Origin of the sequence: Acinetobacter sp. Leaf130, from assembly GCF_001423205.1 — a bacterium.
GTDB classification, from domain to species: Bacteria; Pseudomonadota; Gammaproteobacteria; order Pseudomonadales; family Moraxellaceae; genus Acinetobacter; species Acinetobacter calcoaceticus.
On the sequence record NZ_LMOE01000001.1, the window covers coordinates 1903158 to 2296747 of the forward strand.

General features: G+C 38.4%; 348 protein-coding genes, 10 tRNA genes and 8 pseudogenes (1 of these 366 only partly in view). 171 read left to right on the plus strand and 195 right to left on the minus strand.

The window, feature by feature from the left end; genetic code table 11:
* The 4 genes from ASF86_RS08580 to ASF86_RS08595 form a co-directional block, all read right to left on the minus strand.
* Positions 1 to 223, minus strand: partial view of a sensor histidine kinase gene (locus tag ASF86_RS08580; RefSeq protein WP_017391970.1) — the 5' end (the start) only. It extends 1118 nt beyond the left edge of the window; 223 of the gene's 1341 nt are visible here — the first part of the coding sequence; it begins with the start codon at positions 221 to 223; its stop codon lies beyond the left edge, outside the window.
* Entirely contained in the window at positions 220 to 882 is a 663-nt protein-coding gene (locus tag ASF86_RS08585; RefSeq protein WP_056481156.1) for a response regulator transcription factor, read from the minus strand. Before ASF86_RS08585 ends, ASF86_RS08580 begins: the two co-directional genes overlap by 4 nt.
* Positions 883 to 987: 105 nt before the next feature.
* A complete protein-coding gene (locus ASF86_RS08590) occupies positions 988 to 1347 on the minus strand; it encodes a NirD/YgiW/YdeI family stress tolerance protein (RefSeq protein ID WP_056481158.1) in 360 nt (119 codons plus the stop codon).
* An 80-nt stretch (positions 1348 to 1427) separates the two neighbouring features.
* Entirely contained in the window at positions 1428 to 3185 is a 1758-nt protein-coding gene (locus ASF86_RS08595) for a GspE/PulE family protein (RefSeq protein WP_056481160.1), read from the minus strand.
* A gap of 288 nt (positions 3186 to 3473) precedes the next feature.
* Here ASF86_RS08595 and ASF86_RS08600 point away from each other — a divergent pair, with 288 nt between their 5' ends.
* On the plus strand, positions 3474 to 4745 hold the full coding sequence (locus ASF86_RS08600; protein ID WP_005039358.1) for an MgtC/SapB family protein: 1272 nt from the start codon (positions 3474 to 3476) through the stop codon (positions 4743 to 4745).
* An 8-nt stretch (positions 4746 to 4753) separates the two neighbouring features.
* Here the strand turns inward: ASF86_RS08600 and tsaA are convergent, their stop codons facing one another.
* The gene (gene tsaA / locus ASF86_RS08605; RefSeq protein WP_080632494.1) at positions 4754 to 5485 is read right to left on the minus strand and encodes a tRNA (N6-threonylcarbamoyladenosine(37)-N6)-methyltransferase TrmO; all 732 of its coding nucleotides are present in this window, start codon (positions 5483 to 5485) and stop codon (positions 4754 to 4756) included.
* Positions 5486 to 5586: 101 nt separating this feature from the next.
* Here tsaA and ASF86_RS08610 point away from each other — a divergent pair, with 101 nt between their 5' ends.
* Positions 5587 to 6366 carry a ferredoxin--NADP reductase gene (locus ASF86_RS08610; protein ID WP_017391966.1) on the plus strand — a complete coding sequence of 260 codons (780 nt, stop codon included), beginning with the start codon at positions 5587 to 5589 and terminating at the stop codon, positions 6364 to 6366.
* Positions 6367 to 6418: 52 nt separating this feature from the next.
* Here the strand turns inward: ASF86_RS08610 and ASF86_RS08615 are convergent, their stop codons facing one another.
* Positions 6419 to 7288 (minus strand): PhzF family phenazine biosynthesis protein, encoded by an 870-nt coding sequence (locus tag ASF86_RS08615; RefSeq protein ID WP_056481162.1) that lies wholly within the window; start codon positions 7286 to 7288, stop codon positions 6419 to 6421.
* A 231-nt stretch (positions 7289 to 7519) separates the two neighbouring features.
* Here ASF86_RS08615 and ASF86_RS08620 point away from each other — a divergent pair, with 231 nt between their 5' ends.
* Both ASF86_RS08620 and abeS read left to right on the plus strand, forming a co-directional pair.
* Complete coding sequence (locus ASF86_RS08620) at positions 7520 to 8980, plus strand: PLP-dependent aminotransferase family protein (RefSeq protein WP_081407583.1); 1461 nt, start codon at positions 7520 to 7522, stop codon at positions 8978 to 8980.
* Positions 8981 to 9238: 258 nt separating this feature from the next.
* Complete coding sequence (gene abeS / locus ASF86_RS08625) at positions 9239 to 9568, plus strand: multidrug efflux SMR transporter AbeS (RefSeq protein ID WP_003650669.1); 330 nt, start codon at positions 9239 to 9241, stop codon at positions 9566 to 9568.
* Positions 9569 to 9640: 72 nt separating this feature from the next.
* On the opposite strand, the gene ASF86_RS08630 is transcribed toward abeS, so the two are convergent.
* The 5 genes from ASF86_RS08630 to ASF86_RS08650 all read right to left on the minus strand — a co-directional run bounded on the left by ASF86_RS08630 (position 9641) and on the right by ASF86_RS08650 (position 13909).
* On the minus strand, positions 9641 to 10417 hold the full coding sequence (locus ASF86_RS08630; RefSeq protein WP_017387976.1) for an ABC transporter ATP-binding protein: 777 nt from the start codon (positions 10415 to 10417) through the stop codon (positions 9641 to 9643).
* Between the two features lie 12 nt (positions 10418 to 10429).
* Positions 10430 to 11143 (minus strand): ABC transporter permease, encoded by a 714-nt coding sequence (locus tag ASF86_RS08635; protein ID WP_017387975.1) that lies wholly within the window; start codon positions 11141 to 11143, stop codon positions 10430 to 10432.
* Positions 11140 to 11829, minus strand: a complete 690-nt coding sequence (locus ASF86_RS08640) for an ABC transporter permease (RefSeq protein WP_005039343.1) — start codon at positions 11827 to 11829, stop codon at positions 11140 to 11142. The genes ASF86_RS08635 and ASF86_RS08640 overlap by 4 nt, the downstream gene beginning before the upstream one ends.
* Positions 11830 to 11920: 91 nt before the next feature.
* On the minus strand, positions 11921 to 12706 hold the full coding sequence (locus ASF86_RS08645) for an ABC transporter substrate-binding protein (RefSeq protein WP_056481166.1): 786 nt from the start codon (positions 12704 to 12706) through the stop codon (positions 11921 to 11923).
* Positions 12707 to 12880: 174 nt separating this feature from the next.
* The gene (locus ASF86_RS08650; RefSeq protein WP_045125744.1) at positions 12881 to 13909 is read right to left on the minus strand and encodes a LysR family transcriptional regulator; all 1029 of its coding nucleotides are present in this window, start codon (positions 13907 to 13909) and stop codon (positions 12881 to 12883) included.
* Positions 13910 to 14106: 197 nt separating this feature from the next.
* Between ASF86_RS08650 and adeF the strand changes: the two genes are divergently transcribed.
* The 3 genes from adeF to ASF86_RS08665 are packed head-to-tail and all read left to right on the plus strand — an operon-like array spanning position 14107 to position 20001.
* A complete protein-coding gene (adeF, locus tag ASF86_RS08655; protein WP_017387971.1) occupies positions 14107 to 15327 on the plus strand; it encodes a multidrug efflux RND transporter periplasmic adaptor subunit AdeF in 1221 nt (406 codons plus the stop codon).
* 6 nt (positions 15328 to 15333) lie between these two features.
* Positions 15334 to 18513 carry a multidrug efflux RND transporter permease subunit AdeG gene (gene adeG, locus ASF86_RS08660; RefSeq protein WP_056481168.1) on the plus strand — a complete coding sequence of 1060 codons (3180 nt, stop codon included), beginning with the start codon at positions 15334 to 15336 and terminating at the stop codon, positions 18511 to 18513.
* Positions 18514 to 18525: 12 nt separating this feature from the next.
* Positions 18526 to 20001 carry an efflux transporter outer membrane subunit gene (locus ASF86_RS08665; RefSeq protein ID WP_056481170.1) on the plus strand — a complete coding sequence of 492 codons (1476 nt, stop codon included), beginning with the start codon at positions 18526 to 18528 and terminating at the stop codon, positions 19999 to 20001.
* A 62-nt stretch (positions 20002 to 20063) separates the two neighbouring features.
* On the opposite strand, the gene glyA is transcribed toward ASF86_RS08665, so the two are convergent.
* Positions 20064 to 21317: a serine hydroxymethyltransferase gene (gene glyA, locus ASF86_RS08670; RefSeq protein ID WP_003650657.1), complete on the minus strand. Its 1254-nt coding sequence runs from the start codon at positions 21315 to 21317 to the stop codon at positions 20064 to 20066.
* 59 nt (positions 21318 to 21376) lie between these two features.
* Between glyA and ASF86_RS19210 the strand changes: the two genes are divergently transcribed.
* Positions 21377 to 21538 (plus strand): hypothetical protein, encoded by a 162-nt coding sequence (locus ASF86_RS19210; RefSeq protein ID WP_081407584.1) that lies wholly within the window; start codon positions 21377 to 21379, stop codon positions 21536 to 21538.
* 23 nt (positions 21539 to 21561) lie between these two features.
* Here ASF86_RS19210 and ASF86_RS19635 read toward each other — a convergent pair.
* A pseudogene (locus ASF86_RS19635) lies at positions 21562 to 21714 on the minus strand (alpha/beta hydrolase); the annotation flags it as partial.
* 103 nt (positions 21715 to 21817) lie between these two features.
* Between ASF86_RS19635 and ASF86_RS08675 the strand changes: the two are divergent.
* From ASF86_RS08675 to ASF86_RS08725, 11 genes are all read left to right on the plus strand, one after another.
* Positions 21818 to 22504 carry a 3'-5' exonuclease gene (locus tag ASF86_RS08675; protein WP_056481172.1) on the plus strand — a complete coding sequence of 229 codons (687 nt, stop codon included), beginning with the start codon at positions 21818 to 21820 and terminating at the stop codon, positions 22502 to 22504.
* 147 nt (positions 22505 to 22651) lie between these two features.
* The gene (locus ASF86_RS08680) at positions 22652 to 23284 is read left to right on the plus strand and encodes a hypothetical protein (protein ID WP_056481174.1); all 633 of its coding nucleotides are present in this window, start codon (positions 22652 to 22654) and stop codon (positions 23282 to 23284) included.
* A 101-nt stretch (positions 23285 to 23385) separates the two neighbouring features.
* Positions 23386 to 23462 (plus strand) — tRNA-Arg (locus ASF86_RS08685).
* A gap of 116 nt (positions 23463 to 23578) precedes the next feature.
* A complete protein-coding gene (locus tag ASF86_RS08690) occupies positions 23579 to 24514 on the plus strand; it encodes an ABC transporter ATP-binding protein (RefSeq protein WP_003650650.1) in 936 nt (311 codons plus the stop codon).
* Positions 24511 to 25284, plus strand: a complete 774-nt coding sequence (locus tag ASF86_RS08695; protein WP_005039203.1) for an ABC transporter permease — start codon at positions 24511 to 24513, stop codon at positions 25282 to 25284. Before ASF86_RS08690 ends, ASF86_RS08695 begins: the two co-directional genes overlap by 4 nt.
* Positions 25281 to 26093 carry an NADPH-dependent 7-cyano-7-deazaguanine reductase QueF gene (gene queF / locus ASF86_RS08700; protein ID WP_056481176.1) on the plus strand — a complete coding sequence of 271 codons (813 nt, stop codon included), beginning with the start codon at positions 25281 to 25283 and terminating at the stop codon, positions 26091 to 26093. Before ASF86_RS08695 ends, queF begins: the two co-directional genes overlap by 4 nt.
* Positions 26094 to 26116: 23 nt before the next feature.
* Positions 26117 to 26767: a hypothetical protein gene (locus tag ASF86_RS08705; protein ID WP_017391955.1), complete on the plus strand. Its 651-nt coding sequence runs from the start codon at positions 26117 to 26119 to the stop codon at positions 26765 to 26767.
* A 127-nt stretch (positions 26768 to 26894) separates the two neighbouring features.
* A complete protein-coding gene (gene rodA / locus ASF86_RS08710; protein ID WP_056481178.1) occupies positions 26895 to 28037 on the plus strand; it encodes a rod shape-determining protein RodA in 1143 nt (380 codons plus the stop codon).
* Positions 28038 to 28056: 19 nt separating this feature from the next.
* Positions 28057 to 29058 (plus strand): lytic murein transglycosylase B, encoded by a 1002-nt coding sequence (gene mltB / locus ASF86_RS08715; protein ID WP_056481180.1) that lies wholly within the window; start codon positions 28057 to 28059, stop codon positions 29056 to 29058.
* Positions 29059 to 29347: 289 nt separating this feature from the next.
* Positions 29348 to 29959, plus strand: a complete 612-nt coding sequence (locus ASF86_RS08720) for a septal ring lytic transglycosylase RlpA family protein (RefSeq protein ID WP_003650639.1) — start codon at positions 29348 to 29350, stop codon at positions 29957 to 29959.
* 570 nt (positions 29960 to 30529) lie between these two features.
* Positions 30530 to 30979: a DUF962 domain-containing protein gene (locus ASF86_RS08725; protein WP_004643497.1), complete on the plus strand. Its 450-nt coding sequence runs from the start codon at positions 30530 to 30532 to the stop codon at positions 30977 to 30979.
* Positions 30980 to 31023: 44 nt separating this feature from the next.
* Here ASF86_RS08725 and ASF86_RS08730 read toward each other — a convergent pair whose 3' ends face one another.
* From ASF86_RS08730 to rpsB, 6 genes are all read right to left on the minus strand, one after another.
* Positions 31024 to 31341, minus strand: coding sequence for an AzlD domain-containing protein (locus tag ASF86_RS08730; RefSeq protein ID WP_045430063.1), 318 nt, complete (start codon positions 31339 to 31341; stop codon positions 31024 to 31026).
* A gap of 1 nt (position 31342) precedes the next feature.
* Entirely contained in the window at positions 31343 to 32059 is a 717-nt protein-coding gene (locus ASF86_RS08735) for an AzlC family ABC transporter permease (RefSeq protein ID WP_056481182.1), read from the minus strand.
* Positions 32060 to 32152: 93 nt separating this feature from the next.
* On the minus strand, positions 32153 to 32977 hold the full coding sequence (locus ASF86_RS08740; protein ID WP_056481184.1) for a helix-turn-helix transcriptional regulator: 825 nt from the start codon (positions 32975 to 32977) through the stop codon (positions 32153 to 32155).
* A gap of 105 nt (positions 32978 to 33082) precedes the next feature.
* Positions 33083 to 33568: a DUF3465 domain-containing protein gene (locus ASF86_RS08745; RefSeq protein WP_056481186.1), complete on the minus strand. Its 486-nt coding sequence runs from the start codon at positions 33566 to 33568 to the stop codon at positions 33083 to 33085.
* Between the two features lie 65 nt (positions 33569 to 33633).
* Positions 33634 to 34509: a translation elongation factor Ts gene (gene tsf / locus ASF86_RS08750; RefSeq protein WP_017391947.1), complete on the minus strand. Its 876-nt coding sequence runs from the start codon at positions 34507 to 34509 to the stop codon at positions 33634 to 33636.
* A 137-nt stretch (positions 34510 to 34646) separates the two neighbouring features.
* Complete coding sequence (gene rpsB, locus ASF86_RS08755) at positions 34647 to 35399, minus strand: 30S ribosomal protein S2 (protein ID WP_002118204.1); 753 nt, start codon at positions 35397 to 35399, stop codon at positions 34647 to 34649.
* 210 nt (positions 35400 to 35609) lie between these two features.
* Between rpsB and map the strand changes: the two genes are divergently transcribed.
* The 4 genes from map to ASF86_RS08775 all read left to right on the plus strand — a co-directional run bounded on the left by map (position 35610) and on the right by ASF86_RS08775 (position 40862).
* Positions 35610 to 36434 (plus strand): type I methionyl aminopeptidase, encoded by an 825-nt coding sequence (gene map / locus ASF86_RS08760; protein ID WP_004643502.1) that lies wholly within the window; start codon positions 35610 to 35612, stop codon positions 36432 to 36434.
* 206 nt (positions 36435 to 36640) lie between these two features.
* Positions 36641 to 37714 carry an OmpW/AlkL family protein gene (locus tag ASF86_RS08765; protein ID WP_056481188.1) on the plus strand — a complete coding sequence of 358 codons (1074 nt, stop codon included), beginning with the start codon at positions 36641 to 36643 and terminating at the stop codon, positions 37712 to 37714.
* Positions 37715 to 38129: 415 nt separating this feature from the next.
* The gene (locus ASF86_RS08770) at positions 38130 to 39476 is read left to right on the plus strand and encodes an MFS transporter (RefSeq protein ID WP_056481190.1); all 1347 of its coding nucleotides are present in this window, start codon (positions 38130 to 38132) and stop codon (positions 39474 to 39476) included.
* A gap of 171 nt (positions 39477 to 39647) precedes the next feature.
* On the plus strand, positions 39648 to 40862 hold the full coding sequence (locus ASF86_RS08775) for an MFS transporter (RefSeq protein WP_056481192.1): 1215 nt from the start codon (positions 39648 to 39650) through the stop codon (positions 40860 to 40862).
* Between the two features lie 243 nt (positions 40863 to 41105).
* Here ASF86_RS08775 and sthA read toward each other — a convergent pair whose 3' ends face one another.
* Positions 41106 to 42518, minus strand: coding sequence for a Si-specific NAD(P)(+) transhydrogenase (sthA, locus tag ASF86_RS08780; RefSeq protein WP_017387960.1), 1413 nt, complete (start codon positions 42516 to 42518; stop codon positions 41106 to 41108).
* 196 nt (positions 42519 to 42714) lie between these two features.
* On the opposite strand from sthA, the gene lipA reads away from it, so the two are divergent.
* The 3 genes from lipA (at position 42715) to ASF86_RS08795 (ending at position 46963) form a co-directional block, all read left to right on the plus strand.
* The gene (lipA, locus tag ASF86_RS08785; RefSeq protein ID WP_003650609.1) at positions 42715 to 43728 is read left to right on the plus strand and encodes a lipoyl synthase; all 1014 of its coding nucleotides are present in this window, start codon (positions 42715 to 42717) and stop codon (positions 43726 to 43728) included.
* A gap of 282 nt (positions 43729 to 44010) precedes the next feature.
* Complete coding sequence (locus tag ASF86_RS08790) at positions 44011 to 46473, plus strand: acyl-CoA dehydrogenase (protein WP_056481194.1); 2463 nt, start codon at positions 44011 to 44013, stop codon at positions 46471 to 46473.
* A gap of 106 nt (positions 46474 to 46579) precedes the next feature.
* Positions 46580 to 46963: a carboxymuconolactone decarboxylase family protein gene (locus ASF86_RS08795; protein WP_000043120.1), complete on the plus strand. Its 384-nt coding sequence runs from the start codon at positions 46580 to 46582 to the stop codon at positions 46961 to 46963.
* Between the two features lie 38 nt (positions 46964 to 47001).
* On the opposite strand, the gene ASF86_RS08800 is transcribed toward ASF86_RS08795, so the two are convergent.
* Entirely contained in the window at positions 47002 to 47538 is a 537-nt protein-coding gene (locus tag ASF86_RS08800; RefSeq protein ID WP_056481196.1) for a cysteine peptidase family C39 domain-containing protein, read from the minus strand.
* 223 nt (positions 47539 to 47761) lie between these two features.
* On the opposite strand from ASF86_RS08800, the gene ahcY reads away from it, so the two are divergent.
* The 6 genes from ahcY to ASF86_RS08830 all read left to right on the plus strand — a co-directional run bounded on the left by ahcY (position 47762) and on the right by ASF86_RS08830 (position 57621).
* Positions 47762 to 49144 carry an adenosylhomocysteinase gene (gene ahcY, locus ASF86_RS08805; protein WP_056481198.1) on the plus strand — a complete coding sequence of 461 codons (1383 nt, stop codon included), beginning with the start codon at positions 47762 to 47764 and terminating at the stop codon, positions 49142 to 49144.
* A gap of 74 nt (positions 49145 to 49218) precedes the next feature.
* Positions 49219 to 50055: a methylenetetrahydrofolate reductase [NAD(P)H] gene (metF, locus tag ASF86_RS08810; RefSeq protein ID WP_004643512.1), complete on the plus strand. Its 837-nt coding sequence runs from the start codon at positions 49219 to 49221 to the stop codon at positions 50053 to 50055.
* An 18-nt stretch (positions 50056 to 50073) separates the two neighbouring features.
* Positions 50074 to 50796: a 16S rRNA (uracil(1498)-N(3))-methyltransferase gene (locus ASF86_RS08815; protein ID WP_056481200.1), complete on the plus strand. Its 723-nt coding sequence runs from the start codon at positions 50074 to 50076 to the stop codon at positions 50794 to 50796.
* A gap of 134 nt (positions 50797 to 50930) precedes the next feature.
* Positions 50931 to 53783, plus strand: a complete 2853-nt coding sequence (locus tag ASF86_RS08820) for a putative bifunctional diguanylate cyclase/phosphodiesterase (RefSeq protein WP_056481202.1) — start codon at positions 50931 to 50933, stop codon at positions 53781 to 53783.
* Between the two features lie 237 nt (positions 53784 to 54020).
* Positions 54021 to 56291 (plus strand): NADP-dependent malic enzyme, encoded by a 2271-nt coding sequence (locus tag ASF86_RS08825; protein ID WP_003650593.1) that lies wholly within the window; start codon positions 54021 to 54023, stop codon positions 56289 to 56291.
* Positions 56292 to 56382: 91 nt separating this feature from the next.
* Positions 56383 to 57621, plus strand: a complete 1239-nt coding sequence (locus ASF86_RS08830) for a multifunctional CCA addition/repair protein (protein ID WP_045430015.1) — start codon at positions 56383 to 56385, stop codon at positions 57619 to 57621.
* A gap of 42 nt (positions 57622 to 57663) precedes the next feature.
* On the opposite strand, the gene ASF86_RS08835 is transcribed toward ASF86_RS08830, so the two are convergent.
* Positions 57664 to 58839 (minus strand): S1C family serine protease, encoded by a 1176-nt coding sequence (locus tag ASF86_RS08835; protein WP_004643516.1) that lies wholly within the window; start codon positions 58837 to 58839, stop codon positions 57664 to 57666.
* Positions 58840 to 59033: 194 nt separating this feature from the next.
* On the opposite strand from ASF86_RS08835, the gene ASF86_RS08840 reads away from it, so the two are divergent.
* The 6 genes from ASF86_RS08840 to ASF86_RS08865 all read left to right on the plus strand — a co-directional run bounded on the left by ASF86_RS08840 (position 59034) and on the right by ASF86_RS08865 (position 61627).
* Complete coding sequence (locus tag ASF86_RS08840) at positions 59034 to 59792, plus strand: Nif3-like dinuclear metal center hexameric protein (protein ID WP_056481204.1); 759 nt, start codon at positions 59034 to 59036, stop codon at positions 59790 to 59792.
* A 145-nt stretch (positions 59793 to 59937) separates the two neighbouring features.
* Positions 59938 to 60564, plus strand: a complete 627-nt coding sequence (locus tag ASF86_RS08845) for a superoxide dismutase (RefSeq protein WP_003650584.1) — start codon at positions 59938 to 59940, stop codon at positions 60562 to 60564.
* Between the two features lie 146 nt (positions 60565 to 60710).
* Positions 60711 to 60786, plus strand: a tRNA-Asn gene (locus tag ASF86_RS08850).
* An 8-nt stretch (positions 60787 to 60794) separates the two neighbouring features.
* Positions 60795 to 60870 (plus strand) — tRNA-Asn (locus tag ASF86_RS08855).
* A 181-nt stretch (positions 60871 to 61051) separates the two neighbouring features.
* Positions 61052 to 61127 (plus strand) — tRNA-Asn (locus ASF86_RS08860).
* A gap of 56 nt (positions 61128 to 61183) precedes the next feature.
* A complete protein-coding gene (locus ASF86_RS08865) occupies positions 61184 to 61627 on the plus strand; it encodes a DUF2726 domain-containing protein (RefSeq protein ID WP_017391937.1) in 444 nt (147 codons plus the stop codon).
* A gap of 9 nt (positions 61628 to 61636) precedes the next feature.
* On the opposite strand, the gene ASF86_RS08870 is transcribed toward ASF86_RS08865, so the two are convergent.
* From ASF86_RS08870 to glnA, 5 genes are all read right to left on the minus strand, one after another.
* The gene (locus tag ASF86_RS08870) at positions 61637 to 61837 is read right to left on the minus strand and encodes a hypothetical protein (RefSeq protein WP_026056195.1); all 201 of its coding nucleotides are present in this window, start codon (positions 61835 to 61837) and stop codon (positions 61637 to 61639) included.
* 103 nt (positions 61838 to 61940) lie between these two features.
* Complete coding sequence (locus tag ASF86_RS08875; protein WP_005039140.1) at positions 61941 to 63248, minus strand: lipase family protein; 1308 nt, start codon at positions 63246 to 63248, stop codon at positions 61941 to 61943.
* A 114-nt stretch (positions 63249 to 63362) separates the two neighbouring features.
* On the minus strand, positions 63363 to 64241 hold the full coding sequence (gene ubiA, locus ASF86_RS08880; protein ID WP_056481206.1) for a 4-hydroxybenzoate octaprenyltransferase: 879 nt from the start codon (positions 64239 to 64241) through the stop codon (positions 63363 to 63365).
* Complete coding sequence (locus ASF86_RS08885; RefSeq protein ID WP_056481208.1) at positions 64238 to 64747, minus strand: chorismate--pyruvate lyase family protein; 510 nt, start codon at positions 64745 to 64747, stop codon at positions 64238 to 64240. Before ASF86_RS08885 ends, ubiA begins: the two co-directional genes overlap by 4 nt.
* A 126-nt stretch (positions 64748 to 64873) precedes the next feature.
* Positions 64874 to 66289 (minus strand): type I glutamate--ammonia ligase, encoded by a 1416-nt coding sequence (glnA, locus tag ASF86_RS08890; RefSeq protein ID WP_003650573.1) that lies wholly within the window; start codon positions 66287 to 66289, stop codon positions 64874 to 64876.
* Between the two features lie 795 nt (positions 66290 to 67084).
* Between glnA and ASF86_RS08895 the strand changes: the two genes are divergently transcribed.
* The 6 genes from ASF86_RS08895 to ASF86_RS08920 all read left to right on the plus strand — a co-directional run bounded on the left by ASF86_RS08895 (position 67085) and on the right by ASF86_RS08920 (position 73910).
* Complete coding sequence (locus ASF86_RS08895) at positions 67085 to 68644, plus strand: peptide MFS transporter (protein WP_081407585.1); 1560 nt, start codon at positions 67085 to 67087, stop codon at positions 68642 to 68644.
* On the plus strand, positions 68641 to 70443 hold the full coding sequence (locus ASF86_RS08900) for an aminopeptidase P family protein (protein WP_056481212.1): 1803 nt from the start codon (positions 68641 to 68643) through the stop codon (positions 70441 to 70443). Before ASF86_RS08895 ends, ASF86_RS08900 begins: the two co-directional genes overlap by 4 nt.
* A 301-nt stretch (positions 70444 to 70744) precedes the next feature.
* Positions 70745 to 71329: an anthranilate synthase component II gene (locus ASF86_RS08905; protein ID WP_003650566.1), complete on the plus strand. Its 585-nt coding sequence runs from the start codon at positions 70745 to 70747 to the stop codon at positions 71327 to 71329.
* 9 nt (positions 71330 to 71338) lie between these two features.
* The gene (trpD, locus tag ASF86_RS08910) at positions 71339 to 72388 is read left to right on the plus strand and encodes an anthranilate phosphoribosyltransferase (RefSeq protein ID WP_005039127.1); all 1050 of its coding nucleotides are present in this window, start codon (positions 71339 to 71341) and stop codon (positions 72386 to 72388) included.
* Between the two features lie 9 nt (positions 72389 to 72397).
* Positions 72398 to 73204: an indole-3-glycerol phosphate synthase TrpC gene (trpC, locus tag ASF86_RS08915; protein ID WP_056481214.1), complete on the plus strand. Its 807-nt coding sequence runs from the start codon at positions 72398 to 72400 to the stop codon at positions 73202 to 73204.
* A 10-nt stretch (positions 73205 to 73214) separates the two neighbouring features.
* Positions 73215 to 73910, plus strand: a complete 696-nt coding sequence (locus ASF86_RS08920) for a Smr/MutS family protein (RefSeq protein ID WP_003650560.1) — start codon at positions 73215 to 73217, stop codon at positions 73908 to 73910.
* Between the two features lie 10 nt (positions 73911 to 73920).
* Here ASF86_RS08920 and xdhC read toward each other — a convergent pair whose 3' ends face one another.
* The 3 genes from xdhC to xdhA are packed head-to-tail and all read right to left on the minus strand — an operon-like array spanning position 73921 to position 78790.
* A complete protein-coding gene (xdhC, locus tag ASF86_RS08925; RefSeq protein WP_056481217.1) occupies positions 73921 to 74907 on the minus strand; it encodes a xanthine dehydrogenase accessory protein XdhC in 987 nt (328 codons plus the stop codon).
* 6 nt (positions 74908 to 74913) lie between these two features.
* Positions 74914 to 77289: a xanthine dehydrogenase molybdopterin binding subunit gene (xdhB, locus tag ASF86_RS08930; RefSeq protein WP_056481220.1), complete on the minus strand. Its 2376-nt coding sequence runs from the start codon at positions 77287 to 77289 to the stop codon at positions 74914 to 74916.
* 1 nt (position 77290) lies between these two features.
* A complete protein-coding gene (xdhA, locus tag ASF86_RS08935; RefSeq protein ID WP_056481222.1) occupies positions 77291 to 78790 on the minus strand; it encodes a xanthine dehydrogenase small subunit in 1500 nt (499 codons plus the stop codon).
* 261 nt (positions 78791 to 79051) lie between these two features.
* On the opposite strand from xdhA, the gene folE reads away from it, so the two are divergent.
* Together folE and blaADC are read left to right on the plus strand one after the other, a co-directional pair.
* A complete protein-coding gene (gene folE, locus ASF86_RS08940; protein WP_005039113.1) occupies positions 79052 to 79600 on the plus strand; it encodes a GTP cyclohydrolase I FolE in 549 nt (182 codons plus the stop codon).
* 151 nt (positions 79601 to 79751) lie between these two features.
* Entirely contained in the window at positions 79752 to 80903 is a 1152-nt protein-coding gene (gene blaADC, locus ASF86_RS08945) for an ADC family extended-spectrum class C beta-lactamase (RefSeq protein ID WP_056481224.1), read from the plus strand.
* 68 nt (positions 80904 to 80971) lie between these two features.
* On the opposite strand, the gene ASF86_RS08950 is transcribed toward blaADC, so the two are convergent.
* The 4 genes from ASF86_RS08950 to hemE all read right to left on the minus strand — a co-directional run bounded on the left by ASF86_RS08950 (position 80972) and on the right by hemE (position 85420).
* Entirely contained in the window at positions 80972 to 82864 is a 1893-nt protein-coding gene (locus tag ASF86_RS08950) for a DUF4105 domain-containing protein (RefSeq protein WP_081407586.1), read from the minus strand.
* Positions 82865 to 82925: 61 nt separating this feature from the next.
* Entirely contained in the window at positions 82926 to 83396 is a 471-nt protein-coding gene (locus ASF86_RS08955; RefSeq protein ID WP_005046013.1) for a DUF3015 family protein, read from the minus strand.
* Positions 83397 to 83546: 150 nt separating this feature from the next.
* Positions 83547 to 84341 carry a DUF817 domain-containing protein gene (locus ASF86_RS08960; RefSeq protein WP_056481226.1) on the minus strand — a complete coding sequence of 265 codons (795 nt, stop codon included), beginning with the start codon at positions 84339 to 84341 and terminating at the stop codon, positions 83547 to 83549.
* Positions 84342 to 84346: 5 nt separating this feature from the next.
* Positions 84347 to 85420 carry a uroporphyrinogen decarboxylase gene (gene hemE / locus ASF86_RS08965; RefSeq protein WP_056481229.1) on the minus strand — a complete coding sequence of 358 codons (1074 nt, stop codon included), beginning with the start codon at positions 85418 to 85420 and terminating at the stop codon, positions 84347 to 84349.
* 301 nt (positions 85421 to 85721) lie between these two features.
* Between hemE and ASF86_RS08970 the strand changes: the two genes are divergently transcribed.
* Positions 85722 to 86960 (plus strand): L,D-transpeptidase family protein, encoded by a 1239-nt coding sequence (locus ASF86_RS08970; protein WP_056481232.1) that lies wholly within the window; start codon positions 85722 to 85724, stop codon positions 86958 to 86960.
* Between the two features lie 189 nt (positions 86961 to 87149).
* Positions 87150 to 87836, plus strand: coding sequence for a pirin family protein (locus ASF86_RS08975; protein WP_056481234.1), 687 nt, complete (start codon positions 87150 to 87152; stop codon positions 87834 to 87836).
* A gap of 34 nt (positions 87837 to 87870) precedes the next feature.
* On the opposite strand, the gene ASF86_RS20200 is transcribed toward ASF86_RS08975, so the two are convergent.
* Both ASF86_RS20200 and ASF86_RS08985 read right to left on the minus strand, forming a co-directional pair.
* Entirely contained in the window at positions 87871 to 88113 is a 243-nt protein-coding gene (locus ASF86_RS20200) for a hypothetical protein (protein WP_081407588.1), read from the minus strand.
* A 47-nt stretch (positions 88114 to 88160) separates the two neighbouring features.
* A complete protein-coding gene (locus tag ASF86_RS08985) occupies positions 88161 to 88784 on the minus strand; it encodes a transcriptional regulator (RefSeq protein ID WP_004643545.1) in 624 nt (207 codons plus the stop codon).
* A gap of 256 nt (positions 88785 to 89040) precedes the next feature.
* Here ASF86_RS08985 and ASF86_RS08990 point away from each other — a divergent pair, with 256 nt between their 5' ends.
* Positions 89041 to 90009 (plus strand): threo-3-hydroxy-L-aspartate ammonia-lyase, encoded by a 969-nt coding sequence (locus tag ASF86_RS08990; protein WP_056481237.1) that lies wholly within the window; start codon positions 89041 to 89043, stop codon positions 90007 to 90009.
* Positions 90010 to 90124: 115 nt separating this feature from the next.
* Positions 90125 to 91036, plus strand: coding sequence for an ornithine cyclodeaminase family protein (locus ASF86_RS08995; RefSeq protein WP_056481240.1), 912 nt, complete (start codon positions 90125 to 90127; stop codon positions 91034 to 91036).
* Between the two features lie 95 nt (positions 91037 to 91131).
* Here the strand turns inward: ASF86_RS08995 and ASF86_RS09000 are convergent, their stop codons facing one another.
* The 4 genes from ASF86_RS09000 to ASF86_RS09015 form a co-directional block, all read right to left on the minus strand.
* A complete protein-coding gene (locus tag ASF86_RS09000; protein WP_056481243.1) occupies positions 91132 to 91746 on the minus strand; it encodes a M17 family peptidase N-terminal domain-containing protein in 615 nt (204 codons plus the stop codon).
* A gap of 18 nt (positions 91747 to 91764) precedes the next feature.
* Positions 91765 to 93225 (minus strand): alginate export family protein, encoded by a 1461-nt coding sequence (locus ASF86_RS09005; protein ID WP_056481246.1) that lies wholly within the window; start codon positions 93223 to 93225, stop codon positions 91765 to 91767.
* 109 nt (positions 93226 to 93334) lie between these two features.
* Positions 93335 to 94249, minus strand: a complete 915-nt coding sequence (locus ASF86_RS09010) for a hypothetical protein (protein ID WP_056481248.1) — start codon at positions 94247 to 94249, stop codon at positions 93335 to 93337.
* A 38-nt stretch (positions 94250 to 94287) separates the two neighbouring features.
* Positions 94288 to 94713, minus strand: coding sequence for a DoxX family protein (locus ASF86_RS09015; RefSeq protein ID WP_056481251.1), 426 nt, complete (start codon positions 94711 to 94713; stop codon positions 94288 to 94290).
* A 330-nt stretch (positions 94714 to 95043) separates the two neighbouring features.
* Here ASF86_RS09015 and ASF86_RS09020 point away from each other — a divergent pair, with 330 nt between their 5' ends.
* Positions 95044 to 95901, plus strand: a complete 858-nt coding sequence (locus tag ASF86_RS09020; protein WP_056481254.1) for a LysR family transcriptional regulator — start codon at positions 95044 to 95046, stop codon at positions 95899 to 95901.
* Between the two features lie 80 nt (positions 95902 to 95981).
* On the opposite strand, the pseudogene ASF86_RS20255 reads toward ASF86_RS09020, so the two are convergent.
* The 3 genes and pseudogenes from ASF86_RS20255 to ASF86_RS09035 all read right to left on the minus strand — a co-directional run bounded on the left by ASF86_RS20255 (position 95982) and on the right by ASF86_RS09035 (position 99165).
* A pseudogene (locus tag ASF86_RS20255) lies at positions 95982 to 96174 on the minus strand (hypothetical protein).
* A gap of 103 nt (positions 96175 to 96277) precedes the next feature.
* Entirely contained in the window at positions 96278 to 97897 is a 1620-nt protein-coding gene (locus ASF86_RS20060; RefSeq protein ID WP_227508785.1) for a phosphodiester glycosidase family protein, read from the minus strand.
* A gap of 737 nt (positions 97898 to 98634) precedes the next feature.
* Positions 98635 to 99165, minus strand: coding sequence for a MarR family winged helix-turn-helix transcriptional regulator (locus ASF86_RS09035; RefSeq protein WP_056481260.1), 531 nt, complete (start codon positions 99163 to 99165; stop codon positions 98635 to 98637).
* A gap of 70 nt (positions 99166 to 99235) precedes the next feature.
* Here ASF86_RS09035 and ASF86_RS09040 point away from each other — a divergent pair, with 70 nt between their 5' ends.
* Positions 99236 to 100108: an EamA family transporter gene (locus ASF86_RS09040; protein WP_056481263.1), complete on the plus strand. Its 873-nt coding sequence runs from the start codon at positions 99236 to 99238 to the stop codon at positions 100106 to 100108.
* A gap of 40 nt (positions 100109 to 100148) precedes the next feature.
* On the plus strand, positions 100149 to 100766 hold the full coding sequence (locus ASF86_RS09045; RefSeq protein ID WP_056481266.1) for a nitroreductase family protein: 618 nt from the start codon (positions 100149 to 100151) through the stop codon (positions 100764 to 100766).
* A gap of 194 nt (positions 100767 to 100960) precedes the next feature.
* Here ASF86_RS09045 and ASF86_RS09050 read toward each other — a convergent pair whose 3' ends face one another.
* The 5 genes from ASF86_RS09050 to ASF86_RS09075 all read right to left on the minus strand — a co-directional run bounded on the left by ASF86_RS09050 (position 100961) and on the right by ASF86_RS09075 (position 104507).
* Entirely contained in the window at positions 100961 to 101515 is a 555-nt protein-coding gene (locus ASF86_RS09050; RefSeq protein ID WP_056481269.1) for a TetR/AcrR family transcriptional regulator, read from the minus strand.
* Positions 101516 to 102300: 785 nt separating this feature from the next.
* Positions 102301 to 102507: a hypothetical protein gene (locus ASF86_RS09060; RefSeq protein WP_004643550.1), complete on the minus strand. Its 207-nt coding sequence runs from the start codon at positions 102505 to 102507 to the stop codon at positions 102301 to 102303.
* Positions 102508 to 102575: 68 nt separating this feature from the next.
* A complete protein-coding gene (locus tag ASF86_RS09065; protein WP_003650533.1) occupies positions 102576 to 102803 on the minus strand; it encodes a hypothetical protein in 228 nt (75 codons plus the stop codon).
* Between the two features lie 107 nt (positions 102804 to 102910).
* On the minus strand, positions 102911 to 103126 hold the full coding sequence (locus ASF86_RS09070) for a cold-shock protein (RefSeq protein WP_003650532.1): 216 nt from the start codon (positions 103124 to 103126) through the stop codon (positions 102911 to 102913).
* 505 nt (positions 103127 to 103631) lie between these two features.
* Positions 103632 to 104507 carry a LysR family transcriptional regulator gene (locus ASF86_RS09075; RefSeq protein ID WP_056481275.1) on the minus strand — a complete coding sequence of 292 codons (876 nt, stop codon included), beginning with the start codon at positions 104505 to 104507 and terminating at the stop codon, positions 103632 to 103634.
* 102 nt (positions 104508 to 104609) lie between these two features.
* Here ASF86_RS09075 and ASF86_RS09080 point away from each other — a divergent pair, with 102 nt between their 5' ends.
* Both ASF86_RS09080 and ASF86_RS09085 read left to right on the plus strand, forming a co-directional pair.
* Positions 104610 to 105545, plus strand: a complete 936-nt coding sequence (locus ASF86_RS09080; protein WP_056481278.1) for an NADP-dependent oxidoreductase — start codon at positions 104610 to 104612, stop codon at positions 105543 to 105545.
* Positions 105546 to 105575: 30 nt separating this feature from the next.
* Positions 105576 to 106445: an NmrA/HSCARG family protein gene (locus ASF86_RS09085; RefSeq protein ID WP_056481281.1), complete on the plus strand. Its 870-nt coding sequence runs from the start codon at positions 105576 to 105578 to the stop codon at positions 106443 to 106445.
* Between the two features lie 139 nt (positions 106446 to 106584).
* Here ASF86_RS09085 and ASF86_RS09090 read toward each other — a convergent pair.
* The 4 genes from ASF86_RS09090 to efp all read right to left on the minus strand — a co-directional run bounded on the left by ASF86_RS09090 (position 106585) and on the right by efp (position 109964).
* Positions 106585 to 106661: transfer RNA gene (locus ASF86_RS09090), tRNA-Val, on the minus strand.
* 167 nt (positions 106662 to 106828) lie between these two features.
* Positions 106829 to 107134: a YbdD/YjiX family protein gene (locus ASF86_RS09095; protein ID WP_005045994.1), complete on the minus strand. Its 306-nt coding sequence runs from the start codon at positions 107132 to 107134 to the stop codon at positions 106829 to 106831.
* Positions 107134 to 109230 carry a carbon starvation CstA family protein gene (locus tag ASF86_RS09100; RefSeq protein WP_056481284.1) on the minus strand — a complete coding sequence of 699 codons (2097 nt, stop codon included), beginning with the start codon at positions 109228 to 109230 and terminating at the stop codon, positions 107134 to 107136. Before ASF86_RS09100 ends, ASF86_RS09095 begins: the two co-directional genes overlap by 1 nt.
* A gap of 164 nt (positions 109231 to 109394) precedes the next feature.
* Positions 109395 to 109964, minus strand: a complete 570-nt coding sequence (gene efp / locus ASF86_RS09105) for an elongation factor P (protein ID WP_004643557.1) — start codon at positions 109962 to 109964, stop codon at positions 109395 to 109397.
* Positions 109965 to 110037: 73 nt separating this feature from the next.
* Here efp and epmB point away from each other — a divergent pair, with 73 nt between their 5' ends.
* From epmB to ASF86_RS09120, 3 genes are read left to right on the plus strand one after another with little or no spacing between them, the layout of a single operon-like run.
* A complete protein-coding gene (gene epmB, locus ASF86_RS09110) occupies positions 110038 to 111054 on the plus strand; it encodes an EF-P beta-lysylation protein EpmB (RefSeq protein ID WP_017387929.1) in 1017 nt (338 codons plus the stop codon).
* Positions 111055 to 111069: 15 nt separating this feature from the next.
* Positions 111070 to 112815: a hypothetical protein gene (locus ASF86_RS09115; protein ID WP_056481286.1), complete on the plus strand. Its 1746-nt coding sequence runs from the start codon at positions 111070 to 111072 to the stop codon at positions 112813 to 112815.
* Positions 112812 to 114923, plus strand: coding sequence for an EAL domain-containing protein (locus ASF86_RS09120; RefSeq protein WP_081407663.1), 2112 nt, complete (start codon positions 112812 to 112814; stop codon positions 114921 to 114923). The genes ASF86_RS09115 and ASF86_RS09120 overlap by 4 nt, the downstream gene beginning before the upstream one ends.
* Positions 114924 to 114986: 63 nt before the next feature.
* Here ASF86_RS09120 and rpmE read toward each other — a convergent pair whose 3' ends face one another.
* The 4 genes from rpmE to ASF86_RS09140 all read right to left on the minus strand — a co-directional run bounded on the left by rpmE (position 114987) and on the right by ASF86_RS09140 (position 119102).
* Complete coding sequence (gene rpmE / locus ASF86_RS09125; protein ID WP_003650476.1) at positions 114987 to 115211, minus strand: 50S ribosomal protein L31; 225 nt, start codon at positions 115209 to 115211, stop codon at positions 114987 to 114989.
* 194 nt (positions 115212 to 115405) lie between these two features.
* On the minus strand, positions 115406 to 116377 hold the full coding sequence (locus tag ASF86_RS09130; RefSeq protein ID WP_171252330.1) for a bile acid:sodium symporter family protein: 972 nt from the start codon (positions 116375 to 116377) through the stop codon (positions 115406 to 115408).
* 134 nt (positions 116378 to 116511) lie between these two features.
* A complete protein-coding gene (gene gloA / locus ASF86_RS09135; protein WP_003650472.1) occupies positions 116512 to 116913 on the minus strand; it encodes a lactoylglutathione lyase in 402 nt (133 codons plus the stop codon).
* Positions 116914 to 116915: 2 nt separating this feature from the next.
* Positions 116916 to 119102 (minus strand): AmpG family muropeptide MFS transporter, encoded by a 2187-nt coding sequence (locus ASF86_RS09140; protein ID WP_081407589.1) that lies wholly within the window; start codon positions 119100 to 119102, stop codon positions 116916 to 116918.
* A gap of 165 nt (positions 119103 to 119267) precedes the next feature.
* On the opposite strand from ASF86_RS09140, the gene ASF86_RS09145 reads away from it, so the two are divergent.
* Positions 119268 to 121886: a Lon protease family protein gene (locus tag ASF86_RS09145; RefSeq protein WP_056481294.1), complete on the plus strand. Its 2619-nt coding sequence runs from the start codon at positions 119268 to 119270 to the stop codon at positions 121884 to 121886.
* Positions 121887 to 121937: 51 nt separating this feature from the next.
* On the opposite strand, the gene ASF86_RS09150 is transcribed toward ASF86_RS09145, so the two are convergent.
* The 3 genes from ASF86_RS09150 to surE form a co-directional block, all read right to left on the minus strand.
* Complete coding sequence (locus ASF86_RS09150) at positions 121938 to 122867, minus strand: LysR family transcriptional regulator (protein ID WP_056481297.1); 930 nt, start codon at positions 122865 to 122867, stop codon at positions 121938 to 121940.
* Between the two features lie 101 nt (positions 122868 to 122968).
* Positions 122969 to 123796, minus strand: coding sequence for a peptidoglycan DD-metalloendopeptidase family protein (locus ASF86_RS09155; protein WP_056481300.1), 828 nt, complete (start codon positions 123794 to 123796; stop codon positions 122969 to 122971).
* Between the two features lie 111 nt (positions 123797 to 123907).
* Positions 123908 to 124678, minus strand: coding sequence for a 5'/3'-nucleotidase SurE (surE, locus tag ASF86_RS09160; protein ID WP_004643567.1), 771 nt, complete (start codon positions 124676 to 124678; stop codon positions 123908 to 123910).
* Between the two features lie 101 nt (positions 124679 to 124779).
* Here surE and ASF86_RS09165 point away from each other — a divergent pair, with 101 nt between their 5' ends.
* The 9 genes from ASF86_RS09165 (at position 124780) to ASF86_RS09205 (ending at position 132324) form a co-directional block, all read left to right on the plus strand.
* Entirely contained in the window at positions 124780 to 125151 is a 372-nt protein-coding gene (locus ASF86_RS09165) for an MCR_0457 family protein (protein ID WP_005039029.1), read from the plus strand.
* 153 nt (positions 125152 to 125304) lie between these two features.
* Positions 125305 to 125727: an MCR_0457 family protein gene (locus ASF86_RS09170; RefSeq protein ID WP_005039026.1), complete on the plus strand. Its 423-nt coding sequence runs from the start codon at positions 125305 to 125307 to the stop codon at positions 125725 to 125727.
* 126 nt (positions 125728 to 125853) lie between these two features.
* Positions 125854 to 127002: a D-alanyl-D-alanine carboxypeptidase PBP5/6 gene (dacC, locus tag ASF86_RS09175; protein WP_005039024.1), complete on the plus strand. Its 1149-nt coding sequence runs from the start codon at positions 125854 to 125856 to the stop codon at positions 127000 to 127002.
* Between the two features lie 90 nt (positions 127003 to 127092).
* Positions 127093 to 127644, plus strand: coding sequence for a gamma carbonic anhydrase family protein (locus ASF86_RS09180; RefSeq protein ID WP_056481303.1), 552 nt, complete (start codon positions 127093 to 127095; stop codon positions 127642 to 127644).
* 144 nt (positions 127645 to 127788) lie between these two features.
* Positions 127789 to 128277: an NUDIX hydrolase gene (locus ASF86_RS09185; protein ID WP_056481306.1), complete on the plus strand. Its 489-nt coding sequence runs from the start codon at positions 127789 to 127791 to the stop codon at positions 128275 to 128277.
* Positions 128278 to 128281: 4 nt separating this feature from the next.
* Positions 128282 to 129415, plus strand: coding sequence for a tRNA 2-thiouridine(34) synthase MnmA (gene mnmA / locus ASF86_RS09190; protein WP_056481309.1), 1134 nt, complete (start codon positions 128282 to 128284; stop codon positions 129413 to 129415).
* Positions 129416 to 129428: 13 nt separating this feature from the next.
* Positions 129429 to 130160, plus strand: a complete 732-nt coding sequence (gene hflD / locus ASF86_RS09195; RefSeq protein WP_003650459.1) for a high frequency lysogenization protein HflD — start codon at positions 129429 to 129431, stop codon at positions 130158 to 130160.
* A gap of 55 nt (positions 130161 to 130215) precedes the next feature.
* A complete protein-coding gene (purB, locus tag ASF86_RS09200; RefSeq protein ID WP_056481311.1) occupies positions 130216 to 131604 on the plus strand; it encodes an adenylosuccinate lyase in 1389 nt (462 codons plus the stop codon).
* 81 nt (positions 131605 to 131685) lie between these two features.
* Positions 131686 to 132324, plus strand: coding sequence for a DUF2238 domain-containing protein (locus tag ASF86_RS09205; RefSeq protein ID WP_056481314.1), 639 nt, complete (start codon positions 131686 to 131688; stop codon positions 132322 to 132324).
* A 40-nt stretch (positions 132325 to 132364) separates the two neighbouring features.
* Here ASF86_RS09205 and blp2 read toward each other — a convergent pair whose 3' ends face one another.
* The 8 genes from blp2 to ASF86_RS09245 form a co-directional block, all read right to left on the minus strand.
* Positions 132365 to 134533, minus strand: coding sequence for an Ig-like repeat protein Blp2 (blp2, locus tag ASF86_RS09210; RefSeq protein WP_056481317.1), 2169 nt, complete (start codon positions 134531 to 134533; stop codon positions 132365 to 132367).
* Between the two features lie 257 nt (positions 134534 to 134790).
* The gene (gene sohB, locus ASF86_RS09215) at positions 134791 to 135753 is read right to left on the minus strand and encodes a protease SohB (protein ID WP_056481320.1); all 963 of its coding nucleotides are present in this window, start codon (positions 135751 to 135753) and stop codon (positions 134791 to 134793) included.
* 148 nt (positions 135754 to 135901) lie between these two features.
* Complete coding sequence (pstB, locus tag ASF86_RS09220) at positions 135902 to 136804, minus strand: phosphate ABC transporter ATP-binding protein PstB (RefSeq protein ID WP_003650451.1); 903 nt, start codon at positions 136802 to 136804, stop codon at positions 135902 to 135904.
* Positions 136805 to 136817: 13 nt separating this feature from the next.
* Positions 136818 to 138215: a phosphate ABC transporter permease PstA gene (gene pstA / locus ASF86_RS09225; RefSeq protein WP_056481323.1), complete on the minus strand. Its 1398-nt coding sequence runs from the start codon at positions 138213 to 138215 to the stop codon at positions 136818 to 136820.
* Positions 138212 to 139591 (minus strand): phosphate ABC transporter permease subunit PstC, encoded by a 1380-nt coding sequence (pstC, locus tag ASF86_RS09230; protein WP_017391894.1) that lies wholly within the window; start codon positions 139589 to 139591, stop codon positions 138212 to 138214. The genes pstA and pstC overlap by 4 nt, the downstream gene beginning before the upstream one ends.
* A 99-nt stretch (positions 139592 to 139690) precedes the next feature.
* Positions 139691 to 140722 (minus strand): substrate-binding domain-containing protein, encoded by a 1032-nt coding sequence (locus ASF86_RS09235; RefSeq protein ID WP_056481326.1) that lies wholly within the window; start codon positions 140720 to 140722, stop codon positions 139691 to 139693.
* 476 nt (positions 140723 to 141198) lie between these two features.
* Positions 141199 to 142578 carry an amino acid permease gene (locus ASF86_RS09240; RefSeq protein ID WP_056481330.1) on the minus strand — a complete coding sequence of 460 codons (1380 nt, stop codon included), beginning with the start codon at positions 142576 to 142578 and terminating at the stop codon, positions 141199 to 141201.
* A gap of 141 nt (positions 142579 to 142719) precedes the next feature.
* Positions 142720 to 144441 (minus strand): alpha-keto acid decarboxylase family protein, encoded by a 1722-nt coding sequence (locus ASF86_RS09245; RefSeq protein WP_005045955.1) that lies wholly within the window; start codon positions 144439 to 144441, stop codon positions 142720 to 142722.
* A gap of 134 nt (positions 144442 to 144575) precedes the next feature.
* Between ASF86_RS09245 and ASF86_RS09250 the strand changes: the two genes are divergently transcribed.
* Positions 144576 to 145061, plus strand: a complete 486-nt coding sequence (locus tag ASF86_RS09250) for an Lrp/AsnC family transcriptional regulator (protein WP_017387914.1) — start codon at positions 144576 to 144578, stop codon at positions 145059 to 145061.
* A gap of 70 nt (positions 145062 to 145131) precedes the next feature.
* On the opposite strand, the gene ASF86_RS09255 is transcribed toward ASF86_RS09250, so the two are convergent.
* The 3 genes from ASF86_RS09255 to ASF86_RS09265 form a co-directional block, all read right to left on the minus strand.
* A complete protein-coding gene (locus ASF86_RS09255; RefSeq protein WP_056481333.1) occupies positions 145132 to 146562 on the minus strand; it encodes an aldehyde dehydrogenase family protein in 1431 nt (476 codons plus the stop codon).
* A 284-nt stretch (positions 146563 to 146846) separates the two neighbouring features.
* Entirely contained in the window at positions 146847 to 148379 is a 1533-nt protein-coding gene (locus tag ASF86_RS09260) for a pyridoxal phosphate-dependent decarboxylase family protein (RefSeq protein WP_004643591.1), read from the minus strand.
* A 2-nt stretch (positions 148380 to 148381) separates the two neighbouring features.
* A complete protein-coding gene (locus ASF86_RS09265; RefSeq protein WP_004643593.1) occupies positions 148382 to 149755 on the minus strand; it encodes a diaminobutyrate--2-oxoglutarate transaminase in 1374 nt (457 codons plus the stop codon).
* 466 nt (positions 149756 to 150221) lie between these two features.
* Here ASF86_RS09265 and ASF86_RS09270 point away from each other — a divergent pair, with 466 nt between their 5' ends.
* The gene (locus ASF86_RS09270; RefSeq protein WP_056481335.1) at positions 150222 to 150923 is read left to right on the plus strand and encodes an SIMPL domain-containing protein; all 702 of its coding nucleotides are present in this window, start codon (positions 150222 to 150224) and stop codon (positions 150921 to 150923) included.
* A gap of 62 nt (positions 150924 to 150985) precedes the next feature.
* Here the strand turns inward: ASF86_RS09270 and ASF86_RS09275 are convergent, their stop codons facing one another.
* Positions 150986 to 151609, minus strand: coding sequence for a TetR/AcrR family transcriptional regulator (locus tag ASF86_RS09275; RefSeq protein ID WP_056481337.1), 624 nt, complete (start codon positions 151607 to 151609; stop codon positions 150986 to 150988).
* A gap of 118 nt (positions 151610 to 151727) precedes the next feature.
* Between ASF86_RS09275 and ASF86_RS09280 the strand changes: the two genes are divergently transcribed.
* The gene (locus ASF86_RS09280) at positions 151728 to 152192 is read left to right on the plus strand and encodes a hotdog fold domain-containing protein (RefSeq protein ID WP_056481338.1); all 465 of its coding nucleotides are present in this window, start codon (positions 151728 to 151730) and stop codon (positions 152190 to 152192) included.
* A gap of 35 nt (positions 152193 to 152227) precedes the next feature.
* On the opposite strand, the gene ASF86_RS09285 is transcribed toward ASF86_RS09280, so the two are convergent.
* Together ASF86_RS09285 and ASF86_RS09290 are read right to left on the minus strand one after the other, a co-directional pair.
* Positions 152228 to 153322 (minus strand): fatty acid desaturase family protein, encoded by a 1095-nt coding sequence (locus tag ASF86_RS09285; RefSeq protein ID WP_056481341.1) that lies wholly within the window; start codon positions 153320 to 153322, stop codon positions 152228 to 152230.
* A 12-nt stretch (positions 153323 to 153334) separates the two neighbouring features.
* Positions 153335 to 154402 carry a ferredoxin reductase gene (locus tag ASF86_RS09290; protein WP_056481344.1) on the minus strand — a complete coding sequence of 356 codons (1068 nt, stop codon included), beginning with the start codon at positions 154400 to 154402 and terminating at the stop codon, positions 153335 to 153337.
* A gap of 141 nt (positions 154403 to 154543) precedes the next feature.
* On the opposite strand from ASF86_RS09290, the gene fabR reads away from it, so the two are divergent.
* Both fabR and ASF86_RS09300 read left to right on the plus strand, forming a co-directional pair.
* Entirely contained in the window at positions 154544 to 155239 is a 696-nt protein-coding gene (gene fabR, locus ASF86_RS09295; RefSeq protein WP_005038992.1) for an HTH-type transcriptional repressor FabR, read from the plus strand.
* 166 nt (positions 155240 to 155405) lie between these two features.
* The gene (locus ASF86_RS09300) at positions 155406 to 156422 is read left to right on the plus strand and encodes an AI-2E family transporter (RefSeq protein WP_005038990.1); all 1017 of its coding nucleotides are present in this window, start codon (positions 155406 to 155408) and stop codon (positions 156420 to 156422) included.
* 56 nt (positions 156423 to 156478) lie between these two features.
* On the opposite strand, the gene rapA is transcribed toward ASF86_RS09300, so the two are convergent.
* The 6 genes from rapA to ASF86_RS09330 form a co-directional block, all read right to left on the minus strand.
* Positions 156479 to 159316 carry an RNA polymerase-associated protein RapA gene (rapA, locus tag ASF86_RS09305; protein WP_056481347.1) on the minus strand — a complete coding sequence of 946 codons (2838 nt, stop codon included), beginning with the start codon at positions 159314 to 159316 and terminating at the stop codon, positions 156479 to 156481.
* Positions 159317 to 159461: 145 nt separating this feature from the next.
* Positions 159462 to 160100 carry an RluA family pseudouridine synthase gene (locus ASF86_RS09310; RefSeq protein ID WP_003650418.1) on the minus strand — a complete coding sequence of 213 codons (639 nt, stop codon included), beginning with the start codon at positions 160098 to 160100 and terminating at the stop codon, positions 159462 to 159464.
* A 132-nt stretch (positions 160101 to 160232) separates the two neighbouring features.
* Positions 160233 to 160937 (minus strand): hypothetical protein, encoded by a 705-nt coding sequence (locus ASF86_RS09315; protein WP_056481350.1) that lies wholly within the window; start codon positions 160935 to 160937, stop codon positions 160233 to 160235.
* Between the two features lie 61 nt (positions 160938 to 160998).
* Positions 160999 to 162297, minus strand: coding sequence for a glutamate-1-semialdehyde 2,1-aminomutase (gene hemL / locus ASF86_RS09320; RefSeq protein WP_004643606.1), 1299 nt, complete (start codon positions 162295 to 162297; stop codon positions 160999 to 161001).
* 42 nt (positions 162298 to 162339) lie between these two features.
* On the minus strand, positions 162340 to 162951 hold the full coding sequence (thiE, locus tag ASF86_RS09325; protein ID WP_056481353.1) for a thiamine phosphate synthase: 612 nt from the start codon (positions 162949 to 162951) through the stop codon (positions 162340 to 162342).
* 115 nt (positions 162952 to 163066) lie between these two features.
* Positions 163067 to 163450 (minus strand): DUF962 domain-containing protein, encoded by a 384-nt coding sequence (locus ASF86_RS09330; RefSeq protein ID WP_017390055.1) that lies wholly within the window; start codon positions 163448 to 163450, stop codon positions 163067 to 163069.
* Positions 163451 to 163615: 165 nt separating this feature from the next.
* Between ASF86_RS09330 and ASF86_RS09335 the strand changes: the two genes are divergently transcribed.
* The gene (locus tag ASF86_RS09335; RefSeq protein ID WP_056481358.1) at positions 163616 to 165079 is read left to right on the plus strand and encodes a CYTH and CHAD domain-containing protein; all 1464 of its coding nucleotides are present in this window, start codon (positions 163616 to 163618) and stop codon (positions 165077 to 165079) included.
* 35 nt (positions 165080 to 165114) lie between these two features.
* Here the strand turns inward: ASF86_RS09335 and ASF86_RS09340 are convergent, their stop codons facing one another.
* Entirely contained in the window at positions 165115 to 165747 is a 633-nt protein-coding gene (locus ASF86_RS09340; protein ID WP_003650404.1) for a hypothetical protein, read from the minus strand.
* Positions 165748 to 165850: 103 nt separating this feature from the next.
* Here ASF86_RS09340 and ASF86_RS09345 point away from each other — a divergent pair, with 103 nt between their 5' ends.
* Positions 165851 to 166234 carry a DUF3144 domain-containing protein gene (locus ASF86_RS09345; RefSeq protein ID WP_003650402.1) on the plus strand — a complete coding sequence of 128 codons (384 nt, stop codon included), beginning with the start codon at positions 165851 to 165853 and terminating at the stop codon, positions 166232 to 166234.
* A 61-nt stretch (positions 166235 to 166295) separates the two neighbouring features.
* On the opposite strand, the gene ASF86_RS09350 is transcribed toward ASF86_RS09345, so the two are convergent.
* The 4 genes from ASF86_RS09350 to ASF86_RS09365 all read right to left on the minus strand — a co-directional run bounded on the left by ASF86_RS09350 (position 166296) and on the right by ASF86_RS09365 (position 172627).
* A complete protein-coding gene (locus tag ASF86_RS09350) occupies positions 166296 to 169058 on the minus strand; it encodes a M16 family metallopeptidase (RefSeq protein WP_056481360.1) in 2763 nt (920 codons plus the stop codon).
* A gap of 121 nt (positions 169059 to 169179) precedes the next feature.
* Positions 169180 to 169998, minus strand: coding sequence for a PhzF family phenazine biosynthesis protein (locus tag ASF86_RS09355; protein ID WP_056481361.1), 819 nt, complete (start codon positions 169996 to 169998; stop codon positions 169180 to 169182).
* Between the two features lie 147 nt (positions 169999 to 170145).
* Complete coding sequence (locus ASF86_RS09360; RefSeq protein ID WP_056481362.1) at positions 170146 to 171537, minus strand: L-cystine transporter; 1392 nt, start codon at positions 171535 to 171537, stop codon at positions 170146 to 170148.
* Positions 171538 to 171745: 208 nt separating this feature from the next.
* Positions 171746 to 172627: a LysR family transcriptional regulator gene (locus ASF86_RS09365; protein WP_056481366.1), complete on the minus strand. Its 882-nt coding sequence runs from the start codon at positions 172625 to 172627 to the stop codon at positions 171746 to 171748.
* A gap of 48 nt (positions 172628 to 172675) precedes the next feature.
* Here ASF86_RS09365 and ASF86_RS09370 point away from each other — a divergent pair, with 48 nt between their 5' ends.
* Positions 172676 to 173902 carry a YbfB/YjiJ family MFS transporter gene (locus ASF86_RS09370; protein ID WP_056481369.1) on the plus strand — a complete coding sequence of 409 codons (1227 nt, stop codon included), beginning with the start codon at positions 172676 to 172678 and terminating at the stop codon, positions 173900 to 173902.
* Entirely contained in the window at positions 173899 to 174024 is a 126-nt protein-coding gene (locus tag ASF86_RS20065; RefSeq protein ID WP_081407592.1) for a hypothetical protein, read from the plus strand. The genes ASF86_RS09370 and ASF86_RS20065 overlap by 4 nt, the downstream gene beginning before the upstream one ends.
* A gap of 35 nt (positions 174025 to 174059) precedes the next feature.
* Here the strand turns inward: ASF86_RS20065 and icd are convergent, their stop codons facing one another.
* Entirely contained in the window at positions 174060 to 175316 is a 1257-nt protein-coding gene (gene icd / locus ASF86_RS09375) for an NADP-dependent isocitrate dehydrogenase (RefSeq protein WP_003650391.1), read from the minus strand.
* 196 nt (positions 175317 to 175512) lie between these two features.
* On the opposite strand from icd, the gene ASF86_RS09380 reads away from it, so the two are divergent.
* Complete coding sequence (locus ASF86_RS09380; protein WP_005038961.1) at positions 175513 to 176301, plus strand: rRNA large subunit pseudouridine synthase E; 789 nt, start codon at positions 175513 to 175515, stop codon at positions 176299 to 176301.
* Positions 176302 to 176418: 117 nt separating this feature from the next.
* On the opposite strand, the gene ASF86_RS09385 is transcribed toward ASF86_RS09380, so the two are convergent.
* Positions 176419 to 178656 carry an NADP-dependent isocitrate dehydrogenase gene (locus tag ASF86_RS09385; RefSeq protein ID WP_005038959.1) on the minus strand — a complete coding sequence of 746 codons (2238 nt, stop codon included), beginning with the start codon at positions 178654 to 178656 and terminating at the stop codon, positions 176419 to 176421.
* A 398-nt stretch (positions 178657 to 179054) separates the two neighbouring features.
* On the minus strand, positions 179055 to 180758 hold the full coding sequence (locus ASF86_RS09390) for a M61 family metallopeptidase (protein WP_056481371.1): 1704 nt from the start codon (positions 180756 to 180758) through the stop codon (positions 179055 to 179057).
* Positions 180759 to 180929: 171 nt separating this feature from the next.
* Here ASF86_RS09390 and ASF86_RS09395 point away from each other — a divergent pair, with 171 nt between their 5' ends.
* From ASF86_RS09395 to ASF86_RS09435, 9 genes are all read left to right on the plus strand, one after another.
* Entirely contained in the window at positions 180930 to 182249 is a 1320-nt protein-coding gene (locus ASF86_RS09395) for a D-alanyl-D-alanine carboxypeptidase PBP6B (RefSeq protein ID WP_056481374.1), read from the plus strand.
* 99 nt (positions 182250 to 182348) lie between these two features.
* Complete coding sequence (locus tag ASF86_RS09400) at positions 182349 to 183635, plus strand: NAD(P)/FAD-dependent oxidoreductase (RefSeq protein WP_056481377.1); 1287 nt, start codon at positions 182349 to 182351, stop codon at positions 183633 to 183635.
* A gap of 136 nt (positions 183636 to 183771) precedes the next feature.
* Complete coding sequence (locus tag ASF86_RS09405) at positions 183772 to 184254, plus strand: FKBP-type peptidyl-prolyl cis-trans isomerase (RefSeq protein ID WP_003650377.1); 483 nt, start codon at positions 183772 to 183774, stop codon at positions 184252 to 184254.
* Between the two features lie 117 nt (positions 184255 to 184371).
* Complete coding sequence (locus tag ASF86_RS09410) at positions 184372 to 185814, plus strand: cryptochrome/photolyase family protein (protein WP_056481380.1); 1443 nt, start codon at positions 184372 to 184374, stop codon at positions 185812 to 185814.
* Positions 185815 to 186006: 192 nt separating this feature from the next.
* Positions 186007 to 186750, plus strand: a complete 744-nt coding sequence (locus tag ASF86_RS09415) for a hypothetical protein (RefSeq protein WP_056481385.1) — start codon at positions 186007 to 186009, stop codon at positions 186748 to 186750.
* Complete coding sequence (locus ASF86_RS09420) at positions 186750 to 187646, plus strand: hypothetical protein (protein ID WP_017391867.1); 897 nt, start codon at positions 186750 to 186752, stop codon at positions 187644 to 187646. The genes ASF86_RS09415 and ASF86_RS09420 overlap by 1 nt, the downstream gene beginning before the upstream one ends.
* Positions 187633 to 188886 (plus strand): glycosyltransferase family 2 protein, encoded by a 1254-nt coding sequence (locus ASF86_RS09425; protein WP_056481389.1) that lies wholly within the window; start codon positions 187633 to 187635, stop codon positions 188884 to 188886. The genes ASF86_RS09420 and ASF86_RS09425 overlap by 14 nt, the downstream gene beginning before the upstream one ends.
* Complete coding sequence (locus ASF86_RS09430) at positions 188883 to 190727, plus strand: hypothetical protein (RefSeq protein ID WP_056481392.1); 1845 nt, start codon at positions 188883 to 188885, stop codon at positions 190725 to 190727. Before ASF86_RS09425 ends, ASF86_RS09430 begins: the two co-directional genes overlap by 4 nt.
* Entirely contained in the window at positions 190705 to 191625 is a 921-nt protein-coding gene (locus ASF86_RS09435; RefSeq protein ID WP_056481395.1) for a hypothetical protein, read from the plus strand. Before ASF86_RS09430 ends, ASF86_RS09435 begins: the two co-directional genes overlap by 23 nt.
* Here ASF86_RS09435 and wecB read toward each other — a convergent pair.
* Positions 191610 to 192752 (minus strand): non-hydrolyzing UDP-N-acetylglucosamine 2-epimerase, encoded by a 1143-nt coding sequence (gene wecB, locus ASF86_RS09440; protein ID WP_056481398.1) that lies wholly within the window; start codon positions 192750 to 192752, stop codon positions 191610 to 191612. The genes ASF86_RS09435 and wecB overlap by 16 nt on opposite strands.
* Position 192753: 1 nt before the next feature.
* Positions 192754 to 193971, minus strand: coding sequence for a tetratricopeptide repeat protein (locus tag ASF86_RS09445; protein ID WP_056481401.1), 1218 nt, complete (start codon positions 193969 to 193971; stop codon positions 192754 to 192756).
* 265 nt (positions 193972 to 194236) lie between these two features.
* Between ASF86_RS09445 and ASF86_RS09450 the strand changes: the two genes are divergently transcribed.
* Together ASF86_RS09450 and ASF86_RS09455 are read left to right on the plus strand one after the other, a co-directional pair.
* Complete coding sequence (locus ASF86_RS09450) at positions 194237 to 194938, plus strand: VIT family protein (RefSeq protein WP_005038933.1); 702 nt, start codon at positions 194237 to 194239, stop codon at positions 194936 to 194938.
* 117 nt (positions 194939 to 195055) lie between these two features.
* On the plus strand, positions 195056 to 196102 hold the full coding sequence (locus ASF86_RS09455; RefSeq protein WP_056481404.1) for an NAD(P)H-dependent flavin oxidoreductase: 1047 nt from the start codon (positions 195056 to 195058) through the stop codon (positions 196100 to 196102).
* A 35-nt stretch (positions 196103 to 196137) separates the two neighbouring features.
* Here the strand turns inward: ASF86_RS09455 and dusB are convergent, their stop codons facing one another.
* Positions 196138 to 197163: a tRNA dihydrouridine synthase DusB gene (gene dusB, locus ASF86_RS09460; RefSeq protein WP_005038928.1), complete on the minus strand. Its 1026-nt coding sequence runs from the start codon at positions 197161 to 197163 to the stop codon at positions 196138 to 196140.
* 83 nt (positions 197164 to 197246) lie between these two features.
* Here dusB and ASF86_RS09465 point away from each other — a divergent pair, with 83 nt between their 5' ends.
* Both ASF86_RS09465 and ASF86_RS09470 read left to right on the plus strand, forming a co-directional pair.
* Entirely contained in the window at positions 197247 to 198455 is a 1209-nt protein-coding gene (locus ASF86_RS09465) for a DUF1615 domain-containing protein (protein WP_056481816.1), read from the plus strand.
* Entirely contained in the window at positions 198422 to 199078 is a 657-nt protein-coding gene (locus ASF86_RS09470) for an HAD-IB family hydrolase (protein WP_005038925.1), read from the plus strand. Before ASF86_RS09465 ends, ASF86_RS09470 begins: the two co-directional genes overlap by 34 nt.
* 27 nt (positions 199079 to 199105) lie before the next feature.
* Here the strand turns inward: ASF86_RS09470 and proB are convergent, their stop codons facing one another.
* From proB to uvrB, 8 genes are all read right to left on the minus strand, one after another.
* Positions 199106 to 200239 carry a glutamate 5-kinase gene (proB, locus tag ASF86_RS09475; RefSeq protein WP_005038923.1) on the minus strand — a complete coding sequence of 378 codons (1134 nt, stop codon included), beginning with the start codon at positions 200237 to 200239 and terminating at the stop codon, positions 199106 to 199108.
* Between the two features lie 15 nt (positions 200240 to 200254).
* A complete protein-coding gene (gene cgtA, locus ASF86_RS09480; protein WP_003650347.1) occupies positions 200255 to 201475 on the minus strand; it encodes an Obg family GTPase CgtA in 1221 nt (406 codons plus the stop codon).
* Positions 201476 to 201657: 182 nt separating this feature from the next.
* Positions 201658 to 202332: a hypothetical protein gene (locus ASF86_RS09485; RefSeq protein ID WP_003650344.1), complete on the minus strand. Its 675-nt coding sequence runs from the start codon at positions 202330 to 202332 to the stop codon at positions 201658 to 201660.
* Positions 202333 to 202343: 11 nt separating this feature from the next.
* Positions 202344 to 203069 carry a hypothetical protein gene (locus ASF86_RS09490; protein WP_056481405.1) on the minus strand — a complete coding sequence of 242 codons (726 nt, stop codon included), beginning with the start codon at positions 203067 to 203069 and terminating at the stop codon, positions 202344 to 202346.
* Between the two features lie 149 nt (positions 203070 to 203218).
* Positions 203219 to 204676 (minus strand): glyceraldehyde-3-phosphate dehydrogenase, encoded by a 1458-nt coding sequence (locus tag ASF86_RS09495; RefSeq protein WP_056481408.1) that lies wholly within the window; start codon positions 204674 to 204676, stop codon positions 203219 to 203221.
* A 216-nt stretch (positions 204677 to 204892) separates the two neighbouring features.
* The gene (gene rarD / locus ASF86_RS09500) at positions 204893 to 205840 is read right to left on the minus strand and encodes an EamA family transporter RarD (protein WP_080027583.1); all 948 of its coding nucleotides are present in this window, start codon (positions 205838 to 205840) and stop codon (positions 204893 to 204895) included.
* 110 nt (positions 205841 to 205950) lie between these two features.
* The gene (locus ASF86_RS09505; RefSeq protein WP_004643647.1) at positions 205951 to 206538 is read right to left on the minus strand and encodes a lipocalin family protein; all 588 of its coding nucleotides are present in this window, start codon (positions 206536 to 206538) and stop codon (positions 205951 to 205953) included.
* A 93-nt stretch (positions 206539 to 206631) separates the two neighbouring features.
* On the minus strand, positions 206632 to 208653 hold the full coding sequence (gene uvrB / locus ASF86_RS09510; protein WP_005038916.1) for an excinuclease ABC subunit UvrB: 2022 nt from the start codon (positions 208651 to 208653) through the stop codon (positions 206632 to 206634).
* A 180-nt stretch (positions 208654 to 208833) separates the two neighbouring features.
* Between uvrB and ASF86_RS09515 the strand changes: the two genes are divergently transcribed.
* On the plus strand, positions 208834 to 209625 hold the full coding sequence (locus ASF86_RS09515) for a hypothetical protein (RefSeq protein WP_005045867.1): 792 nt from the start codon (positions 208834 to 208836) through the stop codon (positions 209623 to 209625).
* A gap of 175 nt (positions 209626 to 209800) precedes the next feature.
* Positions 209801 to 211237, plus strand: a pseudogene (locus ASF86_RS09520) (diguanylate cyclase domain-containing protein); the annotation flags it as partial.
* A 32-nt stretch (positions 211238 to 211269) separates the two neighbouring features.
* Here the strand turns inward: ASF86_RS09520 and ASF86_RS09525 are convergent.
* Complete coding sequence (locus ASF86_RS09525; protein WP_045429644.1) at positions 211270 to 211449, minus strand: hypothetical protein; 180 nt, start codon at positions 211447 to 211449, stop codon at positions 211270 to 211272.
* Positions 211450 to 211656: 207 nt separating this feature from the next.
* Between ASF86_RS09525 and ASF86_RS09530 the strand changes: the two genes are divergently transcribed.
* Complete coding sequence (locus tag ASF86_RS09530) at positions 211657 to 212892, plus strand: pyridoxal phosphate-dependent aminotransferase (protein ID WP_056481413.1); 1236 nt, start codon at positions 211657 to 211659, stop codon at positions 212890 to 212892.
* Between the two features lie 87 nt (positions 212893 to 212979).
* On the opposite strand, the gene ASF86_RS09535 is transcribed toward ASF86_RS09530, so the two are convergent.
* Complete coding sequence (locus ASF86_RS09535; RefSeq protein WP_056481418.1) at positions 212980 to 213396, minus strand: GFA family protein; 417 nt, start codon at positions 213394 to 213396, stop codon at positions 212980 to 212982.
* A 186-nt stretch (positions 213397 to 213582) separates the two neighbouring features.
* Here ASF86_RS09535 and ASF86_RS09540 point away from each other — a divergent pair, with 186 nt between their 5' ends.
* Entirely contained in the window at positions 213583 to 214020 is a 438-nt protein-coding gene (locus ASF86_RS09540; RefSeq protein WP_056481419.1) for a PaaI family thioesterase, read from the plus strand.
* Between the two features lie 15 nt (positions 214021 to 214035).
* On the opposite strand, the gene ASF86_RS09545 is transcribed toward ASF86_RS09540, so the two are convergent.
* Together ASF86_RS09545 and ASF86_RS19640 are read right to left on the minus strand one after the other, a co-directional pair.
* Positions 214036 to 214467, minus strand: a complete 432-nt coding sequence (locus tag ASF86_RS09545; RefSeq protein WP_056481422.1) for a hypothetical protein — start codon at positions 214465 to 214467, stop codon at positions 214036 to 214038.
* Between the two features lie 41 nt (positions 214468 to 214508).
* Positions 214509 to 214613: pseudogene (locus tag ASF86_RS19640) on the minus strand (hypothetical protein); the annotation flags it as partial.
* 144 nt (positions 214614 to 214757) lie between these two features.
* Here ASF86_RS19640 and ASF86_RS09550 point away from each other — a divergent pair.
* A tRNA-Asn gene (locus tag ASF86_RS09550) sits at positions 214758 to 214833 on the plus strand.
* 186 nt (positions 214834 to 215019) lie between these two features.
* Here the strand turns inward: ASF86_RS09550 and ASF86_RS09555 are convergent.
* From ASF86_RS09555 to ASF86_RS09615, 13 genes are all read right to left on the minus strand, one after another.
* On the minus strand, positions 215020 to 215778 hold the full coding sequence (locus ASF86_RS09555) for an SDR family oxidoreductase (RefSeq protein WP_056481425.1): 759 nt from the start codon (positions 215776 to 215778) through the stop codon (positions 215020 to 215022).
* A 298-nt stretch (positions 215779 to 216076) separates the two neighbouring features.
* On the minus strand, positions 216077 to 216721 hold the full coding sequence (locus tag ASF86_RS09560; RefSeq protein WP_003650317.1) for a tRNA-(ms[2]io[6]A)-hydroxylase: 645 nt from the start codon (positions 216719 to 216721) through the stop codon (positions 216077 to 216079).
* Positions 216722 to 216727: 6 nt separating this feature from the next.
* Entirely contained in the window at positions 216728 to 217453 is a 726-nt protein-coding gene (gene pdxJ / locus ASF86_RS09565) for a pyridoxine 5'-phosphate synthase (protein ID WP_016137382.1), read from the minus strand.
* 13 nt (positions 217454 to 217466) lie between these two features.
* The gene (recO, locus tag ASF86_RS09570; protein WP_056481428.1) at positions 217467 to 218180 is read right to left on the minus strand and encodes a DNA repair protein RecO; all 714 of its coding nucleotides are present in this window, start codon (positions 218178 to 218180) and stop codon (positions 217467 to 217469) included.
* Positions 218181 to 218189: 9 nt separating this feature from the next.
* Complete coding sequence (locus ASF86_RS09575; protein ID WP_004790744.1) at positions 218190 to 218393, minus strand: NF038104 family lipoprotein; 204 nt, start codon at positions 218391 to 218393, stop codon at positions 218190 to 218192.
* Positions 218394 to 218410: 17 nt separating this feature from the next.
* The gene (gene era / locus ASF86_RS09580) at positions 218411 to 219433 is read right to left on the minus strand and encodes a GTPase Era (protein WP_080028321.1); all 1023 of its coding nucleotides are present in this window, start codon (positions 219431 to 219433) and stop codon (positions 218411 to 218413) included.
* A gap of 11 nt (positions 219434 to 219444) precedes the next feature.
* Positions 219445 to 220137, minus strand: a complete 693-nt coding sequence (gene rnc / locus ASF86_RS09585) for a ribonuclease III (RefSeq protein WP_004643662.1) — start codon at positions 220135 to 220137, stop codon at positions 219445 to 219447.
* Positions 220109 to 220483, minus strand: coding sequence for a DUF4845 domain-containing protein (locus ASF86_RS09590; RefSeq protein WP_056481431.1), 375 nt, complete (start codon positions 220481 to 220483; stop codon positions 220109 to 220111). The genes rnc and ASF86_RS09590 overlap by 29 nt, the downstream gene beginning before the upstream one ends.
* A gap of 24 nt (positions 220484 to 220507) precedes the next feature.
* Positions 220508 to 221335 (minus strand): signal peptidase I, encoded by an 828-nt coding sequence (gene lepB / locus ASF86_RS09595; protein WP_056481432.1) that lies wholly within the window; start codon positions 221333 to 221335, stop codon positions 220508 to 220510.
* Positions 221336 to 221410: 75 nt separating this feature from the next.
* A complete protein-coding gene (lepA, locus tag ASF86_RS09600; RefSeq protein ID WP_003650302.1) occupies positions 221411 to 223228 on the minus strand; it encodes a translation elongation factor 4 in 1818 nt (605 codons plus the stop codon).
* A gap of 183 nt (positions 223229 to 223411) precedes the next feature.
* Positions 223412 to 223960: a GNAT family N-acetyltransferase gene (locus tag ASF86_RS09605; protein WP_056481433.1), complete on the minus strand. Its 549-nt coding sequence runs from the start codon at positions 223958 to 223960 to the stop codon at positions 223412 to 223414.
* Between the two features lie 20 nt (positions 223961 to 223980).
* Positions 223981 to 224433 carry an acyl-CoA thioesterase gene (locus tag ASF86_RS09610; protein WP_056481435.1) on the minus strand — a complete coding sequence of 151 codons (453 nt, stop codon included), beginning with the start codon at positions 224431 to 224433 and terminating at the stop codon, positions 223981 to 223983.
* 123 nt (positions 224434 to 224556) lie between these two features.
* On the minus strand, positions 224557 to 225933 hold the full coding sequence (locus tag ASF86_RS09615; RefSeq protein WP_056481436.1) for a Do family serine endopeptidase: 1377 nt from the start codon (positions 225931 to 225933) through the stop codon (positions 224557 to 224559).
* Positions 225934 to 226163: 230 nt separating this feature from the next.
* Between ASF86_RS09615 and nadB the strand changes: the two genes are divergently transcribed.
* On the plus strand, positions 226164 to 227807 hold the full coding sequence (gene nadB / locus ASF86_RS09620; protein WP_056481442.1) for an L-aspartate oxidase: 1644 nt from the start codon (positions 226164 to 226166) through the stop codon (positions 227805 to 227807).
* Between the two features lie 59 nt (positions 227808 to 227866).
* Here the strand turns inward: nadB and ASF86_RS09625 are convergent, their stop codons facing one another.
* The 4 genes from ASF86_RS09625 to pabC form a co-directional block, all read right to left on the minus strand.
* Positions 227867 to 228283, minus strand: coding sequence for a PaaI family thioesterase (locus tag ASF86_RS09625; RefSeq protein WP_003650294.1), 417 nt, complete (start codon positions 228281 to 228283; stop codon positions 227867 to 227869).
* A 136-nt stretch (positions 228284 to 228419) separates the two neighbouring features.
* A complete protein-coding gene (gene tmk / locus ASF86_RS09630) occupies positions 228420 to 229019 on the minus strand; it encodes a dTMP kinase (protein WP_056481445.1) in 600 nt (199 codons plus the stop codon).
* 9 nt (positions 229020 to 229028) lie between these two features.
* Positions 229029 to 230099, minus strand: a complete 1071-nt coding sequence (gene mltG, locus ASF86_RS09635; protein ID WP_056481448.1) for an endolytic transglycosylase MltG — start codon at positions 230097 to 230099, stop codon at positions 229029 to 229031.
* A 1-nt stretch (position 230100) separates the two neighbouring features.
* On the minus strand, positions 230101 to 230913 hold the full coding sequence (gene pabC, locus ASF86_RS09640) for an aminodeoxychorismate lyase (RefSeq protein WP_056481451.1): 813 nt from the start codon (positions 230911 to 230913) through the stop codon (positions 230101 to 230103).
* Positions 230914 to 231176: 263 nt separating this feature from the next.
* Between pabC and ASF86_RS09645 the strand changes: the two genes are divergently transcribed.
* The 6 genes from ASF86_RS09645 (at position 231177) to ASF86_RS09670 (ending at position 236643) form a co-directional block, all read left to right on the plus strand.
* Positions 231177 to 232184 (plus strand): sulfate ABC transporter substrate-binding protein, encoded by a 1008-nt coding sequence (locus ASF86_RS09645; RefSeq protein ID WP_005038882.1) that lies wholly within the window; start codon positions 231177 to 231179, stop codon positions 232182 to 232184.
* 30 nt (positions 232185 to 232214) lie between these two features.
* Positions 232215 to 232823 (plus strand): alpha/beta hydrolase, encoded by a 609-nt coding sequence (locus tag ASF86_RS09650; protein ID WP_056481452.1) that lies wholly within the window; start codon positions 232215 to 232217, stop codon positions 232821 to 232823.
* An 80-nt stretch (positions 232824 to 232903) separates the two neighbouring features.
* Positions 232904 to 233737, plus strand: a complete 834-nt coding sequence (gene cysT, locus ASF86_RS09655; RefSeq protein ID WP_003650283.1) for a sulfate ABC transporter permease subunit CysT — start codon at positions 232904 to 232906, stop codon at positions 233735 to 233737.
* Entirely contained in the window at positions 233734 to 234618 is an 885-nt protein-coding gene (cysW, locus tag ASF86_RS09660) for a sulfate ABC transporter permease subunit CysW (RefSeq protein WP_056481453.1), read from the plus strand. Before cysT ends, cysW begins: the two co-directional genes overlap by 4 nt.
* Positions 234619 to 234629: 11 nt before the next feature.
* Positions 234630 to 235691 carry a sulfate/molybdate ABC transporter ATP-binding protein gene (locus tag ASF86_RS09665; protein WP_003650279.1) on the plus strand — a complete coding sequence of 354 codons (1062 nt, stop codon included), beginning with the start codon at positions 234630 to 234632 and terminating at the stop codon, positions 235689 to 235691.
* 28 nt (positions 235692 to 235719) lie between these two features.
* Positions 235720 to 236643 carry a CysB family HTH-type transcriptional regulator gene (locus tag ASF86_RS09670; RefSeq protein ID WP_045429572.1) on the plus strand — a complete coding sequence of 308 codons (924 nt, stop codon included), beginning with the start codon at positions 235720 to 235722 and terminating at the stop codon, positions 236641 to 236643.
* A gap of 89 nt (positions 236644 to 236732) precedes the next feature.
* Here the strand turns inward: ASF86_RS09670 and carO are convergent, their stop codons facing one another.
* Positions 236733 to 237461, minus strand: a complete 729-nt coding sequence (gene carO, locus ASF86_RS09675) for an ornithine uptake porin CarO type 4 (protein WP_056481460.1) — start codon at positions 237459 to 237461, stop codon at positions 236733 to 236735.
* A gap of 295 nt (positions 237462 to 237756) precedes the next feature.
* Here carO and dapD point away from each other — a divergent pair, with 295 nt between their 5' ends.
* The 8 genes from dapD to ASF86_RS09715 all read left to right on the plus strand — a co-directional run bounded on the left by dapD (position 237757) and on the right by ASF86_RS09715 (position 242835).
* Positions 237757 to 238578: a 2,3,4,5-tetrahydropyridine-2,6-dicarboxylate N-succinyltransferase gene (gene dapD / locus ASF86_RS09680; protein WP_004643678.1), complete on the plus strand. Its 822-nt coding sequence runs from the start codon at positions 237757 to 237759 to the stop codon at positions 238576 to 238578.
* A 78-nt stretch (positions 238579 to 238656) separates the two neighbouring features.
* The gene (queE, locus tag ASF86_RS09685) at positions 238657 to 239367 is read left to right on the plus strand and encodes a 7-carboxy-7-deazaguanine synthase QueE (protein WP_017387867.1); all 711 of its coding nucleotides are present in this window, start codon (positions 238657 to 238659) and stop codon (positions 239365 to 239367) included.
* Between the two features lie 40 nt (positions 239368 to 239407).
* Positions 239408 to 240076 (plus strand): 7-cyano-7-deazaguanine synthase QueC, encoded by a 669-nt coding sequence (queC, locus tag ASF86_RS09690; RefSeq protein WP_004643680.1) that lies wholly within the window; start codon positions 239408 to 239410, stop codon positions 240074 to 240076.
* Between the two features lie 16 nt (positions 240077 to 240092).
* Complete coding sequence (locus tag ASF86_RS09695) at positions 240093 to 240509, plus strand: hypothetical protein (protein WP_003650267.1); 417 nt, start codon at positions 240093 to 240095, stop codon at positions 240507 to 240509.
* Positions 240510 to 240605: 96 nt separating this feature from the next.
* Positions 240606 to 241292: a diphthine--ammonia ligase gene (locus ASF86_RS09700; protein WP_056481465.1), complete on the plus strand. Its 687-nt coding sequence runs from the start codon at positions 240606 to 240608 to the stop codon at positions 241290 to 241292.
* A gap of 18 nt (positions 241293 to 241310) precedes the next feature.
* The gene (locus ASF86_RS09705; protein ID WP_017387864.1) at positions 241311 to 241772 is read left to right on the plus strand and encodes a peroxiredoxin; all 462 of its coding nucleotides are present in this window, start codon (positions 241311 to 241313) and stop codon (positions 241770 to 241772) included.
* A gap of 118 nt (positions 241773 to 241890) precedes the next feature.
* Entirely contained in the window at positions 241891 to 242460 is a 570-nt protein-coding gene (locus ASF86_RS09710; protein ID WP_056481473.1) for a CAP domain-containing protein, read from the plus strand.
* A 12-nt stretch (positions 242461 to 242472) separates the two neighbouring features.
* Entirely contained in the window at positions 242473 to 242835 is a 363-nt protein-coding gene (locus ASF86_RS09715; protein ID WP_004643686.1) for a glyoxalase superfamily protein, read from the plus strand.
* Between the two features lie 4 nt (positions 242836 to 242839).
* On the opposite strand, the gene ASF86_RS09720 is transcribed toward ASF86_RS09715, so the two are convergent.
* The 3 genes from ASF86_RS09720 to gstA are packed head-to-tail and all read right to left on the minus strand — an operon-like array spanning position 242840 to position 244076.
* The gene (locus ASF86_RS09720) at positions 242840 to 243220 is read right to left on the minus strand and encodes a nuclear transport factor 2 family protein (RefSeq protein WP_056481477.1); all 381 of its coding nucleotides are present in this window, start codon (positions 243218 to 243220) and stop codon (positions 242840 to 242842) included.
* A 2-nt stretch (positions 243221 to 243222) separates the two neighbouring features.
* The gene (locus ASF86_RS09725; RefSeq protein ID WP_056481480.1) at positions 243223 to 243435 is read right to left on the minus strand and encodes a tautomerase family protein; all 213 of its coding nucleotides are present in this window, start codon (positions 243433 to 243435) and stop codon (positions 243223 to 243225) included.
* Between the two features lie 38 nt (positions 243436 to 243473).
* Positions 243474 to 244076, minus strand: coding sequence for a glutathione transferase GstA (gstA, locus tag ASF86_RS09730; protein WP_056481483.1), 603 nt, complete (start codon positions 244074 to 244076; stop codon positions 243474 to 243476).
* Between the two features lie 97 nt (positions 244077 to 244173).
* On the opposite strand from gstA, the gene ASF86_RS09735 reads away from it, so the two are divergent.
* Positions 244174 to 245100, plus strand: coding sequence for a LysR family transcriptional regulator (locus ASF86_RS09735; RefSeq protein ID WP_056481488.1), 927 nt, complete (start codon positions 244174 to 244176; stop codon positions 245098 to 245100).
* Here ASF86_RS09735 and ASF86_RS09740 read toward each other — a convergent pair.
* A complete protein-coding gene (locus ASF86_RS09740; RefSeq protein WP_081407670.1) occupies positions 245092 to 245658 on the minus strand; it encodes a nicotinate-nicotinamide nucleotide adenylyltransferase in 567 nt (188 codons plus the stop codon). The genes ASF86_RS09735 and ASF86_RS09740 overlap by 9 nt on opposite strands.
* 109 nt (positions 245659 to 245767) lie before the next feature.
* Between ASF86_RS09740 and ASF86_RS09745 the strand changes: the two genes are divergently transcribed.
* The gene (locus ASF86_RS09745) at positions 245768 to 246568 is read left to right on the plus strand and encodes an enoyl-CoA hydratase-related protein (RefSeq protein ID WP_003650247.1); all 801 of its coding nucleotides are present in this window, start codon (positions 245768 to 245770) and stop codon (positions 246566 to 246568) included.
* On the opposite strand, the gene ASF86_RS09750 is transcribed toward ASF86_RS09745, so the two are convergent.
* From ASF86_RS09750 to purL, 4 genes are all read right to left on the minus strand, one after another.
* On the minus strand, positions 246561 to 246881 hold the full coding sequence (locus ASF86_RS09750; protein ID WP_056481493.1) for a hypothetical protein: 321 nt from the start codon (positions 246879 to 246881) through the stop codon (positions 246561 to 246563). The genes ASF86_RS09745 and ASF86_RS09750 overlap by 8 nt on opposite strands.
* 69 nt (positions 246882 to 246950) lie before the next feature.
* The gene (locus ASF86_RS20165; RefSeq protein WP_264753229.1) at positions 246951 to 247076 is read right to left on the minus strand and encodes a KGW motif small protein; all 126 of its coding nucleotides are present in this window, start codon (positions 247074 to 247076) and stop codon (positions 246951 to 246953) included.
* 200 nt (positions 247077 to 247276) lie between these two features.
* Positions 247277 to 248482 (minus strand): multidrug effflux MFS transporter, encoded by a 1206-nt coding sequence (locus tag ASF86_RS09755; protein ID WP_056481496.1) that lies wholly within the window; start codon positions 248480 to 248482, stop codon positions 247277 to 247279.
* 76 nt (positions 248483 to 248558) lie between these two features.
* Positions 248559 to 252392 carry a phosphoribosylformylglycinamidine synthase gene (gene purL / locus ASF86_RS09760; RefSeq protein ID WP_056481499.1) on the minus strand — a complete coding sequence of 1278 codons (3834 nt, stop codon included), beginning with the start codon at positions 252390 to 252392 and terminating at the stop codon, positions 248559 to 248561.
* Positions 252393 to 252701: 309 nt separating this feature from the next.
* On the opposite strand from purL, the gene ASF86_RS09765 reads away from it, so the two are divergent.
* The 10 genes from ASF86_RS09765 to pal all read left to right on the plus strand — a co-directional run bounded on the left by ASF86_RS09765 (position 252702) and on the right by pal (position 262443).
* Positions 252702 to 254042, plus strand: coding sequence for a deoxyguanosinetriphosphate triphosphohydrolase (locus ASF86_RS09765; protein ID WP_056481502.1), 1341 nt, complete (start codon positions 252702 to 252704; stop codon positions 254040 to 254042).
* A 93-nt stretch (positions 254043 to 254135) separates the two neighbouring features.
* Entirely contained in the window at positions 254136 to 254735 is a 600-nt protein-coding gene (gene ruvA, locus ASF86_RS09770) for a Holliday junction branch migration protein RuvA (protein WP_056481505.1), read from the plus strand.
* A gap of 7 nt (positions 254736 to 254742) precedes the next feature.
* Entirely contained in the window at positions 254743 to 255747 is a 1005-nt protein-coding gene (ruvB, locus tag ASF86_RS09775) for a Holliday junction branch migration DNA helicase RuvB (protein WP_004643694.1), read from the plus strand.
* 197 nt (positions 255748 to 255944) lie between these two features.
* A complete protein-coding gene (locus ASF86_RS09780) occupies positions 255945 to 257279 on the plus strand; it encodes a M20 family metallopeptidase (RefSeq protein WP_056481508.1) in 1335 nt (444 codons plus the stop codon).
* Between the two features lie 210 nt (positions 257280 to 257489).
* Positions 257490 to 257897, plus strand: a complete 408-nt coding sequence (gene ybgC / locus ASF86_RS09785) for a tol-pal system-associated acyl-CoA thioesterase (protein ID WP_004699892.1) — start codon at positions 257490 to 257492, stop codon at positions 257895 to 257897.
* A gap of 23 nt (positions 257898 to 257920) precedes the next feature.
* Complete coding sequence (gene tolQ / locus ASF86_RS09790; RefSeq protein WP_003650232.1) at positions 257921 to 258619, plus strand: protein TolQ; 699 nt, start codon at positions 257921 to 257923, stop codon at positions 258617 to 258619.
* Complete coding sequence (gene tolR / locus ASF86_RS09795; RefSeq protein WP_003650231.1) at positions 258619 to 259071, plus strand: protein TolR; 453 nt, start codon at positions 258619 to 258621, stop codon at positions 259069 to 259071. The genes tolQ and tolR overlap by 1 nt, the downstream gene beginning before the upstream one ends.
* A gap of 3 nt (positions 259072 to 259074) precedes the next feature.
* Positions 259075 to 260481: a cell envelope integrity protein TolA gene (tolA, locus tag ASF86_RS09800; protein WP_056481510.1), complete on the plus strand. Its 1407-nt coding sequence runs from the start codon at positions 259075 to 259077 to the stop codon at positions 260479 to 260481.
* 93 nt (positions 260482 to 260574) lie between these two features.
* Positions 260575 to 261855, plus strand: a complete 1281-nt coding sequence (tolB, locus tag ASF86_RS09805) for a Tol-Pal system beta propeller repeat protein TolB (RefSeq protein ID WP_004643698.1) — start codon at positions 260575 to 260577, stop codon at positions 261853 to 261855.
* A gap of 27 nt (positions 261856 to 261882) precedes the next feature.
* The gene (pal, locus tag ASF86_RS09810; protein WP_004643699.1) at positions 261883 to 262443 is read left to right on the plus strand and encodes a peptidoglycan-associated lipoprotein Pal; all 561 of its coding nucleotides are present in this window, start codon (positions 261883 to 261885) and stop codon (positions 262441 to 262443) included.
* 59 nt (positions 262444 to 262502) lie between these two features.
* Here pal and ASF86_RS09815 read toward each other — a convergent pair whose 3' ends face one another.
* The gene (locus ASF86_RS09815) at positions 262503 to 262688 is read right to left on the minus strand and encodes an NF038105 family protein (RefSeq protein ID WP_003650227.1); all 186 of its coding nucleotides are present in this window, start codon (positions 262686 to 262688) and stop codon (positions 262503 to 262505) included.
* 184 nt (positions 262689 to 262872) lie between these two features.
* Between ASF86_RS09815 and ASF86_RS09820 the strand changes: the two genes are divergently transcribed.
* The 5 genes from ASF86_RS09820 (at position 262873) to ASF86_RS09840 (ending at position 266143) form a co-directional block, all read left to right on the plus strand.
* Positions 262873 to 263844, plus strand: coding sequence for a class 1 fructose-bisphosphatase (locus tag ASF86_RS09820; RefSeq protein ID WP_017391832.1), 972 nt, complete (start codon positions 262873 to 262875; stop codon positions 263842 to 263844).
* A 59-nt stretch (positions 263845 to 263903) separates the two neighbouring features.
* The gene (locus tag ASF86_RS09825) at positions 263904 to 264680 is read left to right on the plus strand and encodes a TrmH family RNA methyltransferase (protein ID WP_056481512.1); all 777 of its coding nucleotides are present in this window, start codon (positions 263904 to 263906) and stop codon (positions 264678 to 264680) included.
* 159 nt (positions 264681 to 264839) lie between these two features.
* Positions 264840 to 265454 carry an RNA polymerase sigma factor gene (locus tag ASF86_RS09830; RefSeq protein ID WP_004643704.1) on the plus strand — a complete coding sequence of 205 codons (615 nt, stop codon included), beginning with the start codon at positions 264840 to 264842 and terminating at the stop codon, positions 265452 to 265454.
* Positions 265444 to 265764: a hypothetical protein gene (locus ASF86_RS09835; RefSeq protein ID WP_004643705.1), complete on the plus strand. Its 321-nt coding sequence runs from the start codon at positions 265444 to 265446 to the stop codon at positions 265762 to 265764. Before ASF86_RS09830 ends, ASF86_RS09835 begins: the two co-directional genes overlap by 11 nt.
* Positions 265754 to 266143 (plus strand): DUF3106 domain-containing protein, encoded by a 390-nt coding sequence (locus ASF86_RS09840; protein ID WP_004790640.1) that lies wholly within the window; start codon positions 265754 to 265756, stop codon positions 266141 to 266143. The genes ASF86_RS09835 and ASF86_RS09840 overlap by 11 nt, the downstream gene beginning before the upstream one ends.
* Positions 266144 to 266237: 94 nt before the next feature.
* Here the strand turns inward: ASF86_RS09840 and ASF86_RS09845 are convergent, their stop codons facing one another.
* From ASF86_RS09845 to cxpE, 4 genes are all read right to left on the minus strand, one after another.
* Complete coding sequence (locus ASF86_RS09845; protein ID WP_056481515.1) at positions 266238 to 268670, minus strand: CSLREA domain-containing protein; 2433 nt, start codon at positions 268668 to 268670, stop codon at positions 266238 to 266240.
* A gap of 15 nt (positions 268671 to 268685) precedes the next feature.
* Positions 268686 to 270536 carry a rhombotarget A gene (gene rbtA / locus ASF86_RS09850; RefSeq protein ID WP_056481518.1) on the minus strand — a complete coding sequence of 617 codons (1851 nt, stop codon included), beginning with the start codon at positions 270534 to 270536 and terminating at the stop codon, positions 268686 to 268688.
* Positions 270537 to 270871: 335 nt separating this feature from the next.
* A complete protein-coding gene (hda, locus tag ASF86_RS09855; protein WP_003650214.1) occupies positions 270872 to 271570 on the minus strand; it encodes a DnaA regulatory inactivator Hda in 699 nt (232 codons plus the stop codon).
* Positions 271571 to 271590: 20 nt separating this feature from the next.
* Positions 271591 to 272784 carry a chloramphenicol efflux transporter CxpE gene (cxpE, locus tag ASF86_RS09860; RefSeq protein ID WP_056481521.1) on the minus strand — a complete coding sequence of 398 codons (1194 nt, stop codon included), beginning with the start codon at positions 272782 to 272784 and terminating at the stop codon, positions 271591 to 271593.
* Between the two features lie 135 nt (positions 272785 to 272919).
* Here cxpE and purM point away from each other — a divergent pair, with 135 nt between their 5' ends.
* Positions 272920 to 273990: a phosphoribosylformylglycinamidine cyclo-ligase gene (gene purM, locus ASF86_RS09865; RefSeq protein WP_056481524.1), complete on the plus strand. Its 1071-nt coding sequence runs from the start codon at positions 272920 to 272922 to the stop codon at positions 273988 to 273990.
* The gene (gene purN / locus ASF86_RS09870) at positions 273987 to 274616 is read left to right on the plus strand and encodes a phosphoribosylglycinamide formyltransferase (protein WP_056481526.1); all 630 of its coding nucleotides are present in this window, start codon (positions 273987 to 273989) and stop codon (positions 274614 to 274616) included. The genes purM and purN overlap by 4 nt, the downstream gene beginning before the upstream one ends.
* Positions 274617 to 274685: 69 nt before the next feature.
* Here the strand turns inward: purN and ASF86_RS09875 are convergent, their stop codons facing one another.
* Both ASF86_RS09875 and sppA read right to left on the minus strand, forming a co-directional pair.
* Positions 274686 to 275495: an alpha/beta fold hydrolase gene (locus ASF86_RS09875; RefSeq protein ID WP_056481529.1), complete on the minus strand. Its 810-nt coding sequence runs from the start codon at positions 275493 to 275495 to the stop codon at positions 274686 to 274688.
* Between the two features lie 21 nt (positions 275496 to 275516).
* Complete coding sequence (sppA, locus tag ASF86_RS09880) at positions 275517 to 276533, minus strand: signal peptide peptidase SppA (RefSeq protein ID WP_005038834.1); 1017 nt, start codon at positions 276531 to 276533, stop codon at positions 275517 to 275519.
* Between the two features lie 132 nt (positions 276534 to 276665).
* Here sppA and ASF86_RS09885 point away from each other — a divergent pair, with 132 nt between their 5' ends.
* Positions 276666 to 277649 carry a lysophospholipid acyltransferase family protein gene (locus tag ASF86_RS09885; protein ID WP_005038832.1) on the plus strand — a complete coding sequence of 328 codons (984 nt, stop codon included), beginning with the start codon at positions 276666 to 276668 and terminating at the stop codon, positions 277647 to 277649.
* On the opposite strand, the gene ASF86_RS09890 is transcribed toward ASF86_RS09885, so the two are convergent.
* The 3 genes from ASF86_RS09890 to ASF86_RS09900 all read right to left on the minus strand — a co-directional run bounded on the left by ASF86_RS09890 (position 277602) and on the right by ASF86_RS09900 (position 282032).
* Positions 277602 to 280034 carry a DNA internalization-related competence protein ComEC/Rec2 gene (locus tag ASF86_RS09890; protein WP_056481532.1) on the minus strand — a complete coding sequence of 811 codons (2433 nt, stop codon included), beginning with the start codon at positions 280032 to 280034 and terminating at the stop codon, positions 277602 to 277604. The two genes, ASF86_RS09885 and ASF86_RS09890, sit on opposite strands and share 48 nt — an antisense overlap.
* 83 nt (positions 280035 to 280117) lie before the next feature.
* On the minus strand, positions 280118 to 280804 hold the full coding sequence (locus ASF86_RS09895) for an ABC transporter ATP-binding protein (RefSeq protein ID WP_004643715.1): 687 nt from the start codon (positions 280802 to 280804) through the stop codon (positions 280118 to 280120).
* Positions 280797 to 282032: a lipoprotein-releasing ABC transporter permease subunit gene (locus ASF86_RS09900; protein ID WP_056481535.1), complete on the minus strand. Its 1236-nt coding sequence runs from the start codon at positions 282030 to 282032 to the stop codon at positions 280797 to 280799. Before ASF86_RS09900 ends, ASF86_RS09895 begins: the two co-directional genes overlap by 8 nt.
* Before the next feature lie 149 nt (positions 282033 to 282181).
* On the opposite strand from ASF86_RS09900, the pseudogene ASF86_RS20070 reads away from it, so the two are divergent.
* Positions 282182 to 282262, plus strand: a pseudogene (locus tag ASF86_RS20070) (PilZ domain-containing protein); the annotation flags it as partial.
* A gap of 29 nt (positions 282263 to 282291) precedes the next feature.
* On the opposite strand, the gene ASF86_RS09905 reads toward ASF86_RS20070, so the two are convergent.
* Together ASF86_RS09905 and ASF86_RS09910 are read right to left on the minus strand one after the other, a co-directional pair.
* Positions 282292 to 283200, minus strand: coding sequence for a DMT family transporter (locus tag ASF86_RS09905; protein WP_056481538.1), 909 nt, complete (start codon positions 283198 to 283200; stop codon positions 282292 to 282294).
* A gap of 7 nt (positions 283201 to 283207) precedes the next feature.
* The gene (locus tag ASF86_RS09910) at positions 283208 to 283696 is read right to left on the minus strand and encodes a YaiI/YqxD family protein (RefSeq protein WP_016801978.1); all 489 of its coding nucleotides are present in this window, start codon (positions 283694 to 283696) and stop codon (positions 283208 to 283210) included.
* Positions 283697 to 283942: 246 nt separating this feature from the next.
* On the opposite strand from ASF86_RS09910, the gene ASF86_RS09915 reads away from it, so the two are divergent.
* Complete coding sequence (locus tag ASF86_RS09915) at positions 283943 to 284884, plus strand: hypothetical protein (protein ID WP_026056190.1); 942 nt, start codon at positions 283943 to 283945, stop codon at positions 284882 to 284884.
* A 33-nt stretch (positions 284885 to 284917) separates the two neighbouring features.
* Positions 284918 to 285064: a hypothetical protein gene (locus tag ASF86_RS19800; RefSeq protein ID WP_005038822.1), complete on the plus strand. Its 147-nt coding sequence runs from the start codon at positions 284918 to 284920 to the stop codon at positions 285062 to 285064.
* Positions 285065 to 285121: 57 nt separating this feature from the next.
* Here the strand turns inward: ASF86_RS19800 and serC are convergent, their stop codons facing one another.
* Positions 285122 to 286201 (minus strand): 3-phosphoserine/phosphohydroxythreonine transaminase, encoded by a 1080-nt coding sequence (gene serC / locus ASF86_RS09920; protein ID WP_005038821.1) that lies wholly within the window; start codon positions 286199 to 286201, stop codon positions 285122 to 285124.
* 385 nt (positions 286202 to 286586) lie between these two features.
* Between serC and ASF86_RS09925 the strand changes: the two genes are divergently transcribed.
* Genes ASF86_RS09925 through ASF86_RS09940 form a run of 4 tightly spaced genes read left to right on the plus strand, consistent with a single transcriptional unit; the run spans position 286587 to position 291436 of the window.
* Complete coding sequence (locus ASF86_RS09925) at positions 286587 to 288074, plus strand: TolC family protein (RefSeq protein ID WP_056481542.1); 1488 nt, start codon at positions 286587 to 286589, stop codon at positions 288072 to 288074.
* A 12-nt stretch (positions 288075 to 288086) separates the two neighbouring features.
* Positions 288087 to 289208, plus strand: a complete 1122-nt coding sequence (locus ASF86_RS09930) for an HlyD family secretion protein (RefSeq protein WP_017391820.1) — start codon at positions 288087 to 288089, stop codon at positions 289206 to 289208.
* Between the two features lie 3 nt (positions 289209 to 289211).
* Positions 289212 to 290342: an ABC transporter permease gene (locus tag ASF86_RS09935; protein ID WP_155860160.1), complete on the plus strand. Its 1131-nt coding sequence runs from the start codon at positions 289212 to 289214 to the stop codon at positions 290340 to 290342.
* Positions 290339 to 291436 (plus strand): ABC transporter permease, encoded by a 1098-nt coding sequence (locus ASF86_RS09940; RefSeq protein ID WP_017391818.1) that lies wholly within the window; start codon positions 290339 to 290341, stop codon positions 291434 to 291436. Before ASF86_RS09935 ends, ASF86_RS09940 begins: the two co-directional genes overlap by 4 nt.
* Positions 291437 to 291480: 44 nt before the next feature.
* Here the strand turns inward: ASF86_RS09940 and gyrA are convergent, their stop codons facing one another.
* The 7 genes and pseudogenes from gyrA to xerA form a co-directional block, all read right to left on the minus strand.
* Positions 291481 to 294195, minus strand: a complete 2715-nt coding sequence (gene gyrA / locus ASF86_RS09945; protein WP_017391817.1) for a DNA gyrase subunit A — start codon at positions 294193 to 294195, stop codon at positions 291481 to 291483.
* A gap of 415 nt (positions 294196 to 294610) precedes the next feature.
* Positions 294611 to 295570: an MBL fold metallo-hydrolase gene (locus ASF86_RS09950; protein ID WP_056481548.1), complete on the minus strand. Its 960-nt coding sequence runs from the start codon at positions 295568 to 295570 to the stop codon at positions 294611 to 294613.
* A gap of 90 nt (positions 295571 to 295660) precedes the next feature.
* On the minus strand, positions 295661 to 296503 hold the full coding sequence (locus ASF86_RS09955) for a helix-turn-helix domain-containing protein (RefSeq protein ID WP_171252331.1): 843 nt from the start codon (positions 296501 to 296503) through the stop codon (positions 295661 to 295663).
* A 75-nt stretch (positions 296504 to 296578) separates the two neighbouring features.
* Positions 296579 to 297511 carry an electron transfer flavoprotein subunit alpha/FixB family protein gene (locus ASF86_RS09960; protein ID WP_004643792.1) on the minus strand — a complete coding sequence of 311 codons (933 nt, stop codon included), beginning with the start codon at positions 297509 to 297511 and terminating at the stop codon, positions 296579 to 296581.
* 17 nt (positions 297512 to 297528) lie between these two features.
* On the minus strand, positions 297529 to 298278 hold the full coding sequence (locus ASF86_RS09965) for an electron transfer flavoprotein subunit beta/FixA family protein (RefSeq protein WP_003650176.1): 750 nt from the start codon (positions 298276 to 298278) through the stop codon (positions 297529 to 297531).
* Positions 298279 to 298727: 449 nt separating this feature from the next.
* Positions 298728 to 299309, minus strand: a pseudogene (locus tag ASF86_RS09970) (phosphohydrolase).
* Entirely contained in the window at positions 299299 to 300192 is an 894-nt protein-coding gene (gene xerA, locus ASF86_RS09975) for a site-specific tyrosine recombinase/integron integrase (RefSeq protein ID WP_080595434.1), read from the minus strand. The pseudogene ASF86_RS09970 and the gene xerA overlap by 11 nt, the downstream one beginning before the upstream one ends.
* A 173-nt stretch (positions 300193 to 300365) precedes the next feature.
* Between xerA and ASF86_RS09980 the strand changes: the two genes are divergently transcribed.
* Positions 300366 to 300989, plus strand: coding sequence for a LysE family translocator (locus ASF86_RS09980; protein ID WP_056481554.1), 624 nt, complete (start codon positions 300366 to 300368; stop codon positions 300987 to 300989).
* A gap of 48 nt (positions 300990 to 301037) precedes the next feature.
* On the opposite strand, the gene ASF86_RS09985 is transcribed toward ASF86_RS09980, so the two are convergent.
* The 5 genes from ASF86_RS09985 to ASF86_RS10005 all read right to left on the minus strand — a co-directional run bounded on the left by ASF86_RS09985 (position 301038) and on the right by ASF86_RS10005 (position 305641).
* Positions 301038 to 301643 (minus strand): alpha/beta fold hydrolase, encoded by a 606-nt coding sequence (locus ASF86_RS09985; RefSeq protein ID WP_056481557.1) that lies wholly within the window; start codon positions 301641 to 301643, stop codon positions 301038 to 301040.
* Between the two features lie 102 nt (positions 301644 to 301745).
* Entirely contained in the window at positions 301746 to 302591 is an 846-nt protein-coding gene (gene dapF / locus ASF86_RS09990; protein ID WP_003650169.1) for a diaminopimelate epimerase, read from the minus strand.
* Positions 302592 to 302596: 5 nt separating this feature from the next.
* The gene (gene lysA, locus ASF86_RS09995; protein WP_056481560.1) at positions 302597 to 303847 is read right to left on the minus strand and encodes a diaminopimelate decarboxylase; all 1251 of its coding nucleotides are present in this window, start codon (positions 303845 to 303847) and stop codon (positions 302597 to 302599) included.
* 22 nt (positions 303848 to 303869) lie between these two features.
* The gene (gene lptM, locus ASF86_RS10000) at positions 303870 to 304094 is read right to left on the minus strand and encodes an LPS translocon maturation chaperone LptM (protein WP_005038802.1); all 225 of its coding nucleotides are present in this window, start codon (positions 304092 to 304094) and stop codon (positions 303870 to 303872) included.
* A 140-nt stretch (positions 304095 to 304234) separates the two neighbouring features.
* Positions 304235 to 305641: an amino acid permease gene (locus ASF86_RS10005; RefSeq protein WP_004643801.1), complete on the minus strand. Its 1407-nt coding sequence runs from the start codon at positions 305639 to 305641 to the stop codon at positions 304235 to 304237.
* A gap of 487 nt (positions 305642 to 306128) precedes the next feature.
* Between ASF86_RS10005 and radA the strand changes: the two genes are divergently transcribed.
* Together radA and ASF86_RS10015 are read left to right on the plus strand one after the other, a co-directional pair.
* On the plus strand, positions 306129 to 307517 hold the full coding sequence (gene radA, locus ASF86_RS10010; protein WP_005038799.1) for a DNA repair protein RadA: 1389 nt from the start codon (positions 306129 to 306131) through the stop codon (positions 307515 to 307517).
* Between the two features lie 82 nt (positions 307518 to 307599).
* Positions 307600 to 308589 (plus strand): Tim44 domain-containing protein, encoded by a 990-nt coding sequence (locus ASF86_RS10015; RefSeq protein ID WP_056481563.1) that lies wholly within the window; start codon positions 307600 to 307602, stop codon positions 308587 to 308589.
* Between the two features lie 58 nt (positions 308590 to 308647).
* Here the strand turns inward: ASF86_RS10015 and epmA are convergent, their stop codons facing one another.
* The 3 genes from epmA to ASF86_RS10030 form a co-directional block, all read right to left on the minus strand.
* Positions 308648 to 309622, minus strand: coding sequence for an EF-P lysine aminoacylase EpmA (gene epmA, locus ASF86_RS10020; protein ID WP_045429395.1), 975 nt, complete (start codon positions 309620 to 309622; stop codon positions 308648 to 308650).
* Complete coding sequence (locus tag ASF86_RS10025; protein WP_056481566.1) at positions 309619 to 310686, minus strand: 4-phosphoerythronate dehydrogenase; 1068 nt, start codon at positions 310684 to 310686, stop codon at positions 309619 to 309621. Before ASF86_RS10025 ends, epmA begins: the two co-directional genes overlap by 4 nt.
* A gap of 105 nt (positions 310687 to 310791) precedes the next feature.
* A complete protein-coding gene (locus ASF86_RS10030) occupies positions 310792 to 311184 on the minus strand; it encodes a YkvA family protein (protein ID WP_056481567.1) in 393 nt (130 codons plus the stop codon).
* 213 nt (positions 311185 to 311397) lie between these two features.
* Here ASF86_RS10030 and ASF86_RS10035 point away from each other — a divergent pair, with 213 nt between their 5' ends.
* Positions 311398 to 312555 (plus strand): glycerate kinase, encoded by a 1158-nt coding sequence (locus tag ASF86_RS10035; RefSeq protein ID WP_056481570.1) that lies wholly within the window; start codon positions 311398 to 311400, stop codon positions 312553 to 312555.
* On the opposite strand, the gene ASF86_RS10040 is transcribed toward ASF86_RS10035, so the two are convergent.
* Entirely contained in the window at positions 312552 to 313118 is a 567-nt protein-coding gene (locus ASF86_RS10040) for a TetR/AcrR family transcriptional regulator (protein WP_056481573.1), read from the minus strand. The two genes, ASF86_RS10035 and ASF86_RS10040, sit on opposite strands and share 4 nt — an antisense overlap.
* A gap of 122 nt (positions 313119 to 313240) precedes the next feature.
* Between ASF86_RS10040 and ASF86_RS10045 the strand changes: the two genes are divergently transcribed.
* A complete protein-coding gene (locus ASF86_RS10045) occupies positions 313241 to 314026 on the plus strand; it encodes an SDR family NAD(P)-dependent oxidoreductase (protein WP_056481576.1) in 786 nt (261 codons plus the stop codon).
* Between the two features lie 33 nt (positions 314027 to 314059).
* A complete protein-coding gene (locus tag ASF86_RS10050) occupies positions 314060 to 314665 on the plus strand; it encodes a nitroreductase family protein (RefSeq protein ID WP_056481578.1) in 606 nt (201 codons plus the stop codon).
* Positions 314666 to 314781: 116 nt separating this feature from the next.
* Here the strand turns inward: ASF86_RS10050 and ASF86_RS10055 are convergent, their stop codons facing one another.
* Positions 314782 to 315399: a TetR/AcrR family transcriptional regulator gene (locus ASF86_RS10055; protein WP_056481581.1), complete on the minus strand. Its 618-nt coding sequence runs from the start codon at positions 315397 to 315399 to the stop codon at positions 314782 to 314784.
* Between the two features lie 107 nt (positions 315400 to 315506).
* Here ASF86_RS10055 and ASF86_RS10060 point away from each other — a divergent pair, with 107 nt between their 5' ends.
* Positions 315507 to 316373, plus strand: a complete 867-nt coding sequence (locus ASF86_RS10060) for a metal-dependent hydrolase (RefSeq protein ID WP_056481584.1) — start codon at positions 315507 to 315509, stop codon at positions 316371 to 316373.
* Between the two features lie 69 nt (positions 316374 to 316442).
* Here ASF86_RS10060 and ASF86_RS10065 read toward each other — a convergent pair whose 3' ends face one another.
* From ASF86_RS10065 to ASF86_RS10075, 3 genes are all read right to left on the minus strand, one after another.
* Positions 316443 to 317012: a TetR/AcrR family transcriptional regulator gene (locus ASF86_RS10065; RefSeq protein ID WP_056481587.1), complete on the minus strand. Its 570-nt coding sequence runs from the start codon at positions 317010 to 317012 to the stop codon at positions 316443 to 316445.
* A gap of 898 nt (positions 317013 to 317910) precedes the next feature.
* Positions 317911 to 318396 carry a hypothetical protein gene (locus ASF86_RS10070; protein WP_056481590.1) on the minus strand — a complete coding sequence of 162 codons (486 nt, stop codon included), beginning with the start codon at positions 318394 to 318396 and terminating at the stop codon, positions 317911 to 317913.
* Between the two features lie 215 nt (positions 318397 to 318611).
* Complete coding sequence (locus ASF86_RS10075) at positions 318612 to 319082, minus strand: Imm30 family immunity protein (RefSeq protein ID WP_227508786.1); 471 nt, start codon at positions 319080 to 319082, stop codon at positions 318612 to 318614.
* Positions 319083 to 319302: 220 nt separating this feature from the next.
* Here ASF86_RS10075 and ASF86_RS10080 point away from each other — a divergent pair, with 220 nt between their 5' ends.
* Positions 319303 to 319590: a hypothetical protein gene (locus tag ASF86_RS10080; protein ID WP_056481593.1), complete on the plus strand. Its 288-nt coding sequence runs from the start codon at positions 319303 to 319305 to the stop codon at positions 319588 to 319590.
* Positions 319591 to 319623: 33 nt separating this feature from the next.
* Positions 319624 to 320016 carry a hypothetical protein gene (locus ASF86_RS10085; protein ID WP_056481596.1) on the plus strand — a complete coding sequence of 131 codons (393 nt, stop codon included), beginning with the start codon at positions 319624 to 319626 and terminating at the stop codon, positions 320014 to 320016.
* A 120-nt stretch (positions 320017 to 320136) separates the two neighbouring features.
* Here the strand turns inward: ASF86_RS10085 and ASF86_RS10090 are convergent, their stop codons facing one another.
* Together ASF86_RS10090 and ASF86_RS10095 are read right to left on the minus strand one after the other, a co-directional pair.
* Positions 320137 to 320850, minus strand: coding sequence for a DUF4882 family protein (locus ASF86_RS10090; protein WP_056481598.1), 714 nt, complete (start codon positions 320848 to 320850; stop codon positions 320137 to 320139).
* A gap of 190 nt (positions 320851 to 321040) precedes the next feature.
* On the minus strand, positions 321041 to 321961 hold the full coding sequence (locus ASF86_RS10095; protein ID WP_056481601.1) for an aminoglycoside phosphotransferase family protein: 921 nt from the start codon (positions 321959 to 321961) through the stop codon (positions 321041 to 321043).
* Between the two features lie 266 nt (positions 321962 to 322227).
* Here ASF86_RS10095 and ASF86_RS19805 point away from each other — a divergent pair, with 266 nt between their 5' ends.
* Together ASF86_RS19805 and ASF86_RS10105 are read left to right on the plus strand one after the other, a co-directional pair.
* The gene (locus ASF86_RS19805; protein ID WP_056481605.1) at positions 322228 to 322746 is read left to right on the plus strand and encodes an SRPBCC domain-containing protein; all 519 of its coding nucleotides are present in this window, start codon (positions 322228 to 322230) and stop codon (positions 322744 to 322746) included.
* Positions 322747 to 322768: 22 nt separating this feature from the next.
* The gene (locus ASF86_RS10105) at positions 322769 to 323185 is read left to right on the plus strand and encodes a MerR family transcriptional regulator (protein WP_056481608.1); all 417 of its coding nucleotides are present in this window, start codon (positions 322769 to 322771) and stop codon (positions 323183 to 323185) included.
* 80 nt (positions 323186 to 323265) lie between these two features.
* Here ASF86_RS10105 and ASF86_RS10110 read toward each other — a convergent pair whose 3' ends face one another.
* From ASF86_RS10110 to ASF86_RS10125, 4 genes are all read right to left on the minus strand, one after another.
* The gene (locus ASF86_RS10110; RefSeq protein ID WP_081407672.1) at positions 323266 to 324006 is read right to left on the minus strand and encodes a hypothetical protein; all 741 of its coding nucleotides are present in this window, start codon (positions 324004 to 324006) and stop codon (positions 323266 to 323268) included.
* Between the two features lie 291 nt (positions 324007 to 324297).
* Positions 324298 to 325176, minus strand: a complete 879-nt coding sequence (locus ASF86_RS10115; protein ID WP_056481614.1) for a MetQ/NlpA family ABC transporter substrate-binding protein — start codon at positions 325174 to 325176, stop codon at positions 324298 to 324300.
* Between the two features lie 468 nt (positions 325177 to 325644).
* Positions 325645 to 329643 (minus strand): delta-poly-L-ornithine synthetase PosA, encoded by a 3999-nt coding sequence (gene posA / locus ASF86_RS10120; RefSeq protein WP_056481617.1) that lies wholly within the window; start codon positions 329641 to 329643, stop codon positions 325645 to 325647.
* Positions 329644 to 329921: 278 nt separating this feature from the next.
* On the minus strand, positions 329922 to 330824 hold the full coding sequence (locus ASF86_RS10125; RefSeq protein ID WP_056481619.1) for a LysR family transcriptional regulator: 903 nt from the start codon (positions 330822 to 330824) through the stop codon (positions 329922 to 329924).
* Positions 330825 to 330931: 107 nt separating this feature from the next.
* On the opposite strand from ASF86_RS10125, the gene ASF86_RS10130 reads away from it, so the two are divergent.
* Both ASF86_RS10130 and ASF86_RS10135 read left to right on the plus strand, forming a co-directional pair.
* Positions 330932 to 331255 carry a nuclear transport factor 2 family protein gene (locus tag ASF86_RS10130; RefSeq protein WP_056481622.1) on the plus strand — a complete coding sequence of 108 codons (324 nt, stop codon included), beginning with the start codon at positions 330932 to 330934 and terminating at the stop codon, positions 331253 to 331255.
* The gene (locus tag ASF86_RS10135) at positions 331255 to 332037 is read left to right on the plus strand and encodes an SDR family oxidoreductase (RefSeq protein ID WP_056481625.1); all 783 of its coding nucleotides are present in this window, start codon (positions 331255 to 331257) and stop codon (positions 332035 to 332037) included. Before ASF86_RS10130 ends, ASF86_RS10135 begins: the two co-directional genes overlap by 1 nt.
* A 233-nt stretch (positions 332038 to 332270) precedes the next feature.
* Here ASF86_RS10135 and ASF86_RS10140 read toward each other — a convergent pair.
* A tRNA-Ser gene (locus tag ASF86_RS10140) sits at positions 332271 to 332360 on the minus strand.
* Between the two features lie 89 nt (positions 332361 to 332449).
* A complete protein-coding gene (gene greB, locus ASF86_RS10145) occupies positions 332450 to 332944 on the minus strand; it encodes a transcription elongation factor GreB (protein WP_017391789.1) in 495 nt (164 codons plus the stop codon).
* Between the two features lie 372 nt (positions 332945 to 333316).
* Between greB and ASF86_RS10150 the strand changes: the two genes are divergently transcribed.
* Positions 333317 to 334429, plus strand: a complete 1113-nt coding sequence (locus ASF86_RS10150) for a transglycosylase SLT domain-containing protein (protein ID WP_004643829.1) — start codon at positions 333317 to 333319, stop codon at positions 334427 to 334429.
* 91 nt (positions 334430 to 334520) lie between these two features.
* Here ASF86_RS10150 and ASF86_RS10155 read toward each other — a convergent pair whose 3' ends face one another.
* Positions 334521 to 334904, minus strand: coding sequence for an SCP2 sterol-binding domain-containing protein (locus ASF86_RS10155; RefSeq protein WP_003650124.1), 384 nt, complete (start codon positions 334902 to 334904; stop codon positions 334521 to 334523).
* A 204-nt stretch (positions 334905 to 335108) separates the two neighbouring features.
* The gene (gene ttcA, locus ASF86_RS10160; protein ID WP_003650120.1) at positions 335109 to 336014 is read right to left on the minus strand and encodes a tRNA 2-thiocytidine(32) synthetase TtcA; all 906 of its coding nucleotides are present in this window, start codon (positions 336012 to 336014) and stop codon (positions 335109 to 335111) included.
* A gap of 504 nt (positions 336015 to 336518) precedes the next feature.
* On the opposite strand from ttcA, the gene ASF86_RS10170 reads away from it, so the two are divergent.
* Entirely contained in the window at positions 336519 to 337379 is an 861-nt protein-coding gene (locus ASF86_RS10170) for a lytic transglycosylase domain-containing protein (protein WP_056481631.1), read from the plus strand.
* Positions 337380 to 337626: 247 nt separating this feature from the next.
* Positions 337627 to 338532 carry a protease HtpX gene (htpX, locus tag ASF86_RS10175; protein ID WP_003650116.1) on the plus strand — a complete coding sequence of 302 codons (906 nt, stop codon included), beginning with the start codon at positions 337627 to 337629 and terminating at the stop codon, positions 338530 to 338532.
* Positions 338533 to 338578: 46 nt separating this feature from the next.
* Here htpX and ASF86_RS10180 read toward each other — a convergent pair whose 3' ends face one another.
* Both ASF86_RS10180 and ASF86_RS10185 read right to left on the minus strand, forming a co-directional pair.
* Positions 338579 to 339157 (minus strand): DUF4112 domain-containing protein, encoded by a 579-nt coding sequence (locus tag ASF86_RS10180; RefSeq protein WP_056481634.1) that lies wholly within the window; start codon positions 339155 to 339157, stop codon positions 338579 to 338581.
* A 73-nt stretch (positions 339158 to 339230) separates the two neighbouring features.
* Entirely contained in the window at positions 339231 to 342326 is a 3096-nt protein-coding gene (locus ASF86_RS10185; protein WP_056481636.1) for a multidrug efflux RND transporter permease subunit, read from the minus strand.
* Between the two features lie 263 nt (positions 342327 to 342589).
* Between ASF86_RS10185 and ASF86_RS10190 the strand changes: the two genes are divergently transcribed.
* Entirely contained in the window at positions 342590 to 343732 is a 1143-nt protein-coding gene (locus ASF86_RS10190) for a glycerophosphodiester phosphodiesterase (protein WP_056481640.1), read from the plus strand.
* Positions 343733 to 343777: 45 nt separating this feature from the next.
* Here the strand turns inward: ASF86_RS10190 and ASF86_RS10195 are convergent, their stop codons facing one another.
* Positions 343778 to 344740 carry an MBL fold metallo-hydrolase gene (locus ASF86_RS10195; RefSeq protein WP_005038747.1) on the minus strand — a complete coding sequence of 321 codons (963 nt, stop codon included), beginning with the start codon at positions 344738 to 344740 and terminating at the stop codon, positions 343778 to 343780.
* Between the two features lie 106 nt (positions 344741 to 344846).
* Between ASF86_RS10195 and ASF86_RS10200 the strand changes: the two genes are divergently transcribed.
* Positions 344847 to 345221, plus strand: coding sequence for a diacylglycerol kinase (locus tag ASF86_RS10200; protein ID WP_056481643.1), 375 nt, complete (start codon positions 344847 to 344849; stop codon positions 345219 to 345221).
* Positions 345222 to 345394: 173 nt separating this feature from the next.
* Here ASF86_RS10200 and groL read toward each other — a convergent pair whose 3' ends face one another.
* The 6 genes and pseudogenes from groL to ASF86_RS10225 all read right to left on the minus strand — a co-directional run bounded on the left by groL (position 345395) and on the right by ASF86_RS10225 (position 359708).
* The gene (groL, locus tag ASF86_RS10205; RefSeq protein WP_005038745.1) at positions 345395 to 347029 is read right to left on the minus strand and encodes a chaperonin GroEL; all 1635 of its coding nucleotides are present in this window, start codon (positions 347027 to 347029) and stop codon (positions 345395 to 345397) included.
* Positions 347030 to 347087: 58 nt separating this feature from the next.
* A complete protein-coding gene (gene groES / locus ASF86_RS10210; protein ID WP_002120604.1) occupies positions 347088 to 347378 on the minus strand; it encodes a co-chaperone GroES in 291 nt (96 codons plus the stop codon).
* A gap of 240 nt (positions 347379 to 347618) precedes the next feature.
* A partial coding sequence (locus ASF86_RS10215) for an Ig-like domain-containing protein (RefSeq protein WP_227508787.1) occupies positions 347619 to 356260 on the minus strand: 8642 nt, incomplete at its 5' end.
* A gap of 1 nt (position 356261) precedes the next feature.
* A pseudogene (locus ASF86_RS20075) lies at positions 356262 to 357725 on the minus strand (Ig-like domain-containing protein); the annotation flags it as partial.
* A gap of 305 nt (positions 357726 to 358030) precedes the next feature.
* Complete coding sequence (locus ASF86_RS10220; RefSeq protein ID WP_056481646.1) at positions 358031 to 358789, minus strand: metallophosphoesterase family protein; 759 nt, start codon at positions 358787 to 358789, stop codon at positions 358031 to 358033.
* Positions 358770 to 359708 (minus strand): diacylglycerol/lipid kinase family protein, encoded by a 939-nt coding sequence (locus tag ASF86_RS10225; protein WP_056481649.1) that lies wholly within the window; start codon positions 359706 to 359708, stop codon positions 358770 to 358772. The genes ASF86_RS10220 and ASF86_RS10225 overlap by 20 nt, the downstream gene beginning before the upstream one ends.
* Before the next feature lie 392 nt (positions 359709 to 360100).
* On the opposite strand from ASF86_RS10225, the gene ASF86_RS10230 reads away from it, so the two are divergent.
* Positions 360101 to 361933 carry a phosphoenolpyruvate carboxykinase (GTP) gene (locus ASF86_RS10230; protein ID WP_005038731.1) on the plus strand — a complete coding sequence of 611 codons (1833 nt, stop codon included), beginning with the start codon at positions 360101 to 360103 and terminating at the stop codon, positions 361931 to 361933.
* A gap of 41 nt (positions 361934 to 361974) precedes the next feature.
* Here ASF86_RS10230 and glpD read toward each other — a convergent pair whose 3' ends face one another.
* Together glpD and glpK are read right to left on the minus strand one after the other, a co-directional pair.
* Positions 361975 to 363492, minus strand: a complete 1518-nt coding sequence (gene glpD / locus ASF86_RS10235) for a glycerol-3-phosphate dehydrogenase (RefSeq protein ID WP_056481652.1) — start codon at positions 363490 to 363492, stop codon at positions 361975 to 361977.
* 149 nt (positions 363493 to 363641) lie between these two features.
* On the minus strand, positions 363642 to 365150 hold the full coding sequence (gene glpK, locus ASF86_RS10240; RefSeq protein ID WP_017387801.1) for a glycerol kinase GlpK: 1509 nt from the start codon (positions 365148 to 365150) through the stop codon (positions 363642 to 363644).
* 372 nt (positions 365151 to 365522) lie between these two features.
* Here glpK and ASF86_RS10245 point away from each other — a divergent pair, with 372 nt between their 5' ends.
* Together ASF86_RS10245 and ASF86_RS10250 are read left to right on the plus strand one after the other, a co-directional pair.
* The gene (locus tag ASF86_RS10245; protein ID WP_080027650.1) at positions 365523 to 366854 is read left to right on the plus strand and encodes an MFS transporter; all 1332 of its coding nucleotides are present in this window, start codon (positions 365523 to 365525) and stop codon (positions 366852 to 366854) included.
* A 117-nt stretch (positions 366855 to 366971) separates the two neighbouring features.
* The gene (locus ASF86_RS10250; RefSeq protein ID WP_056481655.1) at positions 366972 to 367394 is read left to right on the plus strand and encodes a hypothetical protein; all 423 of its coding nucleotides are present in this window, start codon (positions 366972 to 366974) and stop codon (positions 367392 to 367394) included.
* Between the two features lie 22 nt (positions 367395 to 367416).
* Here ASF86_RS10250 and ASF86_RS10255 read toward each other — a convergent pair whose 3' ends face one another.
* Together ASF86_RS10255 and folD are read right to left on the minus strand one after the other, a co-directional pair.
* Positions 367417 to 368085: a class I SAM-dependent methyltransferase gene (locus ASF86_RS10255; RefSeq protein ID WP_056481658.1), complete on the minus strand. Its 669-nt coding sequence runs from the start codon at positions 368083 to 368085 to the stop codon at positions 367417 to 367419.
* Between the two features lie 270 nt (positions 368086 to 368355).
* Positions 368356 to 369204, minus strand: coding sequence for a bifunctional methylenetetrahydrofolate dehydrogenase/methenyltetrahydrofolate cyclohydrolase FolD (gene folD / locus ASF86_RS10260; protein ID WP_003650084.1), 849 nt, complete (start codon positions 369202 to 369204; stop codon positions 368356 to 368358).
* A gap of 152 nt (positions 369205 to 369356) precedes the next feature.
* On the opposite strand from folD, the gene ASF86_RS10265 reads away from it, so the two are divergent.
* Positions 369357 to 369430: transfer RNA gene (locus tag ASF86_RS10265), tRNA-Cys, on the plus strand.
* Between the two features lie 11 nt (positions 369431 to 369441).
* Positions 369442 to 369527 (plus strand) — tRNA-Leu (locus ASF86_RS10270).
* Positions 369528 to 369636: 109 nt separating this feature from the next.
* Here the strand turns inward: ASF86_RS10270 and ASF86_RS10275 are convergent.
* Entirely contained in the window at positions 369637 to 371400 is a 1764-nt protein-coding gene (locus tag ASF86_RS10275; protein WP_056481661.1) for an alkaline phosphatase D family protein, read from the minus strand.
* 195 nt (positions 371401 to 371595) lie between these two features.
* Between ASF86_RS10275 and ASF86_RS10280 the strand changes: the two genes are divergently transcribed.
* Positions 371596 to 371681, plus strand: a tRNA-Leu gene (locus tag ASF86_RS10280).
* 76 nt (positions 371682 to 371757) lie between these two features.
* A complete protein-coding gene (locus ASF86_RS19650; protein ID WP_201784114.1) occupies positions 371758 to 372099 on the plus strand; it encodes a hypothetical protein in 342 nt (113 codons plus the stop codon).
* Here ASF86_RS19650 and ASF86_RS10290 read toward each other — a convergent pair whose 3' ends face one another.
* The 4 genes from ASF86_RS10290 to rlmE all read right to left on the minus strand — a co-directional run bounded on the left by ASF86_RS10290 (position 372100) and on the right by rlmE (position 376214).
* Positions 372100 to 372414 carry a DUF5713 family protein gene (locus ASF86_RS10290; RefSeq protein WP_003650079.1) on the minus strand — a complete coding sequence of 105 codons (315 nt, stop codon included), beginning with the start codon at positions 372412 to 372414 and terminating at the stop codon, positions 372100 to 372102. It abuts the gene before it with no gap.
* 133 nt (positions 372415 to 372547) lie between these two features.
* Entirely contained in the window at positions 372548 to 373399 is an 852-nt protein-coding gene (gene folP / locus ASF86_RS10295; protein ID WP_056481828.1) for a dihydropteroate synthase, read from the minus strand.
* A gap of 135 nt (positions 373400 to 373534) precedes the next feature.
* Complete coding sequence (gene ftsH, locus ASF86_RS10300; RefSeq protein ID WP_026056144.1) at positions 373535 to 375430, minus strand: ATP-dependent zinc metalloprotease FtsH; 1896 nt, start codon at positions 375428 to 375430, stop codon at positions 373535 to 373537.
* Positions 375431 to 375563: 133 nt separating this feature from the next.
* Complete coding sequence (gene rlmE, locus ASF86_RS10305) at positions 375564 to 376214, minus strand: 23S rRNA (uridine(2552)-2'-O)-methyltransferase RlmE (protein WP_005038716.1); 651 nt, start codon at positions 376212 to 376214, stop codon at positions 375564 to 375566.
* Positions 376215 to 376413: 199 nt separating this feature from the next.
* Between rlmE and yhbY the strand changes: the two genes are divergently transcribed.
* Together yhbY and ASF86_RS10315 are read left to right on the plus strand one after the other, a co-directional pair.
* Positions 376414 to 376737, plus strand: a complete 324-nt coding sequence (gene yhbY / locus ASF86_RS10310; protein ID WP_056481663.1) for a ribosome assembly RNA-binding protein YhbY — start codon at positions 376414 to 376416, stop codon at positions 376735 to 376737.
* A gap of 16 nt (positions 376738 to 376753) precedes the next feature.
* Complete coding sequence (locus ASF86_RS10315) at positions 376754 to 377290, plus strand: DOMON-like domain-containing protein (protein ID WP_056481666.1); 537 nt, start codon at positions 376754 to 376756, stop codon at positions 377288 to 377290.
* Positions 377291 to 377349: 59 nt separating this feature from the next.
* Here ASF86_RS10315 and ASF86_RS10320 read toward each other — a convergent pair whose 3' ends face one another.
* Positions 377350 to 377937: a hypothetical protein gene (locus ASF86_RS10320; RefSeq protein ID WP_056481669.1), complete on the minus strand. Its 588-nt coding sequence runs from the start codon at positions 377935 to 377937 to the stop codon at positions 377350 to 377352.
* Between the two features lie 29 nt (positions 377938 to 377966).
* Positions 377967 to 378124 (minus strand): annotated as a pseudogene (locus tag ASF86_RS19265) (hypothetical protein).
* Positions 378125 to 378247: 123 nt separating this feature from the next.
* Between ASF86_RS19265 and carA the strand changes: the two are divergent.
* The 5 genes from carA to ASF86_RS10345 all read left to right on the plus strand — a co-directional run bounded on the left by carA (position 378248) and on the right by ASF86_RS10345 (position 384450).
* Complete coding sequence (carA, locus tag ASF86_RS10325; RefSeq protein ID WP_045429218.1) at positions 378248 to 379387, plus strand: glutamine-hydrolyzing carbamoyl-phosphate synthase small subunit; 1140 nt, start codon at positions 378248 to 378250, stop codon at positions 379385 to 379387.
* Positions 379388 to 379401: 14 nt separating this feature from the next.
* A complete protein-coding gene (carB, locus tag ASF86_RS10330; protein WP_005038712.1) occupies positions 379402 to 382632 on the plus strand; it encodes a carbamoyl-phosphate synthase large subunit in 3231 nt (1076 codons plus the stop codon).
* A gap of 87 nt (positions 382633 to 382719) precedes the next feature.
* Positions 382720 to 383196, plus strand: a complete 477-nt coding sequence (greA, locus tag ASF86_RS10335; protein WP_003650066.1) for a transcription elongation factor GreA — start codon at positions 382720 to 382722, stop codon at positions 383194 to 383196.
* Positions 383197 to 383270: 74 nt separating this feature from the next.
* Positions 383271 to 383903: a CatB-related O-acetyltransferase gene (locus ASF86_RS10340; protein WP_056481673.1), complete on the plus strand. Its 633-nt coding sequence runs from the start codon at positions 383271 to 383273 to the stop codon at positions 383901 to 383903.
* A gap of 109 nt (positions 383904 to 384012) precedes the next feature.
* Positions 384013 to 384450, plus strand: coding sequence for a universal stress protein (locus ASF86_RS10345; protein WP_017387794.1), 438 nt, complete (start codon positions 384013 to 384015; stop codon positions 384448 to 384450).
* A 73-nt stretch (positions 384451 to 384523) separates the two neighbouring features.
* Here ASF86_RS10345 and ASF86_RS10350 read toward each other — a convergent pair whose 3' ends face one another.
* Positions 384524 to 384853, minus strand: coding sequence for an MGMT family protein (locus ASF86_RS10350; protein WP_080028334.1), 330 nt, complete (start codon positions 384851 to 384853; stop codon positions 384524 to 384526).
* Between the two features lie 81 nt (positions 384854 to 384934).
* Between ASF86_RS10350 and ASF86_RS10355 the strand changes: the two genes are divergently transcribed.
* The gene (locus ASF86_RS10355; protein ID WP_056481676.1) at positions 384935 to 385654 is read left to right on the plus strand and encodes a hypothetical protein; all 720 of its coding nucleotides are present in this window, start codon (positions 384935 to 384937) and stop codon (positions 385652 to 385654) included.
* A 6-nt stretch (positions 385655 to 385660) separates the two neighbouring features.
* On the opposite strand, the gene ASF86_RS10360 is transcribed toward ASF86_RS10355, so the two are convergent.
* From ASF86_RS10360 to ASF86_RS10370, 3 genes are all read right to left on the minus strand, one after another.
* Positions 385661 to 387391: a CapA family protein gene (locus ASF86_RS10360; RefSeq protein ID WP_056481679.1), complete on the minus strand. Its 1731-nt coding sequence runs from the start codon at positions 387389 to 387391 to the stop codon at positions 385661 to 385663.
* On the minus strand, positions 387388 to 389043 hold the full coding sequence (locus ASF86_RS10365) for a hypothetical protein (protein WP_056481683.1): 1656 nt from the start codon (positions 389041 to 389043) through the stop codon (positions 387388 to 387390). Before ASF86_RS10365 ends, ASF86_RS10360 begins: the two co-directional genes overlap by 4 nt.
* A gap of 144 nt (positions 389044 to 389187) precedes the next feature.
* Positions 389188 to 393590 (minus strand): beta strand repeat-containing protein (locus ASF86_RS10370; RefSeq protein ID WP_155860170.1); only part of this gene is annotated, 4403 nt, incomplete at its 5' end.

Below are 393590 nucleotides of genomic sequence, written 5' to 3' on the forward strand. Positions count from 1 at the left end.
CAAATTCATCACTGAGTTCATCAAACTGTTTCATAGAGTGCCCAGAAATATCAGAAACCAGCAAAGTATCTGATATTTCATCCATGATTTCGTCTTGCACCGACATGTTGTGATAAATAGAAAATATGGTGAGTAAGCTTAAAGCCAGCAAGCCCACCACGACACTACTCCACATCGTGGTTTTAACCAGTTGCGACTGCAAGGATGAGCGATTAGATTTCATTTTAAGTCTCCCATACGGTAGCCTAACCCCCGTATGGTTTTAATGCTGCTACTTCCGATTTTTTTTCGAAGCTGATAAATAAATACTTCTATTGCGTTACTTTCAATTTCTTCACCCCATGCATAGAGCGCTTCCTCTAATTGATCACGCGTAATAATATGCTCAGGATGAACCATAAGCTTACGTAATATTTGGAACTCTTTAGCTGTTAAATCAATAGACTTGCCAGCGCATGATACAACTTTTGCTTGTGTATCAAGTTGCAGATCGCCCCATGTTAAAACCGATTGCTGACTCAACGTTTGCTTGCGTAATTGAGCGCGGATTCGAGCAGATAGCTCTTCTAAGCTAAAAGGCTTCACCAAATAATCATTTGCACCTAAATCTAGTCCTGCCACCCTGTCATGAATACTGTCACGTGCTGTAATAAAAATAACAGGAACATTTTTTTGTTTATGGCGGATCGTTGTTAAAACTTTTTCACCAGCCAGTTGAGGCAACCCCCGATCAAGCAAAATACAGTCATAGTCATGCTGCTCGATTGCTGTAAGCGCATAATCACCTCTTTCCACCCAATCTACCTGATAACCGTCTAACTCTAGCCACGATTGAATACTTTCAGCTTGAGAGCGATCATCTTCTGCAAGCAAAATTCTCATCTGTTTTTCCTGTTATATCCTGATTTGATCTTGCCAAGCCTTTCTAGAAAAAGCAAAGCCGCATTATTAAAATGCGGCTAAAGGCAATACATCTAAGATTATTAATTAAAACTGAACTTGATCCACATCAATTTCGACGCGTTTTAAAGGTTTATAATCAATGTCTACTTCACCAATTAAAATTACATTTGTATTTGGTGAAATAGGACGACCTTGCCAAAGTTCATCATCTACATCAACTGTAATGCTACCTGTCTTGTCACGAAATTGATATTTTTCATCACCTAAAGATTTTACAACCTGACCATGTAATTTTATCGGTGTACTATCTTTAGCCGTTAATGCCTGTTTTACCGTGGTGACAGTTGCCGGAGCAATTGCAGCCTGATTCACTGGTGTATTCGCTACAACTATGCCAGCAGTAGCCATACCAGCAGTCAACAACATTACTTTAAGCATATTCATATAATTACCCTCTGTTTATGGTTTCCTCTTGGGATAAAGCAATTAAATCAAGCATAAATGAGGTGAATCTTAAGAAAAACTTAATTTAATGGAACAACCCGTAAGACCTCTTCTAATGTCGTAACACCATCAATTACTTTACGTGCACCCGCAATTCTCAAAGGTTCTATACCTTCTTTTTTAGTTTGAGTTCTTAAATCATTTAACGTCACATGACTACTAATAAGATGCTTAAGCTCTAGACTGACTGGCATAAACTCATAAATACCGATTCGCCCTTTATAGCCTGTATGACGACATTGTTCACACCCTACTGCCTGATAAACTTTTTCTGGCATGTCCATAATGTAATCGAATGTGAGGTGTTGCCACTCGTCCTCATTAATATGAGTTTGCTGTTTGCAGTGCGGACAAAGCTGACGTACTAAACGCTGTGCGAGAACACCCAAAATTGTGGCTGCTGTTAAAAATGGCTGCACGCCCAAATCATGTAAACGAGTCAAACTAGACGGCGCATCATTGGTGTGTAAAGTTGATAATACTAAATGACCTGTTAATGCCGCCTGAATGGCCATATTCGCTGTATCTTGATCACGGATTTCCCCAATCATAATAATATCGGGGTCTTGACGCATAAGCGCACGAACACCATCTGCAAAGCCTAATTCAATTGCATTGTTGACCTGCATCTGGTTAAAACTAGGCTCTAACATTTCAATTGGATCTTCAATGGTACAGACATTGACCTGATCTGTTGCGAGCTGCTTTAAAGAAGAATATAGCGTGGTCGTTTTACCTGAACCTGTAGGACCAGTGACTAAAATAATGCCATGGCTATTTTTTGTTAACTGTTGCCACTGTTGTAATAAGCTCTCTTCAAAACCCAGTTGATGAAAAGAACGTACCAAGACATCGGGGTCGAAAATACGCATAACCAGTTTTTCACCAAATGCAGTGGGCAAGGTTGATAAACGTAGCTCTGTTTCTTGCCCCTTTGGCGTTCGAGTTTTTAATCGACCATCTTGCGGTTTGCGCTTTTCGGCGACATTTAAACGTCCTAAAATTTTAATTCGAGAAATCACGGCGGTCAGTGTATTTGAAGGCATGTTATAAATGGTGTGCAAAACACCATCGATACGAAACCTGACTTTGCCATTGTCTTTGCGTGGTTCCATATGAATGTCACTGGCACTCTGCTCGAACGCAAACTGTAAAATCCAGTCGACTAATTTCACAATATGCTGATCATTGGCATCAGGGTTCTGGCTATCCCCAAGTTGTAAAAGAGCTTCAACATTTTTATTATCACGGTCATGAGCTGCATCTTTTTGAGCTGAATTTACTGCTCGACTGACCTGATAATATTCTCGTAAATAACGTTGTAACTGTTCGGGATTAAGTAGTACCCGCTCAATTTTTTTAGGAGCTAGACTTCGTTCAAGATTATTGAGCCAATCTGTTTGAAATGGCTGGTCTGTTCCAATCACAATACGATCGGCATGGATTTCAACAGCTAAAATATGATTGCGAATAGCAAATTCTTGTGACATGACTTGAGTTAAAGCACTCACATCTGCCTTTAAAGGATCAATCACAAATAAAGGAAGTTGAACCCGATCTGCAAACCATAAACACAAACGGTTTAAACTTAAATGGGCCTGTGTGTGCTGCTGATCTTTTAAATTAAAATGTGCAATCCACTGTAAAGGATGCCATTTCAACTGATCTTTTTGGCGGTGGCTTGACTGTACCAGTAATTTATCTCGTTCTGTGATACGGCCTTCTTGTAATAGTTGTTCTAGACACCAATAGGTATCTATTTCTACATGTGCATTCATGCGTTATCCCCAATATACTTTTATAATATAGCAGAGATGTTTTAGATTTAACTCACCCCAAAATCGTTAAATCCATTATTTAAATATCCTTCAACTTCAAATAATTAAACCAATTCTCAACTTGAACTTTTTTTGCGTCATGGGTCATGTTTATAAAGTTATTTTGTAAGTTGCATTGTCTAAAAAAGATACTATGATCTGTCTCATAAAAAGCATAAACTGAACGTGAATACATGATTTTAAAATGATTCAAATCTACATATAACAATAAATCAAAGAGGAAGTAATATGGAACTTCCAATGACAATGTCATTACAAACAACATCCTTTGAAGAATTCATTACAGTCATTGCAGCTGCCCTTGGCTGTGGCTTATTAATCGGCTTAGAACGAGAGCGCAGTAAGCTCAAACACGAATATAAAACTTTCGCAGGTTTTCGATCATTTGCCATTAGTGCCCTATTAGGCGCGATCTGTTTTTTATTCGGCACTCCTATGGGGATTGTTGGAGCTTTAATCATCGGTGCAATTAGCATCGTTTCCCTCAAAAACCAGCCAAATGATCCGGGCGTTACTACCGAACTTGCATTTATCATGACTTATTTCATTGGAGCTCTCTGTATTTGGAATATTTCATTGGCAGCAAGTTTAGCAGTCATCATGACGGCTATCTTAATAGCTAAGCAGTCTATGCATGGTATTGCTAGCCAATGGATTACCGAGGCAGAATTGCGCGATGGAATTTTTCTACTCGCCTTACTTTTAATTGCTTTACCTTTAGTCCCGAATAAACCCTTTTGGGGTCCAGTTTTAAATCCGAATGTTATTTTAAAATTACTGACTTTAATCTTATTTGTGCAGGCACTGGCACATATTGCCAAACGATTATTATCTTCTAAAAATGCGCTCTTACTTTCGTCTTTGGCTTCAGGTTTTGTTTCCAGTACAGCAGCTATTGCCAGTCTGGGTTTAGAGGTACGTTCCGGTCGTGCAAATGCAACGACTAATGCGGGCGCTGCATTAATGTCCTGCGTTTCAACACTTATTCAAACATTAATTATTGTGATAGGTATCAGCTTTACTTGGTTTAAGCTAATTATATTTCCTGCCCTTATTGCATTAGTTGTTTTAGCGGTATGGGCTTTTATTTTATTACGTAAAGCAGAGCCTAGTACTACTTTACCCGAACTCGACTCAAGAATGTTTAGTCTTAAAGAAGCCATTATTATTGCTGGCACACTCACGCTTATTCAGGCAGGTGTTTATGGTTTAAGTATATCTTTAGGCGATGCAGGATTAATAGCCGGAACGTTACTCGCTTCTTTGTTTGAGATCCATGCAGCTATAGCCGCAGTAATTGTACAAGGTGAACCTGATAGTGCTCATATGTCCCCTTTATTAATTGCTTTTATGGGAGGCTTTGCAGTGCATGCAATTGCCAAAAGTATAAACTCTGTAATTTCGGGCGGGCTACCTTATGCTCTTGCCTTCGTTCCCGCCCAGCTTATTCATATGGCTATTTTTATTACTTTACTTTGGCTCAACATCCATTGGTTCTAAAATAGAATTTATTGCACAGCAGAAGCTTTCACCATATCCACTACAGTAACTTCAAGCTGACCGACTTTAAAATGAATATCGAAACTGGAAAATTTCATTTTATAAATTCTGTCTGAATCTTCTTGATAAGCAGGCCGAGGATCTAAGGCTAACACTTGCTCAAGCTCATCAAGGTATTGATCGTCCATTTCTTTATTTTGTAAAAAATATTTTTGAGTATTTAGAGCAGGTTCAGACCAAATGACTGATTTACGCTCTGGTTCTGCATGTGCATAACCACTTTGTGCATCAACAATCGCATCAGAATATTGAATATAGGGTTTAATATCTAGAATTGGAGTTCCATCTAATAAATCGCTGCCAGTGACGTACACTCGTACTGACTTACCGACTTTTTCAACCTTCTTTAACCGTACTACAGACAAGCCCACTGGTGCTGGTCGATACATGCTACGTGTAGCAAATACGCCAATTTTTTCATTACCCCCTAAACGTGGGGGACGAACTTGCGGACGGAATTTATCTGCACTACCCTGATTTTTATTGTCATGAAACTGCCAAACTAGCCAGAGATGACTAAATTGCTCAATTCCTTCAAAAGCCAACAAGTCATTATAAGGTTCTATCATGTCGATATATGACTCGATATTTACCAGATTAGGCTGGCGTGGAATACCGAATTTTTCTCGATATGGAGAGCACATGTGGCCGATTATGGGAAGGGTGACAGAATTGATCATCACTTTTTCTTATAAACACAATTAAATATATTCAGTTTATCGGGAATGAATTTAGATTAGAATAGCAATCTGTTTTCTTTTAATCGTGATCGAGACCTTTAATGGCTGCTTTTAACGTCGAACGCATTACTCATGTTCACCACTGGAATGACACCCTTTTCAGTTTTAAAACTACACGCGACACTAGCTTACGTTTTAAAAATGGTCAGTTCGTAATGATCGGACTTGAAGTGAATGGCAAACCGTTAATGCGTGCGTATTCGATTGCAAGTGCAAACTACGAAGAAGAGTTAGAATTCTTCTCAATTAAAGTACAAGATGGTCCTTTAACTTCGATTTTGCAAAAAGTACAAGTTGGTGATGAGATTCTGATTTCTAAAAAACCGACAGGTACATTGGTTCATGATGACCTTTTACCAGGTAAAAACTTGTACCTTTTATCTTCTGGTACTGGTCTTGCTCCATTCTTGTCAATTATTCGTGATCCAGAAACTTACGAACGCTTTGAAAAAGTAATCGTTGTTCATGGTACACGTTATATTTCTGAATTAGCTTATCAAGACCTTATCTTGAATGAACTTCCAAACCATGAATTCTTTGAAGAATTAGGCATTAAAGACAAGCTTGTTTACTACCCTACTGTAACTCGTGAACCTTTCCACACTCAAGGCCGTGTTACCACTGCAATTGAAACTGGTGCTTTATTTGAAAAAATCGGTTTACCACGCTTTAACCGTGAAACTGACCGCGCAATGCTTTGCGGTAGCCCTGCTTTCTTGAAAGACGTTGCTGCGTTACTTGACGAACATGGTTTAGTTGAATCACCTCGTATGGGTGTAATGGGCGACTACGTAATTGAACGTGCTTTCGTAGAAAAATAAGATTTTCTAATTAAAAAAACCGAGGACTTTACCTCGGTTTTTTATATCTGTTTTAGAGGTTAATCGTACCATCGATACAGGTAACAGCAGTTCCACCCACTAAAATTTTATCTTGATATAAATTTAGTTGAAGCTGTCCGTCACGTCCTAAAACGCGACCTTGTGAAGAAAGTACCTGATCATTTTGTGCGGGCAAAATACCATGGTAACGAATAAAAGACGCTACGCTACCATTACCACTACCACAAACTGGATCTTCATTGATTCCAATTGAAGGAGCAAATGAACGAACTTCTATATGTTTTTGCTCATCATTATTTTCATAAAAACCATAAACCGTCGCTCCACCAACTTTCATTTCTAAATCATGTTGTTTTAAAGCAGCGAAGTCTGGTTGAGCCGCTAAAACAGCTTCGGCATTGACAGCTTGTAATACAACCCAACGCGCCCCAACATCAACCAATGCAGCATTCCATTGAGTGTCAATCTGACATTTTAAAATCTCTGCCAATTTTTGAGTCTGTGTCGTATCTAATGGCGTAATTTTAGGTTGTGGTAGTTCAAAGGAAATATGATTCAATTCACTTACCGTAAGAGCAACTAAACCTGCACCACATTGCTGTACCAATTTTCCTTCTTTAGCAGTAATTAGACCAGCTTCAAGTAAAGCATGGGCTGTGCCGATTGTAGGATGGCCTGCAAATGGTAATTCATTTTGTGGAGTAAAAATTCGAACCTGATAATCGGCTTGCGAATCTGTAGGAGGCAGTACAAATGTAGTTTCAGAGAGATTGGTCCAATTGGCAATCGCCTGCATTTGCTCAGATGTTAAGGTACTGGCGTCCATAATCACCGCGACAGGATTTCCTTTAAATGCTTGTGAAGTAAAAACATCAACTTGTTTAAATGCTACAACGGACATAGACCACTCCTACTCATTTTGATATTAAAAAATTATGGTTTTAAATCCTCACCATGCTTTTGATCTTACTGAGATATCTTTAATGGTTACAGTATCAGTTAATATGAAAAATAATAGACACAGTTTTTAAGTGTAAAACTCGATTAAATGGACCAACCTAAAGTAATCACAATATTTGAGATAAATAACAGATCACTATAAAGTGTACCCATTGCTTTGGCTTTTTAATGAATTGATATGTACAAATATAAAAAAGTGAGTGATGACTTAACCCTTCAAATCCATAATGGAAGGCAGCCTATTGGCTCGCGTCTACCTTCAATACGGGACTGTGCAAACCATTATCAGGTCAGCATTAACACCGTAAAAGAAGCGTATCGTCAACTTGAAGATCAAGGTTTGATTTCGGTTCGTCCTCAATCTGGTTACTATGTTTGTCACGCACCTTCAAACTTGCTAGAACTCGAAGAACGTTATGTCAGTGAAGAAAAAGTGCCACTTTCAGGTATCAGCTGCTTCCTCGCACAAATCGTTAAAAAGCAAATGGACCCAACCTATATTAATTTGGCCCTAGCTTGCCCCTCAGGAGAAAACTTCTACCCAATTGAACGTTTAAAACGCTTAACTGCTCAGGTTTTACGTACACAACCAGATATTTTTAAAAGCTATACCTTACCACCCGGGTCAACACGACTGCGCACACAAATTGCTAGACGAAGCTTGCAACTGGGTATGTTTCTTTCAGCAGATGATATTGTACTCACCCATGGCACTATGGAGGCTTTAAGTCTCGCAATTATGGCAACAACTCAAGCGGGTGACACCATCGCCCTTGAGATCCCGACTTTTCATAATTTGTACCCACTCCTGCATAATTTAGGCCGAAAAATTGTAGAAGTTCCCACTTCGCCACATACAGGCATGTGTCTAGATACACTTGAAGAACTCTTAAAATCTCAAAGTGTACAAGCCATATTAACGATTCCAACAGGACACAATCCCCTCGGTTTCAGCATGCCTGAAAGCAGCCGCCGTCGCTTGGCAGAGCTAGCCAATCATTTTCAAGTTCCTGTTATTGAAGATGCGATGTATGCCGAATTGCAACTAGCCGAACCTCTCTTACCCAACATTAAGGCATTTGATCAAAATGGATGGGTGTTGGTATGTAGTAGCTACACCAAGACTGTAGCACCCGACTATCGAATCGGTTGGTTAGAAGCTGGGCGCTTCCATAATATTGTGCAGCAGCTAAAATTTACAACAACAGTAGCCGAGCCTGCTTTACTCACCGAAACCTTAGGACTTTTCTTGGAAAATGGTGGTTATGACCTGCATTTACGGCAGCTCAAAAAACGCTATCAACAACAAATTGATACCATCAAATCTTATATTTGTCGTTATTTCCCACTTGGTACCCGAGTCAGTCGCCCACAAGCGGGATTTATTTTATGGTTAGAGTTACCCGAATCTATCGACACATTAGAGCTGTTTCATCAAGCTATGGATGAAAAAATCTTATGTATGCCGGGAATTTTATGTTCTGCTGATAAACGTTTTAGTCATTGTTTACGTATTGCAGCATGTTTTGAGTTGAACCCAAAAATGTTAAATGCTTTGATGCGCTTAGGAGAATTAGCAAAAAATATGCTTTCATCTCAAAACCATATGGACAAAATCGTTACTCATTCGTAATTTATAGCATGCGAAGAGAGATATAACAGCATCAACCCTAGCTTATGATGTAGGTTAAACATAGCACTTTAATCATTGCGATTAGTTTTTAATATAATTAATGGTTTATACCGTTTTGCTAGTGATAAAATCAAACCATCAGTTCAGTTTGATTTACTTGTATTTGTGTACCAAAAAAATTGCACAATCGTTAAAACTGGTCAAATCATTTCAACATTTCATATAGATTGATTAAAACTCATTCTGGCGTAGCTCCCCATGTCTTATCTTTATTTAGCAATTGCGATTGCTTGTGAAGTCATTGCAACTTCAGCTTTAAAAGCATCTCAAGGTTTTACTGTTCCAATTCCTTCGATTATTACTGTTGTGGGTTATGCAATTGCTTTTTATTTATTGTCTCTGACGCTAAAAACAATTCCAATCGGAATTGCATATGCCATTTGGTCTGGCGCGGGTATTATTTTAATTTCTGCAATTGGCTGGATATTTTACAAACAGCATTTAGACTTGGCAGCCTGCATTGGTCTTACTTTAATGATCGCAGGCATTATCATTATTAATGTGTTTTCTAAAAATACCCATCTTTAAAATATAATTAAAAAGCAACCGAGTATGATGAGAGTGCTTTATAAAGCCTTCACCATACTCGGTATGAACAGCTTATTTTAAACTACCCGTTAAAAATTGCTTTAAACGTTCACTTTTCGGGTTATTGAGTACTTCATCAGGATGACCCTGTTCCTCAATTTTCCCTTGATGCAAAAAAATTACTTGATTAGATACATGACGCGCAAAGCCCATTTCATGTGTCACCACAATCATGGTGCGCCCTTCTTCAGCCAAGCCCTGCATTACTTTGAGTACTTCACCCACTAACTCTGGATCAAGCGCACTGGTTGGTTCATCAAACAACATAACTTCCGGTTCCATAGCCAAAGCACGAGCAATCGCTACACGTTGCTGCTGACCACCAGATAAAAATGCAGGATATTTACTTTCAACGCTTTCAGGCAAACCAACTTTGCGTAGATATTTCCGCGCACGTTCTTCTGCCTCAGCACGTTTTACCCCGAGTACGTGAATTGGCCCTTCAATAACATTTTCTAGCACCGTCATGTGTGACCATAAATTAAAATGCTGAAACACCATCATGAGCTGGGTACGCATTTTTTGTAGTTGCTTTGGGTCAACCACTTTTAAATTGCCTTTTTTATCAAAGACTGTACGTAGTTTTTCACCATTAAGTTTAATGGTGCCATTGCTCGGTTGTTCCAAAAAGTTAATACAACGTAGCAAGGTACTTTTACCTGAACCAGATGAACCAATGATACTAATGACATCACCAGCATTTGCATCAAGTGATATCCCTTTCAGTACTTCATGATCGCCAAATGTCTTATGTAAATCACGAATCACTAGTTTTGCAACTTGTTCCATTATTTATGTCTCCTAATGATTCGATGGCTTTAAAAATGCCAACCAACGTTTTTCCAACTTACGAAATAGCCAAATCAAAATAAATGCCAGCATCGCATACAACACTGCGGCAATTCCAAAAGCATTGAAGGTGTCATAGGTTGCCGCATTTACATCACGCGCAATTTTTAAAATGTCAGGAACAGTTGCTGTAAATGCAATGGTTGTCGCGTGCAACATCAAAATGACTTCATTGCCATAAAATGGTAAAGCACGGCGCAACATCGACGGAATAATAATGCGGGTATAGCGTTTCCATTTTGACATACCGAAAGCTTGTGCAGCTTCAATCTCGCCATGTGGGATAGAACGAATCGCCCCAGCGAAGATTTCAGTCGTATATGCACCAGTATTGAGCGCGAATGCCAAAATGGTGCAATTTATGCCCTCTCGAAAAAAAGCATCGAGCGTCTGATGTTCATGGATGTAATCAAAGCTGTAAATGCCTGAGTAAATAATCAGCAATTGGATGTACAGTGGTGTGCCACGAAAAACATATGTATACAACCAAACTGGACCACGCAACCAAAGATTTTCTGATACTCGTGCAAGTGATAAAGGCACAGCAAGCACAAAGCCAATACCAATTGAAAGCACCAATAACCAAGCAGTCATCGCGACACCGGTCATTTGTAGGCCATCGGTCCAAAGGTATGCCTGCCAATATTGTTGAAGGATTTCAATCATAATTGTCCCTTCCTCACACCGGCAGAATAACGACGCTCAAGCCACATTAAAATCAGGTTCGAAACCGTGGTAATTGCCAGATAAATCGCAGCAGCCACGATGCTGAAAAAGAACAGTTGCATGGTACTTCTACCTGCATCTTGGGTAATTTTTACAATATCAGTCAGGCCAATAATTGAAACCAGTGCGGTTGCCTTAATCAAGACTTGCCAGTTGTTACCAATGCCTGGCAATGCAAAACGCATCATTTGAGGGAATAATACACGTCGAAAAACCTGCCAAGGGGTCATACCATAGGCCATTGCTGCTTCAATTTGACCCGTTGGAACAGATTGAAATGCACCACGAAAGGTCTCGGTAAAATATGCACCATAAATGAACGCTAAAGTAATCACACCCGCCACAAATGGATTGATATCAATTTGATCCATTTGCAGTGATTCAGTAATTTGGTTTAGACCCAACTGCAAGCTATAAAATAACAGCAGCATAATCACCAAGTCAGGCACACTACGGATGAGTGTGGTATAGGCGGTCGCAATATAGCGTAAGGCTTTAAAACTAGAGAGTTTTGAGCTCGCACCAATTAAGCCAATAATGACAGAAAGCAAAAGTGACAACAGCGCAAGCTGAAGGGTCATCCATGTCCCGCTGAGAAGGAGTGGCCCATAGCCAGATAAAAACATGACTCATCTTCTCCTTAAAAACAATATCTAATATTGATGAGATGAGAATAGATTTAAAAATGTCGGCACTCAGCCGACATTTTTCACATCATTAGTAAATGTTAAAGGAGAAATATTTTTTCTCTAGTTTCTTGTATGTACCATCCGCAATGATTGCTGCGAGTGCTTTATCAATATTCGCTTTCAAATCTGCATCTTCTTTGCGTAAACCAATAGCAGCGCCTACACCCAGTGTTTTTGCATCAACTATATTGCCACCGACAAATGCAAAGTTTTTGCCTTTTGGTTGTTTTAAGAAAGCGCCATCAACCATGATTGCATCTTGTAAAGTTGCATCTAAACGACCTGACATCATGTCTTGATAAATCAAATCTTGGACTGGATAAGGTACAACGGTTACACCTTTTGTTGCCCAATAGGTTTTAGCATAAGTTTCTTGAATTGTGCCCTGTTGTACACCTACACGTTTACCTTTCAATGATGCAGCTGTCGGTAATAACGGCGAGCCTTTTTTTGCAACCATGCGCGTTGGCGTATTGTAGATTTTGCTACTAAACAAAATTTGTTTTGCACGTTCATCAGTCACCGTCATTGATGAAAGAATGCCATCAAATTTTTTCGCTTTAAGTGCTGGAATCATCCCATCAAAAGAGTTTTCAACCCAAACACATTTGGCTTTGAGTTTTGCACAAATGGCATTACCCAAATCAACATCAAAACCAGTTAACTTGCCATCTGGTGTTTTATATTCAAACGGTGCATAAGAGGACTCAGTACCAAAACGAATCACCTTCCAATCCTTTGCTTGCACATTAGTCGCAACAGCAGCCAGAACTAAGGTTGTTGAAACGAACATTTTTTTCATAAAGCTTGCCATCTTGAAGCTTCTCCTTGAAATCCAAATAAGGTGATAAAAATTTGAGTATTTCTAAATTACTCTTCTGCCGAAATAATTGCAATTTTTATACCATAAGTTAAACAATCAGGAAGATGTCAAAACAGCAGATCGTATTAACTGATTAAATGTTGAAAAATCAATCAAACTGCGAGGTTAATTTTTGAGTGTATAAGCCTCTGCCATATTTTCATTTTCGACCAATGTCCGAATGGTGTATTCATGGTTATGTTCTTTGGCACTGGCAAATTCACATTTCTGATCCCATACCATTGAGCAACCACTCAACAATGGACAACCTGCAAATAATTCGGCCACCCAATCAACAAACACACGAACTTTAGGCGATAAATGACGGTTTTGTAGATATACGACTGATATTGGCATGGGTGCTGGCAACCATTCAGTCAGCACTTCCTTGAGTGAGCCATCCTCCAGATGTTTCGCCACCATATAATATGGGCATTGAATTAAGCCAAAACCCTGTACAGCCAAATCAACATATGAATCACCATCGTTGACAGAAACGCGCCCTTTCACGCCAACGCTATGAATCTCACCATCAACCATAAAATCCCAGTCGATATTACGTCCGGTACGACTGTTAAAGTAATGCACGACCTGATGTTTTTGTAGATCATCAATAGTTTCCGGTTCGCCATGTTCAGCCAAATAACGGGGTGCTGCAACCGTCACACACTGAATGCTTCCGATACGACGTGCAACTAAACTTGAATCTTTCAGCTGACCAATACGAATGACACAGTCCACCGCATCTTGTACCAAATCGACTGGACGATCACTCATTCCAATCACCAAATCAATATCGGGATACTTGGCATGAAAATCACAAAGCATCGGAATCAGGATCAGCCGCCCAATCGAGGCTTTAACATCAATACGTAGTCGGCCTCTTGGTCCACGTTCCGAGTCATGAAAATTCGATTCGACATCTTCAACATCGGCTAAAATTCGCGAAGTACGTTCATAATAAACCGCACCATCGGGTGTCAAACTGAGTTTACGAGTGGTTCGGTTCAATAAGCGAACTTGTAAATGTTTCTCTAAACCTTGAATGGTTGTAGTCACAGAAGCACGCGGTAGGCCTAAACTGTCAGCCGCTAAACTGAAACTATTTGTTTCGACAACTTTGTTAAATACTTTCATGGCATGAAATAGATCCACACGCACACTCCTATCAATGCATTTTTTAATTCAAATACATCAATTGTTATAAAAATACGAATAGTGTTATCGAATTTAATATATTTATTCGTGATTGACAAACTTTTATGCTCCGTCCATCCCCCAAACCCTGTTTCTCCCATACGGACCATAATTAAAAGTCTGAAAACAGGTATCCAAATAAGTAGGAGCACCTCATGTCATTTTCCCGCAAACAGTTCGCACTGTCTGCCATCTTTGTTGCCCTTTTAGCAACAGGAGGCAGTTTTATATTTCTACATGAAAATGCCGATGCAAAAGCTGCACCGACCACTGCCCAACAAGCTGCCACTGTTGATATCTCCAATGTCATCAGCAAAACCATTACCGACTGGCAAGAATATTCCGGTCGTCTAGAGGCGATTGATCAGGTCGACATTCGGCCTCAAGTTTCGGGCAAACTCATTGCCGTTCATTTTAAAGATGGTAGTCTAATTCAAAAAGGTGATTTGCTTTTCACAATTGACCCTCGACCATTTGAAGCAGAACTCAACCGTGCCAAGGCTCAACTTGCTTCAGCCGAAGCGCAAGTCACCTATACCGCAACCAATCTTTCCCGTATTCAACGTCTAATTCAAAGTAATGCTGTATCACGCCAAGAGCTTGATCTGGCAGAAAATGATGCACGCTCAGCTAGTGCCAACCTACAAGCAGCCAGAGCAGCCGTTCAATCTGCACGCTTAAATCTGGAATATACCCGTATTACTGCACCGGTTAGCGGTCGAATTTCTCGTGCTGAAGTAACCGTGGGTAATGTGGTTTCTGCTGGCAACGGAGCACAAGTTTTAACGAGTTTAGTGTCAGTATCGCGTCTCTATGCATCTTTTGATGTTGATGAACAAACTTACCTGAAATATATCAGTAATCAACGTAATTCTGCACAAGTTCCTGTCTATATGGGGCTTGCCAATGAAACTGGTTTTTCTCGTGAGGGAACCATCAACTCAATCGACAATAACCTAGACACAACCTCAGGTACGATTCGTGTTCGAGCGACTTTCGACAATCCAAACGGAGTTTTATTACCGGGTTTATATGCTCGAATTCGTCTTGGTGGTGGCCAACCACGTTCAGCGATTCTCATTAGCCCAACAGCCATTGGGGTCGATCAAGATAAACGCTTTGTCGTTGTTGTCGATGCTAAAAACCAGACTGCTTACCGCGAAGTAAAAATCGGTGCACAACAAGATGGCTTGCAAATCGTGAATAGCGGATTACAAGCGGGCGACCGTATTGTGGTGAATGGTTTACAGCGTATTCGTCCGGGTGATCCCGTTACGCCACACCTCGTCCCGATGCCGAATGCACAAATCACTGCAAGTACTAACACACCTCAACCTCAGCCAACAGAAAAAACGTCAACTCCGGCAAAAGGTTAATCACATATGAATATTTCTAAATTCTTTATTGATCGGCCAATCTTTGCTGGTGTTTTATCAGTACTGATTTTACTCGCTGGTCTACTGTCGGTATTCCAGTTACCTATTTCCGAATATCCAGAAGTTGTACCGCCATCTGTGGTTGTGCGTGCTCAATATCCGGGTGCAAACCCCAAAGTAATTGCTGAAACTGTTGCCTCTCCGCTTGAAGAATCGATCAACGGCGTAGAAGACATGCTGTATATGCAATCTCAAGCAAACAGCGACGGTAACTTAACCATTACAGTGAACTTCAAACTCGGTATTGACCCAGATAAAGCTCAACAATTGGTTCAAAACCGTGTGTCTCAGGCAATGCCTCGTTTACCTGAAGATGTACAGCGTTTAGGTGTCACCACCTTAAAAAGTTCTCCCACTTTAACCATGGTGGTACATCTGACTTCACCAGATAACCGCTATGACATGACTTACTTACGTAACTACGCTGTACTGAACGTAAAAGATCGTTTGGCACGCTTACAAGGTGTAGGTGAAGTCGGTTTATTTGGTTCTGGTGACTACGCTATGCGGGTGTGGCTCGACCCACAAAAAGTAGCGCAACGTAACCTCACAGCCACTGAAATTGTGAATGCAATCCGTGAACAAAATATTCAGGTTGCGGCAGGTACAATTGGTGCGTCACCAACCAATTCACCTGTACAACTTTCAGTGAATGCTCAAGGTCGTTTAACCACTGAGCAAGAATTTGCAGACATTATTTTAAAAACTGCACCCGATGGCGCAGTCACCCGATTGGGTGATGTTGCACGTGTTGAACTTGCAGCCTCACAATATGGCTTGCGTTCATTGCTCGATAATAAACAAGCAGTTGCCATTCCAATTTTCCAAGCTCCGGGTGCCAATGCTTTGCAAGTTTCCGATCAAGTGCGTAGCACGATGAAAGAGCTTTCAAAAGATTTCCCATCTTCAATTAAATACGACATTGTTTACGACCCAACTCAATTCGTACGCTCTAGTATTAAAGCAGTCGTTCATACCTTACTTGAAGCAATTGCACTGGTTGTTGTGGTTGTTATTTTATTCTTACAAACATGGCGTGCGTCGATTATTCCATTGCTTGCAGTACCGGTTTCTATTATTGGTACATTTGCACTTATGCTTGCCTTTGGGTATTCCATCAATGCGTTATCACTGTTTGGGATGGTACTTGCCATCGGCATTGTGGTCGATGACGCGATTGTCGTCGTCGAAAATGTCGAGAGGAATATTGAAGCAGGTTTAAGCCCAAGAGACGCAACTTATCGCGCCATGCGAGAAGTGAGTGGTCCAATTATTGCGATTGCCTTAACCCTCGTTGCAGTATTCGTACCGCTAGCCTTTATGACGGGTTTAACAGGGCAATTTTATAAACAATTTGCCATGACGATTGCCATTTCAACTGTCATTTCGGCATTTAACTCCCTTACGCTCTCTCCTGCTTTAGCAGCCATGTTACTTAAAGGGCACGATGCTAAACCAGATGCTTTAACACGCATTATGAACCGTGTATTTGGACGTTTCTTTGCGCTGTTTAACCGCGTATTTACACGTGCGTCAGACAACTATGGTAAAGGCGTAAGTCGTGTTATCTCCCATAAAGCATCTGCAATGGGTGTATATGCTGCACTTCTGGGCTTAACCGTTGGTATTTCTTACATTGTTCCGGGTGGCTTCGTTCCTGCCCAAGACAAACAATATTTAATTAGCTTTGCTCAATTACCAAATGGCGCTTCATTAGATCGTACCGAAGCAGTCATTCGTAAAATGAGCGATACAGCACTTAAGCAACCTGGTGTAGAAAGTGCTGTTGCATTCCCTGGCCTATCCATTAACGGTTTTACCAACAGCTCAAGCGCTGGTATTGTCTTTGTGACGTTAAAGCCATTCGATGAACGTAAGGCCAAAGACTTATCTGCCAATGCAATTGCAGGTGCTCTAAACCAGAAATATTCAGCCATTCAAGATGCCTATATTGCAGTTTTCCCACCACCACCAGTGATGGGCTTAGGTACCATGGGCGGCTTTAAACTCCAACTTGAAGACCGAGGTGCCTTAGGCTATTCAGCCTTGAATGATGCTGCACAAAACTTTATGAAAGCAGCACAATCAGCCCCTGAACTTGGTCCAATGTTCTCAAGTTATCAAATTAATGTACCTCAACTGAACGTAGATCTGGACCGTGTAAAAGCCAAGCAGCAAGGTGTGGCTGTAACCGATGTGTTCAACACCATGCAGATTTATTTAGGCTCTCAGTACGTTAACGACTTTAACCGCTTTGGACGTGTTTATCAGGTTCGAGCGCAAGCCGATGCTCCTTTCCGTGCGAACCCTGAAGATATTTTGCAGCTTAAAACCCGCAATAGTGCCGGACAAATGGTGCCTTTATCTTCATTGGTGAACGTGACTCAAACTTATGGTCCAGAAATGGTCGTGCGTTATAACGGCTATACCTCAGCGGACATTAACGGCGGCCCTGCACCGGGCTATTCATCTAGCCAAGCTGAAGCTGCTGTTGAACGTATTGCTGCTCAAACCTTACCACGCGGTATTAAGTTTGAATGGACTGATTTAACTTATCAAAAAATCTTGGCTGGTAATGCAGGACTGTGGGTTTTCCCAATCAGTGTATTACTCGTGTTCTTGGTATTGGCAGCACAATACGAAAGCTTAACTCTGCCTTTAGCTGTAATCCTCATTGTGCCAATGGGAATCTTAGCGGCTCTGACAGGTGTCTGGCTTACGGGTGGAGATAACAACATCTTTACGCAAATTGGTCTGATGGTACTGGTCGGGCTGGCCTGTAAAAATGCCATCTTAATTGTCGAATTTGCAAGGGAACTTGAAATGCAAGGTGCAACTGCATTTAATGCCGCAGTTGAAGCGAGTCGTCTGCGTTTACGCCCAATTTTAATGACTTCTATTGCATTTATTATGGGTGTAGTACCACTGGTTACATCAACAGGTGCAGGTTCTGAAATGCGTCATGCCATGGGTATTGCCGTGTTCTTTGGCATGATCGGGGTAACGTTGTTTGGTTTATTCCTCACCCCTGCCTTTTATGTCCTGATTCGTACACTCAACAGCAAACATAAACTGCATTCGGCAGCCGTCCATGAAGCGCCATTAGCTAACCCACATGATCACTAAGGAGGGCATTTGATGACATCATCAAAACAAAAATGGTTAGTGTCCTCACTCATGGGAAGCCTGCTCCTTGCAGGCTGCTCATTGGCTCCGGAATATCAACCTGCAAAGGTCATAGTTCCTGTTAAATTTAAAGAGTCAGACCCTAAACTTGAAGATAGCAACTGGAAAACTGCTCAACCTGCCGACGCACAATCACGTGGCGAATGGTGGCGTGTTTTTAATGACCCACTGTTAAACGAACTAGAGCAACAAGCAATTGCTGGTAACCAAAGCCTTAAAGCTGTTGCTGCCAATATTCAGGCTTCACGTGCATTACGTTCAGCAGCACAAGCGGAACGCTTACCAAGTATTGGTGCTGGCTTTGGCCCAACTCGCCAAAAACCATCTCCCGCTTCACTGGGTTTAGATGATAATGCGCATACATCTGCACAAACTTTATGGCGTGCTCAAGCGAATATCTCGTATGAGCTCGATTTATTTGGCCGTATTGCTAGTAGTGTCAATGCAGCAACAGCCGATGTACAGCAACAAGAAGCGCTATACCAGTCGGCACTTTTAGCATTACAAGCAGATGTTGCACAAGGCTATTTTCTAATCCGCCAGCTTGATGCTGAACAAGTAATTTATAATCGCACTATTAAATTACTTGGTGAGACTCGATATCTAGTTCAAACTCGATTTCGTAATGGTTTAGTCAGTGAATTAGATGTTTCTCGCGCGCAGACCGAACTGGCTACAGCCCAAACCAATGCCCTAACGATTGCCCGTAACCGAGCAACTGCAGAACATGCACTTGCTGTTTTACTTGGAAAAACGCCAGCTGACTTCAACCTAGCAACTCAACCCTTAGCAACAAACAGCATTCGCCTTCCAGCAGGTCTGCCTTCAACTTTGCTTGAAAGACGGCCTGACATTGCTGCTGCTGAACGTGCTATGGCAGCAGATAATGCGCGTATTGGAATTGCACGCGCTGCTTTTTTTCCAAAACTAGACCTAACAGGTGCACTCGGTTATGAATCATCAACTTTAGGTGATTTAGGTAAATGGTCGAGCCGCACATTCTTACTTGGGCCAGTCGCAGGCACTATTTTATCTTTGCCATTATTTGACGGCGGGCAACGTAAAGCAGGAGTCGCTCAAGCGCGAGCAGCCTATGAAGAAAGCGTGGCGAATTATCGCCAAACTGTACTGAATGCATTTCGCGAAGTTGAAAATGGTTTATCTGATCAAAGAATTCTCGATCAGCAAATTCAAGCTCAAAACCAAGCACTCTCTTCTTCTCGTCACGCAAATCAGCTTTCTCACCTACGTTATCGAGAAGGTGCTATTAGCTATCTTGATGTAATTGATTCTGACCGTACTATTTTGCAACAAGAACAACTTTCTGCTCAGCTTAACGGCAGCAGAATGATGGCTAGTGTAGATTTAATTCGGGCATTAGGTGGTGGATGGCATGATGCAGATTCATCGCTAAAAACTAAAAGTTAATTCTTACGTAATTAACTAGATATAAAAAAAGCGCCATACGGCGCTTTTTTTATATCTACAACTTATTGTGCGTATACAGGGAATTTTGCACAAACAGTTTCAACTTTCGCTTTTACGTCAGCAATAACTTTTTCGTCACCTTTGCTGTCAATCACATCAGCGATCCAACCAGCAAGTTCACGAACTTCAGCTTCACCGAAACCACGAGTTGTTACTGCTGGAGTACCGATACGGATACCAGAAGTCACAAATGGAGAGCGTGGATCATTTGGAACTGAGTTTTTGTTAACAGTAATGTGAGCAGCGCCTAACCAAGCATCTGCCTCTTTACCAGTTACGTCTTGTTTGATTAAAGATAACAAGAATAAGTGGTTGTCAGTACCGCCAGAAACAACGTCATAACCACGAGCGATTAATACTTCAGCCATAGCTTGAGCATTTTTCACAACTTGTTGTTGGTAAGCTTTGAAGTCATCAGACATTGCTTCTTTGAAGCAGATTGCTTTAGCAGCAATCGCATGCATCAATGGACCACCTTGGTTACCAGGGAATACAGCTGATTGAAGTTTTTTCTCGATTTCTTCATTCGCTTTCGCAAGGATTAAACCAGAACGTGGACCACGAAGTGTTTTGTGAGTCGTAGTTGTGGTTACATCAGCAATTTGAACTGGGTTTGGATATACACCCGCAGCAACTAAACCAGCAACGTGAGCCATATCAACAAAAAGGTAAGCGCCAACTTTGTCCGCGATGTCACGGAAACGTTGCCAATCTACAACACGGCTGTAAGCAGAGAAACCAGCAACGATCATACGTGGCTTGTGCTCTAATGCTAAACGCTCAACTTCTTCGTAATCGATCTCGCCTGTTTCAGAGTTTAGACCATACTGAACCGCATTATAAGTTTTACCAGAGAAGCTTACTTTTGCACCGTGAGTCAAGTGACCACCGTGAGCCAAGCTCATACCTAAAACAGTATCGCCTGGGTTAAGAAGCGCTAGATAAACAGCAGAGTTAGCTTGTGAACCAGCGTGTGGTTGAACGTTTGCGTAATCTGCACCAAAAAGTTCTTTAGCACGATCAATCGCCATTTGCTCAATAATATCCACATATTCGCAACCGCCATAATAGCGTTTACCTGGATAACCTTCTGCATATTTGTTCGTAAGTTTTGATCCTTGCGCTTCCATCACAGCAGGAGAGCAATAGTTTTCAGATGCAATTAACTCGATATGTGCTTCTTGACGCTCACCTTCAGAAGCAATTGCTTGAGCTAATTCTGGATCAAATTCAGAAATGGAAATATTGGCAAACATTAGCGGGGGTCCTATAAGTAGGGCTTTTAAGCCGTGCTAAGATTGCGACATATTGTAGCATGAAGTTTATAATTAAACAGAATCAAGTTAGCTCAGTTTTAAATAAAAATGGCTCAAGTTTTATAAAAAATGAGCCATTGTTTATAAATCAATTAAAAAGCCCGCTTAAAGCTTATATTTTTAATTTTCCCATCATTAACTTTATCTTACAACAATGTTAAAAATACTTTAAATATCAATAACTCTATTGTGCTGTTAGCAAAGTTTGAACATTTCCAACGATGTTGTCTACATTAGTACTCATGACCGTACCATGGTCCCAATTACCCGTAACATAACTATTAATTTTAGTACCTATTACTGTGGCATTAGATATCAAGATATCCGTTGCGACTTTAAGAAATGGTATACCAATCTAATTCTGCCCATATAAAATGTTTTAAAGTGAATAGCCAACTGTTAACATTCATAGCTACTCGTGATTGTTTAAAGGGCCAGTTATGCAAACCATTATTTTAGATACAGAAACACATACACTAAATGGTTTGCCTATTGAAATTGCGTATGCTCCGATCGAACTTAATGAAGGTAAACTCACTTTAGATAAAAGCAAATTGTTTGATCAGCTCTATCAAGTCGGTGCTCCTATTTCTTACGCGGCTATGGCAGTTCACCATATATTAGAGTCAGATTTAGAAAACCAGCCTCACTATAAAACGTTTAAATTACCAGAGAGCACGACTTATATTATTGGTCACAATATTGATTACGATATTGCCGCGATTACGCGTTGCGGTGTAGATGTATCGAATATTAAACCGATTTGTACTTTGGCTTTGGCACGTAAAGTTTGGGCAGATGCAGAGGCTCATAATATCTCAGCACTGATCTATATGATTTCTCAAGGTAGCAGCAAAGCTCGGGAAATGCTTAAAGGTGCTCACCGTGCCGATGCTGATATTATTTTGACTGCTAATATCTTGATGCATATTGTCTATCATTTAAATATTCAAGATATTGAAGAGCTCTACCGAGTTTCTGAAGAAGCACGTATTCCCACTACTGTTAACTTTGGTAAGCATAAAGGCACAGCAATTGCTGAACTTCCTAAAGACTATATTCAATGGCTATTACGCCAAGATGAGCTTGATGTCTATCTTCGCAAAGCATTAGAAAGTGCCTTTTAATATCTTAACCAAATGATATTTATAGATTATTCATCATATTGTCATTTTTAGGTTTTATTGTTAACCCCATTTATATTTTATTAAAAACAGTACTGTTCGACTCAGAAGATTGAACAGTCTGATTTATTTTTATATTGGGGAAAAGTAATGGCTGGTTTTTATAGAACCAATTTGGGAAGAGTTGCGCTTCAACAACGCAATATTGTTTTAAATGCAAAACAAAGACGTTTGTTACTATTAATAGACCATGAAGATTTTCAGAACTTAAATGGTGAATTTAAAAAACGTATTGCTTCTCCAGAGCTGATTCAACAGCTTATCGACTTAGAACTTATTGCCCCAATTGCCTCTACCGAAACATCTACGAATGAAGAAATTATTTTAAAAACATCAGCCATAAATAAAGTAGAAGAAAATCAAAAAGAATCTGTTGATAGTTCTATACTGCATTCCCCTCATCTTGTTGGAGAAACCCAGCTTTCCGAGCAAAAAACTTTAGATCAGCCCAGTACTACATATTTTCAACCACTAATACCTTCTCAGACTCTTTCTTTCGAAGAAATACAACAGTTAATGATAAAAACACTTAGCAGCTATTGCGGACTAATGACCAAACCACTTGTTCAAAAAATAGAGAAAGCTACAACAATACAAGAGCTTAAATTATGTCAGGTACAATGGATTACAAGTTTGCAAGAATCACGTATTCCTCCTCAGGAACTTGCAAGAGCTTTACGTACAATTAACTATTCAATTCAGCTTCTTTCACAAAGCATATAAAATATTGAACAACTTGCTGTTTAATTAAGCATTAAAATCACTTGGCATGTATTTCGTGCTTTACCTGCAAGTGTTTTTTTCCTATGATGTGCCCCACACATGCGCTCGTAGCTCAGTTGGATAGAGTACAGGTTTCCGAAACCTGGGGTCGTGGGTTCGATCCCCGCCGGGCGCACCAGCTTTTATATAATAATTTCTCAATTTATCTTAATTTTATAAAATTCCGACTATTTTACTTGGTTTATTAATCATTATCGCTCAAAATATACCCCTCTTTCATAATGTGAGAATTTCATGACTGATGCTTTGGTTTTAAGAGATTTGTCCAAAACATATCGTAATGGTTTTCAGGCGTTAAAAGGTATTAACCTCACTGTGCCTGAAGGTGAATTTTATGCGTTGTTAGGCCCAAATGGTGCCGGCAAATCAACAACCATTGGTATTATCAGCTCCCTCACAAAGAAAACCTCAGGAACAGTTGAGATTTTTGGGCACAACCTCGATACCCATCCTTCTCTGGCAAAACAGCAGCTTGGCGTCGTTCCTCAAGAATTTAACTTCGGGCAGTTTGAAAAAACATTCGATATTTTAGTCACTCAAGCTGGCTACTACGGTATCCATAAAAAGATTGCAGAAAAACGTGCCGAACATTATTTAGAAAAACTCGGTTTGTGGGAAAAACGTAATATACAAGCACGTATGCTGTCTGGCGGTATGAAGCGTCGTCTGATGATTGCCCGTGCCATGATGCATGAGCCTAAACTTCTTATTCTAGATGAACCTACTGCTGGTGTAGATATTGAATTACGCCGTTCTATGTGGGATTTTCTAACCGAAATGAACGAAAGCGGTACTTCTATTATTTTAACGACCCACTATTTAGAAGAAGCAGAAATGTTGTGTCGTCGCATTGCGATCATTGACCGTGGTGTAATTAAAGAAGATACCAGCATGAAGAGCTTCCTTAATCAGCTTAATGAAGAATCATTTATCTTCGATTTAGCCGAACCAATTGGGCCGCTCCAGTTAAACATTATTGGTGTCAAGTTCAACTTAATTGATAGCAATACTTTAGAAGTAACGATGGATAGAGCACATACATTGAATGACCTATTCCAGTTATTAGAATCTCAAGGTATTCGTGTTCACAGCATGCGTAATAAATCGAACCGTCTAGAAGAGTTATTTGTCAAAATGGTCGAGAAAAATCTTGAAGGAGAGGCAAAATGAATTTTAGCCAACTGCAAATTGCTCTCTGGACCATAGTTCGTAAAGAAGTACGCCGTTTTCTACGCATTTGGCCACAAACCTTATTACCACCGGCAATTACAATGAGTTTGTACTTCGTCATTTTTGGTAATTTGGTGGGTTCACGCATTGGACAAATGGGTGGCGTGAGCTATATGCAATTTATTGTGCCTGGCTTAATTATGATGGCTGTCATTACGAATAGTTATGCCAACGTGTCTTCCAGTTTCTTTAGCGTAAAATTCCAAAAAAGTATTGAAGAACTCATCATGAGTCCTGTGCCACTCCATATTATTTTGTGGGGCTATGTGATTGGTGGTATTTGCCGTGGTGTATTAGTTGGTACAATTGTGACTGCAATGAGCATGTTCTTTACTGACCTTTTCATACACAACTGGTTCGTAACTATATATACAGTCTTAATTACTTCGGTTCTTTTCTCATTAGGTGGTTTTATTAATGCAGTCTATGCAAAATCATTTGATGATATTTCTATTATTCCAACCTTTGTTCTTACACCTTTAACTTATTTAGGTGGTGTGTTTTATGCCATTAGTGCACTTAGTCCTTTTTGGCAAAAACTTTCTTTAATTAACCCTATTGTTTATATGGTTAATGCTTTCCGTTTCGGCATTTTAGGTCATAGCGATGTGAATGTTTCATTCTCTTTAATCATTGTGACATCATGCTGTGTTGTACTTTACGGAATTGCTTACTATTTACTTGCTCGTGGTTCAGGAATGCGTGAATGAGTGTCGAACAGTCTTTATTGGGTAAAGAAACCCAATATCCAACTAACTATCAACCTGATGTTTTATTTCCAATTTCCCGTGCTCAGTCTCGTGAAGCCTACTCGCATATTGAAGGCATCACACAAGGTAAAGATTGGTGGCATGTTTTTGAAATTTCATGGTTAAACGCTCATGCTATCCCGCAAGTTGCTATTGGCAGAATTACGCTACCTGCATCTTCACCGAATTTGATTGAATCTAAGTCATTAAAACTTTACTTCAATAGTCTTAATTTCACTCAGTTTGAGTCTAAACAATCATTTATTGAAACGGTTGAAAAAGATCTCTCTGCTGCGGCTGGTGCAAAAGTTGAGTTAACCCTATTTCAAGTAGATGATTTAGAGATTTCTAAGCCTCAAGGTATTTGTGTTGATAACCTCACTCCAAAGCGTTTAGAGCAGCATCCTGATGCCACTCTCTTAAAACTAGATGATTCTGGTGAAGAAGTCGAAGTTGAATTGTATTCTCATCTTTTAAGAAGTAACTGCCCAGTCACGGGACAACCGGATTGGGGTACAGTTTTTATTCGTTTTAAAGGCAAAAAACCTTGTTATCGTAGTGTTTTAGCTTATATTATCTCGTACCGTCAGCATAACGGCTTTCACGAACAGTGTGTTGAGCAGATCTTTGCCGATATTTGGCAAAATCTACAGCCTGAAAAGCTGATGGTTTATGCAACTTATACTCGTCGCGGCGGACTTGATATTAACCCTTGCCGAGTATCGGATCTTTCATGGATGCCAAAACCGATTCGATTGGCACGACAATAAAACGAATAATTTGAGGATATACCATGCCGTTTTTTGGTTTTACCCCTTCTGAAGGCTTATTGAACGATATGCAGACTGGAATTGCGAATAAAAATTCTAGTGAACCTTTATATCCACTTCGCGATAAGATTGCTTTACAACTTAATGAAGAAATTATTGATAATGTCTTGATTCAGTTAGTTCAGCATTTTCCTGCAAGTGAAAAGCGCGATACTGCCGAAAAACTAGCAGGTTATGTCAAATCAACCGTTGCTGTCCTTTTAAAGCAATTGTTAAGCAAAGCACCTAACGATGTAGTTAAACAGTCAGTTGAGTTCTCTGAAAAAAGCTTATTTAAAGACCCACAAGGTCAATATAAAGTAGGCGTAAATTTAGATGCAGGTTTAGTGACTAACCTTAAGCATAACTTTACTGAGCTTGAAGCAGGAAATGACATTAATAAAGCTGCTTTAGCTGAATTATATAAACAATTCGGCGATGCGATGATCAAACATTTCATGTCTGATTTTAATAAAACATTAGACCTCGGTATGATCAAACGTAAGGCAGCCGATATTGGTGCAGCAGCCGTAACAAAAGCTGTTCACATTGCAATCGACAAACTGATTCCAAGCTTAAATCGCACCGAACTTAAAGCGATGGCTGAATATCATGATGGTCTATTCTTTAACTAATAAAAAATAGACTATCGGAAACCTAGCGAGAGCTAGGTTTTTTTATTGCAAAATATTGATATACATTGCCATTCACCACGTTTATGTTAGCATGCGCCAAGCACTGATTGACCTTAGTTAACGCCGCATGTCTCCTAGCCCACAATATAAATTTTTACGCCAAGCTCCTCGAGATGGTCTTAGCACCGCTATGCAACCGTCAAAGTGGCAACAGCTCCATGTTGACCCTTGGTTATGCCTATTTCTGCTCTTAAATGCTTTATTAGGTTTAACCGTACTATATAGTGCTTCTGCACAAGATGTAGGGTTAGTGAGTAAACAAGCCATGAGTTTTGGTATTGGCTTTTTAGTTATGTTTGGTCTAGCCCAAATTCCGCCCAAGGTCTATCAAGCTTTTTCTCCATATTTTTATTTGTTTGGCTTATTTTCACTTGTGGCAGTCATGGTGTTTGGCGAAGTCCGAATGGGTGCTCAGCGCTGGATTGATATTCCCGGTTTCGGAAGTGTCCAACCCAGTGAGTTTATGAAAATCGGTATGCCCATGATGGTTGCATGGTTTTTAGCGCGTAAACCCCTTCCCCCTAGCTTTTCACAAGTTGTTTTATCATTAGTGTTGATTGGTATCCCTTTTTTACTAATTGCAGAACAACCCGATTTAGGGACATCAGTGTTAGTGCTAGCAAGTGGCATATTTGTTTTATTTTTAAGTGGACTATCATGGCGTATGATCGGTGCTGCGGGAGCGTGCGCTGCAGTCATCATTCCAATTGCGTGGGAATTTCTTTTACACGACTATCAACGTCAAAGGGTTTTAACGTTACTTGACCCAGAGGCGGATGCGCTCGGTACAGGTTGGAATATTATTCAATCGAAAACTGCGATTGGTTCTGGTGGTTTTTCGGGTAAAGGATTTCTTGAAGGTACCCAATCACATTTGCACTTTTTACCCGAAGGTCATACCGATTTTATTATTGCCGCGTATTCCGAAGAATTTGGGCTCATCGGTGTACTTATTTTAGTTATTCTTTATTTTGCTATTATTTTTAGAACATTCCAAATCGGCTTACAAAGCTTCCATAACTATGGACGTTTAGTTGCTGGCGCCTTTGGTTTGTCTTTTTTTGTTTATGTATTTGTAAATGCGGGAATGGTCAGTGGTATTTTACCTGTAGTAGGTGTTCCTTTACCTTTTATGAGTTATGGTGGAACAGCTATTATTACTTTAATGGCCACCTTTGGTTTAGTCATGTCCATTCATACACATCGATAATCTGGAATTTTAAAACGATATGTTGTCTCAACACTTAAATAAAACTTTAAAAATGCTTGCTTTGTGTACTGGTTTAATCAGTACAAGTCACTTCGCTCAGGCCAACGATTTTGCAACACATCCTGATTATGTAAATTTTAAACAAAAAACGATGAGCGCTTATGGGTTAAGTGGCGATCAAGTTGATGCAGCCATGAGTGGTGCAAAAAATTTACCAAACATTCTAAATATTATGACTCGTCCAGGGGAAAGCAAACCTTGGTATGACTATCGTTCTATGTTTTTGGTTGAAGGGACAATTCAACGTGGCGTCCGTTTTAAAAACCAATATGCAGATGCTTTAAATCGCGCTGAACAACAATATGGTGTATCTCAAGCTGTCATTTTGGGCATTTTGGGTGTTGAGACAGGTTATGGCGCGAATAAAGGTTCTTTTATTACACGTGATGCCTTAGCCACACTTGCTTTTGGCTACCCTCGCCGTGCTGAATATTTTGGCGATGAGTTAGCAGCTCTTATTGCATGGACTTATAAAGAAGGTTACCCAACAAATAGTATTGTAGGTTCCTACGCAGGTGCAATTGGCTATCCACAGTTTATGCCGAGCAATATTAGTAAATATGGGGTCGATTATGACGGTAATGGGCATATCGACTTAAGAAACTCTGCGGTAGATGCAATTGGTTCAATCGCAAACTACTTAGCAAAACAAGGATGGCAACGCGATCAACCTATCGGCTTTATGGCGCGTTACACGGGATCAAATCCGGAAAGTATTATTGCTAAAGATTTAACTCAGCCTTTTCCATATGGTGCATTAAAGACACTAGGCATCTCACCATTAAATCCTTTAGTTAAAATTGATGATCTGGATATGGTAAATGTTATTCAATTACAAGACTATAATGGTCCGATTTACTATTTAACTTACCCAAATTTTCAAGTAATTACGACCTATAATAAGAGCCGTATGTATGCGACTGCTGTATGGTTATTAGGCACTGAAGTGGCTAGCCGATAGGCTAGCTTTTTTGTGAGTTATGTAAAAGTCAATAAATATTTTTGTTAAATAGATCACAATACGCACAAATTTAATATATTGTTACACTTTTGATTATTTTTTAACCAGGAACTGTAAGTTTTTGCCCTTTTTGTAACGATTTCTCGTTAAAGACTAGACACTCTCCGTAAGCGATGAATATTATCCACCCCAATGTAGCAATTGCAAAAGTGAATAATCAGACATGTTCACTTTAAATTTCAGTCAATCGCTGAAAGAAAAAAGTACATGTTCTCAGGAGTTTATACAAATGCAGTTATCGCTGAAATACGTTCTTGCACTGACGGCTAGTTTAAGTATGGCCCCATTGCATGCTGAAATGGTGCAATCATCATCATTAAATAGTGATGTAGATGGCTCTAATTTAGCAGCTCGTGTATTGAGTAAAGATACTCAAAATTTTAATTCTCGTTTTTCTAACATTAACAGTCTTTCAATCACTGAACGTTCTGGCGATCAAATCCGTCGTCAAGCGATCGCAGCAAAAATTGAAATCCCTGAAGATGAGCCTTCAGTGATTGAAAAACTTAACACAGTAGCTTCAAACACTGTTCGTAAGTTTAGCCAAACTGGCATGGCTTCATGGTATGGTCGTCAATTCCATGGACGCAAAACAGCAAGTGGTGACACATTCGATATGAATGCTCTAACTGCTGCTCACCGTAGCCTACCATTGAACTGTTACATCCGAGTAACCAACAAAGACAATGGTAAAAGTGTGGTTGTAAAAGTAAATGACCGTGGTCCTTTCCATGGCAATCGTGTACTTGACTTATCATACGGTGCTGCTAAACGTCTTGGTATTACCAATGCGGGAACTGCAAAAGTAAATATTGAACGTGTTGATGGTCCAACTTCATAAGTTATAGCCTCTAGAGTTCATGTAAAAAGCCGCAATTTTTTCTGCGGCTTTTTTATGTTTTAAACTATAAAAATAATTTCTAACTTAGGTTTAAAAAATTATCTTTTTTAGCCCTTCTCCACCCTTAAATTTGAATATTTTTTACACAAAAAAGTACGTTTATCTTATCCAAGCTTATTTTGCTTCTAAATTGCGTTTAGAGCGACTTTATTAAATTTCCGCTACCCTAGTACCATTTTTATAAAATTAAGACTAATTATGGCGTTTTTAGAGTAGATAAGTAGAGCTTTTTCATGCAATTTTCCCACCTATCTCAAAATCACACTTTTTTTGATGATTTCATCATCTAGCAACCTATAAAAAATATTCTGAAATATTGCATCATTCTCAAGGTTACATTGAGTACTTTTTCTATCACCCAGACATTACGTTTTTCTCATGTTCTTTTTAAATCTTTATTGCCAAGTTCCTATAGTTGAATAATACCGGTTTCTTGTCGCCCACCTTAAGAACAGGATAAAATATACTCAGAAAAAATAAATCAAAGCTAGAACAAGGAGTGTGCCATTAATGAAATCCATTACAGAATGGTTTGATGAATATAGCGAAAGCCATCAAAACCCAACCAACAAACAAATTCACTGGCTCTGCGTTCCTGCCATTTTATTTTCTATTATTGGAATCATTGCCCATTTCAGCGCTTTACTCACAGCTCTATTACTTGTACTAACTCTCGTATTTTATGCACGTTTAGATCTTGTACTTGCTGTTGCAATGGCTGCTTTACTGGTGGTTATGGCGTGGCTTATTTACACCCTACCTGTAGGAGTAGGATTTTATATCGCTATTTTTGTAGTTGCTTGGGTTGGACAGTTTTATGGCCATAAAATCGAGGGCAAAAAGCCATCTTTCTTTAAAGATTTACAATTTCTACTGATTGGACCAGTTTGGTGCATGGATGCCTATTTAGGAAAAATCTTACCTAAATGGAAAAGCAGACAAAAACATGCTCTTTCCTAATTATTAAATTAAAGCTGGATCATCTCGATTCAGCTTTTTACATTTTACTGATTTATTAGAAAATTTATAAAATAGAAAAAAACTAAACTAGCGATAACACTTAAAAGTACTCTTTTTAGATAAATGGAAATTACAATACAAAAGATTGCTGCATAAATATAAGAATTATCTAAAACTCCTTTTAAATTATCGCCATCAAAAAAAACAACCGGAATACAAATTGCTGTTAATAAACAGGGAGCAGAATAATTAAGCATCTTATTCATAATAAGAGGCAGTTTAATTTTAACGTTAGGCTCTAAAAAATAATAACGATTAAAAAAGATGATTGCTGCCAAGCCTAAAATCATGAACCAGGACATATTATCGCTCCTTCTCTATTTTTTCAGTTAACACAGCAACCAACATCCCTAGTAATCCTGAAAGTAAAATCGCCCCTTCAACCTGATAAAATTTAAAGAAAAATCCGCTAAAACAGGTCATTAGCACACCAGCAAGTACAGGCAACCCCTTACATAACGGTACGATCATAGCAACAAAAATAGCCACAATTGAAAAATCTAAATGATAATTTAATAAATCAGGAATCACTGTTGCTAAAAGTATTCCTACCAAGCTAAACACTACCCAGAATAAATAAAAAGATAGGCCTGCACCCAACAGGTATTCTGACTGCCTTTTTTCACCGGATGCACACACCGCAAATAATTCATCTGTTAATAAAAAACCCAAACTTAATCGTTTAGAAAGAGGCAAAATAGAAATGTCATTTCTTAAAGTTAATGCATAAATAAAATGCTGAGCTGTTAAAAAGAAAATCGTCACATAAATTGTAAAAGTGGATGCACCTTCCATGACCATGCTTAAGCTAACTAATTGCGCTGCTCCAGCAAAGACAATTCCTGACATCGCAAGCGCCTTATAGAAAGATAAACCTGCATGAATTGCCATAGAGCCTGCTAAAATTGCCCATGGAATAACAGAAATTGACAACGGTAAAATATCCATTGCACCGCGCAAAAAAAGATAGGATGGCTTATTTTTTGGAAACTCAACCGACTGATTAAGCTGAATATTCATATATAGAATCCAATATAAGAAGCATTTCTATAAAATGCTTGATGAAAGCCTACTTATATTGAATAAAATTGCTGTAAGTAAATTTTTAATAATTTAGTTATTTAGACTAGCTACATATTGAGTTGGTGTCACTCCCATTGCTTTTTTAAAGTGGCGATTAAAATGGCTTTGATCAGAAAAGCCACACTGCTGTGCCACCATCGCAATTTGGTCACCCTGTTTTAATAATTGCCTTGCTTTTTGTAAGCGTGCTTGAACAAGCCAGGCATGAGGTGGCAAGCCCACATATTTTTTAAATTGTCTTAAGAAATGCCATGCACTCAAGCCCACCATGTCAGACAGATCTTGCAAAGAAAAATTCGTTTCAGGCATTTCTACCAGTAACTCTTTAACTCTTAATATTTTTGAATATGCCTCTGGCAGCTCACAAAAAGTCTGATTTGATTTACCATGTCGCTTCATTAGACAGGCTAAAGTAGACAAATACATTGTTTCTTTGAGTAAGAAATTATCTTTTTGTTCTAACAAATCAAAGAGTAAACAAAGTTGTTGGGCCAAACCCAAGTCACGAATCACAGCTTGAGGAAACCACGGCGCCCCATGCGGATTTTCAAAAAAATCTTGGCTAACTTCTGCCAACATTTCAGGTGTGGGATAAATCGCCCGATATCGCCAACCCGACTCAACAGCAGATGAACCCGTATGAATCTCGTCAGCATTTACTAAAATAATATCGCCTTTAGGAGCTACATGTAGCTGGCCTGTCCTAAAAAAAGACTGTGCGCCCTCTTCAATCACGCCAATACAATACCCTTCATGAGTATGCTTCGAAAATTGCGTTTGGTGATAATGTGCTTTTAATAACTCTAAACCGCCCAGCTCTCGCACATGCAGATAATCGGCTTGCTCCCGCTGCATAAATACGTCTCATCCATTCAATAAAAAAACCATAACATGTTTTAGGAAACTGAATAGAATAAAATTGCTCTATAAAAAACTATCTCTTTATTCGTTTATTCGGCTTTATTGATAGATTTGCCCATCATGTTTGAGCCAACCGCTTTGATGACGACTTTGTGGATCACGATGAGTCCAGTGCAATACACCACCTTTAGGGTTGTATTCATATTCGCCATAAAATTCTACCATGTCACCTTTTTTTAAATTAGGAATTTTAGGAGCTAAATCGATATTATGTGCGACTAAAATTGAAAGGCCATTTTTTAATACAAGAATAAATTTCTGGTGTCTCGACCCATCATTATCATCTTTTAAAATTGCTTTTACCCGACCACTTCCCTGCACCTGAACATTACTTTGTCTCTGCTCATGAGCAGCTTTTATGTTGTCGACTCCATTACTTGGTAATGTAGTTTCTGTATGCCGAGCTTCGGGTATGGTTGATGACGGTAATTGATTTTGCTTATGCCCAGATAAATCCAGACCAAAATATCCAGCAACCAATAAAATAATGACACTGCCAATACTAAGATTTTTTTTATTTATCATTCTAAGCCCTCATTTTAGTCGAGATAAAAAAAGCCCCAAAGGGGCTTTTTTTATCGTGATACGAATTACTTCGCAGCAGCTTGAGCAGCAGCAACTTCTTCAGCGAAGCTAAGTTCTACTTTTTTCTCGATACCTTCACCAACTTCAAAACGTACGAAGTTAGCAACATTAGTACCAGTTGCTTTTAATACATCAGCAACTTTTTTGTCGTTGTCGATTACGTACATTTGACGATCAAGAGCAACTTCGTTCAAATATTTATCAACAGAACCAGTTACCATTTTTTCAACGATATTAGCTGGTTTGCCAGATTCTAACGCTTTCGCTTCAGCAATTTCTTTTTCTTTAGCGATAAGGTCAGCAGGAACAGCTTCAGCATTTACAGCTACTGGGTTGAATGCAGCAATGTGCATTGCAATACCTTTACCAGTATCAGCATCACCTGTATAAGAAACTACAACACCGATTTTTAAACCGTGTTTGTAGATAGCCAAGCTTTCGCCTTCAACGATTTTCGCGCGACGAACTTGGATGTTTTCACCGATTTTTTGAACAAGTGCAATACGAGCTTCTTCAACTGTTTGACCGTCTGCTAATTTTAATTCAGCGATTTTAGCAGCATCAGTTTCACCAGCGGCTAATGCAGCAGTAGCAACAGCTTTTGAGAAGTTAGAGAAGTTTTCGTCTTTAGCAACGAAGTCAGTTTGACAGTTAACTTCAACTAAAATTGCTTTGTTGCCTTCTTGAACGATTGTGATTGCACCGTCAGCAGCAATGTTACCTGCTTTTTTAGCAGCTTTAGCTTGACCAGATTTACGAAGGTTATCAATAGCAAGCTCGATGTCACCGTTCGCTTCTGTTAATGCTTTTTTGCATTCCATCATTGCAAGACCAGTACGGTCACGTAATTCTTTTACCATGCTTGCAGTAATTGCAGTCATGTTGATCTCCTAAAATCGGTAGAAAATAAATCTTTTCAACAAAAACGGCCCAAAGAAACTCTGGGCCGTTTGCACTCTCGACGCTTAATTTGCCACCATTACATGTCGCAAAAATGACAAGCCTGCGTCAAAACGCATTAAGCCTCAGAAGCGTCTTTCGCAGCGTCATCGCCTTTTGCTTGAGCGTTCGCTTGAGATTGAGCGTATTCTTTACCAGCAAGAATTGCGTCAGCCATAGCTGAAGCATATAGAGTTACTGCACGGATCGCATCGTCGTTACCCGGAATAACGTAATCAACGTTGTCTGGGTTAGAGTTTGTATCAACGATACCGATAACAGGAATACCTAAGTTCTTCGCTTCTTTGATTGCAATCGCTTCGTGATCAACGTCGATTACAAATAATGCGTCAGGTAAACCACCCATGTTTTTAACGCCGCCTAAAGAGCGCTCAAGTTTTTCCATCTCACGAGCACGTTCTAAAGCTTCACGTTTAGTAAGCTTAGCAAAAGTACCATCTTGAGATTGAGTTTGAAGATCTTTTAAACGGTTGATAGATTGGCGAAGTGTTTTCCAGTTCGTCAACATACCACCTAACCAGCGGTGATCTACATATGGTTGACCAGCGCGTTGAGCTTGTTCACGGATGATGTTAGAAGCAGCACGTTTTGTACCAACAAACAAAACTTTGTTCTTTTTGCTTGCTAATTGGTTAGCGAAGTTCAAAGCATCATTTAACGCAGGAACAGTGTGCTCAAGGTTGATGATGTGAATTTTGTTACGCGCGCCAAAAATGTATTGACGCATTTTTGGGTTCCAGAAACGTGTTTGGTGACCAAAGTGCGCGCCAGCTTGAAGAAGGTCGCGCATGCTTACGTTGTAATCTGCCATTTTCTTTACCTTAAAGTTTGGGTTAGGCCTCCATATATCCGCATTCTCCACCCTTTTACAGGCACCCAGAGTAATGTGACGATATATGTGCGGATTTTTTACCCCATCTATCAAAATTGTTCGTAAAAGATATTCACGAAAAGCATTTGATAAAATGGGCGGCTATTTATACCATAGACACTTGTAAATTACCAAAAGTTTTTAGAGATCATGAACAGTACTTATACAGCTCCACGTCGATTAATCAAAACTCCAGATGAAATTGAAAAAATGCGCATTGCAGGACGACTGGCGGCTGAAGTTCTAGAGATGATCAAGCCCTATATTAAGGCAGGTGTAAGTACACTTGAACTTGATACCATTTGCCGTAACCACATTGAAAATGTACAGCATGCTATTCCTGCCTGTGTCGGCTATGGTGGCGCTCCTGGACGCCCTGCTTTTCAGCACTCTATTTGTACTTCGGTTAACCATGTTGTCTGTCATGGTATTCCCTCTGAAAATAAAATCTTAAAAAATGGTGACATTCTTAATATTGACGTAACTGTGATTAAAGATGGCTATCACGGTGATACCAATATGATGTACGTCATCGGTGGCGAAACTTCTATTTTAGCTAACCGTCTATGCAAGGTTGCTCAAGAAGCCATGTACCGAGGTATGGCAACTGTTAAAGATGGTTCATATTTAGGTGATATTGGCCATGCAATCCAAAAATATGTCGAATCAGAACGTTTTAGTGTAGTGCGAGAATATTGCGGTCACGGTATTGGAACTGTGTTCCATGATGAGCCTCAAGTATTACATTATGGTCAAGCCGGTACAGGTATGCGTCTGGAAGCAGGTATGACTTTTACCATTGAACCTATGGTAAATGCAGGCGTATGGCAAACTAAACTGTTAGGCGACAAATGGACGGTTGTAACCAAAGACCATAAACTTTCAGCTCAGTATGAACATACTATTTTAGTCACCCAAACAGGCATTGAAGTCTTGACTGCACGCCCTGAAGAAGACTTATCTCGCTTCAACTAATCATTTAATTACATTTAATAAAAGGCTACTTTATGTAGCCTTTTATTATTCATTATGTATTTTTAATTAATAAATATTGCTAAATATAAACAATTATTTCAAAAAAATTACAATTATTAATTTTTAATACACAATCTTTTTAATAAAACACGGTATGGTTGGCTCAATAAAAATCAGTAAACAAATGCCGGACATGGAGTCCTTTTATGATGAAAAAGTCATTATTTTGTATGACAGCTGCCTTTTTTGCTCTGCCAACAGTCACCTCTGCCGCGTCTCCATATTTTAGTTTAAAAGATGGTGATGGCTTCAAACGTTTTTCAGTCTCTGCTGGTCCTTTATATGTCAAGCCTACAGGAAAAGCTCAGCCTTTCAGAATTAATACATCTGTTAAAGAGAATGAGAAATCCAAGGTTGGAGATATTAAAGTAAAAACTATCCAAGACAATATTTCAGATGATAATAGTAATATTGTGCTTGAAAAACTTATTGACACTCTTGGTGGATTAGGTGCTGATGAAATTCCATCTTGGTTAAGTGGAACTGCTGAAATCCGCGGTTTAAGTCAATGGGAGGCAGAGAATACTGGGTTAGAGGCAGATGACGTTACTACCTTAGGGCTCATGAGTAATTATTTCTTTACCGACAACATTTCCTTAGAAGTAAAAGCAGGTATTCCTCCTAAAGTTGATTTACAAGGTAAAGGTAAAATTTATGCTCCTTTTTCAGCTACCGCTACACCAGCGGGAGGAATTGCTGGTTCTATGGAGCTTAATAATAATATTTTTATTACAGATCTTGAGGCCCATGGAAGTGCTGCATCAGCCCGTGCTTGGACACCAGCATTTGAATTGCAATATCACTTTGGCAAAACAGGCGTAAATAAATTTAGACCTTATGTAGGACTAGGTGTGATGTATGCCTATTTCAGCGAATTAGAAATGAACCCTGAAATTGAAAATGACTTAGTTAGTGCAGGTCATATGATTGTGAATATTAAAGATGGTAAATCAGGAGCAGCTTTAGAAAGAAAAACTAGCTCTGGTGATCCAAAAGTAGACCTTGAAGCATCCGATGCAATTGCTCCAGTAGCAACCTTAGGATTTACCTATGACTTTAATGACAAATGGTACGCTGTAGGTTCTGTCTCTTATGCTCACTTAAAAACAGACACGACCATTACAGTGAGTGACGCCAAGTATGGTGAATTAATCAATGCAAAAGCGGACATCGAAATTAACCCAATTTTAGGTTACGCCGGTATTGGTTACCGCTTCTAACTTCTGCGCCATATAAAGCTATAAAAACTTATGCACGTTTTTATAGCTTTCTTTCAATCTATAAACATCTACAAATTGCTTCTTTTTAAATCAAAATGCTAAAAAAATGAGCATTTTTTATAAACACAACAGATAAAACTAACTCCCTATACTCCTATAACCCTCCTCTCGTTTCGATCTTCTTTTTTTAGTTATTTTTATCTTCACAAACTAACTTAATAAAATTAGAAAGTAATTTTTCCTTTTTAGTAAAATTCATTTTTTGGCACGCCCTTTGCTTTATTCATAGCATAATGAATCACCGCTGATTCAATGAATAAACCAAGACGGCCAACGATGTCCGCTCTGATCGGTCTGCAGATAGGCAACTTATTGCCATGCAAATTAAATTTCGTTCAGTTCAGGGGGACGGCGTATGTCTTCAAATGTAAATCTAGATGCAAAAAAAGCAACTGAGATTAAATTATTCAGTTTTTCAACTCCAGCAATGCGTGCCTTCCACATGACATGGCTCGCTTTCTTTGTATGTTTCTTCGCATGGTTTGCGTGTGCACCATTAATGCCCGTTATTAAAGGTGAGTTTGGATTAACAAAAGATCAAATTGCCAATATTAATATTGCTGCTGTTGCCATTACGATTTTAGTTCGGCTTATTGTCGGACCACTCTGCGACAAATATGGTCCACGTATTACTTACACCACCCTCCTATTAGTTGGCAGTATTCCAGTATTTGGTGTAGCTGCTGCCAATAGTTATGAATCTTTTCTGTTCTTTCGCTTACTCATTGGCGCAATTGGCGCAAGCTTCGTAATTACGCAATACCATACAAGCGTTATGTTTGCTCCTAACGTTGTAGGCACAGCAAATGCAGCGGCGGCTGGTTGGGGAAATGCTGGTGGGGGTGCAACTCAAGCATTAATGCCTTTATTGCTCGGTGCCATTGTGATGTTTGGTGTTGAGCAAACTATGGGCTGGCGTGTGGCATTAATTGTACCCGGCATAATGATGGTTATTGTCGGCATCCTTTACTGGAAATTAACTCAAGATTGCCCTCAAGGGAACTTTAAAGAAGTTCGCGCGCAAGGCATGGATGTTGGTAGTGGTAAAAAAGGTGGTACAGCAATTTTAATGCAAGCTGCTCGCAACTACCGTGTCTGGATTTTATTTGTAGCCTACGGCGCATGCTTCGGTATTGAAATTTTTATTCATAACGTTGCAGCAATGTACTATGTCGATCAGTTCAAAATGGATCTGAAAACCGCTGGTTTAACTGCTGGGATATTTGGTTTACTGGCATTATTTGCTCGTGCACTTGGCGGGATCATTTCCGATAAAGTTGCACTCAAAAAAGGATTAGATGGTCGTACAAAAGTACTCGTACTCATGATTTTAGGTGAAGGTTTATTCTTAATTCTCTTCTCACAAATGAATGTGGTTGCTCTTGCAATCATTTCTATGACCATTTTTGCACTGTTTACTCATATGGCTTGTGGTGCAACTTATGCACTCGTACCATTTATTGACCGTAATGCATTAGGTGGCGTTGCAGGAATTATTGGTGCAGGTGGCAATGTGGGTGCTGTCGCAGCTGGTTTCTTACTCAAAGGATTGCTTGATGTTCAAACTTGCCTGTTTATTTTAGGTGGTCTGGTTATGGTCGCAGGCTGTAGTGTAATTTTGATTCGCTTCACCACCGAACATAAAGAAAAAGAACAAGTTCTTTTTGAACAAGCATTACTTGAACGTAATTCCGCAGCTTAATTTTTATAAGAAGCAGAGATCAAATTGGCTCTGCTTTTTCTCTTTTTGCATAAAGCAATACAATCCCTACTAACTCTTTAGCCCGCCTTAAATATTCTCTCTAAATATATCGATATTACTCGATATATCTTCTACAATAAATCATCACATTATTATAATTTTCTATTAATCATGACTAAAACTGGCAAGCAATTTTCTCAGCCCCTCATCTATATGTTGATTGGCAGTGCAATTATTCTAGCTCTTTCCTTAGGAGTCAGACATGGTTTCGGACTCTATCTAGTACCTATGAGTCATGAGTTTGGTTGGGGGCAACATGTTTTTAGCCTTGCTATTGCTATGCAAAACCTGATCTGGGGATTCGTTCAACCTTTTACCGGCGCAATCGCAGACAAATATGGCAGTCGAATTGTTGTCGCAGTCGGTGGCATGCTCTATACCCTCGGCTTACTCTTAATGGCTTTTAGTTCAAGCGTATTAATCTTAAATTTGAGTCTAGGGCTAATTATTGGCTTAGCTTTATCAGCAACCTCATTTACAGTTTTACTCAGTGCAGTAGGTCGAGCTGCTCCACCAGAAAAAAGAAGCATGGCAATGGGGATTGCCAGTGCAGCAGGTTCTTTTGGTCAATTTATTATGCTGCCATCCACCCTGCTCTTACTTAAAACGGTGGGATGGTCAGCAGCCCTAATGGTGAGTGCGCTATTAATTGCTTTTATTATTCCACTAGCGCTTATGTTAAAAGGGTCAAGCAATCAAACACCAAAAGCAATTACTCAACCTCAACTCACATTTAAACAAGTGCTTAACATTGCCAGAAAGCATAAGCCCTTCTGGTGGTTAGCTTTAGGCTTTTTAGTTTGTGGATTCCAAGTTGTCTTCTTAGGCGTTCACTTGCCAGGTTATTTAATCGACCATGGATTTGACGCGGCTACTGGCACTGTATTTCTGGCATTAGTGGGGTTATTTAACGTAGTAGGAACTTACGGTGCTGGTTGGTTAGGAGATCGTTTCTCAAAGCCTAAACTATTAATGGCACTTTACGGCAGCCGTGGCATCGCGATCATTGCCTTTTTACTATTACCTTTAAGCACTTATACGGTATATGCTTTTGGCGTCATTATGGGCCTTTTATGGCTCTCTACAGTTCCGCTCACAAATGGCATTGTGGCAAATATGTTTGGGGTAAAATATCTATCGATGCTGAGTGGTATTGTGTTTTTCACCCATCAAGTCGGTTCTTTCTTTGGTGGATGGCTTGGCGGCGTTAACCATGACTTAACAGGTAATTACAATGCGATTTGGTTATGTTCTATAGCCTTAAGTATACTAGGGGTAATCGTACACTTCTTTGTTAATGAGGAGGCAGTTATTCATGACGCATAATGCCTTACTTTTGAAAACAATTATGACTTTTATCATAGCTGTGCTTTTGGTGCTTTCTATAATTTTATGGAAACAAACACCAGATTTATTTGAATATTTTAACCAAGCGTTTTGTGCCCACTAAAATATAAAGCACGTAAATCACTCCTCAGAACTGTCATAAAAATATAAAAATCGTATGATCTAATGCAAATAAAAAAGCCCGCAGATTTGCGGGCTTTTTTATTGAAAACTTATTTAAAATCAAAACAAGCGATTCATACCATTGAGCGCAGCTACGCGATATGCTTCAGCCATTGTTGGATAGTTAAATGTCGTTTCAACAAAATATTTCAAGGTATTGTTTGGGCTGTGCATAACTGCTTGCCCAATGTGGATAATTTCAGCAGCGTTATTACCAAAACAGTGAATACCTAAAATTTCCATAGTGTCACGGTGGAAAAGAATCTTTAACTCACCCACCGTATCACCCGTAATTTGTGCACGAGCTAAATGACGGAAAGATGCTTGACCAACTTCATACGGAATTTTCTCTTCCGTTAATTCCTGTTCATTTTTACCAATTGATGAGATTTCCGGAATGGTATAAATACCTGTAGGAATATCACGTACTGGTTTAGCATCTTCACCACTCATGTTTGCGCCAGCACAGCGCCCTTGGTCATAAGCAGCCGAAGCTAATGAAGGCCAACCAATCACGTCACCAGCAGCATAGATGTTTTCAACTTCAGTTTGGTACTGATCATTTACTGAAAGTTGACCACGGTTGTTTGGTACTAATCCAACATTCTCAAGACCTAAACCTTCCGTATTACCTGAACGGCCATTACACCAAAGAATGGCATCGGCTTTAATCTTTTTACCACTTTGTAAGTGTAGAACAACGTGGTCATCAAACGTTTCAAGATGATCCATTTGTTCATTGTGACGAATCAAAACACCTTGTTCACGCAAGTGATAAGACAAAGCATCAGCAATTTCATCATCTAAATAACTTAATAGTTTTTGCTGAGTGTTAATCAAGTCAACTTTATGGTCTAAACCAATAAAGATTGAGGCATATTCACAGCCAATAACACCTGCGCCGTAAATAATGATTTTTTGAATTGAGTAATCAAGATCAAGAATTTTGTCCGAATCAAATACGCGAGGATGGTCAAAGTCGAGACCTTGCGGATGATAAGGACGACTACCTGTCGCAATCACAACTTGTTTACAAATAATTGTTTCTTTAATGCCTTCATGGCTAAAAACTAAAACTGTATTTTTATCTTGAATATATGCACGCCCGTGGAATACACCGATCTTGTTACGATCATAAAAGCGTGTATGTGTATCAACCTGTTGTTGAATCACTTTATGTGCATTACGCAAAACCTGTTTCATGGTGAACTGTTTCCATTCACCTACTTTTTGAAACATTGGATCACGCTGATAGCGGATAATACTAGAAACTGTTTGACGTAATGCTTTACTTGGAATGGTTCCTACATGTGCGCAGTTACCACCGAGTTGATCACGCACATCTACAATTGCAACACGCTTACCCGCTTTTGCAAGCTTCATTGCCGCGCCTTCACCTGCAGGTCCAGAACCGAGAACTACCGCATCGTATTTAACGAAATTCCCACTAACGACCTCTTTTTTACGTGGCATTGAAAGCTCCTTCCTCTCTTGAATGACCATATTTTATAATAGATTATGACTAATATGCGGTGAATTTATGTATTTCTCAACCCTATATTTCTGAATAACCACATTTATTATATGAATAGTTATTTTCCGCTATTAACTGAAGAACTTCGCTATAATACAATGTCAATGTCTCTATAAACGAGTGGAAAAGTTAAATATGTCAGAACACCGTAAACCTGAACAGGGTGTAAAACTTCGTGGCGCAGAAAAAGTCGCAAGAATTCCTGTAAAAGTTGTACCTACGGTTGAAGTGCCGCGTAAACCTGACTGGATTCGTGTCAAGATGACGGCACCAGAAGAAGTTCAGCGTATTAAAACGACTTTACGTGCTCAAAAACTCCATACCGTTTGTGAAGAAGCAGCTTGTCCTAACCTCCCAGAATGTTTTGGGGGCGGTACAGCAACATTCATGATCATGGGTGATATTTGTACACGCCGTTGCCCTTTCTGTGATGTTGCACATGGTCGTCCAAATGCGTTAGATGCTGACGAACCTCGTCACATGGCAGAAACCATTTCCAATCTGAAACTCAAGTACGCAGTAATTACTTCTGTTGACCGTGATGACTTGCTTGACGGCGGTGCACAACACTTTGTGGACTGTATTAAAGAAGCTCGTGCGCTTAGTCCAACTACATTGCTTGAGATTTTAGTACCTGACTTCCGTGGACGTATGGATATTGCTTTACGCATTATGACCGAATGTCCGCCAGACGTATTTAACCATAACATTGAGACTGTACCTCGCTTATATAAAGCAATGCGTCCAGGTTCAGACTATCAACATTCTTTAACCTTACTCAAAATGTTTAAAGAATATTGCCCAGATATCCCAACAAAATGTGGTTTGATGGTGGGTATTGGTGAAACTGAAGAAGAAGTCATTGCATTACTTGATGACTTACGCGCTCACGATGTTGACTATGTCACTATTGGTCAATATTTACAGCCTTCTAAACAACACGCACCAATTGACCGCTTTGTAACACCAGAAGAGTTTGAACGTTATGCAGAGCATGGCCGCAAACTTGGTTTTAGAAATATTTGGTCTGCACCAATGGTTCGTTCAAGTTACTTTGCTGATCGTCAATATCATGGTGAACCAGTACCAGAAGTTCGTCGTAAAGTAGATCCTGCTAAGAAAATTGCTGTTCAGGTCGTCGAAGCTTAATAAATTAAATATCTATAAAAAGCCCTCTGTATTAGAGGGCTTTTTATTTGTATAAGAAAATCAATAACATTTCTTGACAAATCAATAAAATAACCCCTTACACTTTCACTCAAAAATATCTTATACCTAAAAGTACGATATATCCCTGCTCTAGCATATACATCAATATTTGCGACATAAAAACTCAAATTTAAACAGCAACAAAATAGCTAGTTAAGCCTTAAATATCTCCTCGCTTTTGTAACTTCATCCACTTGGGGGCTTAGCTAGTAAGGAGCAAGTATGATTTTCCTACTCTTTATATTAAGTATTATTATTCAGCTTATTGTAGTATGGGCAATTTTCTTTTTTAACTTAAATAAAGTTCTTGGTAGCAGTGTGGCCATTATTATTGCCATACTTTCGGCATTCTTGCTAACACCATGGTCTCTGCTTTTAGGTATTCCAATTATTGCACTCAGCATCATTATTTTAGTTGAGCCATTACGATTTAACCTGATTACCAAGCCAGCCTATAAGACTTTAGCGAATTCAATGCCGAGCATTAGTACCACAGAACAAGAGGCTTTAGAGGCTGGTACCAGTTGGTGGGAAAAAGAGTTATTCATGGGAGCACCTGATTGGTCTCAATTTGAAAAGTATTCCTACCCAACGTTGTCAGAAGAAGAGCAAAGCTTTATAGACAATGAAGTTGAACTACTTTGTAGCATGCTCAATGAATGGGAAATTCATCATCACTTAAAAGATCTTCCTCCTGAAGTTTGGCAATTTATTAAAGATAAAGGTTTTTTAGGCCTCATTATTCCAAAGTCTTTTGGTGGTAAAGAATTTAGCTCATTCGCACAAAGTCGTATTATGAGCAAAATTGCTTCACGCTCACTCACCACCGCGGTGAGTTGTATGGTTCCAAACTCATTAGGACCGGGTGAGCTGCTCATGCACTACGGTACCGATGCTCAAAAACAACAATATTTACCCGGTCTTGCCAAAGGTGAAGAAATTCCATGCTTTGGTTTAACCAGTCCAGAAGCAGGTTCAGATGCAGGTGCAATTCCAGATTCAGGCGTTGTTTGCTATGGCGAATATGAAGGTGCTCAAGTTCTTGGTCTGCGCATGAATTTCTCTAAACGCTGGATTACGCTTGCTCCGATTGCCACTGTTGTCGGCCTCGCATTTAAACTGTATGACCCTGAGGGTCTACTCGGCGATAAAAATAAAACAGAATACGGTATTACCTGTGCACTCATTCCTGCAAGTCATGCTGGGGTAAAAATAGGTGCACGCCATTTCCCAGGTTCTCCATTTATGAATGGAACCGTAGAAGGAGAAGATGTTTTTATTCCAATTGACTGGATTATTGGTGGGCAAGAAAATGCTGGTAAAGGCTGGCGCATGCTCATGGAATGTTTAGGTGTTGGCCGTGGTATTTCACTTCCAGCTTTAGCAACCGCTGCCGGTGAAATGAGCTATTTAACCGTTGGTGCTTTTGCGAAAATTCGTCAACAGTTCAATATTTCAGTAGGTAAATTTGAAGGCGTACAAGAGGCAACCAGTGAAATTGCCAGCGATGCCTACATGCTTGAAGCATTCCGTTATTTAGTCACTTGTGGATTAAATCAAGGTGGAACACCCGCCGTGATGACCGCCATGGCAAAATATTATGCAACTGAAACGATGCGCAAAGTGGTTAATCACGGAATGGATATTGCCGGAGGACGTGCAATTCAACTTGGACCACGTAACTTCCTTGCTCTTACCTATCAAGCAATTCCAATTGCAATTACAGTGGAAGGCGCAAATATTTTAACTCGTTCATTGATGATTTTTGGTCAAGGCTCAATGCGTTGTCACCCTTACCTTTTTGAAGAATTGCAACTACTTCAGTCTGAAGATAAAAGCACTTCAGTCAAAAAATTCGATGACCTATTATTCAAACATTTAGCCTATACCTTTAACCGCGGAGCAAAATCATTTGCTTATGGTTGGACAGGTGGCTCAAGCGATGCTCCGCAGTCAGTAGATCAATTTACTGCCAGTTACTATAAAACGATTAACCGTTTTAGTGCCAACTTTGCTTTAGTTGCAGATATGGCACTTGGCTTACTTGCAGGAGACTTAAAACGCAAAGAAATGTTATCAGGACGCTTGGCAGATATTCATGCTCACCTTTTTATTTCTACTGCAATTTTAAAGTTTTATGAAGCTGGTCAAAAAACTGAAGCTGAACAACTTCACGCTAAATTAGCTCTGCAAAAAGCTTTCTTGAATATTCAGGAAGCATTTTGGGGCTTATTTGAAAACTTCCCAGCTAAACTTCCCGCAGCATTTGTGAAATGGATCTGTTTCCCTTTTGGTCGTGTCATTTCAAAACCAGATGATGAGTTAAAACAGCAAGTTGCTGAACTCATGATGCAAGAGCATCCTTTTAGAGAACAACTCAAACATCATGTATTTTACTCAACCAAAGCCGATGATGTGACTGGTCGTTTAGAACATACATTCCAAATTTTACGAACTCTTGAACCACTTTGGGATAAGTTTAAAAAAGCTGAATCTAAAGGTAAATTTAAGGGACTTACTTTCGAAGAGAATATTGAACACGCGATAAAAGAAGGTTTTATTTCTGAAAGCGAAGCTCAACAATTATTGCAATACAACGCAATTCGATTCGACAGCATGCTTACAGATGTTTTTGATGAACATTTAAATAAAGATCTTCCTTTATCTAACCCTCATCAAATTTAGTGACTGATGCCTCCACTAATTCACTATTGCAATCATTTTTGATTCGCATTAATTAATAAACAGCCATAAAAGCGTCAATCGACGCTTTTATTTTTAGGAGAAATTAATGTCTAAGCAAGATTACGAAAATGGATTAAAAGTTCGCACAGAAGTGATGGGAGAAGCTTTTGTAAAACGTGCCCAAGAGAATACGGTACCATTTACTCAGCCATTGCAAGACTGGATTAATGAACATGCATGGGGATCTACTTGGCAGCGTGAAGGTGTACTGCCGCGCAAATATCGTTCATTAATTACTTTGGCAATGTTAACTGCACTTAAGTCACCAACTGAACTCAAAGGCCATGTTCGTGGTGCTCTCAACAATGGTTGTACAGTTGAAGAAATTCAAGAAACGTTATTACATAGCCTGCCATATTGCGGTGCGCCTGCTACACAAGAGGCTTTTCGTGCTGCTCTAGAAGTGATTCAAGAATATCAACAAAAATAACTTTAATATGAGCCAGCACTCTACTGGCTCTTTTTTATCTAATTCAATTTGATTGAATGCATTTGAAAATTACGATCATCAATCACGATAGCCTGACGACAAATCCCTTCCACTTGACGTTGCTTTTCAAAGACTGCCGCTGACATCGGTTCAAAACTATCAAAAAAACAGATTTCATTTTGATCTATAGAATAAATGAGTGACTGATTTCCGACACCCTCTAAAGTGTCGTAATACACAATCACCATTTTTCCATTTTGAATTGTAACTTGAATATCCTGATAGCTTAACGCTGGGCCCGTGGGTATTTTTAATACATTTGCTTCTTTATAACTCATGCGTTCGCTTGGGCTAATATTTGGGTCTTTATCCGAATGAAATGACACCTCAAACCCAAATTTCTTTAAAGCAACAGCCAAGGCAATTGTATAGGTGCCGTCTTCATCATATCGACAAATTTGAATCAGCTCGGAAATATCAATTTGAACCCCATGATGCCGAAGTACCATCCAAACCGCAAAAACACCGCTATTCGCTTCGAGGTTTGCCAAAGATTCGGGAATATTTAAGGCCATAATTTAAATCTAAAGTCGTAATTAAGCAGATAATAAACAAAACTGGATTGGCACTAAAAGCTTTTCCAAGTACAATGTTTCGCTAGTCGAGGGATGCTGCGACAAATGATCGGTACTAAAGATCAATTTGCCAGGCTCGACAATCGGTTAAACGCTCGTTTTTAACCAACAACGGCATCCGCGAACAGAACGATCCATACTATTTTTTCCCTAGGAGATCCTGATGAACGCGGTTAATGCTTCATTTACAGATTATAAAGTTGCTGACATCTCACTTGCTGACTACGGTCGTAAAGAAATCAAACTTGCTGAAGCAGAAATGCCGGCTCTAATTGGTTTACGTAAACGTTATGCAGACTCTAAACCACTTGCTGGTGCAAAAATTCTTGGCTGTATCCACATGACCATTCAAACAGCGGTTCTTATTGAAACGCTTGTTGAATTAGGTGCTGAAGTTCGTTGGACTTCATGTAACATTTTCTCGACTCAAGACCATGCTGCTGCTGCAATTGCTGCTCGTGGTATTCCAGTTTTCGCTTGGAAAGGTGAAACTGAAGAAGAATATGTATGGTGTTTAGAACAACAAGTTAATGTTAATGGTCAACCTTGGGATGCCAACATGATCTTGGATGATGGCGGTGACTTAACTGCTCTTGTTCATGACAAATACCCTGCTCTTTTAGAACGCATTCACGGTATCACTGAAGAAACTACAACAGGTGTTCAACGTCTTATCGAAATGTGGAAAGACGGTTCTTTGAAAGTACCTGCAATTAACGTAAATGACTCTGTTACTAAGTCTAAAAATGACAACAAATATGGTTGCCGTCACTCATTAAATGATGCAATCAAACGCGCAACTGACATGCTTTTGTCTGGCCGTCGTGCGCTTGTGATCGGTTATGGTGACGTTGGTAAAGGTTCTGCTCAATCTTTACGTCAAGAAGGCATGATTGTTCGTGTAACTGAAGTTGACCCAATTTGTGCAATGCAAGCATGTATGGACGGCTATGAAGTTGTATCTCCATACAAAAACGGCGTACAAACAGGCAAAAAAGAAGATATTAACCAAGACTTACTTGGCAACACTGACCTTGTTGTAACTACTACTGGTAACTACCACGTATGTGATGCTGCAATGTTAGATAGCTTAAAAGCTGGTGCAGTTGTATGTAACATCGGTCACTTCGACACAGAAATTGATACTGCTTATTTACGTGGTTACAAGTGGGTTGAAGTTAAGCCACAAGTTCACCAAGTTTATCGTTCTGAAGATGAAAATAACTACCTCATTCTTCTTTCTGAAGGTCGCCTTGTAAACCTTGGTAATGCAACTGGTCACCCATCACGTGTGATGGATGGTTCTTTTGCTAACCAAGTGTTAGGTCAAATTCACTTATTCCAAGAGAAATTTGCTGACCTTCCTGCAAACGAAAAAACTGCAAAAATTCGTGTAGAAGTTCTTCCTAAGAAACTTGACGAAGAAGTTGCTGCGGCAATGGTTGTAGGTTTTGGTGGTGTACTTACTCAATTAACTCAAGAGCAAGCTGGCTATTTAGGTGTTGCTGTTGAGGGACCATTCAAGTCTGACGCTTACAAATACTAAGAACTTAAGGGCAGACGGTGAACCGACTGCCCTTTTTTCTAAAAATATTGTTTCGCTGTTTACAAGGATTTGACATGACTAAACGTATACCCATTTCTTTTGAATTTTTCCCACCTAAAACTGATGCCGGTGCTGAAAAACTTCGTATTGTTCATCAAGAATTACAACCATTAAATCCAGATTTCTTCTCGATTACTTATGGCGCTGGTGGTTCTACTCGCGAACGTACTCTTGCTGCTATTGATGATTTCAATGGCAAAGGTACACCAGTTGCTCCTCACCTTTCATGCATTGGTGATGATAAAGCTCGTATTGCTGAGCTACTCGACCTCTATAAAGCTCAAGGCATTAACCGTATTGTCGCTTTACGGGGTGATTTACCGTCTGGTCAAGTTGGACTTGGCGAACTTCCTTATGCTCAAGATTTAGTACGTTTCATTCGTCAGCATTCAGGTGATCATTTTCATATTGAAGTTGCAGCTTATCCAGAAATGCACCCTCAAGCTGAAAACCTTGATTCAGATATCCAACGTTTTATCGAAAAAGTACAAGCTGGTGCTAATGCAGGAATTACTCAATTCTTCTTTAATCCAGACTCATACTTTTATTTTATTGAGCGCTTAGAAAAAGCTGGAGTTAATATTCCGGTAGCTCCTGGCATCATGCCTATTACCAATGCCAGCAACTTAATTCGCTTTGCTGATGGTACTGGTGCAGAAATTCCTCGCTGGATCCGTAAGCAATTACAAGCCTATGGCGATGACAGTGAGAGTATTAAAGCTTTTGGTCATGAAGTTGTTGTTAAGCTATGTGAACGCTTGATCGCAGGTGGTGCACCAAGCTTACATTTCTATTCAATGAATCAAGTCGAACCAACTCGTCAACTCGTCGTTGATCTTGGTTTAAATTAATTTTGTAAGGCGTATCCAATGAATCGTTTTTTTATCGAAACTGAACTTGCTGTTGGCTCAACAATTCAATTGACAGAAACAGTATTTCATCATTGGGTGCGTGTTTTACGTGCACAATTACAAGAACAAGCTACTCTCTTTAATGGTCGAGATGGCGAATATCTCGCTACACTAACCGAAATTAATAAAAAAAATGCGTTTGTCACGATTGAGAGTTTTAACCCTACTAACCGTAGTGCCCCTTTTAAAGCTGTCCTTGGTCAGGTCATGAGTAAAGGTGACCGAATGGATTATGCCATTCAGAAAGCAACTGAACTTGGAGTAAGTCAAATTCAGTTGCTTACAAGTGAGCGCTGTGAAATGCGCTTAAAATATGACCGAGATCAAAAAAAATTAGATCATTGGCAAGCTGTTGCAATTGCTGCTTGTGAACAATGTGGTCTTAATATCGTTCCAGAAGTGTTAGCGCCCATTTCTCTAAGTGAATGGCTAAGCTCTACTCAGCTTCCCGCTTCAAAATTTGTGTTAGCGCCAGAAAAAGAACAAAAAGATGTATTAGCAGGCATACAACCTGAACTTGCCTTATTAATTGGCCCAGAAGGCGGTTTAAGTGAAAATGAAATTACTCAAGCCAATCAAGCTGGTTTTATGAATTGGTGTATTGGTGACCGTGTCTTACGTACAGAAACTGCACCTGTCGTTGCCTTATCTATTTTAAATTATCGGTTTTTATCAACCTAAGTTCATTGAACATTGATTAAATCGTTATTTAAAGTTAATTTACTTTTATTGTATGAATAAAATTTCAAATTCTTTATCACTGATAAATCAGATTCTTTCTGTATATATGTAAAAAAATAGGATAGAAAAATCTTATGTCCGGGCTTCAGGAAGAATATTTACAGCATCAAACAAAAATTGAGCAGCTAAAACTTTCAATTCAATATATACGCTGGTATTTGATTAGCTTAATACTGTTATGTCTGATCTCATATGCTATTTTTTCTTATTATTTCTCATCTTCAATAACCATATTTAACTGGACTATCGGCCTCACTATTGCATCTTTTACTTGCCTATTATTTGTTCCAAATATTTTAACCCACTATCGTACTATTAATTTTATTAAAAAAGCTGATCTTATATTACAAAGTATTTGTTTTATTTCAGGAATTTTATTAGGGATAACCGTTACAGTTATTCACTTCTATCTTCCTCAAGAGTTAGTTTCGCTACCAGATGCTCATATTTTAATTGCTTTGTTTATCACTTCTGCCCACATCATTGGCCTGACTTTTTTAACGCAACAACCTCGATACTTTTATCTTTTATTCATTCCCAGTACATTACCCCTATTAATCGCTCAATTTACACATACACCCATTGCTCAGCTACCTTTTTATTTCGCCTATAATATAGCTTTCGTGGCTACAGTACTCTGCGCATACGCAACTCAACGTAACTATCAAAAGATTTCTAAACTATTATTAAAAAATAAACAGCTTGTTCAAATTTCAGATCAACACACTCAGTGGGCTGAAGAATTATGTGTGCAACTTCAACAAGAAGTGAATAAATCTAAAGATATTGAAGCCCAGCTCCAATTTAATAACCATTTACTTGAGCAAAAGGTACGTGAACGAACTTACGATCTCACAAAAATGAATGAGCAACTCGAAAGCCATCACTACAATTTAGCTTTTGCACATGAAACGGCTGGCATTCGGCCATGGGACTGGGATATTGAAAATCAAAAATTAGAAATTACGTTTTTCGATCAACAAAAACAAACTCAGACGACCATTATTCATCTCAATACCATTTTAGACCGCATACATCCAAGTGATAAAAAGCTTTTTGACGAGCGCTTGAAACAACATTTGGAAGGAATTACAGATCATTTTAATGTCAATTTTCGAATTTTACGTCGTGATGGTTCTTGGCGATGGATTCATGATGTAGGCCGTGTCATTACAAGAGATCCTAAAACACAAAAAGCGCTTCGCATGGTTGGTATGACCCGAGATATACATCAAGAGAAAAAAGATCAAGAACACTTAAGACTATCGGCAATTGTGCTTGAGCAAGCTGCAGAAGGCATATTTATTTTAGATGAACACCTGAACTATATTGATATTAATCCTTACTACGAAAAATTAACCGGATTCTCTAAATCAGAACTCCTAAATAAAGAGTTATTTAGCATTACAATTAATCAAAAAGAACTACAACAACAATTTCATAGCTCAATTACCCAACAGCTCCTCGAAACTGGAGAATATATGGGCCAATTTGACGAAAAGTTTAGCTCTGGCAAAAGCGTATATTTGTGGTTACACATCAATGTGGTCAAAGATGAGTTCAATCAAATTACAAATTATATTGGATTTGCAAGGGACCTCTCTGAGCAAAAACGTCAGGAACAGCATCTATCCTATTTAAAAAATTACGATAGCCTCACTCACTTGCCTAATCGTCTTTACTATTACAACCAACTTCATCAATACCTTGTAAATCCATCATATAACATTAAAAACTTAGCATTAATACGAGTAAACATTGACCGTTTCAGAGCTTTTAATGAATTTTTAAATAATGATAGTGGTGATGAACTTCTTAAACAGTTTGCACAACGATTACGCTTAATCAATATTAATGCAATTTTAGTTGCCTATTTAAATAGTGACGATTTTGCAATTATTTATGAAATTTCCCCAATTCATCCAAATATTGAACAATATTGCCAAAATATTTTGCAGGCACTCAATGCCCCTTTTTATATTGATAATCAAGAATATTTCATTACCGCATCTATTGGCGTAGCATGCTTTCCTGAGCATGGACGACAAATTGATCATCTAAACAATCATGCAGAACAAGCACTTTCAGAAGCAAAACGCTTAGGAGGCAATACCATTTCTTACTATTGCAATCAAACAACTCACTCGTATAAATCTGCCGATTTAGAGCAAGAGTTACGTAAAGCCATTCAAAATGATGAATTTGTCGTTTATTACCAACCCAAAATCAATCTACAAGATCAATCAATTATAGGTTTTGAAGCATTAATTCGCTGGCAACATCCCGAAAAAGGATTAGTCATGCCAAATATGTTTATACCTTTTGCTGAGCGTAGTAGCCTGATTTCGGATATTGGTAAAGTCGTTTTAGAGAAAGTTGGAAAACAATTACAAGAATGGAAAAGTCAAGGCTACACAAACATTCAAGTCTCTGTAAATATTGTTGCTCAGCAAATACATCGAGGCTTATTACTCAATGATATTGATGAAATTTTGCAGAAATATAATATACAAGGTTCAGATCTTGAACTTGAAATTACTGAGTCAGCCCTCTTGGACAATACCGATAACGTAAAAACGCTATTACATGCAATAAAACAACGAGATATTTCAATTGCTCTAGATGACTTTGGTACAGGCTATTCCTCTTTAGCCTATCTGACAGAATACCCAATTGATGTATTAAAAATTGACCGTGCTTTTATTTCTAAAATTGGTGATCACAAACAAGAAGCCATTGTAAATGCCATGATTGCGATGGGTAAAAGTATGGGTCTTAAACTGGTTGCCGAAGGTGTAGAAACAGAGGAACAAGTTGCCTATCTACAAAAACAGCAATGTGATTTTTTACAAGGCTATTTCTTTAGTCGTCCTATCCCGGCTGAGCAGATTATCCCTTATCTACAAACAGATCCGCCTATTTCTTAATGGTTCTCACAGACTATTTTTACATATGCTGCTTTTTCCAAAAATGAGCGTTTTTGACTGTGAGAAATAAAGAAGTAGTGTTATATTCTTTAGCATTTAGCTCACTACAGGGCTATTGGCAATTCGTCTACTATTCTCTTAATTGGTAAAAATTAAAGCATAGTAAAAGAACCGAGTTGCCTTCCCCTGAATGAGTGATTTGACTAGTTTGCTTTTTTGTATCAAATAGAGACTCAGATGGACGATCAATCTTTAAAACAGGCCGCTTTAAATTACCATGAATATCCAAACCCAGGGAAAATCAGCGTCACCCCAAGTAAGCAACTTGTCAACCAACGAGATTTGGCTCTAGCCTACTCACCCGGAGTTGCTGCGCCATGTTTAGAGATTGAACGTGATCCATCAACTGCTGCTAAATATACAGCACGCGGAAACTTGGTTGCTGTAGTCACTAACGGTACTGCTGTTCTTGGTTTAGGTAATATTGGCCCATTGGCTTCTAAACCTGTAATGGAAGGTAAAGGTGTTCTCTTCAAGAAGTTTGCTGGTGTTGACGTATTTGACATCGAAATTGCAGAAAACGATCCAGATAAAATCGTGGATATTGTTGCCTCTCTTGAGCCAACTTTCGGTGGTATCAACCTCGAAGACATTAAAGCGCCAGAATGTTTCTATATCGAAAAGAAACTTCGTGAACGCATGAAAATTCCTGTATTCCATGACGATCAACATGGTACAAGTATTATTGTAGGTTCAGCTTTGCTCAATGCATTGCAACTTGTAAATAAGAAAATTGATGAAATCAAAATCGTAGCTTCAGGTGCAGGTGCAGCAGCACTTTCATGTTTAGACTTGCTTTGTGCGCTTGGTGCTAAAAAAGAAAATATTATTGTTGCCGATTCTCGTGGCCTATTAACGACTTCTCGCGAAGGCTTAGACGAATCTAAAAAACGTTATGTTCAAGATATTACAGCATCTCAGCTTCATGAAGTAATGACTGGCGCTGATATGTTCTTGGGTCTTTCTGCTGCTGGTATTCTCACCAAAGAAATGGTGAAACAGATGGCAGAGAACCCTATTATTTTTGCTTTGGCAAACCCAGATCCAGAAATTTTACCTGAACATGCACATGAAGTACGCTCTGACGTCATTATGGCAACTGGTCGTTCTGACTATCCAAACCAAGTAAACAACGCATTATGTTTCCCATACATTTTCCGTGGTGCACTTGATGTTGGCGCAACTACGATTAATGAAGACATGAAAATTGCATGTGTACATGCAATTGCACGTATGGCTCATGTTGAAGCTGATGCCGCAACATATGGTGAAAAATCTGCTTCATTTGGCCGTGACTATTTAATTCCACGCCCACTTGATCAACGTTTAATTTTAGAAATTGCACCAGCAGTTGCTAAAGCTGCAATGGACTCAGGTGTAGCAACTCGTCCTATCGAAGATTTCGCTGTATATCGTCAAAAATTGTCTGAGTTTGTATATAACTCGGCATTCTTGATGAAACCAATTTTTGCTCAAGCAAAAGCTGATCCTAAACGTATTGCATATGCGGAAGGTGAAGACGAACGCGTATTACGTGCAGTACAAATTGCTGTTGATGAAGATTTAGCTAAACCAATTTTAGTAGGTCGTACTGCTGTAATTGAAGCTAATATCAAAAAATTAGGCCTCCGTTTACAACATGGCGTAAATATTGAGATTGTAGATCAAGAACAAAACCCGATGTATGAAGAGTTTTGGAAAGATTACTATCAAACAATGCAACGCAAAGGCATCACTGTTGAATATGCTCAACGTGAAGCTCGTCGCCGTTCAACTTTAATTGCATCTCTACTGGTTAAATTCGGTAAAGCAGACGGTATGTTATGTGGTACTTACAGTAGCTATAACATTCACCTTGACTTTGTACGCAATGTTATCGGTCTTAAAGAAGGCATGAATAACTTCTTCACGTTAAATGCATTAATGCTTGAAGATCGTAACTTGTTCATTGCAGATACCTACGTAAACACTAATCCTACTGCTGAACAACTTGCTGAAATGACTATTTTGGCAGCTGAAGAAGTACGTCGTTTTGGTATTACTCCACGCGTAGCACTTCTTTCTCATTCAAGTTTTGGTAGTGACCAAACTGATTCAAGTGCTCAAAAAATGCGTGAAGTTTATCGTATTTTATCTGAGCAAGCTCCTGAGCTTGAAGTTGAAGGTGAAATGCATGGTGATGCAGCATTAGACGAAAATATTCGTCAATTTGCATTCCCTGGTTCACGTTTTAAAGGTTCTGCAAACTTGCTCATTATGCCAAACCTAGATGCAGCAAATATTTCATTTAACTTGTTGAAAGCGACTTCTGGTAACAACGTTACTATTGGTCCAATTTTGCTTGGCGCAGCAAAACCTGTTCATATTTTGACACCGACAGCAACTACTCGTCGTCTTATCAATATGACTGCTTTAACTGTTGCGGAAATCCAACAACAAGAAAAGTAATTTAGAAAGAGCTTTTTACGAAAAGCCTGTCTAATGACTTGAGAAAACCTCTATTCTGTAGCATGATTGCTTGAAGAATAGAGGTTTTTTCATGCAAGTGTATTTAGTAGGCGGTGCCGTCCGAGATTCTCTACTTGGGCATCCCTATCAAGAAAAAGATTATGTTGTGGTCGGAGCAACGCCTGAACATATGCTCGCCCAAGGTTTTCAACCTGTAGGCAAAGATTTTCCTGTGTTTCTTCATCCTAAAACTAAAGAAGAATATGCACTTGCACGTACTGAGCGAAAGTCCGGTAAGGGCTATCACGGTTTTCAGTTTTTTACTGATACCACAGTAAGTTTAGAAGAAGATTTAATTCGCCGTGATTTAACCATCAATGCCATAGCAATGGATCAAGATGGCAAAATATATGACCCCTATGGTGGTCAAACTGATTTAGAAAATAAAACCTTACGACATGTTTCAGAAGCTTTTGCTGAAGATCCTTTACGTGTTTTACGTGTGGCACGCTTTGCAGCTCGATATTCTTCATATGGCTTTCATATTGCATCTGAAACCTTACAATTGATGCAAACAATGGCTGAATCAGGTGAACTCGACGCCTTAACACCAGAACGTGTGTGGAAAGAGACTTCACGTGCGCTTTTAGAAGATCATGCAGATATTTATTTTCAGACATTACGGGATTGCGGTGCCTTAAAACATCTTTTTCCTGAAATTGACGCATTGTTTGGTGTACCACAGCGTCCTGAATATCATCCTGAAGTAGACTGCGGCATACATACCCTAATGTCTTTACAGCAAGCGTGTAAGTCAAACTACTCGCTTGATGTTCGGTTTGCTGTTTTAGTACATGATTTAGGTAAAGCATTAACGCCTGTTAACGAACTTCCTCGCCATATCATGCATGAAGAGCGTGGCGTGAAACCCGTTACCGAATTATGTGAACGTTTAAAGGTTCCAACTCAAACTCGACAGTTGGCATTATCGGTGTGTAAAGAACATCTAAAATGCCATCAGATTATGTCGTTAAAACCCGGAACTGTATGGCGTTTATTACAGCGTTTAGATGTATTACGTCGCCCTGAGAGAGTGGAAGCTTTTGTACAGGCATGTGAGTGTGATGCTAGAGGAAGACTAGGTTTAGAAGACCGCCCTTATCCTCAAGCTCAGTATATGTTAGATGCGATGCAAGTGGTTCGCTCTATTAAAGTTCAGGACTTACCAGAGAACATTAAAGGTGCTGAAATTGGTGAAATGTTAATTCAATGTCGCATTGATGCTTTAACTGAGTTCAAACATCAACATCAAACACCCACACATTCTTAATTTAAGCTAATAAAAAAGCCTCATTACGAGGCTTTTTTGTTTTTACTGTTTAGGCAGCGGTATATATTGAGATTGTGTATTTTGGTTTTTTCTTTCCCCAACTGCTACCACAAAGTTTTCTTGCTTCCCAGCTCGCTCAACCACCACATTAATTTCGCTATTAGGCGCTTGTAATGCAACATAATTAATCAAATGAGAAGCTGAGGTAATTGATTCATTATTCACCTGAATAATTTTATCACCAACTTTAATGCCCGCAGATGCTGCTGGACCGTTTTTCAAAACATCAGCAACGACCACACCAATTTGTTGTTTTGGTGCTAATACATCTTCTTGTGTAGGCGGTACTAGACTAATGCCCAACCATCCACGTACAACACGACCATCTTTCAAAATCGAGTTTAATACTTGTTGGCAAATTTTAGCTGGAATTGCGAAACCAATACCTAAAGAGCCGCCTGACTGCGAGAAAATAGCGGTATTTACCCCAATTAGGTTACCAGCGACATCAATTAAAGCTCCGCCTGAGTTACCTGGGTTAATTGCAGCATCTGTTTGAATGAAATCTTCATAGGTATTGATGCCTAAATCAGAACGCTCAGTGGCAGAAATAATACCTTGAGTTACCGTTTGCCCTACTCCAAATGGATTACCAATCGCTAAGACAACATCACCCACTTCATTACCACTGAGCTTAAATGGCAACACGGGTAATTTATCTAAATCGATTTTAATTACAGCTAAATCCGTATCAGGATCTGTTCCAACAATAGTTGCCTCTGCACGACGTCCGTCACGCAATGCAACTACAATTTGGTCAGCCTGAGCAATCACATGATTATTGGTAAGAATATAACCATCAGCACGAACAATAACCCCAGAGCCTAAACTATTTTCATTTTGCTGTTGTTGTTCAGGAACCTGATTTCCAAAAAATTCGCGGAATACTGGATCACTTAACAATGGATGATTTTGTTTAACTTTCTGGGTCGTAAAAATATTAACAACTGCCGGCGCTGCAACTTTCACAGCAGCACTATAAGACACCACCCCGCCCGCTCGTGAAGTATCAACCAGTGGTTCAACTTTTTCGGCAGGCATTTGCACCCCATCAACTGCAACAGTTGGTTTCGGCTGATGGTATTTTTGCCATGCAATAAAACTGGCAATTACAATAATAAGTAACACCCAAGGTAACCATGTAAAGGTGCGGCGCACGTTCATATCCTCTACGCAAAGAAGCTTTTAATTAAATTAATATATTGAACAAAAAGAGTTTTCAGTTAAGCATTTTAAATTAAATATGTCGATATACATAAAAAACTCAAAAAAGATTTGTCTAGCTTTAGTTACACAACAAAATATGTTTCTATAGCTTTAGCAATTATTTACTACTCAATTCAGGAAATATCATGGCGAATTTGCATGAAATTATTCAGTGGTGCGACCAAACCTTAAAAGCTGCAGAATTTAAAGATTACGCACCAAATGGCCTGCAAATTGAAGGTTCAACTGAAGTAAAACGTATCGTTTGTGCCGTTACGGCTTCCGAAGATGCGATTGATGCGGCAATTGCTCAGGATGCCGATCTATTACTCGTACATCATGGTTATTTTTGGAAAGGCGAACCGTACCCAATTACAGGAATGCGCGGTAACCGAATTAAAAAACTCATTCAAAATAATATTTCACTCGTGGCTTACCACCTACCTTTAGATGCACATCCAAGTTTGGGTAACAATGTAGCCATTGCAGAAAAATTGGGCTTACACCATTTAGAACCACTCGATTTATCAGAGAAACACCCAATTGGAAATATTGGATATTTAGAGCAAGCTGTTTCTGTTGAAGAGTTTAAAACAAAATTACAAAATAGCTTTGATTTTAAAGTGATTCATTTACCAGCCGAGAAGAAAAGCATTCAAAAAGTAGGCTTTTGTACGGGTGGTGCTCAAGATTTTATTGCTAAAGCAGCTTTGCAAAATTGCGATGCTTATATTTCAGGCGAAGTCAGTGAACGAACTTTCTATGAAGCAAAAGAATTAGGAGTTCACTATTTTGCGTGTGGTCATCATGCAACCGAACGTTATGGAGTTCAACGTTTAGCACAAGCAATTTCACAGCAGTTTGCAATTGAAGCCGAATATTTTGAATTGAATAATCCGATTTAATTAAGTCTTTTTTTCAATCTGTGTTATGCGTATTAATTAGATCTTTATTGTGTATAGTTCTTTAAAACGATGCCCTATTGTGAACAGAATCATTTACAATAGAGCCACTTAATTGTATAACCCAGCAAATGCAAGGAATAGGAACATGACAACCATTACTTTACCTGCACTTCCATATGGCTATGATGATTTAGCGCCACATATTAGTAAAGAAACTTTAGAATACCATCACGATAAACACCACAATACCTATGTTGTTAACTTAAACAACTTAATCAAAGGGACTGACCTTGAAGGTAAAACTTTAGAAGAAATCATCAAAGCAACTGCTGGTGATGCATCTAAAGCTGGTATTTTCAATAACGCTGCTCAAGTTTGGAACCATACATTCTACTGGAATTCTATGAAGCCAAATGGTGGTGGTAAGCCTACTGGCGCAATCGCTGCTAAAATTGAAGAAGCTTTTGGTAGCTACGAAAAATTTGCAGAAGAATTTGCTGCTGCTGCAACAACTCAATTCGGTTCAGGCTGGGCTTGGTTAGTTGCTGATGAAGTAAACGGTAAATTATCTATTACTAAAACTTCTAATGCAGACACTCCACTTGCACATGGTCAAATTGCTGTATTAACAATTGACGTATGGGAACATGCTTACTACATCGATTTCCGTAACTTACGTCCTAAATACATCGCAACTTTCTTAGAAAGCCTTGTGAACTGGGACTATGCAAATGCAAAACTTGCAGGCCAACCAGCTGGTGTAGAGAAATAATTTTATTTCTTTATAAAAAACCACCCTATTTTGGGTGGTTTTTTTATTTTTAGTACCTTAAAAGCATATTAATCAAGCAAACGATTCATTTTCTTTAATATTCTTATTGACGCTTTTAGATTTCATCCATAAAATGCGCATCAGATTCTCCAATAGCTCAGTCGGTAGAGCGACGGACTGTTAATCCGCAGGTCCCTGGTTCGAGCCCAGGTTGGAGAGCCATCTACTAATCTCCCATAGCTCAGTCGGTAGAGCGACGGACTGTTAATCCGCAGGTCCCTGGTTCGAGCCCAGGTGGGAGAGCCAAGATTCTAAAAGCCCGCATTTATTGCGGGCTTTTTCTTATCCAATCATTTAATGATTTTCTATTATTGTTAATAAAATCAATGTTTCGAATATTTTTAAACCAAACGATTAGATATTCTCACTAATTCCGTTATTAAGACTTGACCCCGCCCCCTTTCCTGCCTAAAATCCTTTTCCAGATTCTCCAATAGCTCAGTCGGTAGAGCGACGGACTGTTAATCCGCAGGTCCCTGGTTCGAGCCCAGGTTGGAGAGCCAAGATTCTTAAAAACCCACTCATCATGAGTGGGTTTTTATTTGTATGATGCCTTCACATGTTCGAATCGAGTCACTTATTTTTTATTGTTTTAGGTTGCATCAGCACCTGCATTTTTCTTGCTGTTTGTTTACGCCCTTATTTATTTCCAAAACAAAAATTCTTTGCTCGTCCTGTTATTACCAACTTTGAAACTCAAATGTTTATCCGCTTAAAACAAAGTTTTCCAAGTTATCATGTTTTAGCACAAGTGGCTTTTAGCGCTTTAATTACCAGTAAGGACTATAAAATTCGTAGTCAGTTCAACCGTAAAGTTACCGACTTCGTTGTGCTTAACGACAAGATGGAAGTAATTGCCATTATTGAACTAGATGACCCTTCTCATCTTGAAAAAGCGGAAGAAGATCGTATTCGTGATCAAATGCTCACAGAAGCAGGTTACATTGTAAGACGTTACACAAATATTCCGACGGTACGTCAGCTACAAAAAGATATTCATTAAAAACCGCTGTTATTTCTTTTCAGAACTTGCTGCTTCTTTTTCAGCTATTCTTTTTTCCATTTCTAAACGTTGCTGCTCATATTGTTTTTTAGTCTTAGCATCACTTTTTGCAGCCAAGAAAAGTATTCCGATAATAAAAAAAGGAATAAGCAAACCTAATCCCATTAATAACCAAGGAACAGATTTTTTTTCAACAGTTGGCTGGCTCATAACTACTTCAAACTCAAACGGTATTAATTCTAAGATGTGTAACAATATAACAAAAAGGGCCCTCTTTAGGACCCTTTTAATTTGAATATTTTAAATACAAAAATTATTGTGCTATTCCTGTACATTCAACATTCTTACTAGCATCTATTACCGATGGATCAAGCACTATATTTGTTTTAGCTGGCATCTTAGATTGAACAAATTGATAAATTTCAGCATTTCTACATACAATCGCTTGAGTATGGGCAGCCCCTAGAACAGGCACAAATGTCACATCAGTTCCCATTTTTTTAAGCCCCTCTTGTAAGGCATTAGTAACAGGATATGGTACAGCCATATCAGCAGTCCCCTGAACAATCATAACTGGTGAATTAATTTTTTTAGTTGCTGGCTGATTATCGTCTAAGAACTTTTTCACAGTTGGATTCTCTTGGAAATTACCAGCTAGACCAGGATAATCGAGAACTGTTTTACCAGCATTAGTCGCAAGAAAATCACGGATATCGTCTGCAAATTTATTATGCAAATCAGTTAAACATACACCATTTTCACCAGTAGTCCCTTCTGCGAACTCAGCTACACTCTGAGAACGTTGTTGGAAAATTTCACGATAATTAAATTTAGGTTCATAGGCTGTAATACCCACTGTGGTATATGCAGCATATGCGAGTAGCTCAGCATACACTTCTACAGCCGTACCAACAGGTGCAGTACCAGCCTGCTCTCTCTCAAGAATGTCTTTAATTGCTTGCGGAGCAACTTTAGAAATAATATCGCCAAGGCTAGAAGCTGGGGCTGTTGCAACCGCTCCTTTGTAGTTACTGTCGTTATTAGCAAATTCAGCTGTTCCTAATGAAGCATGACCTCCTTGAGACTGTCCAATTGACATCCATGAACTATTCAACTGATTACCATAATGATCTTTCGCAGCTTTAACTGCTGCAATTGCAGATTTAGCCTCACTTCCCAAATTAAGGTATGGGTGCATTCCTCGCGTACCTAAACCCTCATAGTCTGGAGCAATTACAACATAGCCAGCTGCCAATAATGTATCCGCTAGAATTTTGAAACGTGGATTAATTGTATTATTACTTGGTGCACAGCTATCGCCTACGCCTACAGTGCCATGTTCCCATACAACTACACGATAACCATCTTTAGGTTGAGCAATTTTAGGGAACATTACTAATGCTGTTGCTTCTGCTGTTTTCCCTTGAACATTTGCCATGTTATAAGTCATGACTTTTATAGATGAAGCACCTTCTAAACTATCCTTAGAATAGGCTTTCTCAGAAATATAAGTTTTATCAGGGTTCACACCAATATAGTCATCATCATCGTCATTACATGCTGCAAGAAATAATGTTGAAACCGATAATGTTATAGCTAAAGCAATTTTTGACCGTTTCATAAAATATCCTTTTTATGTTATGTGTTATTTATTCCGCATATTTTTATGCACAAATATTAAGACATAAAAAAAGTGCTCTGCATAGAACACTTTTCAACCTTACGGTCATTTTTACTATATGAAATTTAAAAATATTCCCAGAAAAATGATTAATCCAACCCAGCGATTGTGACGGAATGCCCAAAAACATACTTGAGGGTTGCGGTCTTTGGTTTTAATTGTTTGATATATAAAATCGAATGCAACAACAATCAAAGCAATGATCGCCCATGGAAATAGAATATTTTCTAAATACAGTGCCGAACCAATCAAAACAAGACTGGTTGCTTGTAAAAGCGCAATAATTTGGATGTCATATCGACCAAAAAGAATAGCTATAGATTTCACACCAATCTTTAAATCATATTCACGGTCAGTAATGGCGTATTGAGTGTCATAAGCGACTGTCCAAGCTAGATTACCAAAATAAAGAAGCCAACACGTTATATCTAAAGGCTTACCCATCGCAGTAAATGACATTGGAATTCCCCAAGAAAATGCCATACCTAAAACCACTTGTGGTAAATGGGTATATCTTTTCATGAAGGGATATATAAATGCTAAAACTAATCCAGCTAGTGCACAATAGAATGTCGCTATAGGTAAAAAGAACAAAGTACAAGCGCTAGCAAATACTAACGCTAAAAATACATATATTGCTTCTCTCGGACGAATGACCCCAGTTGCTAATGGACGTGTTTTAGTGCGTTCAACATGTGCATCTACTTTTCGATCAGCAAAGTCATTAATGGCACAACCAGCAGCACGCATAAAAATTGTGCCTAAGACCATTGCCAAAAGAATATGCAATGGCGGCCTTCCTTCTGCAGCAACCCAAAGTGCCCACATAGTTGGCCAAAAAACCAGTTCTGTTCCAACTGGCTTATCAAATCGACATAGATAATAGTATGCTTCTAAACGCTGACGCCATGTGGTATCTGTTGCAGTCGTCATAGTAGTTCCTTGTCGTTCTGCTGATGTAGAAAAGCTTCAAAAGCTGGTAAGAATGTTTCTTGGACTATAAATTTACACCCATGCCAAGTATAGCAACTTTGTCGCGTCCACCCTTCTGGCAAACGAATGACACGGCGGTCACAAAGTGGGGTCGTTCTTTGAAATAGAAAAAATCCAATCGGTGTAGAACCAATGTGCTGAAATATGCGGGCTTTTTTTTGTAGGCTTAAAATAGGAAAAATACTTTTTGCTTTAACCCATGGCTCTGCTTCACTGCCATATAAATAAGTCTCACGCACCCATGAGGTGTGAGTATGAGGCATATTCATCCATTGGCTATCTGCAAAAGTTAAACGCTGAAAGTGTTCTTTAAAAGGTTTTACACTGAATTGACCATCACCAAGATCAGTCAATTGTTGAGTCAGAGAACCAGACGCATACAACCATTTTTTCAACTCAGGATTTAAAGTCTTTTCCTGTTTAAGTACTGGTGGCCGTTTACGCATAATCTGCTCACATGAAAACTCGCACTTAGTTTAACCCAATTTTTTGATAAAAAACGTAGAGAATTCAATCAACATTCCAAGCAATAAAAAAGCCTGCATAAGCAGGCTTTTTTATGAAAATACGTATTACAAGCTGTAGTACATATCAAACTCAACTGGGTGAGTAGTCGTGTTAAGACGACGTACATCTTCAGTTTTAAGTTCGATGTATGCATCAAGCATTTCTTTAGTGAACACGCCACCTTTTAACAAGAATTCGTGATCTGCTTGAAGTGCTTCAAGAGCCATATCTAAGCTATGAGCAACTGTTGGGATTTTCGCTTCTTCTTCTGGAGGAAGATCATACAAGTTCTTATCAGCAGCTTCGCCCGGATGGATCTTGTTTTGGATACCGTCGATACCAGCCATTAACAATGCAGCGAAACCTAAGTACGGGTTCATCATTGGATCTGGGAAACGAGCTTCGATACGCTTACCCTTAGGGCTAGAAACGTATGGAATACGGATAGACGCAGAGCGGTTACGCGCTGAGTAAGCAAGCATGATTGGTGCTTCGAAGTGAGGAACCAAACGCTTGTATGAGTTTGTAGATGGGTTTGTGATCGCATTCAATGCACGAGCGTGCTTGATAACACCACCGATGAAGTACAATGCCATTTCAGAAAGGCCTGCATATTCATCACCAGCAAACAAGTTCTTGCCATCTTTAGAGATAGACATATGAACGTGCATACCTGAACCATTATCGCCTACCATTGGTTTAGGCATAAAGGTTGCAGTTTTTGCATATTGGTGAGCAACGTTCCAAACAGCATATTTGAATTGTTGAACTTCGTCAGCTTTACGTACAAGTGTATTGAAGCTCACACCAATTTCTAATTGGCAAGAAGCAACTTCGTGGTGGTGTACTTCTACACGACCAGGGCCCATGATGTCTTCGATTTTCGCACACATTTCTGCACGCATATCTTGTGAAGAATCAACTGGAGGAACTGGGAAGTAACCGCCTTTAACACGTGGACGGTGACCTGAGTTACCAGACTCGTAATCTTTACCAGTAGACCAAGCAGCTTCTTCAGCGATCAATGTATGACGAGCGCCAGACATATCGATGTCCCACTTCACTTCATCAAATACAAAGAATTCTGGTTCTGGACCAAAGAATGCAGTATCACCGATACCTGTAGATTTTAAGTATTCTTCTGCACGGCGAGCAATCGAACGTGGGTCACGCTCATAACCTTGACCAGTTGAAGGTTCAATAACGTCACAAGTCACAACTACAGTTGGTTCAGCAAAGAACGGGTCAACAAAACCAGTTTCTGCATCTGGACGTAAAATCATGTCAGATGCTTCAATGCCTTTCCAACCAGCGATTGAAGAACCATCAAACATTTTACCGTCTTCAAAAGTATCTTCATCAATAGAATCAGCTGGGTAAGTTACGTGCTGTTCTTTACCCTTAGTATCAGTAAAGCGAAAATCGACCCATTTTGCGCCACTTTCTTGTATGAGTTGAAGGACCTTGTTCGCCATGCTCATTTTGCTCCAATGAAATTTTGTTGCACTTGTTAAGTGCGTGTTAATTGCTGGTATTTATAAAGCAAATCTCATACCAACTTTATAAGACTTACCTAAAACATTGAATTGCTTATAACTATCCATGATTTAGGCCCCTTGTCCTGAACCCATTATACTGTTTGCATAGTGAAATGCACCATATTCAGACATTTTCAAATTATGGCATACAAGAATAGCTCACAATCGCCCTAATTTAGTGCAAAATTGTTGCGCTAATATGAATCATCGCATCAATATCTAACAGTAATTCATGATCATAATACTTTCTTATATAGCAAGCTGGCATTCTTATTACAATGAATAAAAAAATAATAAACGATGACTTATGAAATTCTAACTCTTAGATGAGAACTCTACATCTACTCATGCCTTTGCCAAAAAGGTTTTAATGTAAATATTGCCTTGAAAAGTAATTTTCAAAAAAATTTTAAAAGTCCTCTTTTGCGCTATACCTCACCCATTAAAATACTGAGGTTTTCTGAAATTATTTTTCTTTTTTACAGCACTTCTATTTTAAGGCTCGTTAAAAACAACTTAATTCTTATTTTCGTTATGGAGTTCTCTGCTATGAGGTAAGTTTTGGTCAGATTTGGTGCGCTAAAATAATTTTTTCAACGGATAATTTTTTTACCATTTGTTATATACCTTTTTTATACATGACTAACTTGCTTTTCAATTTAAAAAAATCTAAAAAATAAAACATAACTTTTTTTTATAACTAAACAAACTAAAAGTTTGGCTTATTAAACTACAAATATGTTCAAAGGATTTGAAATGAAGCATGAACTCGAACAATGCGACACAGCTTTTTTCGGCCATCCAAAACCCTTAAAAACTTTATTTTTTACTGAACTGTGGGAACGGTTTTCTTACTATGGAATTCGTCCCTTATTGGTTCTTTACATGGTTGCGATGGTCAATGATGGTGGTTTAGGTCTTGATCGTCCTACCGCAGCTGCAATTGTAGGGTTATTTGCCGGCTCTATGTATTTAATGACCGTTTTAGGCGGTTGGATTGCCGATAACTGGTTAGGCCAAGCAAGATCTGTCTGGTATGGTTCCATCATTATTGCATTAGGTCATTTATCTATTGCGCTTACTCCTATCTTTGATCAATTCTTTTTTTATTTCGGTTTAGTTCTTATTGTTATTGGTTCGGGGTTATTTAAAACCTGTATTTCAGTGATTGTCGGAACATTATATAAAGCCCAAGATAATAGACGCGATGCTGGCTTCTCCATTTTTTATATGGGAATCAATATGGGATCGTTTATTGCCCCACTTATTACAGGCATATTGGCTCGCGATCATGGCTGGCATCTAGGTTTTGGGATTGGCGGCCTTGGAATGTTAGTTGCTTTACTCATTTTCCGTGCATTAGCGATTCCACAGCTACAGTCTTTCAATCAATTGCGCCAACAAGCTGATAATTGGAATAAACCTGTAATAGAAAATAAAAATGCCCCAAAAATTGCTTTCTCATTTTTATTAAGTGTTGCAGTCGTTATTGCCCTGACCTTCTTTGGTGTCATTCATATCAATCCGGTCGCGGTAGCAACTTATTTAACAGTTGGGATTGGTATTGGGATTATTGCTTATTTTGCATATTTACTACTTTTCCTGAATTTAGAGCAGCATGAAAAATTTAAAATTATTATCTGTTTTGTCTTATTAGCAACCTCTGCGCTATTTTGGTCTGCCTTTGAGCAGAAACCAACATCTTTTAACCTGTTTGCTCAAGATTATACCGACCGTAATGTATTTGGATTTGAGATTCCGGCAGTATGGTTTCAATCAATTAATGCGCTCTTTATTATTATTTTTGCCCCGATTGCAGCATGGGTGTGGGCTAGACTGGGTAAATCAAATAAAGACCCGAGCTATATCAGTAAATTTATTATTGCACTTTTACTAGCAGCAGGTGGCTTTCTACTTATGTCATTTGCAAGCCGTTTCGCTATTGCTGGTGGATTAGTTTCGCCATTTTGGTTAGTTGGTACTATATTTCTGCTTACCCTAGGCGAACTTTGCTTAAGCCCGATTGGCCTATCTACCATGACTAAACTTGCACCTGATGTTATACGTGGTCAAATTATGGGTCTATGGTTTACAGGTTCAGCTTTGGGTAATCTGATAGCAGGGTTGATTGGAGGACATGTATCGGCAGATGGCATTAATCACTTACCTACCCTCTTTATGAGATGTGTTTTGGCGTTAGTGATTGGCGCAATCGTGTTATTTTTATTAAAGAAACCTATTTATAGATTAATGAACAAAAGTACTAGTAAAGTTCAACCTGACTTGGAAATCATATGACCAATTTAACTGTTCAAGAAAAGCTAGAGAAACTTCGTGAACTCATGCTTAACCAGCATGTTGATGCATTAGTCGTCATGAGTGCCGATCCGCATATGTCAGAATATTTACCGGATTACTGGAAAGCAAGACAATGGCTTAGTGGCTTTAGCGGTTCTGTTGGAACACTTGTAGTCACTCAAAACTTTGCAGGACTATGGGCAGATGGACGCTATTGGGTACAAGCCGAGCAACAGCTTGTCGGAACGGGATTTGAACTTCAAAAATTGACCAGTGATGAATCATCAACACATCTAGCTTGGATTGAAAAAAATCTAAATAAAGCCTCAGTAATTGCAGTAAATGGACATACCCTATCCATTCAACAATTTAAGGCGCTCGAACATACTGCAAGACTTAACAACTATAAACTCGAAACTCAACAAGATTTAATTGGAGCCATCTGGTCTGATCGCCCTGAGCTTCCATCAAATAAAATTCATTTAATGCCTGAAGGTTTAAACGCCCTCTCTCGTAAAGAAAAAATTCAGAATATTCGTGAAACTTTACACAGCAAGAATATTAACGGTCACTTCATTTCATCTTTAGATGATATTGCATGGGTCCTAAATGCACGTGGAAAAGATGTAGAATATAACCCTGTTTTTCTGTCTCATTTATATATTAGTGAAAAACAAGCTGTTCTTTTCATTGATGCGGACAAAGTTGATATAGCCATTCAACAAGCTTTTAAAGCTGGTGGTATTGAAATTCGTAACTATGAAGATACAGCTAAGTTTTTAGCGAATATTTCTGATGCCTCTGTACTTTTAGATCCAGCCAAAGTATCGATTTATCATGAACAAGCCATCGCAAAAGATATTCAGGTTGTATACGACATCAACCCGAGTACGCTTTTTAAATCGCGTAAACATGAAAGTGAAATAGCTCATATCCGTCATGCAATGGTTAAAGATGGTGTTGCCCTTTGCCACTTTTTCCACTGGCTAGAAAAAGCACTTCATCATCGTGAAAACATTTCAGAACGAACCATTGATGAAAAAATTACAGCTTTCCGTGCTCAGCAAGATGGGTTTATAGGGCCAAGTTTTTCTACAATTGCTGGCTTTAATGCCAATGGTGCTCTACCTCACTACCGCGCAACTGAGGAGTACTATTCATTTATTGAAGGTGATGGATTATTGCTGATTGACTCAGGTGGGCAATATGTAAATGGAACAACAGATATTACTCGTGTAGTTCCAGTAGGCACGCCAACGCAATCACAAAAACGTGACTATACCTTGGTTTTAAAGTGTCATATTGCTTTGGCAAAAACCATTTATCCAGAAGGTTTAGCTGCACCGCTACTCGATTCAATTTGCCGCCATACCTTATGGCAACATGGTTTAGATTATCGCCATGGAACAGGACACGGCGTAGGCTTTGCGCTTAACGTACATGAAGGGCCACAAGTACTTTCTTATTACGCGCCAGTTCATGCTTACAGCAAACTACGCGCGGGAATGATTCTTTCCAATGAACCGGGCTTATACCATGAGGGACAATACGGTATTCGCATTGAAAATCTGGTGGTAAACCGTCTTCACTCTGGGTTTGAAAAAACTTATGGGGAATTTTTGGAGTTTGAAACACTTACGCTTTGCCCAATCCATTTAGACTGTATCGTTGTTGATATGCTTAACAATGAAGAGAAAGACTGGCTAAATGCCTATCACCAAATGGTTCAAGAAAGACTAGCTGAACATTTATCTGGAGAGGTTTTAGACTGGCTGATTTACAATACTCGTGCGATTTAATCTGCTTTTCTAACTCAGGCAGAATACTTTTTAGTTCTAATGAAAAAGCCGATTCTGCCCTAGTTGCATATATCTCTGTTTCTTAACAGATCTAATATCAATTTAAAGCTGACTTTTTTAGCAAATTTCCAACGAATGAAATAGTTAAACTGGTCACTTCATTTTTTGTTATATTAGCCGCTTAGAAAGCAGCTTTTTATTTTTTAATCAAGAAGTTCTTTCTATAAAGTGAGTATTAATGTGAGTAACTACTCTAGTCACTTATTAAATATATATTAATTATTATGAGGTTAAGTTCATCATGCTTCTAATGATCGACAATTACGACTCTTTTACCTACAACATCGTCCAGTACTTTGGCGAGTTGGATCAGGAAGTAAAAGTTGTTCGCAATGATCAAGTCACATTAGAGGATATTGAACGATGGCAACCTAAATATCTGGTTATTGGTCCTGGCCCATGCTCTCCAAGTGAAGCAGGTATTTCAATTCCTGCAATTAATCACTTTGCCGGAAAAATTCCTTTGCTTGGCGTGTGTTTAGGGCATCAAAGTATTGGGCAAGCTTTTGGCGGAAACATTGTAAGAGCCAAAACGGTTATGCACGGACGTTTATCTGATATGTACCATAGCAATAAAGGTATTTTCAGTAATCTCCCTAGCCCATTCTCGGCAACCCGTTATCACTCTTTGGTAATCGATCAGCAAACACTGCCTGATTGCCTTGAAGTAACGTGCTGGACCAATGAAGCAGATGGCTCAATGGAAGAAATCATGGGTGTTAAACATAAGACATTGCCTGTTGAAGGTGTGCAGTTCCATCCAGAATCAATCTTGAGCCAACATGGTCATCAAATCTTTAAAAACTTTTTAGATATTTATGCATAAGTGATATTTATGAACATTCAACAAGCACTTAACCATATTACAAAAAATATTCACCTGACTCAGCCTCAAATGGAAGACATCATGCGCAGCATCATGCAAGGTGAGGCAACCGAAGCACAAATTGGTGCTTTAATGATGGGCCTTCGCATGAAAGGTGAAAGTATTGACGAAATTACTGCTGCCGCACGTGTTATGCGTGAATTCGCTATTAAAATTGATGTCAGTGATATCAAATATTTAGTTGATATTGTCGGTACTGGTGGTGATGGGCAAAATTTATTTAACGTCTCTACAGCCTCAAGCTTTGTGATTGCAGCAGCTGGTGCAACCATTGCAAAGCATGGTAATCGAGGCGTTTCAAGTAAATCAGGTTCATCTGACCTACTGGAACAAGCAGGTATTAACCTTGATTTAGATATGGAACAAACTGAGCGCTGCATTCGTGAGATGGGTGTAGGCTTTTTATTTGCCCCAAACCATCACAAAGCAATGAAATATGCTGTTGGCCCACGTCGTGAGCTTGGTGTTCGCAGCATTTTCAATTTACTCGGCCCGCTTACGAATCCGGCCGGCGTAAAACGCTTTGTAATTGGTGTATTTTCAGATGAACTTTGCCGTCCGATTGCCGAGGTTATGAAGCAACTTGGCGCTGAGCATGTCATGGTGGTTCATTCAAGAGATGGACTTGATGAAATTAGCCTTGCTGCTCCTACTGCTATTGCTGAACTTAAAGACGGCGAAATTACCGAATGGACGCTTAATCCAGAAGATGTCGGGATTGAATCACAAACCTTAAATGGTTTAGTGGTAGCAGATGCCGCAGCAAGCTTAAAGCTGATTAAAGATGCATTAGGTAAAAATAAATCTGACATTGGTGAAAAAGCAGCAAATATGATTGCGCTTAATGCAGGTGCAGGTATTTATGTCTCAGGCATTACCAAAACCTATGCTCAAGCTGTTACATTCGCTCAAGATATTATCTATGGCGGACAAGCATTAGAGAAAATGAGTGTTTTGGCGGAATTTACCAAAACATTAAAACAATGTCAGGCAGATTAAGGACTTCTCATGATTAATATTCAAAATACCATTTTAGGTAAAATTGTTGACCGTAAACATGAGGAACTTGCTGCACGTTTAAAACAACGTAATTTGCAAGATGTTGAAGAACTAGCGAAAGCTGCAACTCCGGTACGAGGCTTTGCAAAAGCTTTACAGCACAAACGCCCTGCCGTAATTGCTGAAATTAAAAAAGCTTCTCCTTCAAAGGGCATTATTCGTGCAGATTTTAATCCTGCTGAAATTGCCGAGCAGTACGAACAAGCTGGAGCAGCATGTTTATCCGTTTTAACTGATGTTGATTTTTTTCAGGGTGCGGATGAAAATATTGCCATTGCACGAAGCCACTGTGCTTTACCTGCTTTACGTAAAGACTTTCTGATTGATCCATATAATGTAGTTGAAGCACGTGCATTACATGCTGACTGTATTTTATTGATTGTTGCATCTTTGTCAGATCAACAACTTGAAGAAATGTCTAAAACTGCTTTTGAACATCAGCTTGATGTATTGGTTGAAGTTCACGACGAAGAAGAACTGGAACGTGCTTTAAAGTTGTCTGAGCAATGTGTATTAGGTGTGAATAACCGTAATTTAAAAACCTTTGATGTAGATTTAAATACCTCAATGCGTTTGAAAAACTTGCTTCCATCATCACGTTTACTTGTGACTGAAAGTGGTATTGCCACTCCAGATGATGTTCGTATGATGCAAGAAAATGATATTCACACCTTCTTGGTTGGCGAAAGTTTTATGAAACAACCAAGACCAGATCAAGCCTTTACAGCCCTTTTTGGACAACCCCAAACGGTTTAATAGAAGATATATGAGTAATAAAGATTCATCGCTTTCTAAAGAGCAACAAAAGTTACTGAAGCAATTTAAAAAGCAAATCTCCAATCCTCATTCAAGCAAAATCGCAAGTCAGTCTGAGGCCCCAAAACCTCAGGCTGAGTCTGAAGAATTGGAAGATGCAAACCTGTTTCAAAGTGCTCTAGCAGGTGTTAAGCCCATCAACAATAGTAATATTGCTGATGTAAGAACGCCTCGCACAAAAAAAATTGATGCTCAAACACTCGCTAAACGTGCAGCTGCCGAAGGTGGTCGTGAAACTGAACATGCCGAGTTATCAGACACTCAAGCCGCTCTAAACCCTGTAGCAAGTCAAGCAACGCTAAGCTATCGCATTGCCACACTTCAGCATAAAGTTTTCGAAGACTTAAAAGCTGGAAGAATGCGCTGGTTTGAAGCGGTAGATTTACACGGATGTACGATTGAGCAAGCACGTGACGCGGTTTTACAGGTTATCCAGATGGCAAAAGATGAAAATCAAAATGTTGTCAAGATTGTACATGGTAAAGGCCCTGAAGCTGTTTTAAAAACCTATGTCAACGGATGGTTACGTCAGCACCGCGATGTTTTAGCTTTTGTAAGTGCACCTGAAAATCAAGGCGGCACAGGTGCCGTTCTCGTACTGCTTAAACGTGCAGAAAAAAATCCAAAGTTCGAACAAAAGAAATGATCCCAAAAGATCATTTCTTCACATCAAACACCTGCAATAATTGAGCAACCACTGCAACGGCAATCGTTGCAGGTTGTTTCGATGAAATCCCTTCTATCCCTATAGGGCAAACTAAACGTTGTAATGCTTCGGGTGTATAACCGCGCGTCAACATACGTTTCTCAAAAATAGCCCTTTTACTTTTTGAGCCAATCATCCCAACATAAGCAAATGGCTTTGGCGCAGGTTTCAAAGCTGCAAAGCACAGTTGCAGATCTAGTTGATGATCATGGGTTAAAATTAAAATTGCACCCGAACGATCAAAATGTTCAATCTCGGCTTCTGGCGTATCTGTCGTTAAACATTGGACCTGTTCTAGTAAATCTGATGGGAAAATATCATCACGCGGATCAATCCATTTCACACTAACACCAATAGGCAATAAACAACGGACAATTGCTTCACCCACATGCCCCGCGCCACAAATCAGCACTCGCATGGCATAAGGTTGAATCTGCTGGTCAAATTGCCATTGGTCACTGCTGGTAGGCTGAACCTCGAAACATGGTTGTTCCTTATTTATATCCATAGTCTGCCAAGTGGATGCATGTTGATGTGAGACTGTACGCCATATACGCTGTCCAGCTCGCCATGATTGCAAACAATGGGATAAATCTGAGGTAATTACAGCGGGTGATATTTTTTCAAACAATAACCACATTACTCCGCCACAACACTGCCCCAACCGAGCACTAAGGTTAAATCGCTCAACACGCCTCACACAAGCTTCCGTTTCTCTTAACATTGCTTTCGCAATATCAATAGCCTGAAACTCTAGATGCCCGCCACCGATCGTATCTGACTGCTGCCATTGTTGTTGCAAATTAAACCGCAATAACATTGTTGCACCAACTTCTCGTGGTGTTGAACCATCAGCGCGGACCACTGTGACCAATACCATAGGCGCAGCATCGACTTGCCACGCCACAAAATCAGTCCACCATTGTAAATGTTGCATAATCTTCTACATTTTAGCTTGTGGGCGGTCAGCCAAAGCTTGTCCCCGTCCAATAGCAATTGCACGTAAAATTTCTTCGGCAGTTGCTGGCGCATTAAGTACGAGTGATGCATTTTCTGGAATAGCCGCCTGTACCGCCTGACGAATTGCAGAGAAAACAGATAATGCCAACATAAACGGAGGTTCACCTACCGCTTTGGAGCGATAAATAGTGTCTGCCTGATTTTGGTTATTAAACAGTTTGATGTTAAAAATATGAGGAATATCAAAACTGGTCGGGATTTTGTAAGTTGAAGGTGCATGCGTAAACAAGCGTCCCGCATGTGGTCCTTGAGGCTGCCAATACAGCTCTTCTGTGGTGAGCCACCCCATTCCTTGAACAAAGCCACCTTCAATTTGCCCAATATCAATTGCAGGGTTAATGGACCTCCCGACGTCATGCAAAATGTCAGCACGTAATACTTTCATTTCCCCTGTTAAGGTATCTATTGCAACCTCACTGACTGCTGCACCATAGGCATAATAGAAAAATGGACGCCCTAAATGGTTGAGCTGATCGTAGTGAATTTCTGGTGTTTTATAAAAACCGCTGTCCCATAGTTGCACACGTGCCATATATGCCCGTTGAACTAAGTCAGGAAATGTCCATGAGTGACCATTCGCTGTTGAGACCATACTATCTTCAAACTGGATTTGCTCAGCATCACTTTGACTTATTTCTGCTGCAAGTTTTGCCAGACGCTCACGAATTTTAATACAGGCATTTTGCACAGCTTTACCATTTAAATCTGCTCCACTCGATGCTGCGGTTGCCGAAGTATTTGGCACACGAGAAGTATCGGTTGCAATTAAGCGAACACTATCGATCGGTAAACCCAACTCATGTGCAGCAACCTGTCGTACTTTGGTATATAGCCCCTGTCCCATTTCTGTACCGCCATGCGTAATAGAGACAGTACCATCCATATACACATAGACCAATGCACCAGCTTGATTGTAATGCACGGCGTTAAACGAAATACCGAACATTAAGGGTGTTAACGCAATACCACGCTTAATGATGTCATTATTCTGATTAAAAGTATGAATGGTCTGTTTACGTTTCGCATAATCACTACTTTGCAATAATTCGGCCACCAATTGAGGGGCAACATTATCACGAACTTCTGCCCCATAATGCATGCGATCACGTCCGGCACCGGGCTGCTCGGCAAAGAAATTACGCTGCCGAATTTCAACCGGATCACAATCTAAATAACGAGCAATATCATCAATAATATTTTCAATGACAAACATGCCTTGCGGTCCGCCAAAACCACGATATGCGGTATTGGAAACAGTATTGGTTTTACAGCGTAAATTACGCAACTGAACCGCATTTAAATAATAGGCATTGCCAATATGACAAATCGCACGTTCATTCACTGGCCCAGAAAGATCAGCCGAAAAACCGCAGTTTGAAGCCAATTGCACCTTTAGGCCTTGCAAAATACCAGTGTCATCAAAAGCCACTGACCATTCATATGCAAAACCGTGACGTTTGCCTGTGGCGCTCATATCATCATCACGGTCTAAACGTAACTTACATGGACGGCCTGTTTTTTGTGCTGCCAAAGATGCAATGCATGCCCATTGTGCCGACTGCGACTCTTTACCGCCAAAACCACCACCCATACGGCGGCTTTCCACACTTACCTGATGCATATTCATGCCTAATGCATGACAAATCAGCAGCTGCATTTCTGTTGGATGTTGTGTCGAGCAATAGACTTTTAACCCATCATTTTCTTGTGGAATCGCATAGGAAATCTGTCCCTCTAGGTAAAAATGCTCTTGCCCGCCTAGTTCAATAGTGCCTGAAAGTTGGTGGGCTGCATTTTGAAATGCCTGTTCAACTTCACCATGACTAAATTCAACAGGCGGTAACACCCACGATTCTTTTTCAATCGCATCTTGAATCGTTAAAATCGGAGTCTCGGGCACATAATCAATTTTTGCCAAACGAACTGCCTGACGGGCTTGCTGATAACTCTCGGCAACAACCACAAACAAGGCTTGCCCGTAAAATTCGACCTGCTCCTCAGCAAAAATCGGGTCATCTTTAACAATGGGTCCCCAGTTATTTTCAACCTCAATATCCTTTGCCGAAAAAACTGCATGGACGCCATCAGCCTGACGTACTGCATCCAAATCAAACTTACTGATTTTACCTTTGGCACAACTCGAAAATCCGACTGCCAGATGCATTGTATTTTCAAGCTCGGGTAAATCATCGATATAGGTTGCCTGCCCAGTCACATGTAAATGTGCACTTTCGTGTGGAATCGAGTCGCCTGCTTTAGCAGATTTTTTAGAAACACTTAAGTCAATGGTTTGATTCATATTAGATCTCCACCATAGCAATCAAGTCATTCACACGAGTGATCGTTTGAGACAGGATTTTTTCTACATAAAACCGCTGTAAACAGTTTTTCGCGACTTGTAAACGATATGCCGAACTAGCCCGTCCATCATCTAGAGGCTGATAGTCTTGCGACAACACGTGCTGTGCCTGAACCATCAATTCAGTTGTAAGTTGCTGACCTTCCAATATGGCTTCTACATATTTTGCACGTTTGGGAATAGCAGCCATGCCACCAAAAGCAATTCTCACATTGTGAGCCACATAATGAGTATCCAACTCGCATGAAATAGCCGTACATACCGCAGAAATATCTTGCTCAAAACGTTTGGCAATTTTATAGCTGGCAAATTTAAAGCGCGTCTGCCCTTCACGAAGTGGAATAACAATCGCTTCAACAAACTCACCAAGCTGTAATGCTGTTTTTTGATAATCTAGATAAAAATCTTCCAAGGCGATTTCACGGGTCTGTTCACCTACACGCAAAATCAATCGTGTACCTAGCGTAATTAATGCCGGCATTGAGTCACCAATAGGCGAACCATTGGCAATATTTCCGCCTAGGGTTCCCGCGTTTTTAATAGGCATAGAAGCAAAACGGCGCTGTAATTCTTGAAAGTCAGGATAAAAATCTGAAATTTTGATGAGTGCATCACTCAAACTTACATTTGCCCCAATCTTTAAAGCGTGGTCGGTAACTACAATATTTTTCAGTTCTTCAACCTGACCGATATAAAGCATATCGCCTAAATCACGGCCCTGCTTAGTTACCCACAAACCGACATCTGTGCTACCAGCGACAATACGCGCTTGTGGCAATTGCAAACGTAAAACGGCAAAATCCTGCAAAGTCTTTGGTGCAAAAAATTGCTGACCATGATCATTTAAATGTAATGCAGGTAATGCTTTGATCTCTTTTAATACATCAAGTACCTTTTGGCGTTCTAATACAACACGTGGATAGTCATAAGCTTTTTGTGCTGCATCTAAAATAGGGCGATAGCCTGTACAGCGACACAAGTTTCCAGAAAGATAATCGCTGATTTGATCTTTGCTCGGAGAATGTTGTTCATTTTCATACATTGACCATAACGACATGATAAAACCAGGTGTACAAAAACCGCATTGTGAACCATGCAAATCGACCATCGCCTGTTGTACCGGATGAAGTTTCCCATCCTGTGTAGGCAATAATGTATGCAGATCTTCTACTGTAAATAGGGCTTTACCATCTAAAGTCGGTAAAAACTGAATACACGCATTCACACTCCGCAATTGCAAGCTGTCATTAACCAACTCACCAATCACGACTGTACATGCACCACAATCGCCCTCAGCACAGCCCTCTTTTGTACCAGTCTGCCTAGTCTTACCAGTTTGGGTATATTCTCGCAGAAATTGTAAAACCGTCATGGTAGGTAATACATTTTCTACTTGCTGCTGACCACCACGGAAAAAAAAGGTGATTGGACGTTCTGACATGTTTTATCCTTATGCTCTATAACACTGCATCTGTGCAAATATGATGCCACTAGGCGATCATTTAGAACTTACCAACATTAAATGCATATTTCATGTTCAAACTCTTGACTATTAACGATAAAAAACATGAAATTTATTCATCTTTTATTAAACGCGCGCAAAACCAAAATAAATATAGTGCGTCGAGTTATGAACATCTGGTTATGTTTCTGATACAATGCCGAGCTTGTCTAATAGAGTAAATTTATACGTCTTATGTCAATGCAGCAATCGTACGCAAATATTCTGACTGCCGTCGGTGAAGATCTTAATCGTCCCGGCCTTAAAGATACGCCTGTGCGTGCGGCTAAAGCTTTTTCATATTTAACTTCTGGCTATAGTAAAACTTTAGAAGAAGTCACCAATAATGCTGTTTTCCCATCAGATAACCATGAAATGGTATTGGTGAAGAATATTGAATTCTATTCGCTTTGCGAACATCATCTCCTTCCGTTCTATGGCCGTGTTCATATTGCCTATCTACCGGAAGGCAAGGTTCTTGGCTTATCAAAATTTGCACGTATTACTGAAATGTTTGCACGCCGTTTGCAAATTCAGGAAAACTTGACTCAGCAAATCGCAGAAGCTGTGGCTGAAGTGACTGGGGCTCGAGGCGTTGCTGTCGTCATCGATTCAGCACATATGTGCATGATGATGCGTGGTGTAGGCAAACAAGAGTCAACCACTCGTACAGTTTCATTTATCGGAGACTTTAAAACCGATAAAGAATCACGACGTGAGTTCTTGAGTGCAGTACCAGAAAGTTACTAAATTCTTTTTAGTGATAAATTTAAAAGCCCAACTTAGTTGGGTTTTTTTATATCTAAATACAGCGTTTATTCTATAAAACATAACAATTAAATTATGTGATTTTTGTTATAAAAGTACGTCCCTTCACTTTAAAATGTTTGATGAGTTGATAATGCGATTCAAAAAAATTTCTTACTTAATTCTACCTTCTCTTTTTATTTTTAATACCTCAATTTATGCAGGTAACATATCAAAAGAACAAGATATCAAGAAAGTTGTTGATCAAAACTTTAAACCATTATTAGAAAAATATGACGTTCCCGGTATGGCGGTTGGCGTCATCCAAAACAATAAAAAGTACGAAATGTATTATGGCCTACAATCGGTTCAAGATAAAAAATCCGTAAATGGCAATACCATTTTTGAGCTAGGTTCAGTCAGTAAATTATTTACTGCGACAGCAGGTGGATATGCCAAAACTAAAGGAAAAATCTCTTTTGACGACACCCCAGGAAAATACTGGAAAGAGCTAAAAAATACACCGATTGACCAAGTGAACCTACTTCAACTTGCGACCTATACGAGTGGCAACCTTGGCTTACAATTCCCAGATGAAGTACAAACAGACCAACAAGTTTTAACTTTTTTCAAAGACTGGAAACCTAAAAACCAAATTGGTGAATATAGACAATATTCAAACCCTAGTATTGGCCTATTTGGAAAAGTTGTAGGCCTATCGATGAACCAACCTTTTAGTCAAGTCTTAGAAAAGACAATTTTTCCGTCTCTTCACTTAAAACATAGCTATGTGAATGTGCCTAAAACTCAGATGCAAAACTATGCATTTGGCTATAACCAAGAAAATCAGCCGATTCGTGTGACCCCTGGCCCACTAGATGCGCCTGCCTACGGGGTTAAATCAACCTTACCTGACATGCTTAGCTTTATTGACGCCAATCTAAATCCACAAAAATATCCAGCAGATATTCAACGTGCAATTGAGGAGACTCATAAAGGTTTCTATCAAGTAGGTACAATGTATCAGGCGCTTGGTTGGGAAGAGTTTTCTTATCCAGCTCCTTTACAAACTTTATTAGACAGTAATTCTGAACAAATTGTGATGAAACCTAATAAAGTGACTGCCATTTCCCAAGAACCTTCAATCAAGATGTTCCATAAAACTGGTTCAACAAACGGATTTGGAACATATGTCGTGTTTATTCCCAAAGAAAATATTGGTTTAGTCATGTTAACCAATAAACGTATTCCAAATGAAGAACGCATTAAGGCAGCTTATGCTGTGTTAAATGCGATAAAGAAATAATCGTCTTGTCTAAAAATAAAAAAAGAGAAATGAATAATCTCATTTCTCTTTTTTCTTGCTAATACTACTTAAAAGAACCAAACGTAGCCTAAACTAGATTTCATCCAGTCTTGATGATTTTGTTGTTCATAATCCCAGTTTAATCGAACGGCATTATTACTATTAATCACATATTGCCATTGAGTATTTACTCTCAAATTCCATTGATTTTGGTCTTCCCAATATGGCAATTCAATCTGTACAACAGAGTTAAAACGGTCGAACCACTGATTCATACAACCTAAGGTCGGGCCCATTCCCACACGCCACCCTTTATCTAGATTTGAGCCTGTTTGAACATAGGTTTGTAGTTGCCCATAGCAAATATGTTTGCGCTCATAGTCTGCAAGACTGTAACCAACCTGAGCATTAAAATTCGCTACGCCATGCTGTTTTTCTTCACTAAAGTTTCCATCATGAATTGCTTCCTGACGCCAGCCTAAGTTAAATCCCCAACTCAGAGGTGTTTTAAAAGGTTGTATTGGGTTATAAGAATTTACTTCTAACAGATCAAGATATTCTAGTTTTAAATGATCATCTCGCCACTGCGCATTGCCATTTAAAAATAGTAATTGTGTGCCTGCACGGTATCCCCCTTGAGGATCTATTAAGTCGTGATAGGCTTGTCGATGGCCAATTTCGATAAACTTATCACCTTGGACTTCACCGGCTTTCACTGAAATATTACGTGCATTATGGCCTTGAGTTGGCTCTTTTTCTGGTCGTTTAGGTTCATGACGCTGTTTGTCCAAATCAATCTGGCTTCTTAAAGCCAAAAGCTGACGTAACTGTGGCTGAGCAACGCTTTCTTCTATTTTACGGCTGGTAAATTGAAGATATAAATCATCGTAAGCCATCTCTAGAATTTTGGCCTGATCTTGCTCACTAAAGGATTTTAAAAGCTCAGAAGACTGCTTAATTGGCATCATCGCAATTTGATGTGCAACCTTCGCGAGTGAGGCACCATGCTGATGAGCTTGGGCCAATAGCTGAGTTTCTAAAGCAGGCCGATATACAGGAGCTTTGGTGAGCCCTTGCTGTTGCATCGATTTAATGGTTTCCATCGGAATAGATGCATAAGTAAACTTTTCTTGTAAGTTAGACTCAGGTTTTACTAAATCGACCAAGCCTAATAACCTATAGGCACAGTTATCACTGACAAAATAATAAGGAAAACTTACATGCTGCATTTCCCAAATATGGCTTACTAAAAACCGCGTTTCTTGAGGGGAAAGTTTCAGCTCATATTCCCATAAATCACGGCTTTCGAAATCACCGTACTCTTTTACCTTACGGTAATAAGGCATAAGTGAATATTCACCCGGATATTGCCCTGTTAAACCTTTCCATGCATATGACCAGTTGTCGTTCCCCGCCACAGTTGCTGCATAATTTACAGCATAGGAAACTAAATTTAACTGCTGCTGATCTTTGGGGTCTAAACGCAATAAAGTATGACCAAACATCGAGCTAGGATTGCCCATAAAATCTGTAGCGTAAATTAATGTGGCTTTATAAGGCTTAATCTGTCCAATCCAGTTTTCAAATTCTGAACATTTAACTTTAGGCAATTCACTTTCTTGAATACCTACTTTTTGTATGAGCCATTGGCTTCGAGCCGGAAACTTACAACGAATAGACTGATTATCTTGAGCAGGCATAAATAATGCCGAGATATCAGCTTTCAGCTCTTCTTTTAAATTATTTTTCCCATTTTCTGACATGAAATAACCAGAATAAGTGACGTCACTTTTATGGTTTTTATTAGCATACATGAGCCGTTGCCATGTAATGTCTTGATCTAAATTTTTTTGTTCTGCAATGGACCAATATTTTTGAATAGATGGATTTATTTCTGCTGAATACGCAATATTAACTGCCAAAGAGGCAAAAACCAAAACAACTGACTTCATTAAAATCATCAATTTTTATCATTAAATATAAGAAAAACCCTGCCATACGACAGGGTTTTCAATTTCAAACTTATACGTAAGCTTTTAAAACGTCGTCTTTAGCCATTACAGTTTGTAATGATGCTAAAACTTGAAGGGTATTTTGATTATTTGCTGAATAGATTTCACCAAAGTTTGCTTTTGAAACTTTAAAGAAACGGTCTTTATCTTGAGGTTTAATTTGCATTAACTCAGCAAGTACGTTCAGGCTTTCACCTTGGCCTACTGCCATATCACGTGCTAAAGCTTCTGCATTTTCATTTGTGAATGTTACAACTTGCGCTGTTACTGTCCCGCCTTGACGGCAGCCTAAAGTACCGAAAGTGATCCCTAATAATTGGTTAGTAAAAATACCGTTTGTTGTTGCAGCAAGAATCTTAGGCGCTACTCCTTTTTTGCCAGCCCATATTTGTGTACCCGCACCACAACCCACATCGTTGTCAGCCATTGCAACACTTGAACCAGCTGCTAACAATGCAGCTAAAGCTATTTTTTTTAACATAGATGTATATCTCCAAAAATCATTATTGATTGTTTCTTATGTCTTGTATTGTTATGTGTAATTTTTATTACACGATATTAAAGATAGCGAGAAGGCTACGATTTAGCAATTAAAAAATAAATAATATGATGAAAAGTGCTAAAGAAAAATTTACCTTAAATTCCAATTACCTTGATTATCTCGATTACCTAATATTTTAAGAACCAATACTAAGCTTAAAAGTAATAATAAATACCACGACCCAAGCTTGCCCCACCCCACCATATGCCAAGCATCGACCTGACTTGGATAGAGCCAAATTTTATAAAATGTACTTATATTTTCAGCAATCCAGATGATAAATGCGAGCGTCAATAATATCGGTAGCATCGGGATTTTAAATTTGTGTTCATTTATTTGAAAATAAAGTTTTGTTTTCCAGAAAATAAAAATACTAATCGCGAATAAAATATAGCGAATATCTGGAACAAAAAATTTACTCATAAAATTTATATATGAGAAAAATGCCAGTAATAGCATAGTTCCAAATCTTGGAAGCTTTTCAAAAGACACCTGAAACAGTCGTATTGAACGTGCGAAGAAGCTACCTACAGCCGAATACATGAAACCTGCAAATAGAGGCACTGTTAAAATTTTAAATACGGCGGGCTGCGGATATTGCCATGAAGCAATTGCAGGATGCGTTAGGAATATTTCCATGACCATCGCCATGACGTGAAATAAAGCAATGACTTTGGCTTCTGCCCATGACTCCAGTTTTAAATAGAGTAAGCAGATCTGGATCAGCACAGCATAGATGAGTAAATAATCATAACGATAAAAACCCAAATATTCATGGCTTCCCATCGGTGCTGTTAAAGCAAAAGCAATTAAAAGCAAAATACCAAACAAGGCTGCCGAAACAGCCTTGCCGATAAATTGAAACGGTAAAGTTAGATATTGCACAAAAACTATCCTAGATATTTAGCACTATACTCATGCACTGTATCTACAAAGATTTTTGGTTGTGCAGGGTCTACCCACTGGGTAATCCCATGGCCTAAGTTAGCAATGTAACCCGTCTTTTCACCATTTGCGTAGGCATCATCCAACATGGCTTTTACTGCTTTTTCAATTGAAGCAGCCGAACCATATAAAACAGCAGGATCAAGATTTCCTTGCAAAGCGACACGTCCAGCCACCGTAGTTCGAGCTGTATCTAATCGCGTAGTCCAATCTAAACCTAATGCATCTGCACCTGTGCTAATCATTGGTTCCAACCATTGACCTCCACCTTTAGTGAACACAATGATAGGAATACGTCGACCGTCTTTTTCACGTTGCAAACCAGCAATGATTTTATTCATGTAGTTTAAAGAAAATTCGACATATTCACGATGTGCCAATGCCCCGCCCCAGCTATCAAAGATCTGGATCGCCTGAGCACCTGCATCAATTTGAGCATTTAAATAGTCAATTACAGAGTCTGCTAAATGATCAAGTAAGGCATGCAAAACTTCTGGTTGTGCATACATCATTTGCTTAGTAAAACGGAATTCTTTACTTGAACCACCTTCAACCATATAAGTTGCTAAAGTCCAAGGGCTACCAGAAAAACCAATCAGGGGAACCTGACCACCTAAAGCAGAGCGAATTGTGCTTACAGCGTTCATGACATAATCAAGGTCTGATTTTGCATTTAACTTTGGTAAATTCGCCACATCTTGTTCAGTACGCACTGTTTTATGGAACTTTGGTCCTTCACCTGTTTCAAAATAAAGACCTAAACCCAGTGCATCTGGAATTGTTAAAATATCTGAAAATAAAATTGCTGCATCTAAATCATAGCGATGCAAAGGTTGTAAAGTCACTTCACAGGCAAAATCTGTATTTTTACATAAAGATAGGAAATCACCTGCTTTTGAACGTGTTTCACGATATTCAGGCAAATAACGCCCTGCTTGACGCATCATCCATACCGGAGTGGTATCTACAGGTTCGCGTAACAAAGCACGGAGGAAACGATCATTTTTCAAAGTCGTCATTACCAATCTCTATCTTCTTTATGTGGCAGCATCATATCAAAAACAGAGACATTTTTATAATTTCAATTTCACACAAAAAACTCGTCAATCTACTAAAAAATGCATATTTACACAAAAGTCTACTGCAAGCTGTGGGGTTTTCTGCAATACTTGCAACATGTTACATTGGGGTCATTGATATTCTTTTAATCACTAAATTGCCAATCTTGGGCTCATAGAAATGAGTTATTGGTAGTTTTATGCACTTTGAGATTAGATCAATCCCCTATTGCTTATATGAAAATTCTTAAGGTTGAATTACATGTTTGTTCGCTCATTACTCGCTATGAGTTTAAGTTGTATTATTGCTAATGTTGCTTTTGCTGCTTCAACAACTGAGCAACCCCTGAACCCTAAAAAGGTATCAGCTCCTGTAGAAGATCCGATTGATCCTTTAGCAGTAGATGCAGCTTCAACTGTAAAAGCTCAAGCTTCGACACAAATTACCGCTCAAGAACAAAACGACTTAAATCGAGCGTCAACAACATTACAAAATTTACAGAAAACTGAAGATCCAAATGCTGAATCAGGCATCGCGGCGTCTACTCCAGCTGTTGCTAAAAGCGCTGCTGCATCTACGGCTCCTGCGACAACCGCTGCATCATGGACTTTAGATAGCTTAAACTCGGCAGAATGGTCTGAAAATATTGGTAAAGGCCAACTTCCAGTTTATGCGCGTGCACATGTAATGCTCAATAATGCACATGCTTCGCCAGGTGCAATTGACGGCATGAGCGGTAAAAATACATTAAAAGCAATTTCTTCATTCCAACAAATGAATGGTTTATCACCTACGGGTGACCTGACCAAAGAAACTTGGGATGCATTGGTTGCTAAACAAACCAAGCCAGCATTTATTGAATACACAATTTCTGATGCTGATCTAAAAGGCCCATATGCTGAGTCGATTCCTTCTGACTACGCATTGCAAGCTAAAATGAAAGGTTTGTACTACACCCGTGTAACCGAAATGTTGGGCGAGAAGTTTCATATTGATGAAGCTTTCTTAAAGAAAATTAACCCAACTGCGACATTCAAAAAAGCGGGTGAAAAAATCATTGTTCCAAACGTACGCAATGATTTACCAGAAGATATTCATTTGATTATTGCCCATAAAGGTGCAAAACAATTGTATCTCTTCAATAGCCGGAACCAAATGATTGCCTCATTTCCTGCAACAATTGGCAGTACTGATACGCCTTCTCCGGCCGGTACTTACAAGGTAGTTGGTGTGGCTCGTAACCCTTGGTACAGCTATTCACCTTCGAACTTCGTACAAGGTAAAAACTTAAAACCGCTTTCTTTACCACCTGGCCCAAATGCTCCTGTAGGTAATATCTGGATCGGTTTAAGTAAAAAATCATTCGGTATTCACGGAACACCAAATCCATCTTTAATTTCTAAAACAGCATCACACGGTTGTATCCGTTTAACAAACTGGGATGCAAACGATTTAGGAAATAAAGTACGTTCTGGCGTAACTGTTAAATTCCTTGAATAATCCGTATATTCTCTAAAAGACCTGCCTTCATGGCAGGTTTTTTTATTATTAAAAATGCAACACTAAAATAAAAAACCCAAGAATCATATCAATTTTGAAACGACATGTTGCAGTAATCCTATTTTTCTCCCCCATATAGAGCGTTAATATATTTCTCAAGAGATAAATAAAAATTTGGGAGATTAGATCATGAATGCTTACGTACATCGTGGTGAAGATCGAGGTCATGTAAAAGCGGGTTGGTTAGAGTCATATCATAGCTTTTCATTTGGTAGCTGGTACAACCCTAAATATATGGGTGTCAGTGCTTTACGAGTCATTAATGACGACAGAATTGATGCGCATAATGGTTTCGGTACGCACTCGCATGACAATATGGAAATCTTAACCTGTGTGCTAGATGGTGCAATTTCACACCGTGACACGATGGGAAATGAAGGTCAAATTAAAGCAGGTGAATGGCAACTCATGAGTGCTGGCACAGGTGTTGCCCACAGTGAAGTTAACAACACTGATACGCCTGTACATTTATTACAGATCTGGATTATTCCAGATGTAAGAGATGCAGAGCCCAATTACCAGCAAATTAACCTTGACCCACGTAAAGATCCAAATAAATGGCATTTAATTGCAGGACCTGATGCAAATGCACCAATGCATATTCGCCAAAATGCAGAGATAAAATCTGCCGTATTGGAAAAAGGACATGAGTTAAGTGTTGATCCAGTTAAAAAAGTGAATTATATCCACGTTATTTCAGGTGTAATCCGCATTGGCGATCAAGAAGTTAAAACAGGCGATGCTTTCGTATTTGAGGATAAAGCGACGATTCAGGCAAACGAAGATAGTCAATTTATTTGGTTCGACTTACCTTAAATTAATCAAAAGCCCTTTGAACAAAAGGGCTTTTTTAATCTCCACCACCACCGCCCCCATCACATCCTCCCGAATCTGAAGATGATGATGAACAGTCATTTGAATAACTAGGGCTATGATGACTAGGGCTATTATCGTGAAAATGATGTGTTGAAGAAGATGAATAATCATGCTCGCCAGATGACGAAGATTTTTTTAAATTTCTAAGCAGTGCAATTAAACAGATCAGACCAATACTGGAAAAAATTGCAATAAATACAATAATAAATAACTTCAAATAACGACCTCCTTGATCAAGCTAAACACACATTTAAATAAACTATTTTAAGTTTCCTTCACATACAAATAGGCACTCGCTCTTGATATACCTAAATGTTGTGCAACCGTCTCCACAGCCTTTTTAATATCTAATAAACCATTATTCTTTAACTCGTGTATTAATTGTTTTCGCTCATTGAGTTTTAACATACGCGGCGTAGTGGCATGTTTTGATGCAAATTGATCGATATATCTTCGAATTGCTTCAGACCCATTCGGTTCCAAATTTTCAATAATGTTGTCAGTTTCAATTTTAGTAAACTGGTCTAAAGCGCTTTGCATGCCCCTAAATAGGGTTAAATCAATATTCATACATAAAGCGGCCACATATTCGCCCTCTTCATCTTTAATACCAATAGAAGTACTTTTTGCAGGGCGGCCATCTGCAAACTGGTTTGCATAGTTTGAAATAAGATTGGGAAATTCTGGAGACATAATTCTTGCCAGCCCTAACTCTGTTGCTGGATCTCCAATTTTTCGACCAGATAAATTATTGTGTATTGAGAGTATGGCATGTTCAGGATTTGTTAAGTCATGGACAACAACTTCGCAAAATGGAAATAGAGTTTCACTTAGCCCCTTCGCGATGGTATCTAGTTGAGTGAGTAAATGTTTATCACGATTTCCCAATGTATTTCCTCCAAATGACTTACATTACTATTTCAAACCCTAGCGTGAAGTATGTAATAGTAATTTAGACTTTTTATCTAATTTTAAACTTAATGTAAATCAAAATCTTATATCTCATTGTTATCAAATCAGAAAATAAAATTAGACATTTTATCTAAATATATATATTTTATCTAAACAAGGTCAATATATTGTGAATTGCTTGAGCAATACGAAATCTTGCATCCGAAAACATTGAATAAAATTAGGTTTAATTATGAAAAATTTAACCCTTCCAACTTATGAAGATGTCGCAGCCGCTGCTGAGCGTATTAAAGGTTTTGCAAATAAAACCCCTGTTTTAACTTCACGTACTGTTAACAATGAATTTGAAGCAGAAGTATTCTTTAAATGTGAGAATTTTCAGCGTGTTGGCGCTTTCAAATTTCGTGGTGCAATGAATGCGCTTGCACAGTTCGATGAGGCTCAAAAAAAAGCTGGTGTGGTTGCTTTCTCTTCGGGAAATCATGCTCAAGCGATTGCACTGTCAGCAAAAATCCTTGGTATTCCAGCAACAATAATCATGCCCAAAGATGCACCTGCTGCAAAAATGGCAGCGACGCGAGAATACGGCGGCAATATTGTTGAATTTGATCGTTATACGGAAGATCGAGAACAAATTGGAAAAGAGATTGCCGAAAAAAATGGTCTGACATTAATTCCATCTTATGACCATCCGCATGTAATTGCCGGTCAAGGAACGGCTGCAAAAGAGCTATTTGAAGAAGTTGGTGAGTTGGATTACCTCTTTGTATGTTTAGGTGGAGGAGGTTTATTGGCAGGCTCTGCCTTATCTGCTCGTCAACTCTCTCCGAACTGTAAAATATATGGTGTTGAACCTGCTCTAGGAAATGATGGGCAAATGTCCTTTAGAAAAGGAGAAATTGTTCATATTGATACGCCCCAAACCATTGCCGACGGTGCTCAAACTCAATATTTAGGCAAACTAACTTTTCCTATTATTCAAAAGAATGTAGATGACATTTTGACTGTAACAGACGAAGAACTCGTGACTTCTATGAAGTTCTTTGCTGAGAGAATGAAGATGGTTGTTGAACCGACAGGATGTCTCGGATTTGCTGCTGCGCGTAATTTGAAACATGAGTTAAAAGGCAAACGTATAGGCATAATTATTAGTGGTGGGAATGTCGATATTTCCAAATATGTAGAGTTTTTATCAGCTTAATAAAAGTTAGTGTCTATCTATGATTTCTTTTAAAGCGTCATGGATAGACATTACAAGCTACTCGTCTCTCGAACTGTTCACGTCTTAATTTAAACATCAACTTTTGGAGATGGCTATGAGATTTATTTCTGAGTCTGAATCTTCTGCTCTCATCAATCATGAACTCGCTTACGATGCCATTTACCAAGCTTTAATTGCTGCAACTCGATTGGATACTAAAAGTTTTCCTGTGGTTCATGGTCAAGCATCCGATACAAAAAATACATTTAGTATTAAATCATCTGCTAATCAGCACTTAGCTGGTCTTAAAGTCGGTTCTTTTTGGGAAGATAATCCTAAAAATGGATTACCACGCCATAACGCACTCATTTTATTATTTAATCAAGCCAATGGAAAAATGGCGGCAGCCATCGAAGCAGGCAAGGTGAATGCCTTCCGTACAGCGGCTTCTAATGCTGTTGCTACCCATGTACTGGCAAGAAAAGATTCAAAAGTATTAGCCATATTTGGTACAGGAAATCAGGCCAAATATGAATGTGAGGCATTAGCGAGAATTAGAAATTTCGATCAGGTTTTGATTGTAGGACGCGACCAAAATAAAGCTGAAACAATGACAGAAGACTTAAAACCATTAGGGATTAAGCTTAACATTACCAATGCAAAAGAAGCCTGTGAGCAAGCGGATATTATTGTGACAGCGACTTCTTCGAAGACTCCTCTTTTTAAAGCAGAATGGGTCAAATCTGGCACTCATATTTCATCTATGGGTTCTGATAAAAAAGGCAAACAAGAACTTCCACCAGAATTATTTTCACAGAGTGGTTTATTTTGTGATCTTAATACTCAGTCTAAAGTCATTGGTGAATTCCAACATGCATCTGAGTCTGGAACTTTAATCAATATCGGTGATGTACTTTTAGCAAACACCCAAGGAAGGCAATCTCAGGAACAAATCACAATTTATGATAGTTCAGGGTTATCTATACAAGATTTATATATCGCCCAAAAAATTTTAGAAATTTCTTAAAATTTATCATTTAACTGCATCATTCAGGTTGATGCAGTTAAGTTAAAACGTGTTTCTTTTATACCTCTTTACCGAATTCATTTTAAAAACAAAAATTAATCTTCAGTAAAAATTTTGGAAAAAGACGTTCTATACTGTTCAACCTTAACGTCATAATTTTGAAAACCCGAATCAAATATCCACCTTTCAATTTCAGACTTTTTGACTAAATTTTGCAAATAAAGCTGATTATGTCGGTCTAATTCTTCTTTTAAGCTTCTTAGCATGAGTTCATTTAAACCAGCGGGAGGATTAAGACTTGTATCTAAAATACTAGGCGCAAATGCTACACTTTTGAGTTCCAATTGATGGGCTGTTTTTACAGCAGTTTTTATCGCAGCCCCTATTTTCTCTAACGTAAAATCTTCTGGCGCACCCATTCCTATCAATAAAACTTTAGAAGCTTGTATGGTTGAAGGAGTTTGATTTATTAAAAGAGCATCATTCAAATTCGCGCTGAACCAGTTATTTTTCCGTATTTCATTTAGTCTTCCATTTAGAGCATCATCTAAATGTGCCAAACCGCCCGAAAAAGGACGGTTATTCATTTCATGTTCAAAGATACAAGCACAAGAAAGATCAACTTCAGCCGTGGTGCAATCCCAAGTCACGAGTTCAATGTTTAGATTTTGATAATGTCCAATTTTAGTTTGCTTTAAATCTGTGCTCATATTTTTACTCTTTTAGTTTTACCAGCCATATTTAAGTTCAAGACCTAGATAATTTGAGTCTTTGCCTCCTGCTCTCTTAATCGTATCTCCAACTTCAAAGTGAACACCTTCGGCAGCAACAGACAAATTAGAATTTATTTTTTGATCTGCTCTTAGTTGAATATATGCGCCTGTCCAACTTGAGCCTTGGCCTGCTGTGTTTGTCATGCTGTTATTACCTTGGAAATAAACCGCATCATTGGTCGTTTCACGCCATTGAAAACCTAATGCACTTAATAGAGTGAGTTTATCTGAAGGCTTAAGTGTCAGAGACGGTTTGATATGAATAATATTGCTATAGCCACTATAACCCGCCAAAGTAAAGTATGAACCGTTTGCAAACAGCTGGTTAAAGGTATTGAGCTCATTATCGTTGGCGTTTTTATCACCTGTGGCAATATCAAACTGGACGCCTAAACGCGGTGACCAAGCTTGCTCAGTAAAAGTGTATCCTGTAATGCTACTGAGTCCCCATGCTTGAATAGATTGCGCTCCAATCCTTCCATGTTGAAGCATACCCTCAACATCCCAATCGATATTGTTCTGTTTACCCATATGACGAAAATCATATAAGTCTCGAATTTCATTACCCTTAACACTTGTAAAAGATGCATTATCTCGTTCATAACGCGAGTAGTAACCCGATAACTCACCGCCCCACACATTTTGTTTATCTACGCGAAAACCGCTAAAACTTAAATTTCTTTTCGAATGGTCATTAAAAGTTGAATCTTTTTCAATTTGAACGGGTCTGGTGAGATAACCTAAAACTCTCCAATCGCCATATTCATAACCTGACCAAATTCCATCAAAGGCTTGCCTAACGTTTGGACCTTCTCGATTTGAAATAAAGCGTTGTAAGTCAAAAGCCATCTCTTGACGCCCTACTCTAAATTTAAAAGTTCCATTATTTAAAGGACTCACCCACGCAATGAAGGCTTGCTCTACATCGAGTCTATTCTGATCTGTACTTGCAATATTCTTTTTATCAAACGCTCGTGCATCACTGAGCTGAGTAAATAATTGTAAATGATCGCCAATACGTGCATCTGCATGAACTTGTAATCTTTGAATTAAATAACGATCGGCTTGATTATTTCCGCTGCCAAATCTCGCATTATTATTGACTTCAAAACGCTCACGAATATTTGCACCCAATGACAAATAATTATTATTGCCAAAAGGTATATATTTGAAGTCGTCTCCTATTTTCTTTGGTACACACGGATTTTTTAAAACATCCCAATTTTCTTGCCAACGATTGTTTGAGATTTTTGGACGAGTTGGACATACATTTGTATTTGAAACTTCATTTTCTGCATGAGCAAATTCATAAAGAAATAAACTACCCGTTAGCAATAAACTCATTTTAATTATTTTAAGGTAAGTTTCTGAGCACTTAATTCGATAGTTTCTATGATTAGAAATATGCGGGGCCATCTTGTTATCCATGGTAATAAATAGGTCATTGCCGAGACTTAGTCTTTTACGCTCACATTGCCCTTGGACAATATGAACGTTGTTTTCTATCAACATTTAAGGCAATAAATCACTTTATTGGCGCATGAATTTCGGCAATATAACCACCTGGGAACTGCACCATCGCTGCCTCACGACCTTCTGATTTATAGGCATTGACCAGAACTTTCACACCAGCTTTTGTCGCTTTATCTAAAGTCTCAGATAAATTTTTGACTTCATAGCCCGTCATATCATGTCCATATGGATAAGGAAGATGACCATCGGTGACCAACACTGTCATTTTGCCAAAATCAGATTCAACACGAATACGTCTATACGTTTCATTTGGTCGTCCAATTTCTACACCAGCAGCCTTTGGATTATCTGAAACCACTTTACCGTGCGAGAAATTGACGAACTTTTTAACAAAAGAATCAGCACTTTGTTTTGAAATATAAATACGATTTTCTGGAACAGTTTCTAACTTGTTATAGTTAGGTTTAGTCGTGTGCCAATAAAGCTGCATATTCACACCACCCGGCCATTGAATGACCGCATCACGCCCGATTGGGTCTGGAAATGCATCCACAATCACATCTGCACCGTTTGCTTTAGCTGACTGTACGGCTGCATCCATATCTTTGACTAAATAGCCTGTTCGCTCCAAACCAAAAGGATATGGAACCGGAGTTTTAAAACCAAATACAGACAGTGTTCCAACTGGAGTCAAGACAAGCTGAGACATGGTCTGGCTTGGTGTTGGCGTCACCTGAAAAACACCCTGTTTAGATTTGGTTCCCCCAAATGTCGCCACTAAGCTATCGGTAAATTTATCAAAGTCTTCGGGGTTCACATAAACATGCGTTGTATCGTATTGAGGGGCTACACCGGGCGCTTCACTTTTTACACTCGTTGTTGTTTTGGCTAAAACTTGAGGGACAATGGCAACATTTGTGCCCACTAGCATTGTGCTTAAAAGCAAGGCTGATAATGATTTACGCATAAAAGACTCCTGTTTATTTTGGGTGATATAACTTATTGTTACTTCGTTTTTTGATTAGAAAGAATGGTGACCATAACCAATGCAGCGATGAGACCAAGGTGTTCAAAAAAACTATTAAACGTACTAAAGAATGCTGGACCTGTATGATTCCAAAAATCGTTTGCAACAAGCATCGCTATTGCAGTTAGCCATCCTAAAGCCCCAGCCCCTAACCAGACAAAACGATTAAAAATAACCAAGAGTGAACCAACAATTTCAATAACAATCGCTGTAGCAGCCCAGAGCCAAGCAGGTTGCAAACCAAAACTCGCTTGCTCCTCAATTGCCAGATGAAACCCTATGAATTTATTAATTCCACCGACTAAGTAGGCTGAAACTAAGGCAACTCGTAACAGTGGAAGTAAGCCATAAATTGATAAAATCTTTTTTACCCAGACTGGATTATTATTAATCAAGTCACTCATCTATTTACCTCATTGATATTTCAATTTTCTAATATCCCAATGAATTTATGAAACACTTAAAATATCAATTAAAAAATATAAAATTAACTCTTTAAAGTGCATATTAATATTCTCAAGAATAGTTAATTTTAATTTAAATATATAAAATATTATTTATATCGCTTACCACCAAAAACAAAACTAACCACTAGGCTATATAAAATCAAAAATATATGTAAACTACTAGATATTTATTTAAATACAAACTGTATCCTTAAAAGATACAATGATTGATAACCATAAGATCATAATATAGTTTAGCGACACGCCAACTTAGCCTTTCAAAATTTAATGGATAAACTAGACTGTATTAATACTTTTATCAGCGTTGTCGAAAGTGGAAATTTTAGTAATGCCTCTAGAAATTTAGGAATCAGCAGAGATCAGGTTTCTAAAAGAATTTTTTATTTAGAAAGTCTATTTAGTACATCATTGTTTATTCGCAACACTAGAAAGATGGACCTCACTCGCTCAGGAGAGAAGTTCTATCAACGTTGTAAAGTCATTGTTAAAGAATTAGATTTAGCCGCTAATGACTTTATATATGATCAAAAGTACCCTGAGGGTATATTAAAAATCAACGCTCCTCATGCTTTTATTCAAACTTGCTTTTCAGATATTATTTCTAATTTTCTAATTCAATATCCGAATATAGAAATTGACCTCTTATTTTCAGAAAAAACCATAGATATCAATGAAAGTAAATTTGATATTGTTTTAAAAATTGAAGAAGACATTAAAGAAGAAAATATTTTTATTCTAGACACCTATAAAAGAAATTTCTATGCAACATCTGCTTTTTTAAATAAGCATGGAAAACCTAAAAGCATAGAAGAATTAAGAAAACATAATATATTATTATATTCAGGGTCAGATTTAAAAAACAAAATTATTAATTCAAGCCCTCAACTGATCTGCAACAATATCGAAATCCTGTTAGATTTATGCAAGAAAAATCAAAGTATTTTATTTATATCTGATTTTTTAGCAAAGAAATATGAAGATGACGGAGTTATTATTAATTTCTCACAAGACAACTTTTCATCAAAACTTCATTTTTATGCAACCACCCCTTATGGATCAAAAATTCCAAAAAAGGTTGAGCTTTTCTTAGACTCATTAAAGCAACATTTTTCTAATTATCACTGAAGTTTTATAATTTAAGGCTTTTTAGATCTCATATAGCTATTCATTCTTATTAGCCACAAACCAACCCCATCATATCCTCCTCATGATGATGAACAGATATTTGAATGGCTAGCGCTGTGATGATGGCTGTTATCATAAAAATGATGTGTTAAAGAAAATGAATTATCATGCTCACTAGATGGCGAATATTTTTTAGATTTCTAAGCAGAGCAATTAAACAGATCAGTCCAATACTAGAAAAATTGTAATAAATATAATAATAAATAACTTCAAATAACTATCTCCTAATAAAGCTAATAATTAGCCTCCCTGCTACATTACTTAAGATATAAAAAGCGTAATAGAATTACACTTTTTATATATCTAACAAAGAAATTTAGTTTTTGATTTGAATAGGGTAAGCAATATATCTCATATTCCCGTACTTCAAATAAGAAGCTCCTGTTAAAGGATTAAGGTGTGTACCACTAATAATCATTGCTGCACTAGGTCCTCCATCTAAACGAATTGCATAATTGATACCAAATGCTTTAAATACAGAACAGAGATCAGCAGCTGTTGTTGTTCCTGATGAAGTAGATGAAACCATAACAATTTCACCAGTAGATAAGTTAGCTCCAATTGCAGACCATCTATTATTTTCAGTACTTGTTGTACAGACACCGTTTTTAACCACAGATGTTGAGCTACTAACTAAATTATAACCATAACTTTGGAAATTATAAGTCGAACTACTCGTTTCAAAGAAACCTAACCCTTTCGTGCTACTTACTCCAAAAGTTAATTTATTTCCGCCCTCGGTATTTTTAGCCCTTATTACATTATCAGTATTTAGAAAACCCTTAGCTGTGCCTTTACCTCCGCTTAAAGCACCAGCATCCCCATCCCACATAAAACCATTAACTAATGCGATACCTCCATAATTTGTCATACGCACTAGATTAAGTTGATGGGGAACAGATGCCGTACTTGCAACTGATACTGGCAAGGCATACTTGATCCGAGTATCTTTTGCATTAATGAATGCAATATGAATATTAGGTGCAATATTCTCACAAGCTGAAATTCGTGCTACTCCTGTAGATTGTAATGTAGTTCTATAAGAAGCTAAATTTGCAGTTATCGTAGATGAACAAGTTGTAGCAGCCGCAGCCATAGAGACTTTTTCTGCGGCATTACTGGGATAATCTGAGCCTTCAATTATACGAGTACTTGACTCGGAAATTTCTGAGTAAGCTATAGATGTTGTTGTATTACTACTTAAAGTTGCGGTAGTCGTTTTTTTATCTTTTTCAGCAATTTTAATATTTAAACGTCCATTTCCTTTGATATAAGGATAAATATCAAGCATAGGAAACTTTTTGCCAACATTATGCTCAGTGATTATGTAAAGTTGAGGATGATTTAGAAAACTTGACGGAAAAGTAATTGAGCTTTTACTATTTAAATTAATTGATTGATTAAACTTAGGATCAACTAAATAATATTTAGCTTCAGGATTATAAGGTAGTGCCGTCGCAGCCATAGGTTGATATCTTGCTACCCCATTCCCCCTATCTATTTTATTCAAAACAATATAAAGATTAGTTCCTTGATATTCAGAATCAATTTTTACTGGTTGGGCCAGTTTGAGCTCACCTTCTATTGATTGCTTGCCAGTAGTCGGTTCAAAGAGAATTTGATTAATTTGTTCATTTTCAGGAATGAGTACATCCGCTATGAGCTGACCTCTAGTAGTACTGCTATTAGCTACGGGTATATACTTATTAACTTCAGCTTTCCAGCATGAAGATGGTGAGCAAAGAATTAAATCTGAAACATTAATTTCACCAGTATCTGTCTTACTAGAAACGGTTAGGTTGACTCTCAAACGCGATAAATGGTCAACTTTTTTACCTTCATATTTCAGTAAGTTTTGTGCTGTAAAAGGGGGTAAAACAGCATAAATAGAACTACTAGAAACGAGCAATGCACTTAAAATAAAAATATTTTTCATGAAATGAATAAAACCTTTTAGCTGAGGTATATTATTAGAAAAAGAACAATAACTTAAAAAAACAGTATAAAGAAGAATTTATATTACTTTTTTGTAATGTATTAGATGGTAAAAATATTTTAGTTACATTATATACTCACAACTATTAAGTAAAAAAATAAAATACATTCAATAATATGAGAATAAAATTAGCATTCTCCATCGACACAAAAAAACAAAAATAATTTTTTTCAACCACTTATAAAATAAATTACAATAAAAATCTAATTTTTTTAATAAATAATAAAACCCTAAATAATTAAGAAATCGTAATATTCAAGATTAGATTTAAAAAACAAAATTATTAATTCACGCCCTCAACTGATCTGCAACAATATCGAAATCCTGTTAGATTTATGCAAGAAAAATCAAAGTATTTTATTTATACCTGATTTTTTAGCAAAAAAATATGAAGATGACGGAGTTATTATTAATTGCTCACAAGACATCTTTCCATCAAAACTTCATTTTTATGCAACCACCCCTTATGGATCAAAAATTCCAAAAAAGGCTGAGCTTTTCTTAGACTCGTTAAAGCAACATTTTTCTAATTATCACTGATAGTTCTATATAAACCTTAGCAATATTAATATCTCCTTCATCGTGATTTTGGCCTCACTCATCTCTATGATGAGATCTTAATTATGAAGTTTAGATTTTTAATTAAGATCTCATATAGGTTTATTTTCTTAATATTTTTACCGACCCTTTTTTGTAGATACTTCTAAAGATTGGAGCAGCACTGACAAAGAGGCATTGATATTATCTATTTCATTGCTGGACAGTACTGAAAGTATATGACGTTCATTCTCTACATGAGCTTCCACTGCCTTATTGATTAATTCCAATCCATGACTTGTAAGCTGTACAAGCATACTGCGGGCATCTTCTTCGTTATCTATACGTTCAATAAGGTTTCTTTGCTCCAGTTTCTTTAAACGATGTGTCATTGTTCCCGAAGTAATCATTAATGCTGAAAACAATTCAGTTGGACTTAGCCTATATGGGGATCCCGAACGTCTAAGCGTAGCCAACATATCGAATTCCCAAAGACTCAGGTCAAAGGTTGAGAACGTAGATTCCAAAAGCCGTTCTAACAGTGTAGCGCATCGTTTAATGCGACCAATAGGCCCCATAGGACTAGCATCAAGATCCGGTCGTTCTTTCGCCCATTGTTCTAAAATTTTATCAACTTCATCTTTTTGCAGACTATCGTTCTGATTTTTCATTTATCTTGACTTCAAGCTAATTGGTGTGACAACATAATAATATCTTGAATTGAAGATAAATGGCAAATATATGTCAACGACTATTCCAGCTTCACGTGGGTTCGATATTTTACTCACTGCATTAGCTCCTATTATTTGGGGCTCCACCTATATTGTCACATCAGAACTTTTACCATCAGACCGCCCTTTCACCTCAGCATTGATACGAGTATTACCAGCAGGTTTACTTTTATTGTTATTTACTCGCCGCATGCCTGCCAAAAATGATTGGTGGCGTTTAATCATATTGGGGGCGCTCAACATTGGGCTTTTTCAAGCTTTTTTATTTGTCGCTGCTTATCGTTTGCCAGGTGGGTTAGCTGCTGTACTTGGTGCCATCCAGCCTTTACTGGTAATGGTATTAGCTTGGGTAATAGATGGTCGTTCACCACTCAGAGCTACACTCTGGTCAGCTGTGATTGGTATGTTTGGAATGGCAATCTTGCTGTTATCGCCTAACACCGTTTTTGAACCGATTGGAATCTTAGCTGCCTTATTAGGTGCTATATGCATGGCGTGTGGTGTGTGGCTCACATCTCGCTGGAAATTAGATATGCCATTACTCGCTCTTACTGGCTGGCAGCTTGTGATTGGGGGCTTAATTCTTCTCCCTATTGCTTGGATGGTAGACGCACCTCTGCCTACTTTAAAACCTGTCCATTATATTTCTTACGCTTATTTGAGCTTAGCGGGTGCTTTAGTTGCTTATGTACTTTGGTTTAGAGGCATAACTCGTCTGCCAAGTGTGGCAGTTGCATCTCTAGGGCTACTTAGTCCTCTAACTGCGGTCGTACTGGGTTGGGCTTTGTTATCACAGTCAATTTCAGGAACTGCCCTTTTAGGATTAATCATTGTGCTTATTAGTGTATTCGTAGTGCAATGGACAAGTGCACGTCGTAATTAATGATTAACTTTAAAATTATTTTCTCTTTTCTAAGGCTTATATGAATATCTCTATACAACACGCTATTGAAACTCGAACATCAATTAATAACTTTCAGCCAAATCGCTCTTTAGATGAAGATACCATCAAGTTATTAGTCGAATTAGCAACCAAAGCTCCCTCGGCTTATAATTTACAAAATTGGCGTTTTATAGCGGTACGCTCTGAAGAATCAAAACAATTGTTGAAAGCAGCAGCTTTTGGACAAGATAAAATTACTGATGCTTCTGTAAATTTTATAATCTGCGGTACATTTGATGCACATCATCAACTGCATAACGCACTTCAGCCATCCCTAGAAAATAATATTATGGGACCCAAAGTTATTGATAGCTGGGTAAGACAAGCGACTAATGCTTATCAAGATAACGCTATATTACAACGTGATGAGGCTGTTCGCTCTGCATCTTTAGCAGCAATGACCCTAATACTCGCTGCACAAGAAATGGGTTTAGGTACTTGTGCAATGGGTGGATTTGATGCAAAACAAATATCTCAAGATTTTGAACTTACTGCGAATGAATTGCCTGTCATGATTGTTGCTGTGGGTTATCCTACAATCAATAATTGGCCGCAAAAAATACGTAAGCCTGTAGCAAACGTTCTTACGATTGTTTAGTAAATCCATAGCAAAAAAGAATAGCCTGCATAGATTTCATTTCTTATGTGTGTTCTCGTTTAAATCTGATAGTTATATTTTTTTATGTGACTATCAGATTAAACTGAACTAAATTCGTCTCAGCCTAAATTCGTTTTAGCACTGAACTTTTAAACATTAGATGATCGATAAAATATTAAATCGTTTTATGAACGTTAAATCGCCCCTTCCAAAAAATAATCCAACAACCGTTCCCTTTCCCCTGCCTTATTTGGGTCTAAAAGCTGAACCATTGCCCCATCAATCACAAACAAGAACATGTGTGCATCTTGCTTTGAAGCATTTGCATTGGTTGTTAAGAGCAAATTATAAATTTCATTAATAAGCCAGTTTCGATAGTCAATCACCACCTGATACGCCTTGGGATGTGTTTTCGCAATTTCAAAAATAGCTTTAAAAGGCAAATGGTAGAGTCCGTCTAAATCAGCATGTAAGTAATAAATTTTGCGAAGCTTTTCAACCAAGCTTAAGTCTTTTTGAACATAAATAATTGAAATCACCTCTTGTTTCAGCCCATCTTTTTGAAAGGTTAAGCTCATTTCAATAAGACGTTCTTTTGAGTGGAAGTAATTATAAAAAGTTGCTTTTGGAGTCTTTGACGATTCAATAATGAGGTCCACCCCGACTTTATGAAAGCCATATTTATTAAAAAGATATCGAGAGGTATGAAGCACGCTTAAAGCACGAAATGGAAGATCTGAATGTGGCATATTTTTACCGTTATAAATTAAATTTTTGTTGTATATAAATGAGATACAAAATCTGCCACCCTTTTTTGGGAGAAAAAAAGGCATAGCAAAGCCATAAAGACTGTGCTTGGCACATCTCAAGTTTTATTGTTGAAATAAGTTTTTAGCCGTAATGACTTAAAGCCTGAAAAGCCGATGAGTCTTCAAACTGTTTAAAGATGAATTAAGTGGTGTCGTTATAGCTTTTGGCAAAGGTTGCCAAGAAATAATGGATGTGCAAAGCCAACTCCTTTTTATTGGGAGTTCTGCCAAAACATTAAAATTATGGTGGCAGAACGGAAGAAGGTTGACAGACTAGTATTATCTCAAACTAGCACACCCGAAAGTGTCCCTCTCCCGTCCTACCGCTACGGGAGGGAACGAGTGGTACACCACACAAGGCTATTCCTCAGAAGGAAAAGCTCTGATGCGGGAGATAATATTCAGCCTGTCAAAGCCGACTGGCAATGTGGCCAGCAGGCAAAGGATAGTACTCAGCACTTTTACAGTCAAGCACACAAAATGACATTTGCTTTAAATTAGATCATTAAAAAGTAAGGTTAAATAATGAATAAGTTATTGTTAAATTGGGGTTTATAAAGTTGGGGTTTAGGAAACTAGAAATGCGCTAGTATGGCTTTCACCACCTGCGCTTTATTATTAAAGTTATTGTTTAATTGAGTATTTGAAATGTGCCCTAAGGCTATGAGGTTTTCTATTTTTAAAAGAACGCTATCCTGCAACGATAAATATACTGCGTTGATAGATTAATTTATTTTATCAATTTTAAAAATTTTACCACTTAAAGTACTTTGAAAAAACATTTCAAAACCCGGTCGTATATCTTCACCTTCAACTGTAATGTATTTTAAATTAGAAAAACATTGAGTATTAGCGAAATAATTATCTACTGTTGCCTGAATGACGTATTTAATTCCAAACTGGTCTTTGACACTGATATTTTGTTTAAGCATGACGATATCCTAATAAAATTATGGCAGAAATAATGGACCCGCCTAAATATCCAATAGCAAACTGAGTTTTAACTAACTCTATAATCTAATTTAAATAGTTGATTTATAGACGCATAAAAGGTACGCCCATCTAAATTTAAATCAACTTCAATTCCAGAGGAAAGAAGAACTCTTTTACCAACTTCAACAGTTTTAAAACCTTCACGTGTATTTTGTATTCTATTTAGAGGAATTAAAGACACTAAAATTTCTGTACCATTTTTAGATTTTGCAATTAAATCATTTATTTTTAACAATTTATATCCTAAATTAAAATTTACTTATAATCTTAAAATAATTTTAAAATTAATTTAAAGTGAAAAGCACTCATTAGTGCTTTTCATTTATGACTGCTTATAATTATTTATAGAGCAACAATATTTACAGCATTTGGGCCTTTTTGGCCTTGTGCAACACTGAATTCAACACGTTGACCTTCAGCAAGAGTTCTGAAACCTGAGTTAGCGATTTCGCTAAAATGAGCAAAAACGTCTGGTCCTGATTCTGGTTGGATAAAACCGAAACCTTTAGCTTCGTTAAACCACTTCACAGTACCTTTCATGATATTTGAATTAGACATAATACATCCTAGTTTTTTTAAAAATTTAAACCATTTTATTGGTTATGAGTAACATCGAAATAATAAAGAATGGAGCTGAAAATCTGAAAAAAACGAAGGATTATGACTAATACTGCGGTACTTAGAGAAGATTTACCAAACATGACTTTTTCTAGTTATGTTCATTGTATACGAAAAATAAAATTAATCAAGTTTTCTAATATATATATTTATTTTATTTATAAAAAGTTGAAGTTCTGGATTCTGAGTGTTTATAAATCTTGGTGGAACCCAATACAAAAAATCCATAAGATATTGATAAGAATATATTTAATAAAAAATTACTAATGATACAAGTGGTGATACAAAAATATTGCTACTGTCTTTGCTTGGGAAATACATCAATAGCTATAACCTTCTATTACACATCAACCATTTCTTAAATCATTAGCAATAGGTTATCCAAGATAAACTTGAACTAGCAGGCCGCTTATTTATGTAATAAGCAGGGAGTAACAAAGCTGCTCTATCCATTAAGACTTAAGAACATATCTGGATATCTTTCACAAATAAAATCAACAAACGCCCGTACTTTGGGAGCTACAAGTCGTCTAGAGGTATGCAAAACCCATAATGATCTCTCCACTCCTGACAGTGTCCCCCACTGAACTAATTCGCCACGGGCAATCTGATTCCATGCTATGGACTGCGGAATGAGTGCAGCGCCACCACCAGCAATTGCAGCTTCACGGACCATAAGTAGTGACGAGAATCGTAGTTTCGGAATTGGTTCCAAAATCAACTCCCCTTCATCTAGTTTCCAATGTGTGGGCTGGAAGCTTGTCGTTACAATACTGGGAACTTGTCTGATTGCACCAGATTGAGGTTTGGTAATTTCTGGAGCTGCTACAACAACGAGCTTATCTTTTGCGAAGCATCGCCCCACTAAATTACTATCAGGACTTGGGTTTATTCTAATAGCTACATCAAATTGTTCTTCAACAATATCTACCAAGCGATCTTCTGCAACAACCTCAATTTCAATCTCTGGATAAGCTGCACAGAATTCGGCACCAATGCGTCCCATTGTGAGTTGAGAGAATAAAACTGGTGCTGCTATTCGTAACCGCCCACGAGGTGTTGAAATTCCATCACTAACAGAAGTCATGGCTTCTGCTACCTCAAGCATCAATATTTCAGTGCGGGACATCAATTGCTGACCTGCTTCTGTAAGCTTCAATCCTCGAGCACTACGCTCAATCAATCTGACTCCTAGTTGTTCCTCGAGATCGGCAATTCTTCTAGATAACGTGGCTTTTGGAATACCACTCACACGACTAGCCCTCCCCAAACCTTCATGTGTTGCCACAAGTATGAAATCTGATAGCGCATTCAAGTTCATGGTGTTCCATTTTTAAAACAAGGTGTCTATTTTCTATAGTCTTTGTTTATTAAATGCAATGGAATAATGTCTTGTTATGGAAATTTGATATTAGGAATTGCAATGAGTAACGTTCAACGTGCGGTATTAATCCGTGATTATGGTGGTGCGGAAATTACTGAAATTGCCACTATTGAGAAACCAATACCAGAATCTGGTCAGGTTCTGGTTCGGGTGCAGGCTGCAGGAATTAATGGGATTGATTGGAAGGTCCGTGAAGGGAATGTAAAAAGAGCTTTCCCACTTCCATTACCAATCATCTTAGGGGCCGAAATGGCGGGAGTCATCGAAGCTGTTGGCCCAAATACATTCCGCTTCCGTGTAGGTGACCGTGTTATGGGTGCAATGGGTAGATTAGGAGCATTTGCTGAATTTGTAGTCATTGGCGAATCCAGCCTTTCCCCTACACCTGAAGGTTTAAACGATGTACATGCTGCCGCTCTACCAGTAGCAGCAGTCGCAGCTTGGAACAGCCTACATTACGCAGGACCTATTTACCCAGATCAAAAAATCCTTATTCACGGTGCTGCTGGTGGTTTGGGTTCTTATGCTGTTCAGTATGCGAAACAAGCAGGTGCCAAGGTTTTTGCTACTGCAGGTAAAGCTGATCTGGGTTTTGTGCAAAGTCTTGGTGCTGATGAAGTTATTAATTACCACACTCAACGTTTCGAAGACATTGTACAGGACATCGACTTAGTACTTGATTATGTCGGGGGAGAAGTTCTAGACCGCTCATGGCAAGTCTTGGCAACTGATGGAACAGTGATTAGCACTGCATCTCCCGACATTCTAGTCCGTATGCCTCCGAACCGTCGAGGGCTCTGGTTCATGAACCAACCTAATCCCGAACTGCTAGAAAAATTAGCTCTAGAGGTATCAAACGGCACACTTCAATTCAGGATTGGTGATGTAGTCGGTTTTACTGATATTCCAAATGCAATTGAACGCAACCGTACCGTTTCTGGGATAGGTAAGGTCGTTGCAGATTTTTCAATTTAATCCATTACGTATCAATTCTAGGAGATCAATATGAGTATTCTTGTTACAGGTGCTACAGGCACTATTGGTTCACTCATCATTCAAGGACTGGCAAATGCAGGTGCCGAGGTTAAAGCACTTGTACGCAAAACGGGTAAGCGAGAATTTCCTGAGGGCGTGACTGAAGTAGTGGGAGACCTTACTGATGTCTCTTCCATGCGTACAGCGCTGTCATCTGTACGTACACTATTTTTGCTAAATGCGGTTACACCAGATGAGGTGACCCAAGCCCTAATTACATTGAACCTTGCACGTGAAGCTGGCATTGAACGCATCGTATACCTTTCGGTCATACATGCTGACAAGTTTACGAATGTTCCTCATTTTACAGGGAAGCATACGGTCGAACGCATGATTGAAAGTCATGACATCCCTGCCACTATTCTTCGTCCAGCTTACTTCATGCAAAATGATTTAATGGTTCAACAGGCGGTTCAAAATTATTCAGTTTATCCAATGCCAATTGGTTCTGCTGGCGTTTCTATGATCGATGCACGAGATATTGCAGATGTAGCCGTCGCTGAATTACTAAGACGCGACCGATCCTCTTCTGTACTTGATCGTATTACACTCGAATTAGTAGGCCCTCAGCCACTTACGGGAGATTCGGTTGCAAAAATTTGGAGTGAAGCTTTAGGTCAAAAAATCACTTATGGCGGGGATGATGTCGCTGCTTTTGAAGGGCAATTATCTTCATTTAGCCCTAGCTGGATGGCTTATGATATGCGTCTTATGATGGCTGGAATCCAAACATTTGGGATGCAAGCTGCTGCTGGCACAGTAGAAAATTTAGAGATGATGATAGGACATCCCCTACGTACCTATGAAGATTTAGTCCGTGAGTCTATTGCTTCTGTTTAAAAGAGCGATTGCTAGGACCACATAAGAATCGATCTGCTATATGAGTTTATAGAAAGCAATAAAAAAAGCCCTAAACCATTATAGTTTAGGGCTTTTTAAGTCATGTAAAGCTATTCGAGTTTATATGACTTTAATGTCTTGGTAGGTATATCCAGACTCGAACTGGAGACCTCTACGATGTCAACGTAGCGCTCTAACCAACTGAGCTATACACCTAAGATGGAAAGCATAATATTCATTTTTCAAAAGCAAAACAAGTGATTTTCAATTGAAAAAAATACAAATGAGCAGACTTTAAGCAAACTTTTTTCATTTTCTAAAAAAGAAAAACGGTACATGGTTTAACCATATACCGTTTTGTTTAGCTGAATTTAAATCTCAACTTAACAAGGGCATTTCTTTAAAGTACCGCCAGCCGATGGATAACGCGCATCGACACAATAGCGATAGAAAGTTTTAGCATCCATTGGTGTTAAATCAGAATGATGAGCCTTCATGTGTTCCAGATAAGTTTGATAATCTGGCACCCCAACCATGAGTCGAAAGCTTTGCTGCAAACGCTGCCACAGTGTTGCAATACGCGACCAGTTCTTTGGAGAGAGCAATAGCTCTTTTTGTGAGAGCACCGTCATTTTGATGATTTTCGCAATAATGACAGTTCCATTCTTTGCAAATTTAAAATTCATCATTACTCTCCTCGCGTGGTGATCACTTCAGGATCAGCATATACAGCTGGGGATTCATTTACAGTCGGTGTTGGGCTTGCTAAAGCACGGCGTACAATACCAATTGAAGCAATAATCATGACAATCGATACAATCATAAAGAAGCCACAAAGCGCAGCATTAATCTGATTAGACATCACAATGTTTTGCATCTCAGCAATAGTTTTAGCTGGTTTAAGAATTTCACCACGAGCAATTGCATCTGAAAATCTATTTGCTTGCGCTAAGAAACCAATCTTTGGATTTTCGTGGAAAATCTTTTGCCAACCTGCAGTCATACAGGTCACGAATAAGAAAATTGTTGGGATGATTGTCACCCACACATATTTTTCTTTTTTCATTTTAAACAGAATGACTGTACCCAAAATGAGTGCCATTGAAGCCAGCATTTGGTTACCAACACCAAACAGAGGCCATAAGGAGTTAACACCACCCAATGGATCAATCACACCTTGATAGACGAAGAATCCCCATCCACCTACAGCAACTGCTGTACCCACTAAGTTACCCACGAATGAACCAGAAGATTTAATCTTAGGAATAACAATACCCACTGTGTCTTGCACCATGAAACGACAAGCACGAGTTCCGGCATCTACAGCAGTTAAGATGAATAATGCTTCAAACAAAATAGCAAAGTGGTACCAGAATGCCATCATTGAACGGCTATTGAAAATTTCCGAAATGATATGTGCCATACCAATCGCAAAGGTAGGCGCACCACCTGTACGTGAAAGAATCGAGCTTTCGCCGACTTCCTGTGCCAACACTGTTAACATTTCAGGGGTAACGACAAATCCTAAATTACGAACAGCTTCTGCTGCTGATTCTACAGTTGTACCAAGTACAGCCGCAGGTGCATTAATTGCAAAGTACACGCCTGGGTCTAAGACAGTTGCACAGATCATCGCCATAATACCGACGAAAGACTCCATGAGCATGCCGCCATAACCAATCACGCGAATATCTGCTTCGTTATCAATGAGTTTTGGTGTAGTACCACTTGATACAAGCGCATGGAAACCAGAAATCGCACCACAGGCAATGGTAATAAATAGGAATGGGAATAAGCTACCCGAGAAAACAGGACCAGTACCATCAATAAAATGAGTCACTGCTGGCATTTTCAATTCAGGTAATGCAATGATAATACCGACTGCTAAACCGAGAATGACACCAATTTTAAGGAAGGTTGATAGATAATCACGTGGCGCTAACAATAACCAGACAGGTAATACTGAAGCAATAAAGCCATAAATGATTAAGCACCATGTGAGCTGTGTTCCAGTTAAGGTGAAAAACTCACCCCAGTATGGATCTGCTGCAACATGCCCGCCATAAACAATGGCAAGCATCATTAAGACGAAGCCAATAATAGAAACTTCAGCAATACGTCCCGGGCGAATAAATCGCATGTAAACGCCCATAAATAATGCAATTGGAATAGTCGCTGCAATAGTAAAAACACCCCATGGACTATGGGCAAGTGCTTTAACCACAACTAAGGCCAATACTGCAAGGATAATAATCATTACCCCAAGCGCGCCAAGCATTACAACGATACCAGCAAAAGAACCCAGTTCCTGTTTTGCCATTTCACCAAGCGAACGACCGTCTCGACGCGTTGAAATAAATAAAACTAAGAAGTCTTGTACTGCACCCGCGACAACCACACCGACCAGTAGCCAGATTGTCCCTGGTAAAAAACCCATTTGTGCAGCCAAAATTGGCCCGACTAGTGGTCCCGCTCCGGCAATTGCCGCAAAGTGATGACCAAAAAGTACGTATTTATTGGTGGGAACATAATCCAGACCATCGGCTAAACGATGTGCTGGGGTTAAACGTCTTGGGTTTAATTCAAATACTTTAGTTGCAATAAATAGACTATAAAATCGATATGCGATGCTATATACACATGCTGCAGCAAGTACAAGCCAAACCGCATTGACATGTTCACCACGACTGAGTGCCAGCATCCCAAAAGAAATTGCACCTATAATTGCCACTAGGCTCCAGACCAGCTTGGAGGGAAGCGTAGATTTCGCTTGCATTGTGTCCATTCTTAACCTCTCAATAAATAACTACAGCATTTTTATATTGTTATGTACTGTTCTATCAAATCCTTGTGACTGTACTCCTCCTTTAATTTTTTTCCTCTTATACTTTCGCATAAAAAAAGGGATGATTTACATCATCCCTTCGATAATAGTTTATTTTTTAACTATTATGCACGCTCTAAATAATCGCCAGTACGAGTATCTACACGAACGCTATCTTCTTGCTGAACAAATAACGGAACACGAACAACCGCACCTGTTTCAAGCTTAGCTGGTTTACCGCCACCGCCAGATGTATCACCGCGTACACCTGGATCAGTTTCAACAATTTTTAATACTACGAAGTTCGGCGCACTTACAGTTAAAGGCACACCGTTGAACAACATAATAGTACATTTTTCATTTGAATCGTCTTTTAACCATTTAGCTGCATCGCCCATTGCAGTTTTGTCTGCAGCGATTTGCTCAAAAGTTACAGGATCCATGAAGTTCCAAAGTTCGCCATCATTGTATAAGTAGTCCATTTCTACTTCTACGATGTCAGCCGCTTCTACAGTATCGCCAGACTTAAAAGTTTTTTCTAAAACTTTACCAGTTCTAAGGTTACGTAATTTTACGCGGTTGAACGCTTGACCTTTACCTGGTTTTACGTATTCATTTTCCATGATTGAACATGGGTTACTGTCAAGCATGACCTTAAGGCCCGGCTTGAAATCATTTGTAGAATAATTGGCCATGACTGGCACACTCCAAACTTAACAAGTCAACTATGCGATATAATGCGTTGTTGCATTATCTTAATCGTGTCAAATGATAAACTATTTATACCAAGAGCAAAACTGGCAATCGCAACTGAGTGACCTTATTACAGATCCTTTGGAGTTGCTAAACCTACTCGAGTTATCCACCGATCAGCTATTATCAGGTGCGATTCTGGCTTCTGAACAGTTTAAATTACGGGTTCCTCGCGCGTTCGTCGGAAAAATGAACGTTAAAAACCCTTTTGACCCGCTTTTACTACAGGTTTTACCTCATCATTTAGAACTTGAGGAACATCCTGAATTTGTAACCGATCCTTTAGGCGAAGAAGCAGCAAATCAATTACCCGGTGTATTACATAAATATCAATCACGTTTTTTACTGACTTTGACGGGTGCTTGTGCCGTACATTGCCGTTATTGTTTCCGTCGTCATTTTCCCTATCAAGAAAATTTACCGAAAAATGATGATTGGCCAAATATAAAAAACTATATTGAAGCGAATCCGCACATTAATGAAATCATTTTGAGTGGTGGAGACCCCCTTACTCTTTCTAATCGTAAATTAGCACTTTGGCTAGAACGCTTATCATCTCTCAAACAAATTAAGATTCTGAGAATTCATTCACGGGTTCCAATTGTTATTCCAAACCGTATCGACGAAGAGCTTATTTCTTTATTAAAAAACAGTAGGCTGCGTATTATTCTGGTGGTACACTCAAACCACGCTTCTGAACTCGATGACTTTACCTGTTCAAAATTGTTGCAGTTATCTGCCGAGCACATTACTGTACTTAATCAGGCAGTTTTGCTTAAAGGTGTTAATGATTCTGCACAGACATTAATTGATTTAAGTTATCGTTTATTTGAAGCTCGCGTTATGCCTTATTACTTACATGTTTTAGATAAAGTAAAAGGTGCACAACATTTTGATTTAATACCATCTGAGATAGATGATATATATCGTGATGTGTTAGCGAACCTACCGGGGTATTTGGTTCCTAAACTCGTCAGGGAAATTGCGGGCGAAAAGAATAAAACACCGCTTTTTGGGGCTACAACATTTTGAGTTATATAATAAGTGATGATGAATAATGCACTATCGGACATTTTTCACAATCAAACCGCACTCACTCGTGAGCGGTTAAGCTTTTGTGAAGCCAATATTAAAGATCTTAATGAATGGGTCACTACCCTTTCTATTATGCAACTCGGCGATACGTCAAAAGCATTATTCACAGCCATTTTAGAGCTCAATGAATTAAAATGTAGCGAGACCTTGCGTTTCGATCTTATACAAACGCTTCATCCCACCATTAATAACGTTCTTGCAAGCCTAGAAAAAAACTTTTTTAACCAAGGCGTTATTAGCACAGACCGTAATGAACACATTATTGAATTAGCAATGTTGCTCCGTTGTTATTTTGCCAGTATTTATTTAAATATTGCTAAAAATAGCCATGAGCAATTACAGCATCAAAAATTTTCACTGTTTGCCTATAAACAAAAAAAGAATTTGCAAACGGCACGTACTTTATCGACTTTCCATGCGCTGCAACAATTAACCAATCTCTTATATCAGCAGCATATGCTCTATAGTGAACCGGTCAAAGGACAATGGTTAATTGCACATCAACTTTATGAAACTGCTGTTCAGCATAAATATCATCTGGTAAATATTAACCATATTCAGGGTGTACATCACCCTCTAGCAAATATTACTCAAGCTTATGCTCAGCTGATTTTGCTCGATATTTTAAATACGAACCAAATTCGTCAGTCAGAAATTCAGGCATTATTTCAATGTAGCTTTGACTGGGCAAGAATGATTCATATTTTGCCTAAAGATACAGCATTAACGAAATATGTGGTCGATCCAAATAAAGATCATCCGCCGGTTTATAACACCAAACGCAGCTCTAACTTTAGCCCAAACATTTTTATAGGCACACAGGCTTTACTTGAGCATGTCACTGCAACCATGCATAAAAATGCGCAATACATTTCCAAAAATGAAAAGTTTTATTTGAGCCCAGCTTTAAAGTTTCATGTTCAAACTATTTTAGGTACTACGGCTCAACGTCGTCATGAACGTTATGAATACAATGCAGAGCTACAAATTTGTTTCGGTTTAAGCACGGCTCATTTCTATCTCTCGAAAGCAAAAAACTTTGAAGAAACGCTACAACTTAACAATAACTACAACTTACAAAGTGAATCTAAAGTTTTATCAAATTTAGAGAAAAAAGAACAACAAACGACATCCTATCAACGCTTAAGTCGTGAAAGCAAAACCATTTATCAAACTACTGTTCTCGATATTAGTGTCAATGGATATCGTATTAAATGGTCTGGAGAAGCACCGAAAAATCTAAGAACTGGTGAATATATTTTAGTTAAAGAAACCTTGCATGGACAATGGCGTGGTGGAGTAATCCGCTGGATTAAACAGTCGACAGAAAAAAGCCTAGAGTTAGGTTTAGAGATTTTGTCACAGGCCATGTTCCCTTGCGCAGTCCATATTCAAGCTGAGCGTCATACGCGCAATTATCATCCTGCACTATTACTACAAACACAAAACCTAGAAGAAATACAAAATACGCTGATTTTACCGGGGTCACAAATTTTTAGAGAGCAACAAACTATTCATTTACGATTGGGGACAGAAGAAATCAAAGTGTATCTACTCAAAGCACAACTCATTACTCAAAGTTTTATTCAATTTCATTTCGAACTTCTGAATGAGCAGCAACAAAATCTGCTTGATCAGTTCATGATGAAAAAGAATAGCAACTCTAGCAGTCAAGATTTATGGGAAGCACTAAAGTGAGAAACTCTTTATTATCTAAAAAGTTAAAACGTACTGAAACACGTTTACTCATTATTGATGACAACCAGCTACGCTATAACCAGATTTTAAATTTATTATTGGGGAATGATTATCAAGTTCAGGCATTATTGCTTGATGACCTAAAAAGTTTTGAAAAACAGTTAAATATGCCTTGGGATGCTATTATTTTTGGTCGTGCTTATGACCTAAAAATTGAACAAACCCTCTCTCTTATTCAAGCATCTGAGCAGCCACATTTACCTGTTTTATTATTGCAACCTGAAGACTATCAACCTCAGCAATATCAGACTTATATTCATAAAGGTATTTATGATGTAGTTCCATTAGAACCATTAGATTATTTTTATATCACGCTTATTCGGACCTTGTCGTATAGCCATTTATTGCAAACTGAGCAACGCCTGACCAGTGAACTTGAGACTATTCACTCTCATACACAAACATTGGTCAATAACAGTCATAAAGCAGTTGCCCTTTTTCAAGAAGGCATGCACGTTAAGGCAAATACAGAATATCTCAATCTTTTTGGCTTTAAGCAAGAAGAAGAGATTATTGGCCTGCCGATATTAGATGTTTTACAACCCAATGATTTAAATATTTTTAAACAAAGATTTAAGAAAATTTCATTAGGTCAATTTGATCAGGCGCGTTTTGAAATCCAGAGTCAACATGCAGCAATTTCAGGTAATAATGCTTTAAAACTTGAATTTATTCCCAGTCAGGAAGAAGACGCCGTACAGTTAACCATTGACTATCAACTGGATTTACAAACACCCGCAAATACAGTTTTTTCTGAAAAGAGTTATGGGTTAATTACGCCTTGGCAACAGATTAATCGACAACTATCAACCCACCCTGCTCAAGCGAATGCATTGGTTTTATTTAAATTAAGTCAGTGCCCAGAACGTATATTTCAACTCGATTGGCAAACTCCTGGACAATATTTTAATCAGCTGCAAAGTTTTCTGAAAGAACAAGCACAAATGCCGATTTTCAATCTTGAACTTGGGGCATATCTTGGCGTTTTGCAAGCTGAAAACAGTACAGTCCTTAACTCCCAATTGGCTAGTCTGCAAAGTTTGCAAAAAGAGCATTTATTACCGATTAATGAGCTTAACTACTCGATCCAGTTTAAGCTGAGTTATGCGCAAATTACTGAACCTTTAGATGAAGCTAGTTTTGCAAAGCTACTCGATCAAACCAATCAGCAAGAGCTACCTAAAGCGAAGTCAGAAATTGAGTTAGTGCCAACTATCGATATTATCTCTCCTGAGCCTACTAGTTCTTCTATCTCACTTGATCTAAGCCTTCAGAATGTTGATGCTCCTGTGCAATCCTCTCTATTGCAACAATTAAAGCAACAGTTAGCACGGGGTGAAATCCATTTAAAATATCAGCAGATTTATGATAAGCATGATCAAGAAACCCATAACTATGAAGTTACTAGCGGTTTTATTGCAGATGAACAGTGGCACGACTTAAACGATTTAGCCACATTAAGAGATGATAGCGAACTTTCTATTCAATTAGACCGTTGGATCTTGGTTGAGGCTAGCAAGCAGCTACATAATTTTATTACGCAGTACCCGAAAGCTAAACTGATTATTAACTTGAATATTGATATCTTACTCAAAGATAAATCATTCCCTGAGCTGATTTCGAAATTACTCACCATTATTGGTAGTAAGCAAGAAAGCCCATTGGTTTTACAATTTTCAGAACAAGCGATTCAGCCACATCTTACAATTGTGCAGCAACAAATAGCTCGCCTACGTCAACACGGCGCAGAAATTTCAATTCGGGATTTCACATCTTCTATTTATAGTGAATCGATATTGCAACAACTTGATGTTCAATATTTAAAATTACAATCGAAGAAGACAGAGCTATTAAACTCAGACGTTGGTTTAGCGCAATTACAAGAAAAGGTTTTGAACTATTTGACTGTAAAACCAATAGGGATTTTACTTGCCGATCTTGATGATATGAACTTATTTGCTAACGCTTGGAATGTGGAAGCACGTTTCTTACAAGGTCGCTATTTCCAGAAAAAACTTGATCGATTAACAGACGTACAAGACCAATAATGGTCTTGTCGTCCACAAACAAAAAACGGGCATAAAGCCCGTTTTTTGTTTCGTTTTGCAGTATTAACGCTTGATAGAGCGAGACATACCAGAAAAACGTTGTTTGAATTTGTCGATACGACCACCAGTGTCTACATTCTTTTGCTTACCAGTATAGAATGGGTGGCAAGCTGAACATACGTCAAGGTAGATAGTGTCTTTACCTAAAGCAGAACGAGTTTCGATTACGTTACCGCAAGAACAAGTTGCTACTAATGTTGCATATTTTGGGTGAATATCGGCGCGCATCGTCGATTACTCCTAATTTAGAAAGGCTTAAGCTGTTATCGCAATTGATCACTCTCAAAATAAATCGAGGAAAGCTCAAAATGAGCAGATCAACACCACAACAGACCATTCTTTTGGCTCACCGAAACCCCTAGGGTTAGAGCTAAGCACAACAAGTGGACAAGATTATACGTCAAATAATTTTTATTTGCGAATTAATCTTTAGATTTAGCCCAGTAATTTGCAATTACCCCACAAACCATTAATTGGATTTGGTGAAAGATCATAATAGGTAACACAATCATGCCTAAAGGCTGACCAATAAATAAGATTTGCGCCATCGGCACACCACTTGCCAGTGTCTTTTTTGAGCTACAAAAGAAAACCGTGACTTGATCTGCTCGGTTAAATCCAAAAACACGTGGTAGATAAAGTGCTAATAGCATAATGATGGTTAAAAGAACTGAACAAGCAACCGTTAGAATAAGTAAGGTTTTCCAACTCACCTGATGCCAAAGTCCCGCAACTACAGCCCCACTAAATGCACCATACACCACCATCAAAATTGAACCTTGATCGAAAGCTTTAACAATACTTGGAACTTTTGCCATATAGGGAAAAATATAAGGACGTAATATTTGCCCTAAAATAAATGGCACTAATAGCAACAAGGTAATTTGTATAATTGAAGCAGTCGGATCGAACCCATGTTGGCTTTGGCCTAAAATAAAAAAGCTAACCAACACTGGTGTAATAAACATACCAATCAAATTTGAAAAAGATGCACTACAGACTGCTCCCGCCACATTCCCTTTTGCAACTGATGTAAATGCAATAGAAGATTGAACCGTAGAGGGTAAAAAGCACATAAACAAAAAACCCCAGTACAGCTGCTGACCTAGTAGAGGTAACAGAATCGGCTTAGCCAACAAACCAATCACTGGAAAAACAAAAAAAGTAAATGCGAATACAAGTAAATGCATTTTCCAATGCAAAATGCCTTCAATTACAGCCTCACGAGACAGCTTCGCACCATGCAAAAAAAATAATATTGCAATCGCGACCGTGGTGAGTGTATTGAAATATTGCGCTGCTTGACCACTGACTGGAAAAAATGTTGCTAGTAATACCATTCCAACCAACAAAATTGTAAATCGATCAAGTGCCAATAACTTCAACATAGCCACATCCTATGATTATTTTAGATAAATAAAAAACCCAGTTGATAAATTGACCATTTGGTCGGACATTCATCATACTGGGCTCTAAAAATAAAGCTAGACTTTTAAGACCTAAATCTTAAATCGCCTAAGTCATTTATTTAGTTATTTCTGGCATCAGCATCTTGTTGAATCAACTCGATTTTATAACCATCTGGATCTTCAACAAATGCAATAACCGTTACGCCGCCTTTCATTGGGCCAGCTTCACGCACGACTTTACCACCACGTGCTTTAATTTCTTCACATGCTTTATAAGCATCATCAACGCCAATAGCGATATGGCCGTATGCATTGCCCAAATCATAACTTGAAGTATCCCAGTTATGAGTGAGTTCAAGCACAGTATTGGTTTCTTCATCACCATAACCAACAAATGCCAGTGTAAAGCGCCCTTCTTCATAATCACGCTTACGAAGTAACTTCATTCCTAATACTTCGGTATAGAACTTTAAAGATTGTTCTAAATTGCCTACTCGCAACATTGTATGAAGCATTCGCATGTTTATTCACCTGCCTTTTCTGATTCATGTGTTTGATGATCTTTTAGCAGTTTTCCAACCCAAACCACTAAAATCAAGATTGGAATACCAATAAGAGTGGTCATCAAAAAGAATTTTGGATATCCAATATTACTAACTATGGTACCTGAATATCCACCCAAAAGTTTTGGTGTAAGCGTCATGAGTGAACTAAAGATCGCATATTGAACAGCTGTGAACGACACACTCGTTAAACTTGAAAGAAATGCAATAAATGCGGCGCCCGCCAAGCCAGAAGCCAAATTATCGACAATAATGGCAAAATAAAGCCATAAAGAACTATATGGTTTAATCACCTTACCGCTGATTTCAACTGATTGACCTGAAAGCGGGTCAACGTAAGCTAAGGGTTCAATATTTACATCTAATTCACTTGCTGCTTTTAGATTTGAGCTAACAGCATATGGATGAGATGCAGAAAGTATTTTCCGTTCACCATCTACTACAGCTACATTGAGTTCTTTACTTGCGGATGAAGCTAATTTTTTCGCATCAATTGCTGCACTAAAAATACCTTTTTCATCTGACATTTTTGCATCAAAATTTTGTCCATCAAGACTAATTATGATTTTTTGTGTAGGGGTTAAAGCTTGCCCGAAGTATTGCCCTCGAATCACAACACTCCTTTCTCCCTCTTTCAAATAGATTTGATCATTACCCATGATCGGTAAAATTTGTAGAGGTGATTTGGCTGATTCAGTAGTGAGTAATGGCTGAGTACGAGTCACAGGTGCTACACCATTTTGTGTGGCATAAGCAGCTTTCACTTCAATTTGTTTCACTCCATTAAAGCTAGAACTTGGTACCGCAAGCTTCCACAAACCTACTTCATCGGGTTGAACTTTATAGCTTTGCTCACCAACTTTTACATCAACTGAATCTAATGGCTGTCCAGATTTTACCAGTCCAATAAAAATTAAATTGGTAGAACTTGCCAAAACTGCACCGACAAACATAAGCTTCATAATGTTTATACGCTGTGCTAAAAGGCCACCTAAGAAGCCACCTATTAAACTAAATATCACCCCATAGATTTTGACTGCTTCGGCAATTTGTTCTTTGCTAAAGTTAAGGTCTTGATAAAAAACATTGGAAATAACACCCGCAATAATGTCTGAAATACGGAAGAAACCAATGAGGAGTAATAAGACTAATGCAAGTTTGACACCATAACGTTTAAAGAAATCTAAGATTGGTGCAATCCATGTCTCTTTAGCCATTTGTTGGTTAACTACACCAAATTTAACCAGTAAATAGCCCACAAAAATGGCACAAGCTGTCGCCGTTAAAAATCTTAAAGCTTCTAAACCAAATAATGCTGCGTTGTCTTTTATACTTCCAGCTTGCGAGATTGCATCTGTTATCTGTCCAGAATAAATATAGGTGACTACAAATGAAATAACGGCAACAAAAAACACGAACACCAAACGGTAATAATCACTACTCTTATAGTTTTTATAAACACGATTTACCTGAGGTTCACGAACGAGCAAAGTTGTTACAATGCCGACTAACATAACCGCTGCCATGGTTAAGTAAGTCATTTTCCAAGCTTCGTAAATGTAATTACCTTTAGCAGTTCCCAAATGTGCAGCTAGAAATAATGCCCCCGCTCCAGCCACAATCATTCCGATTCGATAACCAGCATTATAGGTAGATGCCAACACTGTTTGCATTTCTGTTTCTGCTAATTCAATACGGTAGGCATCAATCACAATATCTTGTGTTGCTGCTGAAAAACCAAGCAACACCGCACCTACTGCCATTTGAACCAGATAACTCTGGCCTAAAGCTGGATCAGAAAAAGCCATAATACAAATAGCAAGGACAATCAAACACTGTGCGATTAACAACCAAGCACGTCTTCGGCCTAACATTTTAGTTAAAACAGGTACAGGTAACTCATCAATGAGAGGAGCCCAAACAAACTTAAAAGAGTAACCTAGAGCCGCCCAACTAAAAAAAGTGACTGCACTTTTATCAATGCCTGCCTCTCCAAGCCATAAAGAGAGACTAGAGAAAATTAATAAAATTGGAATTCCGGCAGAAAAACCAAGGAACAGCATAATTAATGCACGGCGATCTAAAAATGCTTTAAAAGCCGAGACCCAACCCGAAGCTTGTGTGGTCATTCGTTTTTTATTTTCCATAAATTATAAATGTGCCTATTCAAACCCTTCTTACAATTGCTTTCAAGATTCTTTATGCAAACATTTTGGATTTGGCGATAAAAACCGCAAGTTTGCTTGATATTTTATGCTAAACCTGTATACCTTTAGCCTTCAACCTTCGTTTTCTTTTGCTGGATATCAACAGTGACACAAAAACTTGATCAAGTGACTATTTCAACTTTATCACTCGCCAAAACAAACACCACAAACGTCACAGTAAATGCATTTCCTTCAGCTTTTGAGCAACCTGATATAAAAATGACCTTAGATAAGACCGTTTTAAAACCCGAACAACTTACGCATATCCCAGATTTTGAAAAAATTCCAGCTTCAACTAAACGCATCAAACCGCTTAATAACTTTTTAGGTCAAGATCGTGCCAAAGCATCTGTAGAGGCGGGAATTTCTTTACCCTACTCAGGCTATAATATTTTTGCCGTAGGAACTGCTGGTTTAGGCAAACGTACCATGATCAAACGTTTGTTACAGCAACACGCCAAAACAATGCCAACACCTGATGACTGGGTGTATGTCTATAATTTCAAACAAGCACGTCAACCTATTGCTCTACGTTTCCCAGCAGGTCAAGGGACTAAGTTTCAACAAGCACATGAACAAACTTGGCAAATAATTTTAAAACAACTTGAACGCCGTTTTAGTGCAGAGACTTATCATAACCGTATTGAGCGCATCCGTCAGGAAACAGGCGATGTACAACAGCAAGCACTTGTTGAACTGACCAAAGAAGGCGAAGAACTCGACTTAAAACTCATTTCTCGTAATGAGAAACATGGTTTTGTACCAGTACAAGTCAAAGATGATCAGGTTCAAGAACTTACCCAAAATGATATTGATGCATTAAATAGTAAACAACGCGCTGAAATTGCGGCCAATATTCGCTATATGGATAAAAAGCTGGATCGCCTTGGTCTACATTTAGGTGATTTAGAAGATGATGCACGTGACAAAGTGTCTGTGTTAAATCGAGATATTGCAACGCAAGTCGTTATGCCAAGAATGGACCTTATTTTAAATAAATATGGTCAGGTTAAAGGACTCGAAGATTACTTAAAACAATATGCCCAAGATATTATTGATAATGTTGAATTGATTTTAGAACAAGATGAAGATGATTATGCTCCATCAATGTTCAACCGTGTTCCTGCACGTTATCAAGCTAATGTTATTGTGGCTAACAAACCAAATAGCGGCGCTCCTGTTATTTTTGAAGACTTTCCAACACACTATAATTTACTTGGTCACGTTGAACAGCTCACCCATAACGGCACAATTATCACAGATTTCACCTTAATTCGTCCGGGTTCATTGCATCAAGCCAATGGCGGCTTTTTAATGCTTGAAGCTGAGCAGTTACTAGAACAACCTTATGCATGGCAAGGTTTAAAACGCGCGCTTAAATCTGGGCAGCTTAAATTGTCTTCACTTGAACACATGCTGACTTTAACTGGCAGCATTTCGATTGAACCTGCTGCAATTCCGCTCGATATTAAAGTGATCTTAATGGCTGAGCCTGAAATTTATTATGAAATTTTAGAGATTGAACCAGAACTTGGCAGTGTCTTTAAAATTCGTGCAGATTTTACCGATACTCTGCAACGTAATGAAACGAATGAACAGGCTTATATGCAGTTGATTGCTGACTATGTACAAGCCGATAAATTATTACCATTTGATCGTAGCGCTTTAGCAGCTTTATTAACTGATTCGAGCCGCCAAGCAGAAGATCAAAGCTCATTATCATTACATGCATCGACTTTAGGTGACCTCATTCGAGAAGCGCACCACCATGCGTTTAAAGCCGAAGACAAGATCGTCACTGAACAGCATATCAATTTAGCTCTACAACATCGACAATACCGTTTGGGCTATTTAAGAGAGCTTTACTGGCAAGATCTTTCACGTGGTACGCAATTAATCGAAACGTCGGGATACCGTTTAGGCCAGATCAATGCCCTTTCCGTTATTCATTATGCAGATGTTGAGTTTGGTTTGCCTTCACGTTTGACAGCATCTGTTTATCAAGGTGGCGGTGATATTCTTGATATTGAACGTAGTGTAGAACTTGGTGGTTCACTGCATGCCAAAGGTGTGTTGCTGATGTCTAGCTTCTTGAAAGCTCACTTTGGTCGCGAACAGATTTTACATTTCTCCGCTGCGCTTGCATTTGAACAGAGCTATGGTCAAGTCGATGGCGATAGTGCCACTGTTGCTGAGCTTTCAGCATTAATTTCTGCTATTAGCCAAATACCAATTGATCAATCATGGGCAATTACTGGCTCTATGAACCAATTAGGACAAGTCCAGCCAATTGGTGGCGTAAATGCAAAAATTGAAGGCTTTTATGATGCATGTAAATTACAAGGTTTCACAGGTAAGCAAGGTGTCATTATTCCTCGTCAAAACATGCAGCATTTAATGATACGTCAGGATGTTATTGATGCTGTTCGCAGCGGTCAATTCCATATCCATGCGATTGATACGATTGATCAAGCACTTGAAATTTTAATGGCTCGTCCGGTTGGTGCACTCGATAAAAAGGGTAAATACAGCAAAAATTCAATTTATGCAGCAGTGATGGAACAACTTGAATATTGGCAAGCCATTGAAGATGGTGCTGAAATTGAAGAAGAGCCAAAAAAGAAAAAGAAAAATAAGAAAAAAATTAAGAAGCATGAAGAACTTACTGCTAACGATCTGCCACAAGAAAATGCAGAAGAAGTTGCCGCATTAAAACAGAAGTAATAAAAAAGGGCCTGTAAAATACAGGCCCTTTTTACTTTTAGACTTGCAAAATTAACGGACGATCTGAATCGCTCGCCCTCCTGCTAACTGGCTAAAATATTGTTTAAGTGCTTCAACACAACGTTGAATTTTCATTGGTTGTTGATCATGCTTGGCAACCTCTGCATACAATGTAAAAGCTGGTAATTTCCAATCTGGCATGAGTTCAATCAAAGAACCATTTTTTAATTCTTTTTGAGCGTCCAAATATAAAATTCGTGCAATACCATGCCCTTGCTGACATAACGCTTTTGCAACTTGTAAATTATTGCTCTGCAAACGGCTTTGCATTTCAATATTAAGCGTTTCACCTGTTTTTACATGATGAAAATTGAAATGGCGCGAGTCATTCATGACATTAATCGACAACAATTCATGATCTCTTAAATCATTAGGATGCACAATTGGACTAGATTGGTTCAGATAACTGGGAGAAGCTACCAAAATTTGATCTACAAAAGCCATCGGAATGATAGAGCTACTCTCTTCTACCGGAGTAGAGCTCATGCGTACTGCGATATCAATTCGCTCTTCAATTAAATCGATATAGCGATGCCCAACTTCGAAGTGCACAGATAAACCGCGATGAGCTGACATCCAGTGAGATAATGCAGGAATGAGGTGTTGAACTGCTAAATCAGGAGTTGTTGCAATACGCAAATCCCCGATTAAATCATCCCTCAATTCATTAATTCTGATTTTTCCCCTTTCAGCAGCCGCCAACATCTCTTGACAGCTTGAAAAAAAAGCCTGTCCGGCTTCTGTTAAACTAAGTTTACGAGTAGAACGATGTAATAAAATTACATCCATTTCATTCTCAAGGGAGCGAATCTGCTGGCTCACCGCACTTGTTGTAATTCCCAATTCACGTGCCGCACCACTGAATGAACTTTTTTCGACCACACAAGCAAAAACACCCATCGCACGAAGCTGATCTAACATAGGTTTCCTCAAATCTAATTTTAAATTTATAAAAAATGCTTATTGTTGTAATGAAAGCAACCAATTACATTATACGAGGAAACCTAAGTTTTTTGCATTAGCTATTTTGGTAAAAGATTTATAGGATTAATCGGTTTTCCATCCAAACGAATCTGGAACTCGAGCATGACCTGAGACGCTCCAGTAGATCCCATTTCGGCAATTTTTTGTCCAGCAGTTATATTATCACCGCTTTTCACCAACATCTTGCTATTGTGGGCATACGCACTGATGTAACCGTCAATATGCTTAACTAAAACCAGATTTCCGTATTCTTTTAAGCCATCGGCTGCATAGACAACTTGACCATCGGCTGCGGCATAAATAGGGTCACCCTGATTTCCACCATAACGGATTCCCTTGACATTATTTGCCAAATTAAACCCTTGAATTACTGGGCCATTGGTCGGTTTTATCCAACGTAAGCTCGAATTTGGTGCAACCGAAGCTACTGTCGTATTTGTTGATGGTACGCTAGTTGCTGGCTGAGTTACTGGTGTAACAGGCTGTGTTGTTGGTAAAGCAATGGTTTGACGCTTAATTTGTTCAGGTTGCGCCATGACTTGCGTAGAAACTGTTCTTGGCGAAGAACCTTTCTTCAAACGCAAAGACTGATTAACATAAATGCGATATGGTGCGGGAATATCATTCATTTCGGCAATGCTGACATAGTCCAGGCCATAACGCATTGCGATACCACTTAAAGTATCACCTGAACGAACTGTGTAATAGTTAGGAGCCATTGCATAGCGAGAACTATTATTAATTTGCGGTTTAGAAGCACATCCAGCCATAGCCACAGTAAAACCTACAGCTAAAGACAACAGCATAATTTTCATTATTTTGTCTTTTTGGATATTCACTCTGCTTTGTTGCCCAATTAAATGCATTGATCTCCCTCACTAAATGCTACAAATCATTTCGGCTAAGAGTACCAAAAAAGTAAGAGGAAACACGTTCCTCTTTTTCTTTATTCACAAAGTTATAACATTCGAGGCAAATTATTGACTCAAACTTAGCTGTAGGTCTTCTAAAACAGCATAATTTGTTGCGTCCATCTGAATTGGGGTAACACTTACATATCCATTGGCCACTGCAAAAAAGTCAGACTGAATCTGGCTTAGATCACGCTGCGGATCTGTAACAGCCTCACCTGCTAGTCCAATCCAATAAACTTGACGTCCTCGTGGGTCGACATGACTCGTAATTGGCTTAGATTGGGCACGGCGTCCCTGATAAGTAATTTGTGCTCCTTTTAATTGTGGCACGTCTGGAATATTAATATTCAAGATATGTCTTGGAGGCAAAGATGGCAGTCCACTTGCAATAAAATCATGAACCCACTGAGCAGCCTGAGCATAATCTTCTTTATTGTTATAAGCCCGCACATCAGAGCCAGCTAAAGACACAGCAATTGCTGGTTGCTTCATCAAACGGCCTTCAAATGCTGCGCCTACTGTTCCAGAATATAAAACATCATCACCTAAATTTGCTCCGCTATTGATTCCACTCACGACCAAATCAAATTCAAAATCGAACAAACCATTCATTGATAAATAAACACAATCTGCTGGCGTACCATTCACTGCCCATACATCTTCGGCAATTTGAATTGGACGTAATGGTCGATCCAATGTCAATGCACTTGAAAAACCACTTCTTTCACTTTCTGGTGCAACCACAACCACGCGTCCAAGTGGTCTTAATGCTTCAGCTAAAGCCTGTATACCTGGCGCAAAAACACCGTCATCGTTCGCAATTAAAATATTCACTAAAATCTTTCTCGACAAATAAACCTAAAGGTTTTCACAATTGAATTATCTGTTGAATTATATATATTTATGCCTCCATAGCATTATAAAATTGTGAAAAAATGAAAACTTTCGCTCCTTTTTTTCAGGTATTGGGGATCAGTATCACATTGTGTACGCAAGCTGTATTTGCAGATGAGGATATCTCAACACAAGAGGCTGATAGCTTAATTAAAGATGATATTGCCGCAACGCAAGTTTTGCAGGAAATCTGCCCAGCTTTCGTGGGAACAAATAAAAAACTTGAGTTAAATACTCAAAAAATTATTGCGATGTATCTGAAAGGTTATTCAAATAAATCAATGTCCTTAGCAAATCTGCAAAACGATGCTGAATTTAAAACTTTATTAAATGAAGCACGTCTTGCGGCAAAACAAATGGACCATCATGAACAACATGAGCTCTGTGAAGAGATGGTTAATTATAAGGAATAGATCTTAATCTTTTTTGAATAGAGATTTATTAATTTTTGGTTTTCTGTTTGCCATTAAGCAGAAAACCAACATAACAATACATTTTTTCCATTTTCTTAACCTACAAATTAGTTAAGCTATCGACATATTTAAATTTTTTATTTCGGGTTATCAATGTTTATGAAGAAAAGCTTAGTTCAATCGCTCTCTTTGGTTTTACTTATGAGCATGGCAACAGTTGGTTTTGCTGCTGATAAGAAGAAAACAACTGAAAAGAAAACCGAAAATGAAAATGTTGTTGAAGTGACTCCACAACAAGGTATAACCCCTGAAGAATTAGCTGCAATTCAAGTACTTTCTGAAATTTGCCCAGACCTTATTGGCAAAAAAGATGCTGATTTTGCTCAAGGTTACGAACGTTTAGTTAAAGACTATCTTCCAAATGAAACTGATGCTGTCTCTGCGTTAGAAAAACGTAGCAAAGACAAAGGCTTCAAAAAATACTTAAAAGAAGCGCGTAAAGATGCGAAAGCCGCAGGCGATGACCAAAACACTTTAGTTTGCCAAGACGTGAAAGCATATCAATCGCAAAACTAAATTAGCAAAAAACTCTTGAGTTACAATACTGTTTGAAAAAGCCGACTTCCCCCATAGAAGTCGGCTTTGCTTTATCCTAAAATGCTAGGCTCTTCTGCTTCATACAAGATATTGGAATTACATAGAATGACTCGAAAAAGCGCTATTGCTGCACTACTCCTCTTGCCAAGCTTTTCTTATGCAGCAACTGTCTTATCAGCTCCGCCAGAATTAAATAATAAGTCTTATGTATTAATGGATTACGAGACAGGACAAATTCTTGCTTCTAAAAATGAAAACGAAAAGCTTGCACCTGCTTCTATGACTAAAATGATGACTAGTTACATCATTGAACAAAAATTATTAAAAGGTGAGCTGACTGAAAATGAGCAGGTTCGTATGAACGAGTCTGCATGGTGTAAAGGAAGTAGCTCTGAATCATGTATGTATGTTCCTTTAAATGGTACAGCGACTGTTCTAGAAATGCTTCGCGGTATTATTATCCAGTCAGGTAATGATGCATCAAAAGCAATGGCTGAACATATTGCCGGAAATGAAGGCACTTTTGCTCATATGATGAATCAGGAAGCAAAACGTATCGGCATGGTAAATACCCAGTTTGTTAACTCGACTGGTATGCCAGCTGAAGGTCACTATTCAACTGCAAAAGATATGGCAGTTTTAGCGCAGCATATTATTAAAGATAGCTCAAAATATTATCCAATCTACTCTGAAAAAGAATTTACCTTTAATGGTATTAAACAAGGTAACCGTAATGCCTTACTTTACACAGACCCAAGTGTAGATGGTTTAAAAACAGGCCACACAGATGAAGCTGGTTACTGCTTAACTACTTCAAGTAAACGCGGTCCAATGCGTTTAGTTTCGGTGATTTTTGGTACTCCAAGCATGTCTGAACGTGCAGACCAAACTCGTACATTATTAGCTTGGGGCTTTGCAAACTTTGAAACTGCAAATGTTCAGCCAGCCAATCAGGTTCTTGCAAAAGCGAAAGTCTGGTTTGGTAAAGAAGATGAAGTTCAAGTAGGTTTAGCTGAAAACTTTAGTGTGACGATGCCTAAAGGTAAAGCTGACGGCATTAAAACTCAGCTAGTGGTTCAACCTAACTTAAATGCGCCACTTCAAAAGGGCCAAGTCGTAGGTAAACTCGTTGCAAGCTTAGACGGCAAAGTAATTGCTGAAAAGCCATTAGTTGCATTAAAGCCAGTTGAAGAAGCAGGATTCTTTGCACGCTTAATCGACCATGTTAAACAATTCTTCAGCAACTTATTCTAATTTTTGAATAGTTGAATTAAGCACTCATGCTATTTAGCCTGAGTGCTTTTTTATTTTATAATTCGTCTAAATTCTATGTTGATACCTCTCATGGCAAAGAACATCCGTCCTTATCTTGAACACCACCCTCAAGTTGATACAACGTGCTATATCGATGACATGGCTGTTGTAGTCGGTGAAGTGAGCTTAGCTGAAAATGTTTCTGTCTGGCCTTTTGCTGTGATTCGCGGCGACGTAAATAGTATTCAAATTGGCAAAAATAGTAACGTACAAGACCATTGTATGTTGCATGTTAGCCACAAAAATGATGCGAAACCTAATGGCTCACCTCTTATTATTGGTGAAGATGTGACTGTTGGCCACCATGTCACCTTGCATGGTTGCACCATCGGTAACCGTGTTTTAATCGGGATCAATACCGTTGTTCTAGATGACGTGATTATTGAGGATGATGTGATGATTGGCGCGGGAAGTCTGGTTCCACCGCGTAAAGTCTTAAAAAGTGGTTATCTGTATGTAGGAAGCCCTGTACAGCAAGTACGCCCTCTTACCGAAAAAGAATTAGCGTTCCTTCCTTATTCGGCAAGACATTATGTGAAAGTACAAAATAATCATAAAGCGGCTCAAGCAGAGCAAGATTAATTAGCTCTATGAAATATCAGCAATAAAATTCTGATTTTTTAAACGATATGGTTTGATAGTATTGCTCATATCGTTTAGCAGATCACCGTAGCCAAAAACCCCTAAATTTCGTATTATACGTCTTTTAAATAATGGTGCTTTTTTATGGCCGCATGGACTCCTCATGTCACTGTTGCTACAGTCGTAGAAAAAGACGGACGCTATCTATTTGTTGAAGAGCATAGCGAAGGTTTTGTACACACCGTATTTAACCAACCTGCTGGTCATGTAGAATGTGGTGAGTCATTAACACAAGCAGCCATTCGTGAAACACTTGAAGAAACGGGTCATCATATTGAAATTGATGCCTTGCTCGGTATTTATACTTATACCCCGCCCATGTTTCCGGACCGTACCTATTACCGCTTTTGTTTTCTAGCACATGTGACTCAAGTTGAAAATAATCCTCAACTCGATACTGGTATTGTAGCTGCTGTGTGGATGACACCAGATGAGCTCAAAGAATCTGCTCGTGCTCGTAGTCCACTCGTACTTAAAGCAGTTGAAGATGCCATGAAAGGCCACCATTATCCTCTATCGCTTATTTATGAGCACCCTTTTTCTCCCTCATTAACTTCTCATTTGGATGCCTAGTCCTATGCAACAACGTGTCATCGTCGGTATGTCTGGTGGTGTAGACTCTTCTGTTTCTGCAGCACTTTTACTTCAACAAGGATATCAAGTTGAAGGTCTTTTCATGAAGAACTGGGAGGAAGACGACGGCACGGAATACTGTACAGCAATGGAAGATTTAGCCGATGCTCAAGCAGTAGCCGATAAAATAGGCATTAAACTCCATACAGCAAACTTTGCTATGGAATATTGGGATCGGGTCTTTGAACTCTTCTTGGCTGAATATGCAGCTGGACGCACCCCAAACCCAGATATTTTATGTAATAAAGAAATTAAGTTCCGTGCATTTTTAGATCATGCCATGACTTTAGGTGCAGACTTTATCGCGACTGGTCATTATGCACGTCGTGGCGAAACTGCATATAACTCAAAAGGCGAAGCATACGCGCCATTATTGCGTGGTGTAGACAATAATAAAGACCAAACTTATTTCTTGCATGCTGTTCATGGTAAAGAAATTAACAAAACCCTATTTCCAGTCGGTGAGATCGAAAAACCAGAAGTCCGTAGAATTGCTGAAGAACTTGATCTCGCTACAGCCAAGAAAAAAGACTCTACTGGGATCTGTTTTATTGGCGAACGTCGATTTAATGACTTTCTTAAACAATATTTGCCCGCTCAACCTGGAAAAATTGTACTTGATACAGGTAAAGAAGTTGGTGAACATCACGGTCTGATGTACTATACGCTCGGTCAACGTGGCGGAATTGGTCTAGGTGGTTTGAAAGGTGCAGCTGAAGGTGCATGGTTCGTACTACACAAAGATATTGCCAATAACCGCCTAGTTATTGGTCAGGGACATGAACACCCACTCATGCAAAGCACACAGCTTTGGAGTGAGTCAATTGACTGGGTGGCGGGCGAACAGAATATTCCAGCTGAAGGTTTACGCTGTACAGCTAAAACACGCTATCGCCAACCTGATCAGGCATGTACCGTTTTTAATGATGAAAATAGTGAACACGGTGTACGAGTTGAGTTTGATGAACCTCAGCGTGCTGTTACACCGGGTCAAAGCGTTGTATTTTATTCAGATGAAGTTTGCTTAGGCGGGGGTGTCATTCACCATACAAATGCCCCTACACCAAATTTTATTTAAGGGAATGAATGGCATGGTGGAGTTACCATTTCAACAATCACAAGCCTTGAATGTTCGCCAAAACCGTGCCCTTGCCTTGGCTGGGGTATTTCAGGCCACCCAGCTCACGCATATGACAGCCCTAACGGGTCAGCAGAGTATTGGTGAAAGTGGTAACTTCTATTTTGAGCTGTTAATCAAAGCGAGTTTAAATATTCGCCCTACAGCCAACAATGGTGTCCAAACATTAGATTTTTTTAATCAGTTGGCAGATATTTCTTTAGGGCTTAAAACACTCGAAAATTGTATTACTCAACCTTTTACAAATATGCCTAAATCTCGCCTTCCCAAAATGGGCACTGCCAAGCTTCCGATGTCATATGCGATGTCCCTTTTACAATTAGAAAAGAAGGTCTATAGCAATCCCGAATACGTCGCAATCATTGAAAAAGCTCAGCAAAAGATTTTAAAACAGCTTTCTTTTTTTGATAATAACTATTTACACCCAAGCATTTTAGCCAATTTGGCTCAAACTTATGTCGATACTGCTGGGCAGATTAACCCCCGCATTCTCGTTCGTGGTAATGCAGAAGCATTTAAAGATACCAACCATACTAACCGCATCCGTGCTTGTCTATTTACTGGCTTGCAAATGGCCCATTTATGGCGACAACTCGGTGGTAGTTCGTGGAACATGATTTTTAGCAAGCGTAAATTGCTACAGGATATTCAGGCACTTGCTCGTTTACAGTACCAAGTCATCTAAGGCTGTAAAGAGATTATTTTTGGTTTTATGTTTATTCCAACATTAAGGAATCGTTATGAACGCTTTAACCGCACTATCACCATTAGATGGACGTTATGCCAGCAAATGTGATGCGCTACGCCCTTTTCTTTCTGAGTTTGGTTTAATTCATGCTCGTGTCACTGTAGAAGTGCGTTGGTTACAAGCGCTTTCTAACCGTCCAGAAATTGTTGAAGTTGCTCCTTTTTCAAATGAAACAAATGCAGCTTTAGATGCCATTGTTAGCAACTTTTCTGAAGAAGATGCTAACCGCATTAAAGAAATTGAACGCACAACGAACCATGATGTAAAAGCTGTTGAGTATTTCTTAAAAGAGAAAATTGCAGGTATTACTGAATTACAAAATGCGGGTGAGTTCATTCACTTTGCTTGTACATCAGAAGACATTAACAACTTGTCTCATGCGCTTATGCTTAAAAACGGACGTGAAGTTTTAGTATCAAGCATGAAGCAAATTTTAAATGCGATCTCTGCTTTAGCAACGACTCACGCTGAACAACCAATGTTGTCACGTACTCACGGTCAAACTGCAAGCCCAACAACTTTGGGTAAAGAAATGGCAAACGTTGCATACCGTTTAGCTCGCCAAATCAAGCAATTTGAAAATGTTGAGCTACTAGGCAAAATCAACGGCGCTGTAGGTAACTACAATGCTCACCTTTCTGCTTATCCAGATGTTGACTGGGCTGCGCATGCTCAAGCTTTTGTGGAATCTTTAGGTTTAGCATTCAACCCGTACACGACACAAATCGAGCCACATGACTACATGGCAGAGTTGTTTGATGCGTTACGTCGCTTCAACACGATTTTAATCGACTTTAACCGTGACGTATGGGGTTACATCTCTTTAGGTTACTTCAAACAAAGATTAAAAGATGGTGAAGTTGGTTCTTCAACTATGCCACACAAAGTTAACCCAATTGACTTTGAAAACTCTGAAGGTAACTTAGGTATTGCGAATGCCGTATTAGCTCACTTAGGCGAAAAATTACCAATTTCTCGCTGGCAGCGCGACTTAACTGACTCGACTGTACTTCGTAATATGGGTGTTGGTTTTGCGCAAAGTTTAATTGCTTTTGATGCGTGTTTAAAAGGTGTTGGTAAACTTGAGCTTAATGCAAACCGTTTACTTGAAGATCTTGACCAAGCTCAAGAAGTTTTAGCAGAGCCAATTCAAACTGTTATGCGCCGTTATAACGTTGAAAAACCATATGAAAAGTTAAAAGCATTAACTCGTGGTCAAGCAATGACTCGCGACATGATGGTTAACTTCGTAAATGGTGATGAACTTCTTCAAGTGCCAAGCGAAGAGCGTGCGCGTTTAGCAGAGCTTACTCCTGCAACTTACACAGGTAATGCTGCTGAACAAGCAAAACAGATCAATGACTTAATTAGCAAAATCTAATTGAAAAGTTAAAAAAAGCGAAGCTTCGGCTTCGCTTTTTTATTACACTGATATAAAGCACAATAAAGTCCTATTTATAAAATGATCGAAAAACAATTCAAACTTAAACACTATGTTGCTCTAGTCCTCATATTTATTGCCATCTTACTATCAAGCATTCACCCCCTTGAATTTGAAGCTTATTTACTTCATCAGGTAGGGACTGTTTTTATGTTAGTTCTACTATTTATTATTTTTAAAAAGATTGGTCTCGATTTTTTAAGTTTTACTCTCTACTTACTATTTTTACTGATTCACATTATCGGTGCACATTACCTATATTCATATGTTCCTTACAATGACTGGATTCAACAGGTGTTCCATTTTAATCTAGATCAATATATGGGTTGGTCCCGTAATATGTATGATCGTTTAGTACATCTTGCATATGGTGTTTTACTCTACCCTCTTATTTATCGAGTTTTTCAAGTTTGGTTGCCTACAGCACGACCTTTTACTCTGTTTTTACTTGTGATCCAGTTCGTGATGGCATCTAGCGTTTTTTATGAACTCATTGAATGGGCGATTGCAATTGGCTTATCTCCAGAAGAAGCTGAGAATTATAATGGTCAACAAGGCGACATGTGGGATGCCCATAAAGATATGCTGTTAGCAACTATTGGGGCAATAATTTATGGAGTTGCTGCTCTTATAAAAGCACCTAAAATAAATAATTCATAAATAAAAAAAGCGCTCAATGAGCGCTTTTTTTAAAGGTTCTTCAGACTACTGGATAAGTTTGATCTAAAAGATTTTGTAAAACTGAAGAAGCTGTATTTGGTAAAAGTTGATCAAGACTGGTTGTAACATCACTAGCTGTGTTATTTACATCACTCTGCTCATTCACTATTGGTTTAGACTCTGTTGTAGATAAAAGTTTTGCGATGGGGTCTGAATCATTAGATGAAGAACTTTTTAACAAATCATCTAATTTCACAGATTTTTGCTGCTGACTATCTGCTTCATTTGTTGTGCTTTGTACTAACTTTAATGTATTTAACCCGACACTATCCGCAACAGAAGGAACAACTTCATTTACATCACTACTGACAATTTCACTCGTACTGGCCACTTTGGGTGCGACCACATAAAAGGTAAATGATGCACTCTCTTCACTGATAAAACCTGCTGCATCTCTCTGAGTTAAAGTAATCGTATGTTTCCCAATAGCTAAATTTTTATCAAGTGTAAATGACCAATAGCTATTTGCATCTACTTGACCAACTGTAAGAGCCGAAATTGCGACTCCATTATCATAAATAGTCAAAGTCGCATTGGGTTCAACTTTGACAGTAATTTTTGGAGTTGAATCATCAGTTTCTGAGTTAGCAGTAATTACTTTTACAGTAGTACCATTATCATTATCCACTCTATTAAAAACAGGTTTCTCAGGCTTTGTACCATGGATTTCCAGAGCTACAGAACTATTGCCAGAGGTATCTATAGCAGATACAGAGGCTTTATCTTTATTAGTATTTAAAGCAGGCGAAATAGTAATTGTAAATTTCCCATTCTCGTCTGCCACTCCACTACCAATAACTTTATTGTCTTTCGTTATTTGTATTTTTGCATTGGCTTCAGCTGTACCAGTAACAGAAGTTCCTTCTGCATTCACTTGCGCTGTAGGTTTATCTGGCGCTAGGGTGTCATAGCCAGATTTAATTTCTAAAGGCTTAGAAGTATTACCCGCCGCATCTTCAACAATGACTGTCGCCTTTTGTGAATCTTTTAATGCAGAAGAAAGCGTGATTTGAAATTCACCTTCTGCATTTGCCGTACCAGTTCCGATCACCTTACCATCAGCATCTTTTATCTGAACTTTTGCATTCGCCTCTGTTTTTCCTTCAATCACTGTTCCTTCTTTGTTTACTTCAACTAAAGGAGCTTTTGGAGGAATAGTATCTTTGCCAGCAAAAATAAGCGTTGCTTCAGATTCATTTCCAGCAGTATCTACAACAACAACTTTACCACCCGTCAAAGGCGGAGTAAATTTATAAGAAAACTTCCCTTCTAGACTTGCAGTTATAGTATCTATCAATTTACCACTGGCATCATAGATTTTGACAGTAGCATTCGCTTCAGTTTTACCATCTAAAATCGAACCATCTTCATTTAATTGAGCCTGAGGAGCATCTGGAGCAATAGTATCCTTCTTTCCAATAAACTCACTTTCTTTAGAGATATTGCCAGCAGCATCCTCAGCAACAACCTTTAGTTTATTTCCATCTGTTAAAGGCTTGGCTAACTTGATAGTAAAATTTCCACTTGCATCTGCCACACCCGATGCGATCGTATTCCCGTTCAAATCTCGAATATAAATTTTTGCATTCGCTTCGGATTTTCCTGTCACAGTAACAGTATCATCTCCCACAGCGGCAGTCGGCGCAACAGGAGCCACGTTATCTACAGGCGAATCATCTTTGTCATCTTTATCAAAAGCCCACAAATATAAACCTTCAGCGGCTAAAACTGCTAAGCCAGCTTTTAACACATTGCCCATCGAAAAAGTTGGGGAATCATCAACCGCCATTGTTGAAGCTGGTTGACTAGTGCTTGTATAAGCTAAATCTGTGACATGGTTTAAACCTGTGTAGTCGATCACCTTACCTTGTGCGTCGAATTGGGCTTCAACAAATTTTCCGTGTTCAGTTGGAAGAACAAGTGAATGGTCTGTTGTATTCGTTGCTTCATTAAAGAAATTTTCTAAGACAATGGTCTCTCCATTTTTTAAATGGATGACGAGACTTCCACCCTGTTTTTCCACCGATGCTATATCTTTTTGACTTACACCAATTTGAATAATAGAAGGTTTACTTAACACTACCTTATTGAGCTGACCATCTTGCAGAACGTCCAAACCCTCTTTGGATGCCACAATTATTCTTGTCATTATTTCCTACCCTGAGTTTCAGTTATATTTTTTAAATGTTTAACTTTTTAAATGATTCATCTAAAAGCTATTTTATTGCTGTTTAAAATATCAAAACCATGTGTTTATCACAATTCAAAAAGTATATTTATCAATAATTATTTTTGACTTTTTATTAAAAAGCTAAAGATATTTAAAAAGCTGGATTTATTTATTAATTCAATAAAAAAACCAGCATATTAAGCTGGTTTTTTTATCAAAATGTGAATCACAAAAACTTATAGTTTTGGATCACGCATCTGCACAAGAGTTGTATTTGCTTTCGCAAGGTTTTCCATCACTTTATTCATTACAGCTGGAATCAAACTATCTGCCATTTGTGCCGCTTGCAAACCCAACTTTTCACCTAAGGTCGCTTTCCTACGAGTATTAATCACATAGACATCATGCTGTGCTAATAAAGCTAATAGATACTCATCAGATGTTTGTAATTTATCAACGAGGTTAAGATTAAGCGCATCTTCACCATACCAATGTTCACCTGTAGCGACTTTATCAACATTAAGCTGTGGTCGATACTTTTCTACAAAGTGCTTAAATAACACATGAGTCTGTTGAAGCTCTTCTTCGAACTTTGCTTTACCTTCTGGAGTGTTTTCGCCAAACATCGTTACGGTACGCTTATATTGCCCTGCTGTATAAAGCTCAAAGTCAACATTATGTTCTTTTAAAAGGCGATTAAAGTTTGGAACTTGAGCAACAACACCAATTGAACCCACAATAGCAAATGGTGCAGTAATAATTTCATTTGCGATACATGCCATCATATAGCCGCCACTCGCTGCCACTTTGTCTACACAGATAGTCAGATGGAACCCTGCATCGCGTAAACGCACCAATTGAGCTGCTGCTAGACCATAACCATGTACCATGCCTCCTGGGCTTTCAAGGCGAACAATAACACGATCACGCCCTGCTTTAGCAGTTGCTAAAATGAGAGTAATTTCTTCTCGTAAGTTTTCAACTGCTGAAGCTTGAATATCACCTTTAAAATCCAACACAAAGATTTTCTGATTATTTTTACGGCGGATTTTAGCTTCTTTAGCAAGTTGTTGAGCCAATTGTAAAAGTTCTAAACGGCTTGCAGTAGTTTGTGCAATTTTTTTTCTCTGTTCATTTACACGTGCATTTAAATGACTAACACGTATTTCTGCAGGGAGTTTAGGCAAATGGAATAACATAAAATTCTAAGCTCATAAGTTATCTTTTATAGCCTTAAGATGTGGTCCTTTTGATTAAAATTCAATAGCGATTTTGCAAAATAGAGTCATTTTCATTTATAAAATAAGAAAAAGAGCGCATGGCTCTTTTTCTTATATCAATTACTAATTAACCGAAGCGTCCAGTAATATAGGCTTCCGTCAACTGATGGTCAGGTTGAGTAAAGACTTTTTCAGTTGAGTTGACTTCAATCAAATCACCTAAATGGAAATAGGCAGTACGATCTGAAACACGTGCTGCTTGTTGCATAGAGTGAGTCACAATTACAATTGTATATTGATTCGACAATTCAGAAATCAATTCTTCAATTTTTGCTGTGGCAATTGGGTCAAGCGCAGAACATGGCTCATCCATTAAAATGACTTCTGGACTTACTGCAATCGTACGTGCAATACATAAACGTTGCTGCTGACCACCTGACAAACCAGTACCCGGTTGATTCAAACGATCTTTCACTTCGTCCCATAAACCCGCTTTACGCAAGCTATTTTCAACAATTTCTTCAAGATCATATTTATCACGTGCTAGACCATGAAGTTTAGGACCATAAGCCACGTTATCAAAAATAGTTTTAGGGAATGGATTTGGCTTCTGGAACACCATACCAACTTGAGCACGCAATAATACGACATCAAGGTTTGGGTCATAAATATTGTGGTTATCAAGTGTAATTTTACCTGTTACACGACAACCATCAATGGTGTCATTCATACGGTTTATCGTACGAAGAAAGGTAGATTTACCACAACCTGACGGTCCAATAAAGGCAATAACTTCGTTTTGGTAAATATCGAGGTCAATACCCTTAATCGCTTCAAAATCACCATAATAAACATGAGCATCTTGTGCACTGATTTTAATTTCGGTTGAGTTCTGCTTTTTTGAAGTATGTGGTTCAAAATGCGAAACATACGAAGTGCCATGATTTTGCGATTTATCTGTAAATTGAGATTGTTCAGTGTTCACTAACTTATCCTTTTCTAAGGAATTCGTAATATCAATAGTATTCATGATTTATCCTCTATTACCAACGCACTTCGAACTTTTTACGTAACCAAATTGCAAGACTGTTTAAACCAATCATTAATGCAAGGAGTACGATAATCGCAGCGGCAGTACGGCCTTCGAAGAAGTTACGCAACTCATTACCTTGCCATAAATAAACTTGGACAGGTAAAGCTGTTGCTTGATCAAATGGGGTTGTTGGAATACTTGCAACGAATGCACTCATTCCGATTAAAAGTAAAGGTGCTGTTTCACCAAGCGCGTGAGCAACGCCAATAATTGCGCCGGTCATAATGCCTGGCAAAGCTAATGGTAAAACGTGGTGAAAAATGGTCTGAAATTTAGAAGCTCCCAAACCAAGTGCAGCTTGTCGAATAGAAGGTGGTACTGCTTTTAATGAAGCACGAGTAGTAATAATGACTGTTGGTAATGTCATCAAACTTAAAACTAGACCACCTACTAACGGAGCAGATAAAGGCAAATGCATCCAGCCAATAAAAATTGCTGCACCGAGTAAACCAAACACAATTGAAGGAACAGCAGCAAGGTTATTGATGTTGACTTCAATAATGTCTGTAATAAGATTCTTTGGAGCAAATTCTTCAAGATAGATTGCGCTGGCAACACCAATCGGAATTGCAATAATGATCACAATCAGCATCATGAACAACGAACCCATGAATGCACCTGCAAGACCACTAATTGCTGGTGAACTACGAGAGTCAGGGTTCTTAAATAAGTTCATATTAAATGTACTTTCAAGAACACCTTTTGCTTTTAGCTCATCTGCAAGTTTACGCACTTCGGGATCAAGCTGTTGCTGATCATCTGGCAATGAACGGTCAATATTACCTTTTAACCAGACATCAACATTGGCATCGCCCAAGAAATTAAGATTTTCTTTCTTACCAATGAGTGATGGGTCCGCAAAAACCATATCACGTAAACGATAAGCTTCTGAGCTCGCATAAAGACTGCTTAAGTAATCACGCTGGCTAGCAAGCGCAGGGTCTTTAGCAATCATTCCATTTACAATAATGCCGTCCCAATCCACCATACCCATTTTGGTTTGCCAATCGATATAGCGCTCTTGATAATGGGCAGGTGTTTCCCCCTGCCCACGAACAGGTACTGGACCTGCATCAATCAATTTCGGGTCAAAGTAAATTGGAACATTCATACTCGTTTGCCAAAAAGCAGGTAAACCTTTTGCCAAAATACTGCTAAACAATAGCGCAACGAATGCAAGTCCAATTACGACTGCCGAGAACCCAGCATAACGAAAAGCTTTTTCTTTACGATGACGTTTAGCCAAAGACTTTTCGATGACTTGTTTACGTCGTTCACTTAATTCAGCAGCAACTTTTGGATCAAATACGTTCTGATCCATAGGAGACGATGTATTTGATGTACTCATTCGTATTGCTCACGGTATTTACGCACAATGTACAGTGCAACAATGTTTAGACATAAGGTAATCACAAAGAGTGTTAGACCTAACGCGAATGCAACCAAAGCTTGTGGGCTGGCAAAGTCAGTATCACCAGTTAACTGTTTTACGATCGTAACGGTCACTGTCGAAACAGCTTCAAATGGATTTGCATGTAAAAGTGGACTATTCCCTGCGGCCAAAACCACAATCATGGTTTCCCCTACGGCACGAGAGACAGCTAATAAAAAGGCGCCCGTAATACCTGGTAACGCAGCGGGTAAAACGACTTGACGAATTGTTTCAGACTTAGTTGCTCCAAGTCCTAAAGAACCGTCACGTAATGCACGAGGTACTTGGGTAATAATGTCATCTGACAAAGAAGAAACAAACGGGATAATCATAATCCCCATCACGAAACCAGCAGTTAAAGCACTGGTCGCGTTAATTTCAAGACCTACATAAGCACCAGCTGTCTTGAAAAATGGTCCAATAATCATCATGGCAAAAACACCATAAACAATTGTTGGAATACCGGCTAAAACTTCAATTGTTGGTTTTGCCCATGAGCGTAACCATGGCGAAGCATATTCAGCTAAATAAATGGCAATCATTAATCCAATTGGTACGGCAACTAATAAGGCGATGCCGCTGACCATCAATGTGCCCCAAAGTAATGGCAATAAACCATAACTGCCTTCAGCATTACCCGAGGTACTAAAACCTGGGTTCCACTCTGTCCCAAAGAAGAAATCAAGTGGACTTACAAAACGGAAGAAGTGCATTGCTTCGCCAAACATCGACATCACAATACCGATGGTTGTTAAAATCGCAACGCCAGAACATAAAATCAAAGCAACATTAATGGCGCGCTCAACTTGGTTACGCGCACGATATTGTTGATTAATTTTTTTCTTTGCCCAGACTAAACCCAATAAAGCTGCACAAACGACAACAGCAAATTTGGCAAAAGAGCCAATGGTTTGAAATTTTGCGAACTGTTGTGCAGCCGCTAATTCATAAGCTGCCGGTTTATCACTCACCCCAAAACCTGAAGCAATGGCTTGAACACGATCAACCAATACGCTTCTGCCGGCTTCATCAAGTGAAGCACTTATAGACGCGGGAATATTATTAAAAATAATATGATTTAAAATACTTGGTTCAACCAAGCTCCAAATGATCAAAATTAAAAAAGCAGGGATACCGCACCAAAGTCCAACCAGTGCACCATAATAACCAGGACGAGAATGTAACGTCGCCGAGTTGCTTCCCTTACCTGCTAGGCTACGGCTCTTTCTTAGCCCAAGTTGATATGCGATTGCCACAAGGGCTAACAACACACCGATAAGTAGCAGATTCATGTACTCTCCACTGTTTTCTCAATTGTCATAATTTGGAAAAACAAGTTAGACAAAAAGGCTGATGAACTTTCAAGATCACCAGCCCCTATTCAAACTAACTTACTTAACAGTTTTACCTGCTTTAAAGTCAGCCAAAACTTTTGCACGTTCAGCATCAGACATTGCGATTAAGCCATCACGCTCAGCTTTAGAACCTTTACCTGTTGCTTTTTTGCTTACGAAATATTCTACATATTGCGGTAAGCCTTTAACTGATTTTAAGTGCTCGCCTTTCACATAGAAGAACAATGGACGAGATACAGGGTATGTACCGTTCAATACAGTTTTCTCAGAAGGAACAACATTGTTTACTGTCGCTACACGTAACTTGTCACGGTTCATATCATAGAAACTTAAACCAAACACACCTACTGCACTTGGAGAAGTCTTTAAGCGAGCCAATGTTTCTGTGTAATCACCAGCAATTTCAATTACACGACCATCTTTACGGAAAGTAGAACATGCTTTCTTCTGAGCATCTTTGTCTAAGCTCTTGAAGTATTCATACGATTCACAGCCAGCTTCAACCATTTTCTCTTGGAAAACTTCACGAGTACCATGGTTAGAAGCAGGAATTACAAGTGTAATTGGTTCATTTGGAAGAGATTTATCAATCTGGTTCCAGTTTGTATATGGGTTTGGAACCAACTTACCTTTTGAAGGTAATTGTGCAGCTAAAGCAGCAAATACATGGTAAGGTTTTAATTTATAAGCTGCTTTGTTTGAGTTAGACGCGAATACAATACCGTCGTAACCAATTTTGATTTCTTGAATTTGTTTTACACCAGCTTTATTACAAGCTTCGATTTCAGTGCTTTTAATTTTACGAGAAGCGTTTGCAACGTCGATTGTGTTATCGCCAACGCCTTGACAGAATTGTTTTAAACCAGCAGAAGAACCGCCAGAACCAACTACAGGAGTTTTAAATTGAGGGAAAGTATTACCAAACTCTTCAGCTACAACGCTGGCAAATGGTAATACAGTTGAAGAACCAGCAATTTGAATCGTATCACGAGCTGCATTTGCAGTCGTTGTTACAGCTGCCCCAGTTACTGCTAACGCAATTGCGATTTGACGTGGATTTAAGCGCATTCTGTTCTCTCTCATTAATGCAATAGGTTGTACGTCACTTTTTGTTGAGTGCTTGTACGCTCTTCGATAGCTGCATTGTGAATAGAAAATATGACAATTAAGTTACAGTATGATGACGCTTTAATGATTTCAATATTGTTAATTGTCACATTATTATTTTTTGCCTACTATCAAATATTTAATTCAATCCAAGTAGGTATTTTACCTTGTATATTAGTCTGTATTATTACACTTGTTAAAAATATAAGATTTTTATATTTATAAAATATAAAAAACAAAGATGTTATAAATGTTTTAAAAAACGATAATTTAGTTATCTGTAGTTTAATGATTAAAATATTTTTTGATTAAAGAAGTTTTTATTAAAATATTTCTAAAAATAATAATTTCTTTGTAACATTAAAATAATATGACAAAAGATAAAGGGTTACCTATTTTACGTCAGGTAACCGCAATATCATTGTCAATTTAAACGATCAACTCGATTGTACTTCTGGCATCGCAACCATTTTTTTACGATATTTTAAGAAATACGTAAGCGCTAAAACAGCCAACCAGATTGGGCCTAAAATAACGGCAAGTCTCATATCTGGCGTCATTGCCATAATAATAAGAATAAAGCATACAAAGCTAATGGTTAAATAATTACTCCATGGGCTAAGAATGCTTTGGAATTTGGTTTGACGTTTTTGCAATTTCATTGCTTTAGTGAATTTCAAATGAGTCACTGAAATCATAAGCCAATTAATGACAAGTGCAGCGACAACAAGCATCATAAAGAGCTGAAAAGCTTGACCTGGAATCAGATAATTCACAACCACACATATTGCTGTGATTGATGCAGATACCACTGCTGCTGGAACTGGAATGCCACGACTGTTTACTTTTTTCAAGATAGCTGGGGCATTACCCTGCTCTGCTAAACCATGCAACATACGGCTATTACAATAAATACAGCTGTTATAAACCGAAACTGCTGCAATCAAAACAACAAAGTTTAAAACGTTCGCAACGCCATTACTATTTAACGACTGGAAAATCATTACAAATGGGCTACCGCCTTCTGCAACCATATTCCAAGGGTAAAGGCACAGTAAGATTCCAATCGCACCGATATAGAAAATTAAAATACGGTAAACAATCTGGTTCACTGCTTTTGGAATAGTCGTTTCAGGTTTTTTAGTTTCAGCCGCAGCAATACCAATTAATTCTAAGCCACCAAATGCAAACATAATGACGGCCAAAGCCATGACAAAACCGTGAATTCCGTGCGGGAAGAAACCGCCGTGTTGCCATAAATTTGCAATACCTGCTTGCGGACCAGCAGAACCTGTAAATAAGAGATAGGTACCAAAACCAATCATGCTTAAAATTGCAACAATCTTAATGCAGGAAAATAAGAATTCGGATTCCCCAAAAAAGCGGACATTTACCAAGTTAATGCTGTTAATTAAAATAAAGAAAAATAAAGCAGTCAGCCAAGTGGGAATTTCAGGCCACCAGAACTGAATGAAGGTTCCAATTGCACTGAGTTCAGCCATGCTTACCAGTACATACAACACCCAATAGTTCCAGCCAGACATAAAACCAGCCATTTTGCCCCAGTACTTATTGGCAAAATAACTGAATGAACCGCTTACTGGTTCCTCAACAACCATTTCACCTAAATGACGCATAATTAAGAAAGCGATAATTCCAGCAATTGCATATCCCAATAAAATTGAAGGACCTGCCAGTTTAATCGTTTGAGAAAGACCTAAGAATAACCCTGTTCCGATCGCCCCTCCGAGTGCGATGAGTTGAATATGCCGATTGGATAAGCCTTGTTTTAACTCGTGCTTATTGTTTGCATCCATAACATTATCTCCAATGTTGGTGTCACTTCCTGTACACCTTTATTCAGCACCATATCCGAAGGCCAGAAACCGACCTTCGGACATAAGTTTGCTTTAATATGAGTCCATTTAATTTTTGAGAAGACTTGTCCTGTCTTCTATTTAAAACGAGCTTGCATCCTTACATTTAATAGGCTGGGAACGCTCCTTTAAAATTTCATAACCGCGATCACCGTAGTCAAAACGGGCAATCACAGAAGCAAATTTTTTCAAACTCACCGGCGCATCCATTGCTGGTAGTTTTAATTCAATAAAAGTTAATTGATCATTCTGATGAACATTGTCTAAAACACTCTTAAGCTGTCCGGCAGTTTCAACCACATAGGTGGTATGACCTTTTTTACCGTTAAATACAGCTGGAATTTCAGTATATTTCCAATTTTGTACATCGTTATAGGCAGCGTTTTCGCCCATGATTAATCGCTCAATGGTGTAACCGCCATTGTTCAGCAAGAAAATAATGGGTTTTAAACCGTGACGGATAATCGTAGAGAGCTCTTGTACCGTAAGCTGGAATGAACCATCACCAATAAATAGAATTTGACGGCGTTCAGGAGCAGCTAGCAAACTACCAAGTAAAGCCGGTAAGGTATAACCGATTGAACCCCAAAGTGGCTGAGCAATATATTTAGCTGTAGCAGGAAGTTTTAAACCAGACAAAGCTGAGTTTGATGTTCCCACCTCTCCAATAATCACATCATCTTCTTTTAAGAAACCTGCAATGTAGTTCCAAAGTACATCTTGGCTTAGCTTTTGTTGTGCTGGGGCTTCAAAGGCTTTTTGAGGTTGCTTTTCAAGAACAGGTTTAGTCGCTTTACGCGGTGCAACTTTTTTATTTAACTCAACAAGTAATTGTCCAATCTCAATGCCTGGAAAATCCTGACCAAAAATATTCAGACCATAAGATTTAATTTCGATATAGTTTTTAGTCGCAATTTGATGAGTAAATACAGCTGAACCTACGTCGGTAAAACGTGCGCCAATACCAATTAAACAGTCAGATTGTTCGATGATATTTTTTACATGTGGCTGGCTTGCCCCACCAACATAAGTACCGATGTAACGAGGTGAGCCTTCATCCATAATATTTTTTGCAGTATTCATACCGGCAAATGGAATTGAGCACTTTTGAGATAAATCATTAAGTAGAGAAGTTACACCAAAAACTGAAGCTTCATTATCAATAAGAAGCGCTGGGCTTTGAGCATTCGCAATAATGTCACAGAGTTTGCTCACCACAGTTTGCAATAATTCAGGTTCAACAGCTGGATAACTTAGGTCGAGTGGACGCTCAGACACTTCAATTTTAACGTGAGTAATATCTCCAGGTAATTGAATGTGTACAGGGCGGCGATCAAGGAAACACTGACGTAATACACGGTCAATTTCAAAGGCTGCATTTGCCGGAGTTAAACGTGTTTGAGCAACTGTGAACTCTTTCATGCAGTTCATAATATTGTCGTAGTTACCATCAACCAACGTATGGTGAATCAAAGTACCTTTTTGAACTGCATGTAAAGGAGGAATACCAGAAATATGGATAAGAGGCACATTTTCTGCATAGGCACCAGCAATGCCATTAATCGCGCTTAAATCACCTACACCATATGTGGTTGCCAAGGCAGAAAAACCGTTAATTCGTGCATAACCATCTGCTGCATAGGCAGCATTTAATTCATTACAATTTCCAATAAATTCGAGTTCTGGATCTGCTTCAACTTGTTCTAGATATGAGAGGTTAAAATCACCAGGTACACCAAAGAGATGCTGGATACCCATTTGTTTTAGACGAAGATTTAAAAAGTCACCGATTTCTATGAACATTGCTCTATATCCTTTGAGACCAATTTTTATTCCATAGAAAAATAATATTTCATCTACCTTTTAGATTTCGTGCATAATGAAAACGCATTTTAATAAAAATACATGATTTGTGTATCATAAAAGGATTTTATGCAATGGATAAGTTCGACTGGCAAATCATTCAGGCATTACAAAAGAATGGACGGCTCACCAATCAGGAAGTTGGAGATTTAATCGGTTTATCTGCTTCCCAATGTTCTAGAAGAAGGCAGCTACTTGAGCAAAAAGGCATAATTTTAGGTTACACCGCCCGCATCCAGCAACAAGCGCTAGGACTGGAAGTCACAGCGATGATTCATATTAATTTAAGAACACACGAAGCTAAATCGCAGCAGGCTTTTCAAGAGTTAATTGAAGCGGAAGATAACATTCAAGATGCATTTTCAATTAGTGGCGATGCTGATTTTATTTTAAAAGTAGTTGCAGAGAATTTAGAACAGCTTTCTCAATTTGTGACTGAAAGATTGCTTTCTTATAATTTTATTGGCCACATAAAGTCTTACATTGTTCTCAAAAAAATTAAAGAACAGAATCATTTTTTAATCAAACCTAAAAGTCACGGCTACCATCACACGACTTAAGCAAGTTAGGCTTTTAATAAAATAATTTAAAATAAAAAGGCGGATCTATTATCCGCCTTAAAATTAATATTTAGACTTTACTGATATGAACTGTTTGCCCAATCGTATTTTCAAGCAATCCTTCCAAACCAAACTCAGCACCTAAGCCTGACATTTTCCAGCCACCAAAAGGTGCATGAGGCAGAACCTCTGCATGTGTATTGACCCAAACCGTACCGCATTGAAGCTGAGTAGCGTAAACCTGAGCAGCTTTAATGTCAGAAGACCAAATTGATCCGCCTAAACCAAATTCACTATCATTGGCGCGAGCAATTGCATCTTTGATATCTGTATATTTTAAGATAGGTAACACTGGACCAAATTGCTCTTCTTGGACCACACGGCAAGATTCAGAAACTTCAGTCAAAATAGTAGGCGCAATAAAGTAGCCCTGCTCTGGTAATTGCTGTTGACCTGAAAGTGCTTTTGCACCTTGTTCAATTGCTTCTGCAATAAGAGCTTTCACCTTGTTATATTGCATTTGATTTTGTACTGGACCAAACGTTGTAGAAGACTCCATTCCATCGCCCACAACTTGGGCATTAGCAATGTCAGCTAATTTTTGCGATAAAGCATCGTATTGACTTTCATGCACATATAAACGCTTTAACGCAGCACACGTTTGACCTGCATTTAAAAATGCAGTATTAAAAATCTTAGCTGCAATTTCATCTATATTTGCATCAGGTAACACAATACCCGCATCATTACCACCCAGCTCTAAAGTTAAATGTTTTAGTTGTTGAGCTGCCCCCGTCATGATGTGTTGTCCAGTTCGAGTTGAACCCGTAAACACAACTTTTTGTACATCTGGATGGGAAGATAATGCTTCGCCAATCTCACCAGCACCCACCACAATTGAAATAACACCAGCCGGAACTTCTTGCTGAATGATTTCACATAAACGCAAAGTCGATAGTGGCGTATATTCAGAAGGTTTACTAATAACAACGTTACCGGCACGTAATGCAGGCATGATATGCCAGACCGCAATCATGAGTGGCCAGTTCCAAGGGGTAATTGAAGCCACTACACCTAATGGTTGACGATGACGTTCAATACGCTTGGCTTCACTGTCTTCGATAATTTCAACAGGTAAATCCATAGCAGCTGCATAACGAGTCCAACCAATTGCGCCCTGCACTTCCATTTGCGCGAGTGCCAATGGCTTACCTTGTTCAAGCACAACCAGCTCTGCGAGCATTTCAGCGTGCTTCTCAATACCGTCAGCTATCTTGTTTAAAATTGATTTACGTTCATCGTGCGACACCATTTGCCATGCTTTAGATGCCTGTTTAGCTGCACTAACTGCTTGATTCACTTGCTCAACCGATGCTTTTGCACAATGTGCAGCCGTTAAGCCAGTAGCAGGGTTAATAATTTCTAGTTCACCTTGTTCACCTGAACAAAGTTGACCGCCAATAATGAGTTTAAATTCATTGAGCATATTCGCTTGTTGCATTTCTTCTTCCTTGTCTTAATTGTAATTACAGCCACTTACTTTATTTTCAGTTAAAGCAGGATTATTTAAAGTAAGATATTGATATATCAATGCGACCAAAAATATCGGGAACATACCAATACAATAAGAAATTTGCTCCCCATAAATCATGCATAATTATTTTTGTTTTTTGAAAATATGCATGGTTTGTGCATATATCACTCTTCTGATACACACTTTTAATAAAAATAATATGTAATAAAAAAGCCCGGTAATAAACCGGGCTTTTTTTGTTATCAACTCAATTAGTCGATTGGTGGTACATAGTTACCAGAAGCAATCGCATCTTTAATGCGGTCAGCTTCAGCCAATACTTGACCTAAAAGGTTTTTAACGTTTTCGAATGTTACAACAGGGCTTAATGTTGTCATTTTCAATGACTGTACATTACCAACTTTTGTTACACCGATATTTGCTTCACCACGAGCAAACAATTCGTCCGCTACGTTTTGGTTTAAGCTATCGATCAACTCAGCTGGATAGCCTTGTGGTACAACACGGAACAATACAGAAGCAAATTGTGGTTCAACTAAAAGCTCTAAGCCTGTCGTTGCCTTGATGTAATCTGCAACTTCACGAGTAAGTTTTACACCATGGTCAATCATTGAACCATATAGGTCTTCACCAAGTGATTCGATTGTCATCCACAATTTCAATGCATCAAAACGACGAGTCGTTTGTAATGACTTAGAAACAAGGTTTGGTACACCATGTTCTTCATCATAAGCAGAGTTCAAATATTCAGCTTCGTAGTGCATAAAGCGATAGTTCGCTTCGTCTTTTAACAAGAACGCGCCACAGCTAATGCTTTGGAAATAGTGCTTATGGAAGTCGAGTGTAATTGAGTCTGACAATTCAATACCATCAAGCATTGCACGATAGTCTGTTGACAGAATTAATGCACCACCCCATGCCGCATCGATATGCATCCATGAACCATATTTATTGGTAATTTCACGGATTTTCTTCAATGGATCAATTGCACCAGCATCAGTTGTACCTGCTGTCGCAACGACACAAGCAACTACTTTGCCTTCTGATTGCAAATGTGCCATTGTTTTTTCAAGCGCATCTACATCCATCTGTGCATTTTCATTCACAGGAACAGTAACAACTGACTGGAAGCCCATGCCCATCATCGCCATGTTCTTTTGCACAGAGAAATGCGCATTTTCAGAACAAATGACTTTGACGTTTTTCATTGCATCAGCTGGAATACCATCACGCTGTACAGACCACGGATTACCGTTTTCGTCTTTCCAGTTTTTCGAAATGCACCAGTCACGAGCAAGCAATACACCCATTAAGTTAGATTGAGTACCGCCAGAGGTGAAAACACCCGCCTGACCAGAACCATAACCTACTTTTTGGCGTAACCAATCAATGAGCTGAACTTCCATTAATGAACCGGCTGGGCTTTGATCCCATGAGTCCATAGACTGGTTAGTTGCATTGATTAGTACTTCCGCAATCTGACTCATTACCATCGTTGGACAATGCAAATGTGCCAATGAGTGCGGATGATGTACTTTTAAGCTTTTATTTAAGAAAAGCTCAATCATACGTTGAAGTGATTCTTGTACACCCATACCTTCTTTTGAAGGCTGGAAAGAAATCGCTGAACGCAATTCTTTAATGCTACCGCCTGTGTACATCTTTTCATTTTGCAACCATGCTGAAACGGCTTTTACCGCTTCGCCCATTGCTGACTCATAGTCAGCAATGGATTGTGCATCATTGCAGAGTAACGCTTTACGATGTTCTGCAAAATCCACCATACTTATGCGCCTCGTACTGCAACCAATGCTTCTGCAATTGCTTTCTTAAAGCGAGCAACTACTTCAACACACTCTTCTTGAGTGATGATAAGCGGGCAAAGTAAACGAATTACTGTACCGTTACGGCCACCTTTTTCAAGCAATAGTTTATTGTTGAAACAAGCAGTTTGAATTGCAGCAGCTAATTGTGAATCCGCAGGAAGCGAACCAATACGGTCAGCTTGTTTACGCTCGTCAACAATCTCAACACCGATCATTAAACCGCGGCCACGCACGTTACCGATACATGGGAATTCTTGAGCCAATTTTTTAAATTCAGCCTGTAGATAGTCACCACGTTCTTGCGCATTTTGAGCAAGATTTTGTTCAGTAATCGTTTTTAATACGACAAGGCCTGTACCCATAGCAAGTTGGTTACCACGGAAAGTACCCGTGTGACCTGCAGGCTGCCAAGCATCAAATTTACGTTTAATACCTAATACTGCAAGTGGTAAACCACCACCTACTGCTTTAGACATTACAACAACATCAGGTTCAATACCTGCGTGTTCAAATGCAAACATTTTGCCTGAACGTGCAAAGCCAGCTTGAACTTCGTCTAAAATCAAAACGATGTTGTGCTTTTCAGTCACTTCACGGATTTTTTGCAACCATTTTACTGGAGCTGTAACTACGCCGCCTTCACCTTGAATCGCTTCAAGAATAACAGCAGCCGGTTTTGTTACACCGCTTTCTACATCTTCAATAAAGTTTTCAAAGTAGTAAGTTAAAGCGTCAACACCTGCTTCACCACCTAAACCAAGTGGGCAGCGGTATTCATGCGGATATGGCATGAATTGTACGCCTGGCATTAAACCGTTAACTGCATTTTTTGCACTTAAATTACCAGTCATAGCAAGTGCACCATGGGTCATACCATGGTAACCGCCAGAGAAACTGATCACTGAACTACGGCCAGTGTAAGTCTTAGCAAGTTTAATTGCTGCTTCAGTTGCGTCTGCACCAGCAGGACCACAGAACTGCAAGCAATATTCTTCTTTACCACCAGGTAAATATGCTAACAATGCTTCAGTGAATGCATCTTTTAAAGGTGTGGTTAAGTCTAAAGTATGCAATGGCAAACCACTTGCCAATGTATCTTGAATACTTTGAATCACCGCAGGATGATTATGACCTAAAGCCAATGTACCTGCCCCAGCTAAACAATCAAGGTACTGTGTACCTTCAACATCAGTAACCCAGCATCCTTGTGCTTTCGCTATCGCTAACGGTAATTTACGTGGATAGCTACGAACATTTGATTCCATTTGACTTTGGCGAGTCAAATAATATTCGTTAGTAGCATTAGTGGCAGGGTTAACGGAAGTAACGCTCATATCGGATTACCATCTCTGATAGGGGTAGAAAGAAATAAGTCTGGTGACGATGGGTCCTTTGACTCGGTGCTTTATAGAACTAGTAAAGACACTTATTTTATATCTTGTAACTAGGAGCGCGATGATACCTAATTTTACAAGAAAAAAAACGTCTTTTATGTACTTTACTCATCTAATCTTATTGAAAAAATGTATCATCCCAATAGTTACGATGAATTATCATCATACTATGTGACAACCTAAAGAAAATATTCTTTTTTTATATTACTTTGATTTTTTAAGTTACATTGACATACTTTAATTTTAGGACTTTGTTTTTTAAAGAATTTATATTTACCAAAATTTAAAAAAACTGATCTAAATATTACAAATACGCCACAAAATCTGCAAAAGTTATGCATAACTTATGTTTAACATTTCTTAATGAAAAAAATTAAATTTATATTAATTTTTAAAGGAAAAAATTATGCGTACTTTAGCTGTCTCAACCCTTCTTTTAAGTTCTCTCCTTAGCCCTTTAGTTTTTGCTCAGGATGATAACGCTTTGAACTATAATATTGTGAATGTACAAGCTGAAGCTTCTCGTCAAGTTTCTAATGATGAAATGCATGCAACTTTATATATTGAAAAAAGTAATAAACAACCAGCCGAACTTTCAAATCAAATTAATCAACTCATGAATCAGGCACTTGCCGTTTCTCGTAAATATCCGCAAGTAAAAGTGGAAACTGGTGCACAAAGTACTTATCCAATTTACGATAACGATAGTAACAAGCTAAAAGAATGGCGTGGCCGCGCTGAAATTCGTCTTGAAAGTAAAGACTTTAAAGCAGCAAGCCAGTTAGTAAATGAATTACAGCAAGGCTTCCAAACTCAATCAATTAATTTTACAGTTTCAGATGAACAACGTAAAAAAGTTGAAAACGAGTTGATGATCGAAGCTTCTAAAAACTTTCAACAACGTGCTCAAATGTTGACGCAAGCATGGAATAAAAGCCAATACACGCTCGTTAACTTAAACTTAAACACTAACAACTATTTCCCGCAGCCTGTAATGCGTGCAAGCATGGCTAAGTTTGCTACTGCCGAAGCGGCTCCAGCTCAAGACATGGCGGCTGGTGAATCTAAAATTACCGTAAATGCAAACGGTTCAATTCAATTTAAATAATTTCTTTTCATCAAAAAAAGCCGCACGAAAGATGCGGCTTTTTTTATTACTGATCAAGATATTCAACTCAAATTTTGCAAAGAATCCCAAGCAGCTTTCGCCAAAATATCTTTATAAATTTTAGGGTTGGAAGGAACATGTTGTGATAACCATGCACGACAGTAATTTTCTGTAGATCCAATCACTAATGAGAGTAATAGCTCACGAGGTATAGATTTTAAAAACTCAGAATCTGCATAATTTGAAATTTCATTAAAGATCTTTTGATTTCTTAATTTATTTTTCTGAACAAGACGTTCTTGGTCTTCACCTTGCATCACACTAAAACGAGCAGATATTAAAAATTTAGCAAACTCTGGCTGTTCACTTACCCAATCAATGTAACTATGAATAAAAGCATATAAAACCTCTTGAAGGGATTCTGTGCCCTCCAGATAGTCATCTCTTCTTGCCGCTTGGTCATCTAAAGCTGCAAAGAATAGAGTCGCAACAATCCCTTCTTTATTTTTAAAGTGGTGATAAATAGCCCCTACACTGCTGTCAGATTTCGAACGAATCATTTCAATGCTTGTGGTTTCAATTCCATTTTCCAAGAAACAAGACAAGGCATCTAATAAAATTTGTCTTTTTAAAACAGCCCTTCTGCTTGGATATAACCGTTCTAATAGCTCTTGTGCAGATTGCATCTTTTGTTCCCTAACCAGTTATCGGAGATATTCTGAATGACTTGACTCGCTTTTGTAAACAGAATTATATTCTTTAACAGAATAAAATTCTGTTTTTATTAATATGGAGCTTTAAACCATGGCAACTACTTTAGAACTTTGGAACAAATTGTCTGCTTTTCCCAAGGGAAAATGGACTTTCTCACGCATGCTATGTTTAAAAGCACCTTATTTCGGCAGTATTTCACCGCTCTTTATCGAGTTAAAACCTAATTATTGTGAAATAGCGATTAAGAAAAAGCGTTCTGTTCTCAACCATATTGGAACAGTTCATGCGATTGCGATGTGTAATATGGCTGAACTTGCAGGTGGCACAATGACAGAAGTTACGGTGCCTTCCACACATCGCTGGATTCCCAAAGGTATGACTGTCGAATATTTAAAAAAGGCAGAAACAGACTTAATTGCAGTTGCAACGCCTGTAGAAAAAAATTATGACTGGGATAAAGCTGGAGAATATTTAGTGAATGTAGAAGTCTTTGATTCTCAGAAAGAGAAAGTCTTCCAAGCTACGATTACCATGTGGATTTCTAAAAAGAAGTAATAAAAAAGCCCTGAACTGATCAGGGCTTTTTTTATTTATTTTTTAAATGGTAAGGCATATTTCAAGATACGACCAACCACCTGACCAAACTGTTTGGTCAAACTTGCGTTGTTATAGTTCAGACCATATTTTTTACATACAGCTTCAACTTTTGGAGCCATTTGGCGATAACGGCGTGCCGGAACATCAGGATATAAATGATGCTCAATTTGATGGCTCAAATGTCCACTTAAGATATGTAGTGCTTCTGAACCTTTTAAGTTTGAAGAACCACGAATCTGGCGCATATACCAATGGCCGCGGCTTTCGTCCTGTAAAACGGACTTTGGAAATACTTCTGCATCTTTAGTAAAGTGACCACAGAAAATAATCGTAAATGTCCAAATATTACGAAGGCCATTCGCAACCAGATTTCCCGTAAATACAGGTAAAGCTGCTGGGCCTGCAATTAATGGGAAAAAAACGTAATCTTTGAAGAGCTGAGTACCAATCTTTTTATTAACAGGTTTTAACTCTTCTAAAAATTTTGCCATGCTCTTGCGTTTATAAAGGACACGTCCAATTTCAAGGTTCTGAATGGCTACGCCCCATTGGAACAATAAGCAAAATGGAATGCTATAAACCGGTTGAAGCAAGAAACCTGGTTTCCAACGTTGCTCTGGGAATAAGCGAAGCAAACCATAACCAATATCATCATCTATACCTTTAATGTTGGTATAAGTGTGATGTTTATAGTTATGAGTTTGACGCCAGTTATCAGAAGTACCAACGGTATCCCATTCGTAAGTTTGACCATTAAATTTAGGGTCGTTCATCCAGTCGTATTGACCATGCATGACATTATGACCCAATTCCATGTTCTCCATAATTTTAGAGAAGCCTAAAAGGCCTGTTCCTAAAATCCATGCTGGTGGGAACCAACCTGCAAACAAACATGCTCGGCCTAAAAAACTACTATAGCGAACTGCTGCATAGACGCGGCGGATATATTTTGCATCTTTCTCACCTAAATCATCCAATACTTCTTGTTTGATCTGATCGAGCTCTTTTGCAAATGCGTCAAGTTCTGCAGGCGTCAAATCTCGATTTTTAGGATTTTTAAAATATTCGACTTTCACTGGCATATTCATAAAAGTTCTCTCTTAAAGATCAATAACTAGATCAGATTGTGCTGAGTTCACACAAATTTTGAGTAATTGGCTTGGTTCGGTATTTTCGCTACCATTGAGTAAGTTACGTGTAGACCCTTGGGCTTTACTACAAACGCACTTATTACAAATTCCCATACGGCAACCATGTGTTGGCTTAAGGCCTTCATGTTCCAGACTCACCAAAATTGATTCGCCTTTTGGAATTGCAATGACCTTATTAGACTGGGTTAATGTGACATTTACATAACCAACTTCAGCCGCACTATCACGAGTTAGGCTAAAAGCTTCTGTTAATACAGTCGGTGCTTTTTCAAAAAGCTGTTCCACTGTCGACACAAAACCTGAAGGTCCACACGCATATACGGTGCTGTTTTCTAAATCGTCTACTAATGCTAAATGCTCTGCATTTAAACGCTCATCATTTGGTGTTTCTTGTGTATAAAAAATCTGATAACTAAAATTTGGGAATTGCTGTGCAACTTGTTCAAAATATTCAATAAAAGCGACATCAGAACGCTGTTTTACCCAATATAGAAGTTGTACTTGAACTTTATCTAACTGCTGACTCTGTTTAATTGCAGTGATTAAGCTCAACATTGGGGTAATACCACTACCCGCAGCCAGCATAATTAATTTTGGCGTTTTGATATTTTGTTGCATGTCGCCATAAGGTTGACCAAGCTCAAAAACATCGCCAATTTGGCTTTCCGTCATAAACCAGTTACTGACGATACCATCAGTCACTTTTTTAATCGTTAAACGTAAATGTTGTTCGTCAATTTGCGTCAAGCTATAAGTACGTTCATAACGACGACCTGCGATTTCAACAATGACAGGATGATGCTGACCAGCAACACCCATTTTTACTAAACGGTTGCATTTTAGCGTCAGGCTCACCATGTCATGAGCGACAAATTCTTTTTTTACAATTTGAACAAGTCCATGTTTTACGGACCATAAAGGATTAACTTTTTGTAGCCAGAAGTTAGCCGTATCTCTATCAAAAATGGCTTGTGTCAATGAATTGAATAGAGAATTTCTCTTTTCGATTACGTGCATAGCTGGAGGCTCTATCGCTCTTTTTTAATTATTATACACATGTATATATATTTGTATATACACCTGTACTTTTAATTACAATTTCACAAGTTCACCTTCTTAAGGCTATAATCCTGACAGTTTATAAATATATTGAACAGCATGACCCAATCTTCACTTTCTCAGAGCCTGAATGACACATCTCGACAACAAGATGTCATTGAAATTAAAACAGCTACGCGTTCTGTAGGAAGAAAAGCGACGATTACTAAAGAAGAACTTTTTCAGGCTGCTCTGAATCTTATTGGTCCACAAAAAAGTATTGCTTCATTAAGTTTACGTGAAGTAGCACGAGAGGCCGGAATTGCGCCAAATAGTTTTTATCGTCATTTTAAAGATATTGATGAGTTAGCGATTTCTTTAATTGACCGAGCTGGTATTGTCTTACGTAAAATTATTCGCCACGCTCGCCTACGCGCATCCTTACAAGAAAGTATTATTCGTAGTTCTGTCGATATCTTTCTTCAGCAGCTCGATGCTGATGAGGGTAACTTAAGTTTATTACTACGCGAAGGCTTTACAGGCTCTGCCTCTTATAAAGCTGCAGTTGAACGTCAATTAAACTTCTTTCAACAAGAGCTACAAGAAGATTTAATTCGGCTAGAGCGCTTAAATAACAATCACCTCTACCACCCTGAACTTGTTGCAAAAGCAATTACTCAACTTGTGTTTCACATGGGGGCAAAAGCGATTGACCTTCCTATTGAGCAAAGGTCAGAACTTGCCGAACAGACCATGATTATGATTCGAATGATTTTAGAAGGCGCACGTCATTTGGATGAAGCAAAAATTCGTTAAAATTATCTAATGAATGGCTTGTTGATGAACAGGCCATTTTTACATCTAACTCCTCTATTTTCCAATAAAAATATAATTCATCGATTGAAGCGAATAGCTTGCGAGAGTATAAATAATTACCCCATTTTTTCTTTCTCCTATATTCCCAACGATCTCAGGGATCAACATGCAAAATTTGAATAATCGTCAAAGCCTGATTGCAAGCTACATTCTTATGGGCATCTTTTTGCTTTCGGTTATCCCATTACACCTATTAGCAAGTTTTTTTGCAGGCTTTCTTATTTATGAAATTATTATTAGCTTAAGCTCGGTTGTAGAACGTTATATTGATGGTCAAAGAGCACGTATTTTTATTAGTATTTTACTAAGTATTGTCACTATTTCACTTATTGGTTTTTTCATTACGAGTCTGATTAGCTTTGTTGTATATGATTTAAAAGGCGTCGGATTACATAGTATTAATACAAAAGTTGATCAAACCCTACTGCATTTACAAGCTGAAATTAGCAAATATCTTCCGGGTTATATTCCCGATAGCGTGACAGATTTAAAAGACGAAATCTTTGCATTTATGAAGAATAACGTGACCACATTAAAAAATGCCAGTTCAGATATTTTGCATAATTTCGTGACTATGGTTATGGGCCTCATTATCGGTATTTTGGTCGCTATACATGGTTTTCACCACCGTAGGCCCCAGCCAGTTTTTAAATCTCTTCTGATTCAACGCATTCAAAAATTATCAATTTCATTTAAAAACGTTGTTTTTGCACAAATACAAATTTCAGCCATTAATACCCTGCTCTTTATTTTATTCGCTTTTATTTTGTTACCGCTTTGGGGAGTCCACCTACCTTTTGCTAAAACCCTCACTATTTTGACCTTTATGTTTGGACTGATTCCAATTTTAGGTAATCTTATTTCCAACACATTAACGTTCATTGCCGCTCTTACTGTTTCACTCGGACTAGCAGGAGCAGCATTACTTTATCTCGTTCTGGTTCATAAACTTGAATATTTTGTTAACGCTAAAATTATTGGCCATAAAATCAATGCAAATGCATGGGAGATTTTATTGGCAATGCTGGTATTTGAGTCAATTTTTGGCTTAGGCGGTTTAATCGCGGCTCCAATTTTTTATGCATATTTAAAATTAGAACTAAAAGATGCTGGTCTCATCTAATTCAAAATCGATCTATAAAAAAAGCGCCCTCTAGGCGCTTTTTTATTTAGAATTAATTATGGTTTAACCACAACTAATACTTGAATTGCTTCTGGTGTAACAGTTAAACCATCAAGCAAGCTCAAGCCTTCTTTTTGCAACTTTTGTAAGCGTTCAATTTCATCTTGACGAATACTTGGGTTGAACTGTTTTAAATAGGTTAAACGGTCAATTTCATATTGCCATTTATTACCATAGTGTTCTTTTGCTTGCTGCTGAAGCTGTGGCAAATCAACTTTCGCGATATCTAATGCTTGTTTATAACGTTCCTCAATGATATCACGGCGAGCTTTAACCACCTGACGACAGCTATTGCCATCTAAATGGTGTAAATATGGTTTTAAGATAGTCGGATCAATTTTCTCAGACAAATCTTGACCATTTTCGCTTAATAGCACACGAATTAATTGCTTAGGTAAGCTCGATGGTAGATTCAACGCCTTAGGCGCCACCACATCGACTTTAAACCACACTTCAATTAATACTGAACCCTGCTTTAACGCATTAGATTTGAGTACAGCAACATTGGTACTACCAAATGATTGTGTACGGATCATTTCCATTACACTTTCAATGAATGGATGCTCTAAAGTTAAATATTGAGCATCTTCACGAAGCTGCGCTTGATCGCGATAGAACGTTGCTGTCATGCCTTCTTCGTCTAACGCCAAACCTTGCACTTGCATCTGGTCTGTTGGACGAATAATCACAGTACCGTTACTTTGCTCATCAAAGTCGATATTGGTTGAAGACATGAAACGCTTCACAAACATTGGTAGCGTTGTATTGTCATCATAATCTTCTAATGCCTGAACAATCTCTTGCGCCACGATTGGACGACATGAGTTATATTCAAGTAAACGATCTCGCCCTGCTTGAAGTTCAGCTTCTAAAGCTTGACGTTGAATATTCACTTCTTCAAGCAAATCTTCAAATGTTTGACCTTGATCTGCAAGCAAACAGTCTTTTAATTCAACAATAAAGTTTTCTTGCAACGTTTGCGCTGTTGGCGAAATATTGCTGAAAATATTAAGTGCTTCATTGTACCAACGGAACATACGCTCTTGAGCTGTTCCCACAAGATATGGCACATGAATCTGAATACGGTTTTCTTGACCAATACGGTCTAGACGCCCGATACGTTGTTCTAAAACATCTGGGTTAGCCGGTAGATCAAATAAAATTAGATCACTGGCGAATTGGAAATTACGGCCTTCCGAACCAATTTCCGAACACAGTAGAATTTGTGCACCATAGCTTTCCTCAGCAAAATAAGCTGCCGCTTGGTCACGTTCAAGTAAGCTCATGCCTTCATGGAACATGGCAGTACGGATGCCTGCATGCAAACGTAACACATTTTCTAAAGCTTCAACAACTGGCCCACTACGCGCAATTAAAAGCACTTTTTTATGCTTGAGATCTTTGCGCAGAACTTCCATTACCCATAACACACGTGGGTCATTTTGCATCCATGAACCATCAAGGTGTGCTTCTTCAGGCCACATCTGCTCACGCAGTTTTCCATCTTTTGACCAATCTTCTGGTGCTGGTAATGGTGCTGGCTGACAATCACGCCCTGGGAAACCTTGAATTGCTTCACGCGTATTACGGAATAAAATACGTCCAGTACCGTGACGGTCTAATAATTCGTGAATTGCTCTAAAGCGCTGTTCAGGCTGGTCTTCAATACTATGCCCTAATAAGCCCTCTAAAGCAGATAAATGCTCAGGAGCTAAAGGCTGATCAGACATCAGCACTTCAGCAATTTTTGCAGTCTGCTGGTACTGAGTTTCTTCATCTAAGAAGCGCTCTAAACTACTAAAACGCTGCGGATCAAGTAAACGTAAACGTGCGAAATGACTTTCTACACCAAGCTGTTCAGGTGTTGCAGTAAGCAACAATACCCCAGCCGTATTTTCAGCGAGCTCTTCAATTAAATCGTAGCGATCATTACCGCCTTCGTCTTCGCTCCACATCAAATGATGTGCTTCATCAACCACGAGCAAATCAAACCCAGCTTCTATGGCTTGCTCACGCAAATCATCATGGTCAACCATTAAATCAACGCTGGCAATAATGCATTGCTCAGTCAAGAACGGGTTAAGTTCTGGATCATGTTCTTTAATAGATGCGGTACGTGTTAAATCAAACAGAGAGAATTGCAAGTTAAAACGACGGCGCATTTCAATCATCCACTGATACTGTAGAGAATCAGGGACTAAAATAAGAATTCGTTCTGAGCGACCGGTTTTAAGCTGTTGGTGGATAATTAAGCCAGCTTCAATTGTTTTACCCAAGCCCACTTCATCGGCAAGTAAAACACGAGGTGCAAAACGCTTACCAACTTCGTGCGCGATATAAAGCTGATGCGGAATTAAACCAACTCGCGCACCAATCATACCGCGTAGAGGACTATTCTGCATTTGTGCTTGCATAAGCATCGCTTCAATACGCAGGTCATACCACTCTTTATAATCAACCTGACTTGCAAGCAAACGATCTAAAGGTTTCGACAACTGAATTTGCGCACCGATACGTGTTTCGTTCAACGCTTTACGATCTTGCTCGCCATTTTCTAAGGTACGAACAACGTTGTAACGCAAAACGCCATGTCGGTCTTCAACAGATTCAACAATCCACTTCTTGCCTTCCTGATCTTGAACTTCATCATTTGTGTTAAAGATGATACGAGATAGTGGAGCGTTATTACGTGCATATACACGTGTTTCATCACTTTTGGGGAATAAAATGCTGACAGATCTTTCATCTACATCAATAAGTACACCTAAACCGAGCTCAGTCTCTGTGTCTGATAGCCAACGTTGACCAATAGCATACTGCTGCAATTTTTCCACCTTTCTCTCAAGTTCGCACTACATATTGTACGATGCAAATTAGCTTATTTTTGCATCTTTTTATGTAGTCTTTAAAGCAAAATTTTGAAGCAAAAACCAATTAAATCGTTTTGCTACAAAAAATCACGCATTAAAATTTTTTACATTAAAACGGTACAGGACAGTCAAAAGTTAATGTTTCTGCTGTGACAGGATGATTAAAACTTAACTGTTTGGCATGCAAACACAAACGCGGAACAAGTTGCTGCTCCGGTGTTGCATACAGCGTGTCACCTACAATTGGATGCCCAAGATATTGCATGTGTACACGGAGTTGATGGGATCGACCCGTAATTGGTGTTAATTTCACACGCGTTACAGGTTGTCCCTGAATCTGAAAATTTTCTAGAACCTGCCAATGGGTTAAAGCAGGCTTATTGTGAGATGCGTCGACAATATGTAAAGGTGGTCGGCTTGGATCATAGATAACGGGAATATCTACAGTCCCCTCACCCTCTAAATGACCGGCAACTAGTGCTTCATATATTTTTGAAGTCTGACGGTCTTGGAATTGGCGTGCAATCGCACTTTGACCGCGCTTAGATAAACCAAATACCAAAATACCTGAAGTGTCTCGATCTAGACGGTGAATGAGCAAAGTTTTAGGCTCAATCGCAACCAACCTTGTCAGAACGCTATCATGTAAATCACCCTTACCCGGAACACTCAAGATGTCCGAAGGTTTATGAATCACCATAAAATCATCATCACGATAGATCAGATGTTCACTTAGAAAATCACTCAAAGTTGTATTCCCAAGGTAAGATGAAAAACAAGCGGGCAATAATAAAAAGCTTACGTCTGAATTACAATGCCGTTCGGGTAAATTAACAGCATAATTTGCAAATATTATGGCGCACGTTGGGTCTATGGTGAGTCAATGCTTCAATAACTGCATAATATGTTGCAAGGTAGGTGCTTGCATCACCTCTTCAGCGCTCAGGCTTGCACCGTTCGCACGCCATAGGTCGACTAGATAATTCACAGCAGATTGATTTATTCCGTAGTTTCTTAGATCAATTTCAGGGTGAACTTCCATAGGATGTCGCCCCACCTGTTCAGCAATGGCCAATAAAATTCCTTTATCCGACAAAATATATTCAGACGGCGCACTTAAAGACCATAGGCGCATTAAGGTCTGTGTATTTAAATGTTTTATATGGTCAAAACTGATCTTTTCAACCCATTGGATATGCTGCTCTAGATTAGCCGCCAAGATCGCATCATTTACAATAGCTACATAATCGGTAATAGATAAAACAAGCTGCATGACCTGTTTAAAAAGAGGTGACAAATTGCCTGCCATCACAACTTGGGCTTTACTATTTGATGACAGCCGCTGACCAAGCTGCAACATGGTTTGCTGAAGCTGAGATGTCTCAATAAAAATAACTGGAATTTCGAGCGCCTGTGCTCTTTTACTTAGCAATTCTAAATGATCGGCTAATGGCTGCCCTGCCCAATCAGGTAAAACTTTAAGTTCATTTAGTCCAATCATGAGCAAAATACTTTGCGTAGACTCAATTGACCAATTTGAAGTATTTGCTGCTAATTGGATTTTTCGAGGTAAAGGATAAAACATTGTTCTCTACAAATAAAAAATAGCTCAAATTAAAAAGCCCGTTTTAAACGGGCCTTTTTGCTTACTTCATTTCAGCGAATGTTTCTTTTGCAGCCTGAATCGTATATTCGATATCTTCATCAGAATGAGCAGATGAAATAAAGCCTGCTTCAAATGCCGACGGTGCCAAGTTTACACCACGCTTTAACATACCATGGAAGAACTTTTTGAAAGCTTCAATATCACATGCCAACATAGAGTCGAAGCTTGTAATGTCTTCTTGATCGGTAAAGTAAAGACCGAACATTGCACCAGCTTGCTGAGTTTTAAATGGAATACCTGCTTCATCAGCCGCTGCTTGTAAACCTGCAAGTAACTTTTCAAGTTGAGCAGATAAATTGCTGTAAAAGTCTGGTTGGCGAAGATGTTTGAACATCTCGATACCCGCACGCATAGCAAGTGGGTTTCCAGACAATGTACCTGCTTGGTATACGCCGCCTAAAGGCGCGATACACTCCATGATTTCGCGTTTACCGCCAAATGCACCTACCGGTAAGCCAGCACCAATAATTTTACCTAAGGTCGTTAAGTCTGGCTTAACATTATAAACTGATTGAGCGCCACCTAATGCAACACGGAAACCTGTCATCACTTCATCAATAATAAAGACAGATTTATATTCATCACACACATCACGAATGGCTTGTAAGAAACCGTCAATTGGTTTCACCATATTCATATTACCTGCGACAGGTTCAATGATTACACCCGCAATTTCATGACCAAACTTAGCAAAGCACTCTTTTAATGCAGCAATATCGTTGTAAGGCAGCGTTAAAGTGTGTTTAGCAAAGTCAACCGGAACACCTTTTGAAGTCGGTTCACCTTCACCTAAAGTGAGTAAGCCCGAACCTGCTTTTACTAACAGCGAGTCAGAATGCCCATGGTAGCAACCTTCAAACTTCACGATTTTGTCACGGCCAGTATAACCACGCGCTAAACGAATAGCCGTCATGGTCGCTTCTGTACCAGAGTTCGTCATACGTACCAATTCAATTGATGGCATGATTTCACAGATAATATCTGCCAACGTTGTTTCGTGTACGGTCGGTGCACCAAAACTTAAACCATCTTCTGCGGCTGTTTGTACTGCTTTAATAATTTCTGGATGAGCATGGCCCAAAATCATTGGTCCCCAAGAACCAACATAGTCAACATAACGCTTACCATCCACATCCCACAAATATGCACCTTTGGCTTTCTCGATGAAAACAGGTGTTCCTCCAACGCCATTAAAGGCACGTACCGGAGAGTTCACACCACCTGGAATGTGTTTGCTGGCTTGTTTAAATAACTGTTCTTGCTTTGGAGATAAACTCATGGAAATGCTCGTCTTAAATATCTAAAAAATAATTTTGAAAGCTTAAGAAAATAATTGTGCCCACGCGTGTACACGGGCAGGAATTTCAGCAGTTGATCGACCTAATATATCACTAATGACTGCACACAGGTCAGCCCCAGCCTCAATCACAGGTTTTGAGTTTTCAACAGTTAAACCGCCAATTGCACAAATCGGTAGGTCATATTGAGCTGCTGCCTGCTTAATCACTTCAATGCCCACATTACCTGCTTCAGGTTTTGTAGAGGTCGCATAGACAGCACCAAATGCAATATAAGTTGCACCATCTGCAATCGCCTTTTGGGCAAGCTCTAGAGAGTTCAAGCAAGTACGACCGATAATGACATTTTGTGGTAACTGAGATTTTGCATCGGTAATTTCACCGTCACTTTGCCCTAAATGTACACCTAAACCAAACTGAGCAGCCAGTTCTAGGTCATCATTAATCACAAAAGGAACTTGGTATTTTTCACATAAAAGTTTGATCTGTTCAACTTCAGCAGGTTGGTTAGTTTTTTCTATTTTTTTACGGCGGTACTGTAAAATTGCGACCTGTTTAGTTGCGAGCGCGACATCTAGTTTTTCTAATAATAATTGGATTGGGTCATCATTGGTAATCAGATATAAACCGCGCATACTCTACTCTTGCTTTAAAAAACTTCGCTAGTATAACGGATTTATAGGTCATCATAAGTACCGATTGATATGGGCTTACCAGTACCAATCGGTCTATTAAGAATAGAAATAAAAATTAACTCGGAATCTTATCGTGTTTGCGATCGGTCAAACTCAAACGACCACGTGCAACATCAGATAACATGCGCCAATCAGAAATAAAGCTATAGAAAGGTTGTTTAAAACTCGCAGGTTTATTTTTTTCAAACACAAAATGTCCAACCCAAGCGTTTGCGTAACCCGCTACCAAACCATAGAGTACATATTTGGCTTGTTTTTTACGAATGGCTTTAGAAAAAAAGTATATACCAATGCTACTACCCACCACATGTAAGCGTCTGCTCATTATGTTACGGTGTTCGGTTAAGTAAAAACGATAAAATTCCTGATAATTTTTAATTGGTAATTCAAACTCTGGCTGAGCTTCATGATTAAAGTTTATGGGTGCATTCACGATCATCTTCCTGATTTTTATTTGATCAAAACGTCACCTGATTGTACACCGAAATAAAAGCATAGCGTCATATGTTTGATTGTAACTTTCTCTATCAAAACCACTACTTTTAGTACTAAGCTATTATACTCATTCAAGATAGTTTAAATAACTGATTCAGGGAGATACGTTATGGTTGAAGTTGAGCTTAAGTTTCAGTTACCTGAATCGAAGAAAAAATCTGTTCAACAATACTTAAAAAAGCATAAAGCACAACAGATTCATCTACAGGCAAAATATTACGACACCCCCGATCGATTACTCGCAAAAAATGGCATGGCGCTACGTTTGCGTAAAGAAAATGATCTTTGGGTCCAAACATTTAAAGCTGCTGGTCAAAGCCATTTACACCGTGTTGAAGAAGAAGTTTTTTTAGGCAAATGTGACCAAGAACCTGATTTAAACCTTGAGTTATATCAAGACAATAAAGTAGTGACTGATTTACTTAATACAGCCCTAGGTAAAGAAGCTAAAAAATTAAGTTTGCAATTTGAAACGGATGTACAGCGTACTTATCATGTGTTTGAAGCAGACAATACAGCGATTGAAGTTTGCCTTGATGACGGTGTCGTAAAAACTGCAACCGCTCAAAGCATAATTTGCGAAGTTGAATTTGAACTTAAACAAGGCGCAGTTAAAACACTTATCCAGTTTGCACAGCAATGGATTAATCGTTATACCCTTTGGCTCGATGTAAGAAGTAAAGCCGAGCGTGGTAATTTATTAGCGCTGGGGCAAGCGGCTTCACCCGCTGTTCATGCCAAAGCACTAACATTAAATAAAGGTATTACTGCTGAACAGGCCCTCAAAAAGATTGTAGAAAACTGTTTAGGACAATTTTTACCAAATATGGCTGCAATTGCCGATGGCATTGCCGAAGCTGAACATATTCATCAGGCACGTGTAAGTTTGCGCCGTTTACGTAGCGCACTTAAACATTTTTCTAGCTGGTCAAATGAGGTCAATCCTCTTTGGGAAGAACAAATTGCCGAGCTTTTCCGCCAACTTGGAGACACTCGTGATGAAGATGCTATTCGCACCGAAGTGTTACCAATCATTAAGCAACACGGTTCACCTGAGCTTTTACTACCCGTTTCAGCACAGCCATTAAAAGAGCTCTCAATACTCTTTAGATCTTCGGACACGATTAAACTATTACTCGATTTATTAGCATTTGCGTATTCAGAAGAAGATTCAAAGAACAAAACAGGTGGGTTAAAAAAACATATTAAAAAGAGTTTAGATAAGCTACATCATAAAGTGATCAGCAATGCTGAACATTTCTCTGAGCTTGAAGTCACTGAACAACACAAAATACGCAAGACAGCTAAGCAGTTACGTTATTGTGTTGAGTTTATTTCAAGTCTTTATCCTGACAAAAAAGTACAGCAATATTTAAAACAGCTACAACCTGTACAAAACACCTTAGGTCAATATAACGATTTGTTTATTGCTGAAGGTATTTTCAATAAAATTGTCGAAAATGACTCGTCTTTCTGGTTTGCACTAGGATGGGTAAAAGCCAAACAGCCTCACTTACAAAAGCGGTCCGCCAAAGCTTTACAAACTTTTAGTCAGGCTGAAACGTTCTGGTAATTTATAAAAAGTCGCTGTAAACGTGCAGCGACTTTTTATCTATACTTACCAAATACTTTCCATACACCGTTATCTGCTAACGGGTCATTATAGCTATCACTACGTTGCTTTCTTGGCTTATCACGGGCATCAACCAATTTAAAATGCGGCTCAACCCCTAACACAATACCATTGGTATAAAAACGTGAACGGGTATATTCACTTTGGCCATGTTGGAATACATAGGTTCTTAAATCGATAAACTCACGATGAGCCACCAGTGCAGCAGTATCGTCACTCTGCAACCATTCTTGCATCGTAAAAATCTGATCTGTTTCGAACTGCCCACATTTTTCAATTAAGCTTGCAACACCACGGAAAGTTTTAGACTCTTTCGCACGTGTTTTATTAATCCGAATTCGGTCTACGTGAAAAAAGAACAAGGGTAAATTTAAATGACTTGGCAAATGAATCGCATCTGGTAATTCATCTTCCATAAAGGGTTGAAAAAGTTCTTGTGCCCTTTCAATTAGGCCTTGCCATTGTTGGTAATAAATTTCGACTTCTTGTTGTAAACCATAATAGATTGGCAGCCCTTCCACATGTTCTAAATATTGAGGCGGGAAAATATGCTGTCGTAATAAAGCGATATCCGTTTTTAAACTTTGAATAGCAATTGCATCTTGCATATTAAACTTCCCGATACTTAGGCTATTTACAGACTAAGGCAAAGGTTTTGTTTCCGCAAGGCTTTGCCTATAATAAGCAACTCTATTTTTGCGGGAATAAGTCATGTCTCAAAAGATCAATGCAACAGATGTTACTGAAGAAGAAGCTTTAAATGCGGTTTTCTTTGAGCGTGCGGATGAATTTATCAAACAAGCGAATGATTTTTGTCGCCCGCCAAAAGGTGAAAAACCAGATCCAGCCGAGCTGCGTGGTCAAGTGAGTGCAGCAATGTTGTTTGCTAGCGCCCGTTTTAACACATGGGTAGCGGCAAATAACTTTAAAGATGGCAATGAAATGCGTGATGCTAAAGATCAGGTCATGTCTTATCTTGTGCAACAATTTCAAATGATGCTTGAAGATAATTTCGATGAATATTGTGAACAGTTCGAAAATTATTTACGTTTCCGTAAAAATGAAGATTTTCACGCGCATAAACATGATCATTAATATGATTTAAATACCCAAATAAAAAGCCACAATTGAGTGGCTTTTTATTTAAAAGAAGACTTTATTTTTTTGCTGCCTGACCATATTGATCGGCCATAACCTCAACTAAATGTTCAGGTTTAATATACTTTTTAATTGCTGCATTTACATCAGCAACAGTCAGTTTAGTCAGATTTTGATCGTGTTTTACACGGTCTTGTAATGTTTTACCTGACTCAAGCTGGAGATTTAACATCCCATGAATATTACGTTCATCTTCTAATGCCGTAACACGTTTCTTCATGATATCTGCTTTTGCAGCTTCAAGCTCTTGCTCTGTCACACCATTTTTCAACAAGTCATTCAACACTTTATGTATTGATGCAGAAACCTGCGCTGAGCGGCCCGAAGTGTAATTTGCACTAATGCTTAAAGCACCTACGTTAGTATCACGATCAAGCTGTAACCCACTGCCAAAACCATACACTAATGCATTTTTCTCACGAAGCTCTTGGGCCAAACGTGATGAAATTTGAGACTCACCTAAAATATAGTTAAGTAAAATTAAAGCAGATGCATCAGGATGGTTTTTTCCGACTGGTAGAGCGAGCACACTTTGGTAGCTACCAAATTCGCGCTGCTCAGATAAAACATGAACTTGCTGAGCTGGAAAATCAACATGATCAATCAAGATTTTTTGATAAGGCTGTTTACCATTCCAACGACCAAATTCCTGATTAAGTAATTTCTGCATTTTTTTCGGATCAAACCCGCCCGTAATCGCAATCTGAGCGTGGTTCATAGCAAAGAAACGCTCGTACAACTCTTTCACTTGTTCTTGAGTAGCACTTTTCAATTGCTGCTTTGCCAACTCTGGTTCAAAGTGGTAACGCAAATCTCCCGGTTGATATTCTTCAAGTAAACGGGAAAGTGTTAAACCTGCTACAACATCCGGTTCAGTATACGGACGATCTAAACTAGATAAGCTCTGCGATTTAATCAAATCAAATTGAGATTGCTCAAATTTTGGATTTTTCATCACATCAAGAGCAAACTTAAAGAATTCATCAAATTTTTCTGATTTAGACTGAATATTAATGGTCATGCCATTACCATCAGCGCTCGCATAAGCGGCCCCTCCCGCATCAATCGACTTATCGGCAATATCCTGCAAGCTGTATTTATCAGAACCACGTAGTAATAAATATGAGGTTAAATCGACTACTGTACCTTTATTAAATAAAGATTTCTCTGTTCCGAAGTCCATCGTAATTGTGGCATAAGTACGATCATCGCGTGTTTCAACCGGGAATAAAGCATACTTCATTCCATTTTTCAGCTTTCCACGAATAATCTTTTTCTCATTGCTTTCAACATATTGCTTAGAAGTTTTTAAAAACTCAGCGACTTCTTGTTGATACGCCTTCGGATCTTTTAAAGGCTCAGCCTTTGCTTCCACCTGATCTAAGGTTTTAGGCGCATCTTTTGAGTTTTGTTGTTGAGCTTTCTTCTGGTCTTCAGGTGTTGGCAAAATATCACCGTCAATACGATGCTCAGCCACAAGGAAGTGTTTTAAAGTTTGATTTACTTCATCTAGCTTAACGTTTTTTACCGAATCCAGGTCCTTAAAATATTGATCCCATTGCCCACCAGCGACCGTGTAATCACTCAAACGTGAACCAAGTGCTACCGCATCTTTAGTGATTAAGTCGCCTTGAGTTTTCATTAAACTCTTAACACGATTTAATTCAACTTCAGTAAAAGGCTTACCTTTTTCAATACCCGCTAGCAAAGAGCTTTCAACTTTTTTAGGGTCATTACTTGGTGCATAAATAGCGCCTAGAAACACCACATTAAAATCTTGGTCTAACCACGTACTCGCATCAACATTTGTGGTAATACCAGTTTCAACCATGTTCTGATATAGATGACCACTTGGTTGCATGGTATATAACAAAGGAGCTAAAGCGAGTGTCGGCTGAATTTTGGTGTTTTTACCATTCATATAGATATGGAATTTAGCGAGATCACTGCCCTTTTTCACCACAAACTCACGATTTTTTATTTTTGTAGAGTCGAGTAAAGGAATCTGTATAGCCTTCGGAACTTCTCGTGCCGCAATTGGACTAAAATATTGATCAATTGTTTTTAAGACATCTGTTTTATCAAACTTACCGGAAACAACCATGACTGCATTATTCGGTGCATACCAGCTACGATAAAAACGGTCTAGCTCAGGCATTTTAATAGATTTAAGCTCAGGCAAATCACCAATCGGTAAACGACCTAAATATTGATTGCCATAAGCTGATTTCCACATTTGGTCCATTAAAACAGCAAAAGGCTGATCCATACGAACTTCACGTTCGCGTTTTACGATTTCAATTTCAGAAGGAACAAATTTTTCTTGTAGAACCAATTTATCCATACGCTCAGATTCAAGATACAACACTTCATTTAGTGCAGTCTTTTCCGGACGAACGATATTGGTATATTTGGTCGAGTAATAATCCGTACTCGCATTCGTCATTAACGTATATTGATCTAAACGGCGCTGGAATTCTTCCCCTTTAACATTCTTTGTCCCCTTAAAAGCCAAGTGTTCAAGTAAATGAGCTAAACCGCTTTTGCCTTGCGGATCATTTAATGAACCTGTTAAATAAATGGTATTAATAAAGATTTTATTTTCTTTGTCATTCGGTGCAAGTACAATCCGAAAACCATTATCTAATTTATATTCCTCAATATTTTGCTTGCTTTTTACTAGTGTGGTTTGTGCCCAAGACGCAGCACTTAAACTAAGAATACATAGGGAGAGAGTCAGTTGTTTAAACTGCATAAACATATAAATACCAATTAATTTGAATAATAAAAAATCAATAGTTGTGGGACTATAGTAGGAAATTTAAGCTGACTTTCATAGTAAAGTTTTGAAAAAAAGCCGTTTATTTAAACGGCCTTATATTTTAAAGAAAAATTTCAGCTTGCATATAAAGTTTCCCATATCCTGAAATTTCAATACGTTCTTCAGACAGAATATTGCAATATAAAATGCCTCCGCGGCTAGAAGCCTGATAAGCCACAATATTATTTTTCCCAAGCTTTTCTGCCCATAACGGCGCTATTGCGGTATGAATTGAACCTGTTACGGGGTCTTCATCAATACCCGCGACAGGTGCAAAATAGCGAGAGACGCAATCATATTGCTGTTCGGCTTTTGATGTTATTGCAACATCCATATCATTTGCTGTAACAGCAGTACGTAACTTACCTAATTTTTTTAGCAAATTCATGTCTGGTTTTTCATCCAATACATCTTGAACTGACTCATATTCAATGACGTAGGCATAAGGATTTTGATAAACCGCTTTAAAAGGTTTGCTTAAAGCTTGACGTAAAATAGCCGGATAATCTTCAACTTGATGAGCTTTACAAATTGGAAAATTCATTCTAATTTTGCCGTCTTCATCTTGATGAACTATAAAAAGCCCTAAGTTTCGTACATGAAAATTAATCGTCTTTTTCTTAGTAAAATCTTTAAATATTACAAAAGCACTAGCAAGAGTGGCATGCCCACAAAAATCAGCTTCAACTGTTGGAGTAAACCAACGGATTTCATAATTTTCAGAGTCTATGATTTTGACAAAAGCAGTTTCAGACAAGTTATTTTCAAATGCTATCTTCTGCATTAAATCTGCATCTAGCCATTCTTTTTCAACAACCACAGCAGCCGGATTTCCACGAAATAACTCTTTTGTAAAAGCATCGACTTGATACATTTTCATGATATTCAACTCTTTTAAATTAACTCATTGTCTTCAATTTTTTTAAATATAAACAGACACAGATTTTTAAAAATTAGCATTACAGCCATTATTCACACATAAAAAAACGACCCAATCCAATAAGATTGAGTCGTCTCTTACAGTTTATTAATGATGTGTTAATTCAACTTCATCTTCACTGTTTAATATTTCTTTATCTGTCTGGCCCATAAATTGACTGGTAACAACACCCGCAGTCATTGAACCATTTACGTTTAATGCAGTACGTCCCATATCAATTAATGGTTCAATTGAAATAAGAAGCGCAACCAAAGTTACAGGTAAACCCATTGCAGGAAGTACGATCAGTGCAGCAAAAGTCGCACCGCCACCTACTCCAGCAACACCAATTGAACTTAAAGTCACAATACCGACTAACGATGCAATCCACATTGGATCTAGCGTGTTAATTCCCATCGTTGGTGCAACCATTACCGCTAGCATTGCTGGATATAAACCAGCACAACCATTTTGGCCAATTGTCGCACCAAATGAAGCAGAGAAACTTGCAATAGATTCAGGAATACCTAAACGACGAGTTTGTGCTTCGATACTCAGTGGAATGCTTGCAGCGCTTGAACGGCTGGTAAATGCAAACGTTAAAACTGGAGCAACTTTCTTAAAGAATTTAAGTGGCGAAACACCAGTAAGCGTCAAAATAATGGCATGTACGACAAACATAATCGCCAAGCCTAAATAAGACGCCACCAAGAAACCGCCTAAATTTAAGATATCTGCTACGTTAGAACTTGCCACAACTTTGGTCATGAGTGCAAAAACACCATAAGGTGTAAGCGTCATCACTAAACGAACAAGCTTCATTACCCAAGACTGTAAAGTCTGGATTGCAGTTAAAATACGCTGACCTTTTTCTTCATCATCTTTCATTAAGTTTAGCGCTGCTATACCTAAGAATACGGCAAAGATAACCACACTAATAATTGAAGTTGGGTTTGCACCAGTTAATTCAGCAAATGGATTACTTGGAATAAAGGAAAGAATAAATTGCGGCACACTTAAATCGGTAACTTTGCCTACATAATCTGTATTAATGGCAGTTAAGCGCGCAGTTTCAGCAGCACCTTGCACCAAGCCTTTTGCCGTTAAGCCAAACAGGTTAGTAACAAATACCCCTACGAGTGCCGCAATCAGCGTTGTAAATAGTAAAGTACCAATCGTGTAAAAACTGATTTTGCCTAAAGACGATGCTTGGTGTAATTTTGCAACCGCTCCCAAAATAGACACAAATACCAAAGGCATGACGACCATTTGTAAAAGTTTTACATAGCCATTTCCAACGATATTAAACCAGCTAATAGATTCAGCAAGAATCGGATGGCCACCGCCATAAATCAAATGTAGTCCTAAACCAAACACCACACCTAGAATTAAGCCAGCCAGAACTTTTTTCGATAAGCTCCAGTCCGTTTTACGTGTTTGGGCGAGTAAAAATATTAACCCGACAAAAACCACAATATTGATGATTAAGGGTATATTCATTCCCAAACTCCAAATTATTGCTTGTGTCATCTTTCAAGGGGGCATATTTGACCATAGCCGGCCTATATAAACTACCCTTTTCAACAGTTTTATAGCATCAAGATGATTACAAACCTGCGTGAGAATATAAAATGACTTTTAAATACATATATATCACTTTTAATTTATAAATTACGTAAGATATTTATGTATAAAAATCAGCCTCCACCTAAGCAACCTTTAATTGAAATTGTTGCTCAATAAAATAAATAAATTGCTTTAAATTGGTTCCCCATGTTTCTGGTAACTGGGCAACTAAATATGTAGTGAAAAAAGCAGATTCCGTATTTAGGCCAAAACAATTGACGGACACTTTATCTGCAACTTTTGCCAGATAAGACTTAGGTAATAAAGCAAAACCAACACCCAATTCTACACAACTCACAATACCGTCCAGACTTCCCATTTCCATAATTTGCGAAGGTGGAATACTAAAGTCATTCAAGAAAAGCTCTATGGCATGTCGATATGAGCAACCTTGCCGAAATGCAATAAACCTTGTTTTTGCAAGAGTTTCTATGTCTGGAAAGCTCTCTTGTTGCTTAGGGCAAACCAGAACCAGCTCTTCATGCCACACTGGAAAACTATATAACTCAGGAATGGAATGTTTAGATGCTACAAAAGCACAGTCCAATTCACCCTGATGTACAGCATTTAACAAATAACGTGTCGGATGAGTTTGGAGCTCAATAGGTAAAGTAGGATATTGCTGCATACATTGATTGAGTAACTGTGGCAAACGTATCGCAGCAGTGGTCTCCATACTTCCAAGTCGGATTGATTCAGCAGGATCAATTCCACCTTCTTGAAAGATTTTTTTAGCTTTATGGTGTAGTGCAAGCATTTGAACGGCATAACTATGTAGCTGTTGTCCTGCATTGGTTAGCGTCACTGGGTTATGGCGATTTAATAAAATCACCCCCAACTCTTCTTCAAGTTTTTTTATATGGCTCGTGATATTCGATTGAACGGTATACATTTTTTGTGCAGCCAATGAAAAACTTCCACTCTCTGCGACCGCCAAGAAAAACTCTAGTGACTTTAATAACATTACACTATCTCAAAACAAGATAACTATCATCTTATTAAATCATTTTTAATGATGATAAAACTAGCTTTTAATAATAAAAAAATTGAGAGCCTTCTCATGTCTACGTTTTATCGAATGAGCTTACTTGTCTTTTTGGCAACTTGTTTGGGTATTGGAGTGTTCAGATTTTCCTATACTGCGCTCATGCCCATCATGATTGAGCAATATCACTGGACCCATGATTTTGCCAGCTTCTTAGGAAGTGCAAATTTATTGGGATATCTCATTGGTGCTTTATTGGCGTTATTGGGTATTAAAGAAAAGTACATCCCATCCATGATCGTACTCTCAACTATTGCCGGTAGCCTCAGCCTACTATGCTGCTCATTCATGGATATGCCTCTGGCATGGTTCATTTTCTGGCGTACGGTTTCTGGTATTGCTGGCGGCTTACTTATGATTTTAGCTCCGAGCTTTGCCATGAAATACATTCCTACCACGCAAAGATTAAAAGTTAATTTTTTAGGATTTAGCGGGATTGGCGTGGGTGTGTTATCTGCCACCATTATTATTCCTGTACTTAAAAATATACCTGTGCATTATGTTTGGGATATTTTTGCAGGCATCTCCATATTAGGAAGCGTACTGCTTTATCAATTATTAAGTCGTAATACTGCTCAGGTGATTAAGCCACATTCTACCAACCTGCAAGCCTCACAGAAATCACGTTTAGGTCTTGTCATTATTATTGCCTATATGTGCAGTGCCTTTGCTTATATTCCTCACTCTCTATTCTGGATGGATTATTTATCTGGAACTTTGCATTTTTCCTTAGAGCAAAGGAATTTATTTTGGGTTCTCTATGGTGCAGGAAGCTGCATTGGTGCATTTGTCGCTTATTGCTTAAGCAGAATAATAGGATATTTACACACCATTAAATGGTTATATGCCATTTACTGTCTGGCTGTTGTTTTACCTTTCTTTTCCCAGTCCACTTCTTTGCTCGCTTTATCTTCCCTTCTTACAGGATTACTGACTCCCGCAACGGTATTTATTAGCTCTTATAGTCTGCTACAGATTTATGAACAACGTTATCAAAAGCTATGGAGTCTGGCCACGATTGGGTTTGCTAGCACTCAGCTTTTAGGTGGTGTCGTCATTAGTACTTTGCATCATTTGCATTGGTCTTATGCACATCTCTTTCTTTTGGGTGGAATCGTTCTACTCTTTGCAGTTTGCCTTTTACTTCCTGTACGTCCTACTTACATCTCAACTCTCGGAGAAACCGAATCATGAAATCTCTGTTCTTCCCCCTATTTTTAATTGCCTTTGTTCTTTTTATTCAGGCCATAGATCAGAGTTATCAAAAGAAAGTCGGCATCACGAAGACCACAAAACACCCTGAATTTTTGCAATAAAAAAAGCCCTCAACCGAGGGCTTTTTTATAGAAGATTACTCTCCCATGTGCTTAATAATCGCATCACCAAATTCAGAACAACGTAACAAGGTTGCACCCGGCATTAAACGCTCAAAATCGTAAGTTACGGTTTTAGCGGCAATCGCTCCAGAAATTCCTTTAATGATCAGATCAGCAGCTTCTGTCCAGCCCATATCACGTAACATCATTTCCGCAGACAAAATGATAGAACCTGGGTTTACTTTATCTTGACCAGCATATTTAGGCGCAGTGCCGTGAGTTGCTTCATAAACTGCAATTGCACCACCAATATTTGCACCCGGTGCAATACCGATGCCGCCTACTTCTGCTGCGAGCGCATCAGAAATATAGTCGCCATTTAAATTAAGCGTTGCAATAACAGAGTAATCAGCTGGGCGCATTAAAATTTGTTGTAAGAAAGCATCTGCAATCACATCTTTAATGATGATGTCTTTACCAGTTCTTGGGTTTTTAATTTTAACCCATGGGCCGCCATCAATCAGTTCTCCACCAAAACGATCTAGAGCCAGCTCATAGCCCCACTCTTTGAACGCCCCTTCGGTGTATTTCATGATATTACCCTTGTGAACAAGCGTCACCGAAGGTTTATCATTTTCGATTGCAAACTGAATGGCTTTGCGTACTAAACGCTGTGAACCTTCTTTCGATACAGGTTTAATTCCAATACCACAGCCTTCTGGGAAACGGATTTTTGTCACACCCATTTCTTCTTGAAGGAATCTAATGACTTTCTTAGCCTCTTCTGAATCAGCTTTCCATTCAATCCCTGCATAGATATCTTCCGAATTTTCACGGAAAATGACCATGTCTGTTAATTCAGGATGTTGAACTGGTGAAGGTACGCCTTCAAACCAACGCACTGGGCGTACACAAACATATAAATCTAATTCTTGGCGTAAGGCAACATTCAATGAACGGATACCGCCGCCAACGGGCGTGGTTAAAGGACCTTTAATTGAGACAACAAACTCACGAAGTGCTTCAAAAGTTTCTTCCGGCATATAGCTGCCATAAATTTTATTGGCTTTTTCACCGCAATACACTTCCATCCATTCGATTGAGCGCTTGCCGCCGTAAGCTTTTAAAATAGCAGCATCTACGACTGCTTTCATGGTTGGTGTAATATCCACACCAATACCATCACCTTCAATGAAAGGAATAATTGGATGATTTGGTACATTCAGTGACAGGTCTGCATTTACTTTAATTTTGTCGCCATCTGCAGGAACCACGATCTTCTGATAACCCATTATGTGAATTCTCCCTTTTATAATACTTAATTAACTAAAAATAATTATCGATACACAATACTTTCAACTCTTCTTAACGCATAATAGCTTAATTGAAATTAATCATTTTTGGGATTTATATGAGAAATAATAAGATTTCTCACTTAAATAAACCTCAATGTTTTCTCTAGTTATTTGAAAGAAGAAGTCATTTTTTATGAAAATTGTCATTCTCAACAAACCATATGACGTTCTCTCCCAGTTTCGTAAAGACGAAGCGCATATGACCGTCTCTGACTTTGTTGATGACCCGACTTTGCGTTTGGCAGGCCGTCTTGATATGGACTCTGAGGGTTTAGTTTTTTTAACTGATCATGGTGGTCTGAATCAGTTCATTACTAACCCTGCAAATAAAAAATACAAAACGTATTTAGTTCAAGTTGATGGCGATGTAACTGAAGAAGCGCTTGAGCAGCTTCGTAAAGGTGTAGAACTTAACGATGGTATGACGCTTCCTGCTACAGCCATTAAAGTAAGTGAACCTGAATGGTTATGGGAACGTAACCCGCCTGTACGTTTTCGTGCAAATATTCCAACATCTTGGATCGAAATTTCAATTTGCGAAGGCCGTAACCGTCAAGTTCGTCGTATGACTTCTGCGGTAGGTTTTCCAACTTTACGTTTAATTCGTACTAAAATTGGTTCAATTGATTTAGTTCAACTCGGTTTAAAACCTGGTGATGTTAAAGAAATTGAGCCTTTGCTTTACCCTGACTTTAAAGATGTTCCAGCTGAAGAACCTTATCGTTCACGTTCATATGTGAAAAAACCAGGTGGTACTGGCGGTAAACCAATGGTTCGTAAGAATAAAGACGGTTCTACGAAAAAGTCTGGTACGAAACGTATTTGGCAAATGGATGAAGGTGAAAAACCTCGTCGTAAAACCAATGGTACAACTCGTCCAAATGCTAAAGCACCACGTGGTCGTGGCCGTAATAGTCGATAAGATTTAAACTTTTAAAAGCTCACATCAGTGGGCTTTTTTAATGCCTGTTATTTTTCTAAAAATAAAAGGCCGGTGCATATGCACCGGCCTTTAAGCTATTTACTAACGAATTAGTAATTAAGCCTCAACAGTTGCAAGAGCTGCATTAAATGTAGCACTTGGACGCATTACAGCATCTACTTTTGCTTTATCAATTGCATAGTAACCACCGATGTCAGCTGGTTTACCTTGCACTTGAGCAAGTTCAGCAACAATCTTCGGTTCTTCTTCAGCTAAAGTTTTTGCAAGAGGAGCAAATTTAGCTTTCAACTCAGCATCTTCGTCCTGTGCAGCAAGCGCTTGAGCCCAGTAAAGTGATAAGTAGAAATGGCTACCACGGTTGTCAATCTCACCCGTACGGCGTGATGGTGACTTACCATTGTCAAGTAACTTGTCAGTCGCTTCATCAAGAGTCTTCGCAAGTAACTTAGCACGAGCATTATTTTCTTTAATACCCATCTCTTCTAAAGACGCTGCTAAAGCAAGGAACTCACCAAGCGAATCCCAACGCAAGTGGTTTTCTTCAACAAGTTGCTGTACGTGTTTTGGCGCTGAACCACCCGCACCAGTTTCGTACATACCACCACCCGCCATAAGCGGAACGATAGACAACATTTTCGCAGAAGTACCAAGTTCCATAATTGGGAACAAATCAGTTAAGTAGTCACGTAAGATGTTACCAGTCACAGAAATAGTATCTAGACCACGTACTACACGCTCAAGTGTGTAACGCATTGCACGAACTTGAGACATGATCTCAATATCCAAGCCATTCGTGTCATGATCTTTTAAGTACTTTTGTACTTTCTTGATCAATTCATTTTCGTGTGGACGGTACGGGTCAAGCCAGAAGATCGCAGGCATGCCTGAGTTACGTGCACGAGTTACTGCAAGTTTTACCCAGTCACGAATCGGAGCATCTTTAACCTGACACATACGCCAGATATCGCCTTCTTCAACATTTTGAGTCAATAACACTTCACCAGTGTCAAGATCGGTAATGTTTGCAATACCAGCTTCTGAAATTTCAAAAGTCTTGTCGTGAGAACCGTATTCTTCAGCTTTTTGAGCCATCAAACCAACGTTCGGTACAGTACCCATAGTCTTCGGATCGAAGTTACCATGCCACTTACAGAAGTTGATCATTTCTTGGTAAATACGAGCAAATGTTGATTCAGGCATAACAGCTTTAGCATCATATTGCTTACCATCAGCACCCCACATTTTACCACCAGCACGGATCATAGCTGGCATAGAAGCATCAACGATGATGTCGTTTGGTGAGTGGAAGTTTGTGATGCCTTTTGCCGAGTCAACCATTGCAAGTGCAGGACGGTGTTCTTGGCAAGCATGTAAATCTTCAATGATTTCTTCACGTAATGATGTTGGAAGAGTTTCGATTTTCTCGTATAACCCAGCCATACCGTTATTGACGTTAATACCTAATTCGTCAAATAACTTACCGTGTTTTTCGAAAGCTTCTTTGTAATAGATTTTCACACAGTGACCAAAAACGATCGGGTGTGAAACTTTCATCATTGTCGCTTTTACGTGTAGCGAGAACAAAATACCTGCTTCTTTACAATCATCAAGTTCTTTTTCATAGAAATCACAAAGTGCTTTCTTGCTCATGAACATTGAATCAATGATTTCGCCGTCTTGTAGCGCAACTTTTGGCTTAAGAACAATGCTTTTACCACTGTTCGTGATAAGTTCCATTTTCACATTACGTGCGCGATCAAGTGTCATTGATTTTTCACCATGGTAGAAGTCACCTTCTTCCATATGCGAAACATGAGTTTGTGACCACTGTTTCCACTCGCTCATTGAATGAGGGTGTTTTTTTGCGTAATTTTTAACTGCTGCTGGAGCACGACGGTCAGAGTTACCTTCACGAAGGACAGGGTTTACTGCTGAACCAAGACACTTGCCATAACGAGCTTTGATTGATTTTTCTTCTTCGTTTGTAGGATTTTCCGGATAATCAGGAATTGCATAACCTTTTGATTGAAGCTCTTTGATACATGCAGTTAATTGCGCAACAGACGCACTGATATTCGGGAGTTTGATAATATTAGTATCTGGATCTTGTGTAAGACGACCTAGCTCTGCAAGGTTGTCAGTTACCTTTTGCTCTTCACTTAGGTATTCAGCGAATTCTGCGAGCACACGTGCAGCTACAGAGATGTCACTTTTAATAATCTCGATGCCAGCTGGCTTAGTAAAGGTCTCAATGATCGGCAGTAGCGAATAGGTCGCCAATAGTGGCGCCTCGTCAGTCAGTGTGTAAATAATAGTTGACTTTTCACCAGCCATATATAGCCCCTTCCGTTTGATTGAGTGTTGAGGACCGAGCTTTTGGCCCAGTGCCTACGAACCGATATGCTTAAATAAAACCCTGAGAGTATCGGCTCTCATTGCCTTCCAGTCAACGAAATATCCAGTGATAACGACATTTCGTAGCGAAATAATACATAATTCAAATATATAGATAATTTTCTGATATCTAAGTCATTGTAATACGCACATTCAGATCACTTTTCAGGCATTAAACATGATTAACTTACATGAGATATCTTTCAGTGTTCTGACAATTATTATACTTTTCATTCAAAATAAACTCAAAGGTAAAACGGATTTCACCATTAGGACGTACTTAAAAGTAAAAACCGATGTGCAAAACATCGGTTTTTTATAAACTATTTAGCTTTAATCTATACTTTTAACCATTTTTCAGTTTTAGCTTGATCTTCAACGACAAGTTCAACTTCGGTTAAATCAGATGTAGCGCAATCGACTGCAAAAGATATTAACTCATCACGACGGAAAGCAAATACAGTATAAGAGCCACCCTGTTTCGCATACTTCTCGATAAGCTTAGTGGATGCTTTTAAACCATCAATTGCAATAATCACATCATTGGCAGAAATACCTGCTTTTGCTCCAGCGCTCTCACGGCGAGCACTTTGCACGAGTACGCCTTCTGGCTTATCGACAAGTTTCAAGCCTAATGGCAAAGATTTGTCAGTTTTAACTCTATAGCTTAAGCCAAATTCAGGAAGCAACTGATCAAGTGGTAATTCATCAGTCGTGTTAATCAAATGATTAATCTGTTCAATCCAGTTATCACCCGTCAGTTCTTTACATAAATCAAAAATGGTTCGCTCATTTACTTGCATACCATTTTGAGTATTTTCATATAACCGACGCATTAAAGCATCAAGACTAGAACCACGTAGACGTAAACCTAAATCTAGGCACAATGCAACCAAAGCACCTTTATTGTAATAACTTGTACCCGCATTATTTGAGTTTTCATCTTGACGATAAAATTTGATCCAAGCATCAAAACTTGATTCGGCAACTGTTTGAACAAAACGGCCTGGGTTTTGTAAATAGCGATCAATTTGTGCTTTGAGTAAATCAAGATAAGACTTCTGAGAAATTACACCACTACGCAATAAAATTAGGTCATCGTAATATGAAGTAAAACCTTCAAATATCCATAATAAAGAAGTGTAGCCTTCTTGGTGCAAATTATAATTTGCAAAGTTTTCAGGACGGATAAACTTTACTAACCATGAATGAAAATATTCATGACTACATAAGCCTAAAAAGCGTTGATAATCTTTAGAAGGTTCAGTTGGTTCATTCGATTTTGGCAAATCGTCGCGTGGTGTAATCAGACTTGTACTATTGCAATGTTCTAATCCACCATAACTATTCCCTGTTGCCATCGTCATAAAGGTATAGTTTTTAAATGGCGCTGAACCAAACATATTTATTTCAGCTGCACAAATCTTTTCAATATCGGCTTTTAAGCGATCAATATTGGCATTATGTGGACCAGAAATTACAAACTCATGTTCAATACCATGTGTTTCGAAGTCAAAGCGCGTTTGATCAGCCAGTTCAAATGGACTATCAATCAATTGATCATAATGATCGGCTTTTAAAGTAAAGCGCCCTTTGACTAAACTTTTTGAAGCTAAGCCAGTTGCTAACTGAAAATGCTTTAATTCATCTGGCAAGAAAACTTCAACTTCACAAGCAGACTGTTCTTGACCTTCCAAAGCTAAACATACACACGCTGGATTAATATATAGACGCGTCTGGTCTACATATGCGCCACGTACAGACAAATCATATGCATAGACATCATATTCAATCGTCATTAATTCGTGATCTGTATTAAATAAACGCCAGCGATTCTTGCTCGTTTTTTTAATGTCCAGCATACGTCCAGCTTCATCATAAGCTTTAACGGATTCAATATGTTTTGAGAACTCTCGAATTAGATAACTACCCGGAATCCACGTTGGTAGCCAAAGTTCCTGATTCGGATTGGCTAAAAAACGAATTGTTACGTGAACAAGGTGTTGTTTGTAATCATCGAACTCAATTTGATAATGCAACATAAATTCTTCAATTTAAAAATAAGAACGGCTTCACATTAGATTATCACTTTTTTGTATCGTCTTGCGTAGATGTATTTTTTGGCAACAATTTCCACTAGCCTTCAATTAAAAAAAGGCATAGCATGCTGTGCATCTGTGTCCCGTATTTGCCAGTAAAAGTTAAGGTCATCCGTGAAATTTTTTCTATCTCTTTTTACCCTCTTTAGTATTTTCTGCACTACCCTAACCAATGCTGCGTTACTCAATATTGCACCTGAAAGTGTTGAAGCCGCCGCATGGACTATTGTAGATACTCAATCGGGTCAAATTATTGCCGAGCATAATAGCCATGTGCAGCGCGCACCAGCATCTTTAACCAAAATGATGGTTGCTTATATTGCTTTAAAAGAGATTAAAGCTGGAAAGCTGAAAAAAGAAGAAATCATTACTGCAACACCGGTAGTAAGTGTCGTGCAGTGGGATGAATCACAAATGTATCTTAAAGCTGGTGAACAAATTTCAGTTGATCAACTATTGGCAGGTTTAATTGTTATGTCTGCGAATGATGCAGCCGTGACTTTAGCTGAAAAAATTTCTGGTGATGTTCCTCACTTTGTACAACGTATGAATCAGGAAGCTCAAGCTTTGGGTATGAAAGATACTCATTTTAGTAATCCTCCCGGAATTACGATGCCTGATCATTACACTACGGCTCATGATTTAAGCTTATTAGGTCAGGCTTTAATTAAACAAACTCCTGAATATTTACATTATTCAAAAATGCCAAGCTTTAGCTACAACCAACGCTTCCATCATGCAACAAACCTTACACTGAAATATGACCCATCTGTTGACGGTCTAAAAACTGGTTACACTAAAGCCGCTGGTTATAATTTGGCTTTAACAGCTTCACGTCCTTCATTCTCATCTGACTTAGCTCAAAGACGTTTATTGGTAATTGTTTTAGGTACACCAAGTGCGGTAAAACGAGCTGAGATTGCAGATAAATTAATGAATCTTGCTTATGCTTACACACGCGATGAAGTCATTATTCCTGAGCAGAAATTAATTGCCGAATTGCCTGTTGTAAAATCGACTTTAAAAATGTTTAAGGTCGCAACAAAGCAACCGACAATTGTAACGACATCTTTATATGCTGAACCTACCCCGATTGACTTAAATACTTTTGACAATGTGACTCAACGCATTCAAGTACTTGATAGCAATTTACAGCCAAAAGTGATTGCTCCACTCGAAAAGACTCAAACACATGTAAACATTGAACTAAATGAAAAACAATTAACTGCACCATTAATGAAAGTCATGAGTTTGGCAACAGTATCTATTTATCAAAACAACCAGCTGATCCGTAGTCTTCAAATTGAAGATAACGTACATATTGAAGAAGCCAATATTTTCCAAAGAATCATGATGTGGTTTTCTAGCCTCTTCTCTATTTTTTCATCGAGTGAACATAGTGCTGCAAAACTCTACCCTTTAGATTCGCACTAAAAACATCAAATTGTGCACAGATGCACAATAAATTTTATAAATAAAAGATGGCATAATTCAGCCATCTTTTTTTTATAGAAAAATAATTAGGTGATAAAAATGACCCAAAATTTACATCATATTGTAATTGTTGGTGGTGGTGCTGGAGGCTTAGAGCTTGCGACACAACTCGGTGAAACTTTTGGGAAAACTCATAAAGCGAAGATTACGTTAATTGACCAAAACCTGACGCATATCTGGAAACCTTTGCTTCATGAAATTGCTGCCGGATCTTTAAATCCACACGAAGAACAAACTAACTATTTTGCCCATGCAGAAAAGCATCACTATGAATTTGTACTAGGTACATTAGTTGGAGTTAATAAAGATAAAAAAATAATTGAGTTAATCCCCCCTCAAGTTTCTAAAGAGCAAAGCACTCATGTGCAACAACTGAGTTATGACACGCTTATTTTGGCGCTTGGTTCTGTGTCAAATGACTTTAATACAGCGGGCGTACGTGAAAACTGTCATTTCCTCGATAGTAGAAAACAAGCCGATATTTTCCAGCAAGATTTATTACATCTGTATATTGAAGCTCAAAATCAGCCAAATCAGCGGACTTTAAATATTGGAATCGTGGGTGCAGGTGCAACAGGTGTAGAACTTGCTGCCGAACTCATTGAAACGACTAAAAACTTTTATCGATATGGTTTAAAAAAGATTCACCCAAACCAAGTCAAAATTACATTGATTGAAGCATCCGAGCGTATCTTACCTGCTCTAAGTGAAAAAACGGCTGAGCATAGTGCAAAACAGCTCAAAAAAATGGGCATTGAAGTTTTAACCAAACATCGCGTTGAAAAAATTGATGAGCATTCCATCTATTTTAGTAATGGTGATCAATTAAAAAGTGATATTACCGTCTGGGCTGCTGGTGTAAAAGCACCTAAAGTTTTAGAAAGCTTTACTGATTTTGAACGCGATAATATTAACCGCCTGATGGTCTACGCAACATTACAAACCTATTCCGACCCAAATGTCTTTGCTTTTGGTGATTGTGCCCGTTGCCAACTTGATGCAAGACATCCTCCACTTGGACCACGTGCTCAAGTTGCAAGCCAACAAGCGAGCTTTTTAGTCGATGCTATGGCTGCTCGACTTAATGGCCGATCACAACCCATGTTTAGCTTTAACGACAAAGGTTCGCTTGTGTCTTTAAGCCGTAATAAAGCCGTTGGAGAATTACTTGGCGATGTAAGTGTGCAAGGATATATTGCCAAAACAATGTATGTATCTTTATATCGTTTACATCAAGCAACGATTCACGGGTACACACAGGCTGGACTACTCACAATGAAAGATTTACTTACAAGACGTGTACGTCCAAAAATTAAACTATATTGAGTTGAATTTTTTAAGTTCATCCCTATTTAGATAAAAACGCATTATATAAAAGTGTTAAAGATTCAAATTTTGTAGTCTACAAAATTTATTTTTCACTTTATGATGTACGCTTTAATTGATTGAATGGATCAAAAACATGACTGCTATTGCAAATAACCACGTGGTTTCATTCCACTACAAATTAACAAACGCTGAGGGTGAAACACTTGATCAATCTCAAGGTGAACCACTTGCCTATTTGCACGGCGCAGGCAATATCATTCCTGGTTTAGAAAATGCTCTAACAGGTAAAACTGTTGGTGAAAAATTTACTGTTAATGTACCAGCAGCTGAAGGTTATGGCGAATATAACCCAGACCTAGTTCAAGAAGTTCCAGCTCAAATGTTCCAAGGTGTTGAGAACATTCAACCTGGTATGCAATTCCAAGCGCAAACAGACGACGGCGTTCAGATCGTAACTGTTAAAGCGGTTGAAGGCGACAACATTGTTGTTGATGCTAACTTCCCACTTGCTGGTCAAGATTTAACTTTTGAAGTTGAAATCGTAGAAATCCGTGAAGCTTCTGAAGAAGAATTAGATCACGGTCACGTACACGGTGCAGGTGGTCATCACCACTAATTCATCTGTAAAGATGATAAAAGCAAAGCTTCGGCTTTGCTTTTTTTATGTCTTTATTTTTATATAATATCTTGATAACAAACCTCTAACTCACTCAACTTTATAAGGGTATCTTTCATGTCAAACGTAAATCAGCTTATTTGGTTTCGTCAGGATTTGAGAGTTCGGGATCATGCTGCATTATGGCATGCCTGCCAGCAAGGCCCTTCGATTGGGTTAATTATTTTATCGCCTGAGCAATGGAAAATACATCACGAGGCACCAATAAAAATTAATTTCTATTTACGCCAGCTTCAACAACTAAAAAAAGAATTAGAACAGCTTAATATTCCACTTATCATTCAAGTCATTCCCTACTGGAAAGATATTGCAGACTATATTTCTAAGCTCGCTCAACAACTGCATATCGAAAATGTATATTCAAATATAGAAGTAGGCGTGAATGAGTTGAAAAGAGATAAAACTGTACAACAAGCTTTAAATCAGCAGAGTAAAGAGCTTTTTTTATTTCATGATCGTACGATTTTCCCTTTACGTTCCATTCGCAATCAGTCACAGCAACCTTATCAAGTTTTCAGTGCATTCAAAAAAGCATGTTATTCAAAACTAGATATAAGTGGCTTGCCTCAGTGCTATCCAATTCCTGAGAAACAAAATGCCTATCCGCAGTCTTTTTCAAATATAAAAAGTTTAGATCTAGAAGATGTTGAAGCTTTTTTTGACTCATCAATTTCGAAAGAACAACAAGATTTATGGCCTACTGGAGAAGATTTTGCTCTGGAGCAGCTCGATTTCTTTATTGAGGATCATTTATCTCATTATAAATTAGAACGTGACTTTCCAAATGTAAAAGGAACTAGCCAACTTTCTCCATATTTAAATCTTGGAATTTTATCTATCCGTCAATGTTTACAAGCCCTTTTCCGAGCTGAACATGGCAACTTTCATCTGGCAAACGAAGGCCAACAAACATGGTTAGATGAATTACTTTGGCGCGAATTTTATCAACATATTTTATTTGATTTCCCACATGTTTCTAAGCACTTTCCTTTTAAGCAAAATACTCAAAATATTAAGTGGGAAAATAATCAAGAGCATTTGGTCGCATGGCAAAATGGCCAAACAGGTATACCGATTATTGATGCAGGCATGCGCCAGCTACAAAAAACAGGATGGATGCATAATCGAGTCCGCATGATTACCGCTATGTTTTTGTGTAAAAACCTACTCATCGATTGGCGAGTTGGTGAACAATGGTTTATGGAACACTTAATCGATGGTGATTTAGCTGCGAATAATGGTGGCTGGCAATGGTGTGCATCGACTGGAACTGATGCTGTACCGTATTTCCGAATTTTTAACCCTATTGCTCAATCTAAGAAATTTGACCCAAATGGAGACTATATTCGTCAATGGGTGAATGAATTAGCTCATCTAGACAATAAAATGATTCATGAACCCTACTCAACCAACACTCATCTTCAATTGAATTATCCAAAACCAATTGTTGATTTAAAAGAAACTCGTATAAAAGCAATTGAAACTTTCAAGAGTATTTAGATGCTAATTGAGTCTTTTATGTTTGCTTTTGATTAAAAGAAAATAAGAAATTTGACTATAATGTGACTTTAATCTAAAAATAATTCTAAAGGGATTTATAAAAGGAAAAACACAACAATAACTTAGGAATTCGTCACAGTTCATTATAAAAGTATAAAAATTAACATTACAAAAAAGGTGGCCAGAGCTCGCATGCAACAAAAGAACCCAGGAAGAACACTCGTCTTATGGATTATCGCAGCTCACCTCTTTATGGGAATGGTGGCATATGAGTGGTTACCTGTAAGTTTTAGAGGAAGCTGGATTTTTATTCTCATTCTTTTAATTTCTGGTGCTTTTTTAGAAGTTGGTGCGTCTTTAATTGTTGGTTTAATTGCCTTTGTAGGCGTTGCAGTATACTTTTTACTCGATTTGGGTGCACAGACGCATATTGAACGGCAGCTCCTTCTACTTTTTATTATTCCCCTAATTCCTCTTTTTCTGAGTGCTGTACGCCACAATATTGAAATTAACGTTCAAAAATATCGTGATATACAGAGTTATGATCGAAATTATCGCCGTGATATTTTCCCGCTTAGCGCACTCAAGTATTTTCAACGTAGTTTCTTTAAGCTTCTTGATCATCATCACCTACAAGATTATGAAGTCTTTGAAATTAGAATTCTCAACCGAAGCTTAATTAAAGAAATGTTAGGCGATGATGTATGGAAAACCACTCAAAATGAAATGATTAAAATTTTGAGCCAGCATCATCCCCAAGAAATTGTTTTCCAGTTTGCAGATGATGATCTAGAAACGATATACAGCATTGTTATTCGTAAACAAAAAACAGAAGAAGAACCTGAATTTATTAAAAAGCTCAAACAAATTATGACTTTGCGGCTTGAAGTCGAATATAAAGTTATTCAGATTCCACCTGAAGAGGAGATTACTTAATGTCTAATCTTCTTAATATTTGTGGAATTATTATTGCATCTAGCCAATATCCAGATGGCACTTTGCAGCAGTTCTATCGTCAATATTATCATTGTGAAATTAAAGCTGAACAAACAAAAACTGAAGTTCAAAGTATTAATGACCTTTCCATGTTTTTCCCATCACAGGACACATGGTGGCCTGTCTTTACAATTGACCAGATCAGTTCGGATAGTTTTCAAAGGCTTATTCATACAGGTATAAAGCCCGGCATCATATTACCAGATGAAGTATTTAGCTTTTCTCATTATTTCTTATTAAAAGAAGCTGTCACCCAAGGTGCAATTCCCATTGTACTTTTCAAACCTGAACAACCTAAATATTTTCCAGCAAAAGCGACATTTTCAACCGCAATTGGATTACGACCAATGGCTGCGTTTGTTTCTACAGGTTGGGATGAAAACCTAATTTCACAAACTGCGGGCAGCTATATTGTTCAGTTCAATCCTTCGATACTTCCCCTGCCCTCTAGAGAGATTAGACAAAAACAGCACTTATTTTATTCGGCTAAAAGTTTTGATGGTCATGTTTCGGGTTATGAAATTATTATCAATCCTCCTGCTGATTTACCAACCACAAATATTCGATACCCTCAACTCGGAATATCATGGCGATTTAATCATATCAATTACATAAGTACGCCCGAACATGTAAAAACTAGTTTTATTGGATACATTTTTATTGGCTTAAGCACAGTCGTAGTTCCACTCGATTTGATTTTAACCAGTACCTACCCAGACCTTCTTAGTACCTTCGGCAGCTATATTTCATGGATATCATTGGTCATCGGGGTGATTTTATTGTTATTGCTGATCTCGTCTATTATTAGGAGGGTTAAATCAAATGGCTCCCATTGATATTCTCTTCCTATTTGGTTTTTTGGGAATCTGGATTCCGCAAGCATTTTGGGCATGGTTAAGTTATCAGGCTTGGAAATACTCAAAAACAGCGGAAAAAGAGTTACAGAACCTTCCCATACCAGACAGATGGCCCGTTTTGAGTGTTTTGATTCCTGCCTACAATGAAGGCGTAGTGATTGAAGATACTTTACATGCAATCGCTCAGCAGGACTATCCTGCGGAATCTTATGAAGTTTTGCTCATTAATGACGGTTCTAAAGATAACACCCTAGAAATTGCTGAGGACCTCGCAAAAATTTATCCGTGCATAAAAATTGTTAATGTTCCCAAAGGCATGGGGGGTAAAGGTAAATCTAGAACGCTTAATAATGGCTTACCCCATGCCAAAGGTGAACTTATTGTTGTTTATGATGCAGATAGTACACCTGAACCCGATTGTGTACGGTTATTAGCTCAAACCTTACTTGCCGATAAAAAATTAGTGGCTGTAAATGGCAAAGTAAGAACCCGTAATTGGCAAGATAGTATTTTGACTCGCTTTATTGCCATTGAGTTCATCTTTTTCCAATGGATTTTTCAAGGCGGACGTTGGCAACGTTTTGAACTATCCACATTGATGGGTACGAACTATGTCATTTGGCGTGATGCATTAGAAACCTTGGGTGGTTTTGATGAAAAGTCATTGGTCGATGACACTGAAATGAGCTTCCGTATTTTTATCGGCCAAAAACGAATTAAATGGGTACCCTACGCAATTGGTTGGCAGCAAGATCCACCATCTTTGAGTGTATTTATTAAACAGCGCTCACGCTGGACTCAAGGTAATTTTTATGTGACTCGTAAATATTTACCTGTAGCGTTAAGAACGCCTTTTCCTATCGGAATTGAAATTCTGAATAACATTATGTGCTACGTACTTTTCGTACCCGCGTTATTCTGGAGTCATATTACCTTAACTCTGGGCTTACTCGGTATTGCAGGTATTTCGGTTCCTGGTCCATTCACATTACTGTGGGGCCTCTCGTTTTGCCTATACGTTGCACAAATGTGGTTTACCTTATCTTTAGAAAGGGCCAAACCAGAACTCTATTTTTACTCTGTTTTATCTTATGTAACTTACTCACAAATATTTCTATTTATTGTATTTAAAGCCGCATATGACATGCTTAAAAATAAAATACAGGGCAACTCCCTTCAATGGTACAAAACGGAACGTAGCAAGGAGAAAAAAAAATGAAATACTCTTCTAATTTCTACCAAATGGTTCAAGTACTCCTTGCCAGCACTAGTCTCATGTTAGCAATGTCTGCTCATGCATATACATGGGAACTAGATGATATTAATACTTCTACCAAATATACCGTTGAGCCCCATTTTTTCTATATTGGGAAAGGTGCTGAATGGGAAAACATTGAATTTTCAAGCAACTACTCTACTGAAAGTGAGACAACGTTACTTGTAAAATATGATGATAAGCTCATCTATAACACCACTTTAAGCGGTGATGGACAACTGAAGTTTAATATTCCTAAAAGTCAGAGTGGCTTTCATCGTTTAGATTTTATTATTCAACAGTATGCTAAACCCAACACTCTGAATCAAACTAAGGACTCTTTCTGCTCTGAAGATATTGATCACTTAACTTATTTAAGCAATTCCCAACTCGACTTTACGCCTGTCCGTAATGTATACCGTTTAAAAGACTTACCAGATGCTTTAGCTAATCCACAAGCGAGACGACCTACTCCATTTGTGGGGATCTTAAAATATAACCGTAAAGAGATTATAGAAGCTTCTATGCTCGCTAGATTAGCAAGTTCATGGACTTCAATCACACCAATTGAATGGGTTGATTCAGGACAAACTAATTTAAATGATGAAACAAATTTCATTATTGAAGTGATTCGCTCAGCTACGCCACTCAAAGGGGGTGCTTTAGTACAAATTGCAAAACCAGCAGATGGAGTGGCTACTCTTTCAATTACTTATCACACACCACAAGAACTCACTGCTGCCATAAATGGACTCATTAATCCATCTTATATACAGCAACTGAATACAGGAAGTGCAATTTTCCCAACTACGATCTCTAATCCACCTTGGGCCCAATTTAAAAAAATTAATACACTCGCAGACTTAGGCATTGAGGACTTCAGATTAAATCACGCTGAAAAGAACTTATTCCTTGATTTCCCAGCGGTATGGCAACCAACCGATATCTTGCAAGGGCAAATTGCACTTCGTATTCAAAGTGGTTTATTGCAAGGTTCAAATATTACGGCTTGGATCGATGGTGGACTTGCAGGCAGCATGAAAACAGCCGACCTTGCTTCCGATCCCGTCAACCGACAATTCAACATTTTTGCAAAAGCGATTTCTAATACGACCAATTTTAGTTTAAAGCTTGAAAACTCGGTGATTGCTAATTCACAGTGTTTACCCACTGCACATGGTTCGCTCTGGATTGATACAGCTAAATCTACCTTAAAGCTACCCCATAAACTCAAAAATGGCGTAGCCGCAATTTCAATGACTTTAGCAACGACTCCGACTATTGCAATTGATGATCAATCTGGTGCGTTAAATATCGCGATTGTATTAGGCCAAACTGCGAAAAAAATGCTTTTAACACAAGGACCAATGCCACTTAACCTAGTTCGCTATACACCGAGTGCACCTCAATCAATAAATGTTCGTGTGAATAAAGATATTTATCAACAACAGGTATTAATGCATCAAGATATTATTTATGCACCTGCTGCTGTTAATGGTTTTATTGTGAGTTATAACAATAACCGTTTTGATGTTATTACCGACTCAGAAGGTGGTGCACAAAGCTTTATGCATCTTTGGGAAAAAATACAGCATAAAATTCCAAATAACGTGACAAAAATGTTGGTTTCAGAAAATGGAAATATTTATGTTTTACAAAAGCTCATTGTTGGAAATCAAAAAGCACCTTTAGTCCAACAATCTTCTTTCTTCTTATTAGTTGTGATTATATCTGCAATTATGATAATAATTATCTTCTTGTGGTACTGGTTAAGACGAAATAATGAAAAAACAGATACCAATTAAAATAGCTGCTTTTATTATTTTAATTATATGTAGTGTTATAGCTTATGCGGGGTTGTTCAAACATCAAGGTCAAGCCCCGCGTATTGAAGGAATTTTCTGGCAGCCCGACAATAACACGACCCCACCAGAGGGAAACTGGCACTATTTGGGTGTTAACACATTTGTCCCTCAGTGGTCTGTTGTTGAGTCTAAATCATGGTGGAAAGAATCAAACTTTCCTCAATGGGAAAAAGCAATTAATTTAGAAAAAATTAAACAAGAACCTTGGGCTAAAAATCTAATCTTGGGCTTAGCAGGTGAATATAATGAACCTAAAGCTCGGGCAAATGTAACTGAGTTAGGGGAAAAATCTGCTGAAATTATAAAAGAGCAAAAAACGGCGCCTAAAGGCTATTATTTTCCGGTGGAAGCAGATCCAACGTGGTTGAGAGTCAGTGCTTTAGGTCAGGTTTTAACGAAACTTCCAGTACCAGTTTGGGTAAGTATTTATAGTGGTGAAAGCGAACCCGAACATTATGATTTATGGGTTAAAAGCTGGTTACCAGAACATAACGGTGTTTTCTTCCAAGACGGGGTTGGCGTAGGTGTAAGGTCTCCTCAGCAAGCCAAACATATTTTAGATCAGCTTGAACAAAAGCTTGGAAAAGATAAAGTAATTATAGTGCTAGAAGCTTTTAGAGTTAAAAAGAATGGACAATTTAGAGCTGCATATCCTTGGGAAATTATTTCTCAACTGAAAGCATATGAAGGAAAAACTATCTATATTTTTGATGGTCCTCACTACATGAATCGTTGGTGCGTCAATATTGTGAGCTTGTGGTACCGCCTCACTTATGGTGGTAAGAATACCTCCGTAAGTGAGAATAAACCTTTAACTCACAACTATGCTAATTCATAAGATTTAGCAATTTGATCAAGAATACGCCGAGCAGCTTGCCCATCCCCAAATGGATTTTCTACATGTGCCATTTTTTCATAATGCTGTTGGTCGGTGAGTAGTTTTTCAGCTTCTTCAATAATTTTTTGTTGGCTGGTACCGACCAAAACACCTGCCCCCACTTCAACAACTTCAGGTCGTTCTGTGGTTTCTCGCAAGATTAAAACGGGCTTATTAAATGATGGACTTTCTTCTTGTAAACCGCCCGAATCGGTCAAAATAAAAGTTGATCGATCTATGACTGCCAATAAACTTGGATAGTCTAATGGTTTAACAAGATGGATTTGGGCATGATTTTTAAACTTATTATGGACGACATCATGTACGGCTGGGTTTAAATGTACGGGCCAAATAAAATGTAAGTCAGGATGCCCCTTCGCTAAATGCTCAACTGCATTACAAATATTTTGAATTCCATCTCCAAAGTTTTCACGGCGATGAGCCGTAATAAGCACAACTTTGTTATCTTGCTTTAATTGAATTCCATAGGACTCAAGCTGATTCTTTAAACCAGATTTTTCAGAAATTAATTTACGTCCTAAATACACCGCATCTACAACCGTATTGCCTGTAACAGTAATCAGTTCTGGCGATATTTGTTCATTGAGTAGATTTCTCTTTGATTGTTCAGTAGGAGCAAAATGCCATTTTGTAATGCGGGAAACTAACTGGCGATTTCCTTCTTCTGGAAAAGGATGATCTAGATCATAGGAACGTAACCCCGCTTCGACATGCGCAACAGGTACTTTCATAGAGAATGCGACTAAACCTGCCGCTAAAACAGTCGTTGTATCGCCCTGAATAACAATTGCATCTCTTTTCTGACCATCTGTATATACCTGTTCAATTTGACTCAAACCATGTATTAATAACTGATTTAGACTTTGGCCTGCATTCATAATTTTGAGGCGGTGGTCAATTTCAACCCCAAAGAAATCTATCGCATCCCTTACCAATTCATCATGCTGTCCGGTAAAAATAACCTCAACTTGAAAGCGCGGATCTTGTTTTGCCAATAAAATAACAGGGGCAAGTTTGATTAATTCGGGACGTGTGCCAAATACAATAGATATAAAAATTTTCTTCATTTTAGAAATCCTTATAAAAAACGAGTTCGACGCGAGTATTGTTGTAATGATCTTTTGTATTTACTGGCACATCTTTAAAGTAATTGCCATATAGTCGTTCAACACGTAATTTTATAGGTTGATAATTAAAAGGCTGCCATGAAATACCGGGGCCATATTCGAATAAATTATTGTAATATTCATCCTTACTATCAGCTAAGCCATGCAATTTCACATAAGCTTGGACAGTTCCATTCTCACCTTTATATACATTTAACCCTGTGCGTAGGCGTAAATCCCCAATAACATTATAATCTTCTCTAGAATAGGTCGCAGCATTGCCATATAAGTCGGTGAAATAATCATTAAAGCAAAGTGAATTATTACAATTATTTTGAGAATTCCACTCTTGGTAACCCGTAACGCCACCAACTATACTTTCACGAAATTTATCTCTATTGCGGTCAATCAGATCGTAACTTCCGCCAACTTCTAGATATGCACGTACAGGGATTGAAGTCCAAGGTTGATAATTAGCACCTATCCCTAGCGTCACTGCATTTTCATCAATAATTTCAGGACGTACACCACCTTGAGATTGGGTATCACGGTTTAAGTTTAAAAAGCCATATACTTGTGCTCGTCCATTATCAAAGTTTTTACCATAACGAGCTTTGAGCGGGAAAATTACATCGTCATAACGTGACTCATATGAAGGTGCAAAATAAACATCACGGAAATAAGTTTTGACTTCCCCTCCACTCAGATTTTTTACGGCTTGTGTGGCTTTATTGGCAATATCAGCATCTTTAGATTGTGTAAGTTCCTTGAAAACCACCAAAGCTTCTTTATTATTTTTTTGCGAATTGAGTAGATAGGCTTCTTGTAGTTTTAAAGTGTCATCTGCTGGATCTAATGCCTCCGCTTTTCTTAGACTTTGCAAAGCGGCGTCTTGTTTACCTAATCTAATCTGCAAATAGGTTAAGCTTTTCCAAACTTTTATATCTGCTGGTGTCATCTCACCAAGTTCGAGTAATAATTTCTCAGCATTCTCTGGTTGAGTCTTTTCAATTTTATAAAATTGATCCCATTTATCGTAAATCGGATTACCGGGTTTATATTCTTGATTAACAATCTCTTGGGCAAATGTAGTCTCAATAGTTAAAAAGCCTAAAGCAGGATAAATCGAACCGATAACGATAAAGGAACGTGTTAGAGATTTTATTGTTTTGCTATTCATTGAGACCTCTAGAGTAAAGTGGATAGAATCTATTCGTAGAAATAAAATTAAAATTTAATCAATAAATATTATAATTAAACTCGTAAATTACCCTATTTAGGTGTGTTAGCTGGTTTCATAAGTCATTCATTTTATCTCCTTTTATATTATCCTTAAAAAGTTCTTATCTGATTGTTTTTCCTATAATGGCACATTTTTTAATCGTATTATTGTAAATAATCTTATAGGATAAGATAAAAATTTATAACTAGAATTAGGAAAAGTTATGTCATTCTCCCAACATCCCGAACATCATTTTATTCACCGTTCAGGTTGGTTAAGAGCAGCCGTTTTAGGGGCTAATGATGGGATTATTTCTGTTACTAGCTTAATTATGGGAATGGCTGCAAGTGGGGCGTCTGCTCATACTCTTTTTATTGCCTGCATTGCAGGTTTAATTTCTGGTGCAACCTCCATGGCAGCCGGAGAATATATTTCTGTAAAATCTCAAGAAGATATTGAAAAAGCTGACTTAAAATTTGAGGCACAAGAACTTAAAAAACACCCGCAAAGGGAACTAGATGAACTCACCCAAATTTATATATCAAGAGGTTTGGCACCTGATTTAGCAAGGCAAGTTGCCATACAACTCACCAGTCATGATGCTTTAGGTGCTCACGCACGTGATGAAATTGGTATCCATGAAAATACAGCAGCAAATCCGATTCAAGCAGCTCTTGCATCGGCTAGTTCATTTTCATTTGGTGCATTATTCCCCATGTTAGCTATTTTAATCAGTCCAGACATATGGGTCGAAAAAACGGTTTTAATATTTGGCATTATTTCATTAGCTTTTTTAGGAGCTCTCTCAAGCCATTTTGCTGGAACGTCCAAACTCAAAGGCAGTTTACGTATTACGTTATGGGGTATTTTGGCGATGGCATTTTCAAGCTGGATCGGCTCTTTGTTCCATGTTACTCCTCTTTAAAAAAGAGTAACTTATTAAACATCAAGGAATAAATATTTAAAAACTAAATGCCCAATATTATTTGCTCTTGGTTCTGATTTCACGTTATGGTGAAGGTAAAGAAATGAGGTGAATAAAATGACCCTGTTACAACAACTTGAAATTAAACATCCAATTTTTCTTGCACCCATGGCAGGTGTGTCTACCCCTCAACTTGCAGCTGAAGTTTCTAACCAAGGTAGCCTTGGATCATTAGGATTAGGTGCAAATACGGCTCAAATTGCACGCGAACAGATTTTAAAAACTCAAGAACTCACAGAAAACTCATTTCAAGTTAATTTTTTCTGCCATCAACCCGAACAACTTAATCCTCAAACTTCAGCACAATGGATTGAATATTTACGCCCACAATTTGAAAAGTTTGGTGAGCAACCTCCTCAAAATTTAAAATGCATTTATCCAAGTTTTCTTGATAACGATGACTTTTTAAATGTAGTACTAGAAACGAAACCTAAAGCGGCCAGTTTTCATTTTGGCATTCCTCATCCCCATCAAATTCAGGCGCTAAAAGATGCCGGAATTATCACTATGGTTTCTGCTACCAATTTAGTTGAAGCACAAGCCATTGAAGCTGCTGGTATTGATATTATTATTGCTCAAGGTATTGAAGCAGGTGGTCATCGAGGCATCTTTAATAAAACCTTTGATGCAGCCATCAAAACCAGCGATTTAGTACAGCTTATTGTAAAACACTGTAAATTGCCTGTCGTAGCTGCTGGTGGGATTATGAATGGAGCACAAGCGCGGCATATATTGAGCTTAGGTGCTGCGGCTGTTCAACTGGGGACCGCTTTTGTTCAATGTCGATCATCCAATGCATCTGTTGAATATCGTAAAGCTTTATTTAACGAACCAGTAACACAAATTAGTGCGAGTCTTTCTGGTCGTCCAGCCCGTGGTCTATTGAACCACTGGCATACACAAATTGATTTACCCAATCGCCCTCCTCAACCAGAATATCCATATACCTATGATTTAGCCAAGCAATTAAATGCGATTGCAAGCAAACATCAAGACTATGGATATGGTGCTTTTTGGGCCGGTAGTAATGTATCGCAAATAAGAGAACTAGATGCTGCTGACCTGATTAATCAGTTAGTAGTAGAAATATTAGAAGATGAGTAAGCTTAAAAAGCCAGTGAAGATACTGGCTTTTTTATTTAATGAGTTTGCAATAAATTAATTTGCTCGACTTGGACATCGCTCATCAAATCACCTTCAGCCAATAACTGATTAAAATAGTTTTCAACCACTATTGCTTGCTCAGCTGTACTTTCAACTTTATACATATTTTGGCGGAATTCGTTACTTGAACGTAATCCTTTTGTGTACCAAGCAATGTGTTTACGGGCAATACGGCATCCAGAATATTCACCATAAAATTGATAAAGTTCTGATAAATGCCCAAGTAACACCTGCTTCACCTCTTCAATATTAGGTGCGGCTAAGTGTTCTCCAGTTTTTAAATAATGAGCAATTTCACGAAAAATCCATGGTCGGCCTTGAGCGGCACGGCCAATCATAATCGCGTCAGCCCCTGTATAGTCGAGCACATATTTAGCTTTTTCAGGGCTATCGATATCACCGTTTGCAATAAGTGGGATATTGATTAATTCTTTGACATGTTTTATCAAATCATAGCGTGCTGTATTTAAATACATGTCTTCACGTGTACGACCATGTAAGGCTAGTGCAGCAATTCCCGCCTCTTCTGCTCTTTTTGCTACTCTTAAAATATTTTCTTGACCATTTAAAAAGCCCAATCGGGTTTTTAAGGTAACAGGAACATCAACAGCAGCGACCACTGTATCAAGAATTCGTGCGACTAAATCTTCATCTTGTAATAAAGCTGAACCTGCGAGTTTATTACATACTTTTTTGGCAGGACATCCCATATTGATATCAACAATTTGGGCGCCATTTGCCACTTGATGACGTGCAGCCTCTGCTAACTGCTCAGGATCAGAACCGGCAATTTGTGCAGAAATCGGAGCAAGTTCCCCATCAAAATTTGCACGGTAGAGGCTTTTCTTGCTCATCTGCAAAGTCTTATCGGCAGTCATCATTTCACTGACTGCATGGCCTGCGCCAAAATACTTGCAGAGCGTTCTAAATGGACGGTCAGTGACCCCAGCCATAGGAGCAACGATTAAATTATTTGACAGTTGATAGGGACCAATATACATATATATTCATACAATTGATGATCAACATAGTATACTTCATCCGCTTGATCGGCTCATCTTTTTATGCAGGTGCTTTCCTCGCCATGAACAAACCGTTGTCTTCCCGTTTTTTATTAAAATCATTCGGTATGGTCGCCGTGTGCATGAGTTTAGCTGCTTGTGGTGATAAAGCTTGGTGGTCAAACAATGATGAGCCTGAACTAGAAAGCAAACAGATTAAACGTCTAATTCCATCACGTGTGAATGATCGTGAGTCTTGGGCAAAAGATATTGACGACATTATGAAAGAACTGGATATTCCAAAAAATAAGAAAAATGTCTGCAGTATTATTGCAGTTGTCGATCAAGAGTCGAACTTCGTTGCAAACCCTCAAGTGCCTGGGTTAGGCCAAAAAGCAGTTGAAGAAGTTAGTACGCGTTTAAATGAAAAATTTGAAGATAAGCTTGGCAAAACCGTTGGTGGAACAATTGCTGGTTATTTTGAAGAAGTGCTAAAAACTCAGCCTTCTCCTGATAACAACTATATGAGTCAAATGCGTAAGGTTAAAACCGAAAAAGAACTCGACTTACTTTACCGAGAAATTTTCGACTTCATGGCTAAACATTATCATGTGAGCGCATTAACGGGTGCAGCTAAATTGGTTGGTCAAGATATTGGCGAGAAAATGAACCCTATTACGACCTTAGGTTCTATGCAAGTCCATATTAACTACGCAAAAGCCAATAAGCGTTCAAGCATGAATACTGCTGCACTTCGTGATGACTTATATACTGAATATGGCGGTTTATATTACGGCATACATCGTTTAATGGTTTATCCGGCTAATTATGATAAAGCCATTTATCGATTTGCAGACTATAACTCAGGCATGTATTCTAGCCGTAATGCTGCTTTTCAAAGCATGTTAAAGGACTTAACAGATACAGAAATAAGTCTTGATGGTGATCTACTTCTTTACACAAAAGATGGTGATCCGCGTCCGACTCAGAGCCAGTCAGAAAAAGAACTGATTACTGTATTTGCAAAAAATAATGTATTAGTTACGCCAAGACAAATTCGTGATGATCTTAAATTAGAAAAAGAGAAAAAGTTTGAAAGTACACAAACCTATATTGCCCTGACTAAACTTTATAAAACGAAGACAGGTAAAGACCCTATCTATGCAATTATGCCGCAAGTCGTTATTTCTGGGCCAAAATTAAGTCGTGACTATAATACCAACTGGTATGCAACCCGCGTAAACGGACGATATGAATCATGTATGCAACGAGCGAAACGAATAAGACTATAAAAAGTCTCGCCCTGTTCGATTTTGATGGAACCTTGTGTAGCAAAGACAGTTTTACAGGGTTCATCTTTTATGCTTTGTCTAAGCGCCACATCGTTAAACAAGGCTTGAAAATTCTGCCATGGATTCAAGCCTACTATCTTAACTTTTATCCAGCCCATGCGATGCGTGCCAAGTTATTTCGCAGCATGTTCAAAGATACCTCCGCAATTGAACTGCAAAGATTAGGTGAAGAATACGCACAAGAGCTAGTCTCTGCACTCTCACCTGAACTTTTCGCACAGTTACAGCACCACCAGTTACGTGGTGATCGGGTCGTACTGGTTTCGGCTTCAATTGATGTCTACCTTGCCCCACTGTGCAAGTTACTAGATATCGAATTAATTTGTACTGAAACTCAAATTAAAAACGGCATAGTGACGGGTTACTACTCCACCCCAGATTGTAGTAGTGAACAAAAGAAATTAAGAGTACATCAGCAATATACGCTACAGCATTATCATCAAATTTATGCTTACGGTAATAGCTCGGAAGACCTAGATATGTTGAGTCTCGCGACACACCCATATATGGTGGGTGAAGATCGTGTTTTACCTCGTTTAACACCAGAAAAAAAGCTCGCATAAAGCGAGCTTTTTTAATTCTACAATAATCTAATAAATCGCCATATGATCACGATGAATCATTTCAAGCGAACGGGCTTCACCAAGCACTTGATAAACCTTATCAGAGGCTAAGCCTTTAATAATCTCAGCAGATCTCGAGCTAAAATTCACTCGACCCACTGCAATACGTTTACCTTGTTTATCGACACATTCAACCACATCACCACGATCAAAATGTCCTTCAACAGTTTTAACCCCAACAGGGAGTAAACTGCGATGTTTCAATTTAATCGCTTCAATAGCACCATCATCAATTACAAGACGACCTGCTGTCTGTAAATGAGCAGCGAGCCACTGTTGATGAGCAGTCATACGGTCTTTATCTGTCGTAAACAACGTACCTAGCATTTCACCCGCCATCGCACGTGACAAGACATTATCACTTTCACCACTTGCGATGAGCGTTGGACAACCCGACTTAGCAGCTAAACGTGCGGCACGAACTTTAGTCACCATACCACCTCTGCCAAGCACACCACCACCGCCAGCCATTTCGAATAAAACATCGTCCATGGCACGAACAGTAGAGAGTAGTTTAGCATCAGGGTTATGACGTGGGTCTGAGTCAAACATACCCTGCTGATCCGTTAAAATGATCAGCAATTCTGCATGAACCTGACCTGCAACCATCGCAGCTAGAGTATCGTTATCACCAAAGCGGATCTCATCGGTAGATACCGTATCATTTTCATTAATGACCGGAATCACACGCCAATCAATCAAGTTTTGCAAAGCATCACATGAGTTTAAATAACGACGGCGATCAGCTAGATCATCATGTGTCAGTAAAACCTGAGCAGTACGAATACCATGTTCTTCGAGCACACTAGACCAAGTATGAATTAAACCCATCTGCCCAATCGCAGCACAGGCTTGTAGACTGGGTAGATCGGTGGGTCGACTCGCAAGCTTCATACGAACCATACCTTCAGCCACAGCTCCAGAAGACACTAAAATAATTTCGTGTCCGGCATTGTGTAGATCTGCAATCTGTTTCGCCCAATGCGAAATAGCATCCAAATCTAAACCTTGCCCATTGGCTGTGAGTAAAGATGATCCGATTTTAACAACGATTCGTTTACACTCACTGAGCTGACGTTGCCCATCGACCACTTCTATCATGTTTTCCTCGGTTTTCTAGTCACGAACGTAGACGCTTTCTACATCATTGTCGTCTTCATCATCGTCAAAATCATCATCATCGCCTAACATGCCTTCAAGACGTTGTGCTCGACGCATAGCGCGATATGCTTCTTTTGCCGCAATGGTTTGTTCACGTGTTTCAACTTCTAGTTGTTCACGGAAAGCTTTTACTTCTGCTGCATATTCAGGATCTTCAACTTCGCGTTCACGTTGTTGTTCAAGCTGATCCATGAGGTAATAGACAACCTCTTTCGTTCCTTCACTTAATAAGCCCGATGTCTTAAAGACAGGTCCAGTCCACTCTAGTTCATCTAGAATATGCTGACACCACTCTTCACGACTTTCTTCAGCAATCTGATCAAGTTTATTCAGTACTAAAACAACTGGTAGTTTAGCCAAAGTAGGTGAAAACTTAACTAACTCGTTCATAATTGCTTTTGCATTATGCGCCGGATCTGAACCATCAATTGGCTGCACATCAATAATGTGTAAAAGGATACGCGTACGTGCCAGATGTTTAAGGAAACGAATTCCCAAACCTGCACCTTCTGCTGCACCTTCAATCAACCCAGGAATATCGGCCATTACAAATGAACGATGACGGTCAGCATCTACTACACCTAGATTTGGAACCATGGTTGTAAATGGATAGTCTGCCACTTTTGGTTTTGCAGCACTTACAGCACGAATAAAGGTTGATTTACCAGCATTTGGCATGCCCAATAAACCAACATCTGCCAATACTTTTAATTCAAGGCGAATTTCACGAAATTCACCTTTTATACCAGTCGTACATTTACGCGGAGCACGGTTAGTTGATGATTTAAAATGAGTATTCCCCAAACCACCGTCACCACCACCTGCAACCAGAATTCTTTGGCCATCTTCAACCAAATCGCCAATAATATCGCCTGAATCTGTATCAACAATTGTTGTACCAACAGGTACTTTTAAAACCACATCTTCACCACCACGTCCGGTACAGTTAGCGCCTGCACCATTCTTTCCGCGCTCAGCACGGAACTTACGTGTGTAACGGTAATCGACTAGCGTACTCGTATCATCATCAGCTTGAATATAGATACTTCCACCACGTCCGCCATCACCACCATCTGGGCCACCAAATGGTACAAATTTTTCACGGCGAAAACTGGCTACGCCATTGCCACCGTCGCCAGCCTCTACGGTAATGACTGCTTCATCAACAAAGCGCATCTGCCAATCCTCTAAAAACTCTAAAACCGCTTATTCTGCCATATTTTCATAAAATTCTCGAATATAAAATGGGACAATTCCTATTTATAACGATCTGTTTTTATATTTAAGTCATCAGAAGCATTTTAGATCCACAAATACAGCCTAAATTGAAAATAAAATGCAGGATGACTATTTAATTTTTAAGGATGAACATTCCGTAGAGGTAAGGTCATTTGCATATCAAGATTTGCTTTTGTTTTTGGAACCGAATTATACATAATGGCATTAAATGAAGAGACATTCCCCATTTCCATAGGGTCATTCACTTGTAGACTTGGTTTAAACTGATGTTTAACCGATAAATTTACTGGCTCATCAAATTCAAAATAAACAGGACCATCAAAAACAATTTTAATCGGAATGGTATAACTACGCTTTAACTGAAAAGGCACATCTAACTTTATGGGAATATCAAGTTTAAGTGGAAATTTAGGTAACAACTTATTTTGATAAATTAAATCTGTAGTTGTTTCAAGAGGCATGACCTGATCAATTTTTAGAGTCGTTGTGTAATCAACATTTACTGTAACAGGCGTCTCTATAGCAAAACTGATATCTGCTAAATATTTCCCTTTTAGCGGTAGAGTCAGTTGGCGGTCTATATCCAATGTTGTATCAAGTTTACCAATAGATTGGACTTGCAAAGTGTTGCCAACTTGAATCTTTGTTTCTAAAGAGTCAGGTAAACTAATATCTGCGTTATGAGCCGAAACCACTACATTTGCCTGAATATTGAGATATACCCAAAACATAACAGCGGCAAGTATCATCATTAAAATGAAACTGATGAGCATACTCTTGAGTGAACGAAACATTACCATCCACCCTATTGATCAGCTGTCGTCTGAGACGTTTCTGAACCTAATACCCGATTTAATCGCATACTGGACAGAGGAATTTTTAACTCACCATTTGCAATCTTCACAGGTAAAGTATTTTTCACATCAACCGAAGCATTTAGCGCTGTTTTAACAGGGACACTCAAATTACCCTCAATTGGAATATTTGTATCTAATCTTGCTTTTAGAGGAATATGTAAATTTTCTTTTAATACTGTCCGCACTGGCGCATCAAATTTCAAATGAACCTTTTGCTCAAGCGGAACATTAATATCAATCGGAACATCAAGTTTTAATGGAATTGATCCCTTTAACGGTAAGGTAATATCACGCCCCAGAACTCTGACTTGAACCTTCGTATCAATTGGTAAATTTTGCTCAACTTTTAATACTTCTTTGACAGGAATTGTTGTGCTAATGGGCACCATATTATCGAAATAAACACGTGGAGTTAACGTTTGTGTTAATGGAATATTTAATTGCTCATCAATTGGAATACTGGCATTTACCCGTCCTTTTACATCCACATTTAAAGCATCTTGTACTTTAACTTTAACCTGTAGGGGTTCTTGCAAGTCAATAGCAACTCCCTGATTCTTCAGTGGAATATAAATATTAAAATGCTTAAAGACCCATATTGCAATGAGTACACCACATAAATTGGCAATAATGATGAATATAAAAACGACCAACAAACGTTTAAACTGCGACAATTCCAATCCCTTACTATTTTCTTTTTTTCCTTAATTCATATTCTCATTTATTTACAAAAAATAGTCAGCATATATTTTGTACGGTTGTAAAAAAACCCAGTCTAAACTGGGTCTTTTTGTGAAAATCTTTTATAGATCGTTAAATGATCTTAAGCATTCAATTCTGCTGGGATTTTTTTGTAGCTTACGCCGCACATTTGTTCAGCGATACGTAATACCTGACAGCTATAACCTACTTCGTTATCGTACCAAACATAAGCAGTTAAACGGTTACCAGAAGTAATCGTTGCTTGAGCATCATATACACCAGCAGTACGAGAACCGATAAAGTCACTCGATACAACTTCAGTCGAGTTGGTATAACCAATTTGACCTTGAAGGCTAGAGTTAATTGAAATTTGACGAATGTATTCGTTCACTTCTTCACGCTCAATTTCTTTATCAAGCGTTAAGTTCAAGATAGCAAGAGATACGTTTGGTGTAGGAACACGTACAGAGTTACCAGTTAATTTACCTTTTAATGCAGGTAATGCTTTAGCAACTGCTTTAGCTGCACCAGTTTCTGTAATTACCATGTTTAAAGTAGCAGCACGACCACGACGATCTGCTTTATGGTAGTTATCAATCAAGTTCTGGTCATTTGTAAATGAGTGAACAGTTTCAACATGACCATTAAGAACTTTATATTTGTCATCCAATACTTTAAGAATTGGAGTAATTGCATTTGTTGTACAACTTGCAGCAGAGATGATTTTGTCTTCATCTAAGATGTCTGTGTTGTTTACGCCAAATACAACGTTTTTCATTTCGCCTTTACTTGGTGCAGTCAATACAACACGTGCAACGCCTGGGCATTTCAAGTGTTGGCTTAGACCTTCAGCATCACGCCATTTACCAGTATTGTCGATTAAAAGTGCGTTTGAAATACCATATTCAGTATAGTCAACTTCACTTGGGCTAGACGCATAAATCACTTTAATGAAGTTACCATTCGCAATGATTGCTTCGTTTTCTTCATCAACAGCGATTGTGCCAGCGAAAGTACCGTGAATAGAGTCACGACGAAGTAAAGAAGCACGTTTTGCTAAATCGCCATCAGAAGATTTACGCACAACAATTGCTTTAAGGCTTAAACCACGACCTAGACCTGATTGGCTAATAATTAAACGAGCCAAGATGCGGCCAATACGACCAAAACCATAAAGAACGACATCTTTAGGTTGTTCAGAAGTTGCGCTACCTTTGATTGACTCAACTGCTTGAGCAACAAAAGCATCAACATCACCGCCTTTTTCTTTATATTCAACAGCAAGTTTACCGATATCAACTTCTGCAGAACCAATATTTTCAAGCTTAGCTAAAGCTTCTAAAATTGGGAATGTATTTACAACAGAAAGCTCAACGTCTACAACACGTGTACGGCGGTGAGTTTTCAAAATTTGGATAACAGAACGGTTAATTAAAGAGCGACCGTAAACAGATACGACAATATTTTTTTCACGGTATAATTGTCCGATTAATGCAATCATACGTTCCGCGATTTCTTCACGGTTTTTCCAACGGCCTTGGTGTTCAGCATGCAGGGCGATGATAGTGTCTTTGCTCACAGATACGTCCTCTAATTAATTATATCTAGGCGTGATTTTTTAAACCCCGTAATTGTAATGGAATTATTGGCAAGAATGAATCAAAAGCTGACGTTAGTGATTAGATTTTCCTAAAATTCATCATAAATTCATAAAATACCTATAATTATTTTTTATTATTTTATTGTTTAAAGCAGCTAAATTTTTGCTTTTTCTTACTTTTTAGATTCTTACCCTCTAATCAAACTCATCATTTTTTAATCTTTTTTGATATTTCGCGATGTTAAGCTGCAAATTTTTGGCTTTTTGACGTTGCTGATAAAGGTGAACTGCACCTTCTAAAACGAGTACAAAGACTGCACACCAGATCGGAATATAAGTGAACCATTCTTCTTGGCCAATACTCTCCCCTAAAACTAAAGAAGCGAGAGCAAGTAATACAGGTTCTAAATATCCTAAAAGTCCAAATACGACTAATGGTAAAAAGCGACTTGCCAGAATATAACTTCCTAAACCAATAGCACTTAAAATTCCAAGCCCAACAATGACCAAAGCAAGACTCGGTTGGTCTATAAATTTGCTATAAGGGAGTAAACCCGTATGGGTCAAATAAATCGCAATCGGCAGAATAATAACTAAATCCCACCAGAAGCCACCTAAATTATCTGTTTTAATGGTCTTACGTAATAAAAAGTAGGCAGAATAACCAACTGCAACTAGTGCAGTTTCCCAAGCAATACTTCCTAAACGCCAGATCTCATGGCCCACTCCAATGACTGCAAGAATAATTGCGACCCATTGAAATTTTGATATTTTTTCGCCATACAGCACACTTCCAGCCAAGACAAGAACAAGCGGCAATAGAAAGTAGCCTAAAGACACTTGTAGACCACGCCCATGCATAGGTCCCCATAAAAACAGCCAAAGTTGTACTGAAGTTAAAATGGAGGTTGTGATTAATAACAATAATAAAGATGGCTTTGCCAAAATACGCTGGTAGATATTTTTTATATACCCTAAATCACCGCTCCACCACATAAATAAAGTGAGAACTGGTAGTGTTGCAATAATCCGCCATCCAAAAGTCTGTTCACTATCAAGCTGACTTAATAATTGAGTATAAAAATAAAGTACACCAAAAGTGATAGATGCCATGACAGACAAGCTCACGCCCTTAAACATCATCACCCTCTTATACTTTAGTAAAAACAGCTCACCACAATACTTGATTTATCCACTATAAAAAAGAAAAAACCATGTAAAAACATGGTTTTTTATTAATCAGACATCTACAGCTATTCTTTATGTTCTGTGCGAATAATATCGCGAATATCAAAACCTAATGTTTTTGCATAATTTAGATATTCATCAACCACTTCTTGTTCAGGATGAGGTGTTCTTGATAACACCCAAAGATATTTACGAGAAGGTTCTCCTACTAAAACAGTTTGATAGTCTTCATCTATTTTTAAAATCCAGTAATCTCCACGAATGACTGGAATCCATCTCACAGCTTCAGGTAAGAAACTCACCTTCAATTTCGTGTTGTATGGCGGATTTACGACAAAGGCTTCACCAATAGATTGCTGTAATTGTTTTCTATTGTCATAACAGCGATTATCTACAACTACATTTCCATTTTCATTTAAGGTGTAAGTTGCAGATACGTTGTAAGCACATTTTTTTTGAAAAAAAGCAGGCTTACGGGCGACTTCATACCAGACACCTAAATATCGGTCCAGTTCAACTTTATAAACGGTTTGCAAAGGTTTCGGCTGAGCATAGACATACGTTCCAACAGCTAAACCAGCCAAAACAACACCGCCCAACGCAATTTTAGCCAAACGCCAACTGGCTTGCGGAACATTATTTCGAAATGCCATTGTTGCCCTCAACGATTAGTTGTGAATACAAAAGAACTCAAACATCTACAGTAGCTTGTTTTTTAAACACATTATGTAGCGTTATGTATTCGTTTATTGCAACATTTGCGCTTTTAATCGAATGATTTCATCACGTATCCGCGCTGCTTGCTCGAACTGTAAATCTTTCGAGGCCTTTAACATATCTTTTTCAAGCTTAGTAATATGTTTACTAAACAGTTTAGGATCTGAAAGAATATGTCTTTCATCGGCACTCAATGCTTGTGCTTGTTCAAGTACTTTTTCATCAATCTCGTCGTCTGAAAGTACTTCACCCGAGTCAATTTCTTTGACAACCTGACGCACAGCACTACGTGGCGTAATACCATGCAGCTCGTTAAATTCAATTTGTTTGGCTCTACGACGATCAGTTTCATCTATTGCTTTTTGCATAGAATCGGTAATTCGGTCAGCATATAAAATTGCTTTACCTTTCACATTACGCGCAGCACGACCAATCGTCTGAATGAGTGAGCGCTCTGAACGTAAAAAGCCTTCTTTATCTGCATCTAAAATAGCAACCAAAGAAACTTCAGGCATATCCAGACCTTCACGTAGCAGGTTAATGCCGACTAAAACATCAAATACACCTGTACGTAGTTCATGAATAATTTTGACGCGTTCAACCGTATCAATATCTGAGTGGAGATAAGCGACCTTAACGCCATATTCTTTTAAATAAGAAGTCAGGTCTTCTGCCATACGCTTTGTTAAAGTGGTAATTAATACCCGTTCATTCAAGTTCTTACGAATATTAATTTCAGAAAGAACATCATCTACTTGGGTTAAGACAGGACGAATCTCAATTTCAGGGTCGATTAGACCTGTTGGACGTACCACTTGTTCAACGATTTGGTCTGACTTTTCTAATTCATATTTAGCAGGTGTTGCACTTACAAAAATAGTCGTCGGTACAATACGCTCCCACTCTTCAAATTTCATTGGACGGTTATCAAGCGCACTTGGCAAACGGAACCCATAATTCACTAAGTTTTCTTTACGTGACCGGTCACCTTTATACATCGCTCCAATTTGCGGAACAGTAACGTGTGATTCATCAATAATGAGCAAAGCATCTTCTGGAATATAGTCGAATAAAGTCGGCGGTGCTTCACCAGACGGGCGTCCTGACAAATGACGCGAATAGTTTTCGATACCATTGGTATAACCCAACTGTTGCATCATTTCCAGATCGTAACGTGTCCGTTGTTCAATACGTTGTGCTTCAAGCAATTTGTCATGTTCACGGAAGAATTTGAGCTGATCTTGTAATTCATCTTTAATTGTATCGATAGCACGGGTCAAATGATCTTTTGGTGTCACATAGTGGCTTTTCGGATAAATCGTTATCCGAGAAACTTTACGAACCATTTTACCAGTTAGCGGGTCAAACCAACGGATTGAATCGACTTCATCATCAAATAGTTCAATACGAATCGCATGTTGATCAGATTCTGCTGGGAAAATATCAATAATTTCGCCGCGAATGCGATAAGTACCACGTAAAAATTCAAGTTCATTACGCGTATATTGCATTTCAACCAATCGGCGGATGATTTCATCGCGGCTTACTCGATCGCCCTCAACCACATGCAGCAACATTTGCATATAAGCATTCGGGTCACCCAAACCATAAATTGCAGAAACCGATGCCACAATAATTGCATCACGACGTTCTAATAAAGCTCGTGTTGCTGATAAGCGCATCTGGTCAATGTGATCATTAATGGCTGAATCTTTTTCAATAAACGTATCCGAAGATGGAACGTAAGCTTCTGGTTGGTAGTAATCGTAATAACTTACAAAATATTCAACCGCATTATTTGGGAAGAAAGATTTAAACTCACCATAAAGCTGGGCAGCCAAAGTTTTGTTATGAGCCATCACAATTGTAGGTCGCTGTGTTTGGGCGATCACATTTGCCATAGTATAGGTTTTACCTGAGCCCGTTACCCCTAGCAATAACTGATTACGAAAACCATGCTCGATACCATTGACCAGCTTTTCAATTGCCTGTGGCTGATCACCTGCTGGCTGATAATGAGTGACCAAATCGAAAGGTTGATTTTCGTTCAAAGTTATCTCTCTTTATGAAAAAATTGAATTTAACGTCTCCCCCATTAATGGGGATTTTTATCTTAATTTAAAGTGCAAATTGAGTTGGAAATTCAATGTAAAAGATTAAGCATCTTAACACTTGACCAATACCCTAATCAGTTGCAACATGAAGCTATCCATTAAATAAAAAGCATAACCATGACCTATCAATATCATGATGAAAGTATTGTAACCGAACTTCCCGAAGATACAGTTTTTGTATTTGGAAGTAACCTTGCTGGACAGCACGGTAGCGGTGCAGCACGCGTTGCCAGTCAACACTTCGGAGCAGTTGAAGGTGTAGGTCGCGGCTGGGCTGGTCAAAGCTTTGCAATTCCCACCTTAAATGAACATATTCAACAAATGCCTCTTTCACAAATTGAGCACTATGTTGAAGATTTTAAGATATATGCAAAAAATCATCCTAAAATGAAATATTTTGTCACGGCTTTAGGTTGTGGCATCGCAGGTTATAAAGTTTCTGAAATTGCACCACTATTTAAAGATATTCATCACAACGTTATCTTTCCAGAATCTTTTAAACCGTATGTTGAAGATAATGCAGTTTCTGAATTTCCGACATTGACTCAAAAGATGGTAAAAAGTTTCATTAATGATGAAGTTATTTTTTACTTTAATCATGGAAGTGAATCTTTTGAAGAAGCCTTAGATAAAACAGATTTATCAAGTGCCGAAAAAGCCATTGCTCTTATTGTTTTAAATGAAGAGCTATACCCTCGGGATCGTTATGGCCGAGGCCGTGATCATGAGCTGAGTGATATTTTAGGAAAGCTCAATGGTAAAATTTTTGACCTGCACGGAAACTCAGAGGGTGCCATGATTTTTGTAAGTGCTGTGGTTGCACTCATGGAACTTTATGATTTTGACGAGCAAGACTTTATCAAACTCTGGCGTGGTGAAAAGAATATTGACCACCCTATTAATCGTTAATTTTTCTTATAAATTTATGAGCTAAGCAGATAATATCTGCTTTCTCATTATTTTATTTTTACTTACATTTAATCTTTATATTTTTAATTATTCTAATAGATTTAAGTTCTTTAGCTTCCCAAATCTTAATTTTTCTCATTATACTTTAAGGCAAACTGAATACTTAAAGAAACATATGGAAACTTTAGATTCTTCAATTTTTGACCTTAGCCCAATTCCAATGTGGATTGAGGATTTCAGTGAAGTTAAACAACAATTTGATTTATGGAGAAATCAAGGTATTGAAAACCTCCATGAATTTTTAAGTGAAAATAAAAACTTAATCAGTGAATGTGCACATAAAATTAAAATCGTTCGTGTTAATCAAAAAACATTAGAACTTTTTGAAGCCAAAACTCACGAAGAGCTATATTCGAATTTAAATCTTATTTTTAAAAAAGAAATGTTCGAATCTCATATTTTTGAGCTTGAAGAACTATGGAATGGTAAAACTCACTTTTCAAGTACGACCGTAAATTACACCTTATCAGGCAAACGTATTGATGTTCAGCTAAGAGGCTCAATTTTACCCGGCTCTGAATCGACCTTTGAGCGTGTATTAATTACCACCGAAGACATTACACCCTATCAAAATGCACTTCGTGAGGAAGCAAAAAATCGTCGATTAGCTGAGTCTATGTTTATCTATTCTCCCACTTCTCTTTGGGTCGAAGATTTCAGCCGTATAAAAAATAGAATTGATCAACTCAGGTTATTAGGTATTGAAGATTTTAGAACGTTTCTAGATGTCCATCCTGAATTTGTCCGTCAGTGTGTAGAAGATATTCTGATTTTAGATGTTAATCAGGCAACTCTTGATTTATTTAAGGCTCCGGATAAGTCGACACTTTTAAGAAATACACATAAAATTTTTTCTGAAGAGATGATTGAAACTTTTCGTGAACAACTCATCGAATTATGGCAAGGTAATATTCACCATAAGCGTGAAGCGATTAACTATGCCTTAGATGGGCAAATAAGAAATGTATTGCTTCAATTTACCGTTTTTCCGGGTTATGAAGACACTTGGGGACTGGTACAGGTTGCACTTACCGATATTACGGCGCGAAAAAAAGCAGAAAACTATCTTGAATATTTGGGGCAACACGATGTCCTGACCAAACTATATAATCGCGCTTTTTTTACAGAGGAACTTAATCGTTTAAACCGAAGTATTATCCGACCTGTTTCTTCAATTTTCTTAGATATGAATGGATTAAAAGAAACAAATGATCAGTTTGGTCATGATATTGGGGATGGCTTATTGCGCCGCGTCGGAAATATTTTAAGTCAGGCTATTTTAAATACAGCATATACGGCTTCTAGAATAGGTGGCGATGAATTCGTGATTTTAATGCCGGGGGCAGATGAGGCGAATGTTCTAATTATGCTTCAAACCATCCAAGAGCTTTTTAATATCGACAATCAATATTATTCAAGCCACCCAATTAGTATTGCAATTGGACATGCAACAACTCAAGCAAATGAACAAATTGAGGACATGTTGAAGCGAGCTGACCATCACATGTACCAAAAGAAAAAAAGCTATTATCAGGAAATTTTATTTAATCAATAAAAAAACAGGCATATTGCCTGTTTTCGAGATTAGCGTTTTCCCATAGAACGACGAGTACCACGCGGAGGCATCCACGTTCTATCTGCGTATTGCTCTGGTTTTGGACGTACTTGGTTGTGTACCGCGTCGTCGGCTGCATTGCTATCATTCGGCATTGGGAATGGCAATTTCACCAAAGCCTTTTTCTGTTTTGGCTGTTGCTCAGTCATGATTCATTCTCGAAATTTCGATTGCGACCTATTATAAATGATTTTCTCATTTCTTTCTAAAAAAGCTTCAATTGAATAAATATTGCTTAAGATGATTACTAAACTAAACTTTTTTACATCTGAAAAGGTTCACATCCGCAAATTACTTAATTTTTGCGATAAGATAGTATGCTTTTTATTTTTTAATCCCATAAGAGGAATATTGCCGTGGACGTACGTCTTTCTGATCGTGTCAATGCCATCAAACCGTCCCCTACACTTGCTGTAACCAACAAAGCTGCTGAACTTAAAGCTGCTGGCAAGAATGTGATTGGTTTAGGTGCTGGCGAACCAGACTTTGATACCCCTCAACACATCAAAGATGCTGCAATTGAAGCGATTAATAATGGTTTCACCAAATATACGGCTGTAGATGGTACTCCTGGATTAAAAAAAGCAATTATTGCTAAATTTAAACGTGATAATAATCTTGATTATCAAGCGAATCAGATTTTGGTTTCATGTGGTGGTAAGCAAAGCTTCTTTAACTTGGCTCTTGCTCTATTAAACAAAGGCGATGAAGTTATCATTCCAGCACCTTTCTGGGTAAGCTATCCAGATATGGTCATTATTGCTGAAGGTACTCCAGTCATTGTGAAATGTGGCGAAGACCAACGTTTCAAAATCACTCCTGAACAATTAGAAGCGGCTATTACTCCTAACACTCGTTTAGTTGTATTAAACAGCCCATCTAACCCGACAGGAATGATCTATAGCAAAGCTGAATTAGAAGCTTTAGCTGAAGTATTACGTCGCCACCCACAAGTGTTTGTTGCATCTGACGATATGTATGAACCAATTCGTTGGGAAGATGAGTTCTACAACATCGCAACTGTTGCTCCAGATTTATATGATCGTACGATTGTTTTAAATGGTGTTTCTAAAGCATATGCAATGACAGGTTGGCGTATTGGCTATGCAGCCGGCCCAGCAAAAATCATTGGCGCAATGAAAAAAATCCAGTCTCAATCAACTTCAAACCCAACTTCTATTTCACAAGTTGCTGCTGAAGCTGCATTGAATGGTCCTCAAGACGTACTTCAACCAATGATTAAAGCGTTCAAACGCCGTCATGACTTAGTTGTTAATGGCTTGAATGAAATCAAAGGTATTTCTTGCTTGCCTGCTGATGGTGCTTTCTATGCCTATGCAAACATTCGCCCTCTTATTCGTGCAAAAGGCTTAAAATCTTGCACAGAATTCTCTGAATGGTTACTAGAAGAAACTGGTGTAGCAGTAGTGCCTGGTGATGCATTTGGTCTAGGCGGTTTTATGCGTATTTCATATGCAACAGCTGACGAAGTACTCGTTGATGCGTTAGCACGTATCAAAAAAGCTGCTGACTCAATTGAAGGCGTAGATGCTGCAATTGCTTCTATTGAAGCTGAAAAAACAGCTAAGTAATTTATAATTTTAAAAAGAGGCTTCAACTTCAAGTTGAGGCCTCTTTTTTATGAATAGAAGATTAAAAATTTTATTCGTAGCTACTATTTATGACTCAGCAGAATTAAATAAAGCCATGACCTCGGCTTCAGTCATTTTTTTTGTATTATTTTTAAAGGCATAAAAACCAGGTTTTGAATCAACAAAAATTTCCAGATCTAACTTTAAGTCATCTACGGGTTCATCTAAAGAAAATGCATTAATGTTGCAGTAGCCTTGATCCTTAGTTCTCCAAAAAATTGTAGTTCCACAAGCGTTGCAAAAGCCTCTTTCGCCCCACTCAGAAGAGTTAAAAATACTCAGATGCTCTTGTTGAATAAACTTTAGACTACCTTGTACAACATCAATCGTCATAATAACACCACTAGTTTGTCGGCGGCACATCGAACAATGACAAACATGCACATCATGATTTTTTAGCTCTACCTCAAATGTAGTCTTACCACATAAACATTGACCGTTCATTATTATTTCCCATTGATAAGTTTTATATTTTTAATTTCATAAAATATTCTGTCTAATTAAAATTTACAAGTTTGTAAACTATAATTGAACTTATCACTTCATTTTTCTAACTTGACAATAGTACTTTTACATCATAATTTAAAATTAAGTTCCATTTAAGAACTTATAAAATTAAAGGACTCAAAAATGAAAAATCCCATGGAAATGACTGGTCTTGAATTTTTACAAGCGATGATTGATGGCCATATTCCAGCAGCAAGTATTAGTAAAACCATACCTATGCAACCTACTGAAATTTCAGAAGGTTCTGTTACTTTTAAAGCGCAAGCAGATCATAATCATCTAAATCCGCTAGGGGGCGTACATGGTGGTTTTGCGGCTACAGTTTTAGACTCTGTGACTGGCTGTGCAGTACATACGATGTTACCTACTGGTGTAGGTTACGGAACAATCGATCTTAACGTAAAAATGTGCCGCCCTATTCCAAAAAACCATCCTTTAATTGCAACAGGCAAAGTCATTAACATAAGTAAAAACTTAGGAATTTCCGAAGGAAAGATTATTGATGAGGAAGGTAAACTTTATGCCTATGCAACAGCAACCTGCATGATTATTCGTTCATAGTCATAAAAGGCAGCCTTAAACCGCTGCCTTTTTTATTGAGTGATCTGGATTATCTGGACGATCACAAGTTTGAGCCACTACATAAGGTGCCCAAATATTTTTAAGTTGAAGTTCTATAACTTCTTGATGTTCAGTAGACCAAGCTAGAACTTTATTTTTGCCCAGCAGTAACTCCCCTTCTAATTGAAAAATATATAGGGGTTTAGATTGATCTAATGCTTTTGAACTTTTTAAAACTTTTAGTGAACTATGTACATTCCATTTAGAACTGAACCAAAGCTGTAATAAATCACCTAAGTACAAGTCCTTCTTTTTAAAAGGATAAGCATCAATCGACGCACCCTCTACAGATGTGTAATAAGATTCTGATCGAATTAAGATATTAAGATAATTGCGTTGATAAAAATCAAAATTAGAAAAAATAGAGGCAATAGTAAGTGTTTTCATACTTATCTCCGATTTAGCCATTTTAGTGCTGGCAAGTTGGTTTAAATCCACACTGTTTGAATTTCTTCAAACGCTTGTTCTGTTTTGAATCTAGCAATTGAATTTTTAAAGCGCAAGTAATTTCTCAGCTCACCGCTCAACTGATCAACTGATCAACTGATCAACTGATCAACTGATCAACTGATCAACTGATCAACTGATCAAATAAAAAGCATACAACACAAAAATGAAGGAAACATGGCGATTTTCACTTGACCCTTCTCAAAATCTCCTTATAATCGCATGCAGATTCTCCCATAGCTCAGTCGGTAGAGCGACGGACTGTTAATCCGCAGGTCCCTGGTTCGAGCCCAGGTGGGAGAGCCAAATACTAAAAAGCCCGCAGCATTAAAGCGGGCTTTTTTTTGCCATAAATTTACCCATAACTATAAAAAATCCCCTATCACAACATAGAGGATTTAATTATTAATCTATTAATTTCATTCAATGTCCGAATCAAAATTCAAAGGACATAGCATCTATAAACTCACTATCGGCTCATTCTGAATCTTATTACTCTACCTCAACAACTTTTAGGGGATTAAAAGACTGAGAAGTCGGCATCATTTCAATACGGTTAATATTAATATGTGGAGGTTGTGATGCGACCCACGCTACCGTATTTGCAATATCTTCAGGCAAGATTGGGTTCTTTTTATCATACAGACTATTTACCTTATCCTGATCGCCCTTAAAACGCACCAAAGAAAATTCTGTACCACCACAAAGACCTGGCTCAATATTAGTCACTCGGATGCCTGTACCTGACAGGTCAGCTCGAAGATTTAAACTAAATTGCTCTACAAATGCTTTGGTTGCACCATAAACATTACCACCCGGATATGGGTATGTACCTGCAATTGATCCCATATTGATGATTAAACCGGACTTTTTCTTCACCATATTCGGTAAAATTAGCCGCGTAACGGTAATCAACCCTTTAATATTGGTATCTACCATGGTGTACCAATCATCCAAATCTGATTTATCTGCTGGCTCTAGGCCTAATGCTAATCCGGCATTGTTAACCAATAAATCAATTTGACTGATTTGGAATTCGGCTGGTAAATCAACCAATGCTTTATTTATATTTTCTACTGTATCTGTCATATCAAATACGAGTGGATAGAATTTTTCACCAAGCTCTTGCTGTAATTCTTTTAGTTTTTCTACTCGTCTTCCACATCCAATAACTTTATAACCTAAATCAATCAGTTTTTTTGAAATACTATAACCAAAACCCGCAGAAGCGCCTGTAACTAATGCTAACATTCTTATATCCTTAAAATATTCGACTACTTTAGTTGAACCGATTATGAACAAACCTATCTTTATATTTACATAATATTCGTTATTACTTTAAAAAATAAAAGATTTTTCTAAAAAATTTAATTATGGATAACGATATTCAAGGAATATGAATTATATAAATGTGACTTATGAAAACTGTACAAGACTCTATACAATATATCCCAAACTAAAATATCTTATAAAAGTAATTAAAAATTAAAGGGTTAAAATAAAAAAGTTTACCTAGAAAGATAAACTTTTTTATTTACAACTTTTTTGATTATGCAGGCACGCCGCTGTGAAAACGGAAGGTATCATCAGGTGTTAAAATCAAGTTCTTTTCAACCTCACGAATATGCTCAATGCGCTGCTGAATATCCTCTTTAGGATTTTTCATTTTTGCAGTTTTTGCAACATCGAGTGCAAGTGCCAAATAGTCTTCAAAATGACGAGACTCTGACTTAAGCAAATAGCGATAATAGCGCCCCAACTCTTCATCTACGCGTGGGGCAAGTGCATGAAAACGTTCGCATGAGCGAGCCTCAACAAAAGCACCTACCACAAGTACATCAATTAAAGCTTCTGGTTCATAAGTACGGATTTCTTTACGCAACCCACCTGCATAGCGCCCTGCACTTAAGCCATCCCATTTCTGACCACGCTTGGCCATTAGCTCAAGCACCTGTTCATAATGGAGCATTTCTTCCCGTACCAGTTGTGCAAGCTTCACTTGCAAATCAGGGAAAAAGCTATAGCGGAACATTAAGTTCATTGCTGTACTAGCTGCTTTTTTTTCGCAGTTAGCATGATCTTGCATCAAGATATCTAAATTATTGATCGCCTCATCCAGCCATGCCTTTGGCGTTTGACATCCTAAAAAGGCCAAGACAGGTTGCATTAACTCATCGTAATTGATACTCGACATAACCAATTACCCTGCCACCTGAATTGCTGCTTTCATATCTTTGACAGCTTGAACAAGGCCTACAAAAATGCTATCCGCAATAATTGAATGCCCAATGTTTAACTCATGAATTTGTGAAATAGCAGCAATTGGAGCAATATTTTTAAGGTTAAGGCCATGACCAGCATTTACCACCAAACCTTTTGAAGCTGCGTATTCAACACCTTTAATAATACGCGCCAACTCAGCCTGTTGATCTTGCTCTGTTGCCGCATCCGCATATGCACCCGTGTGCAACTCAATCGTAGGTGCGCCACATGCAACTGCTGCATCAATTTGAGCTAGATCAGCATCAATAAATAATGATACGTCACAACCAATAGCAGCTAAAGTCTGAGTTGCAGCTTTAACTTTTTCAAAGTTACCTACTACATCCAAACCACCTTCAGTTGTTACTTCTTGGCGTCTTTCAGGAACGAAGCATACATGCTGTGGCTGAATTTCTTTCGCAAACTCGACCATTTCATCAGTAACAGCCAACTCTAGATTCATGCGTGTTTTTAATAATGGACGCATGCGGCGTACGTCATCATCCTGAATATGGCGACGGTCTTCACGCAAATGTAAGGTAATCCCCTCTGCACCAGCTTGTTCACAAATGAGAGCAGCTTCTACAGGGTCTGGGTAAGTAGTACCGCGCGCCTGTCTTAAAGTAGCAACATGGTCTATGTTTACACCAAGCAATGCAGCCATAAATAAATCCTAATTACGATTGAGTTTGAGTATTTTGAATCCACAATTGTCGACTTTTTAGGGGACGATCTCCTAAAAGCGATGTAATCATTTGACGGTATAGTTTACCTAATAATTGTAATTGTTCGTGAGAAAAATCCTGCCCTTGCTCATAATCCACCATAGACAAAATCGCTTTTCCTGACAAAGAGGAACGACTCGCCTGCGCAACAGGGGCAAAACCTTCGGTCACTTGAAATTGATAAAACTGATGAGCCTGTATTGGCTGCTGCTGAGTATCAATTGAAAAATCAAGCGCGTACCCAAGTTCAGGCAAAAGCACATGTTCGAACTGGCGTAATATCTGTCTTAAAAAAAGATCGGGCTGATCATTAGAAGCGAGCTGCTGTAACTGCAATAGAGTTAACTGATATTGCTCAAAAGATTGAGGCATTGCCTCTTCTAGTGGACATAGCCGAAGAATGATTTCACTTAAATAAAATCCGGCAAAAAAGGCGTCACCAAAAAAGAAAACAGGCTGATTTAATATTTCTAACTTAGTAAAGTTCTTCAGCTCACTTTTACCAGTTGCTTGCAATCGGATAGGTTGATACTGAGGCGGCGGAGTCTGTCTTAAAATACCATCGACTCGCCCATACTCCTGAGTAAAAAGATGCACAATATGACTTTTTTCACGGTACTTACGGTGATGAATCATATATCCATGGAGGACTTCATTGCGCATCATAAAAAGAAACTATTCCTCAGATTCTTTTTCTTTTTTGTCATCCTCATCATCACCGTCAGGAATTACCGCCCCAACAACAGCCGCTGTACCTTTAACAACACCTTTTGTAGTTTTATAAGCGATACCTACTGGTACGGTTACAAGCTTATATACACAACCTTGTAACATCAATGTACATCCAATTATAGCGACCAATGATGTAATTGTTTTCATACCAGTATCCTTATCCTTTAGATATCACTATATCCTAAGCTTTTTAAGGCACGCTCATCATCAGACCAGCCACCCTTCACTTTTACCCAAAGTGTGAGCATAATTTTTTGCTCAAACATCTTTTCCATGTCTTTTCGAGCATCCATACCGATTGTTTTAAGCTTGGCACCTTTTTCACCAATCACAATCGCTTTCTGGCCCGCACGATCTACAAAAATCGTTGCATCAATATAGGTACAAGCTGGTTTTAAACGACCAGTTTTTTCATTAACAGCAGCCTCTTCCGTTTTGAAAGATTCAATTTGTACTGTTAAATCATAAGGAAGCTCTTCACCTAACTGACGCATGATTTTTTCACGAATAATTTCGCTAGCTAAAAAGCGTTCAGAACGGTCAGTAATCTGATCAAATGAATACAAAGGCGCTTGATAAGGAAGATACTTCTCAATCGTTTCACTCAAGTGTTCCAGATTTGCTCCGCGTAATGCAGATACAGGAACAATCTCGGCAAAATTCATAAGCTTGGCACGCTCTTGAATTAAAGGAAGAATATCTCTTTTATCTTCAAAAGTATCAGCCTTATTAATCACCAAGATAACTGGCATTTCAGCATTCTTAAGTTTTTCAAGCACTAAGTCATCATTTGGGGTCCACTTATAAGCATCAATAACAAATAAGACCAAATTGACGTCACGTAATGCAGAATGAGCTGCGCGGTTCATCATTTTATTAATAGCGCGTACTTCTTTTTTATGCATACCTGGGGTATCTACATATACCGCCTGCATTTTTTCACGCGAATCAATACCAATAATTTTATGGCGTGTTGTTTGGGGTTTACGCGAAGTAATCGAGAGCTTTTGACCTAATAAATGGTTCATGAGGGTAGATTTACCCACATTTGGACGTCCTACAATCGCCACAAATCCGCTCTTAAAATCCGAAGGAATTGTTACGCCTTTGGAACTAAAAAATTGATCAATCAGATTATTAGGATCTTGGTTATCATTTGAATCTGGATTGATTTGATCAGAATGCATCGACATGCAGGTTATTGCTCCAATAACTTTAAAATTTCCGCCGCTGCTGCCTGCTCGGCAAAACGACGACTTGAACCCTCACCATAAATCTTTGATAACCCATCTATCAAACATTCAACTTTAAAGTGCTGGTGAGGTGCATCACCCTGAATATCTACAACCTCGTAAACAGGGAGAGGTTTTTTACGTGCTTGTAGATACTCTTGTAAACGTGATTTCGGGTCTTTAAGTTGATCCGTAGGTTCAATATGGTCTAAATAGGGTACATACCATTTTAGCACAATATCTGTAAGTAAGTTGAGATCACCACTATCAATATAAATTGCACCAATAATCGCTTCTACCGTGTCAGCCAATATTGACTCACGATGATGACCACCAGATTTCAATTCACCCGTACTTAATATTAAACACCGACTAAGTTGCAAATCGGTTGCAATCTTACCTAAAGCTTCCTGACGAACTAAAGTCGCTCGCATACGCGTTAGGCGACCTTCGTTTTCATTGGGATAGGCATGATATAGATAATTGGCAACAATCATGCCTAATAATGAATCGCCTAAAAACTCCAAGCGCTCGTAATTATATTTATGACTCACCGAACGATGAGTCAAAGCTAACTGTAACAACTCAAGCTGCTTGAATTGATATCCTATGCGACTCAATAAGCGAGGATCACTTAGTTTGAACTGATGTTTTATCAAAACTCTTCTCAAATGTTAAAACTAAATCAATATTTGATAAGAAAGGTTTTCTTACTTCATATTTCTTTTTGACTGTCAGACCAGACTCATTAAACACTTGCGCAATCTCTTTAAAATGAAGATCACGAATATTGTTCATTTCCAGTCGCTGATCCATTTGTGTCACAAACTTCCGTGGTGTGATCTCAGAAGAGCTTTCTCGCAAAAGCTCTTCTATTTGATTATTAATCAATCGATCATCCCAATATGCTGGCCAAACTGCAAGTACAGTTTTTACTGCAACTGCAAATATAACCACCCCAAATAAAATTGCTAAATACGAAGTACCTTGTTGTGCCTTACGCATTTCTTTTTTTCCTAATGGTTGTTTTTAATCTATTTTTCCATTTCGGCCAAAGTTAGGAAGATGTAAACCCGGTTCTTTATGCATCCACACATAGAATGCTCGCCCTGTTAAATTTTCTTCAGGAACGAAGCCCCAGAAACGACTGTCTGCACTTTGATCACGGTTATCTCCCATTGCAAAGTAATGTCCTTTTGGAACAGTCACTTCCCAATATAAACCGTCTTGGTTTGCATATTTACCATTTTCAACATAGTTGATAAACGGTGCTTGACGCGCCACATTTACGCCTTCAAGTTCACGCATCGTAAAGGTGTGCTCACCTACTGTCTCTTTATGATAAATAGACGTTGGGGTATCTAACACATCTTTTTCGCGACTAAACTGTGTTAATACTTTCGGTACTTTTTGTCCGTTAATAATCAATTGTCCATGATCATAAACAAGATGATCACCCGGCAAACCGATTACACGTTTAATATAGCTAATGGTAGGTTGAGGTGGATAACGGAATACAATCACATCACCACGCTTTGGTTCTCCTACATCAATAATTTTCTTATTGACGATAGGTAAACGCACACCATAATCAAATTTATTAACCAGAATAAAATCACCAGTTTCTAAAGTGGGTACCATAGAGTCTGATGGAATATTAAATGGTTCATAAAGAAATGAACGAAGTACAAGTACTACAGCTAAAACTGGCCAAAAGTCATAGGCCCATGTAATAACAAAATTTTCGTTCCCGCGCCCTTTATTTGCACGCTGTTTGAATACAAATTTATCTAACAACCACACTGCAAATAGAATCAGCGTAACTGGAACAAGAATTAAATTAAAATCAAAATCCACACGACCTCACTCGCAGCCTAGCTGCTTGTCTTAAAGTGGGGGAAAAGTAATATCTTACTTCTCCCCCCTCATTTCTTATCTTTCTACTTTCAATACAGCCAAGAACGCTTCTTGTGGAATTTCAACACTTCCCACTTGTTTCATACGTTTCTTACCTTCTTTTTGTTTAGAAAGTAGTTTTTTCTTACGTGAAACGTCACCACCATAACATTTCGCTAATACGTTTTTACGCATTGCTTTTACAGTAGAACGAGCAATAATTTGTGCACCGATAGCCGCTTGAATAGCAACGTCATACATTTGGCGAGGAATCAAATCTTTCATTTTCTCAACCAATGCAATACCACGATGACGCGCGTCATTACGGTGACAAATCATAGCCAAGGCATCAACCTTGTCACTATTAATTAATACATCAACCTTAACTAAAGCTGAACTTTCGAAACGAACAAAGTTATAGTCTAACGATGCAAAACCACGAGAGCATGATTTTAATTTATCAAAGAAATCCATAACGACTTCAGCCATCGGGATTTCAAAGGTAATAGAAACTTGATTACCCAAGAATTTCATATCTTTTTGAACACCACGGCGTTCAATACATAGGGTCATTACATTCCCTAAGTATTCTTGAGGAACAAGGATATGACACTCTGCAATCGGCTCACGCAAATCTTCTACAGTAGATCCGTCTGGCATTTTTGATGGGCTATCGATATAAATCGTTTCACCCTTCTTGGTTAATGCTTCATAAATTACGGTAGGTGCAGAACTGATGAGATCAAGGTCATACTCACGCTCTAAACGCTCTTGTACAATCTCCATGTGTAGCATTCCTAAGAAGCCACAACGGAAACCAAAACCTAATGCATCTGAGCTTTCTGGTTCAAAGAACAAAGCCGAGTCATTGATCTGCAATTTTTGTAACGCTTCACGGAATGGCTCAAAGTCACTCGCATCAATCGGGAAAAGACCAGCATAAACCTGTGGCTTAACCTTTTTAAAACCCGGTAAAATTGCAACATCAGGTGTAGCAGCAAGGGTAATAGTGTCACCTACTGGTGCACCAAAAATATCTTTAATACCCGCAATAACAAAACCTACTTCACCAGCTTCAAGAATATCTGTTTCAGTATGCTTAGGATTAAATACACCCACTGAAGTTACCGGATGAGTTTGTCCTGTCGATTTAACCAACATTTTGTCGCCCTTACGGATACGACCTTGTTTAATACGTACAAGAGAAACTACACCTAAGTAGTTATCAAACCATGAGTCGATAATTAATGCTTGCAATGGAGCATCACGATCGCCTTCAGGCGCTGGAATAACATCGACTAAACGTTCTAAAACACCTTCAACACCCAAACCTGTTTTTGCTGAACAAGTCGGTGCATCTGTCGCTTCAATCCCGATGATTTCTTCAATTTCATGAATTACACGTTCAGGTTCAGCCTGTGGTAAATCAATTTTATTTAAAATAGGAAGAACTTCGAGACCTTGTTCAATTGCGGTATAACAGTTTGCAACTGATTGTGCTTCTACACCTTGTGCAGCATCTACAACCAATAGCGCACCTTCACATGCGGCTAATGAACGAGAAACTTCATACGAGAAGTCTACGTGTCCAGGAGTATCAATAAAGTTAAGTTGATATTCTTGACCATTTGGATGAGTGTAATACAGCGTGACAGAAGCGGCTTTAATGGTAATCCCACGTTCACGCTCAAGCTCCATTGAGTCTAAGACTTGGGCTTGCATTTCACGATCTTGTAGACCACCACACATCTGAATAAAGCGGTCAGCCAATGTAGACTTACCATGGTCAATGTGAGCAATAATCGAGAAATTTCGTATATTTTTGATATCGACGGATTTTTTAGCTTGCGCCATGGGTTACCTTGAGAAAATATAGAGTGCTATGTAGCTTGTTTTAATACACAGCCAAAGCAGTTAAATTAATTGCGTGCGATTATAACAGATTGCAGATATGAAAAAGACATAAATTCTTCCTTTTAAAAAAGCTTTTTAAACTTCTCAACATAACAACCTATTTCTCTTTGAAGAGTATGTAAATCAGTACAGCTTTAGCTCAAACCTAAGCAGGCTTGCAGATAAATTATTGCCAGTATGATTAGCTGTCTTTCCAATCAATTTGAAACCAAGTTTGTGAACAACTTGCTGGGATCTAATGTTGGGCTCAAATATCTCAGCCCAAACATATTTTATTTTTCGTTGGAATAATCCCTCTTGTTTCAAAGAATGAATTAGCCCTGTAAGAGCTTCATGCACATATCCCGAACCCCATGCATGAGGATGAAGCTCATAACCAATGACTACCGCAAAATCATCACCAATCGGTTTGACAGCATTTACTCCACATGTTCCCAACATAGTTGCATCTTGTTTAAGACGAATAGCATGTCTAAAACCTAGCCGTTGGTCCCATTTTTTATGCATTTTTTCAATTAGAGCCTGAGCTTCTTCTAATGCAGTAAAGGCTTTTAAATCATAAAATTCGAGTACGCTTGAATTTGAAAATAATTCAAAGACAAAATCTTTATCATCATCTGTAAGATCACTTAAAACCAATCGATCGGTTTCTATGGAAAATGAATACTCCAAATTTCAGCCTCTCTTTTTTACTAGCTAACATATGAAACAGTAAAATCATAAGGATTTATGCTTGAATTAAGCGGTTTGTATGCATGGGTAAAAGTTGGAGACATTCGTTTTGGGCGCCCTGTGGCAATTTCAATACATGCCCATTTTGTATTTCCAACAAATAATACGGCCTGATCTGATGGACGGAAAAATACATACTGGCGGAAAGAATAAAGAGCGTTGATATCATCTAGCCATGTGCGTAATACAATTTGTTCGCCTTCAAATGCAGCTTTACGATATTGCACATGATGCTCAACTGCGACCATTGCATGTTTTAACTCGAGGTATTTAGTGACCCCTACTCCTAACGTTTCAACATGAGCAGCAGCTACATCCTGCATCCACTGTACATACATCACATTGTTCACATGTCCTAACGCATCAATATGATGTGGCTGTACCTGAATATGTAAATCAAAAATACTACTCACGAATGTTCACTCTTATTTATTAACTTTTAAACTGAAATAAGTGTAGGTAGATATCACTATACGCTCAAGATAAATAACAAAAAACCACCCATGTTTAGGGTGGCTCATTGTTTCATTTTAAGTTTACTGGATACGTAAACCAAGCATTGCGCGTTGTCCCTGACGAATAATTGCAACACGTGCTACCGTATTTTTTTGCAAGTTAGAAACAACTTTTGCAAAATCCTGACTATTTAAAATCTGGTTATTGTTGACTTGAACAATCACATCACCCGGAATGATATTTGACAATGATGCCAAACCGCCACGGCGAACATCTTGTACATAGATCCCACCTTTTACACTTAAAGCACTTTTTTCTGGTTCAGCCAAATCACGAATACTCATTCCTAGAACTGGACCTTTAGATACCGCAGTTTGTGCACCTGTGGCAGGCGTTTCATCAGGAGCAGTTGTTAAAGTTGCTGAAATATTACGGGTTTTATCATCACGTAATACTTCAAACTGAATAGTTTGATTCGGCTGTACTTTGTTTAATGCATACAGTAATTCACTGGTACGCGATACTGGATTGCCGTTATATTTCAAAATCACATCTCCAGCTCTCAGTCCTGCTTTTTGTGCAGGCGAGTTCGGAGAAATTTGAGTAATTAAAGCACCTTCAGGTTTTGGTAACTTGTAAGCATCGGCAAGGTTTCGGTCAATGTCTTGCATCATCACACCAAGATAAGAGCGTGTTACCTTACCTTTAGTTTTAAGCTGTTCGGCAACATCCATCGCTACGTCAATCGGGATAGAGAAAGACAAGCCCATATAGCCGCCAGTACCACTAAAGATGCGAGAGTTTACTCCGACCACTTCACCATTTTGGTTAAACAATGGACCACCAGAGTTACCTGGGTTTAACGCAACATCAGTTTGAATAAACGGTATCGAGGTTTCACCACTCATATTTCGTGATTTAGCGCTAACAATACCTGCCGAAGCTGAATAGTCAAAACCAAACGGCGAACCAATTGCTAAAACTGGCTCTCCCACTCGTAAGCGATCAACATTCCCCACTTTTAAAGCTGGATAGCTATTTCCAGTTACCTTTAACAATGCAACGTCTGTACGCTCGTCACTACCGACCACTGTTGCATCAATTTCACGACGATCATTTAAAGTGATACTAATGCGTGAGGCATTTTCGATCACATGGTGGTTAGTAAGTAGGTAACCATCTTTACTAATAAAAAATGCACTACCGTATGCAGTTTTTTCTTGTGGACCTTGTTGCTGTGGAATGATGACCTGATTACCAAAAAAACGTTTTAAAATTTCAGGAACTTGCTGCTGCAACAATTCATCCTGAGTCATTTTTTTTACGACGTTTACACTCACCACGGCTGGACTAACTTGTTCAACGAGGTTTGAAAAATCAACAGTAGCATTTGCCTGAACAGCAGCAACTGTAAATACCGCTGCATACATTCCTTGTTGTAAATAGCGAGTTTTCATTTGGTGCTCACCCACAATTGGTCTACGAGAATAAGAATAAAACTGTTGTATCACAACGCTTTGGAGTTGTACGTAACAATATGTTTATTTGTAAGGCATCATCACAATGATTATTTTACGCATTGCAACTTTTTAAGCCAATTGCAATTTTTCTCTGAGTTAGAGCGCTTAAGCTCTTGCCTTTTTAGATAAAAAGGGGTGTCATTAGCGGACGTTTTAGATTGTTGCGAATGGACATGCCTAATTTACAGACAATTCACCACTTTGACGTGATTATTGTGGGCAGCGGCGGCGCTGGTTTAAGTCTGGCTTTATCGTTACCAAATCATTTTAATATTGCAGTTTTAGCCAAAGCTGCTTTAACCGAAGCAAGTACCTTCTACGCTCAAGGTGGTGTTGCTGCTGTTCTTGATGAGACTGACTCTATTCAACAGCATATTAATGACACTATGATTGCAGGCGCCCATTTATGTGAAATGGATGCAGTTCAGCATACCGTAGAAGGTGGTCGCCCTTCTGTAGATTTTCTTTTAAAGCAAGGCGTGCAATTTACCTTAGATGAAGACGAACAACTTCATTTAACCCGCGAAGGTGGTCATTCACAGCGCCGTATTATCCATTCTGCTGATGCAACAGGCAAAGCCATTTCAACCACCTTAGTTGAACGTGCCAAAGAACGTAAAAATATTACTATTTTTGAAAACTATATTGCGATTGATTTAATTACTTCACAAAAATTAGGCCATGTTGACCAAGCGAATCGCGCTATTGGTTTATATGCATTAGATGAAAATACAGAAAAGGTCCATACCTTCCTTGCACCATTTACCGCGCTTGCTTGCGGCGGTGCGATGAAAGCTTACCTCTACACATCTAATCCAGATATTGCCACAGGTGATGGCATTGCCATGGCTTACCGTGCAGGTTGCCGTGTAGCCAACATGGAATTTAATCAGTTCCATCCAACCTGCCTGTACCATCCACAAGCACGTTCTTTTTTAATTACTGAAGCGATGCGCGGTGAAGGTGCTTACTTACGCTTGCCTGATGGTGAACGTTTCATGCTGCGTTTTGACGATCGTGCAGAACTGGCTCCACGCGATATTGTGGCACGTACCATTGACCATGAAATCAAACGCCTCGGTATTCGCCATGTGTGGTTAGACATCACGCACAAATCACCAGAGTTTATTAAAGAACACTTCCCTACACTTTACGCGCGATTGCTTGAATTGGGCATCGACATTACCAAAGACATGATTCCAGTGGTGCCGGCAGCTCATTACACCTGTGGTGGTGTTGTGGTGGACTCAAATAGCCAGACCGATATTGAAGGTCTATATGCGATTGGTGAAACGTCTTATACCGGTTTACATGGCGCAAATCGTATGGCGAGTAACTCATTACTTGAATGCTTCGTCTATGGCATGAGTGCAGCAAAAGACATCGAAAATAAATTTGATAAAGATTTAAAACTACCAGAAGTGCCAAGTTGGGATGATTCTCAAGTCACCAATCCAGATGAAGATGTGGTGATTTTACAAAACTGGGATGAGTTACGTTCTACCATGTGGAACTACGTTGGTATTGTAAGAACCACGAAACGTTTAGAACGTGCTTTACACCGTATTGAAATGTTAAAGCGTGAAATTACCGAATACTATCAAGACTATCGTGTGAGCAAGAACCTGATTGAACTGCGTAACCTTGTTTTAGTATCTGAGATGATTGTGCGTTGTGCGATGCAACGTAAAGAATCACGTGGTCTACATTACACACTCGATTATCCTGAAACTTCGAGTGAGATTCGTAAAACCGTTTTAACTCCTCCAAATTTTGCAGTAGAACAGCCATTGGTTAATACAGAGCTGTAATTTCTTATAAACCAAATAAAAAGCACAGTTCAGACTGTGCTTTTTATTTGGTTTGATATTTATGATTTAGGTGGAATTGAATAAGTCGCGGTCACATGTGCAACGGGTTCATCCAACCCTACTGAATAAATCCAAACCTCACCCACCACCAAGCTCTTTCCTACTTTCATGAGCTTACACTCACTGCGTAAGTCTTGATCACCCGCAGGTTTGCGTAAAAAATTAATATTAAAGTTGGTGGTCACAGCTAAACCGATAATTCCGATTTCACCTAAGATAGCAATATATAAAGCAAAATCTGCTAAGGTCATCATGGTTGGGCCAGATATGGTGCCACCGGGACGTTGATGTCTTTGATCGACATGATAATAAACAACTGCGGCTTTGGGCGTGACTGATTCAATCGTGCAATGTTCAAGACTTGGTGGAAATTCCTTTTCAAGAAATGCCACGATTTCTTCTTTTGAGCTTTTCATCCTTGTTATTCTTCAATCTATAAATCATATGTAAGATAGCATAAGAAAATGAAGAATATTTTCTATGACGATTCAAACCAGAATTGTCGTCATTTTTAACCACTCTCATAAAAATAAGAGTGGCTCATCCAATTGCTTATCCCAAATATTGCAAAGCTTGCTCAAACACCTGATCAGGACTTTGGGTTGCATCTATTCGCTTAATACGCTCCGGTTCAGCTTTCCACAAAGTTTCATAACCTTCACGAACTTTAGCAAAAAAGCTTAACTTTTCTTGTTCAAAACGGTCTAAAGCTCCACGTTCACGCGCACGATCCATCCCGAGTTCAATCGGTGCATCTAACCAGAAAGTCACTTCTGGCATGCGTGAAACAAAGTTCTGATTTAAAAGCTGTAATTTATCTTGGCTTAAACCACGACCAGAACATTGATAAGCAAAACTTGCATCGGTAAAACGATCGCTTAATACAATTTTATTAGACTCTAGAGCGGGCAAAATGACCTGTTGTAAATGTTGAGCACGTGCCGCATAAATGAGTAGTAACTCGGTATCATGGCTCATATTTTCGTCATGATTTACCGCCAAAAGCATCGAACGAATTTGTTCAGCTAGCGGAGTACCACCTGGCTCTCGGGTTAAAACAACTTGTTTGCCTTGCTCTTCAAAATACTGATGAATTTTTCGAATAAGCGTAGTTTTACCTACACCTTCCGTGCCTTCAAAGCTAATAAACATCTCTTTTCCTTATTTCTTAGATCTCAACACGGATAAATAGTCTTGCACCGCTTGATTATGCGCTTGCAAGCTTGCCGTAAATTTATGTCCACCATTACCAGTTGCTACAAAATAGATATTGTTTGAATCATCTGGATGCAACGCAGCTTCAATTGCTTTTTGGCTTGGTAATGCAATTGGCGTTGGTGGTAAGCCATTAATAGTATAGGTATTATATGCTGTTGGGGTACGCAGGTCTTCTCGGGTAATGTTTCCCTTATAGTTATTACCCATACCGTAAATAACAGTTGGATCCGTTTGTAAACGCATACCAATTTTTAAACGGCGGACAAAAACCCCAGAAACTTGTGTAAGTTCACTATCTAGACTTGTTTCTTTTTCAACAATAGAAGCCATAATTAATGCTTCATATTTGTCTTTGTAAGGTAAATTCGGCGCACGATTTGCCCAAGCTGCATCTAAAGCTTTGATTTGACGATGATATAAATCGGTAAGAATTTTCTTGTCAGTCTCACCTTTTGCAAAGAAATACGTATTAGGTGCAAACAAACCTTCAGGGTGTCCATAAGGAATGCCAAGCGCCTTCATAAGCTGATCATCGGGTAAATCTAATATTGTATTTTTTACGTTTTTATCATTTTTGAGTGCAGTGATAAGCTGTTTAAAAGTTGTACCCTCAATGACCAAAACACGGTTCATCTGAGCATTATCTGCATCAGATAACATCTCTAATACTTCTCTTACACTCATTCCCTGTTCAATTTCATACACACCAGCTTTCATGCTGTCATGAATCATAAATTTCTGATAAAGCTTTAATACCACTGGAAAGCTAATTTTGCCTTCTTTCGCCAACCGATCAATAAAACCAGAATAGGTTTCACCCGATGTAATGGATAACATCTGTTTTTTGCCTTCAATCGGATAAGCTTTAAATAGACTCGACCATAAAATGGCACAAGTAGAAATTAAAACAATAAACAGGCCAATTAGAACCAATCGCTTAGAAAATTTTGGAGCTTGTTTTTTGTTATTTTTCTTGGCGTTTTTTGCTTTCGCATTCACAGGTGGCTTCGGCATATTAATGAATCTGATTTAAGTTAAGGAGATGAAATAAATCTATGCATGCCTGTGTTTCTAACGTTTTCGCTCCTAAATGAGTGACCACTCGCATAGGATGTAAAGCATTACAAAAGAATAGACTTTGTATTTCAGATACTTCATCTAGCTCAATTATACGTACTTCACAGGCAATTCCATGGTGCTGCATACGCGCTAAAATTTCCGCCCGCATTACACCGTGGACGCCATTATAGCGAAGTTCGGGAGTAATCCATCTATCATTTAAACGAATAAAACAATTACTACTGACTCCTTCAACAATATAACCTTGTACATCAGTAACTAATGCTTCAGCCCACCCTAGTTGATCTGCTTCTTTTTTTAGCAATACTTGTTCAAGACGGTTTAAAGATTTAAGCCCAACTAAGCTCGGCATGGTTAAACCTAAAGCCTGATTTAAAACACCGCACTGAATAAAGTCTGGCTGAAATGGCTCTAAAGCTTTCGGATAAAACCAGATATAAATATCAGCATTATGTTTTGGCAAACTATAACCACGGTCACCTATCCCACGACTAATCACAATTTTTAAAGTGCCATTGAGCACAAGATGCTGTTTTTGTAGTTGCTGCAAACTCTGTTCTATTAATTCAAAATCTGCAGTTAAAAACAGTTTTTGACATGCAAGTTTTAGGCGTTCCCAATGTCTTTCTTTAAGCTCTATCTGGTTTTGAAAAACACGAATTGTGGTGAAGCACCCATCTCCATAATGAAATGCTCGATCCAGTAAAGGAATGGTTTCAACAGGTTGACCATTTTTAAAACACCACATGTTTAATCCACCCTTTGCTTAAAACGATCCAACAATACAACACCTTTCATTTAAATAATAAATGACTGATTTTAAAAAATTATACCGATTTCGTATCTACTTTTGAAACTTGTTGTATATCAAGATTTAAGAATAACTTATCTGTTTTTACTATTTCTATTTTTTTCATATTAAATTCGTTTTTTATTATTTTTTTAGAATAAAGACTAGCGCTATTCTGCGTTCATGTTTTGAACATTTCATATTTTTTGAGGGATTATCTCATGCGTTTTTCTCAGTTAAAAGTCGGGGTTATTGCTGCACTTCTTTCAGTTTCATCATTTGCAGCTCAAGAATTTTTAAACGTCTCTTACGACCCTACTCGTGAGTTATATACAGATTTCAATAAACAGTTCGGTACTTACTGGAAACAACGTACTGGTCAAGATATTGAGTTTAAACAATCACACGGTGGTTCTGGTAAACAGGCACGTGCTGTTATCGATGGCTTAAATGCAGATGTAGTGACATTAGCACTTGCAGCAGATATCGATGAAATTGCTGAAAAAGCAAAATTACTTCCAATTGACTGGCAGAAAAAGTTACCGCAGAACTCTACCCCATACACCTCAACAATTGTGTTTTTAGTACGTAAGGGTAACCCTAAACAAATTAAAGACTGGGGTGATTTAATCAAACCGGGCGTAGAAATTATTACACCAAACCCGAAAACCTCTGGTGGCGCTCGTTGGAATTATCTTGCAGCTTGGGCTTGGGCAAAACATCAACCAGGTGGTAATGATGCAAAAGCACAAGAATATGTTCGTCAAATTTATAAACATACTAAAGTCCTAGATTCGGGTGCTCGTGGCGCAACCACGACTTTTGCTGAACGTGGCATTGGTGACGTCTTACTTGCTTGGGAAAATGAAGCACATTTAGCGCTTCGCGAACAGCCGGGCAAATTTGAAATTATTACCCCTTCTCTTTCGATCCTAGCTGAGCCTCCAGTTGCAATTGTTGAAAAGAATGCGACTAAAAAAGGCAACCTCACGATTGCAAAAGGTTACCTCAACTACTTGTATTCACCAGCTGGCCAAGAAATTGCAGCACGTAACTTCTACCGTCCACGTAATGCAGCCGTTCTTAAGAAATACAGCAATGTATTTAAGCCATTGAAGCTTGTAACCATCGACAAAGAATTTGGTGGTTGGACGAAGGTACAAAAACAACACTTTGATAATGGTGGTGTTTTCGATCAAATCGTGAAAATCAATAGTACAGAGAAGTAATTCTTTGTACTAAAGATAAGGAGAACAGACATGATTCACACTGTAATTGTTCCGGGTGTAGGTGGAAGTGAACATCAGCATTGGCAATCTTGGTTGCAGCGTCAACTCGTGTCTAGTTCTCGTGTTGAGCAAAAAAACTGGGATAGACCAGTATTAAGTGAATGGGTTGAACAATTCGTTAAAACAGTTCAAGTAGCGCAAGCTCCTGTACAAATTGTTGCGCATAGTTTCGGTTGCTTAACGAGTGTTGCTGCTTTGGCTGAATATCCAGAGTTAAAGAGCCAAGTTAAGAAACTTATTTTGGTTGCTCCAGCAAATCCAGCACGCTTTGGGGAAGCTGGTTTTGCCCGCCATAGTTTGACCGACTACAAAGCATATTTTCATCAGTTAAAAATTGATGTCCCAACATCTCTGCTCATTAGTGAAAATGATCCATGGCTCGGCTTTTTTGATGCTTTACAACTTGCTAAGTCGTGGAAATTAAATCCAGTTAATCTTGGTGAAGTCGGTCATATTAATGTTGCTTCAGGTTTTGGACCATTTCCAGATTTGCTGAATTATCTGATTCCAGAAGATTCGATGTGTAGTCACTCATCTATCGACCCGGTAAAAACTCATTTCTCTTTGAAATTTGCTTAATACCCATCTTTATATCGCACCGTTTATCTTTATTTATTCGCTTACTGGTTTCAGCAGGCTTTTCTCTTTGAGGAAATATCATGTCGCAGCGATCCCGAGTGCTGCCTGGGTTTGGTCTATCTTTGGGCTTCACCCTCGCCTATGTGTCTTTTATTGTGCTTATTCCATTAGCCGCAGTCTTTATCAAATCATTTGGAATTGGATGGGACGGATTATGGGAAATTTTAACGTCTGAACGTATTTTAAAATCGCTTCAACTCAGTTTTAGTTCAGCTTTAATAGCAGCATTTATTAATGTTGTATTTGGCTTACTTCTGGCTTGGTGCCTTGTACGTTACAACTTCCCAGGGAAACGTCTGGTTGATGCATTAGTCGATCTACCTTTTGCTCTTCCAACTGCAGTTGCAGGTATTGCACTGACTTCGCTCTATGCACCTACTGGCTGGATTGGTCAATATCTCGAACCTCTAGGCATTCAGGTCGCATATAGCCCAATCGGTATTACGTTGGCATTGGTCTTCATCGGTATTCCATTCATTGTAAGAACAGTTCAACCAGTACTCAGTGATATCGAAACTGAGCTTGAAGAAGCAGCTTCAGCACTTGGCGCAAATCGCTGGCAGACAATTACTAAAATTATTTTACCAATATTACTACCAGCTTTGTTCACAGGTTTTGCTTTAGCATTTGCCCGCGGTGTGGGTGAATATGGTTCAGTTATTTTTATTGCGGGTAACCAGCCGTTTAAAACAGAAATTGCTCCACTCATGATCATTTCACGTCTTGAAGAATATGATTATGCAGGCGCAACAACGATTGCTGCGGTCATGTTAGTTCTCTCTTTCATCATTTTATTTGCCATTAATTTACTTCAAGCGTGGGCAAACCGTCGTACAGGGAGAAATGTCACATGAACCTACAAACTGACAGCAATGCGCTTGCGCTTAAATTGCAATCACGAGATGCGACACGTGAACCAACTTGGGTACGTTACACACTCATTACCGTGGCTCTGATTTTTTTCTTAAGCTGCTTGATGTTGCCACTCATTCTGGTTTTTGTAGAAGCATTTAAACAAGGACTTGAAGTCTATGTTCAAGCGTTGATTGATCCAGACACGCTATCGGCAGTGAAATTAACCTTATTAACCGCAGCAATTGCTGTACCAATTAACGTGATATTTGGTGTTGCCGCTGCATGGGCTGTCTCTAAATTCCAGTTTAGAGGCAAGGCAATTTTAACGACTATCATCGATATGCCCTTTTCGGTTTCACCCGTTATTGCCGGTTTAATGATTGTATTGATTTTTGGCGCGCAAGGCTGGTTTGGCGGATGGTTAATGGAACATGACATCAAAGTTTTATATGCCGTACCCGCAATTGTTTTAGCAACCATCTTTATTACAGTTCCATTTGTTGCACGTGAGTTAATTCCACTCATGGAAGCTCAAGGGACTGAAGAGGAAGAAGCAGCGATTGTACTCGGGGCATCAGGATGGCAAACCTTTTGGAAGGTCACTCTACCAAACATTAAATGGGGTTTAATTTACGGCGTGATTCTATGTAATGCCCGCGCAATGGGTGAGTTCGGCGCAGTATCTGTAGTTTCTGGCCACATCCGTGGTGAAACCAATACCCTGCCACTTCATGTCGAAATTTTATATAACGAGTACACCTTTAGCGCAGCGTTTGCCGTGTCCTCATTACTTGCTTTCTTAGCCCTCTTAACACTGGTATTGAAAACGTGGTTAGAACTACATCAAGATAAACCAGAACCACATTCAACTGATTCGTAAGGAATGAAATCATGAGTATTCAAGTTAAAAATATTGAAAAACACTTTGGTGCATTCCATGCGCTTAAAAATATTTCCCTAGATTTTCCTGAAGGTGAACTGGTTGCCCTACTCGGGCCATCAGGCTGTGGTAAAACAACCCTACTTCGTATTATTGCGGGTCTAGAATCAGCTGATGGTGGTCAAGTGTTACTTGAAGGCGAAGATGCAACCAATGTACATGTGCGTGAGCGTCAGGTCGGTTTTGTATTTCAGCACTATGCTTTATTCCGTCACATGACTGTATTTGACAATATTGCCTTTGGTTTACGTGTTCGTCCACGTGCAACACGCCCTTCAGAAGCTGAAATTAAAAAACGTGTTACTCGTTTACTTGATCTAGTTCAACTTGGATTTTTGGCAGACCGCTACCCTGCTCAGCTTTCGGGCGGACAACGTCAACGTATTGCTTTAGCCCGTGCCTTGGCAGTAGAGCCACGAGTATTATTACTTGATGAACCTTTTGGTGCGCTAGATGCCAAAGTCCGTAAGGAATTACGCCGCTGGTTACGCAACTTACATGATGAGTTGCATATTACTTCAATTTTCGTGACCCACGATCAGGAAGAAGCACTTGAAGTTGCCGATCAGATTATTGTAATGAATAAAGGTAATGTAGAGCAGATCGGTTCGCCTCGTGAAGTTTATGAAAAACCATCAACACCATTTGTATTTGATTTCTTAGGTCAGGCAAATCGTTTTGAAGGTGAAAACACAGGCGGTATTATCCGTATTGGCAATGACCGTATTCAATTACCAACGTTAGTTGAGGCGCCTCAAGGAAAAGTGATTGCTTTTGCGCGTCCAGATGAGTTACATATTCACTCGCAACCTCAGGCGAATACTATTGAAGCGACTTTTGTACGTGAAATCTGGATTGCTGGAAAAGTTGTGGCGGAATTACAAGACCGTAATGGACGTTTAATTGAGATTGCTCTAAGCAATGAAGCTGCAAAATTACATGCGTTTAAACCGAATCAAACCGTTTGGGTAAGTGCATCTCAACTGCACTTATTTGCAGATCAAGTTGCTTAAGAAATATATTTGGTAAGGAAAAGTGTGAATGAACTTTCAACAATTAAGAATTATCCGAGAAACTGTACGCCAAAACTTTAACTTAACCGAAGCATCGGCTGCACTCTACACGTCTCAATCGGGCGTAAGTAAACATATTAAAGATTTAGAAGATGAGCTAGGTGTACAACTTTTTATACGAAAAGGTAAACGTCTTTTAGGTTTAACCGAACCAGGACAATCTCTTCTTGGCATCGTTGAACGCATGTTAGTTGATGCTGAAAATATTAAACGTCTTGCAGAAGACTTTAATAAAGTCGATGAAGGAACATTAACGATCGCGACAACACATACTCAGGCACGTTATGTACTTCCCCCGATCGTCAATGAATTTAAGAAGTTATTTCCTAAAGTTCATTTGATTTTACAACAAGCCAGCCCTGTTGAAATTTCAGAAATGCTCTTACAAGGTGAGGCCGATATTGGAATTGCTACAGAGTCTTTAACGACTGAAGAAAACCTAGCGAGTATCCCTTACTATCAATGGCAACACAGTATTATCACGCCGCAAAATCACCCTTTAGTGAAGGCGGACAAGATTACGCTTGAACTTTTAGCGGACTATCCACTTATTACTTATCATGGCGGTTTTACAGGTCGATCTAAAATTGACAAAGCCTTTGAAGAAGCTCACCTCGATGCAGATATCGTGATGTCAGCTCTTGATGCGGATGTTATCAAGACTTATGTCGAATTGGGCATGGGAGTCGGAATTGTTAATGCCGTAGCTTACGACACAGAGCGTGATCATCGTTTAAAACAAACTAAAACCGATATTTTTGGTGTCAATACGACATGGATTGCGGTTCGTAAAGGTCATCTACTACGCGGTTATGGTTACGAGTTTATTTCTTTATGCTCACCTGATGCCGATATTAAAGCCCTTAAGAAAATTGCTTATCCAGATGAATAAAAATTAAGAACAAAATAAAAGAGCTTTTTAGCTCTTTTATTTTTATTAAATAGAAAAAAACGAGCCGCAGCTCGTTTTTTTTCTATTTATTACCAGAAGAAGTTCACACCAACTTTACCAACTGGTAACCATTGGTATTTATCATCATTCGCGATTTTATTTTCTTCTGCACGTAAGTCTTTATCAAAGTCAGCACCGTTAACATTAACAAATGTACCATTTGATTTAAGATCTACACTTGGGTTACCTGTGTAATATGCACCAACCTCACCAAATACACCCCAGTTCTTATTGATCTTAGGTGCAAAACCCAAACCTACATAAGGGGCAATATCATTTTTATAACTTAATTTACCATCAACTGAACCATTAAAGTTATAATTATTACCATTTACTTTAATAGTACCATCTGATGAACGTTTAGTTAAATCATAATCGTTATCTAAATACGCAGCACCCGCAGCTACATATAAGCCCTGAGCCCAACGGTTAGTACTGGCACCCCAAGGACGAATTTCAGCATTTAAATAAACGTTGTTATTATCCATATCAACGTCATATTTCGTACCATTTACAGATACGTCATCACGCCAAGAAATGTCACCACCGTTATAACCAAGTGCCAAACCTACATATGGGTTTGCTTGCCACAATAAAGCACCACCGTAACCAGTTGTACCTACCTCAGCACGCGCCCCCACAGGAATTAATTGGTTTTTGTCAAATGCGTAGCTGTCATGAACAACAGCTTCATCTGCCATTGCTGCTCCAGCAGCGAATAAAGCAGTAGTTGTTACTAATACACGTAATACTTTCATGGTTTTCTCCTCAAAAAGGCTCTGTTTTTAATTTATTCATCTTGTGACTGAAATCATAATAAAGACAGCTTAGATTCTTTTTTATACAAAAAATGCTAGATTTCTGTTATTTTTTGATACAAATTGAGTTAAATTTTTATTTTCAAATCATTTTTGTGTAAAAAACACTTGATTATCTAATAAGCTTAATTTCATTTACCTCATTTATACCCTCGATTAAACGTAACACGTTTTTTCAAAGATTCTTGTCACAAATTAGTGTAAAATCTTTAAAATTTTTTATGGAAGGAAGATCATGTCTCAGCTTTCTACGATCATTGAGCAAGCATTTGAAGACCGCGCAAACCTTACTGCAGCAGATTGCCCAAGCGAAATTCGCCAAGCTGTTGAAGAAGCAATTGCTGGTTTAGATAACGGTACACTTCGAGTTGCTGAAAAAATCAATGGTGAATGGGTTGTTCACCAATGGTTAAAAAAAGCTGTTTTATTATCATTTAAACTCAATGACAATAAACCAATCGAGTCATGTGATCTTCGTTTCTACGACAAAGTTGAAACTAAATTCTCTGGTTGGACTGAAGAACAATTTAAAGCAGCAGGTGTTCGTGTTGTTCCTCCTGCTGTAGCACGTCGTGGTAGCTTCCAAGCTAAAAACGTAGTGTTAATGCCTTCTTATGTCAACATTGGTGCTTACGTAGATGAAGGCACAATGGTTGATACATGGGCAACTGTAGGTTCATGTGCTCAAATCGGTAAAAATGTTCACTTGTCTGGTGGTGTAGGTATCGGTGGTGTTTTAGAACCATTACAAGCTAACCCAACCATTATTGAAGACAATTGCTTTATCGGTGCGCGTTCAGAAATCGTTGAAGGCGTTATTGTTGAAGAAGGCTCAGTAATTTCAATGGGCGTTTTCATTGGTCAATCGACTAAAATTTATGACCGCGCAACTGGCGAAATCCATTATGGTCGCGTTCCAGCAGGTTCAGTTGTTGTAGCAGGTAGCCTGCCGTCTGCTGATGGTAAATACAGCTTATATGCTGCAATTATTGTGAAAAAAGTTGATGCGCAAACACGTGCAAAAACAAGTTTGAACGATTTGTTACGCGCTGACTAATTTCAGTTTGATCAAACATCTCTACGGTCAACACTGATCGTAGAGATTTTATTTTTTATATAGTGTGGTATTTCTAGAATGGCTTCCTTACGTTCCTCTGCAATCCCTGTCTCAGACCCTGCGTCCGGTTTACGCATTACCGAGATTTTTTACTCGTTGCAGGGTGAAGCAAATGCCTCTGGCCTACCGACTGTATTTATTCGCCTAACGGGCTGTCCATTACGTTGTAGCTATTGTGATACCACTTATTCTTTTGAAGGTGGTGAACGTTTTTCACTTGAGCATATCATTGAAACAGCTACACAATTTCAAACGCCTTATATTTGTGTAACTGGTGGTGAACCTCTTGCACAGCCAAACTGTTTGATTTTATTACAACGTCTATGTGAAGCTGGCTTTGATGTTTCTTTAGAAACCAGTGGCGCGCTCGATGTCTCAAAAGTAGATTCGCGTGTTTCTAAAGTTCTCGATTTAAAAACTCCAACTTCTGGTGAGGAACATCGTAACCTCATCAGCAATCTTGATCATTTGACTGCGCATGACCAAATTAAATTCGTCATTTGTAACCGCGAAGATTATGAATGGTCAAAGCAACAAGTTGAAAAATATCAACTGCATAAAAAAGTCAGTACCGTTTGGTTCTCCCCTGCCTTTGCAGTTGAAAAAGGTGCTGTTGGCCTGCCACGTCTAGCACGTGATCTGGCACAGTGGATACTGGATGATAAATTACCCGTTCGTTTCCAACTTCAGTTACATAAACTGCTGTGGAATGACGAATCAGGTCGCTAATCACTCAATAAAATAAATCATTCCGAATATGGAGAAAAATATGCGCCCTCGTGCCATTGTTTTACTTTCAGGCGGCTTAGACTCAACCACTTGCCTAGCTTGGGCACAAGCACGCTATGAATGTATTGCTATTAGTTTTATGTATGGTCAACGCTCAACCACTGAACTCGATGCAGCAAAAGCATTAACTCAACGAGCAGGTGTTGAACATCGTGTAATTAATATTGATTTGGCTAATTTAGGTGGGTCTGCACTTACAGACCATAACATTGCTGTACCAGAACAATTACAAGAAGGCATTCCTGTAACTTATGTACCAGCACGTAACACAATTTTCCTTTCATATGCCTTAGCAGCAGCAGAAGTATTCAATGCTGAAGCGATTGTTATTGGTATCAATGCCGTTGATTATTCAGGATATCCTGATTGTCGCCCTGAATTTATTGACGCTTTTGCCAATATGGCACGTTTAGCAACGAAAGCTGGCGTGGAAGGAAAACCACTTAAATTTGAAACACCCCTGTTACATTTATCCAAAGCGAATATTATACGTTTAGGGATTGAACATGGCGTAGACTATAGTCAAACGGTATCTTGCTACCAAGCAGATGCTCAAGGACGTGCGTGTGGCAAATGTGACAGTTGCCGTTTGCGTAAAGAAGGCTTTATCGAGGCCGGTGTTGCCGACCCAACACGCTATATACCGTAATAAGTAGGTAAAATTTATGAAGTTGTTAAAATCAAATCTTATTCTTTCATCTTTGTTTTCAACAGTTGCTCTTATGGCTGGTGCAGCACATGCTGCTGAAAACCCAGTTCAAGCAGCATATAAAAGTACCAACGTTAAAGGTGCATTAGTTAACGTTTGTAAAGATCAAACAGCTAAAGGCGGTAAACTCAGTTCATCTGAAGTTAGCAAATTCTGTAGCTGCCAAGTTGAAGCACAAGGTAAAGTAACTGAAGCACAAAAATGGGAAATCCAAAGTGCAATCAATGCGAAGAAAAGCCCAAGCTCTCTAGGATTTGTACAACAACAAAACCGTGATCTTAAAGCATGTTTCGGTCCTCAGTTAACAACTAAGCTTGAAAAATTAACTGAAGATGCTATGAAAGCAGCTCAACAACAAGCTCCTAAAAAATAAGCTTTTGTTATTCCAAATTAAGCCTGCATTTATGCAGGCTTTTTTGTAGCTCTGTTAAAATAAAATCGATCTTGACCAATTCATTTGAAATAAACCATGCAAGAACAATGGAAAACCAACGCAATTAACAAACCGTCTATTGTCTCATTTAGTGGGGGTAAAGACAGCTCCCTTGCACTCTACCAGGCAATGCAAACTGGTATGGTTAGTGGACTAATTGTCATGCTAGAAGAACAAGGCCAGCGCTCTCGTTCACATGCTATGCCACTTGATATTATTCAAGCTCAAGCTGAAGCAATCGGCCTACCAGTATTTATGGCTTCATCAAGCTGGAATGACTATGAAGCTAAATTTATTGAATTACTCACTCAGGCAAAACAACAAGGTGCCGAGGTACTCGTTACAGGTGACCTTGATATGCCTGAACATGGGTGTTGGCATGATCGGATCACTCAACAAGTGGGACTCAAATTAGGCATGCCTCTTTGGTTACGTCCACATCGTGAGGTTGTTGAAGAGTTTATCAATCTTGGTTTCCGTAGTGTCATTGTGACAGTGAACTTAAAACTAGGCATGACAATTGAAGATTTAGGAAAAACTTTAACCTTAGAATATATCCAAGAACTTGAGAATCGCGGTATTGATCCATGTGGTGAAGGCGGTGAATTTCATACCACTGTGATTGATGGACCAATTTTTAACAAACCAATTCCTGTAAGAAAGCTCGATATTGTTTATCATGAAGAATATGCTTTTTTACCACTTGAATTAGATCAAATTTAGCTTTTTGAAGGATGAGAAATGACTGAGAATATTCAATTACCAAATCAGGTTTTCCCTACTACCCACGGTGAAGTGAACTTGGCCGAGGTTGAAAATGAATGGTTAATCATTTATTTCTACCCAAAAGATTCAACCCCTGGATGTACAACACAAGCAGTCGGTTTCTCTTGTTTAAAAGACCAATTTGAAGCTTTAGGTACACGTATTTTCGGTGTTTCACGCGACTCGGTAAAAGCCCATCAAAACTTTACTGAAAAACAAGCGCTCACGATTGACCTCATTAGCGACAAAGAAGAAGTGCTCTGTAATCATTTTGATGTCATTAAAGAAAAAAATATGTATGGCAAAAAAGTTATGGGAATTGAACGCTCTACTTTCATTTTCCATAACAAAACCTTAGTTAAAAGCTACCGTAAAGTCAAAGCAGCAGGACATGCTGAACAAGTACTTGAAGACCTAAAAGCCCTTCAATCGGCTTAATAAACGTATGCAATAAAAAAGCGAGTATCGAACTCGCTTTTTTATTGCAAAGAATTGCTCAATAATTTGACTTTGGCGTATGATAAAAACATTAGAATAATTATTTTAAGGCGTTCACATGAGTCTACTCAAAAATTACTCTTTACTGCCTTTGACTCTTTTTATCGGTGCATGTAGTGCAAATACATTACCCATGCCAACCGACACCACCCCATCAATTACTCAAATTCAGAAAACTGCCATTGAAATAAGCTGCCAAGATTTACAAAACCCAGCTTATCAACAGGCCATACTTAATACAATTAACCAGATCCGCCAACAACCACGCCAGTGTGGTCAACAGTTTTTCCCTGCTGCTAAACCGCTGAGTTGGAATAATAATTTATATAAAGGTGCACTTTCTCATAGTGAAGATATGGCAAAACATAACTTTCTGGGACATGTGAGTTCAACAGGACTAGACTTAAAGTCACGTTTGAAACGCTATAATACTCTCGGCAAAGCCAATGGTGAAAATGTCGCTAGCGGTCAGAAAACTTTGAGCGAAGTTATGTCTAAATGGCTGCCGAGTCCCCTACATTGTAGTAATCTAATGAACCCCAAATTCACAACTTACGCAATCGCTTGTGCTTCCGATCAGTCTGCAAAGCAAAAGAGCTATTGGACTCAACAATTTGGTACACGTTAAAAGGAAAAAATGATGCAATCAGGTTCAATCACCCCAATTTTAAGAATTTTTGATGTTGATTTGGCCCAATCATTTTATCTTGAATTCTTAGGTTTTCAACTTGATTGGCAACATCAATTTGAAGATAACTTTCCGCTATATCTACAAATTTCCAAAGATGATTGCGTTATTCATTTATCTGAGCATTTTGGAGATGCAAGCCCACATAGTGCAATCCGCATTTATTGGGAACCTATTTACGAGCTGCATAGTGAATTGAGTCAAAAAGATTATAAGTTCGCCAAACCTCAAGTTGAAAAAACAGATTGGGAAACACTTGAACTCAGTATCACCGATCCGTTTTCCAACCGAATTATCTTTTGGGCAGATGCTTAATCATTCAGTCCGCTAAAATTTGATAATGGAAAACTTTCGCTATAATCCTCCATTTATCGTCTTCTAGTACAAATGTAAGAGCATCATAAAAATATTTAGGGTGAATAACACATTCAACATGTACCATCGCCAAGCGTTCATTAATCAAATTGATTGAACTGATTTTATCCTGTCGTGTTTGTCTCTTTGAAGCTGGAGAAATCCGACTCGCAACAATCGGAAAATATTCAGCCATACTAAGTCGCAATATAGGCTGTTCAGTTACATTCATATACACAGCATCAGGATGAAAAACATCACTCAAAAGTTGTACATCACAAAAATACAAACCATCAAAGTATTTATCTAGCTGGCACTGAATCGCTGCAATAGGATTATTTTGCATTTTTATATACTCAAACTTTGTCTTTTTCGTATCGTAGAAACAGTTTCACCTGCAACACCCCAATTATCAGTTTCAACTTCATCAATTACCACAAATGTAGTAGCAGGATCTTTATTAAGCACACGAACCATAAGCTCAGTTGCTTCTTGAATTAATTGCTGTTTTTGCTGTATTGAAACATTTTCTTTGGTAATTTGAATTAAGATATAAGGCATATCTCTCCCCTTTTATACTTTTCTTTAATAATGAAAAATTAGGCTGCTTCAGCTGAAATTGCATCTTGAACCGTTTGACGCTCAGAAATTCTCTTCATAAAACTTGTTAAATGAATGAAGTGTGCTAAATCAAGACCAATAAAATCAGCCCAGCGTGTCACCACAAAAAGATAAATATCAGCAATCGTAAAGTTGCTTCCTGTTAAGTAATTTTGCCCATTTAATTGTTGATCGACCCACGTATAGTGCTTATTGAGAGTTGTTCTATATACAGTTTTACATTGTTTATTATAGGCCTCATTGAAAAATGGCGAATATGCTTTATGAATTTCCGAAGCAATAAAGTTCATCCATGAAAGAATCTCGTAACGGTCGGCCGTATTTATTTCAGCTAATAAATCTTTCCGAGAAGATTGGTCAACGAGAAACTGGCTAATCACAGCACCTTCTGTTAACAATGAACCATCATCGCACTGCAATAAAGGCACTTGTCCTTTTTTATTGAGTTGATAAAAGTCTGTACCCAATTCCGTTAAATGCTGGTGTAAATCTACTTTGATCAATTCAAATGGAAATCCAAGCTCTCTTAAAACAATATGTGGAGCTAAAGAACAGGCATTGGGTGAATAAAAAAGTTTCATAAAATAACTCCATACAAGGTATGAAAATCATCTTATTGTTTACTTTTATGTGCTTAAATAGCCCATAAATCAAATCATTTTTTACATGGTGTAATAAATGGCTCAACAGCTAAAAAGAATGATGTTTAGTAGCGTAGAGCTATTTTGCTTAGTTGCAGAAAATGAAAGCTTTTCTAAAGCTGCACTTCATGCTGGTGTTAGTCCCGCAGCTGTAAGCCGTTCAATTGCACGATTGGAAAAGCATTTAGCAACACAGCTTTTTGTGAGAACGACTCGACAAGTACGTTTAACGCCACAAGGAAAAATGTACTTTGAAGAATGCAAACAAGCATTAAACCAAATTTTAGAAGCTGAGCAACAACTCAAAAACCAAAAACAACAACCATCAGGTTTAATTCGAATCAGTGTACCCACACCTTATGGGCATTACCGAATACTGCCCTTATTAGCAAAATTCTCGCAGCAATATCCAGCCATCGAAGTTGATGTTCAACTAACTAATAAAAATGTGGACTTTATTGCGGAAGGATATGATTTAGCGATTCGCGGGCGACTATTTGCTGATTCAAATTTGATTGCACGTCAACTCGAACAAGCCGAGCTGATTGTGGTGGCATCGCCGCAGTATTTAAGACAATTCGGCACACCACAAAGCCTTGAAGATTTACAGCATCATCAATGCATTCAATTTGTGCTACCCAGCACAGGAAAAAATGTACCGTGGCTATTCAATTCAAATCATCAAATTATTGAATATCAAAGCACAGGTAAGATCCGCTGTTTAGACGATATTTTAGGTACAGTTGCCCTAGCAAAATATAGTGCAGGATTATTACAAACCTATCGTTTTATAGTAGAAAAAGAGCTTAAAAATGGAGAATTGATTGAAATTCTTACAAAATTTTCAGGAACTTCACGTCCCTTTTCTCTACTCTACCCACTCAAAAAACACGAATCTTTTCATATTCGTGTTTTTATCGATTTTCTGATTAAAGAATTAAAACCACAAGCTGATTTAATTTAAATTACTTTTATCATCTATAAGATATTTGCGCTGTAATTCAGCATAAACTTCTGTATTCTTAAATTCATCTAAAAATCGAATGGTTCCTACAGGAAAAAATTCAGTTTGAATTTCACCACGATAATAAGCCTCACGCATCGGGGTAGCTGAAATAGAATCTTTCAAACTATCAAGCTCAACCATAATCCATTCAGGGAAAAGTTTTAAATAGTAAGAAGACTCATCTTTAAAATGCCCAATTAAACCCACTTTTGAGTTCGGTTCAATCACGCCATTCACTAAAGATTTGACTTGTTTCACCCATTTTTCATCATTATAAACATCGACCACATGCACAAATTTAATACGTTTTTGCTCATCTAATGAAAAATTAGATAAAATCATTTGCTCTCGTTCAATCGCAAGAAATGGATTTTTAATATTACGTTCCATTTGCGCAGAGCCTAATGCCAAAACCACATAGTGGCTTTGCTGTAAGGCAATTTCAATTGTCTGCATATGAGCCAAATGAAATGGTTGAAAGCGACCTATAAAAACGAGATAGTCAAATTTATACATAATTAGATTTTCACTTTTTATGAACTCATCAGTAACGCTCATTACAAAAAATATGCGCCATAATGAGAACCTAAAAATTAACAACGTGGTTTAAAGCAAGGATAGTACGATGACACTTAGCTGTATTCAACAACCTCATCAACATTTAAACGCAAATTTAGAAGGTGGCGTACTCACCTTAGCCATAAATCGCCCAGATGCAAAAAATGCATTGTACGGCGAACTTTATTTATGGATTGCCAAAGCACTGAATGAAGCCGATCTCAATAAAGAAGTTAGAGTAGTCGTTCTACGCGGTGTAGAACAAGATTTTACAGCTGGCAATGACATGAAAGATTTTATGGGTTTTGTACAAAATCCTAACATCGGCCCAGCGGGAGAAGTCCCACCATTCGTTTTACTTAAAGCCGCTGCCAAATTATCAAAACCACTTATCATTGCGGTAAAAGGCGTTGCAATTGGTATTGGCGTTACAATTTTATTGCATGCAGATCTAGTTTTTGCTGACAACACCGCTCTTTTCCAAATTCCATTTGTAAGCCTAGGTCTTTCTCCAGAAGGTGGCGCAAGTCAATTACTTGTTCAACAAGCTGGCTACCATAAAGCAGCTGAGCTGCTATTTACTGCGAAAAAGTTTAATGCAGAAACAGCGGTGCAAGCAGGTTTAGTCAATGAAGTAGTTGAAGATGCTTATGTTTCAGCTCAACAAACTGCTCAACAATTAACGGCCTTGCCTCTTGCATCTTTAAAACAAACCAAAGCACTCATGAAGCATAATTTAGAACAAATTATTGAATGTGTTGATCATGAAGCTGAAATCTTTATGCAACGTGTGCGCTCACCGGAAATGCTAGAGGCTGTTCAAGCATTTATGCAAAAACGTAAACCAGATTTCTCTCAGTTTAATTAAAATCAATTTCTATGATTTGAATAAACTCAAAGGCAGGCTCTTCATAAGGATGGCTTGCCTTTAAAGACTTCGCTACCGCACTTGCTTTTTCTTCAAGCACAATTGTTTCAACACGCCACTCATCAACTTGTTCAAGTTCATCTAGCTGCCCAATATAGGGAGCAGCTCCTTTAACTGGCTTAAACTGCCCTATTCCTTTCACTTGCCATGCGCAGTGTTCATAATTACCGATACCACCTGCACCAGCAGCAAATATGGCTTGTTTAGTTAATTCAAGATGTGAATCAGGTACGTAATAAATCAGCTTTAACATAACAAGAATGACTCAAAACTTTATGAATTAGATTTAGATCATACCGTTAAGAAAGCTTTAGAAGCAAAGTCAGCTCATCATTGCTAAATAATTTGCTCCAATAAAAAGTATTTGAATAGCAAGCGCCAAGCCAAATAAGCGCCAGCCCTTATCTTTTTTATAAAACATTTTTATATGATTTTCATTTTTCATCATTTTGATCTCCGATTTTTATCGTTGTTACAGAGAAAGCAAAAATTGAACCAACCTCGAACCGAGCATACTGCGATAAATAGCTCTATGTCTATAGTCTTGTAAGTTATCTAAAACGTTTAAAAGAACAGCACTCATCCATATGCAACTCTTAGTCTGAAGAAAATTTTAAAATTCAGTAATCTATCTTCATCTTTATAATTTTAAGCATCCGATTTCTTTAAATATCTATTCTCATATATTGTCATAGCAAAAGCTAAACCACACAAAATCACAAAACCACAGGTCATTGGAATCAATGTACCGTTATATAACTGCCCAATGATAGAAGCAAGAATAAGTGACAATACAGAGGAAGCTGCACCAATAATAGCCGATGCCATTCCAGCAACATGCCCCATCGGCTCCATGGCAATCGCATTTAAATTACCAAAGAGCGTTCCAAACAATAAAAACAAAATACAGGCATAAAGCATAAACATCCAAAATGATACCGTTACACCCGCAAGTTGAATTAACAAGAAAATCAAAGAAATTAAGCACAGTCCAAGAAAGCCATAAATACAGATTGGACGCATACCAAACTTCATGACAATTTTAGAGTTTGTAAATGATGCGATTCCCATCACACCCGCAAGCACAGCAAAGTAAGCACTAAACTCTTGCCCTGTTTTACCAAACTGCTGCATAAAAATTTGCTGTGACGTTCCTAAATAACCAATAAATCCACCAAAACAGAATCCAGCACACAATAGATAGCTCATGGTGGTTTTATTACTTACGACCTCTTTAAAGCCTTCCTTAAATGCATGTAGACGCATGGGTAAACGATTTTCGGGAAGTAAAGTCTCTTCTAGTCGCAAAGCGACCCATGCTCCCACAACTGTGGCATAGACCATATATAAAACAAAGATTTCACGCCAACCAAAGAAATGAATAATGAGTTGCCCCAAACTTGGTGCAATTGCTGGAGCAACCATAAACACCATCATAATTAAAGACATGATGCGAGCCATTTGAGCTCCGCTGTATTTATCTCTAACGATTGAAATAGAAGCAACGTAAGGCCCTGACACTCCAATACCTTGAATAAAGCGCCCAACTAAAAACCACTCAAAACTTTGTGTAGAAAAGCACAATAAACTTCCCAGAAAATAAATAATAATTCCTGTGAATAAAATCCGTTTACGCCCGATCGCATCAGATAATGGACCTGCAATGAGCTGCCCGATTGTCATTCCAGAAAAAATACCAATGATGACCCATTGCGACTGGTTATTATTTTTTAATTCAAAAATACGTCCAATCTCACCTAAAGCTGGTAAAACTGCATCAATAGAAAAAGAAACAATCGACATGAGTAATGCCATGAGCAAAGCAAACTCACGAAAATGGATTTTTGATTTCATTTTTCTTCTCCACTATTTTTAATATTCTAGTACACATAAATAAGCCACCTTACGGTGGCTTATTTCAATCTTTACATTAACCAATAAACTTACGCGCATTTCGGAACATACGCAACCATGCACCGTCTTCAGTCCACTCTTCTGGTTTCCAAGAATGCTGAAGCGCACGGAAAGTACGTTCTGGGTGCGGCATCATAATGGTTGCACGACCGTCTTTAGAAGTCACACCAGTAATCGCTTCAGGTGAACCATTTGGGTTCAATGGATAGTGCTGAGTTGGGTTACCAAGGCTATCAACATAGCGTAATGCCACTTGGTTAGCTGCGTTCAAGCTTGCAATGCTAGCTTCACTTGCAACAGCACGACCTTCACCGTGTGCAACAGCAATCGGTAAGATTGAACCTTCCATACCATCAAGCAATACAGAAACAGATTTTTCAACACGAACGTTTACGCTACGAGCTTCAAAAACTTCTGACATATTGCGGTGGAAACGCGGCCAGTGTTCAGCACCAGGAATAAGTGGCGCTAATTGTGACAACATTTGACAACCATTACAGATACCTAAGCTGAACGTTTCATCGCGATGGAAGAATTGTTCAAACTGATCACGTAATTTAGCATTGAACAATACTGATTTTGCCCAACCACCACCAGCACCCATTACGTCACCGTAAGAGAAACCACCACAAGTCACCAAACCTTCAAAATCACTCAGGCTAACACGACCAGCAAGTAAATCACTCATGTGCACATCAACAGTATTGAAACCAACCTTATCAAAGGCTGCCGCCATTTCAATATGACCGTTTACACCTTGCTCACGCAAGATTGCCATATTTGGGCGACGTGTGTTGATAAACGGCGCTTCAACAGGTTCATTCAAGTCGAATGTTGGTTTAGCAATCAAACCTTGATGCGCATTATCAGTAATTAATGAAAATTCCTGATCAGCAGTTTCTACATTATCACGTAGACGTTGGATCTGATGAGATACCTCAGACCAAGCTTGTTGTAATTCAGCACGATCTAAAGTTAAACCATTTACAGATAATTGATCTGAGTTATTTACACGACCAACTACAGCAATTGCATCTTTCAAGCTAGAAGCAGCGATTTCTGCTTGTAAAGCTTCCCAATCAGTTGCTTTGATTTGAAGTACTGCACCAATTTCTTCTGCAAACAAACTTGCTTGAGTTTGGTCTTCTAATGCAACACCTAAACGCGCAGCAAACATCATTTCAGCTACAGAGGCTAATAAACCACCATCACCGATGTCATGGTAAGCCTGAATCAAGCCACGGTTGTTCCAGTCTTGGATTAAAGCAAAGAACGCTTTGAAATCATCAAAACTATCAACGTCAGGAGTGATTGAACCGATTGCTTTATATACTTGCGCAAGAATCGAACCACCTAAACGGAACTGACCTTTAGATAAATCAATACGTACAAGTACTGAATCTTCTAAATTTTTAAGTTCAGGTGTTAAGGTCTTACGAACATCTGTCACTGGAGCAAACGCAGTGATTACACCTGTCATTGGAGAAGTTACGGCTTTATCTTCACCGTCGTCATTCCAAGTTGTACGCATTGAAAGTGAGTCTTTACCTACTGGAATCGCAATTCCCAAAGCAGGACACATTTCCATACCAATTGCTTTCACGCCTTCAAACAATGCTTGGTCTTCGCCTTTTTGACCAGCAGCAGCCATCCAGTTTGCAGAAAGTTTGATATCACTAATTTGTTCAATGTTCGCACATGCAATATTGGTAATTGCTTCAGCAACTGCTAAACGAGCAGATGCCGCTGGATTTAACAATGCAACTGGTGGACGTTCGCCCATTGCCATTGCTTCACCAGTGAAACCTTGCAAACTTGTTGTTGTTACTGCTGCATCTGCAACAGGAACCTGCCAACGACCAACCATTTGGTCACGTGCAACCATACCTGTAATTGAACGGTCACCAATGGTAATCAAGAATGACTTAGACGCAACTGTAGGATTTTTCAATACACGGAAAATCGCATCTTTCAAATCAACTTTTGAAACGTCGAAATCATCACCACTACGTTCAATAGTTTCATAAGAACGTTGCATACGTGGTGTACCACCAAGCATTACTTGCATTGGGATATCAACAGCATCGTTTTGGAACAATGGATCTTCAACTGTTAAGTGACGTGCTTCAGTTGCTTCACCTAACACAGCAAATGGACAACGCTCACGGGCACAGATTGCTTCGAACTGATCCAAAGATTCTGGGCGAATTGCGAGAACATAACGTTCTTGTGCTTCATTTGACCAGATTTCCATTGGGCTCATGCCCGGCTCTAATGAAGGAATCTTACGAAGATTAAGTACCGCACCTAACTCATGGTCATTCACAAGTTCAGGCATAGCATTTGATAGACCACCAGCACCAACGTCGTGTACAGAAACGATTGGGTTGAAGTCTTCTAAACGCCAGCAAGTATCAATCACTTCTTGACAACGGCGTTCCATTTCTGGGTTTTCACGTTGTACAGATGCGAAATCAAGGCTTTCACCCATTGTACCGCTATCTACTGAAGATGCAGCACCACCACCAAGACCGATCAACATTGCAGGGCCACCCAATACAATGAGTAAATCACCTGGTTGAATCGCATCTTTTTCTACATGGTCTGGACGGATATTACCGTAACCACCAGCGATCATGATTGGCTTATGGAAGCCTTTCACTTCACCATTTACATTCTGTTCGAAAGTACGGAAATAACCATTTAATGCAGGACGACCGAATTCATTGTTAAATGCCGCGCCACCTAATGGACCTTCAATCATGATTTGTAATGGCGATGCCATACGTGAAGGTTTACCGTAGTTTTCTTCCCAAGGTTGTTCAAAACCAGGAATGTTTAAGTTCGAAACTGTGAAACCTGTTAAACCAGCTTTTGGTTTACCACCACGGCCTGTTGCACCTTCATCACGGATTTCACCGCCTGAACCAGTTGCAGCACCAGCAAATGGAGAAATTGCTGTTGGGTGGTTATGAGTTTCAACCTTCATTAAAATATGAGCAGCTTGGCTCTTATATTTATAAACAAAGTGACCATTTTCATCCGCTTTCGGATAAAAACGCATCGTGTCATAACCCACAATCACTGAAGCGTTATCTTTATAAGCAGATAACACATCAGTTGGAGATTCTTTATAAGTATTTTTAATCATCTGGAACAATGATAATGGTTGTTTTTCACCATCAATTGTCCATTCAGATCCAAAGATTTTATGACGACAGTGCTCAGAGTTTGCCTGTGCAAACATCATCAACTCGATGTCATTTGGATTACGACCAAGCTTACCGAATGCTTCAGTTAGGTAATCAATTTCTTGTTCAGATAACGCAAAACCAAACTCATTATTCGCCTTAACCAAAGCTTCTTTGCCTTGACCTAAGATATCAATTGAATTTAATGGTTTTGGTGCCGTTTCTGAAAATAATGCTTTTGCATCATCAATTTGAGCAAAAACTGTTTCTGTCATACGGTCATGAAGTACTTGTTTAACTTCATTAGAAAGTTCAGAAACACCTTTTAACGTAAATAAAAGGCCACGTTCTAAACGATGCACTGGCGTATTACAGTTTTTGAAAATATCAGTTGCTTTAGAAGACCAAGGTGAAATAGTACCCACACGTGGTGTAACTAAAATCTGAATCTCATCACTTGCAGATTGACGAAGTTCAAAAGACTCACCGTCATTCAATAATTGCAAAGCAGATTGATGTTGCTGCTCGTTGAGCGCTTGATCAAACAAATAGACCCATTGGCTGTCAAAAGATTGAACAGAACTAATTGACGATAAACGTGTTAATAGTTGAGCTTTCTTAAAAGAAGAATGTGCTGCTGCACCGGCCACGATAAACATGTTGATTTTGGCTCCACGGGCAGGTCTTGTGAACCTTACCGCAATGTGACTTTAGAGAGAGCGCACATTCTACTGCTTCTTGCTAAAATCAGCTAGATGTAGAATCAGTATTCTGTAACCTAATTCTGCAAGAAGTGATTAGTTTTTTGTTCAAAATCATTTTTTTAGGCATTCTAGCTAAAAATAAATTGTTTCATGTTTGTTCAATAACATAATAAAACCTGAACTAAGACAAACTATGTCGCACCAAGCTAGTGCTTTTAACTTTTTTTTGGCATGATCAGGTTTTACAGTTTTGAATAATGATAAATGGAACAAATGCGTTGGTTAGAGCTGCTTTCTGCAGTTCGTTTAGGTAGTAAAAAAAGCAGTACAGAACTGGCTCGTAGCCCATTCCATAAAGATTATGACCGCATTATATTTTCTCAAAGTTTTCGTCAGCTAAACCGTAAGACGCAAGTTCACCCACTCGCACAGCATGATGGCATTCATACCCGTTTAACTCACTCACTTGAAGTTTCCTGTATTGGCCGCTCAATGGGCATGCTCGCAGCAGAAAAAATAAAAAATGAATTACCTGTCTGGATTTCTCCTGCCGATGTCGGTGCAATTATTCAAGCAGCCTGTCTGGCTCACGATATTGGTAACCCACCTTTCGGACATGCGGGTGAATATGCAATTCGTGAGTGGTTCGATGATGCCTCACATGATGATTTTTTAAAAAAATTAAGTCCAGAAGAAGAAGCCGATGTTCGTCAGTTTGAGGGTAATGCTCAAGGATTACGTTTATTAAGCCGCATTGATTATCATCCAAATGATGGCGGGATGCGCTTAACCTATGCAACCTTAGGCGCTTATTTAAAGTATCCATGGCTTTCAAAAACCATTGCTTCACAAGGTGATCGCCCTTCCCATCAGCGAGCAAAATTTGGTTGTTATCAGTCTGAAAAAGAAATTTTAAAACAGATTGCTGAACAGCTCGGACTTATTCAGTTAGGTGAATATCATTATTGCCGTCACCCACTGACCTACTTATTAGAAGCCGCTGACGACATTTGCTATGCCTTAATTGACTTAGAAGATGGCATTATCTTAAATATGCTGAGTTACCAAGAAGTTGAACCAATTTTCTTAAACCTCATTGCCGATTATGGTCAGCCTGAAGAATTGTCACACCCAGACAGTACGTGGCAACAAAAGATTTCAGCATTACGTGGTCGTGTCATGAAACGTCTTGTGGATGAAGTTACTACAGCTTTTGCTAAACATCATTATAAAATTATTACCGGTCAGCTTAAAGGTAACCTTTTACAATATTGCTCACCCGATATTGCCATTGGTATCGAAACAGCCAAAAATCTGGCACGTGACAAAATTTTTGAACATCCACAAAAGTCTGGTTTAGAAATTATTGCGCATCAAAGTTTACAGACTATTTTGGATGCATTTGTACCTTTGACCACACCACATAAATCTTTGAGCTTTAAAGAACAACGTTTAATGTCTATCCTTAATCTGTATGGTGCTAACTTTAGCAATAATCACTACAGTAATATTATGCAAGTACTCGATATTATCAGTAAGTTCTCAGATCATCAGGCTTATAGCTTGGCTCAAGAGTTACAAGGTAATAAAATTGGCTTGTTTTAAGCTGGCTTGATATAGAAAGAAATAAAACCTGTGTCGTTTTCAATGAATGTTAGAACGACCAGATTTACAGTTATGAATAAGTGAAACTACTCTATGATCGGATGTTTAATTGGCGAAGTGTTTGCCCTAGAAGCCCCTACTGTCTTACTGAATGTAAATGGTGTGGGTTATGAAATTGATACGCCACTTTCAACATTTTGCCAATTACAAAAAGGCCAAAAAGTTACGTTATGGACGCATTTGGTTGTCCGTGAAGATGCTCAACAGCTTTACGGTTTCAGTGATGCTCAAGAAAAAATAATTTTCCGCACCTTATTAAAAGTAAATGGTGTCGGTCCGAAAATGGCATTAGGGATTCTATCGACGTTAAGTGTTGAGCTACTGGTGCATACAATTGAACATGACGACATCAACACGTTAATAAAAGTCCCGGGCGTTGGCAAAAAAACAGCCGAGCGTTTAATGATTGAACTTCGTGACCGTTTCAAAACATTGGCTCAAGGAACTTCTTCTTCGACTACCCTGCCTCAAATTCAGTTTGCTGCAAACTCTCCTGTGGCAGAAGCAGAAGCAGCTTTGCAATCTTTAGGTTACAAGCCACTTGAAGCACAAAAAGCTGTTGCTGCTGTTAAAGCCGATTACACCGAATCAGCCGATATTATTCGCGCTGCTCTAAAATCAATGATGAAGTAAAACACTTATGCAAGACCGTTTAATCAGTGGAGCAGAAAAACCAGAAGATCATTTTGATCGGGCGATTCGACCAACTTCACTTGCCGACTATATTGGGCAACCTGTAGTACGCGAACAAATGGAAATTTTCATTGGCGCTGCTCGCGGTCGTGGTGAAGCACTCGATCACACGCTGATTTTTGGTCCACCCGGCTTGGGTAAAACCACACTTGCCAACATTATTGCGCGTGAAATGGGCGGTAATCTTAAATCTACTTCGGGGCCAGTTTTGGAGCGTGCGGGCGACTTAGCTGCAATGCTTACCAACCTTGAAGAAGGCGATGTCTTGTTCATTGACGAAATTCACCGTCTTTCTCCAGTTATTGAAGAAATTCTTTACCCAGCGATGGAAGACTACCAACTGGATATCATGATTGGTGAAGGTCCTGCTGCTCGCTCAATCAAACTGGATTTACCACCTTTTACACTCGTCGCTGCGACTACACGTGCGGGCTTACTTACGTCACCACTACGTGACCGTTTCGGTATTGTGCAACGTCTTGAGTTTTACTCTGTAGAAGACCTAACTCACATCGTGTCGCGCTCTGCAAACTTAATGAATGTGCCAATTACAGTTGAGGGTGCAGAAGAAGTTGCACGCCGTGCACGTGGAACACCTCGTATTGCCAATCGTCTATTACGTCGTGTGCGTGACTATGCACAAGTAAAAGGTACAGGTGAAGTGACACATGACATGGCGCAACGTGCTCTTGATATGCTCAATGTTGATAAGGCAGGCTTAGACACCCTAGACCGACGTTATTTGAGCATGCTACTAGAGCGTTTTGATGGTGGTCCTGCTGGAGTTGAAGCGCTAGCAGCAGCAATGGCTGAAGATAGCGGCACTCTTGAAGACGTTCTTGAACCGTATTTAATTCAACAAGGTTATGTCATGCGTACTGCTCGAGGCCGTATTGCTACCAATCAATCTTACTTACAGTTTGGACTGACCCCACCTGAGCCTAAAAACTAGCCAAAGGAAGAGAATTTTCTCTTCCTTTTTTTAATTTAACTATTCTATTTAACTAAAATAATAATTGTCTTATCAATCAATTAACGACTCTATACCTTTTAAGTCTTTCTTTATACCTTATTGATTTTTTAATATTTTTAAAAACTGAATTATAAGAAATTAAATCTTATGAACAATAATATTTCTAGGATAAGGACATGTATAAGAAAGCCGCTTTATTTTTGCCACTCACCTTAATGACTCAGCTAAGCCTAGCAGATTGGGTCAATGATGCTGCTCAACAAAATGAAAATCAGATTATTCAGCTAAGACAAAACATTCACCAACATCCTGAACTGGGCAATATGGAGTTTAAAACATCTGCCCTTGTTCAAAAAGAATTGAAATCTTATGGCATTCAGGTCAAAACTGGTTATGCAAAAACTGGCGTAATCGGCATTTTAAAAGGCGACAAACCCGGCCCTATCATCGCACTTAGAGCTGATATGGATGCTCTGCCAATGGAAGAAAAAAGCGGCCTACCCTTTGCAAGTAAACAAAAAGCAATTTATCAAGGTAAAGAAACTTATGTGATGCATGCTTGCGGACATGATGCACATACTGCAATGTTATTAGGCGCAGCAAAAATTCTGGCTGCTAATAAAAATAAAATATCGGGCACAGTTGTTTTTGTTTTCCAACCTGCTGAAGAAGGTGGTGCAGATATAGATAACTTTACTCATGGCGATCAAATCGGTTCTAGAAAAATGATCGCAGACGGCGCCTTTAAAGACTATAAGCCAGAAGCTATTTTTGGAATGCATGTCATGGCAGGCATGAAAAGTGGACATCTCTATTATAAAGATGGGGCCATTTTAAATAGTGCAGATCACTTACGTATTCAGGTTAATGGCAAACAGGTCCATGGCTCTACCCCATGGTTAGGCAAAGATCCAATTTATGCATCTGCACTGATGATTAATAATTTACAAAGTCTTATTAGCCGAAGAACAGATCTGACTGAAGGTATGGGCGTAATCAGTATCGGCAATATTCAAGGCGGCACTGCAGGAAATGTAATTCCTGAACAGGTCAATATGATCGGGACTATTCGCTCCAATAACGAGCAAATAAGAAATAATATCTTAAAAAGCTTACCAGTCATGATAGAGCATAATGCTCAAGCCAATGATGTAACTGCTAAAGTTGAAATTGCACCTTATGCACCAGTGACCATGAATGATAAAACCCTTACTCAACTTATTCAGCCAACTTTAGCCAAAGTTGCTGGAGATTCAAAGTTACATGTTTTAGATCATAATGCGAGTGCAAGTGAAGATTTTGCATATTATGGCAAACTGATGCCATCATTCTTTGTTTTCTTAGGAGCTACCCCAGAAAATCAAGATTTAAGTCAGGCTGCACCGAATCACAATCCTTATTTTATTGTAGATGACAAGGCCTTAAAAACAGGAACCGAGTTACATGTAAGGTTCGTATTAGATTATCCGAATATATCAAAACAAGTTCAAACCACATGGAAACCATCATAATTTAAAAGCATGCTAGCCATAAGATGTACCGTTTTTAGACTAGAAATACAGCAATCGCAATTGAAAGGTTGTGCCATAGGACTTAGTATGCAATCTGCTAAACTGCCCCGTATTTAAAGCATATACGTGGCTTCGAATAAAATTGATGTTTTATTCAGCAGTCATATTTTAAATGCAAAGCTCTATAGTGAACTAAAACGGAATCCTCTCATGGCGAATCATTTTGAATTCAACATTCGTGTTTATATTGAAGATACGGACGCAGGTGGTATTGTTTACCATGCCAACCACATTCGCTATATGGAACGTACCCGTACTGAATGGCTCCGTGCTTCTGGCGTTGATCATTACTGGCATCAAAAAGACTACAACTTTGTCGTACACAAAATTGACGTAAAATACATGCGTCCTATTTTAATGGATGATTTAATTACTGTTACAGCACGTGTAGTTTCATGTAAAGCTGCGTCATTTGTGTTGCAACAAAATATTTATCGTGGTGAAATCTTGCTTGCTTCTGGCGAGGTTGAGTTGGCATGTTTAAGCAAAGAACTTGTAGCTCGTCGTCTTCCAGAAGAAATACGTGATCTTATTCGTAAAGAATTGGAACAAGACTAAAAAAACAACCGGCATATGTAACTATGGCAACAAACATTGAATCAACCCTGCATATTTCTGACCTTATTTTACAGGCAAGTCCAGTCGTTCAGTTGGTCATGCTAATTTTATTATTAGCATCAATCTTTAGTTGGTATCTGATTGCCAAGTTACATATGAGTTATAAAAAAGCACATCAAGAAGATGAACATTTCCAGAAAATGTTCTGGTCTGGTGCTGAACTCAATACGCTTTACAACAATGCTCAACTCAACTCAAAACGCTCAGGTCTTGAAGATATTTTTTATCAAGGGTTGAGTGAATTTTTTAAACTAAAAAAACGTCAGGCTCCTGTTTCACAAACAATTGAAGGGACTGAACGTATTTTACGTGTTGGTTTGAGTCGTGATCAGAGCCACCTAGAATATGGCTTAGGTAGTTTAGCAAGTATCGGTTCTGTAGCTCCTTATATCGGTCTATTCGGTACTGTTTGGGGCATTATGAATGCCTTTATCGGTTTAGCCGCTGTTGATCAAGTTACTCTGGCAACTGTTGCACCGGGTATTGCCGAAGCACTTATTGCAACCGCAATTGGTTTATTTGCTGCAATTCCTGCCGTATTGGCTTTTAACCATTTCACGTCTAAAAGCGAAAGTGTTTACTCTGATCGTGCTTTATTTGCTGAAGAGATGATTGCTTTATTGCAACGTCAGTCTGTGGGTTCATCACAGGAAGATGCATAATGGCAATTCAGCGTTCAGGGCGCTTTGAGCGCATAAAAAAACCACTAAAAAGTGATATGAACGTCGTACCTTATATTGACGTTATGCTCGTACTTTTGGTTATTTTCATGGTGACTGCTCCCATGATTACTAGTGGTATTAAAGTCGATTTACCTCAAGCAAATAACCATCCAATCGAATCAAAAGATATGCCTGCTATGGTAACGATTGGTAAAGATGGCAATATTTATCTTCAGTATGAAGATTACAAAGATAGTGAGCCATTATCTCGTGAAAAACTTGAAGAAGTTTTAAGCGATGCTCAAAAACAAGCTGAACAAGAAAATAAACAACTCACAGTTTTAGTCAATGGTGATAAGTCTCGTCCTTATGGAGAGGTCGTATCACTGATGGCAAGTTTACAAGAAGCAGGTTTAACTCAAGTTGGCCTTCTGACAGAGCCTTTAAAATAAGCTATGAATAAAAATCAAAAGCCACACTTTAAACAAAATGCGATTGCATTGAGCTTTACAATTGGAGTTCATGCAATTGCCATTGTTGGCTTGCTTTTTTTAGGCTTGAGTAAACCACCTGAACAGCCAAAAAAGCTAACAACTATTTTAGTTAAGCCAGAAGATTTACCCCCACCTTTAGCGAAAGAAATTGAACAAGAGACAACTGCTACAAATGAAGCAAAAGAGGTGTTAAGCCCTATTGTGGATGAAACTCTTCCTCAAAATCTTCCAGCAGTACCCCCTCCTCCGACTGCACAGCAGCTCGCTGCTGAAAAGCAAAAAGCTGAACAGGCACAACAAGCAAAATTAGCTGAACAAAAACGCAAGGCTGAAGAAGCGGCGAAAGCTAAACAAGCAACAGAGCAGCAACGTGTAGAGGAAGCACAAAAGCAGCAGGCTGAAGCTAAACGTCAAACTGAAGCTAAAGCAAGAGCGGAAGCTGAACAAAAACGCAAAGCCGAACAAAGTGCGAAAGCTGAAGCAGATGCTAAGGCTAGACAAAAAGTCGCTGAAGAGGCTAAGCGTAAAGCCGAGACCGATGCAAAGCTGAAACGTGAGGCTCAAAAGTCTGAAAATGCTAAACTTTTAGCCCAGCAAGAAGCTAAACGTAAAGCTGAAAATGATGCTAAAGCTAAACAGCAAAAGGCTAATGACGATGCCAAACGTAAAGCTGACGCCGATGCAAAAACTAAGCAGCAAAAAGCAAATGAAGATGCTAAACGTAAAGCTGACGCCGATACAAAAGCTAAGCAGCAAAAAGCAAATGAAGATGCTAAACGTAAAGCTGACGCCGATGCAAAAGCTAAGCAGCAAAAAGCAAATGAAGATGCTAAACGTAAAGCTGACGCCGATGCAAAAGCTAAACAGCAAAAAGCCAATGACGACGCTAAACGCAAAGCCGAAGCAGATGCAAAAGCTAAACAGCAAAAAGCCAATGACGACGCTAAACGTAAAGCTGACGCCGATGCAAAAGCTAAACAACAAAAAGCTGCTGACGATGCTAAACGTAAAGCTGAAGCAGAGGCTGAAGCAAAAGCTGCATCTGCTCAAAAAGCACAAGAAGAGGCAGCTCAAAAGAAAGCTGAGGCTAAAAAAGTTGCTTCTTCAGCTAGACGTGATTTTGAGCAAAAAATTCGACGCTCTTGGGATGTTCCGACAGGCAGTAGTGGTAAAACAGTTAGTGTTCGTTTTACCCTCTCAGATTCGGGAAGTGTCAATTCAATTGTAATCACGCGTTCAAGCGGAGATGATGCTTTAGATGCAAGTATTAAGGCCGCAATTCAAGCCGCAGCGCCATATCCTATGCCATCGGACCCAGATGCAAGGCGCGAAGCAAGAAGTGTTAACTCTACATTTAGAGCGCAATAATTTTGAAAGAGTTACATGCTTTAAATAGTTTAAGGCATGTAACTATGCTACAAAATCAACAGTCACAAAAATACCAGCTATGACTTTAAACTTATGAATACGAGCCGCAAACACCTGCTATCTTTAGCATTGATCACCGCTTTAAGCCCTCTTGCTTCTACAACTGCTTTTGCCCAGTTATATCTGGAAATTGCTAAAGCACCAGATCAGGCACCTAAAATTGCTATTGTCCCGTTTAACAATGACAATGGGCTCTCTCCTATTGTTGAAACTGACTTAAACCGTTCTGGACGCTTTACAAGCTCATCTAAAAATTTACCTGCTAATGCTGCAATCAATCAGATTCAAGCTTCTGACTGGCAAGCTGCCGGAATTCCATATGTAGTTACTGGACAAATTAAACAAACAGCTACTGGTTTTGAAGTTCATTACCAACTTTATGATGTACAAAAGCAGCAATACATTTTAAATGAACTTTTAAATGTACCAGCTTCACGCATACGTCAAGCTGGCCATATGGTAAGTGATGCTATTTATCAGGCACTTACAGGCATTCCGGGTGATTTTAGTGGCCGTATTGCTTATGTTCTCAGAAATCCGGCAACTCCTGCTGAACGTTATACTTTACAAATTGCAGATACGGATGGTGAACAACCAAAAACTGTTTTGTCATCTCGTGATCCAATTCTTTCTCCGGCATGGACACCTGATGCCAAGAAAATTGCTTATGTTTCGTTTGAAACCAAACGTCCAGCAATTTATTTACAAGATTTATCTACAGGGACGCGTGAAGTACTCACAAGCTTTAAAGGCCTAAATGGCGCACCAAGTTTTTCACCTGATGGCCAATCAATGCTATTTACAGCATCTATGAATGGCAACCCTGAAATCTATCAAATGGATTTATCAACTCGCCAAGTCAAACGTATGACGAACGACTCGGCAATTGATACTGAAGCACGTTATACACCAGATGGAAAATCGTTTATTTTTACTTCTGACCGTGGTGGTTCTGCTCAAATCTATCGTTATACCTTTGCTGATGGCTCAGTAAAACGTCTAACGTTTAAAGGTTCATTTAATGCACGTGGAACTTTGAGTGCAGATGGTAAAAAGATTGCTCTTGTTCATCGCCCAAGTGGCAGCAGTTATAAAGTTGCAATTCAGGACATTAATACTGGCATCACCAATATTCTTACCCCAACCAGTTTAGATGAATCACCAAGTTTCTCACCAAATGGGCAAATGGTGGTCTACGCAACTCGTGAAGGCAACCGTGGCTTGTTGTCTATTATGTCTACTGATGGACGTTTCCGTATGAATTTACCAAGTGAACAAGGTGAAGTACGTGAACCGGCATGGGCACCAAAATAACTTTTAATTCCATTGATGGAGATGATCATGAAATCAATCAAATATTTAGCTTTACCCTTTCTTAGCGTAGCACTTGTGATGACAGGTTGTGCTAGCCGCAAACCGGCAGCGACTACAGCAACTGGTACAAATCCAAGTACGGTAAACACTTCTGGTTTAAGTGAAGATGCGGCATTAAATGCTCAAAATTTGGCAGGTGCTTCATCGAAAGGTGTGACTGAAGCAAATAAAGCTGCTTTGGCTAAACGTGTTGTTCATTTTGATTATGACAGCAGTGACTTATCTACTGAAGACTATCAAACTCTCCAAGCTCACGCACAATTTCTTATGGCAAATGCAAATTCAAAAGTTGCTTTAACTGGTCATACAGATGAACGTGGTACACGTGAGTACAATATGGCTTTAGGTGAGCGTCGTGCTAAAGCTGTACAAAGTTACTTAATTACCAATGGCGTAAACCCACAGCAACTTGAAGCTGTAAGTTATGGTAAAGAAGCGCCTGTTAATGCAGGACATGATGAATCTGCGTGGAAAGAAAACCGCCGCGTTGAAATTAATTACGAAGCAGTACCTCCTTTATTAAAATAAAGAATACGCATAAAAAAAACGCTCATATTTTTATGAGCGTTTTTTTATAACAACAAAACTTAGGAAGATTTCTTTTCTTCTTCAGAATGTTGCATCGATTCAATCAAATCATGCTTATTAAAATCTTTATATTCAGGTTTTGCCTCATAATCTTTCCAAGCATCCTGAACATTCTCTTTCGAAATTTCATCTAGATTGATTGGTTCACCTGCCGTTGGGGTCGCATCAAACTTCTTTGTTGTCATTTCGATTCTCCTAAAATATACAGTCCGTTGTTATATAATCAACATACCACTTAAAATGGGGGTTGTAAGCATAAATCCAACACAAATAAAGTAAGATAATTTTTCTTTTGTGACATTCTCATCTAGAATATGCCACGTATTTATCTGACTCATTTTGATGCTTGAAGCACAGGAGCTATTTTCTATGTCCAACCTCACCTTGTCCCAATTTTTAGAACAACAAAAAGGGAATCTAACACCGGAGTTGGCTCAAGTCATCGATACTATCGCCACAACCTGTAAAACTATCGATCAAGCCTTACAAAAAGGTGCGCTCGCTGGTATTTTAGGAAGTGCTGGTAATGAAAATGTTCAAGGTGAAACACAGAAAAAACTTGATGTGATTTCTAATGACTATTTAATCGATGCATTAAAAGTTCATCCTCAAGTAGGTGGTCTTGCTTCTGAAGAGCTTGATGAGTTCACACCAGCCCAAGAAAATGGTAAATATCTGGTTTTATTTGACCCATTAGATGGCTCAAGTAACATCGATATTAATATGTGTGTAGGCACAATTTTCTCTATCCTGCCTGCAAAAAATGCGGTAACACAAGCAGAAGATTTCATGCAAGCTGGTACACAGCAAGTTGCTGCTGGTTACGTACTTTATGGCCCATCAACCATGATGGCTTTAACAGTTGGAAATGGCGTAGCATTCTTTACTTTAGACCCAGAAACTCAAACATTCTTGCTCACTACTGACAATGTTCAAGTTGCAGCAGATACTCAAGAGTTTGCAATTAATGCTTCTAATCAGCGTCATTGGGAAGATCCTGTAAAACAATATATTGATGAATTACTTGCAGGTAAAACCTCTGTTCGTGAAAAAGATTTCAACATGCGCTGGGTAGCATGTATGGTGGGTGATATTCACCGTATTTTATGCCGCAGTGGTATTTTCCTTTATCCATACGACTTAAAAGATCCGACAAAAGCGGGTCGCTTACGTTTAATGTATGAGGCGAATCCAATGAGTATGCTCATTGAACAAGCTGGTGGTGCATCAACTACAGGCCGTGTTCGCATTTTAGACATTGAACCAACAGAACTTCATCAACGAGTTCCTGTGATTATTGGTTCTAAAAATGAAGTTGAACGCGTAACAAGCTATCATTAATAATTTTAATTAATTAGGGCATCATAGTATGATGGTGCCCTTTTGTTGGATATTTCCTTATGGCTGTTATTTTTTTAGAATCAAAAGACAATGCAAAAATTAAACATTTGCGTGGATTAATCGAACTTAGTAACGCCCGAAAAAAACACCAGCAAACAGTCCTTGAAGGCACTCATCTTTGTTTAGCTTGGCTACAGCAACAGAAGAAGCTTTTCTCTTTATTTACAACAGAACAAGCATTAGAACACGACGATTTAAAAGAAATAATCGAACTGCATCAAGGTCATATCTTTGTTATTAGTGAAGTTTTATATAGAGATTTGAGTACATTAGGTACGAGTCTGCCTTGTTTGGCTATTATCGATTTACCTAAAACTGCATCAACGATCGATTACAACGTAGATACTTTGATTTTAGAAAATATCCAAGATCCTGGTAATGTAGGCACCTTACTACGTTCAGCAGCAGCGGCAAATATTAAACAAATCATTTGCACACAAGGCTCTGCATCACTTTGGTCTCCGCGAGTTTTAAGAGCAGGTATGGGAGCTCATTTTAGCTTACATTGTTTTGAAAACTTCCAACTCACAGATATTCTTCCAAAATTTCCTATTCCAGTTTTTGTTACAAGCTCACATCGCTCAACAAGCCTCTATTCACAAGATCTTTCAAAACCCTGTGTATGGATTTTAGGAAATGAAGGTCAAGGTGCAAGTGATTACGCATTAGATCACGCACAATCTGTGACTATTCCACAGCCAGGTGGACAAGAGTCATTAAACGTAGCAATTGCAGGATCTATTTGTTTTTTTGAGATGGTTCGTCAACGCCAATAAAACGTTAATTTATTTTACATCTCACATATTTGTGAAAAAAATCAATTACACTAGTAAAAAATAGCCGATTGTTGTCAACCTCCCACCTCTTTTCAACGTTATATAAGAGATATATTGAAGATAAGGTGGGTATGTCCAATGACAGGATTTTCCATCTCCATGGATTTAGCACCGAAAAAGTCTCGATCGGAAACATCTAGTGCTCATGCAAGCACGGCTGAACAACGCCTGAAAGTTTTCATGCAAGATGTAACTGGTCGTGCTTTGGTGATGATGGAGAGTGCTACCCAAGGTCAACAAGGTATTGCAATGGATTTAGTTCAAGAAGCATTTATTGCTTTACACAAATCTTATGCCGATAAAAGTACAGAAGAATGGTATCCCCTGTTTTATACGATTTTAAACAACAAACTTCAGGATTGGCGCCGCAAAGAATCTCGTAGAGCAAACCCATTTTCATTCTTCAAAAAAGTTAGTCTGGACAATGACGACGACGAAATTATTGATGTAGTTGATGAAAAAGCCATTAATCCTGCCGATTTTCTCGATCAAGCAGTAACTATCGAAGAAATTCGAGAAGCGATTTCAAAATTACCTGTTCGTCAACAACAGGCATTTATGTTACGTGCGTGGGAAGGTTTTGACACACACACAACAGCTCAGATCATGGACTGTAGCGAAGGTAGTGTAAAAACCCATTATCACCGAGCAATTCAGGGACTTAGAGAGTACTTGGCCCATTTAAATCCCTTGGGAGGTTCTGATGAATCATGATGATTTCACTAAAAAGGTGACGTCTAAACTTGATAGTTTGGCACATCACCATAAAAATAAAACAGTGGTCATGAATCATGTGCTTGACCATATTCAACAAAAACCAGCCTCTTTTTATAGTGTCTGGAAAATGTCGGGTTTTGCACTTGCAGCAGCGATCACAGGTTTTGTAATTTTACCTAATTCAGCAGATATTGTTGATAAGCCTCAAAATCAAGTGATTGTAAATCCTAAATTATCCCCACAAATGGTGGAAGATTTAGAAATGCTAATGGTCTTGGGTGAGGATAAAGTACAACATGGCAGCTAAAAAATTAGCTCTTATCCTTTGTTCATTAAGTTTCTTGCAAACTAGTTTTGCAGGTTTTGAACGATTTTGGATTTTTTCTAAAGATGCCAATACACAAGTTGATGACACATGGAATGCCCTTTCTGAAGAGGAACAACGTGCAGTTATTAAACGTTACCAGAGCTTAAAAGAGTTACCAGCGAATCAAAGTACGAACCTACAGCAACGTATGGACTGGTTTACTCAGCTCCCCGATGCTGAAAAAGAAAAAATGCGTGAAGCATGGCAAAAAATGAGTACACAAGAGCGTAATGATTTACGTCAGCGTATGCTTAAAGCGAATGGTGAAGAAAGAACAGCTATTCGTGAAGAATATATGAATAAGTATTTAGAACATTAATATAAGTATGTGAAGTTCACACACCATAAATTTCATGACTTATATACTTTCCATAAAAAAGCCTCCAATTGGAGGCTTTTTTATTTTAAATGATTTATTTACGATAGCGTCTATAGATCGCTAAACCAAGTAAAGATGCTATAGATAAAATTCCTAAGCTACCACCACCGCCTCCACTACTGCCCCCAGCAGCAGTATTACTGCTAACCAAACTTAGAGTACCAGCATTTGAAATTTTATTATCAGCGTCATATACGTAATAAGTTAATGTATCATTGAAGTTATTAAAACTATTTTTAGCTTGAATATAAATATTGCCGCCATAACAGGTATTATCCTTATCCTCATCTGGACAAGGACCTTCTCTATCAGCCTTCACGACCGTAAAAATTCCATCTTTTGAAGTTTTACTTGGTAAATAAATAGGCAAGTCTGCAAACTGAGGTTTATTTGGCTTTGTAATAAGTGTATTAGCTGGGCCATCCCCATCATCATTTGCATATTTAAGTAAGTTTAATGGAATTATTTCATTTGCTAAATATTGAAATACGACCTTACTATCAGTTGCTACTGGCGCAATATTATCAAACTTGGCTTCTAACAAACCTGTTGACTGGATAGTCCCATCCTTAGTACTTACGGTATACTTACAGTAATGATTGTCACCACTAGTTGTAATTAAATCATCTAATCTATAAAAAATAATCTGTTGTAAAGCCGCATTCCACTCGCATTTAAGTACTTTTTCTTCCGTGTCTCTAATGTAATATTGCTTATCATTGATTAGACCAGTCCCAATTGTCTCAACTTTAATATTGTAGTCTGTGCTATTAAAAAACTTTAGAAGATGGCTACTATCTTCATTTGGCAAAGGTAAACCATTTGCCTTCAAATCAACATAAATAGCTCGGTATTTTGCATTTGCTTTAGTTTGATCAAGAAGATTTTTATAATTTGCCAAATCTATTTTTAAGGTATCCAACAAGTATGAATAAAGTGGATTAGTAAGATTTTTTTCTACAGTATCATATTGTGTTTGATAACCCTTAAGTAAAGTAGTAAGTGATTCATTACCCAGCCCCTTTAAATCACCAGCAGTCAATTTCATTAACTCTACCGAGCCTATATCACAGCTATTACGAGCAATATTTACTGACTCATAATATGGTTTATTAGTTGGAAGTCGAACTAAACCACGCTGGTCTATAACAGTACATACAGCTTTACGCTCAGGATCTATATCTGTCAGATCTTCTTTTTCAGGTGGCAATAAAGGAGAATTATTTAATGGGAAATAAAGCGGTAAGAAGCCTGTTACTGCTGCTGCTTCATGGTGCTCAAGTAAAGCGTTAAATGGAACATCTGAAATATCAATTGTCTTATTAGCCGAAGAAAGTACTTCTGTTGGTAAATCGCATTTGTCAGGATTATTACTTAAATTTAGTGCATTAAAGGATAATTTAAGACCCGAGTTTTTCAAGTCAGCTGCTGGGCCTACCAAATATCGGCATGCATAACCATTCGGGTTATATCCAATTATATTAAAATTTAATTCTTTTCCACCTAAACTATCATAGAAAAAAGTTGTACGGGCACTGTTTTGAACAATAGTATTATTTTGTAGTTTTAAACTACTTCCACCACTTAGAACAGTTGATGGATTCGTTGTGCTACCAGAAATCGCATCTCCTGTAAATTTCAAAATGCTGCCATTTACAGTACTTGCAATATTTTGAGCAATTGTATTAATAGTAAATTCAGCTGTAGGTTCGCCACAAAATTCAAATGTACTAGCAGAATTATTTGAACCATTATTGATAATACTTGAAGATGTAAAAGTAACGTCTCGTTTTGCATATTCAGTACCATTAAAACAACTCATTGCTAGCACACTACCAGTTGTTGCCTGATTGCCTTGTACCAAGGAATGACTTATCGATAAGTCTACCTCATTGCCACCAAGAAAGATCGCTCCACCTTTAGGTGCTTGCGAATTCAAAATTTGTGTATTTAATAAGGTAACATCACCACCAGCATAAATAGCCCCGCCTTGATTTGAAGCCGTACCATTTTCTAAAATAATATTTTGCAGAAATAATGCTTTTTGATTTTCTGCTGTATTAAATATACGTGACTTACCTGCCGCATTAATACGAGTTTGAAGTTTTGGTAATGCAGGATAATCATTTGTTAATACATTCTTTTCTGACCAAATCTGATCTTCTTTACGTTCTCCATAACCATAAATAGAAATATTAGCATTTGGTACTAATTCTTTATTTAAAGTATAAGTTCCTGCTTTTAGCTGAATTACTTGATCAGTATTAAGATTATAAACAGTACATCCATACGCTGATTTACGGGTTTCCACAACTTTAATAGCTTCTCTTAATGAACATGCATTCGCATTTTCACCATCTTCATCAGCAAAAGTTGTAACCTCAATTCTTTGATTTGTGGTATCAGCAAAAAGTGGCATATTTGCAAGTACAGCTAATGCTAATAATGCTTTTTTATAATTTTTCATAGTCCTCATCCCTGATTATGACTTGAAACGGCGCAAAGCAATTAAACCTAATAAACTTAAAATAAAGCCACCACCAACACTACCTCCTCCTCCAGTACTGACAGATTTATCTTCAATTCCAGATACAGGGTCCTGAACAATTCTTGTTGGGATAGTAATATATTGAAACTCTACGCCTTCATTAAAACGAGACACACTCGTAATAACCTGAATGCTAAAAATATCTGCACCATGCCAGTTACCATTCGGGGTATAAACTACATTCCCATTTTGATCTAGAGTTATAGTACCTTTAGAAACTGGAGTATCCGTACTTTGTTTAATTCGAAGACATCCTGGTTGCCATTCTTTTCCATCAGCACGCTCTCCAAATAAACGTTTGCATGTAGCTGGAGTCACTAAATCTGCTTCACTTAAAGAACCCAAAATATTAAATTTAGCAACTTGGCCATATCTAATATCTTGACCTACTGAAGACATCTCTGTGTTTAAAATATATTCGATTGCGCCAAGATCACACAGCTCATCATAACCGCTACGTTTTTTCCCACGTTGATCAACATTTTCACAGGTTACTAATCCGACTGAAGTGGCATCACTATATAAACGACCTTTATTAATAATCAAAGAATCAGCTAAAGTATTATAACTTTCTAACAGTCGAGGTTTAAAAAAACCTAAGAAGCTATCTTTAGGCGTGCTAAATGGGCATAACAATCCTTCTTTTGCTGTTACATCACAGACACCTTCATCTGTAGTTCCTGCAATTAATTTTTCATTATTAGGATAGATAATATTTGGAAGTTTTGAGGTCGCGTTCCTATTACATTCTGCTGTAACTAAATTACTTTGTATGATTGCTTTATCAGCAGTACTAGCCTGACAATTGATTGTATTCCCAACTAAAATACTATTTAAAATAGAAGCATTACCTTGCGGGGCATCTAGAAATAGCCCTTTATCATTTTTGATCATGGTAATGTTATTAACAAACATTCCATCTCGAATATTTGCAATAAAACCTACTTTATTGTGGAAAAAAGTACTGTTACTCAATCCAGTAGCGCGCTGACTTAAGTATCCAGCTGTGCTTGCATCATCAAATCTATTTGCGTTAAAAAAAAGTGATCCAGCTACTGAACTAGCTTCATTATCTCGGATTACAGACTGAGTGACCAAATACAACGGCTGCTCGCTATAAATGACTCCACCTTCTGTTGCTTTATTATTCTGAATAAGAGTATTGGTAATAGTGACGAAACCATAAGTCTGACCACTTTTCGTGACCAGCCCTCGATTATAAATTGCTCCCCCTTGAGCTGCGTATCCATCGATTAAACGTGAATTTTGGATCCTTAACATTTCATGATTATCGATCAACCCACCAGTAAAGGCTTTAGACTTTAAACCTGCACCCTGTAAATTAAGATCATTTAACGAAACAGAAATCGATGCTTTTTCAACACTTGCATCATCAACCTTAAATAACTGATCTGTACCAACCATTTTTATTGTAGCGTTATGTGAACCTGGTTGATCGGTATCAACTAGCGTAGAATCATTTTTAACAGTACTAATTGTTAAAGGTGCTGTGATCTTTATTTTTTCATTAAGTGTGTACTCTTCATCTCTTTGCAGAATAATGTTTGTTGAGTCACTACCTTTACATCCGTGATAACCCTCTTTTACAGAATCAACATCTGTAGAATTACTTGAGTTACGCTTATTTAACAGCTCTACAGCCTCACGCAACGTACATAGCGTATCGTCTTTATCTTCATCAATTAAGCTTGTGACTTGAATATCGGCAGAATAAGCGTGTCCAGCAGCAGCCAATAAAGCAAAAGCAATGCTCCGTTTGAGCATACCCATCTCCTTACATCTTTTTTCATTTTTTTTGTCAATATTGCAAATTTTTCACTTTTGCAATCGCATCCTTTGTGCGTACTTTGTCACAGCAAGTAGAATTTCTCAAGACATTTTGGTCGGTCTGCAGAGTCATTTTTGAACCAGATTACAAAAAGCTTCATACATTCAAAAAACTTTTTTAAATACAAAAATTGACTCATTTAAAAATTAGAAGGAAATTTAAAAAGATGTAAATGCAAGTGCTCTGAAATTAGAAATCTTGTGCCAGAGACTCTATTTTTAACAGGTTTTTATAAATTTAGGCAAAGCAATAAACCAAAATGAAAGAATATCTATTGTTGATATTCATCAATCAAAGCATAAATTTGTCTTAACGTTGCATTCGAAAGTTTTGTTTTTTCGCCTTTGAGTAATTTTTCTAATTGGGCAACTGTCTGTAGTAAAAGAGAGGCTTGGTGAGGACCATGCAGCAATAAATAGTCAACAATTTGCTGATCAAAATGAATACCACGTCTAGACATTACAGATGTCACCAAAGCATAGCGGTCCGCATATAAACTTCCACTCGGCACTTTAACACTAACAGCTTGGGTAAGTCGTGACTGTAAGTCTGGTAATTCCAACTTTAATTCGATAGGCGCTACACGCGAAGAGAATACCAACTGCCCTTCGTGATTATTCATTAAATGAAAGACAGCTTTTTGCCAATGAGGAACACCACTAATCGATTCAATATCATCCAGAGCAACAAGGTCATAATGCTCTAAAGAAGTAATTGCTTCGATAGGAGCATCAAGAAGTTCAAGCAAAGAAACTTTAATCGCAGATTTGCCTATTTCTAAATAAGAGTCACAAATTGCCGAAAGTAAATGACTCTTACCTGTCCCTGCGCCACCGTAGATATAAAACCTACTGACCAGACCAGCATGTAGTTGACGCACAGCATCGACTACATTCCCCCAACTTGGTCCCGAGAAATCACTGATTCGGGCATCAAGTTGAGGTTCTATATCCAGTTGGAGTTGACGCATATATCGAATTAACCTTGAAATTATTTCTGGTCAGATGGTTTCAGTTTATCTGTATCTTGCTGTGTTTTAACCTCAAGATCAAGCTTAGTGCTTTCGGTTTCTACATGAATTTGCTTAATATCACCTTGTTGTATGACTAACGCAGACGGGGAAGCATAAAGTGAGCTTTTTTCATAGTTATCTCTTAAGTGTTTCAACAACACCACAATAACAGCCGCAACAGGCAATGCAATTAACATTCCCAAGAAACCTGCAAGCTGTGCACCTGCTAATACTGCAAAGACAACTGCTACAGGAGATAGGCCAATTTTATCACCCAGTAAGAATGGCTGTAGAATATAACCCTCTACCGCTTGGCCAATCATAAAGACTACACCAACGAGTAATAAATGCATCCAGTCCAAGCCGAACTGGAACAAGCTTGCGATAACCGCTGCAATAATACCTACTGCAAATCCTAAATAAGGAATAATACTGGCAAGGCCAGCCACCATACCAATAATAAGACCAACTTCCAAACCAATGAGCTGCAAACCAACTGCATATACTATGCCTAGCAATAGCATGACGAGAAACTGACCTTTAACAAATGCCCCTAAAACGCTATGGCATTCACCAACGATCTGTAAAGTATTTGCTTCATATCGACGTGGAATGAGACGACGTAAGTTCTGTAACATACGATCCCAGTCTAGTAAAAAATAAAAAGCAATAATTGGAATTAAAACAACTGTTCCACCAATTTGAATAAAATTCAAACCAGACTGGGCCAATTTTAATAACACTGACTGAATACTATCGGCACTATAATTGGTTTGAACATATTCCATCACAGCTTTAGACATCTGCTCTGTGTCAATTTCCATTGCCTGTAGATTAAAAGTTGAAGATACCCAAGGCAAAAAGGTAGCATTAATCCAGTGAATACCAGCTGGAATACTATCTCGGGCGTAAACCAATTGTTTCCAAATTAGAGGAACCAAATACCACAAAGCGATGGTTAAGGTTACGCCTATTCCTATAAACACCACGCTAATTGCTAACCAGCGAGGCAATTTGATTTTTACCAGAACATCAACAAGTGGACTGAATAAATAAGCCAGGAAAAAAGCGCCGATAAAAGGAATGACTACAGGCTTGAGTAAGTACAATACCCATACCAGCAATACAATACCTGCGAGTAAAAAAATACGGCGCAGTATACGATCTTGCATAAAATCTAGCCTTTTTTGATTTAATCGTTATAAATGAAAAAATATTTTTATTAAAGATAGCATTTTCGAGCATAAATAACATAAGAGTTTCGTATATTCAGGTTATAATCTGCCGCCAATGCGGAGACTTCATTTATGAGCAACTCAACTTCTACCCCAAATACCGGTTTAAGCTATAAAGATGCGGGTGTCGACATTGAAGCGGGCGACGCACTGGTCGATCGTATCAAGTCAGTCGCTAAACGTACAAGTCGTCCTGAAGTAATGGGCGGACTTGGTGGCTTTGGTGCACTATGCAAAATTCCTAAAGGTTATGAAGAGCCTGTTTTAGTTTCTGGAACCGATGGTGTAGGAACTAAATTACGTTTGGCACTTAATCTTAATCGTCATGACACAATCGGCCAAGATCTTGTGGCTATGTGTGTAAACGACCTTTTAGTTTGTGGTGCAGAACCATTATTCTTCCTTGATTATTATGCAACTGGTCACTTAAATGTTGACGTTGCTGCAAATGTTGTTACTGGTATTGGTAAAGGTTGTGAGCTTGCAGGTTGCGCACTTGTAGGTGGGGAAACCGCAGAAATGCCAGGCATGTATGAAGGCGAAGATTACGATCTTGCTGGTTTTGCTGTTGGTGTTGTTGAGCAAAGTAAAATTATTGATGGCTCTAAAGTAAAGTCTGGTGATGTGCTTATTGGTGTTGCATCAAGTGGCGCTCACTCAAATGGTTATTCATTATTACGTAAAATTTTAGACGTTAAAAATGTTGATTTAACTCAAACGATTGATGGCCGTCCTCTTGCTGATGTAGCAATGGAGCCAACTCGTATTTATGTAAAACCAGTTCTTGAGCTATGTAAACAAGTTGATGTACATGCTATGGCACACATCACTGGTGGCGGTTTACCAGGTAACTTACCACGTGTATTACCAAATGGTGCACAAGCTGTCATTGATGAAGCTTCTTGGGAATGGTCTGAATTATTCCAACTCCTGCAACGCGAAGGCAATGTAGAACGCTTTGAAATGTACCGTACGTTTAACTGTGGCGTAGGTATGGTCATTGCTGTTGATGCAAATGATGCACAAAAAGCAATTGATGTGCTTAATGCTCAAGGTGAAAAAGCTTGGAAAATTGGACACATCCAAGAAAATGCTGAATCAGTGGAAGGTGCAGACGAAAAAATTCGTGTGATCTTTGCATGATAAAAATTGCTGTTCTAGTCTCTGGGAACGGCAGTAATTTACAAGCCTTGATAGATGCAAATCTATCAGGGCAACTTGTAGGTGTACTGTCTAATAAAGCAGATGCTTATGCCCTAGAGCGTGCTCAAAAAGCCAATATTGCTACGGCTGTTATTTCCCATAAAGACTTTCCAACGCGTGAAGTGTTTGATGAAGCAATGCATCAACAACTGTTGGCTTGGCAAGTGGATGTCGTTATTTTAGCAGGCTTCATGCGCATTTTAACTCCCACCTTTGTCAATAAATGGCAAGGGAAAATGCTGAACATACATCCCTCACTTCTTCCAGCTTACAAAGGCGTGAACACTCATCAACGTGTTTTAAACACAGGTGATCGTTTACATGGTTGTACCGTACACTTTGTAACTGCTGAGCTAGATTCTGGTCAATCAATTGCCCAATCCGCTATTTCAGTTAAAGCACATGATACTGCTGCTTCATTAGCAGATCGAGTACATACACTTGAGCACTTTATTTACCCACAAGTAGCAGAGTGGTTATGTAACGGTCAACTTACATGGAAAAATGGCCAAGCCTATTTCCGTGATCAAATTCTTAAACACCCTATTCGTTTTGCAAATTGGTAAAGCATTTTACTTAAAAGCAAAAATAAAAAAAGGACATGCCAGCATGTCCTTTTTTTATAAGTTTAAAAATTAATTTGGCTGAGTATTAATCAATTTCTTTATAGAGTTCACTGTATCAATAGGATGTTCTAGAGGGAACATATGTCCCCCTTCAACCACGGTAAACGGAATTCCCATTTTTCGCTTTGCCATTTGAGGAAAGCCTCTTTTTAAGAAATCACTTTTTTTCCCCACCACTAAATGTACGGGCATCTTAGGTTTTGGCATTGGTAGCCACCACCAAGAAGGATTTTTACGGAAAATTGCAACTTCATCTTCACGAGAAATCGTTAAAGTAACTCCACCGCGGACCGAGTCTTCTTTTAAAGCATAGTCAATGTAAGCTTGAAAACAATCTTCATCAAAATCTTTATAAAAGCCTTTAGGACGCAGTAATTCGGCCGCCTGTTCTCTCGATTCCCAATGTTCACGACGACGTGCAGATAAGCCTGCTGGTGTCATCGCATCAACTAATTTAGGACGAAATAATTTTGCCATATGAAAAGCAAATGAATATCGTCCTAAAATAAGAGGAGGATCTAACATAATCACTTGAGAAAAGAGTTCAGGACGCTGAAAAGATGCCATCAATGTTAAAACTGAACCAAGAGAATGCCCAAGTCCAATGACTTTACGTCCTTTCGCCTGCCGTACAATACTATCAATCACCTGATCAACCAAAGAAGGCCAATGGTTAGTCACAGGATAACGTTTATCAGGTCCAATTAGAGGGACATAAATAATGTCATATTCCCCTTTCAACTGGTCAAACAGTTTTTGATACACTTTTGAGGGTACGCCATTCGCATGAGCAAAGTGTATAACTGGTTTCATTGACATACCGCTATCCTAAAACAGATTTTATTGTAATTTTGCGCTTTGACGAGTCTGCACTTCTTGAGCAATAGATTCACTTACCCCTTGCCCTATCTGTGCACCCATACGACCTAAAATTGATTGTAATGGGTTACGCTCAATTGTGTAGTCAACTTTATTATCAAGGTTTAGTTCACGCATCAAGCTCGTAATGTTACCTGAACGGTCAGCAACACCTAACTGGATTGCTTGGTCACCAGTCCAGAACAAACCAGAAAAAATAGCTGGATCATTCGATTTCAAACGCTTTCCACGTCCTTCTTTAACTGCGGTAATAAAGTGGGTATGAACATTATCAAGAACAGATTGAATGTGCTGCTTTTGCGCAGGATCAATCGGTTTTGTCATACTTAAAATGTCTTTATTCGTTCCTGCTGTTAAAGTGCGATCTTCGATACCAAGTTTCTGAGCTAAACCAGTAATCCCATAGTTAGGCATGATGACACCAATTGAGCCCACTAAACTCGATGGATTGACAATAATCTCATCTGCAGCAGAAGCAATATAGTACGCACCCGATGCACCCATATCACCAATAACGGCGTAAACCTTCTTATCAGGATGTTGTTTTTTCAAATAACGAATTTCCTGCCAGATTTCATCAGACTGAACAGGAGAACCGCCAGGTGAGTTAATATTAAGTGCAACAGCTTTACTATTTGATGCCTCAAAAGCACGCTTAAGCGCTTTATTGGTATCTTCACTATTCACAGATTGATTGCTTGAAGCATCAATAGTTCCAATAATATCTACCACTGCCAAATGAGCACTGCTGCTACTCACAGCAGATCCTTCTTTACTGGTTGAGCAACCTTTACCCATGAGTACAATAATGAACAATAGATAAATAAAAGTTAATGTTTTAAAGAAGATCCCCCAACGACGGCTACGACGCTGTTCCTCTACAGAGGCAAGCACAGCCTTCTCGAGAATTTGCCATTCTGGTCCATTTTGTTTAGGGATTATAGGTTCATTTTGTGGTTTTGGCGGCCAATCGGACATAAAATTCCAATCCAAATTAATCTAAAATGATGTCATTATATACGTTGATTTGATAAAAACTGTCTAAATAATATGATTTCATTTATAATAATTTTATCTTTTTTTAATTATTGCTTCCTTTTCCCGCGATAGATGACCAAATTAGATATAAAAAGCATGAACTATTTCCTACTCAAAACTTTTAGCCGCCAGCCAATTAAATTTGGACGTTTTTTTGCTCGTATGTTGGCAGGGTTAATCAATACTTTAAAAATTACTAAAACATCAAAAAGTATAGAACTAAACCTACAAATCGCCCTTCCACATTTAACGCCACAACAGCGAATAGAGATTACGCAACAAGCTATTCGTAATGAAATCACCTCATACTTTGAATTTTTAAGTATTTGGGGTTCATCAAATAGTAAGAATATCGAAAGAATTCATCATGTTGAAGGTGAACATTACTATCACGAAGCCCTTGCAGCAAAAAAAGGGCTTGTTATGATCATCCCACATTTTGGCACATGGGAAATCATGAATGCCTGGTGTTCACAGTTCACTTCAATGACAATTTTATACAAGCCTGTAAAAAATGTAGATGCAGACCGTTTTGTTCGAGAAGCACGTAGTCGTGAGCAAGCCAATTTGGTGCCTACCGATGAAACTGGTGTAAGACAAATTTTTAAAGCTTTAAAACAAGGTGAAACCACCGTAATTTTACCTGACCATACCCCCAACATCGGCGGCGATATGATCAACTATTTTGGTGTTCCACTTGCCTCAAGTAATTTAAGTGCCAAGCTCATCCAAAAAACTAAAGCAAAAGCTTTATTTCTTTACGCAATTCGTAACGAAAATGACGGCTTTACGATGCACATTGAACCTATGGATGAGAAGATCTACGAAGGTAGTGCGGATGATGGAACTTATGTCATTCATCAGGCTATTGAACAACTCATCCAGCGTTATCCAGAACACTATCACTGGAGCTATAAACGTTTTAAGGCAAATCCTGCTTTAGATAATATTTACAATATTGATCCAAATGAAGCACTTCAAATTGTAGATAGACTTAAAGCCGAAGCTTCACAAAGTTCTGTGAAGCCAAGTGCGCTCAAAACGTCGAGTGTATAAAATCATTTGATGATTGCGAGATACAAAACTTAATGTTCCTTGCTCAATTGTACTTTTAAAAGGGATATTAAGTGCTTGTATTCTCGCTAAAACCTCTTTGCTTGGATGACCGTATCGGTTATTAAAACCGGCAGAGGCAACAACAAGCTTGGGATTTAAAGTCTCTAAAAAGTCATAGGCAGAACTATGTTTACTACCATGATGACCTAATACCAAAACATCTACCTTTAAATCAGGATATTCTTTTATCAATTGATATTCTGCTTCCCATCCAGCATCCCCCATAATTAAATAATTTTGATAACCCTTTACTTGTTTTAAATGAATATAAACGACACAAGAATATTGATTTTGATTAGAAGGAACTAAATTTAAATCATTTTCTTTAGGCCAAAGTATTTCAATATCTAACTGGGGATATTGCCATTTTTGCCCTTGATGACAATAGGTAAATGGTTCTTTCACCTTCTCTGCCCATAGCTCATTTGATATGACTTGTTTGATAGGAAAAGCCTGAGCGATAAAAGGAAATGCCCCACTATGATCTTGGTCAAGATGAGATAACACGAGATGATCTAATTGTTTAATACCTTTCTGACGTAAATATGGAATCACTACATTTTGCCCAATACTGAAAGCCTTCTCATCATAAGAACCACCCGTATCAATTAACCATGTCTGCTCTGGATGTTGTAGAAAAATCGCTTGTCCTTGGCCTACGTCTATAATATTTAATTGGATTTGCTGGGATGACTTATTTGGAATGATTAAGGGTAAACAACATATGAGCCCCCAAGATTTCGGTAAAACACCACGTGGTAAAAATAAGATAATAATGACACAGCTAAGACACAATAAAGCAAGTGGTGTCAGGCTAAAACCTTGCAATGGTAAGGATAATTTCTCTAAAAAACTAAAACATGTCAGCACTATACTGAGCAAAATATCATTAATCTGAAAGAGTGCATTTCCAATTGAATTAAAAATAAGCCACACACATGCAGCAAAAATATTCAAAGGAACAATAATTCCTCCTAGCAAAGGAACTGCAATAATATTTGTGAGAGGTGCAACCCATGAAATTTGTTGAAAGAAAAACAGCATTAAGGGACATAGGGCGATAAATATTTTGCCCTGAGATTCAATGAGGGTTTTGCTTAAAAGAATTATTCTAGATAGCAGACTCACTGAAGCAAGATTTGGAGTCTGTACTATGGTTTGATAAATGCGTAATAAAATAAAGCAAGAACCATAAGAGAGCCAAAAACCTGCCGATAAGACACTAAATGGATCGAAAAGCAAAAGTAGACTTGCACTGAAAACCAAGAGGGAAAATGGCTTAACAGGTAGTTTTACCAATAATAAAAAGGCGAATAAAAATACTGAAAGTAAAGTTCTTAAGGCTGGAATTTCAAAGCCTACAAAAGCCGTATAAATCAAAACTCCAAAACATAACGGAATCATTGCCAATATTTGCTTGGGTTGCCACAAATAAATCTGCGGATAATAACGTCGTACTAATTGATGCAATCCCCAAGACAACATGATGGAAAAAATAAGGACATGAGGCCCTGAAATGGCCAACAAATGAGAGATTCCTAACTGTTTAAATTGATTTTTAGTATCCTCATTTAAAAGACTTTCATCTCCTGTTAGAAGTGCTAATAACAGTCCTTTGTTCTGTAAGGGAGATTTTTTTAGCATCAATCTAAATTTTAGGCGCAATTTTTCTATATTTAATTGTTGTCTAGTAAAAAACTTTTGTTGCTGTTGTAAATGATTTTGATAACCCAATCGATAAATTTCATCAGAGCTTAAAGGTTCAATATGCTGAACACTGAAACCTGACATTATATTTCGTTGAATGAACCATTGTTCTTGATCAAAAGCACCTGATACTGCATAACTATGAGCTGGCCTAGTTTTACCTGAAATCCGATAGTAGTGGCCTAATTGTAATTTTGGACCCTCTATCAATGCCTTCTCATTTTCATTTTTTAAATATAATAACCAATTGACTACATGGGATGACTGCCCTAGAACTTGAGCGAGTTGCTGTGTCTTATTATCTTTTTCTTCGCTTATTCGGTCTATATAAACAACAATCTCTAAAGACTCAGGTTGCATCTCCCGTAGTTGCAATCGTTCATTTAAGGCATGCTGAGCATATTGATGACCTATAATAAAAAGACTTAGACCACAGATTAAACAATAACCTGCCTTTAATAGAGGACGATTTACAACGATGTGCTGCTTAAAAATATAAAAAATAAAGCTGATAAATAGGACAACTTTCCCAATCCATCCATATTGCATTATTAAAGGAAGATCTATTCCCATAAATGCAATACCTACAATCCACCCCACTAAAATAAGCTTTAACATTTAAAATCATATCGTTATCTTTTTAGGGGCAAAATTAAAGCCCAACTAAGTGGGCTTTAACAATGTGATTTAATGACAATTTTTTAAGAACCGCTCACCCAAAGACCATCTTCCATATGCAAGATTGAATCTGCTGCCTGAGCCAACTGCTCATCATGAGTCACAATCAGCATCGCCATATTTAATTCTTTCTTAAGATCGGTCAGTAACTCAAAAATGCCTAAAGCCGTTTTACGATCTAGGTTTCCGGTTGGTTCATCAGCCAAAACAACCGCAGGTTGAGTGACCAAAGCACGAGCCAAAGCGACACGTTGGCGCTCACCGCCGGAAAGCTCACCTGGCTGATGATCCATACGATGAGATAACCCCACTCGGTCTAGTAAATATTCAGCTTGTGCTTTTACCGATTTGTATTGGCTATCTGGGCGAAGCATAAGAGGCATTGCCACATTTTCAAGCGCAGTAAACTCAGGTAACAAATGGTGAAATTGATAAACAAAACCGAGGTATTTGTTACGTTGAAAACCACGCTCGGCTTCACCTAAATTATCAAAACGCTGACCATTTAAAAATACTTGTCCTTGCGTTGGTTGCTCTAGACCGCCTAGCGCATGAAGCAAAGTACTTTTACCTGAACCACTCGCACCAACAATCGAAACAAACTGCCCTGCTTCAACTTGTAAAGAAAGACCTTTAATGACTTCAACCTTAGATTTACCATCATCAAAATGTTTATAGATATCTTTCGCTTCTAAAACAATTTTACTCATAGCGCAATGCCTCGGCAGGTTGAACTTTGGCAGCACGAAGCGCTGGATAGATAGTCGCCAAGAAGCTTAGAAGTAAAGACACAATCACAATAATCGTCACATCTTGCCATCTTAAATAAGAAGGTAGGTAATGCACAAAGTAAGCATCAAATAGATTTAGGCCCAACACATTGTTAAACCATGAAATGATGTCACTAATGGTTAAAGCCAAAATTACACCTAAAACCGTACCCGCAACTGTCCCAATCACACCAATCACGGTGCCTTGCACCATAAATATTTTAGTAATCATCGATGGTGACGCGCCTAATGTACGCAAAATGGCAATATCTGATTTTTTATCAGTAACAACCATCACTAAAGACGAAACGATATTAAATGCTGCAACCACAATGATAAGTACAAGTAACAAACCAACTAGTGTTTTTTCCATTTGAATGGCATTAAACAGATTGCCATGCGTATAGGTCCAGTTCGTCGCGTAGAAATTACTTGGTAAACTTTTTACCAAGTCATCCGCAACTTTTGGAGCGGCAAAAATATCATCTAGTTTTAAACGGACACCTTGAGCACCATCTGGTAAGCGTAATAGGGTTGACGCATCATATAGGGCGATATAACCCACCATAGAGTCGACTTCGGCGCCTACACTAAAAATACCAACCACTTTAAAGCGTTTGAAACGAGGTACTACACCTGCTGGAGATGGCGTTGCTTCAGGTAAAACCAATGTCACGCTGTCGTTTAGACGTAAGCCTAATGAATCGGCCATATCTTTACCAAGAACAATACCAAACTCACCCTTTTTAAGTGAATCTAAGCTACCAGCAACAATATGATTTTGAATAATAGACACATTCTTTTCATATTTTGGATCAATACCTGTCACCATAATACCAGCGACTTGCCCTTGCGCGGTTAACATACCTTGCAATTGGGTAAAAGGTGCAACCCCAGTTACATGTGGATGATGTTCAACTCGTTTTACCAGTTCAGGCCAATCCGTGAGGATTTGTGTAGATGAAACTGTAGCTTGCGGAACCATTCCCAAAACACGGTTTTTTAGCTCTCGATCAAAACCGTTCATCACAGAAAGTACCGTAATCAGCACAGCGACACCTAGTGTCAAACCGATCATCGAAACCAATGCAATAAAAGAAATAAAATGATTACTGCGTCTTGCGCGAGTATATCTCAACCCTATATACAGTGAGATTGGTTTAAACATACCTTCTAAATCCAAGGTGATTGATGGGAAATAGCAGATGCTCATGTCAAATCGCATCCACATCTACTATTTGGCCATATCGTTAGATGCTGAATTAAGGTTTAAAAATCAGTAAGTTCTGATCTTCCCTTAACAATCCTAATATTATATTGCTGCGCTATTTTCTACTACTTAAGTTGGGAGATCAATTTGATCATGCATTTCGCTACGAATTAGAACAATTTAATGAATAAGCTCAACAAATTACCCAAATCTTCTCCTATTTAGGCTTAATATGTCGGACAAAATTTCGATTTGCTTGAATGTCTTTATAGAAATATAAAAATAGTCCAAACAGAATAATTAAAGCACCCACAAAAACCATAATCGAAAGTTGTTCATGATTTAAAGCAGCTCCAATCATCATGGCTAACATTGGCGTAATAACTGTCGTTAAAGATAAAGTCGTTGCCTGAATATTTTGTATAAGCTTGAAATAACAAAACATGGCAACTAATGAAGCCATCAATACCGTATAAATTAAGGCAAATAAAGATTTGGCCTCTGGTAAATGTGTCGGTGCATATTGCCAAATAAATGGAATAAGACAACTTGCCAAAATCGAAGAAACTAAAATAGAGCCCGTTGCCTGAGCCATAGGCTGGATCTGTGCATTAACTTTCTTAACCCAGAAAATTGAAAAAGAATAGACAAAAACACTGATCAGCATGAGAACAATGCCAAACGGATGCACATGCTGATTCGATCCATTCAAGCAAATAATCGCTAAACCACTTACGGCAATAGCCATACCTAACCATTGCAACTTATAAAGTTGCTGACCAAATGCAAAACGGCCAATCAACCCAGCCATAATAGGTGCTAAACCAAACATAAGTGCAATCATGCCTGAACTTAAATATTGGGTAGCGGCATATGTGAAAATTTGAGAACCAATTAAGCTAAAAGATCCGGCAACATAGCTATGAATAGCTTGTCGATGAGTTGGAAAAGGCGTTTTTAAAATCAGTAATATGGTCACGGCCAAAGGCAACGCAATAAAAAAGCGTAACAACAATGCCCACATAAGATGTAAATCGGACACACTCCAAACAATAGCCAAGGGAGTTGTTGCCCATATAAACACTAACAAGGCATAGGTTAAAGCCAAATTGGTTTGCGATGGCATGCGATGCTCACTTAGCTGTTTTACGTTTTTGCTTTAAAATTGTTTGATCTAGTGCACTCGAAAATTCACGCTTATCCCGTTCGGAAATAGGTGGCGGTCCACCAGTTTGCACACCCGCACCACGAAGCGTATCCATGAAATCACGTAGATGTAACCGCGCTTTAACATTAGCGGTTGTATAGACCTCACCTCGGGGGTGAATAGCAACGCCACCCTTTTCAATTACTTGAGCCGCTAGTGGAATATCTTGCGTAATGACAATGTCATTTTCAATCATACGATCAACTATTTCTTTGTCGGCCTGATCTGCACCACTTAAAACCTGTATTGACTTGATGCGAACTGAAGGCGTAATCCCAACATTTTGATTAGCAACAAAGATGACTTCTAACTGATAACGATCTGATGCGCGCAAAATCACTTCACGTAATATTCTTGGTAAAGCATCTGCATCTACCCATAGCTTAAATGGCAGCAAGTTATTCTCTATTTCCACTAAAAATATAAGTCTAACAGATGCTTTTCTAAGGTGAATAGTAATAAACATTAAACTTATTTTTAATTTAGTGTTTAAGTTTTTTAAGAGCCAGATCTACCTTTTATTTTATAATTAGCAGCAATATCTATCTTTCAATGACTAAATATGTGCTTTTACAAGAGAATTTACATATGGTGACTTGAAAAATAGCAAACACCCTCGATTTAATATAACAAGTAATGTGAACCCAACAGCATCATGCTTATGAAAAATCAAAACAGTCCAGAAGTTATTAAAGTAAATGACCAAAATTTTGGTAGTCATGGCGAACATTGGAATCTATTGACGTCCCATCCTGAAACAGATGTACCAAAATGGTTAGGACTAGCACTTGATGCACCCGTAATGCCAATGGGCTTATGCGAACATGAAGAAGATATGGATCAATCTTTTTGGTTGATTCAAGGCCCACAAAACCAAAAAGTTACAATCAACCAGATTATTGCGGTTGAAAATCAGAAACCTCGCGCACTCAAAACAGCCTTTCCAAGTTTTGAAAGTCCATATCAATATAATGCGAAAATTGAACGTATCATTACTTGTGACTCTGCGACACAAGCTGTTTTAAGTTTAAAACTAAATAAAGATACAACGGTTTATGCATTTGATAATTTATTTAGCGTTAACTCTTGTCAATATGACAAAACTAAAGACTATCAAGTTCAATTTAATGCATGGGCTTATGAATTAGAACCTGTTCCAGCAGGCGAAAAAATCGTTGTTGATGACCCAGCCTCAATTAAACATCACCGTGCATTAAATGCGATTTTGACTGAACATAATGGTGTTGCTCCTGAAAATTTACAGGAACTCATTAATGAATGGCAACCAAAAACTCCAGAAGATCAAGAACCTGTAACCGTTGATTTTTCTAAAATGGTTGCTTATTTATATGGTGAAAATCTTGGTCAAGAAGATGAAGCATGGTTCCAAGGTAATATTGTTGGCAAAACTTCTATGACATTTATGGGGGCAGAATATACCCTTTATGATGTTACTTTGGTTTTAGAAGATGATCTTCCTGCCATATTAGTGCGCATTGCAACCAAAAACGATTTGTATAAAAACTTTAATATTGGCGAATATATTCGCGGTAATATCTGGATTCAGGCGACTATTTGTGCTAAAAAGGGTGAAACTAATTGAATTTCACTAATATTTTAATAATTAGGTTATTGAATGAAGATTATACCCGAACAAACTACCAGCCTCATTCAATCTAGTAGCCTGCGCGTAAAGGTCGATACTGGTGCGTTTTGCTTTTTTGTATTGGGTATGTTTTTAGCTGCCATATTCATGCACCAGTTTGGTTTAGTTCCTTTTTAGTTTATAAAATTTATTCAAAAATAAAGCCCTCATTTGAGGGCTTTATTTTTGATTTACTTAACCATTACGCTTTGCAAAATCATCCATAAAGTTGATTAAAGCCTGTACGCCTTCTAATGGTACGGCATTATAAATACTTGCACGCATACCACCGACAGAGCGATGTCCAGCTAAGTTTAATAAATGGTTTGCTTCCGCTTCTTTTAAGAATTGCTTTTCTAAAGCTTCATCTGCCAAGGTAAACGGTACATTCATAATTGAACGGTTTGGAATTGCAATCGGGTTATTGTAGAAATCGCTTGAGTCGATATAACCATATAATGACTGAGCTTTTGCAAGGTTAACTTTATGGATAGCATCTACCCCACCCTGCTCTAGCAACCACTCAAATACCAAACCAGACAAGTACCAAGCATAAGTCGATGGTGTATTAACCATAGAACCATTTTTCGCTTGGTCACCATATTTCAAGATGCTTGGAATTTCTGGTTTAGCTTGATCAAGTAAGTCATCACGAATAATGACAATTGTTAAACCAGCAGGACCAATATTTTTTTGTGCGCCAGCATAGATCAAACCAAACTTGGTCACATCTAATGGAGCAGATAAAATACTTGATGAATAGTCACAAACGAGTGGAGCTTTTACATCAGGAATTCCTGCAAACTGTAAGCCACCAATCGTTTCATTATCGGCATAATGTACATAGGCTGCGTCGTCAGATAAATTCCATTCGCTTTGTTCAGAAATTGCGAACTTACCATCTACTTTAATACCAGCTTCTACAACATTAATGTCGCCATAACGTTTTGCTTCTTTTAACGCTTTTTCAGACCAGATGCCTGTATCAATATAATCAGCTTTATTGTTCTTACCCAAAAGGTTTAAAGGAATCGCAGAAAATTGTAATGACGCACCGCCTTGTAAAAACAGTACTTTATAGTTTTCTGGAATATTCATTAACTTGCGTAAATCTGCTTCAGCTTTTTCAGCCATAGCAACATAGTCAGCACTACGATGACTCATTTCCATGATGGATAGACCTTTACCATGCCAATCCAACATTTCTTGTTGAGCTTTTTCTAAAACGGCAGTAGGTAATGCAGCAGGACCAGCACAGAAATTGTACGCGCGCATGATTTTTCCCTTGTATAAAGTCAAACACAATAAAAATGGCATTTAACCACAGATTGCTTAAGCTTGCAGCAGCTTCTCAAGTAAATATTTCAATGCTGGACTGTATTTAGGATCATTTTTTCAATTATTGTTGTATTTATTTCTTTGCTTTTATTTGTGATTTTATCCGTTTAAAACATTTTCATTGAGTAAAGATCAACTTGACTTGTGATTATGATTTCACATACTTTGATATGTAGTACAAAATATGGGCTTTATAATATTTAAGAATTAAAGGGAGCTTAAACTATCTTGTTTTTATACAACTGTATAAGAAACAAGATGATAATTGAATTTAATAACAAGAAATTTAAACTATAAGGGATGCCAGAAATTGTTATTTAAAATGCCAGTACATCGATATAGACAGTCTATTTGCCCCTTTTTCTTTAAACCCAAGCATCTTGCTTTGGCCTTAGGACTTTTTTTCACAAATCATTTATATGCTCAAAGCTTAAGCTATGCTGAAGCGGAACAACAAGCTTTGAAGAGTTCATATAGCACTCAAGCTAATCAGGCTTTGCAGCAAGCGTCTCAACTAGAAGCTGAAGCAGTGAAAGGACTCGGATTACCTCGAGTTGATTTAAATGTTAGAGCATATGCCTTTCATAGCGAAACAGACGTCCCCCTCGCCTCTTTTAAACAAAAGCTTGAGAATGATTTAAGTCAGGGGTTCAACGATAAACTTTCACAGTGGAACAATGTCATTCCATCGGATGTGCTTGGACAAGTTCAAGAAGGTGCAAATCAAACTATTCATGATGGTATAAATCGCTTTCCCGACTATGCGAATCTGACTGTAGAAGATCAGGTTGTACGCCCTTCTATTTCGGTCGTTATGCCACTATATACAGGCGGCTTAACCAGTAGTGCAAAAAAAATAGCCAACATTCAAGCACAGCGTTCGGAACTTTCAAGTCAACAACAACAAGATGTACAGCGGTTTGAAGTTGTACAAAGTTATTTTAATGTTCAATTACAACAGCAACTGGTAGCAAGTAGTTTATTCAACTTTAATGCCATGCAAAAACATTACAGCAATGCCCTAAAGCTCGAACAACAAGGGTTTATTAGTAAAGGGCAACGCATGCAGTTTGAAGTCGCGCGTAATAATGCGGAACGTACTTTACAAAGTACTCAAGCCAACTTAAATGCCAGTCGCTTTAGCCTTAATAATCTTTTACATCAACAAAATAATGTAGATTTAAGTACACCCTTATTTGTAAATAACACCCCAAGCCAGTCTCTAGAATCACTTTTAACCAGTTATTCGCAAAAATCTAGCCTTGTACAAAAAATGCAGATGGATACCCAACTGGCTAATGTAAATATTCAAGCTCAACAAGCCGCAAAAAAACCAAGTCTTTTTGCATTTGGTGAATATGCCCTTGATGAAAATGAAAACTGGATTGTAGGTGTAATGGCAAAATACAACATATTCTCTGGTGTAGATAAAAATAAGAATATCCATGCCGCCGAATTAAAGCGTTATGCCTCTGAACTTATGACCGAACGTACTAAACAAGAAATTGAGGCACTTCTAAATAAGTCATATAACGAACTCAACTCTGCTCAGCAAAGCCATCAACTCTTACAAAGAAACGTAAATGCCGCTCAAGAAAACTTACGTATTCAAGAGCTTTCTTTCCGTGAAGGAATGGGTACAGCTACCCAAGTCATTGATGCACAAAATGCTTTAAGTGCTTTAAAAACTGAAATGGCTTTAAATGCCTATAAATATGTCATGTCACTCGCAACTCTATTGCAAAGTCACGGTTCAATTGATCAATTTAAAGCTTACGTTAATCAACCACATACCGACTATATCCGTTAATAGGAGTATAAAATGAATCAAGAATCATCTCATTCAGAACAGGATTCTCTTGCTGCGGATACGGTAGAAACTAACCAATCTCAAAAAAACGATCAAGCGAGTGACACCCCTGAATCAAACATAAATAACGGTGACTCTCAACCACCTAAAAACTCCAAGCTTAAACTGATTATTGGCTTAGTAATTATTGCCCTATTAGGTTTAATTATTTTTGGTTTATGGAAAAGTTATCAGCCAAAGCCTATTGAACTACAAGGTCGGGTTGAAGCCGAAACTATTCACGTGAGTACGAAAGTTCCAAGTCGTATTGAAGAAATTTATGTACAAGAAGGCCAGAAAATTTCCAAAGGCCAGCCACTTGTTCGCTTGGTTAGCCCAGAAATAGAAGCTAAAAAGCAACAAGCCTTGGCAGCTTTACAATCAGCTTTAGCATTTCAATCTACGGTAGACCGTGGTTCTCAGCAAGAAAATATCGATACTCTTTATGCCAACTGGCAAAGCACAAAAGCACAAGCAAACCTTGCAAAAACCACTTACCAACGTGGTGAAAACTTATATAAACAAGGTGTCATTTCTCGTCAAAGACGAGATGAAATGCTAGCGGCTCAAACTTCTGCCCAAGAATTAAGTGAAGCCTCTTATCAACAATATGCACGTGCAAAACGTGGCAGTACGAGCCAACAAAAATCTACAGCAGATGCACAGGTTGAAATTGCAAAAGCAGCTGTAGGTGAAGCAAAAGCACTTGAGGCTGAGACACGTTTATTCTCTCCTATTTCCGGTACAATTTCAAAAACTTACGGGAAGCCTTCCGAGTTAGTCGCTATGGGTGTACCTGTTGTCAGCATTTTAGAAGATGATGATTTATGGGTCAGCTTAAACGTGGGTGAAAATCAATATGCCTCTGTTTATAAAAATAAAACCCTTGAAGGTTTTATTCCTGCACTGAATCAAAATGTGACTTTTAAAATTAAGAATATTGATGCTGAAGGTGAATTTGCCACTATAAAAACTACTCGCCAAACTGGAGGCTATGATATTCGTAGCTTTAAACTTCATCTTGTACCTGAAAAACCAGTGCAAGATTTAAAAGTGGGTATGAGTGTTCTATTTAAAATTAAAGAAGAAAAATAACTTATGTTTGCCAGTATATTACGCGAACTAAACTATCTAAAAAGCAATAAATGGGATTTGTGCATGGTGACACTTATCCCCGCTTTTATCATTTTTTTGTTTAGCAGCATGTTTTACGCAGGTAAAGCTGAACATTTACCCATTGCCATTATTGACCAGGACCAAAGTGAACTCAGCCGCAATATTGAAAAGTATCTTTCGTTGAATCATACGGTAGATATTAAAACGATTACGGCAAGTTCTACTGAAGCGGAACAATTACTTAACGAAACTAAAATCTGGGGTTATGTTTTCATTCCGGACGGTGCTGAAAAGCGCTTTGTGAAAGCGCAAGATGCTCAAATCAGCATTGCTTTTAACCAGTCTTTCTTTAGCGTGGGAAATACGATTTCTTCAGCAATGCTGGTAAGTACCCTCAATGCTTTAGCAGACTATGCAGGCCAAAGTTATCTTGCAAATAATATTCCCTATTTAGATGTACCTACAGCTCATGTAAAAGTATCAACGCTTTACAACCCAAGCATGAGCTATGAGTTTTATTTAGAGCCATTTATGGTTCCTGCCGTATTGCATCTGTTGCTATGCTGCTGTGTTGCTTTTGCAATTGGACAAGAACTAAAACGTAATACCCTCACTCAATGGGTGAACCGAGAAAATTTTATTCAAGGCTTATTGGCTAAAAATTTGCTCTATAGCCTTATTTTTTGTGTATGGACATGGTTATGGATGTTTTGGCTAGTTGAAATCCGTGGCTGGTTCGTAGCGGGTTCCTTAAGTTTATTGCTGGTCGCACAGTTCTTACTTTATTTTGCCTATGCTTTAATTAGCAGTACCGTTATTCTTGCGACCAAGAATTTAAGTAAAACTTTTGGCTTTATTGCCGTCTATGGTGGCTCATCTTTAAGTTTTGCAGGCGTTACTTTGCCTTTAAATAATGCACCGATTTTCACTAAATTTTGGTCACTCATTATCCCCTATACACCTTATGCCAAGCTGCAAACCGAACAATGGGTGATTGGTAGTCCACTTTTCATTTCAATGACTCCCTTTTTAATACTCATAGGTTACTGCCTTATTTACTTCTTTTTAAGTTCTCTACTGCTTAAAAAATTAATTCGGGGAGCAACTCCATGAAAGAGTTTTTAAAGGCTTATGGGCAAACATTTAAAGATATTGTTAGTAATAGCTCGGTTTTCACAACTCTGATTTTATCGGTCATTCTTTATAGCTTTTTTTATCCAACTGCCTATAAAGCTGAGCGTGCAGAATCAATTCCAATTGTGATTGTTGATGAAGAACAAAGCCTATTAACCTCTCAATTAATCGGCCAAAGTGCAAATAGTCCACATGTTCATATTGTTACCGTTACAAGTAATTTCTTACAAGCTGAACAAATGGTGCGTGAACAAAAGGCCGATGGTATTTTACTTTTACCCAGCAACTTAACACAAAGCTTACGCCGAGGAGAAACAGGCGGAATTGGCTTATATCTGAGCACAACAAACTTTTTAAAAACTAAAGAAATTGGTTTAGGTTTAGCCACATCCATTGAAGCCACATTAAAAGAATATATTGAAAGATTTGGAGAGCGCACACATTTCCAACCGGCCCTTTCTATTCATCAAGTCCCGTTATTTAACCCGCTTTCAGGATATGGAAGTTATATTTTTCCAGCTGTTGCAGGTTTAATTATCCATCAAACTATTGTGTTAGGTTTAGCGATGCTAATCGCAAGCTACCGTGAACAACACCAAAAAATTACAGGTGTTCGCTTCGCTGGAATTTTTGCAAGTATATTTACCATTGGCTGTTTAGGATGTTTTTATCTTTTCGGTTTTACCTTGTGGTTCAATGACTATCCGCACGGTGGGAATTTTACTGGTTTGCTAGTCGCTGTTCCTATTTTTGTTAGTTGTGTGATTGGATTAGGCATGCTGATTGGCTCACTTTTAGATATGCCAGAACGTGCTGGACATATTATTGTGTTTAGCTCTATACCTTTATTCTTATTAACTGGAGCTGCATGGCCTCATCAAGCCATGCCCGAGTGGTTACAATGGTTTGCTTGGTGTTTACCCTCTACACATGCCGTACAAATGTTTGTACAACTTAATCAGATGGGTGTTCCTTTAGCAACGGTTGTACCAAAATTGATATTTCTTGCGACAGCCGGATTAATATTAATGTGCTTAGCTTATTATCGACTTGTTAAAAAATCTTCTTCATAAAATAAAAAAGGAAGCTTACGCTTCCTTTTTTATTTAATTTCTACTTACTCTTCTGATGCATCGTCATTCGTAGACACTGCATCTTCGGTATCTAATTCTGAAGTATCAACCTCTCCTTCGAGAAACTCTTCTTCATCTTCAACCGCTTCAATAGACACAACACCCACCAAGGTTTCTTCTTCGCTTAAACGAATTAGACGTACACCTTGTGCATTACGACCAGTCATTGCAACTTCTGCCGCGCGAGTACGAACTAATGTACCACCATCAGAAATAAGCAACAGTTCTTTGCTTTCATCAATAGATACCGCACCCACAAGCTCACCATTACGTTCACTTGTCTTAATTGCAATAACACCCTTACCACCACGTTTTTTGGTTGGGAAGTCATTTACAGGAGTACGTTTACCATAACCATTGGCACTCGCACACAGCACTTCACCCGTTTCAGGAACAACAACAAGTGATACGATGCGACTTACTACACTTAACTCTGCTGAATCTTCATTATCATCAGATTCATCATTTTCAATTTCTGCATCTTCTTCACTTAAAGTGTTGCTTGCAATGCTAACGCGCATACCACGGACGCCTTTAGCAGTACGACCCATTGAACGCACATCGGTTTCAGCAAAACGAATTGCCTTACCTTCATTTGAGAACAACATGATTTGCTGATTACCATCAGTAATCGCAACACCAATTAAGGTATCCTCTTCATTAAGTTCAATTGCACGTAAGCCATTTGAACGAATGTTAGAGAACTGCTCTAAATCAACACGTTTAACTGTACCTGAAGCTGTTGCCATAAATACGTAATGGTTTTCTAGGAACTCTGTTAACGGCAAGATCGCAGTTACTGTTTCGTTCGCATCTAAAGGTAACAAGTTTATAATCGGGCGGCCTTTTGCACCACGTGATGCTTGAGGCACTTCAAATACGCGAAGGCGATATACTTTACCTACGTTAGTAAAGCACAGCACAGTCGCATGGTTTGAAGCTACAATGAGATGTTGAATAAAGTCATCACTCTTCATTGAAGTTGCAGACTTACCACGTCCACCACGGCGCTGAGCCTGATAGTCAGAAAGCGGTTGAGTTTTTGCGTAGCCTGTTTGTGAAACCGTTAATACAACTTGTTCTTCTGGAATTAAATCTTCACGACTAAAATCAATACGCGATTCAATGATTTCCGTACGACGTCCATCACCATACTGTTGTAAAACTTGTGCTAATTCTTCACGAATCACAGCCATCAATAAATTGAAATCATTAAGAATTGCCGTAAGTTCAGCAATTTGACCTAAAATTTCAGTATATTCAGCATGTAATTTATCTTGCTCAAGACCCGTTAAACGATGTAAACGCAATTCTAAAATTGCACCTACTTGCGTTGGAGATAGACGATAAATCGATTCAGACAAGCCAAATGGACGATCTGGGTTTTCACCTTCGATTTCATCTGGACGAACAGAAATAGCACCAGCTTTTTCGAGTAAAGAAACGACACCACCGCCAGCCCACTCACCTGCTAGTAAACGCTCACGCGCTTCAGCTGGGTTAGCAGAAGTTTTAATGGTTTCGATAATTTCATCAATATTGGCTAAGGCAACGGTTAAGCCTTCCAAGATATGACCACGTTCACGTGCTTTACGCAATTCGAACATGGTACGGCGTGTCACTACTTCTTGGCGGTGACGAATAAATGCCGCAATAATATCTTTCAGATTCATCAATTTTGGTTGTCCATTGTCAAGACAAACCATGTTGATGCTGAATGAGTTTTCAAGCTGTGTATTTAAGAATAAGTTATTTACAATGACTTCTGCGTTTTCACCGCGTTTCAAGTCAATCGCAATACGCATACCGTCTTTATCAGACTCATCACGAAGCTCTGAAATACCTTCAAGTTTTTTCTCTTTAACTAACTCGGCAATACGCTCAATAACTCTTGCTTTGTTAACTTGATATGGAATTTCAGTAAAGACGATGGTTATACGACCTGTCTTTTCATCTTCTTCGAAATGGTACTTACCACGAATGTGTAGTCGACCTTTACCTGTACGGTAAGCATCAACAATACCTGATTTACCGTAAATAATACCGCCTGTAGGGAAATCAGGACCACTAATATATTCCATCAATCCTTCAATCGAGATATTCGGATTGTCGGCATAGGCTAAACATGCATTCACAACTTCTGTCATGTTGTGTGGTGCCATGTTTGTTGCCATACCAACAGCAATACCGGCAGCACCATTAATTAGCAAGTTTGGAACACGTGTCGGAACCACCTGAGGAATACGCTCAGATCCGTCGTAGTTATCTTCCCAGTCAACAGTGTCTTTTTCTAGATCTGCAAGAAGTTCGTGCGCTAACTTTGTCATACGGACTTCGGTATAACGCATTGCAGCTGCGCTATCGCCATCAATCGAACCGAAGTTACCCTGACCATCTACCAATAAATAACGTAAGCTAAAGTCCTGAGCCATACGTACAATGGTTTCATAAACAGCTGAGTCACCATGAGGGTGATATTTACCGATTACGTCCCCAACAACACGTGCAGATTTCTTGTAGGCTTTGTTATAGTCATTGCCCAATTCGTGCATGGCAAATAGCACACGACGGTGAACAGGTTTTAGACCGTCTCTCACATCCGGCAATGCACGAGATACGATTACACTCATCGCGTAATCTAAATATGAATGCTTGAGTTCATCCTCAATGGCAATCGGTCGGATTTCCGATACGCTCATGCATACTCCTTCTTACAGATAGAAATTTCCATCTGCTTATATGTCTTGATCTTGCAAAAAATTTAGTTCCGAAAACTGAACTAAAGTCGAAAAAAATATAGCTGTATACTATAGCACAAACTGCTCATTAACTGGGAGTTTAACAATCTGAAAATAGCATTTTTTTACAATAAAAATTCCATTAGAATTAACAAGTTAAAATTAGACATTTCTGCTTTTAAATGTATTTTTAAAAACTGCACAATTCGACTAAAATACAACCAACACAAAAGTGCTCCCTAGAGAGCACTTTTTATTTATTCTTAAAAATAAAACTTTTTTAATTAGTTTGGTTCAACGATATTTAGCTTGAACATTCTTGTTTTTAGTCAAATCTATTATTCTTCTGATTTCTTTAAAAATCATTTTAGAGTTTTTATTTTACAGGTCGATATTGAACAGGAACCCACTGATATCCTTTTGAATTTTTACCAATATGTCCTATGCCAGGAAAAGCAACATGTGCCGCCCCCACCCACCATTGGTTTTTATAGGCTTGCTCAAAAATACTTTTACGGACTGCTACCGCATGTTTAGAGTCAGTATCAGGTTTATAACTTGCCTCGGGGTAAGGAAATTGTACTGCCGCATAATGTACAACATCACCTAAACCTAAGAACTTTTGCCCTTTCTGCCCATCTACCAAATAAGATGAATGACCTTCCGTATGCCCATGAGTCGTTATGAGTTGAACATTAGGTACGTTAAAAGAAGCTTTAGTAAAAGCAATCAATCGACCAGCCTCCTGGTAAGGCTTTAATGCATCTCTGGTCATTTTAAATATTGGCTTAAAAAAATCAGTGGCTTTTGCTTCATTAACAGTCGATGTCCAGTAGTCCACATCCTCTTTAGCTAAATACACTTTGGCATTCGGATAAGCCATTTTGCCATCTAGCGTAATTCCACATAAATGATCAGGATGAGCATGTGTAATCAAGATCGTATCTATTTTTTCAGGCTGTACCCCCGCCTTCTTCAAATTTTCACGTACATACCCCAAGGTTGGACCAAAACATTTTGCGGTACCTGCATCAATTAAAATGTTTTGTGTAGGTGTTTGTACAAGGTAAGCAGAGAAATCTGTGACAATCTGATTATGTTCATCTACAGGAACAAAATTTTCTGTAAACAACTGATTCGCTTTTTCAGCTGAAATACCCAATAAATCACTACGAGGTAATCCTAGTTCTCCATCGAATAATGCTGTTACTTTGAGATTGCCTACAGGTTGTAAAAAATAACCATCAACCTGATGAACGCTGGAGTTTTGTTGAGCATGTATGATAACACTGGCGCTTGCTAGCAATAATATCGCAATTGATTTTAATGATTTCACAATAGAATCCTTGGTATTTTAATACCTCAACTCTATCCATTTTTATCTATCTAAATCGCTCAAAAATCTGTGTGAATCGCTCAAATTGAATTATTCGACAGCAAGCACAGTCGGATCTACACCATAACGCTGCATAAAACGTTCACGAAAGATAGAAACAGATTGGTAACCCGATTTTGCTGCAATAGTTTTCATGGGCAATTTATTTGAATATAACAGCTCAAGTGCATAAGCAAGGCGTGCATGAGTAATTGTTTCTCTTAAGGACGTTTCTTCATGCTTAAGTTTGCGGCGAAGTGTTGCACTACTTACACTTAAACGCATTTCAATCTCACTCGATTGCCAATGGTGTTCTGGATTATCTATCACCCAATCATGAATTATTTTTGCCAATTTAGGTGGAGGTAGAATTAATACATCTGAATAATGCTGTTGGCATAACTGTACCAGTATAGAAGCAATGCATAAACGGGCTTTCACCAGATCATTATCAAACAAAGCCGTCTGCCACTCAGCTAGATGTGTAGCAAAATCATCGATTGAAAATTTTAATATGGCTCCAGTTTTATCTATAACTGGTTTAGCCCAAATCATCTGTGCAGCTTGAATCACCTCTTCACACATGGGTACAAGAATAGTTAAATATTCACCTGTCACTGGATCTGGCAGATTAACTGCATCAATAATCGTATCGGGTTTCACGATATACAGCTGGCCAGCACTTAAATTGATTTTTGTTGTTTGGATATTTAGTTGTTGTTGACCATGCAAAATGATGCCCATGTGCAACTGGTTCACTTTAATATTTGACAGACCATGCTGATTTTTAGATCGAATACACAAATAATCTCGCGCCATATCTGCCCTTGCCAATCTCACAAGTGATTGATGCAACTGATGAGCCTCTACGGAAGTAGAAAAATTGATATTCATAATGATGATCTAAATAAAAACGCCCTTGGCTATTTATAGCACAAGGGCGTTTTTGAATAGGTGACAAGCTGTAAATTACAACTTGCTTACCAACTCTGGTACTACAGTGTTCAAATCACCAACTAACCAGTAGTCAGCAACACTGTTGATTGGTGCTTCTTCGTCTTTGTTGATTGCAACAATAACTTTAGAATCTTTCATACCAGCCAAATGCTGGATCGCACCAGAAATACCTACAGCAACATAAAGGTCAGGTGCAACGATCTTACCAGTTTGTCCAACCTGGAAGTCGTTAGGTACAAAACCTGCATCAACTGCCGCACGTGAAGCACCTTGTGCTGCACCAAGCTTGTCAGCTAATGGATCAAGTACTTTATGGTAGTTCTCACCAGAACCTACACCACGACCACCAGAAACAACAATGCGAGCAGCTGTCAATTCAGGACGGTCAAGTTTCACGATTTCTTCAGATACAAAATTAGAAATACCTGCATCTTTCGCTTCACTTACTGCTTCAACGGTAGCAGAACCACCTTCAGCAGCTACTGGATCAAATGCTGTACCACGAACTGTACCAACAATGATTGCTTCGTCAGATTGAACAGTAGCAATCGCGTTACCTGCATAGATCGGACGCTTGAATGTGTTAGCAGATTCAACAGAAATAATGTCTGTGATCATGCTTACATCAAGAAGAGCAGCAACACGTGGAAGAATGTTCTTACCTGTCGTTGTAGAAGCAGCTAATACGTATTTGTAACCTTTAGCCAAATCAGCAACTAAAGCAGCTACGTTTTCAGCTAACTGGTTTGCATAAGCAGCGTTGTCAGCAAGTAAAACCTTGCTTACACCAGCAACTTTAGCAGCAGCATCAGCAACTGCCTGAGCACCAGAACCAGCAACTAATACAGTAATATCACCACCGATTTTTTGTGCTGCAGCAACAACGTTTAAAGTAGCACCGTTAAGTACTTGGTTGTTGTGGTCAGCGATAACTAAAATACTCATGATTTTATCCTTCCGTATTAGATCACTTTCGCTTCATTTTTCAATTTTTCAACAAGCTCATCTACAGATTTCACTTGTACGCCAGCTTTACGTTCTGCTGGAGCTTCAACTTTAACAGTTTTAAGCTTAGTACCAGCTGTAACGCCATAATCAGCAGGAGATTTAGTATCAAGTGGCTTCTTACGAGCTTTCATGATGTTAGGCAAAGCTGCATAACGTGGCTCATTCAAACGCAAGTCAGTTGTAATGATTGCAGGAAGTGCCAGTTCAACAGTTTGTAAACCACCGTCAACTTCACGAGTTACTTGTACTTTGCCGCCATCAACTTTCACTTCAGAAGCGAATGTACCTTGACCCGCACCTAATAATGCGCCAAGCATTTGACCTACTTGGTTAGAGTCATCATCAATTGCTTGTTTACCAAGAAGGATAAGTTCTGGTTTTTCAGCATCAACAACACCTTTTAAAATTTTAGCAACTTCTAAAGCGCCAATTTCATCAGTGGTTTCAACCAAAATACCGCGGTCTGCACCCAAAGCCATTGCAGAACGGATTTGTTCTTGAGCTTCTTTAGGACCAACAGAAACAACAACGATTTCTGATACTGTTCCTTTTTCTTTTAAGCGAACCGCTTCTTCCACTGCGATTTCACAAAATGGGTTAATTGACATTTTAACGTTAGTAAGGTCAACCCCACTATTGTCCGGCTTAACACGAACTTTGACGTTGGCATCAACCACGCGTTTTACAGCAACAAGAGCCTTCATGTAATCCTCGGCTGTTCTAGCAAAAGTAAATGTTGAGAAAAGTATATTAACTCTTCAATTAAAATTTTTTAGGTACCCTATCTTGCAATGTGTTTGGCATTTCGGTCAAGTCACAATTTCCGCTACTGCTATAAAAAAGATGAAATGCCCAGTTCACTAATTCAAATTGCTTATTCACTCAATGAATTTAGCAAATAAGCCAAACAAATTTTAAACCTTGAATTTCTTGATATTTTAAAAAATATGGCAGCTTAAAACCCTTTAATTCTAGTGAGGAGAAAAACAACAAAAACATCATTTTCTCACCCAATGAAAGTACTTAAAGTACTCTGAAAAACTGGCAATAAAGTAAGAACATACATAAAATAAATATTGAAAAAAATAAAAAGTAATCGCCTATTACCAACTTATCTTTCAGCATATATTTCTATTGAAAACAAAAGATTAAACTACCATTTAAACATAGGTAATGGACTCCAAGGCTTTTGTAAAAAACGTTTTAGCCCTAAACAAACTAGAGTTTTATGGAATCCAGCGTTTGGATATTGACTCGTTAACTTTTTAAACTCGCTTCTTGAAATATTTGAACGAAATAAGCCTAAAGAAAAATCTGTATAATCAGCTTGTCTAAAATATTCAACCAATGGATATTCTGAACACTTTGTCCTTGTTAATTTATGATGCTCTGTAATCATCAATGTTATTTCTATTTACCAATCTAATAACCGATGCAAAGTAAGATAACTTAACATCACTTTGACGGATGGCTCTAAATAATCAATTGTTTTACTTGTCCATATCCCAATATCATGAAAGGCAACAGCAATCGCTATTTTACGTATAGTATCTTCACGACTATCTTGGCTTAATATTAAACAACATGCGGCAACACGTTTACAGTGATTTAAGTATCCTTGATAATCTCTATCAATAATAGTTTGATATTCCTTCAAAATTGTCTCAATCAAGATACTACATTGTCTAAATGCATCTTGATCAAGTGATAAAATCAAACGTTCTTTAGTGTTCATTCTTTTGTGCTCTTGGATGAGCTCGATCATAGACTTGCGCCAAATGATCAAAATCAATATGCGTATAAATTTGTGTGGTAGACAAATTACTATGCCCCAACATTTCTTGCACCGATCGTAAATCACCACTACTTGATAACATATGGCTAGCAAAACAATGCCGCAATAAATGAGGATGTAAATCTACATTCACACCGGCTCTTTGCGCTTGAAGCTTTACACGCTTCTCGATTTGACGTGGGGTTAATACACCACCTCTTTGAGAAATAAAAACAAAAGCATTTTGATCAAAATGGCCTTTCCAGATTTTGTAAATTTTTAACCAATTCAATAGGCTTTCTTTCGCCTTTTTTCCAAATGGTACAATACGGGTTTTATTTCCTTTACCTGTAATACGCACCAGTTGCCGATTAAAATCTATATCTTTAATTGTTAAACCTTGCAGTTCAGCCAGACGCAAACCACTTGAGTAAAGCAACTCCAACATAGCTTTATCACGTAACCACAGTTGCTGATCAATCGGTTTTTCAGGCATAGGTTGATCTAAAATCTGATTAACCGTTTCTATGTCGATCATACCGGGCAAGGGTCTAGGCTGACGTTTTAGTTTAAAGTCATCTGTAGGGTTAATTTCTAGATATTTTCCTTGTTCAGCCCATTTCATGAACTGGCGAATGGAAGTGAGATGACGCTGCATACTACTTGAACTTAACTGGTCCTGCTCAACACGCTGGGCCAAATATTCACGCAAATCTGAAGCTTCAACATTTCTTAAATCAATTTGTTTGAGATCACAAAACTCAAGAAAGCTTTTAACATCTCTTTCATAAGCAGTAATCGTATGCTCAGACTGGTTCTGAATTTTTCTTTCTTTTAACCACATTGAGAGCAGTTGTAATGCAAAATCCAAATTGCTCTCCATTTATTTGCTCATTTTATTTTTTCAGTGTACCAAAAAGTAGTTGATCAGGAAAATTGAGATCTTACAGCATAACAACTAACTACCTTATATATGTATTACACTTTAGCTCAAGTATTTGTCGGAACCTTGCTGCCATGACCACCATACTCATACCCTATCTACTTGCAATTACCTTACTTACGCTTACCCCTGGTCTAGATACGACTTTAATTATTCGTACCGCTACACTTGAAGGTAAATCCAAAGCATTCCAAGCAGCAGTAGGCATTAGCCTTGGTTGTATTGCGTGGGGAATCGTGGTTGCTTGCGGTCTGGGTGCTTTGCTCATGGCTTCTGATTTAGCTTTTAATATATTGAAATGGATGGGGGCCGCTTATCTTGCATGGCTGGGTTTGAATATGATTTTAAAACCGCGTAGTCAACTTACAGATATGCAAGGGAGTAATTCAAATATACCCACTTCACAAAATTGGTTCATTAAAGGTTTTTTGGGTAATTTACTTAATCCTAAAGTCGGCATTTTTTATATTTCATTTCTTCCCCAATTTATTCCACCGCAAGCATCGGCTGTCACTTGGGTCATGGGGCTAGTGATGATTCATGTAGTAATTGGAATGTTATGGTCAACTCTATTAATTTTGGCTATGCAACCACTGTCGCGTTATCTAAAGCAACCTAAATTTGTGAAATATATGGACCGTATTACAGGCAGTATTTTTGTGTTGTTTGCTTTGAAATTGGCTTTGAGCAAAAAGTAAACCTAAAAAGCGTGCTGGCACCTAGCACGCTTAATATAACTTAAAGAGTTACTTCAGCTTTTTTAAATAGTCTTTTATTTGGATTACAACTTCATCTGCATATTTTTCTGCCAACTGATGATCTCCCCCTTTAACAATATGCAATGTTGAACTTTTAAATATCTGATTTAAGTATGTCCCCACTTCAACTGGACTCACTGGATCTTGGTCGCCCCAAATTAGTAAAGTTTCGATGCTTATATCTGACAAAAATTCTTCATAGTTAATATTGGTAGTAACAAACCAATCTGGATATTTTAAAAATGCTTGGCGATATGCTTCACGCCAATCTTGTACATTGAATCTTTCAAGATTGATTCCACCAGAAGTTGCAATCAAGACCAGCCCTTTAACCAGTTGAGGTTTTTGCAACGCTGCGGCAACAGCAAAAATTCCTCCCATAGATTGAGCAATAATTACAGACTCATCATTAATTTGATTAAGAACATAGTTTGTTAAGTCTTTAAAATTTTTAACCTCTACAGATTCTGGTGTATCTCCAAAGCCCGGATAACCAATAATTTTTGTATGATACTGCTGAGGTAGTTTTTCAATTAATGGATGCCAAAAACTAATACTTCCTGAAGCACCGGGAAGGAAAATTAAATTATTCATATTTCTTATAAAGTAGTTAAATCAAATATTATTGTACATATAAAAGAAAGCCTCTTTTATCAGTTTAGTTGATGAAAAGAGGCTTCTATTTAGGTAACGCTATTAGCCTTGGAAATAACGTAAATCCAAACGCCCATCATACACATGGGTTGTTGGACCAGTCATCCAGACCACATCGCCTTCTTGCCATTCGATTTGCAATTTACCGCCAGCCAATTCAACTTCTACAGAATTAGCAAGTAAGCCACGGCGCATGCCACTTACCGCAGCAGCACAAGCACCTGTACCACATGCAAGTGTTTCACCTACACCACGTTCAAATACACGAAGGCGCACATGGTTTTCATCAATTACTTGCATAAAACCAGCATTCACACGCTCAGGAAAACGTTTATGTGACTCAACTTGTGGACCAATACCAGCGACATCTGCCGTGAGTACATCAGGAACAATCGTTACGGCATGAGGATTGCCCATATTGACCACATCAATACTAATGTTTTGGTCATTGGCTAACTCAAGTGTATATAAAGCTTCCGGTTGTTCAGCAACAAATGGAATTTCATTTGGTAAAAATTTCGGGTAACCCATATTCACGCGTACCCAACCATTTTGCCCCAGTTCTGGCTTTACAATACCGGCTTTGGTTTGAACAGTAATATTGGTTTTGCTCGTTAAATGACGCTCATGTACAAAACGAGCAAAACAACGGACACCGTTACCACACTGTTCAACTTCAGAACCATCAGCATTAAAAATACGATATTTAAAATCTGCTTCTGGTAAATCTGGTGGTTCAACAATTAAAAGCTGATCAAAACCAATCCCAAAATGACGGTCAGCTAAGCGTTGAATTGTTTCTGTATCTAAATAAGCACGCTGGCTAATCAGATCAACCACCATAAAGTCATTGCCTAAGCCATGCATTTTAGTAAATTCTAATAACATCTCATTTACTCCTCAGGCAATAAACGTTCTTTTTCCCAAAGGGATTCAACTGTTTCACGTTCACGAATCAAATGAGCTTTATCGCCTGATACCATTACTTCAGCGGCACGTCCACGTGTGTTGTAATTTGAACTCATTACAAAACCATAAGCACCAGCACCGAGAACAGCTAACAAGTCATTTTCTTTTAAAGCCAATGAACGATCTTTACCAATGAAGTCACCTGTCTCACAGATTGCACCAACAAGATCCCAAGTTTTTTCTTCAGTATCTGAACTTGGTACCACAGGTTGGATATCCATCCACGCTTCATATAATGCAGGGCGAATCAAATCGTTCATTGCGGCATCAATAATGGCAAAGTTACGGTGGCTCGTTGGTTTAAGCAAATCAACTTTTGTTAAAAGCACGCCTGCATTTGCGCTAATGCTACGGCCCGGCTCCATATAAACCTTGAGACCTAACTTTTCTAAAGCAGGTTTCATTGAGTTGGCATATTCTTCAACACTTGGTGGCGTCTCATCTTTATAACAAACGCCTAAACCACCGCCAATATCAATATGTTTAAGATTGATGCCAAGTTTTTTTAATTCATCAATCATCAACATGACACGATCTAAAGCATCAACAAATGGCTTAGTCTCGGTTAATTGCGAACCGATGTGGCAGTCAATCCCAATAATTTCAAGGTTGGGTAAAGATGCAGCATATTGATAAGTTTCATAAACGGTATCACTTGGAATACCAAATTTATTTTCTTTAAGACCTGTTGAAATATAAGGATGTGTTTTTGCATCTACATCAGGATTTACACGTAAAGAAATCGGAGCTTTCTTACCCAAACGAGCCGCAACTTTTTGAAGACGGTCTAGTTCTGCGTATGACTCTACGTTAAAGCAAGCAATACCTACATTTAACGATGTTTCAATATCAACTTCGGTTTTACCTAAACCCGAGAAAACAATTTTAGATGCATCCCCACCCGCTTTTAAAACACGTGCAAGCTCACCACCAGATACGATATCAAAACCCGCACCAAGTTTTGCCAATACATTAAGAACAGCTAAATTTGAGTTAGATTTCACCGCAAAACAGATTTGATGATCAATAAAGTCAAAAGCACGATCCATATCTAGATAATGTTTTTCAAAAGCTGTTTTTGAATAAACATACAACGGTGTGCCAAATTGCTGCGCAAGCTGCTCCAGAGAACATTGCTCTGCGTGCAATACTCCATTAATGCGGGTGAAACTCATGAATGTGTCCTTATTTCAAAGCTTAAGGTGATGTTGTTTGGGTTGGAGCTGTTGAAGATTCGGCTGACTGTTCAGCCTTTTCATCGTTTTGCACAACTTGTTTTGGTTCTTTATTACGATAGAGCAAGTATTTTGCACGTTTGTCATAATTTGGATCAGAAGGTAGTTGTAATACTCCTGACTGACCACAAGCACTAAGCAAAACACTGCTGCTCAATAAACTGATGAGGCAAATGACACGACGCATCTGAGCACCTGATTTAAACAATTCGATGCAGTATACCGTGATCATGCAAGCGGCTAAAGAGTAAACTTAAAGAGAAAAACAATATGCATAAAAAACGCCAGCTTTTCAGCTGGCGTTTAGTCATAACCAAATAAGTTTAATTATTTTTTATTGCGTGGTTTATAGAAGAAGAAATAACCAATGAGCAAGATAATAAACCAGATTGGACTTACCTTAAGCGCCTTAAATGTGTCAGGCTCTAAAGACAATACATAAATCATGCCAACAAAGAAAATAATGGTGATCCAACATGTAAATAAACCACCCGGTAATTTAAATGTTGATTTGGCATGTAGTTCAGGGCGCGTAGTGTAATAGCGGATGTAACTCCAGATAATTAACAACCACACACAAATGAACAGAATCGTTGAAAGTGTTGTTGCAAGCGTAAACGCCTCAACGGTATTTGGAACAAAATACTGTAAAGCCGCACCTAACAATAAACACGCAGCAGAGAAATACAATGCATTTGCAGGTACTGCACGTTTGTTCAACTTACCAAAAGCTTTAGGTCCTTGGTCTTCACGTGATAGACCAAATAACATACGACTTGTTGAAAACACGCCACTGTTCATTGATGACATCACTGATGACAATACGACTAAGTTCATCAAGATTGCTGCTGCTGCAACACCTGCTTGACTAAACAAATTTACAAATGGACTGATGGCTGGATCAATTCGATTCCATGGTGTTACTGACATTACAATAATTAATGCGAACACATAGAAAATAATGATACGAATTGGAATTGAGTTAATTGCTTTAGGCAAATTACGTTCAGGATCTTTAGTTTCCGCAGCCGTTGTTCCAACCAGCTCTACACCAACGAAAGCAAAAATCGCAATCTGGAAGCCTGCTAAGAAACCATGCACCCCTGTTGGGAAGAAACCACCATTGGCCCACAAATGAGTAAAGGATGCCACTTCACCAGTAGTCGAGGTAAAGCCTGTAAAGATCATCCATAAACCCACAGCAATTAAAATGATAATTGCAAGGATCTTAATAAGCGCAAACCAAAACTCCAATTCACCAAACAAGCGAACTGTTAACAAGTTCAAACCCATAATGAATACGATGGCCGCAACACTGATCATGGCACCTTCGACAGGCGAGAAAGGTAGACCATTATTAAAGAATTGTAAGTAATAGATAATTGCAGACAGATCGGCAATACCAATTGTGATCCAGCATAGCCAATACGTCCAGCCTACAAAATAACCTGCCCATGGGCCAATTAAATCTGTTGTAAAATCAATAAATGATTTGTAGGCCAAATTTGAAAGAAGTAGTTCGCCAAGCGCACGCATGACAAAAAACACCATCACACCAATGATCAGGTAAATAAATAAGATTGAGGGGCCAGCAAGACTAATTGTTTTGCCCGATCCCATAAACAATCCCGTACCAATTGCACCGCCAATCGCGATCAGCTGTAAATGCCGATTTGAGAGGCTACGATGGAGCTCACCTTGTTCATGAGACTCACTCAGATTTTGATTCGACATCTTATCAATACACTCCAGTAATTTTTTTTAGTCCGTTAGCTAAAATCAAAAAGACGATATCGCACCATTTGCAGGTATCTTTTAAATGTATATTTTTGATAACTTTTCAGCTAACCGATTTTTATCTGTATTGCTGATGATTTCAAGCTACATACAATTAAATCTGATAATACGCACAAGCCCATAGCAATACAACGCACTTTACGGTCTAAAAACATGACTTGAACTTGTCTGATTTTTAAATTAAAAAGACGACTCAATTGACCGTTTTTCTAATATTCAATTTCATTTCAGTCCTTCATCTGTTTATTAAAAACACCCCTTCTCGACCTTAATCTTTTAAATTATCTAACACATGACAATGACCTGATATTTTCGTTATTTTAAATTAAGCAAAATGTATTCCACTTCAAAACTGATTCTCTATTTTGGTTTTGTTATACTCCGTTTCTACTATTAATTAAGAAGTTTTTAACTGAAGTCGAATATGAGCAAAGTCAAAACTGTTTACCGTTGCGAACAATGTGGTGCCGACCACCTTAAATGGGCAGGTCAATGTTCAGAGTGTGGTGAATGGAATTCTTTGACTGAAGTCAAACTTGAGCCTACCACTGCACACCGAGCACGTCCCAAAACTGGGGGCTATGCAGGCCAAGCCGCCAATATTACAACACTCAATAAAGTCTCAGTTTCCCATGAAACCCGCTTACAGACAGGGATTAGCGAATTTGATCGTGTACTTGGCGGAGGCTTAGTTACCGGTTCAGTTGTGCTAATCGGCGGTGACCCCGGTATTGGTAAATCGACCATTCTGTTACAAACAGCGACCCACATGGCAAGCGCGAAAAGCTCTGCACTTTATATTACGGGTGAAGAATCTTTATCTCAGGTTGCTCTACGTGCTCAACGTCTTGATTTGCCTACTGACAAATTAAAAGCCATGGCCGAAACCTGTGTAGAACGAATTTGTGAGGTTTTAGAACAAGAAAAGCCTGCGGTAGCTATTTTAGATTCTATTCAAACGCTTTACACCGAAACACTTCAATCGGCACCAGGTGGTGTTTCTCAAATTCGTGAATCTGCTGCATTACTTACACGTTATGCAAAAAATAGTGGCACGGCGCTATTTCTTGTTGGTCATGTGACCAAAGAAGGTGCACTTGCTGGCCCTCGTGTTTTAGAGCACATGGTGGATTGTGTACTTTACTTTGAAGGTCAATCCGACTCACGCTATCGAATGATTCGTGCTGTTAAAAACCGTTTTGGTGCGGTCAATGAACTGGGTGTATTTGCCATGACAGATAAAGGGCTACGTGAAGTTGCTAACCCTTCTGCCATTTTCTTGAGTCGTTATGATGAAGCGATCCCCGGTTCAATTGTCATGATTAGCCGTGAAGGGACCCGCCCTCTTTTAGTCGAAGTACAAGCTTTAGTTGACGATGCACAAGGCCAACCACGACGTGTCGCATTAGGTCTTGAACAAAACCGTTTAAACATGCTACTTGCTGTAATGCATCGTCATGGCGGTGTCCAAACCACAGGACAAGACGTCTATGTCAATATTGTGGGTGGCTTAAAAATTACTGAAACAGGTTCCGATTTAGCAGTTTTGTTAGCATGTGCTTCAAGTCTACGCACTAAAGCCCTACCCCAACAACTTGCAGTTTTTGGCGAAGTTGGTCTTTCGGGTGAAATTCGTCCAGTCCCTAATGGTCAAGAACGTTTAAAAGAAGCTGCAAAACATGGCTTTAAATATGTCATTTTACCTAGAGGTAATGCGCCGCAAAAAGCAATTCCAGGCGTACAAGTCATTGCGGTTGCCCGCCTGCATGAAGCATTGACCGAAGCAATGCAACTTAGTGATGAATTGACATAAAAAAACATACTTTTATAGTTGAAATTTAGCGCAAATACCTTCATAAATACTATTACAATTTAATTTTAAACAGGAATTTCCTATGGAAGTACACCAGCGTGGCTTGATTACCGGTATTTTAATGGCTGCTTTAGCAATTTCGCCTCTTGCTGAAGCTAAACGTGCAGGTGGTGGTAAAAGCCACGGTATGGCACGCTCGACTACTTCAAGCCAGTCTTATCAACAACCTCGTCAAGTGACTCCTGCTCAACAACCTGCTACTGCACCTCAAAGATCTGGTCCAGGCGTTGGTTCAATGGTTGCAGCTGGTGTGGCTGGTGCTGCCGTAGGTGCTGTTGCAGCAAATGCTTTAGCTGATGACAAACCAACATCAACTGAACATCAAGCAACTCAAGCTGGAACAGACCAAGCTGCTCAAGCACAAGAAGAGAAGAAAGGCGGAATTCCTGGCTGGATTTGGGTATTACTTGCAGCAGCTTTAGCCTTTTTTGTATTCCGCAAATTGGGCGCAAAAAAAAAATTAGCGGGTAATAATCCTTACGCACCAAACAACGGCGGTCAAAACCCATTTGGCCGTTCTGCTGCACCACAAGCGACACCACGTAATGCTGGGGATAATACAAACATCTTTGGTCAGTCTGTGGCTGGTGGCGCTGCAACCCAAGCTCCTTTTGGCGGTGTAACAACCAGCAATGGCAACCAACTTCCAGATGGTAGTGAACCAGCTGCGTTCTTGCGTATCGCACGTCAACGTTTTAATCACATCCAATCGATGAATACTGCAAGTAACATTGAAGAAATTCGCCGTTACTTAACACCAGAACTTTATACTTCTATGTATAACGACATCATGGAAAACCAAGATCAAGACGTTGCTGAATTTAGCAATCTTAATGCGATGGTTGTAGACAGTGCGACTGAAAATGGTCAATACGTTGTGAGCGTACGCTTCACAGGTAATGTGAGTGAAGATTTAAACAGCTTGCCACAACCATTTACTGAAATCTGGCACTTTGTTAAACCTGCTGGCTCTCAGCAAGACTGGGTAGTTGCAGGTATTCAACAAGCTTAAATTGAATAAGCTCTAAATAAAAAAGCCACACTATTGTGGCTTTTTTATTTGTTAGTTTTTAAGCAATATCTGCTGGAAATGTAATGACTTTTTCAATTTTGACCTGATCCATTGCAACCATGAGTAAGCGGTCTATACCTAAAGCAATTCCCGAACATTCTGGCATATGAGGTAAAGCAGCTAATAGGTGTTCATCTAAAGGCATAACATGAAGGCCTTGCTTAGCCCGCTCCGCATTGTCTGCTTCAAAGCGTGAACGTAACACCTCTGCATCAAGCAATTCATCATAGGCATTTGCCAGCTCTAAACCTTCAATATAAACCTCAAAGCGAGCGGCAACTTCTTCTCCATCTTCATCTAGTTTTACCTTTGCCAAAGATGCCATTTCTGGTGGAAAGTCAGTTAAAAAGACGGGGGCATCAAACCCCAAACTTGGTTCAACAAAATGCGAGAATAATAAATCGATATAAGCTAAACGGTCGTCACCTAAATCAAGGTTTAAGCCCACACGATTTGCCGTATCTTTGAGTTGCTTCAACGTTGCTTGTAATGGGTTAATGTCTAAACGGTCCTGAAAGGCATGTTTATAACTTAGAATAAACGGACGAACTTCACCAAAACGATGCTGCAAACAGCTTTGCAATAAATCGGCGGTTTCATGCATTAAAGCTTTTAGATCAAAACTCGGGCGGTACCATTCGAGCATTGTAAATTCACTATTGTGTTTACGCCCATGTTCATCATCTCGAAAAACCTTACAAATCTGGTAAATCGGCCCACTACCACTCGCCAGTAACCGTTTCATGGCAAACTCTGGCGAAGTTTGTAAATATTGAGTTTGCAATTTGCCATTTATATGACGCAAAGCCTGCACAGAAGCTAAATGCACATCAGTTACGCCTGCTTGTGAAACAATCGGTGTTTCAACTTCCATGACGCCACGTTCTGCAAAAAACTGGCGGATTTGGGTGTAGAGCTTGGCACGTGCTTTTAAGGCATCAATTGAACAAGTAGGTTGATAACTTAAACTCATGCCTGTGGCCCTCCATGGGCTGCCCATTCCCGACGTAGCGGATAGTTCTTACGTAATAAATCAAATGCTTTTTGCTCTACTTTGCCGTCTTTAATGCAAGCACGTATGTTGGCATCGTCTTGTGCAATATCATAAATTTGAGTTAATTTTTGCTTTAACACAGCTTTTAAATCATGACCTGAAAAATAGTCGTCACATGCAGGCAATTGTGTTTCGAAACGCTTATTTATATCGAATCCAAACTTTTGGCAAAACGCTTCATAAATCATTTGTGTACCGCGGGCCTTCCCTTCAAGGCTATAACCAGCAATATGCGGTGTTGCCAAAGCCAACATGTTTATAAGCTCTTCTGATATGACTGGCTCATGTTCAAATACATCGAGCACGACTTTACGTTTTGTACGCTGAATATCTTCGATTAAAGCCGCTTCTTTAACGACTGGGCCACGCGCACTATTAATTAAAATTGTATTAGGTTGAAGTGCTGCAAACGCTTGCTCATCAAAAAGGTGATACGTCGCATGCTCACCATTTTTAGTTAAAGGCACATGAATTGAAATTGCATTCGCTTGTTGCAAGAGCATTTCTAAGCTTACATTTTCAATTGAATCTAACTGTACATATGGGTCAAAGCCAATCACACGCCAGCCAAGCAACTGAGCCATATATGCTAAACGTTTACCCACGTTTCCAAGCCCAACAATGCCCAAGGTAAATTTTTCTTGTTGTTCTAAAAGGTTGGCATCTAAATGCAGTAAAGCAGTAATTACATATTCAGCAACTGCCTGTGCATTACAACCTGCCGCATTTGCCCACGTAATTCCTTGTTTTTCTAAAGCTGGAATATCTAAATGATCGGTCCCAATTGTGGCACTACCTACATATTTTATTGAAGTGTCTCGGATTAAACTCTCGTTAACTGCTGTTACCGAGCGAACCAATAAAGCTTGAGCATCTTTTATATCTGCATGAGTTAAGGTACGCCCTGCATGGTGTTGAATATCGCCAAACTCTGAAAAAAAGTAATCGGTAAATGCCAAATTTTCATCTGCGACGATTTTCATTGTCTGCAACTCATAGCTTATAAAAACGTTATTATCCTTTGAGTTGTAGCAAAGTACAATGTTAATGCCTTTAAATTAGTACTCTATATCTTGAACCTTTAGAACTTATAAACCACCGCTAAAATAGAAATAAGCCATCACAGCCAAAGTTATCCAAACTAGAATAATCAACACAGCAACCAAATAATTTTGAGGACGGCGTTCTTGTTGTTCAAGCCATTCTTCAGCTTGTTGTTCCGCCTCTAAAATGACGTGTTTGGGCGTAAAGCGAGCAGCTAACCAAATGAGTATGGGTAAAATTAAAGCTTCATCAAGCAAACCCAAAATAGGAATAAAATCTGGAATTAAATCAATGGGACTAAAGGCATAAGCTACCGCCACAACAGCAATAATTTTTGGTAACCACGGCATTTGCGGGTGCTTCGATGCAAACCACAGCATAATAATTTGTTTTTTTAGATGTTTTGCCCAATCTTTTAGAGACTGCAACCAAGACATTGGGACACACTCCGACCTACCGAAGTCTGATAATAAAGTATAAAACTTCTGCTTAGCTTAAAATTAGAAAAAAATAGAAATGTAAATTTCCACTTAATTTGACTATCAGGTAATACAGCAAAATTAAAGTATCTTGACCATAAAACAAATTATCTAGGCTTTTTTTGCTTTAAGCAGTATAAATTAATTGAAAAAAACAGATTTAGAGAACGTATGAAGGTTGTGATTGCGCCAGATTCTTTTAAAGACAGTCTATCTGCTTTGTGTGTAGCTCAGGCAGTTGCTCGAGGATGGCAAGAGGTTTTTCCTGAAGCCGAAACGATTCTATGCCCTATGGCAGATGGGGGTGAAGGCACACTTGAAGCAGTGTTAGAAGTTTGTGAAGGTGAATGGCGTGAAACAACCGTAATTGGACCCTTAGGTAAACCTGTTCAAGCAAAATGGGGATGGTTAGAAAAACAAAAAATAGCCATGATTGAAATGGCTCAAGCCAGCGGCATACAGTTAGTGCCACCCTCAGAACGTGATGCCTGTCAAAGCACAACTTTTGGAACAGGTCAGCTTATTTTAGATGCTTTAGACGCAGGCGTAGAAGAGATCATTTTAACAGTAGGTGGTAGTGCAACCAACGATGGCGGCACTGGTTTATTAACTGCATTAGGTGCACGTTTATTAGACTCAAACCAACACGTTTTACCCGCTGGTGGCCTCGCTTTACAAACATTGTCTAAGATTGATTTAACGCATTTCGACCCGCGTATTCAGCAGACACGTTTTGTGTTGGCTGCCGACGTCACCAATCCACTTTGCGGTCCAAATGGTGCATCTTATATTTTTGGCCCACAAAAAGGTGCTACCTCTGCTCAAGTACAATTACTTGATCAGGCCCTTGCCAATTTTGCCGATGTCTCTGCACAACTTCTTGGTTTCGATAAAAGAGATGAAGCGGGTTCGGGTGCTGCGGGTGGTTTAGGCTTTGCAGCTAAAAGTTATTTAAATGCTGAATTTAAAGCTGGAGTTGAAGTTGTAGCTGAGCTCAATCAGCTTGCTCATAAAATCTCTAGCGCAGATTGGGTCATTACAGGTGAAGGCAAATTTGACCAGCAAACCTTAAACGGCAAAACAGTTTTGGGTGTGAGTCGAGTCGCAGAAATGAAAAATGTACCTGTTATTGTGATTGCAGGCACTTTAGGCGAAGGCTACCAAGCGCTTTATGAACACGGTGTTACGGCTGCTTTTTCACTAACAAATGGTCCAATCATATTAGAACAAGCCTGCGAACAAGCAGCAGAACTCATTTATGAGCGAACAGTGGATATTGCGAGGTTAATTAAGTTTAGCCAAACCAGCTTGAAAGATAAAAAAGCTTAATCGGCTAACTTTAAAAGGCTCTCTTTACAGCTTTCCAATATTTCATCGCTAAGTATGGATTGGTCTGGGCAGGCGCGAGACAAGGTAATTGCCCCTACAGATTGGGCAAGAATGTTGATTGCTTGCTTTCTCAACTCTGGCTTTTCCAAAGAAATTTGTTTGGCTCGTTCATTCATAATGAACTGAATAAGTTGCTCAATACCCTCTTCAAATTCGACTTTTACTTCGTCTGGCTGTCGTGCAGCATCACAAGATAATGCTGTTAAGGTACAACCCAAATCTCGGTTATCTCGATGAGTGCGAGACACATAAAGCTGAATAAATTGAGTTAAGTTTAAACCTTCTATTCTTTTTAAAATCTGCTCAAGCCCGTGCTTAACGGTAATCGAGACAAGGTCTGTTTTCGAAGTGAAATGTTTATAAAAGCCGCCGTGAGTAAAGCCTGCGCTAGACATTAATTCGGCAATGCCAACTCCGTCATAGCCTTTGTTACGAAAGAGTTGAGTCGCCTTTTCAACAATTTTTTCTCGGTTTTCTTTTACCTGAGTTTTACTGACTTTCATGTTGGCCTACTCACTTTTTATTCACCCTACCGCTCATAATTATACATTGATTATGATTGACATCAAAACTTGTATATTTTAGATTATAGTCATCATCTAAAATTAAAGCGTGGAGACATCACATGTCAGTTCAATCAAAAGTACTTATTACAGGAGCTTCGTCAGGAATTGGTTCTGTCTATGCAGACCGATTTGCTCAACGTGGCCATAACTTAATCTTGGTTGCACGAGACACCAACCGCTTAGATAAAATCTCAAAAGACCTTCAAGAAAAATACGGTGTTCAAGTCGAGTTCATTCAAGCCGATCTATCAAAAGATCAAGACATCAGTAAAATTGAAGATGTACTCAAAAATGATGCTGATATTGAAATTTTAGTAAATAACGCAGGTATTGCACTGAACGGAAACTTTTTGACTCAAGATATTAAAGACATTGAAAAACTCATTACTTTAAATATGACTGCGGTTGTTCGGTTGTCTCATGCAATTTCGCAACCTCTTCTACGCAAAGGTAAAGGCGCTATTATTAATTTAGGTTCAGTGCTTGGATTAGCTCCTGAATTTGGTTCGACCATTTATGGCGCAAGTAAATCTTTCATCCAATTTTTTAGCCAAGGCTTACATTTAGAGTTAAAAGATCATGGCGTGCATGTTCAAGCGGTATTGCCTTCTGCAACTAAAACCGAAATTTGGGAACGTTCAGGCATCGACTTAAGCCAAGTTCCACCATTAATGGATGTCAATGATTTGGTCGATGCAGCTCTGATTGGTTTTGACCGTAAAGAAACGATCACAATTCCTGTGCTAAAAGACGAAAATCAATGGAATAATTTTGAAAAATCACGTATCACATTACTACCAAACTTTTCTTCGGCTGATGTAGCCCAACGTTATAAAACTAACTAATACTGCTACCCAATTCTCAAGTAGGAAAATCTTATGAATGTTATTGATGCCATCCGTAACCGCCGTGCAGTTAAACGCTTTGACCCTACATTTCAACTTTCTGACGATAACAAAAAGCAGTTATTACAAGAAGTTTTAGCAAATGCTCCAAGTGCGTTTAACTTGCAACACTGGCGCCCTGTTGTGATTGAAGATGCTGAGTTAAGACAAAAGATTCGCACGATTGCATGGGACCAGCCACAAGTTACCGAGGCTTCTTTACTCATTGTGTTATGCGCGAAAGTAAGCTCGTGGGAAACAGATGCTAAACGTGTATGGGATGGAGCTTCTCCGGAAGTTCAAAATATTATGGTTGGTGCAATTGACCAATATTACCGTGACCGCCCACAAACCCAACGTGACGAAGTTATGCGTAGTGCGGGTATTTTTGCTCAAACCTTGATGCTTCTTGCCCAAGAGCATGGTTTAGACAGTTGCCCAATGGATGGCTTCGACTTTGATGCGATGGCGAAGTTAATTAACTTACCTGAAGATCATGTGGTGTGTTTAATGATTGCAGTTGGTAAATCAGCCTCCGAGCCTTACCCACGTGTGGGCAAACTTCCTTTTGATGATGTAATTATTAAAAATACATTCTAAGTTTGTAGTCAGATTTTAGGCTTCCATACTATTTCTTAATTTTAATATGAATAGTTGGAAGCCTTTAATTTGGCAAGCATTTAGGGACTAAAAATCATAAATTTGCGAACAGAAAATTAAACCACCTTATTCCTCTCATTCTCGATGTATGACATCGTAAGATTAATTAAGCAGTCAACTAACTCTTCAAAAGTAAAACCCATATTTTGTGAAGCAAAAAAGTTCATCGTTAAAGCAATGCTTGAATGAATCAAAATATAAACCATCATTTTTAAATTTTTGATTTTTAATACTTCAGGATGTTTCATCGCATATTCAATCGCCAATACATTAATCGCTTTTACAGCTTTTACATGACTTGCTTCAGTACTATATTTAGAAGAAACACTGAGCCAATAAAAATATTTATTATTATCCTTCGCCAAAAATTCACCGATTTTTAAAAAAATTCTTCTGATTGCTTCAGGAATCTCTAAATCCAAAATTTCTGGAATTACCTCATAAATGACTTTTGATATTTCCATAATAAAGTGCTGCTGCATCTCAATAAAAAGTGCTTCTTTATTTTTGAAATACTCATAAAAACTTCCCGATCCTACGCCAGCTATCTCACACACTTTAAGTACAGTGGTATGGTCCAAGCCGTTTTTCATAACAGATATAAATCCTGCACTCACTATAGACTCAAATGTGTTTTTAGCTCTATTTTGTTTTGGTTTTCTTATAGTTACCATTATTTTTTATCCTTCCAAAAATCCGTCTTTTTTCCGTATAAATTCATTGATAAATTCTAGTTGAAATCAAAATTTGATCAATTGTTTTTTAAAGATGAGTTAAAAAAATGAATACAGCTCTCGCTACAAATCAAAAAATTGTTCGTCGTAATGTTGAACTTTCTTACGATGCGAATAAAAGTTACTCTTTTTATTATGAAGAAAATCCTGTCGTTACGTCTTTATTCGTTGTACTTTCAGCTATGTTTCCCCCAGGTGAAATGTTCTTTATTGAAAGTATCAGAAATGTTCGAAGCCAAATTAAGGATGAAAAACTTTTAGAAGATATCAGAGCCTTTATTGCTCAAGAAGCCTTTCATAGCCGCGAACATAAAACCCTGAACAATCACCTCATACATTCTAATTATCCTGAAGTGATAGAGATTGAGGCCAAAACCAAAGCACGATTGGATAAATTACGTAAACTTTCAACAGTAGTCGAACAAGTAGCTGCGACAGTAGTAATGGAACACTATACAGCTACACTCGCTCGCCTATTACTCACAGACCAGTTAATTAAAGAAAAAACCACGCAAGAGAGCAGAAATCTTTGGGAGTGGCATGCACTCGAAGAGCTTGAGCATAAATCGGTCGCATTTGATGTATTAAATGCAATAGGAGGAAATTCTAGCAAAAACAGAAAAGCAGCTTTAGCTAGAGTTTCAAAACTTATCATGCCAATTATGTTTGAATATTGGATAAAAATTTTGAAAAGAAAAGATATTAGATTCACCTTAAAACAGTTGAAAGATGGTATTTATTTAGGATTTGGTGGAATCAATCGCTTAGGAATTTTATCTAAAGCATTTGTCGATATGCTTGATGTCAGAGAAGAAAGTTTTGATCCTTTACACATGCAAACAGAGCGCCTCGAAGCCGAATTCCGAGAAAAGCTATTTGGCCAAGAAGGATTTCTCAAAGAATCGCTCAGCTAGAAAAGCAATATATAAGGCCCTCATCTGAGGGCTTTTTCAGACTTGATTCTCTTTAAAAATGTGTAGAGATTACATAAGCTCGCTAAATTTAAACTGCTTCAAAAAACATTCTAATATCATCTCTCTATCCCCTACTTGACCCGAGCTTAAAAGCTGAATAATCGCGCCTTCAATCATATATAAAAATAGTTTGGCATCCTGAAAGGAAACTTCAGTTTTTAGTTTTATAAGTTGGCTATAGATTTCATTAAGTAGCCACGTTCTATACCTCACTGCGATTTGATAGGCTTTGGGATAGGTCAGTTTCGTTTCAAAAATGGCTTTAAATAATAGGTAGTACAACCCTTCTAAATCGGTATGTAAGAAATAAAGGTTTTTGAGTTTATCCATCACACCTGCACCTTGGTCGTAGTCAGCAATTGATACTACTTTTTCTTTTAAGCGTTCTTTTTGCACAGTTAAACAGATTTCGATAAACCGCTCTTTAGAGTGAAAATAATGATAAAAAGTCGCTTTTGGAATTTGAGAATCTTTCACGATTCTGTCGATTCCAACCGTATGAAATCCGTGGTTGTGAAACAGATTAATCGATTTATTTACGACTTGTATGGCACGTGGTGAGATCAGTAAATGTCGCATAGTTTTACCGTTATAAAATTATTGTTGTAGATAAACGAGATACTTTTTTGGAAGAAAAAAAGGCATAGCAAAGCCGTAAAGACTGTGCGTGGCACATCTCAAGTTTTATTGTTGATTAAGTTTTTTGGTCGTGACGATTTAAAGCCTGAAAAGCCCAATGGCCATCAAACTGCTTTAAAAGTTTAAGTCGTGTCGATATAGACTTTGGCAAAGGCTGCCAAAAAATAATGGATGTGCAAAGCCAACTCCTTTTTATTGGGAGTTCTGCCAGACATGAATAGGAATTATGGTGGCAGAACGAAAGGGGGTTAGCAGACTGGTCAAACGTGGCCAGCACACCCGAAGGTGTCCCCCTCCCGTTCCGCCGCAGAGGGGGCACGAGGGCTCAACACTAAAAGTATGAAACTTTTAATGTACGTTTGATGCGGTCTGCTAAAACCGACTGGCAATGTAGGCCAGCAGGCAAAGGATAGTGCTCTGCCCTTTTGCAGTCAAGCACACAAAATGACATTTGTTTTAAATTAGATCATTAAAAAGTAAGGATAAATAATGAGTGAGTTATTGTTAAATTGGGGTTTATAAAGAAGGGTTAAAACAGCCTAGAGCTAGGATGTTTAGGGATGAGTGGGATAAGGCACTATATTAGGTTTAGAAGAACTTTAAATAAATAGGCTGAATAAGTTTCTTTTTCTCCAGCAAGTTAACTCCCTATTCCCCCAAGCATTTCATTTTAATTTATTAGTTTTATACTATAAAAGGACTCAATAACCTTATATAAGTTTTGCTTTTAGCTACTAAGAAAAAACTTAAAGTACCTCTAGAATAAAATTTGATATGATATAAGTAATTAATAAAATTATAAAAGCCCATTTTAGAATGGACTTTTAAATTGATATTTTTATTTATTAGACTTTTTTAAGTCTTGCTCAATTTCATCTATGATTTTATTTTCAAATTGACCATTTGACTGGGCAGTAATCCATGCTTTAGTAACATTAGTTTCTAAAACTTGGTAAGTTGCGTCTATTTTAATATTAGTAGATGTGGTCTGTTCAGGAGCCACAATTACATTCAATCTTATATTAGCCCCCCCCCATGTTGAAAGAAAAATATTAGGTTGATAAAAATAGTTTTGATAACCTAAATTGTTATAACCTAAAGGTAGTTGAGCATTTTGTGTACTAATCAAACCACTATCTTTTTCAATGACTTGTATTGGCAGTTTTTGACTTACTATTTTTACAGTTGATGCCCAGACTTTATCTTTAGGATAAGATAGAATTCTTGATGTTTCCAATGGGGCAACTTGTGTTACTGGTTGAGTTGCACATCCTGATGCCAAGATAGCGATAAAAATTGTATTTAAACCCCAAAACTTATTCATTTTGATAACAATCTCCTTATAAATAGTTGACTATAAGTTAAACGAAATTAAGAAAAAAATCTTCTATTTAATTAAAATTTATTTTTTATAACTTTTTTAAGATTTATTTTTTCTTTAAAGATTTTTAATTAATTTAACTTAGAATAGATTCTGCTTTAATATTTCTACTAAAATTATTAAGGTTATAGGAAACTTCTAACAACTATCTAAATAATTTATAAATCTGTCTTTGCTACAACCATGACAGCAATCGTTTTTTCTAAAAACTTAGGACTCTTCTCTTTAATTCTGGTAACAGCCCATAAGACTGCCGATTTAATCTCAGAAGAAGCCAAATAGAGCTTTTCAATCATACATTCTCTTGCACTATCGCTATTTAATATTCTCATAAATAAAATATCAGCCCATTTTGGAGATTTATGCACTAAATAAGGTAACTCTTTTAGAGCTTCAGAGATATAAACATCATCATCAAAAGATTCAATACTATGTATGATCGAAAATATTGCCTCATCGTATTGGGCACTATCATCAATTAACCGAATTAAGGGTCGAATCACTGAAGGATCATTAAAAATCATAACTTCTGCAAGAGCCGTATCAATAGCTTGCACATCGCCAAAGTTATCGATTTGTGCAGCTTTAACTAAATTCTTAATTGCTTGTTCAAGAGCATGAGCAGTCATTCTTTTTCTCTAAACTTTAATGGATATACCATACCCTTTTTTAAAATTATTCTCTTCATAGATTGCCTTGAGCAGAAATTTGTTAAAAATTATCCGAGATTGATCATATAATAGTGTCAAATATATACGCACACATCAAACTGCAACACTATTACTAGAAAAATATAATGTCAATTTTGAAGTAGATGAACCTGTGCATGGTTTAGCTAAAGGGAGTTTCATGGCCAAATATTTAGATAAATATAGATATCTAATAGGATTTTTTCTGGGATATTTAGATATTCTTGAAAGTAACCAAGATATTTTAAATTATTTTCAAAAAAATCCTGATGAAATTCCTATATGTATTGATGAAATTTCAAAGCTAATAAATGATGATTTATTAGATTGGAAGATCTTCACAGATGAAGCAAATATTTACTTTCAATCTGAAACAGATTTTATTATTTTTTTTAATTGGCTCAAAACTGAATTAAACAAAATCCCTTTAGAATATACAACTTATTGAAACTTTTACTATATAAAATTCCAAAAAGGTAATATGGAAATTTCCTATACAATCACGCATGGCCTAGAAAGCTCGACCATAGATTCTATTGTTTCATCAGAAATTGAAAGTACTTTGATAATTAAAGTTAAAAATAAAATTATCTTCAATGAAGAAGATCTACTATTATTAGAATTTGCCATTTACTTAAAACAATGGCTTGATAGAGATGAAAATTCAAATTTTTCCTATACCTCCATGGAGTTTGAGGAAAAAAATATTCTCACATTTGAAGAAGATAAAGATAATTTATGGAGAATTAACTCTGTCTGGTTCAATAAAGATCAAAACAATATTTATGTAACATATTCAGAGTCAATAAATGCTTGTATTAATTTTATAAATAACTTTAAAAATAATTTTAAAGGAATAACCTTTCAATATTAGTAAATAAGAATGTATAAATTATTTTATTTGATGCCGAATTTAGAAATAGAGTACTCAATAGACTATTAAAAACTGTCTCACTAAAGTAGTGAAACAGCCTATTTGATATGTAATTTATTTTTAAAGAGGTGTGCCACAAATATCTGTGGTGCCTGTTGGATAGGTAAATTGTAGTTTTGAATGATCAGATACTATTTCATATGATATTTCTTTACCTAAAGCACTAGAGTTGGAAGCATAAAATCCCTCTTCAATTGCAATAGCAAATTTCATTTTGCTTAATGGAGTTGTATAACTCCATGTGTATCCTCTATCGACTCCATTTACAATATAGCCAATTTTCTTGCTGATTTGATTGTAATAAATCCCAACTCTAACTGTTTCATTTGCTAAAACTTCATTTTGTGTCTGAGTTGGGGTTATGTTTCCAGAAATAGAACTCATAAATAAATTTTGCTGTGAACCATATGCACTTCCAAAACTTGGCGCAGCAAAAACAATACCATCAAAATTACTTGTTCCTGTGATAAACCCTGAAGCTAGTTCATTTGAATTTAGATTTATTGGTTTCTTGAAAATATATTCAAAAGCAATCACATTAGACTGAGCAATATTGGTATCAGATTTAGTTTTTATCAGTGTTCCTATGTTTATATTAGCCAAAGCCTTAGTTAACACTTTCTGCCCAGTTATTGTTATATAGTTGCTTGGATTTGGAGTCCCTTCTGGTGTTTGTGAAGCGCTTGGATCAATCTCTAGATCACCAATTTTACATTCAGCCCAGCTCTGTACACTGAAAATTAATAAGCTGAGAATCAATATATTTTTTTTCATTATTTCACCTTAATTTTATTGTGATTTTTGATTGTATGGTAAAAATTTAAGGTTTAAAAATTTTTCAGATAAAGAGACAATAGGTTAAGCTCTATAATGATTTATTAGATAGGTGTTTTTCTAACATCAAAATAAGATTACTTACCAAACATCAGCAATATTTATTAATGAAACTAAAAATTTACTAAAACTACATCTGTAACTCTTCTAGTACTATTTTTAATGTCTTAACGGCTGAAGCCCTAAATATAGTATTACCATCCATAAGCTTATTTTTATCTGTCCATGCTATTGCTGCAAGACATTGAATACCGACATAGCATAAAAACTCCCTTTGAGGAACTTCTTCTCCATAAGTCATTTCCCAACCTCGTAGAAATGAATTTCTTAATTCTAAATCAGAGAAATCTATATCTACCCAGACCATCTTCGCTAGATCATAAACCGCATCTCCAATACGAGCAGCCTCAAAATCTAAAACACCAGAGATTTTATTACTGTTAGTTGCAAGAAGGTTCCGACCAATATAGTCACAATGCAAAAGACTCAACTGCTTTGGTTCTCGTAAATCTTTGCAATATGAAAGCAATACATTCAACTCATAACTAAATTCTTGATAGTCAGCTTTAGATGGATTAATACGGGACATCCACTTTGATGTCATTAATTTTAGATGTTCGCTCCATAAAGTTGGATATTCAGAAGAATTATCTCGTCCCTTCCAGAAATTCATCTCAAGTAAACGACAAGAATTAATCTCTCGATGAAAAATTCCTAGAGATGATCCCGCGGATTTTAGCAATAATAATTTTTCTGTTCTCGAGCAATTTTTTAAAATATTGTTTACTGACTGTCCTTCTAAAGCACTCATTACAACAATAGAATAATTTTCCCATTCAAATTTATTTAATAATTTTGGGCCTAGGGAAAATGCCTTAAGCTCATTCAATATTTCACAATATCTGTCATTATCTACTTTCCGTGTATAGGCTTTTACAAAGACCTCTCCTTGAGTAGTTTGTGCTTTGTATACAATAGCTCCATCTCTATGAGAAATTAAACCTAATGTCTCTGCTTGAATTCGGTTAAGTAAGCCATCTAAATTTTTCATAATATTTTATTAAAAATATAAAGTTATAATCTCTATTCATTATATGATAAAGAATATATAAGAGGACCTGTTTTATAAGGACTATTAGAACTTAGAAAGCTCAAAATAAAGAAAAGCTAAACCCTAATTACCAAGACTTAGCTTTCACAAAAGAGATTTTTATTAGATACAACCTAATTTAACGTGCAGGTAAAAATTTTACTTGAGCTTTGAGTAAGCTCCAACCTTAGAATCATCATAGTATTTAGCGACAAAGGTACTATTTGATGAAAGTAGTTTTCACTATCGTTGTATTTTCTGTGTTCATTCTTTTATTTCATCATAAAAGAATTGAAACAAAGATTATTATAAATCAACCAATAGATCATGCTTGGCAAGTCTTCACATGCACTTCATCGTATCCGAAATGGAATACTTTATTTGGTATTGATAGATTTCCCACCCATGTAGGTCAACAAATTAGTGTAGATTTATATGATGAAAATAAGAAAGTGCAATTTACAATGCGACCAGTAATAAAAAAACTTGAGAAATATCACTTAGAGTGGGAAGGTAAATTATATATAAATGGATTGTTTAATGGTCGACATCAGTTCATTTTCACTAAAATTGATGCCAATACAACTCAATTAGTTCAAGCAGAAGATTTTAATGGGCTACTTGTACCTATCTTAAATTATTTCGTTATTCAGCCTACACAGTTAAATTTTGATAAAATGAATAAATCCTTCAAAAAATATATTGAAGATCAAAATTTAAAAAAAGATACCTGTAAAATATCCTAGATAAAAAAATAAAGATTATTGAATGAATATTAGTCAATTTTCAAAAAAATATGGCCTATCATTAGATACTTTACGCTTTTATGAAAAATGTGGAGTATTGATTCCCGATCGATTAAAAAATGGATATAGAAATTATCAGGACATACATGAACAAAAAGTTAAGCTAATTATATGCTTAAAAAGCATTGGATTTACCCTAGAAGAAATTAAACAACTCATTAAACTTGAAACAAAGCCTCCTTCTGAAGGATGCAATATTATCTCCAATCAATTGATTGATAGAAAAATAGAGATGATTAGTCAGCAAATTAAATTGTTAGAATATGGAAAAGACACTCTTCAAGATGTTAAAAAACATATTAAAGATAATTCTTTTGTTAAAAATCAGGACATAATTCAAGATATGATTGAAAACTTGTATAGGCTTTCAAAAAATTAAATATAAAGCAGAGCTCCAGTCTTTTGAATTACCTTTTCAACATTTTACGTTATGAAAAGGAAGGATGGCAAAGATAGTCATTATGGTTGAAACCAAGGCTTCTTTGGCCTAGCTCCAGTATATACAGGACTAACTTTAATTGGCCCCTGACCTTTTTCACATTCTTGAACACCCCACTCACTAGGGCGAAAACGCGCATTAGGTCCATCGGGTTCAGGTTTACCAAATTCTTTTGCAATATCATGATCAATGAGTGGAATTTCAAGTAACACGATATCTCCACGAGCACAGGTGATGGTAGGATGCTTTGTGTCGTACACCCATTTACCATAACCATTTTCTTCCTTAGGATCAAAGCGCATGACGGGCCCTATTTGCTGATCCCACGCCAATTCCATTCGAGGAGGCTCCATCGCAGTTACCCACATTCCTGCGACTTGTACAGGATGAGGGAAACGTACAGCCTGTAATCCTCGTAAACTCAGAGGTAATTGTGGCTCACCATTATCAAAAGCATCATAACGACTGATTAAGCTCCCTTTGGGAATCAACAGTTCTCCATATTGCGCATCTTGAGATAAAACGAAATGACTGCGACTTTCCTTATAGTGCTGCTCAAGGGCGAACTCATACTTTACCGATGCAGTCATATAAAATAAATAACCTGACCATAGGTCACATATCAATGCCAACAGCGTAATGAATAATGTCTTTCGAGAAAAAAATCTCACAGGCTTTTGAGCCTTCTTTCGCCAAAAGAATAGTGCTTTCACCAATAAGCCTAGTGTTAGTACAACACCGAACAATGGCGCAATAAACAACAGAAAAATTGCAAAAAAGGAGAATGGTTGTATTGGTATCATAATTGTTAAATCTTTAACTTCATATTTTTTAAAGGTGAGTCCTAAGAAAATTGTATATCTGTATTAAAAAATAGGCATTGCTATTTAATACTTATATTTTTAAATAAATATATCTTTTTCTCAATTTAAAATAATGGGCATTATATGAATTATAAAAATAAAACGAACCCAATAACGCTAATCTAAATAAAAAAGCTAAGCCCCGATTACCGAGGCTTAGCTTTAAAATAATTTTAAATTAAAAATTACTTATTTGATGTCTGTAAACTCAGAAACAGGTTTGTTAACTTCAACTTTTGTACCCGCAAATTTTTCGCTCACAAACTTTTGCACTTTAGGTAAGTGGTAAAGTTCACCCAATTTCGTATAGATCGGGTCATTTTTATTCGCTTCAGCCACACCTAATAGGTTCACATAAAGCTTTGTAGACTGGTCAATTGGCTCACGGAAGATAGAATCTTTCAGTACGTTTAAACCGCCTTCAAGTGCCAATGTATTACCCAATACAATTGCATCTACGTCGTTTTTAACACGAACTGCTGTCGTCATTTGAATTGGTTTTAATTTTAAACCTTTAGGGTTTTCAGCGATGTCATTGGTCGTCCCTTTTACAGGGTCAAAGTCTGGTTTGAGTTTAATGAGTTTAGCAGACTGCAATAATGTTAATGCACGCGCTTCGTTAGCAGTATCGTTAGGAATCGCGATTGTAGCGCCTTGCGGGAACTCATCAACATTTTTAACTTTATTTGCATAAAGGCCCATTGGTTCCAAGTAAGTTGTCGCAACAGCAGCAACTTTAGCTGTATTTGAAGCATTGTAAGCTGCTAAATAGTTAAATGACTGGAACGCATTTACGTCTTGCTCACCACTTGCTACAGATGTGTTCAACACAACGTAGTCAGTCAGGTTGGTCACTTCGAGTTTAATGCCTGCTTCTTTAGTCTCAGGAAGCGTTGCAACATATTTCCATACGTCAGTGTCTGAACCCGTTGAAACAAGTTTAATTGTGCGTACTGACTCAGTTTTGTCTTTAGCTGGTGCTGTATTTTCAGTTTGTGCAGGTTGTTTGTTACATGCAGTCAGTGTGAGTACAGATGCGCTGAACAGGACACTAAATAATTTTTTCATAGATACATCCTAAAATAGGAAACGCCTACTCGTCAAAAGAATGAGGCATTCCCAACCATTGGGTCGAAATGCAATATTTGGCTGGAAATAATTTCCAGATATATAAGGGTTTAGAAGCCTGAATTCAGCCTAATTTCTTCCTTGATCTTGCTCGCTGAACAATAGAATTATGTTTTGAATCAGTTTCTAAATATTGGATCATCATATATCAATAAGTGAATATTCTACAAATAACTTGTTCGATTTTGATATATAGACGCGTGATTGGTAAGGCACTGATAATAAAAAACATATTATATAAATATAACAATTTCGATTAAAATATATACTTATTTGATTTATATGAAATTTTCAGGATTTGTTAGCAATATTTAAGCTAACTATGACTGTAATTTATGCCGTATGTATAAAAAAAGCCCCTGCTTTCACAAGGACTTTTTTAAATGAGATGATTCAACTTAATATCAATTATTTATGAACCCAAGGCACAGCTGGCGAACCAATCCATGCAGATTTAGCAGGAATATTTTCACCTTTCATAACTAATGTTAATGGTCCTAACACTGCATGATGGCTAACATTGGCGTTATATAAAATAATACTACGTGAATTTACGACCACATCATTTCCAACATTGACCTGTCCGATTTTCATAATACGATCTTCAAACAAGTGGGTTTGTGGTCCTGAAAAGCTATTAAACTCTGCACGGTCACCAATGCTTACACAGTCGAACTCAGTAATATCAGCCGTATCCATATAGACATCTTTACCAATTCGAACACCTAAAATACGCAAGAAGAATGGCAACATTGGCGTTCCTCTTAAGTAGTTCAGGAAGTTTGGAATCGCAACCGATTCATATAAGCTCGTGATTCCTTCACTTAACCATACAAACATGGTCCACATTGGCGCTGAACGAGGTTGATAACGACCAATTAAAGTCCACTTCACCAATGCAACAATAATGAAACAGCCGACGCCATAGAGCAGTCCTGCAATGGTTAATGCTAATAGTCCTTTCGCTATGCCGTAGTTATTAATAACATCAATAACGTCTAATACAATCATATAACCTACGCCAATTGCGAGTGCGGCTGGCAATACAACACGAAGTCCTTCAATAAAACCACGCATGAAACGGCGCTTGGCACTAGGTTTAAACGTTAAATGGTCAGGATATTTTTCGGCAGCTTCACGTGCAGGCAATAATAATGGTGGAGAACCAAACCAAGTTTGACCCTCATACATTTCAAGGTTATCTGGTGTTTTTGACTGTACCCCAATTAAAACGTTATCTGGTAAAACAGTTCCATCAGCAATATAAGCACTGTTTCCGACAAAGCTACGGTTACCGATTTTGGTCGATTTTAATGTCATCCAACCGCCTTTGATCTCTTCATCACCCAACATTACAGCATCGGCAATAAAGCTTTCTTCACCCAAAGTCAGCATTTCGGGAATCACGCCCGTTGCTGTAGAAATTTCAGTATTTTTACCTACTTTTGCCCCTAACATGCGGAACCATGTAGGCGCATAAATCGTAGCAAACAGGCCATGCAATGTTTGTAAGCTTGTTTCTAAAATTTGAGCGGCAAACCATTTACGATAGTAGGTTCCGCCATGAACAGCGTACGTTCCAGTCTCAAGACGTGGCAATGCAATTTTGCGTATTGCTGAAGAAATTACCGCAGTAATCATCATCATCATTGCACTAGCAGGAATCGCTAAAATGAAATAATAAAGTGCGATTTGGAAGTGGTTATTCGGGTTAATATTAAATACGTTTACATCTAACCAATCGACCAAAAGGAAACTTGGAAAAATTGGAATAAAGAAGATACAAGCAATAATTAGCGCACTAACACCATAATATCCATATTCAGCAATTTTACGAATAAACGATAATTTAGGACGTTCTGGCATTTTAGCGTGCTCATCGACATGCCCTATTTTTTTAGCAGGTGTTCCATCCCAAATTTCGCCGGCTGGTACAACCGTGTCATATTCAATTGAAGTTAGGGCATTTACATGAGCTTGTTTTTCTAACACTGTATTTTCTTCTAATACAGCATACGAACCCACATAACTATCTTCTTTAAGATGAATTGAACCCAACACCAAATGACCATGTTCGACTTTGGCATTTTCTAAATTTACTTGAGAGCCAATACTCACTCCATCTTCAACAGTTAATAAAGATGGCATGCGAATATGAACCGAACTAATGGTGACATCATGCCCAATTTTTGCGCCCAGTGCTTTTAAATAGAGGTTAAGTAAAGTTGAACCTGACAAAAGATAGACTGGTGAAATATTGCTAATACGGTCTGCTAACCACCAACGGAAATACGCCATTCCCCAAAGTGGATAACGTCCTGCACCAATGCCCAACATTAATAATCGTTTCACCGTAATTGAAAGCACAAAACTACTAATAATAACGCTGATATAAACCAGTAAAGACAACGCGATTGCATATGGAATGCTGTCTCGGGTTCCACCTGTAAAATAGTGATAGGTAAAGAATGGTGCTAACCATTGCAAAATATTAATCGAAATTAAAACTGGAATGGTCGTAAGCTGCGCAATACCACATAACCATTTATACGTTTGATTACGCGGGTTGTCTTGCCCAATCTGGCTATCAAATAAAGTAGGCTCTGGTTGCTCCAACATTAAAGCTGCAATAGCTCCCACTCTTCGGGCTTGATATAAGCTTTGAATTGTAAGATGGCTATATTCTTGATGTTCACGCAGATTTGAAACTAAAACAGCGGCTAAAAGTGAATGCCCACCTAAATCATCAAAGAAATCCGAATCTAGTTTAATCGGCATGTTTGGAAACAGGCGGTTCAAAATTTCAAATAAAATTTCTTCGGCTGGATTTTGCGGTTGGTCAGATTCACTACGGTCAATCACACTGGTAAGCGGTCTTGCTTTTAATGCCTTACGGTCAATTTTTCCAGATAATAAACGTGGTACTTCTTCAATAATCTCAAAACGATTCGGCACCATATAAGGTGGTAATCGTTGAGCTAGAGTATGACGAAGCTGCTTAATTTCTATCGGTTGTTTGGCATCAAGTTCAGGTGCAATAAAAGCAATGAGCTGATCAATTCCGTCTTCTTGACGTAGAATTACTGCTGCTGTTCCAATGCCATCAATATCACAAAGTGCAGCTTCAATCTCGCCGAGTTCAACACGGAAACCACGAATTTTCACCTGATCATCAGCACGCCCTAAGCAGTGGACTTGACCAAATTCATCAATTTTTGCCAAATCCCCAGTACGGTAAAGCGACTCTTCATCCGCACTCATTGCCCAAGGGTTTTCAATAAACTTATCAGCCGTTAAATCAGGTCGTCCTAAATAGCCTGGTGCTACACTCGGACCAAAAATACACAGCTCACCTGTTTCACCTTGAGGCAGTAATTCTCTTTCAGCGTTAATGACTAACATGCCATAGTTTGGTAAAGGTTTACCAATCGTAACTGGTTTACCACGTTCTAACGACTCAAGGCTTGCAGTAACCGTAGTCTCAGTTGGACCATAGGTATTAAACATTTGATGGTGAGGTAATGCCCAACGGTCAACGAGTGAATCTGGGCACATTTCCCCGCCTAAGTTGATAATACGTAAATTCGGTACATCTTCAGGGAATAAAGCCAGTAAGGTTGGTACAGCATGCAATACTGTAATTTGTTCCTGCTTTAATGTTTGGCATAAACGTTCAGGGTCACTCACCAAGTTTTTTGGAGCAATCCATAATGTTGCCCCAACCAAATAAGAAAGCCAGATTTCTTCAAACGACATATCAAAAGCGACTGAAAAGCCTTGATAGACCTTGTCTTGCTCTTGAATCCCTAAAATACTATTTTCACTACGCAAGAAATGACAAATATTTTTCTGGGTAATCACAATACCCTTAGGTTTTCCAGTTGAGCCTGAAGTGTAAATAATATAGGCAGGTTGATCGGGTGTAGTTTTCGGTAAGCTTACTTCTTTAATAACTGGCTGTTGTAGCTCTGTGTTTGTCCATTTGGTTTGTGGCACTTCAGCTAAATATTCATACCATTCATCTGTAGTAATCATTCCTACAGCTTCAGCATCTTCAAGACAAACTGCAATACGGTCTGCTGGCGTATCCATATCAAAAGGAAGCCAAGCCGCTCCACTTAAACAAATTGCCAGTTGTGCTTTTAAAAGCTCAATACCCCTTGGTAGCCATAACCCGACAATATCCCCCGCTTTTACACCATTTAAAGTCAGTTGTTGCGCCATAACGAAAGCTTGCTGATATAAATCTCCATAGCTCAGCGTTTTATTTGCTTCAATTAAAGCTGTTTTATCTGGGAGATTTTGAGCAGTTTGAATAAAAATATCGGCTAGCACTTCATCTTGCAAAAATTCGGGGTGAAATTTACCACGAATAATATTTTTCGAGCTTGTTACGCATTGGTTCATTTTTATAACTCTCTTTAAGTTCTTGATTTAACTTAAATACAGTCATGTTTAGATTTTTATGACTTATTAAAGAAATCAATTGTTAGGCAACAAATTAAAGAGTTGAACTTAAATGAAGATTAAAGATTTTATTTTAAGCGTAGAGAGTGAGTTATTAACTTAGAAGAACAATCGATTTTTATGACTTATAAATCAAACTAAGATGACAATGAGGAAAAATATAGGCACATATTTTTATAAAAATTAAATAGCGTTATCCAAAATTGATATATAACGAATTACTCATTACACAAGGCTACTTCACGAACTAGGGCAAGGAAGGCTTTCAAACCAGCAGATTGGTTGCGTCTTCCTGAATAATATAAACAGAGACCAGACATACAAGGCATCCAATCATCCAAAACAGAAATAAGTTGACCTGACTCAATTTCAGCACGAACATCCTGTTCCATAAAGTATCCTAGGCCAATGTTCTCTAATACTGTAGCTCTTGATAAGCTTGCTTCATCGAGGGTAATCGGTCCTTGCACATCAATTTGAATAATTTCTCCATTTTTTTCAAACTTCCAGCTAAATAATGCACCATCAGGGAGACGTACTCGAATACATTTATGTCTAAAAAGATCTGTTGGTATTTTTGGCTTTCCGTAACGCTCAAAATATTCAGGCGAACCAACAACAACATATCTTTGAAGTTTACCAAGAGACACTGCAATCATGTCACTTGGAACAAGATGGGCAACACGAATGCCTAAATCAAAACCATCAGCAATAATGTCAACAAGTTTACCCTCAGTCACCAAATCAATATTCATTTCTGGGTAACGTCGAAGAAATTCGATAATCACAGGAGAAATAATTTCTCTCGCTGCAAATGCGGCCGCATTGATTCTTAATGTACCTGAGGGTGTTTCTCTCTGCGAACGTACAATATCTAAAGCGCTATGAATATCCTGAAGAGCAGGCCCGACTTGTTCTACAAAAAGTCTGCCTGCCTCTGTCAATGAGACACTACGTGTTGTTCGATTAAACAGACGTACACCCAAATTTTCTTCTAATTTACTAATTGCATGACTTAAAGCTGTTGTAGACATCCCAAGTTCAATCGCAGCGCCACGAAACGTTCCGCGTTTGGCGATTGCCATTACTGCTTTTAGATCATTTAAATTTGCTCGTTCCATTATCCTGATTTATTCAACTAAACATCCCATTTTATACGGATTGTTAGAACAATCGTCAAATTATAAAATTTAAAACACCAATTTGGATCATGCAAAAAGAGCGACTCATGAAAGATATACCAGAAGTGGTTAGTGCATACTTTGATGCTGATCAAGCAAACGATGTAGATGCTTTAAACCAAATTTTTTCTGACTCTGCCGTTGTTGAAGATGAAAATAGTCTATACAGAGGAATTGTGGAAATTCGTACCTGGTGGCTAGCAATGAAAGAAAAATACCAATATTTTCTTGAACTTATTGAGGTTTCTAATACAGACCATATCAGCACGGTTTTAACACAAGTGAGCGGCAACTTTCCGAATAGTCCTGTGAAACTTAAGTTTCAGTTCACACTTGAAAATGGCAAAGTTGTTAAATTGAGGATTTATTAATGGAAGATTTTATTACTTTAAAAGGAAAACGTGCCTTAATAACGGCGGGTACAAAAGGTACTGGTGCTGCCACAGTTCAGTTATTCCATGAACTTGGCGCAACAGTACTAACCACTGCTAGAACTCAACCAGATTATTTACCAAATAATACACATTTTGTTTCTGCTGATCTCACAACTCCAGAAGGTTGTGAAGCTGTCGTCCAAGCAGTACAAGAGATATTAGGCGGTGTGGACATAATTATACACATTCTTGGTGGTTCATCTGCACCAGCAGGTGGATTCGCAGCATTAACCGATGAAGAATGGTATAAAGAACTTCACCTAAATCTGATGCCTGCAATACGTATTGATCGTCAATTAATTCCCGATATGATTCAGCAAGGTCAAGGTGTTGTAATCCATGTTACGTCAATACAACGCTCACTTCCGTTACCAGAAGCTACGACAGCTTATGCTGCTGCAAAAGCAGCACTAGCGACTTATAGTAAAAGCCTATCAAAAGAAATATCTCCTAAAGGTATTCGGGTTGTTCAAGTCTCGCCAGGATGGATTGAAACAGAGGCATCTATTGCTTTTGCAGAGCGACTGGCTTTACAAGCTGGCACAGATTACGAGGGTGGTAAAAAGATAGTTATGGATTCAATCGGAGGAATTCCTATGGGACGACCTGCTAAACCTGATGAAATAGCAAATCTTATCGCTTTTTTGGCATCACCCCGTGCGTCTGCAATTACAGGTACTGAATATGTGATTGATGGTGGGACGATTCCTACAATTTAATAGTCATATTGAATCACTCCTTAATAGTCATATTGAATCACTCCCATACTATATTTTCTCTTCACTTGAGCAGTTTATAATTACACTACACTGCTCAATTAAAAAAATGGCTGAGAAAGTAAGAATAGGAGATTCGGACTATTCCAATCTACGTTTTAGCATGAGGTGGGCTGAAAATAAAAAAACAGGCATAAAAAAAAGCCCTCGTCATTAACAAGGGCTTTTTAAGAATTTGGCGGAAGCGGTGAGATTCGAACTCACGGAGGACTCACACCCTCGTCGGTTTTCAAGACCGGTGCATTAAACCGCTCTGCCACGCTTCCAACGAGCGCTATAATATAAACAAAAACACAAGTTGGCAAATCTTTTATTTAACTTTTAATTCAAACGCTCAAAATAAATACAAATTGATTTATTTTTCTGGGTTTTCGCTCTTTTCATAGCGAATTGTATTGATATACCAAAGCTTTTTTCCAGATGGAGTGTGCACTTCAATCTCATCATCTACTTCTTTGCCTAGCAGTGCACGGGCCATAGGCGATTCAATCGAAATATGCTGCGGGTGATGATCATAAATTTCGTCAATCCCTACAATACGTAAAGTTTTTTGCTCACCCTCTTCATTTTCAATCTCGACCCAAGCGCCAAAATAAACCTTACCGTCTTGCTCAGGTGAGTAATCAATGATTTTTAATTCTTCTAAACGTTTTCCTAAATAGCGTACTCGTCGATCAATTTTTCTAAGTAGCTGCTTGTTGTACTGATAATCTGCATTTTCACTGCGATCACCCAAGCTTGCAGCCCAATTCACTTTCTTTGTGATTTCCGGTCTTTCTTCATGCCAAAGTTGTTTTAATTCAGCAACTAATTTGTCATGCCCTGATCGGGTGATTAAGTTAGATTTCATGATTAAAAACCACTGTTCAACAACATATCGCTTACAAGATGTAGCATTTTATACCCTATTTTCTCATATCAGAAGTGTATAAATTTTCTTCCTTAAGAAATTCATGTGTTTATGATGATATATCGAATATTTAATTGTACGAAATTTGACAATACTTTTTTTCAATACTATGATGCGCGCAGATTAAATGTTGAGCATTTTTTAACCTTTCAGAAAACTATGTAGATTTTCTACACAGTTTGTTTTTTTCATTTCATGTCATTTTGAATGACGTCATGACTGCCCACCCCTTATTGAATTTATCAACTTTTAAAAGTTATGGCAGCTTATTGTCTGACTTTTTGGGCATAAATTATCTGTAGCGGAGACAACATGCACAGTAATTCAAGTTCAGGGTCGAGGCTTTGCCTTAACTCTTTATTTTCTTCTCTCCCGTTAAAAGCGCTTGCACTCAGTACTATGCTTTTTCCATTTCATAGTATTAATGCAGGAAAAACCCTACAGTACAATACTGTAGTAAATACAAATACTCTAACTGTTGTTGCGGTAGAAAGCCCGACAACCGTTTTCAAAGAAGATCAGTTTTTACATGGTTTTGGTTACGACTTAGCACGTAACTATGCACAAACCCTTAATGTAAAGCTGGACTTTAAAATTGTGGCAGACAATGCCACTGCACTTAGATGGGTTCAGCAAGGTAAAGCAAACTTTGCGATGACGACCGCAGGTTTAAGTACCATCGAGAACAAAGGTTTAATGTCCTTTTCTGCAAGTTGTGGTGACACAGTCAATTTGCAAAAAAATGGTTTAAATTCTGAGTTAAGCTGGGTGTTTAAACAAGCTGATGACCCTCTTACCCAAACTGCTAGCGGCTTTGTATGCCAAAGTAAGCAAAATGGTGTAACCCAGCAACTTGCTTCTTTCTATAATCGTAATGTGGTGAAACCAGAAGCTTGGTCAACCATTCAACGTGACTTAACGACGCGTTTACCGATTTATAAAGCGAGCTTTAAACAAAGTGCAGCTAAATATGATCTTGACTGGCATTTACTTGCCGCCATTGGTTATCAAGAATCATACTTAAAGCCAGAATCTGTTTCTCCCACAGGCGTTCGTGGCTTAATGATGCTGACCAATAGCACTGCTCGAGCAATGGGTGTGAGCAATCGTAGTGATCCAGCTCAAAGCATTCAAGGTGGCGCGAAGTATTACGACCAGATGCTAAGTGAATATGATGACATTCCTTTCCCTGATCGGAACTGGTATGCGCTTGTGGCCTATAATATGGGACCTGGTGCGGTCAACCAGATTCAGAAGCGCTTGCAGGCACAAGGGAAAGATCCAAATCAGTGGGTTAATCTCTACGATTATTTGCAAAGTAATAAAACGCGTAATGGTCGATATAAGCAAGCGGTTCAATATGTCACTCGTATTCGTGCTTATCTTGAACATATCAAAACGGCGCAAACACGAATCAATATCTAATTTTTATTGTTTAAAAGTTGATAAATTTATTGTTTGTATAAATAAAAAGCTTACCTCTATGGGTAAGCTTTTTATATGAATTCTTTGAAATTTAAGCTGTTTGCTCTAACACTTTCTTGAACAAATCTTTTTGTTCTTGGCTTGGCTTAGCTGTTTGCAAAGCCATCAATTGAGACATATCGCCTTGAACTTTAATTTTACCAGTCATGAATGCCTGCATAGCAGCAGCCATATCAAACTCTAAGAATACTTTACGTAAAGTTTCAGCATCCATGTTTAAAGTTGTTTTGGCATTTGAAGACAAACCTTTTTTGATTTTACCCCCATCTAAAGCTAATTCGGTATTTCCAGAAGCATCTGTAACTACTAAATTAATTGCCAAATTCGCAAGAGCGGGTGGCAAATTAAGATCCCCTGCTTCAGCAGTTAATTTTTCGACAGTAGCAAACCAATCTTCAGTTAAAAATGCAGGCATGATTCTTCCTCAAATTTATTTGTTCAATTTCTCTAGTTGCCTATCCAGACAACATCATGTGAAGCAATTCTGCTTGAGCGTTGTTATAGCATGTAATTTAAATTTTGGGCTATGACTTTTTGTACGGAACATTCATTTTTTAGTATTTTGATACATTAAAGGCACTTGTTTATAAAGTGCCTTTAATTGAATTATCAAGTAGTTTTACTCAGCAGCAAAACTTAAGTTCACGACATCTAAACGGTTTTTAAGCTCTTCAGGATCTTTAAAATCCAGCTCGCGCTGAGAATCTAGAGCTTCGAAATCGAACAGTTCACGGTCTGCTAACTGAGATGGAGATACGTTTTGTAACGCACCGAAAATGCTGTGTAAGCGTTTCGGATATTGTTTATCCCAGTCACGTAGCATTTCATTGAGCATGGCACGCTGTAAGTTTTCCTGCGAGCCACAAAGGTTACATGGAATGATTGGGAACTGACGTAACTCGGCATATTTGATGATGTCTTTTTCTTCAACATAAGCCAATGGACGAATCAGAATATTTTTCTTATCTGATGATAAAAGCTTTGGAGGCATCGCCTTTAAACTACCACCATGAAACAGATTTAAGAAGAACGTTGCAAGAATGTCATCGCGATGATGTCCTAAAGCAACTTTAGTCGCACCAATTTCTTGTGCAAAGCCATACAACGAACCACGACGTAAACGCGAACATACTGCACAGTAGGTTTTACCTTCCGGTGTTAAACGCTTAGTAATGGTATAGGTGTCTTTTTCTAAAATGTAATATGGAATGTTATTTTCTTCCATATAACGAGGTAAGACATCTTCAGGAAAGCCTGGTTGCTTTTGGTCAAGGTTAACCGCAACAACATCAAAATTGATTGGTGCAATACGTTTAAACTGCAACATGATATCGAGCAAGGTATAACTGTCTTTACCACCAGACACACACACCATGACCTTATCGCCCTCTTCAAGCATATTGAAGTCACGAATAGCATGCCCAACTTGACGGCGAAGCTTCTTGAGCAAACGGTAATAGGCCGAGCTTGTTGGAAGTTCAGGCTTAAAATTAAATCCCTGATTAGACTCAACTGGCGCGTACATAGACGAGATATACCCATAAATAAAAATACCGCGCAATTTTATATGATTCGGACGAGAATCGCATCAAAAGAATAGTTTCAATTCTTGAAGCCGTCACATTGCTCCTGCATGATGCAAAAGTCTTGCTCTATTTTGACTGAAGCGTTCAAATTTTGTGCAAAGTGCTTACTTTTTGGACTTTTCCACAGTTTTCCACAAAACCTGTGGATAAAATTGTGGATTTCTTCGTACTTGACAAACTGTTTAGGCCTTCTGTTAAGGGTTTTATTTAAATTGATCATTTTTTAACCAATGTTTTTTACCTTTTAATATCAACATGTTACCCAAGTCAATAGAATCATTTTAAAAATAATTTTTAATTTTTTTTGATGAGCATTCGAACAAAACAGCTTGATTTTTTGAAAGAGTCGAAATAAAAAAAATTACACAAAAGTTCTTTCTGTAATATTTTTTGATAAACTCTTCGACAAGTTTTGAATACCTTAAAATTGTGAATAACATAAAATGAAAAAATCGGTTCAATTTCTTTCTTCTTGTTTACTGGGGATGACTACTTTTTCGGTCGGCATAACGTCGAGCTCAGCAGGCCAGATGTATATTTACCAAGATAAAAATGGTAGTACATTGCTGACGAATCGAAAAAGTTATGATCAATCACTTAAAAAAGTAAAAGTGACCTATTACCCTGACAGTAATATTCATAGTTATACGAACTGGGGAGCCTCAGAAGCCTCTGTTCTACCAAGCTACAATAAAAATAAAAATGCTTTTGACCACATTATTAAACAAGCTGCACAGCAACACGGCGTTTCAGAAGGCTTAATTAAGGCCGTCATGCATACCGAGTCAGGATTTAATGTAAATGCTCGCTCTCCTGTGGGTGCGCAAGGTCTTATGCAGCTTATGCCTGCGACTGCACGTCGATTTAACGTGACCAATGCCTTCGATGCTCAGCAAAATATTTTTGCAGGTGCAAAATATTTAAGCTGGCTGCTCAAACGTTTTCGTGGCAATACACAAATGGCATTGGCTGCTTACAATGCAGGTGAAGGTAACGTTGATAAATATGGCGGTATTCCACCTTTTCGTGAAACACAAGATTACGTGCGCCGTGTAACCAGTCGATATCAAAACTTATATTCATCTGGTTCAGGTTTTTCATCTTTTACTAATACTTCTGCGCAAGTCTCTTCTCAATCTTCTAATTTAACTGACAACACAACAGCGCAAATAGCAGCGCCAGCACCTAAATATTCCTCTTCTCGTCAAATTGTGACTTTATCTAATGGGACATTTACTGATGCGCCTACGGGTACTTATGTCACGAACAACGCCACTGCTATCGCACATATTCGAATTGAATAAAAACTTTTAGTGACGGATCTATTTCCTCAAGTTCCTGTGCTTTAAATTGTAATGATCTATTACCTGATCCTTACCATTTAGGCGAATTTAGCCAATAATTCTTTAAATTTAGGTACATTCTGCTACGTGAAAGAATGTATCAATTCCTTATTTTTTTCTTGAATTTTTCTCCTAAGCCCCGCATATTAGCTGCATGATTTAGAATTTGTAAATCAGATAACATTTTATTTATAAGAGGGTTTTCTCAATGATGCGGATTGGTTTGTTTTTGCTTACCAACCTCGCGGTACTGGTTGTAGCTGGCATTATTTTGTCACTCTTCGGTGTCGGTAGTTACCATGGCGCGGGTGGCTTGAATCTAGGCAACCTTTTAGTAATCTGTTTTGTGTTTGGTATGGTGGGATCTTTAATCTCGTTATTCATGTCAAAATGGATGGCTAAGAAAACGACCGGTACAGAACTGATCGACCCGAATGCTCCTCGTAACCAAGCTGAAAGCTGGTTATTGCAAACAGTCGCTGAACTTTCTCAACGTTCTGGTATTAATATGCCAGAGGTTGGTATTTTTCCATCATATCAATCCAATGCCTTTGCAACAGGCTGGAATAAAAATGATGCCTTAGTTGCCGTTTCATCCGGTCTACTTGAGCGTATGAATAAAGATGAGCTCCGTGCTGTGCTTGCGCATGAGATTGGTCACGTTGCGAATGGTGATATGGTTACCCTAGCACTCATCCAAGGTGTCGTGAACGCCTTTGTAATGTTCTTTGCTCGTGTAGTCGGTGACTTTATCGACCGTAATGTTTTTGGTCGTCAGGATGATGAAGCACCGGGTATGGGTTACTTCGTTATTACCATGGTATTAGATATTGTCTTTGGTATTCTCGCTTCTGCGATTGTGATGTGGTTCTCTCGTTATCGTGAATATCGTGCTGATGAAGCCGGTGCGCGTTTAGCAGGTAAACAAGCAATGATTTCTGCATTATTACGTCTACAAGCTGAGACAGAAATGCCAGATCAAATGCCAAAAGAAATGAAAGCTTTCGCGATTGCGGAAGGTAAAGAACAAGGTTTCAGCTTAGCTGCTTTGTTCCAAACCCACCCAACAATTGAACAACGTGTGGCAGCTTTACATCAATTAGATTGCCCATAAAACGTTTAACATGAAGAAATAAAGCCTCCTATCGGAGGCTTTATTTTTATGACATTGATTGATAAAAGCTCCACAAATAACTTGCTCCCCACCAAACAGCCAAGCCAATTAAAAGCAGTACAAAGGCACCTAATAAATCGGGTATATGTAACCATAACCAACTCACCACAGGATTACGCCAGAAAGCTGAATGTTGCTGCTTCTTTTCGAGCTGTTCATGTAAATATGGATGAACGACATGAATATCACTTTGAATCGCATATTCTTCACGTATGTGCGTATGCACCACATCTAATGCTTTTCTACTAGGTCGTATAAATATATCAAAAATAGTTCCTGCAACCGGAACAAAGCCCACTACAGCATCTACAACTGCCAGTTTGATGACTGGAGTCAGCTTATGTTGAGGCACACCAATTTGTTTGGCTTTATATATGGCATAGCAAGTCAGCGCGAAACCAGCGACATCACCAGCAATTGGAATAGTACTCAATGCAGCATCAGCACCAATACCTTGCTTTGTAAAAGGAATTCGAACCGCACTATCCATCATAGTTGCGAACTTAGCGAGATCTCGTTCTAGTGCGATGACCTGCTGCTCTGTTAATTTTTTTTCTTGAGGCATCTCAATCAAATACACTAAGGAAAGTTAAACTTAATATACTTGATTTAATGCCTCTTTTTAAAATAGTTTGCTTTTAACTAGAAGCTTTCGATCTAAACAATGAACGAAGCAACACGTACATCACTGGAATAAAGAATAAAACCAGCACAGTACCAAACATGACGCCACCTAAAATACTAATACCGATTTCTTGGCGGCTCACAGCCCCTGCGCCTTGAGCAAAGACCAAAGGGATTACTCCAGCACCAAAGGCTAAGGAAGTCATTAAAATCGGTCTTAGACGCAAGCTAGCGCCTTCTAAAGCCGCTTGAATTGCATTCTTACCCTTTTCTTGAGCCAAGGCTGCAAACTCAACAATCAAAATTGCGTTTTTACACGATAGGCCAATCGTGGTTAATAGTGCGATTTGGAAATATACGTCATTCGGCAGGCCGAAAATATAAGAGAAAATTACACTCCCCCCTACGCCCAGCGGAATAGATGTCATTACAGCAGCTGGAATGCTTAAGCTTTCATACAAAGCTGCTAAACATAAGAAAATAAAACCCGCTGAAATTAAATATAACCAGACGGCCTGATTTGTCGACTTCTGTTCTTCAAAAGATAAACCTGTCCACGCTAAACCCACATCCTTTTGCTGATTTACGAGTTGTTCAACATCTTTCATTGCCTGACCTGAACTACTGCCACTCGCAACATCTGCCTGTAGCTGTAAAGCACTATATCCCATATAGCGTTTTACAATTTCAGGAGCTCCGCCCCAGCTAAAGTTAGCAAATGAACTAAAAGGCACCATTTCATTTTGGTTATTACGTACAGACCAATTATATAAATCTTCCGGTTTCGATCTGAACTCTGCATCACCTTGAATCATGACACGCTTAATACGACCACGGTCAATAAAGTCATTTACATACGTCCCACCCCACGCACTCGACAGAGTGTTATTAATCGCAGGGAGTTCTAAGCCATTTGCTAATGCTTGTTTCTGGTCAATTTTGATATTTAGGTTTGCTTTACTATTGGTTGATTGCTTATCAAAGTTTTCAAAACTTGAGTAGCTTTTGCTCTGTGTTTGCAACTGACGGAAGGTGCTATCTAGAAAATCTTGCCCCTGCCCATTTAAATCTTGAATCCATAAATCCATACCATCGGTTTGACCTAGACCATTGACTGAAGCAGGTAAAGTCACATTGATTTGAGCATTATTAAAACGGCTAAAATATTTCATCGCACGCTTTTGTATAGCATCTGCCGAATCATCTTTTCCTGTACGCACATCCCACGGTTTTAAAGCAATAAATCCTTGTGCCAAGTTCTGTCCTGTACCCGAGTAGTTTCGGCCATAACGGATTAAAACTAAGTCGACATTTTTATCTTCTTGAGTCAGGAAATATTGACGAACTTGTTCACCAATTTTCTGACTTTGAGAAATTGGGGCACTATCCACAAGCTTAATTTGAACACTTAAAATGCCTTGATCTTCTTTAGGAATAAATCCACTTTTTAAACCACTATAGAACAGGGCGAAAACAGCAATCAAAGCCACAAAAATCACAACAACCGATTTACTGTAACGAATGCTTGTTTGTACGATCTTGATATATTGATTTTTAAGTTGATCAATTTTTTGGTTAAACCAAACCGCCCAACGCATAGGCTCAGGGTTAGGTTTTAAAATTAGAGCACACAAAGCTGGTGTAAGCACTAAGGCAACGACGAGCGATAACGCCATAGCGGCAACTAAAGTAATGGAAAACTGGCGGTAAATCACCCCAATTGAGCCGCCTAAAAAAGACATTGGAATAAAAACCGCAGTTAAAACCAATGTAATCCCAATTAAAGCTCCACTAATTTCTCCCATCGACTCAATGGCTGCTTCTTTCGGTGTTAAGTGCTGTTCATGCATGAGCCGTTCAACGTTTTCCACGACTACAATTGCATCATCTACTAACAAGCCAATGGCGAGGACCAGTGCAAATAAAGTTAAAGTGTTAATACTAAAACCAAGCACATATAAGACAGCAAAAGTTCCTAAAATAACAACCGGCACAGTAATACTCGGAATGAGTGTAGCGCGCCAGCTTTGTAAAAATAGGAACATCACCAAAATAACGAGAATAATCGCTTCAATAAGCGTCTTTACAACTTCCTTAATCGACTCTTGCACAAATGGCGTGTTATCTCGTGGATAAACAATTTTATATCCGGCTGGTAACTTGCTTGTAACCTGATCTAGAGTTTGATGAATAAGCTTAGAGGTTTGAATGGCATTCGCACCTGAAGATAGCGAAATACCTAAACCTGCGGCAGGATAACCATTAATGGTATTAAAAGACTGATAATTTTCTGCACCCAACTCAACTCTGGCAATATCTTTTAAATAGACATAGCTCGCTGTTTGATTTGATTTCACTACAATATTTTTAAACTCTTCGACTGTTTTTAGTCGAGAACCTGCTGTAACTTTCGTATTTAAATACTGCCCATCGATAACAGGTAAATCACCAATCGCACCCGCAGCCACTTGTGTATTTTGAGCGGTGATTGCACTGGCAACATCACTTGGCATTAAATTATATTGTTTTAATTTATCAGGATTTAGCCAGATTCGCATTGCATATTGCGAACCAAAAACATCCGACTCACCTACCCCTTCAATACGGTTCAGGTCATCTACCACATGCGTAGTTAAGTAATCCGATAGCTCAATGTTCCCCGCTTTACCTGTCGAGTCATATAAACCTACCACCATAAAAGTATCGCCAAGTGACTTACTTACCGTCACTCCTTGGCGTTGCACTTCATCGGGCAAACGTCTTATGACGCCACTAATACTATTTTGTACTTGTACCTGTGCCGTATCAGGATTTGTTCCATTATCAAAACTAATCGTAATTCGGCTACGTCCTGATGAGTCACTGGTCGAACTGAAATAAAGTAAGTGATCAATACCTTGTATTTGCTGTTCTAAAATCTGAGTAACACTTTGCTCAACCGTTTGTGCATCTGCCCCACTATAACTTGCCGATACTGTAATTTTTGGAGGTGCAATATCAGGATAACGTTCTACGGGTAAATTCAGCACCGAGAAAATACCAAATGCCATAACAATAATTGCTAGTACACTGGCAAAAATAGGGCGCTGAATAAAGAATTTAGATAGCATGGCTGCTCAGAATTAAGTCGTCAATTAACAGGTGGCAATACCGAATTCGGCATCTTGATCATCAACGAGCGATATATAAAAGACAAGTAGAATTAACACAATAAATGCAATTAAGACAAAAACAAAGCCAGAATGGGCATTTCCTACAAACCCATAATCAACGTTTTAACAAGTGTCACTAAAAATTCATGAATTCTTCATGATCATGTCAAGTTCAATCGGGAGACTAGTTTCGTTTAGACTAAAACAATATGAGTAGAATTATGTTTAAAAAAGCAATTTTATGCTTAAGTTTAATTAGCTTAGTTGGTTGTAATGACGATGATAAAACTGAAAACACACCAACTACGCCAGAATATCAACTTCCTAAAATTCTAGTAGTAGGACACCGTGGCGCTAGCGCTTTACGTCCAGAACACACTTTAGCTTCATATCAAAAAGCCATAGATGATGGCGCAGATTTTATTGAACCAGATCTAGTATCCACAAAAGATGGTGTATTGGTTACTCGCCATGAAAATGAGATTGGCGGCACAACCAATGTAAGTACCTTAAGCCAGTTTGCAGACCGTAAAATAACAAAAAATATTGATGGTAAAGACTTAACAGGTTGGTTTACAGAAGACTTCACTTTAAGTGAATTACAGCAACTTAAAGCGCGTGAGCGTATTCCAGAGTTCCGACCGGCAAACACAGCTTATAATGACCTCTACCCAGTTCCAACTCTAGAACAAGTGATTGAGCTGGCTGAAGCAAATTATAAGAAAACGGGAAAAATTATTGGTTTATATATTGAAACCAAACATCCTACTTACTTTAAAAATCATAATCTGGCAATGGAAGATGCCCTTCTTAAAACCTTAGCCAAATATAAATATACGCGTGATATTGCACCTGTTTATTTACAGTCTTTTGAAGTGAGTAATTTAAAATATTTAAAAGATCAGCTCGACCTTCATAAAACGATTAAACACGCACAAATCATTCAACTATATGATGCCAAAACTTCACAACCAGCCGACTTTGTTGAATCTGGCGACACTAAAACTTATGCTGATTTAGCCACAGCACAAGGTTTAAAAGACGTGGCTAAATACGCAAACGGTGTAGGACCAAGTAAAGGCTATATTCTGAACTTTAATGACAAGGGCTCAGTTCAAACGACTTCATTTATTTCTGATGCACATACGCTTGGCTTAAAAGTACATCCTTATACTTTCCGTCCAGAAAATAATTTTTTACCAGCGCCTTTAAAATGCAGTCAAGATAAACCAGCTGAGCGCTGCCCATCTGGTGCTTTAAAAGAGTTTGAAGCTTATTTCAAAGCAGGTGTTGATGGAGTCTTTACAGATGACCCAGCACTTGGCCGTGAAGCTGTTAATAACTTTGAGAAAGCAGCAAAATAATCAAAGTTTCTAATAAAAAAACAGGGCAATAAATGCCCTGTTTTTTTATTTTTCTACGACATTATCAAAATAGAGCGGGATCCACTGATATTGCTCAGCATTCACTTTATAAACATGACCAATGCCTGGGAATGGTAAATGTGGTGCTGCGACCCATTGCTGTTTATTTGAAATTTCAGCGAACATTTTTAAACGGGTATTAATCGCCTGCTCAGAATTCACATCAAAATCCACTCCTGTTTTTGGAGCATCAAACTGCAAAGAATGTGAGTGAACAATGTCTCCAACAAAAATGATTTGCTGATCATTACTTTTTAAGCGGAAGCTGTGATGACCAGGCGTATGGCCACGCGTATCGATCACTTCAAAGCCTTGAATGACATCACCATCTTTAAATGTCTTAAATGCTTTTTTTGCTTGATAAGGAGCAAGAGCAGTTTTTACATTTTTCACAGTACCTAAATAGCTTTCTTTTTTATCCGCTGGCACTGTTTTTTCAGAAGCTGGATTTAACCAATAATCAGCCTCACGTTCATGTGCATAAACGGTTGCATTTGGAAATACAGCTTTTCCATTTTGAGCAATACCGCATACATGATCTGGGTGTAAATGCGTGAGCAATACTGTTTTTACATTTGCCAGTTGATAACCTGCCAATTCAATATTTTTTGCAATCGAGCCAAGCTGTGGACCAAAGCAGCTTGCTGCACCACTATCCACAAGCGTCAAACTTTTGCCATCATCTACTAAAAATGCATTGACTGAAGTTTGAATCCCCTTCTCATTCACAGCAGCATATTTAGTTAATATTTTAGTTTTCTGAGTCTGATTTAAGTTTTTAAACAAGTTAGGATTCAGATAAATCGTGCCATCAAGTAAAGAAGTTACACGGTATTTGCCAAATTGATGCTTATAATAACCCGGTACTTGTTGGGTGGGAGCTTGCTCAGCATACGTTGCGTGCATGCTACAAAATGCAAGACCCAAAGCTACACATAATTTTTTCATCTCTTCTTCTCTATTCAGTTATAAAGTCAAAATCTTTAAAAAAGATTTAATAATTTTTTAAGACGCAAATTATATAATGCATGAAAAGTGTCAGAAATATAAGTAAATGAATAGCTATTCTCCTTATAAGGGCAAAACTGGTCTTAAGCGCATATTAAATGCAACGGGCTACTCTATTTCCGGATTTAAAGCAGCATATAAAAATGAGGCAGCTTTCCGTCAAATTGTTTTTATTAATCTTATTTTAATTCCAGTCAGTTTTTTTCTTGATGTAACCCGCAGTGAACATGTCTTACTCATTATTGTATGTTTGTTTGCAATGATCGTTGAACTGTTCAATTCAGCTATTGAAGCAGTGGTTGACCGAGTTTCTCTTGAAAAACATCAACTTTCTAAAAATGCAAAAGATATGGGAAGTGCTGCTCAATTTGTTGCACTTTCTATCATTGCCATTACATGGTTGTTCATTTTATTAGGATAAAAAAAACCATGCTTATAAGTAAATAAGCATGGCTGTAACAAAGAGGAACTTCTAGCTGCTGTTCCTGTTTTTTAATATAAATTATTGAACTTAACGATTTCTTAAAATTACGTGAAAAATAAAAAAATCCCTGCATTTGCAGGGATTTTTTTAGTTAAAGCGTTGATGCGTTATCACATCATCCCGCCCATACCACCCATACCGCCCATATCTGGAACAGCTGGTTTATCTTCTGGAATGTCAGTAATCATACATTCTGTAGTTAACATTAAACCAGCTACAGAAGCAGCGTGTTCAAGTGCAGAACGAGTTACTTTAGCAGGGTCAAGAATACCCATTTCTAACATATCGCCATATTCGCCAGTTGCTGCGTTGTAACCGAAGTTACCTTCACCAGCTTTAACTGCATTAATCACTACAGACGGCTCATCACCTGCGTTTGAAACGATTTGACGAAGTGGAGCTTCGATCGCACGGCGTAAAATGTTGATACCCGCAGTTTGATCTTCGTTAGCACCTTTTAGGTTGTCTAATACATTTACAGCACGTACTAGCGCAACACCACCACCAGCAACAACACCTTCTTCAACTGCTGCGCGAGTTGCATGAAGTGCGTCGTCTACACGGTCTTTCTTCTCTTTCATTTCAACTTCAGTTGCCGCACCGATTTTAATTACAGCAACACCGCCAGCTAATTTAGCAACACGTTCTTGTAATTTTTCACGGTCATATTCTGAAGAAGATTCTTCAATTTGAGCACGGATTTGTTGAACACGCTCAGCGATTGCAGCTGCATCACCAGCACCATCAACAATTACAGTGTTTTCTTTAGAAACAGTGATCTTGTGTGCAGTACCTAAATCTTGAAGAGTCGCTTGTTCTAAAGACATACCAACTTCTTCAGAAATAACAGTTGCGCCAGTCAAGATCGCGATGTCTTGAAGCATTGCTTTACGACGGTCACCAAAGCCAGGAGCTTTAACAGCACATACTTTGATAATACCGCGCATGTTGTTTACAACAAGCGTAGCAAGCGCTTCGCCTTCAACATCTTCAGCAATGATAAGAAGTGGTTTACCAGTTTTCGCAACTGCTTCTAAAACAGAAATCAATTCACGAATGTTACCGATTTTTTTGTCAACAAGAAGAATGAACGGGTTTTCAAGTTCAGCCGTTAAAGTATCTTGCTTGTTTGCAAAGTACGGAGAGATATAACCACGGTCAAACTGCATACCTTCTACAACGTCTAATGCGTCTTCGAAGCCAGAACCTTCTTCTACAGTGATTACGCCTTCTTTACCTACTTTTTCCATCGCTTGAGCGATAAGTTTACCAACAGTAGTATCAGAGTTTGCAGAGATAGAACCAACTTGTTCGATCGCTTTAAAATCATCAGCAGGTTTTGCATTTGAACGGATATTTTCAACTACAGTTCTTACTGCGATATCGATACCACGTTTTAAATCCATTGGGTTCATACCTGCAGTTACAGATTTGATCCCTTCATTTAAAATTGCTTGAGCAAGTACAGTTGCAGTTGTCGTACCGTCACCAGCGATGTCGTTAGTTTTGCTAGAAACTTCACGAACAAGTTGAGCACCCATATTTTCAAACTTGTCTTTTAATGAAATTTCTTTCGCAACAGTTACACCATCTTTAGTGATGTGTGGAGCACCAAAAGAACGGTCAATAACAACGTTACGGCCTTTAGGACCTAAAGTCACTTTAACAGCATCTGCAAGTACGTTTACGCCTGCAATCATTTTTGAGCGAGCTGAATCACCAAATTTTACGTCTTTAGCTGACATATTAAACTCCGAATCTTTTTAAATACTGAATCTGATAATGGATTGAGTTATGGATTGATTAGCCTTCCAACACAGCTAAAATATCTGACTCTTTCATGATTAAGAGTTCTTCACCACTTACTTTCACTGTTGTACCTGCATAAGTACCAAACAATACTTTGTCACCAACTTTAACATCCAAAGCACGTACGCCATTCTCAGTGATTTGACCATTACCTACTGCAATTACTTCACCTTGCGAAGGTTTCTCAGCAGCAGAACCTGGGAGTAAAATACCACCAGCAGTTTTGGTTTCTTCTTCTACGCGACGAATTACAACGCGATCATGTAATGGACGAATGTTGCTCATAATTAACTCCACCAGACTAAGTCTTTTTGATTAATCGTTATTGCCATAATCCAGAGCAATAACAAAATATTTAGATGTCACTTTTGTGGGGATGAAAAAAAACGCTTCAAGGGGAAAATGAAAAAAAACTTATCTTTTTTGGTCATTTTTTAACAGGTTGTGAAGAGTTTTTATTAAATTTAAAGCACAAAATAAAAGGGACTATTTTCATAGCCCCTTTTATTAAAAAAAATAACAATATTAAACAACAAGTTGTTGGTTATTTAACAATTCATCCAATGTTGTATTTACATGATTCAAAGTAATCAATGAAATACTACTAAACATTGTACCTTCACCATCTCGGTCAAGACTAATAGTCGTGTTTCCAGCATCTTGCTCTACAGTAATAAATTTCGCTAATGTGCTCACATCTTTAGAGTAGTCAATTAATAATTCACTTAAATCGATTTTGTCAGCTTGGAGGTCAGTTCTTACATCACCTAAAGTAAAATCTAACACCGTATCATGTCCATTCCCGCCAGTCGCATCTTGGCTATTTAGCAATTGGAACAGAATGGAATCAGTACCTTCATTAGTCATATAGGTATCGTTACCTTCACGCCCATTCAAAACGTTATTACCAGAGTTACCTGTTAAAAGGTTATCTAAAGTATTGCCTGTTGCATTTAGATGGGCAGAACCAACCAGCTCCAAGTCTTCAACATAACGACCACTTTCCAAAAACGAATCTACGGTCATGGGATCATTTACTGTTTGATATAAACCAACCAAACTGTAATTAACAGAACTGATAATTTTATCATGCCCGCCTAAATCCACATCCTTATAATCAAAACCAACTAGTTGAGGTTCCAAATAACCATTTAGGACCCAAATATTTTCATAATGGCTTGTATCAATCCAAGTCTCTTCATTATGACCATCAAACACATATTGTTGCTCATAATAGCCTTGCTCAATCCATTGAGATTCATAGTGCCCATCTTGAACGAACTGTTGTTCAAAATGTCCAATCTCTTCAGTATAAGGACCCGTTAGTCCATATCCTGGCTGCCATTGATTTAAATTATAATCATAATAACTATTAACATATTGATTATACGAACCATCATCCAAATAGTAATTTACGCCATGTTGATCAGTATAGACATCTCTTGTGCCATCAACGATCCATGTATCTTGATAATAGCTAGTATCAATCCAAATATCTTGGGAGTAACTTGTGTCAATCCAAACATTCTCAAAATGGCTTGTATCTACCCATATATTATCAGTATAACCAGAAGTTACCCATTGCTCCTCATAATGACTTGTATCTATCCAGACATCCTCAAATACTTCAACAAGAGCAACTCCATACTCTTGAACAAAATCACTTATATGATCAACTATATAAATATTATCCGTAGCATCACCTTTAAACTGATCAACAGTGATTGTAGTTAAATCACTAATTGCTTTATTGATAGTTTCACTACGATTTCCAGCACGATCAATAACGGTAAAGTCAAATGATGTTGCATTCCCATACCTATAAGTAGAGAAAATTCCATCTGCCATGACCGTAGTACTCGTTACAGAAGGTTCTTGATTAGCAAAATAATAAGTGACTTCAACAGTAGCATTGCTTTCGGCATGTCCTACCAGCCAATTACCCCATTCATTTATGGCAAGCTGGGTGACCACTTTCGGTGCTGTTGTATCATTTATAGCAACAACCGTTGTACCCACACTTACATTTTGATTGGTATCAACTACTTTTACCGTCAATGTTTCGCCATGCCAATATTGTGACCATAATTGTGTTAAGAAACTACCTTCTCTTCCGACAGTAGTTTGCCCAACCTGATTGTTATCAGCATCAAAAATATTAACAGTTGAATATGCTTCCGCTTGTCCTGAAAGTATATTTCCATCCTCTAATACAAGCTGAGTTGCTGCATTTGGCGCGACGATGTCTATAGGTGCCTTAATTTCAGTATAAGCGCTTTGATACCCATTATGCTCCACAACAACGCGTAAAGTTTGCCCACTTGCCTGAGGTGGGTATAACTGGATATTAAAATGCCCCGTTTCATCTACATAACCACTGGCAATAGGATTACTATGTATATCAAAAATACGCACACTACTATCTGGTGTAGCAGTTCCCTCAATAAAGAAACCGTTTGCAGATACGATAACATGATCTGCTGATGGTGGTGCATTAGTGTCTAGATTAAAAGTAATATTAAATGGGGTACTTTTATTATTAGCTAAATCCGTTGCCGTGATAAATAACTGCTCTCCACGTAATAGGGGTGGATAAATACTAGTACTGAAATATCCTAATTCATCCGATTGAGATTCTGCTCGTAAATTCCCATCCGCATCCATTACCTGAATGATTGCTTTTGAATCAGTTTGCCCAGTAATACCATATCCATCATTGTTAATTACCACTTCATTAATTACTGGAGCAATATTGTCTAAAGGCGCAATAATTTCAGTGATTAGGCTATATTGATTCGTATTATGGTCATAAACTCGAACTTGTAATGTCTGCTCCTGTAAATAATAGTCATTTAATTGAATAGCAAAACTACCATCCTCATTCACTGTACTGTCCCACAACCAATTAATGCTCTGACCATTGACTGATGTTACAGCGACCATCATCCCCGCTGTTGCCTTTCCTGTCAGAATATGGCCATCTACATCCAGTTTTAGCTCTGTTGCAGCAATTGGTGAGTTGGTAAATAAGGGTACTATTTCGTGAACAACTTCACTGCGGTTACCAGCTTTATCTTTGACAACGATACTTAAATTTTGTGTCTGATATTGACTCAAATTGATCCATTGATTAAATGTGCCATCGTACCCAACATCAGTTGTTGTGATAACTGCGCCATATTGATCAATAATTTCAATAGTTGAGTTTGGCTCAGCCTCACCCAAAAGCAATCCGTCTGACGTTAACGTAATATTTGTAGCTGCTGCTGGTGCGACATCATCAACTAAAGCATTTTGTTTAACCTCAATACTTCGGTTACTTGCTTGATCAATTACAATAAAAGTGAGTTCTTCTCCATGTAAATAAACCTGATATAGATAACCCGAAGCATTACCCTCACTATCTACATAACCAGAACCTACAACTTCACCAGCAGTATTTTTAACTTCGATCTGACTATTTGCTTCAGCTTGTGCTGTAAAGTTTTGACCATTTTCATTGAAAATAACGCTTTCAATCGGATTTGGTACAACGTCATCAACTAAAGTATTTAACTTCACTTCAGCACTACGGTTACCAGCACGATCTACTACAACAAAAGTAAGCTCCTCTCCATTTAAGTACAATTTATAAAAGGAGCCTGAGACATTACCCACACTGTCTACATAACCAGAGCCTATAATTTCACCAGCATTATTTTTAACTTCGATTCGACTATCTACATCTGCTTGTGCTGTAAAGTTCTGTCCATTAATATCAAGTATAATATTTTCGATCGGATTCGGTGCAATATCATCAATCAAAGCATTTTGCTTAAATTCAATACTTTGATTACCTGCTTTATCTATAACAGTAAAAGTGAGTTCCTCACCTTTTAAATAAACTTGGCTGAACTGACCTGTCACATTACCAGTGCTATCGACATAACCATAACCGACAAACTCACCCGCAGCATTTTTGACACTAATAAAACTATTTGCTTCTGCTTGTGCCGTAAAACTTTGACCATTTTCATTAAAGATAATATTTTCAATCGGATTTGGCCCAATAGTATCCATCAAAGCATTTAACTTCACTTCATCACTACGGTTACCTACTCGGTCTACGACAACGAACGTTAATTCTTCTCCATGTAAATACACTTGATAGAAGTAACCCGTCACATTACCAGTGCTATCTGCATAACCATATCCTATAGATTCACCAGCAGCATTTGTGATTTCTATCCGACTATTTACTTCCGCTTGTGCTGTAAAGTTTTGACCGTTCGTATCAAGTACAATATTTTTAATCAGATTTGGCGCAATATCATCAAATGGAGCCTTAACTGAAACAGCTTCACTCACATTTCCAGCTCGGTCTTTAACAGTGACTGTGAACTCTTCACCATGTAAATTGTAAGTACCGAAAGAAATAGTGAATGTACTATCAGCGTTTACACTATAATCCCACGTATTCATCTGCTGACCATTTTGATCAAAAATCTGGATGAAGGTATTTGGCTCAGCTACACCAGAAAGGGATGAACCATCTTCATTGAATGTAAGATTACTTGCAGCCGCGGGAGCAATATCATCAAGCGGTGCTTTTACAGTAACCCCACCACTCATATTACCAGCCCGATCTACTACAACTACCTTAAACTCTTCGCCATGCAAGTAGTTACTGTATAAAGAGATGTTAAATGTTCCATCCCAATTAACATTATTATTCCACTGATTTACCAATTGACCATTCTGATCAAATATTTGAATCGTAGCATTTGGCTCAGCCATACCAGTTAGATATGAGCCATCTTCACTAAATACTAAATTAGTCGCATTTTCTGGTGCAGTATTATCAAGAAAGGCTGTTTGTTTTACTTCAACACTGCGATTACCAGCTTGATCAATCACAACAAAAGTAAGTTCTTCACCTTTTAAGTAAATTTGATTCAAGTATCCTGAGACATTACCAGCACTATCTACATAACCTGAACCTACAACCTCACCCGCAGCATTTTTAACTTCAACTTGGCTATTTGCTTCTGCTTGCGCTGTAAAGTTTTGACCATTTTCATTGAAAATGATGTTTTCAATCGCGTTTGGAGCAATATCATCATTTAAAGCATTTTGTTTAACCTCTGCACTGCGATTACCAGCTCGGTCAATTACAACAAAAGTAATTTCTTCTCCATGTAAATGAACCTGATATAAATAACCTGAAACATTGCCCATGCTATCGGTTGAACCATATCCTATGACTTCACCAGCAGCATTTTTGATTTCAATCTGAGTGTTTGCTTCTGCCTGAGCTGTAAAGTTCTGTCCGTTCGCATCAAGTACAATATTTTCAATCGGATTTGGTGCAATATCATCAATCAAAGCATTCTGCTTAACTTCTGTACTACGGTTACCCGCTCGGTCAACGACAACAAAAGTGAGTTCTTCTCCATGTAAAAAGACTTGATATAAATAACCTGACACATTACCAGCGCCATCTACATAACCAGAACCTACGACCTCACCTGCAGCATTTCTAACTTCAACTTGAGTATTTGCTTCCGCTTGTGCTGTAAAGTTTTGACCATTTGAGTCAAGTACAATATTTTCAATCGGATTTGGTGCAATATCATCAATCAAAGCATTCTGCTTAACTTCTGTACTACGGTTACCCGCTCGATCTACAACGATGAAAGTTAATTCTTCTCCATGTAAATAGACCTGATACAAATAACCAGAAACATTGCCTGTACTATCTGCTGATCCATAACCAATAATGTCACCATTGGTATTTTTAATTTCAATCTGGCTATTTGCTTCAGCCTGAGCTGTAAAGCTCTGTCCATTGATATCTAATACAATATTTTCAATCGGATTTGGTGCAACATCGTCATTCAAAGCACTCTGCTTGACCTCTGCACTACGGTTACCCGCTCGGTCAACTACAACAAAAGTAAGTTCCTCACCATGTAAGTAAACTTGCGGGAAATAACCAAATACATTACCTAAGCTATCGGTATAACTAGTAGTAATCTTATTTCCAGCCTGATCTAATATTTCAATAGAGCTTCCAGCTTCTGCCTGAGCTGTAAAGCTTTGGCCATCTTCATTGAAGATGATATTTTCAATCGGATTTGGTGCAATGGTATCAATTAAAGCATTTTGCTTAAATTCGACACTGCGGTTACCAACTCGATCTATGACAACAAAAGTAAGCTCTTCACCATGTAAATAGATTTGATTGAAAAAGCCTGAGACATTACCAGCACTATCTGTAGAGCCCCAACCCGTCTGATTACCCAATGAGTCAAAAACTTCGATCTGACTATTTGCTTCTGCTTGTGCTGTAAAGTTTTGACCGTTTGCATCAAGTAAAATATTTTTAATTGGATTCGGCGCAATATCATCAAGTGGAGCGTTTATTGAAACAGCTTCACTCACATTTCCAGCTTGGTCTTTAACAGTGACCGTGAATGCTTCTCCATGTAAATTATTGCTACCTAAGAAAACAGTAAATGTACCGTCCGAGTTGACGGTATTATTCCATATATTCAATGGCTGACCATTATGATCAAAAACCTGAATCGTAGTATTCAGTTCTGCTACACCCGTAAGATATGAACCATCTTCTGAGAAAACTAAATTACTGGCTGGTGTAGGAGGAACTGTATCAGCGGTAATTACAGTATCGGTGCTTATTTGTCCACGAGCATCCTTAATTGATAAGAACAACTGCTCACCATCAACAAGAGGGCGGTCAAGCTGGAGTTTAAAATAACTTGATCCATTCCAGCCGTTATCTTCACCGACTTTAATTTCAGCTACGACTTCACCTTTGGCATCTTTAACAATGAGAGTACTATTATTTTCAGCTTGCCCACTTATCACTCCGTCTGAAGTAAAGCTATCTACATATGGGGCAAAAGCATAGTTAGGCGCCTGTATCTGAGCAGCTAAACTTACATTTCCATTTACATCTGTAGCCGTGACATAAACTGTCTCAGCATTGGTTAAAAACATACCTAATTCTATCGAGAAACTTCCACTCTCGTCGGTCCAGTTATTCCAAAACCATTTATTAAGAATGTTTCCTTGACCATCTTTAACTAAAATTTCAGAGAAAGGTTCTGCATGACCATAAACTAAATCGCCAGCATCATTGAAATTTAAATCTGTTGGAACAGGTGGAGGAGTCAGATCTACAACAATATTCTGATCAGGGCTAGTCAAACCTTTATTATCAATAATTTGAACGGAAATTTGCTCTCCATCAATTAAAGGACGGTTTACACTCAAGCTAAAATGACTAACTTCATTCCAACTATTGTCATCACCTATTGTAACTTTGCCTAATTCATTACCGTCAGCATCACGCACGATTACTGTACTATTATCTTCAGCAAAACCAGAAATTAAGCCTTCTTGTGTAATACGTTCAACATGTGGAATATAAGCAAAGTTTGGAACTTCGATTAAGGCTTCACTCGTATTTTGATTTTTATCTACTACTTGTACGGTAACCGACTCACCTTCTTTTAAAAATTGGAACACAGGTAAACTTGCAAAGCCTTGTTCATCTGTAACACCGTTAGCGATTAGATTTCCTGTTCCGGAAAACACAAGAATAAGGCTGTTAGGTTCATTGACATGTACTGATAAGGTTTCGCCACTGATATCAAATTGTGGAGTTTCTAAAAATACTGCGGGGGTATAGTCTGCGGTAATATATTGCGGATGGCCTGAAACATTATCTTTATCTGTAGAGATAATAATATGAGTCCCTTCCTCTAAAAGCTGATCGAGAGACAAAGTAAATGGTCTTACCTCACCTAATGCCATTACACTAAATGGAGTAATACCAGAGTTATCAAATACAGTAGAATCAAATTCTTGTAAAATATTCCCATTCTGATCTTTTACAATAAAATGACTTCCCTCAGTAGCATAGCCGCTGATTACACCTTCTGGACTAATTCGTAAAATACTAAGAGCTGGAACTTCAGTAACTAGACCAATTAATGAATTTTCACTGCTGTATCCATTATAAGTAGCAACTGCATAAACTTCTTCATTTGAACTAATTGAAAGGTCTTGTAGAGTAAATTTACCCTCATCATTAGTTATTGTACTTGCAAGCCAATCACCATTTTTATTGTAGATATCGACTTTACTTCCTTTATAACCACTACCTAAAATGATAGCTCCATCTATATTATTAAAAGTTAGAGAATCTAGTGTTGGTGAATTCGGAGTATGATCTACATTATAATTTTGAGTCTGTTTAATAATCGCTGTATTGCCAGCTTGATCAGTAAGGCTAATATCAATTGATATATTGGTTTGCGATTCTTCTGACCACAAGAACTCTGCTGGAATTTCAGCAACCCATTCTTGGGTTAGCTCATCAAAATGAAAGTTATAAACAACATCATTTAATGTCGTATTTATTGAAGTCAGCGCGCTGTTGAAATCTGTTGGTAGATTATCTACGTCCAGTCTTATAGAAATAACTTGATCTTTTTCAACCAGGCTTATTGTATTGTCTTCAGTAATCGGCTTTACAGTTACTGCAATTGCTTCAACATTTAAAGAATTATCTACAACGACCTTTTGTACATCAGTTTCTGAAGTATTGCCTGCAACATCTGTCACCACAGCTTTATATTGGTAAACACCATCAGCTAAATCTTTTTGATCAGCTGTTGTTTCCTGCCAAGTCTTTCCGTCATCTTTCGAAATTTCATAATGATCTAGTAAAGCTGCTTGTTCGCCGATAACAACCGGTTGGGCTAACTTCAAAGTAAAACTATTATCTTGTGTGATCTGGTCTGTTGCTGAAACACCTGTATCGGACAAATCAGATAAAGTTAGTTCACCTGCTTGCGGTGCTGTAGTATCCACCACTACTTTTTGGACAGCAGTTTCTGATGTATTCCCTGCAACGTCTGTCACTACAGCTTTATATTGGTAAACACCATCAGCTAAATCTTTTTGATCAGCTGTTGTTTCCTGCCAAGTCTTTCCTTCATCTTTCGATATCCAGTAAGTGATTTGGCTATTCACTTCTTGTCCGCTAATTATTAAGTTAAAAGTTTTATCTTGTGTGATCTGGTCTGTTGCTGAAACACCTGTATCAGACAAATCAGATAAAGTCACTTCACCTGCTTGAGGTGCTGTAGTATCCANAAAAGTTTTATCTTGTGTGATCTGGTCTGTTGCTGAAACACCTGTATCAGACAAATCAGATAAAGTCACTTCACCTGCTTGAGGTGCTGTAGTATCCACAACTACTTTTTGGACAGCAGTTTCTGATGCATTCCCAGCTCGATCTGTCACGATAGCTTTGTAAAGATAAATTCCGTCAACTAAATCTTTTTGAGCTACTATTGTTTCCTGCCAAGTCTTTCCTTCATCTTTCGATATCCAGTAAGTGATTTGGCTATTTAATTCTTGTCCGCTAATCTTTAAATCAAAAGTTTTATCTTGTGTGATCTGGTCTGTTGCTGAAACACCTGTATCAGACAAATCAGATAAAGTCAGTTCACCTGCTTGCGGTGCTGTAGTATCCACCACTACTTTTTGTATAGCGGTTTCCGATGCATTTCCAGCTCGGTCTGTCACTACAGCTTTATAAAGATAACTTCCATCAGCTAAAACTACTTTTTGTATAGCGGTTTCCGATGCATTTCCAGCTCGGTCTGTCACTACAGCTTTATAAAGATAACTTCCATCAGCTAAATCTTTTTGAGTTACTGTTGTTTCCTGCCAAGTCTTTCCTTCATCTTTCGATATCCAGTAAGTGATTTGGCTATTCACTTCTTGTCCGCTAATCTTTAAATCAAAAGTTTTATCTTGTGTGATCTGGTCTGTTGCTGAAACACCTGTATCAGACAAATCAGATAAAGTCACTTCACCTGCTTGAGGTGCTGTAGTATCCACCACTACTTTTTGTATAGCGGTTTCCGATGCATTTCCAGCTCGGTCTGTCACTACAGCTTTATAAAGATAACTTCCATCAGCTAAATCTTTTTGAGTTACTGTTGTTTCCTGCCAAGTCTTTCCTTCATCAGTAGAAACCAAATACGTTTCTCGGGTGCCACTTTCCTGCCCTTCAATCTTTAAATTGAAGTTTTTATCTTGAGTGATCTGGTCCGTTGTTGAGGCACCTGAGTCCAAAAGATTTTTGAGAATCAAATTACCTGACTCAGGAGGGGTCGTATCTTTAGGATCTTTCCGCGACAATAAAGCAATTGTTCCTGCGCCTGCTAACGCACTAACCACCCCAGTCCAGAGAGGTATAGAAGATGATGAGTCTATAAACTTTGCTGCATCTTTTACTTCTAAATAATTAACAGTAGTCTGTCCGGTAGCATCTTCACCTAAACTGGCAGTCCAATAACTCTGCCCTTCATTTAAAAGAATTTGCGGATTTTCGCTAATAAAATAGTTTTCTAAAATAATTTCAGTTCCATCTTTTAGATGAATAATTGCATTATTTCCCTCTCTTGTTATTGAGGCAATTTTTTCTGGGCTTATATCGATTTTTGCGATTTCTTTAGGATCTACTACAATAGTTTTTGTCTGGCCTACATCAATATCAACTGTATTATTTTTTGAAGCATTATTTGCCATTAATGATACTTGTACCATTTTTCCACCATGAAATTTTAAATAATTATTAAGTTTCTCTAAAATATTAAGTAAAATAGACACTCATTTTTATAAAATATTATTAAATTCCATAAAACACTAAACCCTTATTATAGCTGCATAAAAATTACGGCTTTTTATATAGTTAAAAATTTTTTATGTATTCATTAATATTATTTTAAAATGATAAAACATTTAGAATGTTTTTCTATTCCCCATATATAGAATTTAAAGCTTAGGCATTGTAATGGATAAAATTTTATCAATCTACTCTTAAGTTAAATGTCTTATAGAATTTTTATAAATTAAATTAATTGAAAAATCTTTAAATCGTAATTAAACCAATAATGATCAATTTCCCCCTCATTTGAAATGACATTAAAACTATTCGGAACATGATAATGCAGACGGCTAGATGTCGCTGTTCCTGCATGAATGTCATAAATAGGATGATCTATTTCTAAATGATAGATCTGCGTCAAATCATATACAGCAGTTTTATGTAAATGCCCATGTAACATACCGAATAGCCCTGTCGTGCTCCATTTTTCGAGTGCCATTTTTCCTAATACAGGGCAATCTTTAATACCGTGCTCGTCATCAGGTGGAGTATAAAAAGGCTGATGAAAAACCACTAACTTGATTTTATTCGCTGGCCCTTGCTGTAATCGCTCATATGTAGCTTGTATTTGTTCAATCGAAATATGCCCACGTGTGTGATAACGGCGGCGTATACTATTTACGCCAACAATATAAAAATGCTCAGTTTCTAATGTTGGTTCAAGCTGACCAAAAAAATATTGATAGCGAGTAAATGGAGAAAAAAAACGGTTCCAGACATGATACAAAGGAATATCGTGATTACCCGGTACAATAAGATAAGGAGTATTAAGACTATCTAAAAATTGGCGACAATTATAAAACTGTTGATATCGGGCACGCTGAGTAATATCTCCACTCACAACAATAACTTCCGGTCTATGTTGGGTACAAAAAAGCCGAATCGCATCTAAACAGGCCTCAATTTCTGTTCCAAAATGCAGATCAGACAGATGTAATAACATTTGGCACCATAATATTTAAAGCATTCTTTTCTACAGTGAAATTTAATGGTGTTTTCATCTCTAATATTTCGCCATCTAAAGCCACGGTAAGTTTTGATCTTTTTGCACAATCTACCATCACATGGTCTGCACAAAAACTATAAACATCTTGTGCCTCTTCTACTTTGCCTTGAATCCACTGCCACAACATGTTTAATAAACTAAGCCTATCACTTTTTGTAATGACCACTCCAGCGACTCGCCCTTGTGCAGCACAATCCGCAATTCTTAGTTTCATATCACATAGTTGCAATTGATTATTACCAAAGAAAATTAGAGGTGTTTTGACTGGATATTTCTTACCATCAACCGTGACGGAGAGTTTCATTGATTTATTTTCTCTTAATAAAACGTCCAAAGCCGAGGTATAGGCATGTAAAGGCAAACGACCTAAGTATTTATTGTAGAGCTCGCGTTTTTTTATAAACAATGGATAAAGGCCTAAGCTCGCATTGTTCAAATAAATATGATCGTTAATCGTCGCAATATGTACAGAACGTGGTGTACCTGTAGCGATGACTTCAGCAGCTTCTAACAAATCTAAAGGAATATCTAAAACTTTAGCGACATAATTAAAAGTCCCCAAAGGTAAAATTCCCATAGGGATATTGGTATGTCGAAGTTTTGAAGCGACTGCATTTAACGTCCCATCCCCACCAGCTGCAACAACAACGCCTAAATTTGCACTTTGACTATGCCGATGGATAACTTTATTCATCAAATCATCAAAGGTGACGCCCTCTGCTAATTCAAAAACTTGTATTTCAAAACCAAATTCAGTGAGTACAGTCATTAATTGTTCATACATATCTTCATGTTTCGAAGCATGAAAACCCGATTTCTGGTTATAGATGATAGAGAGAGGTTTTAAAGTCCGCATTTTTATTATCTTAGAGAGGATTTACCCTATATTTTGTATAGAAAATCGCCTAATAAAAGTCTCTTTATGTAAATTTCGAATGATGATCATTTGTTTAATCAATAATAATTCTCAAGAAAAATTCAAACATCAAGTTATTGATTTTTAATAAAATAAATAATATAAATAACACACATACAACATAAAAATGTAAAGAATAAAATACATCAAAAAACAATAAATTAATGATTTTAATCAAGAAAATTTAAAAATCAAAATATCTATTTCTTATTCTTTAGTCTTATTTTTTTTATGATTTTATGCTTTAATACAGCCACTTTTTTATTTGATCTTTCATTGTACCTCAATGAATGACTTGTACATTGTTGTACATATTTTGAATAGGCCTCACCATGACCACAGTGAACGCACCAGAATTCGTTCGTCATCCTAAGCTTATCGCATGGGTTGAAGAAATTGCAAACTTAACCAAACCAGCAAAAATCGAATGGTGTGACGGAAGCGAAGAAGAGTATCAACGTCTAATCGACTTGATGATCGCTAACGGCACCATGCAGAAATTAAACCAAGAAAAACATCCTGGTTCTTATCTTGCAAATTCTGATCCATCTGATGTTGCGCGTGTTGAAGACCGTACCTACATTTGCTCTCAAAAGAAAGAAGATGCTGGTGCGACAAACAACTGGGAAGAACCAGCTGTTATGCGTGAAAAGTTAAATGGTTTGTTTGAAGGGTCAATGGAAGGTCGTACAATGTACGTTGTGCCTTTCTCTATGGGTCCACTTGGAAGCCATATTGCTCATATCGGCATTGAGTTAACTGATTCTCCTTACGTTGCTGTTAGCATGCGCAAAATGGCACGTATGGGTAAAGCAGTTTATGACGTGTTAGGTACAGACGGCGAATTTATTCCTTGTATTCATACCGTAGGTGCTCCACTCGCTGAAGGGCAAAAAGACGTTGCATGGCCTTGCAACCCTGAAAAATACATCGTTCATTACCCAGAAACTCGTGAAATCTGGTCTTATGGTTCTGGTTACGGCGGTAACGCATTACTTGGTAAGAAATGTTTAGCACTTCGTATTGCTTCTGTTATGGGACGCGAACAAGGTTGGTTAGCTGAACATATGCTTATTCTTGGTGTAACTAACCCACAAGGTGAAAAACACTATATCGCTGCAGCATTCCCATCTGCATGTGGTAAAACAAACTTCGCAATGTTAATTCCACCAGCAGGCTATGAAGGCTGGAAAATTGAGACTGTAGGTGACGATATTGCCTGGATCAAACCAGGTGAAGATGGTCGTCTATACGCAATCAATCCAGAAGCTGGTTTCTTTGGTGTTGCTCCTGGTACAAATACCAAAACTAACCCTAACTGTATGGCAACTCTTCACAAAGATGTTATCTATACAAACGTTGCAGTGACTAATGATGGTGAAGTATGGTGGGAAGGTCTTTCTAAAGAAATTCCAACTAACTTAACTAACTGGAAAGGTCAACCTCACGTAAATGGTGAAAAAGCTGCTCATCCAAATGCGCGCTTCACTGTTGCTGCTGGTCAATGCCCTTCTATCGATGCTGACTGGGAAAATCCAGCAGGTGTTCCGATTTCTGCATTTATCTTCGGTGGTCGCCGTGCAGATACGGTTCCGTTAGTATCTGAAGCTTTTGATTGGGTTGATGGCGTTTATAAAGCTGCAACTATGGGTTCAGAAACCACTGCTGCTGCTGTTGGTCAACAAGGTATCGTTCGTCGTGACCCATTCGCGATGCTTCCATTCGCTGGCTACAACATGGCTGACTACTTCGATCACTGGTTAAGCCTTGGTGAAGAAGTAAGTACAAAAGCTGAAGCTGCTGGTAATAAATTACCAAAAATCTTCAACGTAAACTGGTTCCGTCGTGATGCTGAAGGCAACTTCGTATGGCCTGGTTTCGGTCAAAACATGCGTGTTCTTGAGTGGATCATTGACCGTTGTGAAGGTCGTGCAAACGCTGTTGAAACACCAATTGGTCTTGTTCCAACTTACGATGACTTGAACTGGGAAGGTACTGATTTCTCTAAAGAAGAATTTGACCTTATCACAGCTCAAAATAAAGATCAGTGGGTTACTGAAATTGAAAGCCACACTGAGTTATTCAATAAACTTGGTGAACGCTTACCAAAAGCATTAAAAGAACGTCAAACAGCTTTACTTGAAGCTGTAAAAACTGGCTTCTAATTGCTAAATATAAAAAAGGTCGCTATATGCGACCTTTTTTATTATGCGGCATCATCTTTCTGTCGACGTCCAGCCAAATAGCTTTCCAATTTTTTTACTTGTTTTTCATCAAATGCCAAACCTAGCTTAGTTCTACGCCACAATATATCTTCTGCCGTATTTGCCCATTCATTTTCACATAAATACTGAACTTCAGATTCAAATAAACCATGACCAAAATCTTGTCCTAACTGCTCAAGAGCTTTTTGCTCATGCAAAATATTCCAAACTCTAGAGCCATATGCATTTGCCCAGCGCGTAGCAAGCTGCTCAGTTACCCCTTCCACTTGGTTTTGAATCCTTATAACTAAATCTTCAAGTGTGGTCCAATTCTCTGCACCAGGTAATACTTCATTTGCGGTCCACTCCTCTCCCATTTCTATGAAAAATGGGCTAAGTTGTTCCAGAGCTGATTCCGCTAATTTCCGGTAGGTCGTAATCTTTCCACCAAATACAGACAGCAAGGGAGTGGTTTTATCTTCCATTTGCAACGCCACAGTATAGTCACGGGTCACTACTGAAGGGTTATCTGACTCATCATCACATAACGCTCGGACTCCAGAGAACTGACTTACAATATCGGCACGGGTGAGCTGCTTTTTAAAATGCGAATTTGTCACTGTTAAAAGGTAATCAATTTCTACTTCTGTAATCTCTACCTTTTGTGGATCATCCAAATATTCCTGATCTGTTGTACCTATTAATGTGTATTGTTCTAAATAAGGAATGGCAAACACAATACGTCGGTCTTCATTTTGCATTATAAAAGCCTTATGGCAATCATACAGTTTAGGCACAACAATATGACTTCCTTGTATAAGCCGAATTTGATATGGCGATTTTAATTGTAGATTTTCACTAATAATTTCCTCGACCCAAGGACCTGCTGCATTCACTAAGGCTTTTGCACGTATTTGATAAAGCTCAGCCCCATTTTGTAATTCCAGATGCCACAATTCTTGTTGTCTATAAGCCTTAATACATCGTGTTCGTGTTACAACTTTGGCCCCGTTCTCTTTCGCTTGTAGTGCGTTTAAAACGACAAGACGTGCATCATCTACAGTACAGTCAGAATATTCAAAACCACGGGTTATAGCTGGTTTTAAGGGACTATCTTCTTTGAAATAAATGAGATTTGATCCTAATAATTTTTCTCGTTTTCCTAAATGATCATAAAAAAACAGGCCTGCCCGAATTAACCATGCAGGACGTAAATGTGGTCGATGAGGCATAATAAAACGCATTGGTTTAATAATATGAGGGGCTTTAGCCAACAAGACTTCACGCTCTGCTAAAGCTTCTCTAACCAACCGAAATTCTTTATGTTCTAAATAGCGTAAACCGCCATGAATTAATTTGCTGCTCGCAGATGAGGTGTGACTAGCTAAATCGTCTTTTTCACATAAAAATACGGATAATCCGCGGCCTGCCGCATCATTAGCAATACCGACACCATTAATACCGCCACCAATCACAGCAATATCATATATTTTTGAATAATCATTAGCTTGTACTGTCATTTCTCATTTTCTTTTTATTGTTTATGTTATTAAAAATTAAAACATCAAATTGATGAAACAACAATCAAAAAAGCAGAATAATCAATTTTAAATAGCTACTAGGTTAACTCTTCATTGATTACTCTGCGATTTAATTAGTTTAAAGGAAATCAATCCTCTGCCCAATTTTGACTACGTTGAACTGCCTTCAACCATCCCTTATACATAACTTCAGTTTCTTCAAGACTGGTACGTGGCTCGAAAACTTTTTCTATTGCAGACTTATTCCTTAATTCATTTAAATCTTGCCAGAAACCTGTTGCCAGTCCAGCAAGGAAAGCAGCACCTAAAGCTGTTGTTTCTTTCATGGTGGGCCTTTCAACTGGAGTGGCTAAAATATCAGCTTGAAATTGCATTAAGAAATTATTAGCTGTTACTCCACCATCGACTCGGAGTGTTCGAAGCTCTTCTTCTGCATCTTGCTGCATCGCGTCAAGTACATCTCTTGTCTGGTAAGCAATTGACTCTAAAGTTGCACGAATAATATGCTCTATACTCGCTCCACGAGTGAGTCCAAAAATTGCTCCGCGAGCGGTCGGGTCCCAATATGGAGCACCTAAACCTGTAAAGGCAGGTACTACATATACGCCATTACTGTCCTTTACACGTGTTGCATAAAGCTCCGAGTCTTTAGCGTTCTTAATCACCTTCAGCTCATCACGAAGCCACTGTACACAAGAGCCTCCATTAAACACGGCGCCCTCTAAGGCATAGTTCACTTCACCATGTGCACCACAAGCAATCGTCGTCAGTAAGCCATGCTCTGAACGAACAATCTTTTTACCCGTGTTCATTAAAAGAAAACAGCCTGTGCCATAGGTATTTTTTGCTTGTCCTGGTTCTACGCACATTTGCCCAAAAAGTGCAGCTTGTTGATCCCCTGCTATACCTGCAATTGGAATTCCAACCTCTTGCCCACTAATTGTATGTGTATAACCATACACCTCCGATGAACTACGTACCTCTGGTAGCATTGCTTTAGGAATATCTAAAGCTTGTAAAAGTTTCTCATCCCATTCAAGCTTTTCAATATCAAAAAGCATTGTTCGCGAAGCATTGGTGAAATCAGTGACATGGGCTGCGCCGTTGGTTAACTTCCAGATTAACCATGTATCAACCGTACCAAATAATAACTCCCCCCGCTCGGCCCGTTCACGGCTTCCTTCTACATGGTCCAGAATCCATTTTATTTTGGTGGCAGAAAAATAAGGGTCAATTACTAAACCTGTCACTTTACGGACGTGATCTTGCCAACCCGCCTTTTGTAATTGATTACATATCTCTGTCGTTTGACGGCTTTGCCAAACAATTGCATTGTAAATAGGTTTTCCTGTTTTCTTATCCCATACAATTGTGGTTTCTCGCTGGTTTGTAATCCCAATTGCTGCAACTTGCTCACTCTTAATGCTAGCTTGAGCCAATGCCTCTACCCATACCGCACTTTGTGTCGCCCAAATTTCCATAGGATCATGCTCCACCCAACCTGGTTGAGGATAAATCTGGGTAAATTCTTTTTGAGCAATACTTACAACGTTAGCATCATGATCTAAAACAATTGCTCTTGAGCTTGTTGTTCCCTGATCGAAAGCGACAATATATTTTTTCGGGCAATTTGACATCTGAACGTCCCTTTCATTATTTACACACACCAGCTCATGACGATAAAACATCATGTCTAACTGCATTATTCAAAATTTTCTTTGGAATATATCATTGTTTTTAACGCATATATTGCTTCTTAAACTAAACATTGGTCATTCTTGATCAATTTCCTTATCTTTATGGGAAAATAATGTGCAGTAAGTCAAAATTTAGCTACAAGAACATGCGAATTGTCTAATTTGAAATCACATAAATATTCAACCTATCCCTTTGCTTAAATAATAAACATTGTTTTACAGACATAAAAAAAATAAAGTGAAATACTCCTCTGGATAATATGTAAAAACGGAATAAATTCTCTCTTTTTTAGCATTCAACCCAAGCGAAACATGGAGCGACCCATGGTTGATCAACCCTCTACAGCAACAACTCCACAACCTCATTTAGATACAAAAACTCGCCTAAAATCAATTTTAGGTGGTTCTGCTGGTAACCTTGTCGAATGGTACGACTGGTATGTATATGCCGCATTTACCCTCTATTTTGCTCATGCTTTTTTCCCAAAAGGTAGCCAAACTGCACAGTTGCTACAAGCAGCCGCTATTTTTGCTGTAGGTTTCTTAATGCGCCCAATCGGTGCATGGATTATGGGAATCTATTCAGACCGTAAAGGGCGTAAAGCAGGTCTTACGCTTTCCGTCACTTTAATGTGTGTGGGTTCTCTACTCATTGCAGTCACCCCTTCCTATGAAAGCATTGGCGTATTCGCTCCACTACTTTTGGTTGTCGCACGTTTAATACAAGGTTTAAGTGTAGGCGGTGAATATGGTGCAAGCGCCACCTATTTAAGTGAAATGGCTGAAAGAAATCGACGTGGTTTTTTCTCAAGCTTTCAATATGTAACCTTAATTGCAGGACAATTGACGGCTCTATGTGTTCTTTTAATATTACAAATCGTATTAACCGAACAACAGTTGCATGATTGGGGATGGCGCATTCCATTCTTTATTGGCGCTTTACTTGCCATTGTTGTGTTCCGTATTCGTCGTGGCTTATTAGAAACACAATCTTTTAAAAATGCTCAAGCTGAAAAAGACCAGCCACAATCAGGCATGTTTGCTTTATTCAAGCACTACCCAAAAGAAGCTTTTACAGTATTATTTTTAACAGCTGGCGGAACTTTAGCTTTTTATACTTACACCACTTACCTACAAAAATATTTAGTGAATACTTCCGGATTTACAAAACCCGAAGCCACTCAAATTACCACTTTAGCGCTATTTATTTTCATGTGCTTACAACCTGTAGCTGGTGCTTTGTCAGACCGAATCGGACGTAAACCACTCATGATCACTTTTGGTGTAACTGGGGTTTTATTTACTTATATTTTATTTAATACCCTTGCAACCACACATAATTATTGGACTGCTTTCTGGTTATGTTTGGCAGGTCTAGTTATGGTAACGGGCTATACATCAATTAATGCCGTGGTTAAGGCTGAACTTTTCCCTGCTCATATTCGGGCTTTAGGGGTAGCTTTACCCTACGCGATTGCCAATACCTTGTTTGGCGGTACAGCAGAGTTCTTTGCTTTAAGTTTTAAAGAGGCTGGTCATGAATCTTGGTACTTTATTTATGTAACTATTATGATCTTCATTTCACTCATTATTTATATTTTTATGAAAGATACTAAGCATCATTCAAAAATTAAAGAACATTAATATTTTACCAATAAGCGCTAATATCGCCAGCCGATGTTAGCTTAAATCGTGCGATTAAGCCCCAACAATCGTTGTGTTTTATGAGATACTAGAGATAAGAATATAAGGATGATACTGATGAATAGAAGTATTTTATGTTTGGCATTAAGCAGCATGTTTATTTTAACTGCTTGTCAGACCACCCCTCGACAATATAATGGCTCAACTGGCTATCAGATTGAAAACCAAACAAAAACTTCCGCAACTTTAGCTTATACATTGGCTAGCCGCACTAATCAGCAATTAGATGAACGTAAATTGCAACGTGCTTGTCAAAATGTATTGGGTGCTCAAAAAGTTTATAAATTGTCAGTTCTTAGCATTAATGAGATTTCAAACCCAGCTCAACAAGAACATTATGGTGTTCGATTGGGTGAAACTCGTGCCTCATTTGGTTTATCTAATACACCGAGCTTAAATAATGGTGAAGATTATGCGACTCGTCAAGCGCTTGAAGCACGCCCGAGTACGCTAAAAGTCGTTCGTTATACCTGCTCATAATATAAAAAAAAAGACGCTGTTTTTACAGCGTCTTATAAAAACTTACATTTCTAAATTCTTTAGCTTCATCAAGGTCTGGCCATGTTGATGCACTTCTTTCATCAATCTTTTGATATTTAAGATGGCTAAAGTTTTTAACACGGCTATCTGCGACCCAGACTTCTGGCGCAAACTTTAAAAATTCATCTAAGAAGAAACGGTTGCACTGGTCATATAACACATCGGCTGCCAATAAAATATCAACTTGCTCTGCTTTATATAAATCGTCTAAATATTCCAGCTCTACACCATTAAGCAATGCATTTTCACGGCAAGCATTTAGACTAACCTGATCAATATCACAGCAGATTACCCGTTTTGCTCCAGCCATTTTTGCAGCTATAGCGACCACGCCAGAACCCGCGCCAAAATCTAATACTACTTTATCTTTAACATGATGCGGCTCTGCAAGTATCCACTGCGCCATCGCCAAACCAGATGCCCAACAAAAGATCCAATACGGCGTGTCATTCCAGATACGGCGAATCACCTCATCATCTAAGCGATCAGTTGGAAAAACTGGCGGAATCAACCATAAAGAAATAGGTGTTTCCGGCAACTGCTGTACCATTAATTCACAATGAGGGATGACTTCATGCAAGGCTTGAAGTAAATGTTCAGGGGCTTTGGTCAGTTGAAAGGTGCAGCTCATCAGATTTCTTTTAATTCATTTTTATAACAAGCATAACAGAGTCATTCCATTATGATTTGAATTTTTAGAATAACCTTCGGTTAGACCTGAGAAGCCCTGCTTCGCAAGGCTTTCGGGAAAAGTAGGCAAAACCATTGTCATCCGCAAAACTCGGCAGATACTCTCTAGAATCGAAAGCATCGCAGAAACATTAATTTTTCAATGTATTTCTGCCTCAAACAATTGCGGATGACGGTTACGCGTATCAATAACAGCCTAACGTTAATTAAATTAACCTAAAGCTTTTTCAGCAGCTTCTACAGTTTGACGAATCAAAGTTGTAATTGTCATTGGACCTACACCACCTGGTACTGGTGTGTATGCAGAAGCAATTTCTTCGATACCTTGTAGCTGGATGTCGCCTACACCACCGCCATCACGAGGATGGAAACCAGCATCCACAACCACTGCACCTTGTTTAATCCAATCTTTTTGAATAAGTTCAGCCTTACCTACAGCACCAACAATAATGTCAGCCTGTTTCACAAGCTCAGGTAAGTTTTGGGTGCGTGAATGACAAATCGTTACTGTTGCATTGGCTTGCAAAAGCATCATTGCCATTGGTTTACCTAAAATTGCTGAACGACCAACTACAACTGCATGTTTGCCCGCAATTTCAATGTTGTTCTCTTTTAGAATAGTCATAATGCCAGCTGGAGTTGCTGAACCATATGCAGCTTCACCCATTGCCATACGACCAAAACCGAGGCAAGTCACGCCATCTACGTCTTTAGCTAACGAAATCGCATCAAAACATGCGCGTTCATCAATCTGTGCAGGTACTGGATGTTGTAAAAGAATACCGTGAACATCTGGATTGGCATTTAGCTTTTCGATTTCAGCTAATAATTGTTCTGTTGTTGTTTCTTGTGATAATTCAATTTTTAAAGAATCCATCCCTACTCGACGGCAGGCATTTCCTTTCATGCGTACATAAGTTGCAGATGCGCCATCATCCCCCACCAAAATAGTCGCCAAAATCGGGGTACGACCTGTTTTAGCTTTTAAAGCTTCAACACGTACCGACAAATTTTCTTCAATTTGCTTTGCTAATGCACGACCGTCTAAAACCAATGCCACAGCACATCTCCAAGGTAGACATGAATTTAATATGCCAATAATACATGATTATTTGGACAATTTTATTCTAGATGTTGCTTTTATGCTCATCTTCACTAAAAACAGTATTGTTTTTTCTGTAAAGGTTGCTAATATGTGCATCACCAAATGTAGGCGGGGTGGCAGAGTGGTCATGCAGCGGACTGCAACTCCGTGGACGCCGGTTCGATTCCGACCTCCGCCTCCAAATTTGGTAAAGCCCGGGTGGTGAAATAGGTAGACACAGGGGATTTAAAATCCCCCGCCCACAAAGCGTGCCGGTTCGAGTCCGGCCCCGGGCACCATTTTCTAATATTGAAAATGGTGCCATAAAGAATCCAGCGTAAGCTGGTTTTTTTATGCCTATAAAAAATAAAGGATGCTGCTTAGCACCCCTTACTCTACCCAATATATCTAAGCGGTTTTTTGCTTATCTTTTTCAGGTGTCAAATTCATATCTAATACCAATTGATATTGTCGGCTTGTATCTACTTTATATTCTGCATTTTTAATTGAATCTACAAAAATCCAGTTCGACTGCACCTGTGCTTGATCCAGCGTAACCAACAAATAGCCTCGCTGATTTAAATTACAATAAGCCAACTCATCAATAAGCGTAGTAAAAGCAAATTCAAACTGCTGTAGTTGAGCCATTGGAATACTTAAATATTTTTCGAGGCCTGGTGAAGAAACTGAACTTGTCGCCAACTCAACCCCAACATATTGACCTTTTTGGCTATACAAATAAGACGCCCATGCATTATGAGTGTCGCCTGCCAGAACAATAACTTTCTTATTCAAACTAGCTAAGTTTTCATATACGGTTTCACGTTCAGCATAATAACCATCCCAAGCATCGAGGTTATATGGCACTACTGTTGTGACTCGCGCTTTCTCTTGAGCAGTTAATGTTGGATCGCCCTGTTCTAATCGCAATTTCAAGGTAACTAGCTCTGTAATTTGCGCATTCATTTTAGCCAAAGTTTCAGCCGAAGCTCTACCTGAAGTAATTTGCCCCAAAGACAACAATAACTCGGCAGGAATCCACATCTTACTCATTAGAACTTGCTGACCAATCACATTCCATGTTGCTGTAGATTGCTTCAATTTATCAACCAACCAATCTCTTTGTGTATAGCCCATTAAAGTACGCTTTGGATCAGTTAAGTCGACCTGAAACTTTTGAGCATTCAAACCAGCAGCTGTCATATAATCAGCATATTCAAGCTGCTTATCACGCGCAATAATACGCGTATCCAACATCGTCAGCTCAACCAGTGAACCGAAATTAAACTTTCGGTAAATATTTAAATGATCTGTGCTAGCAACTGGACGAATAGGCATCCATTCAAAATAAGCTTGTAGAGCAGCTAATTTACGATCAGAAAAAGCCCCTTCATCACTTTGATGATTTTCGGCCCCATCACGCCAAGTATCATTTGCTAACTCATGGTCATCCCAAATTACAATAAAAGGATGACGCTGGTGAGCTGCTTGCAAGTCTTTATCTTGACGATAAAGTGCATAACGTTTGCGATAATCATCTAGTTTGATAATTTCTTTATTATTATCTGTTGGTAAGGTTCGACCAAGTTTTGCTGCATCTTCCGCCGCATAGCCATCTGCCCCATACTCATAAATATAATCACCTAAATGAATAATGACATCGACATTCTGCTTTGCCATTTCACGGTAAACATAAAAGTAACCTGCCGGATAGTTCGAGCAAGAACATACGGCAAAAGTAACTTTATTAGTACTTATTGGTAATGTTTTAGTTTGACCGACAGATGAAATTTTATTTCCAAAATGGAAACGATAATAATAAATGGTATTCGCCTGTAGCCCTATTGCATCCACCTTTACCGTGAAGTCGTCAGTCTTGGTCGTTTCAACCATCCCCGTCTTTAAATTCTGCTTAAATTGATTATCAGTGGCAATTTCCCACGTAACTTTAAGGCGCGCACCAAGATCTACTGGTGTTAATCGCGTCCATAAAATCACTTTATCTTGCAAAGGGTCGCCGCTCGCAACTCCATGTAAAAAATCTGCTTGTGCCTCTGCACTTTCATCGTCTGAGCCATCGTTACAACCCGTAAAAGCTACAGGCAAAGACAGCGCCCCAAAACCGAATAGACTTTTTTGAATTAATTCTCGGCGTGAAATTTTTTCTGACATACAACTACCTAAGTTTTAAGCAATGAGTGTCTTAAACTTAAGTAGATAAGATGAATAACTGATCTCAATTTGATGAAGAAATTATGACTTAAGTAGATCTTATTTTTAAATACATATACGAACTGATTGAAAATAAAGCAAACTATCCGATTTTCTCTTGCCAATCGACGTCTTGTCATCTATTATTGCGCACATGCCCGGGTGGTGAAATAGGTAGACACAGGGGATTTAAAATCCCCCGCCCACAAAGCGTGCCGGTTCGAGTCCGGCCCCGGGCACCATTTTCAAATATTGAATTTGGTGTTACAAAGAATCCAGCGTAAGCTGGTTTTTTTATGCCTAATTAAAATGAATTTTATGATAAGAATATTATTACTTCTGTGTAGCATCCTTTCTATATCCAAGGTTTACGCTACAGATCTTTTTTCTGGCACTATTTCTTTCAAAGATGACAACTGGTACTTTTCACGCTGCTCTATTACCAAAGATGATTACTTAATTAAAGCACCTGAGCAGATCATAGATAAATTCAAAGCATTACAACAAAAACGAGAACCCTATTGGATCAGTTTATTAGCAGATGCCGATTATCAAGAGAATGGTATTTTAGTGTTAAAAATTAAAGAAATAAACGAAATTCATTCAAAGGCATCTTGTCATTTATTAGATGCATTTGAAAATATTGTGAATCGAGAGTAATCACCACTCTCGATTCACAACCAGCTCTTCCATCTCAAGATCTAAATATCCTGCACCCTGCGCCACCATCATCATTGCCTCAGCAATATAGTCAGCAGCACTATCATCTAGTGAAGAATCCAGATCTTCGAACTGTGGTTTCATTTCATTAATTTCAATAACAGTTTGATGAGCATATCGATAGATATCCTGATCAGCTAAAGCAGACTTTTGAACTTTTTTGGCAAATTGTTCAATTAACTGCTTGAGTTCAGCGACTAAAATATCTGGATAATACTCATCATCAAACATTGGGAGAAGTAAGTCTTCGAACATACAAAAGTTTACACAGCAGCAGAAACCTGCCGCTTATAACATATTTTCAAAATAATAACGACAATTTTCCCTGACTCAATCATCCAATCCATGAAATTAATTAATCATAATCTGATTATAAAAGCCTGTTTCTTTAAGCTTGTTCCATCGCTTTCCAAACGAGAATTGCATCATTCATAGCTTTCACATCATGTGCACGAACAATGGATGCTCCTTGCTGAATACTAAGCAAATGCCCTGTAACACTTCCTACCGCGCGTTGATCTGCTGCTATACCCTTTAAAGCTTCACCAATAAAACGTTTACGAGAAAGACCCGATAAAATTGGATAACCCATATCATTAAGTTTCCAAAACTCTTTTAATAGTTTTAAATTTTGCTGTGCATTTTTTGCAAAACCAAATCCCGGATCAATAATAATATTATGCTTTTTCACACCAGCAGCTAGAGCCTCATTAATACGCTGCTGAAGCTCTCGCATTACATCTAACGTTACATCCGTATATTGATCTAGCTGATTCATTGTGGTGGGCTCACCACGCATATGCATGATCACTACAGGTATATCTAACTCTGCTGCCGTTTTTAATGCATCTGGTCGAGTAAGCGCACGCACATCATTCCAAATATGTGCCCCCTCTTCTTTCGCTGCACGGATGACATCAGGCTGACTTGTATCAATCGATAGAACCACATCATGTTTAGCTAAAGCTTCAACTACAGGAACAACTCGTCGTACCTCTTCTTCTACACTTACTTCTGATGCACCTGGTCGAGTAGATTCCCCACCAATATCAATAATTGTGGCGCCTTGTTCGATCATATTTAATGCATACGCCACAGCTTGATCTAACTGATTATGCTTTCCACCATCACTAAAAGAGTCTGGTGTGACATTTAAAATGCCCATAACGTGAGGCTGTGATAAATCCAACTGAAGCTGTCCACATTGTAGAATTTGCTGAGGTAAAGGCATTAACTGCATCACAAGCTCCAATTTAATGTTCGGCAACATTTTAACAAGTCTCTGCTCGATATACTGTTGATTTCTTTTCGGCTTTGTATGAAATACACGCATAAAAAAAGAGCCACATGATAGTGGCTCTTTTTTTTAACTGGATTAGTTCATTGCTGGTAATGGTGGTGGTGTAGATGGACCATCTTTTGGTGGTTCAAATGCAGCCACTGGATTTTCAGCAACATAGACCTTAGGTGGTTGTGGTTCACGACCTTCCATAATGTCACGAATTTGATCACGATCAATGGTTTCCCACTCCATCAAAGCTTTTACCATTGCATGTGCAATATCTTTATTACCTTCTAAGATATTACGTGCAACTTTATATTGCTCATCAAGAATACGGCGTACTTCTTCGTCAACCAACTGTTGAGTTGCTTCAGAGATAGTACGACTACCTACATTTCCAAAGAAACCATTCTGGTTTTCATCTTCGTAAACCATTACACCCATTTTGTCAGACATACCGTACTTAGTAACCATTGCACGCGCCATTTTAGTAGCTCGCTCAAAGTCATTTGAAGCACCAGTAGATTGCTGTTGGATAAACACTTCTTCAGCAATACGACCACCAAACAAAATCGCAATTTCGTTTAGCATCTTGTCTTTATAATGGCTAATCTGGTCTTGTTCAGGTAACTGCCAAGTTACACCCAAAGCCCAACCACGTGGCATGATTGTTACTTTATGAACAGGATCTGTACCAGGCAAAATCTCTGCAACAATTGCATGACCAGCTTCATGATAAGCAGTAGCACGACGCTCTTCTTCACGTAGAACCATCGACTTACGCTCTGGACCCATGTAGATTTTGTCTTTTGCATCTTCAAAGTCATGCATATCAACAGTATTCTTATTACGACGTGCAGCAAATAATGCAGCTTCGTTAACAAGATTTGCCAACTGTGCACCAGAGAAACCTGGTGTACCACGCGCTAAGACTTGCATGTCCACACCCGTGACTGAAGGTAACTTTTTCAAATGTACATTCAGAATTTGCTCACGACCACGAATATCAGGTAAACCAACCATTACTTGACGGTCAAAACGACCTGGACGCAATAATGCTTTATCAAGCACATCAACACGGTTAGTTGCAGCAATAACAATTACGCCTTCATTACCTTCAAAACCGTCCATCTCTACAAGCATTTGGTTTAGGGTTTGTTCACGCTCATCATGACCACCACCTGTACCTGAACCACGGTGACGACCCACTGCATCAATCTCATCAATAAAGATGATACATGGCGCGTGACGCTTCGCTTGCTCAAACATGTCACGGACACGGGACGCACCCACACCCACGAACATTTCTACAAAGTCAGAACCTGAAATGCTGAAGAAAGGAACCTTCGCTTCACCAGCAATTGCTTTAGCTAATAACGTTTTACCAGTACCCGGAGGACCAACCATAAGTACGCCACGAGGAATAGTAGCGCCCAAACGTTTGAATTTTGCTGGGTCTTTTAAGAAATCTACAATTTCAACAACTTCTTGTTTTGCTTCATCACAGCCGGCGACGTCAGAAAAATTGACTTTGATCTGGTCTTCAGAAAGCATTTTTGCTTTCGATTTACCAAAACTCATCGGTCCATTCTTTCCGCCTGCACCACCACCCATGTTACGCATAAAGAACATGAATAACAAAATGATTAACAGTACAGGGAAACTAGCAATGAGAAGTTGCATCAAAATGCCTTGACGTTGTGGAGCTGTTCCCTCTACAACAACATTTTGTTTATTTAAGCTTGGCATAAGCTCAGTGTCTTCAACTTGCGGACGAACAGTTTCAAACTGTGATCCGTTAGTTTTTTCACCATTAATATTTAAACCGTCAATTGTGACTTGCTTAATTTGGCCACTATTCACCGCTGCAACGAAATCTGAATATTTCATCGCAGTAGGCTTATTGCGGTCACTGATATTACTGAAAATTAAAATCAGAACACCAAGTATTATTAGCCACAATACGGCATTCTTGAAGTAATCGCTCAAAGCTTTATTCCCATATCGATCTAATTTGATCATGCCCAATCTTGGCCGATCGTCATAAAAGCAGCAACTGTATTGCTTGCGGATAACCTAAAAGTACAAAATGCACAATTTTTAGGAGCTTGGCAAGTAAACTTTATTGCAATGCTTTCTTACGCCCTTGTCCAATCAAAAAAACCTCTTTAGACCGCGCCCGAGAAGCTGCTGGTTTTGCTGTCTTTAACACATCAAAACTATCAACTACTTGTTTACGAAACTCATCGAATCCTGTGCCCTGGAACACTTTAACAACAAATTGTCCATTAGGACCCAGAACCTTTTGAGCGAAATCTAAAGCCAATTCACATAAGTAAATCTGTCTAGGTTGATCAACGGCCCTATTACCTGATGTATTGGGGGCCATATCAGAAATTACAATGTCTACTTGTCGCCCATTTAAAATATTTAACAATTTTTCAAATACATCTTCTTCTCTAAAGTCGCCTTGTAAGAAAGTGACATCAGGCAAAGCATCCATAGGCAAAATGTCGGAAGCAACCACTAAACCTTTGCTACCAACAAGTTTCCCAGCGATTTGAGACCAACTACCAGGAGCCGCGCCTAAATCCACTACAGTCATGCCAGGCTTGATCAACTTATATTTTTCTTGGATTTCAAGAAGTTTATAGGCTGCTCGAGCACGATATCCTTCCTTTTGTGCTTTTTTTACAAAAGGATCGTCCAGATGTTCCCTCATCCATACACGACTACTTTTCGACAATTTCTGGTTTGTAATGCGTGTTGCCATAACTCACTAAATATCAAAAAAACTTCTGATCGTTCATTGTACGTGAAAATTACTCTCATTACAGTACGGATGTAGCGTAATCTCACTAAGTTTTACAGTTTTTTTCCAATAATGTTGATCGATTATTTATACAGTTTTTCGTACATCTAGTTTTAAGTTTTTTGCTATACTAAGCCGTTTTTAAAATCAGGTATTTTTAATGACCGCTTTATCTATCCATGAACGTAAACGTTTACGTCAAATTGGTCATGTGCTTAATCCGGTTGTCATGATTGGTGGACAAGGCTTAACAGACGCGGTAATCGAAGAAACGCTTCGTGCTTTAAATGACCATGAGCTTATTAAAGTTAAGATTGCTGGTGAAGACCGTGAAGCGCGTACTGCAACAATTGACGCAATTGTAGAAGCGACAGGTGCTCAAGCTGTGCAAAAAATTGGTAAAATTGTTTTGCTTTACAAAAAAGCAGCTAAACAAAACCAGCATTTATCTAATCTTGTTCGTCACGCTCATCTAGCAAACTAATTTAATTTGACAAACTATGGCAAGTTACGAACTTTCAGCTTTTGATCGTTTTCAAGCTGTTTCCGTTGTTGGCGCAATTGAACAGCAAGCACCCTATACCTTAAATATCGGTTTTTGGATTCGTGATCCAAATCAACTTATTATCTGGCCTCAAGAAGTCGCGGCTCATCCTCGTCAAGATTTTTTGTGGGAAGAAACTTGTTTCGAAATTTTTGTTGGCGTGCATGGTGAAGATTATTATCGGGAAATTAATCTTTCCCCTTCTCAAGCATGGCAGTCATATCAGTTTGAAGAATATCGCTATCCAGAAAGTATACCTCCCCTTGCTGCTTACGATATTGAACTGAATCATCTCAAGCGTACTCACTATGGCTTAAATGTTAGTCTTGATTTAGGACAATTTATGCAACAGCATCGCTTGAAATGGGCAAACCTTTATTTAGGTTTGACTACAGTTTTAAAGACCAAAGACGGTATGCAGTACTATGCAATGCAGCATAGTGGAAAAAGTGCAGATTTCCATAATAAACGTGACTGGTTACATCAGTTCTAAAAATAAAAAAGCGAGAAATTAATTCTCGCTTTTTTATAGCTGGATCAGAGCAGAGATCATTAATTGTCTCGTGCTTTATTCCAAGCTTCGACTGCATTACTTTTAGTACGCTTAATACTTTCACTTAGAGAATCTTTGTGTTTCAAAGAAATCTGGCTAATATCACCCTTAAGCTCTTTGCTCACTTTCGTTAAATCTTCAATAAGTGCATTAATTTCTGCTTTCAAAGCATTTTTAAGGTCAGATAAGCCTTCTTGTGAAGTACTAAACTGAGCTTTAATCACATCCAGACGCTGTAGAATATCTTGTTTAATTTGAACAAATTGATTTTGAATGTTCTTATTTAATTCGTGAGTTTCAGCTTCAATTTTCTCTTGAGTCTCGCTTAAAACTTCTTTGACTTGCTCTTGAGTCTCAGTAATTGCTTCTTTTACCTGAGTTGTTGCTTCTGTAGCAACTTCTTTAACTTGCTCAGTTTTTTCGGCAACAGCTTCTTTTACCTGTGCAGTTTTAGCAGTTACTGTTTTTTTAGCCTTAGTTGTAGTAGCAGCTATGGTTTCTTTCACTTCATTAACCTCAGCTTTTACCGACTCAACGACTGCTTGAGCTTTTTCGCTCACATCTTTTGAAACTTCATTATTGCTCATACTATTTCCTCATATTGTTTATTTTTTAACTAGCAATACAATAAATCTAGTTCCAAGAATTCCCCTTGCAAATTGTTAGACAATTTATCAAAAGTATCTAATTCAGATAAGCGGATATTTTTTTGTAAAAAGCAAGCAATGAATTATATTTTTTAGCAGAAAAGAAATAGACTTTAGAGGGTTCCATGCGTATAATGCGCTGTTAAGTTACAAGCGGGCAGACCGATAGGGAGGGCATGTTTTATCCAAACATCGCCGATCTTTTTTGGGTCTACTCGCTTTTTTACAGCCGAAATTCAGGAGCTTTGGTTTGAGCATCCCCGCCATTTTAGCCCTCGCAGATGGAACGATCTTTAAAGGAACGTCAATCGGCGCACCGGGAAGTACGACTGGAGAAGTCGTTTTTAACACAGCCATGACAGGCTATCAAGAAATTTTGACTGACCCAAGTTATGCACAACAAATTGTGACATTAACTTACCCTCATATTGGCAACACTGGTTGCAACTCGGAAGACGTTGAATCTGGTCGTATCCATAAAGTATGGGCGAATGGTTTAATTATTCGTGACCTTCCACTACTACACAGTAATTTCCGTGCTGAGCAGTCATTGAGTGAATATTTGCAAGCACATAATGTTGTTGCTATCGCAGATATCGATACTCGTAAACTGACTCGTATTTTACGTCAGACTGGCGCCCAAAACGGATGTATCCTTGCTGGCGAAAATATTACAGAAGAAGAAGCAATTGCAAAAGCACGTGCTTTTGGTGGCTTAAACGGTTTAGACCTTGCAAAAGAATGTTGTGATCCAACAGGTTTTGAATGGTCTGAAGGTTCATGGACCTTAGGCAAAGGCTTCTCTCAACCTGAATTAAAATACCATGTAGTTGCATACGATTACGGTGTCAAAACCAACATCTTGCGTATGCTTGCAGACCGCGGTTGTAAACTAACCGTTGTTCCTGCAGAAACTCCGGCTGAAAAAGTATTGGCACTTAATCCGGATGGCGTATTCCTCTCAAATGGTCCTGGCGACCCAGCTGCTTGTGATTACGCGATCGAATCTGTAAAAACTATTGTTGAAACCACAACATTACCTGTATTTGGTATCTGCTTAGGTCACCAAATTCTGGCACTCGCTTCTGGCGCAAAAACTGTAAAAATGAACCATGGTCACCACGGCGCTAACCATCCTGTACAAAATCTTGAAGATGGTACAGTGATGATTACTTCACAGAACCATGGTTTTGCTGTAGATGCAGAAACTTTACCGGCTAACTTAAAAGCAACGCATAAATCATTGTTCGATGGCACCTTACAAGGTATCCACCGTACAGACAAACCAGCTTTCAGCTTCCAAGGTCACCCTGAAGCAAGCCCTGGTCCACATGATTGTGCACCTTTGTTCGATCATTTCATCGAACTTATCGAAGCATCTAAACAGTAATTACGGAGCGAATAATGCCTAAACGTACGGATATTAAAAGCATCTTAATTATTGGTGCTGGCCCGATTGTGATTGGACAAGCATGTGAGTTTGACTACTCAGGTGCTCAAGCGTGTAAAGCACTTCGTGAAGAAGGCTATCGTGTTATTTTGGTTAACTCTAATCCAGCAACCATCATGACAGATCCTTCAATGGCTGATGCAACTTATATTGAGCCGATTACTTGGCAAACAGTTGCACAGATTATTGAAAAAGAACGTCCAGATGCAGTATTGCCAACTATGGGTGGTCAAACTGCATTGAACTGTGCCCTCGCACTTGATGAGCACGGCGTTCTTGCTAAATATAATGTTGAATTAATTGGTGCAAGCAAAGAAGCGATTGAGAAAGCCGAAGATCGTAAACTCTTCGATATCGCTATGCGCAAAATTGGCTTGGAATGTCCAAAAGCTGCCATTGCTGAAACAATGGAAGAAGCTTTAACAATCCAGTCACGCTTTGGTTTTCCTGTAATTATTCGTCCATCATTTACAATGGGTGGTTCGGGCGGTGGTATTGCATATAACCGTGAAGAATTCCTTGAAATTTGTGAACGTGGTTTTGACCTCTCTCCTACTCACCAGTTATTGATCGATGAATCTTTAATTGGCTGGAAAGAGTACGAAATGGAAGTTGTTCGTGACAAAAACGACAACTGTATTATCGTATGTGCTATCGAAAACTTCGACCCAATGGGCGTTCACACTGGTGACTCAATTACCGTTGCTCCTGCTCAGACACTAACAGACAAAGAATATCAATTGATGCGTAATGCTTCGGTTGCAGTTCTTCGTGAAATTGGTGTTGAAACAGGTGGTTCTAACGTTCAATTCGGTATTAACCCGAAAGATGGACGTATGGTTGTCATCGAGATGAACCCTCGTGTATCTCGTTCATCTGCTCTTGCTTCTAAAGCAACAGGTTTCCCAATCGCAAAAATCGCAGCAAAACTTGCTGTTGGTTATACCCTTGATGAATTGAAAAATGACATCACTGGTGGCGTGACTCCTGCAAGCTTTGAACCATCGATTGACTATGTTGTAACGAAGATTCCTCGTTTTAACTTCGAGAAATTCCCACAAGCAGAACCTGTATTAACCACTCAGATGAAATCTGTTGGTGAAGTAATGGCTATTGGCCGTAACTTCCAGGAATCTGTACAAAAAGCATTACGTGGTCTTGAAGTTGGTGTAAGCGGTTTTGATGAAAAAATCGAAGCTGGTGCAACAAATGCAAAAGAAACCATTTTAAAAGAGCTGAAAGTTCCAGGCCCTGAGCGTATCTGGTATGTAGCAGATGCTTTCCGTCATGGCTTCTCTTTAGATGAAGTGTTTGAAGCAACCAAAATTGATCGTTGGTTCCTCATCCAAATTCAAGACATCGTTAAAACTGAAGCTGAAGTAAAAGCTTTAGGTTTTGGTGACTTAAACGCTGACAATATCCGTGCTTTCAAACGCAAAGGTTTATCTGACCTGCGTATTGCTGACCTCATGGGTATTTCACAAAAGCAATTCCGTAAACAACGTTGGAATTTGGGTGTTTACCCAGTTTACAAACGTGTTGACACATGTGCTGCCGAGTTTGAATCTGGTACTGCATACATGTATTCAACTTACGATGAAGAGTGTGAAGCAAACCCATCAAATCGTGACAAGATCATGGTGATTGGTGGTGGTCCAAACCGTATTGGTCAAGGTATCGAATTTGACTACTGCTGTGTACACGCGGCGCTTGCTATGCGTGAAGATGGTTATGAAACAATCATGGTTAACTGTAACCCTGAAACTGTTTCTACCGACTATGACACATCTGACCGTCTATACTTCGAGCCTGTAACACTTGAAGATGTGCTTGAAATTGTACGTACAGAGAAGCCTAAAGGCGTAATCGTACAGTACGGTGGTCAAACTCCTCTTAAATTGGCACGTGCTTTAGAAGAAGCTGGTACACCAATTATTGGTACATCACCAGATGCAATTGACCGCGCAGAAGACCGTGAACGTTTCCAGCAAATGATCCAACGTTTACAGCTTCGTCAACCAAACAACAGCATTGTAAAATCTGCTGAAGAAGGTATCTCTGAAGCTGCAAAAGTAGGTTATCCGTTAGTTGTTCGCCCATCTTATGTATTAGGTGGTCGTGCAATGGAAATCGTATATAACGAAGAAGAACTTAAACGTTACCTTCGTGAAGCAGTTCAGGCATCTAATGAAGCCCCTGTCCTTCTTGACCGTTTCCTAGATGATGCAACTGAAGTTGATGTTGACTGTGTATCTGACGGTAAAGACGTTGTGATCGGCGGTATTATGCAGCACATCGAACAAGCTGGTATTCACTCAGGTGACTCAGCATGTTCAATTCCTCCTTATTCTTTATCAAAAGAAATTCAGGATGAAATGCGTCGTCAAACTGTTGCGATGGCAAAAGAACTTGGTGTGGTTGGTTTGATGAATGTTCAGTTCGCAGTTAAAGGCGATGATGTTTACATTCTTGAAGTTAACCCACGTGCTTCACGTACAGTTCCATTCGTATCGAAATGTATTGGTGATTCTTTAGCAAAAGTAGCTGCACGCTGTATGGCTGGTCAATCACTTGAATCTCAAGGATTTACTAAAGAAATCATTCCAACACACTTTGCTGTGAAAGAAGCTGTTTTCCCATTCGCTAAATTCCAAGGCGTAGATCCAATGCTTGGACCTGAGATGAAATCTACAGGTGAAGTAATGGGTGTAGGTAAAACATTTGGTGAAGCATTCTATAAAGCTGTTTTAGGCTCAAATGAACGCTTACCAGGTTTACCAACTGAAGGCGAAGTAAAACATGCTTTCTTATCAGTACGTGAATCTGACAAGAAATATATTGCAGATATCGCTAAGAAATTAGCTGCATATGGCTTCAAGCTTATTGCAACAGGTGGTACATACCAAGTGCTTAAAGAAGCAGGTTTAGAATGTGAATCTGTGAATAAAGTAACTGAAGGTCGTCCACATATTGTTGACCGCTTGAAAAATGGTGAAATACACCTTATTGTCAATACCACTGAAGGTAAACAGGCTCAATATGACTCTGCAATGATTCGTCGTGCTGCCCTACAAGGCAAAGTGTATTACACAACGACTATCAATGGTGCAGAAGCTGTTTGCCAAGCCTTTGCTGTGAAATTGCCAATGGATGTATACCGCTTGCAAGATTTAACTGTAGGTTAATTTGTTACCGATAAGTCCCGTCACCTTATCGGTGGCGGGATTTTTTCATTTTTTTAACTGTGTTTTCTCAACTTAAGAGGGACCAAAATGCAACGCTATCCAATGACCCCTGAAGGTAAAATTGCCTTAGAGAAAGAATTACAACATTTAAAATCTGTTGAACGCCCACGTATTATCCAAGCGATTGCTGAAGCGCGTGAACATGGCGATTTAAAAGAAAACGCAGAATACCACGCTGCTCGTGAACAGCAAGGTTTCTGTGAAGGCCGTATTCAGGATATCGAAGGTAAACTCGGTGCAGTTCAAGAAATTGATGTCAAAACACTTGAGCAAAATGGTCGTGTTGTATTTGGTGTGACTGTCACCATTGAAAATCTTGATACTGAAGAACGTAAGACTTATAAAATTGTAGGCGATGACGAAGCAGATTTTAAAATTAATAAAATTTCTGTGAACTCACCAATCGCACGTGGTCTTTTGAGTAAGAGTGAAGGCGATGAAGTAAAAATCGTGACTCCTCAAGGCGAAGTCGAATATGAAATCGTAAGTGTAGAATATCTCTAAGATAATACACAACTAGCCCCTCTTTATGAGGGGTTTTTATTTAATACCATTGATATATTTTTGGGAAATCACAAATGGATACTTCTTTAATTAACACCCCAGTTCGTCATTGGTGTGAATTTGAGTTTATTTCCAAAACTGTTAAAAACCCGAATATCCATATTAAAGGTCATTATTCATATTATTCAGCCTATTGGGACCAAGGTTTTGAACGTTGTGTCGTACGTTATTTACATGAAAAAGCCTCGACACCCGACAAACCGATTGACCAACTTTATATTGGTAATTTTGTTTGTTTTGGCGCTGAATGCGTCATCATGATGGGTGGCAACCAACTCCATAGACCAGACTGGATTTCGACTTTTCCTTTTGATACGCGTAGCTTTTTAGCTGCTGGTGACACAGTTATTGCTGATGGTTGCTGGATTGGCAGTCGGGCAATGATTATGCAAGGTGTCAAACTTGGTGAAGGTGCAGTGGTTGCAACTGGAGCTGTAGTAACTAAAGATGTTCCACCCTATGCAATTGTAGGTGGTGTGCCTGCGAAAATTATTAAATATCGCTTTCCTCAAGAACAAATCGATAAACTGCTTGCTTTAAAACTTTATGATTTAGATGAGAAGCAAATTCTGAAAATACGTGAATATTTACAAACTGATGATATAGCTGCTTTATCTACACATATGGAAAATTTGCGAAATCTATAAAAGTTTATTGTTATAAAGTCACAAATGATTACGTGCTTGAATTTAAATCGTCAAAAAATAAGTATAAAGTATTGAATAAATAAGCATCATTACAATAAGGAAAACACTCATGTTATATCAACATATTCTTGTACCAATTGACGGTTCTGAAACTTCTATGATCGCCATGAAAGAGGCGATTAAACTTGGAAAAGCACTAAATAGCAAAATTACGGTTGTACAAGTTATGGCACTTGACCCCTTTATTGCAGACGTATATGTAAAAACTGGTCAAACTAATGAGTTGATTGAACGCACACGAACTTATTTACTCGACATTTTAGAACAAGCAAAACAAAAATTTGCCGAAGAAGGTATTACTGTTGAAACTAAACTGCTTGAAGGTTTTGTAGTGCATGAAGAAATTATTGAGGCTGCTCAAGACTTAAATGTTGATCTCATTGTGATGGGTTCACATGGTCGTACTGGTGTCCGAAAACTGGTGCTGGGTAGCGTTGCACAAAAAGTCTTAGGCGAAAGCCATATTCCTGTTTTGATTGTTCGATAACTTCCATATTGCCTATCTTGTTGATCTTAATAATTTAGGCAATTATTTTTAAATAAATAGCCCTTAAGTCAATTTAAGGCTGCCAAGCAAATTGCTTTAAGTTTACTTTCCCATTTAACAAATAGACGCCTTCAGCTTCCAGCTTTAACTGTTGAACATTTTCACCCTTTTCATTAAATTTACTTAGGCTAATTTTGCCTTGAGAATTAATAACGCGATACCATGGTACTTGATGATCTGCTTCAAGATGCTTAAGGACATAGCCAACTAATCTCGCATGTTTAGGTAAACCTGCCATACGAGCGACTTGCCCATAAGTTGCAACTTTTCCGTAAGGAATCAAAGCAATGACTTCTAAAATCTGCCGATGTAGTTCATACTGAGTTGTCAAAATGGACTCCATAAAAATTGACATTCTTCATATCATATAAAAAAATTTGACTAAAATTAAATGTAATCCAAGGTAGGTTTGAGGGAGATCTGCATGAAAAAAGCCATACTGGTAGTGACTGGGACTTTACTATGTGTTTCTTGTACTACTCGCCCCCCAATTCTTCCTTCAAGAGAAGTACCTAAAGTATCTATAGATGGTCGCCCTATTGTTCCAGTTACTTTCGTTTTTACCACTAATTCTCCGGAAGCTGTAAAGTTTGATAATTATCAACAAATGCGGAAAGAAATTAAAATATTAAATAAATATTATGTAGATGATAAAAACAATAAAATCTTTAAGTTCAAATTAAACCGTTATATCCCATATGAACAGTTCATTCAGTTACGATGTGACCTTAAGCAGCAAATTAATCAGCCCTATCCTATTTCCCTCGAAACGATTCCGGCAAGCATAAAGACCTGTTTTCCAAAACGCACAGCAAGTAAAGAAGTCATTATTTTTATTTACGATGCATACTCACCTAAATGGAAATTTGAAGACGTAACTAGCAGAGCTTTTCGCAACAATGGTGAACCCTTTGTTTTGTTAGACTGGAATCGTTTAAATTATAATATTCAGGCAGGAAGCGTTCATGAAATGGGGCATGCATTTGGTCTAAAACATGTTTGCGCACCGAATGCTACAAAACGGACTCCAACGAATATTATGGCGAGTGCTGAATGTAAACGTGGTAGTGGTGGATTAAGGAATTTAGGTTTTACACCTGTACAACTTCAAACAATTTTATCGAATTATCAAAGTTATCCTTAAAATATTTTAGAAACCAAGCTCTACATAAAAACCTAATTTATCTTGAGCCAAACTATAATTTTCTTGGGCCAGTAATGAAGTCATATAACTGCTGGCCTTTGAAAAATCTTCCTCATTGACTGGATATGGCTGCCAAAATGTTTTCAAATTATTGGTATAGATCGGATATAAACGCAGTCGATCTTTTGACAAATCTAGCCGTGCTATACACCCATATGGTAGAGCATTGTGCTCTGCATACTCACCGTTACTATTAAAAACTGCATTGCCAATACCAAATACTACAGGCTTTTGATGAATGAATTGAATGGGTTGAACAGTATGCGCACCATGCCCAATCACAAGGTCGGCCCCAGCTTGGGTTAAAATATTGGCAAGTTTAGTTTGTTCTTTTGTAATAGGTTTAAAATCAACGCCCCAATGACAAATAACGATGACTTTATGGTGAGGATGAGCCAACTTATAACGGCTTATTTGCTCAATTAAAACTCCATTTAGACAAGCCACTCCACTCTTGTGCGCTAAAGCGTAAAAATCATAATCTAAATAGGCTGTATCTCTGTGCCAATAGCCATTAAAAATAGCGTAATGCTTGTTATTAAATGCGATTTCAAAGTAGCTATGGGCAGCTTTTTGGTTCAATCCTGCGCCAATATAAGAAATCTTGGCCTGATCAAATTGTTGTAATGTATAAGTTATTCCACTATTGCCATGATCTTTTAGATGGTTATTGGCCAACACAACATGGTTAAGGTGAATATTCTTAAATTCTGCTAATGTTTTTTCAGCCTCAGCTTTAAGAATAAACGGCTTTTTATGCCCTAATGGTGATTGATCTTCTAAAGAAAATACTGCTTCAAAGTTAGCGATATTTAAGTCATTTTCACCTAAAAAAGCTTTTATTTTTTCGAATGAATAGCTGTATCCATATTGTTGTAGAGCATCTTTTTGCCCCTTAGACTTGCGCTTTTCTGTATAGATCTCCCCAAAATAAGTATCTCCCAAAATGTTGATCATGCCACTTTGAGTAGAGCAAACTTTAGCTTTTACGTTCTGCTCTTGAAAGCAGTGATAGTAAGGAACCAAATGTTCAATCCGATGAATATCATCTAAAAATGAAAAGAAACCAACAGTCTGGTTTTTTTCAAAAAATGTGAGATAAATTTCTCGAAACGAATTAGAGAGGTATAAGACCGTTACGACTGATTGAGCCATTAATGGCGTCTGGGGAAGATAAGGCTTTCCTTTAAAAATAAGCTCTTTAATAAAGAAAAATTTTCTGATTTCAGCTGGATAGGTATAAATATTTTTGACTAATAAAAACAAATGTTTTAGCTGATTTCGTTTACCTTCTTTTTTAAAATTTAAGTGATAGATATCAGCTCTTTCGGACAAAATTAAATGCGCTTTTTCACTTGTACCGTAAAGCATATTGCTTAAAGCATTTTTTACATCTGCTGCTTGGGTAAAAATTAAAAACTGTAATAGCTCAGTAAAGGTGTAATTTTCAGAAGACTTTAGGCCTAGATTGTGCTGACCTGCTTGCTCAGATAGGTGTTCAGGCACGGCATAGACATCTTGAGCTTGTATGTTGTTTTGCTGAAATTGCTCTAATGCATAGTCGATAAGTAATAGCGTTGAAACATCATCATCAAATTCGAATTGCCATAAAGTTTCATCAAAACTTGTAGTGTCGACATGTGCTAATAATTTGATCTCAACGGGTTGATATTTCATGGCTCATCACCTTTGTAATCTTTTACATAGGCGATATAACCCGACAAGTTATGTTCTTGGTCATCAATCCGTACTCGAAAACGGTCATGTCGAATATAAAACGCATGTAAAATTTTATCGGGGCGTGCCATATACATGGCCATTTCCGGATAAAAAAATCCTGTAGTTTGAAAATCTGCTCTAAACCCAATTAGTTTTTGAAGCTCAGACATATAAGATTGCTCAAAAAGTGCTGTGCGTTCCTGCTCTTTTAAACGGCTCACCATTTTATAAGCAGCCATTAACATCTCTAACAAAGTTGCATATGTCGTTTTTCGATTTCGAATAAAAATAAAATGTTTTAAATAATTATTTAGACCAAAAATAAAATATTTATCTTCTGGGCATATTTTAGTGAGTTCATTGGTACAATAACTTAACCAATGATCATGATATTTTTCATATCTATTTTCAATAAAATATTCAAACATTAATTTAACTGTTTCTAATAATCTAGAATCTTGGTTAATTTGGTATAAACGTAATAAAGCTAAAGCAGCTTCTCCATCATAATAAATAATCCTGAATTTTTCTTTTAAATCATAATCTGGATAATTTAATACATGAGTCGTTGATCCATTTGAATCTACTAATTTCAAAATACCATTTGCGAGTTTCTCTGCATATTTTTGATAATCAGTTTTTTGGGTAATTTCTTGATATTTTGTCAGCATTAAAATAGCTGCCGCATTGGCACCCAGTTTAATTTCCAACTCCCCTTCTTTACCATCAATCATAAAAGCGGTTGATGAATCTTTTTCTTTATAAAAATTGGTCAGTGCATAGTGAATCGCGGCATGACTTTTAGGCCAATATTCAGGCTTATTTTGCACCTCAAATGTTTCTAGTAAAGCATACGCCGAGGTACAGTGGCGTACCGTATTGTAGTTACGAATGTCTCGATCATAGGCAGAAAAATAACCATAAATAAATTTGCCATTTTCTTGAATCTGGTCATGCAGGAATGCCGAATTTTGTTCAATTAACAGCTTAAAATGCTGTTTTTTATTATTTGAGATTGCCCTAATACCATTTACATCATAGCGACTCGCTAAATTAATGAATTGACCATTTTCATAAAATGCTCCGTAGGTATCAAAAGTCCAAATGTCTTGCAACTTTTGTAGTTTAATCTGTGGTTTTGTAGCGTTATATTTTTGCTTAATTGCATAATTCAGATTGGTTTCATCAAAGAAGTTCGGCTTGTCGTAGCTCAAGCCTCGAATAATTGCTTTTCCATAGATCTCTTGTTCAAGAAAAGCCACTGAACATTGTTCATCAAAGCCAATGCCTTTACGGTAATGGTTGTTGTGAAATTGATGGTGGACCTGTTGTTCTACTTCTTTCCACACCTGTTGCATTAAATTATATGCGATATCGATTTTTATATAATCAGCGAGTGGTGCCTGTGCAAATTGGTCATCAATAAAATCTAATAATTGTTTTTTAGCCTGCTCTAAATTGGTTTTCTCACTGTGCCATACGCTACATCTTTGGTCTTTGGGGCCATAAGATAAAAATAAAATAATATCCTGTTTAAGACTCGGAACGTGCTGAACAACTTGTTCTAACCAAAGGTTAAGTTGTCTTTGGAAATTTAAAAATGCCGTCACTCGAATTCAGTCCCTAATTGTTTGTTGTTCTATAAAGCGCTAATTAAGCATCATATCATGCCCCTTCTAAAAGCAAAGTTAACGTATTGTTTAAACATAAAAAAAGAGCCCGAAGGCCCTTTTTTCTATAAGTCGATTGTCAGATTAGAAAATGATTTGACCATTGTTGATCAAGTCATTCAATGTGACTGGACCTGTGAGGTTAGTCAATTGAAGCAATGGTGTTTCAGTATAAGTACCTTCGATGAGTACTCCACCATCACGGTCTACGCTGATTGTCGCAGTTTGAGTACCAGCATCGTAGCTTACTGACACATATTGACCGATTGTTAAGTTAGATTGAGAACCAATTAACAAGTTACTCAAGTCAATCTTATCAGCCTGATCATCAGTTGCAGTATTACCTACATGGAAGTCAGTCCATATATCTACACCACCACCTGTTGTGTTACCACCAGTTGCGTTAGTGACACTCGCAGCTGTTAATGTGTTGTAGATCAAGGTATCCGAGCCGTTACCAAGAGCAAATGTATCATTTGCCGCGGTACTTACTGCAAGACTATTCAACTCTTGACTCAAGTTAATCGTCAATGAAGAAGTGTATTCACTACCATCAATCACCGAAACTAACTTGTAATCAACCACATCGATTGTCGCATTCGCAGCACTGTCTAATGGTTTGTAGAAGTAAGAGCCATCATTGTATAGATACAATGTGCCTTCACCTGTATTCACTCCTTGACCCGCAGCTAGCTCATATGTGCCAGTTGTTGAGTTCATTACATAGAGCTGAGTACCTTCTACGACATCATTAGTAAGTACGTTGCCAGTAATCCAGTCTGTTTGTCCATCTGGTGTGTATTGGTCTAGATGCGTAGTTGTTGTACTTACTACAGAATCTAGAGTTACAGCACCTAGAGAAATCAGACTTGATAGACTGAATACAACACGGTAAGTACCCTCTGTTAAATGAGGTACATCTGCCGAGAATGCCGGAGCACCGAGCACACCTGCCAGTGCAGTTGATGAACCTGAATATGCAGTATTAACCCATGATCCGCCAACGAACTGTTGAATTGTATATCCAGTCGTTGGAAGTGCTGACAAGCTCAATGATGCAGTGTAATTCAACTGTACATGTACATCACTGACTGTATTTGCAGCTACTACAAACTGGTTTGAAGTTACTGTGCTGCTTAATACAGGTAATGGTGGGAAGCCAGCAAGGTTACCGATGGTTACGTTACCACTCGCAACATCCACAAGTGGGTCTACCACTGGTGCCATACTGATCGTTGCATCATCTGTATCAGCTGTTACAGCAGGTGTTGGAAGTGTAGCGTCTGCCGAAGGATCCGCTGTGTTCCAAGTTACATCAACATCTGGTGAACCAACTTGAACATGTAATGTAGCTGTATCAGTTCTACCAGTCACTGGGTCTGTGACGGTGTAAGTGAAGCTATCAACTTTACCTACATTCGCCATATTTGCAGTTGCCTGATAACTATAAGTACCATCTGCGCCAATAGTCAGAGTTCCGTATGCACCAACAATCGTTGCTGGGGTACCTGCTACAACCGCAGACGTATTACCATTTTCAGCTGTAACTGTAGTTACTACTGAAGTTGTCGTAATGTAGTCTGGTACATAGTTTGTACCGTAAACAGCAGAGTTATCATCAGCAAGTACGTTACCAATCACAGGATCAACAACCAGTACAGGAGGCTGAGTAATATCACCATGATTTAGTGTGATATCCGCAGTAACACTACCTAGAGCTGTTAGAAGTGTGTTGCTTTCCATGAACAATTCATAAGTACCGGCACTTAAGTTATCAATCTTGAATTGAACTTCCGAACCAAAGATACCTAACAAATCAATCACACCAGTATCAGAACTATCAGCAACCACAGTACGAGAGCCGTCTGGATTTACTCGAGTTAATACCACATGTAAACCATCAATCACCGTTGCAACCGAACCGAAGTTCACTGCAATAATGGCATCAGTAAGGTTACCTGGGTCAACTGTAAATGTCGCTGTACCTTCTCTAGAACCGATAACAATTCCACCTACACCGAGTAACCAGTTATAGCTGATCGCATTATCAAGTACCTCAGTTGTTACTGGATACACCATGTCTATTTCAGCCGAAGCAACGTTATCCATTGCATCTACTGGAAGCGGACTAGTAATTACAGCTGGTTGAGATGGATCTGCATCGTTCCAAGTCATATCTACACTATCACTGTCAAGGCGGACATAAAGTGTTGCCTCAGAAGTGTTACCTGTTACAGGATCAAGCAAGGTGTAGGTAAATTGATCTACCTGACCAAGGTTTGCCCCATTTACAGTTGGTGTATATGTGTAGTTACCATCTTGATCGATCACCAAGGTACCGTAAGTACCAACAATTGTTGCACCAGTAGCTGGATCAACAGCAACACCGTTAACTTGAGAGATCACAGCACTGCTGCTTGCCGCATCAACTTCACCAGTGAGGCTTGCATCTTTGATGACATTACCAGAGATCGGTTCAACAGAGTAACCAGCCACGATGTATGGATTATAGACATCCATCGTACCAGTTAATGTTCCGCCTAAGCCTATGCCTAGCAAACCTTCATATCCGATGAATGCACGGTACTGACCAGCATCCAATCCTTCAAGCACGGCTGTTGGTGTACCGCCGATGAGTGATAGATCGATGAGAGAAGCTTCTGGATTAGTTCCACCAATCGATACCCATTGTCCTGTTGCTTCATCAAACTTCTGAACAACAATCGCATAATCACTGAGTAAATCGGCAGTGATTATCGCATCGAATGTGAACGTTGCTGTACCTTCACGGTTTGGATCAACAGTAAATTCAATTGCATCATTACCAAGCAATTGTAAGTCCAGACCAGCCAACGATACGGCTGCAAGGTAAGTTGAGCTACCAAGAGCAACATCATCTGCAACAAGTAATGGCTCTGGATTAATTTCTGCCGTTACTACATTGTCTACCGCTTTCACAGAGCTCAATTGAATATTGAGATTTGCTTGAGCCGTATCGCCAGTCACAGGATCAGTCAATGTATATACAAATTGATCTGTTTGACCTACACCTGCCGCACTTGCAGTAGGAGTATAAGTGTATGAACCATCAAGGTTGATTTCCAATGTACCGTAAGCACCATTAATGATCGTGCCATCTGCTACAACAGGTTGACCATTAACTGCACTCACAACTGTTGTTGGAGTCACAACGTCTACTTCACCAGCATCATTTATTTCTGTTATGACGTTACCATCAGCAACTTCAGTGTAGTAGCCGCCTACTTGTGTCGTGTCATAAACATCCATTGTGCCTGTTAAGGTACCAAGTAAACCGATACCTAAAAGACCGTTATAAGTCATGAATGCACGGTATTGACCTTCTTCTAGACCTTCAAGAACCACACCAGGAGTTGAGCCTAGTAAAGTAAGATCAAGGATATCAGCTTCACCACCGCCATAGACCGAAGTCCATTGGCCTGTTGCGGTGTCAAATTTCTGAACAACTAGCGAGTAGTCAGATAGTGCATCTACACCAATTAAGGCACTGTAAGTAAATGTCGCATTACCTTCTTCACCTGCACCAACTGTAAAGCCGATTGACTCTGATCCTAACTGCAAATCAAGTCCAGCAAGCGATACAAGCGCCAAGTAAGTATTACTTCCTAGTGCTGCATCATCTTGTACAAGCAATGGTTGAGGTGCGAGTACTGCTGTATCAAAGTTGTCAAAGGCAACGATAGAACCTGCAAGAGTATAAGTTTGCGTATCTTGCAGAGTACTGCTGTTTCCAGCAAGGTCTGTGAAAGTAGCTGTAGCATCAACAGTTAAATCTGTATCCGCTGCAAGGCCACTACCAGCTACATCAACGGTCCAAGTACCCGCTGCTGCATCTACTGTTGCAACGTAGTTCACTCCGTTTACAGTCACCACAACACCTGTTGTGGCCGCATCTGTAGGGATGTTGGTCAACGTGCCCGTTAAGGTCACAGTTCCACCAGCTTCGGTAGCATCCAGGATGTTATCAGCAGTAACTGGGTCAATTGCTAACACTGTTGTAGTGATATCTGGTGGAGTAACATCAAGTGTTACTGTTACATCTGCATCTGCAACATCTACGTTACCTTGTGCATCTACAGCCTCAGCGTGAATCACAATCTGACCAGTCACAGGATCTGCCGCTGTTGCCGCAAGAGTTGCTGTGATAAAGCCTGCATCTGCAACATCTACGTTACCTTGTGCATCTACWGCCTCAGCGTGAATCACAATCTGACCAGTCACAGGATCTGCCGCTGTTGCCGCAAGAGTTGCTGTGATAAAGCCATTTGTAAGRTCAGCTGCTGTTACGGTGTAGTTWGTACCGTTAACATTKACCACTGTGCCATCGATTGCATCTGGTCCCAACGCCACTTGTGCATTGAAAGTACCGTCTGTACCAAGTTCCGCAGCGTTTAAGATACCGTCGCCATTTAAGTCTTCAGGAACCGTAATTGCTGTAATCAGGTCTT

Bases quoted from the DNA above. Each gene is read 5' to 3' on its own strand.
- ASF86_RS10060 (WP_056481584.1), top strand. From the start codon at position 315,507: ATGAATACAGCTCTCGCTACAAATCAAAAAATTGTTCGTCGTAATGTT.
- ASF86_RS09390 (WP_056481371.1), bottom strand. From the start codon at position 180,758: ATGTTGCATTATCAAATTGAGTTCGATGATTACAAACAACACCTTGTT.
- ASF86_RS09415 (WP_056481385.1), top strand. From the start codon at position 186,007: ATGCAACAAAAGAACCCAGGAAGAACACTCGTCTTATGGATTATCGCA.
- ASF86_RS09435 (WP_056481395.1), top strand. From the start codon at position 190,705: ATGAAAAAACAGATACCAATTAAAATAGCTGCTTTTATTATTTTAATT.
- ASF86_RS10350 (WP_080028334.1), bottom strand. From the start codon at position 384,853: ATGGAGTCCATTTTGACAACTCAGTATGAACTACATCGGCAGATTTTA.
- htpX (WP_003650116.1), top strand. From the start codon at position 337,627: ATGATGCGGATTGGTTTGTTTTTGCTTACCAACCTCGCGGTACTGGTT.
- ASF86_RS08645 (WP_056481166.1), bottom strand. From the start codon at position 12,706: ATGGCAAGCTTTATGAAAAAAATGTTCGTTTCAACAACCTTAGTTCTG.
- lysA (WP_056481560.1), bottom strand. From the start codon at position 303,847: ATGAGTTTCACCCGCATTAATGGAGTATTGCACGCAGAGCAATGTTCT.
- ASF86_RS09900 (WP_056481535.1), bottom strand. From the start codon at position 282,032: ATGTTTAAACCAATCTCACTGTATATAGGGTTGAGATATACTCGCGCA.
- epmA (WP_045429395.1), bottom strand. From the start codon at position 309,622: ATGAGTTTAAGTTATCAACCTACTTGTTCAATTGATGCCTTAAAAGCA.
- ASF86_RS10245 (WP_080027650.1), top strand. From the start codon at position 365,523: ATGGAGCGACCCATGGTTGATCAACCCTCTACAGCAACAACTCCACAA.
- ASF86_RS09170 (WP_005039026.1), top strand. From the start codon at position 125,305: ATGTTTATGAAGAAAAGCTTAGTTCAATCGCTCTCTTTGGTTTTACTT.
- ASF86_RS08795 (WP_000043120.1), top strand. From the start codon at position 46,580: ATGTCTAAGCAAGATTACGAAAATGGATTAAAAGTTCGCACAGAAGTG.
- purM (WP_056481524.1), top strand. From the start codon at position 272,920: ATGAGCAACTCAACTTCTACCCCAAATACCGGTTTAAGCTATAAAGAT.
- era (WP_080028321.1), bottom strand. From the start codon at position 219,433: ATGCATTCTGATCAAATCAATCCAGATTCAAATGATAACCAAGATCCT.
- ASF86_RS09545 (WP_056481422.1), bottom strand. From the start codon at position 214,467: ATGAAAACACTTACTATTGCCTCTATTTTTTCTAATTTTGATTTTTAT.
- ASF86_RS19805 (WP_056481605.1), top strand. From the start codon at position 322,228: ATGAAAGTAGTTTTCACTATCGTTGTATTTTCTGTGTTCATTCTTTTA.
- ahcY (WP_056481198.1), top strand. From the start codon at position 47,762: ATGAACGCGGTTAATGCTTCATTTACAGATTATAAAGTTGCTGACATC.
- ASF86_RS09250 (WP_017387914.1), top strand. From the start codon at position 144,576: ATGGATAAGTTCGACTGGCAAATCATTCAGGCATTACAAAAGAATGGA.
- ASF86_RS08815 (WP_056481200.1), top strand. From the start codon at position 50,074: ATGAATCGTTTTTTTATCGAAACTGAACTTGCTGTTGGCTCAACAATT.
- thiE (WP_056481353.1), bottom strand. From the start codon at position 162,951: ATGCGCGGTTTATATCTGATTACCAATGATGACCCAATCCAATTATTA.
- purL (WP_056481499.1), bottom strand. From the start codon at position 252,392: ATGTTTATCGTGGCCGGTGCAGCAGCACATTCTTCTTTTAAGAAAGCT.
- hemE (WP_056481229.1), bottom strand. From the start codon at position 85,420: ATGACGACTTTGAAAAATGATCGTTTCCTCCGTGCTTTGTTACGCGAA.
- ASF86_RS10115 (WP_056481614.1), bottom strand. From the start codon at position 325,176: ATGAAAAAATTATTTAGTGTCCTGTTCAGCGCATCTGTACTCACACTG.
- ASF86_RS08735 (WP_056481182.1), bottom strand. From the start codon at position 32,059: ATGAATATTCAGCTTAATCAGTCGGTTGAGTTTCCAAAAAATAAGCCA.
- pstB (WP_003650451.1), bottom strand. From the start codon at position 136,804: ATGAATACTATTGATATTACGAATTCCTTAGAAAAGGATAAGTTAGTG.
- ASF86_RS09045 (WP_056481266.1), top strand. From the start codon at position 100,149: ATGAATATCTCTATACAACACGCTATTGAAACTCGAACATCAATTAAT.
- ASF86_RS10035 (WP_056481570.1), top strand. From the start codon at position 311,398: ATGAAGGTTGTGATTGCGCCAGATTCTTTTAAAGACAGTCTATCTGCT.
- ASF86_RS09755 (WP_056481496.1), bottom strand. From the start codon at position 248,482: ATGAAATCAAAAATCCATTTTCGTGAGTTTGCTTTGCTCATGGCATTA.
- ASF86_RS08680 (WP_056481174.1), top strand. From the start codon at position 22,652: ATGGCTGGTTTTTATAGAACCAATTTGGGAAGAGTTGCGCTTCAACAA.
- ASF86_RS09040 (WP_056481263.1), top strand. From the start codon at position 99,236: ATGTCAACGACTATTCCAGCTTCACGTGGGTTCGATATTTTACTCACT.
- ASF86_RS09665 (WP_003650279.1), top strand. From the start codon at position 234,630: ATGAGTATTCAAGTTAAAAATATTGAAAAACACTTTGGTGCATTCCAT.
- ASF86_RS09360 (WP_056481362.1), bottom strand. From the start codon at position 171,537: ATGAATATACCCTTAATCATCAATATTGTGGTTTTTGTCGGGTTAATA.
- ASF86_RS08885 (WP_056481208.1), bottom strand. From the start codon at position 64,747: ATGCGTAAACGGCCACCAGTACTTAAACAGGAAAAGACTTTAAATCCT.
- ASF86_RS09450 (WP_005038933.1), top strand. From the start codon at position 194,237: ATGTCATTCTCCCAACATCCCGAACATCATTTTATTCACCGTTCAGGT.
- ASF86_RS08665 (WP_056481170.1), top strand. From the start codon at position 18,526: ATGACATCATCAAAACAAAAATGGTTAGTGTCCTCACTCATGGGAAGC.
- carO (WP_056481460.1), bottom strand. From the start codon at position 237,461: ATGAAAGTATTACGTGTATTAGTAACAACTACTGCTTTATTCGCTGCT.
- ASF86_RS09425 (WP_056481389.1), top strand. From the start codon at position 187,633: ATGGCTCCCATTGATATTCTCTTCCTATTTGGTTTTTTGGGAATCTGG.
- folE (WP_005039113.1), top strand. From the start codon at position 79,052: ATGCAGCAATCGTACGCAAATATTCTGACTGCCGTCGGTGAAGATCTT.
- ASF86_RS10225 (WP_056481649.1), bottom strand. From the start codon at position 359,708: ATGCGGACTTTAAAACCTCTCTCTATCATCTATAACCAGAAATCGGGT.
- abeS (WP_003650669.1), top strand. From the start codon at position 9,239: ATGTCTTATCTTTATTTAGCAATTGCGATTGCTTGTGAAGTCATTGCA.
- ASF86_RS09820 (WP_017391832.1), top strand. From the start codon at position 262,873: ATGTCCAACCTCACCTTGTCCCAATTTTTAGAACAACAAAAAGGGAAT.
- ASF86_RS09525 (WP_045429644.1), bottom strand. From the start codon at position 211,449: ATGACTGAGCAACAGCCAAAACAGAAAAAGGCTTTGGTGAAATTGCCA.
- mnmA (WP_056481309.1), top strand. From the start codon at position 128,282: ATGCAACAACGTGTCATCGTCGGTATGTCTGGTGGTGTAGACTCTTCT.
- ruvA (WP_056481505.1), top strand. From the start codon at position 254,136: ATGATCGGATGTTTAATTGGCGAAGTGTTTGCCCTAGAAGCCCCTACT.
- ASF86_RS09075 (WP_056481275.1), bottom strand. From the start codon at position 104,507: ATGAACTTGAATGCGCTATCAGATTTCATACTTGTGGCAACACATGAA.
- metF (WP_004643512.1), top strand. From the start codon at position 49,219: ATGACTAAACGTATACCCATTTCTTTTGAATTTTTCCCACCTAAAACT.
- ASF86_RS08950 (WP_081407586.1), bottom strand. From the start codon at position 82,864: ATGATTTTAATGAAGTCAGTTGTTTTGGTTTTTGCCTCTTTGGCAGTT.
- cxpE (WP_056481521.1), bottom strand. From the start codon at position 272,784: ATGCAAGATCGTATACTGCGCCGTATTTTTTTACTCGCAGGTATTGTA.
- proB (WP_005038923.1), bottom strand. From the start codon at position 200,239: ATGATAGAAGTGGTCGATGGGCAACGTCAGCTCAGTGAGTGTAAACGA.
- ASF86_RS09470 (WP_005038925.1), top strand. From the start codon at position 198,422: ATGTATGCAACGAGCGAAACGAATAAGACTATAAAAAGTCTCGCCCTG.
- ASF86_RS09875 (WP_056481529.1), bottom strand. From the start codon at position 275,495: ATGTCAATGAAACCAGTTATACACTTTGCTCATGCGAATGGCGTACCC.
- nadB (WP_056481442.1), top strand. From the start codon at position 226,164: ATGGACATGCCTAATTTACAGACAATTCACCACTTTGACGTGATTATT.
- queC (WP_004643680.1), top strand. From the start codon at position 239,408: ATGCGCCCTCGTGCCATTGTTTTACTTTCAGGCGGCTTAGACTCAACC.
- ASF86_RS10130 (WP_056481622.1), top strand. From the start codon at position 330,932: ATGAAAGATATACCAGAAGTGGTTAGTGCATACTTTGATGCTGATCAA.
- ASF86_RS08790 (WP_056481194.1), top strand. From the start codon at position 44,011: ATGATTTTCCTACTCTTTATATTAAGTATTATTATTCAGCTTATTGTA.
- posA (WP_056481617.1), bottom strand. From the start codon at position 329,643: ATGAACCAATGCGTAACAAGCTCGAAAAATATTATTCGTGGTAAATTT.
- fabR (WP_005038992.1), top strand. From the start codon at position 154,544: ATGACCCAATCTTCACTTTCTCAGAGCCTGAATGACACATCTCGACAA.
- tmk (WP_056481445.1), bottom strand. From the start codon at position 229,019: ATGTTTATTAGCTTTGAAGGCACGGAAGGTGTAGGTAAAACTACGCTT.
- ASF86_RS09750 (WP_056481493.1), bottom strand. From the start codon at position 246,881: ATGTTAAAGCTGATTTATTACGTACCTGATTCACATCTTGAATTAACT.
- ASF86_RS09020 (WP_056481254.1), top strand. From the start codon at position 95,044: ATGGATAAACTAGACTGTATTAATACTTTTATCAGCGTTGTCGAAAGT.
- ubiA (WP_056481206.1), bottom strand. From the start codon at position 64,241: ATGACGACTGCAACAGATACCACATGGCGTCAGCGTTTAGAAGCATAC.
- dacC (WP_005039024.1), top strand. From the start codon at position 125,854: ATGACTCGAAAAAGCGCTATTGCTGCACTACTCCTCTTGCCAAGCTTT.
- ASF86_RS08720 (WP_003650639.1), top strand. From the start codon at position 29,348: ATGCAGTTATCGCTGAAATACGTTCTTGCACTGACGGCTAGTTTAAGT.
- ASF86_RS08995 (WP_056481240.1), top strand. From the start codon at position 90,125: ATGAGATTTATTTCTGAGTCTGAATCTTCTGCTCTCATCAATCATGAA.
- ASF86_RS09380 (WP_005038961.1), top strand. From the start codon at position 175,513: ATGAAAATTGTCATTCTCAACAAACCATATGACGTTCTCTCCCAGTTT.
- ASF86_RS09240 (WP_056481330.1), bottom strand. From the start codon at position 142,578: ATGGATGCAAACAATAAGCACGAGTTAAAACAAGGCTTATCCAATCGG.
- xdhB (WP_056481220.1), bottom strand. From the start codon at position 77,289: ATGAATCAAACCATTGACTTAAGTGTTTCTAAAAAATCTGCTAAAGCA.
- ASF86_RS08690 (WP_003650650.1), top strand. From the start codon at position 23,579: ATGACTGATGCTTTGGTTTTAAGAGATTTGTCCAAAACATATCGTAAT.
- ASF86_RS09330 (WP_017390055.1), bottom strand. From the start codon at position 163,450: ATGATCGTGAATGCACCCATAAACTTTAATCATGAAGCTCAGCCAGAG.
- ASF86_RS10075 (WP_227508786.1), bottom strand. From the start codon at position 319,082: ATGACTGCTCATGCTCTTGAACAAGCAATTAAGAATTTAGTTAAAGCT.
- ASF86_RS09895 (WP_004643715.1), bottom strand. From the start codon at position 280,804: ATGAGTAAAATTGTTTTAGAAGCGAAAGATATCTATAAACATTTTGAT.
- icd (WP_003650391.1), bottom strand. From the start codon at position 175,316: ATGGGTTATCAGAAGATCGTGGTTCCTGCAGATGGCGACAAAATTAAA.
- ASF86_RS08975 (WP_056481234.1), top strand. From the start codon at position 87,150: ATGAATGCTTACGTACATCGTGGTGAAGATCGAGGTCATGTAAAAGCG.
- recO (WP_056481428.1), bottom strand. From the start codon at position 218,180: ATGATGCGCAATGAAGTCCTCCATGGATATATGATTCATCACCGTAAG.
- ASF86_RS09940 (WP_017391818.1), top strand. From the start codon at position 290,339: ATGAAAGAGTTTTTAAAGGCTTATGGGCAAACATTTAAAGATATTGTT.
- ASF86_RS09965 (WP_003650176.1), bottom strand. From the start codon at position 298,278: ATGAAGGCTCTTGTTGCTGTAAAACGCGTGGTTGATGCCAACGTCAAA.
- ASF86_RS10255 (WP_056481658.1), bottom strand. From the start codon at position 368,085: ATGAGCTGCACCTTTCAACTGACCAAAGCCCCTGAACATTTACTTCAA.
- ASF86_RS10080 (WP_056481593.1), top strand. From the start codon at position 319,303: ATGGCCAAATATTTAGATAAATATAGATATCTAATAGGATTTTTTCTG.
- ASF86_RS09825 (WP_056481512.1), top strand. From the start codon at position 263,904: ATGGCTGTTATTTTTTTAGAATCAAAAGACAATGCAAAAATTAAACAT.
- ASF86_RS09060 (WP_004643550.1), bottom strand. From the start codon at position 102,507: ATGCTTAAACAAAATATCAGTGTCAAAGACCAGTTTGGAATTAAATAC.
- ASF86_RS09830 (WP_004643704.1), top strand. From the start codon at position 264,840: ATGGATTTAGCACCGAAAAAGTCTCGATCGGAAACATCTAGTGCTCAT.
- ASF86_RS09740 (WP_081407670.1), bottom strand. From the start codon at position 245,658: ATGTATAAATTTGACTATCTCGTTTTTATAGGTCGCTTTCAACCATTT.
- ASF86_RS10085 (WP_056481596.1), top strand. From the start codon at position 319,624: ATGGAAATTTCCTATACAATCACGCATGGCCTAGAAAGCTCGACCATA.
- ASF86_RS09535 (WP_056481418.1), bottom strand. From the start codon at position 213,396: ATGAACGGTCAATGTTTATGTGGTAAGACTACATTTGAGGTAGAGCTA.
- ASF86_RS09420 (WP_017391867.1), top strand. From the start codon at position 186,750: ATGTCTAATCTTCTTAATATTTGTGGAATTATTATTGCATCTAGCCAA.
- ASF86_RS08630 (WP_017387976.1), bottom strand. From the start codon at position 10,417: ATGGAACAAGTTGCAAAACTAGTGATTCGTGATTTACATAAGACATTT.
- ASF86_RS09430 (WP_056481392.1), top strand. From the start codon at position 188,883: ATGAAATACTCTTCTAATTTCTACCAAATGGTTCAAGTACTCCTTGCC.
- ASF86_RS09710 (WP_056481473.1), top strand. From the start codon at position 241,891: ATGAGTCTACTCAAAAATTACTCTTTACTGCCTTTGACTCTTTTTATC.
- ASF86_RS19650 (WP_201784114.1), top strand. From the start codon at position 371,758: ATGATAAGAATATTATTACTTCTGTGTAGCATCCTTTCTATATCCAAG.
- ASF86_RS09695 (WP_003650267.1), top strand. From the start codon at position 240,093: ATGAAGTTGTTAAAATCAAATCTTATTCTTTCATCTTTGTTTTCAACA.
- ASF86_RS10290 (WP_003650079.1), bottom strand. From the start codon at position 372,414: ATGTTCGAAGACTTACTTCTCCCAATGTTTGATGATGAGTATTATCCA.
- ASF86_RS09780 (WP_056481508.1), top strand. From the start codon at position 255,945: ATGTATAAGAAAGCCGCTTTATTTTTGCCACTCACCTTAATGACTCAG.
- ASF86_RS10055 (WP_056481581.1), bottom strand. From the start codon at position 315,399: ATGGTAACTATAAGAAAACCAAAACAAAATAGAGCTAAAAACACATTT.
- gyrA (WP_017391817.1), bottom strand. From the start codon at position 294,195: ATGAGCGTATCGGAAATCCGACCGATTGCCATTGAGGATGAACTCAAG.
- ASF86_RS09485 (WP_003650344.1), bottom strand. From the start codon at position 202,332: ATGTTTCGTTCACTCAAGAGTATGCTCATCAGTTTCATTTTAATGATG.
- ASF86_RS20165 (WP_264753229.1), bottom strand. From the start codon at position 247,076: ATGATGAAAAATGAAAATCATATAAAAATGTTTTATAAAAAAGATAAG.
- ASF86_RS09815 (WP_003650227.1), bottom strand. From the start codon at position 262,688: ATGACAACAAAGAAGTTTGATGCGACCCCAACGGCAGGTGAACCAATC.
- ASF86_RS10005 (WP_004643801.1), bottom strand. From the start codon at position 305,641: ATGTCGAATCAAAATCTGAGTGAGTCTCATGAACAAGGTGAGCTCCAT.
- ASF86_RS10045 (WP_056481576.1), top strand. From the start codon at position 313,241: ATGTCAGTTCAATCAAAAGTACTTATTACAGGAGCTTCGTCAGGAATT.
- ASF86_RS09385 (WP_005038959.1), bottom strand. From the start codon at position 178,656: ATGGCTGGTGAAAAGTCAACTATTATTTACACACTGACTGACGAGGCG.
- ASF86_RS09720 (WP_056481477.1), bottom strand. From the start codon at position 243,220: ATGCAAAATAATCCTATTGCAGCGATTCAGTGCCAGCTAGATAAATAC.
- rpsB (WP_002118204.1), bottom strand. From the start codon at position 35,399: ATGGCAGATTACAACGTAAGCATGCGCGACCTTCTTCAAGCTGGCGCG.
- ASF86_RS09625 (WP_003650294.1), bottom strand. From the start codon at position 228,283: ATGAAAAGCTCAAAAGAAGAAATCGTGGCATTTCTTGAAAAGGAATTT.
- ASF86_RS10320 (WP_056481669.1), bottom strand. From the start codon at position 377,937: ATGAGCAATAATGAAGTTTCAAAAGATGTGAGCGAAAAAGCTCAAGCA.
- ASF86_RS09005 (WP_056481246.1), bottom strand. From the start codon at position 93,225: ATGGCCCCGCATATTTCTAATCATAGAAACTATCGAATTAAGTGCTCA.
- ASF86_RS09080 (WP_056481278.1), top strand. From the start codon at position 104,610: ATGAGTAACGTTCAACGTGCGGTATTAATCCGTGATTATGGTGGTGCG.
- ASF86_RS10170 (WP_056481631.1), top strand. From the start codon at position 336,519: ATGAAAAAATCGGTTCAATTTCTTTCTTCTTGTTTACTGGGGATGACT.
- pstA (WP_056481323.1), bottom strand. From the start codon at position 138,215: ATGAGTACATCAAATACATCGTCTCCTATGGATCAGAACGTATTTGAT.
- ASF86_RS08970 (WP_056481232.1), top strand. From the start codon at position 85,722: ATGTTTGTTCGCTCATTACTCGCTATGAGTTTAAGTTGTATTATTGCT.
- ASF86_RS10105 (WP_056481608.1), top strand. From the start codon at position 322,769: ATGAATATTAGTCAATTTTCAAAAAAATATGGCCTATCATTAGATACT.
- greB (WP_017391789.1), bottom strand. From the start codon at position 332,944: ATGAAATCTAACTTAATCACCCGATCAGGGCATGACAAATTAGTTGCT.
- ASF86_RS09670 (WP_045429572.1), top strand. From the start codon at position 235,720: ATGAACTTTCAACAATTAAGAATTATCCGAGAAACTGTACGCCAAAAC.
- ASF86_RS09165 (WP_005039029.1), top strand. From the start codon at position 124,780: ATGAAAACTTTCGCTCCTTTTTTTCAGGTATTGGGGATCAGTATCACA.
- ASF86_RS10090 (WP_056481598.1), bottom strand. From the start codon at position 320,850: ATGAAAAAAAATATATTGATTCTCAGCTTATTAATTTTCAGTGTACAG.
- ASF86_RS09260 (WP_004643591.1), bottom strand. From the start codon at position 148,379: ATGGTGGATTTTGCAGAACATCGTAAAGCGTTACTCTGCAATGATGCA.
- tolQ (WP_003650232.1), top strand. From the start codon at position 257,921: ATGGCAACAAACATTGAATCAACCCTGCATATTTCTGACCTTATTTTA.
- rlmE (WP_005038716.1), bottom strand. From the start codon at position 376,214: ATGGCAACACGCATTACAAACCAGAAATTGTCGAAAAGTAGTCGTGTA.
- ASF86_RS08740 (WP_056481184.1), bottom strand. From the start codon at position 32,977: ATGCAGCGGGAGCAAGCCGATTATCTGCATGTGCGAGAGCTGGGCGGT.
- map (WP_004643502.1), top strand. From the start codon at position 35,610: ATGAACAGTACTTATACAGCTCCACGTCGATTAATCAAAACTCCAGAT.
- adeG (WP_056481168.1), top strand. From the start codon at position 15,334: ATGAATATTTCTAAATTCTTTATTGATCGGCCAATCTTTGCTGGTGTT.
- ASF86_RS09140 (WP_081407589.1), bottom strand. From the start codon at position 119,102: ATGGAAAATAAAAAACGAATGACCACACAAGCTTCGGGTTGGGTCTCG.
- ASF86_RS20065 (WP_081407592.1), top strand. From the start codon at position 173,899: ATGAAATCTCTGTTCTTCCCCCTATTTTTAATTGCCTTTGTTCTTTTT.
- ASF86_RS08920 (WP_003650560.1), top strand. From the start codon at position 73,215: ATGAGTAATAAAGATTCATCGCTTTCTAAAGAGCAACAAAAGTTACTG.
- ASF86_RS08705 (WP_017391955.1), top strand. From the start codon at position 26,117: ATGCCGTTTTTTGGTTTTACCCCTTCTGAAGGCTTATTGAACGATATG.
- ASF86_RS09725 (WP_056481480.1), bottom strand. From the start codon at position 243,435: ATGCCTTATATCTTAATTCAAATTACCAAAGAAAATGTTTCAATACAG.
- ASF86_RS08695 (WP_005039203.1), top strand. From the start codon at position 24,511: ATGAATTTTAGCCAACTGCAAATTGCTCTCTGGACCATAGTTCGTAAA.
- ASF86_RS08725 (WP_004643497.1), top strand. From the start codon at position 30,530: ATGAAATCCATTACAGAATGGTTTGATGAATATAGCGAAAGCCATCAA.
- tolA (WP_056481510.1), top strand. From the start codon at position 259,075: ATGAATAAAAATCAAAAGCCACACTTTAAACAAAATGCGATTGCATTG.
- ASF86_RS08770 (WP_056481190.1), top strand. From the start codon at position 38,130: ATGTCTTCAAATGTAAATCTAGATGCAAAAAAAGCAACTGAGATTAAA.
- rbtA (WP_056481518.1), bottom strand. From the start codon at position 270,536: ATGCTCAAACGGAGCATTGCTTTTGCTTTATTGGCTGCTGCTGGACAC.
- ASF86_RS09290 (WP_056481344.1), bottom strand. From the start codon at position 154,402: ATGCACGTAATCGAAAAGAGAAATTCTCTATTCAATTCATTGACACAA.
- ASF86_RS10070 (WP_056481590.1), bottom strand. From the start codon at position 318,396: ATGAATAAGTTTTGGGGTTTAAATACAATTTTTATCGCTATCTTGGCA.
- ASF86_RS09185 (WP_056481306.1), top strand. From the start codon at position 127,789: ATGGCCGCATGGACTCCTCATGTCACTGTTGCTACAGTCGTAGAAAAA.
- ASF86_RS09915 (WP_026056190.1), top strand. From the start codon at position 283,943: ATGAAAAATCAAAACAGTCCAGAAGTTATTAAAGTAAATGACCAAAAT.
- ASF86_RS19210 (WP_081407584.1), top strand. From the start codon at position 21,377: ATGAAGTTTATAATTAAACAGAATCAAGTTAGCTCAGTTTTAAATAAA.
- ASF86_RS09270 (WP_056481335.1), top strand. From the start codon at position 150,222: ATGCGTACTTTAGCTGTCTCAACCCTTCTTTTAAGTTCTCTCCTTAGC.
- cgtA (WP_003650347.1), bottom strand. From the start codon at position 201,475: ATGCGCTTTGTTGATGAAGCAGTCATTACCGTAGAGGCTGGCGACGGT.
- ASF86_RS09340 (WP_003650404.1), bottom strand. From the start codon at position 165,747: ATGCAAGATGCAATTGCTATTCAAAGTTTAAAAACGGATATCGCTTTA.
- glpK (WP_017387801.1), bottom strand. From the start codon at position 365,150: ATGTCAAATTGCCCGAAAAAATATATTGTCGCTTTCGATCAGGGAACA.
- tolR (WP_003650231.1), top strand. From the start codon at position 258,619: ATGGCAATTCAGCGTTCAGGGCGCTTTGAGCGCATAAAAAAACCACTA.
- ASF86_RS08730 (WP_045430063.1), bottom strand. From the start codon at position 31,341: ATGTCCTGGTTCATGATTTTAGGCTTGGCAGCAATCATCTTTTTTAAT.
- xdhA (WP_056481222.1), bottom strand. From the start codon at position 78,790: ATGTCAGAACGTCCAATCACCTTTTTTTTCCGTGGTGGTCAGCAGCAA.
- cysW (WP_056481453.1), top strand. From the start codon at position 233,734: ATGAACCTACAAACTGACAGCAATGCGCTTGCGCTTAAATTGCAATCA.
- ASF86_RS10275 (WP_056481661.1), bottom strand. From the start codon at position 371,400: ATGTCAGAAAAAATTTCACGCCGAGAATTAATTCAAAAAAGTCTATTC.
- ASF86_RS09575 (WP_004790744.1), bottom strand. From the start codon at position 218,393: ATGAAAACAATTACATCATTGGTCGCTATAATTGGATGTACATTGATG.
- ASF86_RS10125 (WP_056481619.1), bottom strand. From the start codon at position 330,824: ATGGAACGAGCAAATTTAAATGATCTAAAAGCAGTAATGGCAATCGCC.
- groL (WP_005038745.1), bottom strand. From the start codon at position 347,029: ATGTCAGCTAAAGACGTAAAATTTGGTGATTCAGCTCGCTCAAAAATG.
- ASF86_RS09905 (WP_056481538.1), bottom strand. From the start codon at position 283,200: ATGCCATCGCAAACCAATTTGGCTTTAACCTATGCCTTGTTAGTGTTT.
- ASF86_RS09410 (WP_056481380.1), top strand. From the start codon at position 184,372: ATGTCAAACGTAAATCAGCTTATTTGGTTTCGTCAGGATTTGAGAGTT.
- tsf (WP_017391947.1), bottom strand. From the start codon at position 34,509: ATGACTGCAATTACTGCAAGCATGGTAAAAGAATTACGTGACCGTACT.
- ASF86_RS09345 (WP_003650402.1), top strand. From the start codon at position 165,851: ATGTCTCAAAAGATCAATGCAACAGATGTTACTGAAGAAGAAGCTTTA.
- ASF86_RS09515 (WP_005045867.1), top strand. From the start codon at position 208,834: ATGACCTATCAATATCATGATGAAAGTATTGTAACCGAACTTCCCGAA.
- tolB (WP_004643698.1), top strand. From the start codon at position 260,575: ATGAATACGAGCCGCAAACACCTGCTATCTTTAGCATTGATCACCGCT.
- ASF86_RS10155 (WP_003650124.1), bottom strand. From the start codon at position 334,904: ATGCCTGCATTTTTAACTGAAGATTGGTTTGCTACTGTCGAAAAATTA.
- ybgC (WP_004699892.1), top strand. From the start codon at position 257,490: ATGGCGAATCATTTTGAATTCAACATTCGTGTTTATATTGAAGATACG.
- dusB (WP_005038928.1), bottom strand. From the start codon at position 197,163: ATGTATATTGGTCCCTATCAACTGTCAAATAATTTAATCGTTGCTCCT.
- folP (WP_056481828.1), bottom strand. From the start codon at position 373,399: ATGCAGTTAATGCCTTTACCTCAGCAAATTCTACAATGTGGACAGCTT.
- ASF86_RS09560 (WP_003650317.1), bottom strand. From the start codon at position 216,721: ATGTCGAGTATCAATTACGATGAGTTAATGCAACCTGTCTTGGCCTTT.
- groES (WP_002120604.1), bottom strand. From the start codon at position 347,378: ATGAGCAACATTCGTCCATTACATGATCGCGTTGTAATTCGTCGCGTA.
- ASF86_RS09745 (WP_003650247.1), top strand. From the start codon at position 245,768: ATGACACTTAGCTGTATTCAACAACCTCATCAACATTTAAACGCAAAT.
- ASF86_RS08900 (WP_056481212.1), top strand. From the start codon at position 68,641: ATGACCAATTTAACTGTTCAAGAAAAGCTAGAGAAACTTCGTGAACTC.
- ASF86_RS09155 (WP_056481300.1), bottom strand. From the start codon at position 123,796: ATGCATTTAATTGGGCAACAAAGCAGAGTGAATATCCAAAAAGACAAA.
- ASF86_RS19800 (WP_005038822.1), top strand. From the start codon at position 284,918: ATGAAGATTATACCCGAACAAACTACCAGCCTCATTCAATCTAGTAGC.
- ASF86_RS09505 (WP_004643647.1), bottom strand. From the start codon at position 206,538: ATGGCATTTCGAAATAATGTTCCGCAAGCCAGTTGGCGTTTGGCTAAA.
- tsaA (WP_080632494.1), bottom strand. From the start codon at position 5,485: ATGATCAATTCTGTCACCCTTCCCATAATCGGCCACATGTGCTCTCCA.
- ASF86_RS10025 (WP_056481566.1), bottom strand. From the start codon at position 310,686: ATGAAAATCGTCGCAGATGAAAATTTGGCATTTACCGATTACTTTTTT.
- hemL (WP_004643606.1), bottom strand. From the start codon at position 162,297: ATGAGTTTATCTCCAAAGCAAGAACAGTTATTTAAACAAGCCAGCAAA.
- ASF86_RS09335 (WP_056481358.1), top strand. From the start codon at position 163,616: ATGGTTGAAGTTGAGCTTAAGTTTCAGTTACCTGAATCGAAGAAAAAA.
- ASF86_RS10180 (WP_056481634.1), bottom strand. From the start codon at position 339,157: ATGCCTCAAGAAAAAAAATTAACAGAGCAGCAGGTCATCGCACTAGAA.
- ASF86_RS08875 (WP_005039140.1), bottom strand. From the start codon at position 63,248: ATGAAACGGTCAAAAATTGCTTTAGCTATAACATTATCGGTTTCAACA.
- rodA (WP_056481178.1), top strand. From the start codon at position 26,895: ATGTCTCCTAGCCCACAATATAAATTTTTACGCCAAGCTCCTCGAGAT.
- ASF86_RS10200 (WP_056481643.1), top strand. From the start codon at position 344,847: ATGAATAGCTATTCTCCTTATAAGGGCAAAACTGGTCTTAAGCGCATA.
- ASF86_RS08595 (WP_056481160.1), bottom strand. From the start codon at position 3,185: ATGAATGCACATGTAGAAATAGATACCTATTGGTGTCTAGAACAACTA.
- ASF86_RS09000 (WP_056481243.1), bottom strand. From the start codon at position 91,746: ATGAGCACAGATTTAAAGCAAACTAAAATTGGACATTATCAAAATCTA.
- hda (WP_003650214.1), bottom strand. From the start codon at position 271,570: ATGCGTCAACTCCAACTGGATATAGAACCTCAACTTGATGCCCGAATC.
- ASF86_RS09370 (WP_056481369.1), top strand. From the start codon at position 172,676: ATGATGATAAAACTAGCTTTTAATAATAAAAAAATTGAGAGCCTTCTC.
- queF (WP_056481176.1), top strand. From the start codon at position 25,281: ATGAGTGTCGAACAGTCTTTATTGGGTAAAGAAACCCAATATCCAACT.
- cysT (WP_003650283.1), top strand. From the start codon at position 232,904: ATGTCGCAGCGATCCCGAGTGCTGCCTGGGTTTGGTCTATCTTTGGGC.
- ASF86_RS10230 (WP_005038731.1), top strand. From the start codon at position 360,101: ATGACCACAGTGAACGCACCAGAATTCGTTCGTCATCCTAAGCTTATC.
- blaADC (WP_056481224.1), top strand. From the start codon at position 79,752: ATGCGATTCAAAAAAATTTCTTACTTAATTCTACCTTCTCTTTTTATT.
- pal (WP_004643699.1), top strand. From the start codon at position 261,883: ATGAAATCAATCAAATATTTAGCTTTACCCTTTCTTAGCGTAGCACTT.
- ASF86_RS09715 (WP_004643686.1), top strand. From the start codon at position 242,473: ATGCAATCAGGTTCAATCACCCCAATTTTAAGAATTTTTGATGTTGAT.
- xdhC (WP_056481217.1), bottom strand. From the start codon at position 74,907: ATGCAACATTTACAATGGTGGACTGATTTTGTGGCGTGGCAAGTCGAT.
- ASF86_RS08825 (WP_003650593.1), top strand. From the start codon at position 54,021: ATGGACGATCAATCTTTAAAACAGGCCGCTTTAAATTACCATGAATAT.
- ASF86_RS10150 (WP_004643829.1), top strand. From the start codon at position 333,317: ATGCACAGTAATTCAAGTTCAGGGTCGAGGCTTTGCCTTAACTCTTTA.
- ASF86_RS09355 (WP_056481361.1), bottom strand. From the start codon at position 169,998: ATGAAAATGTATCAAGTCGATGCTTTTACAAAAGAGTTATTTCGTGGA.
- ASF86_RS08600 (WP_005039358.1), top strand. From the start codon at position 3,474: ATGGAACTTCCAATGACAATGTCATTACAAACAACATCCTTTGAAGAA.
- ASF86_RS08800 (WP_056481196.1), bottom strand. From the start codon at position 47,538: ATGGCCTTAAATATTCCCGAATCTTTGGCAAACCTCGAAGCGAATAGC.
- gstA (WP_056481483.1), bottom strand. From the start codon at position 244,076: ATGAAACTTTTTTATTCACCCAATGCCTGTTCTTTAGCTCCACATATT.
- ASF86_RS10015 (WP_056481563.1), top strand. From the start codon at position 307,600: ATGGAAGTACACCAGCGTGGCTTGATTACCGGTATTTTAATGGCTGCT.
- ASF86_RS08905 (WP_003650566.1), top strand. From the start codon at position 70,745: ATGCTTCTAATGATCGACAATTACGACTCTTTTACCTACAACATCGTC.
- radA (WP_005038799.1), top strand. From the start codon at position 306,129: ATGAGCAAAGTCAAAACTGTTTACCGTTGCGAACAATGTGGTGCCGAC.
- greA (WP_003650066.1), top strand. From the start codon at position 382,720: ATGCAACGCTATCCAATGACCCCTGAAGGTAAAATTGCCTTAGAGAAA.
- ASF86_RS08830 (WP_045430015.1), top strand. From the start codon at position 56,383: ATGCAAGTGTATTTAGTAGGCGGTGCCGTCCGAGATTCTCTACTTGGG.
- ASF86_RS09700 (WP_056481465.1), top strand. From the start codon at position 240,606: ATGCAAGAACAATGGAAAACCAACGCAATTAACAAACCGTCTATTGTC.
- wecB (WP_056481398.1), bottom strand. From the start codon at position 192,752: ATGAAGAAAATTTTTATATCTATTGTATTTGGCACACGTCCCGAATTA.
- lipA (WP_003650609.1), top strand. From the start codon at position 42,715: ATGTCAGAACACCGTAAACCTGAACAGGGTGTAAAACTTCGTGGCGCA.
- yhbY (WP_056481663.1), top strand. From the start codon at position 376,414: ATGACCGCTTTATCTATCCATGAACGTAAACGTTTACGTCAAATTGGT.
- ASF86_RS09845 (WP_056481515.1), bottom strand. From the start codon at position 268,670: ATGAAAAATTATAAAAAAGCATTATTAGCATTAGCTGTACTTGCAAAT.
- ASF86_RS08840 (WP_056481204.1), top strand. From the start codon at position 59,034: ATGGCGAATTTGCATGAAATTATTCAGTGGTGCGACCAAACCTTAAAA.
- ASF86_RS09035 (WP_056481260.1), bottom strand. From the start codon at position 99,165: ATGAAAAATCAGAACGATAGTCTGCAAAAAGATGAAGTTGATAAAATT.
- ASF86_RS08675 (WP_056481172.1), top strand. From the start codon at position 21,818: ATGCAAACCATTATTTTAGATACAGAAACACATACACTAAATGGTTTG.
- xerA (WP_080595434.1), bottom strand. From the start codon at position 300,192: ATGTGGTTAAAAGAAAGAAAAATTCAGAACCAGTCTGAGCATACGATT.
- ASF86_RS08955 (WP_005046013.1), bottom strand. From the start codon at position 83,396: ATGTTAAAAAAAATAGCTTTAGCTGCATTGTTAGCAGCTGGTTCAAGT.
- ASF86_RS08845 (WP_003650584.1), top strand. From the start codon at position 59,938: ATGACAACCATTACTTTACCTGCACTTCCATATGGCTATGATGATTTA.
- ASF86_RS09705 (WP_017387864.1), top strand. From the start codon at position 241,311: ATGACTGAGAATATTCAATTACCAAATCAGGTTTTCCCTACTACCCAC.
- ASF86_RS10360 (WP_056481679.1), bottom strand. From the start codon at position 387,391: ATGAAATATCAACCCGTTGAGATCAAATTATTAGCACATGTCGACACT.
- ASF86_RS09835 (WP_004643705.1), top strand. From the start codon at position 265,444: ATGAATCATGATGATTTCACTAAAAAGGTGACGTCTAAACTTGATAGT.
- ASF86_RS08590 (WP_056481158.1), bottom strand. From the start codon at position 1,347: ATGAATATGCTTAAAGTAATGTTGTTGACTGCTGGTATGGCTACTGCT.
- lptM (WP_005038802.1), bottom strand. From the start codon at position 304,094: ATGCGTCGTGTCATTTGCCTCATCAGTTTATTGAGCAGCAGTGTTTTG.
- ASF86_RS09645 (WP_005038882.1), top strand. From the start codon at position 231,177: ATGCGTTTTTCTCAGTTAAAAGTCGGGGTTATTGCTGCACTTCTTTCA.
- ASF86_RS10135 (WP_056481625.1), top strand. From the start codon at position 331,255: ATGGAAGATTTTATTACTTTAAAAGGAAAACGTGCCTTAATAACGGCG.
- glnA (WP_003650573.1), bottom strand. From the start codon at position 66,289: ATGAGCATGGCGAACAAGGTCCTTCAACTCATACAAGAAAGTGGCGCA.
- ttcA (WP_003650120.1), bottom strand. From the start codon at position 336,014: ATGTACGCGCCAGTTGAGTCTAATCAGGGATTTAATTTTAAGCCTGAA.
- ASF86_RS09100 (WP_056481284.1), bottom strand. From the start codon at position 109,230: ATGGACACAATGCAAGCGAAATCTACGCTTCCCTCCAAGCTGGTCTGG.
- ASF86_RS09555 (WP_056481425.1), bottom strand. From the start codon at position 215,778: ATGTTAGCATTAGTTACAGGCGCTTCTGCGGGTTTTGGTTATAGTATT.
- ASF86_RS09280 (WP_056481338.1), top strand. From the start codon at position 151,728: ATGGCAACTACTTTAGAACTTTGGAACAAATTGTCTGCTTTTCCCAAG.
- sthA (WP_017387960.1), bottom strand. From the start codon at position 42,518: ATGCCACGTAAAAAAGAGGTCGTTAGTGGGAATTTCGTTAAATACGAT.
- mltB (WP_056481180.1), top strand. From the start codon at position 28,057: ATGTTGTCTCAACACTTAAATAAAACTTTAAAAATGCTTGCTTTGTGT.
- trpD (WP_005039127.1), top strand. From the start codon at position 71,339: ATGAACATTCAACAAGCACTTAACCATATTACAAAAAATATTCACCTG.
- ASF86_RS08820 (WP_056481202.1), top strand. From the start codon at position 50,931: ATGTCCGGGCTTCAGGAAGAATATTTACAGCATCAAACAAAAATTGAG.
- ASF86_RS08745 (WP_056481186.1), bottom strand. From the start codon at position 33,568: ATGATAAATAAAAAAAATCTTAGTATTGGCAGTGTCATTATTTTATTG.
- ASF86_RS09615 (WP_056481436.1), bottom strand. From the start codon at position 225,933: ATGAAAACTCGCTATTTACAACAAGGAATGTATGCAGCGGTATTTACA.
- ASF86_RS09315 (WP_056481350.1), bottom strand. From the start codon at position 160,937: ATGTTTTATCCTTTACCTCGAAAAATCCAATTAGCAGCAAATACTTCA.
- ASF86_RS09205 (WP_056481314.1), top strand. From the start codon at position 131,686: ATGATCGAAAAACAATTCAAACTTAAACACTATGTTGCTCTAGTCCTC.
- ASF86_RS08990 (WP_056481237.1), top strand. From the start codon at position 89,041: ATGAAAAATTTAACCCTTCCAACTTATGAAGATGTCGCAGCCGCTGCT.
- ASF86_RS09265 (WP_004643593.1), bottom strand. From the start codon at position 149,755: ATGAGCGTTACTTCCGTTAACCCTGCCACTAATGCTACTAACGAATAT.
- lepA (WP_003650302.1), bottom strand. From the start codon at position 223,228: ATGGCGCAAGCTAAAAAATCCGTCGATATCAAAAATATACGAAATTTC.
- ASF86_RS10315 (WP_056481666.1), top strand. From the start codon at position 376,754: ATGGCAAGTTACGAACTTTCAGCTTTTGATCGTTTTCAAGCTGTTTCC.
- ASF86_RS09935 (WP_155860160.1), top strand. From the start codon at position 289,212: ATGTTTGCCAGTATATTACGCGAACTAAACTATCTAAAAAGCAATAAA.
- ASF86_RS09245 (WP_005045955.1), bottom strand. From the start codon at position 144,441: ATGTTCATAGAAATCGGTGACTTTTTAAATCTTCGTCTAAAACAAATG.
- ASF86_RS09400 (WP_056481377.1), top strand. From the start codon at position 182,349: ATGACCCAAAATTTACATCATATTGTAATTGTTGGTGGTGGTGCTGGA.
- ASF86_RS08610 (WP_017391966.1), top strand. From the start codon at position 5,587: ATGGCTGCTTTTAACGTCGAACGCATTACTCATGTTCACCACTGGAAT.
- ASF86_RS09465 (WP_056481816.1), top strand. From the start codon at position 197,247: ATGAACAAACCGTTGTCTTCCCGTTTTTTATTAAAATCATTCGGTATG.
- ASF86_RS09255 (WP_056481333.1), bottom strand. From the start codon at position 146,562: ATGCAACAAGCGAATATGCTCAATGAATTTAAACTCATTATTGGCGGT.
- ASF86_RS09085 (WP_056481281.1), top strand. From the start codon at position 105,576: ATGAGTATTCTTGTTACAGGTGCTACAGGCACTATTGGTTCACTCATC.
- ASF86_RS10345 (WP_017387794.1), top strand. From the start codon at position 384,013: ATGTTATATCAACATATTCTTGTACCAATTGACGGTTCTGAAACTTCT.
- ASF86_RS09650 (WP_056481452.1), top strand. From the start codon at position 232,215: ATGATTCACACTGTAATTGTTCCGGGTGTAGGTGGAAGTGAACATCAG.
- ASF86_RS10065 (WP_056481587.1), bottom strand. From the start codon at position 317,012: ATGCGACATTTACTGATCTCACCACGTGCCATACAAGTCGTAAATAAA.
- gloA (WP_003650472.1), bottom strand. From the start codon at position 116,913: ATGCGAATGCTTCATACAATGTTGCGAGTAGGCAATTTAGAACAATCT.
- ASF86_RS10040 (WP_056481573.1), bottom strand. From the start codon at position 313,118: ATGAAAGTCAGTAAAACTCAGGTAAAAGAAAACCGAGAAAAAATTGTT.
- ruvB (WP_004643694.1), top strand. From the start codon at position 254,743: ATGCAAGACCGTTTAATCAGTGGAGCAGAAAAACCAGAAGATCATTTT.
- purN (WP_056481526.1), top strand. From the start codon at position 273,987: ATGATAAAAATTGCTGTTCTAGTCTCTGGGAACGGCAGTAATTTACAA.
- ASF86_RS08775 (WP_056481192.1), top strand. From the start codon at position 39,648: ATGACTAAAACTGGCAAGCAATTTTCTCAGCCCCTCATCTATATGTTG.
- ASF86_RS09930 (WP_017391820.1), top strand. From the start codon at position 288,087: ATGAATCAAGAATCATCTCATTCAGAACAGGATTCTCTTGCTGCGGAT.
- ASF86_RS10340 (WP_056481673.1), top strand. From the start codon at position 383,271: ATGGATACTTCTTTAATTAACACCCCAGTTCGTCATTGGTGTGAATTT.
- hflD (WP_003650459.1), top strand. From the start codon at position 129,429: ATGGTGGAGTTACCATTTCAACAATCACAAGCCTTGAATGTTCGCCAA.
- ASF86_RS09070 (WP_003650532.1), bottom strand. From the start codon at position 103,126: ATGTCTAATTCAAATATCATGAAAGGTACTGTGAAGTGGTTTAACGAA.
- purB (WP_056481311.1), top strand. From the start codon at position 130,216: ATGAACGCTTTAACCGCACTATCACCATTAGATGGACGTTATGCCAGC.
- sohB (WP_056481320.1), bottom strand. From the start codon at position 135,753: ATGTTATTCCATTTGCCTAAACTCCCTGCAGAAATACGTGTTAGTCAT.
- ASF86_RS09540 (WP_056481419.1), top strand. From the start codon at position 213,583: ATGAAAAATCCCATGGAAATGACTGGTCTTGAATTTTTACAAGCGATG.
- dapF (WP_003650169.1), bottom strand. From the start codon at position 302,591: ATGTTATTAGAATTTACTAAAATGCATGGCTTAGGCAATGACTTTATG.
- ASF86_RS09955 (WP_171252331.1), bottom strand. From the start codon at position 296,503: ATGAATATCAATTTTTCTACTTCCGTAGAGGCTCATCAGTTGCATCAA.
- glpD (WP_056481652.1), bottom strand. From the start codon at position 363,492: ATGACAGTACAAGCTAATGATTATTCAAAAATATATGATATTGCTGTG.
- ASF86_RS09365 (WP_056481366.1), bottom strand. From the start codon at position 172,627: ATGTTATTAAAGTCACTAGAGTTTTTCTTGGCGGTCGCAGAGAGTGGA.
- epmB (WP_017387929.1), top strand. From the start codon at position 110,038: ATGATAAACTATTTATACCAAGAGCAAAACTGGCAATCGCAACTGAGT.
- pstC (WP_017391894.1), bottom strand. From the start codon at position 139,591: ATGAATCTGCTACTTATCGGTGTGTTGTTAGCCCTTGTGGCAATCGCA.
- glyA (WP_003650657.1), bottom strand. From the start codon at position 21,317: ATGTTTGCCAATATTTCCATTTCTGAATTTGATCCAGAATTAGCTCAA.
- ASF86_RS09590 (WP_056481431.1), bottom strand. From the start codon at position 220,483: ATGCGTAAGGCACAACAAGGTACTTCGTATTTAGCAATTTTATTTGGG.
- ASF86_RS08615 (WP_056481162.1), bottom strand. From the start codon at position 7,288: ATGTCCGTTGTAGCATTTAAACAAGTTGATGTTTTTACTTCACAAGCA.
- ASF86_RS09445 (WP_056481401.1), bottom strand. From the start codon at position 193,971: ATGAATAGCAAAACAATAAAATCTCTAACACGTTCCTTTATCGTTATC.
- ASF86_RS10095 (WP_056481601.1), bottom strand. From the start codon at position 321,961: ATGAAAAATTTAGATGGCTTACTTAACCGAATTCAAGCAGAGACATTA.
- ASF86_RS10195 (WP_005038747.1), bottom strand. From the start codon at position 344,740: ATGAAAAAATTATGTGTAGCTTTGGGTCTTGCATTTTGTAGCATGCAC.
- carB (WP_005038712.1), top strand. From the start codon at position 379,402: ATGCCTAAACGTACGGATATTAAAAGCATCTTAATTATTGGTGCTGGC.
- blp2 (WP_056481317.1), bottom strand. From the start codon at position 134,533: ATGACAAGAATAATTGTGGCATCCAAAGAGGGTTTGGACGTTCTGCAA.
- pabC (WP_056481451.1), bottom strand. From the start codon at position 230,913: ATGTGGTGTTTTAAAAATGGTCAACCTGTTGAAACCATTCCTTTACTG.
- ASF86_RS09985 (WP_056481557.1), bottom strand. From the start codon at position 301,643: ATGAATAATTTAATTTTCCTTCCCGGTGCTTCAGGAAGTATTAGTTTT.
- ASF86_RS08895 (WP_081407585.1), top strand. From the start codon at position 67,085: ATGTTCAAAGGATTTGAAATGAAGCATGAACTCGAACAATGCGACACA.
- ASF86_RS09890 (WP_056481532.1), bottom strand. From the start codon at position 280,034: ATGTTAAAGCTTATTTTAGTGGGGTGGATTGTAGGTATTGCATTTATG.
- ASF86_RS08585 (WP_056481156.1), bottom strand. From the start codon at position 882: ATGAGAATTTTGCTTGCAGAAGATGATCGCTCTCAAGCTGAAAGTATT.
- ASF86_RS09735 (WP_056481488.1), top strand. From the start codon at position 244,174: ATGGCTCAACAGCTAAAAAGAATGATGTTTAGTAGCGTAGAGCTATTT.
- ASF86_RS09235 (WP_056481326.1), bottom strand. From the start codon at position 140,722: ATGCGCTTAAATCCACGTCAAATCGCAATTGCGTTAGCAGTAACTGGG.
- ASF86_RS08635 (WP_017387975.1), bottom strand. From the start codon at position 11,143: ATGATTGAAATCCTTCAACAATATTGGCAGGCATACCTTTGGACCGAT.
- ASF86_RS10220 (WP_056481646.1), bottom strand. From the start codon at position 358,789: ATGTTATTACATCTGTCTGATCTGCATTTTGGAACAGAAATTGAGGCC.
- ASF86_RS10050 (WP_056481578.1), top strand. From the start codon at position 314,060: ATGAATGTTATTGATGCCATCCGTAACCGCCGTGCAGTTAAACGCTTT.
- ASF86_RS10190 (WP_056481640.1), top strand. From the start codon at position 342,590: ATGTTTAAAAAAGCAATTTTATGCTTAAGTTTAATTAGCTTAGTTGGT.
- ASF86_RS10250 (WP_056481655.1), top strand. From the start codon at position 366,972: ATGAATAGAAGTATTTTATGTTTGGCATTAAGCAGCATGTTTATTTTA.
- ASF86_RS09885 (WP_005038832.1), top strand. From the start codon at position 276,666: ATGACCAAATTAGATATAAAAAGCATGAACTATTTCCTACTCAAAACT.
- ASF86_RS09015 (WP_056481251.1), bottom strand. From the start codon at position 94,713: ATGAGTGACTTGATTAATAATAATCCAGTCTGGGTAAAAAAGATTTTA.
- mltG (WP_056481448.1), bottom strand. From the start codon at position 230,099: ATGCCGAAGCCACCTGTGAATGCGAAAGCAAAAAACGCCAAGAAAAAT.
- ASF86_RS08765 (WP_056481188.1), top strand. From the start codon at position 36,641: ATGATGAAAAAGTCATTATTTTGTATGACAGCTGCCTTTTTTGCTCTG.
- serC (WP_005038821.1), bottom strand. From the start codon at position 286,201: ATGCGCGCGTACAATTTCTGTGCTGGTCCTGCTGCATTACCTACTGCC.
- ASF86_RS09095 (WP_005045994.1), bottom strand. From the start codon at position 107,134: ATGATGAATTTTAAATTTGCAAAGAATGGAACTGTCATTATTGCGAAA.
- ASF86_RS09765 (WP_056481502.1), top strand. From the start codon at position 252,702: ATGGAACAAATGCGTTGGTTAGAGCTGCTTTCTGCAGTTCGTTTAGGT.
- ASF86_RS09275 (WP_056481337.1), bottom strand. From the start codon at position 151,609: ATGCAATCTGCACAAGAGCTATTAGAACGGTTATATCCAAGCAGAAGG.
- ASF86_RS09980 (WP_056481554.1), top strand. From the start codon at position 300,366: ATGACCACCATACTCATACCCTATCTACTTGCAATTACCTTACTTACG.
- ASF86_RS10030 (WP_056481567.1), bottom strand. From the start codon at position 311,184: ATGTCTTGGTTGCAGTCTCTAAAAGATTGGGCAAAACATCTAAAAAAA.
- ASF86_RS09285 (WP_056481341.1), bottom strand. From the start codon at position 153,322: ATGAATATGCCAGTGAAAGTCGAATATTTTAAAAATCCTAAAAATCGA.
- ASF86_RS09840 (WP_004790640.1), top strand. From the start codon at position 265,754: ATGGCAGCTAAAAAATTAGCTCTTATCCTTTGTTCATTAAGTTTCTTG.
- rpmE (WP_003650476.1), bottom strand. From the start codon at position 115,211: ATGCGCGCCGATATTCACCCAAAATATGCAACATTAGTAGCAACTTGT.
- ASF86_RS09960 (WP_004643792.1), bottom strand. From the start codon at position 297,511: ATGAGTATTTTAGTTATCGCTGACCACAACAACCAAGTACTTAACGGT.
- rarD (WP_080027583.1), bottom strand. From the start codon at position 205,840: ATGATGTTTAAGGGCGTGAGCTTGTCTGTCATGGCATCTATCACTTTT.
- ASF86_RS09115 (WP_056481286.1), top strand. From the start codon at position 111,070: ATGATGAATAATGCACTATCGGACATTTTTCACAATCAAACCGCACTC.
- ASF86_RS08865 (WP_017391937.1), top strand. From the start codon at position 61,184: ATGTTCGAATCGAGTCACTTATTTTTTATTGTTTTAGGTTGCATCAGC.
- ASF86_RS09925 (WP_056481542.1), top strand. From the start codon at position 286,587: ATGCCAGTACATCGATATAGACAGTCTATTTGCCCCTTTTTCTTTAAA.
- adeF (WP_017387971.1), top strand. From the start codon at position 14,107: ATGTCATTTTCCCGCAAACAGTTCGCACTGTCTGCCATCTTTGTTGCC.
- ASF86_RS20060 (WP_227508785.1), bottom strand. From the start codon at position 97,897: ATGAAAAATATTTTTATTTTAAGTGCATTGCTCGTTTCTAGTAGTTCT.
- pdxJ (WP_016137382.1), bottom strand. From the start codon at position 217,453: ATGGCTGCATTGCTTGGTGTAAACATAGACCATGTTGCTACTTTAAGA.
- ASF86_RS09010 (WP_056481248.1), bottom strand. From the start codon at position 94,249: ATGCGTAAATCATTATCAGCCTTGCTTTTAAGCACAATGCTAGTGGGC.
- ASF86_RS08870 (WP_026056195.1), bottom strand. From the start codon at position 61,837: ATGAGCCAGCCAACTGTTGAAAAAAAATCTGTTCCTTGGTTATTAATG.
- queE (WP_017387867.1), top strand. From the start codon at position 238,657: ATGGCTTCCTTACGTTCCTCTGCAATCCCTGTCTCAGACCCTGCGTCC.
- trpC (WP_056481214.1), top strand. From the start codon at position 72,398: ATGATTAATATTCAAAATACCATTTTAGGTAAAATTGTTGACCGTAAA.
- ASF86_RS09050 (WP_056481269.1), bottom strand. From the start codon at position 101,515: ATGCCACATTCAGATCTTCCATTTCGTGCTTTAAGCGTGCTTCATACC.
- ASF86_RS09405 (WP_003650377.1), top strand. From the start codon at position 183,772: ATGACTGCTATTGCAAATAACCACGTGGTTTCATTCCACTACAAATTA.
- ASF86_RS10355 (WP_056481676.1), top strand. From the start codon at position 384,935: ATGAAAAAAGCCATACTGGTAGTGACTGGGACTTTACTATGTGTTTCT.
- ASF86_RS09350 (WP_056481360.1), bottom strand. From the start codon at position 169,058: ATGTTTATGCAGTTTAAACAACTGACTCTCTCCCTATGTATTCTTAGT.
- ASF86_RS08640 (WP_005039343.1), bottom strand. From the start codon at position 11,829: ATGTTTTTATCTGGCTATGGGCCACTCCTTCTCAGCGGGACATGGATG.
- ASF86_RS09455 (WP_056481404.1), top strand. From the start codon at position 195,056: ATGACCCTGTTACAACAACTTGAAATTAAACATCCAATTTTTCTTGCA.
- ASF86_RS09300 (WP_005038990.1), top strand. From the start codon at position 155,406: ATGCAAAATTTGAATAATCGTCAAAGCCTGATTGCAAGCTACATTCTT.
- ASF86_RS10185 (WP_056481636.1), bottom strand. From the start codon at position 342,326: ATGCTATCTAAATTCTTTATTCAGCGCCCTATTTTTGCCAGTGTACTA.
- dapD (WP_004643678.1), top strand. From the start codon at position 237,757: ATGTCTCAGCTTTCTACGATCATTGAGCAAGCATTTGAAGACCGCGCA.
- efp (WP_004643557.1), bottom strand. From the start codon at position 109,964: ATGGCCAATTATTCTACAAATGATTTCAAGCCGGGCCTTAAGGTCATG.
- ASF86_RS09180 (WP_056481303.1), top strand. From the start codon at position 127,093: ATGGCAAAGAACATCCGTCCTTATCTTGAACACCACCCTCAAGTTGAT.
- ASF86_RS09150 (WP_056481297.1), bottom strand. From the start codon at position 122,867: ATGTTAGATCAGCTTCGTGCGATGGGTGTTTTTGCTTGTGTGGTCGAA.
- sppA (WP_005038834.1), bottom strand. From the start codon at position 276,533: ATGTCCGATTGGCCGCCAAAACCACAAAATGAACCTATAATCCCTAAA.